The sequence below is a fragment of the Streptomyces sp. CA-251247 genome (assembly GCF_050952975.1).
In the GTDB taxonomy this organism is placed as follows: domain Bacteria; phylum Actinomycetota; class Actinomycetes; order Streptomycetales; family Streptomycetaceae; genus Streptomyces; species Streptomyces achmelvichensis.
The window spans coordinates 3,810,606-4,261,372 of record NZ_CP191861.1 but is presented as its reverse complement, the minus strand read 5'-3'; the positions used below and the strand labels follow the sequence as shown (position 1 = coordinate 4,261,372).

Here is a 450,767-nt window from a genome sequence, read left to right as displayed (position 1 = left end):
GGGCTGGGCTGAGGCACCCGCCGACGACCCGGAATAGGGAGGACGGGGCCCCCGTTGTAGGGTTTGGTTCAACATTCAACCAACCGGACCCGAGAGGTGGGCTCACATGCAGTTCGGCATCTTCACCGTCGGCGATGTCACGACCGACCCGACCAACGGCCGTACGCCGAGCGAGCACGAGCGGATCAAGGCGACGGTCGCCATCGCCCGCAAGGCGGAGGAGGTCGGCCTCGACGTCTTCGCCACCGGCGAGCACCACAACCCGCCCTTCGTCCCGTCCTCCCCGACGACCCTCCTCGGGCACATCGCGGCCCGCACCGAGAACCTGATCCTGTCCACCTCGACCACGCTGATCACCACCAACGACCCGGTGAAGATCGCCGAGGACTACGCGTACCTCCAGCACCTCGCCGACGGCCGGGTCGACCTGATGATGGGCCGCGGCAACACCGGACCGGTCTACCCCTGGTTCGGCAAGGACATCCGCCAGGGCATACCGCTTGCCGTGGAGAACTACGCACTCCTCCACAGGCTGTGGAGGGAGGACGTGGTCGACTGGGAAGGGAAGTTCCGTACTCCGCTCCAGTCGTTCACGGCCACCCCGCGACCGCTGGACGGCGTACCGCCGTTCGTCTGGCACGGCTCCATCCGCTCCCCCGAGATCGCGGAACAGGCCGCGTACTACGGCGACGGCTTCTTCCACAACAACATCTTCTGGCCGATGTCCCACACGCGGAAGATGGTCGGCCTCTACCGGCAGCGCTACGCCCACTACGGCCACGGCACGCCCGAGCAGGCCATCGTCGGGCTCGGCGGCCAGGTGTTCATGCGGAAGAACTCGCAGGACGCGGTCACGGAGTTCCGGCCCTACTTCGACAACGCGCCGGTCTATGGACACGGGCCCTCGCTGGAGGACTTCACCGAGCAGACCCCGCTGACCGTCGGATCGCCGCAGCAGGTCATCGAGCGCACGCTCGGTTTCCGGGACGCGGTCGGTGACTACCAGCGCCAGCTGTTCCTGATGGACCACGCGGGTCTGCCGCTGAAGACGGTCCTCGAACAGCTCGACATCCTCGGCGAGGAGGTCGTCCCGGTGCTGCGCAAGGAGTTCGCCGCGCTGCGGCCGGCCGGAGTGCCGGAGAGCGCCCCGCTGCACCCGGCGGTCGCCGCCGTCCGGAGCAAGGACGCGAAGACCGGGACCACGACGACCGGGGACACGAACGGAAACACGAACGAGAACGCGAAGGAGGCGGCATGAGCGAGCAGGCGCTGAAACTGGTGACCGTCTCCGCCGGGCTGAGCGTGCCCTCGTCGACCCGGCTCCTGGCCGACCGGCTCACCGAGGCCGTACGCGGCTCCCTCGGCGAGCGGGACGGTGACCGGGAGGTGGAGGTGCGCGTGGTCGAGCTGCGCGAGCTGGCCGTTCCGATCGCCAACCACCTGGTGACGGGCTTCCCTTCGGCCGCTCTCGGCGAGGCACTCGACGCGGTGACGGAGGCGGACGGCCTGATCGTCGTGTCCCCCGTCTTCGCGGCCTCCTACAGCGGACTCTTCAAGTCGTTCTTCGACCTCGTCGAGGTCGGAGCGCTGGCCGGGGCGCCGGTACTGATCGGGGCGACCGGCGGTACGTCGCGCCACTCGCTGGTGCCGGAGCACGCGATGCGTCCGCTCTTCGCCCATCTGCGGGCGCTGGTCGTGCCGACCGCCGTCTACGCGGCCTCGGAGGACTGGGGCGGCACGGGCGACGCGCTCACGGACACGCTGCCCGAACGGATCGGACGTGCGGGGCGGGACCTGGCGGAGTTCATGGCGACGGCGTCGGGAAGGACGGCCGGGAAGAAGACGGAACCGGTGCTGTCACTCCCGTTCGCCTGAGGCCCGGGCGGTCCGGTCCTGCGTACTCGGTGGCCTTCAGCGGCATCGGGGCCGAGACCGGTCCCGGTCCCGGTCCCGGGGAGGCGCCGGGCTGCCGCCGGGCCGGGGCAACCCGCGCGCCGTCTCGCGTGCGGGTTGTCAGTGCCGCCTCCTATGGTTTCGGCATGACCCCTGCTCTCATCGGGCGCGACCACCCCGCAGGCGTCCTCCGGACGGAGATCGGCCGGGCGACGGACAGCCACGGGGGCCTGGTGCTGGTCACCGGCGAGGCAGGTATCGGCAAGACGTCGCTGGTCACCGACGCCGCCGACGAGGCACGCCGGCGAGGTGCCCTGGTGCTGGGCGGCTCCTGCTGGGACTCCGACAGCGCCCCGGGGTACTGGCCGTGGGTCCAGGTCGTGCGCGGTCTGCGGCGGGGTGTCGACGAGGCGGAATGGGCCGATGCCGCGAAGGCGGCGGGCGGGCGGCTCGCCGTTCTGCTCGGCGAGGAGCCCGGCGAGGGCGACGGCGGGGAGGGCTTCCAGCTGTACGACGCGGTGACGACCGCCCTGGTCACCGTCTCGCAGAAGCGGCCGCTGGTGGTCGTGCTCGACGATCTGCACTGGGCCGATCCGGCATCGCTGAGACTGCTCGAATTCGCCGCCCAGCACGCCTGGTTCGAGCGGCTGCTGCTGGTCGGCACCTATCGCGACGTCGAGGTGGAGACACCCGACCACCCGCTGCGGCAGCTCATCGCGCCACTGACGGCCCGCGCCGCCGCGACCGTGACCCTGACCGGCCTCCGGCGCGACGAGGTGGGCGCGCTCATCGCGCTGACCGCCGGTGTGGAGCCGGAGCCGGATCTCGTCGAGGAGGTCCACCGCCGCACCGGCGGGAACCCCTTCTTCGTCGAGCAGACCGCCCGGATCTGGCACAGCGGCAGCCCGGTCACCACCGTCGCGCCGGGGGTGCGCGAGGCGGTGCGGCGGCGGCTGGCACTGCTGCCGGAGCCGGTGAGCGCGCTGCTGGACACCGCGGCGGTGCTGGGCCGGGAGTTCCACCGCCAGGTGCTCGCGGCGGCCGCCTCCTCCCCCGTCCCGCACGTGGACCGACTGCTGGACCGGGCGGTCACGGCCCGGCTGGTGACCGTGCGCAGCGGCGGCCGGTTCGCCTTCGCCCACGACCTCGTCCGCGAGACGCTGTACGAGGCGCTCGACGAGCAGCGGACCCGGGAGCGGCACGCCGACGTCGTACGGGCCCTGGACCGCACCCCCGGCCTCAGCGAGAAGGTCTTCCCGGCGGATCTGGCACGGCACGCCTATCTGGCCGGCCAGGAGCTGGAGCGGGACCGGCGGGTCGATCTGCTGCTCGCGGCGGCACGGGACGCCTCCAGCAGGCTCTCCGGCGAGGAGGCCGTCGGACACTACCGGCGGGCACTGGAGGCGGCCGGCGACGACAGGCGCAGGGCCGCCCTGGTCGCCCTCGACCTCGGCGGCGAACTGCGGCACTACGGCGACGAGGCCGAGGGCCGGCGCTTCCTCGACCTCGCCGTCGATCTGGCCCGCGCGGTGGACGACCCCGAGGTGCTCGCCCGCGTCGCCATCACCCTCCACCAGCACGGGGGCGTGCCGGGCCAGGAGGCGTCGGGCGCCGAGCTGCTGCGCGAGGCGTACCGCGCGCTGGCCGGCGGCAGCGGCGAGGAACTGGCCGGCCTGACCCCGGAGCGGATCGCCCAGGACCTGGCCGTGCGGACCACGGCGCTGGCGCGGCGCGGCGAGGACGACGAGGCGCTCGCGTTCTCCCTGTGGGCGCGGCACGACTCGATCTGGGGGCTCGGCACCTCCGAGGAACGCCTCGTGCTCACCGCGGAGATGGGCGAGGTCGCCCGCCGCACGGGCAACCGCGACGTGGAGATGCACGCGGCCGCGATGCGCTGGGTGACGCTCCTGGAGCTCGGCGACCCGCGCTACCTCGACCAGTTGCGCGTCTTCACCGCCCTGGCCGAGCGGGCGGGGCTGCGCCGGTTCGAGCTGGGCATGGCCATCGACCAGTCCCTCATCGCCGCGCTGGGCGGGCGGTTCGCGGAGGCGGCCGATCTGCTCTCGGCCGCGATCGGGCTCCAGCACGAGCATCCGCCGTTCGCCTTCATGACCGCCCATATGCACTGGGCGCTGTTCCTGCTCCAGGGCCGGTTCGACGAGGCGGAGACCGTGGTCGGGACGCTCACCGACCAAGGGCATCCGCATCCGCCGCTGCTGGCGGGGCTCACCGCGGTCGAGCAGGGCCGTACGGCGGTCGCGCTGCGGTTCGTGGACGAGATCGCGGCCCGGCCCGAGCCGGTGCCCCGGATCTTCGCACCGCTGTGGATGCGGCTGCGCGCGCACGCGGCCGCGGCGTCCGGCGACCCGGCGCGGATCGACGAGGCCAGGGCCGCGCTCGCGCCGTATGCGGGCCAGTGGGTCGTCTCGCTGTACGGCTGCGACATCAGCGGGCCCGTGGACCTCTGGCTGGGGATGCTGGACGCGGCGCGCGGACGCCGGGAGGAGGCGGTGGCCGCGCTGACCGCCGCGTACACCTCGGCGGACCGGCTGCGGGCGAGGCCCTGGTCGGTGCGGGCGCGGGCGGCGCTGTTGGATCTGCTGGGCCCGGGCGGCGACAGGGCAGAGCTGGCCGCGTCGACCCGGCGCGAGGCCGAGGAACTGGGCCTGACGTACTTGCTGGACGGAGTCCCGCCGCGCGCGGTCGCGGACGCCCCGCCCACCGACGCACACGGACTGACCGCGTACGGCAGGGCGGCCGACGCCTACGCCGGCGTGAGCGCGGGCGCCGTCTCCCCCGAACTCGCCGCCCAGGCCTTGCAACCCCACTCCGCCCGGCACAGGTTCCGCCGCGACGGAGCCGTGTGGGCGCTCGACTTCGCGGGCCGCGGTGTCCATGTCCCCGACGCCAAGGGGCTGCGGGACCTGCACACCCTGATGACGCATGCGGGCGACGATCTCTCCGCCGTGGTGCTGCTCGACCCCGAGGGCGGTGAAGCGGTGGTCGCCGCCCGCCGCTTCGGCGGGGACCCGGTGCTCGACGAGGAGGCCAAGATCCGCTACCGGCGGCGGCTGGAACGCCTCGACGAGGAGATCGACCGGGCGGCGGAGCTGGGCGACGACCGCAGGGCAGCGGAGTTCGGCCGCGAACGGGCCGCGCTGCTGGACGAGTTGCGCACGGCGGCCGGCCTGGGCGGCCGGACCCGGCGGCTCGGCGACGAGGCGGAGCGCGCCCGCAAGACGGTCACGGCCCGTATCCGCGACACCCTGCGCAAACTGGACGCACTCCACCCCGAACTGGCCGCGCACCTACGGGAGTCGGTCACCACGGGTGCGTACTGCTCCTACCGCCCGGGCCGCCCCGTCGACTGGCTGCTCTGAGCTCGGCCGACACGGGCAGCGCGGGCGAGGCAGTGCCCGTTCGCCTGCCCCTCCGGACGACCGGCCCGCATCCGAGCGGGTGTGAGGTGCGGCGCGGGATCCGCCGGCGTCACAGCGGCACCACATCGGCGACCACACAGGCGATGTTGTCCGGGCCTCCCGCGCGACGCGCACGGGCGATCAGTTCGCCGACCGCGTCGTCCGGGGCGTCGACCGTGGCGAGTGTGTGCCGTACGTCCTCGTCGGCCACCACCGTGAACAGGCCGTCCGAGCACAGCAGATACCGGTCGCCCGGCCGCGCCTCGTGCAGCCGCAGATCCGCCCGGCCGGACTCCTCACCGCCGTCGAGCGCCCTCAGCAGCATCGCCCGTTCGGGATGTGTCACCGCCTCCTCGGGAGTGAGACTGCCGTTGTCGATCATCGACTGCACCACGGTGTGGTCGTGTGTGATGCGGAAGAGCTCCCCGTCCCTCAGCAGACAGGCCCGGGTGTCGCCGATGTGCACGAGCGCGAGCCGCGATCCCGTCCACACCATCGCGGTGAGGGTCGTGCCGGAGCCGTCGAAGCCGCTCACGGCGGAGTTGGCCCGGTCGACGGCGTCCTCCAGGGCGTTGAGCAGATCGCCGATGCGCGCCGAACCGGCGGCCCCGGCGTCGTCCAGGTCCTTGAGCGCGTCGATCGCCGCCGCTCCGGCAGGTGCGCCCTGACCGCCGAACCCGTCGGCGACGGCGAGCAGATGAGGACCCGCGTAGGCGGTGTCCTGGTCGGTCTCGCGGACGAGGCCGCGGTCCGTGCGAGCGGCGTAACGGATCTCCAGGGGTGCGGTGAGCTGAGACATGGTGGTGTCCTTCCCTGACAACTGGTCGGCGAGAAAGGCCGCCAGATCGCGACGGACGGCGGTCTCCGCCTCGACCCCGGCCCAGTAGGCACGGATGTCGCGGGCCGCCGCGGCCGGATCGGACGCGTACAGGTCGCAGACGTCGCGGACACGCGCCAGCGGCATCCCGATCCGCCGCAGCCATGCCACCAGCCGGGCCCGCTCCACCTGCGCCTCGTCGTAGTACCGGTAGCCGGTGAACGCGTCGACGTGGGCCGGCGGCAGCAGCTCCAGTTCGTCGTAGCGACGAAGCGCCTTCGCGGACAGCCGGGATGCGCGGGCGAACGCGCCGATCGTCAGCAGACCCATGCGTACCTCCTCGCGCCGGGCACCTCGCCCGGCCCCGCCGATGCTGGTGCTTCCCCCCGGGTGAAGGTCAACGGCGGCCCTCGGCGGGCGCACACAGCACTGCGGGCGCCCCCGGTCGTCCGGGGGCGCCCGCAGTGAAGGACAGCCCGCGCTACTTGCGGTTGTAGAGCCGCATCGTGACAGAGCCGAAGACCACCACGAACAGCGCGGCCCAGCCCAGCGACCAGGCGATGTCCGCGGCCGGCCAGTTGCCCGCCATCAGCTCGCGTACCGCGGTGGCCACATGGGTCACCGGGCTGTTGTTGACGAAGGCCTGGAGCCAGCCCGGCATCGTCTTCGGGTCGACGAAGACATTGCTCAGGAACGTCAGCGGGAAGATCACCATCATGCTGACGCCCATCACCGACTTCTCGGTCCGCAGCAGCAGTCCGAACATCGTCCAGATCCAGGAGAACGCGAACGAGAAGACCATCAGCAGGACGACGCCCATGAGGATGCCCATCACCCCGCCGTCGGCGCGGTAGCCGATGATCATGCCGACGGTCAGCATGACCACGGAGGCGAGGAAGTAGCGGACGACGTCACCGAGCAGATAGCCCACCATCGGGGCCGGCCGCCAGATCGGCAGCGTACGGAACCGGTCGAAGACACCCTTGGTGATGTCGGTGTTGACCGCGACGCCCGTGTACATCGTGATCATCACGACGCTCATCGTCAGGATGCCGGGCAGCAGGAACTGGATGTACTGCGAGGCCGAGCCGGCCAGCGCCCCTCCGAAGAGGTACGTGTACATCAGCACCATCATGATCGGGAACGCCGTCACATCGAACAGCTGCTCCGGCACATGCTTGATCTTCAGCATCGCCCGCCAGCCGAACGTCAGCGACGCGGAGATCGCGCTCGGCCTCGGTGGACGCTCCTTGCCCACCAGCAGCGCTGCCAGATCCTCGGCCTTCGGTGCTTCGAGTGCCAGGTCCTCGGCGTCCTTGACGGACTTCGTCGTCGTCGCGGTGCTCATGCCGCCGCCCCCTTCTTGTCGGTCAGGGCGAGGAAGACCTCGTCCAGGCTGGGCTGTCCCAGCGCGAAGTTGTCCACAGTGATCCCGGTGCGGGCGAGCTCCGCCAGCGCCCGCGCGGCCTGCTCGGCGGCGCCCTGCTGGGTGCCGTGCCCGTTCACCCGGGCGGTCAGCGCGAGCGGATCGGCGTCCAGCAGGACCTCCGCCCCCAGCGCCGCCGCCAGCACCCGCTCGGCCTCCGGCCGCTGCTCCGCGTCCCGCAGCCGCAGATGGACCGCGCCCGAGCCGACCGATGCCTTGAGCTCGCCCTTCGTGCCCTCCGCGATCACCTTGCCGTGGTCGATCACGGCGATACGGGAGGCCAGATGGTCCGCCTCGTCCAGGTACTGCGTGGTCAGCAGCACCGTCGTGCCCTGGGCGACCACCGCGCGCACGATGTCCCAGACCTGGTTCCGGCTGCGCGGGTCGAGACCGGTGGTCGGCTCGTCGAGGAAGAGCAGGTCCGGGGTGTTCAGGATGGAGGCGGCGATGTCGATACGGCGCCGCATACCGCCCGAGTAGTTCTTCACCTGCTTGTCGGACGCCTCGGACAGGCCGAAGGCTTCGAGCAGCTGACCGGCGCGCTCCTTCGCGGCCGGCTTGGCGTGACCGAGCAGCCGTGCCAGCAGCACGAGATTCTCGGTACCGGTGAGGTCCTCGTCGACCGAGGCGTACTGCCCGGTGAGGCTGACCCTGCTGCGCACGGCGTCCGCGTCCTTCTGCACGTCCTTGCCGAAGACACGGGCCTCGCCGCCGTCCGGCCGCAGCAGGGTGGCGAGCATTCTGACCGTCGTCGTCTTGCCGGCGCCGTTCGGCCCGAGCACGCCGTAGACGGTGCCGGCCGGCACGGCCAGATCCACCCCGTCCACCGCCCGGTTCTCACCGAAGACCTTCACCAGGCCCGCGGTCTCGATTGCCAGTTCTGTGCTCATCGTCGTTCCTTCGCATGGTCGGCGGTGGGTCGGAGGGACGGTCGTCGGAAGTCCAGGAGGTTGACCGGAGCGGCCGCCGGAAGTCATCGGTGCCCGGCGCGACCGCTCGCTGCTCGTTAGGAGACATAGGGCCGGGCGGCACGGGCCTCGCGCAGCGCGAGCCCCCACCACCCGAGCTGGTCCAGCATCAGCGCGGCCGCCCGGTCCCGGTCCTCGCCGGTGTCGTCGAGCAGGTTGATGCTCACGCCGTTGCGCAGGGTCACGGTGTGCAGCTCGGTGAAGACCGAGCGCAATTGCTCCACGGCATACAGACCACGGGAGCCGTGGCCGTAGCTGACGAACGCGACCGGCTTGGTCCGCCACTCGTCGTACGCGTAGTCGATGGCCTGCTTGAGGGAGGCGGGGAAGGACCGGTTGTACTCGGGCGTGACGACCACGAAGGCGTCGGCGCGGCCGATCTCCGAGACGAAGTCCCGCATCCGCGCGGTCGCCCGGTCCGGGTAGTGGGCGGGGAAGTCGAAGTCGATCAGATCGACGACACAGAGCTCCACATCGGCCCGCTCGGCGGCGCGCTCCGTGAACCAGCGTCCGACCTTCTCGCCGACGCGGCCCTCACGGGTGCTGCCGATGATGACCGCGACGCGCAGCGGTGTCTCCTGCACGGTGCGCCTCCCTCCTGCGGTTGCTCCTCACCCAGCAGGCGCGAGACGACGGCGCGCGGCCGCGAGATGAGATCTGGCGGCCGCGCGAAGAGGGAAAAATTGCAGGTCAGCGCCCTAGTCCTCCCTCATGTAGAACACGTAGAAGGAGACGGCGAACATCACGGCGGCGAACATGAGCCCCATCCCCGCCGACCGCAGGATGCTGGTCCCCGTCAGGCTGTGCAGGAAGCCGATGGACATGCCGCACACCGCCGCGTAGGCGCCCGCGCGGACCTCGCGCGGCAGGGCGTTCTGGATGCGGCCGAGACCGTAGGCGACCGCCGTGAAGATCAACCCGGCGACCACCCCGTAGAGGACGTCCCACCAGCTGACGGCCTCGCCGGTGCGACGGAGGAACCCCGCGTAGAAACCGAAGAGCGTGCCCAGCCCCACGGGCATGGCCCAGCTGAGAGATGCGTGGTGCCGTACGGGCATCGTTGCGTGAGCAGCCATGACGGAGAGCTCCTTCCCTCGTCCTCACTTCAGAGCACACCCGCGCCGCCCCGCAGGCAAGTCGGAGCGGCCTGCCATCAGCCCGGTCGGCGGCCCACGGCTCGCGCGCCCGGCGGGGCCCGCGTTCCCTGGAGGAGTGCGGAGCGTTCTGACGGCGGTGCTCATCGTGCTCGTGGCTCTTCTGACGCCGCTGAGCGCGCTGGCCGTGTGGGCGGACCGCGAGATCGGTGACACCGACAGTTACGTCACGGCGATGGAGCCGCTCGCTGCCGACCCCGACGTGCAGAACGCGGTGGCGGACCGGATCACCGCGGAGGTCATGAAGAAGATCGACGCGGGGCCGCTCCAGCAGGGCGTGGAGAACCTGGTGCACGAGGCGGTGATCTCGTTCGCCGGGACCGACGCGTACCGGATCGCCTGGAACACGGTGAACCGCGCGGCCCACACCGCGGTCGAACAGGCGCTGACGAGCGACGACGTGGACACCGCGAGCATCGACCTGGCGCCGGTCATCGAGCAGGTGAAGCAGCAGCTGAGCGACGAGGGGGTGCCGTTCGCCGACCAGGTCCCGGCGGGGAACACGAGGATCACGATCCTGGATGCGGACAAGCTCGGGGCGGCGCGCGAGATCTTCGCGGACCTCCAGTTCTGGGGCGTACGGCTCCCGGTGGTCACACTGCTTCTCGCGGCGGCAGCGGTCGTCCTCGCCCAGCGCCGCCTGAACGCCCTCGCGCTCCTGGGCGCGGCCCTGGCGATCGGCGGCGCCCTCCTGCGCCTGGCCCTGACCATCGGCCGCGGCCTGGCCCTCGACGACCTCCCCCCGGACGTGGACCGCCCTGCGGCGGAGGCGGTGTTCGAAGCGTTGACGGCGACGCTGCGGGTGACGTCGTGGTGGCTCCTGGGAGCGGGCGCGGTTCTGGCCCTGACCTGCTACGCCTGGTCCTGGCACGCGCGCTCGGGCAGCCACGCGGTGCCTGCGCCCCACGCCGGCTAGCCGCGCGGGGGTTGTCGGGTTGCGCCCCACGCCCCCAGGGCGGCAGCTTCGCGCCGGCCGCGCCCGCAAACCGGTCCGGTGGAGAAGAGAAGGTTTCTGTGGGGCTGCGCCCCACACCCCCTCACCTGCGGCAGCTTCGCGCCGCGTCCCATCCGCCGCCCGAACGGGCTCGGGTTCGCTTCCGGGTGGGCATCAACGGGTCGCGTCCTCGACCGCTCGGCAGGGGGCGTGCAGGGTCGTCCCCGCCGGGGATCGGCGGCAACACCCGGGTACGCCATGCAACACAGCTGTACGCCGCCGACCCCGAGGAGTCGAGCCCGGAGGCCCCCGGACCCGCCGCCGGACAAGAACCCGAGGCTCAAGCACCCGACCCCGGGCTCAGGGACCCGACGCCGCACAGGGCCCGACGCCCCACGGCCCAGGCCCCGCCCCCGGACCCGCCGCCGGACAAGAACCCGAGGCTCAAGCACCCAGGCCCCGCCCCAGGAACCCGGCGCCGCACAACGACGCCAAGGCCCAAGCACCCAGCCCGCACAAGCCAACCCGCCCCCGCTACCGTCCCCCCATGCCCCTCCTCCTCGCCCCCCACCCCCTCACCAGCACCGCCACCCTCCTCACCCACGCCGCCCGCCACCGCGGCATCGAGGTCGTCGACTCCGCCCAGGGGCACGAAGCGCGCGACGTCCACTGGTACGGCGGCCCCCTCGCCGCCGACCGGATCGTCCGCCCTCTCCGCGTCGGGCTTCTCGAGCCGGCCGACGACTGGCTCACCACCCTCGCCCCCGAACTCACCCACCGCCGCATCGAGTTGACCACCCTCGACCGCGCCCGCGAGCTGGACGGCCCCCTCTTCGTCAAGCCGCCGTCCGACAAGTCCGTGCCCGCCGCCGTGTACGCCGGCGGGCGCGACCTCCCCCGCAGCGGCGAGCGCATCGGGCCGCAAACACCCGTACTCGTCAGCGACGTCGTCGAGTTCGCCGCCGAGTACCGGCTCTTCGTCCTCGACGGCGAGGTCCGCACCGGCAGCCGCTACACCGTCTTCGGCCGTCTTGATCCCGCCCCTCTCACCCCGGACGCCGAACGCTTCGGCCAGGACGTGCTGGACGCCTGCGCCCCCACCCTCCCCAGCGCCGTCGTCGTCGACATCGGGCAGCTGGTCGGCGGCCGGTGGGCCGTCGTCGAGGCCAACATGGCCTGGTTCGCCCAGAGTTACGCGGCCGACCCCGACCGCGTTCTCGATGTCGTCCTGCGGTCGTCCGGCCCGCGTCGGCTCGTCACCGCAAGGGACGCACCCTTTCTGAGGTGAGCTGGGAGAACTCGTACGCGTCGTGCGAGGAGAAGATCCGGATCACCCGCGGGTCCACCCTCCGCAGCGCGCGCAGCCGGTCCAGCTGGGTCATCCGCTGGTCGTGGTTGTCCGCCATCAGGCGCTGGTGGAGCGCCAGGGAGCGCGGGCAGCGCGGCCGGCGGAGGTCCATCTCACCGTGGAAGAAGTACGCGTCGCCCGCGTGCAGCAGCCACCTCTCCGGCTGCTGCACCGCCACCGCGCAGTGCCCCCGGCTGTGTCCGGGCATCGGGATCATCAGGACGTCGGGCGAGCGCACCACCGGGCTCGCGGCGAATCCGTGCCAGGTGGAGTCGGCCGTGTCGTGGATGATCCAGCGCGGCCCGTGGCCCCACTGCGCGGTGACGTAACGGGCCGTGTCCAGACGGGAGTCGCGCCGCATCGCCGCCCGGTACTCGTCGGCCATCACATGGACCCGCGCGTCGGGGAAGTCCGCGAGGCCGCCCGCGTGGTCGAGGTCGAGATGCGTGAGCACGATGTCCTGGACGTCGCGCGGGTCGTACCCGAGCTCACGGATCTGGTGGACCGCGGTGAAGGCCGGTTCGAGGCGGGGGCGGGCGGTCTTCCGGAAGACCGCGCCGAGCCGGCGCGGGTTGGCGATGTCGCCGGTGCCGAACCCCGTGTCGACGAGGAGAAGTCCGCTGCCGGTGACCACGAGCAGGCAGTGGGCGACCAGCGGGGAGCCGCCGAGGGGGTGCATCGGGGCGCAGTCGAGGTGGTGGACGGTGGGCCAGGACATGCGTGCCTCCGGCGACGCGGGGAGAACAGAGCGGGGAGAAGCAAAGAGACGGCGCACTGCTTCCGCGACCGCAGGGCCGCATGAATACTGTCACCATTACTTACACCGTAAGTCGGCACCGAGAGAAGCACCTACGCTGTAAACCGTCAAGGATGTGCGCGAAACCGGGGAGCGGCCGGATGTGTGCCGAAGCGTCAGGTCAACAGCTGCGCGAGGGCGAGGCGTCGGCCTCCCCTGCCACCGTGCCCCCGGCCTCGCCCCACACGGCGCCCGTCCCCTCGCACGACACCGCTCAAGCCACCGCCCGTGCTGCCGCCCGCGAGCCTCTGTCCCGTGAGCGGATCATCGAGTCCGCTCTGCGGATCATCGACGACGAGGGCGTCGAGGCGCTGTCGATGCGCCGTATCGCCGCCGCGCTCGGCGTCCAGGCGATGTCGCTCTACAACCACGTCGGGGGCAAGGCCGATGTACTCGACGGCGTCACCGAGTACATCACCACGGACATGCACATCACCCGGCACTCGCGCGACAGCTGGGAGGACGGCATCCGCTCGGTCGCGCACGCCTTCCGGCGCGCCTCCCTGCGGCACCCGCGCGCCGGTGAACTGGTCCTCACCCGCCAGCTGAACTCACCGGGTGTGCTGCCCACCATCGACTGTTCGCTCAAGGTGCTGCTGGAGCACGGCTTCGAGGAGGCGAACGCCGTGCACGCGCTGCGGCTGCTGGTCGCCTTCCAGGTCGGTTCGCTGATGCGGGAGTTCCACTCACCGGCGTTCCAGGGCGAGGACGAGTCGGCGGTACGGGAGCGCGAGGAGCTGCTCGCCGGCTCGGGATTCGCCGCGGTGGCGAGGCTCGCGCCGAAGCTCGCGGTCATCGACCACGACGCCGAGTTCGCCTTCGGCCTGGAGCGACTCATCGACGCCCTGCGCCCGTACGCCCCGGGAAGACCGGCCGACGCGTAGGCAGTCCAGCGCGGCCCACCTGACCGGACCCGACACCGACCCGACCACCACCCGCCCCGCACCCCACCGCCGCGACACCCGCAACAAACTCACCCAGACTGGCGTCCTCACAGGGGAGCGCCCCGTACGTCGGCACCCGTCGGCACCCCGTCGGCACACGCAGCCACACGTTCGGAACGCACCGGCACACATCCGCACACCCCGCGCCCGGAGGCCGTCTTGAACAGCGCCACATCCACGGCAGCCCCGGCCGCCACGCCGGGCTCCCCGCCGTACCCCGCGCGCCGTCGCCGTGCCGCCGCCTGGCTCGTGACGCTCCTGCTGCTCCTGCCCACGGCCGCCGCGGCCTGCCGGCTCGCGGACACCGACGCCGTCACCCCGGTGACCCAGCTGCTCGCCTTTCTGCCGTGGCTGCTGATCCCCGCGGGCGTCGCCCTGCTGCTCGCGGCCCTCGCCCGGCTGCGGGCCGGCATGGTCTGGGCCGTCGCCGTGCTCGCGGTCACCGGCTGGTTCGTCAGGCCGTACGACACCGGGCTCACCGAGCATCCGAAGGGGCCGGTCGTCGCCCGGCTCACCGTGCTCTCCTCGAACGTCGAGTTCGGCAACGCGACCCCGGACCTGCTGGCCACGATCCGCCGCGAGCAGCCCGACCTGGTCTTCGTCCAGGAGTGCGCCGCCCGCTGCTCGGACGCGCTCGCCGCGGAGGTCTCCACCGCCGACTACCCGTACCGCAACGTCGTCGAGGGCGAGTCGGCCTCCGGGTCCGCCATCCTGAGCCGGCTTCCGCTGAAGGCCGCCCCGGGGATCGAGAGCACCCTCGCCATGCCCGGGTCGGTGGCCCTCGCCGGTGAGCGGCGGATCCATGTGCAGCTCGCGCATCCGCTGCCGCCCGTGCCCGGCGGGGTGGACGACTGGCGCAGGGAGCTCGGCCGGCTGCGTACGTACGCCGACGGGGTGAAGGGCTCGTCGGCGATCGTGGCCGGGGACTTCAACGCGACGCAGGACCACGCCGCGTTCCGCCGCATCCTCGACGCGGGCGGTCTGCGTGACGGCGCCACCCTCGGCGGCGCCTCGCGGGCCCCGTCGTGGCCCGCGGCCGTCCGCGCCCCGCTCGGCGCACAGATCGACCATGTGCTGGTCAGCGAGGACTTCTCGGTCCGTGCGGCCCGCTTCCTGGACCTGGACGACACCGACCACCGTTCGCTGCTGGTCCGGCTGGAACTGCACGACGTGCGCTGACCGCCGCGCCGGGTGAGAGTGGGGGCGTCGTGGTGATCCTCCCCAGACTCCGTCTGGGGGTACCCCCAGGGGGCCGTCCGTCGGGAGGTGTTCCGGATGCGCGCTGTCGCGGTCAAGGCGTTCAAGGGCGAGCCCGAACTGATCCAGGTCCCCAAGCCGGACCCCGCCGAGGGCGAGGTGCTGGTCAAGATCGAGTACGCGGCGCTCAACCCCGTCGACCGGCAGATCGCCGACGGAGCGTTCGACGGCCGGGCCGAACACGTCTTCCCGCTGGTCCTGGGCTGGGACTTCGCGGGCCGCATCGATGTCGTCGGTCCTGGCGACAGCCGTTTCGTGGTGGGTGACGCGGTCTTCGGCCAGGCGGCCCGGCCACCGGTCGGCACCGGCACGTTCGCCGAGTACGTCACCATGCCGCAGGACGGGCCGATCGCGTTCGTCCCGGACGGGCTGTCGTTCCGTACGGCGGCGCTGCTGCCGACGGCGGGTATGACCGCGGCGGAGACGCTGGCCGCCACCGGTGCGACGGCCGGCCAGGCGGTACTGGTCGTGGGCGCGGCGGGCGGGGTCGGCAGCATCCTCACCCAGCTGGCCGCCGCGCGGGACGTGCGCGTCCTCGCGGCCGTGCGCGGCGACGGAGAGCGGCGGATGACCGCACTGGGGGCGGACACCACGCTCGACACCACGGCCCGGGACCTCGCCGCGGCCGTGCGCGACCTCTTTCCCGACGGCGTCGACGCGGTGATCGACCTCGTCTCGGACAGCCCGGCCGCTTTCGCGGCGAACGCGGCCCTCGTCCGCGCGGGCGGCACGGCCGTCACGACGCGCGGCGTGGCGGCCGGCGCGCGCCTCCCGGCCGGCGTCGAGGGCATCGACTTCCTCCAGCGCCCGTCCACGAATCTGCTGGACACCCTCGCCGCGGCCGCCGCCGACGGCGAACTCCATGTCCCGCTGGGCGCCGAACTCCCCCTGGAACAGGCCCCGGACGCCCTGGTGCGGTCCGGCTCGGGCGGGGCGCGGGGCAGGACGGTCTTCACCCTCTGAGACATCGGGGCCCGGTCCTCCGAAGCCGGGCAACTGCCCCTCCGCAGCGGAGGGACTTGCTCCCGTACGCCTTCATGAGGCATGTCTTGACCATGGAGACCCGAGCGGGACGGCTGTCCCCACCCGAGTGGCTGCTCAACGGGCTGCGACCGCAGTCCACCCCGGTGCCCTGGGCGGCCGTGGCGCGGGCCGGGGTGGCACTCGCCACGCCCCTCGCCGTCGGACTCGCCATGGGCAAGCCGACGTACGGCGCTCTGGCGTCGATGGGCGCGCTGTCCGGCGTCATCGGCGACACCGCGTCGGCGTACCGCATGCGGATCTTCAACATCGCCGTTCCGCAGCTGTTCGGCGCGGTGGGGGTCACGCTCGGCACCCTGGTGTACGGGCAGGGCTGGCTCGCGGTGGCCGTGCTGACCCTGGTCGCGCTGGTCTCCGGAATGATCTCGTCGATCGGCGCCGTCGCCTCCGTCTCCGGACTGCTGCTCCTGCTCAACTCGGTGGTGGGCGCGGGCCTGCCGATGCCCCGGCCGTGGTGGGTGGCGCCGCTGCTGCTGACGGTCGGCGGGCTGTTCGTGCTCGTCCTGACGCTGCTGGGCTGGCCGTTGCGCAGACGGCTGCCGGAGCGTGCCGCCGTCGCCGACACCTATCGCAGCGTCGCCGATCTGCTGGCGGCGGCGGGCACGGCCCAGTACGCGGAGCGGCGCCAGGCCGTGACCGACTCCCTGAACACCTCCTACGACCTGATCCTCGCCCGCCGGGCCCGTACCCACGGGCGGAGCAGTGCGATGGTGCGGCTGCTCGCCCAGCTCAACGTGCTCGTCCCGCTGGTGGAGGCGGCCGCCGCGGCCCATCTGCACGGCCGGGCCTCCCGGCAGCCGGAGATCGCGGAAGCGGTGCGGGACCTGGGGGACGCGGTCGCCGAGAGGCGCAACGACCCGCCCGAGCTGGTTCTGCCCGAGCCGCAGGGCCCGGCGGACCGGGCCGTCGAGGCGGCCCTGCGGCACGCCGCGACCGTGGTGCACGAGTCCGACCCCGACCCGTACAACGTCGACGACCGGCTCGGGCGGCCGGCGGCGCTGCGCATCCGTTTCCGGCGCGCGGCCCGCAGTGTGCTGCTGTCCGAACCGTCCTGGCGCTACGGGCTGCGGCTCGCGCTCTGCATCGGTCTCGCGCAGTCGCTGGTGGTACTGGTGCCCGTGACCCGTTCGTACTGGGTCGCGCTCACCATCACCTTCGTGATGAAGCCGGACTTCGGGTCGGTCTTCTCGCGTGCGGTGCTGCGGGCGCTCGGTACGGCGGCGGGGCTGGTGGTCGCCGCGGCCGTGCTCTCCGAGGTGCCCCGCGGATGGTGGGACGTGCCGGTGATCGTGGTGCTCGCCGCACTGATCCCCGCGTTCTCGGCGAAGGGGTACGCCTTCCAGACCGCGGCCATCACCCCGGTCATCCTGCTGTTCTCGGACATCCTCAACCACCAGGGCTTCGGCCTGGTGGTGCCCCGGCTCGTGGACAGCCTCATCGGCTGCGCCATCGCGCTGGTGGCCGGCTATCTGCTGTGGCCCGAGAGCTGGCACACCCGCGTCGGCGACCGGCTGGCGGACGCGGTGGACGAGACGGCGCGGTACGTGGCGGGCGCGTTCGACGCGGCCGGTGACCGGGCGGAGCGGCTGCGGCAGCGCCGGCGGATCTACCGCGACCTGTCGACCGTACGGTCGGAGTTCCAGCGCGCGCTGACCGAACCGCCGCCCGCGGGGAAGCGGGCTGCTGCCTGGTGGCCGCTGGTGGTGGCCGTCGAACGCATCGTGGACGCGACGACGGCGGCCCGGGTCCGCGTCGACCACGGCGCGAGCCCGCCGCCGCCCGCCGAGGTGACGGACGTGGAGCGGGAGCTGCGGGGCCTGGCGGAGGGCATCCGCAGCAGCGTGGTGCTGGTGAAGGTTCGCACGGAACTCGAGGGCGGCGAGGACGGTGTCCTGGCGCCGCTGCGCCAGGAGGTGATGGCGGCGAGGGCGATCGCCTCGCCGGCGCGGGGGACGTAGCGGCCCTGCGGACGGCGTCCGGGAGCACCGTCCACGCCCGGACCCCGCCGCGCACGTGTCCCCGTACGCCGGACCGGACGGGATCCCGAAGCCCTACGGCTTCGGCAGACCGCCCTGAAGCCGTTCCAGTTCCCGGCGGTCCCGCTTCGTCGGGCGGCCGGCCCCGCGGTCGCGGATGGCCACCGGCGCCGTGAACTCCCGCGGCGGGGGCGGCGGGCTGTTGTCCACGTACGCCTGGACCGCCACCGGTGCGCCGACGCGCTTGCGCAGGATCGTGGAGACGACGACCACCCGCTCCCGGCCCGCGTGGAACAGCCGCAGCTGGTCGCCCACGCGCAGGCCGTGCGCGGGCTTGACCCGCTCGCCGTTGACGCGGACGTGGCCCGCCTTGCAGGCCGCGGCCGCCTGGGAGCGGGTCTTCGTCAGCCGTACGGACCAGATCCAGACGTCGACCCGCACGGTCCCCTCAGCATCCATGCCCTCGACTCTACGACTCCCGCGCCGCCCGCACCGGCAGGCTCTTCACCGCCTGGCGCCTTCTCCGCGGGCACGGAGTGCACCGGTGCGCCCTCCGCCGGCACGATCGCCGTCCCGCACAGGAGGGCGACGAAGGTGGCGAGCAAGCCGCCCTTTCCGAACCGCGGAGTGCGCAGCGCCGGCCGCATCATCGGCATGCTCCGACGCTACGGAGAGGCAGGCCGGCGCCCCATGGCGTCACCACGACTCTTGAGGGTGGGGGATGCCCCACCCCCGTCACCGCAGTGCGTCCGTCCGACTACTATGCGCTCGTCCTTCTTTCGCGGAGGTCTTCACTCCGGAGCGGGCACGTTTCTGACCTGTCGACACATGTCGTACGGCACAAGGGCCTTCGGAGAATCGCATGCGCAACCACTCCGGCAGAGGGCTTCGGCCCAACGCTCTCGGGACTCTCGACACCGTCGTGATGGCCGTGGCCGGCAGCGCACCGGCGTACTCGATCGCCGCCACCACCTCCGTCCTCGTCGCCACCGTCGGCCTCGCCGGCCCCGCGTCCCTGCTGTACTGCGCGATCCCGATGCTCGGCATCGTGCTCGCGTTCGGCAGGCTCGGCCGGATCGACGTCAACGCGGGCGCCAGCTACTCGTGGGTGGGCCGTACGCTCCATCCGTTCCTGGGCTTCCTGTCCGGCTGGGCGCTGGTGGTCTCCACCACGATCTTCATGGTCGCGGGCTCTCTGCCGGCCGGCGCGATGACGCTGTCGCTCGTCGATCCCGCGCTCGCGGAGAACAGGCTCCTCGCCACCGCCGTCGGCGCGGCCTGGTTCCTGGCGATGCTGCTGGTCGTCCTCGGCGGGGCCCGGCTCACCGTGCGGGCACAACTGGTGCTGTCCGGTGTGGAGCTGGCGATCCTGGTGTTCTTCATCGCCGCCGCGCTGCTGCACAGCGGTGCGGCGGCCGCCTTCGACTGGTCGTGGCTCGGCTTCTCGCACTTCGACGGTCCGGCCGGCTTCGCGTCCGGGGCGCTGATCGCCGCGTTCTACTACTGGGGCTGGGACGTCACCAGCAATCTCAGCGAGGAGACGCGCGACAGCCGCCGCACCGCCGGGCTCGCCGCGCTCATCGGCGTCGGCGTGGTCTTCCTCCTCTTCGAGGCGTTCACCATCGCGGTGAACGTCATCCTCACCGCCGAGGACATCCGGGCCGGCGGAGCGGGCGTCCTGGCGGTGCTGGGTGACGCAATCTGGCCCGGCGTCGGCGGCAAACTGCTCGTCGTGGCCGTGCTGTTGTCGACCGTCGCCACCCTGGAGACCACGCTGATCCAGGTGACGCGCTCGCTGTTCGCGATGGGGCGCGACCGCACCATGCCCGCCGCGCTCGGCACGGTCCACCGCACGTGGAACACCCCGTGGGTCGCGGTGGCCGTCGTCGGGACGGTGGCGCTCGTGATGTTCGCCGCGTCGACGGCGCTCGGCTCGGTCGGCGACGTCCTCCAAGCGGCCGTCGCCGCGATCGGTGTGCAGATCGCCTTCTACTACGGGCTCGCCGGGATCGCCGCGGTCGTCGCCTACCGGGGCACCCTGCTCACGTCCGTACGGGACTTCGTGCTCGGCGGCGTCTGGCCGCTGCTCGGGGCGCTGTTCATGCTGTGGGTACTGGTCGAGGCGCTGGGCGAGCTCAGCGCGGCGTCGGTCGCGATCGGCGTCGGCGGCCTCGCGGCAGGACTGGTGCCGATGATCCACTACTGGCGCCGGGGGAGTTCGTACTACCGCCCCGCCCGTCTCGACGCGAAGCTCTCCTTGGCGGCGGACCACGGCCGCACGGACTCCCGCGACAGCGACTACGCCAACAGGTCGCTGGCCACGGAGTTCTGAGGGACGTGCCGCAGCCTCCACGCCGTCGTTTCGTACCGGACTTCGACCCCGCCTTCGGAGACCGGCCGCTGGCCGACGCCCTGCACGACATCGTCATCGGACGCTGGCAGGGGGTACGGGACCTGCTGCGGGACACGGGTGACCAATGGGCCCTGCGGACGCACCGGGTGCGACTGCTGTCCCACGCGGCGGCCGGCCGGGCCGCCGTCGAGGCCTGGAGTGCCGCCGAGCCGCACAGCGCGGACGCGGCGGTCCTGCGGGCGGCGACCGAGGTCGTCCGCGTCTTCCACCGCGCGATCGACGCGGGCCGGCGTACCGGGCTCGACCGGTCACGGCTCGACGCGGCGGTGCTGTCCTGTCTGGCCGCGGCCGACGCGCATCCGTGCGACCCCATGCCGTGGGTGTCGCTGCTGACGACCGCGCGGCTGTACGGCACCGGGGTCTCGCGGCGTGAACTGCGGCGCTGGTTCGACGAGTTGCGCCGCCGCGACCCAGACAACATCGAGGGCCACACCCAGCTGCTGCGCTACTGGTCGGCGCGCTGGCACGGGACGCACGGCGCCATGTACGACTTCGCCAGGGACGTGGCGGGCGCGGCGCCGCCCGGATCACCGCTGCCGGTCCTGGTGCAGATCGCCCGGGTCGAGGAGTACCGCCATCTCACCGAGGACGCCACGGGCCCCGTGCCCGTGAAGGACTTCGGCCGCCACTGGCACCACGAGCTCGCGGTGGCCGAGGTACGGCGCACCTGGGAGCGCTGGATACTCGCCCGGCCGCCGGGGCCCGCCGCCCCCGAGGAGGTCGGCGAGCTCAACCACCTGGCCCACGCGGCCTGCTACGCCGGGATGGCCGAGGAGGCTCGGCAGCTGTTCGCGCTGCTGGGCGGACGGGCCGCGCGGGTGCCGTGGCAGTACACCGGTGACGCGGCCGGGGAGTTCACGAGGTGGCACGCCCAGGTGCGCGCCACCTCGTGATCACACGGCCCAGGTCCCGCATCAGACGCCGATGTCGCCGCCGTCCTTGCGCCACACGGCCACGACCGACGGGCGGACGATCGTGCCCGGTCCGTCCGGCCAGGCGCTCGCCGGCTTCTCGACCGACGCACCGTCGACCTCGCCCGGGTGCTGCACCGCGACGAGCACCCGGCGGTCCTGGATGAGCGGACCACAGGTCTCGGCGCCGATCGGCACGGTCAGGAACTGCTTGAGCTCACCACGGCGCTCGCCCTGGGTCGCGACGCCGAACAGGCCGTCGTGGGAGCCGAGCTGGTTGCCGTCCGTGGAGATCCACAGGTTGCCGTGCGGGTCGAAGGCCACGTTGTCCGGGCAGGAGATCGGGCTGACCTTGTTCTTCGGGAAGCCCGCGAAGTACGTGGCCGGGTCCTCCGGGTCGCCCGCGACCAGGAAGAGCCGCCAGGCGAACCCGTCGCCCGCCGGGTCGTCCCAGTTCTCGGCGAGCTCCAGGATCTGGCCGTGCTTGTTGGCGTTGCGCGGGTTGGCCTCGTCGGCGCCCGCCTTGCCGGCCTTGCCGCGGTCGGTGTTGTTCGTCAGCGCGACGTAGACACGGCCGGTGCGCGGGGACGGCTCGACGTCCTCGGGGCGGTCCATCTTGGTGGCGCCGACCTTGTCGCCCGCGAGGCGGGTGAAGATGTAGACCTCGTCCGCGGTCATGCCCTCGACGTGCGAGGTGTTGCCGGTGGCGAGCGGGATCCACTGGCCGCTGCCGTCGAACTCACCGTCGACGGGCAGCTTGCCGGTGCCGTCGATCTGCGACGCGGGGGAGTCCCCGGTCAGCTTGGCGACGTAGAGGGTTCCCTCGTCCAGCAGCGTGCGGTTGTGCTCCCGCGCGGCGCGGGAGTTGCCCTTCTTCATCCGCTTCGACGAGACGAACTTGTAGAAGTAGTCGAAGCGCTCGTCGTCGCCCATGTAGACCACCGGACGGCCGTCGGCGGTCAGCCGCGGCTGGGCGGCCTCGTGCTTGAAGCGGCCGAGCGCGGTGCGCTTGCGGGGCGTGAAGTCGGGGTCGTACGGGTCGAGCTCGACGACCCAGCCGAAGCGGTGGACCTCGTTCGGCTCCTGCTTGAGGTCGAAGCGCTTGTCGAACCGCTCCCACTTGCGCTCGGTGGCGGCGGTGCCGACGCCGTAGCGCTTGTCGGTGTCGCTGGAGCCGTTGGCGAAGTACTGGTTGAAGTTCTCCTCGCCGTGCAGCGTGGTGCCCCACGGGGTGGTGCCGCCGGCGCAGTTGTTGAGGGTTCCCAGCACCTTGGTGCCCGAGGGGTCCACCGACGTCTTCAACAGCGTGCTGCCCGCCGCCGGTCCGGTGACCTTGAACTCGCTCGTGGTGTGGAGGCGGCGGTTGAGGTGGTGGCGGGTGACGGGGGTGAGCCGGCCCGACGTCCGCTCGCCCTCGACGACGACGACCGACAGACCGTGCGCGGCCCAGGCGATCTCGACCTGCTCGCGGGTGGGGTTGGCCGGGTCGTAGCCGCGGAACATCAGAATCTCGTCGGTGTACTCGTGGTTCGCGACGAGGATCTGGCGGTTGCGCTCGTCCAGCGGCAGCAGGCTCAGGAAGTCGTTGTTGTAACCGAACTGGCCGGCCTGCGCCTTGGCGGTCTGCCGGTCCGGGTCGAAGGCGGGGGCACCGCGGAGGATCGGCTCTCCCCACCGGATGACGACGTTCTGGGAGTGGCCGGCCGGGACGGTGACCTTGTCGTCCTTGTTGGGGGCGACGGGGGCGAAGCGCAGACCGCGCGCACCGTCGGGCCTGCCACCGGTGCCCGGGGTTCCGGCGGGCGCTGCGGAGGCCTGGTCGTCCAGCCCGATGACGGCACCGGTCCCGGCGGCAGCGGCGACCGTCACCACGGCGGCGGCACGCATCATGGATCGTCTCGACAGGGCGCTCGCTATGACATCGCCGACGTACTCGTTGTCGCTGGTGTTCGGCACTTCGTGGAAACAGGCGTCGCCGCAGCGGTAACGGCAGGTGAGGGCGGAACGTCCGCCGGCATGCGGCTTGGTGTTCAACAACGGCAGCAGTTTGCGCACTTCGTCCTCCTACGGCGCACCCCGCGCCGACAGCGTGTCGGAAAAAGATCCGGCTGTGACATTAGGGGCGGTCATGTGCAAGGTGGCAGCTACGAGGTGAACGATGGATGAATCCGGGGCTGCTTGTGCGGGCGGACGGGTGTTCGCGAACGGCCCGGCGCCGGGTCCCCCGCCCCTGCCGGGCTCCCGGCGGGACGGCGGCTAACCTTACGTGTCCGCCCTGGCCAGGACACACCTTGGACACCCCGGCCCATGTGCGGACATTCATCGCACTCAACTCATGCGAAAGGCCTCGCACATGGGCATTCGGAGCTTGCTGCGCAAGGTATTCGGTCGCGACCGGTCGGAGCCCACCGAGTCGACGGCAGCATCCGTCCCGCCCCAGTCGGAACGCACGGAGACCGCCACGACGACCTCGCCGTCCTCGGCGACGGTGCCGGCACCGACTCCGGCGGACAGAGCGGCGGACCTGGTCTCGGCGGCGTTCGACAAGGCGGCCCCCAAGGGCCGGAAGAAGTCGGTCCCGCACCAAGCGAGGACGGAACCGGACCCGGAGACGGCCCCGGCGAAGCCGGAGTCCGCGGCGCCCGCGGCTGAGCCCGAGGTGGCCCCGGCAGCTGCGGAATCGGCGAAGGCGGAGGAGCCTGCGCCGTCCGCGGCCGCGCCCGTCGAGGCGGAGACCCCGTCGAAGCCGGAGGCTGCCGAAGAGGCGGCCGCCGCGAAGTCGGCGACCTCCGACGCAAAGCCGAAGGCGGAGGCCCCGGCGCCTGCCACGTCGGCCGCCGCCAAGGCCGAAGCGAAGCCGACGGCCAAGACTCCCGCGAAGCAGGAAGCTGCCGAAGAGGCCGCCCCCGTCGCGAAGGCGAAGGCTCCCGAGGCGGAGCCGAAGCCGGAAACCCCCGCGGCCGAACCGGCCGCCGAGCCGAAGGCCGAGAAGGTCCCGGCGCCTGCCAAGTCGGCTGCCACGAAGGCCGAAGCGAAGCCGAAGGCGGAAACCCCCGCCAAGCAGGAAGCCCTCGCGGCCGAACCGGCCGTCGAAGCGAAGGCCGAGGAGACCCCGGCGCCTGCCGAGACGGCTGCCCCGGAACCCGCCGCCGCCGCGGACACCGCCGACAAGCCCGCCGCCGAGGCGAAGGCTGAGACCCCCGCCCCGGCCAAGCCGCGGAAGACCACCGCCAAGAAGGCTCCGGCGAAGAAGGCCCCGGCCAAGGCCGCTGCCGCTCCCGCTCCCGCCACGACGGAGGCCGACACCGGCGACAAGCCCGCCGCCAAGGTGGCCACCAAGGCCGCCGCGCCCAAGAAGTCCGCCCCGGCCAAGCGCGCCACCACGAAGGCCACCTCGGCGCCCGAGACCGAGACCGTCGCCACCCCCGCGCCGGCCAAGGCGACAACCGGGGCCACCGCTTCCCTGGTCGCCCGTCGCGACGCCGCCCGCGCCGCCCTCGCCGACGCCGGGCTCGCCTCCGCCCGTGCCCGCGTCTACCTCGTCCTGGACCGGTCCGGGTCCATGCGGCCGTACTTCAAGGACGGCAGCGCCCAGCACCTCGGCGAGCAGGCTCTCGCTCTCGCCGCCGAACTGGACGCGGACGCAGGCGGAAACGTCGGTGTGGTGTTCTTCTCGACCGAGATCGACGGGACCGGCGAGCTCACCCTCGACGCGTACGAGGGCCGCATCGACGAACTGCACAACTCCCTCGGGCGCATGGGGCGGACCAACTACCACCTCGCTGTCGAGGAGGTGCTCGCCCTGCACGCCAAGGCCGGCACCGACGCCCCCGCGTTCGTGATCTTCCAGACGGACGGCGCTCCCGAGTCCAAGACCGCCGCCACCGACGCGCTGGCCGCGGCGGCGGACAAGAAGGTGTTCTGGCAGTTCGTCGCCTTCGGCGAGCACGACGCGAAGGCCTTCGACTACCTCCGCAAGCTCTCCGTCGACAACGCCGGGTTCTTCCACGCGGGCCCGGCCCCGCGCGACCTGCCGGACGCCGAGGTGTTCGGGGGTCTGCTGAAGACCTGGAAGCTCTAGGGAGTGTCCGCAAAGTGTCGTCGTCCGCCCGCAGGGCGGGGTTCGCGGCGTCCGGTGCGTGCGATCGCAAGGCGCCGGTGCGCCCTCGTAGCGGAGCTACTCGGGCGTATCGGCAACGCAGCGAGGGTGCGTGCTGGTCGTCGCGAACCAGACGAGACTTTGCGGACACGACCTAACCGACAGGCAGCGTCACGGTGACGGCCAGCCCGCCCTCGGGCCCCGGCTCGGCCGTCACCGTGCCGCCGTGCGCCTGCGCGATCGTGCGGACGATCGAGAGCCCCAGGCCCGCCCCGGGACCCATCCGGTCCCGCCCTTCCCCCCGCCGGAACGGCTCGAACAGCGCCGCGATCTCCTCCGCGGGGACGACCGGACCGGTGTTGACGACGGTGAACACACCACCCGACACCGCGACCGCCACCGTGCCGTCCGGGATGTTGTAGTCGACCGCGTTCGCCATCAGATTGCGCACCAGCTGCGCCAGCAGCAGCCGGTTCCCCCGCACCACCGCGCCCTGCGCCACCCGCGCCGTCACGTCGTACCGCGCTGCCTCCTCCACGACGACCTCCCCCAGGTCGACGGCCTCGCGTTCCGCCAGCCCCCGTTCGCTGCGCGCCAGGACCAGCAGCCCGTCGATGAGCCGTTCACTGCGCCGGTTGCTGTCGAGCAACACCTGCTTGGTCGCGGCCAGTTCCTCGGGGGTGGCGTCCGCGTCCAGGCCCACCTGGATCGCGGTGCGCTGGGTGGCCAGCGGCGTACGCAGCTCGTGCGAGGCGTTCGCGATGAACCGCCGCTGGCTGTCGAACGCCTTCTCCAGCCGGGCCAGCAGGGAGTCCAGCGTGTTGCCGAGCTCCTTGAGCTCGTCATCGGGTCCGCTCGCGCCGATCCTCCCCCAGACTCCGCCCGGCGGGACCCCCGGCAGCGCCCGCTCCGAGAGGGTCCGTGCCTTCGCCGTCATGGCGTGCACGGGCCGCAGCACCCGCCCGGCGGTCCACCACCCCACCGCGACCGCGCAGAGCGCCATCGCCAGCAGGGCGAACGCCGACCAGATCAGCATCTGCCGCCCCGCCTCGGCCTGGACGCTCTCGGTCAGCTGCACCACGGTCGCGCCCCGCACGTCCCGCACCGGCAGTTCCGGCACGGCGCGCGCCCTGATGGCGGTCACCTTGTCGTCCGTACCGGCGCGCGAGAGGACGTTGACGATCCCGAGCAGACAGGCGCCGAGGACCAGGAAGACTCCTCCGTAGACGAGGGCGATCCGGGTCCGGATCGTCGAGCCGGGCCCCAGTCCGTCGCGGCTCACAGGGCGTACCCCACACCCTGGACCGTACGGATCAGCGCGGGCTCCCCCAGCTTCGACCGCAGCTTGCTCATGCACACCCGGACCGCGCCGGTGAACGGATCCGCGTGCGCGTCCCAGGCCCGCTCCAGCAGTTCCTCCGCCGAGACCGGCGCTCCGTCCGCCTCCAGCAGGATCTGGAGCACCGAGAACTCCTTCGGGGAGAGGTCCAGCTCCCGGCCGTCGCGCTCGGCCGTGCGCCGGACCGTGTCCAGCCGGACGCCCCGGCGCTCCAGCAGCGGCGGCACCGGCCGTGCGCTGCGCCGGCGCAGCGCACGGACCCGGGAGACCAGCTCGGGGAACTCGAAGGGCTTGCCCAGATAGTCGTCGGCCCCGAGGTCGAGCCCCTCCACCCGGTCCTCCATGGACGAGGCCGCGGTCAGCATCAGGATGCGCGTGCGGGCGGCGGAGGCGACCAGTTCGCGGGCCACCTCGTCGCCGTGCACCCGCGGCAGGTCGCGGTCGAGGACGACGACGTCGTAGTCGTGCAGTCCGAGGTAGGCGAGGGCCGCGTCCCCGGTGTAGACGGTGTCGACGGCGAATCCGGCCCGCCGCAGCCCCGTGGCGACCAGTTCTGCCAGAACCTGTTCGTCCTCGGCGACCAGTACCCGCATGTTGTCCTCCCCCTGCACAGTCCGCGCCGCCTCTCCTCCCAGGATGCGTCTTTTTACGGCACAGGATGTTTCGCGGACGTCTCCGTCCCGGTGGCCGGGGTTTATCCGGGTGAGGTGACCTTCCGGGGGCCGTTAGGATTTCGACCATGGCGGCCACTGGATCCGAGAAGCAGGGGGCGAAGGCGTACTACGTCACGACCCCCATCTACTACGTCAACGACGCTCCTCACCTGGGCCACGCCTATACGACCGTCGCAGGCGACGTGCTCACCCGCTGGCACCGCCAGCGCGGCGAGAAGGTGTGGTACCTCACCGGCACGGACGAGCACGGTCAGAAGATCATGCGCACTGCCGAGGCGAACGGCGTCACGCCCCAGGAGTGGTGCGACAAGCTCGTGGAAGAGGCCTGGAAGCCTCTCTGGGAGCACCTGAACATCGCGAACGACGACTTCATCCGGACGACGGAGAAGCGGCACACGGACCGTGTGCAGGAGTTCGTGCAGGACCTGTACGACAAGGGCGAGATCTACAAGGGCGGCTACGAGGGCCCGTACTGCGTGGGCTGCGAGGAGTACAAGCTCCCCGGCGACCTGATCGACGGCGAGGGCGAGTTCGCCGGGCAGAAGCTCTGCTCGATCCACAAGACGCCGGTGGAGCTCCTCAAGGAGGAGAACTACTTCTTCAAGCTCAGCGAGTACGGTCCGAAGCTGCTGGAGCTCTACGAGGCCGACCCCGGCTTCATCCAGCCCGAGTCGGCCCGCAACGAAGTCATGAACTTCGTCAAGCAGGGCCTCCAGGACCTGTCGATCTCCCGGTCGACGTTCGACTGGGGCGTGAAGGTGCCGTGGGACGACAAGCACGTGATCTACGTGTGGATCGACGCGCTCCTCAACTACGCGACCGCGGTCGGCTACAACGAGAACCCGGCGAAGTTCGAGGAGACCTTCCCGGCCGACGTGCACCTGGTCGGCAAGGACATCCTGCGGTTCCACGCGATCATCTGGCCCGCGATGCTGATGGCGAACGGCCTGCCGGTGCCCGGCAAGGTCGCGGCCAACGGCTGGCTGATGGTCGGCGGCGAGAAGATGTCGAAGTCGAACCTGACCGGCATCAAGCCGCAGGACCTGACCTCGCACTTCGGCGTGGACGCGTACCGCTGGTACTTCCTGCGCGCGATCGCGTTCGGCCAGGACGGCTCGTTCTCCTGGGAGGACTTCACCGCCCGGTACACCAGCGAGCTCGCCAACGACTACGGCAACCTCGCGTCCCGTGTCGCGGCGATGGTCGGCAAGTACTTCGGCGGCGCGCTGCCGGAGGCCACGGCGCCCGGCGAGGCGGAGAAGGCGGTCCAGGAGGGTCTGGCCCGGGCGGTCGCCGAGGCCGACCGCAAGATCGGTGACGAGCTGGACTTCCAGGGCGGCATCCTGTCGGTCTTCGAGTTCGTGAAGCAGGTCAACGGCTACATCACCGAGCAGGAGCCCTGGAAGGTCGCCAAGGACACCTCGCCCGAGGGCCAGGCACGTCTCGCGACGATCCTCTACACGGCGGCGGAGTCGCTGCGGGCGGTCGCCGTCCTGCTGCACCCGGTGATGCCTCAGACGTCGCAGGCGCTGTGGGACTCGCTGGGCGCGGAGCCCGGTCTCGGCGCTCTCGCGGACCAGCGTGTGCAGCACGCCGGCGAGTGGGGCAGGCTGCCGGTCGGTGCGACGGTCACCAAGGGCGCGGTGCTGTTCCCGCGTCTGGAGGAGAAGCCGGCGTAACGCCGTCCCACCCCGCATCGACACCGCTGAGCCCCGGCACCGCCGGGGCTCGGCGCGTTCCGTCCCTTCCTGCGGTTTCAGCGGGCCAGGGACTCGGCGGGCCCCATCACCACGACCGGCCGCCGGTCGGGGTCGAGCTGCTTCAGGAGCTCCTTCATCCGTCCGCGCGGAAGCGACACGCACCCCTGCGTCGCGCCCCCGTGGTCCACGTGGATCCAGATCCCGCCGCCCTTGGACGGGCCGAGCGGGCGGGTCCAGTCCAGCGGGGTCGTGCCGGGCTCGCGGTTGTAGTTGATCGCCACGACATAGTCGAACGCCCCGGTCAGCGGCTCACCGTCGAAGTTCGTGCCGCGCGCGGTGAACGCCGGCCCCCGGTCGTACGGCAGCGCCGTCCCCGGGTCCGGCAGCCGGCCGCCCGCGTCCGTGAGACCGAAGACGCCGATCGGTGACCGCAGATCGTTCTGGCGGTGGTCGTCGGTCCAGCCGCGCAGCGCGTTGTGTGCCGGCCAGGGACCGGCGACGGCCTCCCAGCCGCGGGCGTCGTCGCGCTCGTAGAGGGTGGCGACGGCACGGTTGGCGTCGCGGGTGCCGCCGGTGACCACGAGTGCCTGACGGGAGGCCGTGCCGATCCGGGCGCGAGTCGCCGGTCCGATGCCGGGTATCTCCTTCGGCCGTGCGCTCAGCGGCTCGGCCGCCCCCGCTCGGCCGCCCTTGGTGTCCGTGACGGCGGAGGTGTCCGCGGACGGCGGCGGCCCCGCGGTGACGCCCGCACCACAGCCGGTGAGCACCAAAGAGGCCGCGAGCGCCACTGCCGGGATCGCTCCGGTCCGCAGTGGCATGTACGGGCCTTTCATTCCGGGTCCTTCGGCTGCTGTGTCGCGGGCAGGGTGCCGAAGGGCGTCGGTGTGGGTGCGGGGGAGGCCGTCACGCCGCCGAACCGCATACCGGCCACGATGCGCCGGGCTTCGTCCACCGTTCCCCGGGGTGTGCCGGTGGCGACGCAGAGGGTGACCAGTAGCCCTGCGTCGGGGTCCGGTACGCCGCCGACCAGTGTGCTGTAGGACGTCCGACCGCCGATCTTGCGGCAGGCGGGCGTCACGGTGACCGTGTCGTACAGCTGGGCCGGCTGTCTGGCCTTGGTCCCGAAGCCGGCGCTGCGCTCCATGGTCAGGGTAAGCAACACGCCGCCGGGCCGCAGAACCTCCAGCGGCAGGCAGCCGCGGACGGCCTTGTCCGGGCAGGCCCGGCCGACCGCGCCGGGCAACTGATTGCCGGCGAAGCCCTGCGCCGCCGCCTTGAACTCGGGCGCCTCGGGGACCGCCAGCGCCTGCCACTGCTCAGGGAGCCGCAGGGTCAGCGCGGAGAGCTCGGGAAAGGTCACGGCCGTCTCCGTCACCGCTCCCTCCGTCGCCCTCCCCGAAGGCATCGGTGCGGCGGGGGTCACCTGCCGGGTGCCGTCGTCGCGCAGGAGGTCCGGCGCCAGTGTTCCGGCGAGGACGGCGGCGGTGACCGCGACCGCGCCGGCGCCCCCGGTCCGGCGAATGCGCCGGCGGCGGGCCATGCGTTCGCGTACCTGCTGGAGCCGTCCTTCGGGCGCGGGCAGCTTCGGTGTCGCCCGCTCCAGCAGGACACGGAGTTCCTGCTCGGCGTATTCGGCCTGGTCGCCCTCACGGTCGGGCACGACGCTCACCGCCTTCCACGACGGCCGCGGGCAGCAGCGCCCGCAGGGTGCGCAAGGCCTTCGCGGACTGGCTCTTGACGGTGCCCGGGGCGCAGCCGAGCGTGGCCGCGGTGTCCTCGACGCTCAGGTCCTCGAAGTAGCGCAGGACCACCACCGCCCGCTGACGCACCGGCAGCAGGCGTACGGCCGCGGCCAGGGACTGCTCCAGGTCGACCCCGGCGTACGCGTCCCACTGCGCTGCCGTGTCGGGAACCACCCCGTGCGGTACCTCGCCCCGCCAGCGCCGGCGCCACCAGGAGGCATGGGTGTGCACCAGTGCCGTGCGTATGTACGCCTCCGGATGGTCCGCCGCGATTCTGTGCCAGCGCGGCCACACCTTGGCCAGCACGGTCTGCAGCAGGTCCTCGGCGAGATGCGCGTCGCCGGTCAGCAGCCAGGCCATGCGCAGCAGTCGCGGGCCGCGGGCGGCGACGAATTCCTCGAAGTCGCCGTCGTCGCTCTCGGAGCCCATCGCACCGCCACCGCCCTTGCGTTCGGTCTTCCACGTCAGAGGAACGCGCCGGGGTGCCGATCGGGTTGCCCGGGAGTGCCGCTCGTCGAAACGTCCTGCGAGAAGCCCTCCCAGCAGCGCCCGGCCGTGCCGGGACGGCGAAGGCCCCGCACCGGTCACCCGGTGCGGGGCCTTCGCATCAGCGCTGCGTGTCCGGCTACTCGCCGGGCTTGACGGCCGGCTTGCGGATCTGGAGGTGCAGTTCGCGCAGCCGCGACTCGTCCAGCTCGGTCGGCGCGCCCATCATCAGGTCCTGCGCGTTGCCGTTGAGCGGGAAGGCGATCGTCTCGCGGATGTTGGGCTCGTCGGCCAGCAGCATCACGATGCGGTCGACACCCGGGGCGATACCGCCGTGCGGCGGGGCGCCGAGGCGGAACGCCTTCAGCATGCCCTTGAACTCGTGCTCCACGGTCTCGCGGTCGTAACCGGCGATCTCGAAGGCCCTCAGCATGACCTCGGGCTCGTGGTTCCGGATGGCGCCCGAGGAGAGCTCGATGCCGTTGCAGACGATGTCGTACTGCCAGGCGAGGATGTCGAGCGGGTCCTTCTCCTCCAGGTCCTTCATGCCGCCCTGAGGCATCGAGAAGGGGTTGTGGGAGAAGTCGACCTTGCCGGTCTCCTCGTCCTTCTCGTACATCGGGAAGTCGACGATCCAGCAGAACCGGAAGACGTTCTCCTCGAAGTGGCCGGCGCGCTTGGCGGCCTCGACGCGGACCGCGCCCATGATCTTGGAGACCTCGTCGAAGTCGCCGGCGCCGAAGAAGACGGCGTGGCCGGCCTCCAGGCCGAGGCGCTCGGTGAGGACCTTGATGTCGTCCTCGGTGAGGAACTTGGCGATCGGGCCGGTCAGGGAGCCGTCCTCGGCCACGCGGACCCAGGCGAGACCCTTGGCGCCGTGCTCGACGGCGTACTCACCGAGGCCGTCGAAGAACTTCCGCGACTGACCGGCGACGTCCGGCACCGGCAGGGCCCGCACGTGCTTGCCGGCGAAGGCCTTGAAGTCGGAGCCCGCGAAGACGTCGGTGATGTCGACCAGTTCGAGCTGCGCACGCAGGTCGGGCTTGTCGTTGCCGTACTTGAGCATCGACTCGCGGAACGGGATGCGCGGGAACGGCGAGGTGACGTGCCGGCCGCCGCCGAACTCCTCGAAGAGTTCGGTCATCAGCTTCTCGATCGGCTGGAAGACGTCCTCCTGCTCGACGAAGCTCATCTCCAGGTCGAGCTGGTAGAACTCGCCGGGCGAGCGGTCGGCGCGGGCGTCCTCGTCGCGGAAGCAGGGCGCGATCTGGAAGTAGCGGTCGAAGCCGGAGACCATCAGCAGCTGCTTGAACTGCTGCGGCGCCTGCGGCAGCGCGTAGAACCGGCCGGGGTGCAGCCGGGAGGGCACCACGAAGTCCCGTGCGCCCTCGGGGGAGGTCGCGGTCAGGATCGGGGTCGCCATCTCGTTGAAGCCGAGGGCCACCATCTTCTGGCGGATCGAGGCGATGACGGCGGAGCGCAGCATGATGTTGCGGTGCATGCGCTCGCGACGCAGGTCGAGGAAGCGGTACTCCAGGCGCCGCTCCTCGTTGACGCCGTCGTCGGCGTTGATCGTGAACGGGATCTGCTGGGCCGCGCCCAGCACCTCCACCTCGGAGACCTCGATCTCGACCTCACCGGTCGGCAGGTCGGGGTTGACGTTGTCGGCGCCGCGCGCGGAGACCTTGCCGTCGACACGGACGACGGTCTCCTTGGTGAGCTTCGACAGCGCCTCGTTGGCCGGAGTGCCGGGGCGGGCCACGAGCTGCGTGATGCCGTAGTGGTCGCGCAGATCGATGAAGAGGATGCCACCCAGGTCTCGGCGATTGTGCAGCCAGCCGCTCAGCCGGACGTCGGCTCCGACGTCAGAGGCGCGGAGCTCGCCGCAGGTGTGGGACCTGTACCGATGCATCGTCGTTCATCCAGTCTTAGCGATTCGGGGGTGGCCGGGCCCGTCAAGGTTACCGCCCGGCCCCCCTTCGCCTCATTGGCATATACATGCCCCGCTTGGACGCCCCTCGGACCGCCCTGGGACGGCCCTGCCGCCGTAGATCATCGGCCGTCCGGCCCCCGCCCCCCGGGACGTCATCGGGCCGAAGATCGGAATAAAGTGAGGCAATGCGCACCGAGGACGTCCTGGCCGCGATCGCGACCGGCCTGTGGCGGTGGGACAACGCATCCGGGACCGTCACCCTCGACGCGGGGGCCGCCCGGCTGCTCGAGCTGCCCGCCGAATCCGGTACGTACCCCGAGGGCACCGTGCGCTCCCGGTTCCACCCCGTCGACTGGAACGAGATCAACGGCGTCGTCAGCCTCGCCATCGCCGAGGGGACGCTCGCCGAGGGCCGGCTGCGGATCGTCGACGAGGCCGGCCGGGTGCTCCGTACCGTCCGCAGCCGCTCCAGGCCGATCGCCCAGGAGGGCGGCTACCTGCTGATCGGCATGCTCCAGGAGGTCGCCGAGCCGACGGAGGGCACCGCCGCTCAGACCGCCATCACCGGTGACTGGCGGCGCTCCCGCGAGGCGTTCCTGCTGGACGCGGGGCGCGCGCTGGCCGAGGCCCGCTCCACCGCCGAGGTCCTGCGGGTCGCCGCATCCCTGTCCATGCCGGGCTTCTCGCCGGACGGTCTCGCGGTGTTCGGTGTCGCCGGCGACCGGCTCACGATCATCGGCCACCACGGGCACCAGGCGGACGACGACCATCCCTTCCTCGACATGTCGGTGGACACGGACTATCCGGCCGCCGAAGTGGTGCGCACCGGCCGGGCCGCGTATCTGCCCACCCCCGCGGAGTACCGCCGCCGCTACCCCACCACCTGGCCGCTCGCCCAGCGCTTCGGCCGCCAGTCCTGGGCCTTCCTGCCCCTGATCGTCGCCGGGCGCACGATCGGCGCCTGGATGGCGGCGTTCAAGCACCGGGTGGCCTTCACCCCCGACGAACGGTCCGTGCTCACCACCGTCGCCCGGATGCTGGCGCAGGCGCTCGCCCGCGCCGGTGTGGCCGACTCGGAGCGCGAGCTGTCGCTGGGCCTCCAGCGCTCGATGATGCCGGTGCTCGGGCCCGCGATCCCCGGGATGTCGGTGGCCGCCCGGTACGTGCCCACCGGGGGCGGCCTCCAGGTCGGCGGCGACTGGTACGACATGATCCCGCTGCCGTCGGGCCGGATGGCGCTGGTGATCGGCGACGTCCAGGGCCACGACGTGCGCGCCGCGGGGCTGATGGGCCAGCTGCGGATCGCGCTGCGCGCCTACGCCTCCGAGGGTCACCGGCCGGACGCGGTGCTCTCCCGGGCCTCCCGCTTTCTGCACGGCATCACGGACACCTACGACGAGGGCGACCACGCCGGCCCGCGGTTCGCCACCTGTCTCTATCTGGAGGCCGATCCGGCGACCGGCCGCATCGAGATCGCCCGCGCCGGCCACCCGGAACCGGCCGTCCGGATGGCCGACGGCACGGTGCTGCTGCGGCCCACCGAAGGCGGGCTGCCGCTGGGCATCGATGCGGACACCTACTACCCGACGACCAGCTTCACGCTGGAGGCCGGCGAGACGATGATGATCTGCACCGACGGGCTCATCGAGACCGGCGGGCACGATCTGGACACCGGGTGGGACCGGCTGCGCACGGTCCTGGAGAGCGACGAGTCCGGGTCGCTGGAGGAGCTCGCCGACCAGCTGGTCCAGGCGGTGCACGGCCCCGGTTCCCACTACACCACCGGCCCGCTCGCCGACCGGCGCGAGGACGACATCGCCGTCCTGCTGATCTCCCGCGACGGCTCGCCCGACCGCAAGGCCGCGCGGCGCACCGCGATGAGCGTGGCCCAGGCGGAGCCGGAACGGATCGCGGTGGCCCGGCAGCAGTTGCGGGAGATGCTGCACGACTGGGCGGACGCGGAGCAGGTCGACTCCGCGGTGCTGATGGTCTCGGAGATGGTGACCAATGTGCTCGTCCACACGGACGGCAACGCCCTGCTCCTCGCGGAGGTCGTCGGCCGGGACAGCACCCGGCAGCTGCGGGTGGAGGTCACCGACTCCAGCGACGAACTGCCGCACAAGCGCCGCCCCGGCGAACTGGCCTCCTCCGGGCGGGGCCTGCTGCTGATGGAGATGCTCGCGGACGCGTGGGGGGTGGACCCGCGGGGCGAGGGGAAGTCGATCTGGTTCGAGCTCTACGAGTCCCCGGCGTCCGGCGAGGTGCCGCCCGCCGGGCCGGAGCCCGAGGCCGCGTAGCGGGTGCGCAGCTCGCCGATCACCCCGAACGCGGCGGCCGTGACCGGCACGGCGAGCAGCATGCCGAGGATGCCGGCAACGCCCGCTCCGGCGGTGATCGCCAGCATGACGACGGCCGGGTGCATCTGCACCGTACGGCTCTGGATGACGGGCTGGAGCACATGGCCCTCCAGCACCTGGACGGCCAGCACCACCCCGAGCGCCCACAGCGCGATCGCGAAACCGCGGTCGGCGAGCGCCACGAGCACGGCGACCGTGCCGGAGAGGAAGGCCCCGAGATAGGGGATGTAGGCCCCGACGAAGACCAGGGCGCCGAGCCCCATCGCCCCCGGCACCCGCAGGACCAGCAGCCCGACGGTGATGCAGAGCGCGTCGATCAGCGCGATGAACGTGGTGCCCCGCATGAAGCCCTCGACGGCCTCGAAGGCCCGCCGTCCCATGGCCTCGGCGGCGTCTCCGCTCGATCCGGGCACCAGGGAGCGCACCAGTCCGACGGCCTTGTGCGAGTCCCGCAGGAAGAAGAAGATCAGCAGCAGGGCGAGCACGGCGGTGGCGATCAGTTCGGCCACCACGCTCAGTCCGCTGATGACGCCGGACGCGGCGGTGCTGCCGAACTTGCCCAACAGCTCCCGGGCGTTGGCGGCGAGATCGTCGAGCGACGTGCCGGCGGACCCCAGCAGGCCCGTGAGGTCCCTGGCCGCCTGCCGCACCGAGGCCACGATCTGGTCGCCGGTCTCGATCAGCGCGCTGACGACGATGTACCCGGCGCCGCCGACGACGGCGACCACGGCGGCACACGTCAGCCCGGCGGCCAGCGAACGGTGCATCTTCATCCGGATGAGCCGCCGGTGCAGCGGCCCGAGCAGGGCCGTTCCGAGCAGGGCGAGCAGAACCGGGGTGACGGCGGCCTGGAACGTGCTGATCAGCCAGATGAGGACCGCGCCCACCCCCGCCACGAGGAGCGCGACCACGCACCAGGCGGTGACGCGCCGCACGGGCTCGGGCAGAAGGGTCAGCACGCCCCCACCCGATCACAGCCGGACGGCCACGTCCCGCCGTTCACCGCCAGGCGGGTGACACTCCATCAGATGACAGCCTCCGGGGCAGCGGAACGGCGCGGGCCCCGCCGGGCGGCGTGCGGGAAACGCACACCACTCGGCGGGGTCCGGAGGATCGCCGCTACATCCCGTGGACGGCCGGGACGGTGCCGAGGCGACCCTTCTGGAAGTCCTCGACGGCCTGCTGGAGTTCGGCCTGCGTGTTCATCACGAAGGGCCCGTAGTGCGCCATGGGCTCCCGGATCGGCCGGCCGCCCAGCAGCACGATCTCGAGGTCCGGGGTGTTCGAGTCCTGGGTCTCGTCCGCACGCACGGTCAGCGAACCGCCGTCGCCGAAGACCGCGGTCTGCCCGGTGCGGACCGGCCGGCGGTCGGTGCCGACCGTGCCGCGTCCGGCCAGGACGTAGGCGAGGCCGTTGAACTCCTCGCGCCACGGCAGCGTGAGCTGCGCGCCGGGACGCAGCGTCGCGTGGATCATCGTGATCGGCGTGTGCGTGATGCCGGGGCCCTCGTGACCGTCGAGCTCACCCGCGATGACGCGCAGCAGCGCACCGCCGTCGGGCGTGCTGAGCAGCTGGACCTGTCCGCCGCGGATGTCCTGGTAGCGGGGGTCCATCATCTTGTCGGCCGCGGGCAGGTTCACCCAGAGCTGGAGGCCGTGGAAGAGCCCGCCGGACATGACGAGCGACTCCGGCGGCGCCTCGATGTGCAGCAGGCCGGAGCCCGCGGTCATCCACTGGGTGTCGCCGTCCTGGATGGTTCCGCCGCCGCCGTTGCTGTCCTGGTGGATGAACGTTCCGTCAATCAGGTAGGTGACGGTCTCGAAGCCGCGGTGCGGGTGCCAGGGCGTCCCCTTCGGCTCGCCCGGCGCGTAGTCCACCTCGCCCATCTGGTCCATCATGATGAACGGGTCGAGGTAGCGGTAGTTGATCCCGGTGAACGCACGGCGCACCGGGAAACCCTCCCCCTCGAAGCCGCTGGGCGCGGTGGTCACCGCGAGGACGGGCCGCGACACGGCGTCCGCGGGTGCGGACACGCGCGGCAGGGTGAGCGGGTTCTCGACAGTCACTGCAGGCATGGGAGGACCTCCTTGTGCGACCACTTTAGTTGAATGCTGAACTTTCTGCCACCTGGAACGAGAAGCGCCCGGGAGGTATTCCTCCCGGGCGCCCGTCGAGCGGCGTCGTCAGCCGTACATCCGCCGCATCGCGAAGTCGACCATCTGCTCGACGGCCTTCGCGTCGAAGACCATGCGGTGCTCGCCCTCCATGTCGAGGACGAAGCCGTACCCCGTCGGCAGCAGGTCGATGACCTCGGCCCCGGTGATCACGAAGTACTTGGACTCCTTGCCCGCGTACCTGCGGAGCTCCTTGAGGGAGGTGAACATCGGAATGACCGGCTGCTGGGTGTTGTGCAGCGCCAGGAACCCCGGATTGTCGCCCCGCGGGCAGTAGACCTTGGAGGTCGCGAAGATCTGCTGGAAGTCCTCCGCGGACAGAGAAGCCGTGGTGAAGGCGCGTACGGCGTCGGCGAGGGACGGCGGCGACGGCTCGGGATACAGCGGCTGCCCGTGCGGCTGTCCCCCATATGGCTGCTGGGGGGCGTACTGCTGTTGAGCGCCCGGGTTCTGGTCATAGCCGTACATGCCCGCAAGAGTAACGAGTCACAGTTCACCCAAGAGGGGTTGCATCTTATTACCGACGGGTAGCATCATCGTAGCTACTTACTGGTACGTGGACGAGCAGTCCGCTGTCCGGCCCTTCTCCCGATCCTTACGGAGCCGTCGCCATGGGGCACTACAAGTCGAATCTCCGCGACATCGAGTTCAACCTCTTCGAGGTCCTCGGGCGCGACAAGCTGTACGGCACGGGTCCGTTCGCGGAGATGGACGTCGACACCGCCAAGAGCATCCTGGAGGAGGTTGCCCGGCTCGCCGAGAACGAGCTGGCGGAGTCCTTCGCGGACGCCGACCGCAACCCCCCGGTTTTCGACCCCGCGACCAACACCGCGCCCGTACCGGCGTCCTTCAAGAAGAGCTACGAAGCCTTCATGGACTCCGAGTACTGGCGCCTCGGCCTGCCCGAGGAGATCGGCGGCACCACCGCGCCCCGCTCCCTGATCTGGTCGTACGCGGAGCTGCTGCTGGGCTCGAACCCGGCCATATGGATGTACTCCTCGGGCCCGGCCTTCGCCGGAATCCTCTTCACCGAGGGCAACGAGGCGCAGAAGAAGGTCGCCGAGATCGCCGTCGAGAAGCGCTGGGGATCCACCATGGTCCTCACCGAGCCGGACGCCGGCTCGGACGTGGGCGCCGGCCGCACCAAGGCCGTCGAGCAGGAGGACGGCTCCTGGCACATCGAGGGCGTGAAGCGCTTCATCACCTCCGGTGAGCACGACATGGAGGAGAACATCCTCCACTACGTGCTGGCGCGCCCCGAGGGCGCCGGACCGGGCACCAAGGGCCTGTCCCTCTTCCTGGTCCCGAAGTTCCACTTCGACTGGGAGACCGGCGAGCTGGGCGAGCGCAACGGCGTGTACGCCACGAACGTCGAGCACAAGATGGGCCTCAAGGCGTCCAACACGTGCGAGATCACGTTCGGCGACCAGCACCCCGCCCAGGGCTGGCTGATCGGCGACAAGCACGACGGCATCCGCCAGATGTTCATGATCATCGAGTTCGCCCGGATGATGGTCGGCACGAAGGCCATCGCCACCCTCTCCACCGGCTACCTGAACGCGCTGGAGTACGCCAAGGAGCGCGTCCAGGGCCAGGACCTGGTGAACTTCGCGGACAAGACCGCGCCCAAGGTCACCATCACGCACCACCCCGACGTGCGCCGCTCGCTGATGACGCAGAAGGCGTACGCCGAGGGCATGCGCGCCATGGTCCTCTACACGGCGTCCATCCAGGACGAGATCGCCGCCAAGGAGACCGCGGGCGAGGACACCGCCGCCCTCGTCGCCCTCAACGACCTGCTGCTGCCGATCGTCAAGGGCTACGGCTCCGAGAAGTCCTACGAGCAGCTCGCCCAGTCGCTCCAGACCTTCGGTGGCTCCGGCTACCTCCAGGAGTACCCGGTCGAGCAGTACATCCGGGACGCCAAGATCGACACCCTCTACGAGGGCACCACCGCCATCCAGGGCCAGGACTACTTCTTCCGGAAGATCGTCCGCGACCAGGGCCAGGCGCTGAACGCCCTCTCCGAGGAGATCAAGAAGTTCCTCGCGGTCGGCACCGGCGGCGAGGAGCTGGCCCCGGCCCGCGACGCGCTCGCCAAGGCGGCGGTGGACCTCGAGGCGATCGTCGGCACCATGACGAACGACCTCATCGCCACCGGCGAGGACGTCAAGAACATCTACAAGGTCGGCCTCAACACCACGCGTCTGCTGATGGCCTCCGGCGATGTCGTCGTCGGCTACCTGCTGCTGCGCGGCGCGGCCGTCGCGGCCGAGAAGCTGGAGACCGCGTCGGCCAAGGACGTGGCGTTCTACCGCGGCAAGATCGCGGCCGCGAAGTTCTTCGCCGCCACCATCCTGCCGGGCGTCTCCGCCGAGCGCGCCCTCGCGGAAACCGTTGACCTCTCGCTGATGGACCTTGACGAGGCGTCCTTCTGACCGACCACGCTTCGTGCGGCCCGCTCCCTTTGGGGAGCGGGCCGCTTTCCTCTTTCCGCACGCCGCGGCCCCCTCGTTAAGGTGGCTCCATGAGCAGCAGCGCCCCCGCCCGCTTCGACCGCGGACACACCGACGACCTCATGTCCTTCCTGACGGCCTCGCCGACGCCGTACCACGCGGTGGCCACCGCGGCCGAACGGCTGGAGAAGGCCGGCTTCCGCCAGGTGCAGGAGACCGACGCCTGGGACGGGACCACCGGTGGCCGGTTCGTGCTCCGCGGCGGCGCGATCATCGCCTGGTTCGTGCCGGAAGGAGCGACCGCGCACACCCCCTTCCGGATCGTCGGCGCTCACACCGACTCCCCGAACCTGCGCGTCAAGCCGCTGCCCGACACCGGTGCGCACGGCTGGCGGCAGGTCGCCGTCGAGGTCTACGGCGGCCCGCTCCTCAACAGCTGGCTCGACCGCGACCTCGGGCTCGCCGGCCGGCTGAGCCTGCGCGACGGCTCCCACCGCCTGGTGAACATCGACCGGCCGCTGCTGCGCGTGCCGCAGCTGGCGATCCACCTCGACCGCTCCGTGCACACCGACGGCCTCAAGCTCGACAAGCAGCGCCACATGCAGCCGATCTGGGGCCTGGGCGACACCCACGAGGGCGACCTCATCCACTTCCTCGAAGAGGAGACCGGTCTCACCGAGGGCGACGTCACCGGCTGGGACCTCATGGTGCACTCCGTGGAGCGGCCCGCCTACCTCGGCCGCGACCGCGAACTGCTCGCCGGACCGCGCATGGACAACCTGCTGTCCGTGCACGCGGCCACCGCCGCACTCACCGCCGTCTCCACGTCGCCCGGCCTGCCGTACATCCCCGTACTCGCCGCCTTCGACCACGAGGAGAACGGCTCCCAGTCCGACACCGGGGCCGACGGCCCCCTGCTCGGCACGGTCCTCGAACGCTCGGTCTTCGCCCGTGGCGGCAGCTACGAGGACAAGGCCCGGGCCTTCGCCGGCACCGTGTGCCTGTCCTCCGACACCGGCCACGCCGTGCACCCCAACTACGCGGAGCGCCACGACCCCACGCACCACCCGCGCGCGGGCGGCGGCCCCATCCTCAAGGTCAACGTGAACCAGCGCTACGCCACCGACGGCAGCGGCCGCGCGGTGTTCGCCGCGGCCTGCGAGAAGGCGGGCGTGCCGTGGCAGACGTTCGTGTCGAACAACGCGATGCCGTGCGGCACCACGATCGGCCCCATCACGGCGGCCCGGCACGGCATCCAGACCGTCGACGTCGGTGTGGCGATCCTGTCCATGCACAGCGCGCGGGAACTGTGCGGCGCCGACGACCCCTATCTGCTCGCGAACGCGATCGCGTCGTTCCTGGAGGGCTGAACTCCCGCGCCCCGGCGGCACGTTCGGCGATCACGAAACATCCGGGAAAGGCCCCGGACGGCACCGTGGTGCCCATGGTTCTGCTCGGTCATGACACGGTCGCCGTCCACCACACCGGCCCCTCGCGCCGCACGTTGCTGCTCGCGCTCGCCTCGGCGGCGGCCGTCCTCGCCACCGGCGCCTGGGTGCTCGTCGACCGGCACCACGACCGGCCGCCGTGGGCCGAGGACGTGGCGTACGAATCCGGCTTCCTCCAGGGCAACCGCGTCCGGCAGTACGACCGCACCGGCCAGGAGGTGAAGGACCTCCTGGCCGGCGGGTGCGCACGGCTGCACACCGAGGGCTGGGGCGGGCGCAAGGCGTCGTACGACCCGGGCCTGTGGGTGGCGGGCTGCCTGGACGGCGCGGCCGGCCGGCCTGCCTCACGGCAGGGCCTGTTCCGCTGACTCCACCGCGGCCCGACGGTTCAGCGGCCCTCGTCCATGCCCGCCAGAACCAGCGGCAGCCGGGCCACCCCGTCCGCCGTCACCATCACCGGGACGCCCCAGTCCTGCTGATGCACATGGCAGGCGGGGTACTCGTTCTCGGGATCGTCGTCACAGGACGCCGCCATCGCCGAGATGTGCAGCACCCCCTCGCCCACGGCCGGATCGATCTCCAGCTCCCGCGCGAGGTCGGTGCCGGCACCCTCGCCGGCCACCAGCAGCTCGGGCGGCGTCGAGGAGACGAGCAGCCGGGTGGAGGGCCCGTACCGGGTGTCGAGCTTCTGGCCGGCCGGGGCCTGGAAGACCACATCCAGTTGCAGCCTGCCACCGGCCACCTCGGTCGCCGCACGCTGCGTACGGTGCGCGACGGCCTCGACCCGTACCGCCTCGTCCGGCAGCCGCAGCCGGGTCAGCCGGTGCCGGGCCGACTCCACCACGACGATGTCGTCACCGACGAGAACGGCCCCGGAAGGCTCCCGCAGATCCGTGGCCAGCGTGCTGACCTCGCCGCTCACCGGGTCGTAGCGGCGCAGCGCGTGGTTGTACGTGTCGCTCACGGCGACCGACCCGTCCGGCAGGGCGGTGACCCCCAACGGGTGCTGGAGCAGAGCCTGGTCCGCCGGCCCGTCCCGGTGCCCGAAGTCGAACAGCCCCGTGCCGACCGCCGTGTGCACCACGAGATCCGGGTCGATCCAGCGCAGGGCGGACGTCTCCGAGTCGGCGATCCACAGCCGCTCCTCGGTGGCGGCGAGCCCGGACGGCTGCGCGAACCAGGCCTCGGCGGCGGGCCCGTCGACGAGTCCTTCGTTGGTGGTGCCCGCCGCCGCCTCGACGGTCCCGGTCTCCGGGTCGTACGTCCACAGCTGGTGGACGCCCGCCATGGCGATCCACAGCTTCCCGCCCCACCAGGCCACGTCCCACGGCGAGGACAGCGCCACATCGAGCGCGGGACCGCTGGTGGGCGAGCCCTGCCACCACTGCCGGCCGGTCCCGGCGAGCGTCTCGAACGCGCCGCTCTCCGGGTCGTACGCACGGACGGTGTGGTTCACGGTGTCGGCGACGGCGACCCGCCCGTCGGGCAGCAGCGCGAGCCCCTGCGGCTCGTTGAGGATCCCGTCCCCGATCCGCCGCACGACGCTCTCACCGTCGGGCTCCAGCTCGACGAGTTGATGGCGGGTGGAGTCGGACACGAGGAGATTCCCGGACGGCAGCAGCACGGCCTTGCCGGGAAAACGCAGATCGGTGGCGACGGGCTCGGGCGCCACATAGGGCCCGTCCCCGCGCCGCAGCGTCCCCTTGGCCTCGTGCTCGGCCTCCAGCTCCTCGACGAGCCTGGCGATGGCGTGCGCATGTCCCTCACCGGCGTGCTGCGCGACGACGTACCCCTCGGGGTCGATCACGACGAGCGTGGGCCAGGCGCGGACGGCGTACTGCTTCCAGGTGGCGAGTTCGGGATCGTCCAGGACGGGGTGGTGCACCTGGTACCGCTCGACGGCGTCGACGACGGCCTGGTGCTCGGCCTCGTGCACGAACTTGGGCGAGTGGACGCCGATGATCACGACGGTGTCGCGGTGCTTCTCCTCGAGATCGCGGAGTTCGTCGAGGACATGCAGGCAGTTAATGCAGCAAAACGTCCAAAAATCGAGCAGAACAATCTTTCCGCGGAGGTCCGCGAGCGCGTACTGCTTGTCACCGGTGTTGAGCCAGCCGCCCTTGCCGACCAGTTCAGGGGCACGGACACGGGCACGCTTGCGGGGCGCGGGGGTGGGCGCCGGGGCGGCATCGTTCATGGTTCAAGCTTGCCACCCGGGTGTGAATGCCGGATTGCGGGCCCGCGGCAGGGGCGGGCGGCAGCCTCGCGACCGACAGAGCGGGCACGGACGCCCGAACGCGTGCACGTGCGGCCGTACCCCCATCCACCGTCACCGCCGGGGGTACGCATTCCGCATGAAATATCTCGTGCGCGACAAAATCCTCGCGATCGGCGACGACTACTGGATCGAGGACGAGCAGGGCCGCCACGCCTTCCTCGTCGACGGCAAGGCGCTGCGCCTCCGGGACACCCTGGAGCTCAAGGACCCGAACGGCATGATCCTGGTCACGCTCCGCAAGAAGCTGATCAGCCTGCGGGACACCATGACCATCGAGCGCGACGACAGCACCCTCGCCACCATCCGCAGGAAGCGGCTGTCGCTGCTGCGCAATCACTACCGCGTCACCCTCGCCGAGGGCACCGAGCTCGATGTCAGCGGGCGCATCCTCGACCGGGAGTTCGTCGTCGAGTACGAGGGTGAGCTGCTCGCGCACATCTCGCGGCAGTGGTTCCACCTGCGGGAGACGTACGCCGTCAACGTGGTCCGGGAGGACGCGGACGCCGCGCTGATGATCGCCGTGGCCGTGTGTGTGATCCGGATGGCGGAGAAGGAGCGCGAGGAGGACTGAGCGGCCGTGCCCCGCACCCGAGGGTTCCGGTGCGGGGCAGGCCGGCCGGTCCGCAGGGTGACGGGGCCGGGGGCGGGACCACCGGTGGGCGGTCGTCGCACGTGATGGTGTTCGGCAGCCGGCGGGTCAGCGCAGGAGGTCGGGCGCCACCACTCCCAGGCGCCGGTCCTTCAGCACCGGGAACTGTTCCCGCGTCGCCTCCACCTTCGCGGTGTCGAGGTCGACGGTCAGGATCTCCTCGTCCGGTCCCGCCTCGGCGAGCACCTCGCCCCACGGGTCGACCACGATGCTGTGCCCCGCCTGCTCGACGTCCGCATGGGTGCCCGCGGTACCGCAGGCGAGGACGTACGCCTGGTTCTCGACCGCGCGGGCGCGGGCCAGCAGGGTCCAGTGGCCGCGGCGGCGGGCGGGCCAGCCCGCGGGAACGACGAACAGACCGGCTCCCGCGTCGACCAGGCCCCGGAAGAGCTCGGGGAAGCGCAGGTCGTAACAGGTCGCGAGGCCGATGGTCAGTTCGGGCAGCGCGACCGTCGCCAGGTCCGCGCCCGCGCCCATCATCACCGCCTCGCCCTTGTCGAAGCCGAAGCGGTGGATCTTGCGGTAGGTGCCGGCGAGGTCGCCCGTGGGGGAGATGACGAGGGAGGTGTTGTAGAGCGTGCCGTCGGGGTCGCGTTCGACGATCGAACCCGCGTGCAGCCAGACACCCGCATCCCTCGCGGCTTCGGCCATCACCTCGTACGTCGGCCCGGCCGACGTCTCGGCCTCGTCCTCGAACGACTGGTACGCGAACGCTCCGACCGGCCACAACTCGGGCAGGACCACCAGATCCGCTCCGCGCTGCTCACGAACGAGTGAAGCCGCACGCTGTCTACGGGAATTGACCGTTTCGTCCGGGTCTGCTGCGATCTGGATGAGGGAGGCGCGCACACTACCACCGTCCTGGCATTCGAGCCCTCGGGGCGGGCCTACGATCGTCACACGAAAGCACTGCCGGGGTGACGCTCGGCAGCGTAACTTAACTGCCGAGCCTCCCACGCAGCCCAGCAGTCAGCAGCAGCCCAGCCCGCGTACCGCAGAACCGCCGAGGGGTCCCGTGACCGTCCATCCCAGCCTCCAGACCTACGCCGACGCCTCGACCCACTCCCTTGAATCGATAGCCGAGCTGGTGCAGCCGCTCGTCGAGGGTGAGTGGAACCGTCCGACGCCGTGCCCCGCCTGGTCGGTGCGTGACCTGGTCTCGCACGTCATCGGCATGGAGTGCGAGATGCTCGGCGATCCCCGGCCGATCCACACGCTGCCGCGTGATCTCTACCACGTGCAGAGCGACTTCGCGCGCTACATGGAGATGCAGGTCGATGTGCGGCGGCACCACACGGCCCCGGAGATGACCTCCGAGCTCGAGTACACGATGATCCGGCGCGCCCGCCAGCTGCGCAACGAGACCCGCGGTCCCGACGCCGTGGTCCGCGCGCCGCTGGGCGCCGAGCAGAGCCTCGAACTCGCCATGCGGATGCGCGCGTTCGATCTCTGGGTGCACGAACAGGATCTGCGGGTCGCCATCGGCCGGCCGGGCAACGAGGACTCCCCCGGTGCCTACATCACCCGGGACTGCCTGCTGGAGGCGCTCCCCAAGGTTGTCGCCAAGGACGCGGGCGCGCCGCCGAATTCGGCGGTTGTCTTTGATGTGCACGGTCCGGTGGAGTTCTTGCGTACGGTCCGGGTGGACGCGGACGGACGCGGAACGGTCGACGGCGCACCCTCGTTGGGGCCCGTCGTGACCCTGGCGATGGACTGGGAGACGTACCACCGGCTGGCGTGCGGCCGCATGCGGGCGACGGCGGCGGTGGACCGGGTGAAGGTGGACGGCGACCAGGACCTGGCCACTGCGATCCTGCGGGAGTTCGCGGTCACGCCCTGACGCTCGCGCGGCGCGGCCGAGGTCGAGGTCGAGGTCGAGGAACGCCTGGGACCCTGCCGGCCACCGCGCCGGTCCGCCCGGGCGCGCGATCCGGGGCAGTGCGGTCCGGTGCGGTTCGAGGCAGTTCGGTCAGCGGCATTACGGTGTGGTCCGGACAGTGCGGGCCGGTGCGGTCCCTACGCCGGGACGTGCACCGCCTCCACCCTGCTCGCCACCAGCCGCTCCCGTTCCCGGCGCGCTGTACGCGCCCGCAGGCGAAGGATCTGAGTGATCCCCAGCGCCTCCAGCACGAACACGGAGGAGAACGCGATCCGGTAGTTGTCGCCCGTCGCGTCCAGCAGCACGCCCACGGCGAGCAGTGTCGTCATCGACGCCACGAAGCCGCCCATGTTGACGATCCCGGACGCCGTGCCCTGCCGCTGCGGCGGGTTGGCCGGCCGGGCGAAGTCGAAGCCGATCATCGACGCGGGCCCGCAGGCGCCGAGCACGGTGCACAGCGTGATCAGCAGCCACATCGGGGCGTGTTCGCCGGGGTGGACGAGCGTTGTGGCCCACAGAAGCGCGGTCGCGCCGACCGTGCCGAGCGCGAGCGGCGCACGCGCCGCGTGGTGGCGGGCGATGATCTGCCCGTAGACCAGGCCCACCATCATGTTGGAGAGCACGACCAGGGTGAGCAGCGAGCCGGCCGTCTCCCGGGACAGCCCCTGGGCCTCGACCAGGAAGGGCATCCCCCACAGCAGCAGGAACACCATGGCGGGGAACTGGGTGGTGAAGTGCACCCACATACCGAGCCGGGTGCCGGGCTCGCGCCAGGACAGGGCGATCTGTTTGCGGACGAACGCGGCTCCCGCGTGCTGCGCAGGCGGGGGTTCGTGGCCCTCGGGGTGGTCCTTGAGGAAGACCAGCATCAGCACGAGGACCAGCACGCCGGCCCCGGCGCTGCCCGCGAAGGTGGCCGTCCAGCCCATGCCGTGCAGCATGCGGGCGATGACGAGGGTGGAGACGAGGTTGCCGGCCATCCCGAAGAGGGCGGCGACCTGTCCGATGAGGGGCCCGCGCCGGGCGGGGAACCAGCGGCTGCCGAGCCGCAGCACGCTGATGAAGGTCATCGCGTCGCCGCAGCCGAGCAGAGCGCGGGCGGCGAGCGCCGTGCCGTACGAGGGGGCCAGCGCGAAGCCCAGTTGTCCGACGGTGAACAGCACGACGCCGAGGGTCAGGACCTTCTTGGTGCCGAGCCGGTCGACCATCAGGCCGACGGGTATCTGCATGCCGGCGTAGACCAGCAGCTGGAGTATGGAGAAGGTGGACAGCGCCGAGGCGTTGACGTCGAAGCGGTCGGCGGCGTCGAGGCCGGCGACACCGAGGGAGGTCCGGAAGATGACGGCGACGAAGTAGACGGCGACGCCGATGCCCCAGACGGCGGCGGCCCGGCGGCCGCCCGGAGGATCTCCCGGCAGCGCGGCGTGGGTCGTCATCGGACCTCGCCCCGCGCCAGGTTGCTGAACCAGCCGACGTGCCGGTGGACGAGGGCCGCGGCCCGGTCCGGGTCGCCGGCGCGCAGGGCTTCCAGGATCTCGCTGTGCTCGGCGACGTTCTTGGTGATCCTGTCGGGGTGGGCGTGCATCACGGCGACGCCCATCCGCAACTGCCGGTCGCGGAGTTGGTCGTAGAGGCGGGACAGGATCTCGTTGCCGCCGCTGCGGACGATCTCGGCGTGGAAGCACCGGTCGGTGACCGCCACCGCCGCCAAGTCGCCCTCCTGGACCTGCCGTTTCTGCTGCTCCAGGAGCTCTTCGAGACGGGCGAGCAGCTGCGGCGGGGCGGGCACTGCCTTACGGGCGGCATGCTCCTCGACGAGCAGCCGGGTCTCCACGACGTCGGCGATCTCCTGCGCGGAGACGGCGAGGACGAGCGCGCCCTTCTTCGGATAGAGCTTGATCAGCCCTTCGACCTCCAGCTTGAGGAGGGCCTCACGGACGGGCGTGCGGGACACCCCTACGGCGTCGGCCAGTTCGCCCTCGGTGAGAAGGGTCCCGCCCTCGTAGCGGCGGTCGAGGACTGCCTGCTTGACGTGGGTGTAGACACGGTCGGCGGCGGGGGCTGCGGCAGGCATGCGCACAGCTTAGATACAAGACAGGTGCATCAGAAAGCCATGTCCACGATGCAGGACGGACGGCCGGGACAGGCGACCACTCGCGAGCACAGCCAAAAAAGTCCGACAAGATGCACACACGACTACATCCATCGGGCCCGGTCACGAGTCTCGTAACGGGACCCTCTTTTCGCCGTGTCCCCTTCGGACTTGTTCAGACGCATTTGCGAACTCGGAGCGTTTTCTGTGATATCGAGCCACAAGGGCCTGCGCAGAGCAGCCACGCTCGCTCTCGCGAGCGGTCTGCTGCTGACGGCTTCACCCCTGGCCGCACCCGCGCAAGCCGCGCAGCCGATCCCGTCCATCACCGCCAAGGGCGGTTTCCTGCTGGACCAGCTCGACGCCAAGCCGATCTACGGCAAGGCCAACAACACCCGCCGTCAGATGGCGAGCACCACGAAGCTCGTGACCGCCATCACGGTTCTCACGATCAAGGGCGTGGACCTCAACAAGAAGGTCACCGTCAAGCAGGCGTACCGCGACTACGTTGTCAAGCAGGGCGCGAGCACCGCGGACCTGCGCACCGGCGACAAGCTGACGGTCCGTCAGCTGCTCTCCGCCATGATGCTGCCGTCCGGCTGCGACGCCGCGTACGCCCTCGCCGACACCTACGGCACGGGGACGACGACCGCCGCCCGCACCGCCTCGTTCATCGGCAAGATGAACGCCAAGGCCAAGCAACTGGGTCTGGTGAACACCAAGTTCGACTCGTTCGACGGCATCTCGGCCAAGGGCAACAACTACACCACCCCGTGGGACCTGGCGAAGCTCGCCCGCCACGCGGTGAGCAGCTCCGTCTTCCGTGACGTGGTCAAGGCGACGTCGTACAAGACCACCGCGACGACGAGCACCGGCGGCACCCGCACGTACACCTGGTACAACACGAACACCCTGCTCGGCTCGTACAGCGGCGCCATCGGCGTGAAGACCGGCACCGGCACGGCTGCCGGCCCCTGCCTCGTCTTCGCCGCCACCCGCGGCACCAAGACGTACGTCGGCGTGGTCCTCGGCAGCTCCAGCGTCGCCGAGCGCACCAAGGACGCGGCGAAGCTGCTGGACTTCGGCTTCGGCTCCAGCACCGCCAAGACGATGAAGGTGCGCTCGCTCCCGGCCGGCGCACAGCGCGACTGATCCACCGAACCCACCGGTGAACCGAACGAGGTCCCGTGACGCTCGGCGTCACGGGACCTCGTCGTTCAGCACCGGCCAGAGCCGGTCCGGGCCGGTCAGGCCCAGGTGATCAGCCGCTTCGGGTTCTCCAGGACCGCCGCGACATCCGCGAGCACCTTGGAGCCCAGCTCGCCGTCGACCAGACGGTGGTCGAAGGAGAGCGCGAGCGTGGTGACCTGACGGGGCTTGACCTTGCCCTTGTGGACCCACGGCTGGAGCTTGATCGCACCGACCGCGAGGATCGCGGACTCGCCGGGGTTGAGGATCGGCGTGCCGGTGTCGACGCCGAAGACGCCGACGTTGGTGATGGTCACCGTGCCGCCCTGCATCGCCGCCGGGGTGGTCTTCCCCTCGCGGGCGGTGCCGACCAGCTCACCGAGCGCCTGCGCCAGTTCGGGCAGGGTCTTGTCGTGCGCGTCCTTGATGTTCGGCACGATCAGTCCGCGCGGGGTGGCCGCCGCGATGCCCAGGTTCACGTAGTGCTTCTGGACGATCTCCTGGCCGGCCTCGTCCCAGGCGGCGTTGACCCCGGGGTTGCGCTTGATCGCGACGAGCAGTGCCCTGGCGATCAGCAGCAGCGGGTTGACCCGCAGCCCGGCCATGTCCTTGTCGGCCTTGAGTTCGTCGACGAGCTTCATGGTCCGCGTCACGTCGAGCGTGATGAACTCCGTGACGTGCGGCGCCGTGAACGCGCTGCCGACCATCGCGGCCGCGGTGGCCTTGCGCACCCCCTTGATCGGGATACGCGTCTCGCGCGTGCCCGCCACGACCGGCGCGGGCACCGCGGCGGCGGCCACGGGCTCGGGGGCCGGAGCCGGAGCCTGCGCGGGCGCAGCCGCCGGGGCGGCCGCCGCGTGGACGTCCTCCCGGGTGATGATGCCGTCCGGTCCGGTCGGGGTGACCGTCGCCAGGTCGATGCCCAGGTCCTTGGCGAGCTTGCGGACCGGGGGCTTGGCCAGCGGACGGGGCAGTGCGGCGGTGCCGCCGTGCCCGTTCATCTCGGCCTGGATCGCGGCGGCCGGGCTCTGCGGAGCCGCGGCCTGCGGCTGGTGCGAGCCCGCGCCCTCGGCGGCGGGCTGGGCCGGTACGCCCTGCCCCGCACCGGGCTTGCGCGGGCGGCGCTTGGAGGAGGTCTCGGCGACGCCGTAGCCGACGAGGACCGGCTGGCGTCCCTTGGGAGCCTCCTCCTCCTCGGCGGCGGGCGCGACCGGCGCGGCCTTGGTCTGTGCCTCGGGCTGGTCGTCCGGGGCCGCGTCACCGCCGCCGGGCGCCACGTCGATCGTGATGATCGAGGTGCCGACGTCGACCGTCGTGCCCTCCTCGAAACGCAGGGCGTGCACGATGCCGTCGTACGGGATGGGCAGCTCGACGGCCGCCTTCGCCGTCTCGACCTCGCACACCACCTGGCCGTCGGTCACCGTGTCACCGGGCTGCACGTACCACTTGAGGATCTCCGCCTCGGTGAGTCCCTCGCCCACGTCGGGCATCTTGAACTCGCGGAAGCGAAGCGAAGTGTCTTGAGTCATGGTCACGGCACTCCTCAGTACGCGAGCGAGCGGTCGACGGCGTCCAGCACCCGGTCAAGACCCGGAAGGTACTCCTCCTCGAGCCGCGCCGGCGGATACGGCGCATGGAACCCGCCGACCCTGAGCACCGGAGCCTCCAGGTGGTAGAAGCACCGCTCGGTGATGCGAGCGGCGATCTCCGCGCCGGAGCCGTAGAAGACGGGGGCCTCGTGCACCACGACCAGCCGGCGGGTCTTCTCGACCGACGTCTGGATGGTGTCGAAGTCGATGGGCGACATCGATCGCAGGTCCAGGACCTCGATGGACTTGCCCTCCTCCTCCGCGGCGGCCGCGGCCTCGACGCAGACCTTCACCATCGGGCCGTACGCGGCCAGCGTGAGGTCGGTGCCGGTCCGCAGGACGCGGGCGGTGTGGAGGGGTCCGGGGATCGCCTCGGTGTCGACCTCGCTCTTGTCCCAGTAGCGGCGCTTGGGCTCGAAGAAGATGACCGGGTCGTCGCTCTGGATGGCCTGCTGCATCATCCAGTAGGCGTCGGAGGAGTTCGACGGCGAGATCACCTTGAGGCCCGCCACATGGGCGAAGAGCGCCTCGGGGGACTCGGAGTGGTGCTCGACCGCGCCGATGCCGCCGCCGTACGGAATGCGGATGACGACCGGCATCTTGATCTTGCCGAGCGCGCGGGCGTGCATCTTCGCGAGCTGCGTGACGATCTGGTCGTACGCCGGGAAGACGAAGCCGTCGAACTGGATCTCCACGACGGGACGGTAGCCCCGCAGTGCGAGACCGATCGCCGTGCCGACGATGCCGGACTCGGCGAGCGGGGTGTCGATGACCCGCTCCTCGCCGAAGTCCTTCTGGAGTCCGTCGGTGACCCGGAAGACGCCGCCGAGCTTGCCGACGTCCTCACCCATGATCAGGACCTTGGGGTCGGTCTCCAGGGCCTTGCGCAGCGATTCGTTGATCGCTTTGGCGAGGGGAAGTTTCGTGGCGGCCATGATCAGTTGCCCTCCTCGGCGAAGGACGCCTGGTACGCGAGGAACTGAGCGCGCTCCTCGTCGACGAGGGCGTGCCCGTCTGCGTAGACATTCTCGAAGATCGCCAGGTCGTCCGGGTCGGGCATGGCCCGCACCGCCTCACGGACCCGCTTGCCGAGCGTCTCGCTCTCCTCCTCCAGGGAGGTGAAGAACGCTTCGGCCTCGTCCTTTTCGAGAACCGCGTTCTCCAGGTACGTACGGAGCCGCAGGATCGGGTCCTTCGCCTCCCACGCCTGGCGCTCCTCGTCGGCCCGGTACTTCGTCGGGTCGTCCGAGGTGGTGTGCGCGCCCATGCGGTAGGTGAACGCCTCGACCAGCGTCGGGCCCTCGCCGCGGCGGGCGCGCTCCAGCGCGGACCGGGTCACGGCCAGGCAGGCGAGCACGTCGTTGCCGTCGACCCGGATGCCGGGGAAGCCGAAGCCCTGGGCGCGCTGGTAGAGCGGCACCCGGGTCTGCTTCTCGGTCGGCTCGGAGATGGCCCACTGGTTGTTCTGGCAGAAGAACACCACGGGAGCGTTGTAGACCGCGGAGAAGGTGAACGATTCCGCGACGTCGCCCTGGCTGGACGCGCCGTCACCGAAGTACGCGATCACGGCCGAGTCGGCACCGTCCTTGGCCACGCCCATCGCGTAGCCGGTGGCGTGCAGCGTCTGCGAGCCGATGACGATCGTGTACAGGTGGAAGTTGTTGGTGTTCGGGTCCCAGCCGCCGTGGTTCACACCGCGGAACATGCCGAGCAGATTGGTGGGGTCGACACCGCGGCACCAGGCGACGCCGTGCTCGCGGTAGGTCGGGAAGACGTAGTCGTCGTCGCGCAGCGCGCGGCCCGATCCGATCTGTGCGGCCTCCTGGCCCAGCAGGGATGCCCACAGCCCGAGCTCTCCCTGCCTCTGCAGGGAGGTGGCCTCGGCGTCGAAGCGGCGCGTGAGAACCATGTCGCGGTACAGGCCGCGCAGCTCCTCGGGCGTCAGATCGATGCTGTACTCGGGGTGCTCGATCCGCTCGCCCTCGGGCGTCAGCAGCTGTACGAGCTGGGGCTCCGAGCCCTCTGGCTTCTTCGCGGCGCTGACGCGCTTGCTGCTGCGTCGCGGTTTGCGCGCGGCAGTGCTCTCCACGGTCACGTGCGTGCTCCTCCGTCGGTCCGGCCCCCGGGTTCGCCGGGTAAACCAGTGCGGCTCGCCTGATTCCAGTACCCGTGCACGGGGTGGGTGCGACGCAGCCGGGAACAGGCGTGACAGGTGCCCCGGCGAGCGCCCTGCCAAAGGCACGTTACCCAGTGGGCCGCATTACTGCGAAACCCCATTTGACCTGCGATTTTGCTTGGATATCCAAGTAAATCGAGAAATACGGGAACAACCACTGGTCACAGCCTTGCAGGCCGCCGGAACACGGGCACGTTATCCCGGGCACCCCGGGCACGGGAAGAGTAGATGTGTGAGACTGCTTTCGTGCCCGAAGACGGAAAAATCACCGTATTTCTTCTCGACGATCATGAGGTTGTGCGCCGCGGAGTCCACGAACTGCTCTCCGGCGAGGAGGACATCGAGGTCGTCGGAGAGGCGGGCACGGCGGCAGACGCCCTGGTCAGAATCCCTGCGACCAGCCCTGATGTCGCCGTTCTCGATGTACGGCTGCCCGACGGCAGCGGTGTCGAGGTCTGCCGCGAGGTCCGTTCCGCAAATGAGCACATCAAATGCCTGATGCTCACCTCGTTCTCCGACGACGAGGCACTTTTCGACGCGATCATGGCCGGCGCGTCGGGTTACGTTCTGAAGGCGATCCGCGGCAACGAGCTGTTGACGGCGGTGCGGGACGTGGCGGCCGGCCGGTCGCTGCTCGACCCCGTGGCGACCGCCCGGGTGCTGGAGCGGCTGCGGGGCGGCAACAGCCCGAAGAGCGACGAGAAGCTGGCGGCCCTGACCGAGCAGGAGCGCAGGATCCTGGACCTGATCGGCGAGGGACTGACCAACCGGGTCATCGGCGAGCGGCTGCACCTCGCCGAGAAGACCATCAAGAACTACGTCTCGAGCCTGCTGTCGAAACTGGGCATGGAGCGGCGTTCGCAGGCCGCCGCCTACGTGGCCCGGATACAGGCGGAGCGCGAGTACCGCTGACGCCCCGCCTCACCCGTCCGGGCTGACCCGTTCCGGCCCTCGCCACCGGGACCTTCGTCCCTGCGGGCCGAGGGCAGCGGGCCCTTTCGGGCAGGGCGTCCGTCACGGAGAGTGGAGTCATGTCCACCGAGGAAGCCCGCGGGGTCGAACTGCTCGGCCGCGTGCCGTACGGCCGACTGGCGACGAGCATGCGGGCCATGCCGTTCGTCGCGCCGGCCCGGCACATCGTGCTGGACGGCAGCGTCTTCCTGCGGATACACCGCGGTTTCGGCTACCACAGCGCGTGCAGCGGCAGCGTGGTGGCCTACGGCGCGGACAACCTCAACTCCGGGGCGGCGGTCCGCTGGTCGGTGCAGTTCAGCGGTACGGCGGAGGTGGTCCAGCCGTCCGAGGAGATGCTGCGGCTCTTCGGGGAGCAGCCGCACCACATGAACGGCGAGGCGTTCGATCCTGTCTATCTGCGGATCGAACCCCGGTTCGTGACCGTGCACACGATGGACTATCTCGAAGAGCGTCCCACCCGACACGCTGCGTGATCTAACATCTGGCGGGTGCCGCGCTCATCTGCAACCGCCCCACCCCTCGGTCCGCTTCTGCGCCGCTACGAGGATCCGGGCGAACCACTGTCCTGCGAGCCGGTCACCCTGGGCCTCCTCAACCGCGGCTACCGCCTGTCCACCACCCGCGGTGCCTACTTCCTCAAGCACCACCTCGACGGCGACCACGAGGCCATCGCCCGCCAGCACCGGGCGACCAAGCGTCTCCAGGCGCTCGGCGTCCCGGTCGCCCCGCCCGTCGAGGACACCGAGGGCGGCACGGTCGCGGTGATCGGCGGCTGCTGTTACGCCCTGCACCCCTGGGTCGACGGCCGCCACCGCGACGGCGCCCACCTCACGACGGCCCAGTCCCGGCGGCTCGGCTCGCTCCTGGGACTTGTCCACACCTGTCTCGACCAGGTCATGGAGGTCGACCACACAGAACGCGGCGAGTACGAGAGCGCCGACCCCGAGGAGACCTTCACGCTCATCGACGAACTGCTGTCCTTGGCTCGGGCCGCCCGGCCCCACGACGCCTTCGACGCCCTCGCCGAGCACCGGCTCGTGGAGCGCCGCGCGCTGCTGGAGCGCCATGCCGCGCACAGACCGCCGCCGGGCTCCGCGGGCGGCTGGGTGCACGGCGACTTCCACCCGCTGAACCTGCTCTACCGGGGCGCGGAGCCCGCGGCGATCGTCGACTGGGACCGGCTGGGCGTGCAGCCGCGCGCCGAGGAGGCCGTACGGGCGGCGGCGATCTTCTTCGTCCAGCCGGCCGGCGAACTGGAGCTGCCGAAGGTGCGCGCGTACGCGCGTGCCTACCGCCGGGCCGCCGGCGCGGACGCGGCGGAGCTCGCGGCGGCGGTGCACCGCGTGTGGTGGGAGCGGCTCAACGACTTCTGGATACTGCGCTGGCGCTACCAGCTGAACGACCGAAGGGCCGACCCGCAGTTTCCCGCGGTGTCGGCCCTGGCGGTCTGGTGGACGAGCGAGTACGAGGCGGTCCGGGACGCTTTCACGGCCTAGAGCCCGGCCTCGGCGCCGAGTCCGGGAGCCCTGGGGCACCCGGCCCGACGTCAGCCCTCGGTGCCGCCCGGGTCGCCCGGATCACCGTTGGCACCCTCGTTGGTGCCGCCCGTCGGCGGATCCGTGGGCGGGTCCGTCGGCTCGGTCGGCGGATCCGTGGGCTCCGTCGGCTGGTCCGTGGGCTCCGTCGGCTGGTCGGTGGGGCCCGCCGTCGTCTGCGGATCGCTCGGCGTGACCGGCCGGGTGTACGTCGGCTCCTTCGTCGGCTCCTGGTTGCCGCCGGTGCTGTCGTCCGGCTCCTCCGTCGGCTGGGTCTCCTCCTCGGTCGGCGTCGGCGTCTCGTCCGGCGTCGTGGGCGTCTCGGAGACCGACGTCTTGTCGGAGGGGGTGCCGCCCGTGTCGCCCGCCTTGTTCAGCGCGAAGGCGATGCCGGCCGCGATGGCGACCACCGCGAGCACGGCCAGCAGCCATGCCTTGCTGCGGCCCTTGCGGCCGCCCGGCCGATGACCGTCGTACGCGCCGTCGTTGGGGTTGGGCGGAGGCAGGAGCGGACCCTGCGAGGTGTCACCGTGCACGGGGTGGTGCACGGCGGTCGGCCCGGTGGTGCCCATGGCGGGCGTCGGCCCGCCGTCGTTCAGCATGACCGGCCCGGTGTTCCAGCTGCCGTTGTGGCTGCCCTGCTGCTGGAGCATCTGCAGCGAGTACTGCACCAGGCCGCGCATCTCCTCCGCGCTCTGGAACCGGTCGTCCGGGTCCTTCGCGAGCGAGCGCATCACCATGCCGTCGAGCTCCGGCGGCACCACGTCCGACACCTCGGACGGCGGGGCCGGGATGTCCTGGACGTGCTGGTAGACCACCGAGAGCGGGGTCTCACCGGTGAAGGGAGGCCGCAGCGCGAGGAGTTCGTAGAGCAGACAGCCCGTCGCGTAGAGGTCGGACCGGTGGTCGACGGCCTTGCCCAGCGCCTGCTCGGGGGACAGGTACTGCGGCGTGCCCATCACCATGCCGGTCTGCGTCATCGTCGTCGACGCCCCGTGCAGAGCGCGCGCGATGCCGAAGTCCATCACCTTCACCGCACCCGAGTTGGTGATGATGACGTTCGCGGGCTTGATGTCGCGGTGCACGATGCCGTGCTGGTGGGAGTACGCGAGTGCTTCGAGGACGCCGGAGACGATGATGAGGGCCTGCTCGGGCGGCGGGGCCTCGGCGTTCAGCAGCAGATCGCGGATCGTGCGGCCCTCGACCAGCTCCATGACGATGTACGGCACGGACTGGCCGCCCACGACGTCCTCGCCGGAGTCGTAGACCGCCACGATCGCATGGTGGTTGAGGCCCGCGACCGACTGTGCCTCGCGGGTGAAGCGGGCCTTGGAGACAGGGTCCTCGGCGAGGTCGGCGCGCAGCAGTTTCACCGCGACGGTTCGACCGAGCCGTACGTCCTCCGCCGCGTAGACTTCGGCCATGCCGCCGCGGCCGAGGCGGTGCGTCAGCCGGTACCGGCCGTCTCCGACCAGCCCGCCGGTGCCCCAGGAGTCCGCCGCATCCGGCACGCCGCCGCCTGCTTCGGGTTCGGGTGCCATCATTCCTCGCCGTCGTATCTGTCCGCGTGCGTGGGGGTGCGTGCGGGAATCGCTGTCGTCCTCAGGGTGCTTGTGCCGCCTCACGCTACAGCCTCTGCGAGACGCGCCTGCTCGAGATGGACCGGCCATCAAACCCGCTGCCGGTCCGACGGCGCAAATTCCATGCTTTTCCTGTAACGAGTCCGAGACTCTTCTTGTGCGTACGGTCACGGAACGGGCACCCGGCTTGACGTGTCGGACCCCTCGGGCAGACTTGCCCCGTAATAGGGATCACGTAATGCATCACGGATCACGCGGCGACGCGGGCAATCGCGGGCCGGCAGGTGCTCGCGCCGAGGGGGAAGCACAGTCATGAGCCAGGACGGCGCGCAGGGCCGCTATGCGGGTGGGTCCGTGGCGGGTGGCCGGTATCAGCTCCGCGACCTGCTCGGCGAGGGCGGTATGGCCTCCGTCTATCTGGCGTACGACTCGGCGCTGGACCGCCAGGTCGCCATCAAGACGCTGCACACCGAGCTCGGGCGCGAGCAGTCCTTCCGTGAGCGCTTCCGCCGCGAGGCCCAGGCCGTCGCCAAGCTGTCGCACCCCAACATCGTCTCCGTCTTCGACACCGGCGAGGACGAGCTCGACGGCTCGCTGATGCCGTACATCGTCATGGAGTACGTCGAGGGCCGGCCCCTCGGATCCGTCCTTCAGGCGGACGTCCAGCAGTACGGAGCGATGCCGGCCGAGAAGGCGCTCAAGGTGACGGCCGATGTGCTGGCCGCTCTGGAGACCAGCCACGAAATGGGCCTGGTCCACCGGGACATCAAGCCCGGCAACGTGATGATGACCAAGCGCGGCGTCGTCAAGGTGATGGACTTCGGCATCGCGCGCGCCATGCAGTCGGGCGTCACCTCGATGACGCAGACCGGCATGGTCGTCGGCACCCCGCAGTACCTGTCGCCGGAGCAGGCGCTGGGACGCGGCGTGGACGCCCGTTCCGATCTGTACTCCGTCGGCATCATGCTCTTCCAGCTGCTCACGGGACGGCTCCCGTTCGACGCGGACTCGCCGCTGGCGATCGCGTACGCGCATGTCCAGGAGGAGCCGGTCGCTCCGTCCTCGATCAACCGCTCCGTCACTCCCGCGATGGACGCCCTCGTCGCCCGTGCGCTGAAGAAGAACCCGAACGAGCGGTTCCCGAGCGCGGCCGCGATGCGCGACGAGTGCGCACGGGTGATGGGTGCCGGACAGACGGGCGCCCCGATGATCGTCGGTGGCGCCCCGGCCGCGAGCGGCTCGGGGGTCGGCTCGGCCGTCTTCCCGCCGCTCGACCAGTCGGCGCCGCCGCCGCAGAGCGTGCAGACGCCGTACCAGCCGAGTCCGTACGGCCCGCCGACCCCGGCGCCCGCCCCGACCCCGGCTCCGCAGTACGGCTATCCGCAGAATCCCGCTCCGGCGTACCAGACGGCGGGGCCCCTGGCCTCGACGCCGCCTCCGTACATGATGTCCCCGCAGACGGCCACGACCGGCCCGGGTGGCAGCAGCGGCGGCAAGCGGAACATGCCGGTGATCATCGGCGCGATCGCGGTCGCGCTGCTGGCGATCGGCGGTCTGATCGCGGCGATCTCGATGAAGGACAACGGTAAGGACGACAACACGGGCGGGGACCCGAGTTCGAGCACGTCTCAGCAGGGTGGTGAGCTCCCGCCGGACCGGTCGCGGACCATCGAGGCCACCAAGTGCTCCGCGGCGACGGAGGACGGCCAGGACCCCAAGAAGGTCGTCGTTCCCGACCTCCGCTACAAGGACGTGCTGTCCGTCAAGGACTGTCTGCGGGCCGCCGACTGGACGTGGACGGTCAAGACGGAGGACAACCCCCAGTGGCCCAAGGACGCTGTGGTCCAGCAGTACCCGAGCCAGGGCGCCGCTGTCCTCCCGGGCAGCCAGGAGTTCGAGCTGACGATCTCCACGGGCAAGTCCCCCTGACCTCGCCTTCTGTTCCGCTTCCTCTTCCGACACGGCCCGGTACGCACCACGCGTGCCGGGCCGTTCGTGTTGCCGCGGCCGATGACCCGGACGGCCGGTGCCCGAGATGCCGTCCTTGGTACGTCATGTGACGCTGAGTCCATCAACACAGCGGTTCGGCACGGGAGGGGGTCACCCGGTGACTCCAAGGCTCCGCACGCGGTGCGCCATCGCGGTCGCCTCGTTGCTGCTGGTCGCCCATCCGGCACACGCGGACGAGTCCGAGACCCCCGAAGCCTCCCCCTCCGGCAAACCCACGGCGTCCTCCTCCCTCGCGGGCAGGCCCGCCGGCGAGGGCCGGCCCCGCCCGGGGCGGCCGCTGCCCCCGGTGAGCGTGAGCCCGAGCACGCCGTCCGCTTCCGGTTCCGGCTCCGCCAAGCCGGCGCACACCCCGTCCGGCACCGCCTCCGCCACGCGTTCCGCGTCCGTTTCCGCCTCTCCGTCGGCTTCGGCGCCCCCCTCCCGCAAGCACCACCATCCGCCGCGGCCCCGTCTCACGGAGGAGGAGGAACCCTGGACGGAGGAGCACGAGGAGGACGCCGAACAACCGGCGCCTCCGCCGACCCCGTTCGCGCCCGCCGCCGCACGTCAACAGCAGGAACAGGCCGCCCCCGAGGCCGTCGCGAGGCAGATCTCGCCGCTGTCCCTCGGCATCGGGATGGCCCTCATGGGCCTCGGAATCGGCTTCCTGGCCGTACGGATGAGGCGTCGCTGAGGCGCCTGTCCTCCTTACGACGGAGGCGACGGCTCCGCCTCCCGATGGTTGGCGCGCGGCGGCATACCCGGTATACATACCGAGTATGTCCATCCGTCACGGGCTCCTCGCCCTCCTGGAACACGGTCCGCGGTACGGCTCACAGCTCCGCACGGAGTTCGAGTCCCGCACCGGTTCCACCTGGCCGCTGAACGTGGGTCAGGTCTACACGACCCTCAACCGCCTGGAACGCGACGGCATGGTCGCCCAGAGTGGTGCGGATGACGCCGGCCACGCGCTGTACGTCATCACCGAGGCCGGGCACGCCGAACTCACGAGCTGGTTCGAGACTCCGGTGGACCGGAGCAACCCGCCGCGGGACGAGCTGGCCATCAAGCTCGCCATGGCGATCGGTGCTCCGGGCGTCGACATCCGTGCCGTCATCCAGTCCCAGCGCCATCACACCGTGAAGGCGATGCAGGACTACACCCGGCTCAAGGCCCAGGCGCTGGCCGCCATCGAGGGCGGCGGGTCGCAGGAGCGCGACGACGTGGCCTGGCTGCTCGTCCTGGAACAGCTGATCTTCCAGACGGAGGCCGAGGCGCGCTGGCTCGACCACTGCGAAGTACGGCTCATCAGGCTCTCCGCCCAGGCCGAGCGGGGAGCCTCAGGCCCGACGGCCACCTCGCTGCTCGGACAGCAGGCGCAGTCCACGCAGTCCGCACCTGCCTCACAGTCCCCGCAGGCCGATCGCTCCGGGCAGTCCACGGCCTAGCGACAGGCCCCAGGCCGGGGCCGACTCCGCCCGGGGGCCCGGGAGTTCCCGGGCCCCGATCCCACGGTCCGAGCCCAGCGCTCCGGACCCCACGGTCCGAGCACCGCTCCGGACCCCCCGGGCCTCACGCCCATCAGTCTTCCGCTCACCCGTCCGTCCAAGGGGGACCCTCCCATGTCCGATCGCATGTCACAGCAGCCACAGGCGTCACAGCAGTCACAGCAGCCCGTTCTGCAACTGCAGGAGCTGACCCGTGTCCACGGAAGCGGCGCCACCGAGGTCCATGCCCTGCGCGGCATCAACCTCGACGTCTTCCCGGGCGAACTCGTCGCCGTCATGGGCCCGTCCGGCTCCGGCAAGTCCACGCTGCTCACCATCGCGGGCGGGCTCGACACCCCCACCTCGGGACGGGTGATCGTCGAGAACACCGACATCACCACCGCCAACCGCAAGACGCTCGCCGCCCTGCGCCGCCGCAGCATCGGCTACGTCTTCCAGGACTACAACCTCATCCCGGCGCTGACCGCCGCCGAGAACGTCTCCCTGCCGCGCGAACTGGACGGCATGTCCGCCCGCAAGGCCCGCAACGAGGCCGTCGCCGCCCTGGAGGAGATGGACCTCGGACATCTCGCCAACCGCTTCCCCGACGAGATGTCAGGCGGCCAGCAGCAGCGCGTCGCCATCGCCCGCGCCCTGGTCGGCGAGCGCCGGCTGGTCCTCGCCGACGAGCCGACCGGCGCCCTCGACTCCGAGACCGGCGAGTCCGTGCTCGCCCTGCTGCGCGCCCGCTGCGACGCCGGCGCTGCCGGCATCCTCGTCACGCACGAGCCCCGCTTCGCCGCCTGGGCGGACCGTGTGGTCTTCCTGCGTGACGGCGCCGTGGTCGACCAGACCATCCGCAGCCAGGCCGACTCGCTGCTCTCGGGCCAGGCGGCCGAACTGTGAACAGCTCATACCACTCCTGGCGGGCCGCGATCCGTATCGCCCGCCGTGACGCCTGGCGCTACAAGGGACGCAGCTTCCTCGTCCTCGCGATGATCGCCCTGCCCATCCTCGGTGTGAGCGCCGCGGACCTCACCCTGCGCAGCGCGGAGCTCTCCACCGCGCAGACCATGGAGCGCAAGCTCGGTGCCGCCGACGCGCGGCTGGACGACCCCGGCATGGGCGGGTCGCCCCTCATGCAGTCCCCCAACGGCGACAACTACATGCCGGTGGGCAACTTCGACAACCGGCCCTACCCGGAGGGCAAGGGCGACGTCAGCAAGGCCCTGCCCGCGGGCGCCACGTCGCTGCCCGACACGACCGGCCGGGCCAAGCTGCGGACGGCCCACGGTCTGCTGAACACCGAGGTCCGCGAGATCAAGGCGTCCGACCCCCTGGTCAAGGGGATGCTGACCGTCACCGACGGCCGGTTCCCGAAGAAGGACGACGAGGTCGCGGCGACCACGCACTTCCTGGAGAACAGCGACCTGAAGGTGGGGTCCAAGGTCACCGCCCGCGGCCTCGACCGCGAGTACACGATCGTGGGCGCCTACGAACTCCCGGACGCGCTCGACACCGATCAGATCAACGCGCTCCCCGGGGCGCTGCTCACGCCGCTGGACAAGGCGCTCGAGAAGGCGGGTCTGCCGAATTCGTCGGCGTCCACCACGTACCTGGTGAAGGTCTCGGGTGGTTTCACGTGGAACATGGTCAAGGCGGCCAACGCCAAGGGCGTGAAGGTCGAGTCCCGTGCCGTCGCCCTCGACCCCCCGGCCGATTCCGAGGTCCCGCTGTTCCAGGAGGACGGCTGGGGCAACTTCGAGCAGAGCACGGCCGCCAAGGCGGCCGCCCTCGCCGCCGCGGGAACCGTCGTCGGTCTGGCCATGCTGGAGATCTGCCTGCTGGCAGGCCCGGCCTTCGCCGTCGGCGCCCGGCGCTCGCGCCGCCAGCTCGGTCTGGTGGGAGCCAACGGCGGTGACCGCCGCCATATCCGTGCCATCGTCCTCTCCGGCGGTCTGGTCATCGGCATCGCCGCGGCCGTTGTCGGCACGATCCTCGGACTGCTGCTCACCTTCGCGCTGCGCCCGGTGCTCGAGAACTACATGGGTGCACGCTTCGGCAGTTTCGACATCCGGCCGCTGGAACTCCTCGGCATCGGACTGCTCGCGGTGTTCACCGGTGTGATGGCCGCGCTGGTGCCCGCCATCACCTCCTCGCGTCAGTCGGTGCTGGCATCGCTCACCGGCCGTCGCGGTGTCCGCAAGAGCAGCCGGGTGCTGCCGGTGATCGGTCTCGTGGCGGTCACCCTGGGCGCGGCCATCGCGCTCTACGGATCGACGATGACCGACCAGTTCATCGTCGTGGCGGGCGGCAGCGCCCTCGCCGAACTGGGCATCGTCGCCCTGACTCCCGCCCTGGTCGGCCTGTTCGGCCGCACGGGACGCATCCTGCCGCTGTCCCCGCGTCTGGCCCTGCGAGACGCGGTGCGCAACCGGGGCCGTACGGCCCCCGCGGTCGCCGCGGTGCTGGCCGCCGTCGCCGGCACGGTCGCGGTGGCGACGTACGCCGCGAGCACGGACGCCCAGAGCAAGGCCGACTACGAGGCACGGCTGCCGCACGGCGCGGTCTCCGTGATGATCGACGAGGACGGCGGCCGGGACGTCCCGTCCGTACGCGCCTCGGTCCAGAAGATGCTCCCCGTCGATGTCCGTGCGGACGTGGACCGGGTCTCGGTCGGCAAGGCCGGCTGCTCGATGTACGACGGCGGGGAGGGCTGCGGACGGTACGAGGTGATCGTGCCTCTCGCCAACCAGTGCCCGCTGTGGCGCACGGATCCGGCCCACCCGAACGACGATCCGTCGGAGAAGTTCAGCAAGGCCGAGCGGCGCAAGCTCGCCAAGGACTGGCGCTGCCTGAACAGCAACGAGGTCAGCTACACCGACAGCGGGCTCCTCGTCGGCGACGCCAAGCTGATGCGGGTCCTCGGAATCGACGACCCGGCGGCCGAGAAGGCACTCGCCGCGGGGCAGATCGTCTCGTTCGACAAGCGCCATGTGGACACCAAGGGCAAGATCGGCATCCGCCTGATCACCGACACGAAGGCGGCCGACGAGGCACAGGAGAAGGGCAAGGAGGCCCCCGGCGAGGTCAAGTCCTTCGCCACGTACCAGGCCGACGAGAAGCAGAAGTCCTACGGCGTCTCGATGATCATGTCGCCCGCCGCCGCGAAGGCCGCAGGGGTCCAGACGGTTCCGTTCGGTGCCTACTACTCCACCGACAAGATGCCGAGCAGTGAGCAGCGCCAGCAGCTGGACGCCGAGCTCGACAAGACCGGCTCCGAGGTCAATCTGCACGTCGAGGAGGGCTACACCAGCGAGAACAGCATCATTCTGCTGGCACTGACCGTCTTCGCCGGCCTGATCACCATCGGCGCGGCCGGTATCGCCACGGGTCTCGCCCAGGCGGATGCCGAGGCCGACCTGAAGACGCTGGCCGCGGTCGGCGCCCCGCCGCGGGTGCGCAGGACGCTCAGCGGCTTCCAGTGCGGGGTGGTGGCCGCGATGGGTGTGGTGCTCGGTTCGGCGGCCGGAGTGCTCCCGGCGATCGGACTGCGCCTCACCGAGAAGCGCCAGGAAGTGAAGTGGTACGAGGAGGCCCTCGACCAGGGCTACGCCGGCACCGACTCGCTTCCGTACGTGCCGATCCTCGTGCCCTGGGCGACCCTGGCGGCGCTGCTGATCGCGGTCCCCGTGGGCGCGGCTCTGCTGGCGGCGCTGGTGACCCGCTCCCGTGGCGCCCTGTCCCGTCGCGAGGCGACATGATCGGCCCGGATCGCGTCCTGATCAGCTCGTGACCGGCTCCTGATCGCACTGCCTGCACTTTTGTGCCCCCGTACGAGGGTGGATCACTCTCGTACGGGGGCACACCGTGTGATGACGCACATGTGCGAGAGAATGGCGGCATGGAGATGCCGAGGAATGAACGGTCGCAGGAGAGCCCCCACGTTCTTGTCGTGGGACAGGACGGAATGGCGCTCGGCGGCAGTGGCGGAGACGATGAGTCGCGGGAGGTCCCGTTGACCGAGATGGTGGAACAGCCGGCGAAGGTCATGCGTATCGGCAGCATGATCAAGCAGCTGCTGGAGGAGGTCAGGGCGGCACCTCTGGACGAGGCGAGCCGCGTACGGCTCAAGGCGATCCACGCCGGCTCGGTCAAGGAGCTGGAGGACGGGCTCGCGCCCGAGCTCGTCGAGGAACTGGAACGCCTTTCGCTCCCGTTCACCGACGAGGCGATCCCCTCCGAAGCCGAACTGCGGATTGCACAGGCCCAGTTGGTGGGCTGGCTCGAGGGTCTTTTCCACGGTATCCAGACGGCGCTGTTCGCCCAGCAGATGGCGGCGCGCGCCCAGCTGGAACAGATGCGCCGTGCTCTTCCGCCGGGCGCCTCCCACGAGGACGAGGAAAACCCGCCGCACGGAGCGCTTCGCTCGGGCCCGTACCTCTGACACGGAAGCTCTGACACGGAGGTTCGGGCACGGAGGTTCGGGCACGGAGGTTCTGATCAGGAACCTCTGATGCGGAGCCGCCGACACGGAATCCGGCCGGCGGGCCGGTCCGGTGCTGATGTCCAGCGCCGGACCGGCCCGCCGCGGCTTGTACGCGCCCGGGCCCGGGGCCGGGGCCGGGGGGGTGCCTCGTGATGTGCCGGTGGCCGGGGGGTGCCTCGTGTGTGCAGGTGGCCGGGGGGGTGCCTCGTGTGTGCAGGTGGCAGGGTGCGGGATCAGCCCGCGACCAGCAGGACCTTCCCGACGTTCCCGCCGGACTCCAGCACGCGGTGTCCTTCCGCCGCATCGGCGAGCGGGATCTGCCGGTCGACCACGGGACGGATCCGCCCGTTCTCGATCAACGGCCAGACGTGCTCACGTACGGCCGCGATGATCGCCGCCTTCTCACCCAGCGGGCGGCCCCGCAGCGAGGTCGCCGTCACCGCGGCCCGCTTGCCCAGCAGCGTCGACAGATTCAACTCCCCCTTGACGCCGCCCTGGAGACCGATCACCGCAAGCCGGCCGTTGACGGCGAGCGCCTGCACGTTCCGGTCGAGATACTTCGCGCCGACGATGTCGAGGATGACGTCCGCGCCCGCTCCGTCCGTCGCCTTGCGCAGCTCTTCCACAAAGTCCTGCTGCCGGTAGTCGATCAGGATGTCCGCGCCGAGTTCGGCGCAGCGCGCCAGCTTCTCGGGCCCGCCGGCCGTGACCGCCACCGTCGCGCCGACCGCCTTGGCGAGCTGGATCGCCATGGTGCCGATGCCGCTCGCCCCACCGTGGATCAGCAGCGTCTCGCCGGGACGCAGGTGCGCGATCATGAAGACGTTCGACCACACCGTCGCGGTCACCTCGGGCAGCGCCGCCGCCGTCACCAGGTCCATCCCCTGAGGGACGGGCAGCAGCTGTCCTGCCGGTACGGCGACCTTCTCGGCGTACCCGCCGCCCGCCAGCAGCGCGCATACCTCTTCGCCGACGGACCAGCCGGAAACCCCGGGTCCGAGCGCCGCGATGGTGCCGGAGCACTCGAGGCCGGGGTAGGGGGAGGCGCCCGGCGGAGGGTTGTAGAAGCCCTGCCGCTGCAACAGATCGGCGCGGTTGACGGCGCTCGCCGCGACCTCGACGAGGACCTCGCCCTCGCCGGGTACGGGATCGGGCGCCTCGGCCCACACAAGCGCCTCGGGACCGCCGGGTTCGGGAATCGTGATCGCATGCATGGCGGCGAGGCTACCCCCGTGCGGCCCTATTCAAGGCTGTTGAGCGGTGAGCCTTCGTCGGCCCGCACGATGGTGATCACCCGGTCCGTCAACTGCAGAGGACTCGCGGCGGGATCGTCGTATCCCAGCAGCCGGTGTCCCCGCAGCACGCTCACCACCAGGTCCTTCGTCTCCCGGACGCTGAGGCCGACCTCGGCCTTTATCACCGGCCGTTCGATCAGATCGAGGCCGCTGCCCTGCTGGATGAGGTCCTCCATCACCGCGCCCGCACTGGGACTGAGCACGGAAAGGCCCAGCAGGCGTCCCGCCGCGCTGGCGCTGGTGATGACCGCGTCCGCACCGGACTGCCGCAGGAGCGGGGCATTCTCCTCCTCGCGCACCGCCGCGACGATCTTCGCCTTCCGGTTCAGCTGTCGCGCCGTCAGCGCCACCAGCACCGCCGTGTCGTCCCGCTGGGTCGCGATGACGATCTGGTGGGCCCGTTGCACCTCGGCCCGCAGCAGCACATCGCTGCGGGTGGCGTCGCCGATCACCCCCACATAGCCCTCGGCGTTGGCCGTCTCGATCACCTTCTCGCTGGGGTCGACGACGACGATCTGTTCCTGCTTCACACCGGTCGCCGTCAGCGTCTGGAGCGCCGAACGGCCTTTCGTTCCGAAGCCGATGATGACCGTGTGATCGCGCAAGCGAAGCCTCCAGCGGTTCAGCCGCCACTCCTCCCGGGTCCGTTCCGTGAGGACCTCAAGGGTGGTGCCGACCAGGATGATCAGAAAGAGCACGCGCAGCGGCGTGATCAGCAGCACGTTCGTCAGCCGGGCACCGGCACTGTACGGGACGATGTCGCCGTAGCCCGTGGTGGAGAGGGTGACCGTCGCGTAGTAGACGGAGTCGAGGAAGTCGACCGAGTCGTCCGAGTTGTCGTGGTAGCCGGAGCGGTCCATCCACACCAGCAGAACGGTGATCACCAGGACCGCGAGAGCCATCAGCAGCCGTTTGGCGACCTGACGCAGCGGGCGATCGACGACCTGGCGGGGGAGCTTCACCCGACTCGTGACGAGGAACTCCTCCGCCCGCCGGGCCATGGCGTCGTGGCCGGGCAGTTTCACGTGAAACACCCGCCGTCGACGGTCGAGGGGGTCCCTGGGGTCCACGGCAGGTCGAGGACTTCCAGCTCGTCCCCCGGCCGCGCACCGCCGGGCGGCACCACGGCGAGTCCGTCGGACGCGGCGATGCCCCGCAGCATGGCCGGCCCGTTGTAGTGCAGCGGCACGAGTTCCTCGCCGCGGTGCACGAACGGCACCAGCCGCGTGTCGTACGGATGCCCATGGACCTCGTCACGTACGGGCGCGACATAGCCCGCCGTGGCCACTGTCCCCGCGAGCCCCCGCAGAAGCGGCTCGGCGAGGGTGAGGAGCCCGGACACCGCCGCCAGGGGGTTGCCCGGCAGACCCACGAGATGCCGGACGGGGACGTTCTTGCCGGGCGGGAGGGCGGCCAGCAGCATCGGATGTCCCGGGCGTACGGCCACGCCGTCGACCAGCAGCTCCGCACCCACCTTCCGCAGGACGGGATGGACATGGTCGACCGGCCCGGCGGCCGTGCCACCGGTGGTGATGACAAGATCGGCGTCCGATGTGGTGACGGCCCGGTGGAGCGCGTCGGCGTCGTCGCCGAGCGCGCGGGTGGCGACGACCTCGACCCCGAGGGCCCGCAGCCAGGGGCCGACCATCGGCCCGAGGGCGTCACGGATCAGTCCGTCGTGGGGGAGTCCTTCGGTGAGCAGCTCGTCACCGAGGACAAGGATCTCGACCCGCGGCCGGGGAACGGTGAGCAGCTCGTCGTACCCCGCGGCGGCGGCGAGGCCCAGCACGGCGGGGGACACCAGGGAGCCCGTGGGCAGGAGCTGGTCGCCGGAGCGGCACTCCTGTCCGCGCGGACGGATGTCCTGGCCCTGCGTCACGGCCCGTTCGGCGTGCAGCAGTCGGCCGTCCGCGTCGGTGCGGGCGTGCTCGGTGCGGATCACCGCGGTGGCCTCGGCCGGGATTCGGGCTCCGGTGGCGATCCGTACGGCCGAGCCGTCCTCCAGCTCGGGTGCGTCGTCACGGCCCGCGAGGACCGAACCGTCGCCGTGGATCCGCCAGGGGCCGGGGCCCGCCACCGCCCAGCCGTCCATGGCCGAGGTGTCGAAGGACGGCAGATCGCACAACGCGGTCAACGGCTCCGCCAGTACCTGGCCGACGGCCTGCCCCAGCGGAACCTTCCGGGTACGGGCGGGAGCGCTGCGCCCGATACGCGCGGCGAGCGCCCGGGCCGCGGGCCACGCCGTCGCACGGTGTCCGCCGGTGTCGGGCGCCGTGGGCCGGTTGCCGGTGGGGGTGTGTTCCTGGCGCGACTGGGGGCCGAGCAGCGCCAGGGCCTCCTCGACGCCGTCGGACTCGGGCTCGGCGCCGACCTCGTGCTTGCGACCGTTCATCCGGCGTCGGCCTGGTCCGGCCCGGCGGACTCGGGCGCCGACTGCTGAGCCTCCGCCTCCCAGCGCCTGGCGAGTGCGGCGGCCTTCCGGGAAGCCTCCGCGACCGCTTCCGGCCCGCCGTCACCCGCTGTCGCCGCCGCATACCCCACCAGGAACGTGGTGAGGGGAGCGGCGGGGCGGGCGACGCCGTGCGCGGCATCACGGGCGAGGTCGAGCAGGGCGCCGGTGTCGACGTCGAGCTCGATGCCCAGTTCATCCTTGACTGCGGTGATCCATTCGTCCAGCACGTTCCCATGCTCCCTGATGCGGGCCCTGGCCGCGGAGATGTCCTCCCAGGTGTCGCAGTCGAAGGAGGCGAGCGGCTCCGCGTGGATCCGGGCGAGGTCGAGTTCCTGCGTCAGCAGACGCAACGGCAGCCCGGTCAGACTCCCGTATTCCGTGGCGAGCAGAGCGAGTTCGCGGCGCAGCGGCTCCGTACGGTACGCGGCGACGAGCGGCTGGTCACGCCCATCGGGATCGGTGAGCAGCGCCGCCTCACGCCCGCTGCTGCCGAGCGTGCCGATCAGCCGGCGCACGGTGGGCTCCCCCAGGAACGGCAGATCGGCCGACAGGACGAGGACCGACTCGGCGGCGGTCTGCCGCACGCCGGCGTCGAGCGCGGCGAGCGGGCCGCCGCCCGGGGGGTCCTCCCGTGCCCAGACGACAGGGCGGGCGGTGGCCCTGCGACCTCCGACGACCACGGTCCGCGCGGCGTCGCGGCAGGCCCCGAGCACGCGGTCGAGGAGCGGCCGCCCGCCGACACTCAGCGCCGGCTTGTCGGCTCCGCCCAGCCTCTTGGCGGCTCCCCCGGCCAGCACGATGGCGTCATACGCGGTCATGCCTGAAGTATGGTCCGCGACGGCCCGGCCGGGGACCCCTGAGTGGATCTCTCTTGATCCCGGCCTCGTGCTTTCTGCGCTTCGCTCCTCCACTGCTCGGCTGCTGGTGCTCCTCGGCTCTCTGCTTTCTGCCGCTTTGCGCGGTGCTGAGCTGTTCCCTGCTCGGCCGGTGCTGTTCGTCTACAGGGTGCGCAGCAGCACCGAGGGGTGCTCGACGCAGTCGGCCACGTACCGCAGGAACCCTCCCGCGGTGCCGCCGTCGCACACCCGGTGGTCGAAGGTGAGCGAGAGCTGGACGACCTGGCGCACGGCCAGTTCGCCCTTGTGCACCCACGGCTTGGGCACGATCCGGCCGACCCCGAGCATCGCCGCCTCCGGGTGGTTGATGATCGGCGTGGAGCCGTCGACCCCGAACACTCCGTAGTTGTTCAGCGTGAACGTCCCGCCCGTCAGGTCCGCCGGCGTGAGCGCACCCTGCCTCGCCACCTCGGTGAGCCGCGCGAACTCCGCGCTCAGCGACTCGGCCGAGCGGCTCTGTGCACCCCGCACCACGGGGACGACCAGACCGCGCTCGGTCTGTGCCGCGAACCCGAGGTGGACCTCGGGCAGCCGGACGATCTCCCTGGCCTCCATGTCCACCGTGGAGTTGAGCTCCGGGTGGCGGGCCAGCGCGGCCGTGCAGATCCGGGCGAGCAGCGCGATGAGCGAGATCTTCGGTCCGCCCGCGGCGTTCATCGCGGCGCGGGCCGCCATCAGCTCGGTCGCGTCCGCGTCCACCCAGCAGGTGGCCTCGGGTATTTCGCGGCGGCTGCGGGACAGCTTGTCCGCGACGGCGCCACGAACACCGCGCAGCGGTATCCGTTCACCGCGCATGCCGGTCTGTGCCACAGCGGCAGGGGCAGTGGCAGTGGCGACGGGGGCGGCGGTGGTGGTCGGAGCGGCGGCGCCCGCGGCGGGCACGGGCGGAGCCTCGGCCGCGGCCATGGCGCGCTCGACGTCCGCCCGCAGGATCAGGCCGTCCGGACCGGAGCCCGTCAACTGCCGAAGATCGAGACCGTTGTCCCGGGCGAGCCGGCGCACGAGCGGCGAGATGACGGGCACGGGCCCGACCCCGGCGTCCGGGACGGCCACGCTGCCGTTGAGTGCCGCGTGACCCGCGACAGCGGGCTGAGCGGCGGGGGCGGGCGTGGGCTCGACGTATGCAGGGGCCGCGGGTGCCGCCGGTGCGGGAGCACGCTCGGCCGGAGCGGCCGGAGCGGCACCCGGGACAGCAGGCCGAATCCGGCGGCGGCGAGCCGCGGGCGCACCTGTCCCGTACCCCACCAGCACATTGCCGGACGACTCACCCGAGGCCGCCGACGGCGCCGACGCAGGCTCGGCGGCCGGACCGGCTTCACTGCCGTCAACGGCCGACGAGGCGCCGACCGCCACCGTCAGCAGCGGTGCGCCGACCGGCAGTTCGGTGCCCTCCTCGCCGTACCGCGCGGTGACCACACCGCCGTAGGGGCACGGCACCTCGACCATGGCCTTCGCCGTCTCGACCTCGACCACGGGCTGGTCGATCGCGACGACATCTCCCACGTTGACCAGCCAGCGCACGATCTCCGCCTCGGTCAGTCCCTCGCCGAGGTCCGGCAGCTTGAACTCCAGCACCTGTGCCATCAGTTCCCCGCCTCCCACTGCAGTCGCGCGACCGCGTCCAGCACCCGGTCCACTCCCGGCAGATGGTGCCGCTCCAGCATCGGCGGCGGATAGGGGATGTCGAACCCGGCCACCCGGAGCACCGGGGCCTCCAGATGGTGGAAGCAGCGCTCCGTCACCCGCGCGGCGATCTCCCCTCCGGGACCGCCGAAGCCGGTGGACTCGTGGACCACGACCGCCCGTCCCGTGCGCCGCACGGACGCACAGACCGTCTCGTCGTCGAAGGGCACCAGGGACCGCAGATCCACGACCTCGAGGTCCCAGCCCTCGGCCGCGGCGGCCTCCGCGGCCTCCATGCAGACCGGCAGGGAGGGCCCATAGGTGATGAGCGTGGCGCTGCGTCCCTGACGCCTGACCACGGCGCGGCCTATCGGCTCGACGGCGGTGGGCGCCTCCGGCGACCACTGCGACTTCGACCAGTACAGCCGCTTCGGCTCCAGGAAGACCACCGGGTCGTCCGAGGCGATCGCGGCCCTGAGCAGTCCGTACGCGTCGTCGACCGTCGCGGGCGTGACGACATGGAGCCCGGGGGTCGCCATGTAGTAGGCCTCGGACGAGTCACTGTGGTGCTCGACGCCGCCGATCCCGCCGCCGTACGGCACGCGCACGGTGATGGGCATCGGCATGGCACCCTTGGTGCGGTTGCGCATCCGCGAGACATGGCTGATCAGCTGCTCGAACGCGGGATACGCGAAGGCGTCGAACTGCATCTCGACGACGGGACGCAGCCCGTACATCGCCATACCGACCGCGGTGCCGAGAATGCCCGCCTCTGCCAGCGGTGTGTCGGTGCACCGGTCCTCGCCGAACTCCTTGGCCAGTCCGTCCGTCACCCGGAAGACTCCGCCGAGCGTGCCGACGTCCTCCCCCATCACATGGACGGTCGGGTCCTGTGCCATCGCGTCACGCATGGCGCGTTGCAGGGCTTGCGCCATGGTGGCGGGCTTCACCGCGGCCGTGGTCATCGTGCTTCTCCCTCGGCGTCGAGCTCGGCGCGCAGCTGCGCGGCCTGCTCCCGCAGCTGGCTGGTCTGCTCGGCGTAGACATGCTCGAAGAGGTCCATCGGCTGGAGCACCGGGTCGGCGTTCATCCGCTCGCGCAGGTCCGCCGCCATCGTCTCGGCGGAGGCCGCGACGCTCTCCCTGGCCTCGTCGTCCAGCAGCCCTCGCTCCGTCAACTCACGCTCCAGCAGCCGGATCGGGTCGTGTGCCCGCCAGGCCTCGACCTCGGCGTCGCCGCGGTAGCGCGTCGCGTCGTCGGCGTTGGTGTGGGCTTCGATGCGATAGGTGACGGCCTCGATCAGCGTGGGGCCACCGCCGCGGCGGGCGCGGTCGACCGCGTCGCTGAGGACCTCGTGCATCGCGGCGGCGTCGTTCCCGTCGACCAGCCGGCCCGGCATGCCGTACCCCACGGCCTTGTGGGCGAGCGAGGGGGCGGCGGTCTGCTTGGCCAGCGGCACGGAGATCGCGAAACCGTTGTTCTGCACGAGGAAGACGACAGGGGCCTGCCAGACGGCGGCGAAGTTCAGCGCCTCGTGGAAGTCGCCCTCGCTGGTGCCGCCGTCGCCGACCATGGCGAGCGCGACGACGTCGTCCCCCTTGAGCCGGGCGGCATGCGCCAGTCCGACGGCGTGGGGCAGCTGGGTGGCGAGAGGGGTGCTCAGGGGCGCTATGCGGTGCTCGTGCGGGTCGTAGCCGGTGTGCCAGTCGCCGCGCAGCAGGGTCAGCGCCTGCACGGGGTCCAGGCCGCGTGCCACGGCCGCGAGCGTGTCGCGGTAGCTGGGGAAGAGCCAGTCGCGCTCCTCCAGCGCCAGCGCGGCCGCCACCTCGCTCGCCTCCTGCCCGGTGCTTGAGGGGTAGACGGCAAGCCTGCCCTGCTTGGTGAGGGCGGTCGCCTGCACGTTGTACCTGCGGCCGCGCACCAGCTGGGCGTACAGCTTCAGCAGCAGCTCGGGGTCGGTGCCGGCCGCGGCGTCCGTACCGAGCACGCGGTACGGCTCCGGGTCCGGGAGCAGTGGCGCGGGGTCCGTACGGGGCTTCCACGCCGGGGGCGGCGTGGGCCGGTACGCGACGGCGCCGGGCAGCTCCTGGACCGTCATGCTGCTCTTTCGCACAGCGAGCACCTCCTCCTGGGAGCGACGACGAAGCGGCCGGGGTGTGGCCCGCCTCACCTACCGATTGTTCGGTCGTGGACGCATTTTGGCTACAGGCACCTCCAGCCTGTGGACAAACGGTTCTCCACAGCCTGTGATGGAGACAGGTCGTCCATGCCAGGGAGGCGGGGGGATATGGCAGCTGAACAAATGGCCGACGGCGGGGACGGTTCGGACACGGGCCCTCCGGCCCGCCCGCTCGACGCCATCGACCGCGACATCCTGCGCATCCTCCAGACGGAGGGCCGCGCCTCGATACGTTCCGTGGCCGAGCGCGTCCATGTGTCGCGCGCCAATGCGTACGCGCGGATCAACCGGCTCATCGACGACGGCGTGATACGCGGATTCAGCGCTCGGGTCAACCACGAACGCGCAGGTCAGGGTGCCTCCGCGTACATCACCCTGAAGATCGTGCAGAACTCCTGGCGGACGGTGCGCGAGCAGCTCCAGGCGCTGCCCGGCGCGGCGCACATCGCTCTGGTCAGCGGCGATTTCGACGTCCTGCTCCTGGTGCACACCCCGGACAACCGCACCTTGCGAGAGCTGGTCCTGACCCGGCTCCAGTCCATCCCGGAGGTGCTCTCCACCCGCACGCTGCTGGTCTTCGAGGAGACGGACCTCGACCCGGGGCCGGGCCCTGCGGGGGCCTCGGACATCGAACCTCTGTAGCCGGCGGGCGCTCGTGGAGCGGACCGCCGGGGGCCCTGGGCCGTGCGAGTGGAACCTGCGGGTGCTGCCGGCACAGGACGGGCCGCGCGGTGCGGTGGCGCGACGGACGTGCGGAGTGAGCGCGAGCCGTCGCCCGAGGGCGTGCCCGTCGGCCGGCGGACGTCGTGGGCAGGCGGCCCCGGTCAGCCCTCTGCGGAGTCCGTACGCAGGCCGTCGAAAGCGAGCCGCACGACCGTCTCGGCGACCTGGTCCCCGTCGTAGCCCCCACCCGCGTGCGGCCGGTACCACTCCACCAGCGAGTTCACCATGCCGAACAGCAGCCGCGTGGCGAGCCGGATGTCCACATCGGCGCGCAGATCCCCGTCGGCCGCCGCCGCCTTCAGCAGATCGGCGACCCGCTGGTCGAACTCACGGCGGCGTTCCATCGCCCACCGCTCGGTCTTGGTGTTGCCCCGGACGCGCAGCAGCAGCGTCACATAGGGCAGCTCGGCCACCAGCACCTCCACCGTGCGCCGGGTGACGTACTCCACCCTCTCGATGGCGCGCCCGCGCAGGCCGCCCGGCTCGTCGAGGATCGCGAAGAGCGCGTCGATGGCCCGGCTCACGGCCCGGCGCAGCAGCTCCTCCTTGCCGGCGACGTGGTGGTAGATCGAGGATTTGGAGATACCGGCGGCCTGGGAGAGGTGCTCCATCGAGGTGCCGTCGTAGCCGCGCTCGTTGAAGATCCGCACGGCGACCGTCAGCAGTGTCTCGGGCGTGTACGTGTCCCGCTTGGCCGTCGTCATGCGCCTGCCTCGTCCTTCTCGGTGCGGATGTACGACTGCCGGTAGAGCCCCAGGGAGGGGGCGTAGCGCCCGGTGGGCACGCGCGCGTGGAGCTCGTCCAGCAGCTCGTGCGCCCAGGAACGGCCGAGGCGGCGGCCCCACTCGACGGGCCCCAGCGGGTAGTTGACGCCCAGCCGCATCGCTGTGTCGATGTCCTCGGCGGAGGCGACCTTCTTGGCCACGGCGTCGGCGGCGAGGTCCACGAGCATCGCGACCGTGCGGGCCACGATCATCCCGGGGACGTCCCGGATGACGCTGACGCTCTTGCCGAGCGCCTGGAACAGGCCGATGGACTGCCGGAGCGTCTCCCACTCGGTGACCTCGGACGCGGCCAGCGCGATCCGGGTGGCGGCGCGGTAGTCGAGGGCCAGGTCGAAGTAGACGACGTCGCGGAACTCGGCCGAGGTCTGGCCGTCGGCCAGCACCAGCTGGCCGCCGCTGGGCAGCAGGATCCGGGTCCCGCGGTCCTCCTCCGTCTCGCGGACGGTGATGCCCGCCTCCCGCAGCAGCGCGACCAGCTCCCCCGCGGGCCCGAGGTCGCCCTCGACGGTGATCTCGGAGGGCGGCTCGGTGGCCGGAGCGGTGTGCGGTTCGGGCCGGGTCGCCCCGTCCGCGTACGCGTACCAGCCGCGTCCGCTCTTGCGGCCGTGGAGCCCCGACTCGACCAGCCGGCGCTGGGCGAGCGACGGGACGAACTTGGGGCTCTGGAAGAAGGAGTCCCACACGGAGCGGGTCACGGCCTCGTTGACGTCCTGGCCGATCAGGTCGGTGAGCTCGAAGGGGCCCATCTTGAAGCCGCCGCACTCGCGCAGCACCGCGTCGATCGTGGCGGGGTCGGCGGCCTGCTCCTCGTAGACCGCGAAGGCCTCGGCGTAGAAGGGCCGGGCGATGCGGTTGACGATGAAGCCCGGGGTGTCGGCGCAGCGCACGGGCGTCTTTCCCCAGGCCTTCGCCGTCGCGTACGCGCGCGTGGCGGCCGCGCTCTGTGTGGCGAAGCCGCTGACCACCTCGACGAGGGGGAGCAGGGGCGCGGGGTTGAAGAAGTGCAGACCGACGAAGCGGCCGGGGTTCTTCAGGGCGCCCGCCACCGCGGTGACGGAGAGGGACGAGGTGTTCGTGGCGAGAAGGCAGTCGTCCGCGACGATCTTCTCCAGGGCGACGAACAGCTGCTGCTTCACCGGCAGTTGTTCGACGATCGCCTCGACGACGAGCGCCGCGTCGGCCAGCTCGGCGAGGTCCGCCGCCGGATGCAGACGCGCCCGGGCGGCGTCCCGCTCGACCGCTGTCATCCGGCCTTTTTCGACCAGCCGGTCCAGACGCGCGCCGATCGCCTCGGCGGCCTCGTCCGCCCGCCCCGGCACGGCGTCGTGCAGCAGCACCGGATGGCCCGCCACAAGGGCGACCTGGGCGATTCCCTGTCCCATGGTGCCGGTGCCGACCACGGCGACGGTACGGCTCTGATCGATGGCGGTCATGGAAGCGATCCTCCCCGATGCGTTGTCCACAGGTTTGACAGGCCCCCTTGTACCGACCGATCGTTCGGTTACTCTAACTCTGTCATTCCATCCCTGCCCAGCTCGACGAGGAGTTGGTCCGTCATGCAGCTGACCGAGACCCACCGGCCGACGCTCGACCAGGCCCTCGAGGCGATCCGCACCCGCGCCTACTGGTCCCCGCATCCCGAGCACCCGAAGGCGTACGGCGAGAGCGCGCCGGCCGAGGGACTCGCGGCTTTCGAAGCCCTGCGCGGCACCAGGTTCGACCTGGACCAGCCGGGCACCGACGACTGGACGGGTGGCGAGGTCTCGCCGTACGGCCCGGAGTTGGGCATCGAGTACCCGCATCCCGACCTGGACGTCCTGCTCCCCGCCATGCGCGCGGGGATGGCCGGCTGGCGTGAGGCCGGCCCGGAGACGCGCGCCCTGGTCTGCCTGGAGATCCTGTCGCGCATCAGCGCCCGCACCCATGAGTTCGCGCACGCGGTGATGCACACCAGCGGGCAGGCGTTCATGATGGCGTTCCAGGCGGGCGGCCCGCACGCCCAGGACCGCGGCATGGAAGCCGTGGCGTACGCCTATGCCGAGCAGGTCCGCACCCCCGAGGCCACCGACTGGTCCAAGCCCCAGGGCAAGCGGGACCCGCTGGAACTGCGGAAGACCTTCACCACGGCCGGTCGCGGCATCTCCCTGCTGATCGGCTGCAACACCTTCCCGACGTGGAACGGCTATCCCGGCCTGTTCGCGTCGCTCGCCACCGGCAACCCCGTCCTGGTCAAGCCGCATCCGCGCGCCGTCCTCCCGCTGGCGCTGACGGTGCGCGTGGCCCGCGAGGTGCTCGCCGAGGCGGGCTTCGACCCGAACCTGGTGGCTCTGGCCGTCGAGCGTCCCGGTGAAGGCATCGCCAAGACCCTGGCCGTGCGCCCCGAGATCAAGATCATCGACTACACGGGTTCCACCGCGTTCGGTGACTGGCTGGAGGCCAATGCCCGACAGGCGCAGGTCTACACCGAGAAGGCCGGCGTCAACACCGTCGTCGTCGACTCGACGGACAACTACAAGGGGATGCTGTCCAACCTGGCCTTCTCGCTGTCCCTCTACAGCGGCCAGATGTGCACCACCCCGCAGAACTTCCTGATTCCACGTGACGGCATCACGACGGACGCCGGCCACAAGTCGTACGACGAAGTGGTCGGCGACCTGGCGGCCTCGGTGGGCGGACTGCTCGGCGACGACGCCCGGGCGAACGCCCTGCTGGGCGCACTCGTCAACCCCGATGTGAAGGGCCGCCTCGACGGCGCGGCCGGTCTCGGCGAAGTGGCCCTTCCCTCACGGAAGATCACCAACCCGGAGTTCCCCGACGCTGTCGTGCGTACGCCGGTGATCGTCAAGCTCGACGGTGCCAAGCCCGACACCGAGGCGGTCTATCTGACCGAGTGCTTCGGCCCGGTCTCGTTCGCGGTCGCCGTGGACTCGACCGCGGACTCCCTGGAGCTGCTGCGGCGCACGGTCCGCGACCAGGGCGCGATGACGGTGGGTGCCTACACCACCTCGGCGGAGACGGAGCGCGCGATCGAGGACGTCTGCCTGGACGAGTCGGCGCAGCTCTCGCTGAATCTGACGGGCGGGGTCTACGTCAACCAGACGGCGGCCTTCTCCGACTTCCACGGCTCGGGCGGCAACCCGGCGGCGAACGCGGCCCTGTGCGACGGCGCCTTCGTCTCCAACCGCTTCCGGGTGGTGGAGGTCCGCCGCCAGGCGTGAGGAAGGCTCCGTGCCGCAGACCCCGGCCGACCGGGGTCTGCGGCACGGCAGGTGCCGGTCAGGCGGAGGACAGGGCGGGAGAGGGCCCGGACACGGCTCGTCCTCCTAGGGCGACGGGATCTCCGCGTACCGCTGCACCCAGGCGTGCATGGCGATCGCCGCGGCCGCTCCGGCGTTGATCGAACGCGTCGAGCCGAACTGGGCGATGGAGCACACCATCGTCGCGTGCTTGCGTGCCTCGTCGGTGAGACCGGGGCCTTCCTGGCCGAAGAGCAGCACACAGCGGCGCGGCAGCTCGGTCCGCTCCAGCGGCACCGCGCCCGGCAGGTTGTCGATGCCGATGATCGGGAGATCCTCGGCGGCGGCCCACGCGGTCAGCGATTCCGTGTCCGGGTGGTGCCGCACATGCTGGTAGCGGTCGGTGACCATGGCGCCGCGGCGGTTCCAGCGCCGCCTGCCCACGATGTGGATCTCGCGCGCCAGGAAAGCGTTGGCGGTCCGGACCACCGAGCCGATGTTGAAGTCGTGGCCCCAGTTCTCCACGGCCACATGGAAGCCGTGCCGCCGTGTGTCCAGATCGGCGACGATCGCTTCACGCGTCCAGTACCGGTACGGGTCGACCACATTGCGGCGGTCGCCGTGGGCCAGCAGCTCGGCGTCGTAGTGCTCGCCCTCGGGCCACGGCAGCGGATGGGGGCCGACGCCGACCTCGGGCCCGAAGCCCTCGTCGTACTGCAGCGGATCGTGATCGTCGTGGATCGGTTCTCGGGTGGTGCTCACCCGACGAGCGTACGGGGCTGCTCCGGACTCTCCTGCCGCTGCTCCGGTACGGCGGGCGCCCGTGAGAACACCCGGTCCCGGCCCCGCACGACCCGCGCGCCGAGCCAGACCAGGAACGCGGTCGGCAGGAACACGGCGTCGGCGGCGATCATCGCCAGCGAGAAGAACGGCAGTCCGAGCAGCACGGCGATGCCGGCGTGCTCCAGCATCATGGCCACGAGCAGGACGTTCTTGACGCGCCGGTTGAAGAGCGTGAAGGGGAAGGCGACCTGCACGACGACCGTGCCGTACGTCAGCACCATCACCATCAGCCCGCCCGAGGCCAGCAGATCGGAGAGCGCGGGCCACGGGGTGAAGTAGTCGAGCTTGAGCGGGTAGTAGAGCGCGGTGCCGTCCTGCCAGCGGGAGCCCTGGATCTTGTACCAGCCGGCGGTGGCGTAGATCAGACAGACCTCGGCCATGATCACCAGAAGCCCGGCGTTGTGGGCAAGATTGGCGAGAGCGTCCAGCAGGATGCGCGGCTCACCCTGCGGGGCTCGCCTGTTCGCCATCCACCACAGGCCCTGACCCACCCACAGCACCCAGAGCAGCAGCAGGATGAACCAGCCGGTGTCGTTCAGGAAGGTGGCGATGACCAGGGCGGCTCCCAGCACGGTCCACAGAAGCGGCCCGACCCGGTCGCGCTGTGTCCCCCCGGCGACCCGCGCCTCGGACTCCGGTACCCCGGATTCCCTCGCCTCGGGCTCGCGCTCCGTGGCGCGGGCGGCGCGGCGCGCGTCCAGCGACCAGACCTGCCCGCAGCGCGTCACGACCAGGTAGATGGCCATCAGGTGGATCACGTTGTCGCCGCCGTCGCCCATGAAGATGGAGCGGTTCTGGAGCGACAGGACGCCGATCATGAAGAGCGCGGACATGGTGCGGGTCCGCCAGCCCACCAGCAGCAGGGCGCTGGACAGCACGGCTGCGGCATAGACGACTTCGAACCAGAGCGTGCTGTCCGACCACATGAGCGCCGTGAAGGCGTCGTTGCCGGAGATGAGCCGGCGGCCCATCTCCCAGCTCCACGGGCCCTGCGGTCCGTACATCTCATGGCGGTTGGGCAGCTCGCGCAGCAGGAACAGCAGCCAGGTGGCGGCGAACCCGATCCGCACGATGGCCGTCTGGTACGGCCCGAAAGCCGTGGCGGTGATGCGCTGGACGGCTCCGCCGTTCCTGCGCTCGGAAGCGTCGCTCACCGGTCCGCCTCCCTGCGGCCGTTGTCGACTCCCCCGGGCAGATCGGCCGCGGTGACGGTCCACCACGGCAGGACCCGGAACTGCGGGCGGAGGTCGAACTTCTCGTTGCTCCAGTCCGGAGCCTTGACCGCGCTGGTCGACGACCTGAGCTGGATACGCTCGACCTCTCCGCCGACGTCGTGCCGTTCGAGGCGCGCCATCACCAGGCGGCGGACGTAGCTCTCGGACAGCTGGCCGCGCAGTCCGCTGGAACGGTTCTTGTCGTCGTGCGAATTGATGTAGAAGTCCCAGGCCCTGCGCAGCGCGTTCTGCTGGGTGTGGCTGGGGAGGAGATTGCCGCGGATCGCGTCGCCGTCCTCGGCGCTCAGATCGATCCAGCCGGTGCTCCTGCGGTCGCCGTCGGGGGTGCTGACCTCGGCCTTCACCTGGACGGCGACGTTCTGCTGGAGCGGGTTGGGGGCGAAGAGCTTCCAGTTCTGCTCGAATTCCGGATAGACCCAGGCGTCGATCGCCTTGCCGTACTCCTTGCTCGCCGTGTTGGACGGGGCGACGTGCAGAAACACCATCGCCACATGGACGCCGGCGAGCACGGCTATGAGGGCGAGCGAGACGGCCACGGCGACCTGGTACGGCAGCGAGAGCGCCGCGATACCGCGGGTGGGGGCATCAGGATCGAGCGGCACGGAGTCCGGGTCCGGATCCGGCGGGAAGGGCTCCTGGTGCGGGGTCCCGCTCCGGGGCCCGGGCACGGCGGCTGTCGTGGGCTTCGCGGCCCGCGGGGCCCCTGTCTTCGGGGCCCCTGTCTGGGGGGTCTCTGCCCGGATGGCGGGCGACGGACCGCCGTCGGGTGCGGGGAGCGGGTCCTGGTCCTGGTCCTGGTCCTGGTCCTGGTCCTGGTCCTGGTCCGCCAAAGAGTCTCGCGTCCCCTCCGAAGTGCGCTGAGGCGCGTCCGACGGCTGCGTGGCCTGCCGCACCGGCCCTGAGGCACGGTCCGGCGGCACCGCGGAGCCCCTGCTTGCGGCGCCTTCGGCGTCCTCGTCGTTGTAGGAGTCCATCCCGCCCCCGGTCCCCTTCGGCGCACGTCGGTCATCCACAGGGTTGACACCTTAAGGCCCGTCGACTCACCATTGAAGTCAATGAACCGAACGATCGGTCGGTAGGGGGCCCGGATGACGGCAGTGACTGCGGATGGCTACGAGGCGGTTTTCGACGCCGCCGTGGCTGCCGACGAGCGCATCGAGCCGCGCGACTGGATGCCCGAGGCCTACCGAGCGACGCTGGTCCGCCAGATGGCCCAGCACGCCCACTCCGAAATCATCGGCATGCAGCCCGAGGCGAACTGGATCACCCGGGCGCCCTCCCTGCGGCGCAAGGCGATCCTCATGGCCAAGGTGCAGGACGAGGCCGGCCACGGGCTCTACCTCTACAGCGCCGCCGAGACGCTGGGGACCAGCCGTGACGAGCTCCTCGACAAGCTCCACGCCGGCCGTCAGCGGTATTCGTCGATCTTCAACTACCCCACGCTGACCTGGGCCGATGTCGGTGCGATCGGCTGGCTGGTGGACGGCGCCGCGATCACCAACCAGGTGCCGCTCTGCCGTTGCTCCTACGGCCCGTACGCCCGCGCGATGGTCCGGATCTGCAAGGAGGAGTCCTTCCACCAGCGCCAGGGGTTCGAGCTGCTGCTCACCCTGTCGCGAGGGACAGCCGCGCAGCACGACATGGCGCAGGATGCCGTGAACCGCTGGTGGTGGCCGTCGCTGATGATGTTCGGCCCGCCGGACGACGAGTCGTCGCACTCGGCGCAGTCCATGGCCTGGAAGATCAAGCGCCACTCGAACGACGAGCTGCGCCAGCGCTTCGTGGACATCTGCGTTCCGCAGGCCGAGACACTGGGCCTGACCCTCCCGGACCCCGATCTGCGCTGGAACGAGGAGCGCGGGCACCACGACTTCGGCGCGATCGACTGGACCGAGTTCCAGAACGTCCTCAAGGGCAACGGCCCCTGCAACGAAGAGCGGCTCACCCAGCGTCGCCAGGCCCATGAAGAGGGCGCCTGGGTCCGGGATGCGGCCGCTGCGTACGCCGAGAAGCATCAAGCACAGCACGCGAAGCCCCAGGAGGCGACGGCATGAGCGGTTCGACCGGCTGGCCCCTGTGGGAGGTCTTCGTGCGCTCCCGCCGCGGTCTGTCCCACACCCACGCGGGCAGCCTGCATGCCCCGGACGCCGAGATGGCGCTCCGTAACGCCCGGGATCTCTACACCCGGCGGAACGAAGGCGTGTCCATCTGGGTCGTGCCCTCCACGGCGGTCACAGCGTCCTCGCCGGACGAGAAGGACCCGTTCTTCGAGCCGTCCGCCGACAAGCCGTACCGCCACCCGACCTTCTACGAGATCCCGGACGGGGTGAAGCACCTGTGACCACCACGGCGAACGCCGCGGCACTCGCCCTCGGCGACGACGCGCTGGTGCTCTCGCACCGGCTGGGGGAGTGGGCGGGCCACGCACCCGTGCTGGAGGAGGACGTCGCCCTCGCGAACATCGCGCTGGACCTGCTGGGCCAGGCGCGCGTGCTGCTGTCCCTCGTCGGGGACGAGGACGAGCTGGCCTATCTGCGCGAGGAGCGGGCTTTCCGCAACCTCCAGCTGGTCGAGCAGCCGAACGGCGATTTCGCCCACACCATCGTCCGCCAGCTCTACTTCTCCGTCTACCAGCGGCTGCTGTACGGGCAGCTCGCTGCCGGAGACGGCGAGTTCGCGGGGCTCGCGGCGAAGGCCGTCAAGGAAGTCGAGTACCACCAGGACCATGCCGAGCAGTGGACGCTGCGGCTCGGTGACGGCACCGACGAGAGCCATGAGCGCATGCAGCGGGCCTGTCAGGCGCTGTGGAGGTTCACGGGCGAGATGTTCGAGCCGGTCGAAGGACTGGACGTCGACCAGCAGGCGCTGGAGGCGCGCTGGCTGGAGACGGTGACGGCCGTCCTCACCCGTGCGACGCTGACCGTGCCCGAGGGACCGAGGGTCGGCGCATGGGCGGCGGGCGCAGGGCGTCAGGGACTGCACACGGAGTCCTTCGGCCGGATGCTCGCCGAGATGCAGCATCTGCACCGCAGCCACCCGGGGGCGTCATGGTGACCGGCACCCACCTCACCGCGGACCGTCGGGCCCACGCCGACCGGGCCGCCACCTCAGCCCGGCCTGCTCCCGCCCACCGGACGGCGAGCGCGCCGAAGGCCGGTGACGACAGCCGGCTCGAGGCCGAGCTGCGCAAGCTGGCCGGCTCCGTGCCCGACCCGGAGCTTCCCGTGGTGACGCTGGAGGAGCTCGGTGTCCTGCGCGGGGTTCAGATCCTCGGCCCGGGACGCGTCGAGGTGGAGCTCACCCCGACGTACACCGGCTGCCCGGCGATCGAGGCCATGACGACGGACATCGAGCAGGTGCTGCACGATCACGGCGTCGCCGAGGTCTCGGTCGTCAAGGTCCTCTCCCCGGCCTGGTCGACGAACGACATCAGCGCGGAGGGCCGGCGCAAGCTGGCCGAGTTCGGGATAGCCCCGCCGCGGCCGCAGCCCGCGGAGGGCCCGATCCCGCTCACGCTCTCGGTGCGCTGCCCGCACTGCGGATCCACCGACACCGAGCTGCTGAGCAGGTTCTCCTCCACCGCGTGCAAGGCGCTGCGCCGCTGCGTCGACTGCCGTGAACCGTTCGACCACTTCAAGGAGTTGTAGATGTTCCATCCGCTCCGGGTCAGCGAGGTCGAACGGCTCACGGACGACTCGGTCGCGGTCACCTTCCAGGTGCCGCCCGAGCTGTGCGAGACCTTCCGCCACACCCCCGGCCAGCATCTGGCGCTGCGCCGGCTGGTGGGGGACGAGGAGATCCGCCGTACGTACTCGATCTGCGCCGCCGCCTCCCCCTCCGGCACCGATCCGGTGCTGCGTGTGGGCATCCGCCTGGTCGACGGAGGTGACTTCTCGACCTACGCGCTCAAGGAGCTCGCCGTCGGCGACACGGTCGAGGTGATGCCCCCCATGGGCCGCTTCCTGCTCGAACCGCGGCCCGGCTACTTCGCCGCGGTCGTCGGCGGCAGCGGAATCACTCCGGTGCTGTCGATGGCAGCCACGCTGCTGGCCCGGGAGCCGGAGGCCCGGTTCTGTCTGATCCGCAGCGACCGGACCGTGGCGTCCACGATGTTCCTGGACGAGGTGGCGGACCTCAAGGACCGTTTCCCCGACCGCTTCCAGCTGGTCACCACCCTCTCCCGGGAGGAGCAGCAGTCGGGCCTGCCGTCCGGGCGGCTCGACCAGGAGCGACTGACCACCCTGCTGCCGTCCCTGCTCTCGGTGGCAGATGTGGAGGGCTGGTTCCTGTGCGGCCCCTTCGGCCTTGTCCTGGGAGCCGAGCGGGCACTGCGTCAACTGGGCGTCGACCGGAGCCGTATCCACCAGGAGATCTTCCATGTGGACGACGGCTCGGCGCCCACCGCCGAGCCCCTGAGCGCTCCCGCGCACGCCTCGCTGACGGCGACCCTGGACGGACGGTCCGGCAAGTGGCCCGTGCAGGAAGGGGAATCGCTGCTGGAGACCGTGCTGCGCAGCCGTGCCGACGCGCCGTATGCGTGCAAGGGCGGCGTCTGCGGCACCTGCCGTGCCTTCCTGGTGTCGGGCGAGGTCAGGATGGACCGCAACTTCGCGCTGGAGCCCGAGGAGACCGAGGCGGGCTATGTGCTGGCCTGCCAGTCCCATCCGGCAACCGCGGAAGTGGAGCTCGACTTCGACCGCTGACCCTTCGGGCCCCTCCACCGGTGACCTTACCTCTCCCGCGCTGCCGAGCTGTGTTCATTTTCAGGAACCTGTTCTATCTTGACGACCCGTCAGATACGAACAGCGGAACCGGACCTGGCAGCGGCTCAAGCACCGCCGGCGTGTGGGAGGACAGGGCAGTGGACTTCACCTTCACCGAGGAGCAGCAAGCGGCCGTCGAGGCTGCGAAAGCGGTGTTCTCGGGTGTCGCGCCCGACGGCGTACCGAGTCCCGCGCTCACAGCGGGCGCGGTGGCCGACGAGTTCGACCGGCCGCTGTGGGCCAAGCTCGCGGACGCCGACCTGCTGAGTCTGGTGGTGTCACCGGAGTACGGCGGAGCAGGTCTCGACCCCATCGCCCTCTGTCTGGTGCTGCGCGAGTCGGCCAGGGTGCTGGCCCGGGTACCTCTGCTGGAGACGAGTGCGGTCGCCATGGCCGTGGAGCGTTACGGCAGCGCCGGGTTGAGGGACGAGATCCTCCCTGGGGTCGGCCGCGGTGAACTGGTCATCACGGTGGGGGCCAACGGCCGTACGGGACACGACCCGGCCGAACTCGCTGTCACGGCGCGGCGGGACACCGGGCGGGAGGACGGCCGGGACACCGGTCAGGAGGACGGCTGGCTGCTCGACGGCGTGCAGACAGGTGTCCCCTGGGCGCACTCGGCGGACCGCATCGCCGTACCGGCGCACACACCCGACGGGCGGGCAGTCCTGGCACTGATCCCCCGGACCCGCGACGGCATGGTCCAGGCCGAGCAGATCTCCACCAGCGGCGAGCGGTTCGCCGAGGTCACGCTGGATTCCGTACGGGTCGACGCTTCCGAGCTGATCGACGCCGAAGGTGCCTGGGAGTGGCTGCGCCACCTGCTGACCACCGGCACATGCGCGCTGTCGCTCGGTCTCGGTGAAGGTGTACTGGCCATGACGAGCGCCTACACCGGCAAGCGTGAACAGTTCGGCTTCCCCGTCGCCACCTTCCAGGCCGTCGCCGTGCAGGCGGCCGACCGGTACATCGACCTGCGGGCGATGGAGGCGACGCTGTGGCAGGCGGCCTGGCGGCTCACGCCCCCGCGGGACAGTGCCGGTGTCGGTGGCCCACTGCCCGTGGCCGGCGATGTCGCCGTGGCGAAGATCTGGGCCTCGGAGGGGGTGCGCCGGGTCGTCCAGACCGCTCAGCATCTGCACGGCGGCTTCGGTGCCGACACCGACTACCCGCTGCACCGCTATCACGCCTGGGCCAAGCAGCTCGAACTCTCCCTCGGCCCCGCAGCGGCCCACGAGGAGGCCCTGGGCGACCTGCTGGCGGCCCACCCTCTCGGCTAGACCGACGGCAGCGAGCGCGCCTGCTCCCACATCGGCGGGCCAGGGCCCGCCAGAGGTGCGTCAGAGGACGAACGCCGGGGATCCGTTGTCCGTGACCATCGGGCGCCCGGCGCCGTCCCAGGCGAGCATCCCGCCCTCGACGTTCACCGCGTCGATCCCCTGCTGCACCAGGTACTGGGTGACCTGCGCCGACCGGCCGCCGACCCGGCACATCACATACGCCCGGTGTCCCTCGCTCACGGCCTCGGTCACCTCACCGAACCGCGAGACGAAGTCGCTCATGGGCACATGCAGCGCGCCTTCGACATGCCCGGCCGCCCACTCGTCGTCCTCCCGGACGTCCAGCACCAGGCCGTCGGCCGGCACGGTCGCGACGTCCACCGACGGCAGCGGGGCGAAATTCATGGGTCATGCCTTCTCTCGTACGTAGGCGGCAGGATGTCGCGGCTGGAATCCGGACGGCCTCGAAAAACCTACTCCACCAGCCCGGCCAGTTCCCGTTCGCGCTCGGCGACCTGTGCGAGCAACTGCTCGGCGATCTCCTCGAGGAGCCGGTCCGGGTCCTCGGGGGCCATCCGGAGCATGGCGCCGATCGCGCTCTCCTCCAGCTCGTGGGCCACGGCGGCCAGCAGTTCCTTGCGCTGCGAGAGCCATTCCAGCCGGGCATAGAGCTCCTCGCTCTCACTCAGCCGGGCTTCGGGCACCGGCCCGGCCGCCCATTCGTCGGCGAGCTCGCGCAGCTGCCCCACGTCCCCGAGCGCGTATGCGGCGTTCACGCGAGTGATGAACTCCTCGCGGCGGGCGCGCTCGGTCTCCTCCTGCGCCAGGTCCGGGTGTGCCTTGCGCGCCAGCTCGCGGTAGACCTTGCGGGCCTCCTCGCTCGGCCGCACCCGCTTCGGCGCCCGGACGGGCTGGTCATTGAGCATCGCGGCGGCCTCGGGGGAGAGGCCGTCGGAGTCCATCCAGTTGTGGAAGAGCTCATCGACGCCGGGCATCGGCATCACCATCGCCCGGGCCTCCTGCGCCTTGCGCAGATCCTCCGGATCACCGCTCGCCGAGGCCTTGGCCTCGGCGATCTGGGCGTCCAGCTCGTCGAGGCGCGCATACATCGGGCCCAGCTTCTGGTGATGCAGCCGGGAGAAGTTCTCCACCTCCACCCGGAACGTCTCCAGAGCGATCTCGAATTCGATCAGCGCCTGCTCGGCCGCGTACACGGCCTTTTCCAGCCGCGCCTCCGGCCTCGGTGGCACGTCCTGCTCTTCGTCGCTCCGGGTCGTCCGGCCGCCGGGTGCATCCTGGGTCACCCGGCCAGCCTACGGGCGCGGGGGAGCCGGCTGTCACACGCCCAGCTCAGCGGCTATCCGTCCGCTCTTGATCGCCGCCAGCAACTCCTCGTGATCCGCTTCGGTGCGGTCGGCGTAGAGCATCGCGAAGCCGGCCACGGCCTCGTCCAGCTCCTCGTTCTTGCCGCAGTAGCCGGCGAGGAGCCTCGGGTCGGCGCTGTGGGAGTGGGCCCGGGCCAGCAGCGCGCCGGTCATCCGCCCGTAGTCGTCGAACTGGTCGGCGGTGAGCGCGGCGGGGTCCACGCTGCCCTTGCGGTTCCTGAACTGCCGTACCTGGAAAGGCCGTCCGTCGACCGTCGTCCAGCCCAGCAGGATGTCGCTGACCACCTGCATGCGCTTCTGTCCGAAGACCACCCGGCGGCCCTCGTGCTCCACCTCGGGGACCTCGAAGCCGGCTGCCTCCAGGCACGGCAGCAGCGCCGAGGGCCGGGCCTCCTTCACCTGGAGCACCAGTGCCTCACCGCGGTGGTCGAGCAGCAGCACCACATAGGAACGGGTGCCGACACTTCCCGTGCCCACCACACGGAAGGCGACATCGTGGATCTCGTAGCGCGCGAGGAGCGGCAGCCGGTCCTCCGACACTGTGCTCAGGTACTCCTCCAGCGACGCGGCGACCGCAGCGGCCTCCGCGTCGGGCACCCGCCGCAGCACCGGAGGCGCGTCCACGAAGCGGCAGGCCTCGCCACCGTCCTCGGAGACCCCTTCCGTCGCCTTGGCCGCGAAGCGCGCGCTGGTGTTCTTCCGCGCCTTCTCCGAGACCCGCTCCAGGGTGCCGACGAGGTCCCGAGCGTCCGTGTGGGAGACGAGCTCCTCGTCCGCGATGGCGTTCCAGGCGTCCAGCACGGGCAGACGCGCCAGCAGGCGCATGGTGCGCCGGTAGGCGCCCACCGTGTCGAAGGCGGCCGCACGACAGACGTCCTCGTCGGCGCCGGCGACGCGCGCCGCCAGCACCAGCGAGACCGCGAGCCGCTTGAGGTCCCACTCCCAGGGGCCGACGACGGTCTCGTCGAAGTCGTTGAGGTCCATGACCAGGTTCCCGCGGGCGTCGCCGTAGATGCCGAAGTTCGCCGCGTGCGCGTCGCCGCACAGCTGGGCACTCACTCCGGTGACCGGGGTGCCCACCAGGTCGTGGGCCATCAGCCCGGCCGAGCCGCGCAGAAAGGCGAACGGCGAGGCGGCCATCCGCCCCACCCGTATCGGTGTCAGCCCCGGCACCCTGCCCCGGCTGGACTCCTCGACGGCGGCGACCGCGTCCGGCCGGTCCACCGCCAGCACCAACGAGTCGTGCGAGGAGCGCGGAACCCGATCACGAAGCGCCTTGCCCTCCTGCTTGGGCGACCGCGTGGCCGGTGCGACACCGGTGACGCCCTGCCCGCCCTTGCGCCGGGCGAAGCCGGGCACCACCGGGATACGGCCTCCGCCCTTGGCGCTGGACGTCCCCGCCGACTCCGGCTCCAGTCCGCTGGTGTCCGTCCGCTGCACCGTCTCTGCGTCGCCCATGGCGTCCTGCCCCCGTCGTCCCGAACCTTCAACATCAATTGTCCTTGACCGTACCGCCGCGTGCCGATGGGCGTCTGCCCCTGTGGATAACCCCGGAAAAACTCCACAGCCTGCGACGATCACCGCCCGGGGTGCTGCCCGGACGTCCGGCGGCCCGGCGAGGCGGCCGGCGGGCGCATCGCACGTTGTACCGTGCAACTGAAGGCGAGGAGGCGGCATGTCACGCGCACGGGACAGCTCCATCGACACCATTCAGCGCGAGCTGACGGCCTTCGCCCGACGGGCCCGCGCGGCGGCCGCCCGCCTCCATCCCGAGCTGCCGTTCGTCTCGTACACCTTGCTGTCCCACATCCATGATCAGCAGGGCTGCCGGGCGACTGACCTCGCGTCGCACTACATGCTCGACAAGTCGACGGTCAGCAGGCAGGTTTCGGCACTGGAGAAGCTCGGGTTGATCGAGCGCAGAGCCGATCCGGCCGACCACCGCGTCCAAGTGCTGCACCCCACGACCGCGGGATCCGCTGCGCTCGCCTCCACACACGCCAGTCGCCGCGCCGCCTACCAGGAGCGTCTGGCCGACTGGCCGGCCGAGGATCTCGACCGTTTCGCCGATTACCTCCTGCGCTACAACTCCGCTGCTGAAGGCCCGGGGCAGCACTGATCCAGAAGTCCGACGGACAGGACCGGCGAACGCGACCTAGCAGGTCCCGGCTTCTCGATCCCTGGGCAGATGCTCGTCGGCCCACCGGCCGAGTTCCTTGAGGGCGGGCTCCATCGCGGTCCCGGCCGCCGTCAGCCGGTAGGCGACGCGCAGCGGCGGTCCTTCGTCGACCTCCCGCAGGACCAGACCCGCGGCCGCCAGCTCGGCCAGCCGGTCGGAGAGCATCCGTTCGCTGATGCCCGGGATTGCCCGGCGCAGCTCCGCGAAGTGCACGGCGCGCTGCATCAGCACGGAGACGATCGGCCCGGTCCACCGCTTGCCGAACAGCTCGAAGACACGCGCGATCCCCCCGTCGACCCGCCTGCACGCCTCTTCGCTGTGTTCCGCCATGCCTCCAGACTACTGCGCCGAAGCTAGGTACTTATGAAAAGTAAGCTACTGTGATATCCATAGGTACGCACAGATTTTCAGCAACCCCCCTCATGGAGAACCTCATGGCCACGCTGCTGCACCTCGACTCCGCCCTCTTCCCTCAGGGATCGGCCTCCCGCGAGATCACCGCTGCCTTCGTGCAGGCCTGGCGGGAGCAGCACCCGGACGGCACGGTCGTCTACCGCGACCTCGCCGCCACGCCCCTGCCCCACCTGGACTTCGCCGCCGTCTCCGCCGGGGTCGAGAACGAACTGCGCGCGGAGCTCGCCGCCGAGCTGGAGGCGGCGGATGCCGTCCTCGTCGGCGCGCCGATGTACAACTTCACGATCCCGTCCACCCTCAAGGCATGGCTGGACCAGGTGATCATCGTCGGCCACAACGCCGGCACCCCCGACGGCCCTGTGGCCGGCACCCCGGTCACCGTGGTCGCCAGCCGCGGTGGCTCCTACGCCCCCGGAACACCGCGCGAGGACTTCGAGTTCGTGCAGAACTACCTGGAGAAGGTGTTCACCGGCATGCTCGGCGCCACGGTCGACTTCATCGTTCCGGAGATGACACTCGCCCGCTCCAAGCCGGAGATGGCGCAGTTCATCCCACTCGCCGACGCCTCGAAGACCAAGGCGCTCGACGAGGCCGCGGAGAAGGGCAAGACGCTGGCCGCGCGTTTCGCTGCCTGATCAGCCCAGGGGGGCGCTTCCCGGACGCCGGCCGCAGCGGACGTTTCACGTGAAACAGTCAGGGCGGACAGTCAGGGCGGATGTTCCACGTGAAACGCCGGCGCCCGACAAGGCGCCCCCCGTCGGCCACAGCGTCCACCAGCAGCCAGTCACCTGCACCAACTCACGCGACAACCAACCGCCCGACTGCTCAGGCACCCAGCCCCACGCCTCGCACCCGGCAGATCAGCCGCCGAGCCCCGCATCCCGCGCCAGCAACGCCGCCTGCACCCGGTTTTCGCACTCCAGTTTCGCGAGGATCCTGCTCACGTAGGTCTTCACCGTGGCCTCGCTCATATGCAGCCGCTTTCCGGCGTCCGCATTGGACAGCCCCTCGCCCAGCAGCGCCAGCACCTCGTGCTCCCGGGTGCTCAGACCCGCCACGCGGGCCCGCGCCTCCTCGCTGCGCGCAGCCGCCCGCCCGGACGCCAGCTGGTCGACCACGTGCCGCGTCGCACCGGGGGAGAGGTACGCATCCCCGGCGGCAGCGGCCCGTACGGCTCCGATCAGCTCCGCGGGCGCGGTGTCCTTCAGCAGAAATCCGGCGCCACCGGACGCCAGCGTCCGCAGGACGTTGTCCCGTTCACCGAAGGTCGTCAGCACGATGACACGCGCCGCCGGGACCGCCCTGCGCAACTCCCCCACCGCCGTGAGGCCGTCCATGACCGGCATCTGGATGTCGAGCAGCACCACGTCGGCGCCGTGCGCCCGTGTCATGTCGACCGCCTCGCGTCCGTTCGCCGCCTCGGCCACGACCTGGATGCCGGGGTCCGACGTCAGAATCATCCGGATACCCGCCCTGATCAGCGGCTCGTCATCCGCGATGACGACCCGGATCGGCGTTCCGGGCACCCCCGCCGGCCCCATCCCGTCCACTTCACACCCACCCGTATCCGCCGGCCGACATCGAACACGGCCTACCGACCCACACCTGCCGCCCGACACCTACCAAACGACACCTACCACTCGGCACCTACCGAGCGGCACCCACCGCCGGGCACCTACCACCCGGCACCTACCGAGCCCCGCCCACGCGACGTGCACCCAGCGCCCCGAACCTACCGACTGACCTCGTACGCCTTCTTCTCGATCAGCTTGCCGTCCCGGAAGCAGAACCGGAACACCGGTTCGGTCTCCATGTTGTCCCCCACATCCGAGGACATCAGCACCAGGCACTCGGAGCCCTCCGGCTCCTTCGGGCCCTTCCCGCTCAGTCCCGTGGTCATGATCGAGTCGCCGGGGGGCAGCCGGTCCCGCACCGCCTCCTCGTCGTCCCCGATCCGCACGCTTCGGTACTCGGCCGGGTCGATCATCCCCTCGTCCATCGACCCGACGAGGAAGAAGAGCCCGAAGATCCCCGCGGCCCCGAGCACCAGCAGGGCCGCCAGGGCGATCGCGCACCCCATGGCGATACCGCCGGCCCTGCTCCGCCCCTCGGTACCCGGAAGGGTCAACTGCCCGCCCGGGTATGCCCATTGGCCGCCCGGGTGCTCCCCCTGCCCGCCGCGCACGGGAAGCCGCTCGGTGACGCTCCAGTCCATGACCGGAACGCCGTCGTCATAGAGGGCCCTCGGCGACTGCTGATGGAAGTCGTCCTCGGCCGCGAGGAGCGGCGTGGCCTCCACCACGCCGTAGGGGAGCATCCCCGCCACCCGGAAGCCGCCGCCGCTCGCCGGACCCGCATGGACGATCCCGCCCACCAGCCGCGCCCGCTCACGCAGCCCGGTGAGCCCCTGCCCGCCGCTGACGACGGCACCCCGGGCCGCCGCGTCCACCTGCCCGCTGACGATCTCCACGACGAGGGAGTCCGGCTCGTAGCGCAGCTCGACGTCGATGCGGGCGCCGGGAGCGTGCTTGTACGCGTTCGTCAGCGCCTCCTGCGCTATGCGGTAGGCGGCATGGTCGGCCGCCGCCGCGAGCGGCCGCTCGTCGCCGGCGCGACGCAACTCCACCTCGTTCCCCGCGGCCCGGGCAGCCTCCACGAGTCCCTCGATGCCGGCAGTCCCCCGCGTGACGCGCCCCGAGTCGTCCACCGGCGCCGACGGCGCCTCGACCCCGTCCCGCAGGATGCCGACGACCTCGCGCAGTTCGTGCATGGCGGTCACGGACGCGTTGCGCAGTACGCCGACCGCCTCCCGCTGCTGTGGGGTGAGCTGCGGATCCACCTCCAGCGCCCCCGTGTGCACCGAGATCAGCGCGAGCTGGTGCCCGAGGCTGTCGTGCATGTCCTGGGCTATGCGCTGCCGCTCCATCAGCCGGGCCTGCCCGGCGACCATTGCCCTCTCGCGCAGCAGCTGCGCGTTGCGCTCCTGGAGTGCGTGCAGCAGGGTCCGCCGCTGGGTCCAGTAGCGGCTGGCGAGCCCGGGCACGAGCGTCGTCGCGAGGAAGTACAGCGTGGAGAGCAGCACCAGGGTCAGAGTCGCCGACGGGGCCCAGCCCTCCAGCAGCGTGGTGCCGATGAAGAGGGCGTACGCCACGGTGAACGCCGCCATCACCCGCCCGGCACCGACGATCCGGCGCCCCGCCGACCAACCGACGATCAGCAGCAGCGGCGCGAACCCGCTCACCAGCGGCGCGAGGACTGCGGTGACCAGCAGTACGGGCGTGGGCATCCGGCGCCGCAGCAGCGAGAGCAGCGTTGCGGCGGCACCGACGGCGAGCAGCCGTGCCCCTTCGCTGCCCATCAGCTCTTCGGTACCGGCCGCCATGACACCCAGCACCAGCCCGAGGACCACTTCGCCGGCCGTCCGCCGCGGCGACCACAGCTCAGGGGCGGCCATCCAGGACCAACCCGCCCGGGCAGCGGCCCGGATCTTCGTCGACGCGTTCACGACGGCACCCTAGAGAATCCCCCGCCACGCCCACGCCCTCCTTTGGTCGCGGACGGGAGCGACGAACGTCGCACAGTCGTGTATCCCACACCCGCCGACGACCCCCGCCCACGGATCCGGCCCGCTCGCGACCACGAAGCCGGCGCGCCCTCGCTCCCCAAGGCGACCGCCCTCGACGCGCACCGGGCCGGTGCCGGACACGCAGCCGACCGCCGTTCGACCACGCAGTACTCCGGACACGAAGAAGCCCCGTAGGTCGAGGACCTACGGGGCTTCCATCTGTGCGCGAGGGGGGAGTTGAACCCCCACGCCCTTTCGGGCACTGGAACCTGAATCCAGCGCGTCTGCCTATTCCGCCACCCGCGCATTGGGTGCTGCCGTTCGGGGTCTCACCGGCTCGGTGCGTCCCCCTGGCGACATGCAGAAGATTAGCACGCTGGACAGGGTGCCTTCACATCCGTTTGTTTGGCACAGCCGGCCGGGGAACAGGGAACGGAGAGCGGCCGCCCCCACTCCTCCTCGGCACACCCCGGGTGCGGGACACTGTCAGGAGGCCGCCTCTACGATCCGTGTGAGAGGTGACACTCATCGACGGGGCAGACAAGGGGAACCAGCCGATTTCCCGACGCGTGGATACGATCAGTAAGCAGTACCAGGACGGCAACGACGGAGGAGGTGCCTCATGGGAGTCCTGAAGAAGTTCGAGCAGCGACTCGAAGGTCTGGTCAACGGCACCTTCGCCAAGGTGTTCAAGTCCGAGGTCCAGCCTGTCGAGATCGCGGGCGCGCTCCAGCGTGAGTGCGACAACAACGCGACGATCTGGAACCGTGAGCGGACGGTCGTCCCCAACGACTTCATCGTGGAGCTCAGCCCCGGCGACTTCGAGCGCCTGAGTCCGTACTCCGGCCAGCTCGGCGACGAGCTCGCGGGCTTGGTCCGCGACTACGCCAAGCAGCAGCGCTACACCTTCATGGGCACGATCAAGGTCCATCTAGAGAAGGCGGACGACCTCGACACGGGTCTGTACCGCGTGCGCAGCCGTACGCTCGCGTCGAGTACGTCACAGGCACCCGACCGGGCACCGGCCGGCCCCGCCCCCGTCGCCCCGCAGGGCGGCGCTCGCGGCGGGTACGGTTACCCTCCCACCGGAGCACCTCCGATGCCGGCCGCACCGCCCCCGGGCGGCGGCCGTCCCGGACCCGCTCCCACGGCGGACCGCCGTCCGGCAGGGGCCGCGGGCCCGCTGCCGGGCACCCAAGTCAGACGTTGGATCGAGATCAACGGCACCCGCCATCAGATCTCCCGCCCGACGCTGGTGCTGGGTCGCAGCACCGACGCCGATGTGCGGATCGACGACCCCGGCGTATCGCGCCGGCACTGTGAGATCCGGACCGGAACGCCCTCGACGATCCAGGATCTCGGGTCTACCAACGGCATCGTGGTAGACGGGCAGCACACCACCCGCGCTACGCTCCGCGACGGCTCGCGGATCGTCGTGGGCAGCACCACCATCGTTTACCGGCAAGCCGAAGGGTGAAGCGGGGGCAATGTCAGAGCTGACCCTGACGGTCATGCGGCTAGGTTTCCTGGCTGTTCTGTGGCTGTTCGTCATCGTGGCCGTCCAGGTCATTCGCAGCGACCTGTTCGGTACGCGCGTCACGCAGCGCGGCTCACGCCGCAATGCCGACGCCCGTCCCCAGCAGCAGGCGCGCCAGAGTGCTGCGCCACCGCCGCAGCGCCAGCAGGCGAACAGCCGCCAGCGGCGCGGAGCGCCGACCAAGCTGGTCGTGTCCGAGGGGACCCTGACGGGTACCACCGTGGCACTGCAGGGCCAGACCATCTCGCTGGGCCGGGCCCACGATTCAACGATCGTGCTGGACGACGACTACGCCTCCAGCCGGCATGCCAGGATCTACCCGGACCGTGACGGCCAGTGGATCGTCGAGGATCTCGGGTCCACCAACGGCACATATCTCGACCGGACCCGACTCACCACGCCGACCCCGATTCCGCTGGGCGCGCCGATCCGCATCGGCAAGACCGTCATCGAGCTGCGGAAGTAGTAGGACAATGACAGCGCGCGAGCGGAGCGAGCGAGCCGCAGCGGTCCCGACAGCGGACCGGGACGGGCTCCCGACCGGAGGGTGGGCAGTGTGGCTCGAGACCGGCTGTACCCCGAGCCGACGGGCGAGGTGCGCATGAGTCTGTCACTGCGCTTCGCCGCCGGATCGCACAAAGGCATGATCCGGGAGGGGAACGAGGACTCCGGCTACGCCGGCCCCCGCCTGCTGGCCATCGCCGACGGCATGGGCGGCCAGGCCGCCGGTGAGGTCGCCTCCTCGGAGGTCATCTCCACGCTCGTCACGCTCGACGACGACGTGCCCGGCTCGGACATCCTCACCTCGCTCGGTACCGCCGTGCAGCGCGCCAATGATCAGCTGCGGCTGATGGTCGAGGAGGACCCTCAGCTCGAAGGCATGGGCACGACGCTCACCGCCCTGCTGTGGACCGGCCAGCGGCTCGGCCTCGTGCATGTCGGCGACTCCCGCGCGTACCTGCTCCGCGACGGCGTGCTGACCCAGATCACGCAGGACCACACCTGGGTGCAGCGCCTCGTCGACGAGGGCCGGATCACCGAGGAGGAAGCGACCACCCACCCGCAGCGCTCGCTGCTGATGCGCGCGCTGGGCAGTGGCGACCATGTCGAGCCCGACCTCTCGATCCGTGAGGTGCGCGCCGGCGACCGCTATCTGATCTGCTCCGACGGCCTGTCCGGCGTCGTCTCGCACCAGACGATGGAAGAGACGCTCGCCAGCTACCAGGGCCCGCAGGAGACCATCCAGGACCTGATCCAGCTCGCTCTGCGCGGCGGCGGTCCGGACAACATCACCTGCATCGTGGCGGACGTCCTCGACACCGACACCAACGACACTCTGGCCGGGCAGCTCAACGACACCCCGGTCGTCGTCGGCGCGGTCGCCGAGAACCAGCTGCAGATGAACGACGGCGGCGCCATGCAGACGCCCGCCGGCCGCGCGGCGGGCCTCGGCCGCCCCGTGCCGCCGCAGGCGAACGGCAGCTTCGGCCCGCCCGGAAGCGGCGGCGGGGCGGGGTACGGCGGACTGCCGTCCGAGGACAGCTTCGGCGCGTACGGCGACGACGACTTCGTCAAGCCGCGCGGCGGCCGCAAGTGGCTGAAGCGCTCGTTCTTCATCGTGCTCGCGCTGGCGGTCGTCGGCGGCGGTCTGTACGGCGGCTACCGCTGGACGCAGACCCAGTACTACGTCGGCTCCAACGACGAGCACGTCGCGCTCTACCAGGGCATCAGCCAGGACCTGGCATGGGTCTCGCTCTCGAAGGTGGAGAAGGACCACCCCGAGATCGAACTCAAGTACCTGCCGGAGTACCAGCGCAAGCAGGTCGAGGGCACCATCACCCAGGACAGCCTCGGCCGGGCCCGCTCGAAGATCGACGAACTCGCCGCTCAGGCCTCCGCCTGCAAGAAGGAGGAGCAGCGCCGCGAGGCCGCCGACCGTGCGAGCACGCCGCCGCCCGGTGAGGGCGAGGCCGGTGGCACCACCGGCAAGCCCGCCACCCAGAACGCCAAGACCAAGCCGACCGCACCTACTCCCACTCCGGGCCCCACCCTCTCGGAAGAGGAGCAGAAGCTGGCCGCGAACTGCGGAAAGCAGTAACGGCCTAGGGGGCCCTCTCCACCATGAGCGTTGTCACCAACACCACCACGATCGGCGCGATCGAAGCACCGAGCCGCCGCAACACCGAGCTGATGCTGCTCGCCTTCGCCGTCGTCATTCCGGTGTTCGCGTACATCAACGTGGGGCTCGCCCTCGACGGCAAGCTGCCAGCCGGCGTGCTCGGTTACGGCCTCGGCCTCGGCCTGCTGGCCGGCGTGGCGCACCTGGCGGTGCGCAAGTTCGCCAAGTACTCCGACCCGCTGCTGCTGCCGCTGGCCACGTTGCTCAACGGCCTCGGACTGGTCATGATCTGGCGGCTCGACCAGTCCCCGCGGCTGATCCAGCGCGCCGAGAACCTCTTCGGCAGCTTCAGCCCGGACGCCCCCAAGCAGCTCATGTACTCGGCGATCGGCATCGCGCTCTTCGTCGCCGTGCTGATGCTGCTCAAGGACCACCGCATCCTCCAGCGCTACACGTACATCTCGATGGCGGTGGCGCTGGTCCTGCTGATCCTGCCGATGTTCTTCCCGGCGGTGAACGGCGCCAAGATCTGGATCAGCCTCGGCCCCTTCACCATCCAGCCCGGCGAGTTCGCGAAGATCATCATCGCGATCTTCTTCTCCGGCTACCTGATGGTGAAGCGTGACGCCCTGGCACTGGCGAGCCGCCGGTTCATGGGCCTGTACCTGCCGCGCGGACGGGACCTCGGACCGATCCTCATGGTCTGGGCGATGTCCATCCTCATCCTGGTCTTCGAGACCGACCTCGGTACCTCGCTGCTGTTCTTCGGCCTCTTCGTGATCATGCTGTACGTGGCCACCGAGCGCACCAGCTGGATCGTCTTCGGCCTGCTGATGTCGGCGGTCGGCGCGGTGGGTGTCGCCTCCTTCGAGCCGCACGTCCAGCAGCGTGTGGAGTTCTGGCTCAACCCCTTCGCGGAGGAGACCTGGCGGCAGAGCGAGCAGATCGGCCAGGCGCTGATGTCCTTCGGCTCCGGCGGCACGCTCGGCACCGGGCTCGGCCAGGGCGACTCCGACCTCATCGGCTTCGCCGCCAACTCCGACTTCATCCTCTCCACCTTCGGTGAGGAACTGGGTCTCGCCGGAATGATGGCGTTCCTGCTGGTCTACGGCCTCATCGTGGAACGCGGCGTACGCACCGCACTCGCCGCCCGTGACCCCTTCGGCAAGCTCCTCGCCGTCGGCCTCTCCGGCGCCTTCGCCATCCAGGTCTTCGTCGTCGCCGGCGGTGTGATGGGCCTCATCCCGCTGACCGGTATGACCATGCCGTTCGTCGCCTACGGCGGTTCGTCCGTGATCGCCAACTGGGCGCTGATCGGCATCCTGATCCGTATCAGCGACACCGCGCGCCGTCCCGCGCCGGCTCCCGCCCCGTCCCCCGATGCCGAGATGACCCAGGTGGTCCGACCGTGAACAAGCCCCTGCGCCGGATCGCGATCTTCTGCGGCCTTCTCGTCCTGGCCCTCCTCGTGCGCATCAACTGGCTCCAGTACGCCGAGGCCGAGGACCTCAACACGAACAGCAAGAACCGCCGCATCACGATCGAGCGGTACGCCAGCGAGCGCGGCAACATCATCGTCGACGGCAAGCCCATCACCGGCTCGGTCGAGACGAACGACACCGACTTCAAGTACAAGCGCACCTACGTCGACGGCCCCATGTGGGCACCGGTGACCGGGTACGCCTCGCAGGCCTTCGACGCCAACCAGATCGAGAAGCTCGAGGACGGCATCCTCACGGGCAACTCCGACCAGCTCTTCTTCGACCGCACGATGGCGATGTTCACCGGCGACACGAAGAAGGGCGGCAACGTCGTCACGACCCTCAACGGCGCCGCGCAGAAGGCCGCCTTCGAGGGCCTGGGCAGCAAGAAGGGCGCCGTCGCGGCGATCGACCCGCAGACGGGCAAGATCCTCGCCCTCGCCTCCACCCCGTCGTACGACCCGGCCTCCTTCGCCGGCTACCGGGACGCGGACGCGAAGGCGTGGAACGCGCTGGAGAAGGACAAGGACAAGCCGAAGCTCAACCGCGCGCTGCGCGAGGTCTACCCGCCCGGATCGACCTTCAAGGTGCTCACCGCGGCGGCAGCACTGGAGAACGGCGCGGTGGACGACATCGACGCGCCCACGGACACCCCCGAGCCGTACACCCTGCCCGACACGCGCACGAAGCTCCCCAACTCGCACACGGGCTGCAAGAACGCCAGCCTCAACGAGGCGCTGCGGGTCTCCTGCAACACCGTCTTCGCCAAGCTCGGTGACACGGTCGGCCGGGACAAGATGGTCGAGATGGCGCAGAAGTTCGGCTTCAACAACGCCGAGATCGACACCCCGGTCCGTGCGGCGGCGTCCGTCTACGACAAGAACATGGACAAGCCGGGCAACGCGCTCTCCTCCATCGGCCAGTTCAACACGGCCACCACGCCTCTCCAGATGGCCATGGTCACGGCGGCGATCGCCAACGACGGCAAGCTGATGAAGCCGTACATGATCGACCAGCTCGAGGCGCCGAACCTCGATGTGATCTCCAAGACCGAGCCGCAGGAGATGAGCCGTCCGGTCTCGCAGAAGAACGCGCAGCTCCTTCAGCAGATGATGGAGAACGTGGTCGACAGTGGCACCGGCGACAAGGCCAAGATTGACGGCGTCAAGGTCGGCGGCAAGACGGGTACCGCCCAGCACGGCGAGAACAACAGCAAGAACCCCTACGCCTGGTTCATCTCGTACGCCAAGACCGCGGACGGTTCCCCGGTCGCCGTCGCCGTCGTCGTGGAGGACAGCGAGGCCCGGCGCGACGACATCTCGGGTGGCGGACTCGCGGCCCCGATCGCCAAGAAAGTGATGCAGGCGGTACTGGACAGCAAGAAGTGATGCGGATCACGTGCGCCCCCCATACCTGCACATTGCGATACCGGTCGGGTATCAGCTGACGGTCGCGGGCCGATGGAGTGGGGAGCGGCCGGTAGCGTATGCGCGAACAGCACACCGCCGGACCACACGCTGGTGCGGTCGGGACTGACGGAGAGGGCTGGAACAGTTATGGAAGAGCCGCGTCGCCTCGGCGGCCGGTATGAACTGGGCTCGGTGCTCGGCCGCGGTGGCATGGCAGAGGTGTACCTCGCCCACGACACCCGGCTCGGCCGCACCGTCGCCGTGAAGACGCTGCGGGCCGACCTCGCCCGCGACCCGTCCTTCCAGGCCCGGTTCCGCCGTGAGGCCCAGTCGGCCGCCTCGCTCAACCACCCGGCGATCGTCGCGGTGTACGACACGGGCGAGGACTACGTCGACGGGGTCTCGATCCCGTACATCGTCATGGAGTACGTCGACGGCTCCACGCTCAGAGAGCTGCTGCACTCGGGACGCAAGCTGCTGCCCGAGCGCACCCTGGAGATGACCATCGGCATCCTCCAGGCCCTGGAGTACTCCCACCGCAACGGCATCGTCCACCGCGACATCAAGCCGGCGAACGTCATGCTGACGCGCACCGGCCAGGTCAAGGTCATGGACTTCGGCATCGCCCGCGCCATGGGCGACTCCGGGATGACGATGACGCAGACCGCCGCCGTCATCGGCACGGCCCAGTACCTCTCGCCCGAGCAGGCCAAGGGCGAGCAGGTCGACGCACGCTCCGACCTGTACTCCACCGGCTGTCTGCTCTACGAGCTCCTGACCGTGCGGCCGCCCTTCGTGGGCGACTCCCCGGTGGCCGTCGCGTACCAGCACGTACGCGAGGAGCCGCAGCCGCCCAGCAACTTCGACCCCGAGATCACGCCCGAGATGGACGCCATCGTCCTGCGGGCCCTGGTCAAGGACCCCGACTACCGCTACCAGTCCGCCGACGAGATGCGTGCGGACATCGAGGCCTGTCTGGACGGACAGCCCGTGGCGGCGACGGCGGCGATGGGCGCGGTCGGCTACGGCTACGGCTCGGACGACCAGGCCACCACGGCGCTGCGCCAGGCCGACCCGGCGGGCCAGACCTCGATGCTGCCGCCCATGAACCCGGACGACGGCGGCTTCGGCGGCTACGACGACCGCCCGGGCCGCCGACGCCAGCAGAAGAAGTCCAACACGTCGACGATCCTGCTGGTGATCGCGGGCATCCTGGTGCTGGTCGGCGCGGTGCTGATCGGCCGCTCCGTCTTCGGCGGCAGCGACGGGGGCAACGGCGACGTGCCGGCGCCCTCGCTCGTCGGCAAGACAGTGAAGGAAGCCGAGACGCTCGCGACGAACTCGGGCGTCAAGATCAACCAGTCCGGCACGGACCGCTGCGACCAGCCCAAGGACACGATCTGCAGCCAGACGCCGAATGAAGGCGCCAATATGCAGCAGGGCGAGACGGTCCAGTACGTCCTCTCCGAGGGCGCACCGAAGATCGAGGTCCCGGACGTCACCGAGAAGTCCCAGACGAACGCGCAGGAAGCCCTCCAGCGCAAGGGATTCAAGTTCAAGGTCGAGGAAGTCGAGTCCTCCGATCAGGAGCCCGGCACGGTTATCTCCCAGGACCCGCGGGGCAACAGCCTGGCCGAGAAGGGCACGACCGTGAACCTGAAGGTGGCCAAGGAAGCGCTGGTGAACATTCCGCCGGTGCAGGGCCAGCAGTTCGACAGTGCCAAGGCTCAGCTGGAGACCCTCGAGTTCAAGGTCGAGCGGCAGGACGTGGACTCGGACCAGCCCGTGAACACGGTCATCGAACAGTCCCCCACGGGTAAGGCGTCCAAGGGCGCGACGATCACGCTGAAGGTCTCCAAGGGCCCGCAGCAGCCGACCGGGAAGCCGGTTCCCGAGGTGCGGACCCAGAGGCTCGGACAGGCCAAGCAGATCCTGGCCCAGAACGGCTTCACGAACCTCGCGCTCGCACCCGGCAGCCCGGGCGACGACAACGCCATCGTGACGTCGCTCAACCCGCAGCCCGGCACGCAGGTCGACCCGGCCACCACCACGATCACGCTCACGACGATCGGTGGCGGCGGCGGGAACGGCGGCAACAACGGAGGCGGGAACGGCGGATTCATCGGCGGCGGAGACGGCGACTGATCCGAGCGGAAGCCCAGACGGAAGCCCCGGTCACCCTCGAAGGGTGCCGGGGCTTCTGCGTGCGCGGATGCGCTGGACCGGGGCGGGTGGCCGCAGGCTCGCGGACGACTGCCGTGCAGAACCCTGCCGTGCCGATCCCAGCAGGCAATGCGGATTCGTTTCAGCGCAGCTCGTCCGGGGGTGTGCGGTTCTTGTCGACCCTCTCCTCGCGCACCAGCTCGCCCCACACGATGTAGCGGTAGTCCGAGGTGTAGACAGGCGTGCACGTGGTCAGCGTGATGTAGCGGCCCGGCTTGGACTTGCCCGACTCCTTCGGGACCGGCTGCAGCACGTTCACGTTGTACTTCGAGGTCTCGGGAAGCTTCTTGAAGACCTTGTAGACGTACCAGGTGTCCCGCGTCTCGAAGACGACCGGGTCACCCTCCCGCACCTTGTGGATGTTGTGGAACTTCGCTCCGTGGCCGTCGCGGTGCGCGGCGAGCGTGAAGTTGCCCTGCGGGTCCCAGGGGAGCGCCGACTTGATCGGGGCGGTGTAGTAGCCGGCGATGCCGTCGTTGAGGGCCTTGGCGTCGGTGCCCTGCTTCACCAGTACCTCGCCCTTCGACATCGCGGGCACGTGCAGGAAGCCGATGCCGTCCTTGGTGTCGAGCGCCCCCGGTCCGGCCCATCCGTCGCGCATCTGGTCTCCCTGGCGGGAGGCCTCACGGTCGGCGAGGACGTTCGTCCACCACAGGGAGTAGACGACGAAGAGGCCCAGCACCACGCCCGCAGTGATCAGCAGCTCGCCGAAGACACTGATGACGCCGGCGATCCGGCTGCGCGCACGTGACACTGCACCTGTTCCCGTCTAGAAGTCGTCAGCCTACGAGCGCGTCCGGTTTTCCCTTGCTGCGCGGCCGTTCCTCGACCATCTTGCCCCACACGATCATTCGATACGTACTCGTGAATTCCGGCGTGCACGTCGTGAGCGTGATGTACCTGCCGGGCCCGGTGAAGCCGGATCCGGCCGGCACCGGCGCGATGACGCCGATGTTCGAAGGCGACGTCTGGGGAAGGATGTTCGCCATCTTGTACGTGTAGTAGGCGTCCTGCGTCTCGACGACGATCGGGTCGCCGGGCTGGAGACGGTTGATGTAACGGAACGGCTCACCATGGGTGTTGCGGTGGCCGGCAACCGCGAAGTTGCCCGCCTTGTCGGCCGGCATCGCCGTCTTGAGCTTGCCCTCGCCGTAGTGGCCCACCATGCCGCGGTCCAGGACCTTGTTCTTGTTGATGCCCTCGGCGATCGGGACCACCACGTCCAGCTTCGGGATGTACATGATCGCGAAGCCCTGCCCGGGCTCGAAGGCGCCGGGCTGACGGCCCTTGGCGAAGCCCTCCTGGATCTTGCTCGTCTCCCGGCCGGCGAGCTGCCCGGCACGGATGTTGGTCCACCACAGCTGATAGGTGACGAACAGCAGCAGCAGCACGCCGAAGCTGATGAACAGCTCGCCGATGGCCCGGCTGGCCACGACGGCGGGGCTGTCCTTCGCCGCACGGGCCGCTCTGCGGGCCTCCACGCGCGACAGGGGCCTCCCGGGCGCTGCGGAGGTCTCCGGCGCCTCGGGGCGCCTGCGGCCCCGGCCCTTGGCCGCTCTGCGGCGCTCGGCACGGCCGGGCCCTGCGGGAGCCTCCTCGGCGCGCCGGGTGTCCGACGTGAGCAGGCCGACCGTCTCATCGTCCTCACCGCGTCCCGATGTACTCCCCGAACCGGGGAACGGTCGGGGGAACCGGCCGGGCTCAGGCTCGGGTATCACTTCCGGCGCCGGCCGCGCAGCGGGCACGGGCCCGGCCTCCTGCTGCCCGTACCAGTCCCCCTGATAGGTCTCGGCGTAGGCCTCCGCGGCGCTCGAGGGGTACTGGCCGTAGTTCTGCGCCTGCTGGAGCCCTTCGTACGACCGGGGCGCGGAGTGCTGCTGCGCATAGCCCTGAGGGCCCGGAGAAGGCGTGCGCGAGTACCGCTGCGGTGCGGCGGGTGCCTGTGGATAGGCCTGCGGCTGCTCCCGGCCCGGACCGTACGCCTGGGGCGGCAGGTAGGCCTGGGCGTCGGCCTGGCCCCGTGGACGGGCCCGGGCCCGCTCCCACTCCTCCGGAGGGGTCGGGTCCGTCAGGGGGTCGTACTCGTCCCCCGGACGCCCGGCACTCACGCCACGGCCTTGCCCACCACCGGCGCGAGCCCCGCCGAACGCTCGACCGCGCCGATGTCGCCGCACTGCTCCAGCCAGTTGGCCAGCATCAGGTGCCCGTGCTCGGTGAGGACCGACTCGGGGTGGAACTGCACGCCTTCGACGGCCAGTTCACGGTGGCGCAGCCCCATGATGATGCCGTCCGCGGTCCGCGCGGTGACCTCCAGCTCCTCGGGCAGGTCGGCCGGCTCCGCGGCCAGCGAGTGGTAGCGGGTCGCGGTGAACGGCGAGGGCAGCCCGGCGAAGACGCCCTTGCCCTGGTGCGCCACCGGCGAGGTCTTGCCGTGCAGCAGCTCGGGAGCGCGGTCGACCACTCCGCCGTACGCCACCGCCATCGACTGCATGCCGAGGCAGACACCGAAGACGGGCACTCCGGTCGCCGCGCAGTGCCGCACCATCTCGATGCACACACCGGCCTGCTCGGGGGCGCCGGGCCCGGGGGAGAGCAGCACCCCGTCGAAGCCGTCCTGCACATGTTCGAGTCCGACCGCGTCATTCCGGACGACCTCGCACTCCGCACCGAGCTGGTACAGGTACTGAACGAGGTTGAAGACGAAGCTGTCGTAGTTGTCGACGACGAGGATGCGTGCACTCATCGGGCCACCCCCGCTCCGTCGACCGTCACATCGTTGAACGGAAGCAGCGGCTCCGCCCACGGGAAGACGTACTGGAACAGCACGTAGACAACCGCGAGGGCGAGCACGAGCGAGATGAGAGCCCGCACCCATACGTTGCCCGGCAGATGCCGCCAGATCCAGCCGTACATGCCGTCCCTTTCCGTTCGGTACCGCACCAGACTAAAGGGCGGCAGGGGCGCATGGGTCAGCTGCGCAAAGCTTCCGGTTTGCCGTCCGTCACAGGCTGGGTGGCGTCGAGGTGCGCCCAGACGATCAGCCGGTGGCTGCTTCCCCATTCCGGATCGCACGTCGTGAGGGTGAGATAGCGCCCGGGACCGTCGAACCTCGACTTCCGGGGAACGGGCTCGATCACCCCGATGTCACCGGGGACCGTACGGTACGGCTTCCTGTCGATGCGGTACGTGAACCACGTCGTACCGTCGGTCAGCACAACGGCGTCACCGGCCCGCAGCCGGGGGAAGTCCTTGAACGGATCACCGTACGTACGGCGGTGACCTGCGACCGAGAAGTTGCCGGTGCCGCCGAGCCGGGCCGTGGTGGCGTAGTGCCCCAGACCCTTCTTGAGCGTCCCCGTACGGGTGCCTTCGAGGACCGGCCAGTCCCAACTGCCGCCGAAACGGGGGATGTACATGACGGCGAAGGGCTTGCCGTCCCGGTACTCCGGGGCCGGCGGAGCGGGGGTGGGTGCGGTCGTGCCGCCGGGAGCCGGTGCCGGGCTCGCCACCGCGCCGTGGGACCACTCGTCCTGAAGCCGTCCGATCTGACCGTCCGAGGCGTCGGCCGCCTTGACGCCCGTCCAGAACACGACGTACGCGACGAAGAGAACGATCAAGGTGCCGACGGTGATGCACAGTTCGCTGAAGGTCCTGACGATCAGCCGTACCGACACCGAACCCCCCAGGCGCTACTGCACGGGCTTCGCGTAGTGGAGATCCACTGTGCCCGAGTAGCCGGGGAGAGTCACCGCCTCGCGCTCGTCCACTTTCCAGCCCAGGCCGTAGGCCTTCACATACAGCTGGTAGTTCTGCACGGCGACGGAGTCGTCGAGAGCCTTCTGGAGCGCGCTCTGGTCACCCACAGCGGTGATCCGGTACGGCGGGGAGTAGACGCGGCCCTGGAGGATGAGGGTGTTTCCCACACAGCGGACGGCGCTGGTGGAGATGAGCCGCTGGTCCATGACCTGGATGCCCTTGGCGCCGCCCTTCCACAGGGCGTTGACGACGGCCTGGAGATCCTGCTGGTGGATCACCAGGTCGTTCGCCTGCGGCTCGGGATAGCCGGGTGCGGCCTGGGCGTTGGGCGGGGCGTCGTTGAGGGTGACGGTCAGCGCGGGCCCGGTCAGCTTCCGGGTGCCAGCCACCTCCTCCAGAGCACCGAGCTTCTGGTCCTCGGCCTTGGTGGAGCCGTCGTCGCGCTGGGCGAGAGCGTCGACGTCGCCGCGGAGCGCGGCCGTGGACTCGGTGAGATCACCGTTCTTGGTGCTGCGCTGCTGGATCAGATCGGACAGCTTCAGCAGGGAGCCGTCGGTCCGCAGATCGGTACCCTTGGCCGTATTGAAACTTGTCACGAAGATCAGCCCGGCGAGGGCGAAAACGGCAGCTGTCAACACCCGGCCCACCCGCCAGTTGAAGCGGTGAACCGGGCCTTGCGGGGAGTCGGCGGAATTGCTCAACGTACCCTTATCTCCTCAGGCGCCGCGGAAGCACTACGCTAACGGACGCCCGGGGGCGGCAGTGGTCCCCCTTCGCTCCAGCCCCGGCGCCAGCCACAGTTCCCTGCGCGGTCACGCAGCGCATCGACAGGAGAGTCCCTCGTGCCGAAGTCACGTATCCGCAAGAAGGCCGAGTTCACGCCGCCGCCCTCGACGAAGCAGGCGACCAGCATCAAGCTGACGAGCCGCAGCTGGGTAGCGCCCGTGATGCTCGCGTTGTTCCTGATCGGACTCGCCTGGATCGTCCTCTTCTATGTGACCGAGGGCGACCTTCCGATCAAGAGCTTCGGCAACTGGAACATCGTCGCGGGCTTCGGCTTCATCGCCGCCGGCTTCGGTGTCTCCACCCAGTGGAAGTAGCTCTGCCGCAGCTCCCGGAGCCGCTTCGGCTCCCGGGGCGGGACGTCAAGCCCTGCCCCAAGGTTATCCACAGCGTTGTCCACAGTGGGGAAAAGGTCTGACGATCTGTGGATAACCTTCAAAGTGTTGACGCCGGTGTGACTGCATGAGCCATCTCGGTGAAGCGTTCCGCCCCTTGCCTCTGCTGGGAAAACCCAGTTCAGCGACAAGGGGCACACGTGTCCCATACGGCATGCACAAGATCCGCCACACGCTGTGGACAACTTTGGGGAAAGGTTGCGCTCAGCTGAGCAAGCAGCCGCTCGGCCCGGGTGATCGACGGGTTCTCCTCGGCTTCGGGTGACTGCCGGGAGTCAGGTCAGGGACGCGGTCCGGGCGATCACGGCCGCCACGATCAGCAGCAGGACCCCCGCACAGCACGCGACCTGCACCAGGGTGCGGCGATGGCGTGGAGCGTAGGCGAGGCCGAGGGTGACCAGGGCGCCGGCCACCAGACCGCCGATGTGCCCCTCCCAGGAGATGCCCTCGCGGTTGAAGGTGAAGATCAGACTGATCACCAGGATCGCGATGACCGGGCGCATGTCGAGGTTCTTTCGACGCGCGAGCACGGCGAACGCGCCGATCAGGCCGTAGATGGCGCCCGACGCACCCAGTGATCCCTGGTTCGGGGCGGCGATCAGATAGGCGAGCGCGCTGCCGCCGAGCCCCGAGATGAGATAGACCGCGAGGAAGCGGGAGCGGCCGAGCTCCGGCTCGACGATCCTGCCGAGGAACCAGAGCCCCACCAGGTTGAAGAGGATATGGGGCACCTCTTCGTGCAGGAACACCGAAGTGATCAGGCGGTACCACTCGCCGTCCGCGACTCCGACAACCTCGTTGAGCTGGGGGTTGTACGCGTACCCGATCAGCAGCGTCTCGTCGAGGAAGCGGTCGCCGAGGGCGAGCACCACCACGTACACGGCGGCGTTGATGGCCACGAGGATCTTGGTGACCAGGAAGGCGTCGGATCGGATGCTGCCGCCCGCGATGGTCCGCGGCTGGTTCGCCGTCGGAGCGTGTCCGGTGCCGGAGCCGGTGCGCACGCAGTCGGGGCACTGGAACCCCACGGACGCGTCGACCATGCAGTCCGGACAGATCGGACGCTCGCAACGCACGCAGCTGATGCCCGTCTCGCGGCCGGGATGCCGGTAGCAGCTGGGCAGGCTGTGCGCGTCCTGCGGCTCCTTCGGAGTGCCTGGCACCTGGTCCATGGGATCCCTCAATCTCCCTCGATCAAAAAACACCGCCCCGTCCATCCTTACGGACGGACGGGGCGCATTGGTTCCCCTGGGGACCAGGCCCGGGAAATCAGCCCTCGCGGGTCTCGACGACGACGGACTCGATCACGACGTCGTTGAGCGGACGGTCGGTCCGCGGGTTGGTCTGGGTGCCGACGATCGCGTCCACGACCTTCTTGCCCGCCTCGGTGCTGACCTCGCCGAAGATGGTGTGCTTACGGGTCAGCCACGAGGTGGGCGACACCGTGATGAAGAACTGCGAGCCGTTGGTGCCCGGGCCGGCGTTCGCCATGGCCAGCAGGTACGGCTTGTCGAAGGCGAGGTCCGGGTGGAACTCGTCACCGAACTCATAGCCCGGGCCGCCGGTGCCGTTACCCAGCGGGTCGCCGCCCTGGATCATGAAGCCGCTGATGACGCGGTGGAAGACCGTGCCGTCGTACAGCCTGTCCGTGGACTTCTTGCCGGTCGCCGGGTGGGTCCACTCGCGCTCGCCCTGAGCGAGTTCGACAAAGTTCTTGACCGTCTTGGGCGCGTGGTTCGGCAGGAGCCGGATCTCGATGTCGCCTTGGTTGGTCTTCAGGGTGGCGTAAAGCTGCTCGGCCACGATCCTGCCTTCCGTAAGTCTCGTCTGACGTCCACCGATCCTCGCACGGAAGCGTGGCTCACGGAGAAAAGCGGCTGAGTCCTCGCCGAAGCGGCGCGCTCCGGGGCGAATCGTGGCATCGTCGAGCGGAAGCTCCCAAACATGACCCGGATGCGCGGCCCCACATGCCGAGCATGAGGTCTGCGGGCATGATTTCCATTCAGACGGAAAGGCGAAACTGTGCCGAACTGGGGAAATCCCCAGGCCCCAGAACGCCACCGAGGAGGAGGATCCCCGTGACCCGCATGGACAGCGTGCGCGCCGCGACCGGTACGGCGAAGGAAAGCGTGCTGCACGCCGCGGACGTGGTGGCGCCCTACGCCGGTACTGCCAAGGACCAGGCCGCGCTTTACGCGCAGGAAGCCCGCGTCCGGCTCGCGCCCAAGGTCTCCAAGGCCGCCAAGAAGGCCCGTGTTCAGTACGACACCCGTGTCGCACCGCATGTGCCGCCGAAGGTGGACGACGCCGCGCACCGGGCCGCGATCACGGCTCGCAGGGCAGCACGTCAGGCGGCGGACTACACAGTTCCGCGCGTCGAACACGCCGTTGCCGCCGCTCAGCCCGTACGGGAGGAGGCTGCGGCTCGCTCCGCTGCCGCGCTGGCCGCTCTGCGCGGTCAGGTGACGGCGAAGGACATTCAGAAGTTGGTGAGGAAGCACGAGCGGCGTTCGAAGGCCGCGCGTCTTGCCAAGGGTCTCGCGATCATCGGTGTTCTGGCCGGCGGCGCTGTGGCCGCCTGGAAGTGGTGGGACAAGCAGGCCAACCCCGACTGGCTGGTCGAGCCGCCCGCTGCGACGGAACTCGCCGACCGCGATCCGCTGACGTCCGTCGACGGCAGTCCGGAAGCGCTCGATCCCGAGGTCCAGGCGAAGCAGGCCGAGGCGGAGGCTGCCGATCGCGACGAGGGCCGCTGATCGGTCACCGCCCGTGTGGCCGGTGGTGATGCGGTGAGCGTGAGCAGTGCTTGCGGTGTCGTGCGCCGTGGTGCCACGAGTGCTGCCGCAGGACGGAACCTGCGCTGTGGTGCCTCAGAACAGGACGTGCGCTGTGGTGCTGCGGAACGGGACGTGCGCTGTGGTGCCGGGAGAGGTGAGTGCTCCCGGCGCCTCATGCCGAGGTGAGCGCGCGGTCCGCGAGGGTGTCCGAGCCCGGCTCGATCGCGGCGTCGTCGCTCTCGGCCGAGGGCAGGTGCCGGGTGGCGGGAGACGAACCGTGCGCCTCGGCGCTGATGCGCTGCTTGATCGTGGGCGGCAGTGACCTGTCGCGCATGGTCGGGCTCCAGCGCGTACTCTGCGCCGGCACCGTCCCTCGAACGGCCTCCGTACGCGTCTGACGCGGCAGGTCGGCACGCTCCGGCGTCTGAACGGCCGACTGCTGCGCGGCCGACGCGACGGTGGTGAGACCCACCGAGGCAAGCAGCGCGACGAGCGCGCTGAAGAATGCGGTCCACAGATTCCTGACCTTGTTGGCGGCCATGATCCCTCGCTTTCGGGTTGGGCGATCTACATACCTTCCTCATGATGTGTACGCATCTCGAGTTGCGAAGGACCGACGCAGGACATAGGCGGTTCTTCTGATGAACACCACCCGGACGGCCCAAGGTGGCCCCGGAAAAACCAAAAAAGAGCGCCCCGGCCTGCGGAAACAGGCCGGGGCGCTCTTCGTGTGTGGAGCCTAGGGGAGTCGAACCCCTGACATCTGCCATGCAAAGACAGCGCTCTACCAACTGAGCTAAGGCCCCTGGTCGCAGACCACAGTACCGGGTCACCCCCCGGTTCCTGCAAAAGGGATTGGGGCTCCCGGTGGGCGACCACTCTCCGTAAGATGCACGACGTGGTTCGCAGCAGCGAAGCCCGCTTTGGGGAAAGCGATGGGGAGACGCCATGGACGCCGCTCAGCAGGAAACGACCGCAAGAGCCAGAGAGCTGCAGCGCAGCTGGTACGGGGAGCCGTTGGGGGCGCTCTTCCGCCGGCTGATCGACGACCTGGGTCTCAATCAGGCCCGGCTCGCAGCCGTGCTCGGGCTGTCGGCTCCGATGCTGTCCCAGCTGATGAGCGGCCAGCGGGCCAAGATCGGCAATCCCGCGGTGGTCCAACGCGTCCAGGCGCTCCAGGAGTTGGCGAGTCTTGTCGCCGACGGCAGCGTCAGCGCGGTCGAAGCCACCGACCGGATGGAAGAGATCAAGAAGTCGCAGGGCGGATCCGTCCTCACCGGAACAAGCCAGAGCACGAACAGCTCCGGGGCTCCGACGGTGCGCCGGGTCGTCCGTGAGATCCAGTCGCTGCTGCGCTCCGTGGCCGCCGCCGGCGACATCATCGATGCCGCCGACTCCCTCGCCTCGAGCCACCCGGAGCTGGCAGAGTTCCTCAGGGTGTACGGCGCCGGACGCACCGCGGACGCCGTCGCCCACTACGAATCGCACCAGAACTGACGCGGGGCGGACGCCTCACGAGGGAACGGGAGCGGGCGCAGCGCCATGGGTGAGGTCTTCGCTGGTCGGTACGAGCTGATCGACCCGATCGGGCGCGGTGGTGTCGGTGCGGTCTGGCGCGCCTGGGACCACCGGCGCCGTCGCTGTGTGGCAGCCAAGGTGCTGCAGCAGAGCGACGCGCACACGCTGCTGCGCTTCGTCCGCGAGCAGGCGCTGCGGATAGATCACCCCCATGTCCTCGCTCCCGCGAGCTGGGCGGCGGACGACGACAAGGTGCTGTTCACCATGGATCTGGTGAGCGGCGGATCGCTGGCGCACCTCATCGGTGACTACGGCCCGCTGCCACCCGCCTTCGTGTGCACGCTGCTCGACCAGCTGCTGGCCGGACTGGCCGCGGTGCACGCGGAGGGGGTCGTGCACCGCGACATCAAGCCGGCGAACATCCTGCTGGAGGCGACGGGGACCAAGCGGCCGCATCTGCGACTGTCGGACTTCGGCATCTCCATGCGCAAGGGCGAGCCCCGGCTGACGGAGACCAACCATGTGGTGGGCACGCCCGGTTACTTCGCTCCCGAGCAGATGCTGGGCGCGGAGCCGGAGTTCACCGCGGACCTCTTCGCGGTCGGCCTGGTCGCGCTCTATCTGCTCCAGGGGCAGAAGCCCGACTCCCGTGCGCTGGTGGAGCACTTCACGCACCACGGCACCCCGGGCGCCCCCGCGGGCATACCCGAGCCGCTGTGGCAGGTCCTGGCGGGTCTGCTCCAGCCGGACCCCGATACGCGCTTCCGTACGGCCACAGGGGCGCGCAAGGCGCTCACCGCGGCCGTCGAGATGCTTCCCGAACCCGGGCCCGACGACGAGCCGGTCGAGGTCTTCGACCAACTGGGGCCGCTTCCCCCCGGGTTCGGCCCCTGCGGCCCCGAGCAGCCGTCCCTGCAGAGCGGGCCGGCCGGGTACACGGCATCGGTCGCCGAGCCGGCGCAGCCCCCCGTACAGCCGGCCCATCCGCCGTCGCAGACGGGCAGCTTCCCGGTCACTCCTCCGCCCCAGCAGCCGCCCGCGGTGCCCCCGTACGTGGACCGTCCCGCGCAGCCGGCCACTCCTCCCCCCATGCCGGCGACTCCACAGCCGGCTCCCACGCCTGCTCCCCCCACTGCGCACCACGCCTCCCCTCTGGGCCACCCCGCGCCGGAGCAGCCCTCGCTGTCCGGGACCGCCCCGACGGCCCCGATGCGGTACGAATCGCCTCTCACTCGTGCTTACACCGCTCAGAGCCCTCAGGTTCCGTTCCCGCACGCGCCGGTTCCGAGGGTGGGCACACAGCGAACGGGACCGCCCCCGAAGGTCGCGGTCCCGATACTGATCGTCGCGCTGCTCTGTTTCGCCGTGGGCATCTGGGCGTTGACCCAAGCATGAGCCCTCGCGGCCGGACCCTCTTCGCCGGGTGAGCCCGCCGGCCGAGTTACCAGCCCGCCAGCCGGGTTACCAGCTCGGCGGCGGCCCGAACTGCCCCTGCTGTGCCCCCGGAGCCTGCCCGGGCACCTGGCCGCCCTGCCCGTAATCACCCTGCGCGTGGCCGCCGGGCACCTGGCCGCCCTGCGCGTGGCCGCCCGGCACGTGCGCCTGATCCGGAAGCGTCGCCGGTCCCTGACCCGGCACCGCCGGCGTACCGGCGCCCGGGCCCGTGGGTGCGGCGGAGGCCCGCCGGCGCTTCAGCAGAAGCCACACCCCCAGTCCGAGCAGCAGCACGGTGCCCGTACCGATCAGGACGGCGGCCACCAGCTGCAGCGGATCGCTGCCGTCCTCGTCCGAGCCGCTCTTCCCGCTGTCGGCGGCCGCCTGGTCGTCCTCGGTGACCTGGAAGTCGCCCGCTGCGCCGTCGTAGGCCGGAGCGGCCTTCGGCTTGCCCTTGACGTTGACCCGGAGCGTCAGCGAGAGCGCCGTGCTCCCGTACTCCGCACCGACCTCGGGGCTCAGCGTCACCGCGATGTAGTACCAGCCCGCGAACCGCATGGCGCTGGTGGACTCGGTCGAGTCGAAGCGGTTCTCGTACGCCACCGGTGGCACCGGGTCGAGCGCGACGGACTTCTGCTTACCGTCGTAGTACACGCTCGCGGTCTCGTCGACGAGGCCGCGAGCCGGGTTGTGCAGAGACACCGACAGCGCGCTGGACACGCTCTGGGTGGTGTCGGAGGCCGTCGGGCTGGTGCCCAGGTCGGCGCTGGCGAAGATCTGCTGACCCCAGTCGAGCGGCACCCGGTAGAACCGCGTCCGGCCCGGGAGGATCTCGTCCCGCCACTCGCCTTCGGTGAGGCCGGTGGCGTCGGAGAAGCTCGTGCCGCCGGCGCGCTTCTGCGGGCTGCCTGCCGGAGGCGGGGGAGAGGCGGACGGCCAGTTCTCGGGCGCCGCCGTCGGACCGGCCGCCTTCAGACCGGGCTCCGCGGCGAAACGGATCTCCACGTCCCACGGTTCGGGACTGGACGCCGCGTCGCCGTCCCGCTCGATGAGGACGTAGTACGCGCCGGCCTCCTGGCAGCTGCTGCTGTCCTTGTCGATCATCCGGTCCGCGTACGCGGCGACGGGCCTGGCGTACGCGGCCGAGCCGAACTGGGCGTCACCGCTGCCGCACTTGGTTCCCGAGCGGTCCTCGATGCTCACCGAGAGCTTGTCGAGGGACGCGACCTTGGTCTTGAGCCTGGGTACCGCCACCGCCGAGATGTAGGCGTTCGTCCGGGCATCCAGATCAACGCGGTAGTAGCGCTTCTCGCCCGGCTTGATCGCGTCCTTGTAGACCGATCCCGCCGCCAACGCCGGCCCGTCGCTGTTGACGGCCGAACCCTTGACCGTCTTGGCCTCGCTGTCGAAGACGTACGGATTGGGCTCCCCGGCCGCCAGAGCCTGCGCCGGCAGCCCCGCCACCACGCACATCGCCGCCATGGCCGCGAACGTCACCCGGCCCGTGCCGCGCTGCCTCTTCACGCGCTTCTCCTCGGTGTGTGCTGGTCGTATCGGTGGCATGCCCGGTCCGTGTCGCGTCCGGACGAGCGGCGGACCGCGATCATGCCGGCACCCCGCCCCGCAACCGCGGCCATCACCGCGGGGGCACCATCCTGCCCCGTCGCCCGCTCCGCTGTCTGCGCCGGACGACGAATAGCCCGTGTTGTCCGCCTCGTCGCCGTGGTCGCGCTCCCTCGAGACCCTTCAGGTTTGCTTGAGCAATCAACCAGTTTGCTCCGGTGAATCCGCGGGCGGAAGCATCACGCAGTCCCCCGGCACCCGGACAGCACGAAGCCCCGGCCGCTTCGAGCGACCGGGGCTTCAACCACGACTGTTGCGTCTCACACACCCGAACCTGCGGGCACGGAGTCGGTCGCCTCCGTCCACAGATCCTGCTCGGCGCGATCCGCCTGGATCTGGCGGTACACGAGGAGCCCGCCGATGGCGGCCAGTGCGACCAGGAGAAGCTTCTTCACCGCGCGACCTCGTCTTTCCTTGACGTATGAGGACTTCTGGCGCCCGACTATACACACCGACCGATACCGATCGGTGACCTGCGTACGTCCCGCACTGGGCCCAACTGGAGCCCCGGACAAAGCGATCGATCCGCTCCTGCCCATCGGCGTCACCACCGTTTGCCGAAACCACCGGCCTAGTTGTCGTACCGGCGAAACGTCACCGCCGGCAGACTCGATGGAGAACTGGCGGCAGGCCCCCCGCGCGCCTCAGGACGCCTTTGCGGCGGTCCGCTTCGCGCTCTTGCTCCTGCTGGTGCCGGTGCTGCTCCGCGCGGCCTTGGCAGGCGCACTCCTGCGCCTCCTGGCGGTCGCCGCTGTGTCCGTCCCGGCCGCCGGGGGCGCAGCCTCCCCGTGCGAGATCGGCCAGGTGAACTCGATCTCCAGCTCGATCTCCCCGTCACCGACCTCGACCTCGATCTCGCTGCGAAGATCGTCGGGAATCCGCAGGCTCAGCGTCCCCGACCCGAGTTCCAGCGAGACATCCCCGCCCTGTCTCAGCGCCGCCGCGAGCGCTGTGAGCTGATCGGCCGCCTCCAGGCGGGACAGCGAGCGCTTCTGCTCGAACTTCAGGTCCGTCATGGCGTCTCCGATCCGGCGGAACCAAGGGATAACGCCAATTCTGATGCCAAGCACCGGATCGGACATCTTCACAGCCGGCGAGGGAACCGGAACGGCCGGCGCCGCGACCACACCCACCGGATGCGAAAGACCCCCAGCCATGATCGGCTGGGGGTCTTTCGGCTGGTGGGGCTAACAGGATTTGAACCTGTGGCCTCATCCTTATCAGGGATGCGCTCTAACCAACTGAGCTATAGCCCCGCCGCGCTGCGCGCTGACTTCTGAAGATTAGCGCACGTCTGGCGCAGCTCCCAAATCGGTTACTCGTCCTCCGCCAGCGTGAGCTCGACGCCGCCCACAAACCCCGCGGAGAGGTTGTAGATGAAGGCTCCGAGCGTCGCCAGCGCTGTGGCCAGCACCACATCGATCACCGCGATGACCGAGGTGAAGATGAGGACGCGCGGCAGCGACAGGAACGACTGGAGGTCGAAGCCATTGCTCTCGTTCGAGCCGGTGGCCTCGCTGATCGTCCCGCCGACCGTCGAGAAGACGCCCATCGCGTCCATGACCATCCACAGCACCGCGGACGCGATCACCGTGCAGATGCCCAGCGCGATGGAGAGCAGGAAGCTGACCTTCATCACCGACCAGGGGTCGGCCTTGGCGACGCGCAGCCGCGCCTTGCGGGTGCGCGGAGTCGTCCGCGCCCCGGTGCGCGGCAGGCGGACGCCTGCCTGCGTCCCGCCGCCGCCCTGGGGCGACTGGTAGGCCTGCGGCGGGTGGTACGGCTGTGCCGCCTGCTGAGGGGCCGGCTGCTCGCCTGCATACGTCTCGTACGGGGGATTGGGTCCCCGGGTGTCCGTCACCGTCATCCCCCTGCCTTCGGCGGGGGTGCCCCCGCCTTGGGAGTCCGCGGCAGGGCCACGGGCACCGTTCGCTCCAGCAGCTCCGGCAGCGGCCGAACCGGCGCCCGTGGCTCCACTCACGCTCTACTCCTCGTGCTCCCCGGCCGAGGACTCCGTGCCCTCGACAGCAGCCTCGGCCCCACCGGCGTCGGCTTCATCGGCCCCTTCGACCTCTTCGGCCTCACGACCAGCCTCGGCGTTGCGAGCGATGCCGACAACGGCATCCCGCTTGCCCAGGTTGATCAGTTGGACGCCCATGGTGTCACGGCCCGTCTCCCTGACTTCGTTGACTCGCGTACGAATCACACCGCCACCAAGGGTGATGGCGAGGATCTCATCCGTCTCCTCGACCACCAGCGCGCCCACGAGCGAACCACGGTCCTCCACGATCTTGGCGGCCTTGATACCGAGGCCACCGCGACCCTGGACGCGGTACTCGTCGACAGCGGTCCGCTTCGCGTACCCGCCGTCGGTAGCAGTGAACACGAACGTACCGGGCCGCACCACATTCATCGAGAGGAGCTGGTCCCCCTCACGGAAACTCATGCCCTTGACGCCCGAGGTCGCACGGCCCATCGGGCGCAGCGCATCGTCCGTCGCAGTGAACCGGATCGACTGGGCCTTCCTGCTGATGAGCAGCAGGTCGTCCTCGGCCGAGACCAGCTCGGCGCCGATCAGCTCGTCGTCGCTGCCGTCGTCCGTCTCACGAAGATTGATCGCGATGACGCCGCCCGAACGGGGTGAGTCGTAGTCCTTCAGCGGGGTCTTCTTGACCAGGCCGCCCTTGGTGGCGAGCACCAGGTAGGGCGCGGCGTTGTAGTCGCGGATCGCCAGGATCTCGGCGATCTGCTCGTCCGGCTGGAAGGCCAGCAGGTTGGCGACGTGCTGCCCGCGGGCATCCCGTCCGGCGTCGGGGAGCTCGTACGCCTTGGCCCGGTAGACACGGCCCTTGTTGGTGAAGAAGAGCAGCCAGTGGTGCGTGGTGGAGACGAAGAAGTGGTCGACGATGTCGTCTTCCTTGAGCTTCGTGCCCCGTACGCCCTTGCCTCCCCGCTTCTGCGAACGATAGTCGTCGGTCTTCGTGCGCTTCACATAGCCGCCACGCGTGATGGTGACGACGATGTCCTCCTCGGCGATCAGGTCCTCGATGGACATGTCACCGTCGAAGGGCACCAGCTTGGACCGCCGGTCGTCGCCGAACTTCTCGACCAGGACGGCCAGTTCGTCGCTGACGATCTGGCGCTGCTTCTCGGGCGAGGCCAGGATCGCGTTGTACTCGTTGATCTTCGTCTGCAGCTCGTCGTGCTCCTGCACGATCTTCTGGCGCTCCAGGGCGGCCAGTCGGCGCAGCTGCATCTCGAGGATGGCGTTGGCCTGGATCTCGTCGATCTCCAGGAGGTCCATCAGGCCGCCGCGCGCGACCTCGACCGTGTCACTGCGCCGGATCAGCGCGATGACCTCGTCGATCGCGTCGAGCGCCTTGAGCAGACCGCGCAGGATGTGCGCCCGCTCCTCGGCCTTGCGCAGCCGGAACTTCGTACGCCGGACGATGACCTCGACCTGGTGCGTCACCCAGTGGCGGATGAAGGCGTCCAGGGACAGCGTGCGCGGCACACCGTCGACCAGCGCCAGCATGTTCGCGCCGAAGTTGGTCTGCAGGTCGGTGTGCTTGTACAGGTTGTTCAGCACGACCTTGGCGACCGCGTCGCGCTTGAGCACGATGACCAGTCGCTGACCGGTACGCGAGGAGGTCTCGTCGCGGACGTCCGCGATCCCGCCGATCTTGCCGTCCTTCACGAGGTCGGCGATCTTCTGCGCGAGGTTGTCCGGGTTGGTCTGGTACGGAAGCTCCGTGACCACCAGGCACTGGCGGTTCTGGATCTCCTCGACGTCGACGACCGCGCGCATCGTGATGGAGCCACGACCCGTGCGGTACGCCTCCTCGATGCCCTTGCGGCCCACGACCAGCGCACCGCTCGGGAAGTCCGGGCCCTTGATCCGCTCGATGAGTGCGTCGAGCAGTTCCTCGTGGGTCGCTTCGGGGTGCTCCAGCGCCCACTGCGCGCCGGCCGCGACCTCGCGGAGGTTGTGCGGCGGGATGTTGGTCGCCATGCCGACCGCGATACCGGCCGACCCGTTGACCATCAGGTTCGGGAACCGCGCCGGCAGAACCGTCGGCTCCTGGTTGCGGCCGTCGTAGTTGTCCTGGAAGTCGACGGTCTCCTCGTCGATGTCCCGGAGCATCTCCATCGACAGCGGCTTGAGCCGGCACTCGGTGTACCGCATGGCGGCGGCCGGGTCGTTGCCCGGGGAGCCGAAGTTGCCGTTGGAGTCCACCAGCGGCATGCGCATCGACCACGGCTGGGCCAGGCGGACCAGGGCGTCGTAGATCGAGGAGTCACCGTGCGGGTGGTAGGTACCCATGACGTCGCCGACCACGCGGGCGCACTTGTAGAAGCCCTTCTCGGGCCGGTATCCGCCGTCGTACATCGCGTACAGCACGCGACGGTGGACGGGCTTGAGGCCGTCCCTGACGTCGGGCAGCGCACGCGACACGATGACGGACATCGCGTAGTCGAGGTAGGAGCGCTGCATCTCGGTCTCGAGCCCGACGGGCTCCACGCGCATCCCCACGCCCGGAATGGCGGGTTCCTCTTCGGGCATCACAGGGGTGTTCTCGTCGGCCATTGCTGGTCAAAGTCCTTTCGTGCGGTCAGCTGAGACCGACTCAGATGTCGAGGAACCGAACGTCCTTGGCATTGCGCTGGATGAAGGAACGCCGTGCCTCGACGTCCTCTCCCATCAGCACCGAGAACAGATCGTCGGCCTGCGCCGCGTCGTCCAGCGTGACCTGGCCGAGCACGCGGTGGTCCACGTCCATGGTCGTGATGCGCAGCTCCTCGGCATTCATCTCACCGAGGCCCTTGAAGCGCTGGATCGAGTCTTCCCGGATCCGCTTGCCGTTCTGCTTGCCGAGCTCGACGAGCGCGTCGCGCTCACGGTCCGAGTACGCGTACTCGAAGTCGTCCCGGCCCCACTTGATCTTGTAGAGCGGCGGGCGCGAGAGGTACACGTGCCCGGCCTCGACCAGCGGCCGCATGAAGCGGAAGAGGAAGGTCAGCAGCAGGGTATTGATGTGCTGGCCGTCGACGTCGGCGTCCGCCATCAGGATGATCTTGTGATAGCGGAGCTTCTCGATGTCGAAGTCCTCGTGGACTCCGGTGCCGAAGGCCGAGATCAGCGCCTGGACCTCGGTGTTCTGCAGGATCTTGTCGATCCGCGCCTTCTCGACGTTCAGGATCTTTCCGCGGATCGGCAGGATCGCCTGGTACATCGGATTACGGCCGGACTTCGCCGAACCGCCGGCGGAGTCGCCCTCGACGATGAAGATCTCGCACTTGGTGGGGTCGTTCGACTGGCAGTCGCTCAGCTTGCCCGGCAGCGAGGCGGACTCCAGCAGGCCCTTGCGGCGGGTGAGGTCACGGGCCTTGCGGGCCGCGACGCGCGCCGTCTGCGCCTGGACGGACTTGCGGATGATGTCCGCGGCCTCGTTGGGGTTGCGGTCGAACCAGTCCGTGAGGTGCTCGTGCACGACCTTCTGGACGAAGGTCTTCGCCTCGGTGTTGCCCAGCTTGGTCTTGGTCTGGCCCTCGAACTGGGGCTCGCCCAGCTTGACCGAGATGATCGCCGTCAGACCCTCGCGGATGTCCTCGCCGGAGAGGTTGTCGTCCTTCTCGCGCAGCAGCTTCTTGTCGCGCGCGTACCGGTTGACCAGGCCCGTCAGGGCGGACCGGAAGCCCTCTTCGTGGGTACCGCCCTCGTGCGTGTGGATCGTGTTCGCGAAGGAGTAGACACCCTCGGTGTACTGCGAGTTCCACTGCATCGCGATCTCGACCGAGAGCAGCCGCTCCTTGTCCTCGGCCTCGACGTCGATGACCGTGGGGTGGATGAGCTCGCCCTTGCGCGAGTTCAGGTACTTCACGAAGTCGACGATGCCGCCCTCGTAGAAGTACGTGACCGTGCGGACCGGCTCCTCGCCCGCCTCCTCGACGGTGTCGGCACCGGCGGTGGCCTTGGCCGACTCGCGCTCGTCCGTCAGCTTCAGGGTGAGGCCCTTGTTGAGGAAGGCCATCTCCTGGAAGCGCCGGGAGAGCGTCTCGAAGGAGTAGTCGGTGGTCTCGAACACGTCGGGGTCGGACCAGAACGTCACCGAGGTGCCGGTCTCGTCGGTCGCTTCGTTGCGCTGGAGGGGCGCCGTGGGCACGCCGAGCTTGTACTCCTGGGTCCAGCGGTAGCCGTCCGTCTTGATCTCGACGGAGACCTTGGAGGACAGGGCGTTGACGACGGACACGCCCACACCGTGCAGACCGCCGGAGACCGCGTAACCGCCGCCGCCGAACTTGCCGCCCGCGTGCAGAACGGTCAGCACGACCTCGACGGCCGGCTTGCCTTCCGACGGGACGATGCCGACCGGGATACCGCGGCCGTTGTCGATGACGCGCACGCCACCGTCGGCCAGGATGGTCACGTCGATCATGTCCGCGTGACCGGCCAGGGCCTCGTCGACGGAGTTGTCGACGACTTCTTGCACCATGTGGTGCAGGCCGCGCTCACCGGTGGACCCGATGTACATGCCGGGGCGCTTGCGGACCGCGTCCAGTCCCTCGAGGACGGTGATCGCGCTGGCGTCGTACGAGGCGGTGACCTCGCCGTGTCCGCCGGCGGGGATGGACGGATTGTTCTCGTTGGGGTTGCCGGAATCGGCCACGAAGCGCCCTTTCTGGCACAGCACAAGCCGTTCTCCGGGCAGGCGGGAGCGGCTGCGTCGTTCGACATGTTCCGCGAGAAGGCGGGATTGCTCACCAGTCTACCGGTACGGCTGACACTCATGGGGGTTTGCCGGTAGCTGAGTCCGCATGTGCCGCCCTGAACACCGGCCGTCCGACTCCCCACATCCGGGAAGGGGCTCCAGAGGGCTCACGCGGGCATTGAGAGCTTCGGGCTGTCAACCTCTGGCTACGGTGAGGGACACCCGGGGCGATGCGGGTGATACAGGGGGGAAGTGAGGGGTCCGCTTGGGGCGGGATCGTGGGTCTCGGCGGCGGAATCCGGGGACGCGGCGGTCCGGTCCGGGACGGGTCCCCAGGACCCGGTGTGACGCAGATCCCGCGACGCCCGGATGCGCCGGAGAAGGACACAGACGGGGGCCCGGGGCGGACCCGGCGGTTCCGTGCCAGGGGGTTCAGGGCCGGCGGTTCAGGTCACTCCGGAGGCGCTGGCGCCGGTTCTGCGATGGGGGATGAGCCGGTAGCTGAAGCGAGGCCACGGTTCCGGGCGGCGAGGGACCGGGGTGCGGAAAACCCGCCCCGCCTCACCCGTACGTGTCCCCCGGGCCCACACTCCCCGGCGCCCGCAGCGGCCCGTACCCCTTGCGCGGCCCTCCGGGCCCCAGCACCTTGATCAGCCGGACGGTGCCGTGCCCCAGGTCCTCGTTCAGGCGGGCCACCAGTCGTGGTGCCAGCAGCCGGAGCTGTGTCGCCCAGGCCGTCGAGTCGCACTGCACCGTCAGCACCCGCTCGTCGGGGTCCTCGTCGTAGCGCAGCGGCACACAGTGATTCGCCAGGTCCTCGCCCACGATCTGCGGCCAGCGGCCCATCACCCCGCCCACCGCGGCCGGCGTCTCCCAGCCGCGCTCGGTGATCAGCCGGTTGATGGCCGAGCCCAGCGGCAGGGGGTCGCGGCCGTCCGCGCGCGCCCCGGAGCGCAGCCCGCCGCCCCGCCTGGCCTGCCGCTTCTCCTGCGCCGCCGCACCCCGTGCCCGCGCCTGCTCCTTCGCGGCGCGCAGTGCGACCCGTGCCAGGTCGACCCCGGACGTCTGGGGTTCCTGGGGGGTGTCGGCCGGAATCTCGTCGCTCATACCCGCTCCACCTCGCCGCCGGCCACGGCGTACCGAGCCCCGGCCAGCACCCCCGGCACATCGTCGTCGACGGCCGCCGTCACCAGGACCTGCTCACCCGGAGCCACCAGTTCCGCCAGGCGCTCGCGCCGTTTCACATCCAGCTCGGCGAAGACGTCGTCCAGGACGAGCACGGGCTCATTGCCCTCCGCGCGGAGCAGGTCGTACGAGGCCAGGCGCAGTGCCAGCGCATAGGACCACGACTCTCCGTGGCTGGCGTACCCCTTCGCCGGCAGCTGCCCGAGCTTGAGCACCAGCTCGTCACGGTGCGGCCCGACCAGCGTCACGCCCCGCTCGATCTCCTGCTTGCGCACCTCGCCGAGCGCGGCGATCAGCTGTGCGTACAGCTCGTCACGGCCGCTCGGCCCGTCGGCGGCGGCGCCCGGGGAGTCGTCCGCTCCGGATTCCGCCGCAGCGGCGGAGGAACGGTACTCCAGCGCCAACGGCCCACCGCCGGGGGCCAGTGCGTCGTACGCCTTGTCAGCGAGTGGCTGCAACGCGGCGATCAGCTCGGCGCGCTGCGCCAGCAACTCCGCGCCCGCCCGCGCCAGATGCTGGTCCCAGACGTCCAGTGTGGACAGGTCCATCCCGCGTCCCCCGTGCCGCCGTGCCATCGCCGCGGACTTCAGCAGGGTGTTGCGCTGCTTGAGCACACGGTCGTAGTCGGAGCGGACCCCGGCCATCCGCGGCGAGCGCGCCGTGACGAGTTCGTCCAGGAAGCGGCGCCGCTCGCCCGGGTCGCCCTTGACGAGCGCGAGGTCCTCCGGCGCGAACAGCACTGTGCGCACTATCCCCAGCACATCACGCGGTCTGACCTGCGATGACCTGTTGATACGCGCCCGGTTCGCCCGCCCCGGGTTGAGTTCGAGCTCGACCAGCTGGGAGCGCTCGCCCTGCGTGACGGCCGCGCGGATCACCGCACGCTCGGCTCCCATGCGCACCAGGGGCGCGTCCGACGAGACGCGGTGACTGGCCAGCGTCGCCAGATAGCCGACCGCCTCGACGAGATTGGTCTTGCCCTGCCCGTTCGCCCCCACGAACGAGGTGACGCCCGGATCGAGCGGGACCTCGACCCGGGCGTACGAGCGGAAGTCGGCCAGCGACAAGTGCGTGACGTGCATGGATGTGCGCCGACCTCCCCCGGCTGGGACTTACTTGGTGTTCTCCACCGCGTGGCCGCCGAACTGGTTGCGCAGCGCGGCGATCATCTTCATCTGCGGTGAGTCGTCCTGACGGGAGGCGAACCGGGCGAACAGCGACGCCGTGATCGCGGGCAGCGGCACGGCGTTGTCGATCGCGGCTTCCACAGTCCACCGGCCCTCGCCGCTGTCCTGTGCATAACCCCGCAGCTTCTCCAAGTGCTCGTCCTCGTCGAGGGCGTTGACCGCCAGGTCGAGCAGCCACGAGCGGATGACGGTGCCTTCCTGCCAGGAGCGGAAGACCTCACGCACATCGGTGACCGAGTTGACCTTCTCGAGCAGCTCCCAGCCCTCGGCGTAGGCCTGCATCATGGCGTACTCGATGCCGTTGTGGACCATCTTGGCGAAGTGGCCGGCGCCGACCTTGCCGGCGTGGACGGAGCCGAAATCGCCCTCGGGCTTGAGCGCGTCGAAGATGGGCTGGACCTTCGCCACGTTCTCCGCGGTTCCGCCGTACATCAGCGCGTAGCCGTTGTCCAGGCCCCAGACGCCGCCGGAGACACCGCAGTCGACGAAGCCGATGTCCTTGAGGCCCAGCTCGACGGCGTGCTTCTCGTCGTCGGTCCAGCGCGAGTTGCCGCCGTCCACGACGACATCTCCGGGGGACAGCAGGGCGGCCAGCTCGTCGATCGTCGACTGGGTCGCGGCGCCCGCCGGGACCATGACCCACACGACCCGCGGGCCCTTCAGCTTCTCCACAAGCTCCTGCAGGCTGTGGACATCGGCGAGGTCCGCGTTGCGGTCGTAGCCGAGGACGGTGTGGCCCGCGCGGCGGATGCGCTCGCGCATGTTGCCGCCCATCTTGCCGAGGCCGACGAGACCGAGCTCCATCTGAAGTTCCTTTAGCGTTGTATGCCGATTCGTACCCGGCTCCGAGCCTACGCCCGGAGGGTCGGAGCAGCCCGGCAGGCCTGCTCGGAGAGTGAGCAGGCCCCGGAAGTGTCCGCGCCCTGTGGGCTCAGCCGGAGAGCCGTACGGGCATGATCAGGTACTTGTACGCATCGTCCGCCTCGGCGTCCACAGCCGGCCTGCCGCTCAGCAGCGCGGGCTTCGTGGACGTGGTGAACGACAGCTGGGCGACCGGCGAGTCGATCGCGCTCAGACCGTCGAGCAGGAAGGTCGGGTTGAAGGCGATCGAGATGTCGTCGCCCTCCAGCTGCGCGTCCACACGTTCCACAGCCTGTGCATCGTCGCTGGAGCCGGCCTCCAGGATCAGCACGCCCTGCTCGAAGCTGAGCCGGACCGGAGTGTTGCGCTCGGCCACCAGGGCCACACGCTTCACAGCCTCGACGAACGGCGCGGTCTCGATCACCGCGACGGAGTTGAACTCGGTCGGGAACAGCGTCCGGTACTTCGGCAGATCGCCTTCGAGGAGGCGGGTGGTGGTGCGCCGCCCGGCACCCTCGAAACCGATCAGGCCCTCTCCGGCGCCGGAGCTGGAGAGCGCGAGCGTCACCGTGTCGCCACTGGTGAGCGCCTTGGCGGTGTCCAGGAGCGTCTTGGCGGGCACCAGGGCGACGGCGGACGCGTCCGGGTTCTCCGGCTTCCACAGGAACTCGCGGACCGCGAAGCGGTAGCGGTCGGTGGAGGCCAGGGTGACGGTGTCGCCCTCGATCTCGATCCGCACACCGGTGAGGACAGGCAGGGTGTCGTCGCGGCCGGCGGCGATGGCGACCTGCGCGGCGGCGGAGGCGAAGACCTCACCGGGCACGGTGCCGGTCGCGGTCGGCATCTGCGGCAGCGCCGGGTACTCCTCCACAGGCAGGGTGTGGAGTGTGAATCGCGAGGAGCCGCAGACCACGGTCGCTCGTACACCGTCTGTGGAAATCTCCACCGGGCGGTTGGGGAGGGCGCGGCAGATGTCGGCGAGCAGGCGGCCGGAGACGAGCACGGTGCCGTCCTCGTCGACCTCCGCCTCCACGGAGACCTTGGCCGAGACCTCGTAGTCGAAGCTCGAGAAGCTGAGGGCGCCGTCCTCGGCCTTCAGCAGAAGGCCGGCAAGTACGGGCGCCGGCGGACGGGCCGGGAGGCTCCGGGCCACCCAGGCCACCGCCTCCGCGAGTACATCGCGCTCAACCCGGATCTTCACCGGAACCGCCTCCTGCTGTTGCTGGCTCGCCCTTGCTGGCCTTCGTCGTCGGCTGTGTTGCCGGGGACCAGTCTGACGCACAGCACCGACAGTCGGTGCGGGTCGGGGTCAAGTCGTGGCGACCGGTGCGCCGGGCTCCTGGCTCGAGTTGTGCACAGGGCCCTCTTCGAAGCGAATTTCCCGGTAACTCTAAGTGGGAGTAGTAGTAGGGCCTGTGGAAACCGTGGATAACGTCGTTTTCCCAGGTCAGACCCACTTTTTTGTCCACCGTGCCTGTGGGCGGGACCGGTGGACAACCGGGGGTTTCTGTGGACACCGGAAAGTTCTGCACATCCGATGCACAGCCGGAGGGGACTTCTCCCCAGCGCTGTCCCCAGCTTTACCCACGTTCCCCACAGGCCAACCTGCCACCTTGGTGTGACGGCTTTCACTCGACACGGTGAGAGGGCGTGTTTCGTTGCCGAACAGTGGACAGCGGTGTGGAGAAGCTGTGGGCAACGCGGCGCAGCCTGTGGGTCGCCGGTGGACAACGTCGATCATGGCCTGTGGACGATTTCTGTGTCCACAGTCTGTGGAGCACGGTTGGCCACAAATCCACAAGGCACTGACCTGCTGTGATGAAGTCTCAGCAACCGTACCTGTGGACGCAATCTGGACAACTTCCCGGTCCCCAGGCTGTGGACGGAAGATCTTCCCCAGATCTGTGGAGAACCCCTCCGCCCGGTCGCCTATTCGAACAGCCGGCGCCGCTCGCTCCGGTCCGCGGCCGCGCGCAGCACAGCAAAACGCCCCGGGATCTGGTGTCCCGGGGCGTTGCGAAGGGGGTGTCGAGCGGCCCTGTCAGCCGTTCTTGATGCGATTGGTGAGCTCGGTGACCTGGTTGTAGATCGAGCGCCGCTCGGCCATCAGGGCACGGATCTTCCGGTCGGCGTGCATCACGGTGGTGTGGTCACGGCCGCCGAACTGCGCGCCGATCTTCGGCAGCGACAGATCGGTGAGCTCCCGGCACAGGTACATGGCGATCTGCCGGGCCGTGACGAGCACCCGGCTGCGGGAGGAGCCGCAGAGGTCCTCCACCGTGAGACCGAAGTAGTCGGCGGTCGCGGCCATGATGGCGCTCGCGGTGATCTCCGGCGCCGAGTCCTCGCCGCCGGGGATCAGGTCCTTCAGCACGATCTCGGTGAGCCCGAGGTCCACCGGCTGCCGGTTCAGCGATGCGAAGGCTGTCACCCGGATCAGCGCACCCTCCAGCTCGCGGATGTTGCGCGAGATACGGGAGGCGATGAACTCCAGCACCTCCGGCGGAGCGTTGAGCTGCTCCTGGACGGCCTTCTTCCGGAGGATCGCGATCCGCGTCTCCAGCTCCGGGGGCTGCACATCCGTCGTCAGACCCCACTCGAAACGGTTCCGCAGCCGGTCCTCCAGCGTCATCAGCTGCTTGGGCGGCCGGTCCGAGGAGAGCACGATCTGCTTGTTCGCGTTGTGGAGCGTGTTGAAGGTGTGGAAGAACTCCTCCTGCGTCGACTCCTTGCTCGCGAGGAACTGGATGTCGTCGACCAGCAGGATGTCCACATCGCGGTAGCGCTTGCGGAAGGTGTCGCCCTTGCCGTCGCGGATCGAGTTGATGAACTCGTTGGTGAACTCCTCCGAGCTCACGTACCGCACCCGCGTCCCCGGATAGAGGCTGCGCGCGTAGTGCCCGATGGCGTGCAGCAGGTGCGTCTTGCCGAGACCCGACTCCCCGTAGATGAAGAGCGGGTTGTATGCCTTCGCCGGGGCCTCGGCCACCGCGACGGCGGCCGCGTGGGCGAACCGGTTCGACGCTCCGATGACGAAGGTGTCGAAGAGGTACTTCGGATTCAGCCGGGCATGCGGCTCGCCGGGGCCGGGCGCCGGCGAGGGCTGTGCACCCAGTGGCCCGGGCGCGCCCTGGGAGACACCGCGGTGCGGAGACTGGGGCTCCATCTCACGGCGCTCCGGCCGCTGCTGCTCGTACTGCTGACGCTCCGGCGGCTGCGGCGACCGGTAGTCGCGCTGCGGCTGGTGGGGTCTGGTGGTGGCGTACGGGTCGCGGTCCTGGAAGCCGCCGAGCCGCGGCTGCTGCCAGGACAGGTCCTCCTGAGTACGCGGCCAGGCTCCGGGCTCGGGCCGCTGCTGCTGATAGTCGGAGTCCTGTCGCTGCTGCTGGTACTCCTGCTCCTGCCGTTGCTGCTGGTACTCCGGATAGGCCGGACGGATCTCCGGCAGGCCGTCGTCGGAGGGCCGGTGACCGTATCCCCGGTAGCGGTCGTCCTGGGGCTCGTCGTGATGCGGCCCCTGATAGAGGGGGGCCTGCGACTGCTGCGGCGCGGACAACTGCGACGGCGGGGGCTCCCCCGCGGAGTCGTCGACGGTGATCGCGATCCGGATGGGGCGCCCGCACTCGCGGCTCAGGGTCTCGCTGATCAGTGGGGCGAGCCGGCCTTCGAGGACACGCTTGCCCCATTCATTGGGGACGGCGAGCAGTGCGGTGTCGGCGACCAGCGCGAGAGGCTGGCAGCGCTCGATCCACTGCTTGTCCTTGGACTCGATGCCCTGCTGGCCCTCTGCGAGGAGCTGCTCCAGCACTCGTGGCCACACTGCGGCAAGATCGGCAGGTACGTCAGCCACAAGGCACGCTCTCTCGCAGGTCCCACGAATGTGTGGTTCTCGGGACGGGATAGGAAGACAGGCAGGAAAGGAATAGGAGTTCCGCCAAGGTAGTCAGGGCGACCCGCGCGGTTCAAGTTGTTGTCCACAGCCTGTGCATAGTGTGGGCCGCCCCGGGGCCGGTTTGACCGGATGGCGTAGCCGCGCGTACCGTGACCAGGTCGAGTTGTCGATGGCTGCTGCCGCCTGCCTCCGATGGGCAAAGATCACGGTCTGTGATCGTGAAGCGGTGCACTCGGGCGTATTGCGAGCTACTCGTGGGCGCACGGTGACAGCCAGGCGATGTCCCGCCATCCACGATCTTTAACTGGAGCCCCCGAGTGAGCAAGCGCACCTTCCAGCCGAACAACCGTCGTCGTGCCAAGACCCACGGCTTCCGTCTGCGCATGCGTACCCGTGCCGGCCGCGCGATTCTCGCGTCTCGCCGTGGCAAGGGTCGCGCGAGCCTGTCCGCCTGATCACTTACAGGTCATGACGTGCTGCCTACCGAGAATCGGCTGAGGCGGCGCGAGGACTTCGCGACCGCGGTACGCCGAGGACGCCGGGCCGGGCGCCCGCTCCTCGTCGTCCATCTACGCAGCGGTGCCACGGACCCGCACGCGACGGGGGAGACAGCTCCCCCGACGTGTGCGGGTTTCGTCGTGAGCAAGGCAGTGGGCGGAGCGGTCGTACGCAACAAGGTCAAGCGTCGACTGCGGCACCTGATGCGCGATCGTCTCGCCGAGCTGCCCCCCGGTAGCCTGGTGGTCGTACGGGCGCTGCCCGGCGCGGGTGACGCCGACCAAGCACAGCTGGCCCGAGACCTGGACGCCGCTCTCGAGCGGTTGCTGGGAGGGGGCGCGCGATGAAGTACCCGCTGCTGGCCCTGATCAAGCTGTATCAGTGGACGATCAGCCCCATGCTGGGGCCCGTCTGCAGGTACTACCCGTCGTGTTCGCACTACGGATACACGGCCATCGACCGTCACGGTGCGATCAAGGGCACAGCACTGACCGCCTGGCGCATCCTGCGGTGCAATCCGTGGTCGCCGGGCGGTGTGGACCATGTGCCGCCACGCAAGCGTCCGCGGTGGCACGAGATGCTGCGTGATGCGTTGCGCGGCAGCAAGGGCGGGCAATCCGCCGCTGATGCGCCGTCCCGGGAGTCGGTCACCGACCTTCCGAGTCCGGCCGCAGAGACCTCGCCCCATGCTCAAGGAGCCTGATTAGTGGACACGATTGCCAGTATCTTCAGCTTTATCACCACGCCAGTTTCGTGGGTCATCGTCCAGTTCCACAGTCTCTACGGGGCGATCTTCGGCCCGGACACGGGCTGGGCCTGGGGGCTGTCGATCGTGTCGCTGGTGATCCTCATCCGGATCTGCCTGATCCCGCTGTTCGTCAAGCAGATCAAGGCGACGCGGAACATGCAGGCGCTCCAGCCCAAGATGAAGGCGATCCAGGAGCGCTACAAGAGCGACAAGCAGCGTCAGTCCGAAGAGATGATGAAGCTGTACAAGGAGACGGGTACGAACCCGCTCTCCTCGTGCCTTCCCATCCTGGCCCAGTCGCCGTTCTTCTTCGCGCTGTACCACGTGCTCAGCAAGATCGCCTCGGGTGACACGATCGGCGTTCTCAACCAGAGCCTGGTCGACAGTGCCCGGCAGGCCCACATCTTCGGTGCACCGATCGCCGCGAAGTTCATGGACAGCCCCGAAAAGGTCGCTGCGCTCGACGCCACCCTGACGGACGTCCGGATCGTCACCGCGGTCATGATCGTGATGATGTCGGCGTCGCAGTTCTACACGCAGCGCCAGCTGATGCTGAAGAACGTCGACCTGACGGTGAAGACCCCGTACATGCAGCAGCAGAAGATGCTGATGTACATCTTCCCGGTCATCTTCGCCGTGATGGGCATCAACTTCCCCGTCGGTGTTCTCGTCTACTGGCTGACCACCAACGTGTGGACCATGGGCCAGCAGATGTTCGTCATCAACCAGAACCCCACCCCCGGCAGCAAGGCTCAGGACCACTACCTGCAGCGTGTGCTGAAGAGCGTCACCGCTTCGGGCGAGGTGAAGTCGCGCCGCAAGCGGACCGTCATCCAGGCCATCGTCGCCAAGGGCACGGACCGCAACGACAACGAGCGCAAGTTCATCACCGGTCTGGCCAAGGCGGGCTTCGCGGCCCAGGCGGACGGCACGGTGACCAAGAGCGACGAAGCCGCGGTCGAGGCAGAGGGCGCCGGTGCCCAGCGGCGCCAGCAGCCCAAGCGGCAGACCAAGGCGAAGCGCTCGTCCGGCGTCGCCCAGCCGGGTACGGCCAAGAGCGTGGATGACGCGCCGGCCAAGCCGTCCCTGGAGAAGAACGCTCCGGAGGACGCCAAGCCGAACTCGGCCGGCAAGTCCCCCTCCGGGTCCGCGCGCCAGCAGCCCAAGTCCGGACAGCGCAAAGGCCAGCAGCGGCCCAAGCACCCGTCGTCCAAGAAGTAAGCAAGAAGGAGTCCATCCGTGACGGAAGGCACCATCCCCGCTGCCGTAGACAGTGGCGACACCCTGACCCGCCTCGAGCAGGAAGGGGAGATCGCCGCCGACTACCTCGAGGGTCTGCTCGACATCGCCGACCTTGACGGCGACATCGACATGGACGTCGAGGCCGACCGGGCTGCGGTCTCGATCATCAGCGACTCGAGCGGCCGGGATCTGCAGAAGCTCGTCGGCCGTGACGGGGAGGTCCTGGAAGCCCTCCAGGAGCTGACCCGGCTCGCCGTGCACCGCGAGACCGGTGACCGCAGCCGGCTGATGCTGGACATCGCGGGCTTCCGGGCCAGGAAGCGCACTGAGCTCGCCGAGCTCGGTGCCAAGGCCGCCGACGAGGTGAAGAGCTCCGGTGAGCCGGTCAAGCTCGACCCGATGACACCCTTCGAGCGCAAGGTCGTGCACGACGCGGTCGCGGCCGCGGGTCTGCGCAGCGAGTCCGAGGGCGAGGAGCCGCAGCGCTTCGTCGTCGTCCTCCCTGCCTGACCACCATCGTTTCCTCGGCCCCGTCTGTTTCGCAGACGGGGCCGATCTTTGTCAGCCTGATAGTCAGCCACCACGGTCCACATTGCGGCAATGCGGTACGGAAGGACGGTCCCCGTGACGGAGGCAGCAGAGGCTCCTCAGGCTCCTGAGGAAGCGAGGGCGGTATTCGGCGACTTCTTCCCGGAAGCCGTGCGCTATGCGGAGCTGCTCGCGGACGCCGGCGTGAAGCGCGGCCTGATCGGTCCGCGCGAGGTGCCGCGGCTGTGGGAGCGGCACCTGCTGAACTGCGCTGTCCTCTCCGAGGTGGTCCCGCGGAACGTCACGGTCTGCGATGTCGGCTCCGGGGCAGGACTCCCGGGTATCCCGCTCGCCCTGGTGCGCCCGGATCTGAAGATCACGCTCCTGGAACCTCTGCTGCGCAGGACGAACTTTCTCCAGGAAGTGGTCGAGCTGCTGGGGCTCGACCATGTGACCGTGGTACGGGGGCGGGCCGAGGAGGTCCTGGGCTCGCTGCCTCCCGTCCATGTGGTCACGGCTCGCGCCGTGGCTCCCCTCGACCGGCTGGCCGGCTGGGGAGTCCCTCTGCTGCGTCCCTACGGGGAGATGCTGGCGCTCAAGGGCGACACCGCCGAGGAAGAGCTCCAGGGAGCACGGGCGGCGCTGAGCAAGCTCGGTGTCGTGGAGACCTCGGTGCTGCATGTCGGCGAGGGCCATGTCAATCCGCTCTCCACCGTGGTGCGGGTGGAGGTCGGCGAGAGCCCTGGCGGAGTGCGTTTCGCGGCCAAGCGGGCGAAGGCCGCCCGTACTAGCCGCACTCGGCGACGGCGCTGATCTCCGTGCCGTGATCCAGCTGTTCCCTTCCGGCCGGTCCGTACTGTCTATGAGCGATGCTCCATACAAGCTTCCATACGTACGCATTTCGGAGTGTCGTGCGGATGTAGTCCTGCGGCGCGTGCATCGTGTTTCACGTGAAACGTCGCTCACTGCTGCAGGGAATCATTAGCCGCGGCCGAGCAGCCGCCCCGATTCGGAACCGTGCGCCCCTCGTAAGGGCTAGGGAGATGTCCACAGAGGTGGATTCCTCCACAGAACCACGGGCCTCGCTGGTTCACGACCCCGAAAGCATGGCAGGCTCTGTTCATCGCGAGTCTGAAGTCGAGGAGAGTGAATCCTTGCGGTCCGACGCCAACATCGCGGGACCGATGACCGATCCGGTCCCCGGTCCCCGTACCGAGTCGCCGGGGGACGATGTTTCACGTGAAACACCGCCCCCCATGGACGACACCCCCATCGGTCGAGCTGCCCAGCTGGCCGTGGAGGCGCTGGGGCGTGCCGGTGAAGGTCTGCCCCGACCTGACCAGACACGCGTCATGGTTGTCGCCAACCAGAAGGGCGGCGTAGGGAAGACCACCACCACGGTCAACCTTGCTGCCTCGCTCGCGCTGCACGGCGCGCGTGTTCTGGTGGTCGACCTGGATCCACAGGGCAACGCCTCCACGGCGCTGGGGATCGACCACCACGCCGAAGTCCCCTCCATCTATGACGTCCTGGTGGAGAGCAAGCCGCTCTCCGAGGTGGTCCAGCCCGTCCCGGACGTCGAAGGCCTCTTCTGCGCCCCAGCCACCATCGATCTCGCCGGTGCGGAGATCGAGTTGGTGTCGCTGGTGGCGCGGGAGAGCCGACTGCAGCGGGCCATCCAGGCCTATGAGCAGCCACTGGACTACATCCTCATCGACTGCCCGCCCTCGCTCGGTCTGCTGACCGTCAATGCGCTGGTGGCCGGTGCGGAGGTGCTCATCCCCATCCAGTGCGAGTACTACGCACTGGAGGGCCTGGGGCAGTTGCTGAGAAACGTGGACCTTGTACGCGGGCATCTGAACCCCGCGCTGCATGTGTCGACGATTCTCCTCACCATGTACGACGGCCGAACCCGACTTGCCTCCCAGGTGGCGGACGAGGTCCGTAGTCACTTCGGTGAGGAGGTGCTGCGGACGAGCATCCCCCGCTCGGTGCGTATCTCAGAGGCCCCGAGTTACGGCCAGACGGTGCTGACCTACGATCCGGGTTCCAGTGGTTCCCTGTCGTATCTGGAAGCAGCTCGTGAGATCGCACTCCGCGGTGTCGGTGTCCAGTACGACCCGCAGCACGCCCAGCTGGGCGGTCAGAACAGCCAGCAGAACATCTCGGAGGGCATCCAGTGAGTGAGCGACGTAGAGGATTGGGGCGTGGGCTCGGTGCGCTGATCCCTGCCGCTCCCCAGGAGAAGCAGGTGCCGCCCAGCGGGGCATCGAACTCTCCGGGGGCAGGTCCGGTACTGACCGCGGAGCGGGGTGTGGCTGCCGCCAAGGTGGCCACGCTGCCGTCGGCCGCCGTCGCACCCGACGCGACGATGCCCGTAGCGGAGCCGGAAGCTGCGGCGGAGCCCGAGGAGTCGCTCAGCGCGCACTTCGCCGAACTGCCTCTCGACGCGATCACGCCCAACCCGCGTCAGCCTCGTGAGGTCTTCGACGAGGACGCCCTGGCGGAGCTCGTCACCTCCATCAAGGAGGTCGGGCTTCTCCAACCGGTGGTCGTGCGTCAGCTGGGAACCGAGCGGTACGAGCTCATCATGGGCGAGCGCCGCTGGCGGGCCTGCCGTGAGGCCGGTCTGGAGCGGATCCCCGCGATCGTCCGGCACACGGACGACGAGAAGCTTCTGCTGGACGCGCTCCTGGAGAACCTGCACCGTGCACAGCTGAATCCGCTGGAGGAGGCTGCGGCCTACGACCAGCTGCTCAAGGACTTCAACTGCACGCACGACCAGCTGGCAGACCGGATCGGCCGGTCACGTCCGCAGGTGTCGAACACGCTGCGTCTGCTGCGGCTGTCGCCTCCCGTTCAGCGCAGGGTCGCTGCCGGCGTTCTTTCGGCCGGTCATGCACGGGCGCTGCTATCGGTGGATGACTCCGACGAGCAGGACCGCCTCGCCCATCGCATCGTCGCCGAGGGACTGTCGGTGCGCGCGGTCGAGGAGATCGTGACGCTGATCAACTCGAACCCGAAGAGTGCGGCCAAGCCGAAGAGCCCGCGAGCGGGGACCCGGCTCTCGCCGGCGCTCACCGACCTGGCTTCCCGGCTCTCGGACCGCTTCGAGACCCGCGTGAAAGTCGACCTGGGTCAGAAGAAGGGAAAGATCGTCGTCGAGTTCGCTTCGATAGACGATCTGGAGCGCATCCTCGGCACCCTCGCCCCGGGCGAGGGACGGGTCCTGGAGAAGGGTCTCACCGAGGATTCGGAGCAGGACGAAGAGGTCTGAGGCTTCCTCGGTCCCCTGAAGGGCGGGCCGTGTCCGGGTGTTTGACCGGACACGGCCCGCCCTTTGCCATCTGGCGGTACCGATGTCAGGAACAGGTGGATACGATGCGTTCTGGTATAGGCGCATCCACCTTGATCCACCTCAGAGGAGGGCGAGGGACCGTGCGAACGGTTAGCCGTAGCCAACTGGTCACCGCAGGCTTGAGCCTGGGAGCAGTAGGAGGCTTCATCAGCAGCCTGCTCCATGAACGGAGCGCGCTGGCGGCCGCTCGTAGCGCGGCCGGAGAAGGAAGCGAGGAACAGCCTTCATGGGGCGTCGGCTCGTACCCCTCACGCTGGACAACCTTTCGGACCTACCCAAGCGATGCCGAGCGTGCGTCTTCTGGGAACTTGATCCGGTCAGCGGAGAAGCGGCAGTAAAGGCGGGCACGCCGGAGCTGGAGAAGGAAGCCTGGATCTCGGCGGTGCTGCTCGAATGGGGGTCGTGCGGCCGCGTGGTCTACGTCGATGACGTGCCGGTGGGGTTCGTCCTCTACGCACCGCCCGCGTATGTGCCCCGCTCCACCGCGTTCCCCACGAGTCCGGTCTCGGCCGATGCCGTACAGCTGATGACGGCCTGGATCAATCCGGGCTATCAGGGCCAGGGTCTTGGCAGGGTCATCGTGCAGACGGTGGCCAAGGATCTGCTGAGGCGGGGCTTCCGTGCCATCGAGGCGTTCGGCGACGCGCGGTGGAAGGAGCCCGCCTGCGTGCTGCCGGCGGACCATCTGCTCGCCGTGGGCTTCAAGACAGTGCGACCGCATCCGACCAACCCAAGGCTGAGGCTGGAGCTGAGGACCACGCTGTCGTGGAAGGAAGACGTGGAGCTCGCACTCGACCGTCTCCTCGGTGCGGTCCAGAAGGAGCCGGCGTTGCGTCCCCTGTGATCGCGTCCCACGACAATGGGCTCATCCCGGTGAGGGATGAGCCCATTGGTGTTTCACGTGAAACATCGACGCCGTACTACTCGGCGATGAAGTTCTCCAGGTCGCGAACGATCGCGGCCTTCGGCTTGGCGCCGACGATGGTCTTGGCGACCTCACCGTTCTGGTACACGTTCAGCGTCGGGATGGACATGACGCCGTACTTGGCCGCCGTGGCCGGGTTCTCGTCGATGTTGAGCTTGACGACCTCGATCTTGTCACCGTGCTCGGCGGCGATCGCTTCGAGGGACGGCGCGATCTGGCGGCACGGTCCGCACCACGCGGCCCAGAAGTCCACGAGTACGGGCTTGTCGCTCTTGAGGACGTCCTCTTCGAAGGAGTCGTCGGTAACGTTCTTCAGGGCGCCGGCCACGGCGACCTCCTTACTTCTGCGGGGTGGAGGGGAGATGGTTCAGGGTCAGACCGCGGGGGTCTTCTCCGGCTCGGAGACCTGCTCGCTGTCGGCGAGTGCCGCGAGGTAGCGCTCGGCGTCGAGAGCGGCCGAACAGCCGGTGCCGGCAGCGGTGATGGCCTGGCGGTAGGTGTGGTCAACGACGTCGCCGGCGCCGAACACACCCGTGAGGTTGGTCCGCGTCGACGGAGCGGTGACCTTCAGGTAGCCCTCGTCGTCCAGGTCGAGCTGGCCCTTGAAGAGCTCCGTCCGGGGGTCGTGGCCCACGGCGATGAACAGTCCGGTCACCGCAAGCTCGGAGGTCTCGCCCGACTTGGTGTTGCGCAGGGTCAGACCGGAGAGCTTCTGGTCTCCGTGGATCTGCGCAATCTCGCTGTCCCAGGCGAAGGAGATCTTGGGGTCGGCGAAGGCGCGGTCCTGCATGGCCTTGGAGGCACGCAGCGTGTCACGGCGGTGGACGATGGTGACGGACTTGGCGAACCGGGAGAGGAAGGTCGCCTCCTCCATGGCGGTGTCGCCGCCGCCGATCACGGCGATGTCCTGGCCCTTGAAGAAGAACCCGTCACAGGTCGCACACCAGGAGACGCCACGACCGGACAGCGCGTCCTCGTTCGGCAGACCGAGCTTGCGGTGCTGCGAGCCGGTCGTGACGATGACGGCCTTCGCACGGTGGACAGTTCCGGCGGTGTCGGTGACGGTCTTGATGTCGCCCGTGAGGTCGACGTTGACGATGTCGTCCGGGACCAGCTCGGCGCCGAACCGCTCGGCCTGAGCGCGCATGTTGTCCATCAGGTCCGGGCCCATGATGCCGTCGCGGAAGCCGGGGAAGTTCTCCACATCGGTCGTGTTCATCAGCGCACCACCGGCGGTGACGGCACCCTCGAACACCAGCGGCTGCAGCGATGCGCGGGCGGTGTACAGGGCTGCCGTGTAACCGGCCGGCCCAGAGCCAATGATGATCACGTTGCGGACGTCGCTCACGGCTTTTTTCCTCGTCTCTGCGGACTGCCTACTGCCTACTGGGCCGGGTCAATGACTCTCACCCCACCCAACGGATCCTAAGGGGCTGGCATTCCCAGGATGGCCGCACGGCACGGTGGGGCGCGTCAGTGGCGAGGGTACGTGCTCGTCAGTAGGAGTTTTCCCGTAGAAGCGGGAGCGATGTCCACGCACGCCGAGTCAATGACGTAGGCCTGAACCTGCTGGGTGTCGGAGACATGAGGGAGCACCACGAGGTAGGCGTTGTCCCCCTTGTACACGCCTTGCTCGACGGCGATCGGCGCGTCGGTCCGCCCTGTGCCCTTCTGAACACAGGAGGGAACGGGTGCCGCACTGCCCTTCCGAGTGCCGGGCGGCGGTGCGCTGTCGGCAGAGCCGAAAGACTCACTCTTGTCGATCTTTGTGTCATTGAGGGTGGGCGCGGCGGCCACCAGGTTCTGGACCTGGCGCTCGAGGTTCATGGCTGCGAAGTCCCGGCTGTCGCCGGCAGCAGAGCTGACGCTGGTCTCCTTGGATGCCCCGGCGTCGCCGGCGCCTCCCGGCGACATCGTCTGCAGAAGCAGGACACTCACGCCGACAGCGGCGACGCTGACGATGGCGCCGAGCACAGCGGTGCGGCGGCGTCGTCCCTGCCGGGTGCGCCCGGGACCGGTGGTGCCACGGGAGTGCCCCGCCGGGCGCTCGCTCGGGCGGGCTCCCTGCGAGCGGGCTGCGGTCGTTGTTTCACGTGAAACATGCTCGTGCTCTTCCGGCGCTGTGGAGTCCAGAAGCGCCTCGGCGGCCAGCGCCGCATCGATGCGGCCCGCGATATTAGCGGGCATCCGTACGGGACCAGGGAGCGTCCCGAGCGTTTCGCGGATTTCTTCCAGAGAGGCGTGCACATCGGCACACAGCTCACAGCTGTCCAGGTGCTGTCGCAGATCGGCACTGCGAGACGGTGACAGCAGGCCTTCCGTGAGATCGGAAATCTCCGAGACGTCCGGGTGCTGAGTCATGTCGGCCGTGGATGTCATGCGCGCCCACCTCCGCCCTTCGCAGCAGCAGGGTCGGTCGTCATCCCTGCATCCCTAAGTCCCGACGCCGGTGGGACGGATTTCCCTGGCGTCCGGTTCCTTCCCTCGTTGGACTCGTCGCTATCCCCGGCATCTGGGCGCAGATGGGTGAGCATGGGCAGCAGTCGTGCTCTCCCCCGAGCGCATCGGCTTTTCACGGTGCCGGTCGGCACATCGAGGACTCGGGCGGCTTCCGCGACCGGGTAGCCCTGCATATCGACCAGTACCAGAGCAGCTCGCTGATCGACAGGAAGCTTCGCGAGCGCGGCCAGGAGCTCACGGTGCAGATCCTGACGTTCTGCGGGCGCTTCCGCGGACTCATGGGGCTCAAGGAGCTGTTCCAGGCGCTCTGTGTCGTCGACGGGCGACGTCTTGCGGGAAGCAGCCTTGCGGGCCCGGTCGAGGCAGGCATTCACCGTGATGCGGTGGAGCCATGTGGTGACGGCGGACTGGCCGCGGAAGGTGTGCGCTGCCCGGAAGGCGGACACGAGAGCGTCCTGAACAGCGTCCGCGGCTTCCTCCCGGTCTCCCAGGGTGCGAAGCGCCACCGCCCAGAGCCGGTCACGATGCCGGCGTACGAGCTCACCAAAGGCCTCGGGGTCGCCCCCGACATGGCGGGCCAGCAGCTCCGAGTCACTGAGTGAGTTGGACGCCCCAGTCGTCACGGCCTCCACCCTCTGTCCGGTACCACCCTGCCTGTGGTCACGCTCGGTCGTGGCTCGGACTGTCTATCACGATTCGTGTCGCGAAGGTCATAGAGATGAAGAGCATAGAGCCGGGCCGATCCCCAGGGGTACCGGCCCGCCTCCTACATCGCTCGTCACGCCACGGTCGGCCGGCGCGGCCGGCCCCATGATCGGTTCGGTCAGCGTCCGAGGAGCGTGATCTCCGAGATGCCGCCCCGGAAGGAGGACGGGGAGCTGTCCGGAGCCAGTTCGGTGACGCGGACCAGCACATAGCGAGTACTTGTCGGCTTGTCGAGCGTGGCCTTCACGTCCTTACCCGCCGTCTCGAGAGCGGTGAGACGTTCGGAGAAGTCCTCGAGCGACGTGGGGTCGGAGGCGTCCTCGCCGGCGGCGAGGACCTCGACCTTCTGGCCACTGCGGTACATGACGACCTCGATGCCGGCGACGTCCTGCACCTTGCCCAGGTCGACGATGATCCCGCTGCCCTGGCGGCGGAACGGGAGATTGCCGAAGTTGGCGGCGCCGTCGTATCGCGGAGTGATCCACGCGGTGTCGGGCTTGCCGTCGACGGCGTTGGGTGCGTCCGCCTCCTGTATGCCGCCGGACCCGTTGGGCACGAACTCCGACGCGTCCTGGATCTCCAGCGCCTTGTCGGGCGCCTTCACCTTGTCGTCGCCACCCTCGCCGGGGTTGGTCTGGGTGCTGCCCGAGCCCTTGTCCTTGTCGATCAGCTTGTCCGCGATCTGCCAGCTGCCGAGTCCCAGTGCAGCGATCAGCAGGGCGGCCACGCCCCACTTGAGGACCCGGCCCGTGCGGCTTTCGAGCGGCGCCGGCGGGACGGGCACCGGCTGCGGGGCAGCCGACCCGCCGTGATGGGCCGGACGGCCGTAGGAGCCCTGCTGGTACGTCGTCTGCTGATAGTCGGGGGACGCGGTGAACGACGGCTCCGGCGGGCGGATGCGGGGCATCGAGGCGACGGCCTTCGCGAGCTCGTCGGGCGTCGTGCACGGCGGCTCCTGGCGGGAAGCCGTGGCGCCGTCATTGACCAGAGCGCGCATGGCGAGCTCCGAGAGTCCACGGTGCACACCCGCCCTCACCTGGTCGGGCGCGACCAGGCCGACGCCCTTGGGCAGTCCGGAGAGTCCGTAGGCGTCGCTCTCGTACGGCCAGCGCTGTGTCAGGGCGGCGTAGAGCAGGGCGCCGATCGCTTCGGTGTCGGTGCGCTGCGGGCGCTCCGCGGTGATCCCTCGCAGGGCGGCGTTCACCGCGAGGCCGCGGATGCGGTACTGCCCGGTTGAGCTGCGCAGGACCGCGCCGGGGGTCAGTTTCAGATGGGCGAGGCCCTCGCGATGCGCAGCGGCCATGGCCTGGGAGAGCTGGTCGACGAGCTGATAGGCGTCATGCGGTTCCATGGGCCCCATGGCGAGCAGCGCAGTGAGCTCTGTCGCGTCCGGAATCCACTCATGAACGACGTAGACGAGGTCGTTCTCCTCGACCGCGTCCAGGACCTGCACGAAGCGGGGATCACCGAGCAGCGCCGAGGAACGGGCTGCTGCGAGGACGGAACGCGCCCGGGGATGGTCCGCGGGCAGCAGGTGGACCCCGACGGCGCGGCGCAACTTCTCGTCGACCGCACGCCAGCTGCTGAAACCGTCCAGACGGGTGACGCACTCCTCGAGCCGATAGCGTCTGGCGAGCTTGTGGCCACTGTGCAGCTCAGGTGTGGCGATGGTGGGCTCGGTGCCCTGTCCGTCGCTGCCTGTGTCCGGCGCGGACTTCTTCGCCGTGTCCTCGGTTTCAGCCGCCCCGTCGTTCGTGGCCTTCCCCGCCTGCGCGGACAGCGGATCGTCTCCGCTGTTGTCAGCCACGTCGACGGCGGCCGTGCTACGTTCCGCCACCGTCGTTCCTGCCTCCCCATTCCGTTGCGCATAACCAACAGCCATGCCAATTGTGCCCACAGTCCGCCGCTATGCACGACACGCGGCGGCTGACGATGGTTGTGCGATCCCGCTGTCCGACTAGCGGCCGAGGCGTCCGCGCACCATGCCGACCATGGAATTGAGCTCCTCGATGCGCATGCGCTTCGCGGCCAGGAAGAAGACGCCCAGCAGCACCACACCACCGGCCACCAGCGCGATCAGAGAGCCTCCGGCACTGATGCCCAGGACCTGGATGATGCCGTAGGCGGTAGCGCCCGCTGCGGCCGCGGCAGGCACGGAAGCCATGCAGAGACGGGCATAGGTACGCATGACGCGGGTGCCGTCCAGATCGCCGAGCCGCTTCTTGAGCCGCCGCCAGGCGATGCCCACACCGACCATGTACGCGAGACCGTAGGACGCGGCCATACCGACGACCGCCCAGCGGGCGGGCAGAACCACGAACGCGATCCCGGAGGCGGCAGCGTTGACGAGCGCGACGATGACCGTGTTGTAGAACGGGGTCCGGGTGTCCTCGTAGGCGTAGAAACCTCGGAGCACGACGTACTGCACCGAGTACGGGATGAGGCCCAGACCGAACGCCATCAGCGTGTAGCCGATGCCGAGAGCGCCCTCCGAGCCGGATCCGGCGTAGAGCAGCGTCGCCATCGGTACACCCAGGGCGACGAAGGCGAAGGCGCAGGGAACGATCGCGACGGCAGAAGTGCGCAGTCCGTACGAGATGTCGTCGCGCACCGCGGCGGGGTCGCCGTCGTGGGCGGAGCGGGAGATCCGGGGCAGGACCGCGGTCATCACGGACACGGTGATGATGGCCTGCGGCATCTGCCAGAGCAGCAGCGCGTAGTTGTAGGCGGTGATGCCGGTGCCGGTGTAGTTGTCCTCTTCGGCGATCGAGCCGGCCCAGGTGGCCAGCTGAGTGACCACGATCATGCCCAGCTGGTTGGCGAGGACGAAGAAGAACGTCCACTTGGCGAGCCCCACCGCCTTGCCCAGCCCGTGGCCGCGCCAGTCGAAGCGCAGCCGCATCTTGAAGCCCGCGTCCCGCAGGTACGGGATCATCGCGAGCGCCTGGACGGTGAGCCCCAGCAGGGTGCCGAGGCCCAGCAGACGGACGCCTTCGGGGGTGATGGTGGAGCCGCTGACACCGGACTCGGTGAAGCTGCCGAACGCCCAGATGAAGGCGCCGAAGGTGACGATGATGACGATGTTGTTCAGGACCGGGGTCCACATCATCGCGCCGAAGCGACCGCGGGCGTTCAGGATCTGCCCGAGCACCACATGCAGGCCCATGAAGAACATCGTCGGCAGGCAGTAGCGGGCGAAGGTGACCGTGACCTCCATCCGCTGCGGGTCGGAGGCGATCTCCGCCGACATCATGCGGACCAGCAGCGGGGCCGCCAGGACACAGACAGCGGTGACACCCGCCAGCAGGACGACCACGAGCGTGAGGAGGCGGTTGGCGTACGCCTCGCCCCCGTCGTCGTCGTTCTTCATGGCCCGGACGAGCTGGGGGATGAACACGGCGTTGAGGGCGCCGCCGCCGACCAGGACGTAGATCATCGTCGGCAGGACGTTGGCGACCTGGTAGGAGTCGTTCAGCGTGCCGACGCCGATCGCCGCGGCCATCACCAGGGTCCGCAGAAAGCCCGTGAGCCGCGAGACGATCGTGCCCGCGGCCATCACGGCGCTGGACTTCAGCAAGCTGCTGGCCCGGCCGCCGGCCTTCGCGGGTGCGGGCGCTGCCGGCAGCGGTTCAGGGGCCGGAGCGGTCTGCCCGGAGCTCTCCTGGTCTCGGAAGAGGTGCGCGAACGCGTCGTTCTCCTCTACCTCCTCGCCTGCGTGGGTCACCAGGTCGTCGACACCCGTGTACTGGGTCGTCCTGACGTCGTCGCCGTAGGGCAGAAGGCGGGACGCCCCGCCGGGCTCGGGCGGAGGGGTCTGCGCCCAGACGCGGGGGTCGGGAGCGTGCTGCGGCGCCTGCGGCTGCTGGTACAGCGGCTGCGGGTCCTGGTAGGTGCCGGGAGGCGGCGGGGGGTGGGAGGCACGGTCGTACAGCGCCTCGGACACGGGGTCCTGGGCGGACAGATCCTGCTCCCGGTAGGGGTCGCGGTCGTACGCCTCCTGGACGTACGGATCCTGCGCATAGGGGTCGGGCGCGGGTGGCGGCGGGACCTGGCCTGCCGGGTCCACGCCCGCGCCCTGACCGCGGTCACCGTCGTACGGCGCGTTCATTGCTACCCCACCTCATCGTCCCCGGCCGACCGGCCACGACATCGCTCAACGGTCCACTTTCTCACCCGTACTCGACGGGTTGTCGCTTTCCCGTCCGGTGTCCGGCGTCGGGTCACTCGCCTGCCCGGGATCCGGGTCGGCGATGTCACCCCCGGGCCCTGTGGGCTCATCGGGTGCGTCACCCCCGTCCGGAGTGGGCTCCGCGCTTGCGGAACCATCGTCGCCGCCATCTCCGCCGTCGGAGCCTTCGCCGTCGGCAGCGACCGGCTCCTGGGAGGCCGACCGCTTGCGCTGGCTGTACATACGGACCCCGGCGAGGACCAGCAGCAGAACACCGCCGGCGATGACGAGCATCACGGTGGGGGTGATCTCCGAGACCTTCACCGTGAACTGCATCTTCTCGCCGTACGGCTTGCCGTCCTCGGTGTAGAGCTGCGCCGTCATCTTCACCGGACCGTTCGCATTGGCCGCGGCGTCGAACTTCACCGACTGGCTGTGCCCGCCCTCGACCTTGATCGGCCGCTCCGCGATGGCGTTGTCGTCGTCGAGGCTCAGGCGGGTGGCGTTGTCCGAGCTGAGACGCAGGACCAGGCCGTCGATGCCCTGGACCAGCCTGTTCTGCACGGTGACGGGAATGGTCGCACTCCGCCCCGACAGTGTGACCTGCGACTTCTCGATCAGCTTCACCTGCGCGGTGAGCACCTGGAGGTTGCTCCGCACGCTGTCGCGATAGAGCTGCGCCTCCTCAGGCAGCCCTCTCCAGGAGGTGGACATCTCCCGGTCGATGGACCTGCCGAAGGGGGCCGCCACCCGGTCCTCCAGCGTCAGGATGACCGTGAAGTTGTCGAGCCCGCTCTGGGTGGTGCGGATGTCCTCGAACGCCCGGACCGGCAGTTCCTGCTCCCGGAGCTGTCCGGGGTATCGCGACGTGGCGGGCACCTTCGTCGTGGCGTCGGCATCGGGCTTGACGCCCGCCGCCGCGACCAGGTCCAGCGGCTGGGTCCAGCGCTGACCGTCGAGGGCCGCGATCGCGCGAGCCATGGACTGCGCCTGGGAGGCGCTGGGCCTGCGCTGCGGGGCGACGACAATGTTTCGTTGGTTGTCCGGGTCCTGGCGGGTCACGGCCAGGGTCTGGGCGAGGAACTTCTGGACCGCGAGTGTGGAGTTGCCGGAGTCCAGCATGTTGCCCTCGAAGGCTTTGGAGAGCCGGGCGTCGGCCACCACAGCCGTCGTACCGCCACCGATCGGCCGTGCCGCCGTGGGCGTGTACGCCAGATCGTCGCGCAGGCTGTCGCTGCGGGCGATGACCTTGTGGGCGCCGGCCGAGGTGGCGACATCCACGATCGACGAATCGATCGCTCCGTCGACGGGCCACGCGAAGTCGACGGACGGCTTCACATGGACGATCGTCTCGACGGTCTTCTCCGCGACCACTGTGGCCGGCTGCAGGTGACTGAGGGAGCCCGAGACGTTCTTGCCGCGATGGGCCAGCGAGGCGAGATCGGGATCCGCGAACGGCAGCGCGATGACCTTGCGCCCCTGGACGGCCGCCTCCACCGCGTTCAGCCACTGCTTGGCGACGGCCTGGTTCTTGCCGGCGACCGTGGTCGTACCGCTCTTGACCCGGTAGTTCCTGGTCATCGCATCGACGGTGGCCAGAAGGTCCGGATCGATGACCCAGGTGACGGGCAGTTCACTGCCGAGGCTGACGAGCTGTCCCAGCCTTCCCTCGGGCGCAAGCTCCTTGGCCAGCGCCTCGTCCTCGAAGACCGGCGTCTGCTGCTCGTCCGAGCCCGTCTCCGACGTCAGGTGGGTCGACGAGATCAGCGGCCAGAGATAGGTGAACTGAGTCTTCTTCTCGGTGGCCTCCGGCTGCCAGGGCAGGAAGGTCCGCTCGATACCCCGCACCTGATCGAAGGGCTCGTCGGGAGTCCGGCCCTCGAGAGCCACACCGAGCTGATAGACGCCGTCCTCGTCGAGGTTCAGCTCACTGACGGGGACGGTGAGCGAGAACTCCCGGCTGATGCCGGAGACGAGCTTGGGAAGCTTCGCCGCGAACTTGGCGTCGACCCGGGAGCCGTCGGCGCCGTCGATGAAGCCGGTCCGGTCGGCGGCACGGTCGATGGCATTCCTGCCTTCGAGCTGCGGCCCGATTCGCACGCCGATCTCGGCGTCCGTCACGGTCTGCTTGCCCTCATTGGTGACCGTTCCGGAGATAGTGATCTTGTCGTTCGGTCCCGGGGCGGTCGGCGTCATCGTGTCGATGGACACATCCACCATGTTCGAGCCGGTGGCGTCCTCGTCGGCGTGCGCCGAAGGAGCGGCCGGTCCGATGAGGAGCCCGGCCACGAGCGGAGCGCCGGCGATCATGGAGGCTGTGCGCCGCAACCACCGGCGGGCAGGAGAAGTCATCCCCTGGAAGTCTGCCGCCTCCGTCACGCGCTCGTCCGTCCCTCGTCGTCTGATGCCGTCGGTCGTTGTCACTCAGTGCGTCCACGCATGGTAACGAGGTCCGCTGTGTCGAAGTGCCGCGGAGTGCCTCACAAGATCGCAAGGAACTGTGGGGACTCCATGGAGTCCGGCGAGAAGCCGATCATCGGCCCACGGCCGGGGAGCGCCATGGTGACCGGGCGAGCGGCCCATAAACAGGCGCACCGAGCCCGGCGAGGGCACGTACCCTCTTCTGTTGTGCCGAACGCCAATGAAGACAACCCCAACGCCCTGAGCCAGGTGCAACGCCGTGCGGTGACGGAACTACTCCGTGTAGCGCCCGTTGCCGATGACCTCGCCCGTCGCTTCCAGGAGGCCGGGTTCAGCCTCGCCCTTGTCGGCGGCTCGGTCCGGGACGCGTTGCTCGGCCGGCTCGGCAATGATCTGGACTTCACCACGGACGCCCGCCCCGAGGATGTCCTGAAGATCATTCGCCCCTGGGCCGATTCGGTATGGGACGTGGGTATCGCCTTCGGCACGGTCGGGTCCCAGAAGGACGGCTACCAGATCGAGGTCACGACCTACCGCTCCGAGGCGTACGAAACGACCTCCCGCAAGCCCGAGGTGTCCTACGGCGATTCCATCGAGGACGACCTGGTCCGTCGTGACTTCACGGTGAACGCGATGGCTGTGGCGCTGCCGGAGAAGGAGTTCATCGACCCGCACCACGGCCTGGAGGATCTGGCTGCACGCGTGCTGCGCACACCAGGAACGCCGCAGGAGTCCTTCTCCGACGACCCGCTGCGCATGATGCGGGCCGCCCGCTTCGCCGCGCAGCTGGACTTTGAGGTGGCCCCCGAGGTCGTCACGGCGATGAAGGGCATGGCCGAGCGCATCGACATCGTCTCCGCCGAGCGAGTGAGGGAGGAGCTGAACAAGCTCATCCTCTCCGCCCACCCCCGCAAGGGGCTGGCCCTGCTCGTCGATTCCGGCCTGGCTGAGCGGGTCCTGCCCGAGCTGCCCGCGCTGCGACTGGAGAGCGATGAGCACCACCGGCACAAGGATGTCTACGAGCACTCCCTGACGGTTCTGGAACAGGCCATCGATCTGGAGGAGGACGGCCCGGATCTCATCCTGCGGCTGGCCGCGTTGCTCCATGACATCGGGAAGCCCCGGACGCGGCGCTTCGAGAAGGACGGCGGGGTCTCTTTCCATCACCACGAGGTGGTGGGCGCGAAGATGACCAAGAAGCGGATGACCGCGCTGAAGTACTCCAACGAGATGGTGAGGGATGTCTCGCGCCTTGTGGAGCTGCATCTGCGGTTCCACGGCTATGGAGCCGGCGAGTGGACCGACTCGGCCGTGCGTCGCTACGTCCGGGATGCGGGACCGCTCCTCAGTCGGCTCCACAAGCTGACCCGCTCCGACTGCACGACCCGTAACAAGCGCAAGGCCGCCGCCCTGTCCCGGACCTACGACGGACTCGAAGAGCGGATCGAGCAGCTGAAGGAGCAGGAGGAGCTGGACGCCATCAGGCCCGCCCTGAACGGCAACCAGATCCAGGAGGTCCTGGGGGTCGGTCCCGGGCCGGTGATTGGCAAGGCGTACGCGTTCCTCCTGGAGCTTCGGCTGGAGAACGGCCCGATGGAGGAAGACGCCGCCGTGGCAGCCCTGAAGGAATGGTGGGCGACGCAGGACTGAGCTCCCTGACGCGAGCCCGACCGTGAAGCGGCTCGATGTTTCACGTGAAACATCGAGCCGGGCGGTGCGATGAGGGGCGATGTTTCACGTGAAACATCGTCCCTTTGTTATGGCCGCAGGGGATTGGACCCCTGCGGTGCCGCGTCCACCCGGTTCCAGCGGGCCATCGCTGCGGCGATGGCCGCGTAGATGAGGGACACGAGAAGCACCAGATGGATCGAGCGGCCATCGGGCGGCAACATCAGTGCCGCGACGGCGGCAGCGCCCACGAACGCCACATTGAACAGAACGTCGTAGAGCGAGAAGACGCGGCCGCGATAGGCATCGTCCACCGATGTCTGGATCACGGTGTCCGTCGTGATCTTCGCGCCTTGAGTGATGAGTCCCAGGACGAACGCCGCGACCAGTATGGGCACGGGGGCGAATGGCAGCCCCAGAGCCGGCTCCAGTACGGCGGCTGTCCCGGCGCAGGCCACGAGCCAGCCGTAGGTTCCGAGCTTTTCGACGGCCCATGGCGTCACGACAGCCGCCGCGAAGAAGCCGGCACCCGAGACGGCGATGGCGATACCAAGCAGAGCGAGGCCGTCCTTCTCGTCCTCGTACCAGGCGTACCGGCACAGCATCAGAACCATGACCGTCAATGCCCCGTAGCTGAACCGCATCAGGGTCATGGCGATCAGGACCCGCACCGCGGGCTTGCGGCTCGCCAGATGCCGTACTCCGCTCGCCAGGCCGCGTGCCGTGGAGGCGATCGCGGAGAGCAGTCGGCGCTGCTGCAACTCCTGGTCCGGTCCGAGCAGTTGGCGGCCCATCCGGAGTGAGGCGAGAGCAGAGCACAGATAGAGCGCGGCGCCAAGCAGGACCACCACGGCGTCGGAGTTGTCGGACAGCAGCCGTACGGCGAAGGCGAGTCCTCCGCCGGCTGTCGCCGCGAGCGTGCCGGCGGTGGGTGAGAGGGAGTTGGCCATGACGAGCCGGTCCGCGTCGACGACCCGTGGCAGGGCGGCGGAGAGACCGGCCAGGACGAAGCGGTTGACCGCGGTGACCGACAGAGCAGAGGCGTAGAACAGCCAGTCGGGCACGGAGGCGAGGATCAGCAGCGCGGTGCAGGAGGCGAGCAGCGCCCGCAGCAGATTTCCGTAGAGGAAGACCTGCCGACGCTGCCAACGGTCCAGCAGGACTCCGGCGAACGGGCCGATCAGGGAGTACGGCAGCAGCAGGACGGCCATGGCGGAAGCGATGGCGGCCGGGGAGGTCTGCTTCTCGGGGGAGAAGACGACGTACGTGGCAAGCGCGACCTGGTAGACACCGTCGGCTGCCTGGGAGAGCAGCCGGACCGTGAGCAGTCGGCGAAAGTCGGTCAGGCGCAGGAGTACGCGCAGATCACGTACGACGGGCATGTGATCAAGCCTCACATACGCTGAGGGTCCCCGGGCGGATAACCCGGGGACCCTCGGCAGACCATCGGTTGAACGCTTAGCGCTCGACCTCGCCCTTGATGAACTTCTCGACGTTGGCGTAGGCCTCGTCGTCGAAGTACTGCACCGGCGGGGACTTCATGAAGTACGAGGACGCGGAGAGGATCGGGCCACCGATACCCCGGTCCTTGGCGATCTTCGCGGCGCGCAGGGCGTCGATGATGACACCCGCGGAGTTCGGGGAGTCCCAGACCTCGAGCTTGTACTCCAGGTTCAGCGGAACGTCACCGAAGGCACGGCCCTCGAGGCGTACGTACGCCCACTTGCGGTCGTCCAGCCAGGCCACGTAGTCCGACGGACCGATGTGGACGTTCTTCTCGCCCAGCTCACGGTCGGGGATCTGCGAGGTGACGGCCTGCGTCTTCGAGATTTTCTTGGACTCGAGGCGGTCGCGCTCCAGCATGTTCTTGAAGTCCATGTTGCCGCCGACGTTGAGCTGCATGGTGCGCTCAAGACGGACACCGCGGTCCTCGAACAGCTTCGCCATCACGCGGTGCGTGATGGTGGCACCCACCTGAGACTTGATGTCGTCACCGACGATCGGGACGCCGGCCTCGGTGAACTTGTCCGCCCACTCCTTGGTGCCGGCGATGAAGACCGGGAGAGCGTTGACGAAGGCGACCTTGGCGTCGATGGCGCACTGCGCGTAGAACTTCGCAGCGTCCTCGGAACCGACGGGCAGGTAGCAGATCAGGACGTCGACCTGCTTGTCCTTGAGGATCTGGACAATGTCGACCGGAGCCTCGGCGGACTCCTCAATGGTCTGGCGGTAGTACAGGCCCAGGCCGTCGAGGGTGTGGCCGCGCTGCACGGTGACGCCGGTGTTCGGCACGTCGCAGATCTTGATGGTGTTGTTCTCGCTGGCGCCGATGGCGTCCGCCAGGTCGAGGCCGACCTTCTTGGCGTCCACGTCGAAGGCGGCCACGAACTCCACGTCACCGACGTGGTAATCGCCGAACTGCACGTGCATCAGACCCGGCACCTTGCCGGCCGGGTCGGCGTCCTTGTAGTACTCGACGCCCTGCACCAGCGAGGCGGCGCAGTTGCCCACGCCGACGATGGCTACGCGAACCGAACCCATTCCGGTTGCTCCCTGTGTGATCTCGGTATTCCGGATGAGACCCTGCGGACCGCGGGGTCTCACTTGGTGGTGTCGTCGGACGGATCCGGCGGAGTGGAGGGCCCGGGGGAGGATCCCCCGGACGACTCGGCACTCCCGTACCGGGGCAGGCCGCCCGTCGCTCCAGATGTGCTGTCCTGCTGAGCTGTGCTCTCGGGGGAGGACTGTTGCCGGCCCCGCCCCGCTCGCTCGCTCTCGATGAGCTCGTTCAGCCAGCGCACTTCGCGCTCCACGGACTCCATGCCGTGCCGCTGAAGCTCAAGGGTGTAGTCGTCGAGGCGCTCCCGTGTGCGGGCGAGGGAGGCGCGCATCTTCTCCAGGCGCTCCTCCAGCCTGCTGCGACGGCCTTCCAGCACTCGCATCCGCACCTCGCGCTCCGTCTGCCCGAAGAAGGCGAAGCGAGCAGCGAAGTGCTCGTCCTCCCAGGTGTCCGGGCCGGTGTGCGAGAGCAGCTCCTCGAAGTGCTCCTTACCTTCTGCCGTCAACCGGTAGACGATCTTGGCGCGGCGCCCTGCGAGTGACGCGGCGAGAGCATCCTCGGGAGCACTTCCCGGTTCCTCGATCAACCAGCCGTTGGCGACCAGCGTCTTGAGGCAGGGGTAGAGGGTTCCGTAGCTGAAGGCGCGGAAGATCCCCAGCGATGTATTGAGCCGTTTACGCAGCTCATAGCCATGCATCGGGGCTTCACGGAGCAGACCGAGGACGGCGAACTCGAGGATGCCGGAGCGCCTGCTCACCGATGCCTCCTTCGCCATCCCGGTCGTTTATGTCGTGCTGATGTATCGACTCGATACATCAGCACGATAGGCCCGTGTGCCTCCTGCGACAAGGGGGGTCATCGTGAACGGCGTCACATCATCAATTCACAGCAGGCAACTTGCCTGATTTGGGGTGAACTTCATTGCTAGGTGGGTTTTGACCGTGCGTAGTCTGTGCGGCATGCAGACCACCGGGAACCATGAGACGCCTGTGTGCGTCCTCGCCGTGGATGCGCAGCGGATGAGCTCTTTCGGGAGCTGGTCCGTATCCATTTCGGGGGGACCGGAACTCAACTGCCGCTTCCAGGCGAATCGCCTGCCCGAGGAGTAGTCGTTCGATGAGCGAGCACCGTCGCAAACCGCCGCAGCCGCAAGGTGGCGGGCGTGCGGCTGCCAGGCGCGCCGCCCAGCAGCCCACTGGCCGCCGCGCAGCCCCCCGGGGCACCGGCTCGGAATCTCCCTCCGCTTCGTACGGTGAGGAGCGGACTTATGGTGGCCGGGCCGAGGCTCGCCGCGCCGCACAGCGTGGTGGCAGCCGCCGGCGCGTCGACGAAGCCGCGGGCGCCGGGCACGGCGGCCGCGGCGGTGGTCGACGCGGTGGCGGCGGTGGCGGGGGCCATGAAGGGCCCGGCAGGGGCGGTGGAGGCCCCGGCAAGAAGCGCCTGATCGACTATCCGCGCCACAACAAGTACGGATGGCGACGCTGGGTTCCTTCGTGGAAGCTCGTCACCGGGTTGTGCATCGGCTTCCTCGGCAGCCTCATGGCGGCGGCCACCATCGCCTACGCGATGGTGGAGGTCCCCGACCCGAGCAAGACCGCCGAGGCGCAGAACAACGTCTACTACTGGGCCGACGGCAAGCAGATGGCCGCCACCGGTGGGGAGATCAACCGCCAGATCGTCGGGATCGGAGAGATCCCGAAAGCCATGCAGAACGCCGTGATCTCGGCGGAGAACAAGAGCTTCGAGACCGACTCGGGGATCGACCCCATGGGCATCGGCCGGGCCCTGGTGAACATGGCGAAGGGTGGCCAGACCCAGGGTGGTTCCACCATCACCCAGCAGTACGTGAAGAACGCGCGGCTCGGCGACCAGTCGCAGACGCTGAGCCGTAAGTTCAAGGAGCTGTTCATCTCCATCCGTGTCGGCACCGACATGGACAAGCCCGACATCATGGCCGGCTATCTGAACACCTCGTACTACGGCCGCGGTGCCTATGGCATCCAGGCCGCGGCCCGCACGTACTACGGCAAGAACGCCAAGGACCTGAACCCCAGCGAGTGTGCCTTCCTCGCCTCGCTGCTCAAGGGTGCGACGTACTTCGATCCGGCCGGTTCCGTGGACATCGACCCCGCGGCGACGCCGCAGGCCAATCTGGCCCGCGCGACGGAACGCTGGGACTGGATCATGAACGAGATGGTCAAGGACAAGCGTCTGCCCGCCGCCAAGCGGGCGGAGTACCCCAAGTTCCCCATGCCCCAGTCCATCTCCAAGGGGGCGAAGCTCGGGGGCCAGGTCGGCTATCTGGTCGATCTCGCCAAGTCGAACTTCCTCAACAACCACGAGAACATCGACGCGAACGATCTGGCGCGCGGCGGCTACGAGATCCGCACCACCTTCGACAGGAAAAAGGTCGATGAGCTCGAGAAGGCGGTGAAGAAGGTCCGCGCGGCCAACATCAAGCCCGACAAGCGGCCGGAGACGGACACCCACGTCCAGTTCGGCGGCGCCTCGGTGGACCCGAGGACCGGTGCGATCGTGGCGATCTACGGCGGCGAGGACGCGACCAAGCACTTCACCAACAACGCCAACGAGACCGGTGCCCAGGTCGGATCGACCTTCAAGCCGTTCGTCCTGGCGGCGGCGATGCGCGACGGTGTGCGCGACCCGCAGGGCGGCGCGGACCAGGGCAGCGACGAACGCACGCTCGTCGACCCCGACAAGAGCATCTACAACGGCCAGAACAAGCTCAAGATCAAGAACTACGACGGATCGGTGTGGCAGAACGAGGAGGGGAAGGAGTGGCTGCAGACCAACGACGGTGATGAGTCCTACAAGAACATCACCCTGCGCGAAGCCATGATCCACTCCGCGAACTCGCCCTTCGTGCAGCTCGGCATGGACGTCGGTATCCCCGTCGTCCGCCAGTCCGCCATCGACGCGGGTCTTCTCGAGACCTCGCTCAACAAGTCGGACGTTCCCTCGTTCTCGATCGGTATCTCCTCCCCCAGCGCCATCCGCATGGCCGGCGCCTACGCAACCTTCGCGGCCGAGGGCGAGCAGCGTGCCCCGTACTCCGTCAAGGAGGTGAAGCGGGAGGGCAAGACGATCTACGAGCACAAGGACGACCCCGTCGGGAAGTTCACTCCGGCCGTCGCCAACAACGTGACCGATGTGCTCAAGGACGTCGTCGAGGACGAAGAGGGCACCGGCCGGAACGCGCGGCTGCCGGGCCGTGAGGTCGCGGGCAAGACCGGTACGACCGACGGCAACAAGTCCGCCTGGTTCGTGGGCTACACCCCGCAGTTGTCGACCGCGATCGACATGTACCGCCTCGACGACAACGAGAAGAACACCAAGCGCGCCTTCCTCGAGATGTTCGGAACGGGTGGCCAGAAGAAGATCCACGGTGCGTCGTTCCCGTCGGAGATCTGGCAGGCGTACATGAAGGAAGCCCTCAAGGGCCAGAAGTTCATGAAGTTCCCGGAGCCGGAGCCGCTCGGACAGGCCGTCTGGGGTGGCGGAGCCGTCAGCCCGTCCCCCACGCCGTCCGAGACGCCGAGTGAGACACCGTCCGAGACGCCGAGCGAGACGCCGTCCGAGTCGCCCAGTGAGAGTCCCGACCCGTCCGAGTCCTGCAACCCGTGGGAAGACATCACCTGCGGTACGCAGGGTGGCGCCACCGGCGGTCAACCCGGCGGTTCGGACAACGGCGGAGGCGACAACGAAGGGTCGGACGGCGGCCCGACGAGCACTACGTCACCACCACCGGGCAACGGTGGCAACAACGGCAACAACAACGGAGGCCTCTTCGGGGGCCCAGGGGGCTAGCGCCCCCGCCGTAGCTCCGTGACCGCAGGGCCGTCGCAGCCGGGACGCACAGCGTGCGTAACGATGCGGCGGCCCTGCGGCGTATCCGTTCCCGTACGGCAGGATGTGCACCATGCCCAGCGCAGAAGAGACGAGCGTGTACGAGGACAGGCCGGACGTCCGGCCCACCCGGCGGGATTCCGTCGCCGCGTCCGGCAGCGAGCTGATCGGTGGTCCGGCCGGCCGCTGGGCCCTGCGTGTCCGCAGCGGCTATCTGACGCCCGTACGGGTCGTGGCACTGGTGGCCATCGGCATGTTTGCGCTGGGCATGGTGCAGAAGATGCCTTGTTACAACTGGGCCTGGTTCCGGGGCACCAGCTCGCAGTACACGCACGCCTGCTACTCCGACATTCCGCATCTCTTCCTGGGGCGCGGCTTCTCGGAGGGACTCGTTCCGTACTTCGACCGGCTGCCCGGCGACATGGAGTACCTGGAGTATCCGGTGCTGACCGGCCTGTTCATGCAGGTGGCGTCATGGCTGAATCTGGCCGACGGCTCGCTTCAGCAGCAGGAGCAGGCCTACTGGATGATCAACGCAGGCATGCTCATGATCTGCACGGCGGTCATCGCTGTCTGTGTGGCCCGCACTCACCGCCGTCGGCCGTGGGACGCGCTCCTGCTGGCCCTGGCGCCCGCGTTCGCCCTGACGGCGACCATCAACTGGGATCTGCTGGCGGTGGCACTCACGGCGGCGGCGATGCTGATGTGGTCCCGCGGCCGGACGCTGGCCTTCGGCATCCTCATCGGGCTGGCGACCGCCGCCAAGCTCTATCCCGCACTTCTGCTGGGCCCTCTGCTTCTGCTGTGCTGGCGGGCCGGTAAGTGGCGAGAGTTCGCCACCGCTGCGCTGGGCGCGGCGGGCGCGTGGTTCGTCGTCAACCTGCCGGTGATGGCGCTGGCGCCCGAGGGCTGGAAGAAGTTCTACACCTTCAGCCAGGAGCGGCAGATCGACTTCGGCTCGTTCTGGCTGATCATCACCCAGCGCACCGGCGAAGGCATCGACGTCGAGAAGGTGAACACCTACGCGACGCTGCTCATGCTCCTGGCCTGCGCGGGGATCGCGGCGCTCGCGCTCGGAGCGCCCCGGCGGCCGCGTCTCGCCCAGCTCGCCTTCCTGGTCGTCGCCGCGTTCATCCTCACCAACAAGGTCTACTCGCCGCAGTACGTCCTGTGGCTGATCCCGCTCGCCGCGCTGGCACGGCCGCGCTGGCGCGACTTCCTGATCTGGCAGGCCTGCGAGGTCATGTACTTCCTCGGGATCTGGATGTACCTCGCCTACACGACCAGCACCAAGCACCAGGGGCTGCCGCCCGAGGGGTACCAGGTGGCGATCGCCCTGCACCTGCTGGGGACGCTCTATCTGTGCGCCGTGGTGGTGCGGGACATCCTGATGCCGGAGCGGGACGGCGTGCGGCAGGACGGCTCGGACGACCCGTCGGGCGGAGTGCTCGACGGGGCGGAGGACGTCTTCGTCGTGGGCCAGGCGGCGCGCCCTGCGCGGCATGCGGCGCACTCGGTGGAGGGACTGAAGGTGGAGTGGGGAACGGGGCCTCGAACGCCCGGCGGAGCCCAGTCGTAGGGCCGGAACCCTGTCACGGAGCCCGGAGGGTCAGCGGCCCCCGGGCGGCCCTCAGAACCGGCTCAGCGGTCCACCAGGCGGTCGAACTGGGTCGTGGTGTGGCGGAGATGCGCCACCAACTCGTCGCCGACCCGCGGCTCGTCCGCGTCCGAGGGGACGAACAGGATCGAGACCTGCATGTGCGGGGGCTCGGCGAACCAGCGCTGCTTGCCCGCCCAGACGAACGGAGAAAGGTTCCGGTTGACGGTCGCCAGGCCTGCCCGGGCGACGCCCTTGGCACGGGGCATCACACCGTGCAGCGCCTTCGGAGCCTCCAGGCCGACGCCGTGCGAGGTGCCGCCGGCGACGACGACGAGCCAGCCGTCGGACGCGGCCTTCTGCTGCCGGTAGCCGAACCGGTCGCCCTTGGCCACACGGGTCACGTCGAGGACGGCACCGCGGTACTCGGTCGCGTCGTGGTCGCCGAGCCACAGCCGCGTGCCGATACGGGCGCGGAACCGGGTCTGCGGGAACTGCTGCTGGAGCCGGGCCTGCTCCTCGGACCGCAGATGGCTGACGAACATGGTGTGCAGCGGCAGACGGGCGGCACGCAGCCGGTCCATCCAGCCGATGACCTCCTCGACCGCGTCGGATCCGTCGGTGCGGTCCAGCGGCAGATGGAGGGCGAAGCCCTCCAGCCGTACGTCCTCGATGGCGGAGTGGAGCTGTCCCAGGTCCTGCTCGGAGACACCGTGGCGCTTCATGGAGCTCATGCACTCGATGACGACGCGGGCGCCGACGAGGGCGTGCACGCCGTCGACCGAGGAGACGGAGCGGATCACGCGGTCGGGCAGCGGAACCGGCTCCTCGCCCCGGCGGAAGGGTGTGAGGACGAGGAGATCGCCGCTGAACCAGTCCTTGATCCGGGCCGCCTCGTACGTCGTCCCGACGGCCAGCATGTCGGAGCCGAAGCGGGAGGCTTCTTCCGAGAGCCGCTCGTGACCGAAGCCGTAGCCGTTCCCCTTGCAGACGGGTACGAGACCGGGGAAGTGGTCGATCACGGTCTTCTGGTGCGCCCGCCAGCGCGCGGTGTCGACGTAGAGGGAGAGCGCCATGGCCGGCCCGGAACCTTTCTGGTGTGTGCGGTGTATCAGAGGTATGTACGAGATCTACGAGGTTACGGGGTCGGCCGCGGGCACGTCAGCGGCGCGACATGTACATGTCCAGTGCCTTGTGCAGCAGCTTGTTGAGGGGGAAGTCCCACTCGCCGACGTACTCCACGGCTTCGCCGCCGGTGCCGACCTTGAACTGGATCAGACCGAAGAGGTGGTCGGTCTCGTCCAGCGAGTCGCTGATGCCGCGCAGGTCGTAGACCGTCGCACCCATGGCGTACGCGTCGCGCAGCATCCGCCACTGCATCGCGTTCGAGGGCCGGACCTCGCGCCCGATGTTGTCGGAGGCGCCGTAGGAGTACCAGACGTGCCCGCCGACGACCAGCATCGTCGCCGCGGACAGGTTCACGCCGTTGTGCCGCGCGAAGTACAGCCGCATGCGGTTGGGGTCCTCGGAGTTGAGCACCTTCCACATGCGCTGGAAGTACGAGAGCGGGCGGGGCCTGAAGTGGTCGCGCACGGCCGTGATCTCGTACAGCCGCTGCCATTCCTCGAGGTCGTCGTAGCCGCCCTGGACGACCTCCACACCGGCCTTCTCGGCCTTCTTGATGTTGCGACGCCAGAGCTGGTTGAAGCCCTTGAGGACATCGTCGAGGGACCGGTTCGCGAGGGGCACCTGGTAGACGTAGCGAGGCTGGACATCACCGAAGCCGGCACCGCCGTCCTCGCCCTGCTGCCAGCCCATCTTCCGCAGCCGGTCGGCGACTTCGAAGGCACGTGGCTCGATGTGGGAGGCCTCGACGTCGCGCAGACGCTTCACGTCCGGGTCCTGGATACCCGACTTGATGGCCGGAGCGTCCCAGCGCCGGATGACGACCGGCGGACCCATCTTCACGGAGAAGGCGCCCTGCTGCTTGAGGTGGGCGAGCATCGGCTGAAGCCAGTCGTCCAGGTTCGGGGCGTACCAGTTGATGACCGGGCCCTCGGGCAGATAGGCGAGGTAGCGCTTGATCTTGGGCAGCTGGCGGTACAACACCAGGCCGACGCCGACCAGTTCACCGCTCTTGTCGAACCAGCCCAGGTTCTCCGAGCGCCATTCGGTCTTCACATCAGCCCACGCCGGGACCTGGCAATGACTGGCCGACGGCAGTGTCTGGATATACGCCAGATGCTGCTCTCGGCTGATGGTCCTCAGGGTCAGGCTCATGCGGGGCGCTCCTCGGCAGGTGTGTCCCCATGGGTCAGGGGCTCCGGCTCTCGCGCCGAAGCCTACTGCGCTGGGGGAGCGCCCCGAATGGCTGCGGGGAACAGCGTCCCTGTGACGTGAGCGCTGCCCTGCCCGTCCGGGTCGTCGATAGATCCGGGCCGACTGCTCCGGACGGGCCAGGGCCTGTCGTGTCGGGGGTTCGCCGCTCGGATCGGATCTACCCGATGACCCCGCCGAAGAGCCCGCCGTGGGCCATGCCGAGGAAGAAGCCGACACCCGATGCGCCGAGGCCGACGATCAAAGCAAAGCGCTCGCGGGTCGTCGCCGAGATGAACTGCCCGTACGCACCCGTGAGGAGGCCGATGAGGCCGGCCCACGAGCTGATCAGATGGAGGTTGTGGAACATCGCCGTGACGAAGGCGAGGACGCCGAGCACCAGCGTCACCGCCACCAGGGTGTCCTGGAGGGGGTGGGGCTTGCCGTCCGTGGCGAAGAGGGAAACAGCGGACTCACTGGACTGACGTCGCATTGCCTGTGCCATGAGGCACCTCCTGGCGTTGCCGGAAGGCGGCGCATCGTAGCGCCGCGCACACCCGATGTGTACAGATTGCGTCCCCTGGCCACCGGATTTCAACCGGAAGCACGTCTGCAGGTACTCTGTACGGTCTGCACCGGTGTCTGCCCTGGCCACAGCCGATCGTCCGCGATTGTCAGTGGTGGCGGATACCGTTGCTTACGCATCACGACCCTCCTGCCACGGAACGACCGTGGCCGCTGAGTCCAAAGGAGGTGGGTTCTACATGCGTCACTACGAAATGATGGTCATCCTCGACCCCGATCTCGAGGAGCGCGCTGTCTCCCCGCTGATCGAGAACTTCCTTTCCGTCGTCCGTGAGGGCAACGGAAAGGTGGAGAAGGTCGACACCTGGGGCCGTCGTCGTCTCGCTTACGAGATCAAGAAGAAGCCCGAGGGCATCTACTCGGTCATCGACCTGCAGGCCGAGCCTGCGGTCGTCAAGGAGCTCGACCGCCAGATGAACCTGAACGAGTCGGTCCTCCGGACCAAGGTCCTCCGTCCCGAGACCCACTGAGCGCCTAGCTCAGAGGTCATCGGGTTCGAGTAGCAGCAAGCAGCCAGAAGCAATCCCCGCCGAGAGGTTCACCCATGGCAGGCGAGACCGTCATCACGGTCGTCGGCAATCTCGTCGACGACCCCGAGCTGCGCTTCACCCCGTCCGGTGCGGCGGTCGCGAAGTTCCGCGTCGCGTCCACTCCCCGCACCTTCGACCGTCAGACCAATGAGTGGAAGGACGGCGAGAGCCTCTTCCTCACTTGCTCGGTCTGGCGTCAGGCGGCGGAGAACGTCGCCGAGTCGCTCACGCGCGGCATGCGCGTCGTCGTGCAGGGCCGGCTCAAGCAGCGGTCCTACGACGACCGCGAGGGCGTCAAGCGCACGGTCTACGAGCTGGACGTCGAGGAAGTCGGCCCCAGCCTGAAGAACGCCACGGCCAAGGTCACCAAGACCACCGGTCGCGGTGGCCAGGGCGGCTACGGCGGCGGTCAGCAGCAGGGTGGCGGCGGCAACTGGGGCGGCGGCTCCAGCGGCGGCCAGCAGGGTGGCGGCGGTGCTCCCGCCGACGACCCCTGGGCCACCAGCGCGCCGGCCTCCGGCGGCCAGCAGCAGGGTGGCGGTGGAGGCGGCAGCTGGGGCGGAAGCTCCGGCGGCTCTTCCGGCGGCGGCTACTCGGACGAGCCCCCCTTCTAGGGATTCCCCAGGGGAGCTCGTACCCCCACTTCTTGATCAAACAGGAGATACACATGGCGAAGCCGCCTGTGCGCAAGCCGAAGAAGAAGGTCTGCGCATTCTGCAAGGACAAGACCGTGTACGTGGACTACAAGGACACGAACATGCTGCGGAAGTTCATTTCCGACCGCGGCAAGATCCGTGCCCGCCGCGTCACCGGCAACTGCACGCAGCACCAGCGTGACGTCGCCACGGCAGTCAAGAACAGCCGTGAGATGGCACTGCTGCCCTACACGTCCACCGCGCGATAAGGAAGGGTGACCGAACCATGAAGATCATCCTTACCCACGAGGTCTCCGGCCTCGGCACCGCCGGCGACGTCGTCGACGTCAAGGACGGCTACGCTCGCAACTACCTGGTCCCGCGTGGTTTCGCGATCCGCTGGACCAAGGGTGGCGAGAAGGACGTGGCGCAGATCCGCCGCGCCCGCAAGATCCACGAGATCGCGACCATCGAGCAGGCCAACGAGATCAAGGCCCGCCTCGAAGGCGTGAAGGTGCGTCTGGCTGTTCGCTCCGGCGACGCCGGCCGCCTCTTCGGCTCGGTCACCCCCGCGGATGTCGCTGCGGCGATCAAGTCCGCCGGTGGTCCGGACGTCGACAAGCGTCGCGTTGAGCTCGGTACGCCGATCAAGACCCTGGGCTCGCACCAGGTGTCTGTGCGTCTGCACCCCGAGGTTGCCGCGAAGCTCGGCATCGAGGTCGTTGCTGCGTAACGACTGCACTCAGCAGTACGGCAGAGGGCCGCACCTTCCGGTGCGGCCCTCTCGCCGTTTCACGTGAAACAGCGCGTTTCACGTGAAACATCCGCCGGGTTCGTCAGCGGCTTGCACCTGTGACGATCCAGCGGCCCGACCGCGTCCGGTGCCAGAGTGTCACCATCCGTACGGCCATCATCAGCGTCATGGCCCACCACAGAGCCGTCAGCCCGCCGCCCAGAGTGGGAACGAGTAGGGCCACGGGTGCGAAGACGGCCAAGGTCACCAGCATCGCTCCGGCGAGATAGCGGCCGTCGCCCGCTCCCATCAGTACGCCGTCCAGCACGAAGACCACGCCGGCAATGGGCTGGGAGAGGGCGACCACCAGCAGGACGGGCAGCAGGGTGTCGTGCACGACCGAGTCACCCGTGAACAGCGGGAGGAAGAGCGGGCGGGCGGCGACGATCAGCAGCCCCAGCACGACGCCCGAGGCGATGCCCCACTGCACCATGCGGCGGCACACCTGACGTGCGCCGTCGGCATCACCGGCGCCGAGATACCGGCCGATGATCGCCTGGCCCGCGATGGCGATCGCGTCCAGGGCGAAGGCCATCAAACTCCACAGCGAGAGCACGATCTGGTGGGCGGCGATCTCCGCGTCGCCGAGGCGGGCCGCGACGGCCGTCGCGATCAGGAGGACGGCGCGCAGCGAGAGCGTACGGACCAGGAGAGGCGCACCGGCCTGAGCGCTGGCTCGTATGCCTGCGGTGTCGGGTCGGAGCGAGGCACCGTGCTTCCGTGCCCCCCGAACGACCACGATCAAGTAGGCCACGGCCATGCCGCATTGGGCGATGACGGTGCCCCAGGCGGATCCGGCGATGCCGAGACCGGCGCCGTAGACCAGGCCGACGTTGAGGGCTGCGTTGGCAGCGAAGCCGCCGATCGCCACATACAGCGGAGTACGGGTGTCCTGGAGACCCCGCAGAACGCCGGTCGCGGCCAGCACGATCAGCATGGCGGGGATGCCGAGGCTGGATATGCGCAGATACGTGATGGCGTACGGGGCGGCGGTGTCGGAGGCTCCGAAGATGTCGATGAGCCAAGGGGCGGCCGGCAGGGTGACGGCGACCACGGCAACGCCGAGAAGCAGTGCCAGCCAGATTCCGTCCATTCCCTGGCGGATGGCGGAGGCCAGATCGCCCGCCCCGACGCGGCGTGCGACGGCGGCCGTGGTGGCGTACGCGAGAAAGACGAAGACGCTCACGGCGGTCATCAGCAGAGCGGCTGCGACGCCGAGCCCGGCGAGTTGCGGGGTGCCGAGATGGCCGACGATGGCACTGTCGACGATGACGAAGAGCGGCTCGGCGACGAGCGCACCGAAGGCGGGAACGGCGAGCGAGACGATCTCTCGGTCGTGGCGTCGCCGGACCGTCTTCGGATCCCTGAGGGCCTGAGTCATGGGGTCAATGTAATCTTCCACAGGTAAGAGATGCAATTGCCTAGAGGTCCTTACTTGCCCATCCTGTGGAGACGCGGCCGTGCGCCGTTTGTTCTGATCTTGGCCCAGTCGGGAAAGTTTTTCTCCCCCACAGCCGGTGGACGGAAAAGGGCCAGCTCAGAGGTGGTGTGGCGCGGGGGGGCCAACTTTGTCCACAGTGCTGTCCCCCGGTCCGTGCACAGGTTCTGTGGGGTTCTCCACAGCATCTCGTCGGTCATCCACACGGCCTGTGGATAACCAGATTGGCTGACGGTGCCGCCGGGCCTACCGTGGACCGTCGCCCGACGCGCCGGAAGCGGAGCCGGGCCACTTGTTTTGTCAGTGCCGTGCCGTAGAAAGTGGTGCACGGCTAGGTCCGCGGAGCGGACGGGAGGAGGTGGCCCGGGTGAGCATTTCCGAGCCCTTGGACGACCCGTGGGCGGCGGACAGCGGCCCTGGCGATCGTCTGCCCGTTTCCCGTCAGCGCCGTAACGACCACCGTGGTGGCCGTGACGATCAGCATGAGCGCGGCAGGGACAGCGGAGGGTGGGACGGAAGCAGTCCCGGGTTCGAGCGGGTGCCGCCCCAGGACCTGGATGCCGAGCAGTCGGTGCTCGGCGGCATGCTCCTCTCCAAGGACGCGATCGCCGATGTCGTGGAGATCATCAAGGGCCACGACTTCTACCGGCCCGCCCACGAGACCGTCTACACGGCGATCCTCGACCTCTACGCCAAGGGTGAGCCCGCCGACCCGATCACCGTGGCGGCCGAACTGGTCAAGCGCGGCGAGATCACCCGGGTCGGGGGAGCCCCCTATCTCCACACGCTCGTCCAGTCGGTGCCGACCGCGGCGAACGCCTCGTACTACGCGGAAATCGTCCATGAGCGGGCCGTGCTGCGCCGGCTCGTGGAGGCCGGCACCAAGATCACGCAGATGGGATACGCGGCCGACGGCGACGTCGACGAGATCGTCAACTCCGCCCAGGCCGAGATCTACGCCGTCACCGAGCAGCGGACCAGCGAGGACTATCTCCCGCTCGGCGAGATCATGGAGGGCGCTCTCGACGAGATCGAGGCGATCGGGTCACGCAGCGGCGAGATGACCGGTGTGCCCACCGGCTTCACGGACTTCGACTCCCTGACGAACGGTCTGCATCCGGGCCAGATGATCGTCATCGCGGCCCGGCCCGCGATGGGTAAGTCCACGCTGGCGCTGGACTTCGCCCGGGCGTGCTCCATCAAGAACAATCTGCCGAGCGTGATCTTCTCTCTCGAAATGGGACGGAACGAGATCGCGATGCGCCTGCTGTCCGCCGAGGCGCGGGTGGCGCTGCACCATATGCGGTCCGGGACGATGACCGACGAGGACTGGACCCGGCTGGCCCGCCGGATGCCTGATGTCTCCCAGGCGCCGCTCTACATCGACGACTCCCCGAACCTGTCCATGATGGAGATCCGGGCGAAGTGCCGCCGGCTGAAGCAGCGCAACGACCTGAAGCTGGTCGTCATCGACTATCTCCAGCTGATGCAGTCCGGTGGGTCCAAGCGTGCCGAGAGCCGACAGCAGGAGGTCTCGGACATGTCCCGAAACCTCAAGCTGCTGGCCAAGGAGCTGGAGTTGCCGGTGATCGCGCTCTCGCAGCTGAACCGTGGCCCCGAGCAGCGGACGGACAAGAAGCCGATGGTCTCCGACCTGCGTGAGTCGGGCTCCATCGAGCAGGACGCGGACATGGTGATCCTGCTGCACCGTGAGGACGCGTACGAGAAGGAGTCCCCGCGAGCGGGTGAGGCGGACCTGATCGTCGCCAAGCACCGTAACGGCCCCACGGCCACGATCACCGTGGCGTTCCAGGGGCACTACTCCCGTTTCGTGGACATGGCGCAGACCTAGGGCCTGTCGTTCGGATCCTGCCGGGCCTTCGGTCGCCTCTTCCGCGCGTCGCGAAATGCCGGGGAATGCGGTCGACGTGGCGGGGTGCCGCCGGTAGACCTGCCTCATGACCTCACCCTTTATCGAGTTCCTCCCCGCCACGAAGCGGGCTCTGATGCACCGCATCGCGGTCGCCCAGGCCGAAGGGCGGGCGCCCTCGTTCGTTGCCGGGGTGGCGCGTGAGGGCCATCTGGCGTGGACGGGATCCCGCACTTCCGTCGACGGCCACGGTCCGGACGCCGACACCCAGTACCGCATCGGCTCGATCACCAAGACGTTCACCGCCGTCCTGGTGATGAGGCTGCGGGACGAGGGGCTGCTCGATCTGAGCGACCCACTGGAGAAGCACCTGTCGGGTACCGGCGTGGGGGACGTGACGATCGCCCAACTCCTGGGCCACAGCGCCGGGTTGAGCGCTGAGGCTCCGGCGCCGTGGTGGGAGCGGACACCGGGCACCCAGCGTCCGGATCTCGGCGATGTCCTGGGTGAGGGGTCGCGTATGCACCCTGTCGGGCGGCGCCACCATTACTCCAATCCCGGCTACACGCTGCTCGGATCGTTGATCGAGGCGGTACGCGGTGCTTCCTGGGAGGACGTGCTGCGGAGGGAGATTCTGGAGCCTCTGGGCCTCAGCCGAACGATCACTCAGCCCGAGGCTCCGCATGCCGGCGGCTGGGCTGTGCACCCCTGGGCCGATGTGCTGCTGCCCGAACCGTCCGAGGACCTCGGCCTGATGGCGCCGGCGGGACAGCTCTGGTCGACCGTCACCGATCTCTGCCGGTTCGCCGTCTTTCTCGCCGAGGGCGACGAGCGCGTCCTGCGGGAGTCCTCGGTACGGGAGATGCGGACACCGTCCGTGCCGCTGGAGAGCGGGGACTGGGACGCCACCTACGGGCTGGGTGTGCAGATCGTGCGGAAGGACGGCCGCACCCTGGTGGGGCACACAGGCTCGCTGCCCGGTTTCGTCGCGGGCCTGTGGGTGAGTGTCGACGACGGGGTTGCCGCCGTCGCGCTCGCCAATGCCACTTCAGGGCCGCTCACAGCGGCTGTCGCGGCCGATCTCGTCGGCATCGTCTCCGAGGCCGAACCCCGTATCCCCGAGCCCTGGAAGCCCCTGCCGGAGGTCGATCAGGAGCTCTTGGCGCTGACCGGGCCCTGGTACTGGGGGACTTACTCCTTCGGACTGCGTCTCCTCGCCGACCGCGGCCTGGAGCTGCTGCCGTTGCAGGGCTCCGGCAGGGGAGCCCGGTTCACCGCGGAGGAGGACGGTACGTGGACCGGCCGGAACGGCTACTACGCCGGCGAGACCCTGCGTGCGGTGCGTCGGGAGGACGGTACGGTCCTGCATCTCGACCTGGGGTCGTTCGTCTTCACCCGGGAGCCCTACGAGCCGGAGGGCGGGGTGCCGGGTGGAGTGGACCCGGACGGCTGGCGCGGACTGCCGCAGTGAGGCAGCCTTCTTTCTGCGAGTTCGGGCCGATGTTTCACGTGAAACGGGCGCAGCCCTGACTGGGGCCTAGGCCGACAACTCCCGTTCCAGGGGCGTACGGAACCGGGGCGTGATCCGAGCATCGCCCACCCAGCCCGCCAGCCGGGAGGCTTCCGTTTCGACAGCCGCGGTGGCCTCACGGCCGGCATCGGTGAGCAGGCGCCAGACGACCTCGCCGTCCGGCCGTTGAGCCCAGCCACCGATGATCCGGCCGTTCCACCAGACCGTCGGGCCGATGTTGCCCGACCGGTCGAAGAGGGCCGAGCGGTGCTCCGCGTCGATATGGAAGCCACGGTCCGCCCAGGCCATGGCGCTGGGGTCGAGTCCCGGCAGCAGCGCCGCCCAGGGCTCCGGCGCGACGTCGGGCCCGAGGTCGCCGGGCGCGACATAGCCGGTCGCACCACCGTCGAGCCCGACCTTCTCGGCGGCGACGGCGGTCAGCGCCGTGCGTACGTGGCCGAGGCTCCATCCCGTCCACCACTTCAGATCCGCTTCGGTGGCCGGGCCGTACGCGAGCAGCCAGCGGCGCGCCAGTTCGGCGCGAGCCTCAGCCGCATCCACCGCCGGCCAGGTCCGGCCGGCGGTCCAGTGGAACTGACTGGAGGTCCAGGAGCCTCGGGGCCGGTCGCGGCGAATGCGGCCTTCGGCGGCGAGCACTCTGAGGACACGCGTGGCGACGCCCTGCACCGTCTCGTACTTCTTGCCGGGGAAGACGGTGATCTTCGTCCGCAGAGCAGGGACGTCGGCGGAGAGCTGGGTGCCCGTCGCGGGGCCACCCCGGACAAGAGCGGCGAGAACCGCCTCCTCAGCCTCGGCGAGCCAGCGCGCGTCCAGGCCGCCGCCGTCCTCCTCCAGATGCGCGAGGAGGGTGCTGCGCTCCTTGACCGCGATGGCGTGGGCCGTGGACGCCTCGACGTACGGCGCGAGTTCGGCGGAGACCGCGAACAACGTGCGGCGCATGGAGAGCAGCCGGACCAGCGTCACGTCGTCGTAGAGAGCCTGTTCCACAGCCTCGATACCCGGCGTCGAGAGACGGGCGCAGGCGGAGAGGAACACGGTCGCGGCATCGGTGGCGTGCAGCGCGACCACCGCGTCCGCTGCCTCCACCGGGTCGTCCCCTCGTGTGGAGGGGGCCAGACGATGCCGGCGGCCGAGCCGGATACGGCGTTGCTCGTCGCTGATCCGATGCACGCGGACTCCCTGGGCGGAGAACTGTTCAGAGCTGGAGCTTGAACCCGATGTGGGACGCCTCGAAGCCCAGCCTCTCGTAGAAGCGGCGGGCGTCGGTCCGGGAAGCGTCCGAGGTCAGCTGGACGAGCCGGCAGTCCAGTCGGCGCGACTCGTCGATCGCCCACTCGATGAGCCGTGTGCCGAGGCCGCTGCCGCGTTCGTCGGCGTGGATGCGGACACCTTCGATGATCGACCGGGTGGAGCCGCGCCGCGACAGACCGGGGATGATCGTGAGCTGGAGGGTGCCGACGACGCGGTCCTGGCGGGCGGCCACAGCGAGGATCTGGTTCGGATCCCGGGCAAGGCGCTCGAACGCCGCGTGGTACGGGGTCATGTCGTCCGGTGACTCGCGCTGAGCGCCCAGTGGGTCGTCGGCGAGCATCGCCACGATCTCCGGGATGTCGTCGAGTGCAGCGGGGCGTATCTCCAGATCACTCATGATCGGCAGACTACGCGGGGACCCGAAGTTGCTCGACGGTGCGGACCAGGGGAGCGAGATCCGGAACCTTGGCGGCCTCGTCGAGAGCCTCGCGCAGCGCCGAATCGTTGGTGGGGCGAGCCTCGGCAAGCAGGGTGAGGCCCGTCTCGGTCACGTCCGTGTAGATGCCGCGCCGGTCGGTGTCGCAGAGGTACCGGGTCAGCAGGCCGCGGTCCTCGAGACGGGTGACGAGGCGGGTCGTGGCGCTCTGGCTGAGCACGACGGCGTCGGCCACCTGCTTCATCTGGAGGTGCCCGCCGGGGCCGCTGTGCTGGCGGCTGAGGACGTCGAGGAGTGAGTACTCGCGCATGCTCAGGCCGTGCTTGCTCTCGAGTGCCCGCTCGATGTGGGCCTCGATCCTCCCGTGGAGCAGCGACAGAGCACACCAGCTCTGGGAGAGCGCGGTGAGCGCGGGATCGGTCGCGGTCATCTGTCTTCCTCCTCCAGCCCGAGCGGCTACCTCGTCAAGGATAGACGACACGTGCAATATTCCGCGTTTGCAATCATCTGCCCTCCCTCGACCTGGGGGTTCTAGCCTGCGGCCACCGAAAGCGGTGCAAAACGGCGGGTCCAGTCGCCGGGGAGATCGTCGATTCCATAGGTCATGACGGCGTTGAAGGCGATCGGTTCGAGGCCGCGCTCCTTCAGCCAGGTCAGCAGTTCCTCGTGGCGTACATCGATGTCCGTCCGGAAAGGCCTGTCCGTGGCCGGAGCGAGCGAGGTGATCAGAGCCTTGGCCGTATCCGTGTCGCGGGCGATCAGTGGACCGATGACATGCGTCTCCATGTTCGGCCAGGCCGCGGCATAGCCGGTCAGTACGCCATCGTCCTCTGCCACGCGGAGCTGGTCCGCAAAGGCCGGCAGGCGCGTGATCATGTGGGTGCGGTCCAGTCCGAAGACCTCGGTGTCCAGACGGACGATCCGTGGGAGGTCCTCGGCGGTTGCCGGGCGGGTGAACACGGCCGTGGTGGCGGCCGGGTCCGGTCGGAAGTGGCCTCGGATCATCTCCGCGCGTCCGACGTTGACGAAGCCCAGCTGCTCATACAGTGGTCGGCCGCTGGGAGTGGCATGCAGGGTGAGCGGGGTGGGGCCGGCCTCACGCACCAGCTGCTGCATCATGCGGCGTCCGATGCCCTGACGTTCGTACCGCTGCGCGACCAGGACCATGCCGATGGCGGACAGCCCGGGGCCGTACGACGTGACGACACAGGCCGAGACCAGTCCCTTGCCTGCCGGGTCGTCGATCCCGTACCCCGCCCCCGCCGCCAGCAGCAGGCCCCACTTGTGTTCCTCGCGTGGCCATCCGCGGTCCTCGGAAAGATCGGCACAGGCAACGAGGTCGTCCCTGGTGAGACGGCGGATGGGTAGCTCCGGGAGCGGTGTCGACATGAGGATCAGGCTGTCTGACGCAGTGATCGCTCGTCCAGTGCTTTCGCGGAAGTGCTTGCGCTGCGCAGGCGACGGCCACGGCGGGTGAGTCCCCAGGGCTTCAGGACGGAGATGACGGTCATGAAGACATAGGCGCTGAAGGAGACGATCGGTCCCATCATCAGGCCGAGCGGATCAGGCAGTGCGGCGCCCGACGAGATGGTCTCGACGGCATCGTTGACACCTGGGCGGAGGGCGAAGGCCGACGCCGCGATGGTGACCAGGGTCAGCCAGAACTTTGTGTAGACCCAACGATGCCGCGCCAGGCCCCATTTGGTGCCGAGCGACAGAACAAGACCGCTGAGCAGGGTCAGCAGGGCCACAGGAAGCACCAGCCAGTCGGTGAAGACCTTCATGGACCGTGCGGCGGCCTCGATCATGGCGGTGGATTCAGTGACGTTGGCCGAGATGGCAAGCGCGAGCAGGCCGAGTGTGAGCCCGAGCCAGCCGGCGGCTGCGGCGACATGGACGACGAGGATGGCCCTGCGGACGGGGCGCTTGAGTGGTTTCACGTGAAACACAGTGCCGGGCAGAGCGATGCATGACGTCTGACAGCGGGAGTAATTCCCGGTACTAGCCTCGGCGTACAGGGCGCACGGCGACCGACCGCACAGGGTGACTCTTCCGGCTGTGTCTCTCCGATGGCGCGCTGATGACGTCTCCATGGCGCGCAGAAGACGATGGCACCCACAGGTGGGGGACACCGTTGACTCACCCGTGATTGCCGCCGCTATTCTCTGCTCGGCCGCAAACGTGAAGATCGCGAACCGGCTCTGTGCAGAGTTCGAGATGGGTCTGGACGCATGTGTTGCATGCGGTGATTCCATGTCCGACGCAGAGATATTGCGTCGGCGCCCACCGCGGCCGCTGTGCACGCCGGCCGCCGTCTCTCGGGCGTGGCCACACACATCGATGCGGGGGGCAATCTGCGCGAGGGCCTATGAACTGGTGTGTTTCCGCGGGCGGTACGGATGACGGCAGCGGCCCGACGGTGCCCGGTGAACAGGCATGGGTGGCATGGGAGCCTAACGGGTAAGCGGGTGTGGATGCCCGGACTTTCCGCTCTTTGTCCGTTGCCGGGGCGCCGACTGACATGCTGCGACGACGGGTGCTGCGGTCAACGTCACATTCCGAACCCGCTCGTCCCGAATCAGCCGGGGCCCATGGTTAGTGTGGCCTGGAAGCAGTCCTGGGGCAGAAGCGGGGGAAATGAGGCACGTTCCGAATCACCGGAAGTGCGGGGACCGACCGAGAGATGTTCGAGGCGAGGCAGACAATGGACGCTCCGACCACCACGTCGGCCGACCATGGCACTTCAGGCGAAAACGACAAGGGTGGCTGGTTCACCCCGCGCAAGCAGCCGGACCAGGGTCACACCGCATCGGGTGAGGCGCCGGAGGGCACCGGGCGAGAGCGGACCGCCGTCCCCAAACGGCCGGTGGCATCCATACGCCCGGTGGGGTCCGGTGCTTCCCGTACGGCCCCACCGCCTTCAGCGACGGAGTCCGACGCTCCTCCCACCGAGCGGGTTGCCGCGGCGGACGACGACCCCCCTCACAGAGCCCCGCTCCCCGAGGCGCGGCATGATCAGGACCCGCAGCATCCTGCGGCGCAGGGCAAATACCCCCAGCATCACGCGGCGCAGGGCCATATGCCGCAGCACGAGGCCGGCCACGCCCACGAGACACCGATGCGGCTGCACCTGGCCGGCCATCCGCACGAAGGTCAGGGCGCTCCAGCTCCGGAGGCCCCTCAGGCTCACACGCAGGAAGCCCAGGCCGCTCACCGGTCCCAGAGCCGGGAAGTCCCGGCGTACGACGATCCCTTCGCGGACCACCGGCCGCCGGCCGCACCTGCCGACAACGCTTCCCCCGACGCCATCCTCATCCGCCGGACCATGGCGGAGGTCGCTCCCGTCGCGGACAAGGTCACGTCGTACTTCTACGCCCTGCTCTTCGTCCGCCACCCCGAACTGCGCGGGCTCTTCCCCGCTGCCATGGACTCCCAGCGCGACCGGCTCCTGAAGGCGCTGCTCACCGCCGCCGAGCACATGGACAATGCCGAGGTGCTCACCGAGTACCTCCAGCACCTGGGCCGCGGTCACCGCAAGTACGGGACGCAGGCCGCCCATTACCCGGCCGTCGGTGAGGCTCTGATCGGCGCGCTGAGCCGGTACGCCACGTCCACCTGGGACGAGGAGACCGAGGCCGCCTGGGTGCGGACGTACACGACGATCTCGCAGATCATGATCGACGCGGCGGCCCAGAACGAGCGTCTCGCGCCGGCGTGGTGGCACGCCGAGGTCGTCTCGCACGATCTGCGGACGCCCGACATAGCGATCATCACCGTCCGCCCGGACCAGCCCTACGCCTTCGTGGCAGGGCAGTACACCAGTCTGGAGACGCCCTGGTGGCCGCGGATCTGGCGGCACTACTCCTTCGCCGGGGCCCCGCGCTCGGACGGTCTGCTCACGTTCCATGTGAAGGCCGTCCCGGCCGGCTGGGTCTCCAACGCTCTCGTCCATCATGCGCGGCCGGGCGACGTGCTGCGGCTCGGCCCGCCCGCCGGGTCGATGACCGTCGACCACACCACGGACAACGGTCTGCTCTGTCTCGGCGGTGGTACCGGTATCGCGCCCATCAAAGCCCTGGTCGAGGACGTCGCCGAGCACGGGACGCGTCGGCTCGTGGAGGTCTTCTACGGGGCACGGACCAACTTCGACCTGTACGACATCGACACCATGCTGCGGTTGCAGCAAACACACCCCTGGCTGTCCGTCCGCCCCGTCGTGGACGATAGGGCGCACTTCCCGGACGCGGTCCGGGAGTTCGGCCCCTGGTACGAGTACAGCGCCTATCTGTCCGGGCCGCCGGGGATGATCCGCAGCGGCGTGCACGCGCTGCGCGGCATCGGCATCCCGGTCGACCGGATCCGCCACGATTCGCTCGAAGAGCTCGTCGCGGCCGGCGACTGAGGAACCGGCGACCGCCGGAGCGGGACCGAAGCACCGGAGACCGCACAGCGGTGACCGAGCAGTGGCGACCGACGAGCCGCGCTCCCCGGCCGGCCCCGCGTCAGCCCAGGTCCGGGGCGTGCATCGCCCGGACGCCCTCGATGTTGCCGTCCAGATAGTGCCGTAGCGACAACGGCACGAGGTGGACGGCCGCGATACCCACGCGGCTGAAGGGCACCCGTACGATCTCGTACTCCCCGCAGGGGTCGTCCACCTCGGGGCCGTGCCGCCGCGAGGGGTCCATGGACCCCAGCCGGCAGACGAAGAAGTGCTGCACCTTCACACCGGTGACTCCACCGTCCGCGATGTGTTCGACGGTGTCGACGAAGCAGGGCACCACGTCGGTGATCTTGGCGCCGAGTTCCTCGTCCACCTCGCGGTGGAGCGCGTCCACCACGGTGGCGTCATCGGGTTCGACCCCGCCGCCCGGCGTCAGCCAGTACGGATCCACGCCTGGCTTGGTGCGCTTGATCAGGACGAGGTTCTCGCCGTCGAGCAGGATGGCGCGTGCGGTGCGCTTGACCACTGGCCGTTCGGTCATGGCTAGAAAATGGCCCGCGGCGCCCGTTCTGAAACTCCTGGTCCCCGGGTTGTCACCAGTCGACCGCAGCGCGCAGCAGCCACTCGTGCGCCCGCGCGATGTGCGGAAGGGCGAGCGTGCCGGTACGGACAGCGAGGAAGTACGTGCGCAGCGGGGGCACCGGAGGGTCGAGCAGCGCCACGAGGCGACCACTGCGGAGGTCCTGCTCGCACAGATAGCGCGGCAGAACGGCGAGCCCCGCGCCCGACGCGGCGGTCTCGAGGACCGCCCGGAGATCCGGTGCTATGACGGCGGCCGCGGCGGCCGGCCGGGAGTCGAAGACGGAGGACCAGTAGCGAGAGACCAGTGGCAGCGACTCGTGGACCTCGACCACGGGGAGCTGTTCCAGCAGCACATGGCCGCCGTGCAGCTCCTCGGGCCCCAGCCGGGCCGCCCAGCGCGGCGACGCGACCAGGACGTGCTCCTCGTCGCAGAGGGGGGTCGAGGTCAGCAGCCCGCCGCGCGGCCGCGCCGTGGTGATCGCCAGATCATGGTGTCCGGCGGCCAGCCCCTCCAACGTCTCCTCCGCGTTCCCGAAGGAGGCCCGCAGCGTCATGCCCTGGGATATCAGCGGGGTGAGGGCGGGCAGGGCCCGGAGCGAGGTGAACTCGGGGAGTCCCGCGAGATGCAGCGTCCGGACGCCCGATTCGTCGTCCAGACCGGTCTCCGTGATCTCCACGAGGGCGTCGAGATGCGGAGCGGCCCGGTGGGCGAGCTCGTCGCCGATGGTGGTGGGGGTGACGCCGCGGGCCTGGCGCAGGAACAGCGGGCGCCCCAGCTGGCGTTCCAGGGTGCGTATCTGCCCGGTCACCGCGGGCTGCGAGAGCCCCAGCAGGGCGGCCGCCCGGGTGAAGGAGCCGGCCCGGTGCACCGTGACGAATGTGCGCAGCAGGGCCAGATCCATGCCGAGCCCTCCCGACCGTCGACGCCCCGGACCGGACAACTATAAATAAGTCGATAGGTCGCTGTCGCTACTGTGATTGGACACTGACGCAGAGTCAACTAGCCTTGTTGGCGCGGTTCTTCGAGAAATGAACCGGGGCGGTCCGAGCCATGAGGGGGGAGGCTCGGACCGCCATTTTCATGTCTGTGCCGCTCAGCGGCTGACGTACCCGGGCGTACGCCCGGCTCCTGTGCGCACCTCTCTGTGCGCCCCCAGGACGGCCCGCGCGGAGGGGCCGTGCGCCCCCGGCCCATCGAACCGCCTGCCTTGCGCCCCCCTCGGGTCCGCGCTCCGCCGGCTCGGTGTGGCCCTAACGCGCTGCTTCGTCCAGCGCCCGCAGTACATCCGCCACGAGGTCGTCCTCGTCCTCGGCGCCTGCCGAGAGCCGGATGAACCCCTCCGGCACCGCATCCCCGCCCCAGCGCCCGCGCCGCTCCGCGGACGAGCGCACTCCGCCGAAGCTCGTCGCGTCGTCGACCAGCCGCAGCGCGTCCAGGAAGCGTTCCGCGTGCTCGCGATCGGGCAGGACGAAGGAGACCACGCTGCCGAACCGCCGCATCTGCTGCGAGGCGACCTTGTGCGAGGGGTCCGTCGGCAGCCCCGGATACCGCAGCCCTGTCACGTCCGCGCGCCCGCCGAGCGCCTCCGCGAGCGCCAGCGCGTTCGCGCACTGCCGCTCGGACCGCAGCTGGAGCGTGGCCAGCGAGCGGTGTGCGAGCCAGGCCTCCATGGGGCCGGGGATCGCGCCGACGACCTTGCGCCAGCGCCGCACCCCCGCGGCCCGCTCGGCGTCGCGGCAGGTGACATGCCCCAGGAGGATGTCGCCGTGGCCGGTCATCCCCTTGGTGTCGCTGGCCACCGAGAAGTCGGCACCCAGATCCAGCGGCCGCTGCCCCAGGGGTGTCGCGAGCGTGTTGTCGACGGCGACGAGAGCGCCGGCGTCGTGCGCCGCCCGCACCAGCCGCCGGATGTCGCAGACGTCGAGCCCCGGGTTGGACGGGCTCTCGATCCACAGCAGCCGCGCGCCCGCGAGGACGGCGAGCTGGGCGTCACCGCCGGTCGGCGCGGTCCGCACCTCGATGCCGTACGCCTCCAGCTGCTCCCGCACCAGCGGGAGTGCCTGGTAGCCGTCGTCCGGCAGCACGACCGCGTCGCCGGCCTTCAGCTGGGAGAAGAGCACGGCGGAGATCGCGGCCATGCCCGAGGCGAAGGTCACGGTCTCGACCGCCTCGCCCGGTGCCTCCAGCTCGCCGATCGCCCGTTCCAGGTGGGTCCAGGTGGGGTTGTCGTCGCGGCCGTAGGTGTACGGCCCGGTCGGCTCGCCCGGCAGATGGAAGTGGGCCGCGAAGACCGGGCCCGGCAGGGTCGGCTCGTACTTCACCGGGTCGGGCAGACCCGCCCGTACCGCCCGCGTGCCTTCTCCCGTGCCACCGCTCATGCCGACCACTCCTCGCCTTGCGTGTGTACCGCGCCGGACCGCCCTCGCCCGTCGCCACCACCATCTTCGGACACGTGCCCGGCCGGCCGTCGCCGCGTCCGCAGGTCGGACCCGTCGGACCCGCCGGGTCGGTCCTTCTCGGATCAGTCGTTCCCGGGTCAGTCCTTGTCGGGCAGGGCGACGTTCAGCGCCCACGACACCACCGAGATGATCAGGCCGCCGAGGACAGCCGTCCAGAAGCCCTCGACATGGAAGTTCAGGTCGAACACATCGGCGAGCCATGAGGTGAGCAGCAGCATCAAGGCGTTCACGATCAGCGTGATCAGGCCGAGCGTGAGGACGAACAACGGCAGTGTCAGCAGCTGCACCACCGGCTTGACCACAAAGTTCACCAGGCCGAACAGCAGGGCGACCAGGATCAGGGTCAGGATCTTCCGGCCGGTACTGTCCCCGGTGAGGGTGATGTCCCCGACCAGCCAGATGGCCACGGCCAGGGCCCCCGCATTGGCGATCGTCTTGACTACGAAATTCATCATGTGTCTGATCGTGGCAGACGTGATCGGGACGACGGCAGGGGCGGACGCACGATGAAGGCATTCCGACTGGACGAGCTGGAGGCGGAGCGTGCCGCGAACGACGGCGCATATCTGCAGTTCCTTCGCGAGCGGAACATGTCGGCCGGTCTCTACGCGCTCGACGCGGGTTCCCTGGACCCACAGCTGCCCCACAACCAGGACGAGATCTACCTGGTCGTCAGCGGACGCGCCGCCATCACGGTGGGCATGGAGACGACCCAGGTCGGCCGCGGCAGTGTCGTCTACGTCCCCGCCGGAGTGGCCCACAAGTTCCACCACATCACCGAGGACCTGCGGGTGATGGTGATCTTCTCTCCGCCCGAGAGCTGACCTCGGACCCGGTGACTCCCTAAGGGTCCGGTCAGGGGAGTTCAAGGGATCGCGGGCCCCCGCACACCCCGTGCGTCCGCCTAGCATCGACGGCAGGAACTCCGAGAAGCGAGGTAAAGGCGATGGCTGTGCGGGAAGTGTTCGCGGGGATGCCGTGGTGGGTGAAATGGGTCGCGGTGCCCGTCATCGCCCTGTTCGTCTTCGGTGGCCTGATCACCAGTGTGATCGGCTTTGTGATCGGGGTGCTCTTCAAGCTCCTGGTCTTTGTCGCGCTCGTCGCGGGACTCATCTTTGTCGTACGGAAGTTCATGACATCGTCGAGTTCTCGCAGCGACTGGTAGCCGCTCGGGGTCAGGGCGTTAACCCGGGCGGGGGAACGCCCGCCGAACCCCCGGTTTCACCGGCGGGCGGCCAATACTGTGGCAGCCCATCCAGCCCGGGGGTGACCTTTGGCCACGGCGACGAACGCCACGACCCCTACGCTCATCGGTTCGGTGCAGCGGGCGTTGAGGCTGCTGGAAGCAGCCGCGTCCCATCGCGAGGGGGCGCCCGCCAAGGTGCTTGCGCGAGAGGCCGCAATTCCCCTGCCGACCGCGTACCACCTGTTGCGGACGCTGACGCACGAGGACTATCTCCGGCGCGAGAAAGGGGTGTTCGTCCTCGGCGAAGCGGTCGGCCGGCTCGCCCTCGGCGAGTCTGTGCAGAATCGTCGCAGCAGGCTCGAGGACGCACTCCAGCACTGGCGGGACGCGATCGGCGTACCGGTCTACTTCGCGCTCTACCGCGAGGGCGAGATCGAACTCGTCGCCATCTCCGACACCCCCTACGCACCCGCCGTCGCGGAGTGGGCGGACTTCCGTGAGACGGGCCATGCGCACGCGATCGGGCAGTGTCTGCTGGGCCAGCTGGACGAGAACGCCCGCCGTGACCATCTCGACCGGCATCCGGTCCAGCCGGTGACCCCCTACTCCGTGTCCGACCGCCGCACGCTGCTGGATCGGCTCGCCACCACGGGCCGGATGCAACCGGTCGTGGAGCGCCAGGAGTACGCGCTCGGCACGGTCTGCGCCGCCATCCCGGTCACCGCCGGTTCCTGTGCGGCCACGATGGCCATTTCGCTGCCCCTGCACCAGGAAGAGCGGCTGCTTCCGGCGATTGAGCAACTGCGCAAGGGAATTGGCGGTTTGCTCGGCGCGCTCGCGTTCTCTATCAGTATCTGAAAAATCACTCCTTGTGGACCTCTGGCGCTTACACCACGATTGCGGCAAGAAGGCCAAGGGGATCGTTCTGGCCGTTTCAGCAGGCCTCATTCATTGCGGAGTACATGATGCGCGAGTCGGTCCAGGCCGAGGTCCTGATGAGCTTCCTCGTCTCGGAGGAGCTCTCGTTCCGGATCCCGGTGGGGCTCCGCTACGAGACGGAGGATCCGTATGCCGTACGGATGACCTTCCATCTGCCGGGCGACGCACCCGTGACCTGGGCCTTCGGACGCGAGCTGCTGCTGGACGGGATCAGCGGGCCGAGCGGGGACGGCGATGTGCACATCGCGCCCACCGGCGCGGCGGGTCTTCGTGACCTCGCCATCCGGCTCCAAGTGGGCAGCGACCGCGCCCTGTTCCACGTCGGGGCGGCGCCTGTGGTGGCCTTCCTGGACCGCACCGACAAGCTCGTACCGCTGGGGCAGGAGCACCGGTACGGCGACTTCAGAGAATGCCTGGAGAGGGCGCTCGACGGCATTCTCGCCGAGGAGAACGCCGGCTGAGCTGCCCCCACCGCGTCACTTCTTGCGACGGCGGCCCTTGCCGCCCCGCCCCCGCCCCGGCGCCGCGGTGCGGGCCGGGGTGTCGCTCGCCCCTGCGAGCAGTCCCGGTCGGTCCGCCGAGACCACCAGCGCCGCCAGAATGGTCGTCACCGGTACCGACGCGACCAGACCGATCGATCCGATGAGGGTCCGTACGATCTCCTCCGCCACCAACTCGCTGTTGGCGACGGTCCCCACGCTGCTCTGCGCGATCGAGAACAGCAGGAGCAGCGGCAGCGCAGCGCCCGCGTAGGCCAGGACAAGGGTGTTGACGACGGATGCGATGTGATCCCGCCCGATACGGATGCCCGCCCGGTACAACCCCTTCGCGCCCATGTCCGGGTCGGCCTGGTGCAGTTCCCACACAGCGGACGTCTGGGTCACCGTCACATCGTCGAGGACGCCGAGCGAGCCGATGATGACGCCGGCCAGCAGCAGACCGCTCATGTCGATGTTCGGGAACAGACCGTGGATCAGGCCGGTGTTGTCGTCGGTGTTGCCGCTCAGGCTCGCCCAACCGATGAACAGCGAACCGAGCAGCCCGATGAGCAGCAGGGAGATCAGCGTGCCCAGGACCGCGACCGAGGTGCGTGCCGTCAGTCCGTGGCACATGTAGAGCGCGATCAGCATGATGGCGCTCGCTCCGACCACGGCGACGATCAGGGGATTGGAGCCCTGAAGGATCGCGGGAAGGATGAACACCGTCAGGACCGCGAACGAGACAACGAGCGCCAGCAGCGCCATCACCCCGCGCATGCGTCCGACCAGCACCACCACCAGGGCGAAGATCCCGGCCAGCACCGCCATCGGGAATCCCCGGTCCACGTCCGTCACCGAGTACTGGAGATCGCGTGGGGCGTCGGGGGCATACGCCACCACCACGCCCTGGCCCTTCTTCAACTGTCGCGGAGCATCAGGCTGGACGATCTCGACGAAGGTGCGGCCCTTGTTCTTTCCCGAGGTGACCTCGACCGTCGCCTTCCCGCAGTCGCCCTGCTGGGAATTGGCCGCCTCACGCCCCTCGGGTGTGGTGGGGTCCGCGGTCGGCGGTACCTGTCCGGCGTTCACGTCCTTGCAGTCGACCTTCTCGACCGAGACCACCTTGCCCGACTCGGTCTGACGGTCGAAGCCCACTCCGGTGCGCTCGTGGCCGGGCGTGCCACCCGGCCAGAGCACGAGAAGCCCCACGACCACCGCGGCCGCGAAGGGGATCAGCACGGCCGCGATGACCTTGCGGAGGTGCCGGGAGACGGGTGCGGCGGGGCCATGGGAGTGCGAGTGGCCGTGCGGCTCGGGCGTCTGATGCGGGTCGGGCGGCGATGAGGTCACCGACAGATCATCGCAAGAACGGATGGGGGCCTCTGTTCAGCGCGCCAGACATGACGCTAGCGTGGAGGCACCTTTGCACACGCGGGAGCTCGGAGCACCGGGCTGAGAGGGCGCTGACCTTCGTCCCAGTGGTGTTTCACGTGAAACACCGTCGGACGGAAGCCGCTGCGTCGACCGCCGAACCTGTTACCGGGTAATGCCGGCGTAGGGAGTAGGTCTCATGACCGTTCAGGATGCACGCACGCCTGCCGCCGACCAGGCGGAACGCACGCCGGGCTGGCACAAGGGATACGTCGAGGGCTCGCGCCCCGACCTCCGGGTGCCCGTCCGCCAGGTGCACCTCACCAATGGCACGGACGTCACGCTGTACGACACGTCCGGGCCGTACACCGACCCCACCGTCGAGACCGATGTCCGCCGCGGCCTGGCGCCGCTGCGGGAGAACTGGATCATCGGCCGCGGTGACACCGAGGAGTACGCGGGCCGTCCCATCCGCCCCGAGGACGACGGGATCAAGCACACCTCGCCGCGTGGCGGGCTGCGGAATCTCGACGCGGTCTTCCCCGGCCGCCCACGCCAGCCCCGCCGGGGCCGGGACGGGCAGGCGGTGACGCAACTCGCGTACGCGCGCCGGGGCGAGATCACCCCGGAGATGGAGTACGTCGCCATCCGCGAGAACGTGCCCGCCGAGGTCGTGCGCGAGGAGATCGCGGCCGGCCGTGCGGTTCTGCCGGCCAACGTCAACCACCCGGAGATCGAGCCGATGATCATCGGCAAGCGGTTCCTGGTGAAGGTCAATGCCAACATCGGCAACTCCGCGGTCACTTCCTCCATCGAGGAAGAGGTCGACAAGATGACCTGGGCCACCAAGTGGGGCGCGGACACGGTCATGGACCTCTCGACCGGCCGCAACATCCACACCACCCGTGAATGGGTGCTGCGCAATTCCCCTGTCCCGATCGGCACCGTGCCGCTCTACCAGGCTCTCGAGAAGGTGGACGGCAGGGCCGAGGAGCTGAGCTGGGAGATCTACAAGGACACGGTCATCGAACAGGCCGAGCAGGGCGTGGACTACATGACGGTCCACGCGGGCGTGCTGCTGCGGTACGTCCCGCTCACCGCCCGCCGCAAGACGGGCATCGTCTCGCGCGGCGGCTCGATCATGGCCGCCTGGTGCCTGGCGCACCACAAGGAGTCGTTCCTCTACGAGAACTTCGAGGAACTGTGCGAGATCCTCGCCGCGTACGACGTGACGTACTCCCTCGGTGACGGGCTGCGGCCCGGCTCGATCGCCGACGCCAACGACGAGGCTCAGTTCGCGGAGCTGCGCACCCTCGGAGAGCTCAACACGATCGCCAAGCGCTTCAACGTGCAGACGATGATCGAAGGACCCGGTCACGTCCCGATGCACAAGATCAAGGAGAACATCGACCTCCAGCAGGAGATCTGCGAAGAGGCGCCGTTCTACACGCTCGGCCCGCTCACGACGGACGTCGCTCCCGCGTACGACCACATCACCTCCGGGATCGGAGCGGCGATGATCGCCTGGTGGGGCACGGCGATGCTCTGCTACGTCACGCCCAAGGAGCACCTGGGCCTGCCGAACCGCGACGATGTGAAGACCGGCGTCATCACCTACAAGATCGCCGCCCATGCCGCAGACCTCGCCAAGGGGCACCCGGGCGCGCAGGAGTGGGACGACGCACTGTCGGACGCCCGCTTCGAGTTCCGGTGGGAGGACCAGTTCAACCTGGCTCTCGACCCGGACACCGCACGGGAGTTCCACGACGAGACGCTCCCCGCCGAGCCGGCGAAGACCGCGCACTTCTGCTCCATGTGCGGGCCCAAGTTCTGCAGCATGAAGATCTCGCAGGACATCCGGCGCCGGCACGGCGACTCGCAGCAGGAGATCGAGGACGGCATGGCGGAGAAGTCCAAGGAGTTCGCCGCCGCCGGCAACCGGGTGTACCTGCCGATCGCCGAGTGAGCCCAGTGGCTCTCTGACCCCCGGACCTCTCGTATCCGTCAGGTCGTACGTCCGAGATGTCCGAGGCGCGCTCCTGTGTATCCGGGAGGCGCGCCTCGGACATCACTCCGGCTGGTGCTCGGGTCCGCCGAAGTCCGGGCTGGTGAAGTCAGGGCTGGTGAACGTGGGCCGCTGGCCCGCCGTCGAGCCCTCGCTGGGGCTCGAGTAGTCCGGACCGCTGTAGCCGACCTTGGGGATGCGGCTCACCGGTCGCGGTGGCTTGCTCGACTTCGGGTCGGCGCTGGGGTCCGCCAGCGCCGCCCGCAGGAAGGGCAGCAGGCCCCGTTCGAGCAGGGCGTGCCGCCAGGCATCCTTGGCACGTGCCACCTCGTCGGGCAGTTCACCCGTCACCTCTTCCGCGGGCACCTGCGTCGCGCCGTTGCGCAGCGCGGTGAGCAGCAGGGCCACCGCGGCCACCAGGATCGCGGCCGCCGTGAGAGCCCCGAAGAACCAGCCCGCCGAGACCAGGGTCTGCGCGAACGAGGCTGTCGGGCTGAGTGCTTTGAGGATGTAGCCGACGAGCAGGAATATCAGCGCGGCCGTACCGGCGAGCACCGGAGCGAGCACGGCGATGACGGCCGCGAAACCCGCACCGCTCTCGGCGGCGGCCTCGCCGGTGACCGGCGCCAGCACGGAATTGCGCACGGACGCGGCGGCCTTGGGGGCGCGCATCTCCTCGCGGATCTTTGTGTAGTGCTCGTACTCGGCCGCGGCGGCAGTGGTGATCAGTGCCGTCGCGTTGAGCGCCATCGTGCGCAGCTGCTCGGTGTTCAGTCGCTGCCCCACGGCAGCGAGGTCCGGACGGTCATGGGCGTTGCGCAGCGCGTCGTCGAGGATGCGCTCGTACTCGGCGCGGTCCTCGGTCAGCAGGTGCGGAGCGCTGTTCATGTGCATCCCCCGATGCTCCGTAGGGCCGGATTGACCGGGCGAACCGGGCAGTTGGGCGGAAACGGAGGAGAGCCTGCTACGGATAAGCCGATGGTAGAGCGGTTACGGCACGGGGTGACAGGGGGTTTCAGTAAATCGCCTGTCGTGGCCTGCTCAGTTGGGCAGCGGAAGTTGCACGACAAGCAGCTTTCCGGCCATGGTCACGCCGCCGTCCATGGCGATCGCGAGCCCGTCGGCGTACACATGGGGGCCTTCGACGACCGGACGGGCGCCGTCCTCGCCGTCCTCGGTGCCCACTTCGCCGAGCAGATACGGAATGGGGCTGTGGCCGTGCACGACGCGGGTGCCCCCGTAGGTGCCCAGGAGTTCACGGACGGCCTCGGGGCCGCCGTCGTCGCGGAAGGCGAAGCGCTTGGTGAACTTGCGGAACACGTCCCAGCACTCGTCGGCGTCATTACGGGTGATGATCGCGTGAACGGTGTCGTTGACGTCCTCGATCGTGGAGCCGTAGTCGAGGTACGCCGTCGTGTCGGAGTGCAGGAGAAGGTGCCCGTCCTCCTCCACGACCGCGTCGAGGCGGGCCATCCACTGGAGATGGACGTCCTGGAGCCGGTCCATGTCGGACTTCTGGCCGCCGTTGAGCAGCCAGGCCGCCTGGAAGGTGGCGGTGCCCGCACCGGAGTTGACGGGGGTGTCGCCGAACCGCTTGGCGCCGAGGAGCAGCAGTTCGTGGTTGCCCATCAGGGCCTTGCAGTAGCCGCCGGCGGCCGCGGCCTCCGCGGACAGCCGCATGACCAGGTCGATGACGCCGATGCCGTCGGGGCCGCGGTCGGTGAAGTCGCCGAGGAACCACAGACGGGCGTTGCCCGCGGACCAGTTGCCCTCGGTGTCGATGAGGCCCTGGGCGGTGAGGGCGGCGACGAGTTCGTCGAGATAGCCGTGGACGTCGCCGACGACGTAGAGCGGACCGAGGCCGTCCTCGGCCGCGGCGGCTTCTTCCGGATCGACGTGCACCTGCACGGTGTCGCCCGGGCCGCCTGCCCTGATCACCGGGAGATCGCGCGCGGTGGGGGTGTACCCGTCCGGCATCTCGTCCTCGGGCACCGCGTTGCCGGGGTGCGAGGACTCCGTGGCGGACTGCGGGGGCCGCTGTTCCTCGTGGGCGCGGCTCATGGGCGCCTGCCCCTGGGCCGGCACATAGGGGTGCTGAGCGGGTGTGCCCGAAGGCGCCTCGTCGAGCATCTCCGGAGGCTGCCCCTGCCCATGGGGCGACTGTGACTGCACGGGCACCTGCGCATAGGGCGGGACACGGAAATCACGCAAAGTCTCCGTACGCACCACGGGTCCCTGACCGGCCCCCTGAGTCATCGACCCCTCCACCACCGTCGCGCCGCCGTTCACCTCTCGGCCCAGCCTGGTCGGGGTGGTCCGCGGTGTCGTGCGCCCATCATAGGAATGAGGTCCGCGCTCTGTGACGCACCAGGGGTGGTGAATCCGTCCGCACCCCTGGCACGCCGACCGTTTCGTCCCCATTCGGAAGGTCTAGTCCGGTGAGGGGGAACGCGGTGCGCTCACCGTCGTCCGCGGATTACGTCGCTGCGAGGACGTCCGGACGATCAGTTCGGTCGGTATCACCTGCTCGATCGGCCGGTCCTCGTCGATTCCCTCGATCGCGTCGATGAGGAGCTGGACGACCGCCGTGCCGATCCTGCGCGGCTTCAGCGACAGGGTGGTGATGGGCGGCTCGGTCGTGGCGTACACCGTCGACTCGCTGCAGCAGACCAGCAGGAGATCCTCGGGGACGCGCAGTCCGTACCGCCGGGCGGCGGCGAGCAGATCGGTGCCGTTGGGGTCGAAGAGACCGTAGACGGCGTCGGGCCGGTCCGGCCGCGCGAGCAGCCGGTCGGCTGCGACGGCGCCGGCGCACGGGTCGTGCGCAGGGTAGGACTCGTAGACCGGGTCCTGGCCGACCCGCTCGCACCAGCTGAGATACGCGGTCGTGGACAGGCGCGTGTAGGTGTCCGTGGTGGTGCCGGTGAGCAGCCCGATACGGCGGGCGCCGGCGTCGGCGAGGTGGTCGAGCAGATCGAGTACGGCGGCTTCGTGGTCGTTGTCGACCCAGGCGGTGACCGGGAGGGTGCCCGCCGGGCGGCCGTCGGAGACCACGGGCAGGCCCTGGCGGACGAGCTCGGTCACGACCGGGTCGTGGTCGGAGGGGTCGATGACCACCGTGCCGTCCAGGGCGACGTTCGACCACACGTCGTGGCGGGACGTCGCCGGAAGGATCACGAGGGCATAGCCGCGAGCGAGTGCCGCGGAGGTCGCGGCTCTGGCCATCTCGGCGAAGTACGCGAACTCCGTGAAGGTGAAAGGTTCATCCCCGTACGTCGTGACGGTCAGGCCGATGAGGCCCGATTTCCCGGTGCGGAGCGTGCGCGCCGCCGCGGAGGGGCGGTAGCCCAGCCGGTCTGCGACCTCGCGGACGTGCCGGCGGGTGGCGTCCGGGAGCCGGCCCTTGCCGTTGAGCGCGTCGGAGACAGTCGTGATGGAGACACCGGCTGCGGCGGCAACGTCTCGAATGCCCGCACGACCTTGCCGGCTGCTCCGGCGGGATGTGTCCGTCCGGCTCACCTGGTGCTTCCCTGCTGCTGTCATGGCGAGCCGATAGTAGGGCTCGGGCGGGCGGTTGAGCCGGTCGCATATGCCTGCGTTGACAGGCACGTTTCTGCAAGATCATAAACCACCAACTCCCTTGGAAACCAAGGCAGTTGATGGGTCCGGCGACAGCGTCTCGGGCGTCCGGCGGCATCGGCCTGCCGAATGGCTCATGTTTCGAAGAGGTCTCAACTCACCACTACGGGTGATGCGCGCTACGGAGTGAGCCACAGGCGCACGCCAGGAAAGTGCGCGCTCCCCCCTTTTTCCGGCGGCCATTCGCACCGGCCGGGAATCCTCATAAGGTGAGGAGTATTGGTTCCGATGTGAACGGACTCCTCGAGGAGGACCTGCGGTGAGCGAGACGAGCCCCAAGCTGCGCGCCGAGCTGGACGGCATCCCCACGTACAAGCCGGGCAGGCCCGCGGCGGCCGGCGGCCCTGTCGCGTACAAGCTGTCGTCCAACGAGAACCCGTATCCGCCCCTTCCGGGGGTGATGGAGCGCGTGACGGGCGCGGCCCACAGCTTCAACCGATACCCGGACATGGCCTGCACCGGCTTGATGAACGAGCTCTCGGACCGTTTCGGGGTGCCCCTGTCGCATCTGGCGACCGGCACGGGTTCGGTGGGCGTCGCCCAGTCCCTGCTGCAGTCCACCTCCGGCCCCGGCGACGAGGTCATCTACGCCTGGCGGTCCTTCGAGGCGTACCCGATCATCACCCGGATCAGCGGGGCGACGCCGGTGGAGGTGCCGCTGACCAGTGGTGAGGTGCACGACCTGGACGCGATGGCCGGCGCGGTCACCGACCGGACGCGGCTGATCTTCGTTTGCAACCCCAACAACCCGACCGGCACGGTGGTCCGCCGGGCCGAGCTCGAGCGGTTCCTCGACCGGGTGCCGTCGGACGTCCTGGTGGTGCTGGACGAGGCGTACCGCGAGTTCATCCGCGACCCCGAGGTGCACGACGGCATCGACATCTACCGTGAGCGCCCCAATGTGGCGGTGCTGCGGACCTTCTCCAAGGCTTACGGGCTGGCCGGGCTGCGGGTCGGCTTCGCGGTTGCCCAGGAGCCGGTGGCCGCGGCGCTGCGCAAGACGGCGGTGCCCTTCGGTGTGACGCAGTTGGCACAGGACGCGGCCGTCGCCTCGCTGCAGGCCGAGGACGAGCTGCTCGGCCGCGTCGGCTCGCTCGTGAGCGAGCGGCTGCGGGTGTACGAGAGCCTGGTCAAGCAGGGCTGGACCGTCCCCGAGACCCAGGCGAACTTCGTCTGGCTGAGGCTCGGCGAGCGGACGGTCGACTTCGCGGCGGCGTGCGAGAAGGCCGGTGTCGTGGTGCGGCCCTTCCCGGGCGAGGGTGTGCGGGTCACGATCGGGGAGTCCGAGGCCAACGACATCTTCCTGCACACCGCGGAGGCGTTCCGCGCGCAGTTGTAGCGCCTGCGCCCTGATCGGCGCTGCTTCGGAACGGCAGAACCCCCATGAGCCCGGTGCTCATGGGGGTTCTTTCCGCCAGGGGTACCCCCCGGTCGACTGTGCGAACGGTGCATGCGCCATAATGCTTGTGAATGTGAACGCGTTCACAAGCTAGTCCCGTTCCTCCCGTGATCGGCGGGATTAACGGGACAAACGGCCGCTCGACCCTGCCGATGCTGTAAGGAGATGACGACGTGGAGCTTGCTCTGGCGCCGGAAACGCTGGCGCGCTGGCAGTTCGGCATCACCACCGTCTACCACTTCCTCTTCGTCCCCCTCACGATCTCGCTGGCCGCGCTCACCGCGGGCCTGGAGACCGCCTGGGTCCGGACGCAGAAGGAGAAGTACCTCAGGGCCACGAAGTTCTGGGGCAAGCTGTTCCTGATCAACATCGCCATGGGTGTCGTGACGGGCATCGTCCAGGAGTTCCAGTTCGGTATGAACTGGTCCGACTACTCGCGCTTCGTCGGCGATGTCTTCGGTGCGCCCCTGGCCTTCGAGGCGCTGATCGCGTTCTTCTTCGAGTCCACCTTCATCGGTCTGTGGATCTTCGGCTGGGACAAGCTGCCGAAGAAGATCCACCTGGCCTGCATCTGGATGGTCTCGATCGGCACCATCCTCTCCGCCTACTTCATCCTGGCCGCCAACTCCTGGATGCAGCACCCCGTCGGCTACCGCATCAACAAGGAGCGCGGACGGGCCGAGCTCACCGACTTCTGGCTGGTGCTGACCCAGAACACCGCGCTCACCCAGTTCTTCCACACCATCACGGCGGCCTTCCTCGTCGGCGGCGCGTTCATGGCCGGCATCGCGGCGTTCCATCTGGCACGCAAGAAGCACATCCCGGTGATGCGGACCTCGCTGCGGCTCGGACTGATCACGATCATGATCTCCGGACTGCTCACCGCCGTCAGCGGCGATCTGCTCGGCAAGGTCATGTACAAGCAGCAGCCGATGAAGATGGCCGCCGCCGAGGCCCTGTGGGAGGGCGAGGCGCCGGCGCCCTTCTCGGTCTTCGCCTATGGCGACGTGGAGAAGGGGCACAACAAGGTCGCCATCGAGATTCCGGGACTGCTGTCCTTCCTGGCCAACGACGACTTCACCTCGTACGTCCCCGGCATCAACGACGTCAACAAGGCCGAGCAGGAGAGGTTCGGGCCGGGGGACTACCGGCCCAACATCCCGGTCGCCTACTGGGGCTTCCGCTGGATGATCGGCTTCGGCATGGCGTCCCTGGCCATCGGGACGATCGGCCTCTGGCTCACCAGGAAGAAGTTCCTGCTGTCGCCGGGGCTGCGGACCGGTGAGGACGAGGTGCCCCATCTCGTGCTCTTCAAGAACAAGGCGCTGAACCCCCGGCTCACGAACTGGTACTGGATCGTCGCGCTGTGGACCATGGCCTTCCCGCTGATCGCCAGCTCCTGGGGCTGGATCTTCACCGAGATGGGCCGGCAGCCGTGGGTCGTCTACGGGGTGCTGCGCACACGCGACGCGGTCTCCCCCGGCGTATCGCAGGGCGAGGTGCTCACCTCGATGATCGTGTTCACGACGCTCTACGCGATCCTCGCGGTCATCGAGGTCAGGCTCCTGGTGAAGTACGTCAAGGCAGGACCGCCCGAGCTCACCGAGGCCGACCTCAACCCGCCCACCAGGATCGGCGGCGACGACCAGGACGCCGACCGGCCGATGGCCTTCTCGTACTGAGCCCTGAGGAGCTGCTGAGGCATGGAACTTCACGACGTCTGGTTCGTACTCATCGCCGTCCTGTGGACCGGCTACTTCTTCCTCGAGGGCTTCGACTTCGGAGTCGGCGTCCTGACCAAGCTGCTGGCCAGGAACCGGGCCGAGCGGCGCGTGCTCATCAACACCATCGGGCCGGTCTGGGACGGCAACGAGGTGTGGCTGCTGTCCGCGGGCGGAGCCACCTTCGCGGCCTTCCCCGAGTGGTACGCCACGCTCTTCTCCGGCTTCTATCTGCCGCTGCTGCTCATCCTGGTCTGCCTGATCGTGCGCGGGGTCGCCTTCGAATACCGGCACAAGCGGGATGAGGCGCTCTGGCAGAGCAACTGGGAGCACGCGATCTTCTGGACCTCGCTGCTGCCGGCCCTGCTCTGGGGTGTGGCCTTCGGCAACATCGTGCGCGGGGTGAAGATCGACGGTGACAAGGAGTACGTCGGTACCCTCTTCGACCTGCTCAACCCGTACGCGATCCTCGGCGGGCTGGTGACGCTGACGCTGTTCACCTTCCACGGCGCGGTCTTCACCGCACTCAAGACCGTGGGGGACATCCGGGTCCGGGCTCGGTCCCTGGCTCTCAAGCTCGGCCTGGTCACGGCCGCTCTGGCGCTCGGCTTTCTCGGCTGGACCCAGGTCTCGCGCGGCGACGGCACCAGCCTGGTCGCGATGATCGTCGCGGTGGTGGCGCTGGTCGCCGCCGTCGTGGCGATCGGCCGGGGACGCGAGGGATGGTCGTTCGCGTGGTCCGGGGTGACCATCGTGGCCGCGGTCGCGATGCTCTTCCTGACGTTGTTCCCGAACGTCATGCCGTCCTCGCTCCAGGAGGAATGGAGCCTGACGGTCACCAACGCCTCGTCGAGCCCGTACACCCTGAAGATCATGACCTGGTGCGCGGGCATCGCCACACCGCTGGTGCTGCTCTACCAGGGCTGGACGTACTGGGTGTTCCGCAAGCGCATCGGTACGCAGCACATCGCCGATGCTCACTAGTGGGGGATGTTTCACGTGAAACCGATCGACCCGCGTCTGCTCCGCTACGCCCGAGCCACCCGTCGCTTTCTGATCGCGGTGGTACTCCTCGGCCTGGTCGGGGCGACGCTGGTCGTCGCCCAGGCGATGCTCATCGCCGAGGTCGTGGTGGGTTCCTTCCAGGACGGCATGTCGGCCTCCGGCCTCATGACTCCACTGGCGCTGCTCGCGGCGGTCGCCGCGGGCCGAGGGCTGGTCTCCTGGCTGACCGAACTCGCCGCACACCGGGCGAGCGCGGCCGTGAAGTCGGAACTGAGAGGGCGGCTGCTGGCACGGGCCACTGAACTCGGTCCCGGCTGGCTGAGCGGCCAGCGGTCCGGGTCGCTCGTCGCGCTCGCCACCCGCGGAGTCGACGCGCTCGACGACTACTTCTCCCGCTATCTGCCCCAGCTCGGCCTCGCCGTCGTGGTCCCGGTGGCCGTACTGGCGCGGATCGTGACCGAGGACTGGGTCTCGGCGGCCGTCATCGTCGTGACGCTCCCCCTGATTCCGCTGTTCATGGTGCTGATCGGCTGGGCGACCCAGACGCGGATGGACCGTCAGTGGCGACTGCTGTCCCGGCTGTCGGGACACTTCCTCGATGTCGTGGCCGGTCTGCCGACCCTGAAGGTCTTCGGGCGGGCGAAGGCGCAGGCCGAGTCGATCCGGTCCATCACCGCCGAATACCGTCGGGCCACCCTGCGGACCCTGCGGATCGCCTTCATCTCCTCCTTCGCGCTGGAGCTGCTCTCCACCCTCTCGGTGGCTCTCGTGGCCGTCGGGATCGGTATGCGCCTGGTGCACGGGGACCTGGATCTGTACACCGGACTGGTCATCCTGATCCTGGCGCCCGAGGCTTATCTGCCGATCCGGCAGGTGGGGGCGCAGTACCACGCGGCGGCCGAAGGGCTCTCCGCCGCGGAGGAGATCTTCCGGGTCCTGGAGACCGAGCCACGACGGGCCGGTCACGCGGAGGTGCCCGGCACCCTGCGGATCGAGCTCGACGAGGTGACCGTCCGTCATGCCGGGCGCAGCGAGGCGTCCCTGGACGCGGCATCGCTCGTCGTGGAGAGCGGCGAGACCGTCGCGCTGGTGGGGCCGAGCGGCATCGGCAAGTCGACGTTGCTCGACGTCCTGCTGGGCTTCGTCGAGCCGGCTCAAGGCCGGGTGCGCATCGGTGGGGTGGACCTGCGCGAACTCTCCCCGGAACGCTGGCGCGACAAGATCGCCTGGGTGCCGCAGCGTCCCCATCTCTTCGCGGGAACGATCGCGGAGAACGTACGCCTGGCCAGGCCGGACGCCGATGACGCCGCGGTGACGGCCGCGCTGCGGGAAGCCGGCGCGTACGACTTCGTCAGCGCGCTGCCCGAGGGCGCGGCGACCCTGCTCGGGGAGGACGGCGCAGGACTCTCGGCAGGTCAGCGGCAGCGGCTCGCGCTGGCCCGGGCGTTTCTCGCGGACCGGCCGGTGCTGCTGCTCGACGAACCGACCGCGGCTCTGGACGGGGAGACCGAGGAAGCGATCGTCGACGCGGTACGACGGCTGGCCGAGGGACGCACCGTCGTCCTGGTCGTCCACCGGCCGGCGCTTCTGTCGGTAGCCGACCGCGTGGTCACACTCACCCGCCGCACCGCGGAAGGGGCCGGGTCCGAACAGTCGGCCCTCCCCGGCCGGCCGGCCGCGGCAGTGGAATCGGGTGCCGATCCCTACCGGCTCGCCGACTCCATGAACGGCGAATCCGAAACGGCTGGTGTCCCGCCGCTCGCCCGGGTGCGCAGGGCTGCCGGAAACCTGCGCGGCCGGTTCTGGCTGGCGCTGCTCCTCGGCAGTCTCGCGCTGGGATCCGCCGTCGGGCTCATGGCCGTCTCCGGCTGGCTCATCTCCCGTGCCTCGGAACAGCCACCGGTGCTGTATCTGATGGTGGCCGTCACGGCGACCCGCGCCTTCGGCATCGGCCGCGCCGTCTTCCGGTACGCGGAGCGGCTCGTCTCCCACGACGCCGTGCTGCGGATGCTCGCCGAACTGCGCATCGCCGTCTACCGGCGCCTGGAGCGCATCGCACCGGCGGGACTGCGGGGGAGCCGGCGCGGTGACCTGCTGTCCCGGCTCGTCTCCGACGTGGATGCCCTGCAGGACTACTGGCTCCGCTGGCTGCTGCCGGCCGGTGTCGCCCTCGTCGTCGGCGCGGGCTCGGTCGGCTTCACCGCCTGGCTGCTGCCCGAGGCAGGAGCGGTGCTCGCCGCCGGACTGCTCGTGGCCGGCGTTCTCGTGCCCTTGATCAGCGGCCGGGTCGCACGGCGGGCCGAGCGGCAACTCGCCCCCGCTCGCGGCGAACTGTCCACCCGCGTCGCCGACCTGCTGCGCGGAACCGCCGAACTGACCGTCGCCGGGGCCCTGAAGGGCCGGGTCGAAGGGACGCGCGCCGCCGACCGGCGGCTGACTCTGATCGCCTCACGAGGAGCCGCGGCCACCGCGCTCGGCACCGGGCTGTCCGCGCTGGCCTGCGGACTGACCGTGGTGTGTGCCGCGTTCGCCGGGGTGCAGGCGGTACGGGAGGGACGCCTCGACGGGGTGTCGCTCGCCGTGGTGGTCCTCACTCCGCTCGCCGCCTTCGAGGCCGTGACCGGGCTGCCGCTCGCCGTGCAGTACCGGCAGCGGGTGAAGCGCAGCGCCGAGCGCGTGTACGAGGTGCTGGACGCGCCGGTCCCCGTACGCGAACCGGAACACCCGGCGCCGGCTCCCACGACGGCCTTTCCGCTCGACGTGCGCGGGCTGCGGGCCCGGCACGCCGGTCAGGACCGGGACGCGATCACCGGCCTCGATCTCACGATCACCGCGGGGACGCGGGTCGCCGTCGTCGGAACGTCGGGCTCGGGCAAGACCACCCTCGCGCAGGTCCTGCTCCGATTCCTGGACGCGGAGGCGGGGACGTACACGATCGGTGGTGTGGACGCGGCGGCACTCGACGGCGACACCGTCCGGGAGTTCGTCGGACTGTGCGCGCAGGACGCCCACCTCTTCGACAGCTCCGTACGGGAGAACCTCAGGCTGGCGCGCACCGGCGCGACGGAGGAGGACCTCCGGAAGGCACTCGCCGATGCCCGCCTGCTGGAGTGGGTGGACGGCCTGCCCGACGGGATGGACACCCTCGTCGGCGAGCACGGCGCCCAGCTCTCCGGCGGTCAGCGTCAGCGCCTCGCCCTGGCCCGCGCGCTGCTCGCCGACTTCCCCGTCCTCGTACTGGACGAGCCCGCCGAGCATCTCGACCTGGCGACCGCCGACGCGCTGACGTCGGACCTCCTGGCGGCGACCGAGGACCGCACGCTGCGGGGAGCGGCCACGGTGCTGATCACGCATCGGCTTCGGGGGCTCGACGCCGTGGACGAGGTCGTGGTCCTGGAGGACGGTCGGGTGGTGCAGCGAGGCCCGTACGCCGAGATCGCGGCGCTGGACGGTCCGCTGCGCCGGATGGTGGAGCGGGAGCGGGCGGCGGATCTGCTCGGCACCCGGGTGGCGGCGGCAGGCGTCTGATCCCGGCAGACGGCGACTTTCCCTCACAAACACGGCTAACTACGCTCAAGGTCATGACCGAGCCCGAGCCGCAGGAGTCGAGGGACCCCGCCGAAGCCGCGACACAGGCGACCCGCAGCCTCCAAGGTCTGTCCACCGAGCTCACGGCCCGGGTCCCGCAGCTGCTGGAGGCCATGCGGTCCGTCGGCACCGGACTCGAACTGCACTCCACGCTCGACCGGATCTGCAAGACCGCCGCCGAACTCGCCGACGCCCGCTACGCCGCCATCGGCGTCGTCGACGAGGAGGGCGAGGGCCTCTCCGACTTCGTGACCTACGGCGCCGACGAGGGGGCGGCCCAGCGGATCGGGCATCCGCCGGGCGGCCGGCACGGGCTCCTCGGTGCACTGATCCACGGGCCCGCTCCACTGCGGCTCACCGATCTCACGTCCGATCCGCGCTTCACCGGGCTGCCGCCCGGACATCCGCCCATGCGTTCCTTCCTCGGCGTTCCCATCCGCGTCCAGGGCGAGATCTTCGGCAACCTCTATCTGACGGAGAAGAGGAACGGAGCCGACTTCAACGACGAGGACCTCCACATGGTGCGCGTGCTCGCCACCGAGGCCGGAATCGCCATCGGGAACGCCCGCCTCTACGAAGCGGCACGCCAGCGGGAGCGCTGGATCGACGGTTCGGTCGCCGTGACCACCGCCCTGCTCTCCGGCGGTGACGCCGACGACGCGCTGGCCGTCGTTGCCGAGCAGGCCCGCAAGCTCGCCGAGGCGGCGGCCGGGATCGTGCTGCTGCCGGCCGACGAAGGCGGACTCGAGATCGTCGCCGTGGCCTCCGACCGCCCCGCGACTTCCCTCGGCATCGTCCTACCGCCGGAGAGCCCGGTCGTGGCCCGACTGCTGGCCGGCGAGGCGGTCTTCGTCACGGACGCGGCCACCGATCCGCGCCTGCTCACGCGGATGACAGGGCGCTTCGGCCCCAGCATGCTGCTGCCGCTGCGCAGCGGGGGACGGGTGCTCGGGGCGCTCGCCACCCCCCGGGCGCGCGGGGCCCGGCCGTTCAGCGAGGCGGAGCGGACGCTCGCCGCACAGTTCGCCTCCCAGGCCGCGCTGGCGCTGATGATGGCGGAGGCCCAGCGGGACCGGGAGCGGCTCGCGGTGTACGAGGACCGCGACCGGATCGCCCGCGACCTGCACGATCTGGTGATCCAGCGGCTGTTCGCCACCGGGATGATGCTGGAGAGCGCCCAGCGCCGGTCGGTCGTGCCCGCGGTGCAGGAGGGCGTGGGCAAGGCGGTCGACGAACTGGACGTGACCATCCAGGAGATCCGCACCGCCATCTTCGCGTTGCAGCAGGGCCCCGCCGAGGTGCCGTCCGGGCTGCGCACCCGGGTACTGCGGGAGATCAACATGGCGGCCGTCCCTCTCGGCTTCAGCCCGGGCCACCGCTTCCGCGGCCCGGTGGACTCGGTTGTCGGCGAGTTCACCGCCAAGAACCTGATCGCGGCGCTGCGCGAGGCGCTGTCGAACGCGTTCCGGCACGCGGAGGCGACCCGTATCGATGTCGTCGTCGACGCGACCGTGGCACTCGACGACGGCTCCGACGGCGTTCGGCTGACCGTCGCCGACGACGGGGTGGGCATGTCGGTGGGTGGGCGGCGCAGCGGGCTGCGCAATCTTGCCCGCCGTGCCGAGGCGCTCGGCGGATCGAGCTACAGCGGCCCGGGGATCGGTGAGGACGGCCGCGGGACGACGGTGTTCTGGGAGGCGCCGCTGTAGTCCGGGGTCCAGTCCGGTTGCCACGGCGGCCGAAGGCCACCGGCCTTCTCGTGGCCGGTGGCGCCGTGCTCCTGTCGGCGTGCTTGACCGCCTGTCCGCGCGCGTCCCGCCCAGCGGGCCGGATCCTGGGCCAGGTGGCCGTACGACACCTCGGCGGTACCGGAAATCGCACGCGCGCCGGGTGACGATCCGGACATGTGCCTGAGACCCCGTGACCGGCTGCTGCTCGTCCCGGTGGTGCTGTGTGCCCTTCTCGCGACGACCCCGTCCCCCGCCGCGGGCGCACCGGTGGATCCGATGCCGCTGCCCACCGTCCCGGTTCCCGTGCTCCCGGCTCCCCTGGTGCCGGGCCCTCCGGGCCCGGCCCTCGTGGCGCCCGCCGCCCCGGAGCCGGTGGCCCCGCCCGCCGCCGCGCCGGAACCGGCCGCGCCACCCGTGGACGGCCCGGACATCAGCATCAGCGCGGAAGTGGCCCGGCTGTACGCGGAGACGGCGCGTGCCACCGCGGGGTACGAGAAGGGCAGACGCGCCGCCGAGGCGCAGCGCCTCGCGGCCGGCAGGCTTCAGGACCAGCTCGATCTGCAGCGGGGCGAGATGAGCCTTCTGCGCGACGACTTGGGTGTGGTCGCCCGCGCGCAGTACCGGAGCGGCGGATCGCTCACGTTCACCGCCCGGCTGCTTCTGTCGAAGACCCCCGACGAACTGCTGCGTGGACGGCGTATCGCACGCCAGGCGGAGGAGGCCGTGGGCCGGCTGCTCGACCGTGCCCGCCTCGCCGAGCGGCGGCTGAGTGCGGCCGAAAGGCGGGCCCGGGCCGCCTGGCACGACCTCGACGTCCGCAGGGCCCGGCTGGCCGTGGTCAAGCAGGGCATCACGGCCAAGCTGGAGAGCGCGCAGTGGCAGCTTCAGGGCGAGGCGGACCGGAGCGTGGCCGCCGGCACCTGCGCGGGCGCCGTACCCGTCGACGAGGACACGCCACCGGCGACGGCGTGGGTCCCGCCGGTGGAGGATTACGCGCTGTCCGCCGGTTTCGGGAGCGGAGGGTCGCACTGGGTGAGCGGGCACACGGGTCAGGACTTCGCGGTGGGCATCGGGGCGCCGGTGCGCGCGGTGGGGGCGGGCCGGGTGCTGTCCGTCTCCTGCGGAGGCGCCTTCGGCATCGAGATCATCGTCCAGCACCCGGGCGGCTACTACACGCAGTACGCCCACCTGGCGTCCCTGGCCGTCGACCAGGGACAGCAGGTGGGCACCGGGCAGTGGATCGGTCAGGCGGGCACCACGGGCAATTCGACGGGGCCGCACCTGCACTTCGAGGTGCGGCTCACGCCTTATCTGGGGTCGGGGGTCGATCCCGTGCCGTGGCTGGCGGAGCGGGGCGTCGGGCTGTGACGCCCCTCCGCCGCCTCACGCGGAAGGGATGCGACACGGGATTCGACACCCCTGGATGCCTTCGCCGGGAACGAGTTCAGACACCCTCGGGCGGGAGGTTCTGCAGGATGCGCTCGATGACGACCGCCACGCCGTCCTCGTTGTTGGCGACGGTCCGTCCCGAAGCCGCGGCGATCACGTCCGGATGGGCGTTGCCCATCGCGTACGAGGTCCCCGCCCAGCTGAGCATCTCCACGTCGTTCGGCATGTCCCCGAAGGCCACGACCTGGTCGGAGGAGATCCCGCGCTTGGCGCAGCAGAGCGCCAGGGTGCTGGCCTTGCTCACGCCGAGGCCGCTGATCTCCAGGAGCGCGGACTGGCTGGAACGGGTGAAGGACGCACGATCGCCCGCGGCCGTACGCGCCAGGGTGAGAAACCCGTCGGGCGTCAGATCGGGATGGTGCGCGAGCAGCTTGATCACCGGGGCGGCGGAGCCGGGCTCCTCCTCGTGGAGCAGCTTCTCGGCGGGCGCGACGGTCGCGCCGGGGTCGAGGAAGAACGGCGGGTACTCCGGCTCGTAGTGGATGCCGACGGTCGTCTCGACCGCGAAGGAGGTCCCGGGGGCGGCGTCCCGCAGGGTGCGTACGACGTCGAGGGCGATGTTCCGCTCCAGGGGCCGGACCTCCAGCACCTTCCCGCCCGCGTGCAGATCGACGACGGCAGCGCCGTTGGCGCATATGGCCAGGCCATGACCGTGAACGTGCTCACTGACCACGTCCATCCAGCGGGCCGGGCGGCCGGTGACGAAGAAGACCTCTACCCCGGCCTCCTCGGCGGCCGCGAGGGCGGCGATGGTGCGTTCCGAGACGGACTTGTCGTCGCGCAGCAGCGTGCCGTCCAGGTCGGTGGCGATCAGCCGGGGGACGACGGACGGCGGGAAGGAATCGGTAGCTGAGGTCACCGATCCATTCTCCCGTACGCCCGCGCACGGGCGTGCGACAGGGCGCACATCTGAGTACGTCCGGGCGTGACCGGGGGATTCTCCGGGAGGAGGCGCGGGATTCCGCAGGCGGGGCGAGGTGATTCCGGGCGGGCGGAGGACTGCCGCGGGGCGGGGCGGAACAGTTCCCGGGTCCGGGCGGAGGAGTCCTCGGGGCCACGTACGCTCGAAGGCATGCGTTTGAGCACCGTGATCCTTCCTGTCCGTCCCTGGCACGACGGCGGCCGCGACGAGTGGCTGCGAGCCGAGCAGCTCGGCTTCCACACCGCCTACACCTACGACCACCTGTCGTGGCGCACCTTCCGCGACGGCCCCTGGTACGGCGCGGTCCCGACGCTGACCGCCGCTGCCGCCGCCACCGAGCGGCTGCGCCTCGGCACCCTGGTCACCTCGCCGAACTTCCGGCACCCCGTGACCCTCGCCAAGGAGCTGATCTCCCTCGACGACATCTCCGGCGGGCGGGTCACGCTCGGTATCGGCGCGGGCGGCATGGGCTTCGACGCGACGGCGCTCGGGCAGGAGGCCTGGACCCCGCGGGAGAGGGCCGACCGCTTCGCCGAGTTCGTACCGCTGCTGGACCGGTTGTTGACCGAGGACTCCGTCTCCTACGACGGGACCTTCTACTCGGCGGTCGAGGCCCGCAACATCCCGGGCTGCGTGCAGCGGCCGCGGCTGCCGTTCGCGGTGGCGGCGACCGGCCCGCGCGGGCTGAAGCTCGCGGCACAGCACGGCCAGGCGTGGGTGACCACGGGCGACCCGAAGATCTTCGAGACGGGCACCCCGGCGCAGTCCCGCGAGGCGATCCGCGGGCAGATCGACAAGCTCGGCAAGGCGTGCGCGGACGCGGGCCGGGACGTGGCGGACCTGGACAAGATCCTGCTCACCGGCTTCACACCGGACCGCGGGACGCCGCTGACCTCGCTCGACGCCTTCGTGGACTTCGCGGGCAGGCACTTCGAGCTGGGGTTCACGGAGATCGCGATCCACGCACCGATCCCGGACTCGGACTTCGCCGCGGACCAGGCGGTCTTCGAGCAGATCGCGACCGAGGGGCTCGCACAGCTGCGGCGCTGACACTGGGACGGGCCCCGGGAAGCCGAGGAACCACCCGCTGCGGAAACCGCAGGAACCATCCGCTGCGGAAACCGCAGGAACCATCCGCTGCGGAACCGCAGCACCTACGCGCCGGGGAACCGCAGGAACTCGGTCGGGACGGCTTCGGCCAGCCACACGCCGTTCGCGCTGACGCGAAAGACATGGCCCGCGCGGTGCATCGCCCCGGAGTCCACGGACAGGATGACGGGGCGGCCGCGGCGCGCACCGACGCGCGTCGCCGTCTCGCGGTCCGGCGACAGGTGCACATGGTGGCGGCGCATGGGACGCAGGCCCTCGGCGCGGATCGCGTCCAGATGCGCGGCGACCGTGCCGTGGTAGAGGTACGCGGGAGGTTCGGCCCGGGGCAGATCCAGGTCGACCTCGACCGTGTGGCCCTGGTTGGCGCGGATGCGTGCGCCGTCGATGGTGAAGCGCCGTTTGTCGTTGACGGCGACGACATGGTCCAGTTCGGCGCGGGTGAAGGGGAAGTGGTGCGCGGCCGCGGCGCGCATCAGCTCGTCCACCGGCACCCAGCCGTTCTCGTCGAGGGTGATGCCGATCCGCTCCGGTTGATGGCGCAGATGCTTCGAGAGGTACTTCGACACCTTCACGGTGCGCCGCTCGTCGGGCTCGGCGCCGCCCCGGTCGGGCTCGGAGTCGTGCTCGGCGCCGGACGGCCCCGGCTCGGCGACCGGCCGGCCGCGCCCGGAGAGCCGCTTGTCGGATCGTCCGTCGGATCGTTTGTCGGGTCTTTCGTTCATGCGGTCAGCGTGCCCGGCCGATCACCCTCGCCGCCACCCAGAAAAATCGCTCCGAATGTTTGATCCACAGCCAACTGCGGTTATCCACAGGGGAATTGACGATTCTGTGGACAACGCATGTTCGTTTTAGGTGCTTTGGCCAAGTCCCCCGGTGTCGCCTGTCCTTGATGCCAGAGCGTCCAAGGTCCTTGCCTGAAGCTCTCGTTCGGTCGCCGCGGTGATGAACGCGGCCGCGTTCTCCGCGCCAACCAGAGCCTGTACGGCCTGGATCGTCTCGGCCGGCAGGGCCACGGACCGCGCATCGGACCCCACCGGGAGGGGCCCCTCCGACGTCAGATGGAGTTGCAGGTGCTGCGTGGCGAACGTGCGCATGGCCCGCGCCAGTTCGGCATCCACCGTCTGCTGCGCGAGCGGACGGAGACGTCGCACCAGCGACGCCGCTTCGGCCGCGTCCGCGTCGGTCGGCGGCCGGTGCCCGAGATAGCGGGCGAAGACGTGCTCGGTGGTGAACTCCAGGAAACGCGAGGCGATGTGCTCCACCTGGCCGCGAAGTTCCCTCAGATGCCCGGAGATTGCCCGGAGCGGAACACCGGCCGCATGCAACTCGGCTGCCACGGCCAGTTCCTGAGGACTGGGGACCAGGAACTCGTCGGCCCGCCCCGGCACGGCCTCCAGCACTCCGAGCTCCACCGCCTCGGCGACCGCGGCATCGTCCGGCTGCCCCCCGAACTTGGCGTTCAGCTCGTCCCGGGTGATCCGGGCCGCCTCCTCGTCCGTCCACGGGCCCTGCACCTCGGCGACCAGCCCGAGCACTCCGCCGAGCCCCCGGCCCGCGTCCCAGGCCTCCAGCAACTCCTTGATCGACGCCAGGGTGTAGCCCCGGTCGAGCAGGTCGGCGATCTGCCGCAGCCGCGCCAGATGGGCGGAGCCGTAGACATTGGACCGGCCGCGCCGTTCGGGCTTGGGCAGCAGTCCGCGGTCCTGGTAGGCGCGGATCGTACGGACGGTGGCGCCGCTGCGGTGCGCGAGATCCTCGATCCGGTACTCGGCGACTGACTGCTCGGACACGCCCGCTCCCTCGATGACAGACCGCCTACGACAGGGCGGCGCGGCCCACCGCCCCCGCCGCGGCGCGTGCCGCCGGCGAGGTCGCGAGATAGTCGACGGCCCTGCGCAGCGAACCTTCCTGCGAGGGATGGTACGACCGCCGGAAGTAGCGGGGTATCGCGGCGCCCAGCTCGCGCCAGGTGGGCAGCAGCCCCTTGGCGACCGCGCGGTTGTGCTCGCGCAGGGAGTAGCGCAGCCGGCCCGCCAGTTCGGGGTCGTGCCGGATGAGATACGCCGTGCCCCAGGCCCAGAGCCACAGCAGCACCGGGGTGGTGACCACCATGCCTTCGATGCGGCGTGCGTAGCGCGGCAGCCTCGAGCCTCCGCAGTGCTGGTACATGTCGAAGGCCACGGCCCGGTGCTCGACCTCCTCGGCGCCGTGCCAGCGCAGCAGGTCGAGCATGAACTCGTCGGCGCCCGCACGGTCGAGCCCTTCGGCGCGCAGCACCCAGTCGCCCAGCACCGCGGTGAACTGCTCGATCGCCGCGATGATCGAGAGCCGGAACCGCAGCCATTCCCTCGGCGGCACCGGTGCGTTGAACGGCGGTGTCTCGCCGAGGAGCTTCTCGAAGAGGAAGTCGACGTGCCGGGTGAAGTCCTCGGTGGCGAGCCGCTGGGCCGCCAGATGATCCAGCACATGGGAGTGCTGCACGCTGTGGGTGGCCTCCTGCCCCATGAAGCCCTTGACGTCCTTCAGCAGCACCGGGTCCGACACCATCGGCAGGGCTTCCTTGAAGACCTTGACGAACCACCGCTCCCCGGCGGGCAGCAGCAGATGCAGCACATTGATCACATGGGTCGCGACGGGCTCGTCCGGTATCCAGTGCAGCGGGGTCCCGGCCCAGTCGAACGAGACCCGCCGCGGGGTGATGGAGTAGTGACCGGTCTGCTCCTCGGTGCTCACAGCGGCGGCTCCAGCCGGGCGATCGCGCGCAGCGTCCTGGGTGTGAAACGGGACATGAAGCGAAGGCCGCGGGCCTCGGGCGTGACCGGCACCACCGCCTGGTTCCGCACGACGGCGCGCAGGATGGCGTCGGCGACCTTCTCCGGCGGGTAGTTGCGCAGACCGTAGAGCCGGGCGGTCTTCTTCTGGCGCCGCTGCTCCTCGGCCGCGTCGACGCCGGCGAAGCGCGCGGTGGAGGTGATGTTGGTGTTGACGAAGCCCGGACAGATCGCCGAGACCCCGATCCCCTGACCCGCGAGCTCGGCCCGCAGGCATTCGCTGAGCATCAGCACCGCCGCCTTGGAGGTGCTGTACGCGGGCAGCGCCTTGGAGGGCTGATAGGCCGCGGCCGACGCGGTGTTGACGATGTGGCCGCCCTGTCCTCGCTCGGCCATCTGCCGGCCGAAGAGCCGGCAGCCGTGGATGACGCCCCACAGATTGACGTCGAGGACCTTCTTCCAGTCCGCGGACGTGGTCTGGAGGAACGAGCCGGACAGGCCGATCCCCGCGTTGTTGACCAGGACGTCGACCACTCCGTACTCGGTGGCGACCCGGTCGGCGACCTTCTCCATCGCCTCCTCGTCGCTGACGTCCACCGCCTCGCCCCAGGCCTCGGGAGCCCCGATGAGCCGGGACATCTCCGCGGTCCTCGCCGCGCCCTCCGCGTCCCGGTCCACGGCCACGACCCGGGCCCCGGCCTCGGCGAACGCGAAGGCGGTCGCCCGTCCGATGCCGCTGGCCGCGCCTGTCACCAGGACGAGCTGTCCGCCGAACCGCTCGGCGTGGGCGCCCCGGGCCGCACTCGCCGGCGCCGCCGTGCCGGCCGGGCTGCCCTCGTGCTGGGTCACGAATTCGCTGATCCAGGCGGCCAGTTGATCGGGCCGGGTGCGCGGGATCCAGTGCCTGGCGGGCAGCGTCCGGCGGGTCAACTGCGGTGCCCAGGTGCCCAGGTCGTCGTAGAGCCGCTCCGACAGGAAGAAGTCTCCGGTCGGCGTGATGAGCTGAACGGGCGCGTGGGCGTAGGCGTCGGGACGGGGGCGGCGCAGCCGGGCACGGACGTTGTCGCGGTACAGCCAGGCGCCGTGGGCCGCGTCCTGGGGGAGCGAGGGTGTCGGGTAGTCGCCGGCGGCCGGCTTCTCCATCCGCCGGAGGATCTTCGGCCACTGCCTGCCGAGCGGTCCGCGCCAGGCGAGCTCGGGGAGCACCGGCGTATGCAGCATGTACACGTACCAGGACTTGGCGCCCTGGCCGAGGAGCTGTCCGACCCTGCGGGGGGTCGGCCGGTTCATCCGCTTCTTGATCCAGTGTCCGAAGTGGTCCAGCGACGGGCCGGACATCGAGGTGAAGGAGGCGATCCGCCCCTCCGTGCGCTCCAGTGTGACGAACTCCCAGCCCTGCACGGAGCCCCAGTCGTGTCCGACGAGATGCACCGGCCGGCCGGGGCTCACCGCGTCTGCGACGGCGAGGAAGTCGTCCGTCAGTTTCTCCAGCGTGAAGCCGCCGCGCAGCGGGGTGGGCGCGGTCGAGCGACCGTGCCCCCGCACGTCGTACAGCACCACATGGAAGCGGTCGGCCAGCCGTCCGGCGACCTCGGACCACACTTCCTTGCTGTCCGGGTATCCGTGTACGAGGAGGACCGTCGGCCGGTCGGTGTCGCCCAGTTCGGCGACGCACAGCTCGATTCCTCCCGTACGCACCCAGCGCTCCCGCGCCCCTTCGAGACTCACGCGTCCTCCGCCCAGCGCCGCACATGCGGCAGATCGTCGTCCAGCCAGAACGCGCTCTGCTCGGGGTCCCTGGAGTCGGTGACCACCAGGATCTCCTCGAACTTCGCGCCCGTGCCCCGGAATCCGAGGTGCGGTTCGACCGCCCAGAGCCCCGGCCGGGGCGGATGGTCGGAGAACTTGTACGGGCTCCACAGCGGTGACCAGCCGTCGCGATGACCGTGCAGCGCGTCGCTCGCGAGCCCCTTCAGCGACTGGGTGCCGAAGCCGAAGAGGCTCGGTGACCAGCGCCGGTCCTTCACCCGGTCGATCTTGTGGGCGATCACGCCGAAGGGATACGCGCGGTGCCGGTTGGCGTACCCCTGGCGGACCATGAGGCGCTCCACGTCCTCGTAGATCTCGCGCAGTGGTCGCCTCTCCCGCACCTCGCGCAGAATCAGCTCGCGGTGTGCCCGGAGATCGGCGAGCAGCTTGTCGTGCAGCGGGCTCGGGCCCAGGCAGCCCGAGTAGCCGACGTCCGCGGTGAAGCCCTTGTGCACCGGAGCCATGTCGAGAATGAAGGGCATGCCCGCCTCGAGCACGCGGTTCGTGGGGAAGAACTGAAGGGGCACCCGGAAGCCGACGAAGGCCGTGCGGTCGCCGAACCAGGCGAACGGCAGATGGAACCAGTCCCGTACACCGCGCTCCCGCAGCCACTCGCGCTGCATGCGCGCGGCCCGGCGCTCGGTCACGCCCGGCTTGAGCTGCGCCGCCACCGCCTCCGCGCAGTCGTAGGCGAGCCGCTGCACGTCTCTGAACCCCCGCAGCTCCGCGGTGAGTTCGCCTGCCACTGCTGAGGTCATGCCACTGTCCGTCCCGTGTCGGGTGCAGTACGTGCCCGTAACTTGACACTGATGAATGTGACAATGCCCGGCGGCTACGTCAAGACCCGTGCCGCAGCCTGTGGAAAAGCCGCCGCGTCCCTGACGGCGACGGGGGCACTCTGGTCGCATGCCCCTACGGGTCCGTACCTCTGGAGTCGGACACGGATACAACCGTCAGGGTTGACGCTCCATGTGTCGTGCACCACTACCTTCGAACTGTGACTGTGATCGCGACCGAAAGCCTGAGCAAGCGGTTCCCCCGGGTGACCGCTCTTGACCGGCTCTCCTTGGACATCGGACCCGGTGTGACCGGCCTGGTGGGCGCCAACGGAGCCGGCAAGTCCACGTTGATCAAGATCCTGCTGGGTCTGTCCCCCGCCACGGAAGGCCGGGCCGCCGTGCTCGGCCTCGACGTCGCCACCAGCGGCGGCGCCATCCGTGAGCAGGTGGGCTACATGCCCGAGCACGACTGCCTGCCGCCCGACGTCTCGGCCACCGAGTTCGTCGTCCACATGGCGCGCATGTCCGGGCTGCCGGCGACGGCCGCCCGCGAGCGCACCGCGGACACCCTGCGGCATGTCGGCCTCTACGAGGAGCGGTACCGCCCCATCGGCGGCTACTCGACCGGCATGAAACAGCGGGTGAAACTCGCGCAGGCCCTGGTCCACGACCCCAAGCTGGTCCTCCTGGACGAGCCGACCAACGGCCTCGACCCGGTGGGCCGCGACGAGATGCTCGGCCTCATCCGGCGCGTCTACACCGACTTCGGGATCTCGGTCCTGGTCACCTCGCACCTCCTCGGTGAACTCGAGCGCACCTGTGACCATGTCGTCGTCATCGACGGCGGCTCACTCCTGCGGTCCAGCTCCACCAGCGACTTCACCCAGACGACCACGACCCTCGCGGTCGAGGTCACCGACACGGACAAGCACCCCGACGGGACCGCGACGCTTCGTGAGGCACTGGCGGCCGCCGGGATCACGCTCCACGCGGGCGTGGAGGAGGGTCTGCCGGGAGCCGGCCACATCCTGCTGATCGAGGCCACGGGCGAAGAGACGTACGACGTCGTGCGCGACACCGTCGCGGGCCTCGGCCTCGGCCTCGTACGGATGGAACAGCGACGCCACCACATCGCGGAGGTCTTCCGCCCGGAGGCAGCGGCACAGGCGATGGAGGTGCAGGCCCGATGAGCACGGAGCTGTCCGGAACGGTCCCCGAGACCACCCGTATCCACAACATCGGCTACCGGAACTACGAGGGCCAGCGCCTCGGCCGTGCCTACGCACGCCGTTCGCTCTACTCGCAGTCGCTGCGCGGCGCCTACGGCCTCGGCCGTTCGGCGAAGTCCAAGGTGCTGCCGATGATCCTCTTCGCGGTGATGTGCCTGCCCGCCGCGATCATCGTGGCGGTCGCCGTCACCACCAAGATGAACGACCTCCCCCTCGACTACACGCGCTACGCGATCGTCACCCAGGCGGTCATCGGGCTCTATCTGGCCGCGCAGGCACCGCAGTCCGTCTCCCGCGACCTGCGCTTCAAGACGGTGCCGCTGTACTTCTCGCGCCCGATCGAGCGGATCGACTACGTCCTCGCGAAGTACGGGGCGATGGCGTCCGCGCTCTTCGTCCTCACCGCGGCGCCGCTGGTGATCCTCTACGTCGGCTCGCTGCTGGCCAAGATGGACTTCATGGACCAGACGAAGGGCTTCGCACAGGGCATGGTCTCGGTGGCGCTCCTCTCGGTGCTCTTCGGCGGACTGGGCCTGGTGATGGCCGCGCTCACACCGCGCCGCGGCTTCGGCGTCGCCGCCGTCATCGCGACGTTCACGATCACCTACGGTGCTGTCTCCACCGTCCAGGCCATCGCCTGGGAGACCGGCTCGGCCGGGGCGATCAAGTGGCTCGGCCTCTTCTCGCCGGTCACCCTCATCGACGGCGTGCAGACCGCCTTCCTCGGAGCCACCTCCGCCTTCCCGGGCGAAGCGGGACCGGGCGCCGGTGCGGGCGTGGTCTATCTGCTGGTCGTCCTCGCGCTCGTCGCCGGCTCGTACGCCGTCCTGATGCGCCGCTACCGAAAGGTCGGGCTGTGACCACTCTCAACATCGAGCACACCTCGCGGTGGTTCGGCAATGTCGTGGCCGTCAACGACGTGACCATGACCGTCGGCCCCGGCGTCACCGGTCTGCTCGGCCCGAACGGCGCCGGAAAGTCCACCCTCATCAACATGATGGGCGGTTTCCTCGCCCCCTCCACGGGAAGCGTCACGCTCGACGGCCATGCCATCTGGCGCAACGAGTCCGTCTACCGCCAGATCGGCGTCGTACCGGAGCGGGAAGCGATGTACGACTTCCTCACTGGCCGCGAATTCGTCGTCGCCAACGCCGAGTTGCACGGTCTGGGCGCCAAGGAGGCCCAGAAGGCGCTCGCGACGGTCGAGATGGAGTACGCGCAGGACCGCAAGATCTCGACGTACAGCAAGGGCATGCGGCAGCGCGTGAAGATGGCGTCCGCGCTGGTCCACGACCCGTCGGTGCTGCTGCTCGACGAACCCTTCAACGGCATGGACCCGCGCCAGCGCATGCAGCTGATGGATCTGCTGCGGCGCATGGGCGCCGTGGGGCGCACCGTGCTGTTCTCCTCGCACATCCTGGAGGAGGTCGAGCAACTCGCCTCCCACATCGAGGTGATCGTCGCCGGACGCCATGCCGCATCCGGTGACTTCCGTAAGATCCGCAGGCTGATGACGGACCGGCCGCACCGCTATCTCGTGCGGTCCAGCGACGACCGGGCGCTGGCCGCGGCCCTGATCGCCGACCCGTCGACGGCCGGCATCGAGGTCGACATCGCCGAGGGCGCGCTGCGCATCCAGGCCGTCGACTTCGGCAGGTTCACCGAGCTGCTGCCGCGGGTCGCCCGCGAGCACTCCATCCGGCTCCTCACGGTCTCGCCCTCGGACGAGTCCCTCGAATCGGTCTTCTCCTACCTCGTAGCGGCCTGAAAGGAGCTGTGACGTCATGTACAACCCCACAGTCGCCCGGCTCACCTATCGGGCCGTGCTCGGCAGGCGCCGGGCAGCCATCCTGTTCGTCCTGCCCGCCCTGCTGCTCGTCATCGCGGTGGCGGTACGGAGCTTCAACGGCGTCGACGACCAGGTCGCCGCCGACGTCCTCGGCGGCTTCGCCATCGCCACGATGGTGCCGCTGATCGGTGTCATCGCGGGCACGGGTGCGATCGGTCCCGAGATCGACGACGGCTCGATCGTCTATCTGCTGGCCAAGCCGGTGAAGCGGCCGACGATCATCTTCACCAAGCTGATCGTGGCGATCGCCGTGACGATGGCCTTCTCGGCCATCCCCACCCTCATCGCGGGGTTCATCCTCAACGGCAACGGCCAGCAGGTCGCGATCGCCTACACCGTGGCGGCACTCGTCGCCTCGATCGCCTACAGTGCGCTGTTCCTGCTGCTGGGCACGGTCAGCCGGCACGCGGTCGTCATCGGCCTCGTCTATGCACTGGTCTGGGAGACGCTGTTCGGCAGCCTGGTGCCCGGCGCCCGCACCCTGAGCGTCCAGCAGTGGGCGCTCGCGCTCGCCGAGAAGATCGCCGGCGAGGGCCTGATCGGCTCGGACGTCGGGCTGCCGCTGGCAGCGGTGCTGCTCGCCGGTGTCACGGTCGCGGCCACGTGGTACGCGGGCCAGAAGCTGCGGGTGCTGAAGCTCGCCGGCGAGGAGTGAGGGACAGCGAACCCGGACACCCCGGAGACATCGCTCTGTGCGTCGGCCCCCGCCAGGACAGGCGGGGGCCGACGCATTTCGCGTAACGGTACGTTTATCGGCTCGTTGTCCTCGGTGCGTGGAGGCAACTGGAGTGAGTGGCGTCGAGAGTTCGTGAAGTCGGGGATAGCCGTGAGGGCAGGGATCGCGCCCGGAACGGTCATTGAGTGAGTTGCACCGTGAGCCGACCTCCACCCCTGTGCCCGGGGAGAGGGCCGTCCACTGCCAGTTCCCCGAACAGAAGGCATGCTCATGCCACCAGAAGGTGCCCTGCTCGAATCACGCGCGATGCGTGACAGCGTCCAGGGGTGTGTCGAGGCACTCGACAAGGTCAAGGCGCTCGCTCTGCTCCCTGACAACGTGCACGTATCCACAGAGGGAGTTGCGCGGTACTTCGAAGTATCCACAGAGGTCATCAAGAAGTTGACCCAGAGGCATCGAGAGGAGCTCACGGAGAACGGGATGCGGATCCTTCGCGGCTCTGACCTGGGCGAATATCAGAGGGACAAGTTGTCCCTCTCATCGGCTGCCGATCCGGGAAGTTATCCACAGCGCCGTTCCAGCCTCACCCTCTTCACCCGCCGCACGGTACTCAACATCGCGATGCTCCTTCGCGACAGTGACATCGCCCGACGCGTCCGCACTTACCTCCTCGACGCCGAGGAGGGCTGGCGAGAGGCCCACGCCTCGCTCGACCGGCGCGTCACCGCGGTCGAGCAGTGCCTCGCCGGCGTCGGCACGGCGCTGTGCGAACTCGGCCCGGTGCTCAACCGGATGTCGCAGCGGCTCGACTCCCTGGACCAGCGGCTGGACGCCACCAACCGGGTGGTCGGGGCGATGAGCAACCGACTGTGCGAACTGTCCGACGACATGCTGCGCATGGACGCCAGGATGGACGACTTCGCCCGTCAGTTGAGGGGTCTGCGCCGCCGCAGGCGCCGCCGACCCAACCGCGGGGACGTACCGCCCGCGCCACCGGTAATTCGGTGGCGCGGGACCGCCCCGGCCCGGCACAGTGGTCGGGCCGGGGCACACCAGTGCGATCGGTGCCACCTACCGGGAGAGGAGCGCGACGATGACCGAGAGTACGAGTCCGTCGAGCTCCCGTCAGGGCAGCGCCGGGCAGGCAGTGGAGTAGCCACCGAGACTCCGCAGGCCGCCCGCGAGCAGCTGTCCGGGGGCGGCCGCTTCGAGCGCGCATCCGCGCGGGCCGCCCCCTCCCGGAGGATTGGCCGAGTGGTAAGGCAGCGGCTTGCTAAGCCGTCGTCGGGGCGCGAGCCCCGCGCGCGTTCGATCCGCGCATCCTCCGCCGTACGCAGGCCGACCCGGCACCTTGCCGCAGGCGACCCGGCGCCTTCACCGAAAGCTGTACGCCGCACACCCGCCGACGCGGACCTCGGTATCTACGCCGTACGCCCCGCACCGACCGGACGCGTCAGCCGAGCCAGCGCTCCAGGACCACGGAGATGCCGTCGGCGTCGTTCGACGAGGTGACCTCGTCCGCCACCGACTTCAGTTCTTCGTGCGCGTTCGCCATCGCCACCCCGTGCGCGGCCCACGCGAACATCGGGATGTCGTTCGGCATGTCGCCGAAGGCGATCGTGTCCGCCGCCTTCAGTCCCAGCCGGCGGGCGGCCAGCGACAGACCCGTCGCCTTGCTCAGCCCCAGCGGCAGCAGTTCGACCACGCCTTGGCCCGCCATCACTACGTCCACCAGACCGCCGACCGTCGCCCTGGCCACCTTGGTCAGGGCGTCGTCGTCGAGTCCGGGGTGCTGGATGTAGACCTTGTTCAACGGGGCGGACCACAGCTCGGCCGGGTCCTCGTAGGCCAGCACGGGCAGCGGGCCTTCCTGGACGCGGTAGCCGGGGCCGACCAGCACCTCGCCGTCGAGACCGTCACGGCTCGCGGCCAGGGCCAGCGGGCCGACCTCGGCCTCCAGCTTGGCGAGAGCCAGCCCCGCCAGTTGCCGGTCGAGCGTCACGGAGGTCAGCAGCCGGTGCTCACCGGCGTGGTAGACCTGCGCGCCCTGGCCGCAGACCGCGAGGCCTTCGTAACCGAGGTCGTCCAGGATGTGCCGGGTCCAGGGCACGGCGCGTCCGGTGACGACGATGTGCGCGGCACCCGCCGCGGTGGCCGCGGCGAGCGCGTCGCGGGTGCGCTGCGAGACGGTGTCGTCCTCGCGCAGAAGCGTGCCGTCGAGGTCGGTTGCGATCAGCCGGTACGGGAGCGGCGGGGCCGAGCTCACTTGGTGATCGGCTCCAGAATCTCCCGGCCGCCGAGGTAGGGGCGCAGCACCGGCGGTACGCGCACCGAACCGTCGGCGAGCTGGTGGTTCTCCAGGATCGCCACGATGGTGCGCGGCACGGCGCACAGCGTGCCGTTCAGCGTCGCCAGCGGCTGCACCTTCTTGCCGTCCCGCATGCGGACCGACAGACGGCGGGCCTGGAAGCCGTCGCAGTTCGACGCGGACGTCAGCTCGCGGTACTTGCCCTGGGTCGGGATCCACGCCTCGCAGTCGAACTTGCGTGAGGCCGAGGCGCCGAGATCGCCGGTGGCGACGTCGATGACCTGGAACGGCAGCTCCAGACCGGTCAGCCACTGCTTCTCCCAGTCCAGGAGACGCTGGTGTTCTGCCTCCGCGTCCTCGGGAGCGACGTAGGAGAACATCTCGACCTTGTCGAACTGGTGCACCCGGAAGATGCCGCGGGTGTCCTTGCCGTACGTCCCGGCCTCACGGCGGAAGCACGGCGAGAAGCCCGCGTACCGCAGCGGCAGCTTGTCGGCCTCGATGATCTCGTCCATGTGGTACGCCGCGAGGGGTACCTCGGAGGTGCCGACCAGGTACAGGTCGTCCTTGTCCAGGTGGTACACGTTCTCCGCGGCCTGGCCGAGGAAGCCGGTGCCCTCCATGGCGCGCGGGCGGACCAGCGCAGGGGTCAGCATCGGCACGAAGCCGGCCTCGCCCGCCTGCGCGATCGCCGCGTTGACCAGGGCGAGCTCCAGCAGCGCGCCGATCCCGGTCAGGTAGTAGAAGCGCGAACCCGAGACCTTGGCGCCGCGCTCGACGTCGATGGCGCCCAACGCCTCGCCGAGCTCCAGGTGGTCCTTGGGCTCGAAGCCCTCGGCGGCGAAGTCGCGGATGGTGCCGTGCGTCTCCAGGACGACGAAGTCCTCCTCGCCGCCGACCGGGACGTCCGGGTGGACGAGATTCCCGAGCTGGAGCAGGAGTCGCTTGGTCTCCTCGTCGGCGTCGTCCTGCGCGGCATCCGCCGCCTTGACCTCGGTCTTCAGCTGCTCGGCCCGCTGGAGCAGCTCGGCGCGCTCCTCGGGAGAAGCCTTCGGGATCAGCTTGCCGAGCGCCTTCTGCTCGGAGCGCAGCTCGTCGAAGCGGACGCCGGAGGACCTGCGTCGCTCGTCGGCGGAGAGCAGGGCGTCGACGGCGGCGACGTCCTCTCCACGGGCGCGCTGGGAGGCGCGAACACGGTCGGGGTCCTCACGGAGCAGGCGAAGGTCAATCACCCCACCAGGCTACCGGTGCCCACTCACCGCAACGCCATCGATATACCGCGCGTGTCACTTTGTCCGTATTGCCGGAATTGGGAAAGCTGCCGGGTAAATCGCCGGGTCCACCGTCCATGCCGGGGTCAATCGTCAATGGACAAGCCGCTATTCGCCGAAACGGGGCATTCGGTGAAGAGTCGAATTGACCCAGTTCCCTTGCGGGGTGCGGAACTTGACCTGCTGTTGTCCACAGGGGTGCGGTGCTTCAGAAAGTTATCCACAGGCTGTGTGGGAGAACTGTGGATGGTGGAAGTGATCATTCCTGGGGCTTCGTACGAGCCGAGGGATTCCCCTCTCAAACCCACCCCACACACTCATTCGGGTGGGAATTGCTCGCTCCAAAGAGTTGATCAATGAAAGGGAGGTGACGAGCAGATGACATGGGCGACCTGCTGCCCTGTGGATGGAAGTGGGGTGACTGGGCCGATTTGTCGACCATGTCGGATGGTGTTGTCGACTTGTCCCCAGGTCGAGACCCGAGCCTGTGGATAACTTCTGTGGACAACGAAAAGTCAGCAGGTAGGACAGTTTCCGGTCAGGCCGCGCCGCTGGGGCAGAGCGGTTTCGTGTCAGGCCCGGCCGTCCTGGCAGCGCGCCAGCCAGTCCGAGGCGGACGTGAATTCCTCGTCCGAGGTGCCCCGCCGCAGCGCCCGTACGTCCTGTGGTGCGACACCCGCACGGGGATACGAACCGAGGAAGCGCACCTTCGGGCAGATCCGCTTGAGGCCCATCAGCGCCTCGCCCACCCGGCGGTCGGAGATATGGCCCTCGGCGTCCACGGCGAAGCAGTAGTTCCCGATGCCCGCGCCCGTCGGCCGTGACTGGATGAGCATCAGGTTGACCCCGCGCACGGCGAATTCCTGCAGCAGTTCGAGCAGGGCACCGGGGTGGTCGTCGCCCAGCCAGATGACGACCGAGGTCTTGTCCGCGCCGGTCGGTGCCGCGGGCCTCGCGGGCCGGCCCACCAGGACGAAACGGGTCTCCGCGTTTTCCGCGTCGTGGATCTCGGTCACCAGCGGCTCGAGCCCGTAGGTAGCCGCCGCGAACTCCCCCGCGAAGGCCGCGTCGTACCGGCCCTCCTGCACCAGCCGCGCACCGTCCGCGTTGGATGCCGCCGATTCCCACAGGGCGTCCGGCAGATGGGTCCGCAGCCAGTTGCGCACCTGGGGCTGGGCGACCGGGTGCCCGGTCACCGTCTTCACCGCGGACAGCTTGGTGCCCGGCCGCACCAGCAGCGCGAAGGCGATCGGCAGCAGCACCTCGCGGTAGATCATCAGCGGCTCGCCGGACGCCAGCTCGTCGAGGGTGGCGGTGACACCGCCCTCCACGGAGTTCTCGATCGGAACGAGGGCCGCCGCGGCGTCCCCGTTGCGTACGGCGTCCAGAGCCGCCGGCACGGACACCATCGGAACGAGCTCGCGGGTGGCCGCTTCCGGGAGCGTACGGAGGGCAGCCTCGGTGAACGTGCCCTCGGGACCCAGATAGGTGTAGCGCGTGGCTGACATACGGTCACCCTAATGGGCGCGCGCGAGTCACGACTCCAGGAGCCGCTGCCCCACGTACTCGCCCTCCCGGGGGCCTCCGGGCACCGCGAACAGTCCGCTCGCCTCGTGCCGGACGAACGGCGACAGGGCGTCTCCCCGGTCCAGCTTGCGCTGCACCGGCACGAAGCCCCGCAGCGGATCGGCCTGCCAGCAGATGAAGAGCAGCCCCGCGTCCGGCGTTCCGTCCGCGGCGATCCCGTCGTGGAAGGAGAAGGGGCGCCGCAGCATCGCCGCCCCGCTGTTCTGCTCGGGTGCGGCGATGCGGGCGTGGGCGTTGTCGGGGACGACGAGTCTGCCGTCCGGGCCCGTCTTGTCCAGCGCGATCTCGGTGGTCTCGGAGCCGCCGGTCAGGGGGGCGCCGTCGGACTTGCGCCGGCCGATGACCTGCTCCTGCTTCTTCAGCGTCAGCTGCTCCCAGTCGTCGAGCAGCATCCGGATCCGGCGTACGACCGCGTACGAGCCGCCGGTCATCCACGGGTGCGCGGTCTTCGCGGGGACGAAGATCCGGCGGTCGAAGTCGGGTTCGGACGGCTTGGGGTTGCGGGTCCCGTCGACCTGCCCCATCAGGTTGCGGGCGGTCATCGGCCTGTCGGTGGCACCGGGCGAACGGTTGAAGCCGTTCATCTGCCAGCGCACCCGGGCCGCCGCACCCGCCGCCTTCTGCACCGCGCGCAGTGCGTGAAAGGCGACCAGGGAGTCGTCGGCGCCGATCTGCACCCACAGATCGCCGTTCGAACGCCTGGCGTCGAGCTGGTCGGAGGAGAAGTTCGGCAGCGGATCCAGCTCCGGCGGCCGCTGTGCCACCAGGCCCGTCCGGTCGAAGAAGCTGCGGCCGAAGCCGAATGTCAGCGTCAGCGACGAGGGACCCGCGTCCAGGGCGACCCCCGTGTCCCCCTCGGCCGCCGGGCGGCCCTCCATGAGTTCGGCCGCAAGCGCCGACCAGCGGCGCATCAGCGCGACCGCCTCGCTCCGGCCCGCTCCCGGTGCCAGATCGAAGGCGATCAGATGGCCGCGTGCCTGGAGGGGGGTGGTGATGCCGGACTGGTGCTCGCCGTGGAAGGGGACGCCGGTGGAGCCGACCGCGGTCAGCGCCGCCAGGGTGTCGTCGGACGCGGTGGCGCCGGAGACGACACCGCCCGCCGCGCCGAGCGCCAGTCCGGTGGCGCCGGCGGCACCCACGCTGCCCAGCAGCCGCCGCCTGGAGAAGTTGTTGTCGCTCACGGGTGGATCAGCCGATCTTCACGTTCTTGTCGATGGTGGCCTGGTCGATGTCGGAGGTCCGCACGGTCACCTGGACCTGCCATGCACCGGGCATCGGGATCTGGACCGCGGCCGCGCTCCAGTGTCCCGCAGGGAGCCGGTCGGGCCGGATGGGCAGCGGGCCGATCTGCTTGGCGACCAGCGTGAACGACACCTTCACCTCGGGCACCTCCATCGGCTTGCCGGCCGGGTCGGTGAGCCAGAGGTGCATCTCGTTGGCGCCCGGGCTCGCCGGACCGAGCGTGAGGCGGACCGTGCCCTTGCCGTTCCGGCCGCCGGTGTCGAAGGGCAGGGTGATCTCGGCGGGACCGGGCGCCGGTGCGTCGGCACCCTGGGCGGAGCTGCCGGTGATCCTGGCCGCCTCCTCCTCCGTACGGCCCGGTTCGGTCGACGTCAGCACGGTGGTCACGGCGAGCAGGGCGACGGCGACGGCCGCCTCCGCCAGCACGGAACGGCGCAGCCCGGACCGTACGGGATCCGCGTCCCTGGCCTTCTTCTTGGCCGCTGTGGCCACGGCGGCCTGCTGGCGGGCGAGCTGAGCGGCCCGTTCGGGATCCGCCCCTTCGCCCTGTCCGCCCGAGCCGGCCGCGGTCGTGGCGGAGTCGTCGGGAACGGTCACGGCAGCAGGCTCCGCCGCCTCGGCCGTCTCCGGCTCTTCTGTCAGCACCGTCTGCTCGGCCTGCTTCGCCTCGGCGAGCTGTGCGGTCCAGCGCCGCGACACCCAGGCGACACCGACCATGACGACGACCAGCGCCACCTTGGCCAGCAGCAGTTGTCCGTACGACGTTCCGGTCAGCGCCGACCACGAGCCGACCTGCCGCCAGGACTGGTACAGCCCGGTCACCGTCAGCGTCACGACGCAGATGAAGGCGACGCGGGAGAAGCGGTGCACGGCCGACGGTTCGATGGACGGTGCCCGGTACAGCGCTGTCAGCAAGGTGGCGAGACCGCCCAGCCAGCCGGCGACGGCCAGCAGATGCAGGACGTCCACCGGCATGGCGACGGTGGGCTGGATACCGGTCGACGCGTGCTCCGACAGCGCCCAGGTGGCCGCGACACCGGCCGCGACGACGGTGCCGCCCATCGCCAGCCCGAAGGTGAGATCCTTCTTCTCGGTCGCGTCCTCCCGCCTCGCGTACGCGCCGAACAGCACGGCGATGAACAGGGCGGCCGCGCCGAGCAACAGCAGCCGGGAGACGAGCGCCGCCCCGGTCTTGGTCTCCAGGACGTCCCGCAGCCCGCTCAGGTCGAAGGCGTCGGCGAGCTTTCCGGAGCCTGTGTACGGGGTGCGCAGCAGCAGCATCGCGAGGGTGGACGCGGTCAGCGTCACCCATCCGTACGCGACGAGCCGTTGGACCGGGCGGACGGAGGCGGCGCGCTGCCAGCACAGCAGGACGAACGCGGCGCCGCCCGCCAGCAGGACGAATCCCGCGTACGCGGCGTAGCGCGCAATGTCGTAGAGCAGGCCGACCAGGCCGCCGCCCGCTTCGTCGTCGGGGAGAGCGACCTCGGTCTCGGAGGGCGCCCCGATCGAGAAGGTGAAGGCGCCGGAGACGGGATGACTGTCGGCGGAGACGGCCTGCCAGGCCACGGTGTAGGTGCCGTCGGGCAGGCCCGGCAGCAGATCGACGCCGTAACCGACCTTGCCGCCGGTGGACATGTCACGGATCTTGGCCTTGTCCGCGCGCTTTCCGCTCGGTTCGAGGACCCGGATCGAGTCGTTGCCCATCGCGATCTGCTCGGAGAAGGTGAGCGTCACCTCCGTGGGGGCGGTCGCGACCACCGCCCCGTCCTTCGGATTGCTCCCGGTCAGAGCGGCATGGGCGGCGGCCGGGCTCGCCGCGGTGAGCAGCGCTCCGAGGAGCGTGCCCAGGAACACGGTCGCGGCCAGCAGCAGTCGGACCGGGGATGGGCCGAGGCGCGGGGCGGTGGTTGTCATGGCGTGGTTCAGTCCCCTCGGTGCTCAGTGTTCCGTCGGGTTGTACGTGGGAGCCTTGACGGGGAGTTCAACCGTGATCGGGTCGGACTTCTCGAAGTGCAGTTCCACGGCGACCTTCTCGCCCTGCTTGGGCTGCTTCTTGAGCGCCATGAACATGATGTGGTTGCCACCGCGTTCGAGGTCGAGCTCACCGTCGGCCGGGATGTCGAAGGCCTCCACCTTCCGCATCCGCTGGTCCTTCGTCTCGTGGATCGTGACGTCGTCGGAGAGGGCGCTGGTGACGGAGGTGAGCTTGTCGCCCTGGCCTCCGTCGTTGTGCACGGTGAGGAAACCGGCGGCCATGTCGGTCACCGGCTGCGGCATGAACCCGCCGCTGACTTTCAACTCCGGTGTGCCGTCCGAGGAGCAGCCCGCCAGCGCCAGCCCCGCGGACAGGGCTATGACGCAGGCGAGTGTCCTGCCGCGGCTCACGGCTTCTCCCCGCGGATCAGCTTGGGCAGGTCCTTGGCGTAGTCGTCCGGCGTCGTGTCCTCGCCGTAGAGCACATAGCCCGCGTCCGTCTTCGGTGAGAAGGCGACGACCTGGGCGCCGTGCATCGACACGACCGTGCCGTCCTTCTCCTTCTTCGGCGGGTCGATGCCGATGCCGATCTGGCGGGCGCCGGCCTGGATGGCCGCGAACTCGCCGGTCAGTCCGGTGAAGGACGGGTCACCCGCGCTGGGCAGCCACTTGGCCAGCTCGGCCGGGGTGTCCCGCTCCGGATCGGTCGTGACGAAGACGACCTGGAGCTTGTCCTGGTCGGCCTTGGGCAGCTTCTTCTTGGCGACGGCGATGTTGCTCATCGTCAGCGGGCAGACGTCGGGGCAGTGCGTGTAGCCGAAATAGATCAGCGTCGGCTTGCCCTTGGTGCGCTCGCGCAGGTCGTACTTCTTGCCGGTGGTGTCCGTGAGGACCAGGTTCGGCTTGGCGAACGGCTGGTCGAGCACGGTCGCCGCCTTGGCGCCCTGCTGGGCGGAGACATCGGCGACAGGGCTCTTGGCGGATTCTCCGCCGTCGGAGCAGGCGGACAGGGTGAGCCCGGCGGCCGCAACGAGTGCGGCCGCCAGAGCGGTCTTCTTGCGCATGAGGAAAAGTTCCCGGGAGTGATGTGGGGTGTCAGGCGGTGCGGCGGCGGCCGGCCAGGACTCCGAAGGCGACACCTGCCGCGCCGATCAGGATGCCGACGATCCCGAGGACGCGGGCGAAGGTGTCCGTGTCGTCGGCGGAGGCCGTCTCGGTCTTGGAGTCGTCGGCCGCGGTGCCCTTGGCGCCGGCCTTCGACGCGGCGGCACCCGCGGCGCCGTGGCCGTCCTCGGCGGCGGCCGACAGCTTCAGGACCGGCGCGGGGGACTCGGGCTCGGCCGCGCCCTCCTTCGCCTCCTCGATCCAGCGCACGACCTCCTTGTTGTCGTACGTCTGGAGGGCCTTGAACACCAGCTGGTCGGTGTCCTCGGGCAGCCGGCCGAGGGAGACCGGGAACTGCTGGAACTCACCCGGAGCGATCTTGCCGCCGGCCGCGGTCCAGGTGATCTTGGACGGGGCCTCGGTGATCTGCTTCCCGTGCACGTCGAGCGGCTTGGCCAGCTTGGTCTTGGTGACCACGGCCTTCCAGCCGGGAACGGGCTGCGGCATCACGGACGCCATCGGGTGGTCGGCCGGGAGGTTGACCTCGACCTTCACGGTCGAGGCGTCGTCGCGCTCGTTGGGGACCTTGAAGTTGACCGTGGCGTAGCCGCCCTTGGCGGCCTCACCCTGCGGCTGGACGCTGACGTGCGCGAAGGCGGTACCGGACAGCAGCAGCACGGAGGAGGCGGCGACACCGGACACGACGGCGATACGGGAAAGGTTCATGGCTTTGGACACTCCACTGGTGAGGAGAGGTGATGTGTGCCGGGCGCGGGAGGATGCGCGGGCACCACGGCACCACTCCCGTCGAGTGGGCCGCGTCAGGCTGCGAGTTCGAAGCGGGCGGGCGGCCCGCGCCTGATCACCGTGTGCTGGAGTGCCTCTCCCGCTGCCGTCGGGGGAGGACCGGCCGACGCCGCGACGGCGCACGCACCGGGCAGAGGGGTTCGTACGAGCCCGCCGCGCAGCGCCCGTACGAGAGCGAGCGCGGCGCGCAGCGGCCGCAGCCAGGCGGCCTCGGCCACGTCCTGGGCGGAGTCGGCCGACAGCCGGATCAGCCGGGCCAGCGCCAGGTCTCCGCGGCGCAGCAGCCATCCGGTCATGAGAGCCGCCAGCAGGTGCCCCAGCAGCATCGGAAGCGAAGGCCACAGCTCCGCCTGCGGCACTGTGGAGTGCGTCACAGAGGCGTGCGTGCCGTGCCCCGGCGGGGTGACACCCGCCGCGGTGACGATCCGGTGCGCGTCCGCGGGACTCAGGGACGAGGCGCCCGCCCCGCAGACCAGCTTCGCCGCCGTACGGATCAGAGCGTCGTCCGCAGCCGGCGCGAGTCGCAGCTGATGCTGCCCCAGACCGAACAGGGCGTGCAGGGCGAGCTGTCCGACGCTCAGGGCCACGGCGATCGACGGCAGTGAGCGCACCCGGCCCGCAAGGGGCAGGACCAGCGCGAACATGGCCAGGAAGCCCACCGCGAGCGACCACGCCGCCACGCCTTCACAGGCGGCGATCGCATGCCCCGTCCCGGACAGCACGACACAGACCGCGGTGAACACCGCGGCCCTCAGCAGCCGCAGACCGGCTCCGGCACGTGCAACGGGTGGGGACGACATGGCCGGGTCATCATCGCACTGCGTCAACAGGCCCCGTACGGCAGGTCCGGAAGATCCGCTTTGGCGGTATACACCGCCGCCCTGGTGGCGCGCGTCGGCCGAATGAGCGCAATCACGTCAACTATGTGCTTACCGAGCGTGTCTTGGGGCAATACGTATCGGTATGTCGAGCCGCAGCCAGGAGGCTGGAGCATGAGCATCTGGTGGTCACTCCACTTGCGGCGCGAAGCCGCGAGCATTCCGCTCGCCCGGCGCCTGCTGCTCGGCACGATGGAGACCGCGGGCGTCGACCCCGACATCTCGTTCGACCTCTCGGTCGCGCTCAGTGAGGCCTGTGCGAACGCCGTCGAGCACGGCGGCGACAAGTTCCACGGTGAATCCTCGGCGGACTACTGCGTCACGGCCTATCTGGACGGCGAGACGTGCCGTATCGAAGTGTCCGACTCCGGCCCTGGATTCCCTGTCTACGCCGCGGGCTGCGCCCACGCCCTGCCGCAGGCTCCGGCCTCCGCCGAGAGCGGCCGGGGGCTCTGTCTCATCGAGCAGCTCGCCGACCACGTCCACTTCGGCAACCGGCCGGGCCGGGGAGCGGTGGTCAGCTTCGACAAGGTCCTCAAATGGCGGGAGGACGCGCTGCTCAAGGTCTCGTGAGACGTCCTCGTCCGAGGATCCGTCCGCCAAGACCCGGGGCAGCCACGCCCTCCCGATCCCGAGTCGGCCCGGCCCGAGGTGCCCGGCCCGACTCGGCGTACTGACTCAGCCCTGCTTGAGCGCCGCCATCCAGGCCTCGACCTCGTCGGCCCGGCGCGGGAGCGCCGCCGACAGATTCCTGTTGCCGTCCTCGGTGACCAGGATGTCGTCCTCGATCCGGACGCCGATGCCGCGGTACTCCTCCGGCACGGTCAGGTCGTCCGCCTGGAAGTAGAGCCCGGGCTCCACCGTCAGGCACATGCCCGGCTCCAGCGTCCCGTCGACGTACGCCTCGGTGCGCGCGGCGGCGCAGTCGTGGACGTCCATGCCGAGCATGTGGCCGGTGCCGTGGAGCGTCCAGCGGCGCTGAAGACCCAGCTCAAGCACCCGCTCCACGGGGCCCTCGACCAGACCCCACTCGACGAGCCGCTCGGTGAGCACGCGCTGCGCGGCGTCGTGGAAGTCGCGGTACTTGGCGCCCGGCCTGACGGCCGCGATACCGGCCTCCTGGGCGTCGTACACCGCGTCGTAGATGGTGCGCTGCAACGCGCTGTAACGGCCGTTGATCGGCAGCGTGCGGGTGACGTCCGCGGTGTAGAGGGTGTGGGTCTCCACGCCGGCGTCCAGCAGCAGCAGGTCGCCGGAGCGGACCGGGCCGTCGTTGCGCACCCAGTGCAGGGTGGTCGCGTGAGGTCCGGCGGCGCAGATCGAGCCGTAGCCGACGTCGTTGCCCTCGACGCGGGCGCGCAGGAAGAACGTGCCCTCGACGTAGCGCTCGCTGGTGGCCTCGGCCTTGTCGAGGACCTTGACGACGTCCTCGAAACCGCGAGCGGTGGAGTCGCACGCCTTCTGGAGCTCGCCGATCTCGAACGCGTCCTTGACGGCGCGCGCCTCGGAGAGGTTGACCCGCAGCTCCTCGTCGCGCTCGGCGGTGACCTTGTCGGTCAGCGCGGCCTCGATGGCCGCGTCGTGCCCGCGGACGACGCGGACCGGACCGGTCGCCTCGCGCAGCTTCTCGGGCAGTTCGCGCACGTCCTTGGCGGGGATGCCCAGCAGCTGTTCGGCCTCGGCGAGCGAGTGCCTGCGGCCGACCCACAGCTCACCCTGGCCGGACAGCCAGAACTCGCCGTTCTCCCGGTCGGACCGGGGCAGCAGATAGACCGTGGCACGGTGGCCGCCGCCCTGCGGCTCCAGGACGAGGACGCCGTCCTCACTCTGGTCACCGGTGAGGTAGGCGTACTCCGTGGACGCGCGGAACGCGTACTCGGTGTCATTGGAGCGGGTCTTCAGATTCCCGGAGGGGATCACCAGACGCTCACCGGGAAAGCGCGCCGAGAGCGCCGCACGGCGGTCGGCGGTGTGCGCCGCCTGTGCGATGGGCTCGAGATCGCGCAACTCGGTGTCCGCCCAGCCGCTCGTCATGTTCTCCGCGAGCTCGTCGGACACGCCCGGGTACAGGCCGTTCTTGCGCTGCTTGATCGGCTGCTCTTCTTCTTCCGCGCCCGCTGCCGCAGCGGCCTCGTCGGAATCCGCCGGGATGAGCTCCTCGGCCACGTCTGCCTCCTCGATACGACACTGGACCGCTGTCCATCGTATGTGCGAGGGGAAGACGCCCTGTCGCCCTGTGGACAACGTGTGAGGAATCAGTCGAAGCGGGCGGCCAGCAGGACGACGTCCTCTCCCGTCCCGTCCCGGTCGAGACCGTCCGGGAGCACTGTCCGCAGCACATGGTCGGCGATGGCGGCCGGGTCCTGGCGGGCCGTCCGGGGCACGCTCGCGGCGGCCGCGTGGAGCCGTGCGAACGCCCGGTCCATCGGGTCACCGGTCCGCCGCAGCAGTCCGTCGGTGTAGAGGAGCACCGTTTCTCCCGGCTCGGGCGAGATCTCGACGCTCGGTGCCTCCCAGCACGCGAGCATGCCCAGCGGTGCGGACAGGGAGGTCTCGACGAACTCGGTGCGGTGCTCGCTGATGAGCAACGGCGGTGTGTGCCCCGCCCCGGCGAGCACGATCTTGCCGACCGCAGGTTCGGCGTAGGCGAACAGCGCCGTGGCGGTTCGGGCGGGTTCGGTCAGCCGCAGCAGCAGTTCGAGATCGGACAGGACGGCGACCGGGTCCTCGCCCTCCATCACCGCGTACGCCCGCAAGGAGGCGCGCAGCCGGCCCATCGCGGCGAGCGCGCTCGGGCCGGATCCGCTGACCGATCCGACGGCGAGGCCCAGGGCGCCCTCCGGCAGCGGCAGCGCGTCGTACCAGTCGCCCCCGCCCTGCGGACCCGTGCGGTGGCGTGCGGCGAGTTGGACCCCGGGCACCCGGGGCAGCCTGCTCGGCAGCAGTTCCTCGGCGACGGTGGCCACGGTCTCCCGCGCGTGCTCCAGTTCCAGCAGGCGTGCCAGGTGTTCGGTGGCGTAGCGCATGTAGAGGCCGACGAGATGACGCTGACGCTCCACAGGGGTGGCGGGTTCGTCGTACATCCAGACGGCCGCGCCCAGGGTGCCCGCGGCCTCGGAGGCGAGGGGCTGGGTGTAACTGGCGGCGTAGCCGAGGCGGACCACGACGTCGCGGTGCAGGGGGTCGAGCGATTCGTCGGCGAGTAGATCGGGCTGGGCGACGGCCTCCGGGGAGGTCGCCGGTCCCGGCAGTCCACCGGGGCGGCGGCCGTCCAGGATGCGGCCGTACGCGGTCGCGAGGCGCGGGACGGTCTCGATGTGCCCGAGTTCGGCGTGGCTGAGCCCGAGGCCCTTGGTGAACGCGGGGCCGTGGTCCGCGTCGAAGCAGTCGGCGCGCTGGGGGTCCGCCACCGGTTCGAGGACGACCATGCCCCGGCGCGCTCCGACGAGGGCGGCGCCGGCGCGCAGCAGTTCGTGGAGTGCTGTGTCCAGCGTGCCGGTCCGGGCCAGGCGTTCGGTGAGCTCGTGCAGGGTCGTGAGATCGGAGACCCATCCGGCCAGCCGGTCCTGGAGCACCGCGCCGGGAGGGGTGGGCAGGGAGGGCAGCGAGTGGGCAGTGTGCGTGGGGTTGGGGACTGCCGAGTCGATTCCAGCCACTTTCGGCAGGTGAGGGGCGCTCATGGCAGCCGGCTTTCCGACTGGTGCGTTTCGCTCAATAGCATCGCAAACCCCCATGTCATTCTGCGCCGCTATCAATGCATCCACATGTACACGCACAAGGAAGGGGATGTCCAGCATTGGACCAGTGGGATTGGTGGTGTCTAGGTGACCATGAACTTGGCCGAAAAATGCACCCCGTGGCGGCGAATTGAGGTCGACTGAGGGCGTTCGGCAGTGGATCCCTCCAGGGCCCAGGCCCCAGAGGGACGCGTCATACCAAACGTGATGGGTACGTAAACGGTGACGGCCAGGGGCAGTTGGCACCGCCCCGGAACCTGGCGACGGGCCCGGGCGTCCTAACAGCCGTGGGCCGCGCCGCATCCCCGGGTGGCGGGGAAAAGTTTTGACGGGACGGCAAGCGCCACGCGCGCGCCACCCCTCGCCATGCGTTTAATGGATACAGCCCACGTTCGGCCCCCGAGCGGCGATCCTGCCGCAGACGAAGCGGGGAGTCGCCCATGCCTTTGGCAAGGGGCGGTGATGCGCCGACTTGTACGCACAGTGAAGAGCTGCACACATGTTGTGATGTGGACCTCGGCGTTCAACGGAAAGGAACGAGCGCTCATGCGCGAGATCCTCGGAAGGCGACGCAGGCTCCTGTTCCGGCGTAAGAGGGGGCCAGTACAGCTTCAAGCGGCGCTCACCTACGCCGCCGCGTGGCAATGGCCCGTCCTCCCCGGTGTGGGACTGAAGGCGGCCGGAAGCCGCGGTGACCGCGGGCGCGGTTGCGCCTGCCCGGACCCCGAGTGCGTCGTACCCGGCGCGCACCCCTTCGACCCCGGCATTCTCGCGGCGACGGACGACGAGCAGATGGTGCGCTGGTGGTGGGCCAACCGGCCGACCGCTCCGATCGTGCTGGCCACCGGAGGACGGGCGCCGTGCGCGGTGAGCCTGCCCGCGGTGGCCGGGGCGCGTGCGCTCTCGGCGCTCGACCGCATGGACATGCGGCTGGGCCCCGTGGTCGCGACGCCCACCCGGTGGTCGCTCCTCGTGGCCCCCTACACCCTCGAACAGCTCGGGGAACTGCTCTTCGTCAAGGACTGCGTGCCGAGTTCGCTGCGCTTCCACGGCGAGGGCGGATATCTGGTGCTGCCTCCGGCGGAGGCGGGAACCGGCCAGGTGCGCTGGGAGCGGGCTCCGCTGCCCGGTTCCGCCGCGCCATGGCTGCCGGATGTGGAGGCGGTGGTGGACGCGCTGGTCGAGGCGAGCACCAGCGCGCCGGACGGCGGCAGTCGGCTGTCCTACTGAACAGGCGCTTCTTCGGGCCGGCTCCGTCACTCGTAAGGGTTGGAGCCGGCCCGAGTTGTCGGGGAATCGGGCGCGCGGCGCACTGCGCGCCCGTATTCCGCGGATATCGTCGGCCCACCGTCAGGAATTCCGCTCGGTCGGCAGGTGGGCGCCATGAATCTCCGCATGATCGGGATCGCCTCGGTCGTGGTGGTCGCCGCGCTGTTGCCGCTGGCCGCCGTCGCCGGGCCGGCCGACGGACTGCTGTGGCCGGACGCGCCTGCCGCGCGGGGACCCGTCGTCGACGCGAAGTCAAGTACGCGACCGGATCCGCAGACGGCCGAAACAGACCCCACCGAACCGCCCGCCGCGGCCGGCTCGGCGGTGTTGCCCGCCTCCGCGGCACGCTGCGGACCGGAGGTGACATCGCCCGGCGGGGTCGAGGCGCAGACCTGTGTGCTGACGCAGGACGGTGATGCCTGGGCGCGTACGTACTACCGGAATGCAACAGGTGAGGAATTGCGTTCCGTACTCACTCTGATGGGACCCGGCGGGCGCACTTTGCAGACCAACTGTGCGGTCGAAGCGGGTGACGAACCGGGTGTTTGTGAGACACCGCGGGAGCCTTCTCGGGGCGGATCCGGGGATTATTCGGCAGTTGCGGAGTTCGCGCCTGTCGAGGATTCGGACGATGCGCCACTGCTGCTGAGGTCCGGGAGCAACTCCCATGACAGCGGGGGAAGTTGACGCGTCCACGCGGAACGGACCGCTCCGCGGAAATGGAAGCGCCCGGTCGCTGGCGACGGGGGATGCACCAGCGACCGGGCTTCTAGAACGGTAACAAGAGATCGGCGGTTCGCAAATTCGATCTCGGGTATTCGGACATCGATTCGGCTGCCCCCGGCGAGAGTTGTGACCGGAGTCACCAGTCTCTTCTCACGGCCGGAAAGATGTCAGCTGAGGGTCACCTGGCGGTTGGTGAGACCGCCGCGGGCGCGGCGCTCCTCGGGGGAAAGCGGAGCGTCGGAGGCCAGCGCCTCGGACAGCCGCTCGGCGAACTCGGCCGCCGGCTTCTCGCACTCCTCGGCGCCCATCCCGGTCGGCAGGTCCCAGACGGGGACCATCAGGCCATGGGCCCGGAACGAGCCGACCAGACGGGTCCCCTCGCCGAGCGAGGTGGCACCGGAGGCGTGCAGCCGGGCCAGCGCGTCCAGCAGCTTCTCCTCCGGGTGCGGCATGACCCAGCGCAGATGGTTCTTGTCCGGCGTCTCGCACCAGTAGGCGGAGTCGACTTCCGTCAGGCGCACGGTGGGGATCGCCGCGGCGTTCGCGCGCTCCAGGGACGCGGACACCTCGGGCGTGGCGTTCTCCGCCGAGTCCGGGATCCAGAACTCGAAACCGGAATGGACGACCGGCGCGAACGCGGCGTCCGGGTCGAGGAGGTCCTGAAGTCGCGGACCGTCACCGGAAACCCGCTCACCGGCGACCGGATTGCCCGGCTGCGAGGTGAGCGCGCGGTTCAGGGTGTCGGCGAGGTCGCGGCTCAGGTCGCCCGAGGACGTGTCGTTCTGCAGGCCGAGCAGGACCGAGCCGTCGTCGCGGCGCAGCGCCGGCCAGGCCATCGGCAGGACGGTCGCGAGCGTCACGGACGGGACCCCGTCGGGCAGTCCGTCCTTCAGCGTCAGCTCGACCGTCGCGGCGGGCACCAGTTCGCGCAGGGCGACCCAGTCGCATTCTCCGGCGAGGCCCTCGAACGGACGCTGGACCAGCTCGGTCACGGCGTGCGAGGCCGCGCGGCCGTGACACGCCTTGTAGCGGCGGCCCGAACCGCAGGGGCAGGGCTCACGCGCCCCGACCACCGGTACGGGTTCATTGGCGCCTGCGGCGCGGCCCCGGTCCGTGTGCGGAGGCTTCGACGCCTTGGTCTGGGGGCGCTTCTTGGCCATGGTGCGGCTTCTCCCGATTGCGGCGGTGCTGTGTGTGGGCGCGAGCCTAGCCGTCCGCCGCCCTCACGGTGGCACAGCGCCGCACACTCGCCTCGGCCGTGCTCACTTCGTCGGGAGCGTCGGTCGTGTCCGGGTCGCCGGGGACATCGGTCGTGCTGTCGTCGCCACGAGGCCGGCCGGGAGCGTTCCGTTCGTGCCACCCGGTCCCTGCCCGTCTCGGCGAGGGGTGGTCGTACCCCTTCGGCCCGGCGCCGTCGTGCCCGCTCCGCCGGGGGTCAGTCGAGGTCGTCGTACGCCTCGGCGAAGTCGAAGCCCGGGCCTGCGACGCGCGTAGCAAAATCCTCGCGGCGGTGCCCTTCCGTCACGATCACCCACACGGTGACCTCGCCGCCCGCGCTGTCGCGGACACCCCACTCCTGGGCGAGCGCGGTGATGATGTTGAGTCCGCGGCCGCCGCGTGCGGTCACCGACGGTGTGGACGGGACCGGCCGCGTGGGACCGCCGCCGTCCGTCACCTCGACCGTCAGCCGGCCCGCCCGGTCGACGCGCCACTCGGCGCGGATGTCCCCGTCGCCGATCTCGGTACGCCCCAGCGGTCTGCCGTGCCGGCAGGCATTGCTGAGAAGCTCGGACAGAATCAGAACTGCATCGTCGACGACCGATTCCGACACCCCGCTGCGGCGCAGCTGTTCCTGCATACGGTGTCGTGCTGCCCCCACGCCCGCAGGACCATGGGGAACGGCCATGCTCGACGACGTGGGCACCTCCTGTGCCACCACAAACGCCACCCCCGAGACCTCCTTTGCCCCACGCCACGGTGTGAATGCCCCAATGGACTGGACCGGAAACCGGCCAAGGGCGGGCCAGTGACGCACTCGTAACGATCGAATACGAACCGAACGCGCCGGTGCACTCCCTGTAAGGGGTGTTACAGACGGCCCAGCTGGGACAGCACCTGCCGCGGCCGGTTGGTGATGATCGCCTCGACACCCAGCCGGACGCAGAGCTCGACGTCCTCGGGTTCGTTGACCGTCCACACATGGACGCGCTGGCCGGCCCGGTGGAGCCGGGCGATGTAGCCGGGCTGGTTGCGGACGATCCGTATCCCCGGTCCCGCGATCCGGGCGCCGGAGGGCAGTCGTCCGTCGCGCAGCCGCGGGCTGACGAACTGCAGCAGATACACGGTCGGGATGCGCGGCGCGGCCGCCGAGACCCGGTGCAGCGAGCGGGCCGAGAAGCTCATGATGCGTACGGGAGAGTCCGCGGGTGTCGGCGGGTCGGCGAGGCCGAAGCGGCCGAGGAGCTGGAGCAGCCGGTCCTCCACCTGCCCTGCCCAGCGGGTGGGGTGCTTGGTCTCGATGGCCAGCTCGACACGGCGTCCCGAGTCGGCGACCAGCTCCAGCAGCCGTTCCAGGGTGAGCACCGAGGTGAGGGAGGGGTCACCCCAGTCCGGGCTCTCGGCGGAGTCCTCGCGGCCCTTCCAGGTCCCGAAGTCCAGCGCGCCGAGGTCGGCGAGTTCCAGGGCGGAAACGGCGCCGCGGCCGTTCGACGTCCGGTTGACCCGGCGGTCGTGGACACACACCAGATGCCCGTCGGCGCTGAGGCGTACATCGCATTCGAGGGCGTCCGCACCGTCGTCGATCGCCTTCATGTACGCGGCGAGGGTGTGTTCCGGGGCGTCTTCCGACGCGCCTCGGTGGGCAACGACCTGGATGTTGTGCTGCCGTGCTTGGGTCACCGCGTCATGGTGTCACCGAGACGGGGAAGGCGTGCGCAGGGGGCCGATCCCGGGCCGGTGGGCGGCCCGGCGACGGATCCGTCCGGCGCTCTGGGGATGCGTCCTGATTGTCGGAAGTAAAGGATTGCGGGAATACACACAGGTCCTGCTTACAGTGGCCTGACGGGCTGTGGGAAAAGCTTGCGTCGGACAGTTGCTGACCGGTCCCCGCCGAGACAGCGCCGAACGCCGCCCGCCACCGCCGCCCGACCAGGGCCGGAGTACGAACCGCCGCCAGGCACCCGGACGAAGCACGACGACGCACGACGTGGAACCTGAGGAGAGAGCTGTGAGCACCGAGAACGAGGGCAACGAGGGCACTGCGCGGCCGGCCGCCCCGTCGGTACCCCCCGTGCCCGCAGGCCCTCCCGAGTTTTCGGGACCCTCCGGAGCCGAGCGCACGCACGCCGCGTATCCCGAGCCGCCCCGCCACGACGGGACTCGTCCCACCGAGCCGGCAGCGGCTGCGGGTGAGCGTCCCGGGCACTCCCCCCAGCCCGAGCACGCCACCGCGCCGCTGCCGCATCCCGTGGGAGCCGCGGCGCCGGCCGGATCGCAGCAGCCCGGCACCGGCTGGCCGCCGCCCCCGCCCAGCCTGCCCTCCTACGGCGGCGGCGCCCACGGCCCCCATGGCTCTCACGGCCCCGGCGGGCCCCACGGCCCCGGCGGCGACGGCCCGGTCTGGGGCGCTCCGGTGCATGCGGGCGAAGGGCCGAAGCGGAAACGATCCGGCGGACTGGCCGCGGCGGTCCTCGTCGCCGCCCTCGTCGCGGGCGGCGTCGGCGGTGGCATCGGCTACTGGGCGGCCGAGCGCAACGACGACGGCATCAACTCCACGACGGTCTCCGCCGCGGACACCCCGAGGGAGATCCAGCGCGAGCCGGGCACGGTCGCGGCCGTCGCGGCGAAGGCGCTGCCGAGCGTGGTCACGATCGAGGCGAAGGCCGGCGGCAGCGGTGCCGACGGCACGGGCGAGAGCGAGGCCGGCACGGGCACCGGCTTCGTCTACGACAAGGAAGGCCACATCCTCACCAACAACCACGTGGTCGCGACGGCGGCGGACGGGGGCACGCTCTCCGTCATCTTCTCCAACGGCAAGAAGTACGACGCGGAGGTCGTCGGCCGGGCCGAGGGCTACGACGTGGCCGTGATCAAGCTCAAGAACGCGCCGTCGGGTCTGAACCCGCTGGCCCTGGGCGATTCCCAGAAGGTCGCCGTGGGCGACTCGACGATCGCGATCGGCGCGCCCTTCGGCCTGTCGAACACGGTCACCACCGGCATCATCAGCGCCAAGAACCGCCCGGTGGCCTCCGGCGACGGCTCCAGCGGCAAGAACTCGTACATGAGCGCCCTCCAGACGGACGCATCGATCAACCCGGGCAACTCCGGCGGCCCGCTGCTCGACGCACGCGGCGCGGTGATCGGTATCAACTCGGCGATCCAGTCGGCGGGCAGCGGCCTCGGCCAGTCCCAGGCGGGCTCGATCGGACTCGGCTTCGCCATCCCGATCAACCAGGCGAAGAACGTCGCGGAACAGCTGATCAAGACGGGCAAGCCGGTCTACCCGGTCATCGGCGCGACGGTCGACATGTCGGGCAAGGCGTCGGGAGCCAAAATCGCGACGGAGGGCGCGGGCGGTACCGCGGCGGTGACCGCGGAGGGCCCGGCGGCGAAGGCCGGTCTGAAGTCGGGCGACGTGATCACCAAGTTCAACGGCAAGCCGATCGACAGCGGCCCGACACTGATCAGCGAGATCTGGAATCACAAGCCGGGCGACAAGGTGAAGCTGACGTACGAGCGCGGCGGCAAGGAACAGACGGTCGACGTGGTACTCGGTGAACGCCAGGGCGACAGCTGAGCCACGGGGACGGGCGTCGCCCGTCCCCGCCGGTCAGAGGGCAGTGGGCGTGCGGTGGTCACAAGGCTGCTCTCGCCGAGCGGTGGCCACCGGGGCGGTGATCGAAAGCGTGCTGCGACGCGCTGCGTCGGCCCGGTACTCTGTAGGCCGTTCCGCGGCAGGTGAAGCGGGGCGTGGGTGGGTTGCCCGAGCGGCCTAAGGGAACGGTCTTGAAAACCGTCGTGGCAGCGATGTCACCGTGGGTTCAAATCCCACACCCACCGCATGCGAGAGGCCCCTGGCCAGTACGTATGGTCGGGGGCCTTTGCCATGCCCGTTCCCGCCGGGCACCGTTGTTCCCCCTGGTTTCCCGCTCTGTCGGGCACGGAAGGGGCACGCGGGCGGGGGGCTTTGGAGCTGCCGGGGTCAGGTCGTCAGCGGCTGATCGGGATCTCGTAGACGATCTCGCAGGGCGCTGCGGGCACCACAATGTCCGCTGTCTCCACGGGACGGCCCTGGTCGCAGTAGTACGTCCGCCGGCTGTGCGTCACGAGTGCGGCTTTCTGGATGCCGAGTAGCGATGCTTCCTTAGCGGTCGCGTGCCGCGGCTCGGGCTGTTCCACCGCGTGGCTGACGGCGACTCCGATCGCGGCCATGCGGTTCACGACCCCAGCCCCTGCGTGTGGTCCTCCTTCAGGGAGAACGACGAGAGTGCCGCTAGTGACGGCGTACGGTTCCCAACTCGGCGGTCAGGCCTGCCGAGTGAGAGACCTCTTGCAGCTCCCTCAGGGGGCCAAGCAACTGGTCTTCGAGTCGGGGGAGCTGCTGGCCATACACGCGCGTACCCGGCTCATCGCCCTGCGACTGCTGAGAAGGCGGTGACCGGCTCTGTGCCCCGACGCCATCACGACATCGCTGACGACCTACGCCACCAGATCACGACGGGCAGCATCAAGCCTGGCGAACGCCTCCCGTCCGAAGCCGGTCTTGCCACCCGGTACAGGGTCAGCACGGTGACCCTGCGACGCGCTCTCGCCGTGTTCCAGGGCGAAGGACTCGTAGAGAAGATCCACGGCAAGGGGAACTACTTTTGTCGCCCCCGCCGCAAGATCATGTACGTCGGCGGCTGGGGCACCCTGGACCCCTGGACCGCAGCTGAGCCAACGTTGCGCATCACGGTTCGCAACACCACGGTTCCGGCCTCCGTGCACCTGACGACGTGCCAACGGGCAGCCCACTCGCGGAGTACACCTGCCTCAGCCTTGAACAAGGGGCGCCCCACGGCTTGGCCCGCATCTACATCCCGCGCGACCTGGCCCCGGCCGGAGTCCTCGACGACGACTCCGTGTGCCGGGAGGCAGTCACGAGATTCGCCGTCCTCGGCCCGTCGCCGACGACCGTCCGAGAGACGGTCTGCGCCCGCTCTCCCACCCCAGACGAAGCGTCGGCCCTCCGGATCGGAAACAACATGGCCGTTCTCGCGATCACGCGCATCGCCACCGACGCTACCGGTCGCGTCGTTGAATCCGCGCTCCTGGCCTTTCCGGGAGACCGAGTCGACGCCGTCTTCACCGCCCACCACGTGCTCAACGAGAGGCAAACCCAAGGATGAGAACACCGAACGAACTTCGGCTCCTCCCGTGGTCGGGCCCGGGGGACAAGCCCTGCTACCTGAGCACCGACGACCCGGACGGCATCGAGGCGGTCCAACTCGGCACGGCAAGCGAACTGTTGGAAGAGGCCTCAGAAGGCCTCGACAACCAGGACACGTCTCTTGACGAGATGCGGTGCCTGGTCAAAGAGCTGACCGGGGCTCTGCGGGACATCCTTCGGGTCGCAACGAGCCGCGGTCGCCTCCGGGCAACGAGCGATCCGAGTGAGTCCGCCTATTGATGTACGGTCCCGCCGAGCAGCACAGCAAGAGAGGCCCACGGCTCTGACCAGATCAGATGCCATGGGCTTCTGGCTTTGTCGACCGACTTCCGTCGACCTTGAACGGCCTGAGGACTGCTTCGTCCCGAAGCGGCTTGAGCGGGCGTCCGTCCTTGGACCGGTACCTTTGTCACCTGCACTGATGGGTCCGCAGTTCACACATCGTCCGCTAGTAGTCCCAGCCAGTCTCGTCCGACCGCGCCCCGTGCGCCCTCGAAGTGGGAGGCGGTCGCGGTCGCTTGCGGACCTGGTGGAAGTGCTACAGCAACCGGTTCTCTAGTGCGTAGTTGCGCGCGTGCTCCATGACGGGGGAACGATCATCATGGAGCGCCCCGGGGAAGCAGTTAGCTGACACGGCCCGTGTGCACGCCATCCAGCGCAAAGTGTAGACCTCAGCAGTTGCTCAAATTTATTGACCTTCTTGTGAAGATCACTAGTGTTCTCTTTGTTCCAGCGAACGCGGAACTCTGTTGAACGGGGATTACCCAAGTGAAGACCAAGAATACGGTTCATGCAGCGCTGCTGACCACTGCGCTGATAGCCGGTACGGCCATCCCGGCGTTTGCCGCCGGAGGCACCACCGACGGTACGGCCGCCGACCAAGCTGTGGCCGCTGTCCAGAAAGCCACCGGCACCACCGACATCGCCGGTGCCGGTACTCAGGGCGCGGTGATGGCAACCGAGCGCGGTTCCGTAACCGTTTCCACCCCGACCAGCGCCGAGAAGCCGGTGAGCGTGGCGGCTTCCGACGGCTCCGCTGTCACGATGGCCCTGCCCGCAGCGGTCGACGCCGCGGGTGTCACTTCGGCTGCCGGCACCACCGTTTACCCCAACGCGGCAGCACATATCGACCTCGCCGCCCAGGCCACCGTCGACGGTGGCGCCCGCGCGTTGGTCACCCTCAAGAACGCTGCCGCCTCCAGCACGCAGCGCTTCGACCTCGGTCTTCCCGATGGCGCCAGCCTCGTGGCCGATGGAAACGGCGGCTACGACATCGTGACCTCGGCCGGCGGTGCGGGCCTCGTCCCTCGTGGCCACATCGACGCCCCCTGGGCGAAGGATGCAAACGGCGACGCCGTCCCCACAAGCTACAGCCTCGACGGCAACACTCTCGTTCAGACGGTCGAGGCCGGCCCCGACACCGCCTACCCCGTGGTGGCTGACCCTCACTACACCTGGGGCATCATCACCGGCACGGTGTACTTCAACAAGAAGGAGACCAAGCTCCTCGCTGTCGGGGGCACCACGGTGTCGTGGCTGCCGAACCCCGCCGCGAAGGTGGGCGGCCGAAGCCTCGCGACCATCGCAGCCGGTGCAGCTGCCGTTGGCAAGTGCATCAAGTTCAAGGTCAACCCCTCACTGGCACTCCTTTCGCCTGCGGCGGCCGTAAATGGAAGCGGCCTTTACAGTGGCAAGGCCGGCGACGGATACTGCAAGTAAGAACCGGCAGCCCCGACCGACCCGGAATGGGAACGCGGCTGACTCTGGTGGCCGAAGAGAAAGAACTCGGCTTTCCGAATTTGAAAGGTTGCAGAATGGATATTCTCACCGTTCTGGCGTCGGCCGCTTTCGGCTCCACGGTGTATCTCACCGCCTTCTCGACGGTTAAATGGCTGGACCGGAAGGATCCCAAGATCAAGATCCTGGGCCTGATTCTCATCGGCCTGGCCCTGTGTGCCGTTATTGGGATTGTCGCGGCGGGGAGTAAGGGTGTCATAGTCGGTTTCGTAGTAGGTGGGGTTCTTACTCCACCCGTGCATCGAGCGCTGCACGGACGCATGCGAGTCGCTGGCACCTGATCCGTCGGCCCTTGCGCTGCCCCCTGTAGCCCCTGGTGGGCGCTTGGCGACAGCGATGGCGCCTCGCCCCACTTTCGGAGCCTCCGCATACATCGAGTATGCGGAGGCTCCTTCGCCTTGCCATGCACCGCACTTGACGCTGCGAGCCGCGTCCAACGTGAGTTGGGAGACATCCCTAAGAGCTCGTAACACGATCTTGCTGAAACGTCCTGATTGGCCGTGACCGGTGTGACGATTCGGCCGTTCGTGAGGGTGTGAGTACTCGACCGTGGATTGTGGACGACGAGTTGTAGGCGCTGATCGATCCGTTGCTTCCACCGTGGCGGGAGCGGACGCCGGGGCCTCGTCCGGTGTCGGACCGGCTCTGCCTGCAGGGCATCCTGTTCGTCCTCTGCAACGACATAGCCTGGCAACTCCTGCCGTTGGAGCTGGGGTTCGGCTCAGGACCGACCTGCTGGCGCCGACTCGACCGGTGGCAGCGGGCAGGAGCCTTCGACCGGCTGCACCGGATCCTGCTCGCAAAGCTGAACGCGGCCGGCGAACTCGACTGGTTACGGGCGTGCGTGGACGGTTCTCACGTCCGCGCAAAAAAGGGGGATCCGACACCGGTCCGTCGTCACCCAGACCTTCGCCCTGGTCGACGGCATCCCACCCGTTGCAGACCGCCCCGGACGACCCCGCAGACGACCCGAAGCTCTGCTCGGCGACAAGGGGGCTACGACTCCAACCCCAACCGAGGCGCACTGCGCAAGCGCGGGATCATGCCTGTCATCTCACGCAAGGGCCACCGGAACATCAAGGGCCTGGGCAAACACCGCTACGTCGTGGAGCAGACCTTCGCCCTGCTCCACCACTTCCAAACGCCTCGCCGTCCGCTGGGAACGCCGCACCGAAGTCCACGACGCTTTCATCTTCAGACGCCTCAAGAAGGCACGATCATGATCGTGTTACGAGCTCTAAGGAGGATCGAGGTAAGACTTCTAGCCATCCGATTGATTTTCCATGCGAGTGACCTGATCAGGGCCGGGATGATCCACGGAGCCTGCAGGGTCTCGAAGGGCCGTCCGTTGACCACCGGCAGGTAGGTGTCGTGGTCGATGACGGCCGTGTCGACCCAGGCAGGTTCCAGCTGGTGAGCAGTCGGCTGAACTCAGTGCTGAGATCACCGAGCAGAGTCTGGTTGGCCTTGAGCGGCTCGGACTTCTCCTTGATGTACTTGTTCACCTGCCGGCGGTCGGCCTTGAGCGAGCAGATGTCGGCGTCGATGGTGCGCACCCGTGCCCAGGATTCGCGCAGTTGGGTGATGGCATCAATGAGCTTCTTCGAGTTGGCCACCGATTGGGTGATGCGCCGGGAATGCAACGAGCGAGGCCCCCGGGCTGCTGATCGAGATGTCTGACGTCTCAATCACGTTGCTCGGAGGCCTCGTTGGTCATCCATCCTGCCGCACTCGACCTGCCGCATGCACTCGTGGAGTGGGTCACCATGCTGATCATCACCCGTGAGGGCGGCCGGCGCTGCAAGCTCCGTCCGTCCCAACGCGCGATGGTGGCACTGGTGTACCTGCGCGAGCACACCACTCTCGCGAAGTTCGCCGCCGGGTTCGGGATCAGCGAGTCCACCGCATGCTTGCACCAGCGCGGTCGTCGACCTGCTCGCCGAACGGGCACCGCCTGCTGAAGACGCTGCGCGAGCACGAACCCGAGTTCGTCCTGCTCGACGGCACCCTCGCCGAGTGCGACCGGGTCGGCGACGGCCGGGCCGACCACTCCCACAAACACCGGCGCCACGGCGTCACCGTGCAGGTCGTCACCGACCCCGGCGGCCAGTTGCTGTGGCTCTCGCCCGCCCTGCCGGGCCGCACCCACGATCTGACCGCGGCCCGCACCCACCGGATCATCCGGATCTGCGAACGCCAAGGCGTTCCCATCCTGGCCGACCTCGCCTACCAGGGCGCCGGCCCATGGCTGACCACCGGCATCAAATGCAGACCCCCACACCCACCGCAGATGAACGGCCCTTGGCCAGGTCATACGGTCAGAGGCCGTTGTGCTGGGCGCTGCCCTCCGACCATCGATCTCCCAGCGGCTCCCCGCCCGATCGGGTGCGGAGGGGGTACGGCCCCCTTTGATCCGTGGCTCCGGCCGGCTCGTTCGGCGATGGTCACAGCGGGTCCTCCAGCACCGGAATGCAGGGTGACAACAACGGCTCCGCGTGTTCGGTCACCTCGCCGCGCACCAGCCTGAGGACGAGGACCTCGTTGTCGCGACCGGCGTGCTCGTCGTCCCGAACGTGCAGCAGGCCGTAGGACCCCGGTGCCCGCCGACCCACCTCTGCGAAGAATCCGAGAATCTCCTTGTCACGGTGGTTGGAGAAGCCCCCCAGGTGAAGCAAGGGCTCGCCGTTCATCCACCGCAGATCCAGGAGATACGGGCTGTTGATCTCCCGGATGCGGCTCTGGACGCCCTCGACGATCTCCCGCAGACGATCGGCCTCGCGGTCGTCATCGTCGGCGCCGGCGCTCTCCCGAACGGTGATCCAGCCATGGTATTCGAACATGGACGCAGCGTAGTGACCGCGCATGTCACTGCTGATCCGGCATGCCCGTCTCCTGCGCGCAGGTTCGACTGCGGCCCCCGCTGCCGGCGAGTCACCGCCCCGGTTCAGTCCTCGTCGAGCCACTCGCTCAGCCGGATCCGCACCTGGAAGCTGCTGTCGGTGTGCCGGACCACCGTGCCGCTGACCTGGGCTCCCAGTGCCGGCAGGGTTCCGCCGACCGGCATGGATCCGGCGTCGGCCATGCCGACCGCGTGAGGAGAACCGTTAATGCGGATGAAGATGCCGAACGGTTGGCGGCCGACGACCTGACCTGTGACAGGGGTGCCTATGGGGAGCGCGGACACGGTTGCCGGCCACGCCCGGCGGATCTGTTCCGGAAATGGATCGTCGGGTCCCCGTCGCCAGCCGAATTCGGTCATGAGGCGATCCTGCCAGTGGAACGGCACCCAGAAGTCCGGCGGGGTGGGCGGAACGACCCGAAGGGGGCGGAAACGGCCGAGCGCCGTGGCCGACGGACTCGTCGGGCACGGCGCTCGGGGGCCGGCCGGGAAAGAGCGGTTCCCGGCGGCCGGTGGTGCGGGATCAGTAGGTGGCCGGAACCAGCTTCGGGTCCGGGCCGTAGCTGTTGTCGTGGCGCTGGCCCTCGAGGACGAGGAACACCAGAAGGACGATGAAGCCCACCAGCGGGACGAAGTAGATGAGGATCCACCAGCCGGAGCGGTCCGTGTCGTGGAGGCGGCGGATGGTGACACCCAGCGACGGAAGGAACACGGCGAGGAAGTAGATGGCGACGATGACGGGGCTCGTGCCGATCACCATGTCGAGGACCCACAGCACCGCGCTGGTGATCACGCTGAACAGCATGAACATCCAGTATTCCTGGCGGCGGGCCCGCCCGTTGAACACCGCGTACTTCTTGAGCACGTCCAGGTACCAGTGCATTACGTCCCCCCAAAGGACTGTGGTGGGCCTGTCCTCATGGATCAAGCCAGGGGCAGAACCTATGGGGCTTGAAGTGTGCGGGTCAAACTGTTACCTAAAACACAACGGGCGGCCGGTCGGCCGTCAGCTCGGCCGCGCCTAAAGGCCCAGGTGGCAAGGGGGGAGGCCCCGTCGCGACGGGGGATACGCGACGGGGCCTCGACAGGCTGGTGCCCGGACCGCCGACGGTCACGCATGGGCATTCGTGTGGCGTGGGCCACACCGGGACGGGGTGGGACGGCGGCGGGGATGCCCCCCTCGTGAGGCACCCCCGCGCCCCCGTCTCCCCTTTCCCTCTCCCCCGTTCAGCGGCCGCGGCCCGTGGTGAGCCGGTCCGCCGAGGCGATCGTCGCGCGGGCTTCGCGTTCGCTCAGGCCCGCGTGGACCGCCGCTTCGGTGAGGGCGTCGGCGAGGTCCTCCCCGATGCCGTTCTCGTACGCCCGGCATGCTGCCCAGAACAGACGGGTGTTGCGCTGGCCCTCGTGTGCCGCCAGGACGAACTGGACGAGGCCCTGGCCGTGCGGTGGGCGGGATCGTGTGGCGTGCCGGGAGCGCGCGGGGGGTGCGACGAGCCGGAGCAGGGTGCGGGGGCACGGCGCGGGTGAGAGGTCGGCGGTGCCGGGGGCCAGCCGGTACGCGCCGTGGGCGGAGACCGAGCCGGGGCCGACCAGATAGCCGCCCGCGCCGCGCACGTCTATCCCGGGGGCGAGCCGGCTCGCGGAGTTCGGTACGACGACGTCCGGCGGACCGGTCAGCCACAGATGGCGGCCGCCGCTCGGGGTGAGCACGGTGACCGTCTCCGGAATGGTGAACAGATGCCGCAGCGCCAGGTGTTGGAGCGCGGAGACCGAGTCGGTCGGAGCCTTCGTGTCGAGGTCGATGCCGATCAGATGGTGCGGGGGGCGGCCGCATGCGATGCCGTAACCGGTGGCCCAGGGCGCGGCCCCGAAGAGTGCGCGCACGCCCGCCGGGTCGGTGGTGGCGTCGTGGACACCGTGGCCGGCAAGGCCGCACTCGCCGCGGCACAGGACCGGCTCGGCCTCGCTGTGGTGCGGGGAGCGCAGGGCCGGAAGCTTCGTGGGGGACAGGGGGATGACGGGGAGCCCTCGTTCCGCGGCGGAGAGGGCGTGGGCGAGGGCCAGGGTCGCGGTCTGCCGGTCGGTGATGGCCATGGCTCTATTTTCGTACAAGCGTTCGAAGAAGGGAAGGGGGAAAGATTGGCCGAAAATATGCCGTAACGCTTCATCCCTTGCGCCCACTGGGTTTTGTCACCTCTCTGCCGCTGAGCTGCGGTTCTGTGGCGACGAAGGGGGTTTATCGACATGTCCTCACGCTTGCGGGGGAATCGCTCCGGGATGGGTGGTTCGCCGGGGATTCGGTGGGCAACTCTGAGTTCGCGACGTCGTGACCACGATCCGGAGCGGTCGGCCAACTGCTCCGGAACCAGCCGTACTTCTGCAGTTCCGGTTCCTGGAGGAAATGACATGGCAAGCATCCGTACCGCCCGCGTCCTCGCCGCTGTCGCAGCCCTGCCCCTCACGGCCGCCCTGTTCTCGGGTGTCGCCACGGCCGACAACGGAGCGTTCGCGGACGACGGATCGAACGCGACGGTGGCATCGATCGTCGGCAGCGGCGTCGGTGGCGGCAACTGGGGGAATTCGACCACCAGTCAGCAGGTGGCGAGCGGCGCCGGCGCATCCAATCACAGCAACATCGCCAGCGTGAACGGCTCCGCGTTCACGGCCATCGACCAGTCGAAGACCGTCGTGAGCTTCACGAACCTGTGGTGACGACCGGCCCGACGGGGGGCCCGATCCTGGGGTGAACCACTGCCTGCGCGACAGTACTTCGGTGCCGTCGCGCAGGCGGTTCTGCGTGGGGCGCGGTTTCGGGGCGGCCGGTCGGGGATCTCGCGCGATCGCGGGCGCGGTACGACCTTGACAGGGCAGCGCCATCTGACGGACAGTCAGAAACCTCTGATCCCCCCCGCGATCCGTACGCCCGGGAGGCGGCTGCCGTGCACCTCGCCCCGACGGAGCGGCAGCAACAGCTGCGCGCCGAACTGCGCTCGTACTTCCAGGCGTTGATGCCGGACGGTCCGCCGCCCCCGGCAGACGTGGAGGCACAGCGGGCCCTGCTGCGCCGGATCGGCGCGGACGGCATGCTCGGCCTCGGCTGGCCCGTCGCCCACGGAGGCCAGGGCCGCGGCGCCGACGAGCAGTTCGTCTTCTTCGACGAGGCCCATCGCGCCGGTGCGCCGGTCTCGATGGTGACCCTCAACACCGTCGGCCCGACGCTGATGAAGTTCGGCACCGAGCAGCAGAAGTCGACCTTCCTGCCGGGCGTCCTCAGCGGCGAGATCGTCTTCGCGATCGGATACAGCGAGCCGGAAGCGGGGACCGACCTCGCGGCCCTGCGCACCCGTGCCGTCCGCGACGGCGACTCCTGGCTGATCGACGGCCAGAAGGTCTTCACGAGCAACGGCCAGAACGCCGACTGGATCTGGCTCGCCTGCCGCACGGACCCCGCCGCGGCCAAGCACAAGGGCATCTCGATCATCCTCGTGCCGACCGGCGCACCCGGGTTCTCCTGGACACCGATCGAGACCGTGGGCGGTCAGACCACGACGTCCACGTACTACGACGGCGTCCGGGTGCCCGCGGCGAACCTGGTCGGCGAGGAGAACGGCGGCTGGGGGCTGATCACCAACCAGCTCAATCACGAGCGGGTGGCGCTCGCCGCGATCGGGATGCAGGCCGAGGACTTCTTCGCGGCCGCCCTGGAGCGGGCCCGTACACCCGATCCGGTGAGCGGCAAGCGCCGTATTGACGAGCCCTGGGTCCAGTTCCGGGCGGCCGAAGCACACGCCCGGCTGGCGGCAACGCGCCTGCTCAACTGGCGTTTGGTGGGCGATGTGGAGGCAGGCGGTCCGGCCCCCGGCGACGCGAGCGGGGTGAAGTTCGCGGGAACCGAATCGGCGGTCGAGGTGTATCGAATGTGCCAGGAAATCGCGGGAGAGGCCGGACTGGTCCGGGCCGGATCGCCCGGGGCTCTCGGCACAGGCGCTCCGGGGGACGGGGAGCTGGAGCGGATGAACAGGGCAGCGCAGATCAACACCTTCGGGGGAGGGGTGAGCGAGGTGCAGCGGGAGATCGTCGCGACGATGCGGCTCGGCATGACGAGGGGGCGGCGGTGACCAACACGGACGTACCGGAGCTGTACGAGCGGCTGAAGGCGTACGAGGGCAGGGCGACCACGACGGGGGGAGCCGGGAAGGACCTGGTCAACGAGCCGATGATCAGGCACTGGTGCGAGGCGATGGGGGACACCAACCCGGCGTACCGGGGGCCGGACGCGGTGGCGCCGCCGACGATGCTCCAGGCATGGACGATGGGCGGGCTCTCGGGGCACACGGCGCATTCGACGGTGCACGACGAGCTGTTCGGCCTGCTCGACGACGCCGGGTACACCTCGATCGTGGCGACTGACTGCGAGCAGGAGTATCTGCGCCCCCTGCGGCCGGGTGACCGGATCACGTTCGACGGTGCGATCGACTCGGTGTCGCAGCGCAAGACGACCAAGCTCGGGACCGGCCACTTCATCACGACACGGATGGACGTCCGGGCGAACGGCGAGCTCGCCGGTACGCACCGCTTCCGCATCCTCAAATACGCGCCGGCCGCGCGAAAGCCGAAAGGCAGGCGGCCGAGGCCGGTGATCAACAGGGACAACGCCGGATTCTGGGAAGGGGTCGCGGAGCACCGGCTGCTGATCCAGCGCTGCACGGGCTGCGACACCCTGCGGTTCCCATGGCTTCCGGGATGCCATGCCTGCGGCTCGGACCGGTGGGACACGGTCGAGGCGAGCGGCGCCGGGACCGTCTACTCGTACGTGGTGATGCACCACCCGGTCTTCCCCGGCTTCGCCGCGCCCGATCAGCACGGTGAAGAGACAGGGCCGTACGCGGTGGGGCTGATCGAGCTCGCGGAAGGCGTGCGGATGGTCAGCAATGTGACCGGGGTGCCGTACGACAAGGTGCGCATCGGGATGCCCGTGGAGCTGGAGTTCCTGCGGGTGGACGAGGAGTTGGAGCTGCCGGTCTTCCGCGGCACGGGAGCGGGAGCCGATGGGGCTGCCGGTGCCGACAGCAGTCCGGCCGGCGGCTCGGGCACGGCCGGGGATGAGGGCTGACCATGGACTTCACGCCCACGGAGGAGCAGACCGCCGCGCGGGAACTGGCGGCCCGGATCTTCGGTGATCTGTCCACGCCCGACCGGCTCGCCGCTGCGGGCACCGGGACGGACGCCGAGTTGTGGAAGGCCCTGTGCGCGGCGGGACTCGTCGCCGCCGTCGAGGACATCGGTCTGCTGGGACTGGTGCTGCTGTTGGAGGAACAGGGCCGGACGACAGCACAGGTGCCGTTCGCGGCGACCTGTGCGTACGGGCTGCTGCCCCTCGTCGCGCACGGCACGGACGAGCAGCGCGAACGGCTGCTGCCCGGGCTGCGGGACGGGGCGGTGGTGGCGACGGGAGCGGTCACCGAACCTGCCGCGGTGCGGGCCCGCAGCGGCCCGTCCGTCGGTGCCGCCGGCCGGGCGGAGGGACGTCTGACCGGCACCGTCGGCTGGGTGCCCTGGCTGCGTGACGCCACGCATGTGCTGGTCGCCGACGAGGACCGGCTCCTGTGGTGGGTGCGGGTCGCCGACGCGGAGACCGAGCCGGTGCACACCACCGCGCCCTGGTCGGCGGCGCGGCTCGTCCTGGACGGCACCCCGGCGGAGCGTGTCGGCGCCCCGGGCGCGCAGCTCGAAGACACCCCGGACGTCGGCGACACGAGGCCGTACGAGCATGTGCTGACCGAGAGCCGTATCGCCTTCGCCGGGCTGCAGGCGGGCGTGTGCGCCGGCTCGCTCGCGCGCGCCGTCGAACACACCACCACCCGCGAGCAGTTCGGCCGCCCTCTCTCCACCAACCAGGGCGTGCTGATCCGCGCAGCCGACGCCCATATGGACACCGAGGCCATCCGCGTCACGGCCTACGAGGCCGCCTGGCGGTACGACGAGGGCCTGCCGTGTGCCACCCACGCGCTCACGGCTGCCTGGTGGGCGTCCGAGGCCGGAAAGCGCGTCGTGCACGCGGGCCAGCATCTCCACGGAGGCATCGGCGCCGATGTGGACCACCCCGTCCACCGGCACTTCCTCTGGGGACGGCAGCTCGACGCGTACCAGGGATGCGGCAGCGAAGTGCTGGCGGAGCTCGGAGCGATGCTCGCGAAGGAGGGAGTCCAGTGAAGGCCGGTGACGAACTGCCGCCGCTGGAGATCGAGATCACCCGCACACTGATCGTCGCCGGGGCCGTGGCCTCGCGCGACTACCAGGACGTGCACCACGACGCCGAACTGGCGAGGGAGAGGGGTTCCCCGGACATCTTCATGAACATCCTGACGACCAACGGCCTCGTCGGGCGCTACATCACGGACCGGCTCGGCGGGCGGGCCGTTCTCCGCAAGGTCGCCATCCGGCTGGGCGCGCCCAACTACCCGGGAGACACCATGGTGCTGCGCGGCACGATCGCCTCCGTCACCGGCGACACCGCCGAGGTCCGGGTCGTCGGCGCCAACGGCATCGGCACCCATGTCACCGGCACGGTGACGGTGACCCTTGCGCCGGAGGGCGCCGTATGAGCATCCGCCGCAGGGACGGGCTCGGCGGGCGGGCCGCCGTCGTGGGCATCGGGGCGACCGAGTTCTCCAAGGACTCCGGGCGCAGTGAGCTGAAGCTGGCCGTCGAGGCGGTCCATGCGGCTCTCGACGACGCCGGCCTCTCCCCCGCCGACGTCGACGGCCTCGTCACCTTCACCATGGACACCAGCCCCGAGATCACCGTCGCCCAGGCGGCAGGCATGGGAGAGCTGTCCTTCTTCTCCCGTGTCCACTACGGCGGCGGCGCGGCCTGCGCCACTGTCCAGCAGGCCGCTCTCGCCGTGGCGTCGGGGATCGCCGAAGTCGTCGTCTGCTACCGCGCGTTCAACGAACGGTCGGGGCGGCGGTTCGGCGCGGGTGTGCAGCACCGGGAGCCGTCGGCCGAGGGCGCGGCGCTCGGCTGGAACCTCCCGTTCGGGCTGCTCACCCCCGCGTCCTGGGTGGCCATGGCGGCCCAGCGCTATCTGCACACCTACGGGCTGACCCCCGAGGCGTTCGGCCATGTCGCCGTCACCGACCGCCGCCATGCCGCCCGCAACCCGGCGGCGTATTTCTACGGGAAGCCGATCACCCTCGACGATCACGCCGACTCGCGCTGGATCGTCGAGCCGCTGCGGCTGCTGGACTGCTGCCAGGAGACCGACGGCGGTCAGGCGATCGTGGTGACCAGCGTGGAGCGGGCACGCGATCTGCCGCAACGTCCCGCGGTCGTCGTCGCCGCCGCGCAGGGCGCAGGCCGGGCGCAGGAGCAGATGACCAGCTTCTACCGCGACGACCTCACCGGACTGCCGGAGATGGGGGTGGTCGCCCGGCAGCTGTGGCGGACCTCGGGCCTGGCGCCCCAGGACATCGACGTGGGGATCATCTACGACCACTTCACCCCCTTCGTGCTGATGCAGCTGGAGGAGTTCGGGTTCTGCGGACCGGGCGAGGCGGCGGAGTTCGTGGCGGCGGACGCGCTGCCGCTCAACACCCACGGGGGGCAGCTGGGGGAGGCCTATCTGCACGGGATGAACGGGATCGCGGAGGCGGTCCGCCAGATACGGGGCACCTCGGTGAACCAGATACCGGACGCGGCCAGAGCCCTGGTCACCGCGGGCACCGGCGTTCCCACATCCGGGTTGATCCTGGGCGCGGACGGCTGAGCGAGCGGGCCGAGCGGTGGCCGGGCCGCCCCGGCCGCCGTTCACTCGGCCCATGCGCCTACGGAAACGCGCCGCCGCCGTCGCCCTCGCGCTGACCGCCCTGCTCGGTCTGCTGCTGGCACCGGAACCCGAGCGGTCCGCGCCCAGGGACACGGCGTACGCCGCCGCCGTCGACGCCCCGGCCGCCCCCGACGCCCTCGTGGCGCGACCCCCCACCGACAGAAGGGCCGACGCCGACGCAGACACCAACACCAAAGCCGAGCGGAACACCAATGCCGAGCGGAACACCAAAGCCCAGCCGAACAGCAACGCCGACGCTCCGGCCGAGGGTTCCGGCGCCGTCGTCGACACGACCGCCGACACCGCCCTGACCTTCCGGGGCCTGGCGTTCGACACCTGCCAGGCACCGCCCCTGGCCGCGATGCGGTCCTGGCGCACCTCGTCCCCGTACGGCGCGGTCGGTGTCTCCTACGGCGGGCGCGGGCGGCGCTGCCCGCAGCAGCCCCACCTCACGCGGGACTGGGTCGCGGCAGTGCACCGCATGGGCTGGCAGGTGTTGCCCGTGTTCGCCGGCTCGCAGTCCCCCTGCGTCCGGGACGAGCGCAGACGCGCCGCCGTCATCGGTGCGAGCCCCGGCGCCGAGGGTCAGCGGGAGGGCAACGAGGCGGTGGAGCGTGCCTGGGCGCTGGGCATGGCCAGGGGCAGCGCCCTCTATCTCGACCTGGAGGCGTACGACGTGGAGGACGTGGAGTGCGCCCGTGCCACGCTCGACTTCGTCCGTGCGTGGAACCGCGAGGTACGCCGCCGCGGTTATGTGCCCGGCTTCCACAGCGCCGCCGACGCGGGGGTCCTGCACATGGAGCGCGCCCGGCTGGCCGGCACGGGCGACCTGCCTTCCGCGATGTGGTTCGCTCGCCGGAGCGCCGAGCCCGCGCTGTACGAGGACCTGTACGACGAGCAGGTCCTGAACCCGTACGCGTGGCGGCCGAAGCGGCGGATCCACCAGTACGACGGCGACGTCACCGAGAACCACGGTGGCCACAGCCTGACCGTCGGCCGCAGCATGGCGGACGCTCCCGTGGCCCGGATCCGCCCGTGAGCGTTCCTGTCCGCGGCGGAGGGACCCGTGGCGCGGCCCGAGCGACTCCGCGTACGTCGGCTGAGTGACCCGTGGCGCAACCGCAGAGACCTGGGTCCGCCCCGGCGGAAGGGCGTCTTCCCCTGATCTGAGGGCGCACTGCCCCTGAGGGTCTCCTCCACCTTCAGGAGGTGGGGCCGGCACCAGCCGTACAACCTGAGGCGGACATGCCTTCGGGACCTGTGGCCGATCCGCTGCGTAGCACCCGCTCCTAGCGTGGACCTATGACCACGCCAGTCTGCACAAGCGTCTCGAGGCCCGCCGTGCCGGTGCCTCCGTCGTACGGCGCCGGCCCACGGCATGCGCCCCATGCGCCCCATGCGACCCATGCTCGCTATTCGTCGTTCTCGTCGTACGTACGGGCGCGGGGGCCCGTGCTGCTGCGTACCGCCCGCTCGCTCACGGCGAACCCGAGCGATGCCGAGGACCTGCTGCAGACCGCGCTCACGAAGACCTATGTCGCGTGGGAGCGGATCGAGGACCACCGGGCGCTCGACGGCTATGTCCGCCGCGCCCTCCTCAACACCCGCACCTCGCAGTGGCGCAAGCGCAAGGTCGACGAGTTCGCCTGCGAGGAACTTCCGGAGCCGGAGACCGTACCGGCGGCGGACCCGGCCGAGCAGCAGGTGCTGCACGACGCCATGTGGCGCGCCGTGATGAAGCTGCCGGACCGGCAGCGCGCGATGGTCGTCCTGCGGTACTACGAGGACCTCAGCGAGGCCCAGACCGCCGAGGTGCTCGGGGTGTCCGTCGGCACGGTCAAGAGTGCGGTGTCCCGGGCGCTGAGCAAGCTCCGCGAGGACCCGGAGCTGTCCCCCGTGCGCTGAACGACACCGTCGGTGACCAGTTCCCCTACCCGGGGGTAGTGACATACCGCGCGGTACGTGAGCAGAATCTTCCCACCTTTACTGCCACGTAGCGCTAGCGCCCACCGGGAGGACGCCGTGCTGAGCACCATGCAGGACGTACCGCTGACTGTGACCCGCATCCTGCAACACGGGATGACGATCCACGGAAAGTCGCAGATCACCACCTGGACCGGAGACGCCGAGCCGCAGCGGCGCAGCTTCGCGGAGGTGGGCAGCCGTGCGACACAGCTGGCCAACGCGCTCCGTGACGAGCTGGGGGTCGACGGAGACCAGCGGATCGCCACCCTGATGTGGAACAACGCCGAGCACGTCGAGGCGTACTTCGCCATCCCCTCCATGGGTGCCGTACTGCACACGCTCAACCTCCGCCTCCCCGCCGAGCAGCTGGTGTGGATCGTCAACCATGCCGCCGACCGGGCCGTCATCGTCAACGGCTCCCTGCTCCCGCTGCTCGCCCCGCTCCTTCCGCACCTGCCCACGATCGAGCACATCGTGGTCTCCGGCCCCGGCGACCGCAGTCTGCTCGCCGAGACCGACGCGACGGTGCACGAGTACGAGGAGCTGATCGCGGACCGGCCGACCACGTTCGACTGGCCCGAGCTGGACGAGCGGACCGCCGCCGCCATGTGCTACACCTCCGGCACCACGGGCGACCCCAAGGGCGTCGTCTACTCCCACCGCTCGATCTACCTCCACTCGATGCAGGTCAACATGGCCGAGTCGATGGGGCTGACCGAGCGGGACACCACGCTCGTCGTGGTCCCGCAGTTCCATGTGAATGCCTGGGGCCTGCCGCACGCCACCTTCATGACCGGCATCAACATGCTGATGCCGGACCGTTTCCTTCAGCCCGGACCGCTCGCGGACATGATCGAGCGCGAGAGGCCCTCGCACGCGGCGGCCGTCCCCACCATCTGGCAGGGACTCCTCGCCGAAGTCACCGCCAACCCCCGCGACCTGACCTCCATGTCGCAGGTGACCATCGGCGGCGCGGCATGTCCGCCGGCCCTGATGGAGGCGTACGACAAGCTCGGCGTACGGCTCTGTCACGCCTGGGGCATGACGGAGACCTCTCCGCTCGGCACGATGTCGCACCCGCCGGCCGGTCTCTCGGCGGAGGAGGAGTGGCCCTACCGCATCACCCAGGGCCGTTTCCCCACCGGCGTCGAAGCCCGGCTGGTCGGACCCGCCGGCGAGATCCTGCCGTGGGACGGTGCCTCCGCCGGTGAGCTGGAGGTCCGGGGCGCCTGGATCGCGGGCTCGTACTACGGCGGTGCGGGCGGCGAGGACTTCAAGCCCGCGGACAAGTTCAGCGAGGACGGCTGGCTGAAGACCGGCGACGTCGGCCTCATCAGCCCCGACGGCTACCTCACGCTGACCGACCGGGCCAAGGACGTCATCAAGTCCGGCGGTGAGTGGATTTCGAGCGTCGACCTGGAGAACGCGCTCATGGCCCACCCGGAGGTCGCCGAGGCTGCGGTGGTCGCGGTGCCCGATGACAAGTGGGGCGAGCGTCCGTTGGCGACGGTCGTCCTCAAGGAGGGCTCGACGGCGGACTACGAGTCGCTGAAAGCCTTCCTCGCCGAGAAGGTCGCCAAGTGGCAGCTGCCCGAGCGCTGGGCGGTGATCCCGGCGGTCCCGAAGACGAGCGTGGGCAAGTTCGACAAGAAGGTGATCCGCAAGCAGTACGCGGACGGTGAGCTGGACGTCACCCAGTTCTGATCACGACACGAAGGGGGCGGTGTTTCACGTGAAACACCGCCCCCGACGCGTCACTTGACGCCCTCGGCCAAGGCCCCGGCCAGCGCCGTCAGTTCGTCCCGATCTTCGCGAGCAGGTCGACGATCCGGGACTGGACCTCGTTACTGGTGGAACGCTCCGCGAGGAAGAGCACCGTCTCGCCCGACGAGAGCCGCGGCAGCTCGGCCCGGTCGAGGCCCGCCGAGGTGTAGACGACCAGGGGCGTCCGGTTCAGCTGGCCGTTCGCCCGCAGCCAGTCGATGATCCCGGCCCGGCGGCGGCGCACCTGCATCAGGTCCATCACCACGAGGTTCGGCCGCATCTGGGTCGCGAGGGTGACGGCGTCCGTGTCCGCACCGGCCCGCGCGACCTGCATTCCGCGGCGCTCCAGCGTCGCGGTGAGCGCCAGCGCGATCTCCTCGTGTTCCTCGATCAACAGCACGCGTGACGGGTGCTGTTCGCTGTCCCGGGGGGCCAGCGCCTTCAGCAGGATGGCCGGGTCGGCGCCGTAGGCCGCTTCCCGTGTGGCCTGCCCCAGTCCGGCCGTCACCAGAACGGGGACCTCCGCGGCCACCGCGGCCTGGCGCAGCGACTGCAGTGCGGTCCGGGTGATCGGGCCGGTCAGCGGGTCGACGAACAGGGCCGCGGGGAACGCGGCGATCTGTGCGTCGACCTCTTCGCGCGAATGCACGACGACGGGACGGTAGCCCCGGTCGCTCAGCGCCTGCGAGGTCGAGACATCCGGCGCCGGCCACACCAGCAGTCGGCGCGGATTGTCCAGCGGCTCCGGGGGCAGCTCGTCGTCGACGGGCTGCGGCTGCGGCCGGTTGGCCACCTCCACCGCGCCTCCGGGACCGTCCAGCGGCTCCGGGCCCTCCGCGCCTTCGAGGGGTGCGCCTATGGCGTACGACCGGCCCTCGGACCGCTCGGCGGGGAGCAGCGATCCGTTCTGGGTCTGCGACTGTCCCTGGGGCTGCGTCTGTCCCTGGGCCTGCGACTGCCCCGGAGGCTGGGCCTGCGGAGAAGCCTGTGCCGGGGCGGCCTGCGTCTGCGGATGCGGGCGGGCGGTGGTGGCGGCCGGCTCCGGGCGCTCCCCCTCGGTGGACCGCGTCCCCAGCTTGCGACGGCGTCCGGCGCCGAGCGTCTGGTTCTGCTTCTCGGCGATCTGCTGCGAGAAGGGCACGCCCTGTCCGAGTGTGCGGACGCTGAATGCCCTGCCCTGCGAGGCGTCCGCCGGGACCGGTGCCTCCGCGGGCAGCGGCTGGGCGACGCGCGCCTGCGCGGGCCGCGGCGTCGTCTGCTGCTCGGCGGCGGGCTCCTCGAACGCGGGCATCGGCAGGGCGACGGAGCCGGTGCCCTGCGACGTCGCGGCACCCGACTGCCCCGGCGCCGCCTCGTCCTGCGTCGCCGCGTGCTGCCCGCTCGTACCGTCGTCGGTGGCACGCGGATCGAATCCGGCGTCGTCCGGGACGTCGTCCCCCCACCCGGGCGGTGCGTCCGGCACCGCACCCTGGGCGGGCGGCTGCGTCCGCGCGCGCCGCCGACCCGTCGGGGTCGGATGCTGCTGCGGCGGCGTGTGATGGTCGGTGCCCGGCTCCGTACGGACGGAGTCGTGCCGGCCCGGCAGTGAGGCGTCCGCTTCACCCGCCGTCGGCGGGATGCGGTCGGCCTCGGCGGGCGGCAGCGCGAACGGCGTGCGCGGTGCTTGCGGCTCGGCCGGAGCCGTCGCCAGTGCCCTCCTGGCCCGGCGGCCGGACGGGCGCGTCTCGATCGCGGTCGAAGCAGAGGCGGCAGGGGCGGCGGAGGGAGCCGCGGGCAGCTCCGGCATCGCGCCGTGTCGCGCGCGACGGCCCGAGCCGGGCCCGTCGACGGAGACGCCCTGCGGCGGCACCGTCTCGCCGAGCGCGGCGCGACCGGACTGGGCGGCGCCCTCCGCGGCGGTCACCACGGAGCCCTCGGTCGGCCTGCCGCCACCGGCGCTGACGGCGACGGATTCCTCGGCAGGGCTCGGCCTGCCGCGTCGGCGACCGGTTCCGCCACCGCCCGCGTGGGCGGCATGGCTGCCGCCCGAGTCCTGTGCCGGGATCAGTTCCTGCTGCGGCTGTTCCCCGTGTGCGCGACGCCGGCCCGTCGGCGGCGCGGCCACCGGGTCCTCCATCGCGACGGGGCTCTCCAGGAACGCGTCCGTGGAAGCCCGTCGCGCACGCCGCCGTCCACCGCCCGACGTGCCGGGGGAGCGCTGCGGCTGCGGAGGCGCCTGCTGCTCCGGAAGGGCCAGCATCGTGCCGTGCTCCGGCGGTGCCACGGTTCCCGAGCCTTCGCCCAGCGGCAGTTCCAGGACGTACGCGCTGCCGCTCATGCCCGGCACCTCGTGCGTCTGCAGTACTCCGCCGTGCGCCCGTACGATTCCGCGCACGATCGGCTCGTGCACCGGGTCTCCCCCGGCGAACGGCCCCCGCACCTCGATCCGTACGACGTCACCGCGCTGCGCGGCCGCCACCACGATCGTCGAGTCCACGTACCCGCCGCCGGGCATCAGCTTGGCCTTGCCGGTGGAATCGACACCGGCCACGTCAGCCACCAGGTGCGCGAGCGCCGTCGCCAGCCGTCCGGCGTCCACCTCGGCCTCTATCGGCGGAGCATGCACCGCGAACTGCGCCCGCCCGGGGCCGATCAGCTCGATGGCGCCCTCGACGCCGGCCGCGACGACCGCGTCGAGCAGCACCGGGATCTTGTAGAGCTGTTCCGCACCCGTGTCGAGCCGCTGGTAGCCCAGGACGTTGTCGACGAGCGTCGTCATCCGCGCATAACCGGCGGCCAGGTGGTGCAGGATCTGGTTGGCCTCGGGCCACAACTGCCCCGCCGGGTCGGCGGCCAGGGTGGCCAGTTCGGAACGGAGTTCCTCCAGCGGCCCGCGCAGCGACTCGCCGAGCACGGCGGTCAGCTGGCCATGGCGGGCGGCCAGCTCGGTGTACTGCTCGTCCCGGCTCTCGATCTCCGCGGTGTAGCGGTCCGCACGGTCCGCCAGCTCGGCCGTGAACCGTTCGGTGGTCTCCTCCAGCTCCTTGCCGAGCCGCTCGGTCGTCTCCGTGAGCTCGGACTCGTGCTGCTGGGTCAGCTCCTCGTACGGACGGCGGTCGGTGAAGGTCATCACCGCGCCGACGAGCTGGTCCCCGTCGCGTACCGGCGCGGTCGTCAGATCGACCGGCACCTGCGAGCCGTCCTTCGCCCACAGCACCTGTCCGCGCACCCGGTGCTTGCGCCCGGACTTGAGGGTGTCGGCGAGCGCCGACTCCTCGTACGGGAAGGGTTCGCCGTCCCCGCGCGAGTGCAGGATCAGCGGATGCAGCTCCTGGCCGCCGAGGTCGCTCGCCCGGAATCCGAGGATCTGCGCGGCGGCCGGATTCACCAGGACGACACGTCCGTCGGTGTCCGTACCGACCACACCCTCGGCCGCGGCACGAAGGATCATCTCGGTCTGCCGCTGCGAACGCGCCAGCTCGGCCTCGGTGTCCATGGTTCCGGACAGGTCCCGCACGACGAGCATCAGCAGCTCGTCGCCGGTGTAGCCACTGTACGAGTCGTATGCCTCGCGTCCGTCCTCGAGGCTCGCGCTGGTCACCTCGACAGGGAACTCGCTGCCGTCAGTGCGCCGCGCCACCATCCGCGTGGGCTTGGTCCGCCCGCGTTCGTCGGCCGCCTCGGGGCGCCGCATCGAGCCGGGGATCAGCCGCGAGTCGAAGGTGGGCAGCAGATCGAGCAGCCCGCGTCCGACGAGTGCGGTACCGGGAGTCTCGAAGAGTTCGAGGGCGATGGTGTTGGCGTTGACGACCGTGCCGTTGCAGTTGACGAGCACGAGGCCGTCCGGAAGGGCGTCGAGTATGGCTGCGAGGCGAGCAGCGCCTCGGGATGGCCTGCTGCTCACGACGACGGTTCCTCCCTGACCTACTGCATATTGCGGACGGCCGGTCCCATCTTGCCCCTCGGGCTTCAGCCTGTCACTGGAGGGAGTCTAAAGGCAGCCGAGGGGGCCGGGGCGGCGGATGAGGGGGAGCTCTCACCAAGGTTGTGTGCACATGCGGTACCGCCGGGGGTTATGACCTGGTGTTCGGCAGCACGGGCTCCATCGTGCGCCACCGTGAGATTTCGCAGCCGTTCCCCCGGTTGAACGTGGCGTCCACCCGCTGTCCCTGCCATGTGCCGGTGACCCGGGCGGTGGCCGGCCCTCCGGACTGCATGGTGCACATCTGGTCCTCGGGAACCGGCGCGAAGGGGTTCCGGTCCTCCTGCGCGAGCTCGTCCAGCCGCGCACAGGCCTTGACGGCCGCGGGGTGGGTGCCGCCGGCCGGGTCGCACGTCAGCTCGTACCGGCCGTCCGTCCGGGTGTTCCCGGTGTCGGAGACGATCACGGTCAGCCGGTCGGGTGCCGACAGCAGCGGCAGCGGGAACGGCAGGGGGGCCGCTCCCGCGGCGGGTACGGCGCCGGCCAGCGCGGCGGCGGTCACGGTTGCGGTGAGGACGAGGCAGCGCAGCATGGGTGCTCCTGGATCCGGGAGTGAGGGACCGTGCGAGGGCGCGGACGCCCCGGCATCTCTAACGCTCCGTGCGCCCCGGCGTTGCGCAACCGGACCGCGCCGCCGGGACGACGGGCGCGGCGCCCCGGGCTTTGCCCTCCGGCCTGCGGGCCTAGTACCGTGGACGGCGATTGGTGACACCCCGCTCGGCTGTGTCATCATCTGCACGCACCACTCGCGCCCGCGTGAGTGTGCTGGAGGCGTCGCCTAGTCCGGTCTATGGCGCCGCACTGCTAATGCGGTTTGGGTCTTAAAGCCCATCGAGGGTTCAAATCCCTCCGCCTCCGCCAGTTGATCACCGAAGCCCCGGCCCGCAGGCCGGGGCTTCGGTCGTCCTCGGCGGGCTGTGTGTCTTCGGGCGTACGTACGAGGATTCTTGACCGCTGGGGCGCTGTTTTCGCAGGTCAGGTGGGGTGTGCTTAACGGATTTCACCTCACGGCGCGGGTCATGTAATGTTGTTCCCGCAACGCCGACCGGGCAGAAAAGCCCGGAACGCCAAGCACTCGTAGCTTAACGGATAGAGCATCTGACTACGGATCAGAAGGTTGCAGGTTCGAATCCTGCCGAGTGCACACTGCTCAAAGGCCCCACCGGTTCGCCCGGTGGGGCCTTTGACGTCAGCGGGGGACATCAACGGTCCTGGATTACGCCGATCAGGCTGCGCTCCCTTCCGGGTGATCTACGGAGAGATCGGCGCCCAACACGTCGTCCATCCGATCGGAAGCGGCCAGCGGGCAAGCCGTCCTGCCCAGACGGACAACCGTGGACTGCTTGCGGTTCTCGGCACGGGTTCCGAGGCCGTTGACGGGCAGGCTCAGGGCTGCGCGTCCGTGATGCACGCGCCTACGGATCACCGGAGCGAGTTCGGGGTCGGGGAGCGTCTGGTCGGTGGATTGCGGGCGGTATGACGGTGTGTCTGTACGACCACACAGGGTGCGTGTGGCTTGATCGTCGGGCGGTCCCGGCAGGGGCCCGAACACCAACCGACATCCGTGGCACGTCCTGAGTGCCGCGCTCATCGTCGAGGAGCCCCCACCGTGAGACCGACCCTGCAACATGCCATGCTCCAGCGACGTGGCGCCGGAGCCGCGGGTGAGCGGAGGCGCCCGGCCAGGCGTGCTGCGGTCCTGCTCGCCACGGTGGCACTGCCGGCGGCACTGGTCGTTCCCACGGCCACGCCCGCCGTGGCGGCGCCCGTGACCGTCACCTTCAACGCAGGCGCCAACCAGCCCTTCACCGTCCCGTCCGGCGTCACCCAACTGACCGTCACCGCCACAGGCGCCGCAGGACAAAACGGGTCCGGCGGCGGCACAGGAGGCAACGGCGCCACCGTCACCGGCACCGTCACCGTGCCGCCGAGCACCACCACCCTCTACGTCAACGTCGGCACGGGCGGGGGCGCCGGCGGCGGACCCGCGACTACGGGCGGTGCCGGCGGCGGATCCAGCGATGTCCGCACCTGCAGCTCGGCCGGCCCCGGCTGCACCCTGACCGGCGTCCCCGGCACGGACCCCCGTCTCATCGTCGCGGGCGGCGGAGGCGGCGGAGGAAGCGGCTTCTCCTCCACTTACCTCAACCCGGAGGCCACCGGCGGAGACGCCGGAATCACCGGGGGTGCCGGCGGCAGCAGAACGAACAGCGGCCAAGGCGGCGGGGGCGGAACCCAGACCGCCGGTGGCACAGCCGGAGCAGCATGCCCTGCCGTCGGTACATCCGGCACTCCGGGCACAGGCGGTGCGGGCGGCACCGGCGGAGGCGGCTTCGGGGCGGGCGGAGGCGGGGGCGGCTGGTTCGGTGGAGGCGGCGGCGGAGGCTGCAACCGTATTGATTTTCCTCCCGCTTACGGTCCCGGTGGCGGCGGTGGTGCGTCGAACCGTGTCCCCACGGGTGGTACCTCCGGACCTGCAGCGGGGCCGGCCCAGGTGACCGTCACCTACGAGCCGGCGCCCCCCACCTGCGCGACCGCCACGGCCACCATCACCGGTACCAACGGCAACAACATCCTGATCGGCACTCCCGGCAATGACGTGATCTTCGCTCTCGGCGGCAACGATGTGGTCGACGGCCGCGGTGGCAACGACATCATCTGCGGCGGTGACGGCAACGACGTACTGTCCGGCGGTGACGGCAACGACCGCGTCGAAGGTGGCAACGGCGCCGACAACCTGAACGGCAACAACGGCAACGACGCCCTCTTCGGTGGCCTTGGCAGCGACGCGCTCTTCGGCGGCCCCGGCACCAACACCAACGACGGCGGCCCCGGCATCAACGCCTGCTTCAACCCCGCCACCGGACCCGGCTGCTTCTGACCCACCCCACACGTCCCCGACCCGGCATGTTGAGCGACATCAGTAGCTGACATCGACGCAGGCGTACAACCGCGCACCGTGGCACCCCCGTGATCGGCGCACGAGCCAACGGATCCCAGCAGGCGAGCGGTTCGTGACGATGCTGCACGCGCCTACGGATCAGAAGGTTGCAGGTTCGAATCCTGCCGAGTGCACACTGCTCAAAGGCCCCACCGGTTCGCCCGGTGGGGCCTTTGACGTCAGCGGGGGACGTCAGCGGGGGACATCAACGGGTGACATCAACGGTCCTGGATTACGCCGATCAGGCTGCGCTCCCTTCCGGATGATCTACGGAGAGATCGGGGTCGGGGAGCGTCTGGTCGGTGGATTGCGGGCGGTATGACGGTGTGTCTGTACGACCACGCAGGGCGGGTGTGGCTTGATCGTCGGGCGGTCCCGGCAGGGGCCCGAACATCAACCGACGTCCGTGGCGTGTGCTGAGTGCCGCGCTCTTTGCCGAGGAGTCCCCATCGTGAGACGGACCCTGCAACATGCCATGTTCCCTCGACGTGGCGCCGGAGTCGCGGGTGAGCGGAGGCGCCCGGCCAGGCGTGCTGCCGTGCTGCTCGCCACGGTGGCACTGCCGGCGGCACTGGTCGTTCCCACGGCCACGCCCGCTGCTGCGGCGCCGGTGACGGTCACCTTCAACGCAGGCGCCAACCAGCCCTTCACCGTCCCGTCCGGCGTCACCCAACTGACGGTCACCGCCACAGGCGCCGCAGGCCAGAACGTGCCTAATGGTGGCGTAGGCGGGAGCGGGGCCACCGTCACCGGCACCCTGACCGCTACCCCGGGCAGCACCCTGTTCGTGAACGTCAACACCGGCGGCGGACCAGGCACCGGAAACTTCTCGGGCGGCGTCGGCGGCGGCTCCAGCGACGTGCGCACCTGCAGCTCGGCCGGCCCCGGCTGCACCCTGACCGGCAGCCCCGGCACCGACCCGCGTCTCATCGTCGCCGGAGGCGGAGGAGGCGGCGGCTACGGTTCCGCCATCGGCGACTTCCAGGTCCCCGAGGCCACCGGCGGGGACGCCGGCAACATCGGAGGCGACGGCGGCGACAGGCCGCAGGGCGGCGGCGGCGGTGGCGGAGGTACCCAGACCACCGGCGGCACCGGCGGAGCCGCATGCTCGCAGAACCCAACCACCGCCGGCACCGCCGGTACGGCCGGTGCCGCCGGCACCGGCGGCACCGGCTTCGGGGGAGGCGGCGGCGGAGGCGGCTGGTTCGGAGGCGGCGGAGGAGGCGGCTGCGGCCAAATCAACAGCGATGCCACGGCAGGTCCTGGTGGTGGCGGTGGCGGGTCGAACCGTGTCCCCACGGGTGGTACCTCCGGACCTGCAGCGGGGCCGGCCCAGGTGACCGTCACCTACGAGCCGGCGCCCCCCACCTGCGCGACCGCCACGGCCACCATCACCGGTACCAACGGCAACAACATCCTGATCGGCACTCCCGGCAATGACGTGATCTTCGCTCTCGGCGGCAACGATGTGGTCGACGGCCGCGGTGGCAACGACATCATCTGCGGCGGTGACGGCAACGACGTGCTGTCCGGCGGTGACGGCAACGACCGCGTCGAAGGTGGCAACGGCGCCGACAACCTGAACGGCAACAACGGCAACGACGCCCTCTTCGGTGGCCTTGGCAGCGACGCGCTCTTCGGCGGCCCCGGCACCAACACCAACGACGGCGGCCCCGGCATCAACGCCTGCTTCAACCCCGCCACCGGACCCGGCTGCTTCTGACCCACCGCAAGGGCGCTGCCGCCATTTCGGTGAGTTCACCGCTCACCGAACTCACTTCACGCGTTCGTGATCGTTCGTCCGACATGCGACAGATCACGCGTGTAGCCGCGACCCTGGCAAGCTCCGCCGTCATCCTCACGACCATGACCGTCACCTCCGCCCACGCCGCGCCGCTCCCGGGCACCGGCATCGGTCAGAACCTCAACCTTCTGACCGCCATCCTCGCCTTCGTCAGGCGGACTCTCGCTTAGCCCGCCCTCCTTGGCGTCCGGACGCCTGCGCCAGGCCAGAGGCCCCCGGAGACGATCCGGGGGCCTCTCGCGTATGCGGAGGGGAACCGAGTCAGGCGCGCTGTGCCCGGTCGTACACCTTCTTCGCTAGGGCGCCCATGATCTCTGCCTGCATCTCGGTCGGTGTCAGGGAGTCCAGCGAGCTGTTGACCGAGACCAGGACGCCCTTGCCGGTGGTGGCGTTGAAGTCGGCCAGCCACGGGCCGCCGCTGGAGCCGCCGGTCAGGTCGCAGGAGATGGCCTGAAGGCCGTGCTTCTTCTTCGCCTTGCCGACGCAGTGGAGGAGTTCCTCGCCGCGCTGGGGGCGGGTGGCCGAGTAGCCGAAGGCGGAGATCGTGCCGCCGACGGCACGGTTGAAGGCGATGGCCTGGCCGCCCACCACGTCGGTGAGCTTGCGGCCCTTCTTGTCGGGGTCGACGGCCAGCGTCGACAGGTCGTCGGTGGAGTCCGTCTCCCAGGTGCGCGGGGTCATGGCCGAGCGGACCGCGAACGCGCCGTACGGCTGCTTGCCCTTGCTGTAGGCGGGGACGAACACCATGTCGGTGTTGGTGTTGCCGGGGGACGAGCCGCGTCGCACGCAGTGGGCCGCGGTCATCACGGCGGAGCGGTTGGCGCTCTTCACCGCCGTGGCCGTGCACCAGGTGTCGGCGCCGGACGCGTTGACGAAGAAGAGCCGCCCCACGGTCTTCAGCGTGGTGCCCCGCCACGGCTTCGCCTTCGGGCCGGTCGGACCGAGGTCCACGGACTTCCCGACGGCCTTGATACGAGCGGGCGTCCAGTACGCGAGGGCCGCCCGGCGTTCCTTGGCGGTGTACGACAGGACGGAGACCGGGTCGGCCGCGGCCGCACGGGTCTGGCCGGCCGCGGCGGTCGCCGTGGCCGGGGCGACGAGGGCGAGAGCCGTACCGGCGACGGTGAGCACCGTGGCCCGGCTGCGAAGGCGCCGGATCATGGAAGGGGAGGTCGTGGGCATCGCGGATGTCTCCTCGGTCGGAGCGGGCAGCGGGCGCGGGGCGTCGGTCCGCACGGCAAGACCGGGGAATCCGCCGGTTCGGTTGGCGCTGTCGATGATCTGTGACACACGGGTGTGGATCCGCGTCCGGGCGGCGGTGATCCGCCACCCACCGTTCGTACAAGGGGAGTTGACGGCGGGAGCAGGTGTTCGCCCGCCGGCGGGACCGCCGCCGGAGGGGCAGGGAGAGCCACCCTGCGGCGACCGCCCCTGTCCGGTAGCGTCCGAAGGGGGCCTTGTGCACCGTTGGGTGTCCGACAGAAGGAGTCGGGATGCGCCGGATCGTGGTCGTCGAAGCCCCCTCCGTGCTCGGGCTGCGGCCATCCGGGGTGGAGGTCTTGTCCGCGGCGCTGATCGGGGCCGGTCTGGCCGAGCGGCTGGGGGCCGTCCACGGCGGGCGGGTCGAGGCGCCGGCGTATGTGGCCCGGCGGGACCCCGCGAGCGGGGTACTCAACGCGGCCGCGATCGCTCGGTACTCCACGGAACTGGCCGACGTCGTCGCAGAAGTGCGCGATCAGGGGGACTTCCCCGTCGTCCTCGGCGGCGACTGTTCGATCCTCCTCGGCAACCTTCTCGCGCTGCGGCGGCGCGGACGGCACGGGCTGCTGTTCCTCGACGGGCACACCGACTTCTATCAGCCGGCCGCGGAACCGAACGGCGAGGCCGCGTCGATGGAGCTCGCGCTCGCCACCGGCCGCGGGCCCGGCGTACTGACCGATCTGGAGGGGCTCCGGCCGCTCGTACGGGACGAGGATGTCGTGGCCCTCGGGTTCCGCGACACCGAGGAGTCCACGGAGGCCGGGATGCAGCCGCTGCCGCCGGAGCTGCACGCCGTCGGTCTCGATGCCGTGCGGGCGGTCGGCGCCGAGGAGGCCGCCCGGGAGGCGGTCGGACGACTCGGGGAGTACTGGGTGCATCTCGATGTGGACGTTCTCGACGACGCCGTCATGCCGGCCGTCGACTACCGCATCCCCGGGGGCCTGAGCTGGGCGGAACTGGAGAGCGTGCTCGGGATCGCGCTCGGCGACGACCGTGCCGTCGGGTTCGACGTCACGATCTTCAACCCCCGCCTCGACCCCGAAGGCCTGATCACGGCCCGGCTCGTCGAATGTCTGCACCGCGGGCTCTCCGCGCGGATCGGCCGGAACTCGGCCTAGACCCGGGGCCGGTGTCAGTGCTCTCGGGTAACCTCCGCGTTTTCGGTCGGAGGTGCGTATGGCATGGCGGTGCTCCGGGCTCGGCTGGCCGCGCGGGGCGCGGATGGCCGTGCTCCGGTGGGACGGCGGGCGGGTCAGTCCGCTGACCGCCGGCAAGACGCTCGGGTTCCGTGCCGAAGGGGTCCGGAGCTGCGTCGGGGCGCGTGGCAATGCCTGCCCGCTGCGGGCCGTCGTGCCGGGGCGGGCCACCCAGGCCCGGTGCCCGGAGTGCGCACGGCTGGATCGCGCGCACTCGGTGGCGGCCGACACCATCGCCGACGACCCGCGGACGTACCGCGTCTATCTGGCCTGGTTCGGGCCCGGGATGGTCAAGGTCGGCATCACCGCCGAGGAGCGTGAGTCCGCGCGGCTGCTGGAGCAGGGCGCCGTCGTCTTCAGCTGGCTGGGGCGGGGGCCGCTGATGGCGGCACGGCGTACGGAGGAGCTGCTGCGCAGCGCGCTGGGGGTGCCGGACCGGATTCCGTACGCCCACAAGAGGGCTGTGCGGTGCGAGCTGCCGGGTCCCGCCGAGCGCGCCGCGGAGATCGAGGACCTGCACCGGCGAGCGCTGGGGCTCACCGGCTGGGCCGAGTCGCTGGAGCGGCTGGAGTTCCTGGCCGTCGACCACGCCGAGGTGTTCGGGCTCGGCCGGCTGCCGGCGCCGGGGGCCGTGGTGCGGGAGCTGACCGACGGCGGGGCCGTCGCGGGGACGCTGCTCGCGGCTGCCGGGCCGGATCTGCATCTGCGCACGGCGGAGGGTGAACTCGTCGTCCTCGACACCCGGTTGATGACGGGCTGGTCGCTCATCGGGGCCGATCCGGCGGCGGGCGTGTCCGTGCCGACGGCGGACGCCAACGCGGGGGGCGGGGCCGTGCAGGACGGGTTGTTCTGACACGCGGGATTCCGGTGCGCCGGGGCGGGACGGTCGACGCGGTGCCGGTGCCGCCCGAGGCCAGGAAGATCCGATGGCCGGGAGGGCTCGCCGCACAACCAGCACCGATGGCCGGGAGCCGGCCGGCCGGGAAGCCCGATGGCCGAGGGACCCGGTGATCAGCCGGGCCCGGTCGTCCTGAACCGGATCACGAACCGGATCACGAACCGGATCACGAACCGGATCACGAACCGGATCACGAACCGGATCACGAACCGGATCACGTTCCGATCCCGTACGGCAAAGCCGGTGGACACCCCACGGACCGGCGTCCGAAGGTGGGCGTCATGACCAACAAGCCCGTCAGTGACCAGGCCACGGAGGCCGCGGACGTACGCGCGTTCTGGAACCGGCTCGGGCTTCCCGGGCTCGTCGACGTCCACACCCACTTCATGCCGGAACGAGTCCTGGCCAAGGTGTGGGCCTACTTCGATGCCGTGGGGCCCCTGACAGGCCTGGAGTGGCCCATCACCTACCGGCACGAGGAGGAGCAACGGGTCGCGCTGTTGCGGGAGTTCGGGGTGCGCGCCTTCACCTCCATGCTCTACCCGCACAAGGCCGGCATGGCCGCCTGGCTCAACGGCTGGGCCGCCGACTTCGCCGCCCGGACGCCGGACTGCCTCCACACCGCGACCTTCTTCCCGGAGGAGGGCGTCGAGCACGACGTCCGCGAGGCCCTCGACCGCGGCGCACGGATCTTCAAGTCGCACCTCCAGGTCGGCGCGTACGACCCCAACGATTCCCTGCTCGACCCGGTGTGGGGACTGCTGGCCGAGGCCGGCGTGCCCGTGGTGATGCACTGCGGCTCCGGGCCCGTGCCCGGCAAGCACACCGGACCCGAGCCGGTCGGCCGGCTGCTCGCGCGGCATCCGCGGCTGCCGCTCGTCGTCGCGCACATGGGCATGCCCGAGTACAGCGACTTCCTCGATCTCGCCGAGCGCTACACGCGGGTACGGCTGGACACGACCATGGCCTTCACGGACTTCAGCGAGCGACTGGCCCCCTTCCCCCAGCAGCAGAAGGGGCGGCTCGCGGATCTCGGCGACCGGATCGTGCTCGGCACGGACTTCCCCAACATCCCCTATCCGTACGTCCATCAGCTCCGGGCCCTGGAGGAACTCGGCCTCGGGGACGACTGGCTGCGCGCCGTCTGCCACGACAACGGCGTCCGGCTCTTCGCGCCCGGTGGTCCCTGAGGAGACGCGGTCGCTGCGGCGTATCGGTCCCTGAGACGGTCTCTGAGGGGAGGCGGTCCCCGAGGAGCCTCGGTTCTCAGGCAATTCACAGAAAGGCGCAAGAGCCTTTTCACGGCCGGGTCGCAGGCTGGCCGCATGACCGCGACCACGCCCCAGGGGCGCACCGAGTTGCTCAGGCCGGACGGCAGCCCTGTCCGGGTTCTCGTCGTCGACGACGAGACCGCGCTGAGCGAGCTGCTGTCGATGGCCCTGCGCTACGAGGGCTGGGAAGTGCGCAGCGCCGGCGACGGCGCGGGCGCTCTCCGGTCCGCGCGCGACTTCCGGCCCGACGCCGTCGTACTGGACGTGATGTTGCCCGACATGGACGGGCTCGCGGTCCTCGGACGCCTGCGGCGTGACATGCCCGAGGTGCCGGTGCTCTTCCTGACCGCGAGGGACGCTGTCGAGGACCGGATCGCCGGCCTCACGGCGGGCGGCGACGACTATGTGACCAAGCCCTTCTCGCTGGAGGAGGTCGTGGCGAGGCTGCGCGGACTGATCCGGCGCTCCGGAACGGCGGCCGTGCGGAGCGCCTCGCTGCTGGCGGTCGGCGATCTCACCCTGGACGAGGACAGCCATGAGGTCTGCCGGGCCGGTGATGCGATCCATCTGACGGCGACGGAGTTCGAGCTGCTGCGCTATCTGATGCGCAATCCGCGACGCGTGCTCAGCAAGGCGCAGATCCTCGACCGGGTGTGGTCGTACGACTTCGGCGGCCAGGCCAACGTCGTCGAGCTGTACGTCTCCTACCTGCGCAAGAAGATCGACGCAGGGCGGCCGCCGATGATCCACACCCGGCGCGGCGCCGGGTATCTGATCAAGCCCGGCGAGTAGTGCGGAGGCTGCGCGGCCGCAGATGGTCGCTGCGGACCCGGCTGGTGGTGTCCGCGGTGGCGCTGATCGCCGTGGTCTCGTCGGTGATCGGCGCCGTCACGACGATCGCGTTCGACAGCTATCTGTACGGCAAGCTCGACGACCAGCTGCGCGGCATCGCGGTCCGCGCCGACCTGCCCAGACGTCCGCCACCGGCACCCGGGGACACGGAGGGCCCGCTGGACTTCCTCGGCGGCGGCGGTCAGCCCTTCGGCACGGTCGGGGCGTTGGTGCCGGACGGTGGCAGCGCGGTGTCCGAAGGCGCGAGGACCGTCGAGAACACCACTCCCGGCTATCGCCCGGACGACACCACGCCACTCGACGCGGCGCAGCTCAGGGCGCTCGGCACGGTGCCCGCGGACGGCGAGGTGCACGACGTCACGCTGCCGGGTCTCGGCGGATACCGCGTGATCTCCCTGCCCACGACGGCCGACGAGGCCGTGAGCGATGGGACAGCGAGCGACGGAACGACGAACAACGGCTCGGTCGGCGACGGCACGGTCCTCGTCGGGATTCCGGCCGGCGAGGTGGAAGACGCGCTGAGCACGCTGATCCTCGTCGAGATCTGCGTGGCCGCGACCGGCCTGCTGGCGGCCGGTATCACCGGTACCGCGCTGGTCGGTGTCGCGCTGCGACCGCTGCGGCGTGTGGCCGCCACCGCCACCCGGGTCTCCGAACTCCCCCTGCACAGCGGGGAGGTCGCCCCGCTGGAGCGGGTGCCGGACGCCGAGGCCGATCCCCGCACCGAGGTCGGACAGGTCGGGGCGGCGCTCAACCGCATGCTGGGCCACGTCGGTTCGGCGCTGACCGCCCGCCAGCAGAGCGAGACGCGGGTACGGCAGTTCGTCGCCGACGCCAGCCATGAGCTGCGTACGCCACTCGCCTCGATCCGCGGTTACGCGGAACTCACCCGGCGCGGCCGGGACACCGTCGGACCGGACACCCGGCACGCCCTCGGCAGGATCGGTCGACACCCGGATGACCGGCCTGGTCGAGGATCTGCTGCTGCTGGCGCGCCTCGACGCGGGACGTCCGCTCGACCGCGAGAGCACCGACCTTCCTCCCCTCGTCGTGGACGCCGTCAGCGACGCCCGCGCGGCCGGTCCCGATCACACCTGGCGGCTCGAACTGCCCGTGGAACCGGCGGCGGTCGGGGGCGACGCGGCCCGGCTGCACCAGGTCCTGGTCAACCTGCTGGCCAATGCCCGTACGCACACACCGCCCGGCACGACCGTCGTCGCCCGGGTGCAGGACCGCGGTCCCACCGTCGTGCTGGAGGTGGAGGACGACGGTCCCGGCATCCCGCCCGAGCTGCTCCCGTACATCTTCGAACGGTTCGCGCGCGGCGACGCGTCCCGGTCCCGGAACGCCGGGTCGACCGGACTCGGACTGGCGATCGTGGACGCGGTGGTGAGCGCGCACGGCGGCCGCGTCGGAGTGAACTCCCGCCCCGGACGGACGGTGTTCGGCGTCGAACTGCCCGCGTGGAACGACCCGCCGTGCGCCCCTGATCCCCTCTCACAGACAGGGCACAGGCGCATCACACAGCCGTGACAGCGCTCCCGACGAGTGTCATGGCATGCGAACCGACACCCCAGAGGGAACCCTGCCGGCCCGGGAGCATCTGCTCGCCGGCACGGCCGGGCCGCCCGTACTCGACGTCGTGATCCCGGTCTACAACGAGGAGGCCGATCTCGAAAGATGCGTGCTGCGGCTGCGCGATCACCTCGCGCGGACGTTCCCGTACGGCTTCCGCATCACCGTCGCCGACAACGCGAGCACCGACAGCACGCCCCGGGTCGCGGCCGAACTCGCGGCGACCGTCCCCGAGGTGCGGTCGTACCGGCTGGAGGAGAAGGGACGGGGGCGGGCCCTGCGGACCGTCTGGTCGCACTCCGACGCCCCCGTGCTCGCCTACATGGACGTCGATCTGTCCACCGGCCTCAACGCGTTGCTTCCGCTGGTCGCTCCGCTGATCTCCGGGCACTCGGATCTCGCCATCGGCTCACGGCTGGCCCGCTCGTCGCGGGTGGTGCGCGGGCCGAGGCGGGAGTTCATCTCGCGTGCCTACAACCTGATTCTGCGCGGCTCGCTCGCGGCCCGGTTCTCGGACGCCCAGTGCGGGTTCAAGGCGATCCGGCGGGAGGTCGCCGAGCGGCTGCTGCCGATGGTCGAGGACACCGGCTGGTTCTTCGACACCGAGCTGCTGGTGCTGGCCGAGCGCGCCGGACTGCGCATCCACGAGGTGCCGGTCGACTGGGTCGACGACCCGGACTCGACCGTGCACATCGTGAGCACGGCGACCGAGGACCTCAAGGGCGTCTGGCGGGTGGGACGGGCCCTGGCGGTCGGTGCGCTGCCGCTGGACCGGCTGGCCCGACCCTTCGGCGACGACCCGCGCGACCGGCAGCTCAGCGGGGTGCCCGGCTCACTGGCGCGCCAGCTGGTCGGGTTCTGCGCGGTGGGCGCGCTCTCCACGCTGCTCTACCTGCTGCTGTACTCCGCGTTCCGGCTGGGAGGCGGCCCGCAGACGGCCAACGCGGGCGCCCTGTTGCTGTCGGCGATCGCCAACACGGCGGCCAACCGGCGGCTCACCTTCGGCGTGCGGGGGCGGGACCGGGCGGTACGGCACCAGGCGCAGGGCCTGGTCGTGTTCGCCATCGGGCTCGCGCTGACGAGCGGTTCGCTGGCGGCGCTGGACGCGGCCGCGGGCGATGCCTCGCACGGCACCGAACTGGCGGTGCTGATCGCGGCGAACCTCGCGGCGACGGTGCTGCGCTTTCTGCTCTTCCGGGCGTGGGTGTTCCCGGACCGGCGGGGGGCGCCGGCACGGGGTGAGGCGTCCCGGACGTGGGCGGTCCCGGAACCCGATGGAGGCCTGGAGCCGCGGGGGTTCCCGGACCGCGCGCCGGACGCATGGGCGTTCTCCGACCACACCTGGGACGACACCGCGCAGCTGCGCGCCGTCCCGCACGACAACGACCCGAGGACCGCACGATGACGACGACACACGACAGCCACGCCTCCCCTCCCCCGCCCGGCAATCCGCCCGGCAATCCGCCCGGTCCCGAAGTGCTGGTGGTCGGGCCCGCGCAGGGAGACCACGAACGCGGGGGACCAGCCGGCGGCGGGCCCAGGGGCGGACACGCGGCCGGCGGACGGGGAGCCCGGCGGGCAGCCCGGCTGTGGCGCGGCCGGGCAGGTGACGCCCCCTGGGTACGCCCTGCCTTCCTCGGTCTGCTGCTCATCACGGCGGTGCTCTACAGCTACGACCTGACCGCCTCCGGCTACGCCAACTCCTTCTACTCCGCCGCCGTCCAGGCGGGCAGCGAGAGCTGGAAGGCCTTCTTCTTCGGGTCCTCCGACGCCGCGAACTCGATCACCGTCGACAAGCCCCCGGCCGCGCTGTGGCCCATGGCCCTGTCCGTACGTCTCTTCGGGCTCGGCTCCTGGCAGATCCTGCTGCCCGAGGTGCTGATGGGGGTCGGCACGGTGGCGGTGGTGTACGCGGCGGTGCGCCGGCGCTTCACTCCCGCGGCCGGGCTGATCGCGGGCGCCGTTCTGGCCGTGACGCCCGTCGCCGCCCTGATGTTCCGCTTCAACAACCCCGACGCGCTGCTGGCGTTGCTGATGACGGCCGCCGTCTACTGCGTGCTGCGCGCGCTGGAGGGTGCACGGACGACGTGGCTGGTCTGGGCGGGTGTGGCGATCGGGTTCGCGTTCCTGACCAAGACCCTTCAGGCGTTCCTGATCCTGCCGCCCCTGGCGCTGGTGTACGCGGTGTGCGCGCCGACGAGGCTGCGGCGGCGGCTCGGTCAGCTCGCCCTCGCCGGGCTCGCGATCGTCGGCGCGGGCGGCTGGTGGGTGGCGATCGTCGAACTGTGGCCCGCGTCCTCGCGCCCGTACATCGGCGGCTCCCAGAACAACAGCTTCCTGGAGCTGACCTTCGGCTACAACGGCCTCGGCCGGATCAACGGCGACGAGGTCGGCAGCGTGGGCGGCGGCGGTGGTGGTGGTGGGGGCCGCTGGGGGAGCAGCGGCATCGGCCGGATGTTCGACGCGTCGACCGGCGGCCAGATCTCCTGGCTGCTGCCCGCGGCCCTGCTGCTGCTCGTCGCGGGTCTCGTCGTCACCTGGCGGGCCGGACGGACGGACACCGCGCGGTCGGCGTTCCTGGTCTGGGGCGGCTCGCTGCTGATGACCGCGGCGATCTTCAGCTTCATGGCGGGAATCTTCCACGAGTACTACACGGTGGCGCTGGCCCCGTACATCGCAGCCCTGGTCGGCATGGGCGTCACCGTCCTGTGGGAGGAACGGCACACGTTCGCGGCCTCGGCGGCACTGGCCGTGACGGTCGTGGTGACGGCCGTGTGGTCCTTCACGCTGCTCGGCCGGACCCCCGACTATCTGCCGTGGCTGCGGTGGGCGGTGCTCATCGGCGGTCTGGCGGCTGCGGCGGGGCTGCTGCTCTCGGGGCGTGCCGGCCGGCCGGGACCCCGGCTCTCGCTGGTCGCGGCGGCGCTGGCGCTGGTCGCGGCACTGGCCGGGCCGGTGGCGTACTCCCTCACGACGGTGAACGAGGGGCACGCCGGCTCGATCGTGACCGCCGGTCCCGCGGCGGCGCGGGGCGGTGGGGGCATGCGCGCCGGCGGGCCGGGCGGCGGCGACGGCGGACGGATGCCGCCGGGACAGCAGAGTCAGGGGCAACAGGGACAAGCTCCGGGGCAGGGACAGCAGGGACAGCAGGGACAGCAGGGTCAGGGGCAGCAGGGAGGTCCCGGTGGCGGGACGGCTCAGCCCCCGAACGGCCTTCCCGGGCAGGGCGGTCCGGCGCAGCGCCAGGGCATGGGGCCCGGCGGTGCGGGCGGCGGCGCTCGCGAGGGCGGCGGGGGAGGCGGCGGCATGGGCGGCCTGCTCAACGGCGCGACCGTGAACTCCGAGGCCGAGGCGAAACTGCGGCAGAACGCGGGCGACTACACCTGGGCCGCCGCGGCCATCGGCTCCCAGAACGCGGCCGGCTACCAACTCGCCACCGGTGAACCGGTGATGGCGATCGGCGGCTTCAACGGCAGCGACCCGTCCCCGACGCTGGCGCAGTTCAAGGAGTACGTCGCCGAAGGGAAGATCCACTACTTCGTCGCGGGCGGACAGGGCGGCGGACAGGGCGGACAAGGCGGCGGACAGGGCGGAGGTCCCGGTGGTAACACCAGCTCCGCGATCACTTCGTGGATCGAGGCGACCTTCACGGAGGTGACCGTGGGCGGCACGACCCTCTACGACCTGACCGCCGAGAAGTAGTCCCAGTACAGGGGCGCTGTACGGCGTAAGGGGAATCTATTGTACGGTGTACGGGACATCCCCCGTACACCGTACAAGGAGTGCGTATGACGGCCACGGCCACCGAGACCGGCACCGCCCTCCCGGGCCGCCATCCGCAGCGCTGGATCATCCTCGGCGTCATCTGCCTCGCCCAGCTCACGGTGCTGCTCGACAACACCGTCCTGAGCGTCGCCATCCCCTCCCTCACCCGGGAACTCGACGCCTCCACCGCCGACATCCAGTGGATGATCAACGCGTACTCACTCGTGCAGTCCGGCCTGCTGCTCACGGCGGGCAACGCAGCCGACCGCTACGGGCGCAAGAAGATGCTGGTGGCAGGGCTCGCGCTGTTCGGCATCGGCTCCCTCACCGCCGGGCTCGCCCAGTCCTCCGCCCAGCTGATCGCCGCACGCGCCGGTATGGGCGTCGGCGGTGCGCTGCTGATGACCACCACCCTCGCCGTGGTCGTGCAGATCTTCGACGACTCCGAGCGGGTCAAGGCCATCGGCCTGTGGTCCACCGTCAACTCCCTCGGGTTCGCGGCCGGTCCGCTGATCGGCGGTGTCATGCTCGACCACTTCTGGTGGGGCGCGATCTTCCTGGTCAACATCCCCGTGGTGGCCATCGGACTGTTCGCGGTCGTCGCCCTCGTACCGGAGTCCAAGAATCCGCAGGGCGACCGGCCGGACCTGCTCGGCGCGCTGCTCTCCACGATCGGTATGACCGCCGTCGTGTACGCGATCATCTCCGGGCCCGAGCACGGCTGGACCTCCACGCAGGTCCTGGCGTCGGCGGTGACCGGTGTCCTGGTGCTCGGCGTGTTCGTCCTGTGGGAACTGCGGATCCCGCATCCGATGCTGGACATGCACTTCTTCCGCAACCAGCGGTTCATCGGAGCGGTCGCGGGGGCGATCCTCGTCGCGTTCGGCATGGGCGGCTCGCTGTTCCTGCTCACCCAGCATCTGCAGTTCGTCCTCGGATACGGGCCGCTGGACGCGGGTCTGCGCACCGCGCCCCTGGCACTCACCGTCGTCGCGCTCAATCTGACCGGCGTGGGAGCCCGGCTGCTGCCGAGGATCGGCACCCCGGGGACCATCGCCGTCGGTATGACCCTGGTGTCGGCCGGCCTCGCGTCGATCGCGCTCCTCGGTGCCGACGGATACGGCGGGATGCTGGTCGGACTGGTGACGATGGGCGCGGGAGTGGCGCTCTCCATGCCGGCGATGGCCAACGCGATCATGGGTGCCATCCCGCCGGAGAAGGCGGGCGTGGGCGCGGGGGTGAACGGCACCCTCGCCGAGTTCGGCAACGGCCTCGGCGTCGCCGTGCTCGGCGCGGTACTGAACTCCCGCTTCGCCGCACTCGTTCCCACGGTGGCAGGCGCCGTCTCGCTGCCCGCCGCCCTCGCGGCGGCCGGGAGCCCGGGCGAGCGGGCCCGGATCTCGGACGCGTTCGCCTCCGGCCTGGAGACAAGCCAGCTGGTCGGCGCGGTGGCCGTGCTGGCCGGCGGTCTGCTGGCCGCGGTGCTGCTGCGGCGGGCGGAGCGTGCAGACGAGGTGCGGGCGGCGGCATAGCATCGGGAGCGGGCGAGTCGAGGAGAGTGGCGCGATGGTGAGTGCGGCCGACCGCGCGAAGGGTCCTTCGCGGACCAGTGTGTGGCTGGAGGGCAAGCCGGCCGGCCGGCGCGCCGGCCGCAAACCGGCCCAGCCGACGGGCCTGGACCGCGAGAAGATCATCGCCGCGACGGTACGACTGCTGGACTCGGAGGGCGCGGCGAAGTTCTCGATGCGGCGGCTGGCCGCCGAGCTGGATGTCACCGCGATGTCCGTGTACTGGTACGTCGACACCAAGGACGACCTGCTGGAACTGGCGCTGGACGCGGTCTTCGGGGAAGTGCGGCTGCCCGACGTCGGCGACGCGTCCGAGTGGCGCGGGCAGCTGCGCGCACTGGCGGTCGAGTACCGGGGGGTGCTGGTGCGCCACCCGTGGGTCTCGGCGCTGATCGGCACGTTCCTGAACATCGGCCCGCACTCGATGGGCTTCTCGCTGGCGGTCCAGGAGGTCATGCGCAACACGGGACTTCCGCCGCACGGCCAGATGGGCGGGCTGTCGGCGGTCTTCCAGTTCGTCTACGGCTTCGGCACGATCGAGGGCCACTTCATCCAGCGCTGCGCGGCGGCGGGCCTGAGCCAGGACGAGTACTTCCGTGAGGCGATGGGCTCGATCAGAGAACAGCCGGACTTCAGCCGGCATTTCGGGAACGCGGCGGAGCTGATGAAGGCGCGGGGCGGGGAGACGGTGGCGGAGATGAGGGAGCGGGACTTCGACTTCGCGCTGGAGCTGTTGGTGGCGGGCATCGAAGCGATGGTGGCTCGCGCGGTGTGACGGAGCCGGGCGTGTGCGGCTGGTGTTCGTGCTGCTGGAACACTTCCAGCCCGTCCGGCGATTGAGGACATGCCCGCAGGGCGTGCGGCATAGTCCCGGGCGGGGGTTGCTTCCTGGCGCGGGCTCGTTGCGGGGCTCTGCCCCGGACCCCGCGCCTCAATCGCCGGCGAGGCTGGATTTGCCCGGTCCAGTCGCAGGGGCTTGCTGCCGGCAAGGGCATTCACTTCAAGCCCGTCCGGCGGTTGAGGACATGCCCGTAGGGCGTGCGGGACAGTCCCGGGCGGGGGTTGCTTCGTGGCGCGGGCTCGTTGCGGGGCTCTGCCCCGGGCCCCGCGCCTCAATCGCCGGCGAGGCTGGATTTGCCCGCACAGACCCGCGGGGCTGGAATGGCCCGCACAACCCGGCGAGGCCGGAAGCGGCTGCAAGCGCGCGGCCCGCACAGACCGGCCGGGCTGGATCGCCCGGAGGCTCAGGAGCCGCTGAGGCGGGCCGGGAAGCCGCCCTTCGCGATCGGCCCCCACCGCACCGGCGTCACGCGGATGATCGACTTCCCCTGCTTCCGCATCGCCTCCCGGTACTCCGCCCAGTCCGGATGCTCCCCCGAGATGTTGCGGAAGTACTCCACCAGCGGTTCCACCGAGTCCGGCGCGTCGAGGACCTCCGCGTCGCCGTCGATCTGGACCCACTGCCCGTCCCAGTCGTCCGACAGGACGATCACACTCACCCGTGGGTTCCGCTTCGCATTGCGGGTCTTCGCGCGTTCGGGGTACGTCGACATCACGATCCGGCCCGAGTCGTCCACCCCGCACGTGAGCGGGGAGCCCTGCGGTGACCCGTCCGCGCGAGCCGTCAGCAGGATCGCCCGGTGCCGGGGGCGTACGAAGTCCAGCAACTCGTCCAGTTCCACCGTGGTGTTGGTGGCGATGTTGGGTGCCATGGGCCGCAGCCTAATCCTCGGGCGCTCCGTCCTCCGGGACCCGTTCCTCAGACGCCCGGCAGCGCGTCACCCTGGACCGCCTGGATCGCCAGCTCGATCTTGAGCGTGGTGCCGATCGCGGAGATCCCCGCCTGGACCACCTGGTTGTAGTTCATCGCGAAGTCCTCGCGGTGCAGTTCGGCCGTCGCACGGAAGGCCGCCCGGACGCCGCCCCACGGATCGGGGCCGGTGCCGAGGTAGGCGAGGTCCAGGTCCACGTCCCGTACGACACCGTGCAGGGACAGCGCGCCGTGCACCGTCCAGCGGTCCGTGCCGGTCGGTGTCAGACCGTGGCTCCGGTAGACGATCTCCGGGTACTGCTCGACGTCCAGGAAGTCCGGCGAGCGCAGGTGCTTGTCGCGCAGACCGTTGCCCGTGTCGATGGTGGCCGCCCGGATCACCGCCTCGACCCGCGAGGAGCCGAGGTCCGGCGCGATCGCGATCCGGCCGCCGAAGTCGGTGAACCGGCCGCTCACCGAGGAGATGCCGAGGTGCTGGGCGACCGCGCCCACGGAGGAGTGGGCCGGGTCGATGGACCAGGTGCCCGGCGGTGGCAGTTCGGCGCCGCCCTGGCGGGCCAGTACGACCGTGCCGATCTCGGCGCGCCCGCTCGCGGTGACCATCGCGGTCGACGCGGCCGGTGCGTAACCGAGCGCCGTGACGACGACCGTGTAGGCGCCCGTGGACAGCGGTGCCGCCGAGCGCACCGTGCCGTCCGCGTCCGCCGTCTCCCGCAGCACCTGTGCGCCGGTCATGTCGGTGACCGTCACGACCGCGTGCTGGACGGCCCAGCCGTCCCGCGTCCGTACCTGTGCGCGAAGTCCCATCCCGTTTCTCTCCTTGCGAAAAAATTGCCGGGGCGGCAGGCCGTCCCCTGCCTGCCGCCCCGGCCCCGGGCGCACGCTTCCGCTACAGAGCGCCGCTGCCCGGGGGTCCGAACTACTCGCCCGGGTGGGCGAGTTCGATGTCGTGGCCGTCGACCCCGCCGCCGGCCACGCTCAGCGCTCCGGCCACCGGCGGGTAGCCGGTCGCGATGACCGTGTACTCCCCCGCGTCCAGGTCGGCGAAGGCGTACGCCCCGTCGTCCCCGGTCGTCGAGGTGGCGGCCACGTTGCCGGCGGCGTCGACCAGGGTGACCCGCGCGTCGGCCAGCGGCCGGCGGTCCGGGCCGCCGCGGATGGTGCCGCGGACGAGCGCCCCTGCCCGCAGGACGGCCTCGACCCGGGTCACGCCCTGGCCGCCGATCTCCACGGGGAGGGCCAGCGGCCGGAAGCCGGTGGCGTTCACCGCGACGGTCACCGCACCCGGTACGAGCTCCGCGAAGGCGAAGTCGCCCTGCACGGTGGTCTTTCCGGTGCCCAGCACATCGCCGCGGACGTCCGTGACGATGACCATCGCTCCGTCGACCGGCAGGCCGCTGTCGGCGGCCCGCACGATGCCGGCGAGTCCGCTCGTGCCCGAGAGCAGGATGTCGAACGCCACCGGGTCGTCACCGACGACCACCGTGGAGGCCTGCGGCTGGAAGCCGTCGGCGGAGGCGATCAGGACGTACGAGCCGGCGCCGGGAGCGTCCAGTGCGTAGCCGCCGTCGTGCTGGGAGACCGAGCGGCCGAGCTGGCGGCCGGCCGGCGAGATCAGGGTGACGGCTGCCTGGGGCACCGCGGCACCCTCGTTGCCGCGCACCACACCGTGCACGGACGGGCCGACCGGGGCGGCGACGACCGCGACCGGGGCGTCGGCCGCCAGGGACACGGCGACAGCGGGTGCGCCGACCGGTGCCTCCACGGACGCCGCGGGCGCCGAGGACTTCGCCGACTCGGAGGACTCCGACGACGCGTGGCTCTTCAGCGCGACCTCCTTGATGAACAGGGTCACGAGGAAGGCCAGCAGGGCGAAAGGCGCCGAGAACAGGAAGATGTCGCCGATGCCGTGCCCGTACGCGGTCTCCATCACCGTACGGATCGGGCCGGGCAGCGTGTCCAGGTCGGGGATGCCCCCGCCGGCCGTGCCGCCGTGGCCCATCGCCGCGCCCTGCGGACCGAGCTCGGCGAGCCCGTCCTTGACGTAGTGCGTGACCCGGTTGGCGAGCACCGCGCCGAGCGCGGAGACGCCGATCGCACCGCCCAGTGAGCGGAAGAAGGTGACGACGGAGGAGGCGGAGCCGAGGTCCTCGGGCGCGACCTGGTTCTGCGTGCAGAGGACCAGGTTCTGCATCATCATGCCGAGGCCGAGACCCATGACGGCCATGAAGATCGCGATGTGCCAGTACTCCGTGTCGTACCGGATCGTGCCGAGCAGACCGAGGCCGCCGGTCACGAGCACACCGCCGCCGACCAGCCAGGCCTTCCAGCGGCCCGTCTTGGTGATGATCTGGCCCGAGACCGTGGAGGAGACGAACAGACCGGCGATCATCGGAATGGTCATCACGCCGGACATCGTCGGCGACTTGTCGCGTGCCAGCTGGAAGTACTGGCTGAAGAACACGGTGCCGGCGAACATCGCGACACCGACGAAGAGCGAGGCCAGTGAGGCCAGGGTGATCGTGCGGTTGCGGAACAGCCGCAGCGGGATGATCGGCTCGCTCGCCCTGGACTCGATGAGCAGGAAGAGCAGCCCGAGGGCGATCGCTCCGCCGACCATGGCGTAGCTCTGCCAGGAGATCCAGTCGTACTTGTCGCCGGCGAAGGTCACCCAGACCAGCAGCAGCGAGACCGCGGCGCTGATGAAGAGGGCACCCGCCCAGTCGACCTTGACCTGGCGCTTCACGACCGGCAGCTTCAGCGTCTTCTGGAGCACGATCAGCGCGATGATCGCGAAGGGCACACCGACGTAGAAGCACCAGCGCCAGCCGAGCCACTCGGTGTCGGTGATGATGCCGCCGAGAAGAGGACCGCCGACGGTTGCGACAGCGAACGTCGCACCGAGGTAGCCGCTGTACCGGCCCCGCTCACGCGGGGCGATCATGGCGGCCATGATGATCTGCGCGAGCGCCGTCAGACCACCGACGCCGACGCCCTGCACGACGCGGCATGCGATGAGCATGCTGGTGTTCTGCGAGAGGCCGGCGACCACCGAGCCCGCCATGTAGATGACGAGCGCTATCTGGACCAGCAGCTTCTTGCTGAAGAGGTCCGCGAGCTTGCCCCACAGCGGGGTGGTCGCGGTCATCGACAGCAGCGCGGCCGTGACCACCCAGGTGTAGGCGCTCTGGCCGCCGTCGAGGTCGGTGATGATCTCGGGCAGCGCGTTGGAGACGATGGTGGACGACAGGATGGCGACGAACATGCCGAGCAGCAGCCCGGACAGCGCTTCCATGATCTGCCGGTGGGTCATCGGCGTGCCGTCGCCGGCGGGTTGAGCGCCGTGCTTGGCGTGGCCGCCCCGCACACCGGACGGTGTGGTCGTAGCCATGAAGTTCCTTTTCTTGCGTCTTGTCACACGGATGTACGGGAGTGCGGCTCGTCGTGGTGGCGCGCCCGGCAGTCTCCGAAGGAGTCGCGCAGGCGCGCCAGCATCACGATCAGCTGTCCGACGTCGTCGTCGGACCAGTCCTCGAGGTGGTGGGCGAACATGTCCGTCGTCCGCCGGGCGAGCTCGTCGAGCATGTCCAGCCCCGCGGGGGTCAGCCGGAGGATGCGGGAGCGCCGGTCGCCCGGGTCGGGGGAGCGCTCGATCCATCCGCGTTCCGCCGCATGGGCCACATGCCGGCTGGTCACCGACATGTCGACGGCCAGCAGCTCGGCCAGCCGGCTCATCCGCATCTCGCCGTGCCGGTCCAGCAGGGTCAGTACGGCGGCCGTGCCGGACGGGCACTCGGCGGGGAGCATCCGTGCCAGTCCGCGCTTGATCGCGCCGATGGCACTGAGCTGCCGGGCCAGTTCCGCGTACTGACTCTGTGCGGCCATGGCCGTACCCCTCCCGACATCTTGTTGCTTAGGGCAACCATAGAAGTTATTGGTTGCTGAAGGCAAACGAAAACGGGGCTTGCAGGAGTAAAGGAACTCAAAAGGCTTCGCATGCGCGCGGTCATGGCGCACGGGGGGAGTCGTTCGCCGCTCGCCCGGGGTTGGGCAGGACACCTGCGTTCGCTAGGGTCCTGCCCCATGGCACACAACCCCCACGCTCCCCAAGGTCAGGGCCCCGAGGGCAACTACGACCCGGCGGGCAGCACCCAGATGTTCCGCGCGTTCGTCGACGAGGGCGCACCGCAGACCCGGCAGCCGGCGGCCACCGCCCAGTCCGGTTCGCGCGTCGGGCTCATCATCGGCGTCATCGCCGCCGTCGTGATCCTCGGCGCGGTGGCCTGGCTCGCCCTGGGCTGACCCGCCCGCTTCCTCACGTCACCGAAGACGTCCGGGGAAACGTCACGAGGCACCTCACCGGGTACGTCACCGCAGCCGCCTGTCCGTCATGTCCAGGTGGCGGTGACGTCCTGGGTCTCGATGTGCATGCCCAGCGGCACCCGCCAGGCGTCCACACACACGGTGTACGCCTGGGCGCGCGCCGCCCCGGCGGCGATCGGCACGGGCAGCGGCTGGGAGGACCGGATGGTCGCCCAGTCGATGCCGAGCGCGCCGATGATGTGCGTGGCGAAGGTGACGGTGCCCGAAGCCACCGGCGACTGGCCGGTGTTGCGGAACGTCACGGTGACCTGCTCGCACCAGCGGCGGTCGAGTGCCGCGCGCACCGGTTCGCCGACGCTGAGCACGGCGGGTCCCGGCGGGGGCTTCGGTGTGGGCTTCGAGGGTGGTTCGGCGGGCGGTGTTCCGGGTCGGCCGGGTGTGTCCGTACCGCCGGAGCTGCCCGGGGTGCCCGATCCGCCCGAGCCTGCTTCGGCCGGACTTCCGGAAGCCGGACCGCCGGCACCCGGAGTACCGGAACTTCCCGGAGTACCGGAGCTTCCGGAGCCTTCTCCCGTACCGCCTGCGCCACTGCCGCCGCCCGCGGACGGCGTACCGGAGGGCTGCCCGCCCGTCGGCGGTGTCGCGCCCGGTGGCTCACCGGACCCGGTGGTGCCGTCCAGCGGTACCAGGACCACGTCGCCCTTCGGCGGAACCGCGGCCGTGGGACCTCTCTCGGGCCCCGAACCCGCGGCACCGACCGCCGCGTATCCGTCGTCGCCGCCGCTGCCGCACGCCGTCAGCGTGCCGCCGAGGCAGAGCGCCACCGCCACGAGAGCCGTTCCTGGACGTCGTCGCATCGCGTCAGTGTGTCTGACGGACCGTCAATAAGGAACCCGGCCGCAGCCGCCGGATCGGCGACCGGGCCGGGCCGGCGGACGTCAGTCGGAGATCAGTCCCTCCCGCAGCTGCGCGAGCGTGCGGGTCAGCAGCCGGGAGACGTGCATCTGCGAGATGCCGACCTCCTCGCCGATCTGGGACTGCGTCATGTTCGCGAAGAACCGCAGCATGATGATCTGCCGTTCCCGGGGCGGGAGTTTGGCCAGCAGCGGCTTCAGGGACTCGCGGTACTCCACGCCCTCCAGCGCCGAGTCCTCGTACCCCAGACGGTCCGCCAGGGAGCCCTCGCCGCCGTCGTCCTCGGCGGACGGTGAGTCCAGCGAGGACGCCGTGTAGGCGTTTCCGACGGCCAGGCCGTCGACCACGTCCTCCTCGGAGACCCCGAGCACGGCCGCGAGTTCGGGCACGGTCGGGGAGCGGTCCAGCTTCTGTGCCAGCTCGTCGCTCGCCTTGGTGAGCGCGAGCCGCAGCTCCTGGAGCCGGCGCGGCACCCGCACCGACCACGAGGTGTCGCGGAAGAAGCGCTTGATCTCGCCGACGACCGTCGGCATGGCGAACGTCGGGAACTCCACGCCTCGTTCGCAGTCGAAGCGGTCGATCGCCTTGATCAGACCGATCGTCCCGACCTGGACGATGTCCTCCATCGGTTCGTTGCGGGAGCGGAACCGCGCCGCCGCGTAACGCACCAGGGGGAGGTTGAGCTCGATGAGGGTGTCGCGCACATAGGTGCGCTCCGGGGTGTCGCCCGCGCCCTCGGCGTTCTGCGCGTCCAGTGCGCGCAGCCGCAGAAACAGGGAGCGGGACAGAGTGCGGGTGTCGATGGCCTCCGAGCTGTCAGGCGTGACAGGTGCGGGAGCGCTCTTTGTGAGCGTAAGCACCTTCGAGCTGCCCTGTTCTGCGGACATGCCACCCCCTTGAGGTCGCGGACGGTCGCGGTGGCCGCGACCAACGGAGGAACGCAGCTTCCCCTGAAATACCGGCGGCGAGGCTGCGGCAAACGCGTCTCCGGCAGAATGTCACATGTCGGCAACACGCTGTAGTGACATGTCGACAAGTAATGGGCCAAACGCCGCAGGCGGCAGGGGGTGTACGGATGTGGGCCCGATGAAAAGCGTCCGACCGGGGTATACCCGTTCCGGCTACGCCTCGATCCTGTTTGCGGATCGCAATCGGGCGAAGCTGCGCGCCAGAAGTCTTGACACATGCATCTGGGAGACTCCCAGCTCCTGGCTGATCTGTGACTGCGTCAGATTGCTGTAGTACCGCAGCATCAGGATGCGCTGTTCCCGCTCGGGCAGTTGTACGAGCAGATGCCGTACGAGATCCCGGTGTTCGACGCCCGCGAGGGCGGGGTCCTCGTAACCGAGCCGGTCCAGCAGGCCGGGCAGCCCGTCACCCTCCTGCGCCGCCTCCAGTGAGGTCGCGTGGTACGAACGGCCGGCCTCGATGCAGGCCAGTACCTCGTCCTCGCCGATCTTCAGCCGCTCGGCGATCTCGGCCGTCGTCGGCGAGCGGCCGTGAGCGGTCGTCAGGTCCTCGGTGGCGCCGTTGACCTGGACCCACAGCTCGTGCAGCCGTCGCGGCACATGGACGGTCCGTACGTTGTCGCGGAAGTAACGTTTGATCTCGCCGACCACCGTGGGCATCGCGAAGGTCGGGAACTGCACCCCGCGGTCCGGGTCGAAGCGGTCGATCGCGTTGATGAGCCCGATCGTGCCGACCTGGACGACGTCCTCCATCGGCTCGTTGCGGGAGCGGAAGCGGGCGGCGGCGTAGCGCACCAGCGGGAGGTTCGCCTCGATCAGCGCCCCACGCACCCGGGAGTGTTCCGAGGTGCCCGGCTCCAGGTCCTTGAGTTCCCCGAAGAGCACCTGGGTCAGGGCCCTGGTGTCGGCGCCCCTGCTCTGTGGCCGCGCGGTGGCGGGCGGGTCGTCAGGCCGCTCGTTCTGGGGCAACACCTGAGGCGCAGTACTGGCCGGCACGGTCACGCCACCCCTTTGCGGTCAACTACGGTCAACTCATCCGTCAAAAGCGGTCATAGCATCACAAGACATGTCCACTGTGTGCAAGCACCCGAAAACGCCGTGTTGACGGCAAGTTGAGATCTAAACCTCAAAAACCCCCGCCCAGCGGGCGGGGGGCCGGAAAAGCAGGTGGTTCAGAACTCGTAGTCGGCGATCACCCAGGTGGCGAACTCACGCCACTGTCCGGCGGCAGCCTGATGGGCCGGATGCTCGATGTACCGCGTCAGCGCATCGCCGTCGGCGACGGCGGAGTTGATGGCGAAGTCGTAGGCGATGGGCCGGTCGGTGATGTTCCAGCCGCACTCCCAGAACTCCAGCTCGGGCACGAGCCCGTCCAGCTCCCGGAAGGCCTGCGCGCCGGCGATCACCCGGGGCTCGTCGCGCCCCACTCCGTCGTTGAGCTTGAACAGGACCAGATGGCGGATCAAGGGGCGCTCCCAGCGTCGGTCGTTCGTTCCACCGACAGACCCCGGGGCCTGCCGTTCGGATCAGCGACAGACCCTAATTGACGAGCTCGGTCATGAAGTCCCCGACGCCCTGCGCGGCGGTCGAAATGCCCTCGAACCCTATCTGGACCAGGTCGGCAGCCTTCTCCGGGGACGTGATGATCGTGTAGAGCACGAAGACGACGACGACATAGACAGCGATCTTCTTCGTCTGCACCATCAGCCCTTGCTCCCTGCGTCCCCTGGCCCCTGTGCCTCCCCCGTTCGTGGAGTCGCGTGAGTCTAACCGAGCCTTTCCGGACCAAGAAGCCGGTGATCGTGGCCGGTTGCCGAAGAGGTCACGAGCCCGCCGGACAGGTCCGTACGAGTGGTCCCGGAACAGACGAAAGGGCCCGGCTCGATGAGCCGGACCCTTTGCCGAGAGCGGTAGCGGAGGGATTTGAACCCTCGGTGAGTTTCCCCACACTCGCTTTCGAGGCGAGCTCCTTCGGCCGCTCGGACACGCTACCGGGAGAGAGCTTAGCCCAAGGTGGGCCGTGCTCCGAAATCGGTATCCGGATCCTTGCTCAGCGCTCGCGGAAGAAGGCCGTCAGGAGCGCCGCGCACTCCTGCTCGAGCACGCCGAGCACCACCTCGGGCCGGTGGTTGAGCCGCCTGTCCCGTACGACGTCCCACAGCGAACCCGCGGCGCCCGCCTTCTCGTCCCGGGCGCCGTAGACCACCCGGTCCACCCGGGACTGCACGATCGCGCCCGCGCACATGGTGCACGGTTCCAGCGTCACGACCAGCGTGCAGCCGGTCAGCCGCCAGCTGCCGAGGCGCTCGGCGGCCCTGCGGATCGCCAGAACCTCGGCGTGGGCCGTCGGGTCGCCCGTCAGCTCGCGTTCGTTGTGCCCCGCGGAGAGCACCGTGCCGTCCTCGTCCAGCACGAGGGCGCCGACCGGCACATCGCCGGACAGCGCCGCACGCTCCGCCTCCGCCAAGGCGGCGCGCATCGGCGCCTCCCAGGGTCCGCGTACCGGGTCCGAGCCTGTCGGTACGCGATCGGATGCCGCTCCTGTCACTAGCGAACGGTCTCCAGGACCTCGGCCGCGCCCAGCGACTCGGCGATCTCCGGCAGTGCCTCCGTATCCAGTGCCAGCAGCTCCTTCTCCGACAGACCGAGGTCCGTCAGGATGTCGCGGTCACCGACGGGTCCCGCCGGCACGGAGTCGAGCTCGGCCATGGGGTCGACGGCGTCCTCGTCGTCGTCCTCGTCCGTCTCGCCGTCCTCGGTACCGTCGAGGTCCAGGGTGTCCAGATCGTCGGCCGGGTCATCATCGTCCCCGCCGAGCAGTTCGTTGGTGAGGATCTCCCCGTAGGAGGAACGCGCGGCGGCGGCGGCGTCCGAGACGAAGATACGAGGATCCTCCTCGCCCTCCACCCGGATGATGCCGAACCAGGCGTCCTCCTGCTCGATGAAGACGAGCACCGTGTCCTCGTCCACCGAGGCCTCACGTGCCAGGTCGGTCAGATCCGACAGCGTCTCCACATCGTCGAGCTCTGTGTCGCTCGCTTCCCACCCGTCATGAGTGCGCGCGAGCAGTGCGGCGAAGTACACCGTGACTCTCCCACTGATCAGAGGTGTGACGACCGGCGGTGCGCTGAGCGTGCCCCGCCCTCTCGGAATCGTGGCAGAAAGCAGGCCATTGCGAGAGGTCTTCCGTCGTTGCGTCGGCCATCAGTTCTCACAGGCACCGTTTGCGTGGGCCTGTCACCAGCGGAACGTGCGCATGCGCATCTGCTGACGCATCCGTGCCGCACGGGCCCGGCGCGGCTGCACACGGTCGCGCAGCGCCTTGGCCTCATGGAGCTCGCGGAGGAACTGGGCGCGCCGCCTCCTGCGCGCCGCCTCGGTCTCGCTCTCGCTCCCTATGTCGTGCTGCTCACCCTCGGGCTCAGGCATCGCCCACACACCACCCCACGGCTTGATCCGTCTTCCCCTCGGTCCCGGGGCCTGGGGGGATCTCCTCCACCTTCCCTCCGGAACCTGCCTTGATGCGAGCGCGGGCTACTGTTGACGCCATGCGGATCCACGTCGTCGACCACCCCCTGGTGGCGCACAAACTCACCACGCTGCGCGACAGGCGCACCGACTCCCCGACCTTCCGGCGTCTCGCCGACGAGCTGGTCACCCTGCTCGCGTACGAGGCGACCCGGGACGTGCGCACCGAGCAGGTGGACATCGTGACCCCGGTGACCGGGACGACGGGCGTCAAGCTCTCGCACCCGCGCCCGCTGGTGGTCCCGATCCTGCGGGCCGGTCTCGGCATGCTGGACGGCATGGTGCGCCTGCTGCCGACCGCGGAGGTGGGCTTCCTCGGGATGATCCGCAACGAGGAGACGCTGGAGGCGTCGACCTACGCGACCCGGATGCCCGAGGACCTCTCGGGACGCCAGGTCTACGTCCTCGACCCGATGCTGGCCACCGGCGGCACGCTGGTCGCGGCGATCCGCGAGCTGATCAAGCGCGGCGCGGACGATGTGACGGCGGTCGTGCTGCTGGCGGCGCCCGAGGGTGTGGAGATGATGGAGCGCGAGCTCGCCGGCACGCCGGTCACCGTCGTCACGGCGTCCGTGGACGAGCGCCTGAACGAGCACGGCTACATCGTCCCGGGCCTCGGCGACGCGGGCGACCGCATGTACGGCACGGTCGACTAGGCCTGATCCGAGCGACGGGCCCCAGGGGCCCTGTTCGTCACCTCGGCCGCCGGGACGACTGTGTCCCGGCGGCCTTGTTGTGCGGTGGCGCCTCGACGCGGGGGGTGCGGTCTCAGCACTTCCCGGCGGGCGCGGGCGCGGGCTTCGCGAGCACCGTCAGTGCCTGGTCCGCGTCCGGCTTGGCCGTGAGCGCCGTGAAGCGCGTACCGAGAATGAGGTCCACGTCCGCCGTCTTGCGTGCGTCCGTCTTGGTCGTCGCGCCCCTCAGCTGGGTGCCGAGGACCGAGAACGGACCCTTCGACGCCGTCGGCGCGCCGAGCAGTAGCCCGATGCCCGGAACCTTCTTGTCGTAGGCGGCCGGCGCGTTGCCCACCTTGCCGATGGCAAAGCCGCGTTTCTTGAGTTCGTCGGCCGCCGCCTTGGCCAGACCGGACCGCGGAGTGGCGTTGTAGACGTTCACCGTGATCTGTCCCGGCCTGAGGGCCACGGGAGCCGCCGCGGACGCCTTCCGAGCCGGTTCGCAGTCCGCCTTACTGCTCGCCGACGTCTTCTTCCCGTCACTGGTGAAGACGTCGATGAGCTGCAGCGTTCCCCACCCGGCCAGCCCGAGGGCGACGACCGCGGCAACGACTGCCGTGACGATCCTGCGGCGATTGCGGGGGCGTCGCATGCGGGGGTACTTGTCGCCCGTGATGCGGTACTTTCCGCCCATGCCGGGGGGAGTGAGCATGCTCATGGGCGCAGCGTAGTGCGACCCGGAGGCCATGCCTACTAAACGATCAACCGATTGCGTCCGTACGGACTTCGAATGAGCCCGAAAGGGTCACTGGCCGACCCCTCACCGAGCGCTTCGCGGCCGGTTGTGCGGGTCAGCCGAGTTCGAGGACGCGGGCGTGCAGCACCTGGCGCTGCTGGAGCGCGGCGCGTACGGCGCGGTGCAGCCCGTCCTCGAGGTAGAGGTCGCCCTGCCACTTCACGACATGCGCGAAGAGGTCGCCGTAGAAGGTCGAGTCCTCGGCCAGCAGCGTTTCCAGATCGAGCTGACCCTTGGTCGTCACGAGCTGATCGAGGCGGACCGGGCGCGGCGCGACATCCGCCCACTGCCGGGTGCTTTCCCGGCCGTGGTCGGGATACGGCCGCCCGTTACCGATGCGCTTGAAGATCACACGGAAAGCCTACCGGGCAAGCGGCTCCGGGCGCAGCCATGGCAGCCCAATGCGATCCTGGGCAAAACGGTACAGACCGGAAATCACGCGCCACAGACCGGAAATCCGAGGTCCGTCATGGCCGAGACCGTGCCGCAGCCCGCGCAGGAAATCGCCTCGGGCTACGCCGTCGACGGACCGGCCCTGGAGCTGGGCGCCCTGCTCTGGGACGGGCAGTGCCTGCCTCAGGCGCCGGTCCGTATCCCGCTCTCCATGCTCAACCGGCACGGACTGGTCGCCGGGGCCACCGGCACGGGCAAGACCAAGACGCTCCAGCTGATCGCCGAGCAGCTTTCCGCGAACGGTGTGCCCGTCTTCCTGGCCGACATCAAGGGCGACGTGTCCGGCGTCTCCGCGCCCGGGCAGGACGGCCCCAAGGTGCGCGAGCGGGCCGCGCAGGTCGGGCAGGAGTGGCAGGCCGAGGGCTTTCCCTGCGCGTTCTACGGGCTGGGCGGCATCGGCGCCGGCATCCCCGTGCGGGCGACCGTCACGAGCTTCGGGCCGGTGCTGCTCTCCAAGGTGCTCCAGCTCAACCAGACGCAGGAGCAGTCCCTCGGGCTGATCTTCCACTACGCGGACTCCAAGGGCCTGGAGCTGGTCGATCTCAAGGATCTGCGCGCGGTGGTGGCCTTCCTGGTGTCCGACACCGGCAAGGCGGAGCTGAAGAACATCGGCGGGCTCTCGACGGCCACGGCGGGCGTCATCCTGCGCTCGATCTCCGCCTTCGAGCAGCAGGGCGCGGGCGGGTTCTTCGGCGAGCCGGAGTTCGACACGAGCGAACTGCTGCGGACGGCCCCGGACGGGCGGGGGCTCGTCTCCGTACTGGAGCTGCCGTCGGTGCAGGACAAGCCGCAGCTGTTCTCCACCTTTCTGATGTGGCTGCTCGCCGATCTCTTCGAGGATCTGCCCGAGGTCGGCGACGTCGACAAGCCGAAGCTCGTGTTCTTCTTCGACGAGGCGCATCTGCTGTTCAACGGGGCGTCCAAGGCGTTCCTGGAGTCGATCACGCAGACCGTGCGGCTGATTCGCTCGAAAGGGGTCGGCGTCTTCTTCGTGACGCAGACACCCAAGGACGTGCCGTCCGATGTGCTGGGGCAGCTGGGCAACCGGGTGCAGCACGCGCTGCGGGCGTTCACGCCGGACGACGCGAAGGCGCTGAAGGCGACGGTGAAGACCTTCCCGAACTCGGCGTACGACCTGGAAGAGGTGCTCACCGGGCTCGGTATCGGCGAGGCCGTGATCACCGTGCTGAGCGACAAGGGAGCGCCGACGCCCGTCGCCGCGACACGGCTGCGGGCACCGCAGTCCCTGATGGGCCCGATCGACGCGGCGGCGATGCAGGCGGCGGTGACCTCCTCGCCGCTGTACGCGCGCTACGCCGAGGCGGTCGACCGGGAGTCGGCGTACGAGAAGCTGACCGCCGAGCAGCAGGCGGCGGAGGCGGCGGCCGAAGCGGCGGCGCGGGACGCGGAGGCGGCGAAGCAGGCCGCGGAGGACGCGGCGAAGGCGCCGAAGGCCTCGCAGCAGAAGGACGAGTCGCTGGCCGGACAGGTGATGGGCAGCGGGGTCTTCCGGTCGCTGGCGCGCTCGGTGGGCACACAGCTCGGCCGGGAGATCTCCCGCTCGCTGTTCGGCACCGCCCGCCGCAGACGCTGAAACGACGCTCCCCCACGCCCGGACGGGCGCGGGGGAGCGGACCTGCTGGGTGACGCTGTTGACCAGTGGTCCGTTACTCGGTGACCTCGTGGCCGTGGCCGTCGTGAAGACCGCCGCCGCTGCCGGCGTCGCCCTCCGTCGGGACGGTGACGACCGGCTTCCTGAGCGAGCTCAGGTCGTGGGCGTACGTGCCGACCGCGTTGGCGATGACGCCGATGTTCACGGCGAACGCCTTCATGTTGATATTGCTGAGGTCGTCACCCTTGGCGTGGTAGTTCGGGTCGTACGCGACACCGGCGGTGCCGCCGAACTTCGTCGCCTGGGCCGGGGTCTTGAGGCCCTCGGCGCCGGTGAACGTACCGCCGGAGGGGATGCCGACCTCGATGAACGGCCCGTAGTCCGAACGTCCGGTGAAGTCCGTGCCCTCGTGCGGGGTGCCGCGCTTGTCGAGGAACGTGTTGATGTCCCGCTCCAGCTGCGCCGAGCCCGCCGGGCCGGGGCCCGCGCCCACGCCGTCGGAGTCGTCGCCGTCGTAGACGAAGAGCCCGTAGTTCGGCGAGGCGATCATGTCGAAGTTCAGATAGAGCTTGATCTCCTTCTTCCCGAGGTCGCTGAGGTTCGCGACGTAGGCCTCGGAGCCGAGCAGACCGTTCTCCTCCGCCGACCACCAGGCGAAGCGGACCTTGTTGGCCGGGCGCTTCTCGGCCTTGGCCAGCTCCTGGGCGACTTCGAGCAGACCGGCGGAGCCGGAGCCGTTGTCGTTGATGCCCGGGCCGGCGGTGACCGAGTCGAGGTGCGAGCCGAGCATCACGGTGTTGGCCGCGTTGCCCGTGCGCGTCTCCGCGATCACGTTTCTGGTCGTGCGGTTCTGCTGGAGCTGGCGGATCTCGAAGGAGACGTTCACCGCGCCCTTGGCCAGATCGGCGACGAGCTTCTCGCCGTCCGCCTGGGTGACCCCGCCGGTGGGGATCTTGCCGGTGGCCACATCGCCCAGGGTGCCCGAGAGCGCGCCCTCGGTGTTGTTGTAGACGATGGCGCCGACCGCGCCGGCAGTGGCCGCGGCGACCTGCTTCTCGCCGAAGGTGCAACCGCCGCGCTTGATGAGCGCGATCTTCCCGGTGAAGGTTCCGGAGGCGTAGTCGGCGGGCTCGCAGCCCGTCGTCTCGTCCACCGGCACGACGGCCAGATCGGCCTTGATGCCGCCCACCGGGGTGGACTTGGTGTACGTCATCGCCGAGATCGCGACGTCGCGCGGCGTGGGCGAGACCACCGAGAGCTTCTCGGCCTGCGTCTCGGTGTAGATGAAGTTGAACTCTTCGTACGAGACGTCGTAGCCGTACTTCTTCATCTGCTGGTAGACGTACGCGGCGGACGCGTCGTGGCCCAGTGAACCGGCGGCCCGGTGGCCGCCTGTGGTGTCGGCTATCTGCTGGAACTTCTTCAGATGCTGGTGGGCGTCCTTGGCGGACGCCTTGCCGACCAGCTTCTGGGCGAGCTTCGACGCGTTCTTCGCCGCCTGGGCGCCAGGGTCCTGGCGGTGGGCGGCGGAAGGGGATGCGGATGCCAGCAGGAGCGGGGTGGCGAGTGCGGCTGCGGCCATGGTGGCCACGGCTCTGCGACGGGATGCCTTCACAGAGATCCTTCCCGGTGTGGACAGGTGGAAGGGAAGTTAGCGACGCACGGCAGTTCTGTGAACGGATGTGCCTCAACTCACGTCGCAATTCATCTCATTGACACCAGGAGTGGAGGGATCCGGTTCAACACGCCGATGATCAGCCTCCCTTGGCCGCCTTCGCCGCCGCCTTCATCTCCTGCTTGTGCGCCCGCACCTTGGCCAGGGAATCGGGTCCCGTGATGTCGGCGGCGGAGCGGTAGGAGCCCTGCTCGCCGTAGGCGCCGGCGGCCTCCCGCCAACCCGTGGGCCGCACGTCGTACTGCTTGCCGAGCAGCGCCAGGAAGATCTTCGCCTTCTGCTCGCCGAACCCGGGCAGCGCCTTCAGCCGGCCCAGCAGCTCCGCGCCGCTCTGCACGTCCTGCCACACCGCGCTCGCGTCACCGCCGTACTCGTCGACCAGGTACTGACAGAGCACCTGCACGCGCTTGGCCATGTTTCCCGGGTAGCGGTGGACCGCGGGTTTCTCCTTCAGCAGCTCGGCGAAGGCCTCGGGGTCGTACGCGGCGATCGCGGCGGCGTCCAGGTCGTCCGCGCCCATGCGCCGGGCGATGGTGTACGGGCCGGAGAACGCCCACTCCATCGGAACCTGCTGGTCGAGCAGCATCCCGACGAGAGCGGCGAGCGGACTGCGGCCGAGCAGTTCGTCGGCCTCGGGTTGCTGGGAGAGATGAATTGTGGGACTCATGTCCCGATGATCTCTCCGGGTGCGGCGGGCCGCCAGTGAGCAGGGCGTCCGTGGCGCCGTCCGGCGGATACGGATGCACGGCCGTCGAACGGGCAGCGCCAGGGCCTGGGGGGCGTGACCTAGTCCCCCAGCAGTCCGCCCGTCGCGAGGAGCTCGTCCACCGCGTCCGTGATCTGCCGTGCCGTACGTCCCTGGCCGCGCGAGAGGTGGTCCAGCAGGCTCGGCGTGAAGGGTGCGAGCAGCAGATGGGCGAGGAGGGCGGCGTCGGCCTGCGGGCGCAGCTCGGCGACGAGCATCGCCACATGGGTGTGCATGGTCGTGTACGGGCCGCTCGTGTACCGCCCGCACGGTGACGCCGTCTCTCCGGCGACCAGCATTTCCCGCTGTTCGATGACGCGGTCGGCCAGGGCGTGCAGAAAGGCATGCAGCCGCTCGGCGGGCGGTGCGCCGGGGCCGAGCGGGGGCGGACCGCCGAGGAACGCCGCCTGGAACTGCTTCTCCCGCTCGTCCAGCAGCGCGTTCAGCAGTTGGGCCACATCTCCGAAGCGGCGGTAGACCGTGCCCACGCCGATGCCGGAGGCCTGGGCGACGGCGTTCATGGTGAGTGCCTCGGGGCCCTTCTCGGCCACGATCACGGACGCCGCACGAAGGATTCTGAGCCGGTTGCGGGCCGCGTCCGCGCGCTCGACGGGCGGCTGCCGGTCGGCGAGCGGCAGCTCGGTGCGGTGTGGCGCTCCCATGGCACCGAGCGTATCGGACGGGTTTCCGGCCGGTCCCGGACAGTACTTGAAAACTGGATAGCTGTCCGTTTAGCGTGGGCGACGACCGAAGCGGATAGTCATCCGTTTCTCTGCGGCGGTCCGTATGCCGTCCCGCAGCGTGCGTTTCCCCGGAGCGCCTGCCCTCGGAAAGAGTCTTGTTCCTCGGAAGGGGACCCCCTCATGGCCACCAAGATCGCCGTCATCTACTACTCCTCCACCGGCAATGTGCACCAGCTCGCACAGGCCGTCGCCGAGGGGGCCGAGAAGGCGGGCGCGGAGGTCCGCCTGCGCCGCGCGCCCGAACTCGCTCCCGACGCCGCCATCGACTCCAACCCCGCCTGGCGCGAGCACGTCGAGGCCACCAAGGGCATCGAGGTCGCCACCCACGACGACCTGACCTGGGCCGACGCCTACGCCTTCGGTACGCCGACCCGCTTCGGCAATGTCGCGGCCCAGCTCAAGCAGTTCATCGACGGCACCGGCGGGCTGTGGGCCCAGGGCGCGTTCATCGACAAGCCCGCCACCGCCTTCGTCTCCGCCGCCAATGTGCACGGCGGGAACGAGTCGACGCTGCTGGCGCTCTACAACACGCTGCACCACTGGGGCTCGCTGATCGTCTCCCCCGGCTACACCGACCCGGCCGTCTCCGCCGCCACCGGCAACCCGTACGGCACGGCACACGCCTCGGGGGCGGGCGAGCCCGGCGAGAACATCCTGGAGGCCGCGCGCTACCAGGGGCGGCGTCTCGCCGACATCACGGGCCGGCTGCTGACCGGCACGCCGGCCGCCTGACGCGGCGCCTCGGCCGGCTGACGCACAGAGCGCGTCCCGGCCCCGGACGCCCAAGGCCCGGATCCCGTCTCCGGGACCCTGCCCCCGGTTCGCACGCGGACCGGGGCGGCGGTCGTGATGCCCCTCTGTCCGGCCGTGACGGCCGGCCCGTCCCTCAGCCCGCGCCGCCCCCGCGTCCCGACCGGGCCTCCAGGCCGTCCAGTACGCACTGGAGCCCGTCCTCGAAGCCGTCGTTGCGCGCGCCGTTCGCGTCCGCGTCCCGCTGGGCCGCGTACAGCCTCCGCAGCCGGGGGTGACCCTGGACCGCCTGTTCGGCGGCGGGCAACAGGCTCTCCATCAACTCCTGTTCGGCCCGGCCGCTGCGCTTGACCGTCGTCAGCCACGCCGCCTCGGTGGTCGACACCCCGATGACGTACGCGAACACCGTGCTCACGCCCCGGTCCGCCGCCTCCAGCGAGAAGCCGCCGTCCTCCAGCACGCCGAGCAGGGCGTCGGAGAGCCGCATCATGTTGGGGCCCAGGTAGGCCACGCCCACCTCGCCGAGGACCGAGACGATCCAGGGGTGCTGCAGGAAGGTCGAGCGGAGGCTGTGGGCGCAGCGTGTGGTGGCCGCGCGCCAGTCCGCGGGATCGTCGGCGGCCGGCACCTCGATCTCGCCGTAGACCTGGTCCACGACCAGTTCGAACAGCTCGTCCTTGTTGGCCACGTAGGTGTACATCGACGTGGCGCCGGCGTTCAGCCGGGTGCCGAGCTTGCGCATGCTCAGGGCGTCGAGCCCTTCGGTGTCCAGCAGTTCGAGTGCCACGGACACGATCTGATCCCGGCTCAGGGCCGGCTGTTCCCGCCGCTGTCGCTGGGGGCGCGTCCACACCGACTGGACCTGCTGCTTCTCCGCTGACATCCGGTCTCCTCTTCGTCTCGCCGCCAGGATAGCCCAGCGCACGAACGATGTGCGTCTTGCGTACGCCGTGCGTCAGCCGTACAGTGTGCGGAGTAGCGAACGACGTATGGACGACTGCGGAAAGGCTGGACGATGGAGACCGAACGCCCCGAACGCCACCCACGGCGCTGGCTCATCCTGATCGTGCTCTGCCTCAGCACGCTGGTGCTGGTCATCGACAACATGGTGCTCACGGTGGCGGTCCCTCCGATCACCGAGGACCTCGGGGCGAGCGCGCAGGACATCCAGTGGATCATCGACTCGTACATGCTGGTCTTCGCCGGTCTGCTGCTCACCTCGGGCAGCCTGTCCGACCGCTTCGGGCGCCGGAAGGTCATGATCATCGGCCTGGCGCTGTTCGGCGCCGCGTCGGTGCTCGCCACCTGGGCCGGCAGTCCTGAACAGCTCATCGCCGCCCGCGTGATGATGGGTGTCGGCGGTGCCCTGATCATGCCGAGCACCCTGTCGATCCTGATCACCGTCTTCGACGAGGCCGAGCGGCCCAAGGCCATCGCGGCCTGGAGCGGTGTGGCGATGATCGGTCTGGTCGGCGGTCCCGTTCTCGGCGGTGTCCTGATCGCCAAGTTCTGGTGGGGCGCGGTCTTCCTCATCAACATCCCCATCGCGGCGCTCGCGATCATCGCGGCCGTGGCGCTGATGCCGGAGTCCAAGGGTCCCTGGCGCAAGGCCGATCCGCTCGGCATGGTGCTCTCGATGGCCGGCATGGTCGCCCTGGTCTGGACGATCATCGAGCTGCCGAAGCTGGGCCTCACCGACCCCGCCACGCTGACCTCGCTCGCCGTCACGGTGCTGTGCCTGGGCGGGTTCGCGTACTGGGAGATGCGCGCCCCCTCCCCGATGGTGCCGCTCTCGCTGTTCCGCGACCGCGTCTTCACCGGGTCCAGCTTCTCGCTCGTCCTGCTGACCTTCGCCAACGGCGGACTGATGCTGGTGCTCACCCAGTTCCTCCAGTTCGTGCTGGAGTACTCGCCCACCGAGACCGGTCTCGCCTTCACCCCGCTGGCCGTCGCCGCGCTGCTGTTCAACGTGCTCGGCGCCTCGCTGGTGCAGAAGCTGGGCAACCGCGCCGTCGCGGTCATCGGTCTGATCGTCGTCGCGTCCGGCTTCGGCGTGCTCACGACGCTGTCCACGGACGACGGGTTCGGGATGCTGGCGGCCGCGATGGTCCTCATGGGAGCGGGCAGCGGACTGGCGATGCCCGCGGCGATCGCGGCGCTGATGGGCGCGGTGCCGGAGGAGCACGCCGGCGTCGGATCGGCGCTCAACGACACGATTCAGCAGGCGGGGGCGGCTCTCGGCGTGGCCATCATGGGCGCGGTCCTCTCCAGCACCTACACCGGCTCGATGCCCGGTTCGGCGCCCGAGCAGGCGCGGGAGTCGATCGGCGACGCGCTCGCCGTGGCCGGCCGCACCGATGACGCCGGACTGCTCGACTCGGCCCGGGACGCTTTCACGGACGCGATGTCCGCCAGCTTCGTGGTCGGAGCCATGGGTGTACTGGCCGCGGCGGCGCTGGCGCTGCTTCTCATGCGGGGCCGTACGCCCGATGCGCAGACCGGCGCCGGGGACGATGCCGTGAAGGACGAGGCGGTGAAGGACGGGTCGGTGAAGGACGCCTCCGTGAAGGACGGGGCGCTGGAGGGGACGGCCGGGCAGACGGCCGGCTGAGGTCGCGGCACGGACGGCTCGATGACGAAGGACCCGACAGCTCGATGACGAAGGCCCCGACGGTTCGCCGTTCGGGGCCTTCGGTGTTGTCCGGGCTGGCCGGCCCGGGCGGGGACTCAGGGCGCCGTGAAGAGCTCCGGGAAGCGGGGAGCGAGCCAGGGCCTGCGGCCCCAGGCCAGCACCCGGCCCCGGGCGATGGCGCCCCGCGGGTCGCAGCGCCCCAGGGCCATGAGCAGGAAGGTCACCGGCTCGGTGAGGATGGTGCAGTCCGGGCGGCCGGGCGTCCGGGCCTCCACCGCGGCGCTGCCGTCGGTGAAGGTCACGCCGAAGCGGGCGCCTCCCCAGAGGCGGATCGTGTACGCGGCGTTCAGCCCGGCGGCCGTGGCGGCGTCGACCACCCGTGGCATGGCCACGATCAGGAAGGGCAGGGTCAGCCCGACCCGCGCCCGGTCGATCATGTGCGGACGGCCGAGCGCACGGGCGAGGTCGTAGCCGTGGCCGAGCATGTGCGTCAGCAGGTACGACCCCAGTTCCGCCCGGCTCATCGGGCCGAGCGGGGTGAAGACGGTCTCGTCGGGGGAGTTCCGGTCCGCGGCGTCGAGGAAGGCGGCGGCCTGTTCCACGATCATCGCGGCCAGGGGGGCGGCGTCGCGCTCGGCGAATGCGGCGAGCGCGCGTTCGTTGGCGGCTGCCAGGCTCTGCGGCGTGCCGTCGCCGTGGCTGCGCTCCCGCCCCGCCGCTATGTCGGCCATCAGCTCGTTGGCCTGCGCGAGATGGGCGGCTGCCGCTCCGAGGCTCCACTGCGAGTCCGGTACCGGGATGGCGGTGTCGCCGGCCCCGCGCAGCAACGCGGCGATGTCCTCGGCGGTGTCGCGTATCGCGTCGGCGAGCCCCTCGGGGAGTGTTCCGCGTACGTCATGTCCTGCTGTTCCTGTCACGGCTCTCCCGGTCCCGGTCCCTCATCCACGGCGGACTTCCACGGCGGATCGCACGGTCCCGCCGGCGAACCTGTTCGAGATCGCCCGCGGTAGACAACCAGGTCGCGGTCACGACGACAAGGTTTCGGTCACGACGAGAAGGGTGCTGGGGCGACCCGCCGGTGGTGGGGTTCCGGATGACCAAAGAATCGAACATATGATTGAATTTGGCCCATGGCCCACACCGCTTTCCCGTCCGACCTGGTGCAGGCCCAGCGCGACTGGAACCGCACATATGCGCAGCTCGCAGAGGGTGCACCGGACGGCACGACGTTGCGCCGCCGCCTGCTGAGACTGTCGGTGCGCCTCCTGTGGCACCCGTTCTGGGAGACGGAGCGCGGCCGGTCACCGGCGGCCCGGGTCGAGCTTCGCCGACATGCTCGGGAACAGGCACAGGCGTGGGAAGAGGCACGGGCACGGGAACGGGCACAGGCGCGGGACGAGGCGCAGGCGCGGGATCGGGATGTGCCGGTTCGCGACTCGTTCCGCGACCGTGAGATGCCGGCTCGGGACACCCGCCGCGTCAGGGATGCGCTCAGGTGATCACTCGTGCCGGTGGTCCTGCCCGCGTGTCCTCGCAGGCCGGCTCCCCCGGCGGGAGAGTGGTCGGATGCGTCTGCGGATCACGTTCATCGCCCTGGCCGTGCTCGTGGCCTCGACCGGCTGCGTCGCGGTGCCCCATACCGGGAAGCCGGGCACCCCGGGCCTGGCGCCGGCGGGCGACCGGTCGACGGCGCCCCTGGAACCACGGCCGACGGAACCCCTGGAAGCACGGTCGACGGAACCCGTGAACCCACCCCATCGCCCGACCCAGGAGGCCGTGCGCGAGACGCTCGCGGTGACCGGACCGGGCGCGGCGGCCACCGGGGCACCGGCGCGCCAACACCCCGAGGATCGGCCGGTGTCGGCTCCGCGCCGCGGGGCACAGAAGCCACCGGCGAGGCGCGCCCGGCCCGCGGCCGAACGACGTGCCCAGCCTCCGCGCCCCCGGCGGCCGCGCCCGGCCGTCCGGGCCCCGCGCCCCCGGCAGACGTACGACATGCGCGGCCTGTGTGCGATCTCCGACGGCATCACCGATCCGTCGCTCACGAAGCTGTGCCGCGGCGCGTACGGCCGATGACGATGACAGTTCTGATCAACTCCCGCGCACACACAGCCATTTCGCCGTGGCAGACCCGTCTCCGCCCCCCGTCCGCGAGGGGTGGTTCCGTCGGCGGTTGCACCCGTAACTCACCAGTTCCCACGGGATGTCCGCAACCGGTGACCACGGAATGCCGTTAGCGACTAGCCCTGCCTTCTCGACCTGCCTGGGAGTCCTTCTGTGGCCGCAGACACCATCAGTACCCACCCGCCCGTGCCCGGTATGAACCCCGTCCCCGGCCAGGCTTCCGACGACCGCCCTGCCGAACGGCAGGTGGAGGAGCGGGACTTCACCTTCGCGGGCTTCCGCTACACATGCCGTGTCGCGCGAGGCGCGCGTCCCGGTGCCGAGCCCATCCTGGTGCTGGGCGGATCGTCGCAGGACCGCTTCTCCTGGACGCGCCACGAGAAGTGGCTCTCGCACGCGCATTCCGTCATCACCGTGGACCTCCCCGGCTACGGCAGCGCCGACTTCCTTCCGGCGACGTACGGCATCGACTTCCTCGCCGCGGCCGTACGGGACCTCCTCGACTCTCTGGAGCTGCGCCGGGTCCATCTCGTGGGCGCCTGCTACGGCGGTGCCATCGGTTTGCGGTTCGCCCAGCACTACCCCGACCACGTCGCCCGGCTGATGCTCGTCGGTATGACGACGAGGATCCCGGACGACTATGCCGCGGCCATGGTGCGCTGGGACGGCATGATCCGGAAGGGGCAGACGGAGACGATCGCCCGTGAACTGGCCGACCGCTTCATGTCCCCGCCCGGCCACGGCCGCGTCCGCAAGCACGCCGCCGTGGCCCGCCTGGTCCACCAGCAGATCGCGTCGCAGAACCCCGAACAGCTGCGGAAGTCGGCGGAGCACAACACCCGTCTGATGCGCCACGAGTGGTACCGCCCGGAGCCGGTGCCGCACATCCCCAACCTGGTCGTCACGGGCGAGCACGACACGCTGACCACCCCCGCCATGGGCCGGGACGTGGCCGCGTGTCTTCCGGCGGGCCGGTTCATGACCATCGACGAGACCGACCACCTCGCGCCGGTGGAACGCATCGCCGACTTCGCGGACCTGGTGACGCGCTTCTGCACCGACAGAACCCTGGAAGGGCTGTCCTACGCGGCGGAGCCGGAGAGCGTCGCGTTCGCCGGGGCGTCCTGACGCCGTGAGGGCCGGTCGTACGAGGGAACACGGTGCCGCCCGGCACCAGGGGTCCCCCTCCGGCGCCGGGCGGTCCCGCATCGACAGCGTCCCAGGTCTGCCGGTGCGATCGGTGGCAGTGGCCGCCGCTCGCGACCCCTCCCGCCACCATCGATTCGGAACCGGGCCGCCCGGTGATTGGTCACTTGAGAGAACATCACCCGCCCGGTCCACCACGGGCCCGGCGCGGCCTGTCCCGCATGGCCTGCGGGCATGTCCTCGATCGCCGGACGGACTGAAGGTGAACGCCCTTGTCGGCAGCAGGCTCTTTGGGCTTCGCCGCGTAAGGGCGGGTGGATCCAGCCCCGCCGGCGTTTGAGGCGCGGGGTCCGGGGCGGAGCGCCGCAAGGGGGCCGCGCTTCGTAGCGAGCCGGGTGGTCGAAAATGCGGGTCCGCCGCGGGACAGCGCTGTCGGTTTCCGCCGCGGTGATCGAACGATCTTCATTCGCCTGAGTGATGCACCAATCCGCCCGCCGTCCTGGTTCCGAACTGTGTTTGTGACGATGACCAGGACGAACATCTGCCGGAACGGGTTGGCCGCGGTGAGCGGCCTGCTCTCCGGCTGTGCGGCGCTCGCCGTCGCCGAGTTGGTCTCCGCCGCCGTCAGGCCCGAGGCCGGACCGGTCACCGCGGTGGGCGGAGCGGCCATCGACCGGACGCCCGCGGGCGTCAAGGACTGGGCGATCCGCAGCTTCGGGACGAACGACAAACTCGTCCTCCAGCTCGGGATCCTGGCCACGCTCGCCGCCTTCGCCCTGGTGCTCGGGCTCGTCGCGCTGCGCTTCCGGCGCGTGGGGTCGGCCGGTGTCCTGCTCTTCGGCGTGGTGGGTGCGGCCGCGGCCGTCGGCCGCCCCGATTCGACCGGAGCGGTGGACGGGCTTCCCTCGTTCGCCGGCGCCATCGCGGGGGCGGCGTTGTTGTACGTCCTCGTCTGCCGGCTGACGGCCCGCCGCGAGGCGGCCGATGCCGGTGCCGAACTCGGCTGGGACCGGCGGGGGTTCCTCGCCACCGCGGGCGCGGCCGCCCTCGTCTCGGCCGGCGCCGGAGCTCTGGGCCGCGGCCTCAACACCTCGCGCGGGAAGGACGCCGTCGCCTCACGCGCCGCGGTGAACCTCCCGGCTCCGGGGTCCCCGGCTGCTGCCGTCCCGGCCGGGGCCCGGCTGCGAGCACCGGGCATCAGCTCCTTCACCACGCCCAACAAGGACTTCTACCGGGTGGACACCGCGCTGGTGGTCCCGAAGGTCGACGCCACCCGCTGGCGGCTGCGTATCCACGGAAAGGGCGTCACGCGCCCGGTCACGTACACGTTCCAGGACCTGCTGGCACGGGAGTTGATCGAACGCGACATCACCCTGACGTGTGTGTCCAACGAGGTCGGCGGGCCGTACGTGGGCAACGCCCGCTGGATCGGGGTGCGGCTGGCCGACCTGCTGCGCGAGGCGGGCGTCAGGCCGCCTCGCCGGGGCGGCCCCGCCGACCAGCTCGTCGCCCGGTCGGTGGACGGCATGACCCTGGGCACGCCGGTCGACGACGTCATGGACGGCCGTGACGCGATGCTCGCGGTCGGGATGAACGGCGAACCGCTGCCGCTCGTCCACGGCTTCCCGGTTCGCATGATCGTCCCCGGCCTGTACGGATACGTGTCGGCCTGCAAGTGGATCGAGGACATCGAACTCACCACGTTCGCCGACTACGACCCCTACTGGGTGAAGCGGAAGTGGGCCCGCAAGGCCCCCATCAAGACCCAGTCGCGGATCGACACCCCCAAGCCCTTCGCCCGGCCCGCGGCAGGCACCGTCATGGTCGCCGGTGTCGCCTGGGCCCAGCACCGCGGCATCGACCGGGTCGAGATCCGTGTCGACGACGGCCCCTGGCGTCCCGCCGACCTCGCCGCCCAGGCCACCACCGACACCTGGCGGCAGTGGTCCTACCCGTGGAAGGCCACGCCGGGCAGCCACACCCTCACCGTCCGCGCCACCGACCGGACGGGCGAACTCCAGACCGACAGACGTGCCCGCACCATCCCCGATGGAGCGAGCGGCCGGCACTCGGTGGTCGTCACCGTCGACTGAACCGGCACCCCCGGGCCTGCCCCCACAGGTTCTTCAACCCCGCGTCGGTGACACACCGTCACCAGGCGAACACTCAAGGAGACATCATGAACGCCCTTCGCTTCCGCCGTGCCGCCGTCGCCGTGGCCGCCGCCGCGGCGCTGCCGTTGACCCTGACCGCCTGCGGCGGCGACGACAGCTCCGGATCCGCCTCCGACAAGGCGTCCACGGCGACTCCGTCGACGGAGAAGTCGATGCCCGCCGACGACGCCGCCACGGCGGACGGTCCGTTCGGCCCGGCCTGCGCGTCGGTGCCGAAGGACGGGGCGGGCAGCTTCGACGGCATGGCCAAGGACCCGGTCGCCACCGCCGCCTCCAACAACCCGGCGCTGTCCACCCTGGTGGCCGCGGTGAAGAAGGCAGGTCTGGTCGACACGCTCAACAACGCCGAGAACATCACGGTGTTCGCGCCGACCAACGACGCCTTCGCCAAGATCCCGAAGGCCGACCTGGACAAGGTCCTCGCCGACAAGGCCATGCTCACCAAGATCCTGACCTACCACGTCGTGGGCCAGAAGCTCACTCCGCAGCAGCTCGAGAGCGGTTCCTACGCCACCCTCGAGAAGACCCAGCTCACGACGGCCGGTTCGGGTGAGGCGTACAAGGTGAACGACGCCTCGAACGTGGTCTGCGGCAATGTGCCCACCGCCAACGCCACGGTCTACATCGTGGACACCGTACTGATGCCGAAGTAGCGGCAACTGCCCACCGGGCAGGCGGAATCGACCGGGGCGGCCCCTGCGTGCGGGGGCCGCCCCGGCGCGTTGTGGTGGGGCAGGGGACGCCCGGTCGTGAGCGTGAGACCGGGTGACCGGCGTCGTCCACCCGTACGCACGCGGCGGGCACCGGGACTGTCCCGGTGCCCGCCGCGTTTCGTTGTTCCGGCCCCCGGCTCAGGCGGGGAGGGTGATCGCGCCGAGCGGCACGGTCGTGGGCTGCGGAGAGCCCCCGGCCGGCTCGACGGTGACCGCCACGGCGGTCGCGTCGCCCACCGGTCCGTCGAGCAGGGCGAGTTGCCTGCCCGAGGCGCTCTGCAGCAGTCCGGCCGGACGGGGATTGCCGCTCCCGGCGTACCAGGCCTCGTACACCTTGTCCGCCGGCAGTTCCGGCAGTCCCGCGACGACCAGCGCCGCGGCGTCCTCGCTGCGCGAGACGGCGACCGTGGCGGTGGCCCCGCCGGACAGTGCACGCGTCTGAAGGCGGGCGTCGGGCGCCGCCAGCACATCCGCGACACTCGCCTCCCGTTGCTCGGCCTGACGCGCCGCTGTCCGTGCGCTGTCCGCCTCCTCGTGCTGCCACACGGCGATACCGCCGAAGGCCGCCGCGGCCGCCACACAGGCCGCCATGACGAGGCGGGGGAGCCGCTGCGCGGGCCGTCGCATCCGTTCGCTCGTCAGCAGCTTGAACTCCTGACGGGTGCCCGCCGTGCGCCGCAGAACGCTGTCCCTCATCGCGTCGGGAGGCGTGACGGCGACGGCCAGACCCAGCCGGGCGGCCGTGGCACGGAGCTCGGCGACCTCCTGCCGGCATGCCTCGCAGGCGGCCAGGTGCGTCTCGAAGGCCGCCCGTTCGTCCTCGGGCAGTGCGTGCAGCACATAGGCGCCGGTGGCCGTGTGCAGGTCGGCCGTGGTCATGCCGTCACCCCCAGGCAGTCGCGCAGGCGGATCAGTCCGTCCCTCAGCCGGGTCTTGACCGTGCCCAGAGGGAGCGAGAGCGACTCGGCCACCTGCTTGTAGGTCAGCCCCTTGTAGTAGGCGAGGGTCACGGCCTCTCGCTGGATGTCCGTGAGAGTCCGTACGCAGCGGCGGACCTGCTGCCACTCCAGACGCGTCTCGACGTGTTCCGTCACCTCGTCGAAGGGGGTGGTCCGGTCCAGAAGCGCCGCCTTGTATTCGCGGTCGACGCTCGCCTGCACGGCCCGCACCCGGTCCACCGCCCGGCGGTGGGCCAGGGTCATGATCCAGTTCTTCGCGCTGCCGCGTTCGGGCTCGAACCGCGCCGCGGTCCGCCACACCTCGACGAGCACGTCCTGGGTCACCTCCTCGGACTGGGCCGGATTCCGCAGTACCTGGCGCACCATTCCCATGACGGGCGCACTGACCAGGTCGTACACCCGGGCGAACGCGTCATGATCTCCTTGGGCTGTCCGGATCATCAGCGCGTCGAGATCGCGCTGTGTCGACGGCTGCCCGGTTTCCTGTCCGCGGTCGGCGGATTGCACCTGGATTCCTCACTGACCTGCTCGATGGTGCCGTGGATGGCGCATGGGACGTTTTCGCTGTCTATGTCACTACTGGTCATTACTGGTTCGTCACCGGAGCGCAGAGGGATTGGTCCACGGCACGGCCAGTGCGTCCCGGGCAGGTCCGTGCGGGCGAGGCGCGAGCGCGCAGGTCAGCCGATGTGCGACAGCGCGGGGCTCCGGCGCCGTACGAGAGCCGTACGAGAAGCGAGCAGCGCGCACCGTCCGGCCGGGTGCCGACCGGCGGCGGCTACAGGCCGAGGAGCGTGAGCCGGTACGGATCCGGGGCCGCCGGGGCCTTGCCGGGCACCCGGCTGCGATACCGGAGACACCTTGCCCGCTGACGAGTCGGCGAGGTTTGAATCGCCTTTCTCGGCGCACGCGGTAATCGAACAGTGAATTACTTCGAGGGGCAGGGGATCACACATGGGCATCATCGCCTGGATACTCATCGGTTTGCTCGCCGGCATGATCGCCAAGGCTCTGATGCCTGGCAAGGACCCCGGCGGCATCATCATCACGATGCTCATCGGCATCGCCGGCGGCCTTCTCGGAGGCTGGCTCGGCAAGGTCATCTTCGGCGTCGACTCCATCGACGGCTTCTTCGATCTCTCCACGTGGGTCGCGGCCGTCGTGGGCTCGCTCATCCTGCTCGTCCTCTACCGCCTCGTCACGGGCAACCGCCGCTCGCACCGGCACGCCTGACCTCGCACAGCGGACGCGCAAGCGGCCCCCGCCCTTCTCGGGCGGGGGCCGCGCCGTGCGGGGCACAAGGCCTGCTACGCCCCGGGCCGGGGGCGTCCGCTCTCAGCCCTGGGCCTGGATCTCCGCGTCGGCAACGGCGATGGCGATGCCGAGTGCGGCGGTGAGGTTCCCTGCCGCCGTCATCACGCGGGCCGTGCCCACGATGGGGGCGATGGCGACCAGGACGTCCTGCAACTGTTCGGCGGTGATACCGGCCCTGAGAGCCGGGTCGATATGGGCCGCGTAGGAGATCGGCGGAGCGTCGGAGGCTGCGAGGGCCGCGATGCGGGTCAGCAGGAGCATGTCCGGGGGTAGTCCGCAGCGTTCGACGGAATCGATCGTCATGGCGGCGAGAGTGTCCAGGACAGGGGTTTCCGATGCAGTGGACATTTCTGTCCCTCCTGAATGTGTGTCCCGTGAATGTGTGTCCCGACGGAGGAAAGCGCGGCGGAAGGAGCGGATGTCCGCTGTCCGGGGTCGGATTCGACGTCGGATTCGGTCCGATGCCGATGGGGATTCGCTGGGCGCGAGCGTCGGGATTCCCTTCAACCCTAGAACCCATCCGCGCCTTGCGCATGGCACGTGATACGCCGCGGCGGGGCCCGGCCGCCGGGGTGCAGCTCCCAGCCCGCGCGGGCCAGGCAGCCGCGTGTCAGGCTGGATTCCAGGGCCGCGCCACCTTCGTCGAACGGGAGGGGCAGCGGCACCGGCACGCCGGCAAAGGAGACAGCGCGTGGAAGAGAGGGCATTCATCCAGGCGGTCTCGGAGCGCACGGGCCTGTCGCGACAGGAGTCGGCCGATCTGACCCGCGCGACGCTGGAGACGCTGGCCCATCGGCTGAGTTCCGGTGAGAACCGGAACCTGATGCCGGAGCTCCCCGACGGTCTGGCGGAGTCGGTCCGACGCGGTGCCACCGCCCAGATCGAGGTTTTCGACTACGCGGAGACCGTGCGGCGTGTGGCCGAGCGCAATGTGCTCAGGACGGACGAGGCCGACAGCGGCGTCCGTGCGGTGCTCGGCACCCTTCGCGAGGCGATCAGTGAGAAGGAGTTCGGGCATCTGATGTCGCAGCTCGGATCCGACTTCTCCCAGCCGATCGCCGACTGACCGTCGCCGACCGATTTCCCTTCGCGTCATCTGCCGGGGGCGCGCCCCGCTGTCACGCTCAACGGGGAGGAAAACTCCACCGCGTGGGCTCGAAGGTGTCCTGCATCGGGAATCCGAACGCCTTCCGCGGATGCATCTCGTAGACCCCGTACGGCGGCCCTCCGGAGGTGGGCGCCCCGTACTCGGGCGTCGAGTTCCTCGCCGACGACCTCCGTCGGCCAGGCGAACACCTCCTGCATCGTCCGCGATGCCAACTGCAACCGCTCGCGGTCGGTCACCCGCTGGGCCAGTCCCTCCACCACGACATGCAGGAATCCGATGTCGGTGGTGATCGTGGCACGTCCGTCCGCGCGCATGTTCCGGCTCTTGACCGCGTCGTGCTTCGAGGCGACGACGAAGGACGACCCCGTCCACGCCGCGAACACCGGCCGGACGTGCGGTGACCCGTCGCGGCCCACGGTCGCCAGCCAGGACGTGGCGGAACCCTTCCGCAGCTCACCCGACACCATCTCCCAGTCGGCCGGGGGAAGTTCCGCGTCGCCGTCGGGTTGTGTGCCCCTGCCCCGGCGAGGAATCACCTCGGTGATCGGCTCGATCCGTGTCATGGGATGTCCTCCTCGATTCCGATCTCTTGCGGCGGGCCGGTCTTCTTTCGCACGGTGGTCTTCTTTCCGCACGGTGGTCTTCTTTCGCACGGCCGGTCCGCTCGGCAGAACTCTGCCGCGTGGCACGCGCGTCATCCCGTCGGACTCGCCTCCGCGAGTGCACTCACCTCCGCGCGTGCACTCACCTCTTGGCGACGTCGAACACGAGGTGCGTCACGCGGTCCCCGCGGACGATCTGCGACGGGTTGTCGAACAGGATCGGGTCGTCCAGCGCACCGGTCGCGAAGAACGGGCGGCCCGAACCGAACACCACCGGCACGAGATTGACGACGACCTGGTCGAGGAGACCGAGCCGCAGTGCCTGGCCTCCGATCTGGCCGCCGGCCACGTCGACGAGCCGGTCGCCGGCGAACTCCTGCGCCGCGTCGATGGCCGCCTCGACACTGTCGACGAACGTGAACGGCGCCGTGCCGGCATGCTCCCAGTCCGCCGGTGGTTCGTGGGTGACCACGAAGACGTGCTCACCCGCGACGGGCACGCCGTTCCAGCCGTTCGTCAGGTCGAACAGACGCCGGCCCATGACGATGCAGCCGACGTCCCGGTACTGGGTGAGCATGAAGTCGGCCGACGCCTGCGTGGTCCGGCTCTCGCCGCTTCCGCCGGGGAAAGACCAGGTGACGTCTCCGTTGCCGTACCAGTCGAAGAGCGGGCCGACCTCGTCCTTGTCGTCGGCCATGAAACCGTCCAGTGAGACCACCGCGTACATCACTGCCTTGCCCATCCCGGCTCTCCCTCGTCCGTGGCTCCGCTTCCCGCCCGGTCCTGCCCAGTACTGACTGTGCTGCCCCACCGAAGTCATCGGCCGCCGCGACGGTCAGCGGTTCGGGTCCGCGACGCTCAGCGGTTGGGGCCCGCCGCGACGGTCAGCCGTCGGCGGTCAGTCGTCGGGGGCCGGGCGCCGGGTCGGCCGTCGGGGGTCCGGCGGGTGGCCGGTTCGCCGCGGAATGCAGCGGCCTGCGGGCACGGCGGGAGTTAGGATCCGGGCCATGGCCCTGACCAGGAACGCCGTCGACCGGTTCGAGGCCTCCAGGCCGCGCCTGGAGGCCATCGCCTACCGCCTCCTCGGCTCCGCGAGCGAGGCCGAGGACGCCGTGCAGGACACGTTCCTGCGCTGGCAGGCCGCCGACGTGGACCGCATCGAGGTCCCCGAGGCCTGGCTGACGAAGGTCCTCACCAACCTGTGCCTCAACGAGCTCACCTCGGCCCGCGCACGCCGCGAGACCTATGTGGGGCAGTGGCTCCCCGAGCCGCTGCTCGCCGGAGACCCGATGCTCGGCCCGGCGGACACCGCCGAGCAGCGCGAATCGGTCTCGTACGCGGTCCTCACCCTGCTGGAACGCCTGACTCCCAACGAGCGGGCGGTGTACGTGCTTCGCACGGCCTTCGACTACCCGCACCGGGAGATCGCCGAGATCCTCGACCTCACCGAGGCCGCCTGCCAGCAGATCTTCCACCGCGCCAAGAAGCACGTCGCGCACGGCACGTCCCGTACAGAGATCGACGAGGACGCCGCCCGGCGGATCGTCGAGGAGTTCCTCGCGGCCGCCACCAGCGGGCAGACGGATCTGCTCGTGAAGATGCTGACCAAGGACGCCGTGTCGGTCGGCGACGGCGGCGGAAAGATCCCGGCCAAGGCCACTCCGTTCGAGGGCGCGCTCGCGGTCGCGAAGTTCATGCGGGGCCTGTTCAAGCCGAGCAAGGCCAAGCGCAACCTGATCGGTGGCTCGCCCGGGGTCTACGCCGCGACCGCCAATGGCGTCCCCGCTGTCGTGGCGGTCGTCGACGGCCGGGTGGTCGGCATCATGTGCGTGGAGGTCGGCGCCGACGGCATCACCGCGTTCCGCAACCAGGTCAACCCCGACAAGCTCGACCGTGCGACCCGGCGGTGGGCGGCCACCGACCACGGGGAACCCCTGTTCACGGCCTTCTGATCCCGATGTGACCTGCTTCACATCCGGTTCCTGTCAGGAATCGGCGGGCTGCCCGGTTCAAGGGGCGAAACCGTGCGAGACAGGAGCCCTGACATGCAGCACCGCATCATCGTTCTCGGAGCCGGGTACAGCGGAGCCATCGCCGCCGGGCGACTCGCCAGGCGACTGCACCGCGAGGACGTCGCCGTCACCCTCGTCAACGCCGAGTCCGACTTCGTCGAGCGGGTCCGCAACCACCAGCTGGCGGTCGGCCAGGACCTCAAGGCCCGGCCGTTCAGCGAGATGTTCGCCGGCACCGGTGTCGAACTGAAGCTCGCGAAGGTCACCGGCGTCGACGTCGACCGCAAGACCGTCGCCGTGGTCGGCGCGAACGGCGACGGCGCGGCCGAGGAACTGTCGTACGACACCCTGGTCTACGCCCTCGGCAGCGCCTGGAACGACCAGGGCGTGCCCGGCACCGAGGAGTACGCCCACCAGATCGCCAGCCGTCCGGGAGCCCTCCGGCTGCGCGAGCGCCTGGCCCGGCTGGACGCGGGCGAGACCGTGGTCGTCGTCGGCGGCGGCCTCACCGGCGTGGAGGCCGCGACCGAGATCGCCGAGGCCCGCCCGGACCTCGACGTCGCCCTCGCCGCCCGCGGCGAACTCGGCGACTGGCTCTCGCCCAAGGGCCGCGCCCACCTGCGGAAGGTCTTCGGCAAGCTCGGCATCACCGTGCACGAGCACGCCGCCGTCACCGGCGTCGAGGCCGACCGCGTCACCACCGCCGACGGCACGGCCGTCCCGGCCGCGGTCACCGTGTGGACCACGGGCTTCGCGGTCCACCCCATCGCGGAGGCCACCGCCCTGGAGGTCACGGAAGCGGGCCAGATCGTGGTCGACGGGACCATGCGCTCGGTCTCGCACCCGGACGTGTACGCGGTCGGCGACGCGGCCATGGCGATGGGCCCCGCCGACAAGCCGCTGCGGATGTCGTGCGCCACGGGCACCCCCATGGCATGGCAGGCCGCCGACGCCATCGCGGCACGCATGACCGGCCGCAAGCTTCCGAAGACGCCGCTTCGCTACTTCAACCAGTGCATCTCGCTGGGCCGCAGGGAAGGCCTGATCCAGTACGTCACCGCCGACGACCGCTCGGTCAACGCGGCCCTGACCGGCCGGCTCGCCGCGGTCTACAAGGAACTGGTCTGCAAGGGCGCGGCCTGGGGAGTGGCCAACCCCCTCCTCGGCCTCCCGGCCCGGCCCCGCCGCGTACTGCCGCAGCCGACGGGAGCGGGCGAGCCGGTCACGGCGTCGTGACGCACGCCTGCACCGCTTCAGGGGCGAGGCGGGGTGAGTTGGTGGAAGCGGCTGCTGCGGGACGCAGGGGTCCGGGACGGCCGCCTGCATGACGCTCGTCACACCGCGGCGACATGCTCCGGGAGCCGCAGCAGGTCGGCTGAGACGGGCAACTGAGACGGTCAACGCCGAAGGGCCCCACCTTGCGGTGGGGCCCTTCGACGTATTGCCCGGTGAGAGCAATGGCGGAGGATACGAGATTCGAACTCGTGAGGGGTTGCCCCCAACACGCTTTCCAAGCGTGCGCCCTAGGCCACTAGGCGAATCCTCCGCCGCAAACAATACAAGACGTTGAGGAGTGCTCGCGAACCTGTTCCCGGGGGCCCGGCCCGGGGGATCGAGCACCGGTCGTCATCGGGTAACCTGGGCGCAGCCCCTCACGTGGCGCTATCTGACTGAACTCCCCCAGGGCCGGAAGGCAGCAAGGGTAGGTTGGCTCTGGCGGGTGCGTGAGGGGCGTTTTGCGTTCCGGGGTGTCCGCCTTCCGGATGTGGGCGTCGCCGGTGAGTGCGTGATCGTCGGCCGTGCGGACGGGAACGATCTCGGCGGCCCGCGGGCGGCCGCGCAGGGGCGGCGACGGTTGTCAGTGCACCCCGATAACCTCGTAGACGTGTCGTCCCTTGCGCTGTACCGCCGCTACCGCCCCGAGTCGTTCGCCGAGGTCATCGGGCAGGAGCATGTCACTGACCCGCTGCAGCAGGCGCTGCGGAACAACCGGGTCAATCACGCGTACCTGTTCAGTGGTCCGCGCGGTTGCGGCAAGACGACCAGTGCGCGCATCCTCGCGCGCTGTCTCAACTGTGAGCAGGGGCCGACGCCGACCCCCTGCGGCGAGTGCCAGTCCTGCCGCGATCTCGCGAGGAACGGGCCGGGGTCGATCGACGTCATCGAGATCGACGCCGCTTCGCACGGTGGTGTGGACGACGCCCGCGATCTGCGCGAGAAGGCCTTCTTCGGTCCCGCCGGCAGTCGTTACAAGATCTACATCATCGACGAGGCCCACATGGTCACCCCGCAGGGCTTCAACGCTCTGCTGAAGGTGGTCGAGGAGCCCCCGGAGCATCTCAAGTTCATCTTCGCGACCACCGAGCCGGAGAAGGTCATCGGCACGATCCGGTCGCGTACGCACCACTACCCGTTCCGTCTGGTGCCCCCCGGGACGCTGCGCGACTACCTCGGAGAGGTGTGCGGCAAGGAGCAGATCCCCGTCGCGGACGGTGTGCTGCCGCTGGTCGTCCGGGCCGGTGCCGGGTCCGTGCGTGACTCGATGTCCGTGATGGACCAGCTTCTCGCCGGTGCGGCCGAGGAAGGCGTGACGTACGCCATGGCCACCGGACTCCTCGGATACACCGACGGGTCGCTGCTCGACGCGGTCGTGGAGGCCTTCGCCTCGGGCGACGGGGCCGCGGCCTTCGAGGTCGTGGACCAGGTCATCGAGGGCGGCAACGACCCGCGCCGCTTCGTCGCCGACCTCCTGGAGCGGCTGCGCGACCTGGTGATCCTGGCCGCCGTGCCGGACGCCGCCGAGAAGGGCCTCATCGATGCCCCGGTCGATGTCGTCGAGCGGATGCAGGCACAGGCGTCCGTCTTCGGGGCGGCCGAGCTGAGCCGGGCGGCCGATCTCGTCAACACCGGGCTGACCGAGATGCGGGGAGCGAACTCGCCCCGGCTTCAACTGGAGCTGATCTGCGCGCGGGTGCTGCTGCCCGCCGCGTACGACGACGAGCGTTCGATGCAGGCCCGGCTGGACCGGCTGGAGCGCGGCGCGACCTTCTCGGCGGCCGGTCCCGGGCCCGCCATGGGCTACATCCCGGGGCCGGACGCGCAGGCGCACATGCCCGGCCACGAGCCTGCCGGCAGTGGCCCGGCCGCGGCGCGTGCGGCGGCCCGCGGGCCCGTGCCGGACGCACCGCCGGCCGCTCAGCCGCCCTCCGCACCGAACACCGCGCCGCCGGCCGCCGCCCAGTCCGCCCCGGCACCGGAGGAGTACGCCGCGCCCGCGGATCCGCAGCAGGCCACCGGATCCCGCCCCGGCGCCTGGCCCACCGCAGCGGCCCCCGCGTCCGGTTCCGCCCCGGCGCCCGCTCCCGCCTCCGGCTCAGCACCCGATTCCGCGCCCTCGCCCGAGGCCCCGCGCCGGCCCGGCGGCTGGCCCACCGCCTCCGCCCCGGGCCAGGGCGGCACCCCGCCCGCCGCCTCCCGGCCGGCCCCCGCGGCGCAGGCCCCGGCTCAGGAATCCGCCCCCGGCCCCACGGCCGGCATGGCCCAGGGCGCCGGCCAGGTGCGGAACATGTGGCCGGACATCCTGGAGGCCGTGAAGAACCGGCGGCGCTTCACCTGGATCCTGCTCAGCCAGAACGCGCAGGTGGCCGGGTTCGACGGCACCACCCTCCAGCTCGGCTTCATCAACGCCGGCGCCCGCGACAACTTCGCGAGCAGCGGCAGCGAAGAGGTGCTGCGGCAGGCGCTCTCCGAGCAGTTCAACGTGCAGTGGAAGGTCGAGGCGATCGTCGACCCCTCGGGTGGCGTCGGCGGTCCGGGTGGCTCCGGTGGTCCGGGCCCGGGCGGTCCCGGCGGCGGCACCCCGCCGTCCTCCGGTGGCGGGTTCGGCGGCGGCCGGCCCCCGCAGTCCGGTTTCGCCCCCCAGAGCTCCGCCCCGCAGGCTTCCGCGGCCGCGCCCGCCCCTGCGCCGCAGCCCGCGCAGGCCCCGCCCCGCCCGCCCCGGGCCGCGGCCGCCCCCGAGCCCTCGCACACCTCCGCGCCCGCACACACCTCGCCGTCCGTCCGTATCGAGGACGACGTGCCCGAGGACGACGACCCCGACCTGGTCGACTCCGCACTCTCCGGTCACGACCTGATCGTGCGCGAGCTGGGAGCCACGGTCGTGGAGGAATACACGAACGAATAGGGCCCCGTCCTTCGGAGGCCCGTACAGGACGAGCTGCGCACGGCGGTTAGGCTGGCTGCCGTGAAGGTCCTCGTCATCGGCGGCGGCGCCCGCGAACACGCCCTGTGCCGCTCTCTCTCACTCGACCCCGACGTCACCGCTGTGCACTGCGCGCCCGGAAACGCCGGCATCGGCGAGGTCGCCGAGCTGCACCCGGTCGACGCCATGGACGGCGCGGCCGTGGCCCGGCTCGCCACCGAACTGGCTGCCGGGCTCGTCGTCGTCGGTCCGGAGGCCCCGCTGGTCGCGGGCGTCGCCGACGCCGTGCGCGCGGCGGGCATCCCCTGCTTCGGCCCCTCCCGTGAGGCCGCCGAGCTGGAGGGATCCAAGGCCTTCGCCAAAGCCGTCATGGCGGCCGCCGCGGTGCCCACGGCCCGCAGTTATGTCTGTACGACGCCCGAGGAGATCGACGAGGCGCTCGACGCCTTCGGTGCCCCGTACGTCGTGAAGGACGACGGCCTCGCCGCCGGCAAGGGCGTCGTGGTCACCCACGACCTCGGTGCGGCTCGTGAGCACGCGCTGGCCTGCGGCCGGGTGGTGATCGAGGAGTTCCTCGACGGACCCGAGGTCTCGCTCTTCGCGATCACCGACGGCCGGACCGTCGTGCCGCTCAGCCCCGCGCAGGACTTCAAGCGCGCCCTCGACGGCGACGAAGGCCCCAACACCGGCGGCATGGGTGCGTACTCGCCACTGCCGTGGGCCGACCCCAAGCTGGTCGACGAGGTCATGGAGACGGTCCTCCAGCCGACCGTCGACGAACTGCGCCGCCGCGGTACGCCGTTCTCCGGACTGCTGTACGCGGGCCTGGCGATCACCTCGCGCGGCGTCCGCGTCATCGAGTTCAACGCGCGCTTCGGCGACCCCGAGACCCAGGTGGTCCTCGCCCGGCTGAAGACACCGCTCGGCGGACTGCTGCTGCACGCCGCCGACGGCACCCTCGACCTCCAGCCGCCGCTGCGCTGGCGCGACGAGGCCGCCGTGACGGTGGTCGTCGCCTCGCACAACTACCCGGACACCCCGCGCACCGGCGACCCGATCGAGGGCCTGGACGAGGTCGCGGCGAAGGATGCGCCGCACGCGTACGTCCTGCACGCCGGGACCCGGCACGACGGTGACGCCGTCGTGAGCGCCGGTGGCCGGGTGCTCTCGGTCACCGCGACCGGGAAGGACCTCCACGAGGCACGGGAACGCGCCTACGCCGCGGTGGGCCGGATCCGGCTGGACGGTTCGCAGCACCGGACCGACATCGCCCGCAAGGTCGCGGAGGAGTAGACCCCCGAGCGAAGGCGGGCCGCCGACAGGCGCTCTGCATGGCCGCCGGGACCCCCGGGCGAGCCAGGCCGTCGAACAGGCCCCGCAAGCCAGCCGAGGAGCAACCCCCCCGGCGGGCCCCTCCGTACGGCCCGGACGCCAGGTGCCCCCGCGCACGACAGCCGGGGGCGCCTCCACGCAGAGGCACCCCCCTCCACGCAAGCCCGCGCAGGAGTGAACCCCCAGCCCCGCGATTCCGTCATCACCTATGCCCAGAGCCATTCCATCGAGTGACGGCTGAGCCATCCGGATGACGCCCGCCGAAGCCCCAACTATGGTGCGGCGCAAGCGTTCCGGCACTTGGCCCACCGGCATTGCGATGTCACTGGCGGGTGCCACAGTGGGTGAGTGACCTACACCGTCGCAGGGCAGAGGGGGTGAGAACCGATCGTGTCCGATACCGGTATCGGTGAGTCGATCGGGGCCCAGGCCGCGCGTTCGCGCGCACTGGCCGTGCTGCGCACCCGCGGCAGGGCCCTGGCCGTCGGCCTGCTGCCCGCGGCCGTCGCCGTCGTGCTCTTCGCGGGCGGTGTGTCCGGCCATATGAGCGGCGAAGCCTGGAGCACGGCCCGCTGGGCCGTGGGGATCTTCGCTGTGGTTGTCCTGGTGGTGGTCGCGGTGGTCGCGGCCGTGATCGTGCGGGCCTCGCCCGCGCTCAGCCCCACGGTGGAGCTGTCCGAGCGGGCCGCACCCGATCTGTACCGGCTGGTCAGGGACCTGGCCGACCGTCTCGGCGTGCCTGCGCCCTCCGCGCTGGCCCTCACCCCGGACTGCGACAGCTGGCTCGAGGACCGTACGCACCCGGCCCACGCGATACCCGGAGCGCGCCGCCGGCGTACGACTCAGGCGCCCGTGCTCGTCATCGGGTCGCCCTTCCTGTGGTGGATGCGGGTCGCCGAGCTGCGGGCCCTGCTGGCACCGGTGGTCGCCGGTACCGGCCCCTCTGCGCAGCCCGACATAGCCGCGGCCCGCAGGTTCGTCCGGGGCCTGGACGCGGCGGTCGCGGTCGGCGCGAGTCCCGGCCGGGGTGCGATACGTGCCGCGGCGCTCGGCTTCGTCGGCAGGGTCGCCCGGCTGATGCTGCACAGCTGTCAGAGCCACGCGGCCGAGATGGAGCGCGGGGTCGCCGTTGCGGCGTCCGAGCGCGCACAGGCTGTGGACTACGGCCTGCGGATCGTCGCCCAGGAGCAGGTCGGCCTCGCCTACGCGGGCTGGGACCGGCTGCTGACCCGGGTGGCGCTGCCGGCGTGGCGCATGGGCCGCTGGCCGGCCCGTCTCGACGCGGGCGTCGTCTCGGCCCTCACCGAACTGTCCCGCCGCGACCGTCTCGCCGAAGGCTTCACCTCCCGGCTGGGCGAGCGCCCCGCCTGCGATCTGCTCGAGGAGCCGGGCGCCATCGACGAGGCCGCCTCCCTGCTGGCGGCCCGTCTCTTCCACGGCGGTCCCGCGAAGACGAGCCCCGACTGGTCCCCGGTGGACTGGCAGCAGTACCCGGAAGAGGTCGTCGACCGTAAGTGGCGTACGGAGGCGGCCCGGCTGCACCGGGTCCTGGACGAGCTCGGCGTACCGCAGTCGACCGGTCCGGACGGGCCGACGCTGGACCGCGTGATGGAGCATCTGTCCGGGCGCGGAACGGACACCGGCGACCATCTCGCGGCCGGGATCACCGCCCATGTGGCCCGCGAGGAGGAGGCGGCGCTGCCGGTCGCCAAGAGTCCCGGGGACACGCTGGCCGGCTGGGCCGCTGACCCCCTGCCGCTCTTCCCGCTCCAGCCGCCCCGGACGGGGCGTGAGCTGCTCGCCGACCACGTGACCGCGATGGTCTGCTGCGCCGCGGTCGACACCGCGGGCGCCGTCCCCGGCCTCGACTGGCTCGACGGACCGGCGCTGCTGATCCGCGGCGAACGCTGCGGAGACCTCACGACCCGGGTGCTCAGCCTGACCGAGGACGGTGACGCGGCCCCGCTGCGCACCTGGATCCGCACGCTCGGCGTCCGCCCGGAGAAACCGGTCCGCCTTGTCTGACGCCGGCCCCGGCCGGGCAACCGCCCGCTCCACCGGGCCCGCCCTGCACCGGGCAACCGCCCGCTCTCGTCAATAGCTCACTGCCGCAACAATTAGCGACGAAGGGTGACGGTGCGCGTGCGTTATGTGATGTGCTGGGACCGGCGCTGAACGAACTCGGCGCCTCCACAGTTGTCCTGGGGCATCGAGGGAGGGTGCGGCATGGGGGCGGAGCAGATCAGGCGGTGGGAATCAGGCGCTCTCGCCCACGCCGTCTCGGACCCGTTCGGTCAGGGGCCGCTCCCGTGGCTCCGCGGCAGCGAGCACTACTTCGACGACACCGGTCAGGTCGTGCCGTGGTACGCCGACCCGGACCGGGGCAGAAGCGCCCGCGGCCCCCGCACGGCCGACGACGTCCACCGCCAGATCAAGGGGTTCACGTCCACCGGCGCAGCGGCGCCGGGCGAGGCGCTCGACTTCCACATCACCGTCGATCCCCCGCAGCAGTTCTCGGTCGACGTCTATCGCATCGGGCACTACGCGGGCGACGGCGCCGCCAAGATCACCACCAGTCCCCGGCTCTCCGGCATCGTCCAGCCGCCGCCGCTCGCCGCGGACCGCACCGTCTCCTGCCACCACTGGTGGCTCTCCTGGCGGCTGCAGATCCCCTCGTACTGGTCGGTCGGCGCCTATGTCGCCGTGCTGACCACCCTCGACGGCTACCGCTCCCACATCCCCTTCACCGTCCGCGACGACCACCCCGCGGACCTGCTGCTGCTCCTGCCGGACATCACCTGGCAGGCGTACAACCTCTATCCCGAGGACGGCCGTACCGGCGCGAGTCTCTACCACGCCTGGGACGAGGAGGGCCGGCTCCTCGGTGAGCAGGACGCCGCCGTGACGGTCTCGTTCGACCGGCCGTACGCAGGCGCCGGCCTGCCCCTGCACGTCGGTCATGCCTACGACTTCATCCGCTGGGCCGAGCGGTACGGCTACGACCTCGCCTACGCCGACACCCGCGATCTGCACGCCGGCCGCATCGATCCGACCCGCTACCGCGGCCTGGTCTTTCCGGGCCACGACGAGTACTGGTCGGCGCCCATGCGCCGCACGACCGAGCGTGCCCGCGACCACGGCACCTCGCTCGTCTTCCTCTCCGCCAACACCATGTACTGGCAGGTCGAGCTCGGCCCCTCGCCCTCCGGGGTGCCCGACCGTCTGCTCACCTGCCGCAAGCGCCGCGGGCCCGGCAAACCGGCCCTGTGGCGCGAGGTGGACCGGGCGGAGCAGCAGCTGCTCGGCATCCAGTACGCGGGCCGTGTCCCCGAGCCGCATCCCCTCGTCGTCCGGAACGCGGACCACTGGCTGTGGGAGGCGACCGGCGCAGGTGAGGGCGACGAGCTCGCCGGTCTGGTCGCCGGTGAGGCGGACCGTTACTTCCCGCGCACCGCGCTCCCCGACCACCGGCGCCGCATCCTGCTCGCGCACTCCCCGTACCGGGACAGCGAGGGGGTGGTCCGCCATCAGGAGACCTCCCTGTACCGCGCTCCGTCCGGTGCCCTCGTCTTCGCGTCCGGGACTTTCGCCTGGTCACCGGCGCTGGACCGGCCGGGCCACCGGGACACGCGTGTGCAGCGTGCGACGGCCAATCTGCTGGACCGGATCTGCAAGCGGGACTGACCCGTGTCGAAGACCGCCCTCCGTATGCGGGAGAATCGGACCGCTGGGACAGATATACGGGGAGGAACCGTGTCCGGATTCGTCGAAAAGCCCGAACCGCTTCAGGTGCCGGGCCTGGTGCATCTGCACACCGGCAAGGTGCGCGAGCTGTACCGGAACGAGGCGGGCGACCTCGTGATGGTCGCCAGCGACCGTATCTCCGCCTACGACTGGGTGCTGCCCACCGAGATCCCCGACAAGGGCCGGGTGCTCACACGGCTCTCGCTGTGGTGGTTCGAGCGGCTCTCCGACCTCGTCCCCCACCACGTCCTGAGCACGGAGCTGCCCGAGGGCGCCCCCGCCGACTGGGCGGGCCGCACCCTGGTGTGCAAGTCCCTGCGGATGGTCCCGGTCGAGTGCGTCGCCCGCGGCTATCTCACCGGCTCCGGCCTCGCCGAGTACAAGGAGTCCCGTACGGTCTGCGGCCTCGCGCTTCCCGAGGGCCTCACCGACGGATCGGAGCTCCCGGCCCCGATCTTCACGCCCGCCACCAAGGCGGCCGTCGGCGACCACGACGAGAACGTCAGCTACGAGGAGGTCGCCCGCCAGGTCGGCGCCGAGACCGCGGCCGAGCTGCGGCAGGCGACCCTGGCCGTCTACGGCCGGGCCCGTGACATCGCCCGGGAGCGCGGCATCATCCTCGCGGACACCAAGTTCGAGTTCGGATTCGACGGCGAGAACCTCGTCATCGCGGACGAGGTGCTGACCCCCGACTCCTCGCGGTTCTGGCCGGCGGCCACCTGGGAGCCGGGCCGCGCCCAGCCCTCGTACGACAAGCAGTACGTCCGGGACTGGCTGACCTCGCCCGCGTCCGGCTGGGACCGCCGGAGTGAGCAGCCGCCGCCCGCGCTCCCGCAGGAGGTCGTGGAGGCGACGCGCGCCAAGTACCTGGAGGCCTACGAGCTGCTGACGGGCACCAGCTGGTCGTAGCGCCCGCGGGCCGCGGAGACACGCGGCCCGCAGAGGCACCGGCCCACGGAGACACGAAGAAGGCCCCGGTCCTGAGGACCGGGGCCTTCTTTCCGAGCGGACGACCAGGTTCGAACTGGCGACCTCAACCTTGGCAAGGTTGCGCTCTACCAACTGAGCTACGTCCGCATGCGCCGTGGCGCGGAGCCCACTATACCCAACCTCGCTCGCGTGCGAGACGGACTGCCGTATGCCGGTTCTCCGCACCCAGCTTCGAGGCCGCCGACGACAGATAGTTCCGCACGGTCCCCTGTGACAGGGAGGCCCGTTCCGCGATCTCCGCGACCGGTGAGCCGTCTGCCGCGAGCGTCAGTACTTCCGCCTCCCGGGCGGTCAGCGGCGAGTCCCCGGCGGAGATCGCGTCGGCCGCCAACTCCGGGTCCACATAACGGTTTCCGGCGTGCACGGTACGAATGATCTCCGCGAGCCGCTGGGCACTCAGCGTCTTCGGGACAAAGCCCCGCACACCCGCTGTCAGCGCCCTTTTCAGATGTCCCGGCAGACCGTGGCTGGTGACGATCATCGTCCGGCACATGGGCAGTTCGGCCCGCAGCGATGTGGCCACACTCACACCGTCGGCGCCCGGCATCTGGAGGTCGAGGACCGCGACGTCGGGCCGGTGCGCCAGCGCCATGGCCAGCGCCTCCGAGCCCGAGGCGGCCTCGGCGACGACCACGAGGTCCTCCTCCAGCGCGAGGAGCGCGGCGAGCGCCCCGCGGATCAGATGCTCGTCGTCGGCGAGCAGTACGCGTACGGTCACACCGCCTCCCTCAGGTCAGCTCGTGCCAGCGGTACCCGGGCCGTCAGCCGGAACCGTCCGCCGTCCACCGGCCCCGCCTCCAGGGCGCCCGCCACCGCGGACAGCCGCTCCCGCAGACCGGTCAGGCCCGAGCCCGGGGCGGCGGACACCGGGGCACCCGCTCCGTCGTTCTCGACGACGAGGACGACGCTGTCGTCCGCCGTGTCCACCGCGATCGTGCAACGCCGGGCGTCCCCGTGCCGCAGCACGTTGGTGGTGGCCTCCCGGACCACCCAGCCGAGCGCGGACTGCACGTCGCCGGGCAGGACCGTGTCCCCGGCGGTCACGGTGCAGGCGATGCCGGCGGCCGCCAACACGCCCCGCGCCCCTTCCAGTTCGACGCGCAGATCCGCCTCGCGATAGCCGCGCACCACGTCCCGTACCTCCCGCTGCGACTCCTGCGCGATGCGCTGGACCTCCGTCATCTGGTCGACCGCCTCCGGCCGCTCGCGCCGGGCCAGCTGGACCGCCAGTTCGCTCTTCAGCGCGATGACGGCGAGATTGCGGCCCAGGACGTCGTGCAGATCGCGGCCGAAGCGCAGCCGCTCCTCGGCGACCGCGAGCCGCGCCTGGACGTCCCGCGCCTCCCGCAGCTCCCACATCACCGCCAGTACCCACATCGACGCCCGCGCGGTGAAGGCCATCCACCCGGTGCTGAAGGCGAAGGCAGGGAGGACGATGAGCATCTCCTGAACCGAGCTGCCGGTCGCCGCGAGCAGTCCGGCCACGGCGAGGAGCACACCGAGCTGGACGACGACCGAGACCCGGTTGGGCACGAGCAGACTGTGGACGGTCAGAAAGGGGACGACCGCCGACGCCAGCATGGTGGGCAGCAGCCCTTGGAGATCGACGGTGTACGCCAGCACGGCCACCCCGCAGGCCGTGGCGGCCGTCGCGGCGGCGGCCTGGCCCAGCAGCCGCGGGGGCATCTGCCCCTTGCCCAGATAGACGTCCATCGCATGCCGCACGAGACGGCCGCACAGCACGCCCGCCACGACGCAGCAGAGCAGCGTGGCCAGCTGGACCGGCGTCTGCCCGCCCTGGCGCACGGGCCTGGTCATCAGCAGCAGCGCCAGCCCGAGAGGGCCGATCCAGACGATCAGATGCACGGTGCCGCGGGTGTAGAGGTCCACCTTGGCCAGACCGCTGCGTTTGCTCCATGCCTTCACCGGCACACGTACTCCCGAGGTCAGCGGCGGGGTTCCCAGCGGAACCACCGTTGCACAGCGAACACCGAGACCACGACCCAGGCCAGTGCGGTCACGGCGGCGCCCAGCAGTTCCCCGGAGCCGGTGTCGCCGAGCCAGCCCGCCCGTACGAGCGTCATCGCTCCGGTGAGTGGCAGCAGTTCACAGACCGAGGCGATCTTGTCCGGCAGGACGTCCAGCGGAAACAGCAGGCCGGAGCCCGGCAGGGAGATCAGGAACATCGGCATCGTGGTGATCTGCGAGCTCTCGACGGTCCGGGTGAACGCGGAGGTGGCGGCGGCGAGGGCGGCCATCAGCAGTGTCCCCAGCAGGATGCCGGCGACGAGCAGGTCGGGCCGCCGGGGCGCCCCGAGGTCCAGCAGGGCCATGCCGGCGATCACGATGAGCAGGCACTGCGCGAGTGCGAGCCCGACGGCGGGCAGCGCGGTCCCGGTCAGGATCTCGTGGTCCGGCACCTCTCCGGTGCGCAGCCGCTTGAGCACCAGTTCCTCGCGCCGGGCCACATAGGCCGAGACGAGGTTGAGATGGACGACGAGGATCAGCACCATGCCGATCCCGCCGGTCATCGTCGCCTCGCCGATGCTCATCCCGGCCGGGCCGAGGTCCATGCCGTCCAGCGTCGACGCCATCAGCATGATCATCGCCGGGGGCATCAGCAGGGCCACGAAGAGCGTGGTCCGGTTGCGTACGAGGAGGGTCAGCTCGGCGCGCCCGAGCGCATTGAGCCTGCGGGTGGTGGCGCTCATGTCACACCCCTGCCGTTTCGGTCTGCGCGATGTCGAGGAAGGCGTCTTCGAGGGAGGCGGAGCGGGCGTCGAGCGATTCGAGGCGTACGTCCGACTCCCGTGCCCAGCGCAGCAGTTCGCCGAGGTCGTCCTGGAGGTCGTGCGTACGGATCTCGACGCGGCGGCCCATGGCGCCGGCCTGGAGCGACAGCGGCAGCCGTCCGGCCGGGAAGCCCTCGGGGAGCAGGAAGCGGATCCTGGCGGGCCGGGACGCCGTCACCTCGGCGGGGGTGCCGCCGGTCACGATCCGCCCCCGGTGCATGATCGCCAGCCGGTCGGCCAGCGACTCGGCCTCCTCCAGATAGTGCGTGGTCAGCAGCACGGTGGTGCCGCCCTCCCGCAGGGCGCGCACCAACTCCCAGGTGTCGCGCCGCCCTTCGGCGTCCAGGCCGGTCGTCGGCTCGTCGAGGAAGAGCACCTCGGGCCGTCCGAGCAGCGCCAGCGCCAGATCCAGCCGCCGCCGCTCACCGCCCGAGAGCTGCTTGACGCGGACGCCGGCCCGCATCCCGAGCCCGACGAGTTCCAGGGCTTCCGGGACGGGCCGCGCTCCGGTGGTGCAACCGGCCCACATGCGGGCGGTCTCGGCGACCGTGAGATCGGAGGGGAAGCCGCCTTCCTGGAGCATGACCCCGATCCTGGGCCGGACAGCGGTGCGGTCGCGGTACGGGTCGTGGCCGAGGACCTGTACGGTCCCGCCGGTCGGCCGGGCGAGTCCTTCGAGCAGTTCGACGGTGGAGGTCTTGCCGGCGCCGTTCGTCCCGAGCAGCGCGAAGATCTCGCCGCGCGGGACGGAGAAGGAGATCCCGCTCACGGCCTCGAAGCCCCCGGCGTAGGAGCGCCGGACCTGCTCGGCCCTGATCACGTGGTCGTCTGTGGTCATGTCTCAAGGCTTCCGCCCGGACGGGCCCACGAGCAGTGCGCCCTGTCATCGGCCCCGATGACAAATGTCATGGGCGCGGCAGGCGGTCCGGGACCGCCGGGCGTACGGGAAACGACGAAGGCCCTGGTCGATGACCAGGGCCTTCATTCCGGAGCGGACGACCAGGTTCGAACTGGCGACCTCAACCTTGGCAAGGTTGCGCTCTACCAACTGAGCTACGTCCGCATTGCTCCCGCTCAGCTCTCACTGGGCGGTGCCGCATCACCTTACCCGATCCCCGTGAGAGGACGGTAAAGCGATGAGAGCGGGTGACAGGAATTGCACACTGCGCCTTCCCCCTGGAAGGGGGATGTTCTACTACTGAACTACACCCGCACGCTGCGTGAGGTGGGGCCTTGCGGCCTCGCCCCTCGGCGTGCTCCAGACTCTAGCCGAACAGCAGGGGTGCTGTGCAACTCGGACCGCGCGCGGTCCGGCGCGCGGTGCTCAACTCGCCTCGCGGAACGCCTCGTAGACCGCCTTCGGGATGCGTCCGCGCGCGGGCACGTCCATCTTGTTGGACTGCGCCCACGCCCGTACGGCGGCCGGCGCCGGCTCGAGCGAGGTGTGCGTGTAGGCGGTGCGGGCCCGGCCGCGTCTGCCGGCGTCTCTCTGCTTCCGGCCGGCCGCGACGTACGGGGCCAGCGCCTTGCGCAGTTTCTTTGCATTGGCGGGATTGAGGTCGATCTCGTACGACTTCCCGTCCAGGGCGAACGTGACCGTTTCCGCCGCTTCTCCGCCGTCGATGTCGTCGAAGAGCGCGACCACTACTCGCTGAGCCACGGATATCGGTCCTTTCCCTGCGGTGTCACCCGTTCTGACATGCGGTGCCACCGACTTTCCGGCTGCCGAGGGGCAAAGCTGCTTTCCTCTGTATTCCTTTGTACAGCGGCCGACGACACATTGTGAAGCCCACTCAATTACATGCGCGTGTCTGGAGCAATGCCGGGCGGGATATTTTTCCTGGATTTTCTCCGTGCGTTACCCAGGATGTTCTCCGGATATCTACGCGAGTAGATTTTCTGGCCGGGTACGCTGAGGGAACCGCCCTCGCAACACACCACCGGGAGTGCCCGTGGCACGCGTCGTAGTCGACGTCATGCTCAAGTCCGAGATCCTCGACCCCCAGGGACAGGCAGTTCAGCGCGCACTGCCCCGTCTCGGATTCGACGGCATCGCGGACGTACGTCAGGGAAAGCGTTTCGAGCTGGAGGTGGAGGGGCCGGTCGACGACGCCGCCCTCGCCCGCATCCACGAGATGGCCGAAACGTTCCTCGCCAACACCGTCATCGAGGACTTCGTCGTAAAGGTGGAGTCGTGACAGCTCGCATCGGAGTCGTCACTTTCCCCGGAACGCTCGACGACCGGGACAGCCTGCGTGCCGTGCGTCTCGCCGGTGCCGAGCCCGTCTCCCTCTGGCACCGCGACAAGGACCTCAAGCAGGTCGACGCCGTGGTCCTCGCCGGAGGATTCTCCTACGGGGACTATCTGCGCGCCGGAGCCATCTCCCGGTTCTCGCCGGTGATGGAGACGCTCATCGAGCAGGCCAGGGCGGGACTGCCGGTCCTCGGTATCTGCAACGGCTTCCAGATCCTCACCGAGTCGCATCTGCTGCCGGGCGCGATGCTGCGCAACAACCACCTCCACTTCATCTGCCGCGACCAGAAGCTCCGGGTGGAGAACGCGACGACCGCGTGGACCGCCGACTACGAGGCGGGCCAGGAGATCTCCGTACCGCTGAAGAACATCGACGGCCGTTACGTGGCCGCCGAGCGGGTCCTCGACGAGCTCGAGGCCGAGGGCCGGGTGGCCTTCCGCTACCTCGACGGGAATCCGAACGGCTCGCTCCGTGACATCGCCGGCATCACCAATGCCGAGGGCAATGTCGTCGGCCTGATGCCGCACCCCGAGCACGCTGTCGAGCCGCTGGTCGGCACCGGCCGCACCGACGGCCTCGCGTTCTTCACCTCGATCATCAAGAAGCTGGTCACCGTATGACCCTCGACACCGTCAAGCACGCCACCGAGACGCCGGACGTCGACCAGCCCTGGGCCGAACTGGGCCTGAAGCAGGACGAGTACGCGCGGATCAACGAGATCCTCGGCCGCCGTCCCACCGGCGCCGAGCTCGCGATGTACTCCGTCATGTGGTCGGAGCACTGCTCGTACAAGTCCAGCAAGGTCCATCTCAAGCAGTTCGGTGAGAAGGTCCCCGAGAACGACGCCATGCTCGTCGGCATCGGCGAGAACGCCGGCGTCGTCGACGTCGGCCAGGGGTACGCGGTCACCTTCAAGGTCGAGTCGCACAATCACCCCAGCTACATCGAGCCCTACCAGGGCGCTGCCACCGGTGTCGGCGGCATCGTCCGCGACATCCTCGCGATGGGCGCGCGCCCCGTGGCCGTCGTCGACCCGCTGCGCTTCGGCGCAGCCGACCACCCCGACACCAAGCGGGTGCTGCCCGGTGTCGTCGCGGGCATCGGCGGCTACGGAAACTGTCTGGGCCTGCCCAACATCGGCGGCGAGGTCGTCTTCGACTCCTGCTACCAGGGCAACCCGCTGGTCAACGCCGGCTGCATCGGTGTGATGAAGCACGAGGACATCCACCTCGCGCAGGCCTCGGGGCCCGGCAACAAGGTCATCCTCTACGGCGCCCGTACCGGCGGCGACGGCATCGGCGGTGTCTCGGTCCTCGCGTCCGAGACCTTCGACGCGACCGGACCCGCCAAGCGCCCCGCCGTCCAGGTCGGCGACCCCTTCCAGGAGAAGCTCCTCATCGAGTGCACCCTGGAGATCTTCCGCGAGCACCTCGTCGCCGGCATCCAGGACCTCGGCGGCGCCGGGCTGTCCTGCGCCACCAGTGAGCTGGCGAGCGCCGGCTCCGGCGGCATGCGGGTCGAGCTCGACACCGTGCCGCTGCGCGACTCCTCGCTCTCGCCCGAGGAGATCCTCATGAGCGAGTCGCAGGAGCGCATGTGCGCGGTGGTCGAGCCGGACAAGGTCGACCGCTTCCTGGAGATCTGCGAGAAGTGGGACGTCATCGCCACCGTCATCGGTGAGGTGACCGAGGGCGAGCGGCTGGAGATCTTCTGGCACGGCGAGCAGATCGTGGACGTACCGCCGCGGTCCGTGGCGCACGACGGCCCGGTCTACCACCGGCCGTACGCCCGTCCCGAGTGGCAGGACGCCCTCCAGGCCGACGACGCGGGCAAGCTGCCGCGTCCGTCGACCTCGCAGGAGCTGCGCGAGCAGGTCCTGCGGCTGGTCGCGTCGCCGAACCAGGCCTCGAAGGCCTGGATCACCGACCAGTACGACCGCTTCGTGCAGGGCAACACCGTCCTGGCGCAGCCCGAGGACGCGGGCATGGTCCGGATCGACGAGGAGTCGAACCTGGGCGTGGCCATGGCGACCGACGGCAACGGCCGGTACGCCAAGCTCGACCCGTACACGGGTGCGCAGCTCGCGCTGGCGGAGGCGTACCGCAATGTCGCCGCCTCCGGCGCCAAGCCGCTCGCCATCTCCGACTGCCTGAACTTCGGTTCGCCCGAGGACCCGGCCGTCATGTGGCAGTTCGCCGAGGCCACCCGTGGTCTCGCGGACGGCTGCCTCCAGCTCGGCACCCCGGTCACGGGCGGCAATGTGTCGCTCTACAACCAGACCGGTGAGACGGCGATCCACCCGACGCCGGTCGTGGCCGTGCTCGGTGTGATCGACGACGTCACGCGCCGTACGCCCATCGCGTTCGCGGAGGAGGGGCAGCTGCTGTACCTCCTCGGGGACACGAAGGAGGAGTTCGGCGGCTCTGCCTGGTCGCAGGTCGTCCACGACCACCTCGGCGGGATGCCGCCGGCCGTGGACCTGGACCGCGAGAAGCTGCTCGGCGAGATACTGATCTCGGCCTCCCGCGACGGCATGATCGACGCGGCGCACGACCTGTCCGACGGCGGTCTGATCCAGGCGGTCGTCGAGTCCTGCCTGCGCGGCCGGACGGGTGCGCGGCTGGTCGTTCCCGACGGTCTGGACGCCTTCACCTTCCTGTTCAGCGAGTCGGCGGGGCGCGCGGTCGTCTCGGTGCCGCGCAGCGAGGAGCTCCGTTTCACCGACATGTGCGGTGCGCGGGGCCTGCCGGTGACCCGTATCGGTGTCGTGGACGGTGACGAGATCGAGGTTCAGGGCGAGTTCGGCATCGCGCTGAGCGAGCTGCGCACGGCGCACGAGGAGACGATCCCGGGTCTGCTGGTCTGACCACAGCATCCGCTGAGCCCCTGCCCCCTTCCGGGGGCGGGGGCTCCGTCGTGTCCGGACGCCGCTTCTGCTGCGATCGTTGCGCGAGATTACGTAATTACGTATGTTGTCATCATGGAACTGGAAGAGCGGGTCGCCGCGCTGGAACGCCGGCTCGCCGCCCTGGAGCAGGCGGACCGTGCGGCCCCCCGGCTGGGCGAGGGCGACTTCTGGGCGCTGGAAGGCCTCAAGGAGCAGCTCGCCGAGGCCGGCGCGCAGACCGGGGGCGTGCTGTTCACCGGGGCCGTACGGCTGCCGACCCAGGAGCAGTACGAATGGCAGTACGGCCTGCTGAGCGAGCAGCTGCTCGACGGCGACTGGTCGGACGCCGCCGACTCCTTCGCCGCTCTCGGCCACGCCGTACGGCTGCGGCTGCTGCGCGAGATCCTCGGCGGCCGGCGCACCGCGGCCGAGCTCACCGAGCTCGAAGGGCTCGGCACGACCGGCCAGATCTACCACCACCTGCGCCAGCTGACCTCCGCGGGCTGGCTGCACACCGCGAGCCGGGGCCGCTACGAGGTGCCGGGAGCGCGGGTGGTGCCGCTCCTGGTCGTGCTCGCCGCGGCCCGCCCGTAGCGCCCCTGTCCGATCCCCACTGCCTGACCGCCCCGATCGCCACGAGAGGTGATGACGATGTCCGTCCAGAAGCTGCTGATGGTGACCCAGCGGGTCTGCTGGGTCGTCTTCTTCGCGCTGGTTGTCACGAGCCTCGTCACCGAGCTGCCCTTCTCCCCGCACTGGGTCTGGCTGCCGGCCGCTCTCGCTCTCGCCATCGTCGTGGAGCTGAGCCGCCGCGCCCGCCGCGTCCACGCCCACCGGCCGCCCGCCGTCGAGGTGGAGGCCCCGGTCGCGGGCCGGTGGTCCGCGCTCAACAGCCCGGCGGACAAGGTGCCGAGCCACGGGGTCCACGGCTACGGGCAGACGTACGCCATCGACATCGTCGCCGAGCCCGAGAAAGGCGCGCGCCCCGCGTTCGCCTGGCTCTGGCCGCTCGCCCGCCGCAACAGCGCCTTCCCGGCCTTCGGCGCACCGCTGTTCGCGGTCGCGGACGCCACCGTCGTGCACGCCTCGGACGGACGGCGCGACCATCTGAGCCGCAACTCCCTCGCGATGCTGGTCTACATGCTGCTGGTGGAGGCGAGCGTGCGGGACATCGGCGGCGCCTCCTGGGTCGTGGGCAACCACATCGTCCTGGACCTGGGCGACGGCACCTACGCCATGTACGCCCACGTCCAGCGCGGTTCGCTGGGCGTCCGCGCGGGCGACACCGTCCGGGCCGGGCAGCAGATCGCCCGCTGCGGGAACTCCGGCAACTCCAGTGAGCCGCACGTCCACTTCCAGCTGATGGACGGACCGGACCTGGACACCGCCCGGGGTGTCCCGTTCGCGTGGCGGGGCATCGGCGTCCCGCGCAACGGCGAGACGTTCACGGCCGGGTCCACAGAGGATTCTTCGCAGACCCCCTCCCCGGCTTCTTCGCAGGCCACTTCCCCGGCCGGCGAAACAGCCCTGCCGACGCAGGGTGATTGATTACCCTCGGGCCATGCCACCAGCCAGAAAGCGCACCCGCAGCTACGACCCCGGCAGGATCCGTACGGCCGTGCTGACCCAGTTCGGCCACGTACGCGACGGGGTGTCGAAGCTCACGCCGGAGCAGCAGGAGCTGCCCACCCGGCTGGGGGACTGGACCGTGCGCGAGCTGGCCGCCCATCTGTCCATGGCCGTCGCCGCCGTCGCCCGCAACCTCGCCCTGCCGGAGCCCGCGCGGCAGGAAGTCGCCCTGCTGGAATGGCCGTTCGCCACGGCATCGGCCGCCGGTCAGGTCGACGAAGACGTCCGCGCACTGGTGGCCGGCGCCACCACCGACGAGCTGTACGAGCACGCGGCCACCCGTATCGAGGAGGCGCTGGCGGGTGTCCCCGACGACCGGCTGATCCCGACCCGGTTCGGAGCCATGCGCCTCGGCGACTTCCTCGTCACACGGACCGTCGAACTCGTCGTCCACACCGACGACCTGAACGACGCGGCCGGGACGGCGATCCCGTACGACCGGCAGGCGCTCGCCGCCTGTACCCGGCTCCTGGCCGACGCGCTCGCCGTGAAGGCGCCCGGGGGCTCGGTCGAGGTCCGGGTGCCGCCCTATGCGGTCGTCCAGTGCGTCGAGGGCCCCCGGCACACCCGGGGCACCCCGCCCAATGTCGTCGAGACCGACCCGCTGACCTGGATCCGGCTCGCCACCGGACGCACGGGCTGGGCCGAGGCACTCGATGCCGCGAAGGTGAGCGCCAGCGGCGAGCGGGCCGACCTGGCCGCGCTGCTGCCGGTGCTGGGCTGACCCGGACAGCATTCCCGTCCGGCGCACGGGCGGGAACCGGAGCGCGGTGTGCTCCGTCACATCGGTATGCGTAACCAGCTGAGCATTCCTGTCACTGCCCTGGCCCTCCTCGCGCTCGCAGCCTGCGGCACGGAATCGGGATCCGGTTCCGGGTCGGGCGGCGACGGGGGCGGATCGGTCACGACCGACCTGCCCCTGACCGGCGTGCACTGGACCGTAGACAGCGTCACCGTCGACGGCAAGAAGTCGGCTGCCCCGAACGGCGCGCATGTCGAGATCACCGACAAGGGCCGCGCCCAGGGCAACTACGGCTGCAACCAGTTCGGCGCCGCCGTGAAGGTCGAGGGCGACACCGTCACCGTCGGCAAGGGCGAGATGACCGAGATGGGCTGCGCCGAGGACATCCAGGGCTTCGAGGAGGCGATGAAGGACGCCTTCACCGGGAAGCTCAAGGCCAAGCTCGTCGACAAGAACCTCACCCTGACCACCCCGAAGGGCGACTCGATCACCCTGACCTCCGAGCCGGCCGCGCCCCTCGCGGGCACCAAGTGGACGGTCAACTCGCTGCTCACGGGTGATGTCGCGACCTCCCTGCCGGCCGGGACCGAGAAGAACGCCTGGTTCACCCTCGCCAAGGACGGCTCCGTACGCGGCAGCCTCGGCTGCAACACCTTCAGCAGCACGGCGAAGGTCTCCGGCTCGACGATCACCTTCGACCGCCTGGCCAGCACCCGGAAGATGTGCGCCGGCACCGCGGGCACGGTGGAGAACCACCTGCGCAAGGTGCTCGAGGGCAAGGTGACGTTCAACCTCCAGCACCGCGGTCTCACCCTCACCGGACCCAACGGGAAGGGCGTCTCCGCGAACGCCACCACCGGGTGACCGTCCGGTCACCGAGAGGTCCAGGTCCTCCCCAATTCGGACCGGTGGTCGATCTCGCCTACACTCGGTGCCGTGCCACGTGGTGACGGTCGACTCAGTCATGATCTTCTCCCCGGTGAGAAAGGCCCCCAGGACGCTTGCGGCGTCTTCGGTGTCTGGGCTCCGGGCGAAGAGGTCGCAAAGCTCACTTACTTCGGGCTCTACGCCCTTCAGCATCGAGGTCAGGAATCCGCGGGAATCGCGGTGAGCAACGGCTCCCAGATCCTCGTCTTCAAGGACATGGGCCTCGTTTCGCAGGTCTTCGACGAGACGTCCCTCGGATCTCTGCGGGGACACATCGCGGTCGGTCACGCCCGCTACTCGACGACCGGCGCCTCCGTGTGGGAGAACGCGCAGCCGACGTTCCGGGCCACGGCCCACGGCTCCATCGCGCTCGGCCACAACGGCAACCTGGTCAACACCGCCGAGCTCGCCGGGCTCGTCGCCGATCTGCCCCGGCAGGACGGACGCTCCACCCAGGTCGCGGCGACCAACGACACCGACCTCGTCACCGCGCTCCTGGCGGGCCAGGTCGACGACGACGGCAAGCCGCTGACCATCGAGGATGCCGCCGCCAGGATCCTCCCCGACGTCAAGGGCGCCTTCTCGCTCGTCTTCATGGACGAGGGCACCCTGTACGCCGCCCGGGACCCGCAGGGCATCCGCCCGCTCGTCCTCGGCCGGCTGGACCGCGGCTGGGTCGTGGCGAGCGAGTCCGCCGCCCTCGACATCTGCGGCGCGAGCTACGTCCGCGAGATCGAGCCGGGCGAGCTCATCGCCATCGACGAGAACGGTCTCCGCACCCAGCGATTCGCGGAAGCGAAGCCCAAGGGCTGTGTCTTCGAGTACGTCTACCTGGCTCGCCCCGACACCGACATCGCCGGCCGGAACGTCTACCTCTCCCGTGTGGAGATGGGCCGGAAACTCGCCAAGGAAGCGCCCGTCGACGCGGACCTGGTGATAGCGACGCCGGAGTCCGGCACCCCCGCGGCCATCGGCTACGCCGAGGCCAGCGGCATCCCCTACGGCTCCGGCCTGGTGAAGAACGCCTATGTGGGCCGCACCTTCATCCAGCCCTCACAGACCATTCGCCAGTTGGGCATCCGCCTCAAGCTGAACCCCCTCAAGGAAGTCATCCGGGGCAAGCGTCTGGTCGTCGTGGACGACTCGATCGTCCGCGGCAACACCCAGCGCGCCCTGGTCAAGATGCTTCGCGAGGCCGGCGCCGCCGAGGTCCACATCCGGATCTCGTCCCCGCCGGTGAAGTGGCCCTGCTTCTTCGGCATCGACTTCGCCACCCGCGCGGAGCTCATCGCCAACGGCATGACGGTCGACGAGATCGCCACCTCGATGGGTGCCGACTCGCTCTCCTACATCTCCATCGACGGCATGATCGAGGCCACGACCATCGACAAGCCGAACCTCTGCCGCGCCTGCTTCGACGGCGAGTACCCGATGGACCTCCCCGACCCCGAGCTGCTCGGTAAGCAGCTTCTGGAGACCGAGCTTGCGGGCGGCGCCGACGCCGCCGACGCGCTCCGTCGCCCGTGAGACCCCGCTCAACGACACGAAAGTTCTCCGGCAATGTCTGCTGAATCTTCCGAGCGTGCCCAGCACGCGGGCACCGGTGCCAGCTACGCGGCCGCGGGTGTCGACATCGAGGCCGGCGATCGCGCCGTCGAGCTGATGAAGGAGTGGGTGAAGAAGACCCAGCGCCCCGAGACGGCGGGTCTCGGCGGCCTCGGTGGATTCGCCGGCCTCTTCGACGCCTCCGCCCTCAAGCGCTACGAGCGTCCGCTGCTCGCCTCCGCCACGGACGGCGTCGGCACCAAGGTCGATCTCGCCCGGAAGATGGGCGTGTACGACACGATCGGCCACGACCTCGTCGGCATGGTCGTCGACGACCTCGTCGTCTGCGGCGCGGAGCCGCTGTTCATGACCGACTACATCTGCGTCGGCAAGGTCCACCCCGAGCGAGTCGCCGCCATCGTCAAGGGCATCGCCGAAGGCTGTGTGCTGGCCGGCTGCGCCCTGGTCGGCGGTGAGACGGCCGAGCACCCCGGTCTGCTGGGCGAGGACGACTTCGACGTCGCCGGCGCCGGCACCGGAGTGGTGGAGGCCGACCGGGTGCTGGGCCCGGATCGTATCCGTAAGGGTGACGCGGTGATCGCCATGGCGTCGTCGGGCCTTCACTCGAACGGGTACTCGCTCGTCCGTCATGTCCTTTTCGACCGGGCGCACATGTCGCTGGACCAGCAGGTCGAGGAGTTCGGCCGCACGCTCGGCGAGGAACTGCTGGAGCCCACGAAGATCTACTCGCTGGACTGCCTGGCGCTCACCAGGACCACCGAGGTGCACGCCTTCAGCCACGTCACCGGCGGCGGGCTCGCCAACAACCTGGCCCGCGTCGTGCCGGACGACCTGCACGCGGTCGTCGACCGGTCGACCTGGACGCCCGGCCCCGTCTTCGACCTCGTCGGCAGGGCCGGCCAGGTCGAGCGGCTGGAGCTGGAGAAGACGCTGAACATGGGCGTGGGCATGATCGCCGTCGTCCCCGAGTCATCGGTGGACGTGGCACTGACCACGCTCGCTGACCGCGGTGTGGACGCCTGGGTGACCGGAGAGATCACCGAGCGCGGCGACCGGACCACTGGGGCGGAGCTCACCGGCGACTACGCGAGCTGAACAGCACAGAACCCGGTCCGGGGCGGGCCCCGGACCGGGTCGGTGGGTACGACGTCAAGCGCCGCGGCGCTGTGACGACGGGCCGGACTCTTCGTCCTCGTCCTCGTCGTCGTTGTACAGGTCCGCGTACCGTGCGTACGGGTCGTCTTCCTCGTCGTCGTCCTCGAACGGCTCGCTGTTCGGCGGCTGGCTCGAAATCGGACTCGGAGTTGAAGCGCCCAGCTCGTTGGCCAGACGCGACAGGTCAGTCCCGCCGCTGTTGTACTTCAGCTGGCGGGCGACCTTTGTCTGCTTGGCCTTGGCCCGGCCGCGCCCCATGGCTCGACCCCCTCGGTGACGGGGCTCGACGGCCCCAGAGTCTTGACACGCGTTCATGAGTCGGAACGGGCTCTCCGTGGAGAGACCGGTCCGTAGAGCTTCAACGGTACCTGCTTCCGCGGCCATACGGTACGCCGCCCGCATGAGGTGCCACTTCACAGGACCCGCGAGGAGCCCCGTCCTCGCTGGTCAACTGCGATTTTAACCTCTTCTTGGCGGTCGACCCGCCGACCGGGGTGAGTCTTGTCTCCCGATGCGGCGGGCCGGCGTCCGTGCGGTCAGCTCCGGCGGGCGTCCGCCATGCGCTGCTCGGCGATCCGGTCGGCTGCGGCGGCCGGCGGAATGCCGTCCTCCTTCGCACGTGCGAATATGGCCAGCGTGGTGTCGAAGATCTTCGACGCCTTGGCCTTGCAACGGTCGAAGTCGAAGCCGTGGAGCTCGTCGGCGACCTGGATCACTCCGCCGGCGTTCACCACGTAGTCGGGGGCGTAGAGGATGCCGCGGTCCGCGAGGTCCTTCTCGACGCCCGGGTGGGCGAGCTGGTTGTTGGCCGCGCCGCAGACCACCGTGGCGGTCAGTGCGGGGACGGAACCGTCGTTCAGCGCGCCGCCCAGCGCGCAGGGGGCGTAGACGTCCAGGCCCTCCGAGCGGATCAGCGTGTCGGTGTCCGCGACCGCGGTGACCTGCGGGTGCTTGTCGCGGATGCGGCGTACGGACTCCTCGCGGACGTCCGTGATCACGACCTCGGCGCCGTCCTCGATCAGATGGTCCACGAGGTGGTGGCCGACCTTGCCGACGCCGGCGATGCCGACCCGGCGGCCGCGCAGCGAGGGCTCGCCCCACAGGTGCTGGGCGGAGGCACGCATGCCCTGGAAGACGCCGTAGGCAGTGAGGACGGAGGAGTCCCCGGCGCCGCCGTTCTCGGGGGAGCGGCCGGTGGCCCAGCGGGTCTCGCGGGCGACGACGTCCATGTCGGCGACGTAGGTGCCGACGTCGCAGGCGGTGACGTAGCGGCCGCCGAGGGAGTCGACGAACCGGCCGTACGCCAGCAGGAGCTCCTCGCTCTTGAGGGTCTCGGGGTCACCGATGATGACGGCCTTGCCGCCGCCGTGGTCGAGACCGGCCATGGCGTTCTTGTACGACATCCCGCGGGAGAGGTTCAGCGCGTCGGCGACGGCCTCCGCCTCCGAGGCGTACGGGTAGAAGCGGGTGCCGCCCAGGCCGGGGCCCAGGGCGGTCGAGTGGAGGGCGATGACGGCCTTCAGGCCGGAGGCGCGGTCCTGGCACAGCACAACTTGCTCGTGGCCGCCCTGTTCCGATCGGAACAGGGTGTGCAGCACATCTACGGGGACGGGCGCGCCGGTCAGATCGGTCACTGTGGTGACTCCCAAGTACGAAGCGGCGGATGTGGAGGACCCCCTTGGGGTCTCCCCGTCGCTTGTGGCAGGGGAAGGGGTGGGGAGGTCCGGTTGGGCATGAGGGTAAGTCCTACGTCAGGGTAGATCCGACGCAGTGCCGAGGATCACCCCCTGGCGGAGTACGGGCGTGGAAGGATTCGCGACATGCCAGCGCTGTCCTCGGTCCCCGTTCCCTACGCGGCCTACCTGCGGGTCTACGAACCGCTGGCGGCCTTCCCGGACGCCGAACGGGCCCACTGGACCCGTTACGCCAAGCGGGAGAGCACCCCCACGGCGCAGGACGAACTGCGGCGCTCGCTGGCGGACTTGCTGCCGACCCCGCCCGTCCCGGTGCCCGTCCACGAGAGCGGCGACGCCTTCGTCACAGAGATCGACGGCGTGGTCTGTATCTGCCCCTGGCGGACCCGGCTGCGCGGCTGGCTGGCGCTGGAGGAGCTGACCGAGCAGTTGCCGGCGGCACTGCTGGACGCGGCGCTGCCGCCGGTCGTGCGCGGACAGGCAGCAGCCGACTACGAACAGTGGCGGGAGCGGAACCCGGACGCTCGGCCGTGGATCAGGACCGCGGTGTGGCAGGTACCGGTGCGCTGGTTCGCGCTGTTCTCGGACGAGGAGCGCGTCTACGAGCCGGCCGGGCCCGAAGCGGCCGTGCTGCGCTACCGCACGCCGATGGTGCAGGCGCGGCGCCGGGTGGCCCGCTCGCTGCGGACGCTGCGGGAGTCGGCCGACGGCGGTCTGCTGACCGACGGGCTGGTGGACGTCGGGAAGTGGCTGGAGGAGTTCCACCCGCGCTCCCTGGTCGAGCTGGACTACGGCGGCCTGGTGCACGCGCTCGGCGGAGCGCACCTCGAGGAGGACCGTTCGGCGGCGGATCTGGCCGCGGGGATCACGGCGCTGGGGGCCGGCGACAGCGACGGCGCGAGCGCGGCGTACGCCCGTCTCGTGGAACGCTGGCGGGCCGTGAGGGACCTTCAGTTCGCAAACTGATCGATTCTGGGGATCATTGAGCCCCTCCGTCCAGGACGTAGGTCCCGATCCGGGCCTTTGTCTCAAGCGTGACGGACTGCACTAACTGGGCCCTTGCGCCTATCGCCTACCCTCGTGTCAAAATAGGACAAGGAGTCCGGGGAGGGCTCCTTCCGTCCAACTTCAGGCGGATTTCTCGGTATTGCGCTCTATGGGGGGTCTGATGACTCCTGATCGCTCTGTGACTGATCGTCACTGTGGCGTGACTGTCCGTTATGGCATGGTCCATCGGCTTCCGCCACTGATGAACACCTCAGAGGGCAATTCCGTCGGTTTGGCCGACGTGGCTGGACAGATGGTGTAGTTGTAGTGCCGAGGACAAGCCGTTCGTCCTATAACCGACTCGGCCCGCGTCCGCCATTTCGGGCAACGCGGGTCAAGGTGCAGAATTTAGAGGAAAGAACCGAGAAGGTTCGGTTCTCCCGAGGAGGCCGCTCATGACCGCTCGCACCCCTGATGCCGAGCCGCTGCTGACCCCGGCAGAGGTTGCCACGATGTTCCGCGTGGACCCGAAGACGGTCACTCGCTGGGCGAAGGCAGGCAAGCTCACGTCCATCCGAACTCTCGGTGGACATCGCCGGTACCGCGAGGCTGAGGTCCGCGCACTGCTTGCGGGTATCCCGCAGCAGCGCAGCGAGGCCTGAAAGCCCCGTTGAAACGGGCGTATTCGGGACCCCCATCCCGGTAAGCCCACCCATAGCTCCACATGACGGGCTCTGCCCCAACAGACTTCGTCATCGATCGCGCTGGACTCCGCCGGGTCCAGCGCGATCTTTTTTGTGCGCTTCTTCGGGGGCCGGCATCGCCCCTGCGTAGGGCGTGTCCGGAGGTCGCGGGAGACACTTCCGAACCAGTGCAATGGCACATATTAAATTGGTCGGTTGTAGGGAGGGGTTAAGGAGGGGGGTTCTGAAAACCCATGCGGTGACTCCCGTCACACTGCACGACTCTTGCCAACTCCCCGCCTCACGCCCCGGGAACGGGCCCCAACGCGCCCGACGTCACGTGTCGGCGGTGCCTGCGCCCTCCGCGCCGACGGGTGTTGCGGGCGGCTCGGGAGCCTCGGAGACCCGGCGGGCCCCGGACCCCTCGGATGTCTCGGAGGCCTCGGGCGCCCCGGACGCCACGGGCGGGCGGAGGGTGGCGGGTTCGTTGTCCGCCGACGGCTCCATGGCGAGCCTCAGGAGGCGATGACAGATGGGGCAGTTACGTGTCAGATGCCGATAGCCGGAAGCCGCCGCCAGATGGGCTCGCAGAAGTGCCCTCGTCTCGTGCCGCCTCGCCGTGGACGCCGCCATGCACGTCACCTCCGGTGTGTGCCGCCCCCGCCCCCGCCCGCCTCGTCCGTCTCCACCGCCTTGTCCGGACGGCAGGCCGGCGACGGGCTCCTAAGTCGTGTCCGCAGCGTCTCGTCTGGTTCGCGACGCCCTGCACGCACGCTCGCTGCGTTGCCGATACGCCCGAGTAGCTCCGCTACGAGGGCGCACCGGCGCCTTGCGATCGCACGCACCGGACGCCGCGAACCCCGCCCTTCGGGCGGACGACGATACTTCGCGGACACTCCCTAGTCAGTGGTTACCGGCGGCGGATGGCGTCGTCAAGACGGCGAGAACGACGAAGGCCCCGCACCGTGATGGTGCGGGGCCTTCGTCGTCTGTGCGGTCCTGACGGGATTTGAACCCGCGGCCTCCACCTTGACAGGGTGGCGAGCACTCCAAACTGCTCCACAGGACCAGGTTTTGCAGCTCCGAATCGTGCGCTGTGCTGCGAGAAGAGACTCTACAGCAGGCCGGGCCCGGCGGTCGAACTCACCGTCCGCGACGGCCTTGTCACGGGGTTCGTCACGGGGCCGCCGCATCGATCGCCTTCACGATCCGCTTGTCGGAGACCGGGTACGCGGTGCCCAGGGCGTGGGCGAAGTAGCTCACCCGCAGCTCCTCGATCATCCAGCGGATGTCCAGGACCTCCTGCGGCACCGGCCGCCCCTGGGGCAGCTGCTCCAGCAGCCACGCGTACTCGTCCCGCATGTCGTGGACCTTCTCCATGCGGGTGGTGTCGCGCTGCACCGACGTCGGCATCTGCTGGAGTCTGCGGTCCACGGCGACCAGATACCGCATCAGGTCCGGGAGGCGGCGCAGACCGGTGAGGGTCACGAAGCCCGCCGGCATCAGGGCCGCCAGCTGGGTGCGTACGTCCTGGACGTTGGCGGCGAGGGTCAGGCTCTTCGTGTCCTTCAGCCGGCGCTCGCACGCCTGCCAGGCAGCCAGGATCTGCTGCACCTGGCCCACCGTCCGTACGGTCGCGTCCACGAGGTCCGCACGCACCTTGTCGTACAGCTTCCGGTACGACTCCTCGTCCCACGCCGGTCCGCCGTGGTCCGCGACCAGCTTGTCCGCCGCAGCGGTGGCGCAGTCGTCGAACAGGGCCTGCACCGAACCGTGCGGATTGCCGGACAGAGCGAGCTTCTGCTGGTTGCTCAGCTTGTCCGAGGCGAACTTGGCGGGGTTGACCGGGATGTTGAGCAGGATCAGCTTCCGGGTGCCCCGCCACATCGCCTGCTGCTGCTCCGCCTCGGTGTCGAAGAGGCGTACGGCGACGCTGTCCCCCTCGTCGACGAGCGCGGGATAGGCCTTCACCGGCTGGCCCGCGCGCCGGGTCTCGAAGACCTTCGTCAGCGTCCCGATCGTCCAGTCCGTCAGACCGGTGCGCTCCAGGGACTCGCCCGAGCCCGAGGGGCCCGCCGTGGCGGCCGCTGCCGCCTTGGACAGCGCCTGGCGGGCCTTCGGCTTCAGCTGGAGCTTCAGCGCCTCCAGGTCCTTGTCCTCGGCGAGCTTGCGGCGGCGCTCGTCGACGATCCGGAACGTGATCTTCAAGTGGTCCGGGACCCTGGTGAGATCGAAGTCCTCGGCGCCGACCGGTACGCCCACCATCCGCTTCAGCTCACGTGCCAGCGTCACCGGCAGCGGCTCCTGAAGGGGCACGGCCCGCTCCAGGAACGCCTTCGCGTAGTTCGGCGCGGGAACGTAGTGGCGGCGGACCGGCTTCGGCAGGGAGCGGATCAGCTCGATGACGACCTCTTCGCGCAGGCCCGGGATCTGCCAGTCGAAGCCCTCGTCCGTGACCTGGTTGAGCACCTGGAGGGGGATGTGGACGGTCACACCGTCGGCGTCGGCCCCGGGCTCGAACTGGTACGTCACCCGGAACTTCAGCGGGCCCTGCCGCCAGGAGTCCGGATAGTCGTCCTTCGTGACCCCCGCGGCCTTCTCGTTGATGAGCATCTCGCGCTCGAAGTCGAGGAGTTCGGGCTCCTCGCGCTTCTTGTGCTTCCACCACGAGTCGAAGTGCGCGCCGGACACCACGTGGTCGGGGATGCGCTGGTCGTAGAAGTCGAAGAGCGTCTCGTCGTCCACGAGGATGTCGCGTCGGCGGGCGCGGTGCTCCAGCTCCTCGACCTCGGTCAGCAGCTTGCGGTTGTCCGCGAAGAACTTGTGGTGCGTGCGCCAGTCGCCCTCGACCAGGGCATTGCGGATGAACAGGTCGCGGGAGGTCTCCGGATCGATGCGCCCGTAGTTGACCTTCCGCTGGGCGACGATCGGCACGCCGTACAGCGTGACCTTCTCGAACGCCATCACGGCCGCCTGGTCCTTCTCCCAGTGCGGCTCGCTGTAGGTGCGCTTGAGCAGATGCTGCGCGAGCGGTTCGATCCACTCCGGTTCGACCTTGGCGTTGACCCGCGCCCACAGCCGGGACGTCTCCACCAGCTCGGCCGACATCACGAACCGCGGCGGCTTCTTGAACAGCGCCGAGCCGGGGAAGACGGCGAACTTGGCGCCGCGCGCGCCCAGGTACTCGTTCTTGTTGTCGGTGTCCTTCAGGCCGATGTGCGACAGCAGGCCGGCCAGCAGCGAGATGTGGACGCTGGTCTCCGGCGCGTCGTCCTCGTTCACCTCGATGCCCATGGACTTGGTGACACTGCGCAGCTGGGCGTAGATGTCCTGCCATTCGCGGATGCGCAGGAAGTTCAGATACTCCTGCTTGCACATCCGGCGGAAGCTGGAGGAGCCGCGCTCCTTCTGCTGCTCGCGGACGTAGCGCCACAGATTGAGGAAGGCGAGGAAGTCGGAGGTCTCGTCCTTGAAGCGCGCGTGCTGCTGATCGGCCTGCGTCTGCTTCTCGGCCGGGCGTTCGCGCGGGTCCTGGATGGAGAGCGCGGCAGCGATCACCATGACCTCGCGCACGCAGCCGTTCTTCTCGGCCTCGACGACCATCCGGGCCAGCCGCGGGTCCACGGGCAGCTGCGAGAGCTTGCGGCCGAGCTGGGTCAGCTTCTTCTTCGGGTCCTTCTGGGCAGGGTCGAACGCGCCCAGTTCCTGGAGAAGCTGCACACCGTCGCGGATGTTGCGGTGGTCCGGCGGGTCGATGAAGGGGAACCTCTCGATGTCCCCGAGACCGGCGGCGGTCATCTGGAGGATGACGGAGGCCAGGTTGGTCCGCAGGATCTCGGCGTCCGTGAACTCGGGACGGGACTCGAAGTCGTCCTCGGAGTACAGCCGGATGCAGATGCCGTCGGAGGTACGGCCGCAACGCCCCTTGCGCTGGTTGGCGCTGGCCTGGCTGACCGCCTCGATCGGCAGCCGCTGGACCTTGGTGCGATGGCTGTAGCGGGAGATACGGGCGGTGCCCGGGTCGATCACGTACTTGATGCCCGGGACGGTCAGTGAGGTCTCGGCGACGTTCGTCGCGAGCACGATCCGTCGGCCGGTGTGCGGCTGGAACACCCGGTGCTGCTCGGCGTGCGAGAGCCGCGCGTACAGGGGGAGCACCTCGGTGAATCGGTACTGCTTCTTGTTGAGCGCGTCCGCGGTGTCGCGGATCTCCCGCTCACCGGAGAGGAAGACGAGGATGTCGCCCTTGCCCTCGCCCTGGAGCTCCTCGACGGCGTCCGTGATCGCGGTGATCTGGTCGCGGTCGCTGTCGTCGCCCTCTTCCTCGAGAAGGGGCCGGTAGCGCACCTCGACCGGGTACGTACGCCCGCTGACCTCGACGATCGGGGCGTCCCCGAAGTGGCGCGAGAACCGCTGCGGGTCGATGGTCGCGGAGGTGATGACGACCTTGAGGTCGGGGCGCTTGGGCAGCAGCTGGGCGAGATAGCCGAGCAGGAAGTCGATGTTGAGGGACCGCTCGTGGGCCTCGTCGATGATGATCGTGTCGTACGCGCGCAGCTCGCGGTCCGTCTGGATCTCCGCGAGGAGGATGCCGTCCGTCATCAGCTTGACGAAGGTGTTGCCGCTGACCTGGTCCGTGAAGCGGACCTTCCAGCCGACGGCCTCACCGAGCGGGGTGTTCAGCTCCTCGGCGACTCGTTCCGCCACCGTCCGGGCGGCGATCCGTCTCGGCTGCGTATGGCCGATCATGCCGCGCACGCCCCGGCCGAGCTCCATACAGATCTTGGGGATCTGCGTCGTCTTTCCCGAGCCGGTCTCGCCCGCGACGATCACGACCTGGTGGTCCCGTATCGCCTCCAGGATCTCGTCCCGCTTCTGGCTGACGGGCAGCTGCTCGGGATACGTGATCGCGGGCATGCGCTCCGCGCGCCGCGCGGTACGGGCAGCGGACTGCCCGGCGTCGGCGGCGATCTCGTCCAGCACGGCCTGCCGCGCCTCGGGCTGACGGATGCGGCGGGCGCCTTCGAGACGGCGGCCCAGCCGGTGGGCGTCGCGCAGCGATGCCCCGGCCAGGAGGGTCTGAAGGTCGGCAAAGGAAGTAGACATACGGATCCCAGGATCGCACCCCCGGGAAAGCACTGGCGAACGCATTTCGCCCACAAGCTGGTGCAGTATGGAGCAGATCCGTTCACCTCCCCACGAAGGGCCGCGCGTTCATGCCGATCGGCCGCCACCGCCGGTACCGCTCCGCGGTGACCGCGACCGCGTTGCTGGGCGTGCTCTTCGCGCTGCTGCTGTGCTCCCCGTCGTACGCGGGCCCCGCTGACGACGTGATCGTGGTGACCGCGCAGGGGCAGGCGCCCGGCTGCGGCAAGGGAGCCCCGGACGGGGACCGGGGGGCGCACCCCGCGACCCCGCCGCGCGGCTCGGCGGCGTACGAACTGCTGCCGGCGCCGCATGCCGCGCCCTGCTTCACGGGCCCGGTCCTGAGCGCCGCGACCCCGGCCATCACTCCCGACCGTGCCCCGCCGCCGCCCGCACCGCCCACCCCGGTGGACCTGTCCGTCCTGCGCGTCTAGAAGGCGACGGGCCGCTTGCGCGTGCCCGTTCACGGCGTCCTTGTTCCTTCGCTGTTCCTTCTCGCTTCTCGCTCAGGAGTACCGAACCCCCATGCCTTCCTCCTCCTCTGTCCGGTCGTCCCGGCCGTCCGGCACGACCGTCGCCATCGCCGCGGGTGTGCTCGTCGCCGCCCTGCTGCTCGGCTTCGCCTCGTACACCGCCACCCGGCCCCAGACGCCCTCGGCGTCCGGCTCCGCCGCCGAGGTGTCCGCCGAGCCGGGCGCCGGCACCTATCCCGAACTGGTGAAACTCGCCCGCCGCGACGCCGGTGACCCACTCGCCATGGGCCGCGCGGACGCGCCCGTCGTGATGGTCGAGTACGCCGACTTCAAGTGCGGCTACTGCGGGAAGTTCGCCCGCGACACCGAACCGGCGCTGGTGAAGAAGTACGTCGACGCGGGCGTCCTGCGCATCGAATGGCGCAACTTCCCGATCTTCGGCGCGGAGTCCGAGTCCGCCGCACGCGCCGCCTGGGCGGCTGGACAGCAGGGCAGGTTCTGGCAGTTCCACGCCGCCGCGTACGCCGAGGGCGTCAAGGAGAAGGGCTTCACCGGCGACCGGCTGGAGGCCCTGGCGCGCCAGGCCGGGGTGACGGACCTCGCCCGCTTCGGCCGTGACGTGGACAGCGCCGCCGCGAAGAAGGCGGTCAAGAGGGACCAGGACGAGGCGTACGGTCTCGGCGCCACCTCGACGCCGTCTTTCCTGATCAACGGCCGGCCGATCGCGGGCGCGCAGTCGGAGCGGACGTTCACCGAGGCGGTCGACGCGGCGGCGAAGGCCGCCCGATGACCGACCTCGGCTATCTGGCCGCCTTCCTCGGCGGCCTGCTCGCACTGGTGAGTCCCTGCAGCGCGCTGCTGCTTCCGGCGTTCTTCGCGTACTCCCTCGACTCGGCCGGCAGGCTGCTCGCCCGCACCGCGATCTTCTACGCGGGCCTGGCGACCACCCTCGTCCCGCTCGGCGCCGCCGGCTCCCTCGCGGGCCGTTTCTTCTACGGCAACCGCGACCTGCTGGTCACCACCGGCGGCTGGTTGATCATCGTGCTGGGCCTGGCCCAGATCCTCGGCCTCGGATTCGCCTCCCGCCGGATGGCCGCGATCTCGGGCCGCATCCGCCCGACGACGGCCCTCCCGGTCTACGCACTGGGCCTGGTCTACGGCCTCGCCGGCTTCTGCGCGGGCCCGATCCTCGGCAGCGTGCTGACGGTGTCCGCCGTCAGCGGCAGCCCGGCCTACGGCGGACTGCTCCTCGCGGTCTACGCCGCGGGCATGGCGGTCCCGCTGTTCCTGCTCGCCCTGCTGTGGGACCGCTACGACCTGGGCAGCAGGCGCTGGCTCCGCGGCCGCGCTCTGCACATCGGCCGTCTGCGCCTGCACACCACCTCGCTGGTGTCGGGCCTGTTCTTCGTCGTCCTCGGCACGCTGTTCCTGGCCTTCGACGGCGCGACGGCCCTGCCGGGCCTGCTGTCGGTCGACGACTCGTTCGCCGCGGAACAGTGGGCGGGCGACGTGGGCAGGGCGGTCCCGGACTGGGCCCTGCTGATCGTGGTGGTCGCGGTCGCGGCGGTGGTGCTGGGCGTACGGGGATGGCGGCGACGGGAGGAGGCGTAGGGGGGACGACGAAGGCCCCGATCCGGGGATCGGGGCCTTCGGGTGGTGGCTGGGGCCGGGGTCGAACCGGCGACCTATCGCTTTTCAGGCGATCGCTCGTACCAACTGAGCTACCCAGCCACGCGATCACTCGCGTGACCACAGCGGTCCTGACGGGATTTGAACCCGCGGCCTCCACCTTGACAGGGTGGCGAGCACTCCAAACTGCTCCACAGGACCAAGCAATGTGCGAGACAAGTCTCGCACAGAGTGATGCGTGCCCCCAACGGGATTCGAACCCGTGCTACCGCCTTGAAAGGGCGGCGTCCTGGGCCACTAGACGATGAGGGCTAAAGGCCCGCCTGGGCGCCTCTCAGCGCGTCGGGGACGTGAGAAGCATATGGGATGCAGGGAGGTATCGCCAAAACGGTTTAGGGGGTCGCCGAGGGGGAGGGTGAGGAGACGCTCGGGGACGGCACCGCGCCCGGCTGGTTGTCCTCCGGGAGATGGCGGCTGACCTCGGCCGTCGTCAGTCCCAGACCGCCCAGCGTGATCTCGTCCCACGCCTGGAGCTTCCTTGTGGAGCGGTCCAGATAGAGCACCGACGCCCGCACCTTCTCCGGCTTGTCGTTCTGCACGGCCCGCAGGCCGCCGCCGCCCGTCGAGCCCTCGATCTTCAGGCGGGTGCCCAGTTCCATCACCTCCGTCTGGCGGCGGTGGACATGGCCGGCCAGGACGAGCGGGACCGTGCCGTCGGTCTGGCGGGCCGCGACCGGGTTGTGGGCGACCGCGATGTCCACCGGGGTGCCCGCCCGTTCCTGGTCGCGCAGGGCGGAGGCGAGGCGGATACCCGTCATGCGTTCGGCCGGGTCGCCCTGGGCGACGACCGAGCGGTCCGGGGTGAACTGCGGGTCTCCGCTGCCCGCGATCCGCACCCCGGCGACGGTGACGGCCCTGCCGTTGTCGAGGACGTGGACGTTCTTCATCCGGGAGAGGTATGCCTGCGTGACGTCGGAGTCGTGGTTGCCGCGGACCCACACATAGGGGGCGCCGAGATCCCGGACGGGGTCCAGGAAGCCGTTCTCGGCCGCCGTTCCGTGGTCCATCGTGTCGCCCGAATCGATGATCACGTCGATGCCGTACTGCTCCACGAGCGAGCTGATGATGTGCCACGACGCCGGGTTGAGATGGATGTCGGAGACGTGCAGCACCCGCATGCTCAGCGGGTCCGGCTGATACGTGGGCAGGGTCGACGTCGCGTCGTACAGCTTGGTCACATTGGTGACCAAGCGCGCCAACTCCTGCTGGTAGACGTCGAATTCGGTGACAATCGAGCGGGCGTTGCCGACCAGCGAGGGGGCGCTGGAGAGCAGCCCGGAGAACTTCGGCTCCAGGACGGACTTCGGGTTCCAGGTGGCGTACGCGGAGACACCGGAGGCCGCCAGCAGCGCCAGGGCCAGGCCGCCGGCGGCGAGCGCGCGGCGCGGACGGCGGTAGACGGCGAGGCCGAGGGCGGTGGCGCCGGAGACGACGGCGACGCAGGAGCGCACGGCCAGTTCGGTGGTGCCGTCGGCCACGTCGTGGGCGACCTCGTCCTGGAGGCCGGCGAGCCGTTCGGGGTGTTCGACCAGCGCCTGGGAACGCGCCGGATCGAGCTGGTCGACGTCCACGTCCAGCCGGATGGGTGCCACATGGGAGTCGAGTTCGAGGGCGCCCAGCGGCGAGACGTTGATCTTCGTGCCGCCGGTCAGGTCCGGGCGCAGCGTCATGCTCGTGTTCATCGGCCCGACCGGGGTGCGGACGCTGCCGACGATCAGCAGGCCGAGCCAGGCGCCGAACAGCACGACGACGGTCAGCCCCAGCGCGCGGGCCCACGGGTGCGGCGTATGGACGAGGGCGCTGGTCGGTTCGGTGTGGCGTGAGCGATAGAGGCGTTGCAGCCGTGTCGTCGCGGCTCGGACCGGTTCCGGGACCTTGCGTGCCATTGGGCGCGTATGCCCAGTGGTGCGGGGCGTCATGCCGGGCCGGCCGGCCGTACGGGGAGGGCTCGCAGACACGTGGTCCGGCGGAGCGGCCCGGCCCGGGGCGACCGGCCGGACGGCGTACGTGACAATGGCCACGTGCTGGAGATGACGCGCGAGGAGTTCGAGGAACTGGTCGCCGAGGCCCTGGACAGGATCCCGCCGGAGCTGACGCGGCTGATGGACAACGTCGCGGTGTTCGTCGAGGACGAGCCGCCCGCGGACGACCCCGAGCTGCTCGGGCTGTACGAGGGGACGCCGCTCACCGACCGCGGCGAGTGGTACGCGGGGGTGCTGCCGGACCGGATCACGATCTACCGGGGGCCCACGCTGCGGATCAGCGAGACCCGGCAGGACGTGGTCGAGGAGACCGAGATCACCGTCGTGCACGAGATCGCGCACCACTTCGGCATCGACGACGAGCGGTTGCACGCGCTGGGGTACGGGTGAGCGAGGACCCATCGTCGGGGGCGTCGGGGGCGTCGGGAGCATCCGGGGCGTCCGGACCGGACGATGCGGGCGGGGCGTCGGGCGCGGGAAGCACGCGCGGTGCCGGTGATGCCGCTGGGCTGTCCGGTGCGCGTGATGCCCCCGGGACATCTGATGCGTCCCCGTCCGCCGAGGCCATCGACCCCGATGTCGACCTGCACCTGCCCGAGCAGCGCGCGGAGACCGCGCGAGGCCACCGTCTTCCCGTCCTGCTGGCGATCTCCGCGGGCGGTGTGGCCGGGGCGCTCGCCCGCCACGCGGTGAACCGGCAGTGGCCCGCGGCCGAAGGAACCTTCCCGTGGGCGACGTTCTGGATCAACGTGCTGGGGTCCGCCCTGATCGGCGTCCTGATGGTGCTGGTCTCCGAGGGCGGCCGGCGCGCGCATCCGTTGGTGCGGCCGTTCGTCGGCGTCGGGGTGCTCGGCGGGTTCACCACCTTCTCGACGTACGCCCTGGACCTCAAGGATCTTCTGGAACGCGACGAGGCCGGGCTCGCGCTCGCCTACGCCGGCGGCACGGTGGCCGGCTGCCTCGGCGCCGTATGGCTCGCCGCGGTGTCGACCAGGGCGGTAGCGGCCAGGGCCGCCGCGAGCGGAGCGGTACCGCAATGACCTGGCTGCTGGTGGCCCTCGGCGCGGCGGTCGGCGCACCGCTGCGCTATCTGACGGACCGTGCGGTGCAGGCTCGCAGCGACTCGCTGTTCCCGTTCGGCACCTTCGTGGTCAACGCCGCCGGCAGCCTGGTGCTGGGCGCGGTCGCGGGCGCGTCGGTCTCCTCGGGCACGTACGCCTTGCTGGGCACGGGCCTGTGCGGGGCGCTCACGACGTATTCGACCTTCTCCTACGAGACGCTGCGGCTGACCGAACGCGGCCGGGGATTCCTCGCCGCGGCGAATGTGGCCGCATCGGTGCTGGTGGGGCTCGGATCGGTGTTCCTGGGCGCGGAGTTGGCGCGCGCCTGGGCGCACTAGGAGGCGGCCCGGGGGCGCGTCGGCGGGCACCGGACCGCCGGGACGGGTCGTGTACTTGTCAGGCGTCGGGGCGTGTCCCTTGTGGGGCACAGGGAGTTGGGCACGGAAACCGTGCCCTGTGTCCCGGAGGTGCCCCTCGTGCGCCAGTTGTCCGCCCCCCGCCGTCTGGCTGTCGCCATGGTCACCTCGCTGGCCGTCGCAGCCTCGGCCGGCTGTATGAGCGTGAGCGACGATCAGGGCGGCAAACCGGCGCCCGGCAAGTCCTCCGACCGCCCCGGTGCGGTGGCCGAACCGGACGGCGGGGAGGGGGTGTCCGGCGGCCGTCACGCCGACGGCGGACGGAACGGATCGGGCAAGGCCGGCGACAAGGGCGACGGCCCCGAGGCCTCGCCCAGCGCCCCCGGTACGGCCGCACCCTCGGCGCAGCCCCCGAGCGGCGGTCAGCAGCCCCGGCCGCCCACAGGGCCCGACCCGACGCGAGGCGGATCGTCCCCTTCCGCGCAGCCGTCGCAGCCGCAGCCCCCGGTCGAGCCGTCCGAGCCGCCGCCGGTCGACCCGCCCACCCTGCCGCCGAGCGAGCCCACCGATGCGCCGTCGGCGTCGTCCGCGCCCGAGGTGCACGCGGGTGCCATGCGGCTGGCCGACGGACAGGGCACACTGGGAGTACCCAGCGCATCACCGCAGATGGGGCCGATGTAACCGGGGTCACTCCCCGGCGGTTTGCCTTGGGCGGGGGAGGGTGCGTATGGTGGTAGATCGTTTGATCCCATTGCCCGGCGCCGAAAAAGAAGAGCGCCGCGTGGCGCGTACTCTCCCTAGCCGTGGCTGACCGCATCGAGGCGGTCGAATTGCGAATCACGGAGTTTGGGCGCGTGCCGAGACTCCGGAAGGTTTCGCATTTCGCATGTCCACTTTCAGTACTGATCACACCGTCATGCCCGAGAACGAGTCGGCCGAGGCCGTTGTCGAGACCGTCGAGGTCTCCGACGCCCCCGAGACCGCGGACGTCTCCGAGGCTCCCTCGACCCCCGAGGCTCCCTCGACCCCCGAGGTGACGTTCTCCGACCTCGGTCTGCCCGAGGGCGTCGTCCGCAAGCTCGCGCAGAACGGTGTCACCACCCCCTTCCCGATCCAGGCCGCGACCATCCCGGACGCCCTGGCCGGCAAGGACATCCTCGGCCGTGGCCGCACCGGCTCCGGCAAGACCCTCTCCTTCGGTCTCCCGCTGCTCGCGACGCTGGCCGGCGGCCACACCGACAAGAAGAAGCCCCGCGGCGTCATCCTCACCCCGACCCGTGAGCTCGCGATGCAGGTCGCGGACGCCCTCCAGCCGTACGGCGACGTGCTCGGCCTCAAGATGAAGGTCGTCTGCGGCGGTACGTCCATGGGCAACCAGATCTACGCGCTCGAGCGCGGTGTCGACGTCCTCGTCGCCACCCCGGGCCGACTGCGCGACATCATCAACCGCGGTGCCTGCTCGCTGGAGAACATCCAGGTCGCCGTCCTCGACGAGGCCGACCAGATGTCCGACCTGGGCTTCCTGCCCGAGGTCACCGAGCTGTTCGACCAGATCCCGGCCGGCGGTCAGCGGATGCTCTTCTCCGCGACCATGGAGAACGAGATCGGCACCCTCGTGCGCCGCTACCTCGTCGACCCGGTCAGCCACGAGGTCGACAGCGCCCAGGGCAACGTCACGACCATGACGCACCACGTCCTCGTCGTGAAGCCGAAGGACAAGGCGCCCGTCACCGCGGCGATCGCCGCCCGCAAGGGCCGCACCATCATCTTCGTCCGCACCCAGCTGGGCGCCGACCGCATCGCCGAGCAGCTCTGCGACTCGGGCGTGAAGGCCGACGCGCTCCACGGCGGTATGACGCAGGGCGCTCGTACCCGGGTGCTGGAGGACTTCAAGAAGGGCTACGTCAACGCGCTCGTCGCGACCGACGTCGCCGCCCGCGGCATCCACGTCGACGGCATCGACCTGGTCCTGAACGTGGACCCGGCCGGCGACCACAAGGACTACCTGCACCGTTCGGGCCGTACCGCCCGCGCCGGCAAGTCCGGCACGGTCGTCTCCCTGTCGCTGCCGCACCAGCGCCGCCAGATCTTCCGTCTCATGGAGGACGCGGGCGTCGACGCCTCGCGCCACATCGTGGGCGGAGCGGGCGCGTTCGACCCCGAGGTCGCCGAGATCACCGGTGCGCGTTCGCTCACCGAGGTCCAGGCCGACTCCGCGAACAACGCCGCCAAGCAGGCCGAGCGCGAGGCCGCCGACCTGACGAAGCAGCTGGAGCGGGTGCAGCGCCGCGCGGTGGAGCTCCGCGAGGAGGCCGACCGCCTGGTGGCCCGTGCGGCCCGCGAGCGGGGCGACGACCCGGAGACGGCGATCGCCGAGGTGGCCGAGGCCGCCACGGCGGAGGTCGAGGCCGCTGTGGCCGCGGCCGCCGTGCCGGAGCAGACCGAACGCCGCGACGACCGTGGCAACTTCGAGCGTCGTGGCAACGACCGCCGTGACGACCGCGGTGGCTTCAACCGTGACCGCGGTGGCGACCGTGGCGGCTTCAACCGTGACCGTCGTGACGACCGCGGTGGCGACCGTGGTGGCCGTTCCTTCGAGCGTCGTGACGACCGTGGCGGCTTCCGCCGTGACAGCAACGACCGTCCGTCCGGTGGCTTCCGCCGGGACGACCGCCCCTCCGGCGGCTTCAACCGTGACGACCGCGGTGGCGACCGTGGTGGCCGTTCCTTCGAGCGTCGTGACGACCGCGGTGGCTTCCGCCGTGACAGCAACGACCGTCCGTCCGGTGGCTTCCGCCGCGACGACCGCCCCTCCGGTGGTTTCCGTCGCGACAACGAGCGTCGTGACGACCGTCCGTCCTCCGGTGGCTTCCGCCGGGACGACCGTCCGTCCGGCCACCGGGGCAGCGACCGCCCGTTCAACCGTGACCGCCGCGACGACCGCCCCTCCAGCGGCTACCGCGCCGGCTCGGCGGACCGTCCGTACGGCCGCCGTGACGACCACCGGGGCGGCACCGGCACCGGCACGAACACCGGTTCCTTCGGTCGCCGTGACGACAAGCCGCGCTGGAAGCGCAACGGCTGATCCGCCTCCCGGCTCACTGAGCCGGACCTGCTGAACGCTGACAGGGCCCGCACGACACTTCGGTGTCGGGCGGGCCCTGACGCGTTGCGGGGGCAAGGCGCCTCCCAAGGGGCCGTGCCGACCGATACGGCCCACCTCACTGACTCGTGGCACCTCCCAGGAAGAGCGCGACAAGCCGTTGATCGGATACCCGATCGGCTCACGAGTCAGCTCGGGCTATGCTCGGGGTGTCCTGCCGAGGGCCGTTAGCTCAATTGGCAGAGCAGCGGACTTTTAATCCGTTGGTTGTGGGTTCGAGTCCCACACGGCCTACCACCCGGCCGACCGGTCTCCGGTCGGCCACCACCCGAGCGCCCGGACCGGTTCCCCCGGCCGGGCGCTTTCGCGTCTCACGACGCGTCCGTCAGGCCTTGGGCGGAACGATGAACGCCTTCACGGGCCTTGGCTCCGGGGCACGGTCGCCGGCTGTCCGCGCCGCTCTCCACGCGGCCACCAGCTCCACGTATCGCGGGTCGATCCATTCTTTCGCCATGGCAGCCAGCCTAGGCGGCAGTCAGCCCTTGGGTTTGGGGATGATGACGATCGGCCCGCTGTCGTCGGAGTGCCGGCACTTCGCCGCCACCGCAACGAGTGAATCCTCGGGGCCACACCAGAGGTCTTCGTCGACATCCCAGCCGGCCGCGCGGATGAGGGTTGTGGTGCGGTGGATCACGGCCTGGTCGTGCCGCCCGGAGTCGGGCTGCTCGGGGATGTGGTGCACGAAGTTCCCGAAGCGGGCGCACAGCCGCCAGTACAGCTCGGTGTGGAGGATGAGCGTGTGCCACCCCTCGTCGACGACGCGGCTGGGGGTCACGGCACGGCCCGGCTTGCACGCTGCGGTGGCGACGAATGCCAGGGCCTGCGTGATGATTCGGCCGCCCATCTCGATCGCCATGTCCGGGTTGTTGGTGAGGATCGTGCCGAGTACGGCATTGAATTCTGCGTCCGACAGCAGTTGCCGCGCACTGACGGCGGGGAGGGGGTGGCCCGGGGGGTGCGGTACCGGCAGGTTCGAGGGGGAACTCATGTGCGTCTCCTCTGCTTGTTGGTCGGGCTCTCGACGGTCGCGGCAGCGCCGGCAGCGGCACGGCGGGTACGCCATGGATCCCGGCGGGATGCTTGCGCCCTCGGGCAGTTCGACAACAACATGCTTCGGCTCGCTGCGGACGACTCCGCCTGGTGACGCCACTGGTTGGCGATGCGCCTCCGGCGAGGAAGGCGGTTCGGCCTGTCGCTTTTCCGTCATGTCCTCACCCTGGACCAGCCGTTTGGACGTTTCTACGGCCGTAACGCGACGCTTCGGACGATGCGGCTCTAAGGTCCGAGAAAGCCCAAACGTCCTCGGGGGCAACGTTGAACAAGGCGCTGGCCGATGCTATGGCTCAAGCGGAAATGACCGCCGGTCGCCTCGCCCGTACAGTCGGAGTGACGGTTAAGACGGCCGAGCGGTGGTTATCCGATCCGTCACGGGTCCCTCATCCGCGGACCCGCGCTGACGTACAGGTCGCGTTGGGAGTGAGCGCAGAGGTGCTGTGGCCGAAGGCCGTCCGGTCAGCCGTGAAGACGGGACCCGACCGCGAGATCGTGGCGGCTTACCCGTACCGCAACGCCTGCCCCACCTCGGTGTGGGCGAAGCTCATCGATGGTGCGTCGCAGTCGATGACCTTCGCCGGCTACACGAACTACTTCATCTGGCAGGAGCATCCCCGTCTCGGCGACCGGCTGCGACGTAAGGGCGAGGACGGATGCTCGGTGCGGTTCATCGTCGGCGACCCGGAGTCCGAGGTCACCCGGCGGCGCGAAGAAGTCGAGGCGGTACCGCTGACGGTCGGCACCCGCATCCGGATCACGCTCGACGCGCTCGGGAAGATCCGCGAGGCGCCGGGAGTGCAGGCCCGGTTCAGTGAGGAGCACATCGCTCTGTCGGTGTTCGCCTTTGACGACCAGATGCTGGTGACGCCCCACATCTCGAACCTGCTCGGACACGAGTCGCCCATGCTGCACCTGCGCCGCCTCGGCGATGACGGCCTCTACGACCGGTTCGCGTCACACGTGTCCGCCCTCTGGGAGACCGGCCGCCCTGTCTGGCCCTGAACGCACGAAGGCGCCCTTCCACCCTCGGACGAGCCAGACGGCATGACGTACCGACCGCCGCGTTCGGCCGCCGCACCCGTGTGCTGACCGGGGCCCTTGAGACGGTGACGACGGCGCAGTGGGCCTGCGGGGCGCACGACGTACCTTCGCTGGGCCTGAATGCGCCCTGGCTCGGTTGATGGGCGCCCACTACGTTCCACCGCCACGAGGGGAATCCGCACGTATTGGGGAATTGTGGCTGTTGGTGCACTGATTGTCGCTTGGGGTCAGAGCGATTCAGTGCCCTTGCTGGCGACCTTGTCACTGGCGGTGAGCGCCTACGCGCTCTTCCAAGTCCCCGTCTGGTGCGGAGCTGTCAATCGCGACGGCAGGAGCTACTGCCGACGCAACGCGTCGGGCATTCTGCTGGGTTGCAGCCTGCGCCAGCACCGGTGGCAGAAGATGAAGATGATCGTGCTGCGCAGCAAAGTGGGGAAGCTGTCTCAGGCGGTATTTCCCACCGCCAAGGAGAAGTTCGCCGCTTTTCTGGCGGTGGGCGGCCTGGCCTCTGCCGTGGCGGCGGTCATCGTCCCGCTGGTCGTAGGTGAGGGCTGACAGCCGTGCCACGGCATCGGACGGTGTGCGAACGGGCGGCGGGCACCTGCGCACCGCCCGCTCGTACGTGCCTCACGACGCCACGTAATCCCCCGTCACCAGCCGGTGGATCAGCCTCACCGGGCTGCCGTCCGGCGTCGTCGCGCAGACCTCGAACCGCAGGTGCTTGCCCGCCGGGACGTCCACGTTGTGCAGGAACTGGTGCGTGCCCGCGCCCCACTTGGTGAGGTCGCCGTAGCCCGAGGGCGACGAGCCGTCCGGGTTCGTGGCGTAGAAGCGGCCGTCCAGGCGGGTGCCCTGCGGGGCGTCGCCGATGGTCAGTTGGACGTAGAGCGGGCCGATCAGCGTGCGGGGGCCGGCGTGGATGACCGCGTCCCGGAAGGCGAGGCCCACCCAGGAGCCGGACGGCAGTTCGACATCGAAGGCGTTCGACTCGTGCAGTTTGGCGATGGGCATCTCGTCCTCCTCGGGCGGGCTGGGGTTCGCGGCTTCGGCGACGATGCCGGGGAAGACCACCTCACGGAACTGGGTCACCCGGGCGTTGCCGGGGCAGATCGTGCCGCCGACCGCCCATTCCTCGTGCAGCCGGTGGTAGCCGTAGCCGGGGTCGTCGTGGGTGCGGCAGATCCGCAGCGGGATGCCGTGGCGGTGGTGCAGCCACGCCCCCAGCCGGATCAGCCGCTCGACCTGTTCGTCCGTCCACCGGTCGGTGGCACTGGTGTTGCTCGCCGTCTCGATGGAGACCGCGCCGGTTCCGTCGGGGCGCCGGTTGGCCTGATAGTTGGCGTCGGCCCGGGTCTCCGTGCCGATGAACTGGCCGAGGTCGCCGGCGTAACCGAGCCCGAAATGACTTTCGAGGTCGGTGCTGTCCCGCCAGTATTCGTACACCCGCTTCGCCGTCCAGGGCGCCGCGATGCTGTGCAGGATGAACTGCGTGGGCCGGATGGCGGGTTGACTGTCGGACTCGGGCTGAAGCTCGTACTTCGTGGCGTTCGGATACCAGGCCATGCGTCCCCCAATCAGGTCGATGCGTGGGCTCTCACGCCGGTGGACCCTTAGAGGATCTCGGGGGAGCGGGTCCGGGGACGGTCCAGAACACGCCATAGTCGGCCCGAGTCCTCGTACAGGGGCGCTGTTTTCGTCGGTGCGGGCCCAAGCGAGGTCGTCGGTGCGGGTCATCCGGGAGCCGTCCCCGTGACCCCGCGTCCCCTCGGCCGTTGTCCCGGCATGACGAAGACACAGCGCATCCTCACCGCCGTTGCCATCGCCGCCGGCGCCACCGCCATGGCCGCCTCCGGTGCTCACGCCTCGGGACACACCGCCGAGCAGGCGGGCGGCGGAGCACCGTCCCTGAACCAGCTCGACCAGCTCAGCCAGCTGGGTCAGCTCACCGGAGTCGTGGCCCCCGTGACCGGGGTGCTGGGCGCCGTCCAGTAACACCGGCGCTCCGGCAGCACGCGGCGGTCGGCGGCCCGGCGGTCCTCGTCGGCCGGCAGTCCTCCTCGGCGCCGGACGCCCGGCCAGGCGCCCGGCCGGGTGGTCCCGAAAAGATTTCCCGGGATTCTTCCGCGAGGTGTCGAGAACCCTTCACCGGCTCCGACGTCCCCTGTGAGAGTTGCCCACGAGGGTGACCGCGCATCCGAGGGAGCGAGTCATGAAGTATCTGGTGATGGTCCAGGGCACGCAGGCCGACTACGAGTCCATGTCCGGCAAGCCTTCCGCGCAGAGCCCCGCGTGGAGCGAGAAGGACATGCAGGCGATGTTCGAGTTCATGGGGGCGATCAACAACGACCTCGCCGAGTCCGGTGAACTCGTGGACGCGCAGGGGCTCACCGAGCCCGCGAAGACCCGGACGGTGGCCGCCGGCAAGGACGGCCGCCCGGTCATCACGGACGGGCCCTACGGCGAGACCAAGGAGGTCCTCGCCGGGTACTGGGTCCTGGACTGCGAGAGCCTCGAGCGGGTCACCGAGATCGCGGCACGCGTCGCGCAGTGCCCGGCTCCCGAGGGATCGACCGAATACCCCGTCGTCATCCGGCCCATCCAGGACGCCGCCGGAGGCGAATGTTGAGCCGTACGACCGCTGTCGAGGACCTGCTGCGCCGGCACGCGCCGCAGGTCCTCGGCGCGTTGGTACGCCGTTACGGGCACTTCGACCTGGCCGAGGACGCGGTGCAGGAAGCCCTCCTCGCGGCCGCCGAGCAGTGGCCGGACTCCGGCATCCCGGACAACCCTCGCGGCTGGCTGATCAGGGTCGCCTCGCGCCGGCTGACGGACCAGCTGCGCAGCGAGGAGGCCCGGCGCCGTCGCGAGGAGACGGTCGCGACCCTCATGCCCCGCGACGCCTTCACCGCTCCGGCCCCCGGGGAGAGCCGTGCGCCCGTCGAGGACGACACCCTCACTCTCCTCTTTCTCTGCTGCCATCCCGAACTCACGCCCGCCGCGCAGATCGCCCTGACGCTGCGAGCCGTGGGCGGTCTGACCACCGCCGAGATCGCCCGCGCGCATCTGGTGCCGGAGGCGACGATGGCGCAGCGGGTGAGCCGGGCCAAGCAGAGGGTCCGGGGCCTGCCGTTCCGGCAGCCGGGCCCCGAGGACCGTGACCGGCGGCTCGCCGCCGTGCTGCAGGTCCTGTATCTGATCTTCAACGAGGGCTACACGGCGACGTCCGGCAGGGCGCTGCACCGCGCCGACCTGGCCCGTGAGGCGATCCGGCTCACCCGGGCCATACGCCGTCTGCTGCCGCAGGAGGGTGCGGTCACCGGTCTGCTGGCGCTGATGCTGCTCACCGACGCCCGCAGCTCCGCGCGGACCGGGCCGGGCGGGGAGCTGATCCCGCTCGACGAGCAGGACCGCGGGCTCTGGGACCGCGCGGCGATCGACGAGGGATCGGCGCTGGTGGAGGAGGCGCTGGGGCAGGGGCCGGCCGGGGTGTACCAGCTTCAGGCGGCGATCGCGGCGCTGCACGACGAGGCCGTGAGCGCCGAGGACACGGACTGGCCGCAGATCCTCGCACTGTACGACCTGGTCGTACGGCTGGCTCCGGAGCCGATGGCCGAGCTCGGGCGGGCCGTCGCCGTCGCGATGGTGCACGGGCCCGAGGCCGGGCTCGCGGAGCTCGACGGGCTGGAGGACGGGTTGGCGGGCCACCACCGGCTGGACGCCGTACGCGCGCATCTGCTGGAGAAGGCCGGGGACGTCGAGGGTGCTCGCGCCGCCTACCAGCTGGCCGCCCAGCGCACGCTGAGCATCCCCGAGGCGCGCTATCTCCGGGCCCGGGCGTCCCGGCTGCTGCCCTGACCCGCGCTCCGGCCCATAACGGACGACCACCGGCCCACTCGCTGCCGAAAACGCCGCTTGACCTTTACGCAGCGTCAAGATTTAGCGTCTGAGTCATGGAGTGGTCGATCCAGGAGATTGCCCGGCGCGCCGGGACGACGAGCCGCACGCTGCGGCACTACGGCGAGCTCGGTCTGCTCGTGCCCACCCGGGTGGGCAGCAACGGCTATCGCTATTACGGACCGGACGCGCTCGTGCGGCTGCAGCGGATCCTGCTGCTCCGCGAGCTCGGTCTCGGTCTGCCCGCGATCGCCGAGGTGCTCGAAGGGCAACGGGACACGGGCGCCGCGCTGCGGGCTCATCTGCGCCTCCTGGAGCAGGAACGCGAACGCATCGGGCGGCAGATCGCCTCGGTGCGGACCACTCTCCACAAGACCGAGAGAGGGGAAGAACTCATGGCCGAGGAAGTGTTCGACGGCTTCGACCACACGCAGTACGAGCAGGAGGTGACCGAGCGCTGGGGCCGGGACGCGTACGAGACGGGCGACCGCTGGTGGCGCTCGCTCAGCGACGAGGAGAAGCGCGCCTTCCAGGACGAGCAGGTCTCCATCGCCCAGGCCTTCGCCCAGGCGCTCCGGGACGGCCGGTCCGCCGAGAGTGACGAGGTGCAGGCGATCACCGCGCGGCAGTACGCCTGGCTGTCGACGACCGCGACGCCCTCGAAGTCGTACTTCATCGGTCTCGGCGAGATGTACGTGGCGGATCCGCGCTTCACCGCCGCGTACGACCGGCACGGCGAGGGGACCGCCGTCCTGGTCCGCGACGCGATGAAGGTGTACGGGGAGCGGCACCTCACCGACGAGTGATCAGTGTCGGCCCCGCCGGTCTCCGCTGCCGGCCCCCAGTTGCTGGGTCCTCAGCCGCTGGTCAGCGGCCGGGCAACGCTCTCACCAGTTCCTCGTCGGTCGCGGGGCGGGCGGCGGCGAGGGTGCTGCGCAGCCGTTCCACGTCCAGGCCGGGGGCGGTGCGCGCCCGCAGCAGCAGGGTGCCGCGGCGCTGGACGACGTAGTGGGACACCGTGCCGTCGACGTGACGCTGCTTGACGACGGTGAAACCGTCCCCGGCGTCCAGGCAGACGATCTGGCCGGGGAGTTCCTCGGGGCAGCCCGCGTCGGGCCGCACGGTGACCTCGTAGTCGAAGCCGGGGACGGAGCCGGGCCGCCCGCCCGCGCTGTAGTGGAGACGGAAGTCCGCGTCGAGACGGCCGCTGCCCGGTTCCGTCTCGAAGCCGCCGGGGGGATCGATGACCAGCAGCTGGGCGCGGGGGAGGGGGCTGTTCGCCAGTGCGCCCGCCAGCCTGTCGTCCGGCGCGCCGGGCTGGAGCATGTACGCGGCCAGGCCGATCGCGGGCGCCATCAGCGCGGCGGCGGCCCGGACGAGCGGGCCGCCCCTTCGACGCACGAGCGGGCGGACTCTTCGATGCACGAGCGGGCGGACGATCGGCGGACGTACGTTCGTCGGCACGGACTGTTTCCCCCTCATGCGCGAGATGGTGACCCACCGGAAACGTGAGCGACAGAGCGGGGGCGCCATCAATTGGAGTTGATCTTGCTCCGGATGGCGTAGAGTGGTGTTTACCGACGCGGGGTGGAGCAGCTCGGTAGCTCGCTGGGCTCATAACCCAGAGGTCGCAGGTTCAAATCCTGTCCCCGCTACTGAAACAGCGGCCCGGCACTCGTCTCGAGTGCCGGGCCGCTGTTGTTTCCCCGTCTGCGGGCCCGCGTTTCGCCCGGTTGGCCGACGGAGAGTCGCTCAGCGGCGCGGCTCCGGACAGCCTGGGTAGGGCGCGGTACCGTCCGCAGCCGTGGGCGGACCGGGGAGGAGAGCACCGTTGGCGCAGTTCCAGCAGAGTCGCGTGTACGGCGCCCGCCGCTTCCTCCGCGCCCTGCCCACGCTGATGATCATCGGTGGGCTGGTCTTCGACCTGGCGACTCCGGCGCAGTTCACGGCCGTGCCGCTGTTCGCCGCCGCCCCGCTGGTCGCCGCTCCGTTCTTCTCCTGGCTCACCACGCTGGTGACGGGTATCACGGCGACCCTCGCGGTACTGGGGCTGCACTTCTACAACCAGACCGCCGACGAGGTCACGGCGTACACCGAGGTCTTCACGCTCATCACCGTCTCCGGACTCGCGCTGCTCATCAACACCGTCGTCAGACGGAGCGGGGAGCGGCTCGCCTCCGCCCGGGTCATCGCCGAGACCGCGCAGCGTGCCGTGCTGCCCACGCCCGCCGACCGGATCGGCGGGCTGCACGTCGCGGCACGGTACGAGGCCGCGCTCGCCGACGCGTTCATCGGCGGCGACCTGTTCGCCGTGCAGGAGACGGCCTTCGGGGTGCGGCTGGTGGTCGGCGACGTACGCGGCAAGGGGCTGGAGGCCGTCGAGACGGTGGCCGTCGTCATCGGCGCGTTCCGGGAGGCGGCCGAACAGGAGAGCTCTCTGGAGGGCGTCGCCCAGCGCCTGGAGCGGGCGCTGGCGCGCGAGGGCACGCGCCGGGACAGCCTGGACGCGGTCGAGGGCTTTACCACCGCCGTACTGGGGGAGATCCCGCGCGGCGCCGGAATCGTCCGGCTGGTGAACCGTGGCCACCCGGAACCCATCATCCTGTACGCCAACGGCGACCTGGAATTCCTGGAGCCGTCGAGGGCCGCGCTGCCGCTGGGCATGGGCGACCTGGAGGCCTGGCCGGACCAGGCGGTGGAGTATCCGCTGCCGACGGGGGCGACGTTGCTGCTCTACACGGACGGTGTCAGCGAGGCGCGCAACGCGGCCGGTGAGTTCTACGATCCCGGCGCGCGGCTCTCCGGACGGCTTTTTCCCGGGCCCGACGAACTGCTCGACGCGCTCGTCGACGACGTGCGCCGGTACACCGGCGGCGGCTCGAAGGACGACATGGCGCTGCTGGCAGTCGCCCGGCCGGCGGAGGGGCAGCCGGAGCGCCGTAGGACGGTGCCGGTCGTGCCGCCCGCGTGAGGGGCGCCCGGGCTCCGCGTCACCGTCTCGGGTGTCTCGCCGCATGAGGCTGTGCGAGTCGGGCGGTGGACCGCGGAACTGTCGGTGGGCCTGCGCCGGATGAGCCGTGTGCGTGGGCCGCGGAACGGCTCGGTGGGCTCGCCCGGATGAGCCGTGTGGGCGGTCTCGGGCACTCGCGGACCCTCCCGGGTGTCTCGTCTGCTCGGCCCGCTCGGGCACCCGTGCACGCTGCGTAGTGGGAAGATCCCCCTCCGCATACCATTTGACGACCCGTCAGTAATGTGACGACACCCGAAGGGCGATCAAGTCGCCCGAATCCGGCCGCTTGTGTCCCGATTGGTCCCGTGGGAAGTCGTTAACGATCACCCGGAACAGCTTGGAATACGGTCCTCGCGTCTATTAACGTTCGATAACGCAGCGCGGTCGTCCCAGCCGTCGTCAGGACGGCGCCGTGCGCGTGCGCCGAATTCCGCAAGGGAACCGGGGAACCAATCCTTGGGGTGAATCGGGCACCTTCCACCGCGACTTCCGCGGCGGGTGGCGCTCGTAGGAGACCTTCCTGCTCCGAACCCGTCAGCTAACCCGGTAGGCGAGAAGGAAGGAAAGGAGCACGCCTCAGTGGCGTCCAACAGGCCTGCCCCAGAAGCACCCTTCGCCAATGACTTCTTCGGTGCGGAGGGCGCGGAGCGGTCCCTCGAAGAGTGGAACCCCACCGAGGACTCCGTCCGTCCGGTGCGCGGTCGGCACCGTGTCGCCAAGCAGCGCGGCGGACTTGCCCGAAGCTCCACCGTGCTCGGCGTCGGCGTGATCGCCGCGGTCGGCGCGGGCGGCATCGCGACCGCGCAGGACAAACCCGCGGTCTCCATATCCCTTCCCGACGCGCTCTCGGACAATCTGCCCGACGCCAAGTCTCTTCCCGGCGTCGGTTCTTTCATGTCCGACGACTCCTCGGAGGTCGTGGACGAGGCGGCCACGTACTCGGCGATGGGCATCGCCTACGCCGACACCGCCTCCGACAGCGACCAGGGCGGCGCCGGCGAGGCGCTGCGCTCCCGCATCCTCCAGCAGGCCGAGCAGCAGGAGGCCAAGGCGGTCGCCTCGGCCAAGGCGGCAGCCGCGAAGGCCGCGGCGGACAAGGCCGAGGCCGCGGCGAAGAAGAAGGCGGAAGAGGCGGCAGCGAAGGTCGCCGCCGCGAAGAAGAAGGCCGAGGAGGAGGCGAAGGCCAAGGCGGAGGCCGCGCGTCTCGCGCAGCTGGCCAAGAGCTACTCGCTCCCCACCTCCTCGTACACGATCACTTCCACGTACGGCGAGTCCGGCTCCCTGTGGTCCTCGGGCCAGCACACCGGCCTGGACTTCGCCGCCCCGACGGGTACGCCCGCCAAGGCCGTTCACAACGGCACCGTGAAGTCGGCGGGCTGGTCCGGCTCGTACGGCTACCGCATCGTTCTCGAACTCGAGGACGGCACCGAGGTCTGGTACGCGCACCTGTCGTCGATGACCGCGAGCGCCGGCCAGAAGGTGGCGACGGGCGAGACGATCGGCCGCGTCGGCGCCACGGGCAATGTGACGGGCGCGCACCTGCACCTCGAGGTCCACACCCCCGGCGGCTCGGGCTTGGACCCGATGGCCTGGCTGCGGGACAAGGGCCTGACTCCCTGATCCTGCGGGACCGTTCCCGCGAATCTCGGTCCCCGGCAGTCCTGGCGCTCACCCCCCGACGCCAGGACTGCCGGTTTTTGTTGCACTCGGTTCTCAGGGTTGCGGGCGGGATTCCGGCGCCTACCGGTGCGCGGTCAGGTCCGGTACGGGTTGTACGCGCCGTAGTCGCGGTGCGGAGGCGGCGCGTGCACCCGCCCGGTGGCCCGTGCCGCGTACGTCAGCGCCGGCGCCGCCACGTCCCTGCGCTGCCACAGGTGGTGCAGCAGCTCCTGCTCGCGCTCCACGAAGTCCGGGTCCGCCGCGCCCCGGTGGGCCCGGTGGCGCAGGAACGCCAGCGAGGTCGCGAAGTGCTGGTACTCCGACACCGCGTGCGCCGCGGTCGGCCCGTGCATGCGCCGGGCCACATCCCGGGCGAGGGTGCGCGCCCGCATCGACGACAGCGCGGGCGGCTGGTCCGCCGACAGCCAGCCGGCCGCGGCGTAGGCCGGCAACTCGGCGGCTATCGTCCGCAGTTCCCGTTGCCGGCTCCATATCGTGAGCCAGGTCAGCAGCCCGAAGACGGGCACCATGAACGCTCCGTACACGAGATAGAAGCCCCACGGGCCGAACAGGGACGTCGAGCCGTTCCACAGCGCGTGCATGCCCATCGCCAGCGCGAGTCCGAGCAGCGGCAGCACGATGCGCCGGACGCGCATGCGCCGTGAGGCCAGCGCGGCGACGCCGAAGCCGATACCGGTCAGCACCGTGAAGAGCGGGTGCGCGAACGGGGACATGACGATCCGTACGAAGAACGTCGCCGCGGTCACCGAGGCGATCCCGGAGAAGCCCATCTGCTGGTCCTCGCCGAAGGCGTTGCCCAGATAGAGGATGTTCTCGGTGAACGCGAAGCCCGTCGCGGTGAACCCGGCGGCCACGACGCCGTCGACGATGCCGCGGAAGTCCTGTCTGCGGAAGCGGAAGAGCAGCAGGATCGCCGCGGCCTTCGCGCTCTCCTCGACGACCGGCGCGATGACCGTCGCGCCCAGCGTGTCCGCGCCCGTGGGGTCCGCTGTGGCGGTGGCTATCCATTGCGTCGCGAAGGTGTTGGCGATGATCGCCACGAGGGCGGCGGCGAACGCGCCCCAGGCGAAGGCGAACAGGAGATTCCGCCAGGGGCCCGGCTCGACCCGGTCCAGCCAGCGGAACGCGGCGGTGAGCAGAGGCACCGGCAGGGTCGCCAGGCCGAGGCCGACCAGGAAGCCCTGGGTGCCGGTCTGCTCCCGTACGAGCGACAGGATGACGAGGCCCGAGAGGGCGAGGAGCGTGATCAGCACCCCTGCCCGGACGGCCTTGCTGTGCCAGAACCGGGAGACACGGCGGGGCTTGTAGCGCCACCGGGCACGCTCCGGTACAGCGGCGAGCAGCTCGTCGACACGCTGCTGCTCGAACGCCGGGACCGCGGGGTGCGGTGGATGGTGCTGCGGGGGCGACGACTCGGACACCCACTGACCCTAACGAGGGACACCGACAACGGGCGACGGCGCGTGGGGGTTGGCTGCCCTTGGCCGGGGCGGGTGGCTGCGCGCCGGGCGCGCGCCGCCGTTCTGTCGGCGTTTCGTCCGGCGTTTCGTCCGGCGCACGCCGCCGTTCGCCGGAGTCAGGCTCCTGCGGTGCGGCGGAACAGCAGGTCGTGCACCTTGTGGCCCTTGTCGATGCCCTGGCCCTCGAACCGCGTGAGCGGCCGGGAGTCGGGGCGTGGCGCGAAACCGCCGTGCTCCTGGGTGTTCTCGAAGTCCGGATGGGCCGAGAGCACCTCGAGCATCTGCTCCGCGTACGACTCCCAGTCCGTGGCGCAGTGCACGACAGCGCCGGGCTTCAGCGAGCCGGCGACGAGGCTGAGGAACTCGGGCTGGATCAGGCGGCGCTTGTGGTGCCGCTTCTTGGGCCAGGGGTCGGGGAAGTAGACGCGCAGACCGTCGAGCGAGCGGGGGGCGAGCATCTCGCGGAGGAGGATGATCGCGTCGCCGTTGGCGACCCGGATGTTGGAGAGGCCGTTGCGCTCGGCGAGGGCGAGGAGGTTGCCCTGGCCGGGGGTGTGGACGTCGACGGCGAGGATGCCGGTGGTGGGGTCGGCGGCTGCCATCTGGGCGGTGGCCTCGCCCATGCCGAAGCCGATCTCGAGGACGACGGGCAGCCCGTCGAACATGGCCTCCAGGTCGAGGACGCGGTGCCCGTCGATGTCGAAGCCCCAGATGGGCCAGAGCCGCTGGAGAGCATCGCCCTGCCCGGCGGTGACACGACTGCGCCGCGGCTGAAAACTGCGAATGCGCCGCTCGTGGTGCGACCCGGCGGGGTCGGGAGTGGGCCCATCGGGGAACCGGGGGGCGCGGCGGTCGCGGATGGGCTGGGGGGCGGGTTCTTGGGACTCAGACACAGTGAGGGTGATTTTACGCGGTGCGGGTTGTTGGGCGGTGCGGGTCCCTGGGGGCCTGGGCCTTGGGGCGGCGGGTTCGTGTGCGGCGTCGGGTTTCCTGGGGCGGGGCCTGCGTGCTTGAGCCTCGGGTTCTTGTGCGGCGGCGGGTCCGGGGGCCCTCCGGGCTCGACTCCTCGGGGTCGGCGGCGTACAGCTGCGATGCATCGAGTACCCGGGTCTTGCGCCGATCCCCTGCGGGGCCGACCCTGCACGCCCCCTCCCGGGCGGTCGAGGACGCGACCCGTTGATACGCACCCGGAAGCGAACCTGAGCCTGTTCGGATGCAGCGGATGAGATGCGGCGCGAAGCTGCCGTAGCCAAGGGGGCGTGGGGCGCCGGCCCCACATGAACCCTGCTCCCCCCGCGGACAGGTGGGGTCGCCCGGACCGGGCCCTGCAACCGGCAGGAACGGGCCCGGCGGCGCGACCCTGCCGTAGCCAGGGGCGTGGGGTGCGGCTACCCCGACAGTGCCCGCAGCGCCCTGCGGGCCACCTCGCGGCCGATCGGGAGCGAGGCCGTCGCCGCCGGGGACGGGGCGTTCAGGACGTGGACCGTGCGGGGGGACTCGCGGATCAGGAAGTCGTCCGCCAGCGTGCCGTCCCGCAGGACCGCCTGGGCGCGGACTCCCGCCGGGGCGCGGCGGAGGTCCGATTCCGTGACCGAGGGCAGCAGGCGGCGGACCGCCGTGGTGAAGGCGCGCTTCGAGAGCGAGCGGTGCAGTTCGCCCGCGCCGTACCGCCAGTGGCGTTGGGCGATCCGCCAGGAGCCCGGCCAGGTCAGGGTGGTCGCCAGGTCGCGAGGGCGCAGGGTGGACCAGTCGTAGCCCTCGCGGGCCAGCGCCGGCACCGCGTTCGGGCCGACGTGGACCCCGCCGTCGATCCCGCGTGTCAGATGCACCCCGAGGAACGGGAACGCCGGGTCCGGCACCGGATAGACCAGTCCCCGGACGAGCGAGGGGTCCGCCAGCTCGTAGTACTCGCCGCGGAAGGGGATGATCCGCATGTCCGGCTCGTCGCCCGTCATCCGGGCCACCCGGTCGCACTGGAGACCCGCGCAGTTGACCATCGCCCGCGCTCTGAGCACCGTGCCGGAGGACGTGCGTACGGCGACTCCGAAGGCGCGGCGGTCGATCGCCGTGACCTCCTCGCCGCAGCGGATGTCGGCGTCCGACGCGGCCGCCAGCTGCGCCGCCACCGCACCGAAGTCGCAGATCCCCGTCGTGCCCACCTGGATCGCCGCGAGCCCGCGGACCTCCGGTTCGTGCTCCATGATCTGCGCGGGGCCCAGCTCCCGTACCGGAATGCCGTTCTCCCGGCCGCGCTGGACCAGCGCGTGCAGCCGGGGCAGCTCGGCGCGGCCGGTGGCGACGATCAGCTTGCCCGTGACCTGGTGGGCGATGCCGTACTCCGCGCAGAACTTGACCATCTCCGCCGCCCCGCGCACCGCGAAGCGCGCCTTCAGCGACCCCGGCCGGTAGTAGATCCCGCTGTGGATCACCCCGCTGTTCCGCCCGGTCTGGTGGCGCGCCGTCCCCGGCTCCTTCTCCAGGACGATCACCCGGGTCCCCGGGGCCGCGCGCGTGAGGGCGTACGCCGTCGACAGGCCGACGATCCCGCCGCCGATCACCAGCACGTCGCAGTCGAAGCTCTGCCCGGACGCCGTCACCGCGTCACCTCCCACCCCGATAGTGCACTGGCCCGCTGACAATGCCGTTAAACCAGCTGAAACAGGGAGGCGTGTACGCAGTCACATCCGCTCGGGTCTACGCGGGCGCCATCAGCAGCGGCCTCGCCCGCTCCCGGAGCTCCACGACCCGCGGTTCGTCGCCGTACGGTTCCAGCCGGTGCAGCAGGTCCCGTACGTACTCCGTGGTCCGTGCCGAGGAGATCCGTCCCGCGACCTCCACCGCGCGCGTGCCCGCCGCGCACGCCGCGTCCAGGTTCCCGGACTCCAGCTCCGCGACGGCGCTCACCACGAGCCGTAAGCCGTGCGAGCGCACGAACTCCTCCGTCGGCCGCGACAGGGCCTGCTCCGTGAAGCGCCGTACCTGTCGTGGTGCCTTCAGGTCGCGGTAGCACTCGGCCGCGTCGGCGGCGAACCGGTCGTAGGAGTAGAAACCCAGCCAGGACGGGTCCGGGTCGCCCTCCCGTGAGCGCTCCAGCCAGCCCTCGGCCGCCTTCAGCGCCCCGCCGGCCGCGGCCGCGTCGTTCGCCTTGGCGTGGGCGCGTGCCTCGACCAGCCGGAAGAAGCTCATCGTGCGGGCGGTCGCCAGGCCGCGGTTGCGCTCCAGTGCCGCCTGGGCGAGGTCCACGCCCTCGTCGGCGAAGCCGCGGTAGGTGGCCTGGAGCGACATCGAGGCGAGGACGTAGCCGCCGAGCGGCACGTCGGCCGCCGCGCGGGCGAGGCGCAGCGCCTGGATGTAGTACCGCTGGGCGGCCTCCTGCTGGCCCGTGTCGAAGGCCATCCAGCCCGCCAGCCGCGTCAGTTCGGCGGTCGCGCCGAACAGCGCGCGGCCGACCTCGTCGGAGTACGAGGCGAGCAGCAGCGGTGCCGCGTCCACCCGGAGGCACTCGGGGACCATCGACGAACGCCAGTCCCCACCGCCGTACTTGGAGTCCCAGCGGCGGGCGTCCTCCGCCGCCTCCCGCAATTTGGCCACATCGCTGTGGCCCACGCGGGCGGGCGAGTCGTCGGTGAGGGCGTCCAGAGAACGCTCCACCGAGGAGTCGGCAGGGGTTATCAGCCACCGCGACGCGGGCGTCGCATAGGCGCTCACTGCGAAGGAACCGGCCAGCGACTGCCATATGCCTCCGCTCCCGGCCCGCCGTCCCGCCAGGTCGAGGCGGTACAGCTCGGTGGCCGATTTCACCGCCTCGCCGACATCGCGCGGGAAGGCAAGGCCGACCTCGGGGGCCGGGTCGGCGTCCGCGAGACCGATCTCGTGCAGCGGCACCGGGCGGCCGAGCTTCGCGCCGATCGCGGCGGCGATCAGATGGGGCGCGGCACCCTGCGGCACCATGCCCTTGGACACCCATCTCGCCACGGACGTCTTGTCGTAGCGAAGGGTCAGCCCGCGCTGCGCTCCGAGGTCGTTGACCCGCCGGGCAAGACCGGCGTTGCTGATTCCCGCGAGGGCGAGAACGGTGCCGAGTTTCTCGTTCGGCCCGCGTTGCTCCCTGGACATGCGCCACCCCTCGACACACAGACGGCCGCCGCGTCGCTCTGCAGCGCACGGCATTCGTACTGCGTCCTCCCCGGTTGGCAGCTTCGCGGTCCCGGCTGCAAAAGCACCTGGCCGAGCCCTGCGGAATATGCGCCCCGGCGGAGAACATCAGTAAACACAGCGTAGTTCGCCGCATCCTGACCGTTAAGGGGCGGTGTTCCGTATGGCGAGATTGTTGTGCGCTGGAGCAGCCGGGCGGCCGGCGGTGCCGCGCCGCCGTGCTCCGTGCGTGTGGCCGTGCGCCCGTCCGTGCGCTCTGGTCCGGCAGGTGGGGGACCGCTTCCATGAGTGCTGCGTGGGTCGGCCCACTGCGTACTGGAACCAGTGGGCTGGGGGACACCGCCGCCTTCAATCCCCGCGGGCGGCGGACCGGTCCGGGAGGCGAACAGCGCCTCCCGGACTGTCGTATGCCGGGCCAAAGCCCCCGAAGCGCCCCTGAGAATGGCTGAATGACGACTGTCCCGCTCGTTCCCTTTGCTCTGATTTGGGTATGGGCCGCTCGTTCCGCCGCTCGTTGAACAGGCAGCAAATCGCCAACCGCGGGGGCGCGTTCACTTTTTGCGCGCGCTACCCGGAGCCCCTCCTGTGCGCTGCCTTCGTGGCAGCATGTTCCCGAACGGCCGGGGCTCGACGGCCATGGTTTGTCCACAGCCTGTGGAGGCGGCGATGCGGTGGTTGGTGGGGTGGAGCAGTATCGCCGCAAACTTCGGTACGGCCGGAGCCGTCGGGGAGTCCGACGAGGGCCGCACCGTTCACCCCGTCGGTTCGCAGCTCCTGTGGGGCGACCCGGACCCGCTGTGGGCGGTCGGTGACTGGCGCCCCGACGAGGTGCGCGTCGTCACCGCCGATCCGCCCGCCCATGTCGTCGGCCAGGTCCCCATCACCAGACTCGCCGTCCTCGGCTGCTGCGCGGCCGGGGACGACGAGTTGCGGGCCGGACTGCTGTCCGCCCGCGGCGGGGCCCTTCGCCATCTGACCTCGTGGGCCGGCAGTTACACCGCGGTCGTCCAGATAGGGCGCCGGATCACCGTCATCGGCGACCTGGCCGGCGCGAGACCCGTCTTCCACACCCCCTGGGCCAACGGCACCGCCTACGCGACCGCCGCCCTCCCGCTCGCCGATCTCATCGAAGCCCAGCTGGACATCGGCCACTTGGCCGCGCTGCTCGCCTGCCCCGAGACACCCGAGGCGCTGCGCGACTCGACCCCGTACGAAGGGGTCAAGCGCATCCCGCCGGGGCACGCGCTGATCCTGCGCGAGGGCTCCCGCGAGATCACCGGCTACGAGCCGGTCGCCTCGCTCGCCGTCGCAGGCCCGCAGATCGAGGCGGCGCGCGCGGTCGACGGCGTACGGGACGCCCTGGTCGACGCGGTGCGCGCGCGACTCACCGCCCCCCGGCACGCACCCGAGACCCTGCCTCCGGACCCGGGGCCCGTGCCGGGCATGGGGCCCGCGGAACGCCGCGCCGCCAGGGGCGGGCCGGCGCCCGGCATCGGCGCGGACCTGTCCGGCGGCAGCGCGTCCGGCACGCTCGCGCTCCTCGCGGCGGGGCTGCCCGGCGTCCCCGGCACGGTGCTCGGCCACGGCACCGGCGCGGGCGAGCGGCTCCTCGCCGTCACCTTCAACGACCTCACCGAGGACGGCCGCGAGGCCGAACTGGAACGGGCGCGCGCGATCGCCGAGAACCCCCGCCTGCACCATGTGGTCGTCGCGGCCGGCGAGGAGGGGCTGCCGTACGCCTCCCTGGACAGCGGGCCCCTCACCGACGAACCCGCACCTTCCCTCGTCACGGCGGAACGTCACCGCGGCCGGCTGACCGGCGGCAGCGCGGACCACTTCACCGGTACGGGCGCACGGCAGGTGCTGGACGCGCACCCGGCACGCCTCGCGGATCTGCTGCTGGACCGGCGCCGGCGCCATCTGCTGCGGCCGGCCGCCGCGCTGGCGCGGGCCGAAGGGCCTTCGCCGCAGGCGCTGTTCATCCCCGTGACGGTGTACCGGGCGGCGCGGCGGCTGGCGCGTACGCCGTACCGGACGGGCCTGGAGACGGCCGCCGACCTGTTGCTGGAGGCGAACCGCAAGGGCGTGGGGGCGAACGGCACCGGCCCGCTCGGTGCGTCGCTGGCCGCCCTGACCTGGTCGCGGCCCGGCCCGGCCGCGCGGTGGCTCACGGGTGAGGCGTTGGCTGAAGTATCGGTTCGCCTGATGGCGGCGGCGACACGCCCGGTGATCGTGCAACGCCCCGGCGAGGCCCGCGCCCGGGCCGCGCTGACCCGCCACGCGTCCGACCACCGGATCCTGGAGCAGGCGGCCGAGGTCCGCAGCCAGCGCCTGCACGCACCCTTCCTCGACAACCAGGTCGTCCGCGCCTGCCGCGACCTCCCCGAATCCCTGCGGGTGCGGCCGGGCGCGCGGGCGGAGATCCTGCGCACGGTCCTCGCGGGTGCGGGCATCCACGACCTGCCGCCGGGCTGGGGTGCGACCACCCAGGCCACGTCGACGGCGACGGCACGCAAGGGCCTGCGCGCGGCGCTGCCGACGCTGATGGCCCTCTTCGACGCCCCGCTGCTCGCGGACGCGGGCCTGGTGGAGGCGCGGGTGGTCCGCAAGGCCCTGCGCGCGGCCTCGGAGGGCGAACAGGTGCCTCTGGACGGCCTGGCCGACCTGATCTCCACGGAACTGTGGCTGCGGCGGCTGCTGTCCCGCCGGGGCACCTGCTGGACGGGCTCGGCGGCTCCCCGGCAGCGGGCGGTCGCCGGAGGAGTACCGCCGCGGCGAACGCTCCAGCCGTAGGCGGCGGTTCGGCCCGCGCCGTCGCGGGCGGACCCGTCGTACGGCCGCGGGCTCTTTGTGCGGCTCTGGGCTCTCCGTACGGTCGCGGGCGGACCCGTCGTACGGCCGCGGGCTCTCCGTACGCGCCCCGGGCGCGGGGCCTCGGTACGGGTACGCGCCCCGGGCGCGGAAGGTCCGTACGGGTACGTGCGCGGGCGCCGTCAGCCGCAGCTGATCTGCGACTGGGCCCAGTCCGCGAGCGCCACCGAACCGAACGGGGTGACCGGCTCCACGACCAGCCGGATCCTCTCCCGCCCGCCGATCGCCACATGCGCCGGTACGCCGGCCTGCCCGCCGCGGATCACCGGCGAGCGCCACAGCCGCGCCCCGTCCCCGTAGACGGCGAACCGCACGGCACCGAGGCCCAGCGTCAGGTCGTCGACGCCGACCACCGCGTCATAGCTGGTGCACCGGCGGTTGAGGGCGATGGTGACCGACGAGGGCGCGTGCACCGTCACCCCGTGTCCGTAGCGCCGGCCGTCGACCGACATGCCCCAGCGCTGCCAGATCCAACTGCTCTGCCCCAGCAGCACCTCGGGCCCGGTGTGGTCACCGAACACGCTGTACTCGAGCCGGTTGACCTGGTAGACCCGCGGCTCCGGAGGCGGCGGGGGCGGCGTGGGGCGCGGCTCGGACGGCGCCGGTGTCGGTGCCTGTGTGGGTGCGGGCGGGTCCGACGGCACGGGCTCGGACGGCGCCGGCGCGGGTGGCGCGGGCGCACCCGGGGTCGGCGTGGGCGCCGGATTCGTCTTCGGCGCAGGGTCGTTGGGCCGCACCGACGGAGCCGGTACGGCGGGGTCGCCGGGTGCCGGAGGCCGCGGCGGATCGGGCTTCTGCTGCGGCGGCCGCGGCTGCTGCGGTACGCCGGGCAGGCTGACCGGAGGCTTGGCGTCTGCTTCCGGCGCGGGCGCCGGGTCGCCGGAGAGCGCCCACACCAGGCCCGCCGCTGCCGCGACGGCCACGGCGGCGGCGATACCGGCCTTGACGGGAGCGCCGAGTCCCTCCGACACGGCGGCTCCGCCGGCCGTGCCCGAGGAGCCGCCGGACGCACCACCGGCGGCCGCACCGCCCGATGCCGCGGCGGCCGCGCCCGCCCCCGCAGCGCCGGCGGCTCCGCCGGCGACGATCCCGGCGGCCTTGAGCGAGTAGCCGGCGGCGAACCAGCCGATGACCGCGACCGGCAGCAGCGCGGGAATCCCGGCGTTGACGTGCTCCAGCTCGCCCACGGCGAGCCGGCACTTGGCGCACTCCTCCAGGTGCTTGCGCAGACCGCGCTCGGCCCGCATCCGCAGCCCGCCGCGGGCATACGCCCCCAGCCGGTCGGCGTACCGCGCGCAGTCGCCGCCGGAGGTGAGCGTGGTGCTCACATGGGCTTGCAGATAGGCCTGCTTGAGCCCTTCGCGGGCCCGGCCGGCGAGGACCGCCGTCGCGTTGGCGGTCAGCCCGAAGAGCGGTGCGACCTCGCTCGGCGACTCCTCCTCGACGGTGGTGTGCCACAGGACCGCCTGCCAGCGCTCGGGCAGCGACCGGAAGGCCTGCATGGCCAGGGACTGTTCGGCCTCGTGCATGGCGCGGACGTCCGCGCCCAGGTCCAGGGTGTCGTCGGTCGCGGCGTCCGTGCTGCGGGCTGCCTCGGCGGCGAACACCGCGAAGTCGTCCACCAGTTGCTCGCGCTTGGCTGTCTTCGTCCAGGATGCGGCCACCCGGCGCACCGTCGTCATCAGATACGCCCGCACGGCGTGATCGGGCCCGGCGCCGCCGCGAACGGCCTGCAGCGTCCGCGCGAACACCTCGGCCGTCAGGTCGTCGGCGGTGTGCGCATCCCGGCAACAGGTGCGCGCGTACCGACGGACGGCGTCGGAGTGGCGGCGGAACAGCTCCTCGTAGGCGCTGGTCTCCCCCGTGCGCATGCGCTGGATCAACTCGGCGTCCGAAGCGGGGAGTTCACGTGGCGGCGGAAGTACCGAGTCCAGTCCGCTGCCGCCTTCGCGCTGGAGCGGCACCGCGTGACCGGCCGGCACGGGGCCGCTGGTCCCGATCCCGTCTCTGGCCATGCCTTGGGGCGGAACGCCGTCGGGCGATCCGGAGGACCCCTCGGGCCCGCCCTGGCTCGGCACCTGCCGCGAAGGCAGTCCCGAAGCTTCTGCGTCACCCGCACCGTCGAGGGACTCGTCCCGTGCGTCCCGTTCGTCACCGCTCATCGCGGAAGCCCCCGTCAGCACCTTCAGACCCGAACACCGGGCAAGCGTGCCACAGAGCAGCAGCGCACCGAACCCGCATGCGCGTCAACCACTCATCCGGGGAGACTTACCGAATCCGAGCACTAACCGTCACTCGTTCGGGGAATGGTCAATCGGCGTTCTGTGATGGGCCGTTGCGGCTGTGGATCGCGATGGTCGGTCGCTGCCCACAGCCGCACACGGTCAGTGCTCAGGCCGACCGCGGACGCAGTCCCTCGAGGAGGATGTCCAGCAGCCGTGACGATGCCGCAGCCTGCTGCGCCGGGTCCGGCAGCGAGGGCGCCGCCGTGGCTATCACCAGCAGCACGTCCGCCACGGTCACATCGTCCCGCAGCTCACCCGCCGCCCGGGCCCGGTCCACGAGCTGCCCCACGACCTCGAGCAGATCCGCCGCGCCCGTGCCCTCGTCCTCGTCCGCCGGCGCCTGACGCTGTCCGACGACCCGCAGTTCGGGCTGTGCCCCGGAGCGCTGATGCGGCACCCGGGCGCCCTCGCCGCCGATCGCCGCCGCCTCCTCCGACTCCACGCCGACGCGCAGCACCTGCGGCGGGAGCAGCCGTCCGGCGCCCGACGCCACCGACGTACGCAGGAAGCGGGAGAGGGCCGACCAGGGCTCCTCCTCCTGCCCCAGAGCCGTACGCGCCTGCTCCGTCAGCCGGGAGGTCTCCTCCTCGGCTATCCGGCGCACCAGCACGTCCTTGCTCGGGAAACGGCGGTACACCGTCCCGACGCCGACCCTGGCGCGACGGGCCACATCCTCCATCGGCGCGCCGTATCCCAGCTCGCCGAACACCTCACGAGCCGCCCGCAGGACATGCTCGAGATTGCGCTGTGCGTCCACCCGCAGCGGTGCGGAACGGCCGAGGCCGCCCGATCCCGCGCGTCCGTTGCCCTCGCCGCCCGTGTGTCCGCCGTGTACGGAATGCCCGTCCACGGCCGTCGGCACGGCAGCCTGCCAATGAGAATCCTGAATGGTCATACGCGTTCCCCCGGTCACTGTGTCTCCCCCCCGGAGACCTCCCCGCCTGGTCTGCCGGGCGCGCCTTGACCAGGCACCCCGACGAGGTACGAACATAGTTGAGCCAGGGTCAATTCAGAAGGGGGTAGTTCCGCACGGAGCGCCCCCCGATCGGAGCAAGGACCGGAAGGCTCCCGATTACGCCCCCTCGCACCCCCCTCCTCTCCGCCCCTGACCTGCGTACCTTCCCAAATGCGCGGGATGCGCCCGGCGCATCACAACCGGAGGCTTCCGGTCACACAATTTGCCGGGCCTGTGGACAAACGCCTGACGCCGTTGCCTCATGGGAAGGTGAAGGCTGCTAACTCCCGGGGCGCGACCCCCGGCCCACCGTCGGGCACGCGCATCCTCGTCGTCGGCGGCGGCTACGTCGGGATGTACACGGCGCTTCGTCTCCAGCAGAAGCTGAAACACGAGCTGGCACGCGGCGAGGTGGAGATCCTGGTGATCACGCCGGACCCCTATATGACGTATCAGCCCTTCCTGCCCGAAGCGGCCGCCGGATCGATCTCGCCCCGCCATGTCGTCGTCCCGCTGCGGCGAGTTCTGGACAAGTGCAAGATCCTCATCGGCGAGGCCACGGCGATCGACCATGCCAAGCGCACCGCGACCGTGACCACGCTCGCCACCGCCGAGGAGGGGACCGGCGCCGTCGAGCTGCCGTACGACGAACTGGTCCTCGCGCCGGGATCGGTCTCCCGCACCCTGCCCGTCCCCGGCCTCGCCGACTACGCCATCGGCTTCAAGACCGTCGAGGAAGCCATCGGTCTGCGCAACCACGTCATCGAGCAGATGGACATCGCCTCCTCCACCCGCGACCCCGCGATCCGCGACGCGGCCCTCACCTTCGTCTTCGTCGGCGGCGGCTACGCGGGCGTCGAGGCGCTCGCCGAGCTGGAGGACATGGCCCGCTACACCTCGCGCTACTACCACAACATCAAGCCCGACGACCTGAAATGGATCCTCGTCGAGGCCAGCAACCGCATCCTCCCCGAGGTGGGCGAGGAGATGGGCACGTACGCCATACGCGAGCTGCGTGCCCGCAACATCGACGTACGCCTCGAGACCCGGCTGGAGTCCTGCGAGGACCGCATCGCCGTTCTCAGCGACGGCAGCCGCTTCCCGACGCGCACCGTCGTGTGGACCGCGGGCGTCAAACCGGCGCCGGTCCTGGCCGCCACCGACCTGCCCCTGAACGAGCGCGGCCGACTGCGGTGCACCGCCGAACTCACCGTCGCCGGAGTCGAGCACGCCTGGGCGGCCGGCGACGCGGCGGCCGTCCCCGACGTCACCGCCGACACGCCGGGCACGGAGACCGCGCCCAACGCCCAGCACGCCGTGCGCCAGACCAAGGTGCTCGCCGAGAACATCGCGGCCTCGCTGCGCGGCGCACCGCTCCAGCAGTACGCGCACAAATATGTCGGCTCCGTCGCCTCCCTCGGCCTCCACAAGGGCGTCGCCCACGTCTACGGCCGCAAGCTCAAGGGCTACCCGGCGTGGTTCATGCACCGCGCCTACCACCTGAGCCGTGTCCCGACCTTCAACCGCAAGGCGCGGGTGCTCGCGGAATGGACCCTCGCCGGGCTCTTCAAGCGCGAGATCGTCTCGCTCGGATCGCTGGAGCACCCGCGGGCCGAGTTCGAGCTCGCCGCCGGCGGCAAACGCCCCGGCCACGGCCCCGACGGCGCGCGGCACCGGCCCCACGGCGGGACCCTCCCCGGGCCCGAGGGCGGGTCGAAGGACGAGCAGCAGAGCGACCCCAGAGGCAACTAGCCGGCGGCGGTCAGCAGTCCGTTCGGTCACACTGGACGTGTGACCATAGGTGGGCTCACACCTGCACAGAGTGACCCTTGGCGACAACCATTGAGGCAAGTAAGTCAGTGAACTTCACGCGTTGGAGCTCGAGGCTCCCCGGTACTCAGCGCCGCGGCGCGGCGCGGAGGACCGACCACGGGATCTCCCCCGTACAACGAGGGGAGGGCTCGGTCCCCGCGGCCCGCGGCGAGTACGAACAGCAGCCGGAGCCCCTGCCCGACGCGCCCGCCATCGAGGACTTCCCGGTCCGCGAGGTGCTCGGCAGCCTGCCCGCCCTGGTCGCCCTCGTGTACGGCCCCGAGCACCGCATCGCCTACGTGAACGACGCGTACGCCGCGGCCTTCGGCCCCCGCCCGGCCGGCGCCACGGCCGCCGGTGCCTGCCCCGAACTCGCCGAGCTGGGCCTGTTCCCGCTCATGGACCAGGTGCTGCGCAGCGGAAAGCCGCGGACGGTCAAGTCCCGCAAGGTCCGCGGCGGAGGCTCGTACACCGCCACCTGCCTGCCGGTCGACAGCCCCGACGAAGGCGGCGGGGTCCTCGTCTTCGCCGCCGACGTCACCGACCATGCCGAGGCCGCCGAGCGGCTGCGGGCCAGCGAGCGCCGTCACCGCGAGACGGCGGTGACTCTCCAGAGGTCCCTGCTGCCGCAGGAGTTGGAGCAGCCCGACGATCTGCGGATCGCGGCCGACTACCGCCCGGGCGGTACGGACGCGGCGGTCGGCGGCGACTGGTACGACGTCATCACCCTCGGCGCCGGCCGTACCGCGCTCGTCATCGGCGACGTGATGGGCCGCGGGGTGCGCGCCGCCGCCGTCATGGGCCAGCTGCGGACCGCCGTCCGCGCCTACGCCCGGCTCGACCTGCCGCCGCACGAGGTGCTCCAGCTGCTCGACGGCCTGGCCGCCGAGATCGACGCCAGCCAGATCGCCACCTGCGTCTACGCGGTGCACGACCCGAACGAAGGCCGGCTCGTGTACGCGTCGGCCGGCCATCTGCCGATCCTTGTCCGCGACGAGGACGGCTCGGTCCGCCGCGCCGAGGACCCGACGGGCCCGCCGCTCGGCACCGGCGGCTGGATCCACACCTCGGGCACGATCGCCCTGCCGCCCGGCTCCAGCGCCGTCCTCTACACCGATGGCCTGGTCGAGCGCCGGGGCGAGGACATCGACGAGGGAGTGGCCGCCCTGGAGCGTGCCCTCGCGGGGGCGACGGGCACCCCGCAGGTCGTCTGCGACCGGCTGATCCGCTCGCTGGGGGTGACGGCGGAGCACGACGACGACGTCGCCGTCCTCGTCGTCCAGCACCCCACGCGTACGGGTGCGGCGGCCGAGCTCTTCCACAACGCGGCGCTCGATCTGCTCGGCGGCATCGAAGCGGCCCCGCGCGCCCGCGCGTTCGCCTCCGGAGTCCTCGCGTCCTGGCGTTTCTCCCCGGAGCTGCACGACCTGGGCGTCCTGGCCACCAGCGAACTGGTCGCCAACTCCCTCCAGCACGGCACCCCGCCGATGCGCCTCAGACTCCGCCGCACCGACCGCCGGCTGATCATCGAGGTCACGGACGGCGACGACCACCTGCCGCGCCGCCGCCGTGCGGAAACGGAGGACGAGGCGGGCCGTGGGATCTCCATCGTCGCGACGATCGCCTCGTCCTGGGGAAGCCGCCGCACGCCGGGCGGCGGCAAAGCCGTCTGGTGCGAGTTCGCCCTGCCCTCGTAGGGCAGGGGTCACCGCGGGCTCAGCCCCTCAGACCGGTGTCTCCACGGCCTCGGCGGGCTTGTGCACCGCCACCACCCGCGACTTCGACACCAGCGCGGGCTTGTCCTGCACCGGCGTGAGCTGCTTGCCGAGGCGCAGCGCCAGCACACTGATGCCGAGCGAGAACAGTACGAACGTCACGATGTACGGGCCGTGCAGCGCGGCCCCCATCGGCCCGCCCACGGCCGGACCGACCGCCAGCGCGAGCTGCTTGACCAGGGCGAACGCCGAGTTGTACTGCCCGACCATCGACTCCGGCGCCAGATCGGCGACCAGTGGCGCGACGGTCGGCGACAGCATCGCCTCACCCAGCCCGAAGAGCGCGTACGTCGAGACGAACGCAGCCGTCGCCATCGCCTGGCTGCCGTGCCCGAGGCCCGCGTAGCCCGCGATGAGCCAGGCGACCGTCCAGATCAGCCCGACAGCGGCGATCACCCGGGTGCGGCTGCGGCGCTCGACGAACCTCAGCACCACGAACTGGGCGACCACGATCACCGCGGTGTTCGCGGCCAGCGCGGTGCCGAGCGTCGACGGCTGGATCCCGGCTGCCTCGGTGCCGTAGGCCGCGAGCCCCGACTCGAACTGTCCGTAGCAGGCGAAGAAGAGGACGAACCCGAGGACGCACAGCTGGACCATGGCCTTGTGGCCGAGCAGCGCACGCATCCCGCCGCGAGCCTTGGCCTCGGCGTTCTCGGGCCGCAGCTCGTGCAGTGAGAGGGAGCGCGGCAGCCGCACGGTGAGCGCGATACCGGCCAGCACCAGGAACATCGCGGCCTCGATACCGAACAGCAGGAGGAAGCTGCCCGGCCGGCTCGCGTCGACGATGTGCCCGCCGATCAGCCCGCCGATGCCGAGGCCCAGGTTCTGCAGGAAGAACTGTGTGGCGAAGGCGCGCGTACGGGTCGTGGAGTCGGAGGTCCACACGATCATGGTGGCCAGTGCCGGCTGCATGATCGCGGTACCGGCGCCCAGCAGGGCCGCCGACAGCACGACGGCGGGCACGTTCCCCGCCAGCCCCATGGACACGGCGCCCGCGCCGGCCAGCAGCGCGGCCCCCACCAGGACGGGCAGCGGTCCGCGGCGGTCGATCACACGACCGGTGAAGGGAAGGGCGACGAGGGCGGCCATCGCAAAGACCGCGAGGACAGCTCCCGCCGTCGTCGCGCCAAGATCCCGTACCTGCGCCACATAGACGTACAGATACGGGACCGTGAAGCCGAGTCCGAACGCGCTCAGCGCGTTCCCCGCCTGAATCCGGCGCATCGCAGCGCCCATCGCCCTGGTCACACTCACCTACCTCGAGGTTTTGAAGGACTGAAGCCTGAAGACTTCAACACTAAAGTTAGATCCTCAACAATACACAGTGAAGGACTTCAATGCCAACGCGCCCCATGGGATACTTCGGCGCATGCCAACCGCGAGCCCCGAAGGCCCAGCAGCGCCGGACCCCGCACTCGGCGAGCCGAGCCTCGACGAGCAGATCGCCGCGTACCAGCGCGAGTACGGAGACCTGGACCCCCAGGTCGAGAAGGTCGTCTCCGCACTGGGCCGGCTCAACCGGCGCATGAATGTGGCGTACGGCCGCCAGGTCGCCACCCTCGGCATCAGCAACGCCGAGTGGGAGGTCCTCAAGAGCCTGGTTCTCGCGGGGGCGCCCTACCGGATGGGCCCCGGCGAACTGGCCAAGCGCCTCGGCCTCACCCCGGCAGCGATGACCCACCGCATCGACCGCATGGCGAGCGAAGGCCTCGTCACCCGCGACCGGGACGAGAACAACCGCGTCCGCGTGATCGTGGAACTGACCGACGAAGGCCGTACGAAGTGGCTCGAGGCGATGCGCATGGCCACGGACTTCGAAGAGGACCTGCTCCAGGACCTCTCGGCGGAGGACCGGGGCATGCTCGGTGAGCTCCTGATCCGCGTCCTGCGCCGGGTGGAACACGCCCAGCCGGACGCGGGCGGCCGGCTCACGGACCTGGACTAGCCGAGCTGTCGACCCCTCCCGGGCGCGATTTGACGCACACTTCACCTGTCTGTAAGGTTCTTCGAGTTGTCAGGGGCCGGAACGGTTCCCCGACAGCCACTCTGCCGCTCAAGCGGCACCCAACTCTCGACACGATCTCCCAACCGGGACGAATTTCGGCATGCCGAAATTCATTTCGAAGACTCGATTATGAGTCGGATGGGGAATCCGCTAGAGTTTGGGACGTCGGAACGGCCCAACAGCCGGAATGACAACCCGAGTTCGACCGGGAATCAGGCCCGAAAGGATCTGATAGAGTCGGAATCGCCGGAAAGCCGAAAGGCCGGAAAGCAGCCCCGCCGGCCGGGGAATCGGACACGAAAGAGTCTGATAGAGTCGGAAACGCAAGACCGAAGGGAAGCGCCCGGAGGAAAGCCCGAGAGGGTGAGTACAAAGGAAGCGTCCGTTCCTTGAGAACTCAACAGCGTGCCAAAAGTCAACGCCAGATATGTTGATACCCCGTCCATCTTCGGATGGCGAGGTTCCTTTGAAAGTCCTGCCGGCCCCTTGTGGATCGGTAGGCAATGACACAGCGAGGACGCTGTGAACAGTCGGTCTTATTCCGATCGACTGTTCCGCTCTTGTGGTGTTCATCCCGATTACGGGAAAACATTCATGGAGAGTTTGATCCTGGCTCAGGACGAACGCTGGCGGCGTGCTTAACACATGCAAGTCGAACGATGAAGCCTTTCGGGGTGGATTAGTGGCGAACGGGTGAGTAACACGTGGGCAATCTGCCCTTCACTCTGGGACAAGCCCTGGAAACGGGGTCTAATACCGGATGACACTCCTTCCTGCATGGGGAGGGGTTGAAAGCTCCGGCGGTGAAGGATGAGCCCGCGGCCTATCAGCTTGTTGGTGGGGTGATGGCCTACCAAGGCGACGACGGGTAGCCGGCCTGAGAGGGCGACCGGCCACACTGGGACTGAGACACGGCCCAGACTCCTACGGGAGGCAGCAGTGGGGAATATTGCACAATGGGCGAAAGCCTGATGCAGCGACGCCGCGTGAGGGATGACGGCCTTCGGGTTGTAAACCTCTTTCAGCAGGGAAGAAGCGAAAGTGACGGTACCTGCAGAAGAAGCGCCGGCTAACTACGTGCCAGCAGCCGCGGTAATACGTAGGGCGCAAGCGTTGTCCGGAATTATTGGGCGTAAAGAGCTCGTAGGCGGCTTGTCACGTCGGATGTGAAAGCCCGGGGCTTAACCCCGGGTCTGCATTCGATACGGGCTAGCTAGAGTGTGGTAGGGGAGATCGGAATTCCTGGTGTAGCGGTGAAATGCGCAGATATCAGGAGGAACACCGGTGGCGAAGGCGGATCTCTGGGCCATTACTGACGCTGAGGAGCGAAAGCGTGGGGAGCGAACAGGATTAGATACCCTGGTAGTCCACGCCGTAAACGTTGGGAACTAGGTGTTGGCGACATTCCACGTCGTCGGTGCCGCAGCTAACGCATTAAGTTCCCCGCCTGGGGAGTACGGCCGCAAGGCTAAAACTCAAAGGAATTGACGGGGGCCCGCACAAGCAGCGGAGCATGTGGCTTAATTCGACGCAACGCGAAGAACCTTACCAAGGCTTGACATCGCCCGGAAAGCATCAGAGATGGTGCCCCCCTTGTGGTCGGGTGACAGGTGGTGCATGGCTGTCGTCAGCTCGTGTCGTGAGATGTTGGGTTAAGTCCCGCAACGAGCGCAACCCTTGTTCTGTGTTGCCAGCATGCCCTTCGGGGTGATGGGGACTCACAGGAGACTGCCGGGGTCAACTCGGAGGAAGGTGGGGACGACGTCAAGTCATCATGCCCCTTATGTCTTGGGCTGCACACGTGCTACAATGGCCGGTACAATGAGCTGCGATGCCGCGAGGCGGAGCGAATCTCAAAAAGCCGGTCTCAGTTCGGATTGGGGTCTGCAACTCGACCCCATGAAGTCGGAGTTGCTAGTAATCGCAGATCAGCATTGCTGCGGTGAATACGTTCCCGGGCCTTGTACACACCGCCCGTCACGTCACGAAAGTCGGTAACACCCGAAGCCGGTGGCCCAACCCCTTGTGGGAGGGAGCTGTCGAAGGTGGGACTGGCGATTGGGACGAAGTCGTAACAAGGTAGCCGTACCGGAAGGTGCGGCTGGATCACCTCCTTTCTAAGGAGCATCTAGATCTCGCAAGAGATCCAGAGCCACTACGTCGGCAAATGTTCGACGGTGGTTAGCTCATGGGTGGAACGTTGACTATTCGGCACGATCCGCAGGGATCACTAGTACTGCTCTTCGGAGTGTGGAACGTGACTCCAGGCTGGTCGTGCCGGGCGCGCTGTTGGGTATCTGAGGGTGCGGACAGAAAGTTGTCTGAACCTTCGCGATGCCGGCCCCAGTGAACTCGCTGTTTTCAGCGGGGTGGTGGGTGGCTGGTCGTTGCTTGAGAACTGCACAGTGGACGCGAGCATCTGTGGCCAAGTTTTTAAGGGCGCACGGTGGATGCCTTGGCACCAGGAACCGATGAAGGACGTGGGAGGCCACGATAGTCCCCGGGGAGTCGTCAACCAGGCTTTGATCCGGGGGTTTCCGAATGGGGAAACCCGGCAGTCGTCATGGGCTGTCACCCGCTGCTGAACACATAGGCAGTGTGGAGGGAACGAGGGGAAGTGAAACATCTCAGTACCCTCAGGAAGAGAAAACAACCGTGATTCCGGGAGTAGTGGCGAGCGAAACCGGATGAGGCCAAACCGTATGCGTGTGATACCCGGCAGGGGTTGCGCATGCGGGGTTGTGGGATCTCTTTATCATCGTCTGCCGGCGGTGAGACGAGTCAGAAACCGTATGGATAGGCGAAGGACATGCGAAAGGTCCGGCGTAGAGGGTAAGACCCCCGTAGCTGAAATTCATGCGGCTCGTTTAAGAGACACCCAAGTAGCACGGGGCCCGAGAAATCCCGTGTGAATCTGGCGGGACCACCCGTTAAGCCTAAATATTCCCTGGTGACCGATAGCGGATAGTACCGTGAGGGAATGGTGAAAAGTACCGCGGGAGCGGAGTGAAATAGTACCTGAAACCGTGTGCCTACAAGCCGTGGGAGCGTCGCGCAAGGAACTTGTTCCTTGCGTCGTGACTGCGTGCCTTTTGAAGAATGAGCCTGCGAGTTTGCGGTGTGTTGCGAGGTTAACCCGTGTGGGGAAGCCGTAGCGAAAGCGAGTCCGAATAGGGCGACATAGTAGCGCGCTCAAGACCCGAAGCGGAGTGATCTAGCCATGGGCAGGTTGAAGCGGCTGTAAGAGGTCGTGGAGGACCGAACCCACCAGGGTTGAAAACCTGGGGGATGACCTGTGGTTAGGGGTGAAAGGCCAATCAAACTCCGTGATAGCTGGTTCTCCCCGAAATGCATTTAGGTGCAGCGTCGTGTGTTTCTTGCCGGAGGTAGAGCACTGGATAGGCGATGGGCCCTACCGGGTTACTGACCTTAGCCAAACTCCGAATGCCGGTAAGTGAGAGCACGGCAGTGAGACTGTGGGGGATAAGCTCCATGGTCGAGAGGGAAACAGCCCAGAGCATCGACTAAGGCCCCTAAGCGTACGCTAAGTGGGAAAGGATGTGGAGTCGCAGAGACAACCAGGAGGTTGGCTTAGAAGCAGCCACCCTTGAAAGAGTGCGTAATAGCTCACTGGTCAAGTGATTCCGCGCCGACAATGTAGCGGGGCTCAAGCGTACCGCCGAAGTCGTGTCATTCGTACATATATCCCCAACGGGAGTACGGATGGGTAGGGGAGCGTCGTGTGCCGGGTGAAGCCGCGCCGGAAGGCAGTGGTGGACGGTTCACGAGTGAGAATGCAGGCATGAGTAGCGATACACACGTGAGAAACGTGTGCGCCGATTGACTAAGGGTTCCTGGGTCAAGCTGATCTGCCCAGGGTAAGTCGGGACCTAAGGCGAGGCCGACAGGCGTAGTCGATGGACAACCGGTTGATATTCCGGTACCCGCTTTGAAACGCCCAATATCGAGCCCATTAATGCTAAGCCCGTGAAGCCGTTCCGGACCCTTCGGGGAATGGAAAGTGGTGGAGCCGGCGATCCAAGGTGGTAGTAGGTAAGCGATGGGGTGACGCAGGAAGGTAGTCCAGCCCGGGCGGTGGTTGTCCCGGGGTAAGGGTGTAGGCCGTGTGATAGGCAAATCCGTCACACATTGAGGCTGAGACCTGATGCCGAGCCGATTGTGGTGAAGTGGATGATCCTATGCTGTCGAGAAAAGCCTCTAGCGAGTTTCATGGCGGCCCGTACCCTAAACCGACTCAGGTGGTCAGGTAGAGAATACCGAGGCGTTCGGGTGAACTATGGTTAAGGAACTCGGCAAAATGCCCCCGTAACTTCGGGAGAAGGGGGGCCATCACTGGTGAGAGGACTTGCTCCTCGAGCTGGGGGTGGCCGCAGAGACCAGCGAGAAGCGACTGTTTACTAAAAACACAGGTCCGTGCGAAGCCGTAAGGCGATGTATACGGACTGACGCCTGCCCGGTGCTGGAACGTTAAGGGGACCGGTTAGTACGCTTTCGGGCGTGCGAAGCTGAGAACTTAAGCGCCAGTAAACGGCGGTGGTAACTATAACCATCCTAAGGTAGCGAAATTCCTTGTCGGGTAAGTTCCGACCTGCACGAATGGCGTAACGACTTCTCGACTGTCTCAACCATAGGCCCGGTGAAATTGCACTACGAGTAAAGATGCTCGTTTCGCGCAGCAGGACGGAAAGACCCCGGGACCTTTACTACAGTTTGATATTGGTGTTCGGTTCGGCTTGTGTAGGATAGGTGGGAGACTGTGAAGCGGCCACGCCAGTGGTTGTGGAGTCATCGTTGAAATACCACTCTGGTCGTGCTGGATGTCTAACCTGGGTCCGTGATCCGGATCAGGGACAGTGTCTGATGGGTAGTTTAACTGGGGCGGTTGCCTCCCAAAAAGTAACGGAGGCGCCCAAAGGTTCCCTCAGCCTGGTTGGCAATCAGGTGTTGAGTGTAAGTGCACAAGGGAGCTTGACTGTGAGACCGACGGGTCGAGCAGGGACGAAAGTCGGGACTAGTGATCCGGCGGTGGCTTGTGGAAGCGCCGTCGCTCAACGGATAAAAGGTACCCCGGGGATAACAGGCTGATCTTCCCCAAGAGTCCATATCGACGGGATGGTTTGGCACCTCGATGTCGGCTCGTCGCATCCTGGGGCTGGAGTCGGTCCCAAGGGTTGGGCTGTTCGCCCATTAAAGCGGTACGCGAGCTGGGTTTAGAACGTCGTGAGACAGTTCGGTCCCTATCCGCTGTGCGCGTAGGAATATTGAGAAGGGCTGTCCCTAGTACGAGAGGACCGGGACGGACGAACCTCTGGTGTGCCAGTTGTCCTGCCAAGGGCATGGCTGGTTGGCTACGTTCGGGAGGGATAACCGCTGAAAGCATCTAAGCGGGAAGCCTGCTTCGAGATGAGTATTCCCACCTCCTTGAGAGGGTAAGGCTCCCAGTAGACGACTGGGTTGATAGGCCGGATATGGAAGCCCAGTAATGGGTGGAGTTGACCGGTACTAATAGGCCGAGGGCTTGTCCTCAGTTGCTCGCGTCCACTGTGTTAGTTCTGAAGTAACGAACTGTCGAACCCCCGTCTGTGTGGGTTCCGGGTCGATATCTTCATAGTGTTTCGGTGGTCATTGCGTTAGGGAAACGCCCGGTTACATTCCGAACCCGGAAGCTAAGCCTTTCAGCGCCGATGGTACTGCAGGGGGGACCCTGTGGGAGAGTAGGACGCCGCCGAACAATTTTTAGCCTCAACCCCTGGACCATGTCCGGGGGTTGAGGCATTTTTGCGTTCACGACCGATCGCCGACAGCAACGGCGTGCGCGAAACCGTGTTGCGGGTCCGTCCGTCGCACACGGAGGATGCGATGTATGGACCATGTGATTCGCCCCGTACTCGCCGAGGAGTGGGACAGGGCCAAGGAGATCCGGCTCGCGGCCTTGCAGGACCCGGTCGCTCACCTCGCGTTCCTGGAGTCGTACGAGCATGCCCTCCAGCGGCCGGACAGCTTCTGGCAGGACCGTGCCGCCCATGCGGCGGAGGGAGTCGGTTCGCGGCAGTTCATCGCGGAGGCGCCGGACGGGCGGTGGGTGGGGACCATCACCGCGCTGGTGGAGCGGCCGGCGGGTGAGGTGCGCTTCGGGGAGGCGGCGGAGAGCGATCAGACGCATCTGGTTGCGGTCTTCGTCCGGCCCGAGGTCCGTGGCACGGGGGTGGCGGAAGCCTTGTTCCGGGCCGCGATCGACTGGTCGTGGGAGCTGTCGGAGCCGCCCGTGAAGCGCGTACGGCTGTATGTGCACGAGGGAAACGCGCGGGCGGCTGCGTTCTACCGGCGGATCGGATTCGTGCCGACCGGCGACACCGTGCCGGTGCCGGGCGAGGAGACGGACCGCGAGGTGGAGTACGAAGTCCTGCGGTAGTCCGGAGGCGGGGCCGGCTACTGCGTGAGCGGCTCGGGCCAGCGGGCGCGGGCCTGTTCGGCCGAGCGGAGCAGCACCAGGGTGGGCAGTCCCTGTGCCTGACCGGTGGTCAGCAGCTCCGGGAGCCGGGGGAGCGGGGCCACGGCGGCGACATCGTCGAGGACGAGTGTCATTGGTGGGTCGAGCCGACCGTCGGATGACCGTGCGGCCATGCGGCGGCCGTGCTCGACCACGTCTGACGCCAATGCCGTCAGCAAGGGCATCGCTCCGGGGTGGGTGCGGGGATCCTCGATCGGTTCACCCACCAGATAGAGCGTTCCCGATTCCTTGGCGAAAGATTCCAGGGCGAGGGAATCGGTTCGGCTGGGCGCGCATGCCTCGCGGATGTGGATCGAGGAGAGGGCCGAGAGAGCCCGGGCGACCAACTGCTGGGCGATCTCACGGCGTTCGGGGTGTGCGGTGAGCGCGGACTCCAGAAGGCCGGCGAGACCGGAGGCGGCCTTGGGGTGCGTGCGGAGGACGCGTACGGCCTCCTGGGCTCCGCCGCCCTGGGCCCAGCGGTGGACCTGCTTGAAGAGGCGCCCGTCCACCGCGGCCGCGTGCAGCCAGCAGCGCAGCAGTGTCTCGGCGGTGTCGGCCATGGCGGCGTCGAGGAGAGCCCGCGGGCGGACCGGCGTGAGAAGGGCGACGGCACGCGCGGCGGCCGTGTCGGCGTTCTCGCAGCCGGCGGTGGGAGACCAGTGGAGCCGGGCGGGGGTGTCGCAGAGATGGCCCGGGTCGTAGACGAGCACGGGCCCCAACTTGGCCCGGGCGTCCTTGGTCTCGGCCCACACGGTGGGGTCGGACGTGACGACGAGTGCGGGCCCGGCGGCGTCGAGCACGGCCTGGAGCGTGGTGGGCCGGCGCGTGGCGGGGTCGCCGTAGAGAAGCCGGGGGGCGGCGGTGCGGGGCGGCGGGACGGGAGCCGGTAGGACGCCAGTGTCGGGTGCCGCCAGGGGTGCGGTGTCGGTGACCCGTGCGCCGGTCGCCTGCTCCACCGGAAGACCGGGGCCCACGGCTGTGGGCGCGTCGGTGGGGAGGCGTGCCGGGCCGGCGGGCTCGGCGTACGGACCGGGGCTCACCGGATGCGCTTCGCGAGGGAGGGGCTCCTGACCGTCCCCGACCGGGATGCGGCTGCCGGTCCGGTCGTCGCGTACGTCGTCGCGGCGGGCGGCACGCACGGCCTCGCGGCGGTCCGCCCGGACCGCGCGCCAGCGGGCCGTCGTACCGAGCGCGAAGATCGTCAGGACGATCAGTATCATCAGCTCGCCGATCGCCAGGCCCCAGAACAGGCCGTAGCCCGACAGCTGTGCCGCGGGGGTCGACGGCCAGGCCGCGGCGAGGTCGTGCGGGGCCGAGGCCAGGGAGCGCATCGCCAGAGGGGTGTTCTGGTAGGTGACGCCCTGCGGCCAGGCGCCGTGGGACAGCACGCCCGCCAGGCCCGTCGCCGTCCAGACCAGGACGGTCAGACCGAGCAGGAAGCCGAGCAGGCCCAGCACCATGCCGTCGGGGATGCCCCGCTCGTTCTCGTCCCGCCGGCGGCGGCTCTGGCGGTCGTCGTGCATGTCATGCCACCGTCGACTCGGACTCGTCGAGCTGCTGCTGCCGTTCGATCAGCGCCGCACGCTCCTCCGCCTCCCACTCCGCGGCCTGTACGTCCTCCGGCAGTGCGGGGCCCGAGGACTCCGTCATGGCGCGGTCGGTGAAGACGAGTGGTCGTTCGGCCTCGGTCACCAGGTGCTTGACCACCTGGACGTTGCCGTTGACGTCCCAGACGGCGATACCCGGGGTCAGCGTCGGGATGATCTCGACCGCCCAGCGTGGCAGGCCGAGGACCCGGCCCGTCGCTCTCGCCTCGTCCGCCTTCTGGGCGTAGATCGTCCTGGTGGACGCCATCTTGAGGATGGCCGCCGCTTCCCGCGCCGCGGCGCCGTCGACGACGTCCGAGAGGTGGTGGACCACCGCCACGAACGACAGACCCAGACGCCGGCCGAACTTGAGCAGCCGCTGGAACAGCTGCGCCACGAACGGGCTGTTGATGATGTGCCACGCCTCCTCCACCAGGAAGATGCGCTTCTTGCGGTCCGGGCGGATCCAGGTGTGCTCCAGCCACACGCCCACGATCGCCATCAGGATCGGCATGGCGATGGAGTTGCGGTCGATGTGGGAGAGGTCGAAGACGATCAGCGGCGCGTCGAGGTCGATGCCGACGGTCGTCGGGCCGTCGAACATGCCGCGCAGGTCACCGTCGACCAGCCGGTCCAGCACCAGTGCGACGTCCAGGCCCCAGGCCCGTACATCGTCTATGTCGACGTTCATCGACTCCGCCGACTCCGCCTCCGGGTGGCGCAACTGGTCGACGATGTCGGTCAGTACGGGCTGGCGGTCGGTGATGGACTCGTTCACGTAGGCGTGGGCGACCTTGAGCGCGAAGCCGGAGCGCTCGTCCAGGCCGTGGCCCATCGCGACCTCGATGATCGTGCGCAGCAGCGCCAGCTGGCCCGTCGAGGTGATCGCGGGGTCCAGCGGGTTGAGACGGATGCCGCCGTCGAGTGCCGTCATCGGGTCGAGCCGGATGGGAGTTATACCCAGCTCCTGCGCGACGAGGTTCCATTCGCCGACGCCGTCCTCACCCTGGGCGTCCAGGACGACGACCTGCCGGTCGCGGAAGCGGAGCTGGCGCAGGACGTAGGTCTTCTCCAGTGCCGACTTGCCGTTGCCGGACTCGCCGAGGACCAGCCAGTGCGGGGCGGGGAGCTGCTGGCCGTAGAGCTGGAAGGGGTCGTAGATGTAGCCCTTGCCGCTGTAGACCTCACGGCCGATGATCACGCCCGAGTCACCGAGGCCCGGCGCCGCGGTCGGCAGATAGACGGCCTGCGCCTGCCCGGTCGAGGTACGGACGGGCAGTCGGGTCGTCTCCACCTTCCCGAACAGGAAGGCGGTGAAGGCATCGGTGAGGACGGACAGCGGATCTCGCATCACTCGGGCCCCTATCGGCGGATGCCGGTCGCGAACGGCAAGGTGTTCACAAAGGCCCGGTGGTGCTCGCGGTCGCACCACTCCAGCTTGAGATACGACTTGCCGGCCGAGGCCCTGATCGTCCGCTTGTCTCTGGCCAGGGCCTCGGGCGAACGCGACGACACAGTGATGTACCCGACAAGGTTGACCCCTGCCGCACCGCTGGCGAGATCTTCACCCCGCTGGTCGAGTCGGCCGTGTGCGGCGATGTCGCGCGGGTCGACCGTGCGGTTCATCTTGGCGGCCCTGCTGGCGTCGGCCTCGTCGTTCGTCTTCTCGGTGAGCATCCGCTCGATGGCGACCTCGGTGGGTTCCAGATCCATGGTGACCGCGACCGTGCGGATCACGTCGGGGGTGTGGACGAGCAGCGGCGCCAGGAAGTTGACGCCGACAGGAGTCATCGGCCACTCCTTCACCCACGCGGTGGAGTGGCACCAGGGCGCGCGGGTGGAGGACTCGCGGGTCTTGGCCTGGAGGAAGGTGGGCTGCATGGCGTCGAGCTCGGCCGGCCAGGCGTTCCGCTTCGTCATCGCCTGGATGTGGTCGATGGGGTGGTCCGGGTCGTACATCGAGTGCACGAGGGAGGCGAGCCGGCCCTGGCCGAGCGGCTGGCGGACGCGGATGTCGGCCTCGGCGAGGCGGGCGCAGATGTCGGTGAGTTCACGCGCCATGACGACCGCGAGACCCGCGTCCTTGTCGAGCTTGCGGGACTTGGCACCGGAGGCGTGGCGGGTGGCACGCGCCATGGCGTGGGCCTCGGCGGCCAGTTCCCGCGTGTAGTGCATGCAGGCGACGAGGTAGGCGCGGTGCTGCTCGCTGGAGGTGGACACCATCGACTGGAGCTGGTCGTAGGAGTCGCGCAGCCAGCCGGGGGTCTTCTGGTCGCCGCGCTGGGCGACGTCCTTGGCGTGGGCGTCGGGGTCGGCGGGGAGCGTACGGGCCAGCATCTGAAGGCGCGTCACAAAGCCGTCGCCGTTGGCCACATGCTTGAGCAGCGTGCCGAAGCGGTCGACGAGGGCCTCCTGGTCCTCGCTGTCGCGCAGTCCGACACCGGGTCCCTCGATCTCGATGGCGGCGGTGACGGTACGGCGGTCGGCGTGCAGCAGTACGGCGATCTCGTCGGGGCCGAAGGGGGCGGCGAGCCAGTTGATCCGGCCGATGCCCGGGGGCGGGCCGACCTCGACCTCACGGCCGTCGAGACGGGTGCCGGCCTCGACGGAGGTGGAGCGGTAGACGGTGCCGTTGCGCAGGGTGCGCTTGAAGCTGCGGTTGACCTCGAACCACTTGTAGAACGTGCGGTGCTTGTACGGCACGTAGACCGCGGCGAGCGCCAGCAGCGGGAAGCCCATCAGCAGAACGATGCGCACGGACAGAACGGGGACGAGCAGCCCGCACATCATGCCGAGGAACGCGCCGGCGATGATCAGGGCGATCTCGCCGGTCTCGCGGTTCTTGCCGACGATCGCGTTCGGCCGGGCCCGGCCGATCAGATACGTACGGCGGGGCGCGATGGGATGGGACTGAGTCGTCAACGCCCTCCACCTCCTGTGCTCTTGCGGTTGCTGTGCGGGGTGCCGCTGGTGGGACTGTTACTGGGGCGGGCGCTGCGGGGCGGGGGTGCGGCGGAGGGGACATTTCCGCCGCCGCTCCCGGAGGTGCGGCTGCTGTGGGCGGCGACGCCGCCGCCCATGGGGTTGGACGGCCGGGCTGCCCCGCCGCCTCCTCCGCCGCTGTTCTCGCCGCCGCGGGGGTTGCCGCGGGTGCTGTGGGTCTTGATGCCCTGGGAGACGAGGGCGGCGGGGGAGCTGATGACGGCGGCGGCGGCGTTCTCCGCGCCGCTCTGGAAGCGGTTGTTGCGGGAGGCGACGATCTCGTCGCCGAAGCCGGGAACGAAACGGTAGATCATCGCCGAGGCGAAGATCGCGAGCAGGATGATCGCGAGTCCGGAGACGACGGCGGAGAAGGAGTCGGGGCCCTGGTCGGCGGAGAGGGCACCGGCGAGGCCGAGGACGATCACGATGACCGGCTTGATCAGGATGATCGCGATCATGATGCCGGCCCAGCGGCGTACGTGGCCCCACATGTTCTTGTCGACGAGTCCCGCGTAGACGACGACGCCGAGGAGGGCACCGACGTAGAGGAGGACGGCGCGGATGAACAGCTCGAGGTAGAGGATTCCGGCGGCCAGCACGGTGACGAGGGAGACGACGATCAGCATGATCGGCCCGCCTCCGATGTCGGTGCCCTTCTTGAGGGCGGCGGAGAAGTTCCCGAAGAACATGTCGGTCTGCCCGCTGGTACCGCCCGCGATGACCTCGGTGACGCCGTCGGTGGCGGAGACGAGGGTGTAGAGGATCAGCGGGGTGAAGGCGGAGGCGAGGACCGTGAGCCAGAGGAAGCCGATGGCTTCGGAGATGGCGGTCATGAGGGGCACGCCGCGGATGGCCCGCTTGGCGACGGCGAGGAGCCACAGGAGGAGCGTGAGGATGGTGGCGGCGGCGAAGACGACGGCGTACTGGGAGAGGAAGGCGGTGTTGGTGAAGTCGACGGTGGCGGTGGACTTCACGGCCTTGGAGAGGGTGTCGACGGTCCAGACGGCGGCGTCGGCGCAGCCGCGGGCGAGGGAGGAGAGGGGGTCGAGGGCGTCGGTGGGGTCTTGGGGGGTGGGCCCGGAACGGGGTGCGCCGCCGCCCCGGTCGCAGTAGTCGCGTGCGGGACCGCGGATGAGGTCGCAGGGATCGTTGGTGCTGCTGGGTGACGGCGTGGGCGTAGGCGCCGCGAACGCACGGGTCGCGAGCAGGACTGCGGCGGTCTGGACACCCGTCACAGCGGCTGTGATCGTCAGAACACGACGGCGGCTAGCGGGCATACGTGAACCCTCCGAACTGCTGCACGGCGTCGGCCATTTCCTTGGCTCCAGACGCGACCTGGTCACGGCCGACCGGTACCGGTCCGTCCTTCTGGGTGAAGTCGGTGATCTTCCAGTCCCCGTTGACCCACTTGAGTGCGAAGGTGTTGGTGTACCAAGCCTCCGTCACCGGGTTCGTGGAGCCGTCGCCGGCCAGACCGAACAGCGAGGAGTACCAGACCGAGATGCTGGCGGAGTCCGGGCTGAACGACTCGACCTTCGACCCCACGGGATTGAAGCGCGTGATGAAGGTCATCCCTGTCGGGGCGGAGCCATCAGGCTTCAGGCCGATGCTGCTGAGGAACTTGGGGTCGGAGTAGACCTTGTCCAGGTCGCCGCGGCGGGCTGCGGCCACGTCGGGGGTGTAGACGGTGTCCACGATCTGGCTTCGACGGCCCTTGTTGAACATGCCGTCAGAACCCAGTGCCACCGCGTAGTTGGCAGCAGCGCTCTGTGCCCCCTGCTCGTTCCTCCCGTACCCCGTCGGGATTCCCCCCACCTTGCCCTGTACCGGCTTCACGCCCGTCGCCGCCGTCGGGGCCGATTCCGGGCCCTTCGGGGTTTCGCCGGCGCGGTCCTCGTCGCCGCCGCCCTGGTTGGCGAAGGCGATCGCCGCGATCAGCAGCACCACGACGCCCACCACCGTGATGAGCGAGCGGGAGTTGCGGACCGGGCGGCGGGCGCCGCCGTAGACGTCCGTGTCCGTGCCGGGCAGGCGCGTACGGGTCTGGCCCGTACCGCGGAAGCCGTCGTCCACCCGGCTGCTCGCGTCACCGCCGAAGCCGTGGTCGTCCCCCAGGCTCATGTCGCGCACTTCCCCTCGACCGGGTGCAGAACCGCGTAGTACGACGGTAGCCGTGCTGCTTTCCGCGCGGGCGCGGTGTGGTGACTCGACATCAGGGAGACGCAACCTCTGGGTGGGCCGGGCACGCGGGAAGGGGACGGAGGGGCCGACGGGTCGGTCAGACGGCCATCCCGTACACGATGGTGAACAGGGTCCCCAGTGACCCGATGATGAAGACGCCGGTCAGGCCGGCGACGATCAGGCCCTTGCCCTGTTCCGCGCTGAAGGTGTCGCGCAGCGCGGTCGCTCCGATGCGCTGCTTCGCGGCGCCCCAGATCGCGATACCGAGGCAGAGCAGGATGGCCACCGCCATCACGACCTCGATCATGATTCGGGCTTCATTGCCCAGGCTCCCGAAAGGCCCCCAGTTCGGGGCGATTCCGCCGATGATGGTGGTGATGTCGCCCTTTTCGGCTGCCAGGATCATGTGTAACTCACCGCCCCTGTCGGGTTGTTCGCTGCCCATGCCCCTCGGCATGGGCCATCGCTCTATCTTCGCTGATGAAACCGCCCGCGTATGCCGACTTGGCGGGTCTCTTTACCCGATCTCCGCACGTATGACCGATCCCACCGCCCTGACCTGCGGCGGTGCCGACCTGTTCACAGAGAGGAGCCCGTACCGTCACTCTGTGTATCACGGTGCGTGACTCCGGGCAATGACTGTCGTTGTGGCACCTTTGGGGCGTTCCGGACAGTCGATCGGCGGGTGCCGGGCGAACGGGTGCGTCCGCTGTGACATATGACGGTCCGCCGGCCGGGGAGGTTCCTCGCCGGAGGCGTGCCCACGGCCGTGCCCGGAGCCACGCCCGCGGCCGGGCCCGCCGAGGGTGCAGAAACGTCTCCCATCTGCGCATCAACCTCCCTCCCGAGGGGCCGAGTTGGATATGTTGTGGCCCGTGACCGAAAACGAGCACGTACGCGACCGGATCGACACCTCGCGCCCTCACACCGCCAGGATCTGGAACTACTGGCTCGGCGGCAAGGACAACTACCCCGTGGACCGTGAGGCCGGGGACCAGATCCGGGGCATTCACCCCGGCATCGGGGACTATGCCCTGGCCGACCGTCAGTTTCTGGGGCGGGCCGTCCACCATCTGGTGGCGGATCTCGGGATCCGGCAGTTCCTCGACGTCGGTACCGGGCTGCCCAGCGCGGACAACACCCATGAGGTCGCACAGGGCGTCGCGCCCGAATCGCGGATCGTCTATGTGGACAACGACCCGCTGGTCCTCGCGCACGCCCGCGCGCTGCTGACCAGCACTCCTCAGGGCCGTACGGACTACCTCGACGCCGATCTGCGCGATGTCGACGCCATCCTGGAGCGTGCCTCGGAGACGCTCGACTTCAAGCAGCCCGTGGCACTGATGCTGCTGGGCGTGGTCATCTTTGTCGAGGACCACGAGGAGTCGTACGCGGTCGTCCGCCGGCTGATGGACGCGCTGCCCTCCGGCAGTCACCTCGTGCTGTCGCACACGATCACCAGCCCGTCGATGCCGGACGTGGACGCCGCGGTCGCCTTCTGGAACGAGCACGGCACCCCCCGCCTCACCCAGCGCACCCCGCGGGAGGTCGAGAGCTACTTCGACGGCCTCGAACTGCTCCCTCCGGGCGTGGTCTCCTGCTCCCGCTGGCGCGTGGAGGTCCCCGAGGGCCGGCCGGAGCCGGAAGAGGTCGCGATGTTCGGTGGCGTGGCGCGCAAGCCGTAGGCCGGGTTCGGCGGCAGGGAACGGAAGCCGTAGGTCCGGTTCCGCGGCGGGGAACGGAAGCCGGGGCCGGTGGCGCGGCGCGGACGTCGCGGTCGCGCCATTCCTGCGTACGCTTCCCGCCCCGCCCTCTTCTCTGCCGTCTGATTCCGGCCCTGCCCACCTACACTGGCGCAGGGCCTACTGCCATGGGGTGAAGGGTGGTTGACGGTGCGTAAGGCGTGGCTGGTCGCGGGCGCGTCCGTCGTGGTGTGCCTGGGGTTCGTCGGCCTGCTCGTCGTCGGTACGTACTCCGCCGCCTCCGGTCTCCTCGGGATCGACGGCAGGAACGGCGCCGTCGCCCTGGCCAAGGGGGCCGTGCCCGCGCGCTACCAGCCGCTCGTGCAGAGGTGGGGCAATCTCTGCCCGGCCATCAATCCCGCGCTGCTCGCCGCCCAGCTCTACCAGGAGAGCGGCTGGAACCCGAAGGCGCAGAGCCCGGCCACCGCGCAGGGCATCGCGCAGTTCATCCCCGGCACCTGGGCGGCGCACGGCGTCGACGGGGACAAGGACGGGGACCGCGATGTGTGGGATCCGGCCGACGCGATTCCGTCTGCTGCGACGTACGACTGCGAGTTGGCTGGATATGTGAAGAAGGCGCCGGGCGACGCGACCGACAACATGCTCGCCGCCTACAACGCCGGCGCGTACGCGGTCATCAAGCACGGCGGGGTGCCGCCGTACCGCGAGACGCAGAACTACGTGAAGATCATCCGCACCCTGGAGAAGAGCTTCGCCCGGCCGGTCGGCCGTGTCGAGCCGTCGCGGCAGGCCGCCGGGGCGATCCATTTCGCGCAGCAGAGGCTCGGCACGAAGTACCTGTGGGGCGGCAACGGCACCCCTGAGCAGGGCGGACGCTTCGACTGCTCCGGGCTCACGCAGGCCGCGTACCGCACGGTGAAGATCGAGCTGCCGCGGGTGGCCAACGACCAGTACAACGCCGGGCCGCATCCGTCGCGCGACGAGCTGCTGCCGGGGGACCTCGTCTTCTTCTCGGACGACCTGACCAATTCGCGCGCCATTCGGCACGTAGGGCTGTACGTCGGCGGCGGATACATGATCAATGCGCCCTACACCGGCGCGGTGATCCGCTTCGACAAGATCGACACCCCGGACTACTTCGGCGCCACGAGGGTCACCGAGGATGGCGCAAAAGCACTCCCCACGGTGGCTCCGGCGGCCTGACGGGGCGTCGCGAATGGCCGGAACTCTCCGTTAGGCCAAGGCCCTGAGCTGCAGCGATGTGTCTCTCTTCGATAACGTCATGGTGATCGTTCGGTGGAGAGTGGAACGTAGCCGGGGAACGTGCCGTTCCCTGGACAGTGACAGCGGCACTGACCATGCAGCAGACACCACACTGACCACGGGGGTTGGTACAAGCGGTGCACCCGTGCACCGCGGCAGGCACAAGGCAAGGGGCCGCAGCAGATGGCTGGACTCGCAATGGGGTTCCCCCTGACGGAGTCAAGGGGCGGATCGAGCCCTGATGTCAGCCTGCTCTACGACATCAACGGCCTGGCCAAGGACGCACCCCACTGGTTCGACCGCGTGATGGAGTTCGTCGGCGAGTGGGGCATCCTGCTGGCGATGGTGGCCGTGGCGCTCTGGTGCTGGTGGAGCGTGCGCCGGCGCGGTACCACCGAGGACTCGGTGTCGGGTGTCGTCGCGCTGGTGTGGGCGCCGCTCGCCGCGGGCATCGCGCTGCTGATCAACATCCCGATCCGCGGGTTCGTGGAGAGACCGCGGCCGTTCCTGGACCACCAGGGCATCGAGGTCCTCGTCTCCGGGAAGACCGACTACTCGTTCGTCAGCGACCACGCCACGATGGCGATGGCGATCGGTGCGGGGCTGTTCATCGCGCACCGCAAGTTCGGCTGGGCCGCGATCGGTCTCGCCCTCGCCGAGGGCTTCTGCCGGGTGTACATGGGCGTGCACTACCCGACCGACGTCATCGGCGGTTTCGCGCTCGGCACGGCGGTCACCCTGCTCCTCGCCCCGCTCGCGCTGGCCCTGCTGACCCCGGTGGTGTCGGCGGTCGCGGGCTCCGGCCGGGCCGGACGGCTCGTGCGCTCGAAGCGGGTGCCCGCCCAGGCGGACCGTCCCGAGCCGCTGGGCATCCACGATCCTCTGACCGAGGGCGCGGGCCGGAACGACCTGGCTGCCTGACCGGGGCCGTGCGCCGCAGGCCCTGGCGGGTCCTGGCGGGTCAGCGGCGGCGGTTGCGGCGGTGGTGGCGACGGACGATCAGTACGGTTCCGGCGCCGGCTATCGCTCCGGTGGCGAGCACCGCGAGGGAACTCTCGAGCGGGCCGTCCGGCTTGGAGGCGACGGCGGGGGCCGTCTCGGCCGGCTCCGCGGACGCCCCGGGCGCGGCACCGCCGAACGGGAGGGCCAGCATGAGCGCCGTGGTCGCCGTGAGCGTGGCTATTCGTCCGGTTCGGTTCATGTAACCAGCGCACAGGCCCGGCACCGTACCGGCCATTCGGGGGCCCCCGTACGGGCTACAGCGCCTGTGGGAAGTCGAACAGCCTGCCCGGGTCGTACTGCTTCTTCAGCCGGGTGAGCCGGTCCGCCGCGGGGCCGTAGTAGGCCCGCCGCCAGTCGGTCAGTGTCGGATCGACGTAGTTCTGGTACGCCGCCCCCGACGCGAAACGGCGCAGGGAGGCATGGGTGCTCTTCAGCCACGCCTGCTGGGCCGCGCCCTGCGTGCCCGGGCGCCAGGCGGCGATGTACTGCGCGAGCATCCGCGAGCGGCGGTGGACGAACGCCGTCGCCAGCGGGTCCACCCGGTTGACCGCTCCGCCGAGCGCGGTCAGGACGATGGAGCCGCCCCCGCCCTGGCTCTGCGGGAGGCGGGTGAAACCTTCGGCCGCCGCGAGCAGTGCCTGGACACCGGCCGGGGAGAGCGCCCGGTCGAAGAAGCCGGACGCCGCGGCGTACGTCTCACGCTGGAGCGTGCCCTGCGGGGAGCGGCCCGGGGTGCGGCCGGGCAGATGGCACTGGTCCTGGCTGAGCGTGGCGCAGTTCGCGTAGCCGAGCATGGCGTCGAGATGGCCGCGCCGGCGGATGGAGACGTTGCTCGCCGGCGAGCCCGCCGCGTCGGCGAGCCGGTCGACGGCGTTCTTCAGGTCTCCCTCGGTGCCGAGGGAGAAGGCGGCGATGGAGAAGGTGGGGGAGTGCCCGCCGGGGCCGGCCGACAGATGGGCGGAGGACCATATCTCGTCGGGCTGGTCGGGTCCCCACCGCTGCCAGGCCGAGAACACGGCGGCCGCTTTCGACCAGGGCCACGTGAGATAGCCGACGACGGTCGGCGGGGCCGGGTGCGTACGGAACCGGAGCTCGGTGACCACACCGAAGTTGCCGTTGCCGGCGCCGCGCAGCGCCCAGAACAGGTCCTTGTTCTCCTTCGCGCTCGCCGTCAGCCGTCTGCCGTCGGCCGTGACGATCCTCGCCGAGGTGAGGCTGTCGCAGGTCAGGCCGTACGCACGCGAGGTGACGCCGTGACCGCCGCCGAGGGTGAGGCCGGACACCCCGACGGAGGGGCAGGAGCCGGCCGGTATGGTGCGGCCCGCTGTGCCGAGCGTGGTGTAGACGTCGATCAGTTTGGCGCCGGCGCCGATGGTGCCGTCCGTGCCGACCTTCTTCAGGGCGGAGACGTCGATGACGAGCCGGCCGTTGCCGGAGGACCAACCGGCGTAGGAGTGGCCGCCGTTGCGTATGGAGACGGGGGTGCGGTGGGCCCGGGCGTAGGCGAGGCACTCGGCGATGTCGTCCTCGCCGGACACATACGCGACGGCCGCGGGTTTCAGTGCGTCGAAGCGGGTGTTGTAGAGCTGGCGGGCCGTGGGGTACGCGGCGTCGCCGGGGCGCACCAGCTGCCCGTCCAGGCCGCGGGCGAGAGCCGTCCAGTCGGCCGCGGCGGCGGAGGCCGTCGGGGTGGATCCGCGGGACGTGGGGATGCGGCCGGCCGTGCCGGTGGTGGCCTCGGCCGTGGGTGTGCCGCCGCCCGCGCTGCTGCTGCAGGCGGTCGCGGTCAGAGCTACAGCGGTGGTGAGCAGCGCGCGCCGGTCCATGGTGCCTCCTGGGGGACAAGACGGCGATGAGGCCGTGGAGGTTCCGGAGGGACGCGGTCCAGGGGGCTGCCCGTGCGGTTTCAGCGTCCCGCGGTGACGACCGCGGTGTGCAACTCGGCGTCGGTACGGGCTCGTTCACGGGAGCGCCGGGCGGGTCCGGTCCATCCGCAGCTGCACCGGGCCATGGCGAACGAGCCCCGCTCGGTGGTTGTCGTGAGATGAGGTGATTCTCCGCTGTCCGGGAGGTCTCGCGCAGGCACCTCTCCACGGTACTGGGGCGGAGCGCAACCCGGGTGGTCGCGTGACGACGGGCCCTGGCCGTCGTTATGCGGGACGGGCGGAGGTCTCGTAGAAGCAGCGGTTCCGGTGTTGGGGGTTGGCGGTCGATGGTGGTGCAGCAGCACAGGCGCAGGGGCGGCGCGTTGATGGTCGCCGCCGCCGTGGCGGGTGTGATGGCGACCAGCGGCTGCTCCGGCAGTACGGGCGCGGTCGCCGACGACCGGCCCGGCGGGCCACGGACGGACCGGGTGCGCACGGCGGCGGACGCGCTGGTCGCTGCCGGCAGCGCCCGGGCGCGTACGTCGATGGAGACCGCGACCGGCGGGACGCGGGTGACCATCCAGGGCGAGGGCGGCTATGACTTCCGGCGGCGGATGGGCCGGCTGACGGTGGTCCTGCCGAAGGACCCTGCGGGCGCGGACGAACACCGACCTGTCACCGAGCTGATGGCGCCCGGGGCGCTCTACATGAAGAACCGGGGCGCGGGTGTGCCCGCCGACAAGTGGGTGCGGATCGACACGACGACCCTCGCGGACGGCAATCTGGTCACCGGCGGGGCGACGGATCCGCTGGCCGCGGCCGAACTGCTGCGCGGCGCCCGGGACGTGACGTACGTCGGTGAGGAGAGTGTCGCCGGCGAGACGGTGCACCACTACCGGGGGAGCACGGACATCGGGCGGGCGGCGCGGGCGGCCGAACCGCATGCGCGGGCCTCGCTGGCGGCTGCGGCGAAAGGGTTCGCCACCGACACCGTGCCGTTCGACGTCTATCTCGACGAGGAGGGCCGGCTCCGCAAGGTGCGGCACCGCTTCAGTTTCGCCAACGCGACCGGTACGGTCGCGGTCACGTCGACCACGGTGCTCTACGACTTCGGCACTCCGGTGACCATCGTTCTTCCCGACCGGCGGGACATCTACGCCGGCAGGATCGGGACGTAGTCCGTGTTCTTCGTGTCCGTGTCCGTTCGCCGCCGGGGCCCGTGGGGCCCCTTCGGGCCGGCCCGGGAAGATCTGAAAGACACCCCCGAAATGGTCCGGACGTGCCATGCGCGGTGTGTGCATCACTCCCTACGCTAGGAAGTCGACGCCCGGCAGGAAGAGGTGAACGCACGTGGCTCCGCCCAGTACGACGACCGTCCAGGACCACGTGGCGCTTGCCGAGATCGAACTGTGCGGCGAGTTGATCATCGCGGCGTCGGCCGCGGACGAGGACCGGCTGAGCCCGGACCGTATCGACGAGGTGCTGAAGGTGGCGGCCGAGCGGTCCGAATCCGGCCGACTCGACTGACCCTCCACGCGGCGGGACCATCCCCGGGGCACGGCAGGTCGGTATGCGGCGGTCGGATGCGCGGCAGGGCGGGAAAGGGCCGGCCGTGTGGCCGGCAGATCAGGGAAAGCGGCAGGTCAGGTGCGCAGCAGGCGGGCGATGGCCTTGGTGGCTTCCTCGACCTTGGCGTCGATCTCGTCGCCTCCCTTGACCGCGGCGTCCGCGACGCAGTGGCGCAGATGCTCTTCGAGCAGCTGGAGCGCGAACGACTGGAGGGCCTTGGTGGAGGCGGAGACCTGCGTGAGTATGTCGATGCAGTAGACGTCCTCGTCGACCATGCGCTGGAGGCCGCGGATCTGGCCCTCGATACGGCGCAGCCGCTTGAGGTGCTCGTCCTTCTGTTTGTGGTAGCCGTGCACGCCGCGGTCGTGGTCCGTGACCGGGGGGCCGCCCGCCTCGGTGGTCGTCATCGCGTCCTCCGGTTGTCAGCTGTGCCGAGATGGAGCCTGTCCGAAAACTGTGCCTGATCCATCACATAGGAGTCACATACCCCTCATGGGTATATGGTACCGAATCGCTCCGGCCAGGGGGCCGGGGGTGCTGTGCTGAGCACTGTTGCCGATGGGCGACACTGAGGAAGCCGGTTGGCCGTGGCCGGATGAATGCGCCTAGCATCAGCCTGACCGAATCCAATGCACCCCGAGGACCCCACGTGCGATTTCGTCTGACCCCCAGGGAGACGAGCTTCTACGACATGTTCGCCGCATCCGCGGACAACATCGTCACGGGCTCCAAGCTCCTGATGGAACTGCTCGGGGCGGACTCCTCCGCCCGGGCCGAGATCGCGGAACGGATGCGGGCAGCGGAGCACGCGGGAGACGACGCGACGCACGCGATCTTCCACCAGCTGAACTCCTCCTTCATCACGCCGTTCGACCGCGAGGACATCTACAAGCTCGCCTCCTCGCTCGACGACATCATGGACTTCATGGAGGAGGCCGTCGACCTGGTCGTGCTGTACCAGGTCGAGGAGCTGCCGAAGGGTGTGGAGCAGCAGATCGAGGTCCTGGCGCGGGCTGCGGAGCTGACGGCGGAGGCCATGCCGCACCTGCGGACCATGGACAACCTCACCGAGTACTGGATCGAGGTCAACCGCCTCGAGAACCAGGCCGACCAGATCCACCGCAAGCTGCTGGCCCACCTCTTCAACGGTAAGTACGAGGCCATCGAGGTCCTCAAGCTGAAGCAGATCGTGGACGTGCTGGAAGAGGCGGCCGACGCCTTCGAGCATGTCGCGAACACCGTCGAGACCATTGCGGTCAAGGAGTCCTGAAGCTTGTGGACACGTTTGCCCTGATCGTGACCATTGGTGTCGCGCTCGGATTCACGTACACCAACGGCTTCCACGACTCCGCGAACGCCATCGCGACGTCCGTCTCCACCCGCGCCCTGACACCGCGCGCGGCGCTGGCGATGGCCGCGGTGATGAACCTCGCGGGCGCGTTCCTCGGACAGGGCGTGGCCAAGACCGTCAGCGAGGGGCTCATCGCGACGCCCCAGGGCAGCAAGGGGATGGGCATCCTCTTCGCCGCGTTGCTCGGCGCGATCGTGTGGAACCTCGTCACCTGGTACTTCGGCCTTCCCTCGTCCTCCTCGCACGCGCTGTTCGGCGGCATGGTGGGCGCGGCGCTCGCCGGCGGCACGGATGTGATCTGGACCGGCGTCCTGGAGAAGGTCGTCATCCCGATGTTCATCTCGCCCATCGTGGGTCTGGTCTGCGGCTATCTGGTGATGGTCGCGATCATGTGGATGTTCCGGAAGTCCAACCCGCACAAGGCCAAGCGCGGATTCCGGATAGCCCAGACCGTCTCGGCGGCCGGTATGGCGCTCGGGCACGGACTCCAGGACGCCCAGAAGACGATGGGCATCGTGGTGATGGCGCTGGTCATCGCCGATGTCGAGGGCCAGGGCGACGCGATCCCGGTCTGGGTGAAGATCGCCTGCGCGGTGATGCTCTCGCTCGGCACGTACGCGGGTGGCTGGCGCATCATGCGGACGCTGGGGCGGAAGATCATCGAGCTGGACCCGCCGCAGGGGTTCGCGGCGGAGACGACCGGCGCCTCGATCATGTTCGGTTCGGCGTTCCTGTTCCACGCGCCGATCTCGACGACGCATGTGATCACGTCCGCGATCATGGGTGTCGGGGCGACGAAGCGCGTCAACGCGGTCCGGTGGGGCGTCGCGAAGAACATCATCATGGGCTGGTTCATCACGATGCCGGCCGCCGCGGCGGTCGCGGCGCTGAGCTACGGGGTCGTGTACCTGGCGTTCGGCTGACGCCCGCGCCGGACGGCGGGGCCGTGGCCCCACAGGGCCACCCGCCCCGGAAGAAGGCCCGGACGATCGCCTGGGCGCCGCCGGCTCGGACGGCAGCCGTACCACTGCCCGCCCCGAACAGAGCGCCCGCTTCGAGGGCCGCCGGCCCGGTGAGAGCGCCCGTACGGCCACAGCCGGAAAGACATGTGGGCCCGCCCCCTGGAGAGGGGGCGGGCCCTTCGTCTTGCGGTGGCACCGCCATGCAGCACCGCGAGACGTGTTAGGGGGCGACGGGGCGGCCGGGCGCCGGCAGCCGGTGCCGTCCGCCCGGGGTCGCCGCGGGAGCGGTGATCACCCGAAGCGGCCCGAGATGTAGTCCTCGGTCGCCTGCACCGACGGGTTCGCGAAGATGCGCTCCGTCTCGTCTATCTCGATCAGCTTTCCGGGCTGGCCGACCGCCGAGAGGTTGAAGAACGCCGTACGGTCCGAGACCCGCGCCGCCTGCTGCATGTTGTGCGTCACGATGACGATCGTGAAGCGCTCCTTCAGCTCGCCGATCAGGTCCTCGATCGCGAGGGTCGAGATCGGGTCGAGCGCCGAGCAGGGCTCGTCCATCAGCAGGACGTCGGGCTCGACGGCGATCGCGCGGGCGATGCACAGACGCTGCTGCTGACCGCCGGAGAGACCGGAACCCGGCTTGTTGAGGCGGTCCTTCACCTCGTTCCAGAGGTTCGCGCCCTTGAGCGACTTCTCGACGACCGCGTTGAGCTCGCTCTTCTTGTAGCTGCGGTTGAGGCGCAGACCGGCGGCGACGTTGTCGTAGATGGACATCGTCGGGAACGGGTTCGGACGCTGGAAGACCATGCCGACCGTACGGCGCACGGAGACCGGGTCGACGCTGGAGCCGTAGAGGTTCTCGTCGTCCAGCAGCACCTTGCCCTCGACGCGGCCGCCGGGGGTGACCTCGTGCATACGGTTCAGGGTGCGCAGGAAGGTGGACTTGCCGCAGCCGGACGGGCCGATGAAGGCCGTCACGGAGCGGGGCTCCACGGTCATCGAGATGTCCTCGATCGCCTTGTGGGAGCCGTAGAAGGCAGAGAGGCCGCTGACGTCGATTCGCTTGGCCATGGGGATCACTTCGCTTTCATGGACGCTTTAGCGACCGGACTTCGGGGCCTTCCAGCGGGCGATGCCGCGGGCCACCAGGTTGAGAATCATGACGAAGGCGATCAGCACCAGGGCGGCGGCCCAGGCGCGGTCGTACGACGCCTCGCTGCCCACCCGGTACTGCTCCCAGATGTAGAAGGGGAGGGAGGACTGGGCGCCTTCGAAAGGATTGCTGTTGATCAGCTGGCTGCCGAAGACCAGCAGCAGGATCGGCGCGGTCTCACCCGCGATACGCGCGATCGCGAGCATCACACCGGTGGTGATGCCGCCGAGCGCGGTCGGGATGACGACCTTGACGATCGTGCGGTACTTCGGCACACCGAGGGCCAGCGACGCCTCGCGCAGCTCGTTCGGGACGAGCTTGAGCATCTCCTCGGTGGAGCGGACGACGACCGGGACCATGAGGATCGCCAGTGCCAGCGCGCCCATCAGGCCGGACGGCTCCAGCTCGAACAGCAGCATGATCGAGAGGAGGAACAGGCCCGCGACGATCGACGGGATGCCCGTCATGACGTCGACGAAGAAGGTGACGGCCTTGGCCAGCGTGCCCTTGCCGTACTCGACCAGGTAGATCGCGGTCAGCAGACCGAGCGGCACCGAGAGCACGGTGGCGATACCGACCTGCTCCAGCGTGCCGATGATGGCATGGTAGACACCGCCGCCGGCCTCGAAGCCGGGGACACCGGCCATCGAGTGGGTCAGGAAGTACCCGTCGAGCACCTTCATACCGCGGCTGACGGTCACCCAGATCAGCGAGAAGAGCGGGATGACGGCGAGGACGAAGCAGACCCAGACGACGCTGGTGGCCAGACGGTCCTTGGCCTGTCGCTTGTTCTCGACGACCGTGGTGACCACGTACGAGATGACGACGAAGAAGAGAGCCGAGATCAGGCCCCACTGGATGCGGCTCTCCCAGCCGGCGGCGAGACCGAGGCCGACACCGAGCGCGATCGCGACGACGGCGAAACCGAGGGGCGCGAAGCGGGGGAGGGAGCGGCTGCGCAGGCCGTCCTTGCGGACCGGCGGCGTCGGGGTGGGCCTGTCCTGGATGGCTGTCTGGCTCATGCGTTGGCCCCCGAGTACTCCTTGCGGCGGGCGATGATCAGGCGGGCCGCGCCGTTGACCAGCAGGGTGAGGATGAACAGGACGAGACCGGAGGCGATCAGTGCGTCCCGCCCGAACTCGTTGGCCTCGTCGAACTTCGCCGCGATGTTCTGGGCGAAGGTGCCTCCGCCCGGATTGAGCAGATGCAGGGAGATCAGGAAGCTCGGCGACAGCACCGTGGCGACGGCCATCGTCTCGCCGAGTGCGCGGCCGAGGCCGAGCATCGAGGCGGAGATCACGCCGGACCGGCCGAAGGGGAGCACCGACATGCGGATGACTTCCCAGCGGGTGGCGCCGAGCGCGAGGGCTGCCTCTTCGTTCATCCGCGGGACCTGGAGGAAGACTTCGCGGCTGACGCTGGTCACGATCGGAAGGATCATGATCGCCAGCAGGATGCCGACGGTGAACAGCGAGCGGGCGACGCCGACCTCGGTCTTCTCGAAGATGTAGGTCCACCCGAAGAACTGGTCGAGCCAGAGGTTCAGGCCCTCCAGGTAGGGGACCAGGAAGAGCGCGCCCCAGATGCCGTAGATGATCGACGGCACGGCGGCCAGCAGGTCGACCACGTAGGCGATGGGGGAAGCCAGCTTGCGCGGCGCGTAGTGCGAGATGAACAGCGCGATGCCGACGGCGATCGGGACGGCGATCGCCATCGCGATGATCGAGCTGATGACGGTGCCGAAGAGGAGGACCGCGATGCCGAACACCGGCGGGTCGCCCGCCGGGTTCCACTCGAACGTGGTGAGAAAGTTGCCCTCGTCCGCCGAGATGGCGAGCACGGAGCGGTAGGTGAGGAACGCGGCGATCGACGCCATGATCACCAGGAGCAGGATGCCCGAACCGCGGGACAGGCCGAGGAAGACCTTGTCGCCGGTGCGGCCGGTGGAACCCTTTTTCCTGTTGACCGGCGGAGCCGGCGTTGGAGGGGGTGCGTCTATGGATGTGGTGGAAGCCATGGTCTTTCCGGTCTGTGGTGGGGGAGCGGCAGGACTCCCCTGGCGGCGGTGCACCGGATGAGGTGGCCGGCGGGGGCCCGAAGGCCCCCGCCGGCCGGTTGCGTTACTTCAGACCCGCGACGGTCTCGCGGACCTTGGCGTTGATCTCGGTCGGGATCGGGGCGTAGCCCGCCTCGGAGAGGACCTTCTGGCCCTCGTCGCCGGCGGTGTAGGTCAGGAAGGACTTGACCGTGCCCAGCGTCTCGGCCTTGTTGCCCGTGTCGCAGACGACCTCGTAGGTCACGAGGACGATCGGGTAGGCGCCTTCGGCCTTGGTGGTGTAGTCCAGGTCGAGGGCCAGGTCCTTGCCGGTGCCCTTGACCTTGGCGGCGGCGATGGCCTTGGAGGCGTTCTCGGAGGTGGCCTTCACCGGAGCAGCGGCACCGGTGTTGATGTCCACGGTCGGGATGGACTGCGAGCTCGCGTAGGAGAGCTCGAAGTAGCCGATCGCGCCGTCGACCTGCTTGACCTGGGCGGCGACGCCGGAGGAACCGGACGCGGCCTGGCCGCCGGGGGCGGGCCAGCTCTTCTCGGCCTCGTAGGGCCAGTCCGCCTTGGCGGTCTTGCCGAGGTACTTGCCGAGGTTCTGCGTGGTGCCGGAGTCCTCGGAGCGGTGGAAGGCCTGGATCGCCTTGTCCGGGAGCGTCTTGCCCTTGTTCAGAGCGGCGATCGCCGGGTCGTTCCACTTCTTGATCTTGTTGTTGAAGATCTTGGCGACGGTCGGGGCGTCCAGGGTCAGACCCTCGACACCGGACAGGTTGTAACCGATCGCGATCGGGCCGCCGACCATGGGCAGGTTGATGCCCTGGCCGCCCTTGCAGATCTTCTTCGAGTCCTCGACCTCTTCGGGCTTGAGGGCCGAGTCGGATCCGGCGAAGCCCACCGTGCCCTGGTTGAAGGCGACGATTCCCTCACCGGAGGAGGAGGACTTGTAGTTGACCTCCACGCCGGAGCAGGCCGCCATGTAGTTCTTGACCCACAGGTCCATGGCGTTCTTCTGAGCGCTGGAACCGGAGGCGGGCAGCTTGCCCTTGGCGTCGTCGCACTTGATGTTCGACGCAGCGTTGGTCTTCTCGCCGGTGCCGCCGGTTCCGCCCGCGTTGTCGTCCGAACCACACGCCGTGAGGACCAGGGCGCCGGTCACGGCGAGGGCGCCGAGCGCGGTGGCGCGAAGCCCGTTCTTGCGCTGAAGCTTCACTTTCGGGTGTTCCTTCCAGGAGCCGCCGGACGTTGACCTGAGTCGGGGACGTTCAGTGCGGCGTGTGTCGGGGTGGGGGGAGCCGGCCCTTTGCCGGTCACCGTGTAAGGCCGAAATTAGGCAGATCAGGTGAAGCGGCCCAAGGGGGAGAGTGAACGGAAGGTGAACCGTGTCGGGCGGCTGGGTGCCTGGTGGCGCGGCGGATCGGACGGTCGCGCTCCGTTCACCCGTACCCCTGTCCCGGTGACCGTCCGTACGTCTGTCCGGCGCGGGCCGGCGGGCCGTCGGGGACAGCCTGGTGAAGGTCGGGGACTGCCGGCAGATCGGGTCCGGGGCCGCTCCCGGCGGCTTCGGCCTCGGGCTCCGGGACCTCGGCTCCCAGGACCGGTGGTCGTGGCCCTCGGCGCTCGGCCTTTACGTCCCAGCCTCGTGCATCAGGCCGAGTGCAGCGCGTCGAGCAGCGCGTCCAGCAGCTGGCGGTCCCGCGGCTGCGTCAGCCGGTTGCGTGCCGCGGCGGGCGGCAGCCACAGAATGCGGTCCACCTCCTCGCTCGGGGTGAAGGACCCCGTCGTCGCCTCGGCCGCCCAGTACGTGACCTGCTTCGGGCGCCCGTTCGCAAAGTAGCGCGCGGTCGGCAGCCGGGCGCCGGGGACACACGCGTGACCGGTCTCCTCCAGCACTTCGCGCAACGCACCGGCGAGGGTGTCCTCACCGCGTTTCAGTTTGCCCTTGGGGTGCGACCAGTCGTCGTACTTGGGCCGGTGCACCAGACAGATCTCCAGGCCCTCGTCGTACGGGGCCCGGCGCCACAGGACGCACCCCGCCGCATGGACCGTGCTGTCGCCCATCAGAAGCCCGCTTTCATCAGCTGCCTCCATGGCTCGCCTCCTGTGCCCGGTCCCATGAGCCCGTCCTCATGAACCGCATCGAGGACCCGGCCCCGGGCCCTTCATGGCGCGGATACCGCGGTGGTGGTCCGCCACACCTCCTGGAAGGCGAAACGGGCCGCCTCCACCTCGTGCCGCTGGTCCGCGTGCAGCACCCCCAGCGCGTACGCCGTGGCCGGAGCGATCCGGGGGGTGCGGGCCGCGGCGGCGGCAGCGGCGGCCGCCTCGGCGGCGTCGCGGTGCCGGTCGAGGACCAGACCCGCGCGGCCCAGCACCGGATCCGCGTTCGGGTACAGCACTTCCTGGGCGTACCGGTGCAGCCGCAGCAGCCGGCGGACCTGGTGCCAGGGCGCGTCCTGCGCCTCTCCGGCCGAGGCGGTGGCGAGGCCGTGCACGAGGGCCTCGGCGTTGTACGGGTGGCCCGCACGCGACAGCGGCAGTGCGGCGACGGCGTCCACCAGCCGGCGCTCGGCGACCTCGGCGGCGGGGGCCAGGGCCTCGGAGGCCGGGGCGCTCGCGACGGGGCCGAGCGGCAGCTCGGAGGCGAGTACGGCGACGGCGTCGGCGACGCCGTGGAAACGCGAGGAGCCCAGCGCCTGGAGGGCTGCGGAGTGGGCGCGCGTCCGGGCCAGGGTGAGTTGCCGCTCCAGCAGGGCACCCGCGCGGGCGGCGCCCACGGTGAGGCTGCCGGAGGGGCGGGGCGCGTCCGCGGCCCCGGGGCCCGGCGCGCCGTCCAGCACCCGGAACTCACCCCTGGCCGACGGCACGGGTGTGGCGCCCGAGAGCCGGGACAGGGCGCTCAGCAGCCGGTTCAGCCGGGAGGTGCAGGCGTGTTCCTGCGCCAGCGTGGCCGACAGCCAGGCCAGCTCGGTCCGCAGATCGTCCGCCCAGCCCGGGTCGAGCAGCGGCCGGAAGGTGTGCAGGGTCCCGCTGATACGGCGGGCGGACATGCGCAGCGACCGGGCGGCCTCGGCCGCACCCGCCGTGTCCGAACCGCTCTCGCTGTGCAGCCGCAGGCTGCGCAGGAAGTCGCCCGCCCGCGCGTTCAGGTACCGGGCGAGGGCCTCGCCCGCGGTGACCGCGGTGGGGGGACCGGACGGGACGGCGGGTGCGTCCTCCCGGGAGAGATCAGGGCTGTGCACGCCGGCGCCTCCGGGCGTCTATGAGCATCTCCTGTACGTTCCGCAGCGGCTGGCCCTCCGGATCCGTGGCATGCCGGGTCCATGCGCCGTCCGGGCCGAGGTGCCAGGAGGACGTGGAGTCGGACATACCGGTCTCCAGAAGGCGGGTGATCGTCGCGCGGTGGGCGGGGTCGGTGACCCGTACCAGGGCCTCGATACGGCGGTCGAGGTTGCGGTGCATCATGTCGGCGCTGCCGAACCAGACTTCGGGTTCTCCACCGTTGCCGAAGGAGAAGATCCGGGAGTGTTCGAGGAAGCGTCCGAGGATGGAGCGCACCCGTATGTTCTCCGAGAGCCCGGTGACGCCGGGGCGCAGCGCGCAGATGCCGCGCACCCAGATGTCGACCGGCACGCCCGCCATCGCGGCCCGGTAGCAGGCGTCGATGACCGCCTCGTCCACCATCGAGTTGACCTTGATGCGGACGTACGCGGGACGCCCGGCGCGGTGGTGCGCCGCTTCCTTGTTGATGCGCGCGATGAGACCGTCGCGCAGGGATTTGGGCGCGACCAGCAGCCGGCGGTAGGTCTCGCGCCGTGAGTAGCCCGACAGCCTGTTGAACAGGTCGGACAGGTCCGCGCCGACCTGCGGGTCGGCGGTCAGCAGCCCCAGGTCCTCGTACAGCCGGGCGGTCTTCGGGTGGTAGTTGCCGGTGCCGACGTGCGAGTAGCGGCGCAGGGTGTCGCCCTCCTGGCGCACCACCAGGGACAGCTTGCAGTGGGTCTTGAGGCCGACGAGTCCGTAGACGACGTGGCAGCCGGACTCCTCCAGCTTGCGCGCCCACTTGATGTTGGCCTGCTCGTCGAAACGGGCCTTGATCTCGACCAGGACGAGGACCTGCTTGCCCGACTCGGCGGCGTCTATCAGCGCGTCCACGATGGGCGAGTCGCCGGAGGTCCGGTACAGGGTCTGCTTGATCGCGAGCACGTCCGGGTCGGCGGCGGCCTGCTCCAGGAAGGCCTGCACGGACGTGGAGAAGCTGTCGTACGGGTGGTGCAGCAGGACGTCGCGCTCGCGCAGCGCCATGAAGATGTCGGGTGCGGAGGCGGACTCGACCTCGGCGAGTTCCCGGTGGGTGCCGGCGACGAACTTCGGGAACTTCAGCTCGGGCCGGTCCAGTGCCGCGATGCCGAAGAGTCCGGTCAGGTCCAGCGGGCCCGGCAGCGGGTAGACCTCGGCGTCGGACACCTTCAGCTCGCGCACCAGCAGGTCGAGGACGTAAGGGTCGATGGACTCCTCGACCTCCAGGCGCACCGGCGGCCCGAAGCGGCGCCGCATGAGCTCCTTCTCCAGCGCCTGGAGGAGGTTCTCGGCGTCGTCCTCCTCGACCTCCAGGTCCTCGTTCCTGGTCACCCGGAACATGTGGTGCGCGAGCACCTCCATGCCGGGAAAGAGCTCCTCCAGGTGGGCCGCGATCACGTCCTCCAGCGGTACGTACCGCTGCGGCGAGGCCTCCAGGAAGCGGGACAGGAGGGGCGGGACCTTCACCCGGGCGAAGTGGCGGTGTCCGCTGACCGGGTTGCGGACGACGACGGCGAGGTTCAGCGAGAGCCCGGAGATGTACGGGAAGGGGTGCGCCGGGTCGACGGCCAGCGGCGTGAGCACCGGGAAGATCTGCTGCCGGAACAGCGTGAACAGCCGCGCCTGCTCCTTCTCGGTGAGGTCCGGCCAGCGGATGAGGTGGACCCCTTCCTCGGCGAGCGCCGGGGCGACGTCCTGCTGGTAGGCGGCGGCGTGCCGGGCCATGATCTCGCGGGAGCGGGTCCAGATCAGATCGAGGACCTCGCGCGGCTGGAGCCCGGAGGCCGAACGGGTGGCGACACCGGTGGCGATACGGCGCTTGAGGCCGGCCACCCGGACCATGAAGAACTCGTCCAGGTTGGACGCGAAGATGGCGAGGAAGTTCGCCCGTTCGAGCAGCGGTGTGGCCGGATCCTCGGCGAGCTCCAGGACCCGCTCGTTGAACGCGAGCCAGCTGCGCTCCCGGTCCAGGAACCGTCCCTGGGGCAGTTCGGCGCCCGAACCGTCGTGATCCTCCTCGTAGCCGTCGAGATCGGCGTCGAGGTCGGGTTCCAGCTCGGACACCGTGGCCGCGACGGTGTGCGGGCGGTGCGCGGCTATGGAGCCGACGGACGGCTGGGGGTGCTGGACCGGTACCTCGGCGGGCTGCTGACTCATGGACCCATTCTTCCGCGTAGTGGGCATGACGGGCGCGTCGGAGGGTGCCTGATCGAGGTGGAATCTGCCGTTGGGGGAGGCGGGCACGGCGGGCTGCATTGAGAGAGGGTCGCAAGGGCGTCTGAATGGCCGGTAACGACGACATGACGCGCGGGAAAGCGCGGCGGGACCCCCCGGGGTCGCGCGAGGGGTCCGGCACGGGATGCAGGGGCGTTCCGGCGGGTCCGGCGGCGTGCGCCGGACGGTCCCCGGGGGTACGGGGGTAAGCGGTCAGCCGTGGCGCCGGCGCAGCAGCCAGAATGCGGCCGCGACGGCCGCGGCGGCAAGCGCCAGCACGATGCCGGTCTCCACGAGCTGGAGCGGCCAGAAGTGCGAGGAGGGATGCACGTCGTGGAACTCCCCGACGGCGCCGCGGTCGGCCATGCACTGTTCCGGGCTCGTGCGGGGGAGGCCGTAGCAGTCCTGCCAGAAGAGCCGCTTGCCGGAGGCCGTGAGCTTGCCCTGCTGAAGAATCCACAGGTCCTGCTCGTTGCCGATGGCCGACCTGGTCGCGACGGGCCACAGGTGCGGACGCAGCGTGGTGACGAGGAGCATGAGCCCTCCGGTCGCGAGGCCGGCCACGCTCATGGCGACGACGGTGCGGCGCACCAGCAGCGCGGTGAGCGCGCCGACGGCGATCGCCAGGAGTCCGTACGCGAAGGTGATGACTCCCATGGACGCGTACACCGGGCTGTCCCACAGCATTCCGGCGCCGTTCCCGGTGGTGGGCGGGCGGCTCCAGCGGAAGGCGGCGACGAGCACGGCCGTCCCTGCCGTGACGACGACCGCGGGAAGGAGCAGTTTGGCCGCGAGCCACCTGGTGGGAGTCACCGACTGGGTCCAGGCGAGCCGGTACGTACCGGTTTCCAGCTCGCGGGCGATCAGTGGACCGGCCGCGAACGCCGCGATCGCGAGCGGCAGGAGCAGGACGCCCGTGGCCACCTGGTCGAGCCCGGCCCGCAGCCACTCGTGGGCCTGGACGAGGCCCTGGATCGCTTCGTTGCAGCCGGTCCCGCCTCGGCACGGATCGGTGGTGTCGAGCGTGTCGACGCGCAGTCGCAGCGCGACGAGGGTCACGGCGGCAGCGCCGAACAGGGCGAGCGCGGCCCACAGGGCGCGGCGGTGCAGTTGGAGGACGGTCCGGCGTGGGCCGGCGAGCATTGCCTGGTTCATCGGGGGATTCCTGTCGCGCTCGGGGTGAACAGGGCCGGTGCGTCCGGGTTGCGCAGGTGGGCGAGGAGGAGGTCTTCGAGGGAGGGCTGCGCCGTCTGCCAGTCGTCCGAGACCGGGCCGTCACGCCGCAGGAGCGCCGTGGTGGCGCGGCCCGTCGTCCGTGCTTCGACCACGGTGTGCGGGGCGAAGTCCTGTGCCGGGCCGGTGACCAGGGTGTGGGCGGTCAGCAGGTCGTCGGTCCCGCCCGCGAGCCGGACGCGCCCCGCGTCGACGAGCACCACGTAGTCGCAGGTGTCCTCCAGCTCGGTGAGGATGTGCGACGACATCACCACCGTCGTACCGCGCTCGGCCGCGTCCGCGAGCAGCGTGCCCATCAGCTGGTGCCGGGCGAGCGGGTCCAGGTCCGCCATCGGCTCGTCGAGGAGCAGCAGTTCGGCCCGCTTGCCGAGAGCGAGGGCCAGGGCGAGGCGGGTGCGCTGGCCGCCGGACAGGGTGCGGACGCGGGCCGTGCCGTCGAGTTCGCCGGCTGCCACGACCCGCTGTGCGCTGTCCATGTCCCAGACGTCCGGGTTGAGTTCGGCGCCGAACCGCAGGGTCTGGGCCACCGTCAGCTGAGGATGCAGCGGCTTGTCCTGGCCGACGTACGCCATGCGTGCACGGGCGGACGCGGGGTCCGTGCCGAGGATCTCGATGCTGCCCTCCGTCGGGCGCAGCAGTCCCGCCGCGAGGGCCAGCAGGGTGGACTTGCCTGCGCCGTTGGGTCCGACGAGGCCGCAGATCCTCCCGGCGGGCAGTCGGAAGGTGCATTCCCGCAGGGCCCATCCGCGCCGGAACCGCCGGCCGAGGCCGTCGGCTTGCAGGGCTGTGCCGGTCATATGTCGTCCCCCTTGTAGAGCTCGTCCAGTACGGATGTGAACAGCGCGGCCACGTCGTCCCGCTCCAGGCCCGCGGCCCGCGCCCGTCGTCCCCATTCGGCGAGTTCGCCGCGCAGCGGTGAGTCGGCGGGGGTGGCACCCAGGGACCTGCGGACGAAGGTGCCGAGCCCGCGGCGTGCCTCGACGAGGCCTTCACGCTCCAGTTCGCGGTAGGCCTTGAGCACGGTGTTCGGGTTGATGGCGGTCGCCTCCACCACGTCGCGGGCGGTGGGCAGACGGTCGCCGGGTTCGAGGAGTCCGAGGCGCAGCGCCTGTTTGGTCTGCTGGACGATCTGCAGATAGGTGGCGACTCCGCTGCGCCGGTCGATCCGGTATTCGATCATCAACCACCCTTTCACTAATCAAGTAGTGAAAGGGTGGTGCAAAGAAGGGGGCGGTGTCAACCGCCCCCTTCCGCAAGCTCGTTCAGGACTCCGCGCGGTACATCAGGTCCACCTCGTGCGTGACGAAGCCCAGCCGCTCGTACACCGCCAGAGCCGCCGGGTTGTCCGCGTCCACGTAGAGCATGGCCGTCGGCATCTGCTGGGCCGCGAGGTGGCGGAGGCCGATCGCGGTCAGGGCCTTGCCGAGTCCGCCGCCCTGGGCGTCGGGGCGGATGCCCACCACGTACACCTCGCCCAGGTGTTCCTCGGCGTGCACCTTCGTCCAGTGGAAGCCGATGATCTCGCCGTCGCGCTCCGCGAGGAAGAAGCCCTTCGGGTCGAACCACGGTTCGTTCTTGCGGTCGTCGAGGTCCCGTTGGGTGAGCGAGCCCTGCTCCGGGTGGTGGGCGAAGGCCGCGGCGTTCACCGCGAGCCAGGCCGCGTCGTCCTGGCCCGGGACGAAGGTGCGCACCGTGACCCCGGCCGGGAACACCGGCTCGGGGATGTCGAGCTTGCTCAGGGGCCGCCGCAGTTGACGCAGTTCGCGGAAGAGGCTGAGCCCGAGGACCTGTGCCAGGTGCCGGGCCGCCGACTTCCCGCCGTGCGCCCACACCCGCAGCCGCTTGCCCGAGGCGCCGAGCAGCGCGCTGCCCAGAGCCCGGCCGTGGCCGCGGCCCCGGTGGCGCGGGTGGACCACGAGTTCGGCGGCCGGGGCCTCCACCGGATCGGTGTCCTCCAGCTGGGCGTAGCCGATCAGTTCGTCGCCGACGGTCAGCAGGAAGTGCCGTACGCCTTCGCGCTTTCCGCCGCGCAGTTGCAGCCGGCCCTGCTCGGAGACGGCCTGCATCCCGTCGTTGCCGGCGGCCTCGGCGAGCAGACCCAGTACGGCTTCCGCCTGCTCGGGAGTCAGCTCGTCATAGGTCAGGATCTGCCGGCCGGGCTCCGGAATCACCGCGTCAGTCGTCATGGGGAGAGCGTACGGCGGGGGGCGCGGACGGCGGGTGGCACGCGGGACGGCAATGGTCCGGCCGGGGGCGGTTACCGCGAAGGCAATCAGGTCGTAACCCGTACACCCCTGTCGCGCTACGCGCGTTGACTCTAGGCTGCCGCTCGCACCCTCAGACACGCTGAGACCTACAAGGGGACAGATGTCAGCGACACCGCACAGAAACCGCAGCCGCATACTTGCCGCGGTCGCCGGCCTGACCACCGTCGGCGCTCTGGTCGCCGCGATGCCGGCAGGAGCCTCCGAGAGCGGCCACGGACACGGCCGCACCGTTGACGTCCAGCTCCTGTCCTTCAACGACCTGCACGGGAACCTGGAGCCGCCCGCCGGCTCGGCCGGGCGGGTCACGCACACCAACGAGGACGGCACCACCAGGACGATCGACGCGGGCGGTGCCGAGTACCTCGCCACGCATCTGCGCCAGGCGCGCGAGGACCACCGGTACTCGGTGACCGCCGCGGCCGGTGACATGGTCGGCGCGTCCCCGCTGCTGTCCGGCCTCTTCCACGACGAGCCCACCGTCGAGGCGCTGAACAAGCTGAAGCTCGACGTCACTTCCGTCGGCAACCACGAGTTCGACGAGGGCGCCAAGGAACTGGCCCGTCTCCAGAACGGTGGCTGCCACCCGGCCGAGGGCTGCTACGAGAAGGGCAAGAAGTTCAAGGGCGCGGACTTCCCCTACCTCGCGGCCAACGTGACGAAGGAGAAGAGCGGCAAGCCGCTGCTCGACCCGTACTTCATCTGGAAGAAGAACGGCGTCAAGATCGGTTTCATCGGGGTGACCCTGGAGGGCACGCCGAACATCGTCAGCGCCGAGGGCGTCAAGGGCCTGACGTTCGGCGACGAGATCGAGACGATCAACAAGTACACCAAGGTCCTCGAGCGCAAGGGCGTCAAGTCGATCGTCGCCCTGATCCACGAGGGCGGTGCGCCCGCCTCGGCGTCGTACAACTACAACTGCGACAGCCCGGGCCCCGGTGACGGTATCTCCGGTCCGATCGTGGACATCGCCAAGAAGGTCAGCCCGCAGGTCGACGCGCTGGTCACCGGCCACACCCACCAGGCGTACGCGTGCTCCGTCCCCGACCCGTCGGGCAAGCCGCGCACCGTCACCTCGGCCGCGTCGTTCGGCAAGCTCTACACCGACACGACCCTCACCTACGACCGGCGCACGAACGACATCGTGCGTACGGCCGTGGCGTCCGCGAACCACGTCGTCACCCGTGACGTGGCCAAGGCCCCGGACATGACGAAGCTGATCCAGCGCTGGAACACGCTGGCCGCGCCGATCGCGAGCCGTCCCGTGGGCTACATCTCCGCCGACATCGAGAACCCGGCGGACGCTCCCGAGAAGCCGGTCGGCAACCTGATCGCGGACGCCCAGCTGGAGGGCCTCGCGCCGGCCGACAAGGGCGGGGCGCAGCTGGCCGTCATGAACCCCGGCGGTCTCCGTGCGGGTCTGGTGCACAAGGCGTCGGGCGGTGAGGGCGACGGTGTCGTGACGTACGGCGAGGCGTTCACCGTGCAGCCGTTCACCAACATGATGAACGTCGTCGACCTGACCGGCGCGCAGCTGGTCACCATGCTCCAGCAGCAGGTCAGCGGCGCGAACCAGGCCGCTCCGAAGATCCTTCAGGTGTCCAAGGGGTTCACCTACACCCTGGACATGACGAAGTCGGGCGCCGACCGGATCGTGACGTCGTCGGTGAAGCTGGGCGGCGAGGCGCTCGACCCGGCGAAGACCTACCGGGTCGCGATGAACGAGTTCCTCGCGGGCGGCGGCGACGGGTTCGCCGTGCTGAAGGAGCACAAGAACAAGCTCGTCGGCGCCTCCGACCTGGATGTGCTGACCGCCTACCTGGCCGCGCACTCGACGGCGGCCTCCCCGCTGGCGCCGCCGGCCACCGGCCGGATCACGGTCGTCAAGTAGCAGCAGACGCAGGGAGGTGGGGCGGCGGGCCTTCGGGCGCGTCGCCCCACCGGCGTTTGCCGTCGCCTCACCGGCGTTTGCGGCGACCCGGCCGGAAACCGCTGTTTGTTACTGGCCAGTCCAGAGGCTGGTGGTGCTTGACGTGACCCCGCCATAATCCGGGGCCATGGACCGACGGAGCTTTCTCGCGGGGGCCGCAGCTCTGACCGCGACCGCCCTCATCCCCCCACCGGCCGCAGTCGCGGCACCGCGCCGCATCCTCTCCCCCCAGGACTGGATGGCGGGTCACGGTGACTCGACCGCCCTGCAGCGTCTGACGATCCCCGGCACCCACGACTCCGGCGCCCGCTTCGGCGGCCCGTGGGCGGAGTGCCAGAACACCACCATCGCCCAGCAGTTGACCAGCGGCATCCGCTTCCTCGACGTCCGCTGCCGGGTCACCGGCGACTCGTTCGCCATCCACCACGGCCCGGCCTTCCAGAACATGATGTTCGGCGACGTCCTCATCGCCTGCCGGGACTTCCTCCAGGCGCACCCGTCCGAGACCGTGCTCATGCGCGTCAAGCAGGAGTACTCGAGCGACAGCGACGCGACCTTCCGCCGGATCTTCGACACCTATCTGGACACCAAGGGCTGGCGGCCGCTGTTCCGGATCGGCGACGGGATTCCGTCCCTCGGCGAGGCCCGCGGCAAGGTCGTGCTCCTCGGCGACAACGGCGGACTGCCCGGTGTGCGCTACGCCGACGGGGCGCTGTTCGACATCCAGGACGACTGGAACGCGCTGCCGGGTGCCAAGTACCCCAAGATCGAGGCGCACTTCCGGCGGGCCTCCGAACAGCCCGGCAAGCTGTTCATCAACTACGTCAGCACGTCCGCGAGCCTGCCGCCGCGCTGGAACTCCGACAACCTCAACCCGCGGGTCCACTCGTTCATCGACGGCACGGCGAGCGGCTGGCGCGGGCTCGGGATCGTCCCGCTCGACTTCCCGGCCACCCGCGGCGGTCTCGTCGAGTCGCTGATCCGGCACAACTGACAGCCCTCACCGACAGCCCTCACCGACAAACTGCCCTCACCGACAACCGACACCCCCACCGACAGACAGCGTTCACAGCGAGGCCGGGGGCGGCTCGGCCGCTCCCGGCAGCCTGATCAGCGCCCGTGTGCCGCCGCCCGCCGCCGGCTCCAGCTCGATCTCGCCGCCCGCCTGCTGCACGGTGCGCGCCACGATCGACAGACCCAGCCCCGATCCGGGCAGCGCCCGCGCCGAGGACGAGCGCCAGAAGCGTTCGAAGACATGCGGCAGGTCCTCGGCATCGATGCCCGGCCCGTGGTCCCGTACCGTCAGCTCGCCGGCCTTCAGCCGCACCTCGACCACCCCGCCCGGCGGCGAGAACTTCACCGCGTTGTCGAGGACGTTGACGAGCGCGCGCTCCAGTGCCGCGGGCTCGGCCCGTACGTACCAGGGCGAGACATCCGCCGCGAACGTCAGCTCCGGGCCGCGCAGCCGCACCCGCTCCAGCGCCGCGTCGACGATCTCGTGCAGGGCGACCACCTGGAGCGGTCCGCCCTCGACCGCGTCGGGCCGGGACAGCTCCTGCAAGTCACCGATCAGCGCGGCCAGTTCGGTCATCTGCGCCTTCACCGACGCCATCAGCGCGGTCCGGTCCGCGGGCGGGATCGCCCGTCCGGTCTGATCGCTGCGGGCCAGTAGCTCGATGTTCGTCCGCAGCGACGTCAGCGGCGTCCGCAGCTCGTGTCCCGCGTCCGCGATCAGCTGCGCCTGGCGGTCGCGCGAGGAGGCGAGGGCCGCGGTCATCGAGTTGAACGAGCGTGACAGCCGGGCGATCTCGTCCTCGCCCTCGACGGGGATACGGACGGTCAGATCCTCGGTGCGGGCGATGTGCTCGACGGCGCCGGTGAGCCGGTCGACGGGCCTCAGGCCGGTGCGGGCCACCCACAGCCCCGCCGCGCCCGCGCCGACGACACCGATGCCGGCCACGGCGGTGAGGAACAGGGCGAGACGGTTCAGCGAGGTGTTGATCTCGGCGAGGGGGCGGGAGACGGACACCGCCACGCTGATACCGCCGATGTCCTCCTGCTCCGTGCGCACCCGCACCTCGGCGCCCGCGTCGGTGGTGCTGTCGTGCAGGCCGATGCGCGAGGTGCCGTCCGCGACGGCGAGGTCCTCGTCCTGCACCTTCACGGGCTGCGAGTACGCGACCGGGCAGCGACGGCCGTCCGGCGCCACGATCTGGACGTAGGCGAAGTTCGACGTCGGGGTGTTCTCGATGGGGCTCTGCCCCTGGAGGCACTCCTGGTACGCCTGGACCAGCGCCTGCCGGGGCGCGCCGATGTTCTTCAGCGAGGTGTTCAGCTCGTCGTTCAGCTGCGCCCGGGTGAGCAGCCAGCAGGCGACGGACACGGCCGCGACGGCGACCGCGACGGCGGTGGCCACCAGCAGCGCGAGCCGGGACCGGATCGGCAGGGCACGGAAGCGGTGGACCGGGCCCGTCACCCCTCACCGCCGCCGGTGCGGAGCGCGTACCCCACCCCCCGCACCGTGTGCACGAGGCGCGGCTCGCCGCCCGCCTCCGTCTTGCGTCGCAGGTACATCACATACACATCCAGCGAATTGGAACTGGGCTCGAAGTCGAACCCCCATACGGACTTGAGGATCTGCTCACGGGTGAGCACCTGGCGCGGATGGGCCAGGAACATCTCCAGGAGCGTGAACTCGGTACGCGTCAGCTCCACCGGGCGCGTGCCGCGGTGGACCTCGCGGGTCGCCAGGTCCATCCGCAGGTCGGCGAAGGCCAGCACGTCGTCCTCGCCGGCCGTCCCCGCTGCGGACGCGTACGAGCTGCGCCGCAGCAGCGCGCGGATCCGGGCGAACAGCTCGTCCAGTTCGAACGGCTTGACCAGGTAGTCGTCGGCGCCCGCGTCCAGTCCGGTGACCCGGTCGCCGACGGTGTCGCGGGCGGTCAGCATCAGGATCGGCACCGTCGACCCGGACGCGCGCACCCGGCGGGCCGCGGTCAGACCGTCCATCCGCGGCATCTGGATGTCGAGCACGATCAGGTCCGGGGCGTACGCCTCCGCCTTCTCCAGCGCGTCGATGCCGTCGACGGCGACCTCCGTGCCGTACCCCTCGAAGGCCAGACTGCGCTGGAGCGCCTCTCGGACGGCGGGCTCGTCGTCCACGATGAGGATGCGTTCGCCTTCACGGGGGGTCGTCATGTCACCAGCCTCGCACGCACTCAGCTGCTGCCGCCGTCGCGCAGTGCGTCGAGGTCGCCCTTCACGGTGTCGATCGGGATGGCGAACCCCAGACCTACGCTGCCGGCCGTGGAACCGGTCGCGGAACTGGGTGCGTACATGGCCGAGTTGATGCCGATGATCTCGCCGTTCATGTTGATGAGGGCGCCGCCGGAGTTGCCGGGGTTGAGGGAGGCGTCCGTCTGGAGGGCCTTGTACGTGGTCTTCGACGATCCGGTGTCGCCGTTGAACTCCTGCCCGCCGAACTCGAACGGCCAGTTGCCGCCGCCGCCCTGCTGCCCCTGACCTTGCCCTTGCCCTTGCCCCTGACCCTGCCCTTGGTCCTGGTCCTTCGCGACCGTCACATCCCGGTCGAGCGCGGACACGATGCCGCTGGTGACCGTGCCGGTCAGACCCTCGGGCGAGCCGATCGCGACGACCTCGTCACCCACCTTGACCTTGCTGGAATCCCCGAGCGCAGCCGCCTTCAGGCCCTTCGCGCCGTCGAGCTCGATGAGCGCCAGGTCCTTGTCGGGATCGGTGCCGACGACCTTCGCGGTGTACGTCTTGCCGTCGTCGAGCCGCACCTTCACGGTGTCGGCGCCCGCGATCACATGGTTGTTGGTGATGATCTCGCCGTCGGAGGTGATGATCACGCCCGAGCCGGTGGACTCACCGGCGGAGGTGGTCGCGTTGATCTCCACGATGCTCGGCGACACGGCCTGGGCGACACCCGCGACGGTGCCGGCCGTCGTACGGGACACCGTGGTCCCGCTGACCGCGGAGCCGGCCGAGTCGCTGCCGTTGTCGGCGAAGTGCTGGACGAGGGCGGAGGTTCCGCCGCCGACGACGGCCGCGATGAGCGCGACGGCGGCGATGAGGGCGACGGGGCGCCTTGCCCTGGCCCGGTGCGCGGCCGGCTGCGCCGGCTCCTCGGGGGCGACGGGGTCGTACGGCGGGGGCGGCGGGTAGGAGGAGCCGCCGTCGAACGGCGTGGCGGCGGTGTCGTACGGGTGCGCGCCGGTGGTGTACGGCTGCGGATGCGACTGCGCTGGGTAGTGGTCCGTCATGCTGATGACTGTTCTCCTGCCGGATGAGAACAGTCTGAGGCGCTGCTGAGAACCACCCGAGAACCGGTGAGAGCCCGCCCCAGCGCCGGCCAAGGGCCTCCCCGGGCCGGACGCGCCCGGCGCCCGACAGGCTTCAGGTCACGACATCTAGGCGCAGCCGCAGGACCGGCGGATCACCAGGCCTGAGGGGAACTGCTTCACCCTCTCGCGCCGCGAACCGGCCACCCGCAGACCGTCGTCCAGCACCAGGTCCACCGCCGCCCGCGCCATCGCCGGACGGTCCGAGGAGATCGTTGTCAGAGGCGGGTCCGTCAGGGCCGCTTCCTTGACGTCGTCGAAGCCCGCCACCGCGAGCTCGCCGGGCACGTCGATCCGCAGTTCACGGGCGGCCCGCAGAACACCGATCGCCTGGTCGTCCGTCGAGCAGAAGATGGCCGGCGGCCGGTCGGGTCCGGCCAGCAGCTTCAGGGCCACGAGATACGCGTCGTAGCGGTTGTACGGGGCCTGGAACAGCCGGTCCTCCACCGAGCGGCCGGACTCCAGCATCGCGCGGCGCCAGCCCTCGACATGGTCGGCGACGGGGTCGCCGACGGCCGGGGTCGACTCCATGCCGCCGAGGCAGGCGACGTACTCGTAGCCGTGCTCCAGGAGGTGCCGGGTGGCCAGCTGAGCACCGCCGACGTCGTCGGTGACCACCGCGACGTCGTCGATCGCCTCGGGCCGCTCGTGCAGCAGCACCACCCGCGCGTCCCACGCCTCGATCTCCGCGGCGGCCCGCTCGCTGGGGCCCTGGCTGACGAGGATCAGGCCGGAGACCCGCATTCCGAGGAAGGCCCGCAGATAGTGGACCTCGCGCTCGTCGCGGTAGTCGGAATTGCCGACGAGGACCATTTTCCCGCGCTCGGCCGCGGCCTGTTCCACCGCGTGCGCCATCTCGGCGAAGAAGGGCTGCCGCGCGTCCGGGACGATCATTCCTATGAGGTCCGTGCGCCGCGACGCCATGGCCTGGGCGACCCGGTCGGGCCGGTACCCCAGCTCCTTGATCGCTGCGAGAACCCGCTCGCGCGTGGCCGGGGCGACCGGCCGGGGTCCGTTGTTGATGACATAGCTCACGACGGCGGTCGACGTACCCGCCAGTCGCGCAACATCGTCCCGCGTCACCTTGGCCACGCGCGGCAGTCTACGCGTGGTGACCTACCTGTGTGCAGGGCGTACAGCCGCTTCCTGCTCCGGGGTCCCCTGCTCCGTACGGGTGGGCGAAGCCGCCGCCTTCGCCTTGGCCTCCTCGGCCGCGCGCTCGACCTTCTCCGGCGCGACGAAGCGGTAGCCCACGTTCCGCACGGTTCCGATGAGCGACTCGTGCTCCGGGCCCAGCTTGGCCCGCAGCCGGCGTACGTGGACGTCGACCGTCCGGGTGCCGCCGAAGTAGTCGTAGCCCCAGACCTCCTGGAGCAACTGCGCCCGGGTGAAGACCCGGCCGGGGTGCTGTGCGAGGTACTTGAGCAGCTCGAACTCCTTGAAGGTCAGGTCCAGGACCCGGCCCTTCAGCTTCGCGCTGTAGGTCGCCTCGTCGACCGAGAGGTCGCCGTTGCGGATCTCCATGGGGGAGTCGTCGGAGGTGATCTGCTGGCGGCCCATCGCGAGGCGCAGTCGTGCCTCGACCTCGGCGGGGCCCGCGGTGTCCAGCAGGACGTCGTCGATGCCCCAGTCCGCGGTGACGGCCGCGAGGCCGCCCTCCGTGACGACGAGCATCAGCGGACAGCCGGGTCCGGTGGAGCGCAGCAGCTGGCACAGCGACCGCACCTGTGGCAGATCGCGGCGGCCGTCGATCAGGATGACGTCGGCACCGGGGGTGTCGACGAGAGCGGGGCCCTCGGCGGGGGCGACCCGCACGTTGTGCAGCAGCAGTCCGAGGGCGGGGAGCACCTCCGTCGACGGCTGGAGGGCATTGGTCAGGAGCAACAGTGAGCTCATCGGGCTCCACCTGCCCAGGTCGTCTGCGTCTGACGGGGTTCGTGCACGGTTCGCTCGCCCATAACGTCGGTTCCTCCTCGGTCCCTGCGAGGACGTGATGCGGCCCTGCTTCGTTCTTCGGCTCCCGCGCGCCCTTGAGAGCCTTTGTTCACCTGCCTGTAACAACGGCCGGAAAACACAAAAGGACCCGGGGGCTGCGTTGCCCGGATCCTCTGCCCAGCACAATAGCCCACATGAGTTCCGAGGCAGAGGGCTGATTTCACATGGTGGATGTTTCCTCGATCACCCGTGGCCCTCGGCGCGCAACCCTGCGGACCGCCGACGGGGTCCGCATCGAGGCGCTCCACACGCCATGGGTACAAGGCAACAGTGACACCGCGATCGTCGTCGCGCACGGTTTCACGGGTTCGGTGGACCGGCCGGCCGTGCGCCGGGCCGCGGCTGTCTTCGCGCAGCGTGCGGCCGTGGTCACCTTCTCCTTCCGCGGTCACGGGAATTCCGGCGGCCGCTCGACGGTCGGCGACCGCGAGGTGCTCGATCTCGCCGCCGCGGTCGAGTGGGCACGTGCGTGCGGCCACCGCCGGGTCGTCACGATCGGTTTCTCGATGGGCGGCTCGGTCGTGCTCCGGCACGCGGCGATGCACAGGGGGCGCAGTGAGGCACGGACCGACGCCGTGGCCTCGGTGAGCGCCCCCGCCCGCTGGTACTACCGCGGTACGGCTCCGATGCGGCGGTTGCACTGGGTGGTGACCCGGCCGCTGGGCCGTGCGGTCGGCCGGTACGGGCTGCGGACCCGCATCCACGCCGAGGACTGGGACCCCGTGCCGCTCTCGCCCGTGGAGGCCGTGCCGCTGATCGCGCCGACCCCGCTCTTGATCGTGCACGGCGACCGCGATCCGTACTTCCCGCTGGACCATCCCCGGATGCTGGCGGCGGCCGGGGACGCCGAACTGTGGCTGGAAGTGGGCATGGGCCACGCCGAGAACGCCGCCGACGACCGGTTGCTGGGCCGTCTCGCGGACTGGCTGGTCCCCGCGTGGCCCATGATGGATGCCGACGAAAGGAAGGGCGCCATGGCAGCGGGAACGATCCGCTACTGGGCCGCGGCGAAGGCGGCGGCCGGGATCGCGGAGGAGCCGTACGCGGCACAGACGCTCGCCGAAGCGCTCGACGCGGTGCGCGAGAGGCATCCGGGAGAGCTGACGCGCGTACTGAAACGGTGTTCGTTCCTCGTCGACGGCGATCCCGTCGGGACCCGTGACCATGAGACCGTACGCCTTGCCGAGGGCGGCACGGTCGAGGTGCTCCCGCCGTTCGCAGGAGGGTGAACCGCACACCATGAGCAGCGACCAGCAGTATCCGTACGGGCAGCAGCAGCCGTATCCGCCGCAGCAGTACCCGGACCCGTACCAGGGGCAGCAGCCGCACGACGGTCAGTACGACCCGTCGTACGCGCAGGAGCCCTACCCCCAGCAGTCCCACCCTCAGCAGTCCCACCCTCAGCAGTCCCACCCTCAGCAGTCCCACCCTCAGCAGTCCCACCCCCAGCAGTCCCACCCCCAGCAGTCCCACCCTCAGCAGCAGGGGTATCCGCAGCAGCCCCAGCAGCAGGGATACCCCCAGCAGGCCCATCCGCAGGCCGCGCAGACCTGGGAGGGCGAGACCTGGGACACGCAGTACCAGCCGGTCCTGCCCCCCGAGCAGACCCCGGTCGCCGCCGACACCGCGTATCTGCCGGTGCAGGGCGCCCACCCGCTGCCGCCCGAGACCCCCGCGTACGCCGAGCCCGCCGCCGAGCCGGTCGCGCCCAACGGCTCCGCGGCCACCGGTGCCCCGGCCGGCGAGGGCTACAGCACGCCCACCGTCGGCGGGAACACCCGGATCACCGACGCCCAGCGCGCCCGCGCCGAGGGCCGCTCGCCGATCATCCCGCCCGGCATCCAGCCCGCCGGGCTCACCGCCGCTCTCGGACTGCTCCTCGCCGCCGGCGCGGCCATCGGCCCGTACGCGCTGCTCGTGCCGCTCGTCCTGCTCCAGGCCGTCACGGCCGCCGGATGGTTCCGGCTGAACGGCATGTGGCCCGCCCGGCAGGGGATCGCGCTGGCCTTCGCCGGCGGGATCGCGGCCGACGCCGTCCTGCTCTCGGTCGGCCGGGAGAACGCACCGGCGGCCATCGTCGGCACGCTCGGCGTGTGGGTGCTCATCACCCTCGTCCTCCAGCTGCGCAGCCGCGCGGGTGCGGACGAGCGGATGCAGGGCCTGATGGCGACCGTGGCGTCGGCCGCCCTGGCGATCCTCGCGACCGGCCATCTGGCGGCCGCGGACGACGCCGTGGTGATCGGCGGGATCGCCGTCGCCGTGGCGACCGTGGCCCGCGCGCTGCCGCTGCCCCCCGTCGCCTCCGTCGTGCTGTCGCTGCTCGCGGCCACGGGTGCGGGCGTCGCTGCGGGAGGAGCCACCGACATCGGCACCTCGGGCGCGCTGCTCGGTCTCACGGCGGGTGTCCTCGCGCTCGTCGGCCTGCGGGTGGCCAGCTACGACTACCCGTCCCGCTTCGTTCACTTCACCGCCGGGGTGGCCCTGCCACTGACGGCCGCGGCGCCCGCGGTCTATCTGATCGGCCGCGTACTGGTCTGAGGCTGTGGGACCGGTCCGGGGTGGTGGGGACCGGTCCGAGGCCGTGGGGAACGTGTGTGCGGAACCAATGCCCCCGCCCGGACGTCGATCACAGACGAGAAGGCGTCGTCCGGTCTTGGTTAGGCTCACGGGCGTCACGGGGGTCTGACGAATAAGGGTGGGGGACACCGAAGCAATGCGTGCACTGCGAATACTGCTCATCATGGCCGTCGTCCTCGGCGGCATATTCGTCGCCGCGGACCGGATCGCGGTGAACATGGCCGAGTCCGAAGCGGCCGACAAGATCAAGAACAGCCAGGGGCTGAATTCCACTCCCGAGGTCTCCATCAAGGGCTTCCCTTTCCTCACCCAGGTGCTGGGCAAGGAGCTCGACGAGATCGACGTGAGCATCAGCGGCATCACCGGCAGCGCCGGCGGTCACACGGTGAACGTCACCGAGGTGAAGGCCGAACTGCTCGATGTGAAGATCAACAGCAGCTTCTCCTCCGCGACCGCGAGCCGCGCCGACGGCTCCGCCCGTATCTCGTACGCGGATCTGTCGAAGGCCGCCCCGAAGGGCGCCACCGTTTCCTACGCGGGACCCGAGCGGGCCGCCAACGGCCAGGTCAAGCTCACCGGGCCGCTCGACGAACTGCTGGAGGGCGCGGGCATCGAGATTCCCGGCGCGCTCGAAGGACTGGTCAAGGGCCGGACCGTCTCGACGTACAGCAAGGTCTCGCTCCACGCCGGCACCACGGTCCGGCTGAAGGCGGAGACGCTGCCCTCCCTGCCGCTGCCCGGTTTCGACGAGAAGCTGCGCGAGCTCGTCGACTACGACCTGAAGATCGACGGTCTGCCGTCCAGCATCAAGCTCGACAAGCTGGAGGCGACGAAGGAGGGCCTGAGGTTTTCCGGCATCGGTACGGACGTGTCGCTCGCGGGCTGACCCGCGCCGCCCGGGGGCACGGCCGCATGGTGAGACGGCCGTGTCCGCTGGGTAGATGAACACGAGGCGGGAATCGGTCCGGAGACCGTGGGGGAGCGGTCCGGACCGGCCTACGTACCGCATGCTGGACGATCGCGTCTCAACATCCGACACGCCGGTGACATGGCGGCCGACTCGTCCCTACGATCGGTGGCATGAAGCAGCGACAGGCGGACCTCACGAAGCGGCGGGCAGTGGACCTGTGCCGCGTCGCCGCCATGCTCTGTCGCGCTGTCTGAGCGGGAGCTTTCCTCCCGTTTCCCCCGGGCCCTTCGATGGTCAATCAGGGCCGCCCCCGGCGCTCAGCGCAGTGCCCTCGCGCATCCGCGTAACCGCGCCCCCGTCTCTTCGCATCACCCGCCGCACACTGCCCCGGAGGAGAACAGCATGAGCCGCAGCGACGTCCTGGTAGACGCCGACTGGGTCGAGGCCCACATCGACGACCCGAAGGTCGCCATCGTCGAGGTCGACGAGGACACCTCGGCGTACGACAAGAACCACATCAAGAACGCGATCCGGATCGACTGGACGAAGGACCTCCAGGACCCGGTCCGCCGTGACTTCATCGACCAGGAGGGCTTCGAGAAGCTCCTGTCGGCGAAGGGCATCGCGAACGACACCACCGTCGTCCTCTACGGCGGCAACAACAACTGGTTCGCCTCGTACGCGTTCTGGTACTTCAAGCTCTACGGCCACGGCGACGTCCGCCTCCTCGACGGCGGCCGCAAGAAGTGGGAGCTCGACTCCCGCGACCTGGTCGACGAGGTCCCCGAGCGCCCGGCCACGGACTACAAGGCCAAGCCCCAGGACGTCTCGATCCGCGCCTTCCGTGACGACGTGGTCAAGGCGATCGGCTCCCAGAACCTGGTCGACGTGCGCTCGCCCGACGAGTTCAGCGGCAAGCTGCTCGCCCCGGCGCACCTCCCGCAGGAGCAGTCGCAGCGCCCCGGCCACGTGCCGAGCGCCCGCAACATCCCGTGGTCCAAGAACGCCAACGACGACGGCACCTTCAAGTCGGACGAAGAGCTCAAGGCCCTCTACGAGGACGAGCAGGTCGACCTGTCGAAGGACACCATCGCCTACTGCCGCATCGGCGAGCGCTCCGCGCTGACCTGGTTCGTGCTGCACCAGCTGCTCGGCCAGGAGCACGTCAAGAACTACGACGGTTCGTGGACCGAGTACGGCTCCCTCGTCGGCGTGCCGATCGAGCTCGGCGCCAACAAGTAACCGACCCCCGACCTTTCTGGAGAGCAGTATGTGTGGAGCGAAGGCCGGCGGCCCCGACGCCTCGTCGATCAAGCCCGGTGAGACCACCATCCAGGGCCACGTGACCCGCGACGGCGAGCCCGTCACCGGCTACGTGCGTCTGCTGGACTCGACCGGCGAGTTCACCGCCGAGGTCCCGACCTCGGCGACCGGACAGTTCCGCTTCTACGCGGCCGAGGGCACGTGGACCGTGCGCGCCTTGGTGCCGGGCGGTACGGCGGACCGTACGGTCGTCGCCCAGACCGGCGGCCTCTCCGAGGTCGCGATCGCGGTCTGAGCCGCTGATCGGGCACACCTGAACGGCCAAGGGCCGCACCCCCGGGGGTTGGACGCCACCGGATGGGGGTGCGGCCCTTCGGTCGTACGCTGGAGACATGTACGCACGGCGTCGGCGTGGCTATTTCTGGCTGATGGGCGGATGCGTGGTCCTGTTCGTGTCCGCCTGGGCCGTGGTGCGGCTGTGGTCGGTGCCGGTCGCCGTCGGGATGTGCGTCGTCGCCATGGTCATCCCGCCGTTCGCGGCGATGATCGCGAACCGGCGCGGGCCCGAGGACCGCTGGTGGGACGACCCCACGGGCGACAAGCAGTCCGACGACTGGTGGGACGAGTTGGACGGCAAGAACCGGCGGCCGTAGCGGCCAGGTCCCCTGTGACCGGCCGCGGGGAGGACGCTCAGTAGACGAGAGCCTGTACGCCGTCACCCATGATCTCGCTGACGAAGACTTGCGCGCCCGCGATCCGTACGCCCTCGATGACGTCCTTCTCCGTGATGTCCCGGCGTGCCGCGCACTGCGTGCAGAGCGTGATCAGCCCCACCGCCTGGATCGATTCGATGAGCGTCGGCAGCGGCGCGGCGTGCGGCAGTTCGAACTCGGCGGCCCGCCCCGGCAGTGCGAACCACGCGGACTCACCGGTCAGCCAGAGCGACACCTCCACCCCGCTGGCGGCGGCGACGGCCGCCACGGTGAACGCCTGCGAGCAGCGCTCGGGCGCATCGGAACCAGCGGTGACCTTGATCACGAGCTTCTTCGCCATATGCCGAACTGTAATGCGCGGCGATGCAACCCACCCCGATGCCTGTGGGTCTGCTGTGTGTGCACATACCGGAAGATCAAGAGAAGCCTGGTGAGCCCATGGCTCCCGAGGCGGCGGCACCGCGCAGGCGGGGCCGTACGGCGCTGGTCGTCGGGGCGGCGGCGGTGCTGGGGGTGCTGGCCGGAACGGTGACCGGCTACGCCGTGCAGATGGACCGTGATCCGACACCACTGGCGCCGTTGTCCCAGCCGGAGTTGAGGACGCCGAGGACGGTCGCGGCGGGCCCGGACACCACACCGCTGACGGTCAGCGCGAACCGCCGGCATGCGACGGACGGCGATCTGCGGCAGCTGCTCGTCAAGAAGCCGAAGGGTGCCCAGACGGACCGTGGGGTGACGTCCGACGGGTGGACCGACGTCGTCTCGTTCGCCGGTGACTACGACGAGCCCGACCGGCAGTTCACCTACCTGGCCGAGCAGGACATCCGGCGCATCGCCACGACGGCATGGGAGCAGCGGGGCGGCATCTTCGTCACCGTCCATCTCATCCAGTTCCGGGACACGGCCAGGACGGCAGCCGCGGACTGGGTGTCCGACCAGCAGGCCTACATGCCGACGGAGGACTTCGCCGGGCATGACGGCGAACTCATCGCGGGCAGTGGCAACGGGCGGGTGTACGTGTTCAACGAGCCCATCCGCAAGGCGGGTTACGAGCCGCTGTACCAGGCCCGGGTCCTCGCCTACCGCGGTGATGTGGCCATGGAGATCTGGTACGTCAACAACACCCGCAAGATCTCCGAGAAGGCCGTGACGGCCCTCGCCGAGCAGCAACTGGGGCGCCTGTGAGCGAGCAGCCTTCCATCCAGGGCCCGCCGGCGGGCGAGCCCTCCGCCTCGACCGCGCCGCCGGTCGAGCAGCCTTCCGTGCCGACCGCGCCGCCGGTCGAGCAGCCTTCCGTCCCGGGTCCGCCCGCCTTGCCGCCTTCCGCCGCCGGCGAGCAGGGTGCCGTCGGCGATCCGCCTTCCGCGCCCGCCTCGCCGGAGCCGCTTCCCGAGATCCTCGGCTCTGCCCAGGAGCCGCGGCGTGTCCACCCCAAACTGATCACGGCGGTCTCGGGGGCCCTCGCCCTCGCCGTGGTCGCCGGCCTGGGTGTTCTGGCATTCGACCGGCTCGGTGACGCGGACCGCACCGCGCCCACCGTGGTGTGGGTCAATCCCCCGCAGCGGCCCGAGAACCCGGCGGCGGAGCCCACGGGTCTCGCCGCCAAACTGCCGCCGGTGCCGTACCAGTACCGGCTGGGACCGGACGTCGACGGCCTGGGCAACAACACGGTCCTCGGCAGGAAGCAGGCGGTCGTCAAGTTCAAGGAAGGAACCCGCGGCCTCACCCCCGCCCAGCGCAAGGCCCGTGACAGGGCGATCGACAAGCTGCGGCTCCAGGGCCTCGCCGCGCGCAGCTATGTCTCCCTAGACCAGGGGCTGATCGTCGAGATGAGTCTCGCGCAGATCGAGAACGCGAAGGACGGCCGGAAGCTGGCCGGGTTCCAGAGCGAGTTCGCCGAGGCGTTCGGCGTCCTGCGCAAGGGCCCCACCGTCCCCGGCTTCAAGAACGCGAAGTGCTTCCTGACGCCGAAGAGCAGTGAGACGAAGTTCGACGCCATGTTCTGCAGCGCCTATGAGGGCGATGTGCTGGTCAACGTGTACGCCTACGGCCTCCGGCCGCTGGGCACCGCATCCGCCACCGAGCTGCTGAGACTCCAGCTGGAGCATCTCGAATCCCCTGGGGAGTCCGTGTGATCGACGAAACCCGCACGGCACCCGAGGTGCGATCCGTGCACGAGCCCGAGCTGTCCGCGCCGCAGGCCGACGCCGCCGTTCCGCCGGAGGCCCCGGAGGTCGAGGCCCCGGAGGCCCAGGAGGCCGACGCCGCCGTTCCGCCGGAGGCCCAGGCGCCCGCCGCGCCCCTGGCGCCCCCCGCGCCCGCCGTACCCCCAGCGCCCGCCACGCCCGGCCGCCGGAGGCGTCTGCTGACCGTGCTCCGATGGACCGCCGCCACGGTGGTCTTCGCCGCGCTGGGAACGGGGGTCGCGTACGGCATCACCGAGCAGGAGCGCACCGACGTGCCCGGGCTCGCCACCGAGGACGACGGCCGCTGGGTCTACCCGAAGCTCGCCAAGCCGGTGCTGCCGGCCGGTGCGGTCGATCCGTTCGACCGGACCAACGAGGGCCAGGTCCACTACGCGGATCTGAGCGCTCTGCTGCTCCCCCTGCCCGCGGGGGCCCGCCCGGACAAGCAGCTCAAGGGCGGGCGGGTGCCCGCCGGCCGATTCCTCGCCGAGTTCCCCGGGCACCAGCGTGAGGACCTGGAGCAGGACCTCACCGATGGAGGGCTGCGACACGTCGTGGCACGGGGCTGGACCATGGCGGACGCCACCAGCACCCGGATCTATCTGCTGCGCTTCCACTCGGTCGCGTTCGCCGACGCGTTCTTCTCGGCGCACCTCGGCGGCGAGCCGGAGGCGGTCGCGGCGCTGAACGGGGTGGACCAGGTCGCGCCGGTCGACGAGTCCTACCCGTCCACCACCGCCGGCGTTCCCTCGACCGACCGCCATGTGTACGGCGAGTCGGAGCCGGGGGCGGTGCATGTGCGGCACGCCTACATCACCGCCGGCGACACCGTTGCGCTGATCGTCCAGTCCCGGAAGGGCACGTCCGCGGCGGTCCCCTTCCACCAGACCGTCGTCCTGCAGAATCAGCTGCTCGGCTGACCTCGCAGAGAGACGTGACCGTCAACCCATTAGGCTGGGCACCGGCCCTGTTCCGCCACATCGCTCATCCGAGGAGCACCCCGTGCTTGAGGCATTCTTCGAAGCCCTTCTGGTCCTGGTCTGCGTCGGCGTCGCCGCCTTCGCCTGGCTGACCGTGAAGAAGCTCTACCAGGGTCAGCGCTAGCGGGGCCGTACCGCCCGAGACCTGTGACGACAGCCCCATCACTACAGATCGCCTGAGCTGCTCATGATCGAGATTCCGTCCGACCTGAACCCGGACCTCGTCCCCCTCGCCTTCCTCCTCGGAACCTGGGAGGGCGCGGGTGTCTCCGACTTCCCCGGCGCCGAGAAGTGCAACTTCGGCCAGTCCGTCACCTTCAGCCACGACGGCCGGGACTTCATCGAGTACGTCTCGCACTCCTGGGTGCTGGACGCCGAGGGCAACAAGGTCAGGCCGCTGGAGAGCGAGCACGGCTACTGGCGCATCGACAAGGACCGCAAGGTCGAGGTCGTCATGGTCCGCGACCAGGGCGTCGTCGAGGTCTGGTACGGCGAACTCGCCGACCAGAAGCCGCAGATCGATCTCGTGACGGACGCGATCGCGCGGACCGCGTCCGCCGGTCCGTACAGCGGCGGCAAGCGGCTCTACGGGTATGTGAAGAGCGACCTGATGTGGGTGGGCGAGAAGTCCACGCCCGAGGTGCCGCTGCGGCCGTACATGTCGGCGCATCTGAAGAAGGTCGTCTCCCCGGAGCAGGTCGAGTCCTGGGCCAAGGACCTCGGCGACCTCCCCGACGACGGCATCGCCTTCTTCAAGTAGCCCGCGTTCCTCGGGCAGTCCGTGTCCCCGGGGCAGCCCGCGCTCCTCGGGCGGCCCACGGTATTCAAGCAACCCGAAGGGGATTCTCAGAGGCCTCTGAGATACCTCCGGTAGCTCTGGAATGTGACCAGAGCTGCCTTGGTGCTCGTCGTCGACGACGAGCCGGACATCCGTGAACTCCTCGCCCAGACACTGCGCCTCGCCGGCTTCGACGTCAGCTGTGCGGCCACCGGCATCGAGGCCATGCAGCGGCTCGGCGGCCGTGCCCCGGATCTGGTCGTGCTGGACGTGCTGCTGCCCGATCTCGACGGATTCGAGATCGCCCGCATGATGCGCAGGGCCGGGCACCGCATGCCGGTCCTCTTCCTCACCGCCCCGGGCGCGGCCGGCCGCTGCACCGGGCCCGCGGGCGAGGCGGACGCGTGCGTGGCCAAGCCGTTCCGCCTCGAAGAGGTGGTGCTGCGGATCCGGGCCCTGCTCGGCCGGACACGGGATACGGCCGCGGCGCCGGCCCGCCCGGACGGGCCGCCGCTCCGCTCGGAGGGGCCGCCGGCCGAGACGCCCGCCCGTACACCCGTCCGACGCCCCGCGGCGGACCTACACTGGGTCCCGTGGTGAGCATCGACTGGAAGAGCGATCTGCGGCAGCGTGGCTACCGGCTGACCCCACAGCGTCAGCTTGTCCTGGAGGCCGTCGACTCCCTGGAGCACGCGACGCCCGACGACATCCTCGCCGAGGTGCGCAAGACCGCGTCCGGCGTGAACATCTCCACCGTCTACCGGACCCTGGAGCTCCTGGAGGAGCTGCACCTGGTCTCGCACGCCCATCTCGGCCACGGCGCTCCGACCTATCACCTCGCCGACCGGCACCACCACATCCATCTGGTGTGCCGCGACTGCACGACCGTGATCGAGGCGGACGTCTCGGTCGCCTCCGAGTTCACGGCGAAGCTGCGCGAGACCTTCGGGTTCGAGACCGACATGAAGCACTTCGCGATCTTCGGCCGCTGCGAGAAGTGCTCGGCCGAGGCTTCGGCCACCGAGTCGTAGGCTGGGGCGCATGCTGCAACATTCACGTACAGCCAGCCCTCTGCTGTCCCGGCCCGGCGCCGTCCCCGCCGAGGGACACGACGAAGGGGTCGCCGCGCACTACGGCGACCTGTTCCGTGAGCAGCGTGCCCTCGCGGACGGCCGGGGTCTCGTCGACCTCTCCCACCGCGGTGTCGTCGCCGTCACCGGCGACGACCGGCTGAGCTGGCTGCATCTGCTGCTCACGCAGCATGTGAGCGATCTTCCGGTGGGCCAGGCCACCGAGGCGCTGATCCTCTCCGCCCACGGCCACATCGAGCACGCGCTGTACCTCGTCGACGACGGCGAGACGGCGTGGATGCATGTCGAGCCGGGCACCGAGGAAGCGCTCATCGCCTACCTGGAGTCGATGAAGTTCTTCTACCGGGTCGAGGTCGCCGAGCGCACCGCCGATGTCGCGGTGGTGCATCTGCCCGCCGGCTCCATCGCCGAGGTCCCCCGCGGAGTGGTCGTCCGCGAGACCCCGCACGGCCGCGATCTGTTCCTGCCGCGCGCCGACCTGGAGACGTACGCCGACGCGAACGGCCCTCTTGCCGGGATCCTGGCCTACGAGGCCCTGCGCGTGGAGACCCACCGCCCGCGCGTCGGCTTCGAGACCGACCACCGCACCATCCCGCACGAGCTGGGCTGGATCGGCTCCGCGGTCCACCTCCAGAAGGGCTGCTACCGCGGTCAGGAGACCGTGGCGCGCGTCCACAACCTGGGGAAGCCGCCGCGTCGGCTGGTCTTCCTGCACCTGGACGGCAGCGAGGTCCATCTGCCCGGCCCCGGCACCCCGATCCGGCTCGCGGCCGACGGCGAGGAGGGCCGCAAGCTCGGGTTCATCACCACCTCCGCCCGCCACCACGAGCTCGGCCCGATCGCGCTGGCGCTGGTGAAGCGCAATGTGCCGGTGGACGCGGAACTGCTGGCGGGCGACACGGCGGCCGCGCAGGAGACGGTCGTCGAGCCGTAGGTCCGTCCTTCGGATCCTGCCGGGCTCGCGTGCCCGGGGCGTCCGCCGGCCGGTCAGATCTCGATCAGTACGGTGAACGGGCCGTGATTGGTGAGCGAGACCCGCATGCTCGCCCCGAACCGGCCCGTCTGCACCGTCGCCCCCAGTGCCCGCAGCTGCGCCACCACCTCGTCCACCAGCGGCTCGGCCACCGGCCCCGGCGCCGCTGCGTTCCAGGTGGGGCGGCGGCCCTTCCGGGCGTCCCCGTAGAGAGTGAACTGCGAAATCACCAGCAAGGGCGCATTCACGTCCGAGCAGGACTTCTCCCCCTCCAGGATCCGCAGCGACCAGAGCTTGCGGGCGAGCTGCGCCGCCTTCTCCGCGGTGTCCTCGTGGGTGACTCCCACCAGCACACACAGGCCTTCGCCGATGATCTCGCCGACCGTCTCGGAGCCGGACTCCTCCGTCACGTCGACGCTCGCGCCGTCGACCCTCTGCACCACTGCACGCATACAGACCAACCTATCTGGGGCTGAACGGGTGCAGAGCGCCTGCGTCGGACGGTTCGGGAGTGGCACGATGCCATGAGGCGGTGCATCCCCCCGGCCCTTCCGGGCCTGCGGAGACCCCATGCACCGGTCGAGGGGACGGACATACGCACATGAGCACATCTGGCGCCGGGCAGACGGCAGGTCCCGTTTCGATTCCCGCATTCCCACCGGCGGCGGCCCGTGCCGCCCGCCCGCCCCAGCAGCGCACCGCGGACGCCCTGCCGGAGCCGCCGCAGTACGACCTTCCCGCCTTGCGCCTGCCCGAGCTGCGCGTGCTGCGCCGTGACGCCCAGCGCGACGAGGCGGACCTCAGCTACGTACGGCGGCTGCTCCAGGGCCGGATCGACATCCTGCGGGCGGAGCTCGCGCGGCGTACGGACCCGGAGACCCCGGTCTTGGACCGGCTGTCGGAGATCCTCGCCGACACCCCGTCCCGGCACCGCTCCTCCGCCCGCCATGTCACGCTCTCGACGCCGCACGGCGAGGAGTACCGGCGGCTCGCCGCCGACATGCTCTCCGATGTGGAGCTCTCCGACCTCGACGCCCGGACGGACGAAGAGCTGCACGCGGGAATGGGACAGCTGATCCGCTATGAACAGCAGGTGTCGCGCCGCCGACAGCTGCTGCAGCGCACCGCGGACGATTGCAGTGCCGAGATCGCCCGCAGGTACCGTGAGGGCGAAGCGCAAGTAGACGACCTGCTCACCTGAGGCGACCCTGCCGGGAGCGGGTTCCCGCCCCGGAAGGCCGACGATGAGCTCCACCCCCGCCAGCACCGCCATACCGCCGGTCCTCGCCGAAGTCGTACGTTCCGGCTTTGTCGAGGGCCATCACCGCGGGTCTCTCGTCGTCCTCGCGGCCGACGGCAGCGTGGAGTTCGCGCTCGGTGACCCGGCGACCCCCGTCTTCCCGCGCTCCAGCAACAAGCCGATGCAGGCCGCGGCCGTCCTGCGGGCCGGGCTCGACCTCTCCGGGGAGCGGCTGGCGCTGGCGGCCGCGAGTCACTCAGGAGAAAGCTTTCACCTCGACCTCGTACGGAAGATGCTCGCCGAGCACGGCCTGACCGCGGACGAGCTCCAGACGCCGCCCGACCTGCCGCTGGACCCCGCCGAGGCCGAGACGTACCTCGCCACCGGACACGTGCGCGACCGGGTCACCATGAACTGCTCCGGAAAGCACGCCGCGATGCTCGCCGCCTGCGCCCGGGCCGGCTGGGACCGTACGACCTACCTCGACCCGGCGCATCCGCTCCAGCAGTTGGTGCACGAGGTCGTCGAGGACGCCTCCGGCGAGCAGGTGGGTGCGGTGGGCACCGACGGCTGTGGAGCGCCGCTGATGGCGATCAGCCTCACCGGGCTCGCCCGGTCCTTCCGCTCGTTCGTGCTCGCCGGCGCCGGCACGGCCGAACGACGGGTCGCCGACGCGATGCGCGCGCACCCGGAGTACGTGGCGGGCACCCGCAGGGCCGACACCTGGCTGATGCAGGAGGTGCCGGGCGCGCTGTCCAAGATGGGCGCCGAGGCCGTGCAGGCGGTGGCGCTGGACGACGGCCGAGCGCTGGCCTTCAAGGTCGACGACGGCGGGAGCCGCGCGCTCGGGCCCGTGCTGGCCAGGGCGCTGCGCCTGATGGGCGTGGACGCGCCGGTGGTGGCGAGGATCGGCCGGATGCCGCTGCTCGGCGGCGGGGCCGAGGTCGGGGAAATTCGCGCGACTTTCTGACGGCCGCGTGCTTAGCGTGGGTGGATGACCGTCGACACCCGCATCGCGACCGAGTCCGAATACCCCGACTGGCTGCGCGCGTTGGCCACCGGCTTTCTGCGCCCGCCCGCGATCACCGACGAGGAGATCGCGTTGCGCCGTGCGCACACGGATCTCAGCCGGGTGCGGGGTTCCTTCGACAACGGCCGCTGTGTCGCGACGTACCGCACCTTCGAGCAGCAGCTGACCGTGCCCGGCGGCGGCACGGTGGCCGCGAACGCCGTCTCCAACGTCACCGTCAGCCCCACCCACCGACGCCGCGGGCTGCTCAGCCGGATGATGACCGCGGACCTGGCGGAGGCCAAGGAACGCGGTGACGTGGTGTCGACGCTGATCGCCGCGGAGTACCCGATCTACGGCCGGTACGGCTTCGGGCCCGCCGCCTGGCTCACCGAGTGGTCCGTCGACGTCCCGCGCACGGGTATCGACCCGCGCTGGTCGGGTCCGTCCGACGGCGGCCGGATCGATCTGGTGGACGGCACCGACGTGCGCAAGCTCGGTCCGGAACTGCATCAGCGCCTCGCGGCGGTGCAGCCGGGCTTCGTGAGCCGCGACGAGCGCTGGTGGCAGCTCCACACGGGCCAGGCCCTGCCGCCGGGCGACCCGTGGACGGAGCCGTTCTACGCCACGTACCGCGCGGCGTCCGGCGAGATCGAGGGCCTGCTCTCCTACCGCGCGGACGACCACTGGGGAGACGCCAAGCAGCCGCTGAACACGGCGTCGGTGCGCGAACTGCTGGCGCTCACCCCGGCCGCGGAGCGCGCGCTGTGGCACTTCGTCTGCTCGGTCGACTGGATCACCACGGTGAAGTCGGGCAGCCGCGCCCCGGACGATCTGCTCCCTCTGCTCCTCCCGGACCCGAGGGCGGCGCGGATCCTGACGCATGCCGACTTCCTGTGGGTGCGGATCCTGGACGTCGTACGGGCGCTGGAGGCGCGTACGTACGAGGGCTCGGGGACTTTGGTGCTGGAACTCCACGACCGGATGGGCCTGGCGGGCGGCCGCTTCCGCCTGGACGCGTCCCCGGAAGGCGCGACCTGCGCCCCGTCGGCGGACGCCCCGGATCTGACCCTGGACATCGCGGAGTTGGGGACGCTGTACCTGGGTGACGAGTCGGCGGTACGGCTGACGGCGCTCGGCCGGGTGGAGAAGAACACGGCGGGAGCGGCGCGGGTGGCGGACGGAGTGTTCCGTACGTCGAGGCGCGCGTGGTGCCCGGATGTCTTCTGAGGTCTGCGGCAGCTGGGCCGCTCGCGCGGTGATGGATGGGCGGGGGCGCTCGGTCGTGCGCTGGTGGTGCCTCGGCGTGTTGTGCCTGTCAGTTGCCGGCGCTGATGGCGGGGGTGACGAGGAGAATGCCGCCGATGCCGGCGCAGGTGGCGTTCTCGGCCTTGACTCCGATGGTCAGCAGAGCGAGCCCTACGGCGGCCACGAAGCCGTACCGCAGCTGCACGTACTGCTCAAGAAAAAGGGCGATCAGGGGCACGGCGATCCCTCCTCGGGCTGGGGAGTGGAACGGCAGAGGTGCGGAGTCGTCCGCACGCGGCACCCGTACGACGGTGGACGGGGGCGGGGTCGCGCGATCTTCGAGTTGCGGAAAGTTGGTCAAGTTGGTTACCAACTTCACTTGAGTTGTCCCCACTTGGCCGCAAGATGAAAACAAGTTGCGGGTAACTCCCGTTAGATGGACTTAAGTTGTAACGTTCTGTCGTGACCCACGAGCACAGTGCACTCAATGGCACCAAGCCCTCGCACCGCGAAGTGGCCGACATCCTGACCGAGCGCATCCGGGTCGGCCGACTCAGGGCCGGCGAGCGCATGCCCACGCAGGAGACCCTGGCCGACGAATTCGGCGTGGAGCGTCGAGTGATCCGGCAGGCGCTCGAACTGCTGCGGGAGGCAGGTCTGCTCACCGCCGGCGTCCGGGGCGCCCCGGCACGCATTGCGCTGCCGCGCGAGGCGGACCCTTCGGCGGAGCCGCAGCAGACCGCGGCCGGGCTGCGACCGCGCGTGATGGAGGCGTTCCAGGCCCCGCACGTGACCATCGACGCGATCTGTCTCACCGCCGAGTCGCTGAATCTGGCGCTCGCCGACCCGTTGCAGCTGATGCGCTCGGGTCAGGTCACCCCGGAGAGCGTGACCGTCCGGCTGCTGCTGCCCTCGCGCGATCTGGACATCGCCTTTCCCCGGGCCGCGGAGGACGCGGCGGACGAGAGGAAGGTCCACGAGCACTGGCTGTCGCTGCGCAACAGCCACGGCCGGGTCCTGCGCTCCGGCCTCCGGGCGCTGCGTACGACGCGGGGCATCGACGTCGACGTCACTCTGCGGGCGCTGCCTTTCACCCCGCCCGTGAAGCTCTATCTGCTGAACGGCTCCGAGGCGCTGTTCGCGTACTACACCGTGAAGAAGCGCGAGGAGCAGATCGATGACACCCCCACCGTGATCTACGACGCCCTGGGGAGCGACTCGTGGCTGTTCGCCTTCGACCGCGACGGCGAGGCGCGGGACGAAGCCTTCGTGATCCAGTCGCAGGCTTGGTTCGACGGCCTGTGGGGCACGCTCGCCTCGGACATCACCCTCGCCGGCTGAGCTGCTCGGAGGCCCTTGAGGTTCGCGCCGGGGGCCGGGAGGGTGGAGAGGCGCACGGGATCCGGTACCAACGTCACTGCTCTCCCTGTTCATTGGGGGCAAGATGGGGTGCGAAGACACCAGCCGACTCTCTGCCCGAACGGACGGATCGACGAGAGGTACCCGCACGTGACCGGTCCGCTCGACCTCCTTTCGGCCGCCAAGTGCGTGCTCTTCGACTTCGACGGCCCGGTGTGCCGGCTCTTCTCCGGCCATCCGGCTGCGGACGTGGCTGCCGCGATGCGTGCCCTGAGCCGGCACCGGTTCGGTTACGACGTGCCGGTGCCCGCCGCCTCCGCCGACGACCCGCACGCCGTACTGGGCGTCGCAGGCCGGGAGCGTCCCGGCAGTGAGCTGGTCCTGGAACTCGAGCGGCTGCTCACCGAAGAGGAGCTGCGGGCCACGTCGACGGCTGAGCCGACCGTCGGCGCGGGGCGCCTGATGGAGCTGCTGAGCGCAGGAGGCGTACGACTCGCCATCACCACCAACAACTCGCCGCGGGCAGCGTCGCAGTATCTCGAAGACCACGGCCTTTCGGTGTACTTCGACGGGCATGTCCACGGACGCACCGCGGATCCTGCCCTGCTCAAGCCGAATCCGCACTGTCTGCGCCGGGCGCTGGAGACCACGGGGTTCACGGCGGAGAAGTCGCTGATGATCGGCGACTCGCCCGCGGATCGTGAAGCCGCCGGTGCGCTCGGGGTCCCCTTCCTCGGATACGTCCGGAACGACGAGAAGCTCCGGCGTCTGAAGGGCCGCGAGCCGCTGGTGTACATCGGCTCCTACGGTCCGTTGATCGAGGCGTTCGAGGCCCGTCACCGAGCGGAGTGACGGCAGTGCATGGCGCATGACTTCGTCCCTTCGGGAGCTCTGCCCGTGCGGCCGAAGGTACGCCCGCTCACTGCGGTCTCGGCAGCTCACAACGCCACCCGGCCTGTCTGCCAAGTGACCGTTCGGCATGTCTTGTTGACTGCTCATGGCGGACTGACGACGCATGGTGAACGACTGTTGTAGCTTTCTTGAATGGCTTTGACGGGGCGTGAGAGCGAGAAGCATGGCGTTCCCGGTCGGCACAAGTACCTGCGCATAGCCGAGGACCTCCGCGAGCAGATCACCGACAACAGGATCGAGCCGGGCGAACAGGTCCCCAAGCAGCGGGTGCTGGCGAAGCAGTACGAGGTCTCCTTGGTGACCGTCCAGCACGCCCTGAAGATCCTGCGGGCGTGGGGACTGATCGATGAGGGCGGGAAGGGGAGAGGCCCTCGCGTGGTGGCGGGCCACACGACTCCGCAGACCCTCGACGACTGGGTGGCCGAGGCGTTCGCCGCCGCCGACGTGTCCCTCGATGTCTGGTCCCTGACCACCGAGAATCTCAGCCAGATCGTGGCTCAGCAGGTGGTGAGGATCAGGGCGGGGAAGGCCCCGGTGCCCGAGTCGATCAGAGCGCGTGTGCTGCTGCCGAGTCTCGTGGTCGATCACGGCCTTCCGGAGTTGATCAGCGATCCGACGGACCAGCGCCCGTTGCGGAGACTGCGAGGAATCATCCGAACCTACGCGCGGCAGCTGGAGCACTCTCTGCTCTCCGTGGCGGAGTACCGGAGAGGCGCCAGTGTGCGGGTGGAGATCCGCTCGCTACCCACGCTCCCGCAGCAGAAGTACTACATCCTCAACAACTCGGTCGCGCTCACCAGTCTCTATGAGGTCCGCCGCAACGAGGTGCGCGAACACGGAGACAGCCCGCCCATGGCGATCCGTGACCTGATGAGCAGCTCGGAACCCTTCACGTGGAAGCCGACGGCGGGCGGCACAGGGCAGGACAGTGCCTACTTCCACAAAGTGCGCGAGCAGTTCGAGTCCTACTGGTCGAATGCCGAGGCCTCCATGGACTGGGGTGAGTGACTTCGGAGCAAACCTTCAACCACTGGGTCTGCTGGGGAGGTAACTTCCTCACTCAGTCCTGAACCGGGCGGAACGCTGAGGGCGCGCTACATGACAGTCGATGCGGCATCTGAAATCCGACGGCGAGCAGCCGCGCTGAGCAGCGACGGCCAGGATGTGGAAGGCCCTCTGGAGGGCTACCACCATGAGGCGTACGCCTTTCGTCTGCCGGTCGAGAACCCGCTGGCGGCCCACTCCCTCCGGGGCAAGTTGCGCGTGCCGCGCCCGGGACTGCTCTGGTTCGACCGGCGCTGCTTCGCCTCGGAGGACCGCTTGCTCATTGCGCTGCAGGGCCGGGTCTCGCGTATCCCGGAGAGCGCCGAGATCGCGGACGGTGTGTTCCTGCAAGGGTTCATCGAAGGCCGGACCCTGGGGGGCGGCGCCACTTCCCCGCGCTCCCTGGCGGCTCGGCATGTCACGCAACTCGGCCGGCTGTTCAGGGAATTGACGGCCATCAAGCCCGATGAATTGGACGACATACCGCGGGTCCCCACTCTGACGGGGTCTTCTTCGGTGGACGGTGACTCGGTGGACAGTGACTCGGCGGATGATGACTCGGCCGGATTTCTCCGAGGGCTCATCCGCTTCACCGAGCATGAGGTGTACCGACGCAATGCGGGAGTATTCGGAACGCTTCTCAGCACGCTGGGTGTTCGTGAACAGGCATGGGCGGAGCTGTCCGAGTCCGCCTCCGGTCTCGGACGACGCCCGTTCGTCCTCCTCCACGGCGATCTCCACCGCAAGAATCTGATCGTCGACCCCAGCGGCGACCTCTGGTTCATCGACTGGGAGCTCGCCATGATCGGGGATCCGCTGTACGACCTGGCGACCCACCTGCACCTGATGCACTACACGAAGAGGGAGGAGCAGCAGATCTGCGAAGTGTGGCGGGAAGCGGTCGAGTACGCGAAGCCCGGCTGCTCCGCACACATGGGACACGATCTTCCGGTCCTGATGGCATACAAGAGGGTGCAGTCAGTCATCACGGATGTCATCCGCACTGCCGAGGAGATCAGGGCGGCATCGGAAGCGGATGAGCAGGCTCTGCCGGATGCGGCCCGAAAGGTGAGGCGGGTGCTCGCGGCGGCACAGGAACAACTCGGGCTGACGAGTGTCCCCTCGCTGCACCGGGTGATGGCCGCCTATGCTGACTGGCTCGAGTCCTCACCGCGTCCGCATCCGGAACAGCACCCCTGACGCCCCCGTCGCCACCGCCATGATCCCCGCGCACCACGCCAGCGCCGTCCACGGCGTCGTGCCCACCGGCTCGGAGAGCAGCAGGCCGCGCAGGGACTCGATCAGCGGAGTCACCGGCTGGTGGTCCGCGAACGAGTGGAGCCAGCCCGGCATCGTGTCGATCGGGACGAACGCGCTGCTCGGGTAGGGCAGGAACGACATGAAGAAGGTGAAGCCGCCCGCCGCTTCCGGGCTTCTCGCCAGCAGGCCGACCGCCGCCGCGAGCCAGGAGATCGCGATCAGGAACGCGATCAGGATGCCGCCGGCCGCCAGCCAGGCCGCGGGGGAGGCCGAGGGGCGGAAGCCGACCAGCAGGGCGACCGCCAGGACCAGGGCCGTGGAGAGAAGGTTGCGCAGGGTGCTGGCGGCGACATGACCCGTCAGGATCGCCGTGCCGCCGACGTCCAGGGAGCGGAAGCGGTCGATGATGCCGCCCTTCATGTCCTCGCTCACCCCCACCGCGGTGGTCGACGCGCCGAAGGCCGCGCACAGGACGAGGATCCCGGGCACCACGTACGTCACGTACGCCGTCCCGGTGTCGATGGCTCCGCCGAAGAAGTAGATGAAGACCACCATCATCATCAGCGGCAGCATCATCGAGGTGATGACGGCGTCGACGTTGCGCCGGCTGAGGCGGATGCTGCGGCCGGACATCGTCATGGCGGCGGTCAGCGCGGGCGTCACCGTACGGCTCAGGGCGTCAGACATGGGCGGGCTCCTTGCCGGTCAGGGTGAGGAAGACGTCGTCGAGCGTGGCCTGGCGGACCGAGAAGCGGACGATGTCGCGCCGCTGCGGGTCGAGTTCGTCCAGCAGGGCGCGGACCTCCGCCGCCGTGCCGTCCGTCGGGAATCCGACGGTGAGGGTCTCGGGGGAGCGGTGCACGGAGCGGCCCGGTGCGTGGGTCTCGATCCGCAGATACGCCGCGGCGTCGGTGAGGACGAGGTCGAGGCGGTGGCCCGCGACCCTGGCCTTGAGTTCGTCGGCCGTGCCCTCGGCGACGAGCCTGCCGCCGTCGACGAGCGCGATACGGTCCGCGAGCCGGTCGGCCTCCTCCAGGTACTGCGTGGTCAGGAACACCGTCGCGCCCCCGGCGGACAGTTCGCGCACCACCTGCCACAACTCGGCGCGGCTGCGCGGGTCGAGGCCGGTCGTCGGCTCGTCGAGGAAGACCACTTCGGGCCGGCCGACGAGCCCGGCGGCGAGGTCGAGGCGGCGGCGCATCCCCCCGGAGTAGGTGACGGTACGGCGGCGGGCGGCGTCCGTGAGGCCGAACCGTTCGAGGAGTTCGGCGGCCCGCTGCGTGGCGGCCGGGCGGGACAGCCCGCTCAGACGGCCCATCATGCGGAGGTTCTCCTCGCCCGTCTGCTTCTCGTCGATCGCCGCGAACTGGCCGGTCAGGCTGATGGACCGGCGCACCTGCGTCCGCTCGCGGACGATGTCGTACCCGGCGACGCGCGCGTGTCCCGCGTCGGCGGTGGTGAGGGTGGCGAGGATACGGACGGCGGTGGTCTTGCCCGCGCCGTTCGGGCCGAGCAGCGCGAAGACGCTGCCCGCCTCGACCCGCAGATCGATGCCGTGGAGCACGCCGACCTTCCCGTACGCCTTGACGAGACCGGTGGCCTCGACGGCGGCTGACTGGTTCATGACGGGCTCCCCCTCTTATGCGTATGCCATACGCGATACTGTGTAAGGGTTACGCATTACTAGGATGTGCGTCAAGGCGGAACGGGGCAGCGAGGCGGAGAGCGATGACGGACACCAGCGGCGACAGCGGCGGTACCGGGCTGCCGGCCAGCATCGAGGCGGCATGGGGCCTGCGGGACCGCCCGGCGAAAGGGCCGAAACCCGGTCTCAGCCTCGAACGGATCGTCGCGGCCGCGGTCGCCCTCGCGGCGGCGGAGGGGCTCGGCGCCGTGTCGATGGGGCGGGTCGCCAAGGAGCTGGGCGTCTCGACGATGTCCCTGTACCGGTACGTCGCGGCCAAGGACGAGCTCTACATCCTGATGCAGGAGGCGGTCGTCGGCATGCCCCCCGAGCCGCCCGGCCCGGACGCGGACTGGCGGGAGGCGACGGCGGCCTGGGCGAGCGCGCAGCGCGAGGTCTTCCACCGCAATCTGTGGGCCCTGCGCATCCCCATCTCCGGCCCGCCGGCCACGCCCAACTCGGTTGCCTGGTGGGACCAGGGCCTCGCGGCGCTGGAGGGCACGGGCCTGGACGAGGGCGACAAGATCTCGGTGATCATGCTGGTCGGCGGCTTCGTGCGGAACGAGGCGCTGCTGATGGCGGATCTGGCGGCGGCGGTCGCCAGGAGCGGCGCCGGTCCGCAGGAGGCCATGCGCGGCTGGGCCAACACCGTGAAGCGACTGGCGGATCCGGCCCGCTATCCGTCGGTGGCGAAGCTGATGGAGTCCGCGGCGATGTTCGAGCCGGACGAGCCGGGGTCCGACTTCGCCTTCGGGCTGGAGACGATCCTGGACGGTGTGGAGGCCCTGATCCGCAGGCGGGGCGGAGCGGGCCCGTGCGCGGCGGGGTGATCGCCGCGGCCGCGCGGGACGGTGCGTAGGCTCGGGTCCATGAGCGGTGGGACGGGCCTGCGGGAGCGCAAGAAGCAGCAGACGTACCGCGCGATCTCGGACGCCGCGATCGCGCTCTTCCTGGAGAAGGGCTTCGAAGCGGTCTCCGTCGCCGAGATCGCCGCGGCGGCCGACGTCTCCAAGCCCACGCTCTTCCGCTACTTCCCCGCCAAGGAGGACCTGGCGCTCCACCGGTTCGCCGACCACGAGGACGAGGCGGCCCGCGTGGTGGCCGCACGGGAGCCGGGGGTCTCGGCGCTGGACGCCCTGCTGGAGCACTTCCTCGACGGCCTCGACCGCGGCGACCCCGTGACCGGGCTCAGCGACGTCCCGCAGGTGCTCGCCTTCCACCGGCTGCTGTACGGCACGCCCAGCCTGGTGGCCCGGCTCTACGCGTACCAGGCGCGGTCCGAGGAGGCGCTGGCGGCGGCGCTCGACGGCGGAGAACCGCGGGCGGGGGTCGCGGACGGTGTCGGCGCCCCGGTGGCCGCCAGGCTCGCCGCCGGGCAGATCATCGCCGTCATCCGCATCCTCGCCGAGGAGAACTGGCGCCGGATCGCCGCAGGTGAGAGCGCTGAGGACGTGCGTCCGTCCGCAGTGGATGCGGCGCGGCTGGCCTTCGCCCAGCTGCGCAACGGTCTCGGTCAGGTCGGTCAGGTCGGGCAGATCGGTCAGGCCGAGCAGACTGGGCGGCCGCCCGAATGAGTCTCGGTTAAAAATGTAACTCGGTTACGTTATTCTCGATGGAATGACGGCACCCGACGACGCACTCAGCCATGCCCTCACCCAGGAACGCACGTTCCACGACGCCTGCCGCGCAGCCCTGACCGGCATGGTCGACGGTGCGGCCCAGGACGTCGTCGACGGCGAGAACGCCTTCGCCTCGGGCGCCGACGCCGAAGTTCTGGGCTACGAACTGCGCAGCCGCGCCAAGGCGTTGAGCGAGGAGCCGGACAGCCCGCTCTTCTTCGGCCGCCTCGACTTCGGACCGGAGGCGACCGCCGGCGAACACCGCGGGCAGAGCTATCACATCGGCCGCCGCCGGATCACCGAACATCCCTCCGCGCCACCGCTCGTCGTCGACTGGCGCGCGCCCGTCTCCCGCGCCTTCTACCAGGCGGGCCCTCGCGATCCGCAAGGCGTCGCCGTGCGCCGCCGGTTCGGCTGGGCGCCCCTGAGCAAGGGCGACTCGGCGGATCTGACCGGTCTGGAGGACGAACGCCTCGCGCGGCCCTCCGGCCCCGCCACCGACGACCCCGCGCCCGGCCCCTCCCGTACCAGCCGTACGAGCGCCATCGTGGCCGACGAGATCGAGCGCCCCCGCGTCGGCCCCATGCGGGACATCGCCGCCACCATCCAGCCCGAGCAGGACGACCTCGTACGGTCCGGTCTCGCCGATTCGCTGTGCGTGCAGGGCGCTCCGGGCACCGGCAAGACCGCCGTCGGACTGCACCGGGCCGCCTATCTCCTCTACACCTTTCCGCAGCGCATCCGGCGTGGCGGGCTGCTGATCCTCGGGCCCAACCGCACCTTCCTCTCCTATATTTCGGCCGTCCTGCCCGCGCTCGGCGAGACCGGTGTCCGGCAGTCGACCGTGGACGACGAGATCGCCCGTCACGCGGTACGCGCGCAGGACAGCGCGGCCGCCGCGGCGGTCAAGCACGACGTCCGGATGGCCGAGGTGCTGCACCGGGCCCTGTACGCAAGGGTGTTGCCGCCCACGGGGCCGGTCGTCGTGCCCGACGGCTCGTACCGCTGGCGCGTCCCGCTCGCCGAACTGCAACGCATCGTCGACGAGGTGAGGGCCGAGGCACCGCCGTACGCCGTGGGACGGGAGCGCGTCCGTACCCGCGCCGTCCGCGCGATCCTGCTCCAGGCGGAGCGGCGCGCCGGGCCGATGGGAAACACCTGGGTGCAGCGGATCAGCCGTTCCCGCCCGGTGTCCGCCTTCGTCGACGCCGTCTGGCCGCGGACGCAGCCGGAGGAGGTCCTCACCGGTCTGCTGACCGACCCCGCGGATCCGCTCCTCACCGGCGCGGAGCAGGACGCGGTCAGGTGGGCCAGGCCGCCGCGCTCGTGCAGATCAGCGCGGTGGACCGCGGCCGATCTGGTGCTCCTCGACGAACTCGCCGGGCTGATCGAACGCCCGGAGGGCTACGGCCACATCGTCGTCGACGAGGCGCAGGACCTGTCGCCCATGCAGTGCCGGGCCGTCGCGCGGCGCATCGGGTTCGGATCGCTGACCGTGCTCGGCGACCTGGCCCAGGGCACCACACCGTGGTCGGCGCGCAGCTGGCCCGAGCAACTGGCCCATCTCGGCAAGGAGGACGCCGCCGTGGTCCCGCTGACGGAAGGGTTCCGTGTCCCGGCGGCGATCGTGGCCTTCGCGAACCGGCTGGTTCCCTCGCTCGGGGTCGATGTGCCGCCCGCACGTTCGCTGCGGGGCGACGGCGCCTTGACGGTCCGCGGGGTCAGCGACGTGGTGGCCGCGACGGTCACGGCCGTACGGGCGGCGTTGGAGCACGAGGGCTCGGTCGGAGTGATCGCGGACGAGCCGGACACCCACCGGCTGCGGGCCGCCCTCGCCGGGGAGGGCATCGCGATCGCGGCCGCGGGCGACCTCGCGGCGGACACCCGGGTCACCGTGCTGCCCGCGGCGGTGGCCAAGGGCCTGGAGTACGACCATGTCATCGTCGCCGAGCCCGCCGCCATCGCCGGGGCGGAGGCCCGCGGCCTGCACCGCCTGTATGTCGTCCTCACCCGGGCCGTGTCCCGGCTCGACGTCCTGCACGCCCGCCCGCTGCCGGGGGAACTCGGCCCATAGGGACCGGTGGCGCGGTCAGGCGCCGACCGTTCCGTCGATTCCCTCGCGGAGGAAGTCGGCGTGGCCGTTGTGCCGCGCGTACTCGTGGATCAGATGCAGCATCACCAGCCGCAGCGAGACGTCCTCGCCCCACCGCGGCTGGTAGCCGGTCACATCGAGGGACGCGGCCTCCTTCTCGATCCGGCGCGCGTGGTCGATCTCGGTCTGCCAGGCCGCGAACGCCTCCGCGCCGGTGGACCCGCTCGCGTCGTACGCCACCTGGTAGTCGCCCTCGTCCGACCAGACGAGCGGAATGTCCTCGCCGTTGATCACCCGGCGGAACCAGGTGCGTTCCACCTCCGCCATGTGCCGCACCAGCCCGAGCAGGGTGAGCGTCGACGGCGGCATCGACCGGCGGCGCAGCTCGTCGTCGGTGAGTCCCTCGGTCTTCAGGGCGAGGGTCGCCCGGTGGTAGTCGAGGTAGGCGCGCAGCGTCTCGCGCTCGTCCCCCCGCATGGGCGGGTCGATGCGGTCGTCGGTCACGGTGGGTCCTTTCGGGGAATCGGTGCCGAGGGCGCCGACCCGGCGGCGTGAACCGGACCATGGTGGCAGGGCGGGTGGCGGAGGGCACGGGGTTATCGGGACGGGGGGCCGGGCAGGCCGCACCCCGGGCGGCGGGTGGCCGGGGGAGCGGCCGAAATCGTACGGTCCGCGGTGTTTTCCGAGCGTGCACCGCCGGATCTCCCGCGACCTCTGGCAGGCTCGGAGTGCGAGTCGCCCGTCGCCGGGTAGACGGCCCCCAGGGCCGTACGGGTGTTGCGTGGAACACTATTGCAAGCAGTTGCTTGCAATAGTTAGCACGATTGTGCACCATCGAGTACATGGCATCACTCAACGTCGGCAGTCTCGGTGAGTACCTGCGGGAGCAGCGGCGCACGGCGCAGCTCTCCCTGCGGCAGCTCGCCGATGCCGCCGGGGTGTCCAATCCGTATCTGAGCCAGATCGAGCGCGGGCTGCGCAAGCCGAGCGCGGAGGTGCTGCAGCAGGTCGCCAAGGCCCTGCGGATCTCCGCCGAGACGCTGTACGTGCGGGCCGGGATTCTCGATGAGCGGGATCGGGATGAGCTGGAGACGCGTGCCGTCATCCTGGCCGACCCCTCGATCAACGAACGCCAGAAGGCCGTACTGCTCCAGATCTACGAGTCCTTCCGCAAGGAGAACGGATTCGAGACCGAGGACGGCGCGGTCACGGAGGACACCGACGTTGAAGGGCCCCGCACGGCCGACGGCAGTGTTGCCGACCCACCCTCACACTGATCTGCGTTCCGGGAGGACCACAGTCATGGCCATCACCGATGACCTGCGCAAGACCCTCACCGACCCGACCCCCCTCTACTTCGCGGCCGGCACGGCCGACCTCGCCGTCCAGCAGGCGAAGAAGGTCCCCGCGCTGCTCGAGCAGCTCCGCGCCGAGGCGCCGAGCCGCATCGAGGCCGTGCGCAACACCGACCCCAAGGCTGTCCAGGAGAAGGTCTCCGTCCAGGCCAAGGAGGCCCAGGCGACCGTCCAGGCCAAGGTCACCGAGGTGCTCGGCACCTTCGACGCCGACCTGAAGAAGCTGGGCGAGAACGCCCAGGACCTGGCCCTGCGCAGCGTCGGCGTCGCCGCCGAGTACGCCGTCAAGGCCCGCGAGGCGTACGAGAAGGTCGCCGAGCACGGCGAGCAGACCGTGAAGACCTGGCGCGGCGAGGCGGCCGAGGAGATCAACGAGATCGCCGTCGCCGTCGAGCCCGACCCGGAGCCGAAGGCCGCGAAGCCGGCCGGGGCGAAGCCCACCCCGGTCGCCGCGGCCGCTCCGCCGGCCCCGGCCGCCAAGAAGAGCGGCCCGCGCAAGCCCGCGCCGAAGAAGACGGCCACGCCGCCGGCCAAGTAGGACAGCGCCGGTAACGGCGTACGGAGAAAAACGGGCCGGGCACCATTGAGGTGTCCGGCCCGTTCTCCCGATAGCTTTGGCGGCGAGGCGCTCCTAACGACTCACGAGGCGGTACTCCATGTTGCGCGCGGGATTCGACTTCACACTCTGGCTGGTGCTGGACCTGGTCTTCCTGGTCACCTCGGTGACCGCTCTGATCATGGCGGCGCTGGCCCGCAAGGACGCCTACACCGCCGCCGACAAGCAGACGAAGAACTTCTGGCTGATCATCCTGGGCATCACGGTCGCGGTGAACCTGTTCGTGTCCGTGCTGTTCCTGTCGATCGCCGGACTGATCGCCAGCATCGTCTTCTTCGTCGACGTGCGTCCCGCGCTCGCGCAGGTGTCCGGCGGCGGCCGGAAGGGCGGCTCCAGCAGCGACGGCCCGTACGGCCCGTACAACGGCGGAAGGTAGCGCGCGGCGCAGCCAGAGCCGTCGCAGCCCCGCCGCGCGACGGCTCAGGCCGTCTGCCGGTCCCTGCTCAGCAGCAGTACCGCCACATCGTCCGTGAGGTCGCCGCCGTTCAGGTCGCGCACCTCCGACACCGCCGACTCCAGCAGCGCCTCGCCCTCGAGCCCCTCGCCCAGCTGCCGGTTGATCATGTCGAGCATGCCCTCCTGGCCGAGGCGCTGTTTCTCGCCCGGCCCGGCACGGCCCTCGATCAGCCCGTCCGTGTACATCATCAGGCTCCATGCGCCGCCCAGCTCCACCTGGCGGCGCGGCCAGCGGGCACGCGGCAGCAGACCGAGCGCCGGGCCGCCGTTCTCGTACGGCAGCAGCTGCGCGGCCTTGCCCTTGCGGGCGATCAGCGGGGACGGATGGCCCGCCAGGCACAGTCCGGCCCGCCGGCCGTCGGGGGCGATGTCGACCGTGCACAGCGTCGCGAAGATCTCGTCGCTCTCCCGCTCGTGCTCCAGCACCTGCTGCATGGTCGAGAGCAGCTCGTCCCCGCACAGACCCGCGAAGGTCAGCGCACGCCAGGCGATGCGCAGCTCCACACCGAGCGCCGCCTCGTCCGGGCCGTGCCCGCAGACGTCGCCGATCATGGCGTGGACCGTGCCGTCCGGGGTGCGGACGGTGTCGTAGAAGTCACCGCCGAGCAGCGCCCGGGAACGGCCGGGGCGGTAGCGGGCGGCGAACCGCAGGTTCGAGCCCTCCAGCAGGGGAGTGGGCAACAGGCCGCGCTCCAGCCGGGCGTTCTCCTGCGCGCGCAGCCGGGACTCGGCGAGCTTCGTCTGGGCGGTGTCGGCGCGCTTGCGCTCCACCGCGTACCGCACGGCCCGGCTGAGCAGCCGGGCGTCGAGTTCGTCGCGGAAGAGATGGTCCTGGGCACCCAGCTGCACGGCCTCGGCCGCGCGCTGGGCGTCGCCCGATGTCGTCAGGGCGAGGACCGCGTGGCGCGGCGCGAGCCGCAGGACGTGCTTGAGCGGCGACAGCGGCTCGTCGCCGGTGCCGGGCAGGGCGAGGTCGACCAGGATGCAGTGGACGTCGTCGGTGAGCAGGCGTGCGGCCTCGGTGAGGTTGCGCGCGCTGCGGACCTTGACGCGGGCGCCGGCCGTGTCGGGCAGCTCGGGTACGGAGAAGGAGCCCGCAGGGTCGTCCTCGATCACCAGGAGCGTGAGGTCGCCGCCGCTGACGCCGCTGCCGCCACCGGGTACGCCTGTGGAGCCGCCGAGGCCGCCGTCGGCGCGGCTGCCGACGGCTCCGGCGCCGCCGGCGGCGCCGCCGTGCGCGGTCTCCGCGACGGGGACGTTCCTCTGTCGCGGTACGGGTACGGGCATTGACTCGGTTTCCTTCCCTCCCCCCGAGGGCGCGGCAGGACGACGATCGACGTCCCGCCCGACGGGGACCATAGCGGTAGCCCCGGCCGTAGCGGAATGGCGAAGGACATAGAGCCGGTGGCATATGCCGCGCATGGGGAGGTAGTTGACGCCTGGGCCATGACGAACATCACGCCCTGGGCATGATCGACAGGCCTGTTGGCCCCATGGGGCCCGGTGGTGGCGCAGGTCACGTACTCACTTGTCGGGGCGTACGACTCCGAGAATCATCATCGAACCCGCCCCCGCAAGGGTCACATTCCGCCCGGGGCGCGGGGCGTGCACGATCGCGCCGTCGCCGATGTACATCCCGACATGGCTGGCGTCGGCGTGGTAGATGATCAGGTCGCCGGGCCGCATGTCCTTGATGTCGATCCGCGGCAGCAGCCGCCACTGCTCCTGCGAAGTGCGCGGGATGCCGCGGCCGGCCGCCGACCAGGCCTGCGAGGTGAGTCCCGAGCAGTCGAACGAACCCGGGCCCTCGGCGCCCCAGACGTAGGGCTTGCCGATCTGGGCGGTGGCGAACCGCACCGCCTTCTTGCCCTGTGCGGTCGCCGCGCCGCCGATTCCCTTGAGCACGCCCGAACTCAGCCAGGTGGTCTGCGCCTTGTACTCCGCCTGCCGTTCCAGCTCGAGAAGGCGCGCGCGCTCCTCCTTCTCCAGCAGGTCCTCTATCTTCTTCGCCGCCGCGATCTTGCCGTCGATCTTCTTCTTGGCGGCGGCCTGCTTGACGCGGTGCGCCTCCAGCGTCTTCCAGTGGGCGCTGGCGTCCTTCGAGTACGCGGCCAAATCGGCCTGCGCCCGGGTCAGTTCGCCGAGGAGGTCCTTGGTCGCCTTCTGGCTCTGCCGGATCCGGCCCATGCCGTCGAGGAAGAGGCCCGGGTCGTCCGTGAGCACCAACTGCGCCTCGGGCGGCAGCCCGCCGCCCTGGTACTGCGCGCGGGCGGCCGCGCCGGCACGGCTCTTGAGGTCGTCGACGCGTGCCTGGACCTTGACGGTCTCCTGAGCCAGCCTGACGATCTCGGCCGACTGCTTCTCGGCCTTCTCCTCGGCGAGTTTGTACGCGTCCGCCGCGGACGCCGCCTGCCGGTAGAGGCTGTCGAGTTCGAGGCGGACCTGCTCCAGCGTCTTCTTCAAAACGGCCGGCGTGCTGGTGGAGGGCGGCGGCTCGGGCGCGGCGGTGGCGGCGAAAGCCTGTCCCGATGACGCCAGCACGGTCAGAGCGCAGACCAGAGTGATCGCGGCAGTGGCACAGTGGCGTCGGTTCACGACTTCCCCTCCGTAACCCGGGCGTAGGCCAGGAAACCTGATTTACCGTCAGTAACTTGGTGCGTGATGTCGCGATGGTGCCACGGCCTCCGTCAAAGCGACAGAGCCATTCGGGAGATCACACCCACTTCACAGGGACGAACGATCAGGGGCGCACGTTCCCCGCGGGCGCAGGTTTCACCCGGAATTGGGTGCCAGTGCCGTCCAGTTCACCGTGACTTCCCCCTGCCGCCGCCGCCGCCGGTCCTCCGACAGCGGCCAGTCGGCCGCCAGTTCACCCACCGCCCTGACCCAGCGCTGCCGCGCCCCGAGCGAGGCGTACGGAGCGGCGGCCGCCCAGGCGCGGTCGAAGTCGCGCAGAAAGGCGTGGACCGGCTCGCCCGGCACATTGCGGTGGATCAGGGCCTTGGGGAGCCGTTCCGCCAGGTCCGAGGGGCGCTCCAGGGAGGCCAGCCGGGCCGCGAAGGTGACCGTTCGCGGCCCTTCCGGGCCGAGCGCCACCCACACGTGGCGCCGTCCGATCTCGTCGCAGGTGCCCTCGACGAGCAGACCGCCGGGCGCGAGGCGCGCGCACAGCCGGGCCCAGACGGCGGCGACCTCGCCCTCGTCGTACTGGCGCAGCACGTTCGCCGCGCGGATCAGGGCGGGCGGCCGGTCCGCCGGCACCTCGAAGCCGCCGTGCCGGAATGTGAGCCCCTCGCGCTCGTACGGCTTCGCCGCCGCGACCCGCGCCGGATCGATCTCGATACCGACGACCTCGCAGCGGGGGTCGGCCGTACGCAGCCGCTGGAGCAGCTCGACGGCGGTCCAGGGGGCCGCGCCGTATCCGAGGTCGACGGCAACGGGCCGCTCGCTGCGGCGCAGAGCGGCGCCGTGGGTGGCCGCGATCCAGCGGTCCATCCGGCGCAGCCGGTTGGGGTTGGTCGTCCCGCGGGTCGCGGTGCCGACGGGACGGGTCATGCCAGCGAGGGTATACGCGCCGAAGTGACGGTAATGATTTGGCAAAGCAGGGGGAGGCGGGAAATGGAAGAGAAGAGTCCGCTGTTGTAGCTGGCTGGCAGGGCTGGGTGCCCGCTGTTTGCCGTGCCCGGATCGAGGAGGACAACCGACGTGAGCCAGTACGTCTCCCGCCTCGGCAGCAGCCTGGTGACCCCGCGCATCCGATTCCCCGGCGCCCAGCGCAAGCCGCGCCGGATCGCGATGCTCAGCGTCCACACCTCACCGCTGCACCAGCCCGGGACGGGCGACGCGGGCGGTATGAACGTCTACATCGTGGAGCTCGCCAAGCGGCTCGCCGCGATCAACATCGAGGTCGAGATCTTCACCCGGGCCACCACCGGCGGGCTGGCGCCCCGCGTCGAACTCGCCCCCGGGGTGCTCGTACGCCACGTCGACGCCGGCCCCTACGAAGGGCTCGCCAAGGAGGAGCTGCCCGGCCAGCTCTGTGCCTTCACCCACGGCGTGATGCAGGCGTGGGCGCGTCACCGGCCCGGCTACTACGACCTCGTGCACTCCCACTACTGGCTCTCCGGCCACGTCGGCTGGCTCGCCGCCGAACGCTGGGGTGTCCCCCTGGTGCACGCCATGCACACCATGGCCAAGGTCAAGAACGCGGCTCTCGCCGACGGCGACACGCCCGAGCCCGCATCCCGCGTCATCGGCGAGACCCAGATCGTCGACGCGGCGGACCGCCTGATCGCGAACACCGCGGAGGAGGCGGACGAACTCGTCCGGTTCTACGACGCGGACCCGGCGAAGGTCGCGGTCGTCCACCCCGGCGTGAATCTGGACCGCTTCCGGCCCCTGGACGGCCGCGCACCCGCGCGCGCCCGCCTCGGAGTGCCGCAGGGCGCCTTCGTCCCCCTCTTCGCGGGCCGCATCCAGCCCCTGAAGGCCCCCGACATCCTGCTGCGCGCGGTGGCGCTGCTCCTGGACCGCAAGCCCTCGCTGCGCTCCAAGCTCTACGTCCCCATCGTCGGCGGCCCCTCGGGCAGCGGCCTCGCCAAGCCCGAAGGCCTCCAGAAACTGGCCGCGCGCCTGGGCATCGCGGACGTCGTCCACTTCCACCCGCCGGTCGGCCAGGACACCCTCGCGGACTGGTTCCGGGCCGCGTCCACGTTGGTCATGCCCTCCTACAGCGAGTCCTTCGGCCTCGTCGCCATCGAGGCGCAGGCCACCGGCACACCGGTGATCGCGGCGGAGGTCGGCGGCCTTCCGGTCGCCGTACGCGACGAGGTCACCGGCCTCCTGATCCCCGGCCACGACCCCGCCGACTACGCGCAGGCGCTGCACCGCCTGCTGGCGGACAAGGACCTGGCGGGACGCATGGGCGCGGCGGCGGCCCGGCACGCGGAATCCTTCGGCTGGGACACCGCGGCGTCGGCGACGGCCGACGTCTACACGGCGGCGATGTACGAACACCGCCGGCGGGTACGCTCGCACCATGGCTGACCTACGGCAGGCCGCGGAGACCATCGAGAAGACACTGGGCGACGCGGACCTCGCGTGGGAGAACCCCGCACCCGGCACGTACGTGGTCCAACTCCCCGGCACCCGCAAGCTGTCGACGACCTGCTCCCTGCGGGTCGGCAAGCACGCCCTGTCGGTGAACGCGTTCGTGATCCGCCACCCCGACGAGAACGACGCGGCGGTCCACCGCTGGCTGCTCGAACGGAACCTGAAGCTGTACGGGGTGAGCTACGCGATCGACACCCTCGGCGACATCTACCTGACGGGCACGCTCCCGCTCTCCGTGATCACCCCGGAGGAACTGGACCGCCTCCTGGGCACGGTCCTGGAGGCGTCGGACGGCGCGTTCAACACGCTGCTGGAGTTGGGCTTCGCGAGCGCGATCCGCAAGGAGTACGCGTGGAGGGTGTCGCGGGGTGAGTCGACGCGCAACCTGGACGCGTTCACCAACCTGACCCGGGAGGGGTAGGCCCCGCGCGACGGGGGTGCGGTGTTCTGAGCCTGTGCCCCATGGTCTTCGCTGGGCGCGGGCGGGCTGCCCCTGTCCGGTGCGGGTGGAACGGTTTGTGTGGGGCTGACGCCCCACCCCCCCTGCCTGCGGCGGCTTCGCGCCGCCGGGCGATTCGTGGGGGCTCTGTGGGGCTGCGCCCCCCGCTCGGCGCGGCAGCTTTGCGCCGCCCGGGCCCGCACCCTCCGGTTCGGGTGAGGGGAAGGGGTTTGTGTGGGGCCAGCGCCCCACACCCCGCTCAGTGCGGCGGCTTCGCGCCGCGAGTGCCGGCCGGCACCTGTCCGGTACGGGTTCCACACCCGCCTGCCGCAGCCTCCCGCCGCGTGTCATCGGCTGCCCCTACCGGTCCGGGTTCGCTTCCGGGCGCAGGCCAACAGGTCGCGTCCTCGACCGCCCGGGAGGGGGCGTGCAGGGTCGTCCCCGCAGGGGATCGGCGGCAGGACCCGGGTGCTCAAGACAACACAGCTGTATGCCGCCGACCCCGAGGAGTCGAGCCCGGAGGGCCCCCGGACCCGACGCCGCACAAGGACCCGAGGCCCATGGCCCGGGCCCCCGGACCCGACGCCGGACAAGAACCCGCACCTCGACGCCTCAGGACGCGAACCGCACCCGCACACCCCCTTCCCGCACCCCGCACCCTCATGGCATGCTCGCCGCCAACACCCACATGAACGTGGTTCACATCCGTGGAAGGCGAGCTCATGGAGACCGGTCAGCGCCCCATCAGCAGACGCACTCTGCTCGGCAGTGCCACCGCCGTCGCAGCAGCCTGTGCCACCAGCGGCACCCTCCTCGGCGGCACCGCCCACGCCGCCCCCCGCCCCGAGCCGGCCGCCGCCGCGCCCGCCGCCGCGCCCGCCCCCTCCTCCCTCTGGAACGAGTACCGCCGCAACCCCTTCGACCACCCCCAGATCCCCTACATCGGCCGCGCCGGCCGCCACCGCGGTGACCACCACGCGCCCAAGCAAGACGCGTCGACCCGCACCGTCGACGTCCTCGACTACGGTGCCCAGCGCGACGGTTCCGCCGACGCCGCCCCCGCCATCAACCGCGCCCTCGCCGCCGTCGGCAAGCGTGGCGGCGGCACGGTCCGCATACCCCCCGGCACCTACCGCATCGACGACGTCATCCGCATCGGCCACAGCAACGTCGTCCTCAAGGGCGCCGGCAGCACCCGCACCAAGCTGCTCGCCACCAAGAACCTCACCGAGCTCATCGGCCCGTACGGCAGTCGCTACGGCGGCGACAAGTCCTCCTGGTCCTGGGCAGGCGGGCTCATCTGGCTCTGCCCGAGCGGGCGTTGGGACAGCCTCGTCGATGCCATCACGGCCAAGAACTGGCCCTTCGAGGGCTGGACCGGCAACCAGCGCGACGAGTGGCGCACCCTCGCCACCGTCCGCGCCGCCAAGCGCGGCGACCGGACCGTGACCGTCCCCGACACCCGCAAACTGCGCCGCGGCCAGCTCGTCCTGCTGCGCATCGCGGACGACGCGCAGCACACGCTGCTGGAGCACATGGCCGGTGACGGCCCCGGCCCCGAGGCGTACTTCTGGGACGACAAGACCAAGCTGACCAGCTACGTCCCGTACGAGTGGCCGGTCCGCATCACGTCGGTCAAGCGGAACAGGGTCACGTTCGAGCGCCCCCTGCCGCTGGATCTGCGGCCGGAGTGGGACCCCCGCCTCGTCACCCCCGTCACCCCGCTCACCGACTCCGGTGTCGAGGGGCTCACCCTGGAGGCGGTGGAGACCCCGCAGTCCCCGCACCTGCTCGACAAGGGCTACAACGGTGTCACCTTCCAGTGTGCGTACGACTGCTGGGCCGACGACATCACGGTCCGTCACGCGGACAACGGGTTCGGCCTGGTCGCCGCGTCCGCCTGCACGCTGAGCCGTACCCGGGTCGAGGGCCGCGGCTCCCACCACCCGTACTTCTGCCGCGAGGGCTCGCACGACAACCTCGTCGAGGACTTCACCATCGCCCAGCGCACGGTCCCGGCCCCGGCCGGCACCCAGTTGCACGGCATCAACGTCGAGGGGCTCTCCAGTTACAACGTCTGGTCGCGCGGCCGGATGGACATGGGCACCTTCGACACCCACCGCGGTATGCCGTTCGCCAACGTCCGCACCGAGATCACGGTGAACAACGACGGCCGGCACGGCGGCGATGCCAGCGCCGGCCCGCTCTACGGTGCCCGGTTCACCCACTGGAACGTCACCGTCACGAACGAACGCGCCGGACTGATCAAGATCGACGGAATCGCCCCGTACAGCGCGACCGTCGCCATCTCCACGGTCCGCGAGTTCGACCAGACGGACGTACCCGACTTCACCGGGGAACTGCACTCCCGGCTGGAGGCGTACGGGGCCCCGGGTGGCGTGCAGCCGCGCAATCTGCATCAGGCGCAGCGCGCTCTGCGCCAGTAAGTGCCCCCGATCCCTCCCTCTCCCCGGGCGTGCGGGACACCTCGGGGAGGGGGAGAATCCCACCATGAGCGACAAAACGGGGAGTTCTGCGCCCGGAACGGCCGCTTCCGGCGCCGCCGGGCCCAACCAGACCGTCGCCCTCGCGGCGATGCTGTTCGCCGTGTCGATGACGTTCATCGACCAGACCATCGTGGCCATCGCCGCCCCGAGCATCGTGGACGAACTCGACCTCTCCACCTCGGGCGTGCAGTGGGTGGTCAACGCCTATCTGCTGTCTCTGGCCGCGTTCTTCGCCCTCGGCGGCCGGCTCGCCGACATCCTCGGCCACCGCCGGATGATGGTGATCGGCACTCTGGTCTTCGTCGTCTCCTCCGTGCTCTGCGGCTGCGTCCCCGACGACAGCTTCGCCCAGAGCTGGCTCATCGTCTTCCGGGCCACCCAAGGCCTGGGCGCCGCCCTGATGTTCCCCGCCGCGCTCGCCGTCGTCGTCGCGGTCTTCCCGGTGGAGAAGCGCGGCCGGGCCCTCGCGCTGTTCTTCGGTCTGTCCGGTGCGCTCACCGCACTCGGCCCGCTCCTCGGCGGCTGGCTCACCGACTGGACGTGGCGCGCGATCTTCTGGGTCAACGTGCCCGTCGCGATCATCGCCCTCGTCCTCACGGCGTACGCCCGTGTTCCCAACCAGAAGCGCCCCGAACGCCTCGACGTGCCCGGCGCCGTCCTCGTCGCCGTCGGCATGGGTCTGAGCGTGCTCGGCCTTCAGCAGGCGTCCGCGTGGGGCTGGGGCAGCATCGCCACCTGGGCCTGCATCATCGGCGGCATCGCCGTGCTGATCGTGTTCTGCGCGTACGAACTCCGCGTCGAGGAACCGCTCATCAAGCTCCAGGTCTTCCGCGACAAGGCGTTCAGCGTCGACTCGGCCGTCCTCTTCTTCGCGATGCTCGCCTTCGTCCCGGTGTTCTTCTTCGCCTCGGTGTACGCACAGGTCTCGCTCAGCGCCTCACCGAACCAGGCCGCGCTGTTCCTCCTCTACTTCTTCATCGGCTTCGGCATCGCCTCCCAGTGGGGCGGCCGCATCCTCGACAAACGCGGCGCGCGGCCCGCGATGAAGCTGGGCACCGCGCTCGGCGCCATCGGATTCTGGCTGTGGGCGGGCGAACTGACGAACCTTTCGATGCACGACCAGTGGCTGTACGCGGCGCTCGCCGGCGCGGGCATCGGGCTTCTGCTCGCTCCCGCCTCGACGGACGCCGTCAACCGGTCGATCAACGCCTCGTACGGAGAGGTCACCGGCATCACCCAGACCGTGCGCAACTTCGCGGCAGCGGTGGGCATGGCGGTGTTCGGGTCGATCCTCACCCATGTCACCACCGACAAGGTCGTGGAGACGCTCCGGGCCAAGGGTGTACCGGAGGGCCCGGCACGGGACGCGGCCCGCAACATCGCGGAGG

400 protein-coding genes, 18 tRNA genes, 3 rRNA genes, 1 other RNA gene, 7 pseudogenes and 1 riboswitch (2 of these 430 cut by a window edge) are annotated in these 450,767 nt (G+C 70.1%); of the genes and pseudogenes, 218 read left to right on the top strand and 211 right to left on the bottom strand.

Translation table 11 applies throughout. The features are described 5' to 3' along the window. The 4 genes from ACQPWZ_RS18780 to ACQPWZ_RS18765 form a co-directional block, all read left to right on the top strand. On the top strand, positions 1 to 12 hold the final stretch of the coding sequence (locus tag ACQPWZ_RS18780) for a hypothetical protein (RefSeq protein ID WP_340474239.1). Its footprint begins 771 nt before the window's first position; 12 of the gene's 783 nt are visible here — the last part of the coding sequence; its start codon lies off the left edge, out of view; it ends in the stop codon at positions 10 to 12. A 94-nt stretch (positions 13 to 106) separates the two neighbouring features. After that, positions 107 to 1,258 carry an LLM class flavin-dependent oxidoreductase gene (locus ACQPWZ_RS18775; protein WP_433571916.1) on the top strand — a complete coding sequence of 384 codons (1,152 nt, stop codon included), beginning with the start codon at positions 107 to 109 and terminating at the stop codon, positions 1,256 to 1,258. Continuing rightward, positions 1,255 to 1,875 (top strand): FMN reductase, encoded by a 621-nt coding sequence (locus ACQPWZ_RS18770; RefSeq protein WP_433571915.1) that lies wholly within the window; start codon positions 1,255 to 1,257, stop codon positions 1,873 to 1,875. Before ACQPWZ_RS18775 ends, ACQPWZ_RS18770 begins: the two co-directional genes overlap by 4 nt. A gap of 164 nt (positions 1,876 to 2,039) precedes the next feature. Beyond that, positions 2,040 to 5,273, top strand: a complete 3,234-nt coding sequence (locus ACQPWZ_RS18765) for an ATP-binding protein (RefSeq protein WP_433571914.1) — start codon at positions 2,040 to 2,042, stop codon at positions 5,271 to 5,273. A gap of 109 nt (positions 5,274 to 5,382) precedes the next feature. Here ACQPWZ_RS18765 and ACQPWZ_RS18760 read toward each other — a convergent pair whose 3' ends face one another. The 5 genes from ACQPWZ_RS18760 to ACQPWZ_RS18740 all read right to left on the bottom strand — a co-directional run bounded on the left by ACQPWZ_RS18760 (position 5,383) and on the right by ACQPWZ_RS18740 (position 9,599). Beyond that, complete coding sequence (locus tag ACQPWZ_RS18760; protein WP_433571913.1) at positions 5,383 to 6,459, bottom strand: MerR family transcriptional regulator; 1,077 nt, start codon at positions 6,457 to 6,459, stop codon at positions 5,383 to 5,385. Positions 6,460 to 6,610: 151 nt separating this feature from the next. Beyond that, positions 6,611 to 7,477 (bottom strand): ABC transporter permease, encoded by an 867-nt coding sequence (locus ACQPWZ_RS18755; RefSeq protein WP_313945201.1) that lies wholly within the window; start codon positions 7,475 to 7,477, stop codon positions 6,611 to 6,613. Then, positions 7,474 to 8,445: an ATP-binding cassette domain-containing protein gene (locus ACQPWZ_RS18750; protein WP_433571912.1), complete on the bottom strand. Its 972-nt coding sequence runs from the start codon at positions 8,443 to 8,445 to the stop codon at positions 7,474 to 7,476. The genes ACQPWZ_RS18755 and ACQPWZ_RS18750 overlap by 4 nt, the downstream gene beginning before the upstream one ends. A 116-nt stretch (positions 8,446 to 8,561) precedes the next feature. After that, complete coding sequence (locus tag ACQPWZ_RS18745; RefSeq protein ID WP_405571280.1) at positions 8,562 to 9,107, bottom strand: NADPH-dependent FMN reductase; 546 nt, start codon at positions 9,105 to 9,107, stop codon at positions 8,562 to 8,564. Between the two features lie 114 nt (positions 9,108 to 9,221). Beyond that, on the bottom strand, positions 9,222 to 9,599 hold the full coding sequence (locus ACQPWZ_RS18740) for a hypothetical protein (RefSeq protein WP_340474234.1): 378 nt from the start codon (positions 9,597 to 9,599) through the stop codon (positions 9,222 to 9,224). A 136-nt stretch (positions 9,600 to 9,735) separates the two neighbouring features. Here ACQPWZ_RS18740 and ACQPWZ_RS18735 point away from each other — a divergent pair, with 136 nt between their 5' ends. Both ACQPWZ_RS18735 and ACQPWZ_RS18730 read left to right on the top strand, forming a co-directional pair. Next, positions 9,736 to 10,593 (top strand): hypothetical protein, encoded by an 858-nt coding sequence (locus tag ACQPWZ_RS18735; protein WP_356704791.1) that lies wholly within the window; start codon positions 9,736 to 9,738, stop codon positions 10,591 to 10,593. A gap of 565 nt (positions 10,594 to 11,158) precedes the next feature. Beyond that, on the top strand, positions 11,159 to 11,899 hold the full coding sequence (locus ACQPWZ_RS18730; protein WP_433571911.1) for an ATP-grasp domain-containing protein: 741 nt from the start codon (positions 11,159 to 11,161) through the stop codon (positions 11,897 to 11,899). On the opposite strand, the gene ACQPWZ_RS18725 is transcribed toward ACQPWZ_RS18730, so the two are convergent. Continuing rightward, positions 11,868 to 12,677, bottom strand: coding sequence for an MBL fold metallo-hydrolase (locus ACQPWZ_RS18725; RefSeq protein ID WP_340474230.1), 810 nt, complete (start codon positions 12,675 to 12,677; stop codon positions 11,868 to 11,870). The two genes, ACQPWZ_RS18730 and ACQPWZ_RS18725, sit on opposite strands and share 32 nt — an antisense overlap. A 179-nt stretch (positions 12,678 to 12,856) precedes the next feature. Here ACQPWZ_RS18725 and ACQPWZ_RS18720 point away from each other — a divergent pair, with 179 nt between their 5' ends. The 4 genes from ACQPWZ_RS18720 to ACQPWZ_RS18705 all read left to right on the top strand — a co-directional run bounded on the left by ACQPWZ_RS18720 (position 12,857) and on the right by ACQPWZ_RS18705 (position 17,955). Continuing rightward, positions 12,857 to 13,639, top strand: coding sequence for a TetR/AcrR family transcriptional regulator C-terminal domain-containing protein (locus ACQPWZ_RS18720; protein WP_433571910.1), 783 nt, complete (start codon positions 12,857 to 12,859; stop codon positions 13,637 to 13,639). Positions 13,640 to 13,858: 219 nt separating this feature from the next. Next, entirely contained in the window at positions 13,859 to 14,878 is a 1,020-nt protein-coding gene (locus ACQPWZ_RS18715; protein WP_433571909.1) for an endonuclease/exonuclease/phosphatase family protein, read from the top strand. A gap of 96 nt (positions 14,879 to 14,974) precedes the next feature. Continuing rightward, positions 14,975 to 15,919, top strand: a complete 945-nt coding sequence (locus ACQPWZ_RS18710; protein WP_433571908.1) for an NADP-dependent oxidoreductase — start codon at positions 14,975 to 14,977, stop codon at positions 15,917 to 15,919. Positions 15,920 to 16,011: 92 nt separating this feature from the next. Continuing rightward, the gene (locus tag ACQPWZ_RS18705; RefSeq protein ID WP_433573835.1) at positions 16,012 to 17,955 is read left to right on the top strand and encodes an FUSC family protein; all 1,944 of its coding nucleotides are present in this window, start codon (positions 16,012 to 16,014) and stop codon (positions 17,953 to 17,955) included. Between the two features lie 93 nt (positions 17,956 to 18,048). Here the strand turns inward: ACQPWZ_RS18705 and ACQPWZ_RS18700 are convergent, their stop codons facing one another. After that, complete coding sequence (locus ACQPWZ_RS18700; protein WP_327682215.1) at positions 18,049 to 18,432, bottom strand: RNA-binding S4 domain-containing protein; 384 nt, start codon at positions 18,430 to 18,432, stop codon at positions 18,049 to 18,051. Between the two features lie 403 nt (positions 18,433 to 18,835). Here ACQPWZ_RS18700 and ACQPWZ_RS18695 point away from each other — a divergent pair, with 403 nt between their 5' ends. Continuing rightward, positions 18,836 to 20,305 (top strand): APC family permease, encoded by a 1,470-nt coding sequence (locus tag ACQPWZ_RS18695; protein WP_405571266.1) that lies wholly within the window; start codon positions 18,836 to 18,838, stop codon positions 20,303 to 20,305. A gap of 5 nt (positions 20,306 to 20,310) precedes the next feature. Then, the gene (locus tag ACQPWZ_RS18690; RefSeq protein WP_433571907.1) at positions 20,311 to 21,279 is read left to right on the top strand and encodes a hypothetical protein; all 969 of its coding nucleotides are present in this window, start codon (positions 20,311 to 20,313) and stop codon (positions 21,277 to 21,279) included. 21 nt (positions 21,280 to 21,300) lie between these two features. On the opposite strand, the gene ACQPWZ_RS18685 is transcribed toward ACQPWZ_RS18690, so the two are convergent. Beyond that, positions 21,301 to 23,352, bottom strand: a complete 2,052-nt coding sequence (locus tag ACQPWZ_RS18685; protein ID WP_433571906.1) for a PhoX family protein — start codon at positions 23,350 to 23,352, stop codon at positions 21,301 to 21,303. 298 nt (positions 23,353 to 23,650) lie between these two features. Here ACQPWZ_RS18685 and ACQPWZ_RS18680 point away from each other — a divergent pair, with 298 nt between their 5' ends. Continuing rightward, positions 23,651 to 25,378, top strand: coding sequence for a VWA domain-containing protein (locus ACQPWZ_RS18680; RefSeq protein ID WP_433571905.1), 1,728 nt, complete (start codon positions 23,651 to 23,653; stop codon positions 25,376 to 25,378). A 172-nt stretch (positions 25,379 to 25,550) separates the two neighbouring features. On the opposite strand, the gene ACQPWZ_RS18675 is transcribed toward ACQPWZ_RS18680, so the two are convergent. Both ACQPWZ_RS18675 and ACQPWZ_RS18670 read right to left on the bottom strand, forming a co-directional pair. Next, positions 25,551 to 26,678, bottom strand: coding sequence for a sensor histidine kinase (locus ACQPWZ_RS18675; RefSeq protein ID WP_433571904.1), 1,128 nt, complete (start codon positions 26,676 to 26,678; stop codon positions 25,551 to 25,553). Next, positions 26,675 to 27,328, bottom strand: a complete 654-nt coding sequence (locus ACQPWZ_RS18670; RefSeq protein WP_383237911.1) for a response regulator transcription factor — start codon at positions 27,326 to 27,328, stop codon at positions 26,675 to 26,677. The genes ACQPWZ_RS18675 and ACQPWZ_RS18670 overlap by 4 nt, the downstream gene beginning before the upstream one ends. Before the next feature lie 146 nt (positions 27,329 to 27,474). On the opposite strand from ACQPWZ_RS18670, the gene metG reads away from it, so the two are divergent. Then, the gene (gene metG, locus ACQPWZ_RS18665; protein ID WP_340474216.1) at positions 27,475 to 29,088 is read left to right on the top strand and encodes a methionine--tRNA ligase; all 1,614 of its coding nucleotides are present in this window, start codon (positions 27,475 to 27,477) and stop codon (positions 29,086 to 29,088) included. Positions 29,089 to 29,165: 77 nt separating this feature from the next. On the opposite strand, the gene ACQPWZ_RS18660 is transcribed toward metG, so the two are convergent. The 4 genes from ACQPWZ_RS18660 to aspS form a co-directional block, all read right to left on the bottom strand. Next, entirely contained in the window at positions 29,166 to 29,942 is a 777-nt protein-coding gene (locus ACQPWZ_RS18660) for a L,D-transpeptidase family protein (protein ID WP_433571903.1), read from the bottom strand. Continuing rightward, positions 29,939 to 30,769 carry a hypothetical protein gene (locus tag ACQPWZ_RS18655; protein WP_433571902.1) on the bottom strand — a complete coding sequence of 277 codons (831 nt, stop codon included), beginning with the start codon at positions 30,767 to 30,769 and terminating at the stop codon, positions 29,939 to 29,941. The genes ACQPWZ_RS18660 and ACQPWZ_RS18655 overlap by 4 nt, the downstream gene beginning before the upstream one ends. Then, positions 30,756 to 31,280, bottom strand: coding sequence for a SigE family RNA polymerase sigma factor (locus ACQPWZ_RS18650; RefSeq protein WP_340474210.1), 525 nt, complete (start codon positions 31,278 to 31,280; stop codon positions 30,756 to 30,758). Before ACQPWZ_RS18650 ends, ACQPWZ_RS18655 begins: the two co-directional genes overlap by 14 nt. A 196-nt stretch (positions 31,281 to 31,476) precedes the next feature. Next, positions 31,477 to 33,249 carry an aspartate--tRNA ligase gene (aspS, locus tag ACQPWZ_RS18645; protein WP_433571901.1) on the bottom strand — a complete coding sequence of 591 codons (1,773 nt, stop codon included), beginning with the start codon at positions 33,247 to 33,249 and terminating at the stop codon, positions 31,477 to 31,479. A 206-nt stretch (positions 33,250 to 33,455) separates the two neighbouring features. Between aspS and ACQPWZ_RS18640 the strand changes: the two genes are divergently transcribed. After that, positions 33,456 to 35,567 (top strand): ATP-binding SpoIIE family protein phosphatase, encoded by a 2,112-nt coding sequence (locus ACQPWZ_RS18640; RefSeq protein ID WP_433571900.1) that lies wholly within the window; start codon positions 33,456 to 33,458, stop codon positions 35,565 to 35,567. Here ACQPWZ_RS18640 and ACQPWZ_RS18635 read toward each other — a convergent pair. The 3 genes from ACQPWZ_RS18635 to ACQPWZ_RS18625 form a co-directional block, all read right to left on the bottom strand. Further along, on the bottom strand, positions 35,507 to 36,586 hold the full coding sequence (locus tag ACQPWZ_RS18635; protein WP_340474206.1) for an AI-2E family transporter: 1,080 nt from the start codon (positions 36,584 to 36,586) through the stop codon (positions 35,507 to 35,509). The genes ACQPWZ_RS18640 and ACQPWZ_RS18635 overlap by 61 nt on opposite strands. 160 nt (positions 36,587 to 36,746) lie before the next feature. Continuing rightward, positions 36,747 to 37,703, bottom strand: a complete 957-nt coding sequence (locus ACQPWZ_RS18630) for a pirin family protein (protein ID WP_433571899.1) — start codon at positions 37,701 to 37,703, stop codon at positions 36,747 to 36,749. Positions 37,704 to 37,811: 108 nt separating this feature from the next. Next, the gene (locus tag ACQPWZ_RS18625) at positions 37,812 to 38,270 is read right to left on the bottom strand and encodes an SseB family protein (RefSeq protein WP_313945228.1); all 459 of its coding nucleotides are present in this window, start codon (positions 38,268 to 38,270) and stop codon (positions 37,812 to 37,814) included. A gap of 143 nt (positions 38,271 to 38,413) precedes the next feature. Between ACQPWZ_RS18625 and ACQPWZ_RS18620 the strand changes: the two genes are divergently transcribed. The 3 genes from ACQPWZ_RS18620 to ACQPWZ_RS18610 all read left to right on the top strand — a co-directional run bounded on the left by ACQPWZ_RS18620 (position 38,414) and on the right by ACQPWZ_RS18610 (position 42,074). Further along, positions 38,414 to 40,240, top strand: coding sequence for an acyl-CoA dehydrogenase (locus ACQPWZ_RS18620; RefSeq protein ID WP_405571246.1), 1,827 nt, complete (start codon positions 38,414 to 38,416; stop codon positions 40,238 to 40,240). Between the two features lie 89 nt (positions 40,241 to 40,329). Then, complete coding sequence (locus tag ACQPWZ_RS18615) at positions 40,330 to 41,628, top strand: M18 family aminopeptidase (protein ID WP_340474202.1); 1,299 nt, start codon at positions 40,330 to 40,332, stop codon at positions 41,626 to 41,628. A gap of 74 nt (positions 41,629 to 41,702) precedes the next feature. Then, complete coding sequence (locus ACQPWZ_RS18610) at positions 41,703 to 42,074, top strand: hypothetical protein (protein WP_356704815.1); 372 nt, start codon at positions 41,703 to 41,705, stop codon at positions 42,072 to 42,074. Positions 42,075 to 42,094: 20 nt separating this feature from the next. Here ACQPWZ_RS18610 and ACQPWZ_RS18605 read toward each other — a convergent pair whose 3' ends face one another. Then, entirely contained in the window at positions 42,095 to 43,903 is a 1,809-nt protein-coding gene (locus ACQPWZ_RS18605; RefSeq protein WP_433571898.1) for an NHL domain-containing thioredoxin family protein, read from the bottom strand. 157 nt (positions 43,904 to 44,060) lie between these two features. On the opposite strand from ACQPWZ_RS18605, the gene ACQPWZ_RS18600 reads away from it, so the two are divergent. Beyond that, positions 44,061 to 44,555, top strand: a complete 495-nt coding sequence (locus ACQPWZ_RS18600; RefSeq protein WP_433571897.1) for an LURP-one-related/scramblase family protein — start codon at positions 44,061 to 44,063, stop codon at positions 44,553 to 44,555. A 126-nt stretch (positions 44,556 to 44,681) separates the two neighbouring features. Here the strand turns inward: ACQPWZ_RS18600 and ACQPWZ_RS18595 are convergent, their stop codons facing one another. Then, positions 44,682 to 45,482, bottom strand: coding sequence for a carbon-nitrogen family hydrolase (locus ACQPWZ_RS18595; protein ID WP_433571896.1), 801 nt, complete (start codon positions 45,480 to 45,482; stop codon positions 44,682 to 44,684). Between the two features lie 166 nt (positions 45,483 to 45,648). On the opposite strand from ACQPWZ_RS18595, the gene ACQPWZ_RS18590 reads away from it, so the two are divergent. After that, on the top strand, positions 45,649 to 46,473 hold the full coding sequence (locus ACQPWZ_RS18590) for a maleylpyruvate isomerase family mycothiol-dependent enzyme (protein ID WP_340474192.1): 825 nt from the start codon (positions 45,649 to 45,651) through the stop codon (positions 46,471 to 46,473). A 176-nt stretch (positions 46,474 to 46,649) separates the two neighbouring features. Here ACQPWZ_RS18590 and ACQPWZ_RS18585 read toward each other — a convergent pair whose 3' ends face one another. Next, positions 46,650 to 47,948 carry an MFS transporter gene (locus ACQPWZ_RS18585; RefSeq protein WP_340474190.1) on the bottom strand — a complete coding sequence of 433 codons (1,299 nt, stop codon included), beginning with the start codon at positions 47,946 to 47,948 and terminating at the stop codon, positions 46,650 to 46,652. Beyond that, entirely contained in the window at positions 47,945 to 48,586 is a 642-nt protein-coding gene (locus ACQPWZ_RS18580; protein WP_313945238.1) for a GntR family transcriptional regulator, read from the bottom strand. The genes ACQPWZ_RS18585 and ACQPWZ_RS18580 overlap by 4 nt, the downstream gene beginning before the upstream one ends. A gap of 246 nt (positions 48,587 to 48,832) precedes the next feature. Here ACQPWZ_RS18580 and ACQPWZ_RS18575 point away from each other — a divergent pair, with 246 nt between their 5' ends. Continuing rightward, positions 48,833 to 49,756, top strand: a complete 924-nt coding sequence (locus ACQPWZ_RS18575) for a D-alanyl-D-alanine carboxypeptidase family protein (protein ID WP_340477924.1) — start codon at positions 48,833 to 48,835, stop codon at positions 49,754 to 49,756. A gap of 95 nt (positions 49,757 to 49,851) precedes the next feature. On the opposite strand, the gene ACQPWZ_RS18570 is transcribed toward ACQPWZ_RS18575, so the two are convergent. Genes ACQPWZ_RS18570 through pdhA (ACQPWZ_RS18560) form a run of 3 tightly spaced genes read right to left on the bottom strand, consistent with a single transcriptional unit; the run spans position 49,852 to position 53,476 of the window. Continuing rightward, the gene (locus ACQPWZ_RS18570; protein WP_433571895.1) at positions 49,852 to 51,321 is read right to left on the bottom strand and encodes a dihydrolipoamide acetyltransferase family protein; all 1,470 of its coding nucleotides are present in this window, start codon (positions 51,319 to 51,321) and stop codon (positions 49,852 to 49,854) included. Positions 51,322 to 51,335: 14 nt separating this feature from the next. Continuing rightward, positions 51,336 to 52,316: an alpha-ketoacid dehydrogenase subunit beta gene (locus ACQPWZ_RS18565; RefSeq protein ID WP_313945240.1), complete on the bottom strand. Its 981-nt coding sequence runs from the start codon at positions 52,314 to 52,316 to the stop codon at positions 51,336 to 51,338. A gap of 2 nt (positions 52,317 to 52,318) precedes the next feature. Next, positions 52,319 to 53,476: a pyruvate dehydrogenase (acetyl-transferring) E1 component subunit alpha gene (gene pdhA, locus ACQPWZ_RS18560; RefSeq protein WP_340474188.1), complete on the bottom strand. Its 1,158-nt coding sequence runs from the start codon at positions 53,474 to 53,476 to the stop codon at positions 52,319 to 52,321. Between the two features lie 327 nt (positions 53,477 to 53,803). Here pdhA (ACQPWZ_RS18560) and ACQPWZ_RS18555 point away from each other — a divergent pair, with 327 nt between their 5' ends. From ACQPWZ_RS18555 to ACQPWZ_RS18545, 3 genes are all read left to right on the top strand, one after another. Then, positions 53,804 to 54,469, top strand: a complete 666-nt coding sequence (locus ACQPWZ_RS18555) for a response regulator transcription factor (protein WP_340474187.1) — start codon at positions 53,804 to 53,806, stop codon at positions 54,467 to 54,469. A 119-nt stretch (positions 54,470 to 54,588) separates the two neighbouring features. After that, entirely contained in the window at positions 54,589 to 55,005 is a 417-nt protein-coding gene (locus ACQPWZ_RS18550) for a pyridoxamine 5'-phosphate oxidase family protein (RefSeq protein ID WP_433571894.1), read from the top strand. 15 nt (positions 55,006 to 55,020) lie between these two features. Further along, the gene (locus ACQPWZ_RS18545) at positions 55,021 to 56,028 is read left to right on the top strand and encodes a phosphotransferase (protein WP_433571893.1); all 1,008 of its coding nucleotides are present in this window, start codon (positions 55,021 to 55,023) and stop codon (positions 56,026 to 56,028) included. Between the two features lie 50 nt (positions 56,029 to 56,078). Here the strand turns inward: ACQPWZ_RS18545 and ACQPWZ_RS18540 are convergent, their stop codons facing one another. After that, positions 56,079 to 57,608: a protein kinase domain-containing protein gene (locus ACQPWZ_RS18540; RefSeq protein WP_433571892.1), complete on the bottom strand. Its 1,530-nt coding sequence runs from the start codon at positions 57,606 to 57,608 to the stop codon at positions 56,079 to 56,081. 351 nt (positions 57,609 to 57,959) lie between these two features. Between ACQPWZ_RS18540 and ACQPWZ_RS18535 the strand changes: the two genes are divergently transcribed. The 6 genes from ACQPWZ_RS18535 (at position 57,960) to ACQPWZ_RS18510 (ending at position 65,570) form a co-directional block, all read left to right on the top strand. Next, positions 57,960 to 59,576, top strand: a complete 1,617-nt coding sequence (locus tag ACQPWZ_RS18535; protein WP_433571891.1) for a protein kinase domain-containing protein — start codon at positions 57,960 to 57,962, stop codon at positions 59,574 to 59,576. Between the two features lie 178 nt (positions 59,577 to 59,754). After that, positions 59,755 to 60,330, top strand: a complete 576-nt coding sequence (locus ACQPWZ_RS18530) for a hypothetical protein (protein ID WP_383237223.1) — start codon at positions 59,755 to 59,757, stop codon at positions 60,328 to 60,330. Between the two features lie 85 nt (positions 60,331 to 60,415). Continuing rightward, on the top strand, positions 60,416 to 61,084 hold the full coding sequence (locus ACQPWZ_RS18525; protein WP_356704827.1) for a PadR family transcriptional regulator: 669 nt from the start codon (positions 60,416 to 60,418) through the stop codon (positions 61,082 to 61,084). Between the two features lie 174 nt (positions 61,085 to 61,258). Beyond that, positions 61,259 to 62,029 carry an ABC transporter ATP-binding protein gene (locus ACQPWZ_RS18520; protein WP_327682280.1) on the top strand — a complete coding sequence of 257 codons (771 nt, stop codon included), beginning with the start codon at positions 61,259 to 61,261 and terminating at the stop codon, positions 62,027 to 62,029. Next, positions 62,026 to 64,887 carry an FtsX-like permease family protein gene (locus ACQPWZ_RS18515; RefSeq protein WP_433571890.1) on the top strand — a complete coding sequence of 954 codons (2,862 nt, stop codon included), beginning with the start codon at positions 62,026 to 62,028 and terminating at the stop codon, positions 64,885 to 64,887. Before ACQPWZ_RS18520 ends, ACQPWZ_RS18515 begins: the two co-directional genes overlap by 4 nt. 140 nt (positions 64,888 to 65,027) lie before the next feature. Further along, complete coding sequence (locus ACQPWZ_RS18510; protein ID WP_340474180.1) at positions 65,028 to 65,570, top strand: bacterial proteasome activator family protein; 543 nt, start codon at positions 65,028 to 65,030, stop codon at positions 65,568 to 65,570. 275 nt (positions 65,571 to 65,845) lie between these two features. On the opposite strand, the gene ACQPWZ_RS18505 is transcribed toward ACQPWZ_RS18510, so the two are convergent. The 7 genes from ACQPWZ_RS18505 to pdhA (ACQPWZ_RS18475) all read right to left on the bottom strand — a co-directional run bounded on the left by ACQPWZ_RS18505 (position 65,846) and on the right by pdhA (ACQPWZ_RS18475) (position 73,976). Then, positions 65,846 to 66,826 carry an NAD(P)H-quinone oxidoreductase gene (locus ACQPWZ_RS18505; RefSeq protein ID WP_313945252.1) on the bottom strand — a complete coding sequence of 327 codons (981 nt, stop codon included), beginning with the start codon at positions 66,824 to 66,826 and terminating at the stop codon, positions 65,846 to 65,848. A gap of 26 nt (positions 66,827 to 66,852) precedes the next feature. After that, entirely contained in the window at positions 66,853 to 67,908 is a 1,056-nt protein-coding gene (locus ACQPWZ_RS18500) for a potassium channel family protein (protein WP_356704859.1), read from the bottom strand. A 20-nt stretch (positions 67,909 to 67,928) separates the two neighbouring features. Next, positions 67,929 to 69,299, bottom strand: a complete 1,371-nt coding sequence (locus ACQPWZ_RS18495) for a molybdopterin molybdotransferase MoeA (protein WP_433571889.1) — start codon at positions 69,297 to 69,299, stop codon at positions 67,929 to 67,931. Beyond that, positions 69,296 to 70,177: an NTP transferase domain-containing protein gene (locus tag ACQPWZ_RS18490; RefSeq protein ID WP_340474177.1), complete on the bottom strand. Its 882-nt coding sequence runs from the start codon at positions 70,175 to 70,177 to the stop codon at positions 69,296 to 69,298. Before ACQPWZ_RS18490 ends, ACQPWZ_RS18495 begins: the two co-directional genes overlap by 4 nt. Before the next feature lie 180 nt (positions 70,178 to 70,357). After that, positions 70,358 to 71,839, bottom strand: a complete 1,482-nt coding sequence (locus tag ACQPWZ_RS18485) for a dihydrolipoamide acetyltransferase family protein (protein ID WP_433571888.1) — start codon at positions 71,837 to 71,839, stop codon at positions 70,358 to 70,360. Continuing rightward, complete coding sequence (locus tag ACQPWZ_RS18480; protein WP_340474174.1) at positions 71,839 to 72,843, bottom strand: alpha-ketoacid dehydrogenase subunit beta; 1,005 nt, start codon at positions 72,841 to 72,843, stop codon at positions 71,839 to 71,841. The genes ACQPWZ_RS18485 and ACQPWZ_RS18480 overlap by 1 nt, the downstream gene beginning before the upstream one ends. Beyond that, positions 72,840 to 73,976, bottom strand: a complete 1,137-nt coding sequence (gene pdhA, locus ACQPWZ_RS18475; RefSeq protein WP_433573834.1) for a pyruvate dehydrogenase (acetyl-transferring) E1 component subunit alpha — start codon at positions 73,974 to 73,976, stop codon at positions 72,840 to 72,842. The genes ACQPWZ_RS18480 and pdhA (ACQPWZ_RS18475) overlap by 4 nt, the downstream gene beginning before the upstream one ends. Before the next feature lie 204 nt (positions 73,977 to 74,180). Here pdhA (ACQPWZ_RS18475) and ACQPWZ_RS18470 point away from each other — a divergent pair, with 204 nt between their 5' ends. Beyond that, on the top strand, positions 74,181 to 74,699 hold the full coding sequence (locus ACQPWZ_RS18470; RefSeq protein ID WP_340477920.1) for an Lrp/AsnC family transcriptional regulator: 519 nt from the start codon (positions 74,181 to 74,183) through the stop codon (positions 74,697 to 74,699). A gap of 182 nt (positions 74,700 to 74,881) precedes the next feature. On the opposite strand, the gene ACQPWZ_RS18465 is transcribed toward ACQPWZ_RS18470, so the two are convergent. Together ACQPWZ_RS18465 and ACQPWZ_RS18460 are read right to left on the bottom strand one after the other, a co-directional pair. Beyond that, positions 74,882 to 75,484 carry a TetR/AcrR family transcriptional regulator gene (locus ACQPWZ_RS18465; protein WP_313945259.1) on the bottom strand — a complete coding sequence of 201 codons (603 nt, stop codon included), beginning with the start codon at positions 75,482 to 75,484 and terminating at the stop codon, positions 74,882 to 74,884. Further along, positions 75,481 to 76,998, bottom strand: a complete 1,518-nt coding sequence (locus tag ACQPWZ_RS18460) for a 3-hydroxyacyl-CoA dehydrogenase (RefSeq protein WP_433571887.1) — start codon at positions 76,996 to 76,998, stop codon at positions 75,481 to 75,483. The genes ACQPWZ_RS18465 and ACQPWZ_RS18460 overlap by 4 nt, the downstream gene beginning before the upstream one ends. Positions 76,999 to 77,121: 123 nt before the next feature. Between ACQPWZ_RS18460 and paaN the strand changes: the two genes are divergently transcribed. After that, the gene (gene paaN, locus ACQPWZ_RS18455; RefSeq protein WP_433571886.1) at positions 77,122 to 78,783 is read left to right on the top strand and encodes a phenylacetic acid degradation protein PaaN; all 1,662 of its coding nucleotides are present in this window, start codon (positions 77,122 to 77,124) and stop codon (positions 78,781 to 78,783) included. Between the two features lie 105 nt (positions 78,784 to 78,888). On the opposite strand, the gene ACQPWZ_RS18450 is transcribed toward paaN, so the two are convergent. From ACQPWZ_RS18450 to ACQPWZ_RS18440, 3 genes are read right to left on the bottom strand one after another with little or no spacing between them, the layout of a single operon-like run. Next, positions 78,889 to 79,563 (bottom strand): TrmH family RNA methyltransferase, encoded by a 675-nt coding sequence (locus ACQPWZ_RS18450; RefSeq protein ID WP_340474170.1) that lies wholly within the window; start codon positions 79,561 to 79,563, stop codon positions 78,889 to 78,891. Next, the gene (locus ACQPWZ_RS18445; RefSeq protein ID WP_433571885.1) at positions 79,560 to 80,798 is read right to left on the bottom strand and encodes an HTTM domain-containing protein; all 1,239 of its coding nucleotides are present in this window, start codon (positions 80,796 to 80,798) and stop codon (positions 79,560 to 79,562) included. The genes ACQPWZ_RS18450 and ACQPWZ_RS18445 overlap by 4 nt, the downstream gene beginning before the upstream one ends. Next, complete coding sequence (locus ACQPWZ_RS18440) at positions 80,795 to 81,892, bottom strand: DUF5819 family protein (protein ID WP_433571884.1); 1,098 nt, start codon at positions 81,890 to 81,892, stop codon at positions 80,795 to 80,797. The genes ACQPWZ_RS18445 and ACQPWZ_RS18440 overlap by 4 nt, the downstream gene beginning before the upstream one ends. A 75-nt stretch (positions 81,893 to 81,967) precedes the next feature. Here ACQPWZ_RS18440 and paaA point away from each other — a divergent pair, with 75 nt between their 5' ends. From paaA to ACQPWZ_RS18410, 6 genes are all read left to right on the top strand, one after another. Next, entirely contained in the window at positions 81,968 to 82,933 is a 966-nt protein-coding gene (paaA, locus tag ACQPWZ_RS18435; RefSeq protein WP_433571883.1) for a 1,2-phenylacetyl-CoA epoxidase subunit PaaA, read from the top strand. Further along, a complete protein-coding gene (gene paaB / locus ACQPWZ_RS18430) occupies positions 82,930 to 83,220 on the top strand; it encodes a 1,2-phenylacetyl-CoA epoxidase subunit PaaB (RefSeq protein ID WP_313945266.1) in 291 nt (96 codons plus the stop codon). The genes paaA and paaB overlap by 4 nt, the downstream gene beginning before the upstream one ends. Continuing rightward, complete coding sequence (gene paaC / locus ACQPWZ_RS18425; protein ID WP_340474166.1) at positions 83,217 to 83,933, top strand: 1,2-phenylacetyl-CoA epoxidase subunit PaaC; 717 nt, start codon at positions 83,217 to 83,219, stop codon at positions 83,931 to 83,933. The genes paaB and paaC overlap by 4 nt, the downstream gene beginning before the upstream one ends. Then, positions 83,927 to 84,526 (top strand): 1,2-phenylacetyl-CoA epoxidase subunit PaaD, encoded by a 600-nt coding sequence (gene paaD / locus ACQPWZ_RS18420; protein WP_356704843.1) that lies wholly within the window; start codon positions 83,927 to 83,929, stop codon positions 84,524 to 84,526. Before paaC ends, paaD begins: the two co-directional genes overlap by 7 nt. Then, the gene (locus ACQPWZ_RS18415) at positions 84,527 to 85,582 is read left to right on the top strand and encodes a 2Fe-2S iron-sulfur cluster-binding protein (protein ID WP_433571882.1); all 1,056 of its coding nucleotides are present in this window, start codon (positions 84,527 to 84,529) and stop codon (positions 85,580 to 85,582) included. It begins immediately after the preceding gene. 158 nt (positions 85,583 to 85,740) lie between these two features. Further along, the gene (locus ACQPWZ_RS18410) at positions 85,741 to 86,922 is read left to right on the top strand and encodes an acyl-CoA dehydrogenase family protein (protein ID WP_433571881.1); all 1,182 of its coding nucleotides are present in this window, start codon (positions 85,741 to 85,743) and stop codon (positions 86,920 to 86,922) included. A 60-nt stretch (positions 86,923 to 86,982) separates the two neighbouring features. Here the strand turns inward: ACQPWZ_RS18410 and ACQPWZ_RS18405 are convergent, their stop codons facing one another. From ACQPWZ_RS18405 to ACQPWZ_RS18395, 3 genes are all read right to left on the bottom strand, one after another. Next, positions 86,983 to 87,327, bottom strand: a complete 345-nt coding sequence (locus tag ACQPWZ_RS18405; RefSeq protein ID WP_313945273.1) for a rhodanese-like domain-containing protein — start codon at positions 87,325 to 87,327, stop codon at positions 86,983 to 86,985. Between the two features lie 68 nt (positions 87,328 to 87,395). Beyond that, a complete protein-coding gene (locus ACQPWZ_RS18400) occupies positions 87,396 to 88,226 on the bottom strand; it encodes a hypothetical protein (RefSeq protein WP_340474162.1) in 831 nt (276 codons plus the stop codon). 33 nt (positions 88,227 to 88,259) lie between these two features. Next, on the bottom strand, positions 88,260 to 89,765 hold the full coding sequence (locus ACQPWZ_RS18395) for a DUF2252 domain-containing protein (protein WP_433571880.1): 1,506 nt from the start codon (positions 89,763 to 89,765) through the stop codon (positions 88,260 to 88,262). Positions 89,766 to 89,982: 217 nt separating this feature from the next. Here ACQPWZ_RS18395 and ACQPWZ_RS18390 point away from each other — a divergent pair, with 217 nt between their 5' ends. Continuing rightward, positions 89,983 to 90,426: a MarR family winged helix-turn-helix transcriptional regulator gene (locus ACQPWZ_RS18390; RefSeq protein ID WP_340474160.1), complete on the top strand. Its 444-nt coding sequence runs from the start codon at positions 89,983 to 89,985 to the stop codon at positions 90,424 to 90,426. A 36-nt stretch (positions 90,427 to 90,462) separates the two neighbouring features. Here ACQPWZ_RS18390 and ACQPWZ_RS18385 read toward each other — a convergent pair whose 3' ends face one another. Then, entirely contained in the window at positions 90,463 to 90,816 is a 354-nt protein-coding gene (locus ACQPWZ_RS18385; protein ID WP_313945278.1) for a winged helix-turn-helix transcriptional regulator, read from the bottom strand. Between the two features lie 104 nt (positions 90,817 to 90,920). On the opposite strand from ACQPWZ_RS18385, the gene ACQPWZ_RS18380 reads away from it, so the two are divergent. Further along, positions 90,921 to 91,535 (top strand): FMN-dependent NADH-azoreductase, encoded by a 615-nt coding sequence (locus ACQPWZ_RS18380; RefSeq protein ID WP_433571879.1) that lies wholly within the window; start codon positions 90,921 to 90,923, stop codon positions 91,533 to 91,535. 225 nt (positions 91,536 to 91,760) lie between these two features. Here ACQPWZ_RS18380 and ACQPWZ_RS18375 read toward each other — a convergent pair whose 3' ends face one another. From ACQPWZ_RS18375 to ACQPWZ_RS18365, 3 genes are all read right to left on the bottom strand, one after another. Next, positions 91,761 to 92,426, bottom strand: coding sequence for a response regulator transcription factor (locus ACQPWZ_RS18375; RefSeq protein WP_340474158.1), 666 nt, complete (start codon positions 92,424 to 92,426; stop codon positions 91,761 to 91,763). A gap of 206 nt (positions 92,427 to 92,632) precedes the next feature. Further along, the gene (locus ACQPWZ_RS18370) at positions 92,633 to 94,354 is read right to left on the bottom strand and encodes a sensor histidine kinase (protein ID WP_433573833.1); all 1,722 of its coding nucleotides are present in this window, start codon (positions 94,352 to 94,354) and stop codon (positions 92,633 to 92,635) included. 333 nt (positions 94,355 to 94,687) lie between these two features. Beyond that, a tRNA-Leu gene (locus ACQPWZ_RS18365) sits at positions 94,688 to 94,771 on the bottom strand. Between the two features lie 316 nt (positions 94,772 to 95,087). On the opposite strand from ACQPWZ_RS18365, the gene ACQPWZ_RS18360 reads away from it, so the two are divergent. The 6 genes from ACQPWZ_RS18360 (at position 95,088) to pknB (ending at position 103,156) form a co-directional block, all read left to right on the top strand. Continuing rightward, positions 95,088 to 95,942, top strand: a complete 855-nt coding sequence (locus tag ACQPWZ_RS18360; protein WP_340474157.1) for a DUF3662 and FHA domain-containing protein — start codon at positions 95,088 to 95,090, stop codon at positions 95,940 to 95,942. Positions 95,943 to 95,952: 10 nt separating this feature from the next. Then, positions 95,953 to 96,468: an FHA domain-containing protein FhaB/FipA gene (locus tag ACQPWZ_RS18355; RefSeq protein ID WP_313945281.1), complete on the top strand. Its 516-nt coding sequence runs from the start codon at positions 95,953 to 95,955 to the stop codon at positions 96,466 to 96,468. 135 nt (positions 96,469 to 96,603) lie between these two features. Beyond that, positions 96,604 to 98,100, top strand: a complete 1,497-nt coding sequence (locus tag ACQPWZ_RS18350) for a PP2C family protein-serine/threonine phosphatase (RefSeq protein WP_356704851.1) — start codon at positions 96,604 to 96,606, stop codon at positions 98,098 to 98,100. Between the two features lie 23 nt (positions 98,101 to 98,123). After that, complete coding sequence (locus ACQPWZ_RS18345; protein WP_340474155.1) at positions 98,124 to 99,533, top strand: FtsW/RodA/SpoVE family cell cycle protein; 1,410 nt, start codon at positions 98,124 to 98,126, stop codon at positions 99,531 to 99,533. Beyond that, positions 99,530 to 100,990, top strand: a complete 1,461-nt coding sequence (locus ACQPWZ_RS18340) for a peptidoglycan D,D-transpeptidase FtsI family protein (RefSeq protein ID WP_340474153.1) — start codon at positions 99,530 to 99,532, stop codon at positions 100,988 to 100,990. Before ACQPWZ_RS18345 ends, ACQPWZ_RS18340 begins: the two co-directional genes overlap by 4 nt. 168 nt (positions 100,991 to 101,158) lie before the next feature. Next, a complete protein-coding gene (gene pknB / locus ACQPWZ_RS18335; RefSeq protein ID WP_433571878.1) occupies positions 101,159 to 103,156 on the top strand; it encodes a Stk1 family PASTA domain-containing Ser/Thr kinase in 1,998 nt (665 codons plus the stop codon). 160 nt (positions 103,157 to 103,316) lie between these two features. Here pknB and ACQPWZ_RS18330 read toward each other — a convergent pair whose 3' ends face one another. From ACQPWZ_RS18330 to ACQPWZ_RS18305, 6 genes are read right to left on the bottom strand one after another with little or no spacing between them, the layout of a single operon-like run. Beyond that, on the bottom strand, positions 103,317 to 103,988 hold the full coding sequence (locus tag ACQPWZ_RS18330) for a class E sortase (protein ID WP_340474151.1): 672 nt from the start codon (positions 103,986 to 103,988) through the stop codon (positions 103,317 to 103,319). A gap of 25 nt (positions 103,989 to 104,013) precedes the next feature. Continuing rightward, positions 104,014 to 105,342 (bottom strand): class E sortase, encoded by a 1,329-nt coding sequence (locus ACQPWZ_RS18325; RefSeq protein WP_433571877.1) that lies wholly within the window; start codon positions 105,340 to 105,342, stop codon positions 104,014 to 104,016. Further along, a complete protein-coding gene (locus tag ACQPWZ_RS18320; protein ID WP_327682340.1) occupies positions 105,339 to 105,977 on the bottom strand; it encodes an aminodeoxychorismate/anthranilate synthase component II in 639 nt (212 codons plus the stop codon). The genes ACQPWZ_RS18325 and ACQPWZ_RS18320 overlap by 4 nt, the downstream gene beginning before the upstream one ends. After that, the gene (locus ACQPWZ_RS18315; RefSeq protein WP_433571876.1) at positions 105,974 to 106,147 is read right to left on the bottom strand and encodes a hypothetical protein; all 174 of its coding nucleotides are present in this window, start codon (positions 106,145 to 106,147) and stop codon (positions 105,974 to 105,976) included. The genes ACQPWZ_RS18320 and ACQPWZ_RS18315 overlap by 4 nt, the downstream gene beginning before the upstream one ends. A gap of 56 nt (positions 106,148 to 106,203) precedes the next feature. Beyond that, complete coding sequence (locus tag ACQPWZ_RS18310; protein WP_433571875.1) at positions 106,204 to 106,908, bottom strand: class E sortase; 705 nt, start codon at positions 106,906 to 106,908, stop codon at positions 106,204 to 106,206. A gap of 15 nt (positions 106,909 to 106,923) precedes the next feature. Continuing rightward, on the bottom strand, positions 106,924 to 107,691 hold the full coding sequence (locus ACQPWZ_RS18305; RefSeq protein ID WP_313945291.1) for a DUF881 domain-containing protein: 768 nt from the start codon (positions 107,689 to 107,691) through the stop codon (positions 106,924 to 106,926). A 141-nt stretch (positions 107,692 to 107,832) separates the two neighbouring features. Here ACQPWZ_RS18305 and crgA point away from each other — a divergent pair, with 141 nt between their 5' ends. Then, positions 107,833 to 108,090 (top strand): cell division protein CrgA, encoded by a 258-nt coding sequence (gene crgA, locus ACQPWZ_RS18300; protein WP_340474147.1) that lies wholly within the window; start codon positions 107,833 to 107,835, stop codon positions 108,088 to 108,090. A gap of 353 nt (positions 108,091 to 108,443) precedes the next feature. Here the strand turns inward: crgA and ACQPWZ_RS18295 are convergent, their stop codons facing one another. Together ACQPWZ_RS18295 and ACQPWZ_RS18290 are read right to left on the bottom strand one after the other, a co-directional pair. Then, entirely contained in the window at positions 108,444 to 109,340 is an 897-nt protein-coding gene (locus ACQPWZ_RS18295; RefSeq protein ID WP_433571874.1) for a rhomboid family intramembrane serine protease, read from the bottom strand. Between the two features lie 97 nt (positions 109,341 to 109,437). After that, positions 109,438 to 109,971 carry a peptidylprolyl isomerase gene (locus ACQPWZ_RS18290; protein ID WP_313945295.1) on the bottom strand — a complete coding sequence of 178 codons (534 nt, stop codon included), beginning with the start codon at positions 109,969 to 109,971 and terminating at the stop codon, positions 109,438 to 109,440. Positions 109,972 to 110,246: 275 nt separating this feature from the next. On the opposite strand from ACQPWZ_RS18290, the gene ACQPWZ_RS18285 reads away from it, so the two are divergent. Next, a complete protein-coding gene (locus ACQPWZ_RS18285) occupies positions 110,247 to 110,924 on the top strand; it encodes a DUF5324 family protein (protein ID WP_340474145.1) in 678 nt (225 codons plus the stop codon). 193 nt (positions 110,925 to 111,117) lie between these two features. Here ACQPWZ_RS18285 and ACQPWZ_RS18280 read toward each other — a convergent pair whose 3' ends face one another. Further along, positions 111,118 to 111,486, bottom strand: a complete 369-nt coding sequence (locus ACQPWZ_RS18280) for a DUF6344 domain-containing protein (protein WP_340474144.1) — start codon at positions 111,484 to 111,486, stop codon at positions 111,118 to 111,120. A 192-nt stretch (positions 111,487 to 111,678) separates the two neighbouring features. Further along, positions 111,679 to 111,751: transfer RNA gene (locus tag ACQPWZ_RS18275), tRNA-Ala, on the bottom strand. Between the two features lie 142 nt (positions 111,752 to 111,893). On the opposite strand from ACQPWZ_RS18275, the gene ACQPWZ_RS18270 reads away from it, so the two are divergent. Both ACQPWZ_RS18270 and ACQPWZ_RS18265 read left to right on the top strand, forming a co-directional pair. Beyond that, positions 111,894 to 112,442 carry a helix-turn-helix domain-containing protein gene (locus ACQPWZ_RS18270; RefSeq protein ID WP_313945298.1) on the top strand — a complete coding sequence of 183 codons (549 nt, stop codon included), beginning with the start codon at positions 111,894 to 111,896 and terminating at the stop codon, positions 112,440 to 112,442. Positions 112,443 to 112,487: 45 nt separating this feature from the next. Continuing rightward, positions 112,488 to 113,858, top strand: a complete 1,371-nt coding sequence (locus ACQPWZ_RS18265) for a serine/threonine-protein kinase (RefSeq protein WP_433571873.1) — start codon at positions 112,488 to 112,490, stop codon at positions 113,856 to 113,858. Positions 113,859 to 113,924: 66 nt separating this feature from the next. On the opposite strand, the gene ACQPWZ_RS18260 is transcribed toward ACQPWZ_RS18265, so the two are convergent. The 12 genes from ACQPWZ_RS18260 to dnaA all read right to left on the bottom strand — a co-directional run bounded on the left by ACQPWZ_RS18260 (position 113,925) and on the right by dnaA (position 129,313). Further along, a complete protein-coding gene (locus ACQPWZ_RS18260; protein WP_433571872.1) occupies positions 113,925 to 115,421 on the bottom strand; it encodes a hypothetical protein in 1,497 nt (498 codons plus the stop codon). Positions 115,422 to 115,780: 359 nt separating this feature from the next. Beyond that, on the bottom strand, positions 115,781 to 115,915 hold the full coding sequence (locus ACQPWZ_RS18255) for a DLW-39 family protein (protein WP_003958712.1): 135 nt from the start codon (positions 115,913 to 115,915) through the stop codon (positions 115,781 to 115,783). A 249-nt stretch (positions 115,916 to 116,164) separates the two neighbouring features. Beyond that, complete coding sequence (locus ACQPWZ_RS18250; RefSeq protein WP_433571871.1) at positions 116,165 to 116,536, bottom strand: amphi-Trp domain-containing protein; 372 nt, start codon at positions 116,534 to 116,536, stop codon at positions 116,165 to 116,167. 163 nt (positions 116,537 to 116,699) lie between these two features. Continuing rightward, positions 116,700 to 116,776: transfer RNA gene (locus tag ACQPWZ_RS18245), tRNA-Ile, on the bottom strand. A 59-nt stretch (positions 116,777 to 116,835) separates the two neighbouring features. Further along, positions 116,836 to 117,501, bottom strand: a complete 666-nt coding sequence (locus tag ACQPWZ_RS18240) for a DUF3566 domain-containing protein (protein ID WP_383232527.1) — start codon at positions 117,499 to 117,501, stop codon at positions 116,836 to 116,838. Between the two features lie 3 nt (positions 117,502 to 117,504). Beyond that, positions 117,505 to 120,108: a DNA gyrase subunit A gene (gyrA, locus tag ACQPWZ_RS18235; RefSeq protein ID WP_433571870.1), complete on the bottom strand. Its 2,604-nt coding sequence runs from the start codon at positions 120,106 to 120,108 to the stop codon at positions 117,505 to 117,507. A gap of 40 nt (positions 120,109 to 120,148) precedes the next feature. Further along, positions 120,149 to 122,212: a DNA topoisomerase (ATP-hydrolyzing) subunit B gene (gene gyrB / locus ACQPWZ_RS18230; protein ID WP_340474138.1), complete on the bottom strand. Its 2,064-nt coding sequence runs from the start codon at positions 122,210 to 122,212 to the stop codon at positions 120,149 to 120,151. 579 nt (positions 122,213 to 122,791) lie between these two features. Beyond that, on the bottom strand, positions 122,792 to 123,337 hold the full coding sequence (locus ACQPWZ_RS18225; protein ID WP_327682366.1) for a DUF721 domain-containing protein: 546 nt from the start codon (positions 123,335 to 123,337) through the stop codon (positions 122,792 to 122,794). Beyond that, entirely contained in the window at positions 123,334 to 124,497 is a 1,164-nt protein-coding gene (recF, locus tag ACQPWZ_RS18220; protein WP_356704267.1) for a DNA replication/repair protein RecF, read from the bottom strand. Before recF ends, ACQPWZ_RS18225 begins: the two co-directional genes overlap by 4 nt. Positions 124,498 to 124,527: 30 nt before the next feature. Next, complete coding sequence (gene gnd / locus ACQPWZ_RS18215) at positions 124,528 to 125,406, bottom strand: phosphogluconate dehydrogenase (NAD(+)-dependent, decarboxylating) (RefSeq protein WP_405571162.1); 879 nt, start codon at positions 125,404 to 125,406, stop codon at positions 124,528 to 124,530. Between the two features lie 127 nt (positions 125,407 to 125,533). Continuing rightward, complete coding sequence (dnaN, locus tag ACQPWZ_RS18210) at positions 125,534 to 126,664, bottom strand: DNA polymerase III subunit beta (RefSeq protein ID WP_313945308.1); 1,131 nt, start codon at positions 126,662 to 126,664, stop codon at positions 125,534 to 125,536. Between the two features lie 840 nt (positions 126,665 to 127,504). Next, positions 127,505 to 129,313, bottom strand: a complete 1,809-nt coding sequence (dnaA, locus tag ACQPWZ_RS18205) for a chromosomal replication initiator protein DnaA (RefSeq protein WP_340474134.1) — start codon at positions 129,311 to 129,313, stop codon at positions 127,505 to 127,507. 359 nt (positions 129,314 to 129,672) lie between these two features. On the opposite strand from dnaA, the gene rpmH reads away from it, so the two are divergent. The 9 genes from rpmH (at position 129,673) to ACQPWZ_RS18160 (ending at position 136,573) form a co-directional block, all read left to right on the top strand. Further along, positions 129,673 to 129,810 (top strand): 50S ribosomal protein L34, encoded by a 138-nt coding sequence (gene rpmH / locus ACQPWZ_RS18200; RefSeq protein ID WP_010985740.1) that lies wholly within the window; start codon positions 129,673 to 129,675, stop codon positions 129,808 to 129,810. An 18-nt stretch (positions 129,811 to 129,828) separates the two neighbouring features. Then, a complete protein-coding gene (rnpA, locus tag ACQPWZ_RS18195; protein WP_313945310.1) occupies positions 129,829 to 130,200 on the top strand; it encodes a ribonuclease P protein component in 372 nt (123 codons plus the stop codon). Beyond that, the gene (gene yidD / locus ACQPWZ_RS18190) at positions 130,197 to 130,556 is read left to right on the top strand and encodes a membrane protein insertion efficiency factor YidD (protein ID WP_340474132.1); all 360 of its coding nucleotides are present in this window, start codon (positions 130,197 to 130,199) and stop codon (positions 130,554 to 130,556) included. The genes rnpA and yidD overlap by 4 nt, the downstream gene beginning before the upstream one ends. 3 nt (positions 130,557 to 130,559) lie before the next feature. Further along, positions 130,560 to 131,822: a membrane protein insertase YidC gene (gene yidC / locus ACQPWZ_RS18185; RefSeq protein ID WP_433571869.1), complete on the top strand. Its 1,263-nt coding sequence runs from the start codon at positions 130,560 to 130,562 to the stop codon at positions 131,820 to 131,822. Positions 131,823 to 131,840: 18 nt separating this feature from the next. Next, positions 131,841 to 132,353, top strand: a complete 513-nt coding sequence (locus tag ACQPWZ_RS18180; RefSeq protein WP_313945313.1) for a protein jag — start codon at positions 131,841 to 131,843, stop codon at positions 132,351 to 132,353. A 90-nt stretch (positions 132,354 to 132,443) separates the two neighbouring features. After that, positions 132,444 to 133,184: a 16S rRNA (guanine(527)-N(7))-methyltransferase RsmG gene (rsmG, locus tag ACQPWZ_RS18175; protein WP_433571868.1), complete on the top strand. Its 741-nt coding sequence runs from the start codon at positions 132,444 to 132,446 to the stop codon at positions 133,182 to 133,184. A gap of 293 nt (positions 133,185 to 133,477) precedes the next feature. Next, positions 133,478 to 134,554 carry a ParA family protein gene (locus tag ACQPWZ_RS18170; protein ID WP_313945315.1) on the top strand — a complete coding sequence of 359 codons (1,077 nt, stop codon included), beginning with the start codon at positions 133,478 to 133,480 and terminating at the stop codon, positions 134,552 to 134,554. After that, the gene (locus tag ACQPWZ_RS18165; RefSeq protein WP_433571867.1) at positions 134,551 to 135,648 is read left to right on the top strand and encodes a ParB/RepB/Spo0J family partition protein; all 1,098 of its coding nucleotides are present in this window, start codon (positions 134,551 to 134,553) and stop codon (positions 135,646 to 135,648) included. Before ACQPWZ_RS18170 ends, ACQPWZ_RS18165 begins: the two co-directional genes overlap by 4 nt. A 307-nt stretch (positions 135,649 to 135,955) precedes the next feature. Further along, positions 135,956 to 136,573: a GNAT family N-acetyltransferase gene (locus ACQPWZ_RS18160; RefSeq protein WP_313945317.1), complete on the top strand. Its 618-nt coding sequence runs from the start codon at positions 135,956 to 135,958 to the stop codon at positions 136,571 to 136,573. A gap of 76 nt (positions 136,574 to 136,649) precedes the next feature. Here the strand turns inward: ACQPWZ_RS18160 and trxA are convergent, their stop codons facing one another. The 7 genes from trxA to ACQPWZ_RS18125 form a co-directional block, all read right to left on the bottom strand. After that, positions 136,650 to 136,982 carry a thioredoxin gene (gene trxA / locus ACQPWZ_RS18155; RefSeq protein ID WP_313945318.1) on the bottom strand — a complete coding sequence of 111 codons (333 nt, stop codon included), beginning with the start codon at positions 136,980 to 136,982 and terminating at the stop codon, positions 136,650 to 136,652. 45 nt (positions 136,983 to 137,027) lie between these two features. Beyond that, on the bottom strand, positions 137,028 to 138,002 hold the full coding sequence (trxB, locus tag ACQPWZ_RS18150; RefSeq protein ID WP_340474128.1) for a thioredoxin-disulfide reductase: 975 nt from the start codon (positions 138,000 to 138,002) through the stop codon (positions 137,028 to 137,030). Between the two features lie 125 nt (positions 138,003 to 138,127). Next, on the bottom strand, positions 138,128 to 139,033 hold the full coding sequence (locus tag ACQPWZ_RS18145) for an anti-sigma factor family protein (RefSeq protein WP_433571866.1): 906 nt from the start codon (positions 139,031 to 139,033) through the stop codon (positions 138,128 to 138,130). Beyond that, positions 139,030 to 139,746, bottom strand: a complete 717-nt coding sequence (sigM, locus tag ACQPWZ_RS18140; RefSeq protein WP_433571865.1) for an RNA polymerase sigma factor SigM — start codon at positions 139,744 to 139,746, stop codon at positions 139,030 to 139,032. The genes ACQPWZ_RS18145 and sigM overlap by 4 nt, the downstream gene beginning before the upstream one ends. 191 nt (positions 139,747 to 139,937) lie before the next feature. Then, positions 139,938 to 141,656: a protein kinase family protein gene (locus ACQPWZ_RS18135; protein ID WP_433571864.1), complete on the bottom strand. Its 1,719-nt coding sequence runs from the start codon at positions 141,654 to 141,656 to the stop codon at positions 139,938 to 139,940. Positions 141,657 to 141,776: 120 nt separating this feature from the next. Then, positions 141,777 to 143,927 carry a murein biosynthesis integral membrane protein MurJ gene (gene murJ / locus ACQPWZ_RS18130; RefSeq protein ID WP_433571863.1) on the bottom strand — a complete coding sequence of 717 codons (2,151 nt, stop codon included), beginning with the start codon at positions 143,925 to 143,927 and terminating at the stop codon, positions 141,777 to 141,779. A 45-nt stretch (positions 143,928 to 143,972) separates the two neighbouring features. After that, positions 143,973 to 146,366, bottom strand: a complete 2,394-nt coding sequence (locus tag ACQPWZ_RS18125; protein WP_433571862.1) for a DUF6049 family protein — start codon at positions 146,364 to 146,366, stop codon at positions 143,973 to 143,975. 249 nt (positions 146,367 to 146,615) lie between these two features. Between ACQPWZ_RS18125 and ACQPWZ_RS18120 the strand changes: the two genes are divergently transcribed. Next, entirely contained in the window at positions 146,616 to 148,058 is a 1,443-nt protein-coding gene (locus ACQPWZ_RS18120) for a CCA tRNA nucleotidyltransferase (RefSeq protein ID WP_433571861.1), read from the top strand. A gap of 107 nt (positions 148,059 to 148,165) precedes the next feature. On the opposite strand, the gene ACQPWZ_RS18115 is transcribed toward ACQPWZ_RS18120, so the two are convergent. From ACQPWZ_RS18115 to ACQPWZ_RS18105, 3 genes are all read right to left on the bottom strand, one after another. After that, positions 148,166 to 149,458 carry an MFS transporter gene (locus ACQPWZ_RS18115; protein WP_356704256.1) on the bottom strand — a complete coding sequence of 431 codons (1,293 nt, stop codon included), beginning with the start codon at positions 149,456 to 149,458 and terminating at the stop codon, positions 148,166 to 148,168. Positions 149,459 to 149,534: 76 nt separating this feature from the next. Continuing rightward, a complete protein-coding gene (locus tag ACQPWZ_RS18110; RefSeq protein WP_340474120.1) occupies positions 149,535 to 150,617 on the bottom strand; it encodes an inositol-3-phosphate synthase in 1,083 nt (360 codons plus the stop codon). Between the two features lie 59 nt (positions 150,618 to 150,676). Beyond that, the gene (locus ACQPWZ_RS18105) at positions 150,677 to 151,393 is read right to left on the bottom strand and encodes a helix-turn-helix transcriptional regulator (RefSeq protein WP_433571860.1); all 717 of its coding nucleotides are present in this window, start codon (positions 151,391 to 151,393) and stop codon (positions 150,677 to 150,679) included. Positions 151,394 to 151,752: 359 nt separating this feature from the next. Between ACQPWZ_RS18105 and ACQPWZ_RS18100 the strand changes: the two genes are divergently transcribed. Continuing rightward, positions 151,753 to 154,464: a transglycosylase domain-containing protein gene (locus tag ACQPWZ_RS18100; RefSeq protein WP_433571859.1), complete on the top strand. Its 2,712-nt coding sequence runs from the start codon at positions 151,753 to 151,755 to the stop codon at positions 154,462 to 154,464. Positions 154,465 to 154,576: 112 nt separating this feature from the next. Next, positions 154,577 to 156,082: a glycosyltransferase family 87 protein gene (locus tag ACQPWZ_RS18095; protein WP_340474118.1), complete on the top strand. Its 1,506-nt coding sequence runs from the start codon at positions 154,577 to 154,579 to the stop codon at positions 156,080 to 156,082. 62 nt (positions 156,083 to 156,144) lie between these two features. Here ACQPWZ_RS18095 and ACQPWZ_RS18090 read toward each other — a convergent pair whose 3' ends face one another. From ACQPWZ_RS18090 to ACQPWZ_RS18080, 3 genes are all read right to left on the bottom strand, one after another. Further along, positions 156,145 to 157,176, bottom strand: a complete 1,032-nt coding sequence (locus ACQPWZ_RS18090; protein ID WP_340474117.1) for an alanine racemase — start codon at positions 157,174 to 157,176, stop codon at positions 156,145 to 156,147. Positions 157,177 to 157,261: 85 nt separating this feature from the next. Further along, positions 157,262 to 158,380, bottom strand: a complete 1,119-nt coding sequence (locus ACQPWZ_RS18085) for a lipid II:glycine glycyltransferase FemX (protein ID WP_313945333.1) — start codon at positions 158,378 to 158,380, stop codon at positions 157,262 to 157,264. 217 nt (positions 158,381 to 158,597) lie between these two features. Further along, positions 158,598 to 158,921 carry a hypothetical protein gene (locus tag ACQPWZ_RS18080; RefSeq protein WP_313945334.1) on the bottom strand — a complete coding sequence of 108 codons (324 nt, stop codon included), beginning with the start codon at positions 158,919 to 158,921 and terminating at the stop codon, positions 158,598 to 158,600. A 259-nt stretch (positions 158,922 to 159,180) separates the two neighbouring features. Between ACQPWZ_RS18080 and rpsF the strand changes: the two genes are divergently transcribed. From rpsF to rplI, 4 genes are all read left to right on the top strand, one after another. Continuing rightward, positions 159,181 to 159,471, top strand: coding sequence for a 30S ribosomal protein S6 (gene rpsF / locus ACQPWZ_RS18075; RefSeq protein WP_159689873.1), 291 nt, complete (start codon positions 159,181 to 159,183; stop codon positions 159,469 to 159,471). A 74-nt stretch (positions 159,472 to 159,545) separates the two neighbouring features. After that, complete coding sequence (locus ACQPWZ_RS18070) at positions 159,546 to 160,145, top strand: single-stranded DNA-binding protein (RefSeq protein WP_340474115.1); 600 nt, start codon at positions 159,546 to 159,548, stop codon at positions 160,143 to 160,145. Between the two features lie 53 nt (positions 160,146 to 160,198). Beyond that, positions 160,199 to 160,435: a 30S ribosomal protein S18 gene (rpsR, locus tag ACQPWZ_RS18065; RefSeq protein ID WP_003956534.1), complete on the top strand. Its 237-nt coding sequence runs from the start codon at positions 160,199 to 160,201 to the stop codon at positions 160,433 to 160,435. 17 nt (positions 160,436 to 160,452) lie between these two features. After that, complete coding sequence (rplI, locus tag ACQPWZ_RS18060) at positions 160,453 to 160,899, top strand: 50S ribosomal protein L9 (RefSeq protein ID WP_313945336.1); 447 nt, start codon at positions 160,453 to 160,455, stop codon at positions 160,897 to 160,899. Between the two features lie 103 nt (positions 160,900 to 161,002). Here the strand turns inward: rplI and ACQPWZ_RS18055 are convergent, their stop codons facing one another. Then, a complete protein-coding gene (locus ACQPWZ_RS18055; protein WP_433571858.1) occupies positions 161,003 to 162,340 on the bottom strand; it encodes an MATE family efflux transporter in 1,338 nt (445 codons plus the stop codon). 442 nt (positions 162,341 to 162,782) lie between these two features. Here ACQPWZ_RS18055 and dnaB point away from each other — a divergent pair, with 442 nt between their 5' ends. Further along, on the top strand, positions 162,783 to 164,249 hold the full coding sequence (gene dnaB, locus ACQPWZ_RS18050; protein ID WP_313948944.1) for a replicative DNA helicase: 1,467 nt from the start codon (positions 162,783 to 162,785) through the stop codon (positions 164,247 to 164,249). A gap of 106 nt (positions 164,250 to 164,355) precedes the next feature. After that, positions 164,356 to 165,738 carry a serine hydrolase domain-containing protein gene (locus ACQPWZ_RS18045; RefSeq protein ID WP_433571857.1) on the top strand — a complete coding sequence of 461 codons (1,383 nt, stop codon included), beginning with the start codon at positions 164,356 to 164,358 and terminating at the stop codon, positions 165,736 to 165,738. 66 nt (positions 165,739 to 165,804) lie between these two features. On the opposite strand, the gene ACQPWZ_RS18040 is transcribed toward ACQPWZ_RS18045, so the two are convergent. The 5 genes from ACQPWZ_RS18040 to ACQPWZ_RS18020 form a co-directional block, all read right to left on the bottom strand. Further along, on the bottom strand, positions 165,805 to 166,968 hold the full coding sequence (locus ACQPWZ_RS18040; RefSeq protein ID WP_433571856.1) for a winged helix DNA-binding domain-containing protein: 1,164 nt from the start codon (positions 166,966 to 166,968) through the stop codon (positions 165,805 to 165,807). Between the two features lie 25 nt (positions 166,969 to 166,993). Further along, positions 166,994 to 167,446, bottom strand: a complete 453-nt coding sequence (locus ACQPWZ_RS18035) for an N-acetyltransferase family protein (protein ID WP_433571855.1) — start codon at positions 167,444 to 167,446, stop codon at positions 166,994 to 166,996. A 10-nt stretch (positions 167,447 to 167,456) separates the two neighbouring features. After that, positions 167,457 to 167,915 (bottom strand): MarR family winged helix-turn-helix transcriptional regulator, encoded by a 459-nt coding sequence (locus ACQPWZ_RS18030; RefSeq protein ID WP_356704245.1) that lies wholly within the window; start codon positions 167,913 to 167,915, stop codon positions 167,457 to 167,459. 101 nt (positions 167,916 to 168,016) lie between these two features. Then, positions 168,017 to 168,874, bottom strand: coding sequence for a GNAT family N-acetyltransferase (locus tag ACQPWZ_RS18025; RefSeq protein WP_433571854.1), 858 nt, complete (start codon positions 168,872 to 168,874; stop codon positions 168,017 to 168,019). 5 nt (positions 168,875 to 168,879) lie between these two features. Further along, positions 168,880 to 169,425, bottom strand: coding sequence for a DUF2269 domain-containing protein (locus ACQPWZ_RS18020; protein ID WP_433571853.1), 546 nt, complete (start codon positions 169,423 to 169,425; stop codon positions 168,880 to 168,882). Positions 169,426 to 170,189: 764 nt separating this feature from the next. On the opposite strand from ACQPWZ_RS18020, the gene ACQPWZ_RS18015 reads away from it, so the two are divergent. Next, complete coding sequence (locus tag ACQPWZ_RS18015) at positions 170,190 to 171,887, top strand: globin domain-containing protein (RefSeq protein WP_433571852.1); 1,698 nt, start codon at positions 170,190 to 170,192, stop codon at positions 171,885 to 171,887. A gap of 100 nt (positions 171,888 to 171,987) precedes the next feature. Here the strand turns inward: ACQPWZ_RS18015 and ACQPWZ_RS18010 are convergent, their stop codons facing one another. The 4 genes from ACQPWZ_RS18010 to ACQPWZ_RS17995 all read right to left on the bottom strand — a co-directional run bounded on the left by ACQPWZ_RS18010 (position 171,988) and on the right by ACQPWZ_RS17995 (position 175,423). Continuing rightward, positions 171,988 to 172,467 carry an NUDIX hydrolase gene (locus ACQPWZ_RS18010; protein WP_340474105.1) on the bottom strand — a complete coding sequence of 160 codons (480 nt, stop codon included), beginning with the start codon at positions 172,465 to 172,467 and terminating at the stop codon, positions 171,988 to 171,990. Between the two features lie 52 nt (positions 172,468 to 172,519). Next, a complete protein-coding gene (locus tag ACQPWZ_RS18005) occupies positions 172,520 to 173,410 on the bottom strand; it encodes a LysR family transcriptional regulator (RefSeq protein WP_340474104.1) in 891 nt (296 codons plus the stop codon). 349 nt (positions 173,411 to 173,759) lie between these two features. Beyond that, positions 173,760 to 174,887, bottom strand: coding sequence for a cystathionine gamma-lyase (locus tag ACQPWZ_RS18000; protein ID WP_433571851.1), 1,128 nt, complete (start codon positions 174,885 to 174,887; stop codon positions 173,760 to 173,762). A gap of 158 nt (positions 174,888 to 175,045) precedes the next feature. After that, positions 175,046 to 175,423: a phage holin family protein gene (locus ACQPWZ_RS17995; protein ID WP_356704240.1), complete on the bottom strand. Its 378-nt coding sequence runs from the start codon at positions 175,421 to 175,423 to the stop codon at positions 175,046 to 175,048. Positions 175,424 to 175,474: 51 nt separating this feature from the next. On the opposite strand from ACQPWZ_RS17995, the gene ACQPWZ_RS17990 reads away from it, so the two are divergent. The 4 genes from ACQPWZ_RS17990 (at position 175,475) to ACQPWZ_RS17975 (ending at position 177,554) form a co-directional block, all read left to right on the top strand. Next, entirely contained in the window at positions 175,475 to 175,792 is a 318-nt protein-coding gene (locus tag ACQPWZ_RS17990; RefSeq protein ID WP_313945351.1) for a cupin domain-containing protein, read from the top strand. Between the two features lie 128 nt (positions 175,793 to 175,920). Further along, a complete protein-coding gene (locus ACQPWZ_RS17985) occupies positions 175,921 to 176,133 on the top strand; it encodes a DUF5326 family protein (protein ID WP_327686815.1) in 213 nt (70 codons plus the stop codon). Between the two features lie 108 nt (positions 176,134 to 176,241). Beyond that, on the top strand, positions 176,242 to 177,012 hold the full coding sequence (locus tag ACQPWZ_RS17980; RefSeq protein WP_433571850.1) for an IclR family transcriptional regulator: 771 nt from the start codon (positions 176,242 to 176,244) through the stop codon (positions 177,010 to 177,012). 107 nt (positions 177,013 to 177,119) lie between these two features. Beyond that, positions 177,120 to 177,554, top strand: a complete 435-nt coding sequence (locus tag ACQPWZ_RS17975; RefSeq protein ID WP_340477916.1) for an SsgA family sporulation/cell division regulator — start codon at positions 177,120 to 177,122, stop codon at positions 177,552 to 177,554. A 15-nt stretch (positions 177,555 to 177,569) separates the two neighbouring features. Here ACQPWZ_RS17975 and ACQPWZ_RS17970 read toward each other — a convergent pair whose 3' ends face one another. Further along, complete coding sequence (locus ACQPWZ_RS17970) at positions 177,570 to 178,922, bottom strand: YibE/F family protein (RefSeq protein WP_433571849.1); 1,353 nt, start codon at positions 178,920 to 178,922, stop codon at positions 177,570 to 177,572. Between the two features lie 220 nt (positions 178,923 to 179,142). Here ACQPWZ_RS17970 and thiC point away from each other — a divergent pair, with 220 nt between their 5' ends. Continuing rightward, positions 179,143 to 180,909, top strand: a complete 1,767-nt coding sequence (thiC, locus tag ACQPWZ_RS17965; protein WP_340474098.1) for a phosphomethylpyrimidine synthase ThiC — start codon at positions 179,143 to 179,145, stop codon at positions 180,907 to 180,909. Positions 180,910 to 181,011: 102 nt separating this feature from the next. Here the strand turns inward: thiC and ACQPWZ_RS17960 are convergent, their stop codons facing one another. The 3 genes from ACQPWZ_RS17960 to ACQPWZ_RS17950 all read right to left on the bottom strand — a co-directional run bounded on the left by ACQPWZ_RS17960 (position 181,012) and on the right by ACQPWZ_RS17950 (position 184,491). After that, complete coding sequence (locus ACQPWZ_RS17960) at positions 181,012 to 181,842, bottom strand: hypothetical protein (RefSeq protein ID WP_340474097.1); 831 nt, start codon at positions 181,840 to 181,842, stop codon at positions 181,012 to 181,014. Between the two features lie 147 nt (positions 181,843 to 181,989). Further along, positions 181,990 to 183,204 (bottom strand): metallophosphoesterase, encoded by a 1,215-nt coding sequence (locus ACQPWZ_RS17955; RefSeq protein WP_356704235.1) that lies wholly within the window; start codon positions 183,202 to 183,204, stop codon positions 181,990 to 181,992. A gap of 174 nt (positions 183,205 to 183,378) precedes the next feature. After that, positions 183,379 to 184,491 carry a LacI family DNA-binding transcriptional regulator gene (locus ACQPWZ_RS17950; protein ID WP_356704234.1) on the bottom strand — a complete coding sequence of 371 codons (1,113 nt, stop codon included), beginning with the start codon at positions 184,489 to 184,491 and terminating at the stop codon, positions 183,379 to 183,381. A gap of 355 nt (positions 184,492 to 184,846) precedes the next feature. On the opposite strand from ACQPWZ_RS17950, the gene hisC reads away from it, so the two are divergent. The 6 genes from hisC to ACQPWZ_RS17920 all read left to right on the top strand — a co-directional run bounded on the left by hisC (position 184,847) and on the right by ACQPWZ_RS17920 (position 195,398). Continuing rightward, a complete protein-coding gene (hisC, locus tag ACQPWZ_RS17945) occupies positions 184,847 to 185,926 on the top strand; it encodes a histidinol-phosphate transaminase (RefSeq protein ID WP_383232438.1) in 1,080 nt (359 codons plus the stop codon). Between the two features lie 233 nt (positions 185,927 to 186,159). Beyond that, entirely contained in the window at positions 186,160 to 187,668 is a 1,509-nt protein-coding gene (locus ACQPWZ_RS17940) for a cytochrome ubiquinol oxidase subunit I (protein WP_356704231.1), read from the top strand. Positions 187,669 to 187,689: 21 nt separating this feature from the next. Then, positions 187,690 to 188,691 (top strand): cytochrome d ubiquinol oxidase subunit II, encoded by a 1,002-nt coding sequence (cydB, locus tag ACQPWZ_RS17935; protein WP_340474092.1) that lies wholly within the window; start codon positions 187,690 to 187,692, stop codon positions 188,689 to 188,691. A gap of 15 nt (positions 188,692 to 188,706) precedes the next feature. Next, entirely contained in the window at positions 188,707 to 192,240 is a 3,534-nt protein-coding gene (gene cydD / locus ACQPWZ_RS17930; protein WP_433571848.1) for a thiol reductant ABC exporter subunit CydD, read from the top strand. A 53-nt stretch (positions 192,241 to 192,293) separates the two neighbouring features. After that, positions 192,294 to 194,009 (top strand): sensor histidine kinase, encoded by a 1,716-nt coding sequence (locus ACQPWZ_RS17925; protein ID WP_433571847.1) that lies wholly within the window; start codon positions 192,294 to 192,296, stop codon positions 194,007 to 194,009. Between the two features lie 195 nt (positions 194,010 to 194,204). Next, positions 194,205 to 195,398 (top strand): peptidoglycan DD-metalloendopeptidase family protein, encoded by a 1,194-nt coding sequence (locus tag ACQPWZ_RS17920; RefSeq protein WP_433571846.1) that lies wholly within the window; start codon positions 194,205 to 194,207, stop codon positions 195,396 to 195,398. A gap of 76 nt (positions 195,399 to 195,474) precedes the next feature. Here the strand turns inward: ACQPWZ_RS17920 and ACQPWZ_RS17915 are convergent, their stop codons facing one another. Then, on the bottom strand, positions 195,475 to 196,338 hold the full coding sequence (locus ACQPWZ_RS17915; protein ID WP_356704225.1) for a Cof-type HAD-IIB family hydrolase: 864 nt from the start codon (positions 196,336 to 196,338) through the stop codon (positions 195,475 to 195,477). Positions 196,339 to 196,551: 213 nt separating this feature from the next. Between ACQPWZ_RS17915 and ACQPWZ_RS17910 the strand changes: the two genes are divergently transcribed. Beyond that, positions 196,552 to 197,451: an LLM class flavin-dependent oxidoreductase gene (locus ACQPWZ_RS17910; protein WP_433571845.1), complete on the top strand. Its 900-nt coding sequence runs from the start codon at positions 196,552 to 196,554 to the stop codon at positions 197,449 to 197,451. 104 nt (positions 197,452 to 197,555) lie between these two features. Here ACQPWZ_RS17910 and ACQPWZ_RS17905 read toward each other — a convergent pair whose 3' ends face one another. The 5 genes from ACQPWZ_RS17905 to ACQPWZ_RS17885 all read right to left on the bottom strand — a co-directional run bounded on the left by ACQPWZ_RS17905 (position 197,556) and on the right by ACQPWZ_RS17885 (position 202,849). Beyond that, complete coding sequence (locus tag ACQPWZ_RS17905) at positions 197,556 to 198,233, bottom strand: RNA 2'-phosphotransferase (RefSeq protein WP_433571844.1); 678 nt, start codon at positions 198,231 to 198,233, stop codon at positions 197,556 to 197,558. A gap of 126 nt (positions 198,234 to 198,359) precedes the next feature. Beyond that, on the bottom strand, positions 198,360 to 199,301 hold the full coding sequence (locus tag ACQPWZ_RS17900; protein ID WP_433571843.1) for a MerR family transcriptional regulator: 942 nt from the start codon (positions 199,299 to 199,301) through the stop codon (positions 198,360 to 198,362). Between the two features lie 25 nt (positions 199,302 to 199,326). Next, positions 199,327 to 200,244: a metal-dependent hydrolase gene (locus tag ACQPWZ_RS17895; protein ID WP_433571842.1), complete on the bottom strand. Its 918-nt coding sequence runs from the start codon at positions 200,242 to 200,244 to the stop codon at positions 199,327 to 199,329. After that, complete coding sequence (locus tag ACQPWZ_RS17890; RefSeq protein ID WP_433571841.1) at positions 200,241 to 202,010, bottom strand: SDR family oxidoreductase; 1,770 nt, start codon at positions 202,008 to 202,010, stop codon at positions 200,241 to 200,243. Before ACQPWZ_RS17890 ends, ACQPWZ_RS17895 begins: the two co-directional genes overlap by 4 nt. Further along, complete coding sequence (locus ACQPWZ_RS17885) at positions 202,007 to 202,849, bottom strand: M24 family metallopeptidase (RefSeq protein ID WP_433571840.1); 843 nt, start codon at positions 202,847 to 202,849, stop codon at positions 202,007 to 202,009. Before ACQPWZ_RS17885 ends, ACQPWZ_RS17890 begins: the two co-directional genes overlap by 4 nt. Positions 202,850 to 203,094: 245 nt before the next feature. On the opposite strand from ACQPWZ_RS17885, the gene ACQPWZ_RS17880 reads away from it, so the two are divergent. The 6 genes and pseudogenes from ACQPWZ_RS17880 to ACQPWZ_RS17855 all read left to right on the top strand — a co-directional run bounded on the left by ACQPWZ_RS17880 (position 203,095) and on the right by ACQPWZ_RS17855 (position 207,951). Further along, entirely contained in the window at positions 203,095 to 204,060 is a 966-nt protein-coding gene (locus tag ACQPWZ_RS17880) for an ABC transporter ATP-binding protein (RefSeq protein WP_340477915.1), read from the top strand. Further along, positions 204,057 to 204,959, top strand: coding sequence for an ABC transporter permease (locus ACQPWZ_RS17875; RefSeq protein WP_340474081.1), 903 nt, complete (start codon positions 204,057 to 204,059; stop codon positions 204,957 to 204,959). Before ACQPWZ_RS17880 ends, ACQPWZ_RS17875 begins: the two co-directional genes overlap by 4 nt. Continuing rightward, the gene (locus ACQPWZ_RS17870; RefSeq protein WP_383232411.1) at positions 204,956 to 205,867 is read left to right on the top strand and encodes an ABC transporter ATP-binding protein; all 912 of its coding nucleotides are present in this window, start codon (positions 204,956 to 204,958) and stop codon (positions 205,865 to 205,867) included. Before ACQPWZ_RS17875 ends, ACQPWZ_RS17870 begins: the two co-directional genes overlap by 4 nt. A 16-nt stretch (positions 205,868 to 205,883) precedes the next feature. Next, positions 205,884 to 206,603: an ABC transporter permease gene (locus ACQPWZ_RS17865; RefSeq protein WP_340474079.1), complete on the top strand. Its 720-nt coding sequence runs from the start codon at positions 205,884 to 205,886 to the stop codon at positions 206,601 to 206,603. 291 nt (positions 206,604 to 206,894) lie between these two features. Next, a pseudogene (locus tag ACQPWZ_RS17860) lies at positions 206,895 to 207,584 on the top strand (hypothetical protein); the annotation flags it as partial. A gap of 280 nt (positions 207,585 to 207,864) precedes the next feature. After that, positions 207,865 to 207,951: transfer RNA gene (locus tag ACQPWZ_RS17855), tRNA-Ser, on the top strand. A 126-nt stretch (positions 207,952 to 208,077) separates the two neighbouring features. Here the strand turns inward: ACQPWZ_RS17855 and ACQPWZ_RS17850 are convergent. The 9 genes from ACQPWZ_RS17850 to ACQPWZ_RS17810 all read right to left on the bottom strand — a co-directional run bounded on the left by ACQPWZ_RS17850 (position 208,078) and on the right by ACQPWZ_RS17810 (position 217,720). Continuing rightward, positions 208,078 to 208,890: an HAD family hydrolase gene (locus tag ACQPWZ_RS17850; protein ID WP_433571839.1), complete on the bottom strand. Its 813-nt coding sequence runs from the start codon at positions 208,888 to 208,890 to the stop codon at positions 208,078 to 208,080. Beyond that, positions 208,887 to 210,164: a serine--tRNA ligase gene (serS, locus tag ACQPWZ_RS17845; protein WP_433571838.1), complete on the bottom strand. Its 1,278-nt coding sequence runs from the start codon at positions 210,162 to 210,164 to the stop codon at positions 208,887 to 208,889. The genes ACQPWZ_RS17850 and serS overlap by 4 nt, the downstream gene beginning before the upstream one ends. A gap of 611 nt (positions 210,165 to 210,775) precedes the next feature. Next, positions 210,776 to 211,711 carry a prephenate dehydratase gene (gene pheA / locus ACQPWZ_RS17840; RefSeq protein ID WP_340474075.1) on the bottom strand — a complete coding sequence of 312 codons (936 nt, stop codon included), beginning with the start codon at positions 211,709 to 211,711 and terminating at the stop codon, positions 210,776 to 210,778. A gap of 27 nt (positions 211,712 to 211,738) precedes the next feature. Beyond that, the gene (gene efeB, locus ACQPWZ_RS17835) at positions 211,739 to 212,971 is read right to left on the bottom strand and encodes an iron uptake transporter deferrochelatase/peroxidase subunit (protein ID WP_356704216.1); all 1,233 of its coding nucleotides are present in this window, start codon (positions 212,969 to 212,971) and stop codon (positions 211,739 to 211,741) included. A gap of 7 nt (positions 212,972 to 212,978) precedes the next feature. Next, complete coding sequence (locus ACQPWZ_RS17830) at positions 212,979 to 214,949, bottom strand: copper resistance protein CopC (RefSeq protein ID WP_433571837.1); 1,971 nt, start codon at positions 214,947 to 214,949, stop codon at positions 212,979 to 212,981. 24 nt (positions 214,950 to 214,973) lie between these two features. Further along, a complete protein-coding gene (locus ACQPWZ_RS17825) occupies positions 214,974 to 215,420 on the bottom strand; it encodes a copper chaperone PCu(A)C (RefSeq protein ID WP_356704214.1) in 447 nt (148 codons plus the stop codon). Then, positions 215,417 to 216,073 (bottom strand): SCO family protein, encoded by a 657-nt coding sequence (locus ACQPWZ_RS17820; RefSeq protein ID WP_356704213.1) that lies wholly within the window; start codon positions 216,071 to 216,073, stop codon positions 215,417 to 215,419. Before ACQPWZ_RS17820 ends, ACQPWZ_RS17825 begins: the two co-directional genes overlap by 4 nt. 31 nt (positions 216,074 to 216,104) lie before the next feature. Then, positions 216,105 to 216,839, bottom strand: coding sequence for a YcnI family copper-binding membrane protein (locus ACQPWZ_RS17815; RefSeq protein ID WP_433571836.1), 735 nt, complete (start codon positions 216,837 to 216,839; stop codon positions 216,105 to 216,107). A gap of 95 nt (positions 216,840 to 216,934) precedes the next feature. Next, complete coding sequence (locus tag ACQPWZ_RS17810; RefSeq protein ID WP_433571835.1) at positions 216,935 to 217,720, bottom strand: hypothetical protein; 786 nt, start codon at positions 217,718 to 217,720, stop codon at positions 216,935 to 216,937. A 192-nt stretch (positions 217,721 to 217,912) separates the two neighbouring features. Between ACQPWZ_RS17810 and ACQPWZ_RS17805 the strand changes: the two genes are divergently transcribed. Beyond that, the gene (locus tag ACQPWZ_RS17805) at positions 217,913 to 218,371 is read left to right on the top strand and encodes an ATP-binding protein (RefSeq protein WP_340474068.1); all 459 of its coding nucleotides are present in this window, start codon (positions 217,913 to 217,915) and stop codon (positions 218,369 to 218,371) included. Between the two features lie 105 nt (positions 218,372 to 218,476). Here the strand turns inward: ACQPWZ_RS17805 and ACQPWZ_RS17800 are convergent, their stop codons facing one another. Further along, complete coding sequence (locus ACQPWZ_RS17800; protein ID WP_433571834.1) at positions 218,477 to 219,964, bottom strand: aminopeptidase P family protein; 1,488 nt, start codon at positions 219,962 to 219,964, stop codon at positions 218,477 to 218,479. 89 nt (positions 219,965 to 220,053) lie between these two features. After that, a complete protein-coding gene (locus ACQPWZ_RS17795) occupies positions 220,054 to 221,595 on the bottom strand; it encodes a PP2C family protein-serine/threonine phosphatase (protein WP_383238541.1) in 1,542 nt (513 codons plus the stop codon). A 486-nt stretch (positions 221,596 to 222,081) separates the two neighbouring features. On the opposite strand from ACQPWZ_RS17795, the gene ACQPWZ_RS17790 reads away from it, so the two are divergent. Both ACQPWZ_RS17790 and ACQPWZ_RS17785 read left to right on the top strand, forming a co-directional pair. Further along, positions 222,082 to 222,765 carry a bifunctional DNA primase/polymerase gene (locus ACQPWZ_RS17790; protein ID WP_340474065.1) on the top strand — a complete coding sequence of 228 codons (684 nt, stop codon included), beginning with the start codon at positions 222,082 to 222,084 and terminating at the stop codon, positions 222,763 to 222,765. Positions 222,766 to 222,918: 153 nt separating this feature from the next. After that, positions 222,919 to 223,491 (top strand): hypothetical protein, encoded by a 573-nt coding sequence (locus ACQPWZ_RS17785; protein ID WP_433571833.1) that lies wholly within the window; start codon positions 222,919 to 222,921, stop codon positions 223,489 to 223,491. A gap of 206 nt (positions 223,492 to 223,697) precedes the next feature. Here ACQPWZ_RS17785 and ACQPWZ_RS17780 read toward each other — a convergent pair whose 3' ends face one another. The 3 genes from ACQPWZ_RS17780 to ACQPWZ_RS17770 all read right to left on the bottom strand — a co-directional run bounded on the left by ACQPWZ_RS17780 (position 223,698) and on the right by ACQPWZ_RS17770 (position 226,428). Continuing rightward, entirely contained in the window at positions 223,698 to 224,690 is a 993-nt protein-coding gene (locus ACQPWZ_RS17780) for a DUF5926 family protein (RefSeq protein WP_356704206.1), read from the bottom strand. A gap of 275 nt (positions 224,691 to 224,965) precedes the next feature. Continuing rightward, positions 224,966 to 225,565 carry an ATP-binding protein gene (locus ACQPWZ_RS17775; RefSeq protein ID WP_433571832.1) on the bottom strand — a complete coding sequence of 200 codons (600 nt, stop codon included), beginning with the start codon at positions 225,563 to 225,565 and terminating at the stop codon, positions 224,966 to 224,968. 53 nt (positions 225,566 to 225,618) lie between these two features. Then, positions 225,619 to 226,428: a glycerophosphodiester phosphodiesterase gene (locus ACQPWZ_RS17770; protein WP_383238549.1), complete on the bottom strand. Its 810-nt coding sequence runs from the start codon at positions 226,426 to 226,428 to the stop codon at positions 225,619 to 225,621. Between the two features lie 328 nt (positions 226,429 to 226,756). Between ACQPWZ_RS17770 and ACQPWZ_RS17765 the strand changes: the two genes are divergently transcribed. Together ACQPWZ_RS17765 and ACQPWZ_RS17760 are read left to right on the top strand one after the other, a co-directional pair. Continuing rightward, on the top strand, positions 226,757 to 228,325 hold the full coding sequence (locus tag ACQPWZ_RS17765; RefSeq protein ID WP_433571831.1) for a S1C family serine protease: 1,569 nt from the start codon (positions 226,757 to 226,759) through the stop codon (positions 228,323 to 228,325). 176 nt (positions 228,326 to 228,501) lie between these two features. Continuing rightward, positions 228,502 to 228,588, top strand: a tRNA-Ser gene (locus ACQPWZ_RS17760). 150 nt (positions 228,589 to 228,738) lie between these two features. On the opposite strand, the pseudogene ACQPWZ_RS17755 reads toward ACQPWZ_RS17760, so the two are convergent. Further along, a pseudogene (locus ACQPWZ_RS17755) lies at positions 228,739 to 229,047 on the bottom strand (UTRA domain-containing protein); the annotation flags it as partial. A gap of 135 nt (positions 229,048 to 229,182) precedes the next feature. Between ACQPWZ_RS17755 and ACQPWZ_RS17750 the strand changes: the two are divergent. From ACQPWZ_RS17750 to ACQPWZ_RS17730, 5 genes and pseudogenes are all read left to right on the top strand, one after another. Beyond that, a pseudogene (locus ACQPWZ_RS17750) lies at positions 229,183 to 229,916 on the top strand (GntR family transcriptional regulator). Next, entirely contained in the window at positions 229,913 to 230,197 is a 285-nt protein-coding gene (locus ACQPWZ_RS17745) for a hypothetical protein (protein ID WP_433571830.1), read from the top strand. Before ACQPWZ_RS17750 ends, ACQPWZ_RS17745 begins: the two are co-directional and overlap by 4 nt. A gap of 528 nt (positions 230,198 to 230,725) precedes the next feature. Beyond that, positions 230,726 to 231,676 carry a hypothetical protein gene (locus ACQPWZ_RS17740; protein WP_433571829.1) on the top strand — a complete coding sequence of 317 codons (951 nt, stop codon included), beginning with the start codon at positions 230,726 to 230,728 and terminating at the stop codon, positions 231,674 to 231,676. A gap of 26 nt (positions 231,677 to 231,702) precedes the next feature. After that, the gene (locus tag ACQPWZ_RS17735; RefSeq protein WP_433571828.1) at positions 231,703 to 232,035 is read left to right on the top strand and encodes a hypothetical protein; all 333 of its coding nucleotides are present in this window, start codon (positions 231,703 to 231,705) and stop codon (positions 232,033 to 232,035) included. Between the two features lie 296 nt (positions 232,036 to 232,331). Then, a pseudogene (locus tag ACQPWZ_RS17730) lies at positions 232,332 to 232,977 on the top strand (transposase). 75 nt (positions 232,978 to 233,052) lie between these two features. Here ACQPWZ_RS17730 and ACQPWZ_RS17725 read toward each other — a convergent pair. Next, entirely contained in the window at positions 233,053 to 233,370 is a 318-nt protein-coding gene (locus ACQPWZ_RS17725; RefSeq protein ID WP_433571827.1) for a hypothetical protein, read from the bottom strand. A 93-nt stretch (positions 233,371 to 233,463) separates the two neighbouring features. On the opposite strand from ACQPWZ_RS17725, the pseudogene ACQPWZ_RS17720 reads away from it, so the two are divergent. Then, a pseudogene (locus ACQPWZ_RS17720) lies at positions 233,464 to 234,029 on the top strand (transposase family protein); the annotation flags it as partial. A gap of 169 nt (positions 234,030 to 234,198) precedes the next feature. Here ACQPWZ_RS17720 and ACQPWZ_RS17715 read toward each other — a convergent pair. From ACQPWZ_RS17715 to ACQPWZ_RS17700, 4 genes are all read right to left on the bottom strand, one after another. Beyond that, positions 234,199 to 234,594 (bottom strand): Imm7 family immunity protein, encoded by a 396-nt coding sequence (locus ACQPWZ_RS17715; RefSeq protein ID WP_433571826.1) that lies wholly within the window; start codon positions 234,592 to 234,594, stop codon positions 234,199 to 234,201. 104 nt (positions 234,595 to 234,698) lie between these two features. Further along, complete coding sequence (locus tag ACQPWZ_RS17710) at positions 234,699 to 235,013, bottom strand: hypothetical protein (protein WP_433571825.1); 315 nt, start codon at positions 235,011 to 235,013, stop codon at positions 234,699 to 234,701. Between the two features lie 163 nt (positions 235,014 to 235,176). Next, positions 235,177 to 235,536, bottom strand: coding sequence for a DUF805 domain-containing protein (locus ACQPWZ_RS17705; protein WP_433571824.1), 360 nt, complete (start codon positions 235,534 to 235,536; stop codon positions 235,177 to 235,179). Between the two features lie 344 nt (positions 235,537 to 235,880). Then, positions 235,881 to 236,747 carry a bifunctional DNA primase/polymerase gene (locus ACQPWZ_RS17700; protein ID WP_433571823.1) on the bottom strand — a complete coding sequence of 289 codons (867 nt, stop codon included), beginning with the start codon at positions 236,745 to 236,747 and terminating at the stop codon, positions 235,881 to 235,883. A gap of 312 nt (positions 236,748 to 237,059) precedes the next feature. On the opposite strand from ACQPWZ_RS17700, the gene ACQPWZ_RS17695 reads away from it, so the two are divergent. From ACQPWZ_RS17695 to ACQPWZ_RS17655, 9 genes are all read left to right on the top strand, one after another. After that, complete coding sequence (locus ACQPWZ_RS17695) at positions 237,060 to 237,365, top strand: hypothetical protein (RefSeq protein WP_340474054.1); 306 nt, start codon at positions 237,060 to 237,062, stop codon at positions 237,363 to 237,365. Between the two features lie 227 nt (positions 237,366 to 237,592). Then, a complete protein-coding gene (locus tag ACQPWZ_RS17690; protein WP_433571822.1) occupies positions 237,593 to 238,771 on the top strand; it encodes an acyl-CoA dehydrogenase family protein in 1,179 nt (392 codons plus the stop codon). Continuing rightward, entirely contained in the window at positions 238,768 to 239,766 is a 999-nt protein-coding gene (locus ACQPWZ_RS17685) for a bifunctional MaoC family dehydratase N-terminal/OB-fold nucleic acid binding domain-containing protein (protein WP_433571821.1), read from the top strand. The genes ACQPWZ_RS17690 and ACQPWZ_RS17685 overlap by 4 nt, the downstream gene beginning before the upstream one ends. A 2-nt stretch (positions 239,767 to 239,768) precedes the next feature. Further along, a complete protein-coding gene (locus ACQPWZ_RS17680) occupies positions 239,769 to 240,866 on the top strand; it encodes an acyl-CoA dehydrogenase family protein (protein ID WP_433571820.1) in 1,098 nt (365 codons plus the stop codon). Next, positions 240,863 to 241,258 carry an acyl dehydratase gene (locus ACQPWZ_RS17675; protein WP_340474050.1) on the top strand — a complete coding sequence of 132 codons (396 nt, stop codon included), beginning with the start codon at positions 240,863 to 240,865 and terminating at the stop codon, positions 241,256 to 241,258. The genes ACQPWZ_RS17680 and ACQPWZ_RS17675 overlap by 4 nt, the downstream gene beginning before the upstream one ends. After that, positions 241,255 to 242,421 carry a lipid-transfer protein gene (locus ACQPWZ_RS17670; RefSeq protein WP_433571819.1) on the top strand — a complete coding sequence of 389 codons (1,167 nt, stop codon included), beginning with the start codon at positions 241,255 to 241,257 and terminating at the stop codon, positions 242,419 to 242,421. Before ACQPWZ_RS17675 ends, ACQPWZ_RS17670 begins: the two co-directional genes overlap by 4 nt. 52 nt (positions 242,422 to 242,473) lie before the next feature. Further along, positions 242,474 to 243,520 (top strand): DUF1906 domain-containing protein, encoded by a 1,047-nt coding sequence (locus ACQPWZ_RS17665; protein ID WP_433571818.1) that lies wholly within the window; start codon positions 242,474 to 242,476, stop codon positions 243,518 to 243,520. A 263-nt stretch (positions 243,521 to 243,783) separates the two neighbouring features. After that, the gene (locus ACQPWZ_RS17660) at positions 243,784 to 244,386 is read left to right on the top strand and encodes a SigE family RNA polymerase sigma factor (protein WP_433571817.1); all 603 of its coding nucleotides are present in this window, start codon (positions 243,784 to 243,786) and stop codon (positions 244,384 to 244,386) included. 117 nt (positions 244,387 to 244,503) lie between these two features. Continuing rightward, the gene (locus ACQPWZ_RS17655; RefSeq protein ID WP_356704195.1) at positions 244,504 to 246,150 is read left to right on the top strand and encodes a long-chain fatty acid--CoA ligase; all 1,647 of its coding nucleotides are present in this window, start codon (positions 244,504 to 244,506) and stop codon (positions 246,148 to 246,150) included. An 88-nt stretch (positions 246,151 to 246,238) separates the two neighbouring features. Here ACQPWZ_RS17655 and ACQPWZ_RS17650 read toward each other — a convergent pair whose 3' ends face one another. After that, positions 246,239 to 250,093, bottom strand: a complete 3,855-nt coding sequence (locus ACQPWZ_RS17650; protein WP_433571816.1) for a PAS domain-containing protein — start codon at positions 250,091 to 250,093, stop codon at positions 246,239 to 246,241. Positions 250,094 to 250,262: 169 nt separating this feature from the next. Beyond that, entirely contained in the window at positions 250,263 to 250,703 is a 441-nt protein-coding gene (locus ACQPWZ_RS17645) for an SSI family serine proteinase inhibitor (RefSeq protein WP_433571815.1), read from the bottom strand. Between the two features lie 235 nt (positions 250,704 to 250,938). On the opposite strand from ACQPWZ_RS17645, the gene ACQPWZ_RS17640 reads away from it, so the two are divergent. The 4 genes from ACQPWZ_RS17640 (at position 250,939) to ACQPWZ_RS17625 (ending at position 254,835) form a co-directional block, all read left to right on the top strand. After that, positions 250,939 to 251,032 (top strand) — tRNA-Ser (locus tag ACQPWZ_RS17640). 210 nt (positions 251,033 to 251,242) lie between these two features. Next, a tRNA-Arg gene (locus ACQPWZ_RS17635) sits at positions 251,243 to 251,315 on the top strand. A 489-nt stretch (positions 251,316 to 251,804) separates the two neighbouring features. After that, a complete protein-coding gene (locus ACQPWZ_RS17630) occupies positions 251,805 to 253,052 on the top strand; it encodes a calcium-binding protein (RefSeq protein WP_433571814.1) in 1,248 nt (415 codons plus the stop codon). A gap of 598 nt (positions 253,053 to 253,650) precedes the next feature. Continuing rightward, positions 253,651 to 254,835, top strand: a complete 1,185-nt coding sequence (locus ACQPWZ_RS17625) for a calcium-binding protein (protein ID WP_433571813.1) — start codon at positions 253,651 to 253,653, stop codon at positions 254,833 to 254,835. A gap of 342 nt (positions 254,836 to 255,177) precedes the next feature. Here ACQPWZ_RS17625 and ACQPWZ_RS17620 read toward each other — a convergent pair whose 3' ends face one another. Then, a complete protein-coding gene (locus ACQPWZ_RS17620; protein ID WP_433571812.1) occupies positions 255,178 to 256,206 on the bottom strand; it encodes a trypsin-like serine peptidase in 1,029 nt (342 codons plus the stop codon). A gap of 203 nt (positions 256,207 to 256,409) precedes the next feature. Here ACQPWZ_RS17620 and ACQPWZ_RS17615 point away from each other — a divergent pair, with 203 nt between their 5' ends. From ACQPWZ_RS17615 to ACQPWZ_RS17575, 9 genes and pseudogenes are all read left to right on the top strand, one after another. Continuing rightward, complete coding sequence (locus ACQPWZ_RS17615; protein ID WP_433571811.1) at positions 256,410 to 257,294, top strand: arginase family protein; 885 nt, start codon at positions 256,410 to 256,412, stop codon at positions 257,292 to 257,294. 58 nt (positions 257,295 to 257,352) lie between these two features. Further along, positions 257,353 to 258,225, top strand: a complete 873-nt coding sequence (locus ACQPWZ_RS17610; RefSeq protein WP_383235764.1) for a DUF2797 domain-containing protein — start codon at positions 257,353 to 257,355, stop codon at positions 258,223 to 258,225. A gap of 326 nt (positions 258,226 to 258,551) precedes the next feature. Beyond that, positions 258,552 to 259,460 (top strand): amidohydrolase family protein, encoded by a 909-nt coding sequence (locus ACQPWZ_RS17605; protein WP_433571810.1) that lies wholly within the window; start codon positions 258,552 to 258,554, stop codon positions 259,458 to 259,460. Between the two features lie 135 nt (positions 259,461 to 259,595). After that, positions 259,596 to 260,333, top strand: a complete 738-nt coding sequence (locus ACQPWZ_RS17600; protein WP_327682558.1) for a response regulator transcription factor — start codon at positions 259,596 to 259,598, stop codon at positions 260,331 to 260,333. Beyond that, positions 260,333 to 261,926, top strand: a pseudogene (locus ACQPWZ_RS17595) (sensor histidine kinase). Before ACQPWZ_RS17600 ends, ACQPWZ_RS17595 begins: the two are co-directional and overlap by 1 nt. A 25-nt stretch (positions 261,927 to 261,951) precedes the next feature. Next, on the top strand, positions 261,952 to 263,373 hold the full coding sequence (locus tag ACQPWZ_RS17590; protein ID WP_433571809.1) for a glycosyltransferase: 1,422 nt from the start codon (positions 261,952 to 261,954) through the stop codon (positions 263,371 to 263,373). Continuing rightward, positions 263,370 to 265,670: an ArnT family glycosyltransferase gene (locus tag ACQPWZ_RS17585; protein WP_433571808.1), complete on the top strand. Its 2,301-nt coding sequence runs from the start codon at positions 263,370 to 263,372 to the stop codon at positions 265,668 to 265,670. The genes ACQPWZ_RS17590 and ACQPWZ_RS17585 overlap by 4 nt, the downstream gene beginning before the upstream one ends. 86 nt (positions 265,671 to 265,756) lie before the next feature. Next, positions 265,757 to 267,265, top strand: coding sequence for an MFS transporter (locus ACQPWZ_RS17580; RefSeq protein WP_433571807.1), 1,509 nt, complete (start codon positions 265,757 to 265,759; stop codon positions 267,263 to 267,265). Positions 267,266 to 267,299: 34 nt separating this feature from the next. After that, positions 267,300 to 268,076: a TetR/AcrR family transcriptional regulator gene (locus tag ACQPWZ_RS17575; RefSeq protein WP_340474009.1), complete on the top strand. Its 777-nt coding sequence runs from the start codon at positions 267,300 to 267,302 to the stop codon at positions 268,074 to 268,076. Positions 268,077 to 268,545: 469 nt separating this feature from the next. On the opposite strand, the gene ACQPWZ_RS17570 is transcribed toward ACQPWZ_RS17575, so the two are convergent. The 4 genes from ACQPWZ_RS17570 to ACQPWZ_RS17555 all read right to left on the bottom strand — a co-directional run bounded on the left by ACQPWZ_RS17570 (position 268,546) and on the right by ACQPWZ_RS17555 (position 272,957). After that, positions 268,546 to 269,013 carry a PPOX class F420-dependent oxidoreductase gene (locus ACQPWZ_RS17570; protein ID WP_433571806.1) on the bottom strand — a complete coding sequence of 156 codons (468 nt, stop codon included), beginning with the start codon at positions 269,011 to 269,013 and terminating at the stop codon, positions 268,546 to 268,548. 47 nt (positions 269,014 to 269,060) lie between these two features. Further along, positions 269,061 to 269,879, bottom strand: a complete 819-nt coding sequence (locus tag ACQPWZ_RS17565) for a YceI family protein (protein ID WP_356704183.1) — start codon at positions 269,877 to 269,879, stop codon at positions 269,061 to 269,063. A gap of 112 nt (positions 269,880 to 269,991) precedes the next feature. Then, a complete protein-coding gene (locus ACQPWZ_RS17560; protein ID WP_433571805.1) occupies positions 269,992 to 272,463 on the bottom strand; it encodes an MFS transporter in 2,472 nt (823 codons plus the stop codon). Positions 272,464 to 272,486: 23 nt separating this feature from the next. Then, a complete protein-coding gene (locus ACQPWZ_RS17555; RefSeq protein WP_340474005.1) occupies positions 272,487 to 272,957 on the bottom strand; it encodes a MarR family winged helix-turn-helix transcriptional regulator in 471 nt (156 codons plus the stop codon). 198 nt (positions 272,958 to 273,155) lie between these two features. On the opposite strand from ACQPWZ_RS17555, the gene ACQPWZ_RS17550 reads away from it, so the two are divergent. Continuing rightward, positions 273,156 to 273,374, top strand: a complete 219-nt coding sequence (locus ACQPWZ_RS17550) for a hypothetical protein (RefSeq protein ID WP_433571804.1) — start codon at positions 273,156 to 273,158, stop codon at positions 273,372 to 273,374. 86 nt (positions 273,375 to 273,460) lie between these two features. Here ACQPWZ_RS17550 and ACQPWZ_RS17545 read toward each other — a convergent pair whose 3' ends face one another. The 9 genes from ACQPWZ_RS17545 to ACQPWZ_RS17505 all read right to left on the bottom strand — a co-directional run bounded on the left by ACQPWZ_RS17545 (position 273,461) and on the right by ACQPWZ_RS17505 (position 278,707). Next, positions 273,461 to 274,252 carry a hypothetical protein gene (locus ACQPWZ_RS17545; protein ID WP_433571803.1) on the bottom strand — a complete coding sequence of 264 codons (792 nt, stop codon included), beginning with the start codon at positions 274,250 to 274,252 and terminating at the stop codon, positions 273,461 to 273,463. An 81-nt stretch (positions 274,253 to 274,333) separates the two neighbouring features. Then, positions 274,334 to 275,197: an RNA polymerase sigma factor SigF gene (locus ACQPWZ_RS17540; RefSeq protein ID WP_340474002.1), complete on the bottom strand. Its 864-nt coding sequence runs from the start codon at positions 275,195 to 275,197 to the stop codon at positions 274,334 to 274,336. A gap of 234 nt (positions 275,198 to 275,431) precedes the next feature. After that, positions 275,432 to 276,274 carry an RNA polymerase sigma factor SigF gene (locus tag ACQPWZ_RS17535; RefSeq protein WP_340474001.1) on the bottom strand — a complete coding sequence of 281 codons (843 nt, stop codon included), beginning with the start codon at positions 276,272 to 276,274 and terminating at the stop codon, positions 275,432 to 275,434. A gap of 176 nt (positions 276,275 to 276,450) precedes the next feature. Further along, the gene (locus ACQPWZ_RS17530; RefSeq protein WP_340474000.1) at positions 276,451 to 276,744 is read right to left on the bottom strand and encodes a Dabb family protein; all 294 of its coding nucleotides are present in this window, start codon (positions 276,742 to 276,744) and stop codon (positions 276,451 to 276,453) included. Positions 276,745 to 276,817: 73 nt separating this feature from the next. Then, complete coding sequence (locus tag ACQPWZ_RS17525) at positions 276,818 to 276,982, bottom strand: hypothetical protein (RefSeq protein ID WP_313945427.1); 165 nt, start codon at positions 276,980 to 276,982, stop codon at positions 276,818 to 276,820. A 204-nt stretch (positions 276,983 to 277,186) separates the two neighbouring features. Then, positions 277,187 to 277,271, bottom strand: a tRNA-Ser gene (locus ACQPWZ_RS17520). A 57-nt stretch (positions 277,272 to 277,328) separates the two neighbouring features. Next, on the bottom strand, positions 277,329 to 277,757 hold the full coding sequence (tadA, locus tag ACQPWZ_RS17515; protein WP_340473999.1) for a tRNA adenosine(34) deaminase TadA: 429 nt from the start codon (positions 277,755 to 277,757) through the stop codon (positions 277,329 to 277,331). Between the two features lie 68 nt (positions 277,758 to 277,825). Further along, positions 277,826 to 278,362 (bottom strand): hypothetical protein, encoded by a 537-nt coding sequence (locus ACQPWZ_RS17510; protein ID WP_340473998.1) that lies wholly within the window; start codon positions 278,360 to 278,362, stop codon positions 277,826 to 277,828. Positions 278,363 to 278,515: 153 nt separating this feature from the next. Further along, positions 278,516 to 278,707, bottom strand: coding sequence for a hypothetical protein (locus ACQPWZ_RS17505; protein WP_356704176.1), 192 nt, complete (start codon positions 278,705 to 278,707; stop codon positions 278,516 to 278,518). Between the two features lie 119 nt (positions 278,708 to 278,826). On the opposite strand from ACQPWZ_RS17505, the gene upp reads away from it, so the two are divergent. Then, positions 278,827 to 279,462 (top strand): uracil phosphoribosyltransferase, encoded by a 636-nt coding sequence (gene upp / locus ACQPWZ_RS17500; protein WP_313945431.1) that lies wholly within the window; start codon positions 278,827 to 278,829, stop codon positions 279,460 to 279,462. 112 nt (positions 279,463 to 279,574) lie between these two features. Here upp and ACQPWZ_RS17495 read toward each other — a convergent pair whose 3' ends face one another. Continuing rightward, positions 279,575 to 280,198, bottom strand: coding sequence for a LytR C-terminal domain-containing protein (locus tag ACQPWZ_RS17495; protein WP_356704175.1), 624 nt, complete (start codon positions 280,196 to 280,198; stop codon positions 279,575 to 279,577). A gap of 133 nt (positions 280,199 to 280,331) precedes the next feature. Then, entirely contained in the window at positions 280,332 to 280,628 is a 297-nt protein-coding gene (locus tag ACQPWZ_RS17490) for a type II toxin-antitoxin system VapB family antitoxin (protein ID WP_003955420.1), read from the bottom strand. Positions 280,629 to 280,745: 117 nt separating this feature from the next. Here ACQPWZ_RS17490 and ACQPWZ_RS17485 point away from each other — a divergent pair, with 117 nt between their 5' ends. Then, complete coding sequence (locus tag ACQPWZ_RS17485; RefSeq protein WP_433571802.1) at positions 280,746 to 282,323, top strand: helicase HerA-like domain-containing protein; 1,578 nt, start codon at positions 280,746 to 280,748, stop codon at positions 282,321 to 282,323. A gap of 73 nt (positions 282,324 to 282,396) precedes the next feature. Here the strand turns inward: ACQPWZ_RS17485 and ACQPWZ_RS17480 are convergent, their stop codons facing one another. The 3 genes from ACQPWZ_RS17480 to ACQPWZ_RS17470 all read right to left on the bottom strand — a co-directional run bounded on the left by ACQPWZ_RS17480 (position 282,397) and on the right by ACQPWZ_RS17470 (position 285,423). Next, complete coding sequence (locus ACQPWZ_RS17480; RefSeq protein WP_433573832.1) at positions 282,397 to 283,932, bottom strand: M28 family metallopeptidase; 1,536 nt, start codon at positions 283,930 to 283,932, stop codon at positions 282,397 to 282,399. A 163-nt stretch (positions 283,933 to 284,095) separates the two neighbouring features. Continuing rightward, on the bottom strand, positions 284,096 to 284,683 hold the full coding sequence (locus ACQPWZ_RS17475; protein ID WP_327682590.1) for an HhH-GPD-type base excision DNA repair protein: 588 nt from the start codon (positions 284,681 to 284,683) through the stop codon (positions 284,096 to 284,098). Between the two features lie 119 nt (positions 284,684 to 284,802). After that, positions 284,803 to 285,423: a TetR/AcrR family transcriptional regulator gene (locus ACQPWZ_RS17470; protein WP_340473989.1), complete on the bottom strand. Its 621-nt coding sequence runs from the start codon at positions 285,421 to 285,423 to the stop codon at positions 284,803 to 284,805. A gap of 201 nt (positions 285,424 to 285,624) precedes the next feature. On the opposite strand from ACQPWZ_RS17470, the gene wrbA reads away from it, so the two are divergent. Further along, positions 285,625 to 286,236 carry an NAD(P)H:quinone oxidoreductase gene (gene wrbA, locus ACQPWZ_RS17465; protein ID WP_433571801.1) on the top strand — a complete coding sequence of 204 codons (612 nt, stop codon included), beginning with the start codon at positions 285,625 to 285,627 and terminating at the stop codon, positions 286,234 to 286,236. 154 nt (positions 286,237 to 286,390) lie between these two features. Here the strand turns inward: wrbA and ACQPWZ_RS17460 are convergent, their stop codons facing one another. After that, positions 286,391 to 287,137: a TetR/AcrR family transcriptional regulator gene (locus tag ACQPWZ_RS17460; RefSeq protein WP_356704171.1), complete on the bottom strand. Its 747-nt coding sequence runs from the start codon at positions 287,135 to 287,137 to the stop codon at positions 286,391 to 286,393. Positions 287,138 to 287,269: 132 nt separating this feature from the next. On the opposite strand from ACQPWZ_RS17460, the gene ACQPWZ_RS17455 reads away from it, so the two are divergent. Then, positions 287,270 to 288,865, top strand: coding sequence for an MFS transporter (locus ACQPWZ_RS17455; protein ID WP_433571800.1), 1,596 nt, complete (start codon positions 287,270 to 287,272; stop codon positions 288,863 to 288,865). Positions 288,866 to 288,981: 116 nt separating this feature from the next. Here ACQPWZ_RS17455 and ACQPWZ_RS17450 read toward each other — a convergent pair whose 3' ends face one another. After that, positions 288,982 to 289,803, bottom strand: a complete 822-nt coding sequence (locus ACQPWZ_RS17450; RefSeq protein WP_433571799.1) for a maleylpyruvate isomerase family mycothiol-dependent enzyme — start codon at positions 289,801 to 289,803, stop codon at positions 288,982 to 288,984. 213 nt (positions 289,804 to 290,016) lie between these two features. Here ACQPWZ_RS17450 and ACQPWZ_RS17445 point away from each other — a divergent pair, with 213 nt between their 5' ends. The 5 genes from ACQPWZ_RS17445 to ACQPWZ_RS17425 all read left to right on the top strand — a co-directional run bounded on the left by ACQPWZ_RS17445 (position 290,017) and on the right by ACQPWZ_RS17425 (position 294,983). Continuing rightward, positions 290,017 to 290,385, top strand: coding sequence for a hypothetical protein (locus ACQPWZ_RS17445; protein WP_433571798.1), 369 nt, complete (start codon positions 290,017 to 290,019; stop codon positions 290,383 to 290,385). Positions 290,386 to 290,452: 67 nt separating this feature from the next. Further along, entirely contained in the window at positions 290,453 to 290,962 is a 510-nt protein-coding gene (locus ACQPWZ_RS17440) for a hypothetical protein (protein WP_433571797.1), read from the top strand. 201 nt (positions 290,963 to 291,163) lie between these two features. Then, a complete protein-coding gene (locus ACQPWZ_RS17435) occupies positions 291,164 to 292,138 on the top strand; it encodes an alpha/beta fold hydrolase (protein ID WP_433571796.1) in 975 nt (324 codons plus the stop codon). A 542-nt stretch (positions 292,139 to 292,680) separates the two neighbouring features. Continuing rightward, the gene (locus ACQPWZ_RS17430) at positions 292,681 to 294,249 is read left to right on the top strand and encodes a molybdopterin-dependent oxidoreductase (protein WP_433571795.1); all 1,569 of its coding nucleotides are present in this window, start codon (positions 292,681 to 292,683) and stop codon (positions 294,247 to 294,249) included. A gap of 86 nt (positions 294,250 to 294,335) precedes the next feature. Then, on the top strand, positions 294,336 to 294,983 hold the full coding sequence (locus tag ACQPWZ_RS17425; RefSeq protein ID WP_433571794.1) for a fasciclin domain-containing protein: 648 nt from the start codon (positions 294,336 to 294,338) through the stop codon (positions 294,981 to 294,983). Positions 294,984 to 295,181: 198 nt separating this feature from the next. Here the strand turns inward: ACQPWZ_RS17425 and ACQPWZ_RS17420 are convergent, their stop codons facing one another. Both ACQPWZ_RS17420 and ACQPWZ_RS17415 read right to left on the bottom strand, forming a co-directional pair. Then, complete coding sequence (locus tag ACQPWZ_RS17420) at positions 295,182 to 295,922, bottom strand: anti-sigma factor (RefSeq protein WP_433571793.1); 741 nt, start codon at positions 295,920 to 295,922, stop codon at positions 295,182 to 295,184. After that, the gene (locus ACQPWZ_RS17415; protein ID WP_433571792.1) at positions 295,919 to 296,509 is read right to left on the bottom strand and encodes a sigma-70 family RNA polymerase sigma factor; all 591 of its coding nucleotides are present in this window, start codon (positions 296,507 to 296,509) and stop codon (positions 295,919 to 295,921) included. The genes ACQPWZ_RS17420 and ACQPWZ_RS17415 overlap by 4 nt, the downstream gene beginning before the upstream one ends. Positions 296,510 to 296,956: 447 nt before the next feature. Here ACQPWZ_RS17415 and ACQPWZ_RS17410 point away from each other — a divergent pair, with 447 nt between their 5' ends. Beyond that, entirely contained in the window at positions 296,957 to 297,235 is a 279-nt protein-coding gene (locus ACQPWZ_RS17410; RefSeq protein WP_340473979.1) for a GlsB/YeaQ/YmgE family stress response membrane protein, read from the top strand. 102 nt (positions 297,236 to 297,337) lie between these two features. Here the strand turns inward: ACQPWZ_RS17410 and ACQPWZ_RS17405 are convergent, their stop codons facing one another. After that, the gene (locus ACQPWZ_RS17405; protein WP_327682613.1) at positions 297,338 to 297,664 is read right to left on the bottom strand and encodes a carboxymuconolactone decarboxylase family protein; all 327 of its coding nucleotides are present in this window, start codon (positions 297,662 to 297,664) and stop codon (positions 297,338 to 297,340) included. A 343-nt stretch (positions 297,665 to 298,007) separates the two neighbouring features. Between ACQPWZ_RS17405 and ACQPWZ_RS17400 the strand changes: the two genes are divergently transcribed. Then, positions 298,008 to 298,382: a DUF2267 domain-containing protein gene (locus tag ACQPWZ_RS17400; protein ID WP_340473978.1), complete on the top strand. Its 375-nt coding sequence runs from the start codon at positions 298,008 to 298,010 to the stop codon at positions 298,380 to 298,382. 26 nt (positions 298,383 to 298,408) lie between these two features. Here ACQPWZ_RS17400 and ACQPWZ_RS17395 read toward each other — a convergent pair whose 3' ends face one another. Both ACQPWZ_RS17395 and ACQPWZ_RS17390 read right to left on the bottom strand, forming a co-directional pair. Continuing rightward, positions 298,409 to 298,987, bottom strand: coding sequence for a pyridoxamine 5'-phosphate oxidase family protein (locus tag ACQPWZ_RS17395; RefSeq protein WP_433571791.1), 579 nt, complete (start codon positions 298,985 to 298,987; stop codon positions 298,409 to 298,411). Between the two features lie 181 nt (positions 298,988 to 299,168). Beyond that, positions 299,169 to 299,768 (bottom strand): dihydrofolate reductase family protein, encoded by a 600-nt coding sequence (locus tag ACQPWZ_RS17390; RefSeq protein ID WP_340473976.1) that lies wholly within the window; start codon positions 299,766 to 299,768, stop codon positions 299,169 to 299,171. A gap of 265 nt (positions 299,769 to 300,033) precedes the next feature. Here ACQPWZ_RS17390 and ACQPWZ_RS17385 point away from each other — a divergent pair, with 265 nt between their 5' ends. Next, positions 300,034 to 300,978, top strand: coding sequence for an RNA polymerase sigma-70 factor (locus ACQPWZ_RS17385; RefSeq protein WP_356704161.1), 945 nt, complete (start codon positions 300,034 to 300,036; stop codon positions 300,976 to 300,978). A gap of 93 nt (positions 300,979 to 301,071) precedes the next feature. Continuing rightward, positions 301,072 to 302,274, top strand: a complete 1,203-nt coding sequence (locus tag ACQPWZ_RS17380; protein ID WP_433571790.1) for an NAD(P)/FAD-dependent oxidoreductase — start codon at positions 301,072 to 301,074, stop codon at positions 302,272 to 302,274. A gap of 222 nt (positions 302,275 to 302,496) precedes the next feature. Here ACQPWZ_RS17380 and ACQPWZ_RS17375 read toward each other — a convergent pair. Then, positions 302,497 to 302,584, bottom strand: a tRNA-Ser gene (locus ACQPWZ_RS17375). A 98-nt stretch (positions 302,585 to 302,682) separates the two neighbouring features. On the opposite strand from ACQPWZ_RS17375, the gene ffs reads away from it, so the two are divergent. The 6 genes from ffs (at position 302,683) to ACQPWZ_RS17345 (ending at position 311,224) form a co-directional block, all read left to right on the top strand. Beyond that, an RNA gene (gene ffs / locus ACQPWZ_RS17370) (signal recognition particle sRNA small type) lies at positions 302,683 to 302,777 on the top strand. 146 nt (positions 302,778 to 302,923) lie between these two features. Continuing rightward, the gene (locus ACQPWZ_RS17365) at positions 302,924 to 305,221 is read left to right on the top strand and encodes a DNA polymerase III subunit gamma and tau (protein ID WP_433571789.1); all 2,298 of its coding nucleotides are present in this window, start codon (positions 302,924 to 302,926) and stop codon (positions 305,219 to 305,221) included. Positions 305,222 to 305,281: 60 nt separating this feature from the next. Beyond that, positions 305,282 to 306,532 carry a phosphoribosylamine--glycine ligase gene (gene purD, locus ACQPWZ_RS17360; protein WP_405570949.1) on the top strand — a complete coding sequence of 417 codons (1,251 nt, stop codon included), beginning with the start codon at positions 305,282 to 305,284 and terminating at the stop codon, positions 306,530 to 306,532. Positions 306,533 to 306,961: 429 nt separating this feature from the next. Beyond that, positions 306,962 to 308,596 carry a hypothetical protein gene (locus tag ACQPWZ_RS17355; protein WP_433571788.1) on the top strand — a complete coding sequence of 545 codons (1,635 nt, stop codon included), beginning with the start codon at positions 306,962 to 306,964 and terminating at the stop codon, positions 308,594 to 308,596. 201 nt (positions 308,597 to 308,797) lie between these two features. After that, the gene (locus tag ACQPWZ_RS17350) at positions 308,798 to 310,255 is read left to right on the top strand and encodes a N,N-dimethylformamidase beta subunit family domain-containing protein (RefSeq protein ID WP_340473967.1); all 1,458 of its coding nucleotides are present in this window, start codon (positions 308,798 to 308,800) and stop codon (positions 310,253 to 310,255) included. Positions 310,256 to 310,324: 69 nt separating this feature from the next. Next, positions 310,325 to 311,224, top strand: a complete 900-nt coding sequence (locus ACQPWZ_RS17345; RefSeq protein WP_433571787.1) for a phosphoribosylaminoimidazolesuccinocarboxamide synthase — start codon at positions 310,325 to 310,327, stop codon at positions 311,222 to 311,224. A gap of 95 nt (positions 311,225 to 311,319) precedes the next feature. Here the strand turns inward: ACQPWZ_RS17345 and ACQPWZ_RS17340 are convergent. The 8 genes from ACQPWZ_RS17340 to ACQPWZ_RS17305 form a co-directional block, all read right to left on the bottom strand. Next, positions 311,320 to 311,392 (bottom strand) — tRNA-Gly (locus ACQPWZ_RS17340). 22 nt (positions 311,393 to 311,414) lie between these two features. After that, a complete protein-coding gene (locus ACQPWZ_RS17335) occupies positions 311,415 to 312,023 on the bottom strand; it encodes a response regulator transcription factor (protein ID WP_340473965.1) in 609 nt (202 codons plus the stop codon). Beyond that, on the bottom strand, positions 312,020 to 313,237 hold the full coding sequence (locus ACQPWZ_RS17330; RefSeq protein ID WP_433571786.1) for a sensor histidine kinase: 1,218 nt from the start codon (positions 313,235 to 313,237) through the stop codon (positions 312,020 to 312,022). The genes ACQPWZ_RS17335 and ACQPWZ_RS17330 overlap by 4 nt, the downstream gene beginning before the upstream one ends. A 14-nt stretch (positions 313,238 to 313,251) precedes the next feature. Then, positions 313,252 to 314,016, bottom strand: a complete 765-nt coding sequence (locus ACQPWZ_RS17325; RefSeq protein WP_433571785.1) for an ABC transporter permease — start codon at positions 314,014 to 314,016, stop codon at positions 313,252 to 313,254. A gap of 1 nt (position 314,017) precedes the next feature. Beyond that, complete coding sequence (locus ACQPWZ_RS17320; RefSeq protein ID WP_433571784.1) at positions 314,018 to 314,935, bottom strand: ABC transporter ATP-binding protein; 918 nt, start codon at positions 314,933 to 314,935, stop codon at positions 314,018 to 314,020. Between the two features lie 152 nt (positions 314,936 to 315,087). Then, positions 315,088 to 315,160, bottom strand: a tRNA-Gly gene (locus tag ACQPWZ_RS17315). 78 nt (positions 315,161 to 315,238) lie between these two features. Continuing rightward, positions 315,239 to 315,310, bottom strand: a tRNA-Gly gene (locus ACQPWZ_RS17310). A gap of 111 nt (positions 315,311 to 315,421) precedes the next feature. Next, on the bottom strand, positions 315,422 to 315,757 hold the full coding sequence (locus ACQPWZ_RS17305; RefSeq protein ID WP_313945460.1) for a histone-like nucleoid-structuring protein Lsr2: 336 nt from the start codon (positions 315,755 to 315,757) through the stop codon (positions 315,422 to 315,424). Positions 315,758 to 316,049: 292 nt separating this feature from the next. Between ACQPWZ_RS17305 and purS the strand changes: the two genes are divergently transcribed. The 9 genes from purS (at position 316,050) to purM (ending at position 325,198) form a co-directional block, all read left to right on the top strand. Beyond that, on the top strand, positions 316,050 to 316,295 hold the full coding sequence (purS, locus tag ACQPWZ_RS17300; protein ID WP_340473962.1) for a phosphoribosylformylglycinamidine synthase subunit PurS: 246 nt from the start codon (positions 316,050 to 316,052) through the stop codon (positions 316,293 to 316,295). Further along, positions 316,292 to 316,972 (top strand): phosphoribosylformylglycinamidine synthase subunit PurQ, encoded by a 681-nt coding sequence (purQ, locus tag ACQPWZ_RS17295; RefSeq protein ID WP_340473961.1) that lies wholly within the window; start codon positions 316,292 to 316,294, stop codon positions 316,970 to 316,972. The genes purS and purQ overlap by 4 nt, the downstream gene beginning before the upstream one ends. Beyond that, positions 316,969 to 319,218: a phosphoribosylformylglycinamidine synthase subunit PurL gene (purL, locus tag ACQPWZ_RS17290; protein WP_340473960.1), complete on the top strand. Its 2,250-nt coding sequence runs from the start codon at positions 316,969 to 316,971 to the stop codon at positions 319,216 to 319,218. The genes purQ and purL overlap by 4 nt, the downstream gene beginning before the upstream one ends. 114 nt (positions 319,219 to 319,332) lie before the next feature. Further along, positions 319,333 to 319,833, top strand: coding sequence for an ArsR/SmtB family transcription factor (locus ACQPWZ_RS17285; protein WP_433571783.1), 501 nt, complete (start codon positions 319,333 to 319,335; stop codon positions 319,831 to 319,833). A gap of 57 nt (positions 319,834 to 319,890) precedes the next feature. After that, on the top strand, positions 319,891 to 320,787 hold the full coding sequence (locus ACQPWZ_RS17280; RefSeq protein ID WP_433571782.1) for a M23 family metallopeptidase: 897 nt from the start codon (positions 319,891 to 319,893) through the stop codon (positions 320,785 to 320,787). Between the two features lie 13 nt (positions 320,788 to 320,800). After that, entirely contained in the window at positions 320,801 to 321,592 is a 792-nt protein-coding gene (locus tag ACQPWZ_RS17275) for a sterol carrier family protein (RefSeq protein WP_433571781.1), read from the top strand. A 66-nt stretch (positions 321,593 to 321,658) separates the two neighbouring features. After that, positions 321,659 to 322,474 carry an META domain-containing protein gene (locus ACQPWZ_RS17270; protein WP_383238356.1) on the top strand — a complete coding sequence of 272 codons (816 nt, stop codon included), beginning with the start codon at positions 321,659 to 321,661 and terminating at the stop codon, positions 322,472 to 322,474. Positions 322,475 to 322,546: 72 nt separating this feature from the next. Beyond that, the gene (purF, locus tag ACQPWZ_RS17265; protein ID WP_340473956.1) at positions 322,547 to 324,064 is read left to right on the top strand and encodes an amidophosphoribosyltransferase; all 1,518 of its coding nucleotides are present in this window, start codon (positions 322,547 to 322,549) and stop codon (positions 324,062 to 324,064) included. 33 nt (positions 324,065 to 324,097) lie between these two features. Further along, the gene (gene purM / locus ACQPWZ_RS17260; RefSeq protein ID WP_340473955.1) at positions 324,098 to 325,198 is read left to right on the top strand and encodes a phosphoribosylformylglycinamidine cyclo-ligase; all 1,101 of its coding nucleotides are present in this window, start codon (positions 324,098 to 324,100) and stop codon (positions 325,196 to 325,198) included. Between the two features lie 54 nt (positions 325,199 to 325,252). Here the strand turns inward: purM and ACQPWZ_RS17255 are convergent, their stop codons facing one another. Beyond that, a complete protein-coding gene (locus tag ACQPWZ_RS17255) occupies positions 325,253 to 325,516 on the bottom strand; it encodes a DUF3073 domain-containing protein (RefSeq protein ID WP_313945468.1) in 264 nt (87 codons plus the stop codon). A 278-nt stretch (positions 325,517 to 325,794) separates the two neighbouring features. Next, entirely contained in the window at positions 325,795 to 326,892 is a 1,098-nt protein-coding gene (locus tag ACQPWZ_RS17250) for a Leu/Phe/Val dehydrogenase (RefSeq protein ID WP_340473953.1), read from the bottom strand. Between the two features lie 186 nt (positions 326,893 to 327,078). Here ACQPWZ_RS17250 and ACQPWZ_RS17245 point away from each other — a divergent pair, with 186 nt between their 5' ends. Together ACQPWZ_RS17245 and bldC are read left to right on the top strand one after the other, a co-directional pair. Next, complete coding sequence (locus tag ACQPWZ_RS17245; RefSeq protein WP_433571780.1) at positions 327,079 to 327,918, top strand: hypothetical protein; 840 nt, start codon at positions 327,079 to 327,081, stop codon at positions 327,916 to 327,918. Positions 327,919 to 328,394: 476 nt separating this feature from the next. After that, positions 328,395 to 328,601, top strand: coding sequence for a developmental transcriptional regulator BldC (bldC, locus tag ACQPWZ_RS17240; protein WP_003949541.1), 207 nt, complete (start codon positions 328,395 to 328,397; stop codon positions 328,599 to 328,601). 357 nt (positions 328,602 to 328,958) lie between these two features. Here the strand turns inward: bldC and ACQPWZ_RS17235 are convergent, their stop codons facing one another. The 3 genes from ACQPWZ_RS17235 to hrpA all read right to left on the bottom strand — a co-directional run bounded on the left by ACQPWZ_RS17235 (position 328,959) and on the right by hrpA (position 333,728). Next, positions 328,959 to 329,255: a DUF6274 family protein gene (locus ACQPWZ_RS17235; protein WP_433571779.1), complete on the bottom strand. Its 297-nt coding sequence runs from the start codon at positions 329,253 to 329,255 to the stop codon at positions 328,959 to 328,961. 361 nt (positions 329,256 to 329,616) lie between these two features. Further along, positions 329,617 to 329,691 (bottom strand) — tRNA-Asp (locus ACQPWZ_RS17230). Positions 329,692 to 329,798: 107 nt separating this feature from the next. Next, positions 329,799 to 333,728, bottom strand: coding sequence for an ATP-dependent RNA helicase HrpA (gene hrpA / locus ACQPWZ_RS17225; protein WP_433571778.1), 3,930 nt, complete (start codon positions 333,726 to 333,728; stop codon positions 329,799 to 329,801). A gap of 110 nt (positions 333,729 to 333,838) precedes the next feature. Here hrpA and ACQPWZ_RS17220 point away from each other — a divergent pair, with 110 nt between their 5' ends. The 3 genes from ACQPWZ_RS17220 to ACQPWZ_RS17210 all read left to right on the top strand — a co-directional run bounded on the left by ACQPWZ_RS17220 (position 333,839) and on the right by ACQPWZ_RS17210 (position 335,851). Further along, the gene (locus ACQPWZ_RS17220) at positions 333,839 to 334,201 is read left to right on the top strand and encodes a hypothetical protein (RefSeq protein WP_405570919.1); all 363 of its coding nucleotides are present in this window, start codon (positions 333,839 to 333,841) and stop codon (positions 334,199 to 334,201) included. A 91-nt stretch (positions 334,202 to 334,292) separates the two neighbouring features. Beyond that, positions 334,293 to 335,030: a DsbA family protein gene (locus ACQPWZ_RS17215; RefSeq protein WP_433571777.1), complete on the top strand. Its 738-nt coding sequence runs from the start codon at positions 334,293 to 334,295 to the stop codon at positions 335,028 to 335,030. Next, on the top strand, positions 335,027 to 335,851 hold the full coding sequence (locus ACQPWZ_RS17210; RefSeq protein WP_433571776.1) for a cytochrome c biogenesis CcdA family protein: 825 nt from the start codon (positions 335,027 to 335,029) through the stop codon (positions 335,849 to 335,851). The genes ACQPWZ_RS17215 and ACQPWZ_RS17210 overlap by 4 nt, the downstream gene beginning before the upstream one ends. Before the next feature lie 43 nt (positions 335,852 to 335,894). On the opposite strand, the gene ACQPWZ_RS17205 is transcribed toward ACQPWZ_RS17210, so the two are convergent. From ACQPWZ_RS17205 to ACQPWZ_RS17190, 4 genes are all read right to left on the bottom strand, one after another. Continuing rightward, positions 335,895 to 335,971, bottom strand: a tRNA-Phe gene (locus ACQPWZ_RS17205). A 24-nt stretch (positions 335,972 to 335,995) separates the two neighbouring features. Then, positions 335,996 to 336,070 (bottom strand) — tRNA-Asp (locus ACQPWZ_RS17200). A gap of 38 nt (positions 336,071 to 336,108) precedes the next feature. Further along, a tRNA-Glu gene (locus ACQPWZ_RS17195) sits at positions 336,109 to 336,181 on the bottom strand. Positions 336,182 to 336,261: 80 nt separating this feature from the next. After that, positions 336,262 to 337,815: a metallophosphoesterase family protein gene (locus ACQPWZ_RS17190; RefSeq protein ID WP_340473945.1), complete on the bottom strand. Its 1,554-nt coding sequence runs from the start codon at positions 337,813 to 337,815 to the stop codon at positions 336,262 to 336,264. A 135-nt stretch (positions 337,816 to 337,950) separates the two neighbouring features. On the opposite strand from ACQPWZ_RS17190, the gene ACQPWZ_RS17185 reads away from it, so the two are divergent. From ACQPWZ_RS17185 to ACQPWZ_RS17160, 6 genes are all read left to right on the top strand, one after another. Then, positions 337,951 to 338,301: a metallopeptidase family protein gene (locus ACQPWZ_RS17185; protein ID WP_313945477.1), complete on the top strand. Its 351-nt coding sequence runs from the start codon at positions 337,951 to 337,953 to the stop codon at positions 338,299 to 338,301. Continuing rightward, entirely contained in the window at positions 338,298 to 338,951 is a 654-nt protein-coding gene (locus ACQPWZ_RS17180; protein WP_433571775.1) for a fluoride efflux transporter FluC, read from the top strand. The genes ACQPWZ_RS17185 and ACQPWZ_RS17180 overlap by 4 nt, the downstream gene beginning before the upstream one ends. Then, the gene (locus tag ACQPWZ_RS17175) at positions 338,948 to 339,310 is read left to right on the top strand and encodes a fluoride efflux transporter FluC (RefSeq protein ID WP_340473944.1); all 363 of its coding nucleotides are present in this window, start codon (positions 338,948 to 338,950) and stop codon (positions 339,308 to 339,310) included. Before ACQPWZ_RS17180 ends, ACQPWZ_RS17175 begins: the two co-directional genes overlap by 4 nt. Before the next feature lie 138 nt (positions 339,311 to 339,448). Next, positions 339,449 to 340,009 carry a hypothetical protein gene (locus ACQPWZ_RS17170; RefSeq protein WP_433571774.1) on the top strand — a complete coding sequence of 187 codons (561 nt, stop codon included), beginning with the start codon at positions 339,449 to 339,451 and terminating at the stop codon, positions 340,007 to 340,009. A gap of 205 nt (positions 340,010 to 340,214) precedes the next feature. Next, the gene (locus ACQPWZ_RS17165; RefSeq protein ID WP_433571773.1) at positions 340,215 to 342,413 is read left to right on the top strand and encodes a DEAD/DEAH box helicase; all 2,199 of its coding nucleotides are present in this window, start codon (positions 340,215 to 340,217) and stop codon (positions 342,411 to 342,413) included. Positions 342,414 to 342,652: 239 nt separating this feature from the next. After that, positions 342,653 to 342,728: transfer RNA gene (locus tag ACQPWZ_RS17160), tRNA-Lys, on the top strand. A gap of 88 nt (positions 342,729 to 342,816) precedes the next feature. Here the strand turns inward: ACQPWZ_RS17160 and ACQPWZ_RS17155 are convergent. Continuing rightward, a complete protein-coding gene (locus ACQPWZ_RS17155) occupies positions 342,817 to 342,945 on the bottom strand; it encodes a hypothetical protein (protein WP_340473941.1) in 129 nt (42 codons plus the stop codon). Positions 342,946 to 342,966: 21 nt separating this feature from the next. After that, the gene (locus tag ACQPWZ_RS17150; protein WP_433571772.1) at positions 342,967 to 343,479 is read right to left on the bottom strand and encodes a glycine-rich domain-containing protein; all 513 of its coding nucleotides are present in this window, start codon (positions 343,477 to 343,479) and stop codon (positions 342,967 to 342,969) included. 488 nt (positions 343,480 to 343,967) lie between these two features. Here ACQPWZ_RS17150 and ACQPWZ_RS17145 point away from each other — a divergent pair, with 488 nt between their 5' ends. Next, entirely contained in the window at positions 343,968 to 344,546 is a 579-nt protein-coding gene (locus ACQPWZ_RS17145) for a hypothetical protein (RefSeq protein ID WP_356706148.1), read from the top strand. A gap of 279 nt (positions 344,547 to 344,825) precedes the next feature. Next, positions 344,826 to 345,140, top strand: coding sequence for a hypothetical protein (locus ACQPWZ_RS17140; protein WP_433571771.1), 315 nt, complete (start codon positions 344,826 to 344,828; stop codon positions 345,138 to 345,140). A gap of 72 nt (positions 345,141 to 345,212) precedes the next feature. On the opposite strand, the gene ACQPWZ_RS17135 is transcribed toward ACQPWZ_RS17140, so the two are convergent. Continuing rightward, a complete protein-coding gene (locus tag ACQPWZ_RS17135; protein WP_433571770.1) occupies positions 345,213 to 346,148 on the bottom strand; it encodes a peptidoglycan recognition protein family protein in 936 nt (311 codons plus the stop codon). A 219-nt stretch (positions 346,149 to 346,367) separates the two neighbouring features. On the opposite strand from ACQPWZ_RS17135, the gene ACQPWZ_RS17130 reads away from it, so the two are divergent. The 4 genes from ACQPWZ_RS17130 to ACQPWZ_RS17115 all read left to right on the top strand — a co-directional run bounded on the left by ACQPWZ_RS17130 (position 346,368) and on the right by ACQPWZ_RS17115 (position 349,285). Next, complete coding sequence (locus ACQPWZ_RS17130; RefSeq protein WP_340473937.1) at positions 346,368 to 346,577, top strand: hypothetical protein; 210 nt, start codon at positions 346,368 to 346,370, stop codon at positions 346,575 to 346,577. Between the two features lie 217 nt (positions 346,578 to 346,794). Next, on the top strand, positions 346,795 to 347,211 hold the full coding sequence (locus ACQPWZ_RS17125) for a YciI family protein (protein ID WP_340473936.1): 417 nt from the start codon (positions 346,795 to 346,797) through the stop codon (positions 347,209 to 347,211). Continuing rightward, a complete protein-coding gene (locus ACQPWZ_RS17120) occupies positions 347,208 to 348,440 on the top strand; it encodes an RNA polymerase sigma factor (RefSeq protein WP_433571769.1) in 1,233 nt (410 codons plus the stop codon). Before ACQPWZ_RS17125 ends, ACQPWZ_RS17120 begins: the two co-directional genes overlap by 4 nt. Before the next feature lie 95 nt (positions 348,441 to 348,535). Beyond that, positions 348,536 to 349,285, top strand: coding sequence for a MerR family transcriptional regulator (locus tag ACQPWZ_RS17115; RefSeq protein WP_433571768.1), 750 nt, complete (start codon positions 348,536 to 348,538; stop codon positions 349,283 to 349,285). A gap of 61 nt (positions 349,286 to 349,346) precedes the next feature. On the opposite strand, the gene ACQPWZ_RS17110 is transcribed toward ACQPWZ_RS17115, so the two are convergent. Continuing rightward, entirely contained in the window at positions 349,347 to 349,943 is a 597-nt protein-coding gene (locus ACQPWZ_RS17110; protein WP_433571767.1) for a hypothetical protein, read from the bottom strand. Between the two features lie 117 nt (positions 349,944 to 350,060). On the opposite strand from ACQPWZ_RS17110, the gene ACQPWZ_RS17105 reads away from it, so the two are divergent. From ACQPWZ_RS17105 to ACQPWZ_RS17095, 3 genes are all read left to right on the top strand, one after another. After that, a tRNA-Met gene (locus tag ACQPWZ_RS17105) sits at positions 350,061 to 350,134 on the top strand. 176 nt (positions 350,135 to 350,310) lie between these two features. Beyond that, complete coding sequence (locus tag ACQPWZ_RS17100) at positions 350,311 to 351,450, top strand: PP2C family protein-serine/threonine phosphatase (protein WP_340473932.1); 1,140 nt, start codon at positions 350,311 to 350,313, stop codon at positions 351,448 to 351,450. A gap of 450 nt (positions 351,451 to 351,900) precedes the next feature. Then, positions 351,901 to 352,057, top strand: a riboswitch (cyclic di-AMP (ydaO/yuaA leader). A gap of 11 nt (positions 352,058 to 352,068) precedes the next feature. Next, complete coding sequence (locus tag ACQPWZ_RS17095) at positions 352,069 to 353,109, top strand: M23 family metallopeptidase (RefSeq protein ID WP_340473929.1); 1,041 nt, start codon at positions 352,069 to 352,071, stop codon at positions 353,107 to 353,109. 134 nt (positions 353,110 to 353,243) lie between these two features. On the opposite strand, the gene ACQPWZ_RS17090 is transcribed toward ACQPWZ_RS17095, so the two are convergent. The 4 genes from ACQPWZ_RS17090 to ACQPWZ_RS17075 form a co-directional block, all read right to left on the bottom strand. Further along, entirely contained in the window at positions 353,244 to 354,590 is a 1,347-nt protein-coding gene (locus ACQPWZ_RS17090) for a PrsW family intramembrane metalloprotease (protein WP_433571766.1), read from the bottom strand. A 155-nt stretch (positions 354,591 to 354,745) separates the two neighbouring features. Next, a complete protein-coding gene (gene trmB, locus ACQPWZ_RS17085; protein ID WP_433571765.1) occupies positions 354,746 to 355,522 on the bottom strand; it encodes a tRNA (guanosine(46)-N7)-methyltransferase TrmB in 777 nt (258 codons plus the stop codon). 495 nt (positions 355,523 to 356,017) lie between these two features. Then, a complete protein-coding gene (gene lhgO, locus ACQPWZ_RS17080) occupies positions 356,018 to 357,226 on the bottom strand; it encodes an L-2-hydroxyglutarate oxidase (protein ID WP_433571764.1) in 1,209 nt (402 codons plus the stop codon). 97 nt (positions 357,227 to 357,323) lie between these two features. Then, positions 357,324 to 358,745: an MFS transporter gene (locus tag ACQPWZ_RS17075; RefSeq protein ID WP_313945492.1), complete on the bottom strand. Its 1,422-nt coding sequence runs from the start codon at positions 358,743 to 358,745 to the stop codon at positions 357,324 to 357,326. 705 nt (positions 358,746 to 359,450) lie between these two features. Between ACQPWZ_RS17075 and ACQPWZ_RS17070 the strand changes: the two genes are divergently transcribed. Then, the gene (locus ACQPWZ_RS17070) at positions 359,451 to 361,577 is read left to right on the top strand and encodes an asparagine synthase-related protein (RefSeq protein WP_340473924.1); all 2,127 of its coding nucleotides are present in this window, start codon (positions 359,451 to 359,453) and stop codon (positions 361,575 to 361,577) included. A gap of 200 nt (positions 361,578 to 361,777) precedes the next feature. Here the strand turns inward: ACQPWZ_RS17070 and ACQPWZ_RS17065 are convergent, their stop codons facing one another. Together ACQPWZ_RS17065 and ACQPWZ_RS17060 are read right to left on the bottom strand one after the other, a co-directional pair. Then, positions 361,778 to 363,817, bottom strand: coding sequence for a sigma-70 family RNA polymerase sigma factor (locus ACQPWZ_RS17065; RefSeq protein ID WP_433571763.1), 2,040 nt, complete (start codon positions 363,815 to 363,817; stop codon positions 361,778 to 361,780). 229 nt (positions 363,818 to 364,046) lie between these two features. Further along, positions 364,047 to 364,835 (bottom strand): TetR/AcrR family transcriptional regulator, encoded by a 789-nt coding sequence (locus ACQPWZ_RS17060; RefSeq protein ID WP_433571762.1) that lies wholly within the window; start codon positions 364,833 to 364,835, stop codon positions 364,047 to 364,049. A gap of 414 nt (positions 364,836 to 365,249) precedes the next feature. Between ACQPWZ_RS17060 and ACQPWZ_RS17055 the strand changes: the two genes are divergently transcribed. Continuing rightward, complete coding sequence (locus ACQPWZ_RS17055; RefSeq protein ID WP_356706163.1) at positions 365,250 to 366,647, top strand: NAD(P)/FAD-dependent oxidoreductase; 1,398 nt, start codon at positions 365,250 to 365,252, stop codon at positions 366,645 to 366,647. A 107-nt stretch (positions 366,648 to 366,754) separates the two neighbouring features. Further along, positions 366,755 to 368,404, top strand: coding sequence for an ATP-binding SpoIIE family protein phosphatase (locus ACQPWZ_RS17050; RefSeq protein ID WP_356706159.1), 1,650 nt, complete (start codon positions 366,755 to 366,757; stop codon positions 368,402 to 368,404). Positions 368,405 to 368,431: 27 nt separating this feature from the next. Here the strand turns inward: ACQPWZ_RS17050 and ACQPWZ_RS17045 are convergent, their stop codons facing one another. Further along, entirely contained in the window at positions 368,432 to 369,706 is a 1,275-nt protein-coding gene (locus ACQPWZ_RS17045) for an MFS transporter (protein WP_340477904.1), read from the bottom strand. 145 nt (positions 369,707 to 369,851) lie between these two features. Here ACQPWZ_RS17045 and ACQPWZ_RS17040 point away from each other — a divergent pair, with 145 nt between their 5' ends. The 5 genes from ACQPWZ_RS17040 to ACQPWZ_RS17020 all read left to right on the top strand — a co-directional run bounded on the left by ACQPWZ_RS17040 (position 369,852) and on the right by ACQPWZ_RS17020 (position 376,920). Continuing rightward, on the top strand, positions 369,852 to 370,427 hold the full coding sequence (locus ACQPWZ_RS17040; protein ID WP_313945498.1) for a MarR family winged helix-turn-helix transcriptional regulator: 576 nt from the start codon (positions 369,852 to 369,854) through the stop codon (positions 370,425 to 370,427). A gap of 651 nt (positions 370,428 to 371,078) precedes the next feature. Continuing rightward, a 16S ribosomal RNA gene (locus ACQPWZ_RS17035) occupies positions 371,079 to 372,604 on the top strand. A gap of 306 nt (positions 372,605 to 372,910) precedes the next feature. After that, positions 372,911 to 376,034: ribosomal RNA gene (locus tag ACQPWZ_RS17030) — 23S ribosomal RNA — on the top strand. An 88-nt stretch (positions 376,035 to 376,122) separates the two neighbouring features. After that, a 5S ribosomal RNA gene (rrf, locus tag ACQPWZ_RS17025) occupies positions 376,123 to 376,239 on the top strand. Together the 16S, 23S and 5S rRNA genes form the textbook arrangement of a ribosomal RNA operon. 132 nt (positions 376,240 to 376,371) lie before the next feature. Further along, positions 376,372 to 376,920: a GNAT family N-acetyltransferase gene (locus ACQPWZ_RS17020; protein WP_433571761.1), complete on the top strand. Its 549-nt coding sequence runs from the start codon at positions 376,372 to 376,374 to the stop codon at positions 376,918 to 376,920. A 17-nt stretch (positions 376,921 to 376,937) separates the two neighbouring features. On the opposite strand, the gene ACQPWZ_RS17015 is transcribed toward ACQPWZ_RS17020, so the two are convergent. The 6 genes from ACQPWZ_RS17015 to ACQPWZ_RS16990 all read right to left on the bottom strand — a co-directional run bounded on the left by ACQPWZ_RS17015 (position 376,938) and on the right by ACQPWZ_RS16990 (position 384,156). Next, a complete protein-coding gene (locus ACQPWZ_RS17015) occupies positions 376,938 to 378,524 on the bottom strand; it encodes a type VI secretion protein (protein ID WP_433571760.1) in 1,587 nt (528 codons plus the stop codon). A 1-nt stretch (position 378,525) separates the two neighbouring features. Next, positions 378,526 to 379,938, bottom strand: coding sequence for an ATP-binding protein (locus ACQPWZ_RS17010; RefSeq protein WP_340473918.1), 1,413 nt, complete (start codon positions 379,936 to 379,938; stop codon positions 378,526 to 378,528). Between the two features lie 11 nt (positions 379,939 to 379,949). After that, the gene (locus ACQPWZ_RS17005) at positions 379,950 to 381,509 is read right to left on the bottom strand and encodes an SCO6880 family protein (protein WP_340473917.1); all 1,560 of its coding nucleotides are present in this window, start codon (positions 381,507 to 381,509) and stop codon (positions 379,950 to 379,952) included. Further along, complete coding sequence (locus tag ACQPWZ_RS17000; protein WP_433571759.1) at positions 381,506 to 382,846, bottom strand: hypothetical protein; 1,341 nt, start codon at positions 382,844 to 382,846, stop codon at positions 381,506 to 381,508. The genes ACQPWZ_RS17005 and ACQPWZ_RS17000 overlap by 4 nt, the downstream gene beginning before the upstream one ends. Next, positions 382,836 to 383,690: a hypothetical protein gene (locus tag ACQPWZ_RS16995; RefSeq protein WP_433571758.1), complete on the bottom strand. Its 855-nt coding sequence runs from the start codon at positions 383,688 to 383,690 to the stop codon at positions 382,836 to 382,838. Before ACQPWZ_RS16995 ends, ACQPWZ_RS17000 begins: the two co-directional genes overlap by 11 nt. A gap of 157 nt (positions 383,691 to 383,847) precedes the next feature. Further along, entirely contained in the window at positions 383,848 to 384,156 is a 309-nt protein-coding gene (locus ACQPWZ_RS16990; protein WP_313945505.1) for a hypothetical protein, read from the bottom strand. 457 nt (positions 384,157 to 384,613) lie between these two features. Between ACQPWZ_RS16990 and ACQPWZ_RS16985 the strand changes: the two genes are divergently transcribed. The 3 genes from ACQPWZ_RS16985 (at position 384,614) to ACQPWZ_RS16975 (ending at position 387,637) form a co-directional block, all read left to right on the top strand. Beyond that, a complete protein-coding gene (locus ACQPWZ_RS16985) occupies positions 384,614 to 385,435 on the top strand; it encodes an SAM-dependent methyltransferase (RefSeq protein ID WP_340473914.1) in 822 nt (273 codons plus the stop codon). A 207-nt stretch (positions 385,436 to 385,642) separates the two neighbouring features. Further along, on the top strand, positions 385,643 to 386,656 hold the full coding sequence (locus ACQPWZ_RS16980) for a bifunctional lytic transglycosylase/C40 family peptidase (protein ID WP_356706736.1): 1,014 nt from the start codon (positions 385,643 to 385,645) through the stop codon (positions 386,654 to 386,656). A 243-nt stretch (positions 386,657 to 386,899) separates the two neighbouring features. Further along, the gene (locus ACQPWZ_RS16975) at positions 386,900 to 387,637 is read left to right on the top strand and encodes a phosphatase PAP2 family protein (protein ID WP_405570870.1); all 738 of its coding nucleotides are present in this window, start codon (positions 386,900 to 386,902) and stop codon (positions 387,635 to 387,637) included. A gap of 40 nt (positions 387,638 to 387,677) precedes the next feature. Here ACQPWZ_RS16975 and ACQPWZ_RS16970 read toward each other — a convergent pair whose 3' ends face one another. From ACQPWZ_RS16970 to ACQPWZ_RS16960, 3 genes are all read right to left on the bottom strand, one after another. After that, positions 387,678 to 387,917 (bottom strand): hypothetical protein, encoded by a 240-nt coding sequence (locus ACQPWZ_RS16970; protein WP_356706732.1) that lies wholly within the window; start codon positions 387,915 to 387,917, stop codon positions 387,678 to 387,680. Positions 387,918 to 387,972: 55 nt separating this feature from the next. After that, entirely contained in the window at positions 387,973 to 389,544 is a 1,572-nt protein-coding gene (locus tag ACQPWZ_RS16965) for an FAD-binding oxidoreductase (protein ID WP_405570868.1), read from the bottom strand. Positions 389,545 to 389,624: 80 nt separating this feature from the next. Then, positions 389,625 to 389,804: a hypothetical protein gene (locus tag ACQPWZ_RS16960; RefSeq protein WP_405570866.1), complete on the bottom strand. Its 180-nt coding sequence runs from the start codon at positions 389,802 to 389,804 to the stop codon at positions 389,625 to 389,627. Between the two features lie 126 nt (positions 389,805 to 389,930). On the opposite strand from ACQPWZ_RS16960, the gene ACQPWZ_RS16955 reads away from it, so the two are divergent. Both ACQPWZ_RS16955 and ACQPWZ_RS16950 read left to right on the top strand, forming a co-directional pair. Next, the gene (locus tag ACQPWZ_RS16955; RefSeq protein WP_383244266.1) at positions 389,931 to 390,761 is read left to right on the top strand and encodes a hypothetical protein; all 831 of its coding nucleotides are present in this window, start codon (positions 389,931 to 389,933) and stop codon (positions 390,759 to 390,761) included. A 172-nt stretch (positions 390,762 to 390,933) separates the two neighbouring features. Next, on the top strand, positions 390,934 to 391,110 hold the full coding sequence (locus ACQPWZ_RS16950) for a hypothetical protein (RefSeq protein ID WP_340473908.1): 177 nt from the start codon (positions 390,934 to 390,936) through the stop codon (positions 391,108 to 391,110). A gap of 116 nt (positions 391,111 to 391,226) precedes the next feature. On the opposite strand, the gene ACQPWZ_RS16945 is transcribed toward ACQPWZ_RS16950, so the two are convergent. After that, complete coding sequence (locus ACQPWZ_RS16945; RefSeq protein ID WP_313945514.1) at positions 391,227 to 391,559, bottom strand: metal-sensitive transcriptional regulator; 333 nt, start codon at positions 391,557 to 391,559, stop codon at positions 391,227 to 391,229. Between the two features lie 242 nt (positions 391,560 to 391,801). On the opposite strand from ACQPWZ_RS16945, the gene ACQPWZ_RS16940 reads away from it, so the two are divergent. Together ACQPWZ_RS16940 and ACQPWZ_RS16935 are read left to right on the top strand one after the other, a co-directional pair. Beyond that, a complete protein-coding gene (locus tag ACQPWZ_RS16940; RefSeq protein WP_313945515.1) occupies positions 391,802 to 392,422 on the top strand; it encodes a DUF47 domain-containing protein in 621 nt (206 codons plus the stop codon). Positions 392,423 to 392,427: 5 nt separating this feature from the next. Beyond that, the gene (locus ACQPWZ_RS16935) at positions 392,428 to 393,426 is read left to right on the top strand and encodes an inorganic phosphate transporter (RefSeq protein WP_383244272.1); all 999 of its coding nucleotides are present in this window, start codon (positions 392,428 to 392,430) and stop codon (positions 393,424 to 393,426) included. A gap of 330 nt (positions 393,427 to 393,756) precedes the next feature. Here ACQPWZ_RS16935 and pstB read toward each other — a convergent pair whose 3' ends face one another. The 11 genes from pstB to mshD all read right to left on the bottom strand — a co-directional run bounded on the left by pstB (position 393,757) and on the right by mshD (position 405,589). Next, on the bottom strand, positions 393,757 to 394,533 hold the full coding sequence (gene pstB / locus ACQPWZ_RS16930; protein ID WP_340473905.1) for a phosphate ABC transporter ATP-binding protein PstB: 777 nt from the start codon (positions 394,531 to 394,533) through the stop codon (positions 393,757 to 393,759). Between the two features lie 27 nt (positions 394,534 to 394,560). Then, positions 394,561 to 395,637: a phosphate ABC transporter permease PstA gene (gene pstA / locus ACQPWZ_RS16925; RefSeq protein ID WP_340473904.1), complete on the bottom strand. Its 1,077-nt coding sequence runs from the start codon at positions 395,635 to 395,637 to the stop codon at positions 394,561 to 394,563. Then, positions 395,634 to 396,632 (bottom strand): phosphate ABC transporter permease subunit PstC, encoded by a 999-nt coding sequence (gene pstC, locus ACQPWZ_RS16920; protein WP_433571757.1) that lies wholly within the window; start codon positions 396,630 to 396,632, stop codon positions 395,634 to 395,636. Before pstC ends, pstA begins: the two co-directional genes overlap by 4 nt. A gap of 103 nt (positions 396,633 to 396,735) precedes the next feature. Next, positions 396,736 to 397,869: a phosphate ABC transporter substrate-binding protein PstS gene (gene pstS, locus ACQPWZ_RS16915; protein WP_340473902.1), complete on the bottom strand. Its 1,134-nt coding sequence runs from the start codon at positions 397,867 to 397,869 to the stop codon at positions 396,736 to 396,738. Between the two features lie 434 nt (positions 397,870 to 398,303). Continuing rightward, positions 398,304 to 398,747, bottom strand: coding sequence for an NUDIX hydrolase (locus ACQPWZ_RS16910; protein WP_356706342.1), 444 nt, complete (start codon positions 398,745 to 398,747; stop codon positions 398,304 to 398,306). Between the two features lie 71 nt (positions 398,748 to 398,818). After that, on the bottom strand, positions 398,819 to 399,898 hold the full coding sequence (locus ACQPWZ_RS16905) for a CHAD domain-containing protein (RefSeq protein WP_423247647.1): 1,080 nt from the start codon (positions 399,896 to 399,898) through the stop codon (positions 398,819 to 398,821). Then, on the bottom strand, positions 399,885 to 402,113 hold the full coding sequence (locus tag ACQPWZ_RS16900) for an RNA degradosome polyphosphate kinase (protein WP_433571756.1): 2,229 nt from the start codon (positions 402,111 to 402,113) through the stop codon (positions 399,885 to 399,887). The genes ACQPWZ_RS16905 and ACQPWZ_RS16900 overlap by 14 nt, the downstream gene beginning before the upstream one ends. Positions 402,114 to 402,383: 270 nt before the next feature. Then, positions 402,384 to 403,325 carry an ABC transporter permease gene (locus ACQPWZ_RS16895; protein WP_433571755.1) on the bottom strand — a complete coding sequence of 314 codons (942 nt, stop codon included), beginning with the start codon at positions 403,323 to 403,325 and terminating at the stop codon, positions 402,384 to 402,386. Continuing rightward, a complete protein-coding gene (locus tag ACQPWZ_RS16890; protein ID WP_433571754.1) occupies positions 403,322 to 404,200 on the bottom strand; it encodes an ABC transporter ATP-binding protein in 879 nt (292 codons plus the stop codon). The genes ACQPWZ_RS16895 and ACQPWZ_RS16890 overlap by 4 nt, the downstream gene beginning before the upstream one ends. Further along, entirely contained in the window at positions 404,197 to 404,583 is a 387-nt protein-coding gene (locus tag ACQPWZ_RS16885; protein WP_340473896.1) for a GntR family transcriptional regulator, read from the bottom strand. The genes ACQPWZ_RS16890 and ACQPWZ_RS16885 overlap by 4 nt, the downstream gene beginning before the upstream one ends. Before the next feature lie 82 nt (positions 404,584 to 404,665). Beyond that, positions 404,666 to 405,589 (bottom strand): mycothiol synthase, encoded by a 924-nt coding sequence (mshD, locus tag ACQPWZ_RS16880; RefSeq protein ID WP_340473895.1) that lies wholly within the window; start codon positions 405,587 to 405,589, stop codon positions 404,666 to 404,668. Positions 405,590 to 405,770: 181 nt separating this feature from the next. Between mshD and ACQPWZ_RS16875 the strand changes: the two genes are divergently transcribed. Together ACQPWZ_RS16875 and ACQPWZ_RS16870 are read left to right on the top strand one after the other, a co-directional pair. Beyond that, complete coding sequence (locus ACQPWZ_RS16875; RefSeq protein WP_433571753.1) at positions 405,771 to 407,558, top strand: bifunctional metallophosphatase/5'-nucleotidase; 1,788 nt, start codon at positions 405,771 to 405,773, stop codon at positions 407,556 to 407,558. A 166-nt stretch (positions 407,559 to 407,724) separates the two neighbouring features. Then, positions 407,725 to 408,591, top strand: a complete 867-nt coding sequence (locus ACQPWZ_RS16870; protein ID WP_340473893.1) for a phosphatidylinositol-specific phospholipase C — start codon at positions 407,725 to 407,727, stop codon at positions 408,589 to 408,591. Between the two features lie 72 nt (positions 408,592 to 408,663). Here the strand turns inward: ACQPWZ_RS16870 and ACQPWZ_RS16865 are convergent, their stop codons facing one another. The 5 genes from ACQPWZ_RS16865 to ACQPWZ_RS16845 all read right to left on the bottom strand — a co-directional run bounded on the left by ACQPWZ_RS16865 (position 408,664) and on the right by ACQPWZ_RS16845 (position 413,857). Further along, on the bottom strand, positions 408,664 to 410,073 hold the full coding sequence (locus tag ACQPWZ_RS16865) for a sensor histidine kinase (protein ID WP_340473891.1): 1,410 nt from the start codon (positions 410,071 to 410,073) through the stop codon (positions 408,664 to 408,666). Next, on the bottom strand, positions 410,070 to 410,795 hold the full coding sequence (locus ACQPWZ_RS16860) for a response regulator transcription factor (protein ID WP_313945530.1): 726 nt from the start codon (positions 410,793 to 410,795) through the stop codon (positions 410,070 to 410,072). Before ACQPWZ_RS16860 ends, ACQPWZ_RS16865 begins: the two co-directional genes overlap by 4 nt. Before the next feature lie 20 nt (positions 410,796 to 410,815). Then, a complete protein-coding gene (locus ACQPWZ_RS16855) occupies positions 410,816 to 411,883 on the bottom strand; it encodes a S1C family serine protease (RefSeq protein ID WP_433571752.1) in 1,068 nt (355 codons plus the stop codon). 147 nt (positions 411,884 to 412,030) lie between these two features. Continuing rightward, on the bottom strand, positions 412,031 to 413,053 hold the full coding sequence (locus ACQPWZ_RS16850; protein ID WP_313945532.1) for a LacI family DNA-binding transcriptional regulator: 1,023 nt from the start codon (positions 413,051 to 413,053) through the stop codon (positions 412,031 to 412,033). 24 nt (positions 413,054 to 413,077) lie between these two features. Further along, entirely contained in the window at positions 413,078 to 413,857 is a 780-nt protein-coding gene (locus tag ACQPWZ_RS16845) for a response regulator transcription factor (protein ID WP_383232619.1), read from the bottom strand. Positions 413,858 to 414,120: 263 nt separating this feature from the next. Here ACQPWZ_RS16845 and ACQPWZ_RS16840 point away from each other — a divergent pair. From ACQPWZ_RS16840 to ACQPWZ_RS16805, 8 genes and pseudogenes are all read left to right on the top strand, one after another. After that, a pseudogene (locus tag ACQPWZ_RS16840) lies at positions 414,121 to 414,894 on the top strand (alpha/beta hydrolase); the annotation flags it as partial. Positions 414,895 to 414,900: 6 nt separating this feature from the next. Beyond that, the gene (locus ACQPWZ_RS16835; protein ID WP_340477901.1) at positions 414,901 to 415,185 is read left to right on the top strand and encodes a MoaD/ThiS family protein; all 285 of its coding nucleotides are present in this window, start codon (positions 414,901 to 414,903) and stop codon (positions 415,183 to 415,185) included. A 10-nt stretch (positions 415,186 to 415,195) separates the two neighbouring features. After that, complete coding sequence (locus ACQPWZ_RS16830) at positions 415,196 to 416,494, top strand: hypothetical protein (protein WP_433571751.1); 1,299 nt, start codon at positions 415,196 to 415,198, stop codon at positions 416,492 to 416,494. A gap of 175 nt (positions 416,495 to 416,669) precedes the next feature. Then, entirely contained in the window at positions 416,670 to 417,419 is a 750-nt protein-coding gene (locus ACQPWZ_RS16825) for an LmeA family phospholipid-binding protein (RefSeq protein ID WP_433571750.1), read from the top strand. 194 nt (positions 417,420 to 417,613) lie between these two features. Next, complete coding sequence (locus ACQPWZ_RS16820) at positions 417,614 to 417,697, top strand: putative leader peptide (RefSeq protein WP_350807544.1); 84 nt, start codon at positions 417,614 to 417,616, stop codon at positions 417,695 to 417,697. Between the two features lie 148 nt (positions 417,698 to 417,845). Next, a complete protein-coding gene (locus tag ACQPWZ_RS16815) occupies positions 417,846 to 418,685 on the top strand; it encodes a sulfurtransferase (RefSeq protein WP_340473884.1) in 840 nt (279 codons plus the stop codon). Positions 418,686 to 418,713: 28 nt separating this feature from the next. After that, the gene (locus tag ACQPWZ_RS16810) at positions 418,714 to 419,001 is read left to right on the top strand and encodes a DUF1416 domain-containing protein (RefSeq protein WP_313945537.1); all 288 of its coding nucleotides are present in this window, start codon (positions 418,714 to 418,716) and stop codon (positions 418,999 to 419,001) included. 97 nt (positions 419,002 to 419,098) lie between these two features. Continuing rightward, positions 419,099 to 419,359: a DUF3099 domain-containing protein gene (locus ACQPWZ_RS16805; protein WP_327682779.1), complete on the top strand. Its 261-nt coding sequence runs from the start codon at positions 419,099 to 419,101 to the stop codon at positions 419,357 to 419,359. 37 nt (positions 419,360 to 419,396) lie between these two features. Here the strand turns inward: ACQPWZ_RS16805 and ACQPWZ_RS16800 are convergent, their stop codons facing one another. Beyond that, a complete protein-coding gene (locus tag ACQPWZ_RS16800) occupies positions 419,397 to 419,759 on the bottom strand; it encodes a DsrE family protein (RefSeq protein ID WP_313945539.1) in 363 nt (120 codons plus the stop codon). Between the two features lie 98 nt (positions 419,760 to 419,857). Here ACQPWZ_RS16800 and ACQPWZ_RS16795 point away from each other — a divergent pair, with 98 nt between their 5' ends. The 7 genes from ACQPWZ_RS16795 to ACQPWZ_RS16765 all read left to right on the top strand — a co-directional run bounded on the left by ACQPWZ_RS16795 (position 419,858) and on the right by ACQPWZ_RS16765 (position 425,388). Continuing rightward, a complete protein-coding gene (locus tag ACQPWZ_RS16795; protein WP_433571749.1) occupies positions 419,858 to 420,604 on the top strand; it encodes a hypothetical protein in 747 nt (248 codons plus the stop codon). Continuing rightward, on the top strand, positions 420,601 to 421,554 hold the full coding sequence (locus ACQPWZ_RS16790; protein ID WP_433571748.1) for a hypothetical protein: 954 nt from the start codon (positions 420,601 to 420,603) through the stop codon (positions 421,552 to 421,554). The genes ACQPWZ_RS16795 and ACQPWZ_RS16790 overlap by 4 nt, the downstream gene beginning before the upstream one ends. Further along, positions 421,551 to 422,525, top strand: coding sequence for a hypothetical protein (locus ACQPWZ_RS16785; RefSeq protein WP_433571747.1), 975 nt, complete (start codon positions 421,551 to 421,553; stop codon positions 422,523 to 422,525). The genes ACQPWZ_RS16790 and ACQPWZ_RS16785 overlap by 4 nt, the downstream gene beginning before the upstream one ends. A gap of 247 nt (positions 422,526 to 422,772) precedes the next feature. Beyond that, positions 422,773 to 423,345 carry an FABP family protein gene (locus tag ACQPWZ_RS16780; RefSeq protein ID WP_356706331.1) on the top strand — a complete coding sequence of 191 codons (573 nt, stop codon included), beginning with the start codon at positions 422,773 to 422,775 and terminating at the stop codon, positions 423,343 to 423,345. A 123-nt stretch (positions 423,346 to 423,468) separates the two neighbouring features. Further along, a complete protein-coding gene (locus ACQPWZ_RS16775; RefSeq protein WP_405570824.1) occupies positions 423,469 to 423,963 on the top strand; it encodes a response regulator transcription factor in 495 nt (164 codons plus the stop codon). Beyond that, complete coding sequence (locus ACQPWZ_RS16770) at positions 423,957 to 424,394, top strand: Fur family transcriptional regulator (protein WP_340473875.1); 438 nt, start codon at positions 423,957 to 423,959, stop codon at positions 424,392 to 424,394. Before ACQPWZ_RS16775 ends, ACQPWZ_RS16770 begins: the two co-directional genes overlap by 7 nt. Before the next feature lie 10 nt (positions 424,395 to 424,404). After that, positions 424,405 to 425,388 (top strand): YgfZ/GcvT domain-containing protein, encoded by a 984-nt coding sequence (locus ACQPWZ_RS16765; RefSeq protein WP_433571746.1) that lies wholly within the window; start codon positions 424,405 to 424,407, stop codon positions 425,386 to 425,388. A gap of 53 nt (positions 425,389 to 425,441) precedes the next feature. Here the strand turns inward: ACQPWZ_RS16765 and dtd are convergent, their stop codons facing one another. Beyond that, positions 425,442 to 425,879 carry a D-aminoacyl-tRNA deacylase gene (gene dtd / locus ACQPWZ_RS16760; protein ID WP_356706329.1) on the bottom strand — a complete coding sequence of 146 codons (438 nt, stop codon included), beginning with the start codon at positions 425,877 to 425,879 and terminating at the stop codon, positions 425,442 to 425,444. Positions 425,880 to 426,028: 149 nt separating this feature from the next. On the opposite strand from dtd, the gene ACQPWZ_RS16755 reads away from it, so the two are divergent. The 3 genes from ACQPWZ_RS16755 to ACQPWZ_RS16745 are packed head-to-tail and all read left to right on the top strand — an operon-like array spanning position 426,029 to position 428,906. After that, positions 426,029 to 426,628, top strand: coding sequence for an RsiG family protein (locus ACQPWZ_RS16755; RefSeq protein ID WP_433571745.1), 600 nt, complete (start codon positions 426,029 to 426,031; stop codon positions 426,626 to 426,628). A 43-nt stretch (positions 426,629 to 426,671) separates the two neighbouring features. After that, a complete protein-coding gene (locus ACQPWZ_RS16750; RefSeq protein ID WP_405570817.1) occupies positions 426,672 to 427,637 on the top strand; it encodes an asparaginase in 966 nt (321 codons plus the stop codon). Positions 427,638 to 427,661: 24 nt separating this feature from the next. Next, positions 427,662 to 428,906, top strand: a complete 1,245-nt coding sequence (locus ACQPWZ_RS16745; RefSeq protein WP_433571744.1) for a GNAT family N-acetyltransferase — start codon at positions 427,662 to 427,664, stop codon at positions 428,904 to 428,906. Between the two features lie 88 nt (positions 428,907 to 428,994). On the opposite strand, the gene ACQPWZ_RS16740 is transcribed toward ACQPWZ_RS16745, so the two are convergent. Next, positions 428,995 to 429,162: a hypothetical protein gene (locus ACQPWZ_RS16740; protein ID WP_356706326.1), complete on the bottom strand. Its 168-nt coding sequence runs from the start codon at positions 429,160 to 429,162 to the stop codon at positions 428,995 to 428,997. 224 nt (positions 429,163 to 429,386) lie between these two features. Here ACQPWZ_RS16740 and ACQPWZ_RS16735 point away from each other — a divergent pair, with 224 nt between their 5' ends. From ACQPWZ_RS16735 to ACQPWZ_RS16720, 4 genes are all read left to right on the top strand, one after another. Further along, positions 429,387 to 430,265, top strand: a complete 879-nt coding sequence (locus ACQPWZ_RS16735) for a winged helix-turn-helix domain-containing protein (protein WP_356706325.1) — start codon at positions 429,387 to 429,389, stop codon at positions 430,263 to 430,265. A gap of 168 nt (positions 430,266 to 430,433) precedes the next feature. Further along, the gene (locus ACQPWZ_RS16730) at positions 430,434 to 431,135 is read left to right on the top strand and encodes an HAD family hydrolase (protein ID WP_433571743.1); all 702 of its coding nucleotides are present in this window, start codon (positions 430,434 to 430,436) and stop codon (positions 431,133 to 431,135) included. A gap of 192 nt (positions 431,136 to 431,327) precedes the next feature. Beyond that, entirely contained in the window at positions 431,328 to 432,203 is an 876-nt protein-coding gene (locus ACQPWZ_RS16725; RefSeq protein ID WP_405570808.1) for a GntR family transcriptional regulator, read from the top strand. A 90-nt stretch (positions 432,204 to 432,293) separates the two neighbouring features. Further along, positions 432,294 to 433,439: a phosphotransferase gene (locus ACQPWZ_RS16720; RefSeq protein ID WP_433571742.1), complete on the top strand. Its 1,146-nt coding sequence runs from the start codon at positions 432,294 to 432,296 to the stop codon at positions 433,437 to 433,439. On the opposite strand, the gene ACQPWZ_RS16715 is transcribed toward ACQPWZ_RS16720, so the two are convergent. Beyond that, positions 433,407 to 434,186 (bottom strand): ABC transporter permease, encoded by a 780-nt coding sequence (locus ACQPWZ_RS16715; protein ID WP_356706321.1) that lies wholly within the window; start codon positions 434,184 to 434,186, stop codon positions 433,407 to 433,409. The genes ACQPWZ_RS16720 and ACQPWZ_RS16715 overlap by 33 nt on opposite strands. Further along, entirely contained in the window at positions 434,179 to 435,123 is a 945-nt protein-coding gene (locus tag ACQPWZ_RS16710; protein ID WP_340473865.1) for an ATP-binding cassette domain-containing protein, read from the bottom strand. The genes ACQPWZ_RS16715 and ACQPWZ_RS16710 overlap by 8 nt, the downstream gene beginning before the upstream one ends. 104 nt (positions 435,124 to 435,227) lie before the next feature. Between ACQPWZ_RS16710 and ACQPWZ_RS16705 the strand changes: the two genes are divergently transcribed. The 3 genes from ACQPWZ_RS16705 to ACQPWZ_RS16695 are packed head-to-tail and all read left to right on the top strand — an operon-like array spanning position 435,228 to position 438,876. Beyond that, positions 435,228 to 436,013 (top strand): TetR/AcrR family transcriptional regulator, encoded by a 786-nt coding sequence (locus ACQPWZ_RS16705; RefSeq protein ID WP_433571741.1) that lies wholly within the window; start codon positions 435,228 to 435,230, stop codon positions 436,011 to 436,013. 39 nt (positions 436,014 to 436,052) lie between these two features. Beyond that, positions 436,053 to 436,757: a TetR/AcrR family transcriptional regulator gene (locus ACQPWZ_RS16700; RefSeq protein WP_433571740.1), complete on the top strand. Its 705-nt coding sequence runs from the start codon at positions 436,053 to 436,055 to the stop codon at positions 436,755 to 436,757. Positions 436,758 to 436,800: 43 nt separating this feature from the next. Further along, complete coding sequence (locus tag ACQPWZ_RS16695; protein WP_433571739.1) at positions 436,801 to 438,876, top strand: HelD family protein; 2,076 nt, start codon at positions 436,801 to 436,803, stop codon at positions 438,874 to 438,876. Between the two features lie 15 nt (positions 438,877 to 438,891). Here ACQPWZ_RS16695 and ACQPWZ_RS16690 read toward each other — a convergent pair whose 3' ends face one another. Then, positions 438,892 to 439,398: a DinB family protein gene (locus tag ACQPWZ_RS16690; protein ID WP_433571738.1), complete on the bottom strand. Its 507-nt coding sequence runs from the start codon at positions 439,396 to 439,398 to the stop codon at positions 438,892 to 438,894. Between the two features lie 338 nt (positions 439,399 to 439,736). Here ACQPWZ_RS16690 and ACQPWZ_RS16685 point away from each other — a divergent pair, with 338 nt between their 5' ends. From ACQPWZ_RS16685 to ACQPWZ_RS16675, 3 genes are all read left to right on the top strand, one after another. Next, entirely contained in the window at positions 439,737 to 440,171 is a 435-nt protein-coding gene (locus tag ACQPWZ_RS16685; RefSeq protein ID WP_313945562.1) for a helix-turn-helix domain-containing protein, read from the top strand. A gap of 25 nt (positions 440,172 to 440,196) precedes the next feature. Further along, positions 440,197 to 440,787, top strand: coding sequence for a hypothetical protein (locus ACQPWZ_RS16680; RefSeq protein WP_340473862.1), 591 nt, complete (start codon positions 440,197 to 440,199; stop codon positions 440,785 to 440,787). 118 nt (positions 440,788 to 440,905) lie between these two features. After that, entirely contained in the window at positions 440,906 to 441,241 is a 336-nt protein-coding gene (locus ACQPWZ_RS16675) for a DUF2516 family protein (protein WP_340473860.1), read from the top strand. Positions 441,242 to 441,285: 44 nt separating this feature from the next. On the opposite strand, the gene ACQPWZ_RS16670 is transcribed toward ACQPWZ_RS16675, so the two are convergent. From ACQPWZ_RS16670 to ACQPWZ_RS16660, 3 genes are all read right to left on the bottom strand, one after another. Beyond that, a complete protein-coding gene (locus tag ACQPWZ_RS16670) occupies positions 441,286 to 442,608 on the bottom strand; it encodes a PP2C family protein-serine/threonine phosphatase (protein ID WP_433571737.1) in 1,323 nt (440 codons plus the stop codon). Between the two features lie 237 nt (positions 442,609 to 442,845). Continuing rightward, positions 442,846 to 443,916 (bottom strand): NlpC/P60 family protein, encoded by a 1,071-nt coding sequence (locus ACQPWZ_RS16665; RefSeq protein WP_433571736.1) that lies wholly within the window; start codon positions 443,914 to 443,916, stop codon positions 442,846 to 442,848. Positions 443,917 to 444,093: 177 nt separating this feature from the next. After that, positions 444,094 to 444,876, bottom strand: a complete 783-nt coding sequence (locus tag ACQPWZ_RS16660) for a class I SAM-dependent methyltransferase (protein WP_433571735.1) — start codon at positions 444,874 to 444,876, stop codon at positions 444,094 to 444,096. 150 nt (positions 444,877 to 445,026) lie between these two features. Between ACQPWZ_RS16660 and mshA the strand changes: the two genes are divergently transcribed. The 4 genes from mshA to ACQPWZ_RS16640 form a co-directional block, all read left to right on the top strand. Next, positions 445,027 to 446,367, top strand: coding sequence for a D-inositol-3-phosphate glycosyltransferase (mshA, locus tag ACQPWZ_RS16655; protein WP_356706316.1), 1,341 nt, complete (start codon positions 445,027 to 445,029; stop codon positions 446,365 to 446,367). Continuing rightward, entirely contained in the window at positions 446,360 to 446,854 is a 495-nt protein-coding gene (locus tag ACQPWZ_RS16650) for a YbjN domain-containing protein (RefSeq protein WP_356706315.1), read from the top strand. The genes mshA and ACQPWZ_RS16650 overlap by 8 nt, the downstream gene beginning before the upstream one ends. 740 nt (positions 446,855 to 447,594) lie before the next feature. After that, on the top strand, positions 447,595 to 449,319 hold the full coding sequence (locus ACQPWZ_RS16645) for a glycosyl hydrolase family 28-related protein (RefSeq protein ID WP_433571734.1): 1,725 nt from the start codon (positions 447,595 to 447,597) through the stop codon (positions 449,317 to 449,319). 64 nt (positions 449,320 to 449,383) lie between these two features. After that, positions 449,384 to 450,767 carry the 5' portion of an MFS transporter gene (locus ACQPWZ_RS16640; protein ID WP_340473853.1) on the top strand. The gene runs 230 nt beyond the window's last position, so the window shows 1,384 of its 1,614 coding nt (coding positions 1-1,384); its start codon is at positions 449,384 to 449,386; its stop codon lies off the right edge, out of view.

Excerpts from the sequence above, each read along its gene's own strand:
- ACQPWZ_RS18775 (WP_433571916.1), top strand. The coding sequence starts at position 107 with ATGCAGTTCGGCATCTTCACCGTCGGCGATGTCACGACCGACCCGACC.
- ACQPWZ_RS18770 (WP_433571915.1), top strand. The coding sequence starts at position 1,255 with ATGAGCGAGCAGGCGCTGAAACTGGTGACCGTCTCCGCCGGGCTGAGC.
- ACQPWZ_RS18765 (WP_433571914.1), top strand. The coding sequence starts at position 2,040 with ATGACCCCTGCTCTCATCGGGCGCGACCACCCCGCAGGCGTCCTCCGG.
- ACQPWZ_RS18760 (WP_433571913.1), bottom strand. The coding sequence starts at position 6,459 with ATGGGTCTGCTGACGATCGGCGCGTTCGCCCGCGCATCCCGGCTGTCC.
- ACQPWZ_RS18755 (WP_313945201.1), bottom strand. The coding sequence starts at position 7,477 with ATGAGCACCGCGACGACGACGAAGTCCGTCAAGGACGCCGAGGACCTG.
- ACQPWZ_RS18750 (WP_433571912.1), bottom strand. The coding sequence starts at position 8,445 with ATGAGCACAGAACTGGCAATCGAGACCGCGGGCCTGGTGAAGGTCTTC.
- ACQPWZ_RS18740 (WP_340474234.1), bottom strand. The coding sequence starts at position 9,599 with ATGGCTGCTCACGCAACGATGCCCGTACGGCACCACGCATCTCTCAGC.
- ACQPWZ_RS18730 (WP_433571911.1), top strand. The coding sequence starts at position 11,159 with ATGCCCCTCCTCCTCGCCCCCCACCCCCTCACCAGCACCGCCACCCTC.
- ACQPWZ_RS18725 (WP_340474230.1), bottom strand. The coding sequence starts at position 12,677 with ATGTCCTGGCCCACCGTCCACCACCTCGACTGCGCCCCGATGCACCCC.
- ACQPWZ_RS18720 (WP_433571910.1), top strand. The coding sequence starts at position 12,857 with ATGTGTGCCGAAGCGTCAGGTCAACAGCTGCGCGAGGGCGAGGCGTCG.
- ACQPWZ_RS18710 (WP_433571908.1), top strand. The coding sequence starts at position 14,975 with ATGCGCGCTGTCGCGGTCAAGGCGTTCAAGGGCGAGCCCGAACTGATC.
- ACQPWZ_RS18705 (WP_433573835.1), top strand. The coding sequence starts at position 16,012 with ATGGAGACCCGAGCGGGACGGCTGTCCCCACCCGAGTGGCTGCTCAAC.
- ACQPWZ_RS18700 (WP_327682215.1), bottom strand. The coding sequence starts at position 18,432 with ATGGATGCTGAGGGGACCGTGCGGGTCGACGTCTGGATCTGGTCCGTA.
- ACQPWZ_RS18695 (WP_405571266.1), top strand. The coding sequence starts at position 18,836 with ATGCGCAACCACTCCGGCAGAGGGCTTCGGCCCAACGCTCTCGGGACT.
- ACQPWZ_RS18680 (WP_433571905.1), top strand. The coding sequence starts at position 23,651 with ATGGGCATTCGGAGCTTGCTGCGCAAGGTATTCGGTCGCGACCGGTCG.
- ACQPWZ_RS18670 (WP_383237911.1), bottom strand. The coding sequence starts at position 27,328 with ATGCGGGTACTGGTCGCCGAGGACGAACAGGTTCTGGCAGAACTGGTC.
- metG (WP_340474216.1), top strand. The coding sequence starts at position 27,475 with ATGGCGGCCACTGGATCCGAGAAGCAGGGGGCGAAGGCGTACTACGTC.
- ACQPWZ_RS18660 (WP_433571903.1), bottom strand. The coding sequence starts at position 29,942 with ATGAAAGGCCCGTACATGCCACTGCGGACCGGAGCGATCCCGGCAGTG.
- ACQPWZ_RS18650 (WP_340474210.1), bottom strand. The coding sequence starts at position 31,280 with ATGGGCTCCGAGAGCGACGACGGCGACTTCGAGGAATTCGTCGCCGCC.
- aspS (WP_433571901.1), bottom strand. The coding sequence starts at position 33,249 with ATGCATCGGTACAGGTCCCACACCTGCGGCGAGCTCCGCGCCTCTGAC.
- ACQPWZ_RS18640 (WP_433571900.1), top strand. The coding sequence starts at position 33,456 with ATGCGCACCGAGGACGTCCTGGCCGCGATCGCGACCGGCCTGTGGCGG.
- ACQPWZ_RS18630 (WP_433571899.1), bottom strand. The coding sequence starts at position 37,703 with ATGCCTGCAGTGACTGTCGAGAACCCGCTCACCCTGCCGCGCGTGTCC.
- ACQPWZ_RS18625 (WP_313945228.1), bottom strand. The coding sequence starts at position 38,270 with ATGTACGGCTATGACCAGAACCCGGGCGCTCAACAGCAGTACGCCCCC.
- ACQPWZ_RS18620 (WP_405571246.1), top strand. The coding sequence starts at position 38,414 with ATGGGGCACTACAAGTCGAATCTCCGCGACATCGAGTTCAACCTCTTC.
- ACQPWZ_RS18615 (WP_340474202.1), top strand. The coding sequence starts at position 40,330 with ATGAGCAGCAGCGCCCCCGCCCGCTTCGACCGCGGACACACCGACGAC.
- ACQPWZ_RS18610 (WP_356704815.1), top strand. The coding sequence starts at position 41,703 with ATGGTTCTGCTCGGTCATGACACGGTCGCCGTCCACCACACCGGCCCC.
- ACQPWZ_RS18605 (WP_433571898.1), bottom strand. The coding sequence starts at position 43,903 with ATGAACGATGCCGCCCCGGCGCCCACCCCCGCGCCCCGCAAGCGTGCC.
- ACQPWZ_RS18600 (WP_433571897.1), top strand. The coding sequence starts at position 44,061 with ATGAAATATCTCGTGCGCGACAAAATCCTCGCGATCGGCGACGACTAC.
- ACQPWZ_RS18585 (WP_340474190.1), bottom strand. The coding sequence starts at position 47,948 with ATGACGACCCACGCCGCGCTGCCGGGAGATCCTCCGGGCGGCCGCCGG.
- ACQPWZ_RS18580 (WP_313945238.1), bottom strand. The coding sequence starts at position 48,586 with ATGCCTGCCGCAGCCCCCGCCGCCGACCGTGTCTACACCCACGTCAAG.
- ACQPWZ_RS18570 (WP_433571895.1), bottom strand. The coding sequence starts at position 51,321 with ATGACTCAAGACACTTCGCTTCGCTTCCGCGAGTTCAAGATGCCCGAC.
- ACQPWZ_RS18565 (WP_313945240.1), bottom strand. The coding sequence starts at position 52,316 with ATGGCCGCCACGAAACTTCCCCTCGCCAAAGCGATCAACGAATCGCTG.
- ACQPWZ_RS18550 (WP_433571894.1), top strand. The coding sequence starts at position 54,589 with ATGTCCACCGAGGAAGCCCGCGGGGTCGAACTGCTCGGCCGCGTGCCG.
- ACQPWZ_RS18540 (WP_433571892.1), bottom strand. The coding sequence starts at position 57,608 with ATGGCACCCGAACCCGAAGCAGGCGGCGGCGTGCCGGATGCGGCGGAC.
- ACQPWZ_RS18535 (WP_433571891.1), top strand. The coding sequence starts at position 57,960 with ATGAGCCAGGACGGCGCGCAGGGCCGCTATGCGGGTGGGTCCGTGGCG.
- ACQPWZ_RS18525 (WP_356704827.1), top strand. The coding sequence starts at position 60,416 with ATGTCCATCCGTCACGGGCTCCTCGCCCTCCTGGAACACGGTCCGCGG.
- ACQPWZ_RS18520 (WP_327682280.1), top strand. The coding sequence starts at position 61,259 with ATGTCCGATCGCATGTCACAGCAGCCACAGGCGTCACAGCAGTCACAG.
- ACQPWZ_RS18510 (WP_340474180.1), top strand. The coding sequence starts at position 65,028 with ATGGAGATGCCGAGGAATGAACGGTCGCAGGAGAGCCCCCACGTTCTT.
- ACQPWZ_RS18505 (WP_313945252.1), bottom strand. The coding sequence starts at position 66,826 with ATGCATGCGATCACGATTCCCGAACCCGGCGGTCCCGAGGCGCTTGTG.
- ACQPWZ_RS18500 (WP_356704859.1), bottom strand. The coding sequence starts at position 67,908 with ATGGCCCGGCGGGCGGAGGAGTTCCTCGTCACGAGTCGGGTGAAGCTC.
- ACQPWZ_RS18495 (WP_433571889.1), bottom strand. The coding sequence starts at position 69,299 with ATGAACGGTCGCAAGCACGAGGTCGGCGCCGAGCCCGAGTCCGACGGC.
- ACQPWZ_RS18490 (WP_340474177.1), bottom strand. The coding sequence starts at position 70,177 with ATGACCGCGTATGACGCCATCGTGCTGGCCGGGGGAGCCGCCAAGAGG.
- ACQPWZ_RS18485 (WP_433571888.1), bottom strand. The coding sequence starts at position 71,839 with ATGGCACAGGTGCTGGAGTTCAAGCTGCCGGACCTCGGCGAGGGACTG.
- ACQPWZ_RS18480 (WP_340474174.1), bottom strand. The coding sequence starts at position 72,843 with ATGACCACGGCCGCGGTGAAGCCCGCCACCATGGCGCAAGCCCTGCAA.
- pdhA (WP_433573834.1), bottom strand. The coding sequence starts at position 73,976 with ATGACGGTCCAGGAGCTGCCCGGCGCCGTCGCGTACCGGCCCACGCCG.
- ACQPWZ_RS18470 (WP_340477920.1), top strand. The coding sequence starts at position 74,181 with ATGGCCGACGGCGGGGACGGTTCGGACACGGGCCCTCCGGCCCGCCCG.
- ACQPWZ_RS18465 (WP_313945259.1), bottom strand. The coding sequence starts at position 75,484 with ATGACGACGGCCAAGCGGGACACGTACACGCCCGAGACACTGCTGACG.
- ACQPWZ_RS18460 (WP_433571887.1), bottom strand. The coding sequence starts at position 76,998 with ATGACCGCCATCGATCAGAGCCGTACCGTCGCCGTGGTCGGCACCGGC.
- paaN (WP_433571886.1), top strand. The coding sequence starts at position 77,122 with ATGCAGCTGACCGAGACCCACCGGCCGACGCTCGACCAGGCCCTCGAG.
- paaA (WP_433571883.1), top strand. The coding sequence starts at position 81,968 with ATGACGGCAGTGACTGCGGATGGCTACGAGGCGGTTTTCGACGCCGCC.
- paaB (WP_313945266.1), top strand. The coding sequence starts at position 82,930 with ATGAGCGGTTCGACCGGCTGGCCCCTGTGGGAGGTCTTCGTGCGCTCC.
- paaD (WP_356704843.1), top strand. The coding sequence starts at position 83,927 with ATGGTGACCGGCACCCACCTCACCGCGGACCGTCGGGCCCACGCCGAC.
- ACQPWZ_RS18415 (WP_433571882.1), top strand. The coding sequence starts at position 84,527 with ATGTTCCATCCGCTCCGGGTCAGCGAGGTCGAACGGCTCACGGACGAC.
- ACQPWZ_RS18405 (WP_313945273.1), bottom strand. The coding sequence starts at position 87,327 with ATGAATTTCGCCCCGCTGCCGTCGGTGGACGTCGCGACCGTGCCGGCC.
- ACQPWZ_RS18395 (WP_433571880.1), bottom strand. The coding sequence starts at position 89,765 with ATGGGCGACGCAGAGACGGTGCAGCGGACGGACACCAGCGGACTGGAG.
- ACQPWZ_RS18390 (WP_340474160.1), top strand. The coding sequence starts at position 89,983 with ATGTCACGCGCACGGGACAGCTCCATCGACACCATTCAGCGCGAGCTG.
- ACQPWZ_RS18385 (WP_313945278.1), bottom strand. The coding sequence starts at position 90,816 with ATGGCGGAACACAGCGAAGAGGCGTGCAGGCGGGTCGACGGGGGGATC.
- ACQPWZ_RS18380 (WP_433571879.1), top strand. The coding sequence starts at position 90,921 with ATGGCCACGCTGCTGCACCTCGACTCCGCCCTCTTCCCTCAGGGATCG.
- ACQPWZ_RS18370 (WP_433573833.1), bottom strand. The coding sequence starts at position 94,354 with ATGGCCGCCCCTGAGCTGTGGTCGCCGCGGCGGACGGCCGGCGAAGTG.
- ACQPWZ_RS18360 (WP_340474157.1), top strand. The coding sequence starts at position 95,088 with ATGGGAGTCCTGAAGAAGTTCGAGCAGCGACTCGAAGGTCTGGTCAAC.
- ACQPWZ_RS18355 (WP_313945281.1), top strand. The coding sequence starts at position 95,953 with ATGTCAGAGCTGACCCTGACGGTCATGCGGCTAGGTTTCCTGGCTGTT.
- ACQPWZ_RS18350 (WP_356704851.1), top strand. The coding sequence starts at position 96,604 with ATGAGTCTGTCACTGCGCTTCGCCGCCGGATCGCACAAAGGCATGATC.
- ACQPWZ_RS18345 (WP_340474155.1), top strand. The coding sequence starts at position 98,124 with ATGAGCGTTGTCACCAACACCACCACGATCGGCGCGATCGAAGCACCG.
- pknB (WP_433571878.1), top strand. The coding sequence starts at position 101,159 with ATGGAAGAGCCGCGTCGCCTCGGCGGCCGGTATGAACTGGGCTCGGTG.
- ACQPWZ_RS18320 (WP_327682340.1), bottom strand. The coding sequence starts at position 105,977 with ATGAGTGCACGCATCCTCGTCGTCGACAACTACGACAGCTTCGTCTTC.
- ACQPWZ_RS18315 (WP_433571876.1), bottom strand. The coding sequence starts at position 106,147 with ATGTACGGCTGGATCTGGCGGCATCTGCCGGGCAACGTATGGGTGCGG.
- ACQPWZ_RS18295 (WP_433571874.1), bottom strand. The coding sequence starts at position 109,340 with ATGGACCAGGTGCCAGGCACTCCGAAGGAGCCGCAGGACGCGCACAGC.
- ACQPWZ_RS18280 (WP_340474144.1), bottom strand. The coding sequence starts at position 111,486 with ATGGCCGCCAACAAGGTCAGGAATCTGTGGACCGCATTCTTCAGCGCG.
- ACQPWZ_RS18270 (WP_313945298.1), top strand. The coding sequence starts at position 111,894 with ATGGACGCCGCTCAGCAGGAAACGACCGCAAGAGCCAGAGAGCTGCAG.
- ACQPWZ_RS18265 (WP_433571873.1), top strand. The coding sequence starts at position 112,488 with ATGGGTGAGGTCTTCGCTGGTCGGTACGAGCTGATCGACCCGATCGGG.
- ACQPWZ_RS18250 (WP_433571871.1), bottom strand. The coding sequence starts at position 116,536 with ATGACGGACCTGAAGTTCGAGCAGAAGCGCTCGCTGTCCCGCCTGGAG.
- gyrA (WP_433571870.1), bottom strand. The coding sequence starts at position 120,108 with ATGGCCGACGAGAACACCCCTGTGATGCCCGAAGAGGAACCCGCCATT.
- ACQPWZ_RS18225 (WP_327682366.1), bottom strand. The coding sequence starts at position 123,337 with ATGAGCGACGAGATTCCGGCCGACACCCCCCAGGAACCCCAGACGTCC.
- recF (WP_356704267.1), bottom strand. The coding sequence starts at position 124,497 with ATGCACGTCACGCACTTGTCGCTGGCCGACTTCCGCTCGTACGCCCGG.
- gnd (WP_405571162.1), bottom strand. The coding sequence starts at position 125,406 with ATGGAGCTCGGTCTCGTCGGCCTCGGCAAGATGGGCGGCAACATGCGC.
- yidD (WP_340474132.1), top strand. The coding sequence starts at position 130,197 with ATGAAGTACCCGCTGCTGGCCCTGATCAAGCTGTATCAGTGGACGATC.
- rsmG (WP_433571868.1), top strand. The coding sequence starts at position 132,444 with ATGCGGTACGGAAGGACGGTCCCCGTGACGGAGGCAGCAGAGGCTCCT.
- ACQPWZ_RS18170 (WP_313945315.1), top strand. The coding sequence starts at position 133,478 with ATGGCAGGCTCTGTTCATCGCGAGTCTGAAGTCGAGGAGAGTGAATCC.
- ACQPWZ_RS18160 (WP_313945317.1), top strand. The coding sequence starts at position 135,956 with ATGGGGCGTCGGCTCGTACCCCTCACGCTGGACAACCTTTCGGACCTA.
- ACQPWZ_RS18145 (WP_433571866.1), bottom strand. The coding sequence starts at position 139,033 with ATGACATCCACGGCCGACATGACTCAGCACCCGGACGTCTCGGAGATT.
- murJ (WP_433571863.1), bottom strand. The coding sequence starts at position 143,927 with ATGAACGCGCCGTACGACGGTGACCGCGGTCAGGGCGCGGGCGTGGAC.
- ACQPWZ_RS18115 (WP_356704256.1), bottom strand. The coding sequence starts at position 149,458 with ATGCCCGTCGTACGTGATCTGCGCGTACTCCTGCGCCTGACCGACTTT.
- ACQPWZ_RS18110 (WP_340474120.1), bottom strand. The coding sequence starts at position 150,617 with ATGGGTTCGGTTCGCGTAGCCATCGTCGGCGTGGGCAACTGCGCCGCC.
- ACQPWZ_RS18100 (WP_433571859.1), top strand. The coding sequence starts at position 151,753 with ATGAGCGAGCACCGTCGCAAACCGCCGCAGCCGCAAGGTGGCGGGCGT.
- ACQPWZ_RS18095 (WP_340474118.1), top strand. The coding sequence starts at position 154,577 with ATGCCCAGCGCAGAAGAGACGAGCGTGTACGAGGACAGGCCGGACGTC.
- ACQPWZ_RS18090 (WP_340474117.1), bottom strand. The coding sequence starts at position 157,176 with ATGGCGCTCTCCCTCTACGTCGACACCGCGCGCTGGCGGGCGCACCAG.
- ACQPWZ_RS18085 (WP_313945333.1), bottom strand. The coding sequence starts at position 158,380 with ATGAGCCTGACCCTGAGGACCATCAGCCGAGAGCAGCATCTGGCGTAT.
- ACQPWZ_RS18080 (WP_313945334.1), bottom strand. The coding sequence starts at position 158,921 with ATGGCACAGGCAATGCGACGTCAGTCCAGTGAGTCCGCTGTTTCCCTC.
- rpsF (WP_159689873.1), top strand. The coding sequence starts at position 159,181 with ATGCGTCACTACGAAATGATGGTCATCCTCGACCCCGATCTCGAGGAG.
- ACQPWZ_RS18070 (WP_340474115.1), top strand. The coding sequence starts at position 159,546 with ATGGCAGGCGAGACCGTCATCACGGTCGTCGGCAATCTCGTCGACGAC.
- rpsR (WP_003956534.1), top strand. The coding sequence starts at position 160,199 with ATGGCGAAGCCGCCTGTGCGCAAGCCGAAGAAGAAGGTCTGCGCATTC.
- rplI (WP_313945336.1), top strand. The coding sequence starts at position 160,453 with ATGAAGATCATCCTTACCCACGAGGTCTCCGGCCTCGGCACCGCCGGC.
- ACQPWZ_RS18055 (WP_433571858.1), bottom strand. The coding sequence starts at position 162,340 with ATGACTCAGGCCCTCAGGGATCCGAAGACGGTCCGGCGACGCCACGAC.
- ACQPWZ_RS18045 (WP_433571857.1), top strand. The coding sequence starts at position 164,356 with ATGACCTCACCCTTTATCGAGTTCCTCCCCGCCACGAAGCGGGCTCTG.
- ACQPWZ_RS18035 (WP_433571855.1), bottom strand. The coding sequence starts at position 167,446 with ATGAGTGATCTGGAGATACGCCCCGCTGCACTCGACGACATCCCGGAG.
- ACQPWZ_RS18030 (WP_356704245.1), bottom strand. The coding sequence starts at position 167,915 with ATGACCGCGACCGATCCCGCGCTCACCGCGCTCTCCCAGAGCTGGTGT.
- ACQPWZ_RS18025 (WP_433571854.1), bottom strand. The coding sequence starts at position 168,874 with ATGTCGACACCGCTCCCGGAGCTACCCATCCGCCGTCTCACCAGGGAC.
- ACQPWZ_RS18015 (WP_433571852.1), top strand. The coding sequence starts at position 170,190 with ATGGACGCTCCGACCACCACGTCGGCCGACCATGGCACTTCAGGCGAA.
- ACQPWZ_RS18010 (WP_340474105.1), bottom strand. The coding sequence starts at position 172,467 with ATGACCGAACGGCCAGTGGTCAAGCGCACCGCACGCGCCATCCTGCTC.
- ACQPWZ_RS18005 (WP_340474104.1), bottom strand. The coding sequence starts at position 173,410 with ATGGATCTGGCCCTGCTGCGCACATTCGTCACGGTGCACCGGGCCGGC.
- ACQPWZ_RS18000 (WP_433571851.1), bottom strand. The coding sequence starts at position 174,887 with ATGAGCGGTGGCACGGGAGAAGGCACGCGGGCGGTACGGGCGGGTCTG.
- ACQPWZ_RS17995 (WP_356704240.1), bottom strand. The coding sequence starts at position 175,423 with ATGATGAATTTCGTAGTCAAGACGATCGCCAATGCGGGGGCCCTGGCC.
- ACQPWZ_RS17990 (WP_313945351.1), top strand. The coding sequence starts at position 175,475 with ATGAAGGCATTCCGACTGGACGAGCTGGAGGCGGAGCGTGCCGCGAAC.
- ACQPWZ_RS17975 (WP_340477916.1), top strand. The coding sequence starts at position 177,120 with ATGCGCGAGTCGGTCCAGGCCGAGGTCCTGATGAGCTTCCTCGTCTCG.
- thiC (WP_340474098.1), top strand. The coding sequence starts at position 179,143 with ATGACCGTTCAGGATGCACGCACGCCTGCCGCCGACCAGGCGGAACGC.
- ACQPWZ_RS17960 (WP_340474097.1), bottom strand. The coding sequence starts at position 181,842 with ATGCACATGAACAGCGCTCCGCACCTGCTGACCGAGGACCGCGCCGAG.
- ACQPWZ_RS17955 (WP_356704235.1), bottom strand. The coding sequence starts at position 183,204 with ATGACTCAGGGGGCCGGTCAGGGACCCGTGGTGCGTACGGAGACTTTG.
- ACQPWZ_RS17950 (WP_356704234.1), bottom strand. The coding sequence starts at position 184,491 with ATGACAGCAGCAGGGAAGCACCAGGTGAGCCGGACGGACACATCCCGC.
- cydB (WP_340474092.1), top strand. The coding sequence starts at position 187,690 with ATGGAACTTCACGACGTCTGGTTCGTACTCATCGCCGTCCTGTGGACC.
- ACQPWZ_RS17925 (WP_433571847.1), top strand. The coding sequence starts at position 192,294 with ATGACCGAGCCCGAGCCGCAGGAGTCGAGGGACCCCGCCGAAGCCGCG.
- ACQPWZ_RS17920 (WP_433571846.1), top strand. The coding sequence starts at position 194,205 with ATGTGCCTGAGACCCCGTGACCGGCTGCTGCTCGTCCCGGTGGTGCTG.
- ACQPWZ_RS17910 (WP_433571845.1), top strand. The coding sequence starts at position 196,552 with ATGCGTTTGAGCACCGTGATCCTTCCTGTCCGTCCCTGGCACGACGGC.
- ACQPWZ_RS17905 (WP_433571844.1), bottom strand. The coding sequence starts at position 198,233 with ATGAACGAAAGACCCGACAAACGATCCGACGGACGATCCGACAAGCGG.
- ACQPWZ_RS17885 (WP_433571840.1), bottom strand. The coding sequence starts at position 202,849 with ATGACCTCAGCAGTGGCAGGCGAACTCACCGCGGAGCTGCGGGGGTTC.
- ACQPWZ_RS17875 (WP_340474081.1), top strand. The coding sequence starts at position 204,057 with ATGAGCACGGAGCTGTCCGGAACGGTCCCCGAGACCACCCGTATCCAC.
- ACQPWZ_RS17865 (WP_340474079.1), top strand. The coding sequence starts at position 205,884 with ATGTACAACCCCACAGTCGCCCGGCTCACCTATCGGGCCGTGCTCGGC.
- pheA (WP_340474075.1), bottom strand. The coding sequence starts at position 211,711 with ATGTCAGCCACGCGCTACACCTATCTGGGTCCCGAGGGCACGTTCACC.
- ACQPWZ_RS17830 (WP_433571837.1), bottom strand. The coding sequence starts at position 214,949 with ATGACAACCACCGCCCCGCGCCTCGGCCCATCCCCGGTCCGACTGCTG.
- ACQPWZ_RS17820 (WP_356704213.1), bottom strand. The coding sequence starts at position 216,073 with ATGCGCAAGAAGACCGCTCTGGCGGCCGCACTCGTTGCGGCCGCCGGG.
- ACQPWZ_RS17815 (WP_433571836.1), bottom strand. The coding sequence starts at position 216,839 with ATGAACCTTTCCCGTATCGCCGTCGTGTCCGGTGTCGCCGCCTCCTCC.
- ACQPWZ_RS17810 (WP_433571835.1), bottom strand. The coding sequence starts at position 217,720 with ATGTCGTCCCCACCCGTTGCACGTGCCGGAGCCGGTCTGCGGCTGCTG.
- ACQPWZ_RS17805 (WP_340474068.1), top strand. The coding sequence starts at position 217,913 with ATGAGCATCTGGTGGTCACTCCACTTGCGGCGCGAAGCCGCGAGCATT.
- ACQPWZ_RS17795 (WP_383238541.1), bottom strand. The coding sequence starts at position 221,595 with ATGCTGGACATCCCCTTCCTTGTGCGTGTACATGTGGATGCATTGATA.
- ACQPWZ_RS17790 (WP_340474065.1), top strand. The coding sequence starts at position 222,082 with ATGCGCGAGATCCTCGGAAGGCGACGCAGGCTCCTGTTCCGGCGTAAG.
- ACQPWZ_RS17785 (WP_433571833.1), top strand. The coding sequence starts at position 222,919 with ATGAATCTCCGCATGATCGGGATCGCCTCGGTCGTGGTGGTCGCCGCG.
- ACQPWZ_RS17780 (WP_356704206.1), bottom strand. The coding sequence starts at position 224,690 with ATGGCCAAGAAGCGCCCCCAGACCAAGGCGTCGAAGCCTCCGCACACG.
- ACQPWZ_RS17745 (WP_433571830.1), top strand. The coding sequence starts at position 229,913 with ATGAGAACACCGAACGAACTTCGGCTCCTCCCGTGGTCGGGCCCGGGG.
- ACQPWZ_RS17735 (WP_433571828.1), top strand. The coding sequence starts at position 231,703 with ATGGGAACGCGGCTGACTCTGGTGGCCGAAGAGAAAGAACTCGGCTTT.
- ACQPWZ_RS17715 (WP_433571826.1), bottom strand. The coding sequence starts at position 234,594 with ATGTTCGAATACCATGGCTGGATCACCGTTCGGGAGAGCGCCGGCGCC.
- ACQPWZ_RS17710 (WP_433571825.1), bottom strand. The coding sequence starts at position 235,013 with ATGACCGAATTCGGCTGGCGACGGGGACCCGACGATCCATTTCCGGAA.
- ACQPWZ_RS17705 (WP_433571824.1), bottom strand. The coding sequence starts at position 235,536 with ATGCACTGGTACCTGGACGTGCTCAAGAAGTACGCGGTGTTCAACGGG.
- ACQPWZ_RS17700 (WP_433571823.1), bottom strand. The coding sequence starts at position 236,747 with ATGGCCATCACCGACCGGCAGACCGCGACCCTGGCCCTCGCCCACGCC.
- ACQPWZ_RS17695 (WP_340474054.1), top strand. The coding sequence starts at position 237,060 with ATGGCAAGCATCCGTACCGCCCGCGTCCTCGCCGCTGTCGCAGCCCTG.
- ACQPWZ_RS17680 (WP_433571820.1), top strand. The coding sequence starts at position 239,769 with ATGGACTTCACGCCCACGGAGGAGCAGACCGCCGCGCGGGAACTGGCG.
- ACQPWZ_RS17670 (WP_433571819.1), top strand. The coding sequence starts at position 241,255 with ATGAGCATCCGCCGCAGGGACGGGCTCGGCGGGCGGGCCGCCGTCGTG.
- ACQPWZ_RS17665 (WP_433571818.1), top strand. The coding sequence starts at position 242,474 with ATGCGCCTACGGAAACGCGCCGCCGCCGTCGCCCTCGCGCTGACCGCC.
- ACQPWZ_RS17660 (WP_433571817.1), top strand. The coding sequence starts at position 243,784 with ATGACCACGCCAGTCTGCACAAGCGTCTCGAGGCCCGCCGTGCCGGTG.
- ACQPWZ_RS17645 (WP_433571815.1), bottom strand. The coding sequence starts at position 250,703 with ATGCTGCGCTGCCTCGTCCTCACCGCAACCGTGACCGCCGCCGCGCTG.
- ACQPWZ_RS17630 (WP_433571814.1), top strand. The coding sequence starts at position 251,805 with ATGCTCCAGCGACGTGGCGCCGGAGCCGCGGGTGAGCGGAGGCGCCCG.
- ACQPWZ_RS17615 (WP_433571811.1), top strand. The coding sequence starts at position 256,410 with ATGCGCCGGATCGTGGTCGTCGAAGCCCCCTCCGTGCTCGGGCTGCGG.
- ACQPWZ_RS17610 (WP_383235764.1), top strand. The coding sequence starts at position 257,353 with ATGGCATGGCGGTGCTCCGGGCTCGGCTGGCCGCGCGGGGCGCGGATG.
- ACQPWZ_RS17605 (WP_433571810.1), top strand. The coding sequence starts at position 258,552 with ATGACCAACAAGCCCGTCAGTGACCAGGCCACGGAGGCCGCGGACGTA.
- ACQPWZ_RS17600 (WP_327682558.1), top strand. The coding sequence starts at position 259,596 with ATGACCGCGACCACGCCCCAGGGGCGCACCGAGTTGCTCAGGCCGGAC.
- ACQPWZ_RS17590 (WP_433571809.1), top strand. The coding sequence starts at position 261,952 with ATGCGAACCGACACCCCAGAGGGAACCCTGCCGGCCCGGGAGCATCTG.
- ACQPWZ_RS17585 (WP_433571808.1), top strand. The coding sequence starts at position 263,370 with ATGACGACGACACACGACAGCCACGCCTCCCCTCCCCCGCCCGGCAAT.
- ACQPWZ_RS17580 (WP_433571807.1), top strand. The coding sequence starts at position 265,757 with ATGACGGCCACGGCCACCGAGACCGGCACCGCCCTCCCGGGCCGCCAT.
- ACQPWZ_RS17575 (WP_340474009.1), top strand. The coding sequence starts at position 267,300 with ATGGTGAGTGCGGCCGACCGCGCGAAGGGTCCTTCGCGGACCAGTGTG.
- ACQPWZ_RS17570 (WP_433571806.1), bottom strand. The coding sequence starts at position 269,013 with ATGGCACCCAACATCGCCACCAACACCACGGTGGAACTGGACGAGTTG.
- ACQPWZ_RS17565 (WP_356704183.1), bottom strand. The coding sequence starts at position 269,879 with ATGGGACTTCGCGCACAGGTACGGACGCGGGACGGCTGGGCCGTCCAG.
- ACQPWZ_RS17560 (WP_433571805.1), bottom strand. The coding sequence starts at position 272,463 with ATGGCTACGACCACACCGTCCGGTGTGCGGGGCGGCCACGCCAAGCAC.
- ACQPWZ_RS17555 (WP_340474005.1), bottom strand. The coding sequence starts at position 272,957 with ATGGCCGCACAGAGTCAGTACGCGGAACTGGCCCGGCAGCTCAGTGCC.
- ACQPWZ_RS17550 (WP_433571804.1), top strand. The coding sequence starts at position 273,156 with ATGGCACACAACCCCCACGCTCCCCAAGGTCAGGGCCCCGAGGGCAAC.
- ACQPWZ_RS17545 (WP_433571803.1), bottom strand. The coding sequence starts at position 274,252 with ATGCGACGACGTCCAGGAACGGCTCTCGTGGCGGTGGCGCTCTGCCTC.
- ACQPWZ_RS17540 (WP_340474002.1), bottom strand. The coding sequence starts at position 275,197 with ATGTCCGCAGAACAGGGCAGCTCGAAGGTGCTTACGCTCACAAAGAGC.
- ACQPWZ_RS17525 (WP_313945427.1), bottom strand. The coding sequence starts at position 276,982 with ATGGTGCAGACGAAGAAGATCGCTGTCTATGTCGTCGTCGTCTTCGTG.
- tadA (WP_340473999.1), bottom strand. The coding sequence starts at position 277,757 with ATGCGCGCCGCCTTGGCGGAGGCGGAGCGTGCGGCGCTGTCCGGCGAT.
- ACQPWZ_RS17505 (WP_356704176.1), bottom strand. The coding sequence starts at position 278,707 with ATGCCTGAGCCCGAGGGTGAGCAGCACGACATAGGGAGCGAGAGCGAG.
- upp (WP_313945431.1), top strand. The coding sequence starts at position 278,827 with ATGCGGATCCACGTCGTCGACCACCCCCTGGTGGCGCACAAACTCACC.
- ACQPWZ_RS17495 (WP_356704175.1), bottom strand. The coding sequence starts at position 280,198 with ATGAGCATGCTCACTCCCCCCGGCATGGGCGGAAAGTACCGCATCACG.
- ACQPWZ_RS17485 (WP_433571802.1), top strand. The coding sequence starts at position 280,746 with ATGGCCGAGACCGTGCCGCAGCCCGCGCAGGAAATCGCCTCGGGCTAC.
- ACQPWZ_RS17475 (WP_327682590.1), bottom strand. The coding sequence starts at position 284,683 with ATGAGTCCCACAATTCATCTCTCCCAGCAACCCGAGGCCGACGAACTG.
- ACQPWZ_RS17470 (WP_340473989.1), bottom strand. The coding sequence starts at position 285,423 with ATGGGAGCGCCACACCGCACCGAGCTGCCGCTCGCCGACCGGCAGCCG.
- wrbA (WP_433571801.1), top strand. The coding sequence starts at position 285,625 with ATGGCCACCAAGATCGCCGTCATCTACTACTCCTCCACCGGCAATGTG.
- ACQPWZ_RS17460 (WP_356704171.1), bottom strand. The coding sequence starts at position 287,137 with ATGTCAGCGGAGAAGCAGCAGGTCCAGTCGGTGTGGACGCGCCCCCAG.
- ACQPWZ_RS17455 (WP_433571800.1), top strand. The coding sequence starts at position 287,270 with ATGGAGACCGAACGCCCCGAACGCCACCCACGGCGCTGGCTCATCCTG.
- ACQPWZ_RS17445 (WP_433571798.1), top strand. The coding sequence starts at position 290,017 with ATGGCCCACACCGCTTTCCCGTCCGACCTGGTGCAGGCCCAGCGCGAC.
- ACQPWZ_RS17440 (WP_433571797.1), top strand. The coding sequence starts at position 290,453 with ATGCGTCTGCGGATCACGTTCATCGCCCTGGCCGTGCTCGTGGCCTCG.
- ACQPWZ_RS17430 (WP_433571795.1), top strand. The coding sequence starts at position 292,681 with ATGACCAGGACGAACATCTGCCGGAACGGGTTGGCCGCGGTGAGCGGC.
- ACQPWZ_RS17425 (WP_433571794.1), top strand. The coding sequence starts at position 294,336 with ATGAACGCCCTTCGCTTCCGCCGTGCCGCCGTCGCCGTGGCCGCCGCC.
- ACQPWZ_RS17420 (WP_433571793.1), bottom strand. The coding sequence starts at position 295,922 with ATGACCACGGCCGACCTGCACACGGCCACCGGCGCCTATGTGCTGCAC.
- ACQPWZ_RS17410 (WP_340473979.1), top strand. The coding sequence starts at position 296,957 with ATGGGCATCATCGCCTGGATACTCATCGGTTTGCTCGCCGGCATGATC.
- ACQPWZ_RS17405 (WP_327682613.1), bottom strand. The coding sequence starts at position 297,664 with ATGTCCACTGCATCGGAAACCCCTGTCCTGGACACTCTCGCCGCCATG.
- ACQPWZ_RS17395 (WP_433571791.1), bottom strand. The coding sequence starts at position 298,987 with ATGACACGGATCGAGCCGATCACCGAGGTGATTCCTCGCCGGGGCAGG.
- ACQPWZ_RS17390 (WP_340473976.1), bottom strand. The coding sequence starts at position 299,768 with ATGGGCAAGGCAGTGATGTACGCGGTGGTCTCACTGGACGGTTTCATG.
- ACQPWZ_RS17385 (WP_356704161.1), top strand. The coding sequence starts at position 300,034 with ATGGCCCTGACCAGGAACGCCGTCGACCGGTTCGAGGCCTCCAGGCCG.
- ACQPWZ_RS17380 (WP_433571790.1), top strand. The coding sequence starts at position 301,072 with ATGCAGCACCGCATCATCGTTCTCGGAGCCGGGTACAGCGGAGCCATC.
- ACQPWZ_RS17350 (WP_340473967.1), top strand. The coding sequence starts at position 308,798 with ATGGGGGCGGAGCAGATCAGGCGGTGGGAATCAGGCGCTCTCGCCCAC.
- ACQPWZ_RS17325 (WP_433571785.1), bottom strand. The coding sequence starts at position 314,016 with ATGAGCGCCACCACCCGCAGGCTCAATGCGCTCGGGCGCGCCGAGCTG.
- ACQPWZ_RS17320 (WP_433571784.1), bottom strand. The coding sequence starts at position 314,935 with ATGACCACAGACGACCACGTGATCAGGGCCGAGCAGGTCCGGCGCTCC.
- purL (WP_340473960.1), top strand. The coding sequence starts at position 316,969 with ATGACCCTCGACACCGTCAAGCACGCCACCGAGACGCCGGACGTCGAC.
- ACQPWZ_RS17285 (WP_433571783.1), top strand. The coding sequence starts at position 319,333 with ATGGAACTGGAAGAGCGGGTCGCCGCGCTGGAACGCCGGCTCGCCGCC.
- ACQPWZ_RS17280 (WP_433571782.1), top strand. The coding sequence starts at position 319,891 with ATGTCCGTCCAGAAGCTGCTGATGGTGACCCAGCGGGTCTGCTGGGTC.
- ACQPWZ_RS17275 (WP_433571781.1), top strand. The coding sequence starts at position 320,801 with ATGCCACCAGCCAGAAAGCGCACCCGCAGCTACGACCCCGGCAGGATC.
- ACQPWZ_RS17270 (WP_383238356.1), top strand. The coding sequence starts at position 321,659 with ATGCGTAACCAGCTGAGCATTCCTGTCACTGCCCTGGCCCTCCTCGCG.
- purM (WP_340473955.1), top strand. The coding sequence starts at position 324,098 with ATGTCTGCTGAATCTTCCGAGCGTGCCCAGCACGCGGGCACCGGTGCC.
- ACQPWZ_RS17255 (WP_313945468.1), bottom strand. The coding sequence starts at position 325,516 with ATGGGGCGCGGCCGGGCCAAGGCCAAGCAGACAAAGGTCGCCCGCCAG.
- ACQPWZ_RS17245 (WP_433571780.1), top strand. The coding sequence starts at position 327,079 with ATGCCAGCGCTGTCCTCGGTCCCCGTTCCCTACGCGGCCTACCTGCGG.
- bldC (WP_003949541.1), top strand. The coding sequence starts at position 328,395 with ATGACCGCTCGCACCCCTGATGCCGAGCCGCTGCTGACCCCGGCAGAG.
- ACQPWZ_RS17235 (WP_433571779.1), bottom strand. The coding sequence starts at position 329,255 with ATGGCGGCGTCCACGGCGAGGCGGCACGAGACGAGGGCACTTCTGCGA.
- hrpA (WP_433571778.1), bottom strand. The coding sequence starts at position 333,728 with ATGTCTACTTCCTTTGCCGACCTTCAGACCCTCCTGGCCGGGGCATCG.
- ACQPWZ_RS17220 (WP_405570919.1), top strand. The coding sequence starts at position 333,839 with ATGCCGATCGGCCGCCACCGCCGGTACCGCTCCGCGGTGACCGCGACC.
- ACQPWZ_RS17215 (WP_433571777.1), top strand. The coding sequence starts at position 334,293 with ATGCCTTCCTCCTCCTCTGTCCGGTCGTCCCGGCCGTCCGGCACGACC.
- ACQPWZ_RS17210 (WP_433571776.1), top strand. The coding sequence starts at position 335,027 with ATGACCGACCTCGGCTATCTGGCCGCCTTCCTCGGCGGCCTGCTCGCA.
- ACQPWZ_RS17190 (WP_340473945.1), bottom strand. The coding sequence starts at position 337,815 with ATGGCACGCAAGGTCCCGGAACCGGTCCGAGCCGCGACGACACGGCTG.
- ACQPWZ_RS17175 (WP_340473944.1), top strand. The coding sequence starts at position 338,948 with ATGACCTGGCTGCTGGTGGCCCTCGGCGCGGCGGTCGGCGCACCGCTG.
- ACQPWZ_RS17165 (WP_433571773.1), top strand. The coding sequence starts at position 340,215 with ATGTCCACTTTCAGTACTGATCACACCGTCATGCCCGAGAACGAGTCG.
- ACQPWZ_RS17155 (WP_340473941.1), bottom strand. The coding sequence starts at position 342,945 with ATGGCGAAAGAATGGATCGACCCGCGATACGTGGAGCTGGTGGCCGCG.
- ACQPWZ_RS17150 (WP_433571772.1), bottom strand. The coding sequence starts at position 343,479 with ATGAGTTCCCCCTCGAACCTGCCGGTACCGCACCCCCCGGGCCACCCC.
- ACQPWZ_RS17135 (WP_433571770.1), bottom strand. The coding sequence starts at position 346,148 with ATGGCCTGGTATCCGAACGCCACGAAGTACGAGCTTCAGCCCGAGTCC.
- ACQPWZ_RS17130 (WP_340473937.1), top strand. The coding sequence starts at position 346,368 with ATGACGAAGACACAGCGCATCCTCACCGCCGTTGCCATCGCCGCCGGC.
- ACQPWZ_RS17125 (WP_340473936.1), top strand. The coding sequence starts at position 346,795 with ATGAAGTATCTGGTGATGGTCCAGGGCACGCAGGCCGACTACGAGTCC.
- ACQPWZ_RS17115 (WP_433571768.1), top strand. The coding sequence starts at position 348,536 with ATGGAGTGGTCGATCCAGGAGATTGCCCGGCGCGCCGGGACGACGAGC.
- ACQPWZ_RS17075 (WP_313945492.1), bottom strand. The coding sequence starts at position 358,745 with ATGTCCAGGGAGCAACGCGGGCCGAACGAGAAACTCGGCACCGTTCTC.
- ACQPWZ_RS17070 (WP_340473924.1), top strand. The coding sequence starts at position 359,451 with ATGCGGTGGTTGGTGGGGTGGAGCAGTATCGCCGCAAACTTCGGTACG.
- ACQPWZ_RS17065 (WP_433571763.1), bottom strand. The coding sequence starts at position 363,817 with ATGAGCGGTGACGAACGGGACGCACGGGACGAGTCCCTCGACGGTGCG.
- ACQPWZ_RS17060 (WP_433571762.1), bottom strand. The coding sequence starts at position 364,835 with ATGACCATTCAGGATTCTCATTGGCAGGCTGCCGTGCCGACGGCCGTG.
- ACQPWZ_RS17055 (WP_356706163.1), top strand. The coding sequence starts at position 365,250 with ATGTACACGGCGCTTCGTCTCCAGCAGAAGCTGAAACACGAGCTGGCA.
- ACQPWZ_RS17045 (WP_340477904.1), bottom strand. The coding sequence starts at position 369,706 with ATGCGCCGGATTCAGGCGGGGAACGCGCTGAGCGCGTTCGGACTCGGC.
- ACQPWZ_RS17040 (WP_313945498.1), top strand. The coding sequence starts at position 369,852 with ATGCCAACCGCGAGCCCCGAAGGCCCAGCAGCGCCGGACCCCGCACTC.
- ACQPWZ_RS17020 (WP_433571761.1), top strand. The coding sequence starts at position 376,372 with ATGGACCATGTGATTCGCCCCGTACTCGCCGAGGAGTGGGACAGGGCC.
- ACQPWZ_RS17015 (WP_433571760.1), bottom strand. The coding sequence starts at position 378,524 with ATGCACGACGACCGCCAGAGCCGCCGCCGGCGGGACGAGAACGAGCGG.
- ACQPWZ_RS17010 (WP_340473918.1), bottom strand. The coding sequence starts at position 379,938 with ATGCGAGATCCGCTGTCCGTCCTCACCGATGCCTTCACCGCCTTCCTG.
- ACQPWZ_RS17000 (WP_433571759.1), bottom strand. The coding sequence starts at position 382,846 with ATGCCCGCTAGCCGCCGTCGTGTTCTGACGATCACAGCCGCTGTGACG.
- ACQPWZ_RS16995 (WP_433571758.1), bottom strand. The coding sequence starts at position 383,690 with ATGAGCCTGGGGGACGACCACGGCTTCGGCGGTGACGCGAGCAGCCGG.
- ACQPWZ_RS16990 (WP_313945505.1), bottom strand. The coding sequence starts at position 384,156 with ATGATCCTGGCAGCCGAAAAGGGCGACATCACCACCATCATCGGCGGA.
- ACQPWZ_RS16985 (WP_340473914.1), top strand. The coding sequence starts at position 384,614 with ATGTTGTGGCCCGTGACCGAAAACGAGCACGTACGCGACCGGATCGAC.
- ACQPWZ_RS16975 (WP_405570870.1), top strand. The coding sequence starts at position 386,900 with ATGGCTGGACTCGCAATGGGGTTCCCCCTGACGGAGTCAAGGGGCGGA.
- ACQPWZ_RS16970 (WP_356706732.1), bottom strand. The coding sequence starts at position 387,917 with ATGAACCGAACCGGACGAATAGCCACGCTCACGGCGACCACGGCGCTC.
- ACQPWZ_RS16965 (WP_405570868.1), bottom strand. The coding sequence starts at position 389,544 with ATGGACCGGCGCGCGCTGCTCACCACCGCTGTAGCTCTGACCGCGACC.
- ACQPWZ_RS16955 (WP_383244266.1), top strand. The coding sequence starts at position 389,931 with ATGGTGGTGCAGCAGCACAGGCGCAGGGGCGGCGCGTTGATGGTCGCC.
- ACQPWZ_RS16945 (WP_313945514.1), bottom strand. The coding sequence starts at position 391,559 with ATGACGACCACCGAGGCGGGCGGCCCCCCGGTCACGGACCACGACCGC.
- pstB (WP_340473905.1), bottom strand. The coding sequence starts at position 394,533 with ATGGCCAAGCGAATCGACGTCAGCGGCCTCTCTGCCTTCTACGGCTCC.
- pstA (WP_340473904.1), bottom strand. The coding sequence starts at position 395,637 with ATGAGCCAGACAGCCATCCAGGACAGGCCCACCCCGACGCCGCCGGTC.
- pstC (WP_433571757.1), bottom strand. The coding sequence starts at position 396,632 with ATGGCTTCCACCACATCCATAGACGCACCCCCTCCAACGCCGGCTCCG.
- ACQPWZ_RS16910 (WP_356706342.1), bottom strand. The coding sequence starts at position 398,747 with ATGGAGGCAGCTGATGAAAGCGGGCTTCTGATGGGCGACAGCACGGTC.
- ACQPWZ_RS16900 (WP_433571756.1), bottom strand. The coding sequence starts at position 402,113 with ATGAGTCAGCAGCCCGCCGAGGTACCGGTCCAGCACCCCCAGCCGTCC.
- ACQPWZ_RS16895 (WP_433571755.1), bottom strand. The coding sequence starts at position 403,325 with ATGAACCAGGCAATGCTCGCCGGCCCACGCCGGACCGTCCTCCAACTG.
- ACQPWZ_RS16890 (WP_433571754.1), bottom strand. The coding sequence starts at position 404,200 with ATGACCGGCACAGCCCTGCAAGCCGACGGCCTCGGCCGGCGGTTCCGG.
- ACQPWZ_RS16885 (WP_340473896.1), bottom strand. The coding sequence starts at position 404,583 with ATGATCGAATACCGGATCGACCGGCGCAGCGGAGTCGCCACCTATCTG.
- mshD (WP_340473895.1), bottom strand. The coding sequence starts at position 405,589 with ATGACGACTGACGCGGTGATTCCGGAGCCCGGCCGGCAGATCCTGACC.
- ACQPWZ_RS16875 (WP_433571753.1), top strand. The coding sequence starts at position 405,771 with ATGTCAGCGACACCGCACAGAAACCGCAGCCGCATACTTGCCGCGGTC.
- ACQPWZ_RS16870 (WP_340473893.1), top strand. The coding sequence starts at position 407,725 with ATGGACCGACGGAGCTTTCTCGCGGGGGCCGCAGCTCTGACCGCGACC.
- ACQPWZ_RS16860 (WP_313945530.1), bottom strand. The coding sequence starts at position 410,795 with ATGACGACCCCCCGTGAAGGCGAACGCATCCTCATCGTGGACGACGAG.
- ACQPWZ_RS16855 (WP_433571752.1), bottom strand. The coding sequence starts at position 411,883 with ATGACGGACCACTACCCAGCGCAGTCGCATCCGCAGCCGTACACCACC.
- ACQPWZ_RS16845 (WP_383232619.1), bottom strand. The coding sequence starts at position 413,857 with ATGAGCTCACTGTTGCTCCTGACCAATGCCCTCCAGCCGTCGACGGAG.
- ACQPWZ_RS16835 (WP_340477901.1), top strand. The coding sequence starts at position 414,901 with ATGATGGATGCCGACGAAAGGAAGGGCGCCATGGCAGCGGGAACGATC.
- ACQPWZ_RS16830 (WP_433571751.1), top strand. The coding sequence starts at position 415,196 with ATGAGCAGCGACCAGCAGTATCCGTACGGGCAGCAGCAGCCGTATCCG.
- ACQPWZ_RS16825 (WP_433571750.1), top strand. The coding sequence starts at position 416,670 with ATGCGTGCACTGCGAATACTGCTCATCATGGCCGTCGTCCTCGGCGGC.
- ACQPWZ_RS16820 (WP_350807544.1), top strand. The coding sequence starts at position 417,614 with ATGAAGCAGCGACAGGCGGACCTCACGAAGCGGCGGGCAGTGGACCTG.
- ACQPWZ_RS16815 (WP_340473884.1), top strand. The coding sequence starts at position 417,846 with ATGAGCCGCAGCGACGTCCTGGTAGACGCCGACTGGGTCGAGGCCCAC.
- ACQPWZ_RS16810 (WP_313945537.1), top strand. The coding sequence starts at position 418,714 with ATGTGTGGAGCGAAGGCCGGCGGCCCCGACGCCTCGTCGATCAAGCCC.
- ACQPWZ_RS16805 (WP_327682779.1), top strand. The coding sequence starts at position 419,099 with ATGTACGCACGGCGTCGGCGTGGCTATTTCTGGCTGATGGGCGGATGC.
- ACQPWZ_RS16800 (WP_313945539.1), bottom strand. The coding sequence starts at position 419,759 with ATGGCGAAGAAGCTCGTGATCAAGGTCACCGCTGGTTCCGATGCGCCC.
- ACQPWZ_RS16795 (WP_433571749.1), top strand. The coding sequence starts at position 419,858 with ATGGCTCCCGAGGCGGCGGCACCGCGCAGGCGGGGCCGTACGGCGCTG.
- ACQPWZ_RS16780 (WP_356706331.1), top strand. The coding sequence starts at position 422,773 with ATGATCGAGATTCCGTCCGACCTGAACCCGGACCTCGTCCCCCTCGCC.
- ACQPWZ_RS16765 (WP_433571746.1), top strand. The coding sequence starts at position 424,405 with ATGCTGCAACATTCACGTACAGCCAGCCCTCTGCTGTCCCGGCCCGGC.
- dtd (WP_356706329.1), bottom strand. The coding sequence starts at position 425,879 with ATGCGTGCAGTGGTGCAGAGGGTCGACGGCGCGAGCGTCGACGTGACG.
- ACQPWZ_RS16755 (WP_433571745.1), top strand. The coding sequence starts at position 426,029 with ATGAGCACATCTGGCGCCGGGCAGACGGCAGGTCCCGTTTCGATTCCC.
- ACQPWZ_RS16750 (WP_405570817.1), top strand. The coding sequence starts at position 426,672 with ATGAGCTCCACCCCCGCCAGCACCGCCATACCGCCGGTCCTCGCCGAA.
- ACQPWZ_RS16745 (WP_433571744.1), top strand. The coding sequence starts at position 427,662 with ATGACCGTCGACACCCGCATCGCGACCGAGTCCGAATACCCCGACTGG.
- ACQPWZ_RS16725 (WP_405570808.1), top strand. The coding sequence starts at position 431,328 with ATGGCTTTGACGGGGCGTGAGAGCGAGAAGCATGGCGTTCCCGGTCGG.
- ACQPWZ_RS16720 (WP_433571742.1), top strand. The coding sequence starts at position 432,294 with ATGACAGTCGATGCGGCATCTGAAATCCGACGGCGAGCAGCCGCGCTG.
- ACQPWZ_RS16715 (WP_356706321.1), bottom strand. The coding sequence starts at position 434,186 with ATGTCTGACGCCCTGAGCCGTACGGTGACGCCCGCGCTGACCGCCGCC.
- ACQPWZ_RS16710 (WP_340473865.1), bottom strand. The coding sequence starts at position 435,123 with ATGAACCAGTCAGCCGCCGTCGAGGCCACCGGTCTCGTCAAGGCGTAC.
- ACQPWZ_RS16705 (WP_433571741.1), top strand. The coding sequence starts at position 435,228 with ATGACGGACACCAGCGGCGACAGCGGCGGTACCGGGCTGCCGGCCAGC.
- ACQPWZ_RS16700 (WP_433571740.1), top strand. The coding sequence starts at position 436,053 with ATGAGCGGTGGGACGGGCCTGCGGGAGCGCAAGAAGCAGCAGACGTAC.
- ACQPWZ_RS16695 (WP_433571739.1), top strand. The coding sequence starts at position 436,801 with ATGACGGCACCCGACGACGCACTCAGCCATGCCCTCACCCAGGAACGC.
- ACQPWZ_RS16685 (WP_313945562.1), top strand. The coding sequence starts at position 439,737 with ATGGCATCACTCAACGTCGGCAGTCTCGGTGAGTACCTGCGGGAGCAG.
- ACQPWZ_RS16680 (WP_340473862.1), top strand. The coding sequence starts at position 440,197 with ATGGCCATCACCGATGACCTGCGCAAGACCCTCACCGACCCGACCCCC.
- ACQPWZ_RS16675 (WP_340473860.1), top strand. The coding sequence starts at position 440,906 with ATGTTGCGCGCGGGATTCGACTTCACACTCTGGCTGGTGCTGGACCTG.
- ACQPWZ_RS16670 (WP_433571737.1), bottom strand. The coding sequence starts at position 442,608 with ATGCCCGTACCCGTACCGCGACAGAGGAACGTCCCCGTCGCGGAGACC.
- ACQPWZ_RS16660 (WP_433571735.1), bottom strand. The coding sequence starts at position 444,876 with ATGACCCGTCCCGTCGGCACCGCGACCCGCGGGACGACCAACCCCAAC.
- ACQPWZ_RS16650 (WP_356706315.1), top strand. The coding sequence starts at position 446,360 with ATGGCTGACCTACGGCAGGCCGCGGAGACCATCGAGAAGACACTGGGC.
- ACQPWZ_RS16645 (WP_433571734.1), top strand. The coding sequence starts at position 447,595 with ATGGAGACCGGTCAGCGCCCCATCAGCAGACGCACTCTGCTCGGCAGT.